The 343,497-nt window shown below is 64.9% G+C and carries 304 protein-coding genes, 5 tRNA genes, 1 other RNA gene and 1 pseudogene; 110 read left to right on the forward strand and 201 right to left on the reverse strand.

What is annotated here, in order from left to right:
• Positions 1-261: 261 nt before the first annotated feature.
• From ACF07D_RS09105 to ACF07D_RS09115, 3 genes are read right to left on the reverse strand one after another with little or no spacing between them, the layout of a single operon-like run.
• Positions 262-1,308, reverse strand: a complete 1,047-nt coding sequence (locus ACF07D_RS09105) for an Fpg/Nei family DNA glycosylase (protein ID WP_391504694.1) — start codon at positions 1,306-1,308, stop codon at positions 262-264.
• 2 nt (positions 1,309-1,310) lie between these two features.
• Positions 1,311-1,802 (reverse strand): ribose-5-phosphate isomerase, encoded by a 492-nt coding sequence (locus tag ACF07D_RS09110; RefSeq protein WP_119284058.1) that lies wholly within the window; start codon positions 1,800-1,802, stop codon positions 1,311-1,313.
• A 10-nt stretch (positions 1,803-1,812) separates the two neighbouring features.
• Positions 1,813-2,433: a DsbA family protein gene (locus ACF07D_RS09115; RefSeq protein ID WP_119284059.1), complete on the reverse strand. Its 621-nt coding sequence runs from the start codon at positions 2,431-2,433 to the stop codon at positions 1,813-1,815.
• A 68-nt stretch (positions 2,434-2,501) separates the two neighbouring features.
• Between ACF07D_RS09115 and ACF07D_RS09120 the strand changes: the two genes are divergently transcribed.
• Entirely contained in the window at positions 2,502-3,188 is a 687-nt protein-coding gene (locus ACF07D_RS09120; RefSeq protein WP_162921260.1) for a DedA family protein, read from the forward strand.
• A 190-nt stretch (positions 3,189-3,378) separates the two neighbouring features.
• Here ACF07D_RS09120 and ACF07D_RS09125 read toward each other — a convergent pair whose 3' ends face one another.
• Entirely contained in the window at positions 3,379-4,341 is a 963-nt protein-coding gene (locus ACF07D_RS09125) for an aldo/keto reductase (RefSeq protein WP_391504695.1), read from the reverse strand.
• Between the two features lie 90 nt (positions 4,342-4,431).
• Here ACF07D_RS09125 and pepN point away from each other — a divergent pair, with 90 nt between their 5' ends.
• The 3 genes from pepN (at position 4,432) to ACF07D_RS09140 (ending at position 8,440) form a co-directional block, all read left to right on the forward strand.
• Positions 4,432-7,017, forward strand: coding sequence for an aminopeptidase N (gene pepN / locus ACF07D_RS09130; protein WP_391504696.1), 2,586 nt, complete (start codon positions 4,432-4,434; stop codon positions 7,015-7,017).
• Entirely contained in the window at positions 7,017-7,955 is a 939-nt protein-coding gene (locus tag ACF07D_RS09135; RefSeq protein WP_255807911.1) for a mechanosensitive ion channel family protein, read from the forward strand. The genes pepN and ACF07D_RS09135 overlap by 1 nt, the downstream gene beginning before the upstream one ends.
• A gap of 74 nt (positions 7,956-8,029) precedes the next feature.
• Entirely contained in the window at positions 8,030-8,440 is a 411-nt protein-coding gene (locus ACF07D_RS09140) for a globin (protein WP_391504890.1), read from the forward strand.
• Between the two features lie 30 nt (positions 8,441-8,470).
• On the opposite strand, the gene ACF07D_RS09145 is transcribed toward ACF07D_RS09140, so the two are convergent.
• Both ACF07D_RS09145 and ACF07D_RS09150 read right to left on the reverse strand, forming a co-directional pair.
• Positions 8,471-8,767, reverse strand: a complete 297-nt coding sequence (locus tag ACF07D_RS09145; protein ID WP_119284063.1) for a transcriptional regulator — start codon at positions 8,765-8,767, stop codon at positions 8,471-8,473.
• Positions 8,764-9,678 (reverse strand): hypothetical protein, encoded by a 915-nt coding sequence (locus ACF07D_RS09150; protein ID WP_391504697.1) that lies wholly within the window; start codon positions 9,676-9,678, stop codon positions 8,764-8,766. The genes ACF07D_RS09145 and ACF07D_RS09150 overlap by 4 nt, the downstream gene beginning before the upstream one ends.
• A 171-nt stretch (positions 9,679-9,849) precedes the next feature.
• Here ACF07D_RS09150 and ACF07D_RS09155 point away from each other — a divergent pair.
• The 3 genes from ACF07D_RS09155 (at position 9,850) to ACF07D_RS09165 (ending at position 11,296) form a co-directional block, all read left to right on the forward strand.
• A tRNA-Arg gene (locus ACF07D_RS09155) sits at positions 9,850-9,925 on the forward strand.
• A gap of 190 nt (positions 9,926-10,115) precedes the next feature.
• On the forward strand, positions 10,116-10,301 hold the full coding sequence (locus tag ACF07D_RS09160) for a hypothetical protein (RefSeq protein WP_391504698.1): 186 nt from the start codon (positions 10,116-10,118) through the stop codon (positions 10,299-10,301).
• A gap of 530 nt (positions 10,302-10,831) precedes the next feature.
• A complete protein-coding gene (locus ACF07D_RS09165; RefSeq protein ID WP_119284066.1) occupies positions 10,832-11,296 on the forward strand; it encodes a hypothetical protein in 465 nt (154 codons plus the stop codon).
• A gap of 17 nt (positions 11,297-11,313) precedes the next feature.
• On the opposite strand, the gene ACF07D_RS09170 is transcribed toward ACF07D_RS09165, so the two are convergent.
• Positions 11,314-12,261, reverse strand: coding sequence for a DUF1214 domain-containing protein (locus tag ACF07D_RS09170; RefSeq protein ID WP_391504699.1), 948 nt, complete (start codon positions 12,259-12,261; stop codon positions 11,314-11,316).
• 107 nt (positions 12,262-12,368) lie between these two features.
• Here ACF07D_RS09170 and ACF07D_RS09175 point away from each other — a divergent pair, with 107 nt between their 5' ends.
• Positions 12,369-13,460, forward strand: coding sequence for an ATP-binding protein (locus ACF07D_RS09175; protein WP_391504700.1), 1,092 nt, complete (start codon positions 12,369-12,371; stop codon positions 13,458-13,460).
• Here the strand turns inward: ACF07D_RS09175 and ACF07D_RS09180 are convergent.
• The 6 genes from ACF07D_RS09180 to ACF07D_RS09205 all read right to left on the reverse strand — a co-directional run bounded on the left by ACF07D_RS09180 (position 13,457) and on the right by ACF07D_RS09205 (position 19,558).
• Positions 13,457-14,530 (reverse strand): YihY/virulence factor BrkB family protein, encoded by a 1,074-nt coding sequence (locus ACF07D_RS09180; protein ID WP_119284068.1) that lies wholly within the window; start codon positions 14,528-14,530, stop codon positions 13,457-13,459. The two genes, ACF07D_RS09175 and ACF07D_RS09180, sit on opposite strands and share 4 nt — an antisense overlap.
• Positions 14,531-14,549: 19 nt before the next feature.
• A complete protein-coding gene (locus ACF07D_RS09185; protein ID WP_119284069.1) occupies positions 14,550-14,951 on the reverse strand; it encodes a phage holin family protein in 402 nt (133 codons plus the stop codon).
• Entirely contained in the window at positions 14,948-15,616 is a 669-nt protein-coding gene (locus tag ACF07D_RS09190; RefSeq protein ID WP_391504701.1) for a GAP family protein, read from the reverse strand. Before ACF07D_RS09190 ends, ACF07D_RS09185 begins: the two co-directional genes overlap by 4 nt.
• A 3-nt stretch (positions 15,617-15,619) precedes the next feature.
• The gene (locus ACF07D_RS09195) at positions 15,620-16,009 is read right to left on the reverse strand and encodes a PLDc N-terminal domain-containing protein (protein WP_119284071.1); all 390 of its coding nucleotides are present in this window, start codon (positions 16,007-16,009) and stop codon (positions 15,620-15,622) included.
• 208 nt (positions 16,010-16,217) lie between these two features.
• A complete protein-coding gene (locus tag ACF07D_RS09200; RefSeq protein ID WP_391504702.1) occupies positions 16,218-17,930 on the reverse strand; it encodes a SulP family inorganic anion transporter in 1,713 nt (570 codons plus the stop codon).
• The gene (locus ACF07D_RS09205) at positions 17,918-19,558 is read right to left on the reverse strand and encodes a SulP family inorganic anion transporter (RefSeq protein ID WP_391504703.1); all 1,641 of its coding nucleotides are present in this window, start codon (positions 19,556-19,558) and stop codon (positions 17,918-17,920) included. The genes ACF07D_RS09200 and ACF07D_RS09205 overlap by 13 nt, the downstream gene beginning before the upstream one ends.
• A gap of 306 nt (positions 19,559-19,864) precedes the next feature.
• Here ACF07D_RS09205 and ACF07D_RS09210 point away from each other — a divergent pair, with 306 nt between their 5' ends.
• The 3 genes from ACF07D_RS09210 (at position 19,865) to ACF07D_RS09220 (ending at position 24,365) form a co-directional block, all read left to right on the forward strand.
• Positions 19,865-20,287, forward strand: coding sequence for a hypothetical protein (locus tag ACF07D_RS09210; protein WP_391504704.1), 423 nt, complete (start codon positions 19,865-19,867; stop codon positions 20,285-20,287).
• 27 nt (positions 20,288-20,314) lie between these two features.
• Positions 20,315-21,625: a DUF1254 domain-containing protein gene (locus ACF07D_RS09215; protein ID WP_391504705.1), complete on the forward strand. Its 1,311-nt coding sequence runs from the start codon at positions 20,315-20,317 to the stop codon at positions 21,623-21,625.
• A 130-nt stretch (positions 21,626-21,755) separates the two neighbouring features.
• Positions 21,756-24,365, forward strand: coding sequence for a LuxR C-terminal-related transcriptional regulator (locus tag ACF07D_RS09220; RefSeq protein WP_391504706.1), 2,610 nt, complete (start codon positions 21,756-21,758; stop codon positions 24,363-24,365).
• Positions 24,366-24,378: 13 nt separating this feature from the next.
• Here ACF07D_RS09220 and ACF07D_RS09225 read toward each other — a convergent pair whose 3' ends face one another.
• Both ACF07D_RS09225 and ACF07D_RS09230 read right to left on the reverse strand, forming a co-directional pair.
• The gene (locus ACF07D_RS09225) at positions 24,379-24,903 is read right to left on the reverse strand and encodes a hypothetical protein (RefSeq protein ID WP_255807926.1); all 525 of its coding nucleotides are present in this window, start codon (positions 24,901-24,903) and stop codon (positions 24,379-24,381) included.
• Positions 24,904-24,963: 60 nt separating this feature from the next.
• Positions 24,964-26,145 carry a methyltransferase gene (locus ACF07D_RS09230; RefSeq protein WP_391504707.1) on the reverse strand — a complete coding sequence of 394 codons (1,182 nt, stop codon included), beginning with the start codon at positions 26,143-26,145 and terminating at the stop codon, positions 24,964-24,966.
• Between the two features lie 175 nt (positions 26,146-26,320).
• Here ACF07D_RS09230 and ACF07D_RS09235 point away from each other — a divergent pair, with 175 nt between their 5' ends.
• Positions 26,321-26,881 (forward strand): GNAT family N-acetyltransferase, encoded by a 561-nt coding sequence (locus ACF07D_RS09235; protein ID WP_391504708.1) that lies wholly within the window; start codon positions 26,321-26,323, stop codon positions 26,879-26,881.
• Positions 26,882-26,999: 118 nt separating this feature from the next.
• Complete coding sequence (locus tag ACF07D_RS09240; RefSeq protein WP_391504709.1) at positions 27,000-28,067, forward strand: alcohol dehydrogenase catalytic domain-containing protein; 1,068 nt, start codon at positions 27,000-27,002, stop codon at positions 28,065-28,067.
• A 74-nt stretch (positions 28,068-28,141) separates the two neighbouring features.
• Here the strand turns inward: ACF07D_RS09240 and ACF07D_RS09245 are convergent, their stop codons facing one another.
• The 4 genes from ACF07D_RS09245 to ACF07D_RS09260 form a co-directional block, all read right to left on the reverse strand.
• The gene (locus ACF07D_RS09245) at positions 28,142-30,163 is read right to left on the reverse strand and encodes a hypothetical protein (protein WP_391504710.1); all 2,022 of its coding nucleotides are present in this window, start codon (positions 30,161-30,163) and stop codon (positions 28,142-28,144) included.
• Between the two features lie 8 nt (positions 30,164-30,171).
• Positions 30,172-32,073 (reverse strand): HSP90 family protein, encoded by a 1,902-nt coding sequence (locus ACF07D_RS09250; RefSeq protein WP_391504711.1) that lies wholly within the window; start codon positions 32,071-32,073, stop codon positions 30,172-30,174.
• Between the two features lie 51 nt (positions 32,074-32,124).
• The gene (locus ACF07D_RS09255; RefSeq protein ID WP_119284095.1) at positions 32,125-32,610 is read right to left on the reverse strand and encodes a YbjN domain-containing protein; all 486 of its coding nucleotides are present in this window, start codon (positions 32,608-32,610) and stop codon (positions 32,125-32,127) included.
• 147 nt (positions 32,611-32,757) lie between these two features.
• A complete protein-coding gene (locus ACF07D_RS09260) occupies positions 32,758-33,948 on the reverse strand; it encodes a calcium:proton antiporter (protein ID WP_391504712.1) in 1,191 nt (396 codons plus the stop codon).
• 167 nt (positions 33,949-34,115) lie between these two features.
• Here ACF07D_RS09260 and ACF07D_RS09265 point away from each other — a divergent pair, with 167 nt between their 5' ends.
• The gene (locus ACF07D_RS09265) at positions 34,116-35,333 is read left to right on the forward strand and encodes an MFS transporter (protein ID WP_391504713.1); all 1,218 of its coding nucleotides are present in this window, start codon (positions 34,116-34,118) and stop codon (positions 35,331-35,333) included.
• Between the two features lie 32 nt (positions 35,334-35,365).
• Here ACF07D_RS09265 and def read toward each other — a convergent pair whose 3' ends face one another.
• Positions 35,366-35,932 carry a peptide deformylase gene (def, locus tag ACF07D_RS09270; protein ID WP_119284098.1) on the reverse strand — a complete coding sequence of 189 codons (567 nt, stop codon included), beginning with the start codon at positions 35,930-35,932 and terminating at the stop codon, positions 35,366-35,368.
• Positions 35,933-35,996: 64 nt separating this feature from the next.
• Here def and orn point away from each other — a divergent pair, with 64 nt between their 5' ends.
• From orn to ACF07D_RS09300, 6 genes are all read left to right on the forward strand, one after another.
• The gene (gene orn / locus ACF07D_RS09275) at positions 35,997-36,677 is read left to right on the forward strand and encodes an oligoribonuclease (protein ID WP_391504714.1); all 681 of its coding nucleotides are present in this window, start codon (positions 35,997-35,999) and stop codon (positions 36,675-36,677) included.
• Positions 36,678-37,135: 458 nt separating this feature from the next.
• Positions 37,136-37,211, forward strand: a tRNA-His gene (locus ACF07D_RS09280).
• A gap of 138 nt (positions 37,212-37,349) precedes the next feature.
• Positions 37,350-38,069 (forward strand): PIG-L deacetylase family protein, encoded by a 720-nt coding sequence (locus tag ACF07D_RS09285; RefSeq protein ID WP_391504715.1) that lies wholly within the window; start codon positions 37,350-37,352, stop codon positions 38,067-38,069.
• Between the two features lie 90 nt (positions 38,070-38,159).
• Positions 38,160-38,507 carry a metallopeptidase family protein gene (locus tag ACF07D_RS09290; RefSeq protein ID WP_119284101.1) on the forward strand — a complete coding sequence of 116 codons (348 nt, stop codon included), beginning with the start codon at positions 38,160-38,162 and terminating at the stop codon, positions 38,505-38,507.
• Complete coding sequence (gene clpS / locus ACF07D_RS09295; RefSeq protein WP_183075231.1) at positions 38,504-38,812, forward strand: ATP-dependent Clp protease adapter ClpS; 309 nt, start codon at positions 38,504-38,506, stop codon at positions 38,810-38,812. Before ACF07D_RS09290 ends, clpS begins: the two co-directional genes overlap by 4 nt.
• Positions 38,809-39,429, forward strand: coding sequence for a DUF2017 family protein (locus ACF07D_RS09300; protein WP_119284103.1), 621 nt, complete (start codon positions 38,809-38,811; stop codon positions 39,427-39,429). The genes clpS and ACF07D_RS09300 overlap by 4 nt, the downstream gene beginning before the upstream one ends.
• 67 nt (positions 39,430-39,496) lie before the next feature.
• Here the strand turns inward: ACF07D_RS09300 and dinB are convergent, their stop codons facing one another.
• Both dinB and ACF07D_RS09310 read right to left on the reverse strand, forming a co-directional pair.
• Positions 39,497-40,723, reverse strand: coding sequence for a DNA polymerase IV (gene dinB / locus ACF07D_RS09305; protein WP_391504716.1), 1,227 nt, complete (start codon positions 40,721-40,723; stop codon positions 39,497-39,499).
• A gap of 74 nt (positions 40,724-40,797) precedes the next feature.
• Entirely contained in the window at positions 40,798-41,763 is a 966-nt protein-coding gene (locus ACF07D_RS09310) for a sugar-binding transcriptional regulator (protein ID WP_370647803.1), read from the reverse strand.
• Between the two features lie 107 nt (positions 41,764-41,870).
• Here ACF07D_RS09310 and ACF07D_RS09315 point away from each other — a divergent pair, with 107 nt between their 5' ends.
• The 3 genes from ACF07D_RS09315 (at position 41,871) to glpK (ending at position 46,028) form a co-directional block, all read left to right on the forward strand.
• Positions 41,871-43,592 carry an FAD-dependent oxidoreductase gene (locus ACF07D_RS09315; protein WP_391504717.1) on the forward strand — a complete coding sequence of 574 codons (1,722 nt, stop codon included), beginning with the start codon at positions 41,871-41,873 and terminating at the stop codon, positions 43,590-43,592.
• Between the two features lie 141 nt (positions 43,593-43,733).
• Positions 43,734-44,489, forward strand: a complete 756-nt coding sequence (locus tag ACF07D_RS09320) for an MIP/aquaporin family protein (protein ID WP_119284107.1) — start codon at positions 43,734-43,736, stop codon at positions 44,487-44,489.
• A 24-nt stretch (positions 44,490-44,513) separates the two neighbouring features.
• Complete coding sequence (gene glpK, locus ACF07D_RS09325) at positions 44,514-46,028, forward strand: glycerol kinase GlpK (RefSeq protein WP_391504718.1); 1,515 nt, start codon at positions 44,514-44,516, stop codon at positions 46,026-46,028.
• Positions 46,029-46,096: 68 nt separating this feature from the next.
• Here glpK and gatB read toward each other — a convergent pair whose 3' ends face one another.
• The 11 genes from gatB to ACF07D_RS09380 all read right to left on the reverse strand — a co-directional run bounded on the left by gatB (position 46,097) and on the right by ACF07D_RS09380 (position 59,885).
• Positions 46,097-47,611, reverse strand: coding sequence for an Asp-tRNA(Asn)/Glu-tRNA(Gln) amidotransferase subunit GatB (gene gatB, locus ACF07D_RS09330; RefSeq protein WP_391504719.1), 1,515 nt, complete (start codon positions 47,609-47,611; stop codon positions 46,097-46,099).
• On the reverse strand, positions 47,611-49,146 hold the full coding sequence (gatA, locus tag ACF07D_RS09335) for an Asp-tRNA(Asn)/Glu-tRNA(Gln) amidotransferase subunit GatA (RefSeq protein WP_391504720.1): 1,536 nt from the start codon (positions 49,144-49,146) through the stop codon (positions 47,611-47,613). The genes gatB and gatA overlap by 1 nt, the downstream gene beginning before the upstream one ends.
• Positions 49,146-49,481, reverse strand: coding sequence for an Asp-tRNA(Asn)/Glu-tRNA(Gln) amidotransferase subunit GatC (gene gatC, locus ACF07D_RS09340; RefSeq protein WP_119284111.1), 336 nt, complete (start codon positions 49,479-49,481; stop codon positions 49,146-49,148). Before gatC ends, gatA begins: the two co-directional genes overlap by 1 nt.
• 150 nt (positions 49,482-49,631) lie before the next feature.
• A complete protein-coding gene (locus tag ACF07D_RS09345; protein WP_391504721.1) occupies positions 49,632-50,588 on the reverse strand; it encodes a linear amide C-N hydrolase in 957 nt (318 codons plus the stop codon).
• 2 nt (positions 50,589-50,590) lie between these two features.
• A complete protein-coding gene (locus tag ACF07D_RS09350; RefSeq protein ID WP_391504722.1) occupies positions 50,591-51,211 on the reverse strand; it encodes a DNA-3-methyladenine glycosylase I in 621 nt (206 codons plus the stop codon).
• Between the two features lie 477 nt (positions 51,212-51,688).
• On the reverse strand, positions 51,689-54,040 hold the full coding sequence (ligA, locus tag ACF07D_RS09355; protein ID WP_391504723.1) for an NAD-dependent DNA ligase LigA: 2,352 nt from the start codon (positions 54,038-54,040) through the stop codon (positions 51,689-51,691).
• Between the two features lie 105 nt (positions 54,041-54,145).
• On the reverse strand, positions 54,146-55,309 hold the full coding sequence (gene mnmA, locus ACF07D_RS09360) for a tRNA 2-thiouridine(34) synthase MnmA (RefSeq protein WP_255807954.1): 1,164 nt from the start codon (positions 55,307-55,309) through the stop codon (positions 54,146-54,148).
• A gap of 64 nt (positions 55,310-55,373) precedes the next feature.
• On the reverse strand, positions 55,374-56,564 hold the full coding sequence (locus tag ACF07D_RS09365) for a cysteine desulfurase family protein (protein WP_391504724.1): 1,191 nt from the start codon (positions 56,562-56,564) through the stop codon (positions 55,374-55,376).
• A gap of 8 nt (positions 56,565-56,572) precedes the next feature.
• On the reverse strand, positions 56,573-57,541 hold the full coding sequence (locus tag ACF07D_RS09370; RefSeq protein ID WP_119284116.1) for a tetratricopeptide repeat protein: 969 nt from the start codon (positions 57,539-57,541) through the stop codon (positions 56,573-56,575).
• Positions 57,542-57,544: 3 nt separating this feature from the next.
• Complete coding sequence (locus ACF07D_RS09375; protein ID WP_391504725.1) at positions 57,545-58,639, reverse strand: hypothetical protein; 1,095 nt, start codon at positions 58,637-58,639, stop codon at positions 57,545-57,547.
• Positions 58,629-59,885: a hypothetical protein gene (locus ACF07D_RS09380; protein WP_391504726.1), complete on the reverse strand. Its 1,257-nt coding sequence runs from the start codon at positions 59,883-59,885 to the stop codon at positions 58,629-58,631. The genes ACF07D_RS09375 and ACF07D_RS09380 overlap by 11 nt, the downstream gene beginning before the upstream one ends.
• 206 nt (positions 59,886-60,091) lie before the next feature.
• On the opposite strand from ACF07D_RS09380, the gene ACF07D_RS09385 reads away from it, so the two are divergent.
• A complete protein-coding gene (locus tag ACF07D_RS09385) occupies positions 60,092-62,980 on the forward strand; it encodes a hypothetical protein (protein WP_391504727.1) in 2,889 nt (962 codons plus the stop codon).
• Between the two features lie 509 nt (positions 62,981-63,489).
• Here the strand turns inward: ACF07D_RS09385 and ACF07D_RS09390 are convergent.
• From ACF07D_RS09390 to ACF07D_RS09420, 7 genes are all read right to left on the reverse strand, one after another.
• On the reverse strand, positions 63,490-64,773 hold the full coding sequence (locus ACF07D_RS09390) for an amidohydrolase family protein (RefSeq protein ID WP_391504728.1): 1,284 nt from the start codon (positions 64,771-64,773) through the stop codon (positions 63,490-63,492).
• Complete coding sequence (locus ACF07D_RS09395) at positions 64,763-65,596, reverse strand: carbohydrate ABC transporter permease (protein ID WP_391504729.1); 834 nt, start codon at positions 65,594-65,596, stop codon at positions 64,763-64,765. Before ACF07D_RS09395 ends, ACF07D_RS09390 begins: the two co-directional genes overlap by 11 nt.
• Positions 65,593-66,558, reverse strand: coding sequence for a carbohydrate ABC transporter permease (locus ACF07D_RS09400; RefSeq protein ID WP_119284121.1), 966 nt, complete (start codon positions 66,556-66,558; stop codon positions 65,593-65,595). The genes ACF07D_RS09395 and ACF07D_RS09400 overlap by 4 nt, the downstream gene beginning before the upstream one ends.
• A gap of 22 nt (positions 66,559-66,580) precedes the next feature.
• Entirely contained in the window at positions 66,581-67,885 is a 1,305-nt protein-coding gene (locus ACF07D_RS09405) for an extracellular solute-binding protein (protein ID WP_119284122.1), read from the reverse strand.
• 19 nt (positions 67,886-67,904) lie between these two features.
• Entirely contained in the window at positions 67,905-69,122 is a 1,218-nt protein-coding gene (locus ACF07D_RS09410; protein ID WP_391504730.1) for an adenosylhomocysteinase, read from the reverse strand.
• Entirely contained in the window at positions 69,119-70,396 is a 1,278-nt protein-coding gene (locus ACF07D_RS09415; RefSeq protein WP_255807960.1) for an adenosylhomocysteinase, read from the reverse strand. The genes ACF07D_RS09410 and ACF07D_RS09415 overlap by 4 nt, the downstream gene beginning before the upstream one ends.
• 178 nt (positions 70,397-70,574) lie before the next feature.
• Positions 70,575-71,624: a LacI family DNA-binding transcriptional regulator gene (locus ACF07D_RS09420; protein ID WP_391504731.1), complete on the reverse strand. Its 1,050-nt coding sequence runs from the start codon at positions 71,622-71,624 to the stop codon at positions 70,575-70,577.
• A 99-nt stretch (positions 71,625-71,723) separates the two neighbouring features.
• Here ACF07D_RS09420 and ACF07D_RS09425 point away from each other — a divergent pair, with 99 nt between their 5' ends.
• Entirely contained in the window at positions 71,724-72,254 is a 531-nt protein-coding gene (locus ACF07D_RS09425) for a ribonuclease H (RefSeq protein WP_119284126.1), read from the forward strand.
• A 474-nt stretch (positions 72,255-72,728) separates the two neighbouring features.
• Here ACF07D_RS09425 and ACF07D_RS09430 read toward each other — a convergent pair whose 3' ends face one another.
• The 7 genes from ACF07D_RS09430 to rpsB form a co-directional block, all read right to left on the reverse strand.
• Positions 72,729-73,349: a transglycosylase SLT domain-containing protein gene (locus ACF07D_RS09430; RefSeq protein ID WP_255807961.1), complete on the reverse strand. Its 621-nt coding sequence runs from the start codon at positions 73,347-73,349 to the stop codon at positions 72,729-72,731.
• A 56-nt stretch (positions 73,350-73,405) separates the two neighbouring features.
• Positions 73,406-73,972, reverse strand: a complete 567-nt coding sequence (locus ACF07D_RS09435; protein WP_119284129.1) for a DivIVA domain-containing protein — start codon at positions 73,970-73,972, stop codon at positions 73,406-73,408.
• Complete coding sequence (locus ACF07D_RS09440) at positions 73,969-74,913, reverse strand: phosphatidate cytidylyltransferase (protein WP_119284130.1); 945 nt, start codon at positions 74,911-74,913, stop codon at positions 73,969-73,971. Before ACF07D_RS09440 ends, ACF07D_RS09435 begins: the two co-directional genes overlap by 4 nt.
• Positions 74,914-74,918: 5 nt before the next feature.
• Positions 74,919-75,473 carry a ribosome recycling factor gene (frr, locus tag ACF07D_RS09445; RefSeq protein WP_119284131.1) on the reverse strand — a complete coding sequence of 185 codons (555 nt, stop codon included), beginning with the start codon at positions 75,471-75,473 and terminating at the stop codon, positions 74,919-74,921.
• A 69-nt stretch (positions 75,474-75,542) separates the two neighbouring features.
• Positions 75,543-76,262, reverse strand: a complete 720-nt coding sequence (pyrH, locus tag ACF07D_RS09450; protein WP_119284132.1) for a UMP kinase — start codon at positions 76,260-76,262, stop codon at positions 75,543-75,545.
• Between the two features lie 153 nt (positions 76,263-76,415).
• Positions 76,416-77,246, reverse strand: a complete 831-nt coding sequence (gene tsf / locus ACF07D_RS09455; protein ID WP_119284133.1) for a translation elongation factor Ts — start codon at positions 77,244-77,246, stop codon at positions 76,416-76,418.
• Positions 77,247-77,318: 72 nt separating this feature from the next.
• The gene (gene rpsB, locus ACF07D_RS09460) at positions 77,319-78,185 is read right to left on the reverse strand and encodes a 30S ribosomal protein S2 (RefSeq protein ID WP_391504732.1); all 867 of its coding nucleotides are present in this window, start codon (positions 78,183-78,185) and stop codon (positions 77,319-77,321) included.
• A gap of 340 nt (positions 78,186-78,525) precedes the next feature.
• On the opposite strand from rpsB, the gene ACF07D_RS09465 reads away from it, so the two are divergent.
• The 4 genes from ACF07D_RS09465 (at position 78,526) to ACF07D_RS09480 (ending at position 82,970) form a co-directional block, all read left to right on the forward strand.
• Positions 78,526-78,960, forward strand: coding sequence for a YraN family protein (locus ACF07D_RS09465; RefSeq protein WP_119284135.1), 435 nt, complete (start codon positions 78,526-78,528; stop codon positions 78,958-78,960).
• A complete protein-coding gene (locus ACF07D_RS09470) occupies positions 78,957-80,504 on the forward strand; it encodes a YifB family Mg chelatase-like AAA ATPase (protein WP_391504733.1) in 1,548 nt (515 codons plus the stop codon). Before ACF07D_RS09465 ends, ACF07D_RS09470 begins: the two co-directional genes overlap by 4 nt.
• Positions 80,501-81,946: a DNA-processing protein DprA gene (gene dprA / locus ACF07D_RS09475; protein WP_391504734.1), complete on the forward strand. Its 1,446-nt coding sequence runs from the start codon at positions 80,501-80,503 to the stop codon at positions 81,944-81,946. The genes ACF07D_RS09470 and dprA overlap by 4 nt, the downstream gene beginning before the upstream one ends.
• 79 nt (positions 81,947-82,025) lie before the next feature.
• On the forward strand, positions 82,026-82,970 hold the full coding sequence (locus ACF07D_RS09480; protein WP_391504735.1) for a tyrosine recombinase XerC: 945 nt from the start codon (positions 82,026-82,028) through the stop codon (positions 82,968-82,970).
• A gap of 6 nt (positions 82,971-82,976) precedes the next feature.
• Here ACF07D_RS09480 and ACF07D_RS09485 read toward each other — a convergent pair whose 3' ends face one another.
• From ACF07D_RS09485 to ACF07D_RS09560, 16 genes are all read right to left on the reverse strand, one after another.
• Positions 82,977-83,633 (reverse strand): M23 family metallopeptidase, encoded by a 657-nt coding sequence (locus tag ACF07D_RS09485; RefSeq protein WP_391504736.1) that lies wholly within the window; start codon positions 83,631-83,633, stop codon positions 82,977-82,979.
• Between the two features lie 121 nt (positions 83,634-83,754).
• Positions 83,755-84,540, reverse strand: a complete 786-nt coding sequence (locus ACF07D_RS09490) for an IclR family transcriptional regulator C-terminal domain-containing protein (RefSeq protein WP_119284320.1) — start codon at positions 84,538-84,540, stop codon at positions 83,755-83,757.
• A gap of 31 nt (positions 84,541-84,571) precedes the next feature.
• Positions 84,572-85,741, reverse strand: a complete 1,170-nt coding sequence (locus tag ACF07D_RS09495) for a thiolase family protein (RefSeq protein WP_391504737.1) — start codon at positions 85,739-85,741, stop codon at positions 84,572-84,574.
• 57 nt (positions 85,742-85,798) lie between these two features.
• Positions 85,799-86,440, reverse strand: a complete 642-nt coding sequence (locus ACF07D_RS09500; protein WP_391504738.1) for a 3-oxoacid CoA-transferase subunit B — start codon at positions 86,438-86,440, stop codon at positions 85,799-85,801.
• Positions 86,424-87,197: a 3-oxoacid CoA-transferase subunit A gene (locus ACF07D_RS09505; protein ID WP_391504739.1), complete on the reverse strand. Its 774-nt coding sequence runs from the start codon at positions 87,195-87,197 to the stop codon at positions 86,424-86,426. Before ACF07D_RS09505 ends, ACF07D_RS09500 begins: the two co-directional genes overlap by 17 nt.
• Positions 87,194-89,269 carry a GNAT family N-acetyltransferase gene (locus tag ACF07D_RS09510; RefSeq protein ID WP_391504740.1) on the reverse strand — a complete coding sequence of 692 codons (2,076 nt, stop codon included), beginning with the start codon at positions 89,267-89,269 and terminating at the stop codon, positions 87,194-87,196. Before ACF07D_RS09510 ends, ACF07D_RS09505 begins: the two co-directional genes overlap by 4 nt.
• 17 nt (positions 89,270-89,286) lie before the next feature.
• Complete coding sequence (locus ACF07D_RS09515; protein WP_391504741.1) at positions 89,287-90,552, reverse strand: NAD(P)/FAD-dependent oxidoreductase; 1,266 nt, start codon at positions 90,550-90,552, stop codon at positions 89,287-89,289.
• The gene (locus tag ACF07D_RS09520) at positions 90,549-90,869 is read right to left on the reverse strand and encodes a 2Fe-2S iron-sulfur cluster-binding protein (RefSeq protein WP_391504742.1); all 321 of its coding nucleotides are present in this window, start codon (positions 90,867-90,869) and stop codon (positions 90,549-90,551) included. The genes ACF07D_RS09515 and ACF07D_RS09520 overlap by 4 nt, the downstream gene beginning before the upstream one ends.
• Positions 90,866-91,147: a (2Fe-2S)-binding protein gene (locus ACF07D_RS09525; protein ID WP_119284146.1), complete on the reverse strand. Its 282-nt coding sequence runs from the start codon at positions 91,145-91,147 to the stop codon at positions 90,866-90,868. The genes ACF07D_RS09520 and ACF07D_RS09525 overlap by 4 nt, the downstream gene beginning before the upstream one ends.
• Before the next feature lie 11 nt (positions 91,148-91,158).
• Positions 91,159-92,412 (reverse strand): FAD-binding oxidoreductase, encoded by a 1,254-nt coding sequence (locus tag ACF07D_RS09530; protein ID WP_119284147.1) that lies wholly within the window; start codon positions 92,410-92,412, stop codon positions 91,159-91,161.
• Complete coding sequence (locus tag ACF07D_RS09535; RefSeq protein WP_119284148.1) at positions 92,412-93,875, reverse strand: aldehyde dehydrogenase; 1,464 nt, start codon at positions 93,873-93,875, stop codon at positions 92,412-92,414. The genes ACF07D_RS09530 and ACF07D_RS09535 overlap by 1 nt, the downstream gene beginning before the upstream one ends.
• Positions 93,872-94,621 (reverse strand): amino acid ABC transporter ATP-binding protein, encoded by a 750-nt coding sequence (locus ACF07D_RS09540; RefSeq protein WP_304941389.1) that lies wholly within the window; start codon positions 94,619-94,621, stop codon positions 93,872-93,874. Before ACF07D_RS09540 ends, ACF07D_RS09535 begins: the two co-directional genes overlap by 4 nt.
• Complete coding sequence (locus tag ACF07D_RS09545) at positions 94,618-95,271, reverse strand: amino acid ABC transporter permease (protein ID WP_391504743.1); 654 nt, start codon at positions 95,269-95,271, stop codon at positions 94,618-94,620. The genes ACF07D_RS09540 and ACF07D_RS09545 overlap by 4 nt, the downstream gene beginning before the upstream one ends.
• Before the next feature lie 38 nt (positions 95,272-95,309).
• The gene (locus tag ACF07D_RS09550; protein WP_391504744.1) at positions 95,310-96,095 is read right to left on the reverse strand and encodes a transporter substrate-binding domain-containing protein; all 786 of its coding nucleotides are present in this window, start codon (positions 96,093-96,095) and stop codon (positions 95,310-95,312) included.
• A gap of 113 nt (positions 96,096-96,208) precedes the next feature.
• Positions 96,209-97,504 (reverse strand): aspartate aminotransferase family protein, encoded by a 1,296-nt coding sequence (locus ACF07D_RS09555; protein WP_391504745.1) that lies wholly within the window; start codon positions 97,502-97,504, stop codon positions 96,209-96,211.
• 289 nt (positions 97,505-97,793) lie between these two features.
• Complete coding sequence (locus ACF07D_RS09560; RefSeq protein WP_391504746.1) at positions 97,794-98,117, reverse strand: DUF2469 domain-containing protein; 324 nt, start codon at positions 98,115-98,117, stop codon at positions 97,794-97,796.
• An 86-nt stretch (positions 98,118-98,203) separates the two neighbouring features.
• Here ACF07D_RS09560 and ACF07D_RS09565 point away from each other — a divergent pair, with 86 nt between their 5' ends.
• From ACF07D_RS09565 to ACF07D_RS09575, 3 genes are read left to right on the forward strand one after another with little or no spacing between them, the layout of a single operon-like run.
• Positions 98,204-98,872, forward strand: coding sequence for a hypothetical protein (locus ACF07D_RS09565; protein WP_391504747.1), 669 nt, complete (start codon positions 98,204-98,206; stop codon positions 98,870-98,872).
• A 1-nt stretch (position 98,873) separates the two neighbouring features.
• The gene (locus tag ACF07D_RS09570; RefSeq protein WP_391504748.1) at positions 98,874-100,331 is read left to right on the forward strand and encodes a DNA polymerase Y family protein; all 1,458 of its coding nucleotides are present in this window, start codon (positions 98,874-98,876) and stop codon (positions 100,329-100,331) included.
• Positions 100,324-103,752 (forward strand): error-prone DNA polymerase, encoded by a 3,429-nt coding sequence (locus ACF07D_RS09575; protein ID WP_391504749.1) that lies wholly within the window; start codon positions 100,324-100,326, stop codon positions 103,750-103,752. The genes ACF07D_RS09570 and ACF07D_RS09575 overlap by 8 nt, the downstream gene beginning before the upstream one ends.
• A gap of 51 nt (positions 103,753-103,803) precedes the next feature.
• On the opposite strand, the gene ACF07D_RS09580 is transcribed toward ACF07D_RS09575, so the two are convergent.
• From ACF07D_RS09580 to ACF07D_RS09625, 10 genes are read right to left on the reverse strand one after another with little or no spacing between them, the layout of a single operon-like run.
• Complete coding sequence (locus tag ACF07D_RS09580; RefSeq protein WP_391504750.1) at positions 103,804-105,258, reverse strand: aldehyde dehydrogenase family protein; 1,455 nt, start codon at positions 105,256-105,258, stop codon at positions 103,804-103,806.
• A gap of 2 nt (positions 105,259-105,260) precedes the next feature.
• Entirely contained in the window at positions 105,261-106,049 is a 789-nt protein-coding gene (locus ACF07D_RS09585; protein ID WP_119284155.1) for a sugar isomerase domain-containing protein, read from the reverse strand.
• Between the two features lie 38 nt (positions 106,050-106,087).
• On the reverse strand, positions 106,088-106,825 hold the full coding sequence (locus ACF07D_RS09590; protein ID WP_119284156.1) for a nucleoside phosphorylase: 738 nt from the start codon (positions 106,823-106,825) through the stop codon (positions 106,088-106,090).
• A 51-nt stretch (positions 106,826-106,876) separates the two neighbouring features.
• Positions 106,877-107,836: a PfkB family carbohydrate kinase gene (locus tag ACF07D_RS09595; protein ID WP_391504751.1), complete on the reverse strand. Its 960-nt coding sequence runs from the start codon at positions 107,834-107,836 to the stop codon at positions 106,877-106,879.
• Entirely contained in the window at positions 107,833-108,399 is a 567-nt protein-coding gene (locus tag ACF07D_RS09600; RefSeq protein WP_119284158.1) for a cysteine hydrolase family protein, read from the reverse strand. Before ACF07D_RS09600 ends, ACF07D_RS09595 begins: the two co-directional genes overlap by 4 nt.
• 19 nt (positions 108,400-108,418) lie before the next feature.
• Positions 108,419-109,321 carry an ABC transporter permease gene (locus tag ACF07D_RS09605; protein WP_119284159.1) on the reverse strand — a complete coding sequence of 301 codons (903 nt, stop codon included), beginning with the start codon at positions 109,319-109,321 and terminating at the stop codon, positions 108,419-108,421.
• Complete coding sequence (locus ACF07D_RS09610; protein ID WP_255808014.1) at positions 109,318-110,448, reverse strand: ABC transporter permease; 1,131 nt, start codon at positions 110,446-110,448, stop codon at positions 109,318-109,320. The genes ACF07D_RS09605 and ACF07D_RS09610 overlap by 4 nt, the downstream gene beginning before the upstream one ends.
• Positions 110,445-112,034 (reverse strand): ABC transporter ATP-binding protein, encoded by a 1,590-nt coding sequence (locus ACF07D_RS09615; RefSeq protein WP_391504752.1) that lies wholly within the window; start codon positions 112,032-112,034, stop codon positions 110,445-110,447. The genes ACF07D_RS09610 and ACF07D_RS09615 overlap by 4 nt, the downstream gene beginning before the upstream one ends.
• A 33-nt stretch (positions 112,035-112,067) precedes the next feature.
• Positions 112,068-113,132 carry a BMP family protein gene (locus ACF07D_RS09620; protein WP_391504753.1) on the reverse strand — a complete coding sequence of 355 codons (1,065 nt, stop codon included), beginning with the start codon at positions 113,130-113,132 and terminating at the stop codon, positions 112,068-112,070.
• The gene (locus ACF07D_RS09625; protein ID WP_391504754.1) at positions 113,056-113,898 is read right to left on the reverse strand and encodes a GntR family transcriptional regulator; all 843 of its coding nucleotides are present in this window, start codon (positions 113,896-113,898) and stop codon (positions 113,056-113,058) included. The genes ACF07D_RS09620 and ACF07D_RS09625 overlap by 77 nt, the downstream gene beginning before the upstream one ends.
• A 165-nt stretch (positions 113,899-114,063) precedes the next feature.
• Here ACF07D_RS09625 and ACF07D_RS09630 point away from each other — a divergent pair, with 165 nt between their 5' ends.
• The gene (locus ACF07D_RS09630; protein ID WP_391504755.1) at positions 114,064-115,386 is read left to right on the forward strand and encodes a nicotinate phosphoribosyltransferase; all 1,323 of its coding nucleotides are present in this window, start codon (positions 114,064-114,066) and stop codon (positions 115,384-115,386) included.
• A gap of 429 nt (positions 115,387-115,815) precedes the next feature.
• Here the strand turns inward: ACF07D_RS09630 and ACF07D_RS09635 are convergent, their stop codons facing one another.
• Genes ACF07D_RS09635 through ACF07D_RS09650 form a run of 4 tightly spaced genes read right to left on the reverse strand, consistent with a single transcriptional unit; the run spans position 115,816 to position 120,136 of the window.
• Positions 115,816-116,088 (reverse strand): DUF3039 domain-containing protein, encoded by a 273-nt coding sequence (locus ACF07D_RS09635; protein WP_119284164.1) that lies wholly within the window; start codon positions 116,086-116,088, stop codon positions 115,816-115,818.
• Between the two features lie 45 nt (positions 116,089-116,133).
• A complete protein-coding gene (locus ACF07D_RS09640; RefSeq protein WP_391504756.1) occupies positions 116,134-117,705 on the reverse strand; it encodes a hypothetical protein in 1,572 nt (523 codons plus the stop codon).
• Complete coding sequence (locus ACF07D_RS09645) at positions 117,675-118,850, reverse strand: ABC transporter ATP-binding protein (RefSeq protein ID WP_391504757.1); 1,176 nt, start codon at positions 118,848-118,850, stop codon at positions 117,675-117,677. Before ACF07D_RS09645 ends, ACF07D_RS09640 begins: the two co-directional genes overlap by 31 nt.
• Positions 118,851-118,897: 47 nt before the next feature.
• Complete coding sequence (locus ACF07D_RS09650; protein WP_391504758.1) at positions 118,898-120,136, reverse strand: CDP-glycerol glycerophosphotransferase family protein; 1,239 nt, start codon at positions 120,134-120,136, stop codon at positions 118,898-118,900.
• 62 nt (positions 120,137-120,198) lie between these two features.
• Between ACF07D_RS09650 and ACF07D_RS09655 the strand changes: the two genes are divergently transcribed.
• Positions 120,199-121,254: a glycosyltransferase family 2 protein gene (locus ACF07D_RS09655; protein WP_391504759.1), complete on the forward strand. Its 1,056-nt coding sequence runs from the start codon at positions 120,199-120,201 to the stop codon at positions 121,252-121,254.
• A 60-nt stretch (positions 121,255-121,314) separates the two neighbouring features.
• Here the strand turns inward: ACF07D_RS09655 and ACF07D_RS09660 are convergent, their stop codons facing one another.
• From ACF07D_RS09660 to ACF07D_RS09685, 6 genes are all read right to left on the reverse strand, one after another.
• Positions 121,315-122,136, reverse strand: a complete 822-nt coding sequence (locus ACF07D_RS09660) for a M23 family metallopeptidase (protein ID WP_391504760.1) — start codon at positions 122,134-122,136, stop codon at positions 121,315-121,317.
• 58 nt (positions 122,137-122,194) lie between these two features.
• Positions 122,195-122,779 carry a DUF305 domain-containing protein gene (locus tag ACF07D_RS09665; protein WP_391504761.1) on the reverse strand — a complete coding sequence of 195 codons (585 nt, stop codon included), beginning with the start codon at positions 122,777-122,779 and terminating at the stop codon, positions 122,195-122,197.
• An 84-nt stretch (positions 122,780-122,863) separates the two neighbouring features.
• Positions 122,864-123,373 (reverse strand): DUF6153 family protein, encoded by a 510-nt coding sequence (locus ACF07D_RS09670; RefSeq protein ID WP_391504762.1) that lies wholly within the window; start codon positions 123,371-123,373, stop codon positions 122,864-122,866.
• 62 nt (positions 123,374-123,435) lie between these two features.
• Positions 123,436-125,829 carry a CDP-glycerol glycerophosphotransferase family protein gene (locus tag ACF07D_RS09675; RefSeq protein WP_391504763.1) on the reverse strand — a complete coding sequence of 798 codons (2,394 nt, stop codon included), beginning with the start codon at positions 125,827-125,829 and terminating at the stop codon, positions 123,436-123,438.
• A 70-nt stretch (positions 125,830-125,899) separates the two neighbouring features.
• Positions 125,900-127,579, reverse strand: coding sequence for a trypsin-like peptidase domain-containing protein (locus tag ACF07D_RS09680; RefSeq protein WP_391504764.1), 1,680 nt, complete (start codon positions 127,577-127,579; stop codon positions 125,900-125,902).
• A gap of 83 nt (positions 127,580-127,662) precedes the next feature.
• Positions 127,663-129,591, reverse strand: coding sequence for a hypothetical protein (locus ACF07D_RS09685; RefSeq protein WP_391504765.1), 1,929 nt, complete (start codon positions 129,589-129,591; stop codon positions 127,663-127,665).
• A gap of 138 nt (positions 129,592-129,729) precedes the next feature.
• Between ACF07D_RS09685 and ACF07D_RS09690 the strand changes: the two genes are divergently transcribed.
• Positions 129,730-129,803 (forward strand) — tRNA-Met (locus ACF07D_RS09690).
• A gap of 259 nt (positions 129,804-130,062) precedes the next feature.
• A tRNA-Met gene (locus ACF07D_RS09695) sits at positions 130,063-130,139 on the forward strand.
• 77 nt (positions 130,140-130,216) lie between these two features.
• Here ACF07D_RS09695 and ACF07D_RS09700 read toward each other — a convergent pair.
• From ACF07D_RS09700 to ACF07D_RS09715, 4 genes are all read right to left on the reverse strand, one after another.
• Positions 130,217-130,873, reverse strand: a complete 657-nt coding sequence (locus ACF07D_RS09700) for a DUF5701 family protein (RefSeq protein ID WP_391504766.1) — start codon at positions 130,871-130,873, stop codon at positions 130,217-130,219.
• 91 nt (positions 130,874-130,964) lie between these two features.
• Complete coding sequence (locus ACF07D_RS09705) at positions 130,965-131,756, reverse strand: sulfite exporter TauE/SafE family protein (RefSeq protein WP_391504767.1); 792 nt, start codon at positions 131,754-131,756, stop codon at positions 130,965-130,967.
• 71 nt (positions 131,757-131,827) lie between these two features.
• On the reverse strand, positions 131,828-133,378 hold the full coding sequence (locus tag ACF07D_RS09710; protein ID WP_391504768.1) for a gamma-glutamyltransferase family protein: 1,551 nt from the start codon (positions 133,376-133,378) through the stop codon (positions 131,828-131,830).
• Positions 133,375-134,151: a FadR/GntR family transcriptional regulator gene (locus ACF07D_RS09715; RefSeq protein ID WP_391504769.1), complete on the reverse strand. Its 777-nt coding sequence runs from the start codon at positions 134,149-134,151 to the stop codon at positions 133,375-133,377. The genes ACF07D_RS09710 and ACF07D_RS09715 overlap by 4 nt, the downstream gene beginning before the upstream one ends.
• 282 nt (positions 134,152-134,433) lie before the next feature.
• Between ACF07D_RS09715 and ACF07D_RS09720 the strand changes: the two genes are divergently transcribed.
• Positions 134,434-135,951 (forward strand): peptide MFS transporter, encoded by a 1,518-nt coding sequence (locus tag ACF07D_RS09720; RefSeq protein ID WP_391504770.1) that lies wholly within the window; start codon positions 134,434-134,436, stop codon positions 135,949-135,951.
• Between the two features lie 608 nt (positions 135,952-136,559).
• Here ACF07D_RS09720 and ACF07D_RS09725 read toward each other — a convergent pair.
• On the reverse strand, positions 136,560-139,658 hold the full coding sequence (locus tag ACF07D_RS09725) for a UPF0182 family protein (RefSeq protein WP_391504771.1): 3,099 nt from the start codon (positions 139,656-139,658) through the stop codon (positions 136,560-136,562).
• Positions 139,659-139,828: 170 nt separating this feature from the next.
• Between ACF07D_RS09725 and ACF07D_RS09730 the strand changes: the two genes are divergently transcribed.
• Together ACF07D_RS09730 and ACF07D_RS09735 are read left to right on the forward strand one after the other, a co-directional pair.
• A complete protein-coding gene (locus ACF07D_RS09730; protein ID WP_391504891.1) occupies positions 139,829-141,220 on the forward strand; it encodes a zinc-dependent metalloprotease in 1,392 nt (463 codons plus the stop codon).
• Positions 141,221-141,354: 134 nt separating this feature from the next.
• Positions 141,355-142,428, forward strand: a complete 1,074-nt coding sequence (locus ACF07D_RS09735) for a hypothetical protein (RefSeq protein WP_391504772.1) — start codon at positions 141,355-141,357, stop codon at positions 142,426-142,428.
• Here ACF07D_RS09735 and ACF07D_RS09740 read toward each other — a convergent pair.
• Both ACF07D_RS09740 and nudC read right to left on the reverse strand, forming a co-directional pair.
• Positions 142,325-144,004, reverse strand: coding sequence for an ATP-dependent helicase (locus tag ACF07D_RS09740; protein ID WP_391504773.1), 1,680 nt, complete (start codon positions 144,002-144,004; stop codon positions 142,325-142,327). The genes ACF07D_RS09735 and ACF07D_RS09740 overlap by 104 nt on opposite strands.
• Positions 144,001-144,888, reverse strand: coding sequence for an NAD(+) diphosphatase (nudC, locus tag ACF07D_RS09745; protein WP_391504774.1), 888 nt, complete (start codon positions 144,886-144,888; stop codon positions 144,001-144,003). The genes ACF07D_RS09740 and nudC overlap by 4 nt, the downstream gene beginning before the upstream one ends.
• Before the next feature lie 113 nt (positions 144,889-145,001).
• Here nudC and ACF07D_RS09750 point away from each other — a divergent pair, with 113 nt between their 5' ends.
• A complete protein-coding gene (locus ACF07D_RS09750) occupies positions 145,002-146,228 on the forward strand; it encodes a phosphotransferase (protein ID WP_391504775.1) in 1,227 nt (408 codons plus the stop codon).
• Between the two features lie 6 nt (positions 146,229-146,234).
• On the opposite strand, the gene ACF07D_RS09755 is transcribed toward ACF07D_RS09750, so the two are convergent.
• Both ACF07D_RS09755 and ACF07D_RS09760 read right to left on the reverse strand, forming a co-directional pair.
• Positions 146,235-149,639, reverse strand: a complete 3,405-nt coding sequence (locus tag ACF07D_RS09755; protein WP_391504776.1) for a UvrD-helicase domain-containing protein — start codon at positions 149,637-149,639, stop codon at positions 146,235-146,237.
• Positions 149,636-152,881: a PD-(D/E)XK nuclease family protein gene (locus tag ACF07D_RS09760; protein WP_391504777.1), complete on the reverse strand. Its 3,246-nt coding sequence runs from the start codon at positions 152,879-152,881 to the stop codon at positions 149,636-149,638. The genes ACF07D_RS09755 and ACF07D_RS09760 overlap by 4 nt, the downstream gene beginning before the upstream one ends.
• A gap of 99 nt (positions 152,882-152,980) precedes the next feature.
• Here ACF07D_RS09760 and ACF07D_RS09765 point away from each other — a divergent pair, with 99 nt between their 5' ends.
• Together ACF07D_RS09765 and ACF07D_RS09770 are read left to right on the forward strand one after the other, a co-directional pair.
• Positions 152,981-155,620, forward strand: coding sequence for a penicillin acylase family protein (locus tag ACF07D_RS09765; protein WP_391504778.1), 2,640 nt, complete (start codon positions 152,981-152,983; stop codon positions 155,618-155,620).
• Between the two features lie 409 nt (positions 155,621-156,029).
• A complete protein-coding gene (locus tag ACF07D_RS09770) occupies positions 156,030-156,245 on the forward strand; it encodes a DUF3107 domain-containing protein (RefSeq protein WP_119284185.1) in 216 nt (71 codons plus the stop codon).
• Positions 156,246-156,486: 241 nt separating this feature from the next.
• Here the strand turns inward: ACF07D_RS09770 and ACF07D_RS09775 are convergent, their stop codons facing one another.
• Positions 156,487-157,125 carry a metal ABC transporter ATP-binding protein gene (locus ACF07D_RS09775; RefSeq protein WP_391504779.1) on the reverse strand — a complete coding sequence of 213 codons (639 nt, stop codon included), beginning with the start codon at positions 157,123-157,125 and terminating at the stop codon, positions 156,487-156,489.
• A gap of 43 nt (positions 157,126-157,168) precedes the next feature.
• Here ACF07D_RS09775 and aztB point away from each other — a divergent pair, with 43 nt between their 5' ends.
• From aztB to aztD, 4 genes are all read left to right on the forward strand, one after another.
• Entirely contained in the window at positions 157,169-158,041 is an 873-nt protein-coding gene (aztB, locus tag ACF07D_RS09780) for a zinc ABC transporter permease AztB (protein ID WP_391504780.1), read from the forward strand.
• Positions 158,038-159,318, forward strand: coding sequence for an ABC transporter (locus tag ACF07D_RS09785; protein ID WP_391504781.1), 1,281 nt, complete (start codon positions 158,038-158,040; stop codon positions 159,316-159,318). The genes aztB and ACF07D_RS09785 overlap by 4 nt, the downstream gene beginning before the upstream one ends.
• Before the next feature lie 23 nt (positions 159,319-159,341).
• Complete coding sequence (locus ACF07D_RS09790) at positions 159,342-160,316, forward strand: metal ABC transporter solute-binding protein, Zn/Mn family (protein ID WP_391504782.1); 975 nt, start codon at positions 159,342-159,344, stop codon at positions 160,314-160,316.
• 171 nt (positions 160,317-160,487) lie between these two features.
• On the forward strand, positions 160,488-161,741 hold the full coding sequence (aztD, locus tag ACF07D_RS09795; protein ID WP_391504783.1) for a zinc metallochaperone AztD: 1,254 nt from the start codon (positions 160,488-160,490) through the stop codon (positions 161,739-161,741).
• 63 nt (positions 161,742-161,804) lie between these two features.
• On the opposite strand, the gene ACF07D_RS09800 is transcribed toward aztD, so the two are convergent.
• Positions 161,805-163,229, reverse strand: a complete 1,425-nt coding sequence (locus ACF07D_RS09800; RefSeq protein ID WP_391504784.1) for a bifunctional phosphopantothenoylcysteine decarboxylase/phosphopantothenate synthase — start codon at positions 163,227-163,229, stop codon at positions 161,805-161,807.
• Between the two features lie 108 nt (positions 163,230-163,337).
• Here ACF07D_RS09800 and ACF07D_RS09805 point away from each other — a divergent pair, with 108 nt between their 5' ends.
• Positions 163,338-164,138 carry an NRDE family protein gene (locus ACF07D_RS09805; protein ID WP_391504785.1) on the forward strand — a complete coding sequence of 267 codons (801 nt, stop codon included), beginning with the start codon at positions 163,338-163,340 and terminating at the stop codon, positions 164,136-164,138.
• 357 nt (positions 164,139-164,495) lie between these two features.
• Here the strand turns inward: ACF07D_RS09805 and ACF07D_RS09810 are convergent, their stop codons facing one another.
• Positions 164,496-165,668 carry a methyltransferase domain-containing protein gene (locus ACF07D_RS09810; RefSeq protein WP_391504786.1) on the reverse strand — a complete coding sequence of 391 codons (1,173 nt, stop codon included), beginning with the start codon at positions 165,666-165,668 and terminating at the stop codon, positions 164,496-164,498.
• 15 nt (positions 165,669-165,683) lie between these two features.
• Positions 165,684-166,403, reverse strand: coding sequence for a ferritin-like fold-containing protein (locus ACF07D_RS09815; RefSeq protein WP_119284194.1), 720 nt, complete (start codon positions 166,401-166,403; stop codon positions 165,684-165,686).
• Between the two features lie 197 nt (positions 166,404-166,600).
• Here ACF07D_RS09815 and ACF07D_RS09820 point away from each other — a divergent pair, with 197 nt between their 5' ends.
• Both ACF07D_RS09820 and ACF07D_RS09825 read left to right on the forward strand, forming a co-directional pair.
• On the forward strand, positions 166,601-168,196 hold the full coding sequence (locus ACF07D_RS09820; protein WP_391504787.1) for a DEAD/DEAH box helicase: 1,596 nt from the start codon (positions 166,601-166,603) through the stop codon (positions 168,194-168,196).
• A 75-nt stretch (positions 168,197-168,271) separates the two neighbouring features.
• The gene (locus ACF07D_RS09825) at positions 168,272-169,132 is read left to right on the forward strand and encodes an alpha/beta fold hydrolase (protein ID WP_391504788.1); all 861 of its coding nucleotides are present in this window, start codon (positions 168,272-168,274) and stop codon (positions 169,130-169,132) included.
• Between the two features lie 45 nt (positions 169,133-169,177).
• Here the strand turns inward: ACF07D_RS09825 and ACF07D_RS09830 are convergent, their stop codons facing one another.
• Both ACF07D_RS09830 and ACF07D_RS09835 read right to left on the reverse strand, forming a co-directional pair.
• Positions 169,178-170,020: a PHP domain-containing protein gene (locus ACF07D_RS09830; RefSeq protein WP_391504789.1), complete on the reverse strand. Its 843-nt coding sequence runs from the start codon at positions 170,018-170,020 to the stop codon at positions 169,178-169,180.
• Positions 170,021-170,196: 176 nt separating this feature from the next.
• Positions 170,197-170,949 carry an SDR family NAD(P)-dependent oxidoreductase gene (locus ACF07D_RS09835; RefSeq protein ID WP_255808054.1) on the reverse strand — a complete coding sequence of 251 codons (753 nt, stop codon included), beginning with the start codon at positions 170,947-170,949 and terminating at the stop codon, positions 170,197-170,199.
• 113 nt (positions 170,950-171,062) lie between these two features.
• Here ACF07D_RS09835 and ACF07D_RS09840 point away from each other — a divergent pair, with 113 nt between their 5' ends.
• The gene (locus ACF07D_RS09840; protein WP_391504790.1) at positions 171,063-172,436 is read left to right on the forward strand and encodes an aminopeptidase P family protein; all 1,374 of its coding nucleotides are present in this window, start codon (positions 171,063-171,065) and stop codon (positions 172,434-172,436) included.
• A 173-nt stretch (positions 172,437-172,609) separates the two neighbouring features.
• Complete coding sequence (locus tag ACF07D_RS09845; protein ID WP_391504791.1) at positions 172,610-173,224, forward strand: flavodoxin family protein; 615 nt, start codon at positions 172,610-172,612, stop codon at positions 173,222-173,224.
• 42 nt (positions 173,225-173,266) lie between these two features.
• Here ACF07D_RS09845 and ACF07D_RS09850 read toward each other — a convergent pair whose 3' ends face one another.
• Positions 173,267-173,755, reverse strand: a complete 489-nt coding sequence (locus ACF07D_RS09850) for a general stress protein (protein ID WP_119284201.1) — start codon at positions 173,753-173,755, stop codon at positions 173,267-173,269.
• 115 nt (positions 173,756-173,870) lie between these two features.
• Between ACF07D_RS09850 and ACF07D_RS09855 the strand changes: the two genes are divergently transcribed.
• From ACF07D_RS09855 to ACF07D_RS09865, 3 genes are read left to right on the forward strand one after another with little or no spacing between them, the layout of a single operon-like run.
• Complete coding sequence (locus ACF07D_RS09855) at positions 173,871-175,130, forward strand: magnesium transporter MgtE N-terminal domain-containing protein (protein ID WP_391504792.1); 1,260 nt, start codon at positions 173,871-173,873, stop codon at positions 175,128-175,130.
• Positions 175,127-175,678, forward strand: a complete 552-nt coding sequence (locus tag ACF07D_RS09860) for a DUF1003 domain-containing protein (protein WP_119284203.1) — start codon at positions 175,127-175,129, stop codon at positions 175,676-175,678. Before ACF07D_RS09855 ends, ACF07D_RS09860 begins: the two co-directional genes overlap by 4 nt.
• Positions 175,671-176,840, forward strand: a complete 1,170-nt coding sequence (locus tag ACF07D_RS09865; RefSeq protein WP_391504793.1) for an Mrp/NBP35 family ATP-binding protein — start codon at positions 175,671-175,673, stop codon at positions 176,838-176,840. The genes ACF07D_RS09860 and ACF07D_RS09865 overlap by 8 nt, the downstream gene beginning before the upstream one ends.
• A gap of 7 nt (positions 176,841-176,847) precedes the next feature.
• On the opposite strand, the gene ACF07D_RS09870 is transcribed toward ACF07D_RS09865, so the two are convergent.
• Positions 176,848-177,225, reverse strand: coding sequence for a twin-arginine translocase TatA/TatE family subunit (locus ACF07D_RS09870; RefSeq protein ID WP_119284204.1), 378 nt, complete (start codon positions 177,223-177,225; stop codon positions 176,848-176,850).
• Between the two features lie 169 nt (positions 177,226-177,394).
• Here ACF07D_RS09870 and ACF07D_RS09875 point away from each other — a divergent pair, with 169 nt between their 5' ends.
• Positions 177,395-178,027 carry a class I SAM-dependent methyltransferase gene (locus tag ACF07D_RS09875; RefSeq protein WP_119284205.1) on the forward strand — a complete coding sequence of 211 codons (633 nt, stop codon included), beginning with the start codon at positions 177,395-177,397 and terminating at the stop codon, positions 178,025-178,027.
• A gap of 422 nt (positions 178,028-178,449) precedes the next feature.
• On the opposite strand, the gene ACF07D_RS09880 is transcribed toward ACF07D_RS09875, so the two are convergent.
• From ACF07D_RS09880 to ACF07D_RS09910, 7 genes are all read right to left on the reverse strand, one after another.
• A complete protein-coding gene (locus tag ACF07D_RS09880) occupies positions 178,450-178,620 on the reverse strand; it encodes a DUF3117 domain-containing protein (protein WP_083506522.1) in 171 nt (56 codons plus the stop codon).
• A 147-nt stretch (positions 178,621-178,767) separates the two neighbouring features.
• On the reverse strand, positions 178,768-179,928 hold the full coding sequence (argJ, locus tag ACF07D_RS09885; RefSeq protein WP_391504794.1) for a bifunctional glutamate N-acetyltransferase/amino-acid acetyltransferase ArgJ: 1,161 nt from the start codon (positions 179,926-179,928) through the stop codon (positions 178,768-178,770).
• A 24-nt stretch (positions 179,929-179,952) separates the two neighbouring features.
• On the reverse strand, positions 179,953-181,437 hold the full coding sequence (locus tag ACF07D_RS09890; protein WP_255808061.1) for an NAD-dependent succinate-semialdehyde dehydrogenase: 1,485 nt from the start codon (positions 181,435-181,437) through the stop codon (positions 179,953-179,955).
• A gap of 89 nt (positions 181,438-181,526) precedes the next feature.
• A complete protein-coding gene (locus ACF07D_RS09895) occupies positions 181,527-182,354 on the reverse strand; it encodes an amino acid ABC transporter ATP-binding protein (RefSeq protein WP_304941390.1) in 828 nt (275 codons plus the stop codon).
• On the reverse strand, positions 182,351-183,262 hold the full coding sequence (locus ACF07D_RS09900; protein ID WP_391504795.1) for an amino acid ABC transporter permease: 912 nt from the start codon (positions 183,260-183,262) through the stop codon (positions 182,351-182,353). Before ACF07D_RS09900 ends, ACF07D_RS09895 begins: the two co-directional genes overlap by 4 nt.
• Positions 183,263-183,270: 8 nt before the next feature.
• Positions 183,271-184,173: an ABC transporter substrate-binding protein gene (locus ACF07D_RS09905; RefSeq protein ID WP_255808062.1), complete on the reverse strand. Its 903-nt coding sequence runs from the start codon at positions 184,171-184,173 to the stop codon at positions 183,271-183,273.
• A 284-nt stretch (positions 184,174-184,457) separates the two neighbouring features.
• On the reverse strand, positions 184,458-185,156 hold the full coding sequence (locus tag ACF07D_RS09910) for a GntR family transcriptional regulator (protein WP_391504796.1): 699 nt from the start codon (positions 185,154-185,156) through the stop codon (positions 184,458-184,460).
• Positions 185,157-185,189: 33 nt separating this feature from the next.
• Here ACF07D_RS09910 and lhgO point away from each other — a divergent pair, with 33 nt between their 5' ends.
• Both lhgO and rocD read left to right on the forward strand, forming a co-directional pair.
• A complete protein-coding gene (gene lhgO / locus ACF07D_RS09915; RefSeq protein ID WP_391504797.1) occupies positions 185,190-186,413 on the forward strand; it encodes an L-2-hydroxyglutarate oxidase in 1,224 nt (407 codons plus the stop codon).
• A gap of 53 nt (positions 186,414-186,466) precedes the next feature.
• Positions 186,467-187,699, forward strand: coding sequence for an ornithine--oxo-acid transaminase (rocD, locus tag ACF07D_RS09920; RefSeq protein WP_391504798.1), 1,233 nt, complete (start codon positions 186,467-186,469; stop codon positions 187,697-187,699).
• A 210-nt stretch (positions 187,700-187,909) separates the two neighbouring features.
• Here the strand turns inward: rocD and ACF07D_RS09925 are convergent, their stop codons facing one another.
• Positions 187,910-189,202 (reverse strand): citrate synthase, encoded by a 1,293-nt coding sequence (locus ACF07D_RS09925; protein ID WP_119284214.1) that lies wholly within the window; start codon positions 189,200-189,202, stop codon positions 187,910-187,912.
• A 229-nt stretch (positions 189,203-189,431) separates the two neighbouring features.
• A complete protein-coding gene (gene fdxA / locus ACF07D_RS09930) occupies positions 189,432-189,752 on the reverse strand; it encodes a ferredoxin (protein ID WP_119284215.1) in 321 nt (106 codons plus the stop codon).
• A 221-nt stretch (positions 189,753-189,973) separates the two neighbouring features.
• On the opposite strand from fdxA, the gene ACF07D_RS09935 reads away from it, so the two are divergent.
• Positions 189,974-191,608, forward strand: a complete 1,635-nt coding sequence (locus ACF07D_RS09935; protein ID WP_391504799.1) for a class I adenylate-forming enzyme family protein — start codon at positions 189,974-189,976, stop codon at positions 191,606-191,608.
• Between the two features lie 55 nt (positions 191,609-191,663).
• Here the strand turns inward: ACF07D_RS09935 and ACF07D_RS09940 are convergent, their stop codons facing one another.
• From ACF07D_RS09940 to ACF07D_RS09965, 6 genes are all read right to left on the reverse strand, one after another.
• Positions 191,664-192,305: a hypothetical protein gene (locus tag ACF07D_RS09940; RefSeq protein ID WP_391504800.1), complete on the reverse strand. Its 642-nt coding sequence runs from the start codon at positions 192,303-192,305 to the stop codon at positions 191,664-191,666.
• Positions 192,280-193,185, reverse strand: a complete 906-nt coding sequence (gene argB, locus ACF07D_RS09945) for an acetylglutamate kinase (RefSeq protein WP_391504801.1) — start codon at positions 193,183-193,185, stop codon at positions 192,280-192,282. The genes ACF07D_RS09940 and argB overlap by 26 nt, the downstream gene beginning before the upstream one ends.
• 7 nt (positions 193,186-193,192) lie before the next feature.
• Positions 193,193-194,386, reverse strand: a complete 1,194-nt coding sequence (gene argJ, locus ACF07D_RS09950) for a bifunctional glutamate N-acetyltransferase/amino-acid acetyltransferase ArgJ (protein WP_391504802.1) — start codon at positions 194,384-194,386, stop codon at positions 193,193-193,195.
• The gene (argC, locus tag ACF07D_RS09955; RefSeq protein ID WP_391504803.1) at positions 194,383-195,447 is read right to left on the reverse strand and encodes an N-acetyl-gamma-glutamyl-phosphate reductase; all 1,065 of its coding nucleotides are present in this window, start codon (positions 195,445-195,447) and stop codon (positions 194,383-194,385) included. The genes argJ (ACF07D_RS09950) and argC overlap by 4 nt, the downstream gene beginning before the upstream one ends.
• 62 nt (positions 195,448-195,509) lie before the next feature.
• Entirely contained in the window at positions 195,510-196,295 is a 786-nt protein-coding gene (locus ACF07D_RS09960) for an enoyl-CoA hydratase-related protein (RefSeq protein WP_255808068.1), read from the reverse strand.
• A 132-nt stretch (positions 196,296-196,427) separates the two neighbouring features.
• A complete protein-coding gene (locus ACF07D_RS09965; RefSeq protein WP_391504804.1) occupies positions 196,428-197,357 on the reverse strand; it encodes a VOC family protein in 930 nt (309 codons plus the stop codon).
• A gap of 310 nt (positions 197,358-197,667) precedes the next feature.
• On the opposite strand from ACF07D_RS09965, the gene ACF07D_RS09970 reads away from it, so the two are divergent.
• From ACF07D_RS09970 to ACF07D_RS09980, 3 genes are all read left to right on the forward strand, one after another.
• A complete protein-coding gene (locus ACF07D_RS09970) occupies positions 197,668-202,839 on the forward strand; it encodes a DUF6531 domain-containing protein (RefSeq protein WP_391504805.1) in 5,172 nt (1,723 codons plus the stop codon).
• Between the two features lie 118 nt (positions 202,840-202,957).
• Entirely contained in the window at positions 202,958-203,491 is a 534-nt protein-coding gene (locus ACF07D_RS09975) for a hypothetical protein (protein WP_391504806.1), read from the forward strand.
• A 79-nt stretch (positions 203,492-203,570) separates the two neighbouring features.
• Positions 203,571-203,801 carry a hypothetical protein gene (locus ACF07D_RS09980; RefSeq protein ID WP_391504807.1) on the forward strand — a complete coding sequence of 77 codons (231 nt, stop codon included), beginning with the start codon at positions 203,571-203,573 and terminating at the stop codon, positions 203,799-203,801.
• 154 nt (positions 203,802-203,955) lie between these two features.
• Here the strand turns inward: ACF07D_RS09980 and ACF07D_RS09985 are convergent, their stop codons facing one another.
• The 3 genes from ACF07D_RS09985 to pheS form a co-directional block, all read right to left on the reverse strand.
• Positions 203,956-204,786, reverse strand: coding sequence for an SDR family oxidoreductase (locus ACF07D_RS09985; RefSeq protein WP_391504808.1), 831 nt, complete (start codon positions 204,784-204,786; stop codon positions 203,956-203,958).
• A 197-nt stretch (positions 204,787-204,983) separates the two neighbouring features.
• Positions 204,984-207,524, reverse strand: coding sequence for a phenylalanine--tRNA ligase subunit beta (pheT, locus tag ACF07D_RS09990; RefSeq protein ID WP_391504809.1), 2,541 nt, complete (start codon positions 207,522-207,524; stop codon positions 204,984-204,986).
• Positions 207,524-208,576: a phenylalanine--tRNA ligase subunit alpha gene (gene pheS / locus ACF07D_RS09995; protein WP_119284230.1), complete on the reverse strand. Its 1,053-nt coding sequence runs from the start codon at positions 208,574-208,576 to the stop codon at positions 207,524-207,526. Before pheS ends, pheT begins: the two co-directional genes overlap by 1 nt.
• An 89-nt stretch (positions 208,577-208,665) precedes the next feature.
• Here pheS and ACF07D_RS10000 point away from each other — a divergent pair, with 89 nt between their 5' ends.
• From ACF07D_RS10000 to ACF07D_RS10020, 5 genes are all read left to right on the forward strand, one after another.
• Positions 208,666-209,304 (forward strand): hypothetical protein, encoded by a 639-nt coding sequence (locus ACF07D_RS10000; RefSeq protein WP_119284231.1) that lies wholly within the window; start codon positions 208,666-208,668, stop codon positions 209,302-209,304.
• A gap of 39 nt (positions 209,305-209,343) precedes the next feature.
• Positions 209,344-210,000, forward strand: a complete 657-nt coding sequence (locus ACF07D_RS10005) for a copper resistance CopC family protein (protein WP_119284232.1) — start codon at positions 209,344-209,346, stop codon at positions 209,998-210,000.
• A 3-nt stretch (positions 210,001-210,003) separates the two neighbouring features.
• Positions 210,004-210,600, forward strand: coding sequence for a copper chaperone PCu(A)C (locus tag ACF07D_RS10010; protein WP_391504810.1), 597 nt, complete (start codon positions 210,004-210,006; stop codon positions 210,598-210,600).
• On the forward strand, positions 210,593-211,882 hold the full coding sequence (locus tag ACF07D_RS10015; RefSeq protein ID WP_391504811.1) for a Dyp-type peroxidase: 1,290 nt from the start codon (positions 210,593-210,595) through the stop codon (positions 211,880-211,882). Before ACF07D_RS10010 ends, ACF07D_RS10015 begins: the two co-directional genes overlap by 8 nt.
• Before the next feature lie 361 nt (positions 211,883-212,243).
• A complete protein-coding gene (locus ACF07D_RS10020; protein ID WP_391504892.1) occupies positions 212,244-213,581 on the forward strand; it encodes an NAD(P)-binding domain-containing protein in 1,338 nt (445 codons plus the stop codon).
• 134 nt (positions 213,582-213,715) lie between these two features.
• On the opposite strand, the gene ACF07D_RS10025 is transcribed toward ACF07D_RS10020, so the two are convergent.
• Positions 213,716-214,402 (reverse strand): NADPH-dependent F420 reductase, encoded by a 687-nt coding sequence (locus ACF07D_RS10025; RefSeq protein ID WP_391504812.1) that lies wholly within the window; start codon positions 214,400-214,402, stop codon positions 213,716-213,718.
• Entirely contained in the window at positions 214,399-215,496 is a 1,098-nt protein-coding gene (locus ACF07D_RS10030; RefSeq protein ID WP_391504813.1) for an LLM class flavin-dependent oxidoreductase, read from the reverse strand. Before ACF07D_RS10030 ends, ACF07D_RS10025 begins: the two co-directional genes overlap by 4 nt.
• A 94-nt stretch (positions 215,497-215,590) precedes the next feature.
• Here ACF07D_RS10030 and ACF07D_RS10035 point away from each other — a divergent pair, with 94 nt between their 5' ends.
• Entirely contained in the window at positions 215,591-215,977 is a 387-nt protein-coding gene (locus tag ACF07D_RS10035; RefSeq protein WP_391504814.1) for a winged helix-turn-helix transcriptional regulator, read from the forward strand.
• Here the strand turns inward: ACF07D_RS10035 and ACF07D_RS10040 are convergent.
• The 4 genes from ACF07D_RS10040 to infC form a co-directional block, all read right to left on the reverse strand.
• A complete protein-coding gene (locus ACF07D_RS10040) occupies positions 215,974-216,777 on the reverse strand; it encodes a TrmH family RNA methyltransferase (RefSeq protein WP_391504893.1) in 804 nt (267 codons plus the stop codon). The genes ACF07D_RS10035 and ACF07D_RS10040 overlap by 4 nt on opposite strands.
• Before the next feature lie 89 nt (positions 216,778-216,866).
• Positions 216,867-217,253: a 50S ribosomal protein L20 gene (gene rplT / locus ACF07D_RS10045; RefSeq protein WP_119284240.1), complete on the reverse strand. Its 387-nt coding sequence runs from the start codon at positions 217,251-217,253 to the stop codon at positions 216,867-216,869.
• Between the two features lie 36 nt (positions 217,254-217,289).
• Entirely contained in the window at positions 217,290-217,484 is a 195-nt protein-coding gene (rpmI, locus tag ACF07D_RS10050) for a 50S ribosomal protein L35 (RefSeq protein ID WP_119284241.1), read from the reverse strand.
• An 85-nt stretch (positions 217,485-217,569) separates the two neighbouring features.
• A complete protein-coding gene (gene infC / locus ACF07D_RS10055) occupies positions 217,570-218,214 on the reverse strand; it encodes a translation initiation factor IF-3 (RefSeq protein WP_255808084.1) in 645 nt (214 codons plus the stop codon).
• A 228-nt stretch (positions 218,215-218,442) separates the two neighbouring features.
• On the opposite strand from infC, the gene ACF07D_RS10060 reads away from it, so the two are divergent.
• The 3 genes from ACF07D_RS10060 to ACF07D_RS10070 all read left to right on the forward strand — a co-directional run bounded on the left by ACF07D_RS10060 (position 218,443) and on the right by ACF07D_RS10070 (position 220,214).
• Positions 218,443-218,838 (forward strand): DUF1844 domain-containing protein, encoded by a 396-nt coding sequence (locus tag ACF07D_RS10060; protein ID WP_119284242.1) that lies wholly within the window; start codon positions 218,443-218,445, stop codon positions 218,836-218,838.
• A gap of 306 nt (positions 218,839-219,144) precedes the next feature.
• On the forward strand, positions 219,145-219,897 hold the full coding sequence (locus ACF07D_RS10065; RefSeq protein ID WP_391504815.1) for an AzlC family ABC transporter permease: 753 nt from the start codon (positions 219,145-219,147) through the stop codon (positions 219,895-219,897).
• The gene (locus ACF07D_RS10070; RefSeq protein WP_119284244.1) at positions 219,894-220,214 is read left to right on the forward strand and encodes a branched-chain amino acid transporter permease; all 321 of its coding nucleotides are present in this window, start codon (positions 219,894-219,896) and stop codon (positions 220,212-220,214) included. The genes ACF07D_RS10065 and ACF07D_RS10070 overlap by 4 nt, the downstream gene beginning before the upstream one ends.
• 27 nt (positions 220,215-220,241) lie before the next feature.
• Here the strand turns inward: ACF07D_RS10070 and ACF07D_RS10075 are convergent, their stop codons facing one another.
• The 6 genes from ACF07D_RS10075 to ACF07D_RS10100 form a co-directional block, all read right to left on the reverse strand.
• Complete coding sequence (locus tag ACF07D_RS10075; RefSeq protein ID WP_119284245.1) at positions 220,242-220,394, reverse strand: MetS family NSS transporter small subunit; 153 nt, start codon at positions 220,392-220,394, stop codon at positions 220,242-220,244.
• Positions 220,391-222,013: a sodium-dependent transporter gene (locus ACF07D_RS10080; RefSeq protein WP_391504816.1), complete on the reverse strand. Its 1,623-nt coding sequence runs from the start codon at positions 222,011-222,013 to the stop codon at positions 220,391-220,393. Before ACF07D_RS10080 ends, ACF07D_RS10075 begins: the two co-directional genes overlap by 4 nt.
• Before the next feature lie 63 nt (positions 222,014-222,076).
• Entirely contained in the window at positions 222,077-222,811 is a 735-nt protein-coding gene (locus ACF07D_RS10085) for an SDR family NAD(P)-dependent oxidoreductase (protein ID WP_391504817.1), read from the reverse strand.
• Positions 222,808-223,812 (reverse strand): NADPH:quinone oxidoreductase family protein, encoded by a 1,005-nt coding sequence (locus ACF07D_RS10090; RefSeq protein ID WP_391504818.1) that lies wholly within the window; start codon positions 223,810-223,812, stop codon positions 222,808-222,810. Before ACF07D_RS10090 ends, ACF07D_RS10085 begins: the two co-directional genes overlap by 4 nt.
• Positions 223,754-224,389 carry a TetR/AcrR family transcriptional regulator gene (locus ACF07D_RS10095; RefSeq protein WP_119284249.1) on the reverse strand — a complete coding sequence of 212 codons (636 nt, stop codon included), beginning with the start codon at positions 224,387-224,389 and terminating at the stop codon, positions 223,754-223,756. Before ACF07D_RS10095 ends, ACF07D_RS10090 begins: the two co-directional genes overlap by 59 nt.
• A 56-nt stretch (positions 224,390-224,445) precedes the next feature.
• On the reverse strand, positions 224,446-225,189 hold the full coding sequence (locus ACF07D_RS10100; RefSeq protein ID WP_119284250.1) for an SDR family oxidoreductase: 744 nt from the start codon (positions 225,187-225,189) through the stop codon (positions 224,446-224,448).
• Between the two features lie 167 nt (positions 225,190-225,356).
• On the opposite strand from ACF07D_RS10100, the gene ACF07D_RS10105 reads away from it, so the two are divergent.
• From ACF07D_RS10105 to ACF07D_RS10130, 6 genes and pseudogenes are all read left to right on the forward strand, one after another.
• Positions 225,357-226,130: an ABC transporter ATP-binding protein gene (locus ACF07D_RS10105; protein WP_255808088.1), complete on the forward strand. Its 774-nt coding sequence runs from the start codon at positions 225,357-225,359 to the stop codon at positions 226,128-226,130.
• A complete protein-coding gene (locus tag ACF07D_RS10110) occupies positions 226,127-226,879 on the forward strand; it encodes an ABC transporter ATP-binding protein (protein WP_255808090.1) in 753 nt (250 codons plus the stop codon). Before ACF07D_RS10105 ends, ACF07D_RS10110 begins: the two co-directional genes overlap by 4 nt.
• The gene (locus tag ACF07D_RS10115) at positions 226,879-227,757 is read left to right on the forward strand and encodes a branched-chain amino acid ABC transporter permease (RefSeq protein WP_119284252.1); all 879 of its coding nucleotides are present in this window, start codon (positions 226,879-226,881) and stop codon (positions 227,755-227,757) included. Before ACF07D_RS10110 ends, ACF07D_RS10115 begins: the two co-directional genes overlap by 1 nt.
• Positions 227,754-228,806 carry a branched-chain amino acid ABC transporter permease gene (locus ACF07D_RS10120; protein WP_391504819.1) on the forward strand — a complete coding sequence of 351 codons (1,053 nt, stop codon included), beginning with the start codon at positions 227,754-227,756 and terminating at the stop codon, positions 228,804-228,806. Before ACF07D_RS10115 ends, ACF07D_RS10120 begins: the two co-directional genes overlap by 4 nt.
• A 28-nt stretch (positions 228,807-228,834) precedes the next feature.
• On the forward strand, positions 228,835-230,118 hold the full coding sequence (locus tag ACF07D_RS10125; RefSeq protein ID WP_391504820.1) for an ABC transporter substrate-binding protein: 1,284 nt from the start codon (positions 228,835-228,837) through the stop codon (positions 230,116-230,118).
• A 125-nt stretch (positions 230,119-230,243) separates the two neighbouring features.
• Positions 230,244-231,368, forward strand: a pseudogene (locus ACF07D_RS10130) (ABC transporter substrate-binding protein); the annotation flags it as partial.
• Positions 231,369-231,526: 158 nt separating this feature from the next.
• Here the strand turns inward: ACF07D_RS10130 and ACF07D_RS10135 are convergent.
• From ACF07D_RS10135 to ACF07D_RS10150, 4 genes are all read right to left on the reverse strand, one after another.
• Positions 231,527-233,113: an AMP-binding protein gene (locus tag ACF07D_RS10135; protein ID WP_391504821.1), complete on the reverse strand. Its 1,587-nt coding sequence runs from the start codon at positions 233,111-233,113 to the stop codon at positions 231,527-231,529.
• Positions 233,114-233,152: 39 nt separating this feature from the next.
• Positions 233,153-234,367, reverse strand: coding sequence for an acyl-CoA dehydrogenase family protein (locus ACF07D_RS10140; RefSeq protein ID WP_391504822.1), 1,215 nt, complete (start codon positions 234,365-234,367; stop codon positions 233,153-233,155).
• Entirely contained in the window at positions 234,367-235,389 is a 1,023-nt protein-coding gene (locus tag ACF07D_RS10145; protein ID WP_391504823.1) for a phosphotransferase family protein, read from the reverse strand. The genes ACF07D_RS10140 and ACF07D_RS10145 overlap by 1 nt, the downstream gene beginning before the upstream one ends.
• Before the next feature lie 434 nt (positions 235,390-235,823).
• Positions 235,824-236,459: a QsdR family transcriptional regulator gene (locus ACF07D_RS10150; protein WP_119284260.1), complete on the reverse strand. Its 636-nt coding sequence runs from the start codon at positions 236,457-236,459 to the stop codon at positions 235,824-235,826.
• 338 nt (positions 236,460-236,797) lie between these two features.
• Between ACF07D_RS10150 and ACF07D_RS10155 the strand changes: the two genes are divergently transcribed.
• Genes ACF07D_RS10155 through ACF07D_RS10165 form a run of 3 tightly spaced genes read left to right on the forward strand, consistent with a single transcriptional unit; the run spans position 236,798 to position 239,276 of the window.
• Positions 236,798-238,021: an acetyl-CoA C-acetyltransferase gene (locus ACF07D_RS10155; RefSeq protein WP_391504824.1), complete on the forward strand. Its 1,224-nt coding sequence runs from the start codon at positions 236,798-236,800 to the stop codon at positions 238,019-238,021.
• A 53-nt stretch (positions 238,022-238,074) separates the two neighbouring features.
• Complete coding sequence (locus tag ACF07D_RS10160; RefSeq protein ID WP_391504825.1) at positions 238,075-238,824, forward strand: SDR family oxidoreductase; 750 nt, start codon at positions 238,075-238,077, stop codon at positions 238,822-238,824.
• Positions 238,821-239,276, forward strand: coding sequence for a MaoC family dehydratase (locus ACF07D_RS10165; protein WP_119284263.1), 456 nt, complete (start codon positions 238,821-238,823; stop codon positions 239,274-239,276). Before ACF07D_RS10160 ends, ACF07D_RS10165 begins: the two co-directional genes overlap by 4 nt.
• Before the next feature lie 64 nt (positions 239,277-239,340).
• Here ACF07D_RS10165 and ACF07D_RS10170 read toward each other — a convergent pair whose 3' ends face one another.
• The 8 genes from ACF07D_RS10170 to ACF07D_RS10205 all read right to left on the reverse strand — a co-directional run bounded on the left by ACF07D_RS10170 (position 239,341) and on the right by ACF07D_RS10205 (position 245,608).
• Positions 239,341-240,225, reverse strand: a complete 885-nt coding sequence (locus ACF07D_RS10170; protein ID WP_391504826.1) for an SseB family protein — start codon at positions 240,223-240,225, stop codon at positions 239,341-239,343.
• 14 nt (positions 240,226-240,239) lie between these two features.
• Positions 240,240-240,989, reverse strand: coding sequence for a bifunctional 1-(5-phosphoribosyl)-5-((5-phosphoribosylamino)methylideneamino)imidazole-4-carboxamide isomerase/phosphoribosylanthranilate isomerase PriA (priA, locus tag ACF07D_RS10175; protein ID WP_119284265.1), 750 nt, complete (start codon positions 240,987-240,989; stop codon positions 240,240-240,242).
• Positions 240,989-241,657, reverse strand: a complete 669-nt coding sequence (gene hisH / locus ACF07D_RS10180) for an imidazole glycerol phosphate synthase subunit HisH (protein ID WP_391504827.1) — start codon at positions 241,655-241,657, stop codon at positions 240,989-240,991. Before hisH ends, priA begins: the two co-directional genes overlap by 1 nt.
• Positions 241,654-242,262, reverse strand: a complete 609-nt coding sequence (gene hisB, locus ACF07D_RS10185; RefSeq protein WP_391504828.1) for an imidazoleglycerol-phosphate dehydratase HisB — start codon at positions 242,260-242,262, stop codon at positions 241,654-241,656. Before hisB ends, hisH begins: the two co-directional genes overlap by 4 nt.
• A gap of 10 nt (positions 242,263-242,272) precedes the next feature.
• Positions 242,273-243,097 (reverse strand): cytochrome c biogenesis CcdA family protein, encoded by an 825-nt coding sequence (locus ACF07D_RS10190; RefSeq protein WP_391504829.1) that lies wholly within the window; start codon positions 243,095-243,097, stop codon positions 242,273-242,275.
• Between the two features lie 9 nt (positions 243,098-243,106).
• Positions 243,107-243,907: a DsbA family protein gene (locus ACF07D_RS10195; RefSeq protein WP_391504830.1), complete on the reverse strand. Its 801-nt coding sequence runs from the start codon at positions 243,905-243,907 to the stop codon at positions 243,107-243,109.
• A 92-nt stretch (positions 243,908-243,999) separates the two neighbouring features.
• Positions 244,000-245,085, reverse strand: a complete 1,086-nt coding sequence (locus ACF07D_RS10200; protein ID WP_391504831.1) for a histidinol-phosphate transaminase — start codon at positions 245,083-245,085, stop codon at positions 244,000-244,002.
• Between the two features lie 79 nt (positions 245,086-245,164).
• Positions 245,165-245,608: a LysM peptidoglycan-binding domain-containing protein gene (locus ACF07D_RS10205; RefSeq protein WP_391504832.1), complete on the reverse strand. Its 444-nt coding sequence runs from the start codon at positions 245,606-245,608 to the stop codon at positions 245,165-245,167.
• Positions 245,609-245,892: 284 nt separating this feature from the next.
• Here ACF07D_RS10205 and lexA point away from each other — a divergent pair, with 284 nt between their 5' ends.
• Entirely contained in the window at positions 245,893-246,555 is a 663-nt protein-coding gene (lexA, locus tag ACF07D_RS10210) for a transcriptional repressor LexA (RefSeq protein WP_119284272.1), read from the forward strand.
• Positions 246,556-246,717: 162 nt separating this feature from the next.
• Here the strand turns inward: lexA and ACF07D_RS10215 are convergent, their stop codons facing one another.
• From ACF07D_RS10215 to hflX, 8 genes are all read right to left on the reverse strand, one after another.
• Entirely contained in the window at positions 246,718-247,191 is a 474-nt protein-coding gene (locus ACF07D_RS10215; RefSeq protein WP_391504833.1) for a hypothetical protein, read from the reverse strand.
• Between the two features lie 13 nt (positions 247,192-247,204).
• Entirely contained in the window at positions 247,205-247,621 is a 417-nt protein-coding gene (locus tag ACF07D_RS10220; protein ID WP_391504834.1) for a hypothetical protein, read from the reverse strand.
• Positions 247,622-247,729: 108 nt separating this feature from the next.
• Complete coding sequence (locus ACF07D_RS10225; protein WP_391504835.1) at positions 247,730-248,146, reverse strand: hypothetical protein; 417 nt, start codon at positions 248,144-248,146, stop codon at positions 247,730-247,732.
• 95 nt (positions 248,147-248,241) lie between these two features.
• Positions 248,242-250,026: a hypothetical protein gene (locus tag ACF07D_RS10230; RefSeq protein ID WP_391504836.1), complete on the reverse strand. Its 1,785-nt coding sequence runs from the start codon at positions 250,024-250,026 to the stop codon at positions 248,242-248,244.
• Positions 250,027-250,219: 193 nt separating this feature from the next.
• Positions 250,220-251,110, reverse strand: a complete 891-nt coding sequence (locus tag ACF07D_RS10235; protein ID WP_391504837.1) for a methylenetetrahydrofolate reductase — start codon at positions 251,108-251,110, stop codon at positions 250,220-250,222.
• Positions 251,107-252,312 carry a hypothetical protein gene (locus ACF07D_RS10240; RefSeq protein WP_391504838.1) on the reverse strand — a complete coding sequence of 402 codons (1,206 nt, stop codon included), beginning with the start codon at positions 252,310-252,312 and terminating at the stop codon, positions 251,107-251,109. The genes ACF07D_RS10235 and ACF07D_RS10240 overlap by 4 nt, the downstream gene beginning before the upstream one ends.
• Positions 252,312-254,630 (reverse strand): 5-methyltetrahydropteroyltriglutamate--homocysteine S-methyltransferase, encoded by a 2,319-nt coding sequence (gene metE, locus ACF07D_RS10245; protein WP_391504839.1) that lies wholly within the window; start codon positions 254,628-254,630, stop codon positions 252,312-252,314. Before metE ends, ACF07D_RS10240 begins: the two co-directional genes overlap by 1 nt.
• Before the next feature lie 163 nt (positions 254,631-254,793).
• Complete coding sequence (gene hflX / locus ACF07D_RS10250; RefSeq protein ID WP_391504840.1) at positions 254,794-256,398, reverse strand: GTPase HflX; 1,605 nt, start codon at positions 256,396-256,398, stop codon at positions 254,794-254,796.
• Between the two features lie 91 nt (positions 256,399-256,489).
• Between hflX and ACF07D_RS10255 the strand changes: the two genes are divergently transcribed.
• On the forward strand, positions 256,490-257,131 hold the full coding sequence (locus tag ACF07D_RS10255; RefSeq protein WP_391504841.1) for a class I SAM-dependent methyltransferase: 642 nt from the start codon (positions 256,490-256,492) through the stop codon (positions 257,129-257,131).
• 107 nt (positions 257,132-257,238) lie between these two features.
• Positions 257,239-259,923 carry a LuxR C-terminal-related transcriptional regulator gene (locus ACF07D_RS10260; RefSeq protein WP_391504842.1) on the forward strand — a complete coding sequence of 895 codons (2,685 nt, stop codon included), beginning with the start codon at positions 257,239-257,241 and terminating at the stop codon, positions 259,921-259,923.
• 111 nt (positions 259,924-260,034) lie between these two features.
• Here ACF07D_RS10260 and ACF07D_RS10265 read toward each other — a convergent pair whose 3' ends face one another.
• Together ACF07D_RS10265 and dapF are read right to left on the reverse strand one after the other, a co-directional pair.
• Positions 260,035-262,566 (reverse strand): DUF11 domain-containing protein, encoded by a 2,532-nt coding sequence (locus ACF07D_RS10265; RefSeq protein ID WP_391504843.1) that lies wholly within the window; start codon positions 262,564-262,566, stop codon positions 260,035-260,037.
• An 893-nt stretch (positions 262,567-263,459) separates the two neighbouring features.
• On the reverse strand, positions 263,460-264,335 hold the full coding sequence (gene dapF, locus ACF07D_RS10270) for a diaminopimelate epimerase (RefSeq protein ID WP_391504844.1): 876 nt from the start codon (positions 264,333-264,335) through the stop codon (positions 263,460-263,462).
• Between the two features lie 150 nt (positions 264,336-264,485).
• On the opposite strand from dapF, the gene ACF07D_RS10275 reads away from it, so the two are divergent.
• Positions 264,486-264,818: a PadR family transcriptional regulator gene (locus ACF07D_RS10275; protein ID WP_119279009.1), complete on the forward strand. Its 333-nt coding sequence runs from the start codon at positions 264,486-264,488 to the stop codon at positions 264,816-264,818.
• Positions 264,815-265,981 carry a permease prefix domain 1-containing protein gene (locus ACF07D_RS10280; protein WP_391504845.1) on the forward strand — a complete coding sequence of 389 codons (1,167 nt, stop codon included), beginning with the start codon at positions 264,815-264,817 and terminating at the stop codon, positions 265,979-265,981. Before ACF07D_RS10275 ends, ACF07D_RS10280 begins: the two co-directional genes overlap by 4 nt.
• A gap of 15 nt (positions 265,982-265,996) precedes the next feature.
• On the opposite strand, the gene miaA is transcribed toward ACF07D_RS10280, so the two are convergent.
• The 19 genes from miaA to dapB form a co-directional block, all read right to left on the reverse strand.
• Positions 265,997-266,938, reverse strand: coding sequence for a tRNA (adenosine(37)-N6)-dimethylallyltransferase MiaA (miaA, locus tag ACF07D_RS10285; RefSeq protein WP_391504846.1), 942 nt, complete (start codon positions 266,936-266,938; stop codon positions 265,997-265,999).
• A gap of 1 nt (position 266,939) precedes the next feature.
• Positions 266,940-268,481 carry a tRNA (N6-isopentenyl adenosine(37)-C2)-methylthiotransferase MiaB gene (miaB, locus tag ACF07D_RS10290; protein WP_391504847.1) on the reverse strand — a complete coding sequence of 514 codons (1,542 nt, stop codon included), beginning with the start codon at positions 268,479-268,481 and terminating at the stop codon, positions 266,940-266,942.
• Between the two features lie 46 nt (positions 268,482-268,527).
• A complete protein-coding gene (locus tag ACF07D_RS10295) occupies positions 268,528-269,427 on the reverse strand; it encodes a regulatory protein RecX (RefSeq protein ID WP_391504848.1) in 900 nt (299 codons plus the stop codon).
• 2 nt (positions 269,428-269,429) lie between these two features.
• A complete protein-coding gene (gene recA / locus ACF07D_RS10300; RefSeq protein WP_119279020.1) occupies positions 269,430-270,503 on the reverse strand; it encodes a recombinase RecA in 1,074 nt (357 codons plus the stop codon).
• Between the two features lie 248 nt (positions 270,504-270,751).
• Positions 270,752-270,973 (reverse strand): DUF3046 domain-containing protein, encoded by a 222-nt coding sequence (locus tag ACF07D_RS10305; RefSeq protein ID WP_391504849.1) that lies wholly within the window; start codon positions 270,971-270,973, stop codon positions 270,752-270,754.
• A gap of 6 nt (positions 270,974-270,979) precedes the next feature.
• Complete coding sequence (locus ACF07D_RS10310) at positions 270,980-271,303, reverse strand: helix-turn-helix domain-containing protein (RefSeq protein ID WP_121072937.1); 324 nt, start codon at positions 271,301-271,303, stop codon at positions 270,980-270,982.
• 208 nt (positions 271,304-271,511) lie between these two features.
• Positions 271,512-272,042 (reverse strand): CinA family protein, encoded by a 531-nt coding sequence (locus ACF07D_RS10315; RefSeq protein ID WP_119279027.1) that lies wholly within the window; start codon positions 272,040-272,042, stop codon positions 271,512-271,514.
• Positions 272,035-272,640, reverse strand: a complete 606-nt coding sequence (gene pgsA, locus ACF07D_RS10320) for a CDP-diacylglycerol--glycerol-3-phosphate 3-phosphatidyltransferase (RefSeq protein ID WP_391504850.1) — start codon at positions 272,638-272,640, stop codon at positions 272,035-272,037. The genes ACF07D_RS10315 and pgsA overlap by 8 nt, the downstream gene beginning before the upstream one ends.
• 48 nt (positions 272,641-272,688) lie before the next feature.
• Complete coding sequence (locus ACF07D_RS10325) at positions 272,689-275,604, reverse strand: DNA translocase FtsK (protein ID WP_391504851.1); 2,916 nt, start codon at positions 275,602-275,604, stop codon at positions 272,689-272,691.
• Between the two features lie 95 nt (positions 275,605-275,699).
• Positions 275,700-277,067, reverse strand: coding sequence for a peptidoglycan DD-metalloendopeptidase family protein (locus ACF07D_RS10330; protein ID WP_391504852.1), 1,368 nt, complete (start codon positions 277,065-277,067; stop codon positions 275,700-275,702).
• A 118-nt stretch (positions 277,068-277,185) separates the two neighbouring features.
• The gene (murJ, locus tag ACF07D_RS10335) at positions 277,186-278,778 is read right to left on the reverse strand and encodes a murein biosynthesis integral membrane protein MurJ (protein WP_255808118.1); all 1,593 of its coding nucleotides are present in this window, start codon (positions 278,776-278,778) and stop codon (positions 277,186-277,188) included.
• Positions 278,778-279,848, reverse strand: a complete 1,071-nt coding sequence (locus ACF07D_RS10340) for a peptidoglycan bridge formation glycyltransferase FemA/FemB family protein (RefSeq protein WP_255808119.1) — start codon at positions 279,846-279,848, stop codon at positions 278,778-278,780. Before ACF07D_RS10340 ends, murJ begins: the two co-directional genes overlap by 1 nt.
• Positions 279,849-279,850: 2 nt before the next feature.
• Positions 279,851-281,527 (reverse strand): ribonuclease J, encoded by a 1,677-nt coding sequence (locus tag ACF07D_RS10345; protein WP_391504853.1) that lies wholly within the window; start codon positions 281,525-281,527, stop codon positions 279,851-279,853.
• A gap of 14 nt (positions 281,528-281,541) precedes the next feature.
• Positions 281,542-282,519 carry a 4-hydroxy-tetrahydrodipicolinate synthase gene (gene dapA / locus ACF07D_RS10350; protein WP_119279041.1) on the reverse strand — a complete coding sequence of 326 codons (978 nt, stop codon included), beginning with the start codon at positions 282,517-282,519 and terminating at the stop codon, positions 281,542-281,544.
• Positions 282,520-282,656: 137 nt separating this feature from the next.
• Positions 282,657-283,142 carry a dihydrofolate reductase gene (locus tag ACF07D_RS10355; RefSeq protein WP_391504894.1) on the reverse strand — a complete coding sequence of 162 codons (486 nt, stop codon included), beginning with the start codon at positions 283,140-283,142 and terminating at the stop codon, positions 282,657-282,659.
• Between the two features lie 11 nt (positions 283,143-283,153).
• Positions 283,154-283,963, reverse strand: a complete 810-nt coding sequence (locus ACF07D_RS10360) for a thymidylate synthase (RefSeq protein ID WP_119279045.1) — start codon at positions 283,961-283,963, stop codon at positions 283,154-283,156.
• A gap of 339 nt (positions 283,964-284,302) precedes the next feature.
• Positions 284,303-285,901 carry an APC family permease gene (locus ACF07D_RS10365; protein ID WP_391504854.1) on the reverse strand — a complete coding sequence of 533 codons (1,599 nt, stop codon included), beginning with the start codon at positions 285,899-285,901 and terminating at the stop codon, positions 284,303-284,305.
• 125 nt (positions 285,902-286,026) lie between these two features.
• The gene (locus tag ACF07D_RS10370) at positions 286,027-286,476 is read right to left on the reverse strand and encodes a hypothetical protein (protein ID WP_119279049.1); all 450 of its coding nucleotides are present in this window, start codon (positions 286,474-286,476) and stop codon (positions 286,027-286,029) included.
• On the reverse strand, positions 286,473-287,228 hold the full coding sequence (dapB, locus tag ACF07D_RS10375; RefSeq protein WP_391504855.1) for a 4-hydroxy-tetrahydrodipicolinate reductase: 756 nt from the start codon (positions 287,226-287,228) through the stop codon (positions 286,473-286,475). The genes ACF07D_RS10370 and dapB overlap by 4 nt, the downstream gene beginning before the upstream one ends.
• Positions 287,229-287,269: 41 nt before the next feature.
• Here dapB and ACF07D_RS10380 point away from each other — a divergent pair, with 41 nt between their 5' ends.
• The gene (locus ACF07D_RS10380) at positions 287,270-288,790 is read left to right on the forward strand and encodes a biotin carboxylase (protein WP_391504856.1); all 1,521 of its coding nucleotides are present in this window, start codon (positions 287,270-287,272) and stop codon (positions 288,788-288,790) included.
• Here the strand turns inward: ACF07D_RS10380 and ACF07D_RS10385 are convergent.
• Together ACF07D_RS10385 and ACF07D_RS10390 are read right to left on the reverse strand one after the other, a co-directional pair.
• Positions 288,751-290,211 carry a M16 family metallopeptidase gene (locus ACF07D_RS10385; RefSeq protein WP_391504857.1) on the reverse strand — a complete coding sequence of 487 codons (1,461 nt, stop codon included), beginning with the start codon at positions 290,209-290,211 and terminating at the stop codon, positions 288,751-288,753. The genes ACF07D_RS10380 and ACF07D_RS10385 overlap by 40 nt on opposite strands.
• 83 nt (positions 290,212-290,294) lie before the next feature.
• Positions 290,295-290,762, reverse strand: coding sequence for a MarR family winged helix-turn-helix transcriptional regulator (locus ACF07D_RS10390; RefSeq protein WP_391504858.1), 468 nt, complete (start codon positions 290,760-290,762; stop codon positions 290,295-290,297).
• A gap of 87 nt (positions 290,763-290,849) precedes the next feature.
• Between ACF07D_RS10390 and ACF07D_RS10395 the strand changes: the two genes are divergently transcribed.
• A complete protein-coding gene (locus ACF07D_RS10395) occupies positions 290,850-291,104 on the forward strand; it encodes a hypothetical protein (RefSeq protein ID WP_119279058.1) in 255 nt (84 codons plus the stop codon).
• Between the two features lie 103 nt (positions 291,105-291,207).
• Here ACF07D_RS10395 and ACF07D_RS10400 read toward each other — a convergent pair whose 3' ends face one another.
• The gene (locus tag ACF07D_RS10400; protein WP_119279060.1) at positions 291,208-293,469 is read right to left on the reverse strand and encodes a polyribonucleotide nucleotidyltransferase; all 2,262 of its coding nucleotides are present in this window, start codon (positions 293,467-293,469) and stop codon (positions 291,208-291,210) included.
• Between the two features lie 247 nt (positions 293,470-293,716).
• Between ACF07D_RS10400 and ACF07D_RS10405 the strand changes: the two genes are divergently transcribed.
• Positions 293,717-294,052, forward strand: a complete 336-nt coding sequence (locus tag ACF07D_RS10405) for a hypothetical protein (RefSeq protein ID WP_391504859.1) — start codon at positions 293,717-293,719, stop codon at positions 294,050-294,052.
• Positions 294,053-294,090: 38 nt separating this feature from the next.
• On the opposite strand, the gene serA is transcribed toward ACF07D_RS10405, so the two are convergent.
• On the reverse strand, positions 294,091-295,680 hold the full coding sequence (gene serA / locus ACF07D_RS10410) for a phosphoglycerate dehydrogenase (protein WP_119279064.1): 1,590 nt from the start codon (positions 295,678-295,680) through the stop codon (positions 294,091-294,093).
• Between the two features lie 188 nt (positions 295,681-295,868).
• Between serA and ACF07D_RS10415 the strand changes: the two genes are divergently transcribed.
• The 4 genes from ACF07D_RS10415 to ACF07D_RS10430 all read left to right on the forward strand — a co-directional run bounded on the left by ACF07D_RS10415 (position 295,869) and on the right by ACF07D_RS10430 (position 300,840).
• The gene (locus ACF07D_RS10415) at positions 295,869-297,455 is read left to right on the forward strand and encodes a PucR family transcriptional regulator (RefSeq protein ID WP_391504860.1); all 1,587 of its coding nucleotides are present in this window, start codon (positions 295,869-295,871) and stop codon (positions 297,453-297,455) included.
• A gap of 187 nt (positions 297,456-297,642) precedes the next feature.
• Positions 297,643-299,097, forward strand: coding sequence for an APC family permease (locus tag ACF07D_RS10420; protein WP_391504861.1), 1,455 nt, complete (start codon positions 297,643-297,645; stop codon positions 299,095-299,097).
• Positions 299,094-299,705, forward strand: a complete 612-nt coding sequence (locus ACF07D_RS10425; RefSeq protein ID WP_391504862.1) for a hypothetical protein — start codon at positions 299,094-299,096, stop codon at positions 299,703-299,705. Before ACF07D_RS10420 ends, ACF07D_RS10425 begins: the two co-directional genes overlap by 4 nt.
• Before the next feature lie 19 nt (positions 299,706-299,724).
• Positions 299,725-300,840: a Zn-dependent alcohol dehydrogenase gene (locus ACF07D_RS10430; RefSeq protein WP_391504863.1), complete on the forward strand. Its 1,116-nt coding sequence runs from the start codon at positions 299,725-299,727 to the stop codon at positions 300,838-300,840.
• A gap of 223 nt (positions 300,841-301,063) precedes the next feature.
• On the opposite strand, the gene ACF07D_RS10435 is transcribed toward ACF07D_RS10430, so the two are convergent.
• Both ACF07D_RS10435 and ACF07D_RS10440 read right to left on the reverse strand, forming a co-directional pair.
• Positions 301,064-301,360: a hypothetical protein gene (locus ACF07D_RS10435; protein WP_391504864.1), complete on the reverse strand. Its 297-nt coding sequence runs from the start codon at positions 301,358-301,360 to the stop codon at positions 301,064-301,066.
• Positions 301,357-301,845, reverse strand: a complete 489-nt coding sequence (locus ACF07D_RS10440) for a hypothetical protein (protein ID WP_119278883.1) — start codon at positions 301,843-301,845, stop codon at positions 301,357-301,359. The genes ACF07D_RS10435 and ACF07D_RS10440 overlap by 4 nt, the downstream gene beginning before the upstream one ends.
• A 214-nt stretch (positions 301,846-302,059) precedes the next feature.
• Between ACF07D_RS10440 and ACF07D_RS10445 the strand changes: the two genes are divergently transcribed.
• Positions 302,060-302,992: a hypothetical protein gene (locus ACF07D_RS10445; RefSeq protein ID WP_391504865.1), complete on the forward strand. Its 933-nt coding sequence runs from the start codon at positions 302,060-302,062 to the stop codon at positions 302,990-302,992.
• 68 nt (positions 302,993-303,060) lie between these two features.
• Positions 303,061-305,655: an ATP-dependent helicase HrpB gene (hrpB, locus tag ACF07D_RS10450; RefSeq protein WP_391504866.1), complete on the forward strand. Its 2,595-nt coding sequence runs from the start codon at positions 303,061-303,063 to the stop codon at positions 305,653-305,655.
• Positions 305,656-305,728: 73 nt separating this feature from the next.
• Here the strand turns inward: hrpB and ACF07D_RS10455 are convergent, their stop codons facing one another.
• The 6 genes from ACF07D_RS10455 to ACF07D_RS10480 form a co-directional block, all read right to left on the reverse strand.
• The gene (locus ACF07D_RS10455) at positions 305,729-306,457 is read right to left on the reverse strand and encodes a DNA alkylation repair protein (RefSeq protein WP_391504867.1); all 729 of its coding nucleotides are present in this window, start codon (positions 306,455-306,457) and stop codon (positions 305,729-305,731) included.
• A gap of 92 nt (positions 306,458-306,549) precedes the next feature.
• On the reverse strand, positions 306,550-307,566 hold the full coding sequence (ilvC, locus tag ACF07D_RS10460; protein WP_370647889.1) for a ketol-acid reductoisomerase: 1,017 nt from the start codon (positions 307,564-307,566) through the stop codon (positions 306,550-306,552).
• 87 nt (positions 307,567-307,653) lie between these two features.
• Positions 307,654-308,163, reverse strand: coding sequence for an acetolactate synthase small subunit (ilvN, locus tag ACF07D_RS10465; RefSeq protein ID WP_119278899.1), 510 nt, complete (start codon positions 308,161-308,163; stop codon positions 307,654-307,656).
• Positions 308,164-308,165: 2 nt separating this feature from the next.
• Positions 308,166-310,001 (reverse strand): acetolactate synthase large subunit, encoded by a 1,836-nt coding sequence (locus tag ACF07D_RS10470; protein WP_391504895.1) that lies wholly within the window; start codon positions 309,999-310,001, stop codon positions 308,166-308,168.
• Positions 310,002-310,036: 35 nt separating this feature from the next.
• Positions 310,037-311,740, reverse strand: coding sequence for a dihydroxy-acid dehydratase (ilvD, locus tag ACF07D_RS10475; protein ID WP_119278903.1), 1,704 nt, complete (start codon positions 311,738-311,740; stop codon positions 310,037-310,039).
• A gap of 102 nt (positions 311,741-311,842) precedes the next feature.
• On the reverse strand, positions 311,843-312,082 hold the full coding sequence (locus ACF07D_RS10480; RefSeq protein ID WP_391504868.1) for a hypothetical protein: 240 nt from the start codon (positions 312,080-312,082) through the stop codon (positions 311,843-311,845).
• A 171-nt stretch (positions 312,083-312,253) separates the two neighbouring features.
• Here ACF07D_RS10480 and ACF07D_RS10485 point away from each other — a divergent pair, with 171 nt between their 5' ends.
• The 11 genes from ACF07D_RS10485 (at position 312,254) to ACF07D_RS10535 (ending at position 318,135) form a co-directional block, all read left to right on the forward strand.
• A complete protein-coding gene (locus ACF07D_RS10485; protein ID WP_255808134.1) occupies positions 312,254-312,466 on the forward strand; it encodes a hypothetical protein in 213 nt (70 codons plus the stop codon).
• Positions 312,467-312,590: 124 nt separating this feature from the next.
• Positions 312,591-313,898 (forward strand): Na+/H+ antiporter NhaA, encoded by a 1,308-nt coding sequence (gene nhaA, locus ACF07D_RS10490; RefSeq protein WP_391504869.1) that lies wholly within the window; start codon positions 312,591-312,593, stop codon positions 313,896-313,898.
• Between the two features lie 155 nt (positions 313,899-314,053).
• Positions 314,054-314,126, forward strand: a tRNA-Lys gene (locus ACF07D_RS10495).
• A gap of 58 nt (positions 314,127-314,184) precedes the next feature.
• Positions 314,185-314,628, forward strand: a complete 444-nt coding sequence (locus ACF07D_RS10500; protein ID WP_391504870.1) for a DUF6713 family protein — start codon at positions 314,185-314,187, stop codon at positions 314,626-314,628.
• Between the two features lie 138 nt (positions 314,629-314,766).
• On the forward strand, positions 314,767-314,928 hold the full coding sequence (locus ACF07D_RS10505; protein ID WP_162920759.1) for a hypothetical protein: 162 nt from the start codon (positions 314,767-314,769) through the stop codon (positions 314,926-314,928).
• A gap of 124 nt (positions 314,929-315,052) precedes the next feature.
• Positions 315,053-315,394 carry an FxLYD domain-containing protein gene (locus ACF07D_RS10510; protein WP_391504871.1) on the forward strand — a complete coding sequence of 114 codons (342 nt, stop codon included), beginning with the start codon at positions 315,053-315,055 and terminating at the stop codon, positions 315,392-315,394.
• 85 nt (positions 315,395-315,479) lie between these two features.
• Positions 315,480-315,671 (forward strand): hypothetical protein, encoded by a 192-nt coding sequence (locus tag ACF07D_RS10515; protein ID WP_391504872.1) that lies wholly within the window; start codon positions 315,480-315,482, stop codon positions 315,669-315,671.
• Between the two features lie 165 nt (positions 315,672-315,836).
• Positions 315,837-316,355, forward strand: coding sequence for a TspO/MBR family protein (locus tag ACF07D_RS10520; RefSeq protein ID WP_119278941.1), 519 nt, complete (start codon positions 315,837-315,839; stop codon positions 316,353-316,355).
• A gap of 52 nt (positions 316,356-316,407) precedes the next feature.
• Positions 316,408-316,821 (forward strand): hypothetical protein, encoded by a 414-nt coding sequence (locus ACF07D_RS10525; RefSeq protein WP_391504873.1) that lies wholly within the window; start codon positions 316,408-316,410, stop codon positions 316,819-316,821.
• 51 nt (positions 316,822-316,872) lie between these two features.
• Complete coding sequence (locus ACF07D_RS10530; protein WP_391504874.1) at positions 316,873-317,676, forward strand: inositol monophosphatase family protein; 804 nt, start codon at positions 316,873-316,875, stop codon at positions 317,674-317,676.
• Between the two features lie 39 nt (positions 317,677-317,715).
• Entirely contained in the window at positions 317,716-318,135 is a 420-nt protein-coding gene (locus tag ACF07D_RS10535) for a DUF3054 domain-containing protein (RefSeq protein ID WP_391504875.1), read from the forward strand.
• Here the strand turns inward: ACF07D_RS10535 and ACF07D_RS10540 are convergent.
• The 10 genes from ACF07D_RS10540 to ACF07D_RS10585 form a co-directional block, all read right to left on the reverse strand.
• Positions 318,132-319,262 (reverse strand): Clp protease N-terminal domain-containing protein, encoded by a 1,131-nt coding sequence (locus ACF07D_RS10540; protein WP_391504876.1) that lies wholly within the window; start codon positions 319,260-319,262, stop codon positions 318,132-318,134. The two genes, ACF07D_RS10535 and ACF07D_RS10540, sit on opposite strands and share 4 nt — an antisense overlap.
• Positions 319,262-319,501 (reverse strand): hypothetical protein, encoded by a 240-nt coding sequence (locus ACF07D_RS10545; protein WP_119278951.1) that lies wholly within the window; start codon positions 319,499-319,501, stop codon positions 319,262-319,264. Before ACF07D_RS10545 ends, ACF07D_RS10540 begins: the two co-directional genes overlap by 1 nt.
• Before the next feature lie 484 nt (positions 319,502-319,985).
• Positions 319,986-320,357, reverse strand: a transfer-messenger RNA (tmRNA) gene (gene ssrA, locus ACF07D_RS10550).
• Positions 320,358-320,568: 211 nt separating this feature from the next.
• Positions 320,569-321,567, reverse strand: a complete 999-nt coding sequence (gene gap / locus ACF07D_RS10555) for a type I glyceraldehyde-3-phosphate dehydrogenase (RefSeq protein ID WP_119278965.1) — start codon at positions 321,565-321,567, stop codon at positions 320,569-320,571.
• Positions 321,568-321,716: 149 nt separating this feature from the next.
• The gene (locus ACF07D_RS10560) at positions 321,717-322,670 is read right to left on the reverse strand and encodes a GlxA family transcriptional regulator (RefSeq protein ID WP_119278967.1); all 954 of its coding nucleotides are present in this window, start codon (positions 322,668-322,670) and stop codon (positions 321,717-321,719) included.
• Positions 322,671-322,680: 10 nt separating this feature from the next.
• The gene (gene smpB / locus ACF07D_RS10565; RefSeq protein ID WP_119278969.1) at positions 322,681-323,157 is read right to left on the reverse strand and encodes an SsrA-binding protein SmpB; all 477 of its coding nucleotides are present in this window, start codon (positions 323,155-323,157) and stop codon (positions 322,681-322,683) included.
• A 158-nt stretch (positions 323,158-323,315) separates the two neighbouring features.
• The gene (gene ftsX / locus ACF07D_RS10570; protein ID WP_391504877.1) at positions 323,316-324,230 is read right to left on the reverse strand and encodes a permease-like cell division protein FtsX; all 915 of its coding nucleotides are present in this window, start codon (positions 324,228-324,230) and stop codon (positions 323,316-323,318) included.
• The gene (gene ftsE / locus ACF07D_RS10575; RefSeq protein ID WP_391504878.1) at positions 324,227-325,330 is read right to left on the reverse strand and encodes a cell division ATP-binding protein FtsE; all 1,104 of its coding nucleotides are present in this window, start codon (positions 325,328-325,330) and stop codon (positions 324,227-324,229) included. Before ftsE ends, ftsX begins: the two co-directional genes overlap by 4 nt.
• A 119-nt stretch (positions 325,331-325,449) precedes the next feature.
• Positions 325,450-326,553: a peptide chain release factor 2 gene (gene prfB / locus ACF07D_RS10580; protein WP_119279001.1), complete on the reverse strand. Its 1,104-nt coding sequence runs from the start codon at positions 326,551-326,553 to the stop codon at positions 325,450-325,452.
• A 26-nt stretch (positions 326,554-326,579) separates the two neighbouring features.
• Complete coding sequence (locus ACF07D_RS10585) at positions 326,580-328,088, reverse strand: PLP-dependent aminotransferase family protein (RefSeq protein ID WP_391504879.1); 1,509 nt, start codon at positions 328,086-328,088, stop codon at positions 326,580-326,582.
• Between the two features lie 61 nt (positions 328,089-328,149).
• Here ACF07D_RS10585 and ACF07D_RS10590 point away from each other — a divergent pair, with 61 nt between their 5' ends.
• A complete protein-coding gene (locus ACF07D_RS10590; protein WP_391504880.1) occupies positions 328,150-328,800 on the forward strand; it encodes a YitT family protein in 651 nt (216 codons plus the stop codon).
• 83 nt (positions 328,801-328,883) lie between these two features.
• Here the strand turns inward: ACF07D_RS10590 and ACF07D_RS10595 are convergent, their stop codons facing one another.
• The 5 genes from ACF07D_RS10595 to ACF07D_RS10615 form a co-directional block, all read right to left on the reverse strand.
• A complete protein-coding gene (locus tag ACF07D_RS10595; RefSeq protein ID WP_391504881.1) occupies positions 328,884-330,302 on the reverse strand; it encodes an APC family permease in 1,419 nt (472 codons plus the stop codon).
• A gap of 198 nt (positions 330,303-330,500) precedes the next feature.
• Complete coding sequence (locus ACF07D_RS10600; protein ID WP_391504882.1) at positions 330,501-331,304, reverse strand: ABC transporter permease; 804 nt, start codon at positions 331,302-331,304, stop codon at positions 330,501-330,503.
• Positions 331,301-332,161, reverse strand: coding sequence for an ABC transporter permease (locus ACF07D_RS10605; RefSeq protein WP_255808147.1), 861 nt, complete (start codon positions 332,159-332,161; stop codon positions 331,301-331,303). Before ACF07D_RS10605 ends, ACF07D_RS10600 begins: the two co-directional genes overlap by 4 nt.
• A gap of 12 nt (positions 332,162-332,173) precedes the next feature.
• Entirely contained in the window at positions 332,174-333,355 is a 1,182-nt protein-coding gene (locus ACF07D_RS10610; protein ID WP_391504883.1) for an ABC transporter ATP-binding protein, read from the reverse strand.
• A 3-nt stretch (positions 333,356-333,358) separates the two neighbouring features.
• Positions 333,359-334,576: a PotD/PotF family extracellular solute-binding protein gene (locus tag ACF07D_RS10615; RefSeq protein WP_391504884.1), complete on the reverse strand. Its 1,218-nt coding sequence runs from the start codon at positions 334,574-334,576 to the stop codon at positions 333,359-333,361.
• A 392-nt stretch (positions 334,577-334,968) separates the two neighbouring features.
• Here ACF07D_RS10615 and ACF07D_RS10620 point away from each other — a divergent pair, with 392 nt between their 5' ends.
• Complete coding sequence (locus ACF07D_RS10620; RefSeq protein ID WP_119278986.1) at positions 334,969-335,436, forward strand: Lrp/AsnC family transcriptional regulator; 468 nt, start codon at positions 334,969-334,971, stop codon at positions 335,434-335,436.
• Between the two features lie 2 nt (positions 335,437-335,438).
• Complete coding sequence (locus tag ACF07D_RS10625; protein ID WP_119278989.1) at positions 335,439-336,833, forward strand: aspartate aminotransferase family protein; 1,395 nt, start codon at positions 335,439-335,441, stop codon at positions 336,831-336,833.
• 311 nt (positions 336,834-337,144) lie between these two features.
• Here the strand turns inward: ACF07D_RS10625 and ACF07D_RS10630 are convergent, their stop codons facing one another.
• From ACF07D_RS10630 to rpsO, 3 genes are all read right to left on the reverse strand, one after another.
• Positions 337,145-338,119, reverse strand: coding sequence for a hypothetical protein (locus ACF07D_RS10630; protein ID WP_391504885.1), 975 nt, complete (start codon positions 338,117-338,119; stop codon positions 337,145-337,147).
• 419 nt (positions 338,120-338,538) lie between these two features.
• Complete coding sequence (locus ACF07D_RS10635; RefSeq protein ID WP_391504886.1) at positions 338,539-339,207, reverse strand: DUF4166 domain-containing protein; 669 nt, start codon at positions 339,205-339,207, stop codon at positions 338,539-338,541.
• 139 nt (positions 339,208-339,346) lie between these two features.
• On the reverse strand, positions 339,347-339,616 hold the full coding sequence (rpsO, locus tag ACF07D_RS10640) for a 30S ribosomal protein S15 (RefSeq protein ID WP_119284600.1): 270 nt from the start codon (positions 339,614-339,616) through the stop codon (positions 339,347-339,349).
• A 296-nt stretch (positions 339,617-339,912) separates the two neighbouring features.
• Between rpsO and ACF07D_RS10645 the strand changes: the two genes are divergently transcribed.
• From ACF07D_RS10645 to ACF07D_RS10655, 3 genes are all read left to right on the forward strand, one after another.
• Positions 339,913-341,121 carry an ammonium transporter gene (locus ACF07D_RS10645; protein ID WP_391504887.1) on the forward strand — a complete coding sequence of 403 codons (1,209 nt, stop codon included), beginning with the start codon at positions 339,913-339,915 and terminating at the stop codon, positions 341,119-341,121.
• Between the two features lie 100 nt (positions 341,122-341,221).
• Positions 341,222-342,052: an inositol monophosphatase family protein gene (locus ACF07D_RS10650; protein ID WP_391504888.1), complete on the forward strand. Its 831-nt coding sequence runs from the start codon at positions 341,222-341,224 to the stop codon at positions 342,050-342,052.
• Positions 342,053-342,105: 53 nt separating this feature from the next.
• On the forward strand, positions 342,106-343,311 hold the full coding sequence (locus tag ACF07D_RS10655; protein WP_391504889.1) for a PotD/PotF family extracellular solute-binding protein: 1,206 nt from the start codon (positions 342,106-342,108) through the stop codon (positions 343,309-343,311).
• Positions 343,312-343,497: the final 186 nt, after the last annotated feature.

Genomic DNA, 343,497 nt, shown 5'->3' on the forward strand with positions numbered 1-343,497 from the left:
GTCAGTGATGACGAGTTAGCGGAAATGCAGCGGATGTTGAATGATCGTCCACGGGAAACGTTGGGGTGGGCGACGCCTCGTGAGAAACTGAACGAGCTATTGGCTGGTGTTGCACTAACACCCTGAAACCGCCGCGTGTACACCCGCGGGTTTCGTGTGCAGTCGCGGGGCCCTGTAGCCAGTCTGAGGTCGGGCCCGGCAGTCAGCCAGAGGTCAGGCCTGGCAGTCAGCCAGAGGTCGGGCCCGGCGGTCAGCCAGGGGTCAGGTCTGGCAGCCAGGGCACCAGTACAGCTTGCGGTTGCCCATTTCCTCAAGTTTGATATTCGCACCGCAGCGTTTGCACGGCGTCCCCTCAAGCTTGTACACCCAGTGCCGCTCGTCGCGGTCGACAAGCGCCTTCTGGTACGCGGCACCGGCAAGCCCGTCAATGGTGATCATCTGGCCAACAGTGATGCCGATCTCGAGCAGGTGAGCCCAGTCGTCCCAGAGCTCCTCGAGTACTGCACGGTCAAGAGTGTTCGCTGGGGTGTGCGGATCAAGCTCAGCACGGAACAACATCTCGGCGCGGTACACGTTCCCGATGCCCGCGACCACCGATTGATCCATGAGGACGAGCCCGATCGCGGTCTTCTTCTTACCCGCACGCTCCACAAACCGTTGACGCTCAGCCGGCCCGTCAGCGTTCGCCGGGTCTGGCCCCAGCCGCTGGATCACCCTGTCGACCTCCGCTGGACTCAGCACCTCGCAGGCGGTCGGCCCGCGAAGGTCAGCGCAGACAGTGTCGTTGAGTAGCCGAACCCGCACAGCGCCGACAGGCTCCGGCGGAAACGATTCGAGCAGGTCGCCCTCTTTGTCTGCCTCGGCCATGCGAACCCGCGTGCGCCGGGGCGCACCGATTGACGTCACCGAATCCTCGCCGAGGCTGTCAACAGGCGTGTCGCCCACGGTCCGCTCGGCGGCGCGCAACGCATCGCTTCCTCTGGTGCCGCTGCCGACGTGCTCACCGGTTTGGCCAAGCTTCGAATGGCCCGGCGTCTGGCCATGAATCTGAATCGACGGATCGACCTTTACTTCACCCGAGAAGTCCCACGCGCCGTAGATACCGAGGTGGATCCGTAGCCACAGGTCGCCCTCGAACTCGAGGAACATCTGTTTGCCGACCGCTCGGGCGTCAAGCATCTTGCGCCCGTCAAGCTCGGCTGCGCCCTCAACGAAACGCCCTTGTGGGCTCGACACCTCGGGCGTCGTGCCCACAAAGTTCGCCGAAAACTGCCGCGCGATTCGGTGTACGGAGTGACCCTCAGGCATCGTTAGAGGCTGTCAACCTGCTTGCCGGCGATCGCCCCGGTCTGCTCGTACTCGCCGAGCTGACCGATGCGACGCACGTGGCGCTCGTCCCCCGGGAACGGGGTGTCGATAAACAGGTCGATGAACTTGATCGCATCGGCGACGTCGTGCTGGCGCGCACCGATAGAGATCACGTTGGCGTTGTTGTGCTCGCGCGCGAGCGTCGCAGTTGACTCGTTCCACACGAGGGCTGCGCGGATGCCCTGCACCTTGTTCGCCGCCATCTGCTCACCGTTGCCAGAACCGCCGAACACGACACCGAGCGCCGCAACACCGTCGCGCTCATCCCGCGCGACCCCAAGGGCGGCGTTGATGCAGAACGACGGGTAGTCGTCGAGCGCGTCATATTCTGCGGGCCCGTGGTCGATCACCTCAAATCCGCGATCGCGCAGGTGCTGCTGCAGCTGCTGACTGAACTCGAGGCCGGCATGGTCCGTGGCAACGTGAATACGCATGAGGCTAAGCCTAGCCAAACTGCGGGCCGACGGTGCGCCCACGCTTGAGCTCGTAGAACCCGGGCACGCTGGCGGCCGCCGCAATCCCGTCCCAGAGCCGCAACGCCATCTCGCCCGTCGGGGCAGGTGAGACAACGGGCCCGAAGAAGGCGACTCCGTCAATCGAGATAATCGGCACCCCAACGTCTGGGCCCGCGATGTCGAGCGCATGCGTCGTATTTGCGCGCAGTTTCTCGTCGCTTGCCTCCGAGTCGGCGGCGGCTGCGAGGCTCACATCGAGCCCAACTGCTTCGAGAGCCTCGGCAAGAATTGCGTCGGAATCCGTGCGTCCCCCTGGGTGCACACGAGTACCGATCTCGGTGTAGAGCCTGCCGACAACGGCGTCGCCCTCGGCCCCTTCCCCCACCGCAACGCGGGCCGCCTCGACGACGCGGCCGAACCGATGCCCCGTCGCGTGATGCTCGGCGTGCGAGTCATTGGCCTTGCCTTCGTTGATAATCTTCAGGCTGATCGGGTTCCAGACAATGTTGAAGCCGCGGGCCTCTGAGACTTCATGTGCCCAGCGGCTGGTCATCCAGCACCAGGGGCAGATCGGATCGAAGTAGAACTCAATTCTCGGCGAATTTCCCATGTCCTGATTCTAGGCTGTCTGGAGGAGCTAGCACTCCAATCACTATCCGAACAGCCAGAGGGGGCCGTGTGGAAATTTGGGACTGGGTGACGAACGCTATTGAGGCCTTCGCGCTCGCCACCGTGGAGTCCCCCTGGGTTCTGCTCGTCGTTTTGGCGCTGTGCATAATCGACGCAATATTCCCTCCGGTTCCCTCGGAATCGGTGATCATCGCTGTCGCAACCGTCGTTGTCACGGATCATCCGCAGACGCTCTGGCTGCTCGGCGTCATTGCAGCGGTCGGGGCGTTCGCTGGCGACCAGATGGTGTATTGGATTGGGCGGAAGGTTGGAGCACGAAACCCGAAGTGGCTGAGCGGTAAGCGTGCACAACGCACTCTCGGCTGGGCGCGGCGCGCGATCCGCCGCAGCGGACCGATCCTCATCATGACGGGCCGATTTATTCCCGTCGGGCGCACAGCGGTCAACTTGGCGGCAGGCACGACGAGGTACCCGGCGTGGAAGTTCACGATCGCGGCGGCGTTTGCCGCGGTCTTCTGGGCGGCCTATTCGATCGCGATCGGCGCCATCTTCGGAAACATCTTCGGAAGCCACCCGATCCTCGCGCTGCTGCTCGGGCTCGTCACCGCGTTCGTCATTGGGCTGCTCGTTGAATTCATCTCGACACGGATCGGGCGCCGGATCCAAACCCGGCGCATGGCGGCCTTCCGTGCGTCGTGGGCCGAGAACAGGGAGTCGGCACACACAGGAGGCTAGCCGTGGCGTCTCGGGTGCGGCTCGTGGCTACGGAGCTTCCCCGAGGTGGCAGTTGTGGTCGCCTCAGCCAGCGCCAACCGACCACAACTGCCAACTCAAGCGGGAGTGCAGGCTTCGACCAGGGCCCGGCTTCAGGTCCGGTTCGGGGCAGCGATTCCTCAGCTGCCCGGCCTCCTGACCGGTGCTGAAGCTAGGCGGCCGCTGCGGGCGCTGGGAAGAGCGCCTCGATCTGCGCGATCTGCTCGGGAGTCGGCCTGAACGCCTCCCCCGCGGCAGCGTTCTGTCGCACCTGATCCGGCGTCGTCGCCCCAGCGATGACACTCGAGATGGGCTCGTGAGTGAGCAGCCAGCCAAAGGTCGCCTCGAGCATTGACACATTCCATTCGTCGCAGAGCGCACGGTAGGCGTCGAGCGCATCCCAATTGGCGCCCTCAGCAACGTGTGCCCGCTGACGCATAATTCGGGAGTCTGCCGGGAAGTGGTCGCGTGTGAACTTGCCAGTGAGCAGGCCGTTCGCGAGCGGGAAGAACGGAAGCAGCCCGAGGCCGAGTCTGCGGGCCGCCGGCGTGACCGAAATGTCGGCCTCCCGGTTCACGAGGCTGAGCTCGTTCTGAGCGGTGACAAACGCTGTCACCCCGAGCTCGGCCGCGACCCGCGCGGCCTCGTGCATCTGCTCGGCAGAAAAGTTCGAGTGTCCGATAGCGAGCACCTTACCTTCGCGCACGAGTTCGTCGAGAGCGCTCAGTGTCTCAGCGATGGGCGTGGATTCGTCGGGCATGTGCAGCTGGTACAGATCGATCCGATCGGTCTGCAAGCGCGACAGGGAACCCTCGATTGACGCCCGAATAAACTCCCTCGAGCCCCGCGATCCGGCATACGGCGCGCCCGAATCCGGGTACCCGAACTTCGTCGTGAGCACAATCTCGTCGCGGCGACCTGCGAGCGCGTGCCCCATCATCTCCTCGCTCCTACCAAACGAATAGCCGTAGAGGTCGGCCGTGTCGAACAGCGTGATTCCTGCGTCGATGGCGGCGTGAATGACGGCGTCGGTGCCCTCCTGATGTTCGGTCTGGGAGCCGGGGCGACCAAAGTTGTTGCAGCCGAGGCCTGTCGCAGAGACGACTATTGACGAGCTTCCGAGTTCACGAGTCATGGACCCACCATATTTCGTCAGCTGTCTCATTGGCTACGGGATTAGGCTTAAGCCATTCACTGATAGTTCTTACTTTGCACAAGGAGTACCGTGCCAGGAACAAACCTCACCCGCGTCGAAGCTCAGGAGCGGGCAAGCATTGTCACGAGCCACAGCTACGAGGTCGCGCTCGACCTCACGACGGGCCCCGAGACCTTCGCAGCCGACACCACCGTACGCTTCGATGCGATCGCTGGAGCAGCGACCTTCATCGACGTCATCGCTGACTCGGTCGAGTCGATCGAGCTGAACGGGGCCGCGCTTGACCCGGCCGAGCTGTTCGCCGACTCACGCATTCAGCTGCCCGGCCTCGCGGCGGAGAACACGCTGCGCATCCGCTCGACGATGCGCTACATGAACACGGGCGAGGGCCTGCACCGCTTCGAGGATCCGGCTGACGGCGAGGTCTACCTGTACTCGCAGTTCGAGGTGCCCGACTCGCGCCGCATGTTCCCGGTCTTCGAGCAGCCTGACCTCAAGGCAACGTTCCAGTTCACGATCACCGCGCCAGCGCGCTGGAAGGTCGTCTCGAACCAGCCGACGCCCGAGCCCACCCCTGCGGGCACGAAAGCGCAGGCGCAGGGCGCCGACTGGGTCGAGCAGGACATCGCGACCTGGACGTTCGGCAAGACCCCGGTCATGTCGAGCTACATCACCGCGCTCATCGCCGGCCCGTACCGCGAGGTTCGCGGCGAGCTTACGAGCACCGATGGCCGCATCATTCCCCTCGGCGTGTTCTGCCGCGAGTCGCTCGCACCGTACCTCGACGCGGAGTACATCTTCGACAAGACCCGCGAGGGCTTCAAGTTCTTCGAGACCGAGTTCGACTACCCGTACCCGTTCGACAAGTACGACCAGCTCTTCGTGCCAGAGTACAACATGGGCGCGATGGAGAACATTGGCGCGGTGACCTTCACCGAGGCGTATGTCTTCCGCAGCCAGGTGACCGACGCTATGCGTGAGCGCCGCGTCGTCACGATCCTGCACGAGCTCGCCCACATGTGGTTCGGTGACCTCGTGACGATGCGCTGGTGGAACGACCTGTGGCTCAACGAGTCCTTCGCCGAGTACATGTCTGTGCTCGCGACCGCGGAGGCGACCGAGTGGACAGGGAGCTGGACGACGTTCGTTGGTTCCGAGAAGTCGTGGGCATACCGTCAGGATCAGCTCCCGTCGACGCACCCGATCGTCGCCCCCATTCGTGACCTCGAAGATGTGCTCGTGAACTTCGACGGCATCACCTACGCGAAGGGTGCCTCGGTGCTCAAGCAGCTCGTCGCTTGGGTTGGCCGCGAGCCGTTCATGCAGGGCGTGCACGACTACTTCGTGAAGCACAACCACTCGAACACCGAGCTGCCCGACCTCATGGTTGAGCTTGAGGCGCGCAGCGGCCGCGACCTGAGCGACTGGACGAAGAAGTGGCTCGAGACCGCGGGCGTGAACACGCTCACCCCTGAGTTCACTGTTGACGCGGACGGAAAGTTCGCTTCGTTTGCGATCAAGCAGACCGCAGCCGCCGATTACCCGACGATCCGCCCGCACCGCATCGCCGTGGGCCTCTACGCGGAGCAGGGCGGCAAGCTCGTGCGCGTCAAGCGTCTGGAGCTCGACGTCGACGGCCCCGCGACCGAGGTGCCCGAGCTCGTGGGCACGCAGCAGCCAGCGCTCGTGCTGCTGAACGACGAGGATCTCTCATACGCGAAGATCCGCTTCGACGAACGCTCACTCGAGACTGTCAGCACGCAGCTTGGCCAGATCGAGGATTCGCTCGCGCGCTCGCTCGTCTGGGGATCGCTCTGGGATGCTACCCGCGACGGCGAGTTCCCCGCGAGCCGCTTCGTCGACATCGTGCTCGAGCATGTCGCAGGTGAGACAAACTCGACAGTGCTGCGCACAGTGATCCAGCAGCTCGTGCTCTCAGCGTCGAGCTACGTCGCTCCAGCGAAGCGGGAGGCAACCCTCACGAAGGTTGCCGATGCCCTCTGGCAGCTCGCGCTCGAAGCCGAAGCCGGCTCTGACAACCAGTTCCAGTTTGTGAAGGCGTTCGCGAGCCTCGCTGGCACCGACGCACAGCTGGATCAGGTGCTCGCCCTACTCGAGGAGCGCACCCCGCTCACCGGGCTCGACATCGACACTGACCTCGGCTGGGAGCTCCTCATCTCGCTCGCTGCAGGCGGTCGCGCGACAGGCGCGGAGATCGACGCAGCGCTCGCTGACGACCGGACGGCGACTGGCAACCAGTCGGCAGCACACGCGCGCGCCGCGCTTCCGACAGCCGACGACAAGGCCGCAGCTTGGGCGTCGGTGTGGACAGAAGCTGGCAAGCCGAACGCGATCGTCCGCGCGACGGGCCTCGGGTTCCTGCGCGCGCAGGATCGTGGGCTGCTCACCCCGTACGTCGAGCGCTTCTTCGCAAAGCTTCTTCCCGTTTGGGAATCACGCAGCTACGCGATCGCCGAGGAGCTCATCGACGGCTTCTACCCCTCGCCCCTCGCGAACGAGGAGTTGCGCGCAGCGACTGCGGCCTGGCTTGAGGCAAACCCCGAAGCACCCGCAGCGCTTCGCCGCCTCATTGTCGAGCACCTTGCAGGCGTCGAGCGGGCACTCGTTGCCCAGGCGGCCGACGCGAGGGCCTAATGTTCGCTCTGACGACGGATGGCGGAGACGTCACCGAGGAAGTCACGGAGGCCGTTAGCTCGGCCTTCGTGACCTTCCTGGAGACGTGGCAGACGCCACTCTGGATCGCCCTCATAGTCGTGCTCGCGGTTCTCGCGAACTGGCTGCTACGGCGTCTCCTGAACCGGACTGTCACGCAGATCGTCCGCGGCGTCAAACGCTCGCAAAACGTCGATACAACGTCTGAGATGCGCGCGGCGCCCTACATTCATGCGAGGGCAGTGCAGCGCACAAGGACGCTCGGGTCCGTCGGGCGCGCGATCCTGACGTGGACGATCTCCGTCATCGCTATCATCCTGATCCTTGGCCGGCTCGGCGTCGATCTCGGCGCCGTGCTCACCTCGGCTGGTATCGTCGCCGCTGGTTTGGCGTTTGGTGCGCAAAACGTCGTCAAAGACGTGCTCAACGGCATCTTCATGGTGTTCGAGGACCAGCTTGGTGTTGGCGACCTCATCACCGTCGGGGAGATCACCGGCACCGTTGAGGAAGTTGGAATCCGTGTAACGCAGGTACGCGCACTCGACGGAACGCTTTGGTTCATTCGCAATGGCGAAGTACTCACCCTCGGCAACTCATCGCAGGGCTGGGGGCGCGCCCTCATCGATGTCACCGTCGATGCGAACCAGGATCTCGCGCACGTCTCAGACGTAGCCCTCGATGCTGCACGAGAGCTCCTCACATCGGAGCGGTTCGCTCGTAAGGTGACCGGTGATCCTGAAGTATGGGGTCTCGAGAGCGTGTTCGGGGATCGCGCGACGCTCCGCATGGCGGTGCGCACTCGCCCGGAGGCGCAGTGGGAAGTTCAGCGCGGTATTCGCGCTGCTCTCCGCCGGAAGTTCGCAGACGAGGGAATTAAGCTGGCTGACGAACTGCCACGCCTACAGCAGGGAGAGATGTGACACACGACAACTCGGCCTCAGACTCGACGCCGACAGGCGCTGCCGGATCCGGCAGCGAGCCGCCGGCACCGCGGCTGACGCTCCGCGCTGGCGAGACTGGCCACGCGGTCACCGACACCGTGTGGGCGCAGGTCGGCGGAACCGAGACGTTTGAGCGCATCGCCACCGCCTTTTACCGAGGCGTCCGTGAGGACGAGGTGCTCGCGCCAATGTACCCGCAGGACGACTGGGAGGGAGCGACCTGGCGCATCCAGGCGTTCCTGGAACAGTATTGGGGCGGGCCATCCGCGTACCAAGAGGAGCGCGGGCACCCTCGCCTGCGCATGCGGCACGCGCCATTTCCCGTCACTCCTGACGCGAAGGAGCGCTGGCTCACGCACATGCACGCTGCGCTCGACGAGGTCCAGCTCCCACCGATGCATGACGCGGCGTTCCGCGACTACATTGAGCGCGCCGCGCTCGCCATGGTAAACCGCTTCGAGTAGCGGCGGCCGCCCTACGCGCCCTCTGCTCCCTTAGGCGCCCGCCGCTATCTCCCGCAGCGCGGCGACGTGATCTGCGAATGCTTTCGTGCCCTTCTTGCTCGCGGCAACCCACGTCCGGGGGCGGTTCGCGACGTATCCCTTCGTGACGCGGAGGTACCCCTCGCCATCGAGGTGGGCGATCGCTTTACTGAGCTGCGAGTCTCCAACGTCGAGCAGCGCGCTGAGGGTCGAGAAATCAGCTTCAGTCGTTGAGCCCAGGGCGGCCATAAGGGAGAACCGCACCGGGGTCTGAAACGCCGGATTCAACCGGTGCAGGGGGTGCGTCATCGCCGAGTGCTCGTCGGCAGGAACGCGGCAATCCCCATGACGAGCACCACGGAAGCAGCTGCAGCAATGGCCAACGGCCAACCCCAACTTGTTCCGCCGACGACTGCCACGCTGGAGCAGTACGCAACTGCGATCGCGCCAATGAAGCACCCCCACTGCCCGATGCCCCATTGGAGCCCGACTGCGGGGAGGCCGAAGCGCGTGCGCCAGGCGATCAGCATCGGGACGAACGCGGCAAAGACGATAAGGCCGATGACGGCAGCAGCGAATTCCAGCGAGCTCGAGAGGAGCAGCGCGGCGAGCACGACGCCGATCAACACAGTGGTGACTCGAGCTGGGGCACCAAGCCGCGCCGGTTGCCAGTCCTCGTTGGTCCTGGTTCCACCGAAGAGCAGCTGCCGAAGCGAGCGCAGCCCCATCAGCAGGAAGACGCAGATCGGCATGACGATGTTCAGCCAGTCTGGGTAACCAACACCGGCGGCCTTCAGCACCCCGATTGTCAGAAATCCAGCAAAGAACAGGCCCCAGAGGCCGACAGTTGTCCGTGACTCCCGGACACGCACGCCGAAACGTTCCCGCGCGCCGTTGGACAGGCCCGCCATACACATCACGGGCACAAGCAGCAACATGCTCGCTGGGTACGTGTTGTTGACGCCCCCAGGCTCAAACCCAGCAGACGCAAACAGGAATAGCGCGACGTAGGCCGCCATGACAGTCGCGATCACGAGCATGAGCGCGGAGTAGCCGCGGCTCGGGGCTAACCCCGTCTCCGATCGCCGCAGGCGATTGAGCTGATTCAGTTGCTCTGCAGCCTCAGGCGCCAGAGCTGCACGCTCGCCGCCCACGGTTGGACTACCAGAGGAGCTGCCCCCGGCGGGAGCGTAGCGAATCCCATCGATTTCACTTTCCATATGGAAAGTATGTGCCGCATCGATACCTAAAGTCAACCGGAAGTGGCAGCCGCTGGGGCGGCACTACTCGAATGGACATTCCCTCGGACACGCCCCGACAACCGTGAACTGACCTTGCGGCTTCGCAGCTTTGGCGCTCGCCCCCGCCCGCAGTGTACGATTTCATGAGTCGCCTCCTTAGCTCAGTGGATAGAGCAACAGCCTTCTAATCTGTCGGTCGCTGGTTCGAGTCCAGCAGGGGGCACCAAACACACAAAGGGCAGTCGGGCCGACCGATTGCCCTCGCGGGCGCGTCGTGCATCGTATTGTGCAGCTTTGCATCTCGCACGCAGAGCTATCTGCCTTTTCGTCCTCGGAAAGTGTCTGGTAGGCAAGGGAGCTGGAATCGGCGAAGCACGCGGAGGCACAGGCGGGAATACGGGAGCTATTCTGACGTAATGGAGATCCAGGCTGCTGTGCGCGGGATGCGGGAGACACTTGCTCCGCATCTGTCCGACTTCTCACTTGAGGTGTTGGATGTCGCAATAATGGACAACGTATGGGACGTCGCGCACGCCATGTGCTTTAAACCCGCCGGCTATCACAACATCGAATTTGACGACACGCTTACAGTCGGCGACTAGCCCCGACTGCCGCTCGCCATCCTGCGAATGACACGTGCGGCGCATAGCGTTTTTCGAAGAGCATCTTCGCGTTGAAACCCGAGCGACCCTCAGCTGCCGCCAGGGTTCAAGTCTTCCTTGCTCGACCTATTGCCAAGCATTGCCGCGGCGCCCAGGATTGCTCCAGCGATGACGGTGCTTCCGACAACGACCGCGCCAAAGATAGTGCGTCCCAGACGCGCTGGTTCACACAGATCGGTTGACACGATATCTCCGGCACACACTCGGTAGCTATATGGAAGATCCGCAAGCAACAGTCCAACAGCTACAACTAGCAACAGCCCTAGAGCAGAAAAGACAATTGCCGCCTGACGAGTGACCATAGTTCTCCTCCATTGATATTGGACAACACTACTGGCACAGGCGCCTGCTCATGAGGCTAGAGTCGCCGCTAACCAGCCTCCCGGGCAGCCAACCTCGATCCCCAGGTACGACGCTCACGGCACCCTGGTGCGACGCCAGCCAGGCGCGCCGCTGCAAGAGTAGAAGGCATGAAGCATACGACCCCACTCTCACTCCGCATCTCAGCAGCCCTCGCCGCCACCGCGTTACTCGGCATCACATTGACAGGATGCGGCGCGATCGACAAGCTTCAGAAGTCCACTGCCGATGCCTGGGCGGTCACCTACGAGCTGTCCGTAGCCGGCAGCGACGACGCCGAGAACGCGACGCTCACCGACGTCTCCTACCTCGATCAGCCTTCGCGAACTGAGGAGCGCACAACGGTTGATGCCGGCACTGTCACCACCGCGGGCACCAATGGTGGCCGCGCGACGTGGTCGGTCGATTCAATCGTTGTCGTCGGGGATACGGCAGAGCTCACAGCGACCGCGGCCGAGGGGCAGCGCGCAACGTGCAGGATCCTGCTCGACGGCGAGAGAGAACTCGCCAGCGAGACCGGCGAACCTGGCGGAGCGGTGACATGCAGCGCAACCGCTCCCCCGTTTGACAGCTGACCCGCAGCCGCGAACCGCTAATTTGCGTCGATCGTCGGGAACGTCCAGGTGCCGTCAAGAACTTCGGGCCGCGGCCGGTACAGCCTCACAAGGTAGTTCCAACCTTCTGGGAGCGGCAGGTAGTTCGGCGCGCTCGAGTCGCCCCCGAAGTGCACAGTGATAGCCCCGTCGGCGTCTCGCACACCAGTGACACTGTTCACCGAATATGCGCCGAGCTCGTTCGGTTCGAAGAAGCCCTCGGCGTTGTAGAGCGAGATCGACCAGAACCCGTCGACAGGGACATCGGCCACTCGCAGCGTGTACGCGCCGACCGGCAGCCGCGGTTCAACGTTCGCGTAACTCGCTTCTGCCGCGGGCAGGCCGCCCCACCCCGCGACTGTTCCCAACAGGTGGTGGACAGGATCGACGTCCTCGCGGCGTCCGAAGCACTTCTCAAGGCTTCCCAGCCCACGAGATAGCGTGAGCAGCGCCTCACGAGTCTCGGTAAAAGTAGTCTCGTCGATGGGGGCCGGCGCAAACTGGCCTCCTCCGTTTGACGTGAGGGCCAGTCCGTCCTGGAGCCGGTTCACCTCGGCGACATCTGCTGCGTTCTCCGGGTCCACAAGGATTCGTCCCGCAGCACACACGAAATCAGTGCCGAGCTCCTCCGCCGTGAGCTCGTAGGTCCCTGGATCGTGCAGCACACGGTTGATGTAGTGATCCTGGTTAACGAGCATCACTGAGATGTACCTGCCGCCAGCCTCGGGGATGGTGATCGTGGCACCCTCAGACACGTCGATGATCGCCGCGCTATAGAGCGTGTCGCGATTCATGCGAATCACAGTCTGCTGATCGATCGGGGTGGGAACCCTGAAGTGATTCCAGACGTTTGACGAGCCGGCTGACGCAGCGATACCGGCGAACATTCGCTCGCTTTCGGCTCGCGCAAAGTTCTCGAAAGTGACGATTGCAGGAGTAGAGACCATACGGCAATCCTCTCGCTTGAACAGTGCGCTCCGCATCATCCATTATTGATGAACCGCGCTTGCGTTGGCGAGAATTCATGGGCACGCTTGTGCGCGGAGAGGGAAACATGACTGCACTACAGATTGGCGAGGTGTCTGGCATCCCGGGCACCCCAGCACTACTTGACGCGAGCAAGTTCAACCGCCACACATTCTGGTGCGGTCAGAGCGGGAGTGGTAAGACATACGCGCTCGGCGTTGTTCTCGAGCAACTGCTCCTCGAAACGGAACTCCCGACACTCATTCTTGATCCAAACGCAGATTTTGTCCGCCTTCACGAATCGCGAGCAAGCGTGGCACCGGACGCAGCCCAGCGCTGGCGAGAGATCGACACCCGGGTCTTCCGGTCCGGTGCCAGCAGCGACGCGCCGCTGCATGTGCGCTACCTTGACCTGTCGCCCGCGGCCAAGGCGGCGGTGCTCAGGATCGACCCCATCGCGGACGCTGAAGAATACAACGCGCTGTTGCACTTTGAGGGTGACGCTGGAACCTTCGATGGCGCACGAATGGTCGCTGCGCTCAGGTCGAGCGGAGATGCGGCGCGTATGCGGCTCGCGAACCGGATCGAGAACCTGCAGGTCCTTGAGTGGGATCTATGGTCGCGCGGGGACGCTTCTGTCACGGATGTGATCGCTGAACGCCCGCGTGCCACCGTCCTCGACATCGGCGGCTTTGATCATCCCGACGAGTCTCGCGTAGCAGCTCTGGCGGTTATCGAGCGGCTCTGGGCAGAACGTGAGTCGCGACAGCCGCTCCTTATCGTGATCGACGAGGCTCACAATCTCGCCTCGCCAGAACCGCGAACCGCGGTGGAGCGGGAGCTGCTTGCGAGACTCACGCAGATCGCCGCTGAGGGTCGAAAGTTTGGGCTGTGGTTGTTCCTCTCAACGCAGCGGCCCACAAAGATCCACCCGAACATTCTGTCGCAGTGCGACAACCTCGGGCTCATGCGTGTCAACGCTCCGCGAGACCTCGCCGAGATTGCCGCCGTGTTTGGATTCGCGCCAGAGGAACTCGTCGCGAGAGCGCAAGAGTTCCGTCAGGGGCAGGCTCTGTTTGCCGGAGGGTTCATCGACCAGGCAACGATCGTCCAGATGGGTGAGCGGCTTTCAGAGGAGGCGGGCGGAGACGTCAGGGTTCCGCTGAAAGCTTCCGCCTAAGAACGTTGCCCTGAGTCTGCTGCGGTGGACCGGGGCCGCGAATCGGGCGCAGTTTTCTCGCACTCATCTCGCTCAAGCACCCGGGCAGCCTCAAGCGCTTCCTTGGCGACCCTCAGATCTTGTTCGGCGAACACGACCTTGCGCTTCTTGAACGTCGTTACCTGACCTCCCCGTTCAGGCCCTTCCTCCGCTTCTTCGATGGTCATTACGATATATGCACACGCGACAAGGGTGACCTGAGCCGAAAGGTTGAACCAGAGCAGCAGCGCGACGAGTGACGAGAACGTCGCAAGCAGTGGGTTGTTGTCGACGCCTCCGAGGAAGAGGCCAGAGAGCTGTTGCAGCACGACAAGCCCTGCACCGCCGAGCAGCGCGCCGGGTGCGATCTGGGAGACTGCAGCTTTGCGGCCCGAGAGCAGCCAAAACAGCCACGCGATGATCACTGCGTCGAGCAGGAACGTGACGGCGACGGTGCCCAGTCGGGTGAGAATCTCTGCGCTACCTCCTGCCGAAGTGCCGAACCAACCGAGCACGGAGTCCACAAAGGTCGACCCAAGAAATGAGACGACTGCCGACACAAGGATCAGCACCCCGAGCGAGAGAGCGAACAGTAGGTCGACGGCACGCGTCAGAGCCACATTCGAACGCTCGTGACGGGTACCGGCTATCGACCGAATCGACATCCGTACGTTCGCAACGCCCCCGAGCAGTGCCCACAGCAGCACGGCGGTCGAGAGTATCGGCGCGGCAAAACTCGATCGAATGTCAGGCAGGTGAGACACGTCGACGAGCGCGCTGCCGTCCATGGCCACAAGCCCGGGGATGACTGCGTCCACGGTCTCCACGAGGACCACCCAGAAGTCGTCTCTCGACAAGACGTAATTTGAGACGAACGAGAACCCGAGATAGACGCCAGCGAAGACCGCGAACAGCATACGAAAGGTAATCGCGGCTGACAGGAGTCCGCCTCGATGGTGGCTGTACGCAAGAAACGCGCGCACAATGCGAAACCGCAGGAGGGTCGATTCGGTTCGCCTGCGCGCCAGCGCGAGCCTCGAGGTGAGTGCCATCCGGCTGCCGTGTCCTCGCCTAGGCTGCGCCCTTCTTGCCCTGCTCGTGCTTCTGCAGAGTCCGCTTGAACACGAGGCCCATGAGGATCCAGCCGCCGAGCGCTGTCACAATCCATACGACGAGAGGAGCGAGCACCCAGCCAAGCCCGGTGATTGTCAGCCCGTCTGGGAACAGGGTTGCGACCCACAACGCCACGAGAGTTGAGACGAGCCCGATCCCGCCGAGAATGGCCGAGGCGTACTGCCTGGCGAGATTAAAGATGAACGGGCTCAGCACAGACTGCGCCAACGCGAAGACAAGCACCGCAACGACGAACCCCGCCGCATGAACTGTCACCTGCGGCAGGATCCAGTTCGCAATGAGGAGCGCCGCGGCGGCGCTAATCACATGCGAGACGAGGTTCAGCAGAAATCTAATCACAGCGCGGCCCATCCCTTTCCAATCACGGAGAAGCCCATGACAAGCAACAGTACCGCCATGATAGTTGAGTTGTTGTGCACGAGCCAGACTCGCAGGCTCTCGAGTGGCGCCGCGAGCTGTTTCGAGGCCACGAGGAATGCCACGACAGGAGCAACAACCGTTGAGGCCGCGATCACCACGAATACCGCCACGCCGGCGATCTGGGTTGCCGGCGTGGCGCCAGCCCCAATGATGAGCCCGGCAGACACCGCGAGCAGGAGGTTCTTCGGGTTCACCGCGGCGAGCGCGAACGCGAGGAGGCCCGCGCGAACTGGAGACATCGAATCAAGTGCAGACATCCACTTTGGCAGTTCAGGTTCGGAACCGTCTTTGGGGCGTCCCCGCCACTGCTTGACGGCGAGGAGCACGAGCAGCGCTCCAACGATCATTTTTACGATCGCTGCAACGGTTCCGCCGCCGCCCTCGCCACCGGCCGGAAGAACTGAGCTCAGCAGCGCGAAGGCGACGACTGCAACAACGATGCCCGCGAGCCAGCCCGTCATGAATCCGACGCTCGAAGCGCGCGCGTTCGGCGCGAGTAGCATCAGAATCGTCGCGATTATCGGCAGCGGACTAATTGCGATACCCAGCGCGAGCGGGAGGATGTCGCCGATCACCTGCCCCATAGGTTAGCCCTGCAGAGCGCGCTGCTTGAGCGCTTCGAAGTCGTCGGCGCTGATGGTGCCGTCGTCGAGCAGGGCCTTCGCCCGAGCGATCTCTTCGGCTGGGCTTGGCACGGCAACGCTGCGGATGTACTCGTCGGCAGCGTTCTTTGCGCCTTCCATCTCCTTGGCAGAGCGTTCAGCCATCCCCGAGCCACGCGCGATGATGTAGATGAGTGTGGTCAGGACCGGAACAAAGACGAGGAACACGAGCCACAGCGCCTTCCACCAGCCGCTGAGCTGCTTATCGCGGAAGAGGTCGCTGATCACGACAAAGAGGGCCCAGATCGAGGCGACGAAGACGAAGCCCCAGAAGAAGATGCGGACGATGTCCCACAGGGAGTCGAGAAGTTCCATCAGTCACTGTTCCTTTTGGCAAGCAGAGGGCGAAAGCCGTTGACGCATCACCCGCGACAAGCGGCGCAGCGCGAACGGGGGTGTCGCGACGTGCACCTGAAATCATCCTGCCTCGGGGCTCCGATAGCCAGCCAGACGCTGGCGTAGCCGCGAGAATTCATCAATCATTGGTGAACCCACCGTGGAGCCCCTGCGCGCGCACACGGAGCTACTCGGATCCCTCCTGCTGTGTGGCCTGCCACTCTGAGGCGTAGCGTAGTGCGCGCTGGAGCGATTCGCCGAGCTGTGGGCTCTCGGTAAAGACGCGCTCGGCCCGCAATTGCTCAAGGACCTTCGTGTCACGTAGCTGTCTGTGGACTCGTTGATTCACCCCCGCGAGCACGAGCATTCCTCCGGCACTTCGAAGATCAGCCGCGTACTTCTCGAGCACCTTGATCACCGTGCTTCCCAGCTCGTCCTTCCCGCGCAACCGAAGAATCACGACGGTGCCTGTGCAGTCGCCCCTCGCTTCCGGGAGCTGCGAGCTAAAGACGGGCGCCGATGCGAAAAACAGGCTGCCGTAGGTCACGAGCACCACGACTTCCGACTTGGCCAGCACACGTGGTGGCTCAGACTCAACCGGGAGCTGTGCATGCGGGCCGAACTCCCAACGTTTCACCACGACTCGATTGGATTGTCTGGCGACGTGCAGCACGATCGCAAGGCCAACCCCAACGATCACCGCGTACTGCAGCGGGATGATGAGGGTGAGCACGAACGTCACGGTGAGCACGGTGAGCTGGATCGGACCAGTGCGCATGACCATGGCGATGTCGCGTGGTTTCACGGTGCGAATACCGACGAGGATGAGCAGCCCGGCGAGCGCGGGCATCGCGATGAACCCGATGACTTGGCCAAGCAGGAGGATAACGAGCGCCATGACAATCGCGGCAACGAGGTTTGCGAGGGCAGAGCGGCCACCGGCGGACCGCACGAGGGCGGTGGCCGACATCGACCCGCCGACAGGCATGCCCTGAAACAGTCCTGTGGCCAGATTCGCGAGGCCCTGCCCGCGGAAGTCTGCGGACGGGTCAGCGTACCTGCCGTCTGGGTTGGGAATCGAGCTGCTGATTGCGGCACCTTGGACGAGGCCGACGAGGGCAAGCGAGAGCGCGGGCACGACGAGCTCGAGGGTGAGCGAGAGGTCGGGAAGCGCGAGCCCAGGCAGGGTATTCGGTATCTCGGCGACGTCTGAGACGAGCGCGATGCGCCCCGGACCGAGAAGCGCCGCAGCCCCCGACCCCACCGCAACTGCGACGACCATCCCGAGCGCTCCGAGCGGGGTTCGCTCAAGCACAAGCACAAGCACTATCGTGACAAGGCCGACAAGTACGGTGAGCCAGTCGAATTCGAATAGGTGAAGCGCGGTGTCAAGCGCCCGAGCGACCCGGTTGTCCCCCGAACTCGTGTAGCCCGTGACAGTGTCCAGTTGCCCAAGCACAATACTTACCGCGACCGCGTTGATGAAACCGACGAGCACCGCTGTCGGGATGAACCGAACGAGTTTCCCCGCGCCGGCAAGCCCCAGCCCGAACATCGTGAGGCCCGTCAGAAACGCGAGCGTCGCGAGGGCGATGCCGGCCCCGTCTCCTGACTGCGTCTGGGGCACGTCCGAGATGATGACGGCCATTGCGCCGGTTGCCTGCACGGTCATCAACACGGAACCCGCGGCCAGCGCGCCGCCGATCGTACCGATCAGGTACCCATAGAGGCCGAAGACTGGGTTGACTCCAGCGAGAAGCCCTGCCGCAAGCCCGTCGGGCACGCTTTCGACACCGAGCACGAGCCCAGCCTTCACGTCGGAGGCGACAGTCGTCTTGTTCCCGAACCGTCGCAAGTAGCTTCGCACTGCCCGCCACGCGGCGCTGTTTACCCCGCGCATTCGGTGTCCGTACGCAACGTGTCGACGGCTTCGCGGTTTGTCGCGAACATCGCGGTTCGTTCGGTCAGCCCGAAGTGTGCAAGCCTGCCCCTCAGCTCGGAGCGAGCTCTCGAGTAGCTGAGAGAGAGGCCGCGACGCTCAAGCCACTCTCGAACTCCTGCCAGGGCTTCAGCGCCAGTGACGTCGATGTCGCTGACGCCTTCAAGGTCGAGTACGACGGCGGATACCTCAACGGGTGCCAGACGGACCCGATCTTTCACGCCCTCGGCGATCTCCACCCCATTTGCGAAGAACACGGGAGCTGCAAAACGCAGGATGACCACGCCTGGAGCCGTCTCACCAAGGTCGCTCCGCGCGGCGAACACAGTCTCGGCTCCCTCCGGTGAGCCGTCCGCTGGCCCCAACAGGTCGATGCGCGGGTGCGCGGCTCGACGCGCGAGGTTCACGAGTGAGAGCACAAACGCGAGCCCCAACCCACCGAGGGGCCCCAGTACCAAGACTCCGAGGAAACAGGACGCTCCGACGAGGCACTCGGACCGCGACTGCGCCCACAGCGCCTTCAGCTCTCCGAGGCCGAGTAGCCGGACGACGGCAACCGCGACGACTGCACCAATGGCGGGCGCGGGTATCGTTGCCAGGATCGACGTCCCGAAGAGCAACAGCAGTAGCGCCCCCACGGCCGTCACCAGTGTCGGAAGCTGGGTGCGCGACGACGCGGCATCCATCGCCGCGGTCCGGGACGTTGATGATCCCACGGCGAAAGACGAAAACAGGCCAGCAATGACGTTCGCGGTGCCGAATGCGAACAGGTCGCGATTGGGCTTCGTTCGATACCCGTTCTTCTCAGCATACGAGCGTGACACGAGCAGCCCCTCGGCGATGGTCACCATCGTGAGAGCGAGCGCAGAGGGGATCAGGCTGAGCCATTCCGCAACGCTGATATGCGGCACCGCAAAAGTTGGTGGTCCGGCGGTAACCTCACCAAGCACTGCGACGCCGCGTGATTCAAGGTTGAGCCACCATGTTGCGAGGCTTCCGAGCACGAGCACGACGAGGGCCCACGGCGCTATTGGCGCCAAGCGCCTGCCGCCGAGCAGGATCGCGATCGCGAGCACGCTCATTCCGAGCGACCACGGGTTGACCTCTGCGAGCGAACCGAGGAGCTCTCCCGCCTTTTCAACGAACTCACCGCCGCGAGCAACGCTAATTCCCAGCATCTTGGCCGTTTGACTCACGAGGATGTCGAGCGCCAAACCACCGACGAAGCCGATCAAGATCGGCTTCGAGAGAAAGCTCGCGAGAAAGCCCAGCTTGAGAAGCGAGGCGACAATGAACATCGCTCCGCTCAAGACGGCCTGTGCTGCGGCCATCACGGCAAAGTTCTCTCCGGCCACCCCCAGCGCGGTGAGCGACGAGAAGACGAGTGCCGCCGCCGCCGCGTCGGGCGAGACGACGACCTGCCGGGAAGATACTACGAACGTGTACGCGATGGCCGGAAACACGAGTGCATAGAGCCCCGCGGTTGCAGGCAGCCCGGCCGTTTGGGCATAGCCGATGTTCAGCGGAATTGCGATCGCAAGCAGCGTCACTCCCGCGAGTATCTCTCGGCCGATATTCTCTCGGGTCACGCCGCGCAGGGGGCCGCGCCATCTGCTCATCGTGGGATCACTCACTTCACCGTCTGTCGTCAAGTCACCATGGGCGTTCGCCAAAGGTTCACACTGCTACGAGTCAACTCTGCCAAGTGGATCGCACTGGGCACACGATTCTGGCTGCGATTCACCTGAAATTGAGGATCTGTGCTTCTCCTCACGGTCGACTGGAAGCTCTCATCAATTGCTAATGACGTTTTGCTTCAGAGGTGGCCGCCGGCGCCGGTCCAACGGACGATAGACGGGAGAAACCCCTCATTGTGTGATTAGAAAGTGACTTCAATGGCCACAACGTTCTCCCGTTCCGTTTCGCTTCTCGCGTGTGGTGCGCTCGCACTCACTCTCGCGGCGTGCAGCTCCCCCGCCCCAGAAGAGAACGAGAGCGCAGCATGCGACGCGTACACCGCATTCGTGACGACCGTTGATGATGCACGTGCGTCGCTTTCCGCCTCGTCCACAATCGAAGAGATCAACGTTGCCCGCGACGACGTTCGCGGGTCGTACGAGAAGCTGCAGGAGGCACTCGTCGAGGTGAACAAGGACAGGGACTCGGCGCTCGAGAGCGCTTGGGCCGACTTCGACAAGGCGGTCACAAACATCGATCCCAACATGACAATCCCTGATGCTGTTGCCTCGCTCCAGGAAGAAGTCGCTGGCATCGAGACAGCCAAGCAGGGGCTCGACAAGTCACTCGCCTGCAGCTAACCGCGACGCAATCGCCGAGGAGACGTAATGTTGAATGAAATGACGAGCGCGGAGATCTCTGCACGCGCCACAGACGCGGTCCGTTTTGGCTACGCGATGGTCGAAAGCTACAGGACCATGTACGCGCAGGCAATCGATGCGACAGATCCACGTTTCCTCGGCGGGTTCGGCGTGTACCGCCACTACCGTGAGCCCTCCACTCCGGAAAGTCGCGATGTCATTACCCCGAACAACGACACGCCGTACTCCTGGATCTGGTTCGACCTCCGGGCGGAGCCAGTCGTCGTGACTGTCCCAGAGATCGACAGGTACTACATCATCCCGATCGCCGACCTGTACACGATTTACTCGGGCTACATCGGCACGCGGCTGACCGGCTCGGGCGCCGGCTCATATCTCGTCGCCGGCCCGAACTGGCGCGGCGAAGTTCCAGCCGGCATTTCGGGAGTGATCAGAGTCACGACCGACTTTGCAATGTCAGCGACCCGCACGGAGCTCACGAACGACGGCATAGATAGCCTCGCCGCTGTTCAGTCGTCGTACGAGGTTCAACCGCTGAGCGCCTTCCTCGGCGAGCCGGCCCCGCCCGCAGCTCAGCAGCTTGAGTGGCCGGTCTGGGACGAGGAGGGCGCGGCCGGGCTGTGGTTCTTCGATACCCTTGACTTCCTGCTCGGGCTCTCGCCTGTGCTTCCAGAAGACGCCGAGATCCGCGCACGGATGGCGGAGATAGGTCTCGACGGTACTGGCACTTTTGCGGCGAAGCAACTCACCGCAGAAGCCGCGGCGGCATTCACCGCGGGCCAGGCACAGGCGCTCGCGGAGATGTCGGCGCGCGAGAAGACGATGCAGTCAAATCTTGGGCTCTTCGGCACTCGCGAGGAAATGTCTGGCAAGTATGACGACCGCAACCAGGGGGCAAAGATTGGGCTCTACGGGCTGCCGCCTGAGGAATCATGGTATGGCGGCTGGCTTGTCGAACCGACGGGAGAGTTCCTTCAGGGGTCGCCCGGATACACCGTGCGGTTTGATGCCGATGAGCTCCCGAAGGCGCGGTTCTTCTGGTCGGCGACGATGTACACGCTGCCAATCCGTTACTTGAGCCAGAACCCGATCTCGCGCTACTCGATCGGCGATCGAACCGACGGCCTCGTCTACGGCGAAGACGGAAGCCTGACGCTCGCTTTCACCCATTCCGAGCCCACTGATCCTGCGCTTCGCGCGAACTGGCTGCCTGCACCGGAGGGCCCGTTCACTGTGATCCTGCGGGCCTACGGTGCTGACGAGACGATGGTCCGCGGCGAGTACAGGGTCCCGCCCGTCGTGAAGTACGCCGGCTAGCGCCGGACGTCGCGCGCAGGGGCACTCCCCACGCGCGAGATTCCGGCGGGTTGCTCTCCCCCACCCCAGCAACCCGCCGGATCCTGTGTCGTGACTGTGCACAGGCCAAGGTCTGTATAGAATTCCCAGCATGGGGGGTTCAGAGTCACAGGGGCGTTCAGCGACGGCCTGGTTTTTTGCGACGCCCCCGGACACCCGCAACGGGTGGATGATGCGCGAGCGGCTGAACCTCACTCTCTCGCACGACATTGCCACCCATGCGGCTGTTATCGTCGAGGCTCCGTCTGGATATGGGAAGACAGTCGCACTGTCGCTGTGGGCACGTACTCAAACCTCGCCAACCGCGTGGTTGACTGTGTCTTCCCACGACACCGAGGCGGCGCAATTGCTATCTGGCGTGCTCACGGCGCTCGCGAGGGTGTCGCCAGAGGTACCGCCGCTGAGCACGCTGCTTCGCAGGCTGCAAGACGGTGACATCCTCGCACAGCCAGCGGTTGTGGAACTCCTCGAACTCGTGTTGAGCGATTTCCCCGACACCGTGCTCGTCATTGACGATGCGCACCTCACCTCCGCAACAGCTTTCGAAGCCGTGATCCTGCCGCTGATCGCGCACGGGAGAGGCCGCCTCCGGCTGATCGTCGCTGCCTCACGAGACATTCGTACCTGGTGTGCACGCGAACTCGCGCACGGTTCCGCTACCATCATTGACGCGCAGCGCCTCTCGTTTACAGCCGACGAACTCGAGGAGCTCGCGACTCAATTCGCGGGGCCCCAGGGAGAGAGCCTCCAGGCCGCAGATCTGTGGGACGAGACACAGGGGTGGCCAGTCGCAGTCCAGTTCGCGCTGCAGAGCGGGATCGCCTACCCGAAGCACGAATCGGCTGAAACCGAGACGATCACCCGCTACGTCGAGTCAGCAGTGCTCGGCGGGCTCGACGAGTCGCTGCGTGACTTCATTGTCGCGGCGACAACGTGCGGCCGGCTCACGGGCGACCTCGCGCAGCACCTCACTGGCTGCTCAGACGCCGCCGCGCTGCTTGAGGAATGCCACAGTCTCGGGCTCTTCCTCGACAGGTTCCAGCACGCCACATCCACCACCGTCTACCGATGGCACTCGGCTTTCGCACGCCACTGTCAAGCGATTCAGGCACGCAACAACCCGAGTGGGTATTCCAAGCTGCACCGACGTGCTGCCGAGTGGCTCTCAACTCGCTATCCGGCAGAGGCCGTCAACCACGCACTCGCATCTCACGATCCTGAGTATGGGCTTCAGATCGTCGAGCAAAACTGGCTGCAACTCATCACTGGCGGGCAGGCCGGCACGCTGAACTCCGCATGCGCACAGTTCCCCGCCCCGTGGGACAGCGTTCCTTCGTTACAGCTCATCCGCGCCTGCGTGCTGGACGTATTCGGAGACCGGCACAGCGCCGAGATGCTTGCGGCCCAGGCCAGAAGTGCGCTCCGGCAAAACCCTCCCGACCCGCAAGCACTCGCCCACTCAACAGCGGCCTTCGCAGACCTCTTCCTCATCCACGAGCAGACCGGACTGCAGACCGCGGTTGAACACGCGCACGCGCTCCTGACGAGCGCGCCAATGACAACAAGCCAGTATCTTCACGGAGTATTTCTCGTTGGCTGGTCGTCGATGCGGCTCCGCAGCAACCCCTCGCGGGCGATTAGCCTGCTCGCGTCGGCCGCGTCTGGCGCACGAGACGCGGGGCATGCGGTGCTCGCCGACCGCGCGACCGCGAACCTGTCGCTCGCACTCGCCGTTGGCGGGCGACTCGCCGAAGCACAGTCGACGTTAGAACAGTTGTTGAGCGTGCAGAACCTCATCGAATGGGAGTACTACGACGGCGGCATCGACGTGATGGCGGCGGTGCTCATCGCGTTCTGGAGAAATGATCTCGATGCTGTCGTGAGACTCGGGCGAGAACTCCACGCTCACGGCGGCCATGACAGCTCATACGCCGCGCTCGCGCGCGTGCACTTTGCGTTCGCCGCTGCACGGCTACACGACAACAGCCTGATCGACGAGGCGGCCAAGATGCTGCGAGAGATCTCAAGCAGCGAGAAGCATGGGGTGCCGTGGCCTGCCTATCGTCGGATCGGTGCGGCCCACCTCGCTATGGCCCGCGGCGACGAGGAGGGCGCGCTCAGGGAACTCGAGAGCATCGTCGATTGGCAGAGCATTCCCACGACACTCGTGCTCGCGGCTGAGCTGTACCGGCGACTCGGGAAACACGATCAGGTGATGGCAATGCTCGGGGGCATCACCAAACAGGAAGTCGTCTCCTACACCTACGCAAGCGCGCAGTTCACCCAAGCTGCCGTCGCGTGGTCACGCCGTGACCGCGCGACTGCGCACCAACGTCTCGAGCGCAGTCTTGCTGTCGCCGCGCGAGAAGGGATCATTGCCCCGTTCGTTGACCTCGATGACATCGGGCGCGAGCTGCTGACAGAGCATTCTTCGTGGGGAACTGAGTTCGAGTCTTTCATCGCGGCCCGGCTCGCCTACCGCCCCTCGGGCGGGACGCAGGACTCCCCTGCACCCTCGCAGCTATCGCTTCGCGAACGAGAGATTTTCAGTTATCTGGCGACAACGATGACTGCGGAGGAGATCGCTGCAGAGCTGCATGTCTCAGTGAACACGGTTCGCTCGCATCAACGTTCGATCTATCGAAAGCTCGGGGTCAATACTCGACGTGAGGCCGTCCGGGCACACAAGCTGAACCGATAGCCGCTTTTGGCGGCTAGTGGTGCAGCAGGGCCTTTGCCAAAATGATCACGATCCCGAATGCCGCAGTTGACGCCGCACCGATCAAGCGAACATGGATCGCCGCGCCCTTCCGTGAGTAGGCAAGGTAGCCCAGGATGGCGAGCACTCCAACGATCGCCCACAGTGCGAGCCAATCCGCTGTACGCGCCTCGAACACGCCAAGCGCGCTGAGTACCAGCGGAATCGCGGGAGGTATGACAGCAGTGAGAAGCCCGCGGGAGCGGGTCAGGGAGTGCCTGAATGCGACCCCCAGTGACACGTGCGCAGCCGCGTTGCCGCTGTGCGCAGCAACTGTTCCAGCGTAGACGTGAGCCGCCCAGAAGACCCCGACAGTAATCGCGATGAACGCGAGCGTCTGGACTGGCCCTTGGCCAGTCGAACCTGCCACCGCGATGAGTCCCGCGACGAGAATGAGGCCGTACACCCCCTCCTCGGTCGACAGATGGACCTGCTGCAGGAGGTCAGGTTGCTCCGCCTCCTCGCGAGAGGGTTCCGACATGTCGCTCGCTTCCTTGTTCATGGTCAACACAATGATATCCGACAGACGTCGCGCCTCGAATTAGGCGGCGGTCGCCGCGACGCGGAGCCGCCACAGCGAAGTAACCTCGCGGGATCGCGCCGCATGCAGTATGTCAGTGGCGTCAGACGCGCGGCCGTGGGCAGGCGTCGTGTCGAGACGGTCGATCACTTCGAGCCCGGCGCGGGCAATTGCGTCTAGCAGCATCACCCGCGTGCGCAATCCAAGGAGCTCTGCGAGATCGGAGATGACGAGCCAGCCCTCGCCCCCTTCCGACAGGTGATTCGGCAGGCCGGCAAGAAAGCTCAGCAGCATCTGGCTTCCGGGATCGTAGATCGCCGCGTCGAGCGAGGTGGCCGCGCTGCCCGGCAGCCACGGCGGGTTGCAGACGATGAGCGAGGCCCGACCGTCGGGGAACATGTCGCACATTCGTGCCTCCGCGACCTCCTCGATACCGAGACGCTCGAAGTTCTCAGTCGCGCAGTGAACCGCCCGCTGCTGCACGTCGGTGCCGATGACGCGACCGATCCCACGCTTCGCGAGTACTGCCGAGAGCACGCCAGTACCGGTACCAATGTCGAAGGCGAGATCGTGTGCCGGAAGTGGCGCGGTAGCAACGAGGTCGACATACTCGTGGCGCGTCGGCATGAACGTGCCATAGTGGGGGTGGATCTTCGCTCCGAGGCTCGGCACGTCGACCCCGTTCACGTACCACTGATGCGCGCTCAGCACGCCGACGAGTTCCTGGAGGCTGACAACTGCGCGATCCTGCTCGCCTAAGGCAAGCTCCCCGTAGGCGAACCGGATAGCCGCATCGACCTCGGGCGCGCGCGGCAGCGGGATGCTCACGACGCCACACTGCAGTTCAAGGGGAATCAGGATCAGTGAAAGCATCCGAGAGCGCTGAGCACGCGTCTGCCGGATCCGGTAGAACTGCTCCGCCGCGATCGCGGGCGCTGCGCCGCGCTTACCTGCCCTCGCGCCCTGCTTCGTGAGGCGACGGCCGATAGCGCTCAGGATCTGCTTTGCGCCCTGAAAGTCGCCCTGCCAGAGCATGGCCGTTCCCTGCGAGGCAAACCCGATGGCGCGGTCAGCAGTGAGCCTGTCGTCGACCAACACGACGTGCTTCGGTGCTGGCCGCTCGCTCGCGCTCAACCACTTCGCCGACGATTGCGCTCCACGCTCTTCCCAGGTCACTGCCGTTCGAGCGGGATGCTGTTGCATGATCGGGCGCCGCCTTCCGGTCGGATCTCTGTGGGGCCGTGAGCCGCGCAGGCGCGACACGACGAAAGACATCACCCAGTCTACCGGCGGGCACCCCGCCGACGTGCTGAGCTGGCTCGCTGCGGCGGATTCATAGATCGTCGCGCGCAGCGTCCGGCAGTGCTACATTCAGAGCATGGCAGAGCAGCTTGGTTCACAGGGCGCAGCTGGCAGCGCCGTCGCACGGCGAATGGTGCGGGACGACTGGGAGTGGATTCACCAGTGGTTCGAGGACGAGACGCTCAACACCGAGCTCGGCCCGCTCGACAACGAGTGGCTCGAACACGTGCTCACTGAGAACGATGGCGTCGAGCTCGTCATCGAAGCCGCGCACCCCGCCACCGGCAAGCTCGCGCCCATTGCACTCGTCGGCGTCGTCTGGGGCGCACCCGAAGCCGACCCGAGAGCCGGAGGAGGCGCCGAGGACGCGGTAACGGGCGACAGAGCGGCCGAGACCGGCCACGCGATCACCGACCTCGCGATCGACCCCGCGCGGCGGGGCTTCGGACTCGGGCGAACAGCCATCAACGCGACAATGGCCTGGCCCGATCATCCCGCGACAGACTCATGGATCGCGTTCGTTGACCAGGAAAACGAGGGTGCGAGACGCTTCTTCGAAGCGATCGGATGGACGTACGAAGGCCTCGACGGCGAGGGTGATGACGCGATGCACCGCTTCGCGACCCACGCCCCGTAGCGGGCAGCAGCGAGCCAGCTGGTCAAGCCTCAAGCCTATCCCCCGCCCCTGAGAACGGATTGATCCGGCCTTCATAGTCTGGAGGTGTTCACACGACGCACCGCTCAGGAGGCATGGAATGAAAGCTGCACGCTACTACGGCAAGAATGACGTCCGCATCGAGGAGATCGAAGAGCCAGCGCTGCGCCCAGGCACCGTGAAGATCGCGCCTGCGTACAACGGGATCTGCGGCAGCGATCTGCACCTCTACCATGACGGCCCGATGCCGCCCGCCCCGACCGACACCGCCGCACACCCAATTTCAGGCGAGACCCTCCCAGTCGTGTTCGGCCACGAATTCTCGGGCGTCGTCGAAGAGGTCGGCGAGGGCGTCACCGGAATCGCAATCGGCGATCGCGTCGCCGTCGAACCGCTCATGGTGTGCGGCGTCTGCCACGCCTGCAAGGCTGGAAAGTACAACCTGTGCGAGAAGATGGGGTTCATCGGCATCTCGGGCCTTGGCGGTGGGTTGTCCGAGCACATCGTCGTTGAGAAACGCTGGGTACACAAGGTTGGCGATATGCCGCTCGACCAGGCCGCGCTGCTCGAGCCGCTCGCTGTAGCGCTGCACGCTGTCCGCCATGCCGGTGCCGACAACGCCGCGGGAAAGACAGCCGTCGTCGGCGGGGCGGGCCCGATCGGGCTGCTCACCGCAGCTGTGCTCCGTGCGTACGGCGTGAAGACAATTGTCAGCGAGGTCTCCCCTGAGCGGCGCGCGAAGGCGAAAGACACCGGTGTTGCCGACGTTGTCGTTGACCCCTCAGTTGAGGGGCTTGGCGATGTCGTGCGCGAACAGACAGGCGGCGCGATGGCTGACTTCGCGTTCGACGCTGCCGGTGTCGGCGTGGTACTCGATCAGTTGTTCGACGCTCTCGGGGCGGGCGGCCGACTTGAGGTGATCGCTCTGCACACGCGACCCTACGAGCTGGACGTCACAGGCAAGCTCACCATGCAGGATCGGGTGCTCGGCTCCGCAATCGGCTACGCGAACGACCACGCCGAGGCGATCAGGCTCGTCAACACGGGACTCGTCGACCTCGCCCCGTTCATCACGAGCAAGATCACCATCGACAACATCGTGAAGGACGGCTACGAGAAGCTGCTGCACGACCGCAGCGAAGTCAAGATCCTCGTATCGATGAGCTAGCGAGCTCCGGTCGTGCGGTGAACTCGGCGTTCTCCGCCGGGCCAACCGCACGACCACCGCAAGTAGGGGATCTACTAGAGCTGAGCGACAATCGCGCTCGCGCGATCCTGCTGTCCGGTTTCTTTAAGTAGCGCGATGAGTTCACCGGCCGCAAGCAACCGTTCCTTGCGTTTCTTCGCGGCACTGAACCCCTCGAACGCAGACTCGAGCCCCCAGACCGCTGCCTCGGTGTCGCCCCTGTCACGGTGGATTTTGCCTGCCAGCCAGAATGCGTGGGATGCGTCGGCGAGCATGCCGAGCTGCGCAAATTCTTCGCCGGCGCGGAGCGCCTCCGAGGCGGCCCGTTCGCTGTCGAGACCGTCACCGAACGAGCGGCCGCGGGTCGCTGCAAGCGACCGAGCGAGCGTGTCACGAAGCGTCGCCCGTTCGATGCCCCACTCCTGTGCGCGCTTCTCAGCGAGTTCCTCGGTGAGCCCCGCCCTGTCGAGCTCTGGGTGCGCAGCAAGCGCGGCCGCAGTCGCGCGAATCTGCGCTTCGGCGTCGTTCATGCGATCAGCGACAGGAGCCCAGGCGGCGAGTATCGCAGCGAGGGTCCCTGCGTCGGCACCGCCCGAGCGGAGCAGCGGGAGTGCGCGGCCGAAAAGCGCGTGGGCGCGTTCCTCGTTCCTGTCGAGAGTCGCACACTGCGCCGCCTCCGCCGCGGCGAGTCCAGCTCGTTCGAGCCAGCCTGCCGTCTCAAGTGGGGTGATCGCCTCTGCATAATCGCGAGTGGCTGCCGAGTAGTCTTTTCGCGCTGCGGCTTCCTCTGCCCGGGCAAGCAGCGAGTCGGGGCCGATCGCTGCGTCCGGCGCCGCTTCCGGTTCATGAACCGACGTGCCGCTATCTGTGAGCTTGCTCCACAGCCGAGCGAGCCCCGAGCGCTGTGGCGGTGCGTCGGGCGTTGCTACAGGAGCGACAGAGTTTGTCGGCACGGCCTGGACAGCGGGTTCGCCCGCACCCCCATATGCCGGTCCAAAGTCGAGCGGTGATGTGGCACGCTCCGCCGCGAGCGCCCGCTCAACGAGGTCAGCGTAATATGTTGTGCCCGAGCGCGCGTCAAACGCCGATGAGTATCCGCGCGACTTGCCGAGTGCCCACGCGTGCAGTTCGGCAACTGTCATGTCGCGTCCCTGCTGCCCGACACCAGGCAGCGAGATTCCTGTCGACTGCTCGCCGCTGTCGAGGTTCGCTGAGAGCCCGGCCAGCAGCCCGAGCAGAAACCGCAGGTGCTGCAGCGGTGATGGCGGGTCAGTCAGCATGTCCCTGTAGTCGCCCCGCAACTCCCTGAGCGCGCGTTCGAAGTGCCCGCCACGCGCGAGCAGTTCAAAGCTCTGACCGCGCGAGGAGGCGAGGTCGCGATTCGCTCGGGTATCACTCGCTGTCGCGCGATTGTAAAAGTTCAGCGACTCGGCTGGCTGCCCGAGGTTCAGTGCCGCAAGCGCGGTCGCGTGAAAGGTCTTCGCCGGCTCGATATTGCACCTGCCGTCCTGAGTCCTACCGAGTTCGAAGGCCTCGGCGAATCGCCCCTGCTCCATGAAGAAGTCGGTCTGCCTGCCAATCACGCACGCATGGCAGTCGTCGAAATCGTCGCGCGGGCTCGAGATCCAGGCGAGGCGCCGTTGCTCGGCATCGGTGGCGCCCGACTGCCACGCCCAGCCAAAGCGCGCGGCGAGCACCGCAGAGATCCCGCTGCCCTGCAGTTCGAAGCGCCGCTGCATGTCGTCGAGGAACGCCTCCGCTTGAGCCGCAGTAATCTGCGGGAAGTCGGGGAGGTCGCTTGCGACCCACTTGAACTCCCAGAACAGGTTGTGCTCGTCACTCGCGTCAAAGAGCTCAGGGCTCGCATCCCAGTGCCGCAGGGCTCGCGCGAACACGACGAAAGATTTCGCTCCTTCGCCGCCAAACGTGTACGCCTCAACGAGATCGAGAAGCGCCTCGGCGAGGTGTTCTTGTGGTCCGTCTGCCTCGATCTTGCGGGCTGCGGCCTCGGCTGCCGCGGTCCTGGCAGTACCGTAGGGCATGTGGCGGATGTTGTGCAGCTCTTGTGCGGCGTTCATTTCGCTCCTCAGGAGTTGGAGTCGGGGTTCGAGTCGGGGCCCGCGGTGGGGCCTTGAGCCGCGTCTGTGGCGGAGCTTGGAGCGGAAAGCGCTGCATCGAGGAGCACCCCGAGCGAATCAGACAGCGCCGCAGACTCGGCTGAGCGTAGCCCCTCGCCTGCAAGCATCACAGCTGACAGGTACAGCGAGCGCAACCCGGCGTCGAACACGTCGCCGCCAGGGGACGCAAGCAACCGGCGTGCGACAGGCGAGCGATCGTTGAGCACGAGAGTGCGCGTGCGCGCCTGGCTCTCCCCTGCGAACGAGTCGAGTAGGCCGTCCCACAGGTCGGGAGATTCGCCGCGTTCGCGATCCAGATCTCGCTTGTGTTCGCCCTCAGAGTCGCGCAGCAGCATCGCAGGCACGGTGTCTGGTTCGAATGCCCGAAGGATCGCGTCGCAGTCCTCATCGGCGAGCACGCCGCGAGCGAGGCTGAGCGCGCCCGCGACGGCCATCTCGCGTTCGACCCCGGGCATACCGAGCACCTGCACGAGGTCAGACGACGTGAGCTCTCGCACATTCCAGCCTGGCTTTGCCGCAAGTTTCGCGAGCAGATCAGAGTCGTAGACGTACCCGGCGTTGACGACGACGAGCCCCTGCGCGCGGGCGACAGCGGCAACGCGCTGAAATGCCTCTGTCGTCGACGTGTACACGAGTTCGCCCTGTGCGGCGACTGCCGCGAGCGTCATGGGGCCGTCGCTTGTTTCAAACGGCAACACCTCTGAGACGAGACTCAGCATGTCGCTGTCGGTGAGTGCGATCGCACGGAGTGCGAGATGGTGCGTCCGCAGCACCTGCTGTGTGAGCTGGCTCGGAGTGCGCAGCGTGTCGAGCGCCCAGCGCTTCACCTGTTCGCCGAGCGCATCGCGCACGCCAAGCAGGATCTCGTCGTCATGCAGCTGCTCACGCGAAGCCGTCGGCGAGAGCGTGTCGCTGTCGATCACCGCGCGGATGAAGAACGCCCACTCCGGGAGCACCCGATCGGTTCGGGCACTGAGGAGCATCCTCTTCATGTAGACCCTGTGCTGGCCTGAACCAGGCGTCACCGCCTGCGGCAGGATGAAGGCGACGCCAGTCACGCCCGCGACAGGGAGGTCGAGGTCGATGTGGCCGAGCGGCGTGAACCCGAAGGTGCGCTCACAGTACTCGGTGAGCGCACGGGAGCGGGCGGAGCCGCTCGGGTGCTCGACGCGCCACGGCAGTTCGGGCTCCGTGACCCGCCTCCACACCGTCTCGGGTGTCTCGCTCTTCCCAACATCCTCGAACGGCACGCGGACGGCAACGTCGAAGGGAAGCAGCGACGCGTACTCGCGGGCGAGCCCGAGCACGGTTTCATTCGCAAGCCAGTGGCTGGTGTCGCGGCGGGCGGTGAGTCGCACAGTCGTGCCGATCTCGATCTCGGGGCCGGCGTCAGGCAGTTCGGTCACGTCGAAAGTGCCATCGGCGCGGCCGTGCCAGCGGATTGGCACCGTGCCAGGTTTCGCCGAACGCGAGGTGAACTCGATCTGTTCGGCGACCATGAACGCGGCGAGCATGCCGATCCCGAACTGGCCGATGAACTCTGCCCGGCCAGTGCCGAGAGCCGCATCGCGTTTCGACGAACGACCGATCGTGGCGAGCAGCTCAGTCGCCTCATCGGCTGTCAGGCCAATGCCCGTGTCTGACACTTCAAGCGTCGCGTTGCCGCCCGCATCGACGTCCGTTTGGAGCCGGATCCGCAGTAGCGCGGCCGGATCCATCGCCGCTCGCGCGGTCACCGCGTCAACCGCGTTCTGGATGAGTTCGCGGAGATACACCTGTGGCCCGGAATAGAGGTGCCTGGAGAGCAGGTCAACCATTCCGGAGAGGTCGACTTGAAAGCGTTCGGACACAGTATTCCTAGAGTTGGCGAGGTGGGGCGAAAACGGCGAGGGCGAGGGCGCTTAGTCCTGCGGCTTCGCTTTCTCCCACGCCTCGGGGAAGACCTCGTTCATGCGCTCGAACGCAGACATGCTCGTGTTGATGACGCAGAGCAGGTGCTGTGAGAGCTGCTCGTCGGTGAGGCCGTGCTCGTAGTCGACGTTCAGCTCAGTGTTCACGCGCACGTTGCCGGCGTCGTCGCGCGCGATGTAGACCTTCGGCCACAGCTTCTCGCGGTTCCAGTCATTCGCTGTCTCGAGTGCTTTCAGGTAGTCGGACTCGGCGAGTTCGCCGCGCCAGAAACCGCGCACGCAGAGCAGTTCGTCGTTGTCGCCGTTCACGAAGAAATAGAACGAGCCGTACTCCCAGCCGCCCCCGATGTCGCCGTCCGAGTCAACGTTGTAGGACCACCCTGCCTGCTCGAGCGAGTGCTTGATGCGGTCCTTCGACAGTGGCTTAAGCGCGCCACCTGCGGCGGGGACTGGAGCGTCCTTCGTGAAAAAACCCATGATTGGCGTTCCTTTCGGGTCGGTTTCTCCAGTTTAGGCAGTTTCAATGACAAACACGTCGAGCCTCCGGGTGGTGGCCGAAGATTCTTCAGCGCACTCCCGGAAGCGTCACCGAGCCAGCAGCCGCAAGCGTGTCGCGGGCGAGCGCTACTGGAACACCGTGAGCCCGTACAGCACGAACACGAAGAGGTGCGCGGCACCGTGCAACGCTGTCACCCGCTTGCCGAAGAACGTTGTCATCGTCAGCAGCAGCGACACCGCAAGCAACACAAGGTTCGTGGGCCCCTCGCCGAGCGTCACTGTCTGGCCGGTGAGGAGGCCGATAGTGAGCACCGCGGGGATTGTGAGCCCGACAGTCGAGACGAGGGCGCCGTGGCAGAGGTTGCTCACGCGCTGAATCTCCCCGGCGAGCGCCGCACGAATCGCGGTGATCGTTTCGGGGAGGAATACGATCATCGCGATCAGGATCCCGGAGAGCGCGACTGGCGCCCCGAGCCTGTCGAGCCCCTCGTCCAGAAGCGACGCCATGTCGTGCGAGAGCAGCACGATCGGAACGACCATCATGACGAGCAGGATCGCGCGTGCAACGAGCTCGGGCCTGTGCTGCGCGAGCGCTCCCGCGAGCTTGCTCTGGGCGCCGGCGTTGTCTGTCCGTGCGGCGCCCACCCCCTCGGCGGAAATCGTCTCCGCATGTTCGACGAGCACGACCTCTTGGAAGTCGGCGCGCTGCGCACCCATCTGGCGCACAAGGAAGAAGGCATAGAGCATCACGGTCAGCCCGATGATCGGGATCTCCTGGCCCGCGGTGTACGAGCCGTTCACGCCGATGATTGCTGGAAGCGCGAACGCGACGGTGACGAGCACGACAAGCAACGAGAGGTATGCGGAGACACCGGACCTGTTAGGTCGCAAGTTGCTGTGTCGGAGCCCGCCGACAAGCAACGACACACCGATGACGAGGTTCAGAATGATCATCGACACCGCCATCACCGAGTCGCGAGCGATCGTTGCGTGCTCGCCGGGGCCGAGCATCACGGCGGAGATGAGGATCACCTCGATCAACACAATCGACAGCGTAAGCACAAGGGTTCCGTAGGGGTCGCCAAGTTTTTCAGCGAGGTGCTCAGCCTCGGTGACAACACCAGACGCTGCAACGAGGATGACGGCGACGATGAGTCCGAGGATCGTGAACAGGACGGGCGTCGGCAGGTCCCCGTCGAGCAACTTCCCGCCAAGCACAAGGACGAGCACGCTCCCCCATCCAAGCGCGAGCTTCGTTAGCGCCGCTGGAGTGAGCACTGTCCGAAAGACTGAAGGTGTAACTGTGGTGGTTGACATCGCGAGGCCTTCCCCGGTTCTGCGGGGCCGTCCCCATACAACACAGAACCGCCGGGTCGTCCCGACGGCATTGTACGTTCAAGTCTAGCCGCCGCAGGCGAGTTTCGCACGGCCGTCGCCACCATGCGCAGCCGGTGCACACGGACGGCGATCGATAGACTCGTTCAATGCCCAAATCGCCCGCGAACACGCCGCCGAAAGTCCGGCTCCCCTTCGAGGTGTGGGCGCTCGTCGCCGGCGGGTTCACCGTCGCGCTGGGCTATGGCGTCGTTGCACCAGCGATCCCACAGTTCGCGCTCGAGTTCGGCGTGAGCACGTTCGCAGCATCCGCGATCGTGAGCGCCTTCGCGCTCATGCGTCTTGTGGGAGCGCCCCTCGGCGGCTGGTTCGTGAGCAGGTTCGGTGAGCGGGCGACGTACACGACCGGGATCCTGATCGTCGCCGCTTCCACGGGCGCCGCGGCGTTCGCAATGAACTATCCTCAGTTTCTCGTCTTGCGCGGGCTCGGCGGCCTCGGGTCAGCGATGTTCACCATCGCCGCGACAGCCCTCCTCGTCGAGGCGAGTCCTCCGCAAGGCAGAGCCCGCGTGGCGAGCGTCAACGCGGCGGGCTTCCTCCTCGGAGGCCTGCTCGGCCCCGTGCTCGGCGGCGTCGTCGCAGGCTTCGGCATCCGCGCGCCATTCATCTTCTACTTCTTCACGCTCGTCGCTGCCGCGATCCTCGTCACCATCGCGCTTCGCAGCAAGCACGCGCTGCCGCGTACTGCCGACGGCCCCCGCCAGGCTGGCGAGGAGCTGCAATTGCGAGATGCCCTTGCCCTGCCGACGTACCGCTCACTCCTGCTCTCGGTATTTGCGTTCGGCTGGACTTCGTTCGGTGTTCGGGTGTCACTGATCCCGATCTTCGTCGCCGTTGTGTTCGCTGGCGACGCGACGACGGCGGCCTGGGTACTCGCGGCGTACGCAGCGGGCAACGCGATCTTCATCTTCCCCGCTGGTCGGTGGAGCGACTCGATCGGCCGCACGCCGCTCCTGTCGTTGGGGCTCGCCGTGCTCGCCGCGGCCTTCCTCGCGTTCCCGTTCGCGGGATCGCTCTGGGTCGCGATGGCGATCATGGTCGTCGCCGGCGCGGGCTCGGCGCTCGCGAACCCTGGCCACCAGGCGGTCCTCGCCGACATACTCGGGCAGCGCCGCGGTGGCATGGTCGTCTCGACGTTCTCCATGTCGAGCGACCTCGGCGGGGTCCTCGGGCCGCTCATCGCGGGGGCGATCGTCGACGTCGCCGGCTTCGACTGGGCATTCGGGCTCACCGCCGCGCTGCTCGCAGCGGCTGCCATCGGGTGGCTCGCCACGGCGAAGCACACCGCCGCGCTGACAAAGGGCTAGCCGGGCGGCGCGAACCGCGCCCGGCTACCCGCCTACTCGCCTTCGAGGTCGTCGAGCCCAGGCATCCAGGTCAAGCCGGGGACTCCCCAACCACGCTTGCGCTGGATCTTCTGCGCCGCACGATTCTCCGGGTGAACGAGCCTGTCGACATAGAGCAGGCCGTTCAGGTGATCGAACTCGTGCTGCATGATGCGCGCGAACCAGCCGCTCGCCTCGACCTCAAAAGGCTTCCCGTCGATGTCCTGCGCACGAAGCAGGGCACGCGAGGAGCGCCGCAGCGCGAACCGTTCGCCCGGGAACGAGAGGCACCCTTCAACCTCATCTTCTTCGGGGAGCCCCGGCTCGAGCGGCGCGATCCACAGCTCAGGGTTGATCGCGACGCCCTCGGCGGGCGCCTCGTCCTGATCCTCGTACATCCAGACAAAGATCCGCTGCCCCACGCCAACCTGCGGCGCCGCGAGGCCGACACCCGGCGCCGCGACAGTCGTTTCAAACATGTTGTCAACGAGGGTGCGCAGCTCGGCGTCGAACTCGGTCACGGGGGCCGCCGGGCGGTGCAGAACGGGCTCGCCGCAGATGGTGATTGGGAGAATAGCCATGAACTCAAGCCTACCGGCGCGGGTAGACTGGAGACGACCGCATCCCCCGTAATTAGGAGTCACCTTGTCGAACGCCCCCGCAGAACAGATCGTCTGGATCGACTGCGAAATGACAGGGCTCGACACCGACAACGACGGACTGTGCGAAATCGCCGTCATCGTGACCGACTTCGAGCTCACGCCGCTCGACCCCGGCTTCGACATCGTTATCAACCCGGGCGAGGCCGCGCTCGCTCACATGAACGACTTCGTGCGCAACATGCACGAGACGTCGGGGCTGCTCCCCCGCATCGAGGCTGGCGTGACGCCAGCCGAAGCGGAGAAGCAGGTCATCGAATACATCAACAGGTTCATTCCCGAGGGCAGGCGGCCACTCGTCGCTGGCAACACCATCGGCATGGACCGCCGGTTCGTCGCGAAGTACCTGCCGACGCTCGAGGAGCGCTTGCACTACCGCTCGATCGACGTGTCGACGATCAAGGAGCTGTCGCGCCGCTGGTACACGAGCGCCTATTACGCGGCCCCGGAGAAGCGTGGCGGCCACCGCGCACTCGCAGACATCGCGGAGTCAATCCAAGAACTCGCCTACTTCCGCGGAGCCGTCCTCGTTCCCGGTAGCGGTCCCGATTCGAAATCCGCGAAAAAGCTCGCGGGCGCCGTTTCACAGCAGTACGCCGCGCTCGTTGACGGCACCCCGGAGCAGCCGGAGGAGCCAGTCGAGCCCACCGCTTCACCCGCGAAGTAAGGGCTGGCGTTCCGCACCCTCACCGCCAGTGGCACCCGGGCACTCTGCCTCCGTGCCTCCCCGGCGCTCTAGCGCGCGCTACCCGTCTGTCGACTCGGCGCTTGTTGGTTCGGGATCGTCGACGCGGCCCGCGACGATCAGGATCAGTCTGCGCAGCACCCCCAGGTCGATGTCCTCGAACTTGCGCACATACACGCACCCCGCACCCTCGGTGTACTTCCCGAGCGCGGGCAGGAGCGCAGCGCCCGCCGGCAGATCTTTCAGGCCGTAGAGCGACAGCTGCGCCTTTCGCGGCGCTTTGCTGGCGCGACAGCATCAAGAAAATCGGCGACATCGGCGTCGCTCGGCTTCGTCTTGATCTCAGACACGCCCCAAGTACCGCACCCGTTTTGGCAACGCACTATCGTCTGGGCTATGCTGGTCAGGTTGCCAAGTGAGCTCGCTCACTCGGACACATGGTGGCTATAGCTCAGTTGGTAGAGCACCGGCTTGTGGTGCCGGTGGTCGCGGGTTCAAGTCCCGTTAGCCACCCCACGCAGTATTGAGGCCCGTAGCTTGAGAAATCCTCTCAAGCTACGGGCCTCAGTCGTTTTCGTGGAGCTGTCGACGCCACCGCGCGCTGCGGCCGTGGTTCATCGGTCGCGCCCCAGACTGGCGGGATAGGCTCAGGCCATGACTACCCTCGAGCGTTTCGACCCAACCGGCATTCAGCGCGTCCTCTGCATCGTCGCGCACCCCGACGATATGGAGTACGGCGGGTCCGCCGCCATCGCCGAATGGACGTCGCAGGGCATCGAGGTCTCCTACCTCCTCCTCACCGCCGGCGAGGCAGGGATGCGGGGCGTCTCCCCCGAGATCGCCGGCCCGCTGCGCGCCGCAGAACAGCGAGCCGCCTGCGACGTGGTCGGCGTAACCGACCTCACGATCTTGGACCTCCCGGACGGCCTCGTCGAACACTCGATCGAGACGCGCCGCCGCATCGCGCACGCGATCCGGAAGGCTAGGCCCGACGCGGTCTTCACGATGACCTGGGATCTTGAGGCAGGCTGGGGCCTCAACCACGCAGACCATCGCGCGACGGGCCTCGCCGTCGTTGACGCCATTCGCGACGCCGACAATCCGTGGCTCTTCCGCGAACAACTGACCGACGGCCTTACCGAGTGGAAGACGACCTGGCTCATCGCAACCGCGCACCGGCCAACTCACGCGATCGAGGTCTCAGAGCAAGCGCTTGAGCTCGGGATCGCGTCGCTCGCTGCGCATCGCGATTACCTCGCAGCATTGCCGGATCACCCGACGCCACACGACCTTGTCACAGGCGTCCTCACTGGAGGCGGCGAGCAATCCGGCTTGGGCTACGCGCTCCCGGTGCACGCATACCGGATGGGATAGGCGCAGGCTTGCGTTCGTCCACCTCAAAGCGCCATGACGAATCCATATCTTGTTGAGGCGCAGTTCGAACTGAGCCGCTAGGGTGAGAATATGCTCGATGTGTCACGCGATGAGTTTGAGGCGCTAGTCTCAGACGGCCTTGACACGCTTCCTGACGAGATGCTCGACCATCTCGATAACGTCATTTTCTTGGTCGAGGATAAGCCCGAGGACGGAGCGGACACGCTGGGCGTCTACGAAGGGTTCTCGCTCGCAGAGCGCGAGGCATACGGCTTCGGCGAGGAACCCGATCGCATCACACTCTTCCGGCTCAACCTTCTCGCCCACTGCGAGGACCATGACCATCTCGTCAAGGAGATCAGAGTCACACTCGTCCACGAGGTCGCTCATTTCCTTGGTCTCTCCGAGGAGCGAATTCACGAGTTGGGGTGGGGATGATGACTGACCACGTGCCCGGAGCAAGGCAGAGCCCGCTCGACGAGGGCGCGGTCGCGGTCGCCCCGGCAAAGCCGTGGCGAACAGTCGTCTGGGACGACCCAGTGAATCTGATGTCGTACGTGAGTTTCGTCTTCCGATCCTACTTTGGGTTCACACCGGAGCGAGCAGATGAACTCATGCTTCGCGTGCACAGCGTCGGGCGCGCAGTCGTTGCTGAGGGGTCGCGCGAAGCGATGGAGCTTCACGTTGAGGCCATGCACGGCTACGGCCTGTGGGCGACAGCGGAGCCGGAGGATCAGTCTTGAGGCTGCAGCCGGGCGACGGCGGCGTCGCGATCCTGTTCGCGCCCGAGGAGGCAGGCGTACTCAAGCAGCTCGTCACCCAGCTCATCATGCTGCTCCAGAGTCACAGTGGGACGCCGCTCGATCCTGACCCGCTGTTCGCGAGCCTCGAGATCGGCGGCTCCGATGAGCGGCCAACGGACCCGGCCCTCGCGCGCCTGTTCCCGAACGCGTTCGCAGATGAGGATGACGCGGCGCAGTTCCGCCAAGTCACCGAGCAGGGGCTCATTAACCGCAAGCTCCAGGACGCCCAGCTCGTCATCGGCGACCTGGATGACGGCTCCGGCGAAGCGGACAGCGGCCACAACACCGATCCGTTCGACGAACTCGTGGATGACGTCGACATCGACGGTGGCAACCCGATCTCTGTGAACATCACGCCAGACTCGTTTCTCGCGTGGGCGCGCACCATCACGGCGCTTCGTCTCGCCATGGCAGCGCGCATCGGACTCGAGCGCGAGGAAGACTACGATCGTCTCATCGACGAAGACGCGACGCGTGGCACCGTGCTGGTCTACGACTGGCTGGCAGCGCTGCTCGAGGCAGTGCTTGCGGTGTCAGCCGCGCAGAGTGAGGACTGAGCCGGCTCTGAGCAGGGGCTGGGTCAACGCTTGCGAAACCGGGCCAGTCTTCGAGCCGCGGCCTCCCCTACCCAGGGTCTTGGAGTGACCGGTGATCGACAACCTCTCCGCGACCTCCAAGGAGCCGCGCCGACGTGAGTCCCGCCGCCCCGAACTTCCCTCGAACCTCGTCGACCGCCGAGTCAAGCGCGCGCCACTGCTCATCATCGTCCCAGAGCGCTTGCCCCTCGCTACCTGCGGGGATCAGCTGCTCGGCGCGCACTCCGATGAGCCTGACAGCCCGAGGCAGCCTCCCCTCGGGTGAGAGCGCGGCGAACAGCTCCCGAGCGGTGCGATAGACCCGCTGCGTCGCGTTCGTCGGCTCCTGCAGCGTGCGCGAGCGGGTCACAGTTTCGAAGGTGTCCCACCGAACCTTAATCGCGATCGTGCGCGCTTCGAGCCCGGCGTCTCGGAGACGCTCCGAGGTTCGCGTCGAGAGACGCAGCAGCTCTCGCTCAAGTTCACCTACATCAGCCACGTCCACCGCGAAGGTTTCTTCATGCCCGATACTCTTTTCGACTCGTGTCGTTTCGACGTCTCGGGCGTCGCGACCGTTCGCCAAATCGTGCAGGCGCTCAGCACTTGCGTTGCCAACGATCTGCCGGAGCGAGGCAAGGGGCTCCCGCGCGAGATCGCCAACTGAGTGAATCGCGCGCGTCTTCAATGCCCGCTCGGTTGCCGCTCCGACTCCCCACATCGCTTTGATCGGGAGCGGATGCAAAAACTCGAGGGTGCGCGCTGGCGGTATCTCGAGTATCCCTTCGGGCTTTGCGCGTTGGGACGCGAGCTTCGCGACGAACTTGGTGCCGGCGAGGCCGACTGAGAGCGGCAACTTCGTCTCTGCGAAGACGCGCTCCTTGATCTGCCTGGCGATCTCAATCGGCGGGCCGAACAGGCCAACAGAGCCGGCGACGTCGAGGAATGCCTCGTCAATGCTCAACGGCTCAACGAGCGGGGTAAACTCCCTGAAAATCCCCATCACGGTGCGTGACGCGAGGCGGTACTTCTCGAACACCGGGGTCACGAACACGATCTGTGGGCAGAGCTGCCTGGCCCGCGCGATGGGCATTGCCGAGCGCACACCGAACTTCCGCGCCTCGTAGCTCGCGCTCGACACAACTGATCGCGAGGTGTCGTGAGCGGCGGCGACGGGAAGCCCGCGCAGCTCCGGGCGATCAAGCAGCTCGACTGACACGAAGAACGCGTCCATGTCGACGTGCAGAATCGAGGCCGTCTCCCTCAGAACTTCGCTCACCCGTCCATCTCACCACACACCGCTGACATGCGACGCACCGCACCGCCCGCGGGTCGCGCTCCCCGTGTCGCGAGCTACGAGGCGCTGAGCACGAGCCGCGCGAGTGTCTCGTCGACGACAACATCGGTCAGTAGCCCCGCTGCGAGCGCGCCTCTCAGCGAATCACGCTTCGTTGTGCCGGAGACGACACAGATGCGCTGCGGCGCACGCCTGACAACCTCGAATGACGGCCCGCTCGATCTGTCGTTAATCGGGATGCCGTCGGTGCTGCCATCGAGCCTGTAGAACCGGCTCGCACAGTCACCGACAACGCCCTCGGCCGCGAGCTGATTCAGGTCTTCTGCCCCCAGGTATCCGCCCGAGTAAATGTGGGAGCGCGGGTCTCCGATGCGCGAGCCAAGCCCAAAGACGAAAAGGTTGGCTGCGGCTTGCATGTCAAGCACCCGCGACACCGAGCGTTCGCGCCACAGGGCTTCGCGCGTCAGCGGGTCGTCAAAGATTGCGGGCACCGGGAGTTGGAAGACTTCCGCGGAAAGCCGTTCGGCGAAGCCGCCGAGAAGTTCGGCGGTGTATTGAACGCCAGTCGAGTAGACGTTGGCTGCACCGTTCATCTGCACGAGCTGCACGCCGGGTTTCGCGCTCGCCGGGAGAAACCGTGCAACCTCACTCATCGTGGATCCCCAGGCGAGGCCGACGATTGAGCGGGGCTTCACGCGTGCGGAGATGATGTGGGCCGCGGCTTGCGCGGTGCGCTCGAGCTGTTCAGCTTCCGAGAGCTTCGCCGACACGGGTACGACGTGCGCGGCGACCCCGAACTCGTCCGAGAAGCGCTGCTCGACGCGTGATCGTGCTTCCTGGGGTGAGTGGATCCTGATCTCGACGAGCCCTGTCTCTTTCGCGTAAGAGAGCAGGCGCGATACCGAGGAGCGGGAGACACCGAGCTCGGTTGCGATCGCGCCCATCGTATAGTCCTGCCTGTAATACAGGTGCGCTGCTGCGAGCGCCTCGCGCATTTTCACAGCTTTTCGGTCTCCGGGCACGAGGATCCTTCCGTTCAGGCTCCAGTTTTGCACATATGTGCAGCAGCTTTGCAATTCAGTTCATCAGACGAGCATGCTGATGGGACACCCACAGAAAGGTCTCAGCCATGGACGCCAGCCAGGACTCGATCCGACCCGACGTAGCCCGTCTTCGCGACAGGCCACGCGCGGACGTCCTCATCATTGGCGCAGGCATCAACGGCATCGCGACATTCCGTGATCTCGCACTGCAGGGCGTCGACGTTGCGATCGTGGAGCGTGGAGACTTCGTCTCAGGCGCATCGTCGGCATCGAGCCACATGATCCACGGTGGGATCCGCTACCTCGAGAACGGCGAGTTTCGGCTCGTTCAGGAATCAGTCACCGAGCGCAATCGGCTCCTCAGGACCGCGCCGCACTACGTGCGCCCACTCGAAACCACGATCCCGATCTTCTCGACGTTCTCCGGAATCCTGTCAGCGCCGTTCAGGCTGCTCGTCACTCACGGGCGCGGGAAGCCGCGGGAACGCGGCGCCGCGCTCATCAAGATGGGCCTCATGATGTACGACACGTTCTCGCGCGACGGCGGGCAGGTGCCGAAGCACCGCTTCCACGGCAAGAAGAAGTCGCTCTCGGAGCTCCCGGCGATGAACCCAGACATCAAGTACACGGCGACCTACTACGACGCCTCTATGCACGACCCAGAGCGGCTCGCGCTCGACGTGCTCCGCGACGGCGAGCTCGCCGGCGGCGCCCATGCCCGCTCGGCGAACTACCTTAGCGCTACCGGCATGGGCGCATCCGGCGTCACCCTTCGCGACGAGACGACCGGCGACGAGTTCGAGTTCTCCGCGAAGGTCGTGCTCAACACAAGCGGCCCCTGGACCGACCTCACGAACAGCGCACTCGGCGAGCGCACCCAGTTCATGGGTGGCACCAAGGGATCGCACGTCGTGCTCGACCACCCAGAACTCCTCGCTGCGACAGATGGCAGGGAGATCTTCTTCGAGCACTCGGACGGTCGGATCGTGCTCATCTACCCACTCAAGGGCCGCGTGCTCGTCGGGACAACAGACATCGACGCCGACCCGGCACAGCCCGTCGTCTGCACCGACGATGAGGTCGACTACTTCTTCGACCTCATCGGCCAGGTATTCCCCACCCTCACGGTCGACCGCTCCCATATCGTCTACTCATTCTCTGGCATTCGCCCCCTTCCGCACCACGACGACACCGCGCCAGGCTTTGTCTCCCGCGACTACAGGATCGTGCGTTCAGACGCACTCGGAGTGCCGGTGCTCAGCCTTGTCGGCGGCAAGTGGACAACGTTCAGGGCACTCGCCGAGCATCTCGCGAACGACACCCTCGAGGTGCTCGGTCGCGCGCGATCAGTGAGCACCACGTCACTCACAATCGGCGGCGGATCCGGGTTCCCGGCCGACGCAAACGCTCGCGTGCGGTGGATTACGGAGCACGCCGACGGACGCGACTCAGGTCGCGTCGAGCGCCTGCTCGAGCGCTACGGCACCCGCGCAACCCAGGTGCTCGAGGCGACGCCCGAGCACGAGGAAGACCTGTCGGGCCTCGCCGGCTACACCGCAGCCGAACTCGCACACCTCGCAGCTACCGAGCAGGTCGTGCACCTCGACGACCTGCTGCTGCGCCGCTCGTCGATCGCGTTCACCGGCGCGCTCACGCTCGACAGCGTCACGGCGGCCGCCGACGCCATCGCACCGGCGCTCGGTTGGAGCGAGGCCCACACAGCTACGGAAGTAGAACGGTTCGTTGCGCTCATGCGTGACGCTCACCGGATCGATATCGCAAAGGGGGGAACCTTTACCGCCGGCTAACACGCAGCCGGATGCGCGGAACGCCCCACACGTGGCGTATCCGCACACCTTGTCACCGTCGGCGCGCACCCATGCGCGCTCTCGCGCTGGCGACACCCGCACCCGCGGGCCGCCAGCCTTTCGAAAGGTCAAAGAAGACAAATGAATGAGATCAATCTCGGGCTGTATTTCCTCTCCGAGTTCGTCGGTACGGGCCTACTCGTACTCCTCGGCTGCGGCGTTGTCGCAAACGTTGCGCTCGCCAAAACCAAGGGAAACGCTGGCGGATTCCTGATGGTGAACTGGGGCTGGGGCCTCGCAGTATTCATGGGTGTGCTTGTGTCGGCATACTCCGGCGCGATCCTGAACCCCGCCGTCGGCATCGGCCTGCTCGTCGCAGGCACGATCACTGCCCCGATGTTCTTCGTCGCGTTCGCCGCCGAAATGCTTGGCGCCATTGTCGGCGCGATCCTCTGCTGGGTGAGCTACAAGCAGCACTTCGACGATGAGCCCGAGCCCGCAAACAAGCTTGGTGTGTTCTCGACCGGCCCGGCGATGCGATCGTACGGCTGGAACTTCGCTACCGAGGTCATTGCGACCTTCGTGCTCGTGTTCGTCATCTTCGCATTCGCGGACTACGGCGACATCGAGGTCGGTGTGCCAGGAGGCCTTGGCCCGCTGGCAGCACTCCCAGTCGCCCTTGTCGTCGTCGGTATTGGCGCGTCGCTCGGTGGCCCAACGGGCTACGCCATCAACCCTGCCCGTGACCTTGGTCCGCGCATCGCACACGCCATTCTCCCGATCAAGGGCAAGGGATCGAGCGACTGGGGCTACGCTTGGGTTCCAGTCCTCGGCCCGCTCGTCGGCGGCGCCATTGCAGCTGTCGCAGCTCCCGCACTTCTCGGCCTCGCAGCGTAAGCTCACACGCGAAAGGAAGACACCATGTCACAGTACGTAGTCGCAATCGATCAGGGAACTACCTCGACTCGCGCGATCATCTTCGACAAGGCGGGGTCGATCATCTCCGTCGGGCAGAAGGAACACGAGCAGATCATGCCGCAGGCAGGCTGGGTCGAACACGACGCCGCCGAGATCTGGCAGAACACCCAGGAAGTCATCGGCATCGCGCTTGGCCGCGCCGACCTCACCCGGCACGACATTGCGTCAATCGGCATTACGAATCAGCGCGAGACGACTGTCGTGTGGAACAGGCACACAGGCGAGCCCGTCTACAACGCGATTGTTTGGCAGGACACGCGCACGCAAGACATCGTCGACCGCCTCGCGGCAGACGGTGGAACCGATAGGTTCAAGGACGTCGTTGGCCTCCCCCTCGCGACCTACTTCTCGGGCACGAAGATCGCATGGATCCTCGAAAACGTCGAGGGCGCCCGCGAGGCGGCGGACGCAGGCGACCTTCTCTTCGGCACGACAGACTGCTGGGTCCTTTGGAACCTCACCGGCGGGCCCGAGGGTGGCGTGCACGCAACAGACGTCACGAACGCCTCGCGCACCCTGTTCATGGACCTCGCAACGCTCGAGTGGCGCGAGGACATCCTCGACGCGTTCAGCGTTCCGAAGTCGATGATGCCTGCAATCAAGTCATCCTCTGAGGTGTACGGCGTTGCCGAAGACTCGTCGCTGCTGCGCGAGACCCCCATCTCGGGCATCCTCGGCGACCAGCAGGCGGCAACCTTCGGCCAAGCCGCATTCGAGGCCGGCGAGTCAAAGAACACCTACGGCACAGGCTGCTTCCTCATCTTCAACACCGGGGAAGACATCGTCCACTCGAAGAACGGCCTGCTCACCACCGTCGGCTACAAGCTCGGCGACGGCCCGACACACTACGCACTCGAGGGCTCGATCGCTGTCACCGGATCGCTCATCCAGTGGCTCCGCGACCAGCTCGGCATCATCGAGTCAGCTCCCGACGTCGAGGAGCTGTCTGCGAGCGTCCCCGACAATGGGGGCGTCTACATCGTCCCCGCCTTCTCAGGGCTGTACGCCCCGTATTGGCGCCCTGACGCGCGCGGCGCGATCGTCGGACTCACCCGCTACGCGAACAAGGGCCACATCGCCCGTGCGGCGCTTGAGGCGGTTGCGTTCCAGACCCGCGATGTGCTCGACGCGGTGAACGCCGACGCGGGCGTCGATCTCACCGAGCTGAAGGTCGACGGCGGCATGGTTGCGAACAACGCCCTCATGCAGTTCCAGGCCGACGTGCTCGGAGTGCCTGTCGTACGCCCTGTCGTCGCTGAGACGACTGCGCTCGGCGCCGCATACGCTGCGGGGCTTGCAGTCGGGTTCTGGAGCGGCCTCGGCGAGCTCTCGGCCAACTGGCAGGAGGATCGCCGGTGGGAGCCGTCAATGGATCAGGCTGAGCAGGAGCGCCAGCTGCGCCTCTGGCGCAAGGCTGTCACCAAGTCGATGGACTGGGTGGACGACGACGTGCGCTAGCACCAGTTGCAGCGAACGGGCGGGGTGAGGATCATATGATCCTCACCCCGCCCGTTCGTGTATAGCGGCTAGGCCTGAGCCCGCTCGAGCACGAGCTCGCGGACGCGGGCAGCGTCAGCCTGGCCCTTCATCGCTTTCATGACGGACCCGATGATCGCGCCGGCGGCCTGCACCTTCCCGCCTCGAATCTTCTCGAGGACGTCGGGCTGCTCGGCAAGCGCAGCGTCGACAGCCTCGATCAGGGCGCCATCGTCAGAAACGATCGCAAGCCCTCGGGCATCGACGATCTCCTGCGCGGTCCCCTCGCCGTCAATGATGCCAGCGAGCACCTGGCGCGCAAGCTTGTCGTTGAGCGTTCCAGCGTCGACGAGCGCGACGACCGAGGCGATTTGCTCGGGGGCGATGAGGTCTGCGGGCACGGCCGAGCGCTCGTTCGCGATACGCGCGATCTCGCCGGTCCACCACTTGCGCGCGGTCTGGGCAGGGACCCCGGCCGCGACGGTCGCCTCGATGTCATTCACCAGGCCGCCGTTCACGACGTCGCGGAACTCGAGCGGCGAGAAGCCCCACTCGGCGCGCAGCCGGCGGCGTCGCAGCGTCGGGTGCTCAGGCTGCATGGCCCGCAGCTCCTCAACGAGCTCGCGCGACGGCGTGAGCGGTGAGAGATCTGGCTCTGGGAAGTACCGGTAGTCATCGGCATCGCTCTTTGGGCGGCCGGGCGAGGTCTCACCCGTGTCTTCGTGCCAGTGGCGGGTCTCCTGCGTGATCGCGGTGCCCTCGGAGAGCAGCTGCGCCTGACGCTGAATCTCGAACCTCACGGCGCGTTCGATCGAGCGCAACGAGTTCACGTTCTTCGTCTCAGTACGAGTGCCGAGCACGCTCATGCCTGCATCCTCATTGCCGCGGGGACGAAGCGACACGTTCGCATCGCAGCGGATGTTGCCGCGCTCCATGCGCGCGTCCGAAATGCCGAGTGACACGACGATGTCGCGGATCGTCGACACGTATGCCGCCGCGATCTCAGGGGTGTCTGCTTCGCCGCCGAAGATCGGACGGGTCACGATCTCGACGAGCGGTACGCCTGCGCGGTTGTAGTCAACGAGGGAGTACTCGGCGCCCTGGATTCGCCCGGTCGAGCCACCGACGTGGTTGAGCTTGCCTGCGTCTTCCTCCATGTGGGCGCGCTCGATCGGCACGTGGATCACGCGGCCCGACTCGAGCTCAATCTCGACCGAGCCGTCGTGCGCGATCGGATCGTCGTACTGCGAGATCTGGTAGTTCTTGCCCATGTCGGGGTAGAAGTAGTTCTTGCGCGCGAACCCTGACACCTCGGCGATTTCACAGCCGAGCGCAAGCCCCAGGCGAATCGAGTACTTGACTGCTTCCTCGTTCACGACGGGCAGCGAGCCTGGGAGGCCGAGGCAGACAGGTGCGAGGTTCGTGTTCGGCTCTGAGCCGAACACGTTCGGTGCAGACGAGAACATCTTCGTCTTGGTGTTGAGCTCGACGTGTACCTCGAGACCGATAACCGGTTCGAAGAGTTCGAGCGCCTTGTCGAAGTCCATGAGTTTTGTCTTCGCCATTACGCTGCTGCCTTTCCGGTCGATGCTGCCGCAAGGGAGGGTGCCTGCGCCCAGAAGGGCTTGCCGTCGCGGGCGGTGATGAGGCCCTCGATCGCAGACGCCGCGCGGTACAGGCGTGCGTCTTCAAATGCTGGAGCCATGAGCTGCAGGCCGACTGGCAGCCCGTCCTCGCTCGCGGTACCAATCGGCAGGCTGAGCCCCGGGATGCCGGCAAGGTTCGCCGGGATCGTGGTCGCGTCGTTCAGATAGTCCTGCATGGGGTCTTCGTTCACGTGGCCGATGTTCCAGGCAGTCGTCGGCGCCGTCGGCGAGGCGATGACGTCGACCTTGTCAAACGCCGCTGCGAAGTCGCGCTGAATGAGCGTGCGAACCTTCTGCGCACTGCCGTAGTAGGCATCGTAGTATCCAGCCGAAAGCGCGTACGTGCCGAGGATGATGCGGCGCTTTACCTCGGGCCCGAAGCCTGCACCGCGCGTCGCGCTCATGACGCCCTCGATCGTTCCGCCACCTTCTGGCTCGACCCGAAGGCCGAAGCGCACGGAATCGTACTTTGCGAGGTTTGACGACGCTTCAGAGGGCAGGATCAGGTAGTAAGCGGCAACCGCGTACTCGAAGTGCGGCGCGTCGATCTCGACGACCTCTGCACCCTGAGCGGTGAGCAGCGCGACCGTCTCGTCGAAGCGTGCCTTCACACCAGCCTGCATCCCGGGGAGGGAGAGCTGCTTCACGACGCCGACACGAAGTCCCTTGAGTGATGCAAGATCGACACCGTCACGGGCGGCCGCTGCCATCGACGGCCACGCATGGTTCAGGGAGGTCGCGTCGTGCCTGTCGTGCCCCGCAACGACGTCGTGCAGCAGCGCGGTGTCGAGCACGGTTCGCGCGCACGGTCCGACCTGATCAAGCGAGGAAGCAAGCGCGATCGCGCCGTAACGGCTCACGCCGCCGTAGGTGGGCTTTGCGCCGACCGTGCCGGTGAGGGCGGCCGGCTGACGGATCGAGCCACCGGTGTCGCTGCCGAGCGCGAGAGGCGCCTCGAAGGCGCTGACGGCAGCAGCGGAACCGCCGCCCGAACCGCCTGGAACGCGGTCCAGCGCCCACGGGTTGAACGTCGGTCCGTAGGCCGAGTTCTCAGTAGCGGAGCCCATGGCGAACTCGTCCATGTTTGTCTTGCCGATGTTGATGAGGCCCGCGGCGCGCGCCTTCGCGACGACAGTCGCATCGAACGGCGAACGGTAGCCCTCAAGAATCTTGGAGCCAGAGGTCGACGGCATATCGGTCGTGACAAGCACGTCTTTGATCGCGAGCGGGACACCCGCGAGTTCTCCGAGCTCTTCGCCAGCGGCGCGACGCTCGTCAACTGCGCGCGCAGCGGCGAGTGATGCCTCGCTGTCTGTTGCGAGGAACGCGTGGATGTCGCCGTCGACAGCGGCGATCCTGTCGAGGTGTGCTTGGGTTGCTTCAACCGCCGAGACTTCGCCGGCGACGAGCTTTGCAGAGAGCTCTGCAGCGGTCAACGTAGTGATCTCGCTCATTACTGTTCCTCCCCCAAGATCGACGAAACGCGGAACATGCCGTCTGCGGTAGCAGGCGCGTTCGAAAGCGCCTGCTCGCGGGTGAGCACGTCGGAGACCTCGTCGACGCGGGTGACGTTGCTCAGCGGGATCGGGTGGCTCGTCGCGGGCACGTCTTCAGTCGCGACCTCGCTCACCTTGGCGATGTTCGCGAGGATCGAATCGAGCTCAGAAGTGAGCCCCTCGACCTCGGCGTCGGTTAGCGCGATGCGGGCGAGGCCGGCGAGGTGTTTCACGGTGTCAGCCGTGATCTCGGTGCCGGGCGCGGCGCTACTGGCCGCAGAAGTTTCAGGCATGCTGCTCCATCATAGATTGGGAGTTGATCTCAACCTGTCCAGTCTAGCGAGCGGCAGCTCGTCTGGCAGCCACGTTCGGAGCCGTGCACCACGAGTCGAGCACGTGGTGTCGGGGGCGAGGCTCGTCCGAGCCTGGTTCGGCCGCTGCCCCTAGGCTGCGGCGAACTCTTCGTTCACGAGCCCACTGGCAGCCATGGTTGCCTGCGGGTCGAACCTGAGTTCGGGCCCCTCCGAGAGGTCGACTTTGTCGAGCTTTACCCAGACCACGTTTGGACTGCTCGTCGACTCGAAGAAGAACCGGCTCGCGGTCATGTCGGCGACAGTGCGCCAGCGCGTCGTTGACACGTTCGGTCGCACAGGATCGGCAGTGCCAAACGGCGCTGATGCGTTTCGGATGACGCTGAACACGTATGCGGAGGCCTCCCGCTCATCTTCGGTGTTCGGCAGCCTGGCCGAATAGAACGCTGCGCGGGCGAAGCGGTCTGGTGAGTCGGTACCACCCGGAAGTGGCTCGTTCCCACCGAGGCCCGCGAACCGCCGCTCAAGTTGGAGCTGCTCGGCGTAGACTGGCGAGTTCGCCATCACGGTGTAGGCGCTACCGTGGTGCACGGTGGTCTCGCCGTCAATGAACTCGATGATGGCTGAGTCCCCGCTGCGATCTGCGAGCGCGATGTGGCCGGTGCCGGGCTTGCCGCCAATGTCGAGCGGAATGATCTGCACATTGCTCTCGGTGAGCCACGTCACTGCAGTCGCGACGTCAGCGAAGCGGTCGAGCATGGACTGTATCGCGTGGGCAAGCGCGAGACCAGGTCGCGACGTGTCACGCTCGCCATAGTCGGACTCTGCGAGGTAGAGCCCACTCACCTGAAAGCCTGCCTCGTTCAGGCCGTCAACCGCGATCTCGCCGTACATTAAGCAGACGACACTGCCGTACTCTGACGTCCACTCAAACGAACCGGGATCGCCCGGCGCGCTCTCGCGAGTCGCCCCTCGCGGACGGATAGCGAGGACCGTTCGAGTGTCCTCGAACCAATCCATGCTGCGCCCGACGAGCACGTTACCGGCGCCAGGTGTACCTGCCGAGGACCACAGAAAGCGTGTGCACATGGTCACACACTAGCGCGGGACTTCACTGGAGTGCCATCGATATTCCACAATCCCGAGCACCCGCGCCTATGACTCGATACCAGGTGCACATCGACGACACCAATCGCGCTCATCAGGGCGTACATCGTTGTCGGGCCGACGAAACGAAATCCCCGCTTCTTCAATGCCTTTGCAAGCGCCTCTGATTCAGGCGACGTCGTTGGCACCTCGGCGTCGGTCTCGGGAACAGGCGAGAGCGCTGGGGTGTGGCTCCACACGAGTTCACTCAGCGATTCACCCGCCGCATTCAGCGCGAGCACGGCTTTGGCGTTTGAGATCGTTGCTTCGATCTTTGCCCGGTTGCGAATGATGCCCTCATCGGCCAGCAGACGCTCAATATCTGCGTCGGAGTACTCGGCGATCGTCGCGAGGTCAAAGCCCTGAAACGCAGCCCGGAAGTTCTCGCGTTTGCGCAGGATAGTCAGCCAGGAAAGCCCTGACTGGAACGCTTCGAGCGTGAGCCGCTCAAAGACTCCCCGCTCGTCGCGCACGGGCATCCCCCACTCGGTGTCGTAGTACTCGGTGAGCACGGGGGCCTGCAACGCCCAGGCAGCGCGAGTAGGTGCGGCCTCGGTGTCTGTCATGGGTGTTCCTCTCTGTTCGGGACTCGCCGTTGTTGGGTGCACCAAGCGTAACCGCGCTGGGGTGATCAATTCGGGCCAGGGTCAAATATGTGGATAACTCTCTGGGGCGACCGCCACATCGCTGCCGATACCCCCGGGATCTGCAAAAGACATGCCTCTCACGCGTGTACACGTCATACGAATCGCAGATCCCATGGCTTGGTGCGAAATGCCTGCGGCGCAGGAGGGCGGCGGCGCCGTGCCGGGTGAAGTGGGCGCGCGGAGCAACCAGACAGCCCAGCCCAGCAGCGCCAGCCAGCCAACCCACCAGCGCCAGCCAGCCAGCCCACCAGCGCCAGCCAGCCCACCAGCCCACCAGCCCACCAGCCCACCAGCCCAGCCCAGCCCAGCCCCGACGCCAAAGCACGCGCGCATCTTCCCAGCCCGCGCGGTCAATGATTCAGCAGGCCAAGCCCCACCCAGAAATGCGGCTTCGACCTACTCCGCGGTCTCGGGCAGCCCCGCGGGGCCCTGGGTCACGAGGATTGCGAAGCCTGCCGCGTCGAGCACCGGAATGCCGAGCTCTTCCGCTTTTGCGAGCTTCGAACCTGCGCCGGGCCCAGCTGCGACATAGTCTGTCTTCTTCGAAACGCTCGAGGCTGCCTTGCCCCCCGCCTGGATGATTGCTTCTTTCGCACCGTCTCGGGTGAACCCGTCGAGCGAACCGGTCGCCACAACAGTCAGCCCCGAGAGCACGCCCTCCGCGCTCTGAGCGGCGCCGGGACCAGCGTGGCCTGGCGTCGACCACTGCACGCCCGCGGCGGCCCATCGATCGACGATGTCAACATGCCAGTCGACCTCGAACCAGGCGAGCAGTGACTCTGCGATGATCCCACCGACACCGTCAACCTCAGCGAGTTCATCGGCGGAGGCTGCGCGGATTGCGTCGAGCGAGCCGAACCAGTCCGCAAGGGCGCGAGCAGCGACAGGGCCAACATGGCGAATGTTCAGCGACACGATGAGGCGCCAGAGAGGTTTCGTCTTTGCGCGCTCGAGCTCGGCGAGGAATGTCTCGGCGTCTTTCGACGGCAGGGTACGGTCGAAGTCCTTACGAATCCCAGCGGCACGCCGTTCTGCGGGGGTCTTGTCTTCCCAGCCGGGCGGGTACGTACGTTCGACCCTTTGGAAAGGCCTGCGGCGACGCGGCTCCCCTGTCCCGTCTTCAAGAACGGGCTCGCCAGTCTCTGCGTCTCGCACAATCACGACGATCGGCACGAGCTCCTCAAGGGTGAGGTCAAAGAGGCCGGCCTCGGTTTCGAGTGGCGGCTCGGCGGGAATCTCCGGCTGCGTGAGAGCAGCTGCGGTGATCTCCCCGAGCACTTCAACATCGAGCGCGCCGCGTGATCCGATGTGTTCGACTCTGCCTCGCACCTGAGCTGGGCAGGCGCGGGCGTTCGGGCACCGCAAGTCAATGTCGCCCTCTTTCATCGCCCGCAACGTGGTGCCGCACTCCGGGCACGCTGTCGGCATCTGCCATTCGACCTCGCTGCCGTCGCGGCGTTCGATGACGGCCCCGAGGATCTCTGGGATCACGTCGCCCGCTTTTCGCAGGATGACCGTGTCGCCGATCAGCACACCTTTCGCGCGCACGACATCCTGGTTGTGAAGTGTCGCCTGGCTGACTGTCGAGCCCGCGACTTTCACGGGCTCCATCACCGCGTACGGCGTGGCCCGGCCTGTGCGGCCGACCCCGACCCGGATGTCAAGCAGCTTCGTGTGCACCTCTTCCGGCGGGTACTTGTACGCGATCGCCCACCGCGGCGCCCGGCTCGTCTCCCCGAGCTCTGCGTGGAGCGCGAACTCGTCAATCTTCACGACGATGCCGTCGATCTCGTGATCGATGTCGTGGCGATGCACGCCGCGGTCCTCAATGAATTCCGCGACTTCGTCGACTGTTTCAAAGACACGCGAGTGCGGAGAGACTGGCAGCCCCCAACCAGCAAGGAGCGCGTACGCGTCAGACTGGCTTTCGAACGAGGGGTGCGCCCAGGCACCGATTCCGTGTACGTACAGGGAAAGCCGCCCCAGTCGCTCGCGCATGAGGTCGAGTTCGGCCGCTGTTTTCTTGTCGGCACGTTGTCTGAGGCTACCCGCCGCGGTGTTCCGGGCGTTCGCAAACTCGGGGTAGCGGATCGTGATCCGGTCTTCAGCGACGCCGCGGGCCCGCTGCTCGTCGGCGAAGGCGGCCTGCAACTGGTGCTGTCGTTCATTCAGCCACTCGAAGTCTTCCCGACGCAGGAATACTTCGCCGCGGGCCTCGAAGAACTCGGGGATGCCCTCGCCCGAAAGGGTTCGCGGAATCGCGGGGATGAAATCAACGTTTTCGGTGATGTTCTCGCCTACCCGGCCGTCGCCGCGCGTCGTCGCGGTCTCGAGCACACCATCGCGATAAGCGAGGCTGATCGCGAGCCCGTCAATCTTCAGCTCGGAGAGCCAGCGTACTTCGCGGCCTGCAGCCGTTCGCGCCTTCCCTGCCCACTCGCGAAATTCCTCGAGAGAGAACACATTATCGAGGCTCAGCAACCGCTCGGCATGCTCGTGCTCGGGGAACCCGGCAGACACGAGCGCCGCGCCGACCTCTTGCGTTGGGCTGTCTTGCCCGGCGAGCTCAGGAAACGCGCGTTCAATGGCCTCAAGCCGACGAAACAGCACGTCGTACTCCGCGTCGGACACGAGGCTCACGCCCTGCGAATGGTACGCGGTGCGGTATCGCTCAATGTCGGCGGTGAGAGCCTCGCTCTCGGCGCGCGCGGCTTCAAAATCGCTCGGGATGGCAGGTGATTCAGTCACGCATCCAGTCTACGATTCACCGCAGACATTCACCGGAGCAATCGCACGGGCGAGCCGTCACGGAGCGCCCGCGCGCATGCTCGTGGGAGCGCCGCTCAGGATCGACTACGCCGCGACGTGCTGCCGCGCCGATACCGCTCGATCGACAGTGAACTGGCCGAGCACCCGAGTGCCGCGGTACAGCACCGCAGTCTGACCAGGGGCAACGCCAGAGAGCGGCTCGGTCTGCTCAAGGTTGATGTCGACGACGACCTCGTGGGTCGCGTCTGCGCGGTGATGTTCCGTCCGCTCCTCTTCAGCGATCGGCACGACGCGAGCCCTCGCGGGCACCGGATCAGCGTGGGCGCGGATCTGCACGTCGCAGTCAAACGTCTCAGTGAGGTCGAGACCTGGGTCGCCGGCCCACGTGAAGCGCCCGCCTGCGATCCGAGAGATGTCGAGCATCTCCTTCGGACCAACTACGACCTGGTTGGAGACCGGGCGGATCGACAGCACGTACCGCGGGTTTCCATCCGCCGCAGGCGCCCCGAGCTGGAGCCCCCTGCGCTGGCCAATCGTGTAGCCGTGTGCGCCATCGTGGGTGCCGACAACCGCACCCGATTCGTCAAGGATCTCGCCGGGTTCACGCTTGAGGTGCTCCGACAGCCACCCGCGAGTGTCGCCGTCCGGAATGAAGCAGATGTCGTGACTGTCAGGCTTCTGCGCGATCTGGATGCCCCGGTCTGCGGCTTCCTCGCGGATGAGCGCCTTCGACGGCGTGTCCCCGAGCGGGAAGTAGCACTTCTCGAGCTGCGGTCCGGTGAGCACGCCGAGCACGTACGACTGATCCTTCGCCCAGGCGCTCGCGCGGTGCAGCTCGGGCCCGTCAGCGCCCGTGATCAGGGTCGCGTAGTGCCCTGTCGCGACTGCGTCGAATCCGAGCGCGATCGCCTTGTCGAGCAGCGCAGCAAACTTGATCTTCTCGTTGCAGCGCATGCACGGGTTCGGGGTGCGCCCCGCCGCATACTCAGCAACGAAATCGTCGACGACGTCGGCCTTAAAGCGCTCGCTGAAGTCCCACACGTAAAACGGAATATCAAGCAGGTTTGCGACGCGACGCGCGTCCATCGCGTCCTCGATCGTGCAGCACCCGCGCGAGCCAGTGCGCAGCGTTCCGGGCATCCTGCTCAGCGCCAGGTGCACACCAACGACCTCGTGCCCGGCATCCACCGCGCGCGCAGCGGCGACGGCGGAGTCGACCCCACCACTCATAGCTGCCAAAATCTTCACCAGAGCAGCTTAATCGTTTCTCGCCGCGCTCGCAGGTCGGCTGGAGGATTCACCCAACGCGGGGTCAGCTCAGACCCGCGGCGCGGGCCCGTTCGAGCGCCGCGGGCAGCGCCTCGAGGAGCGCGTCAATCTCGGCCTCGGTACTCGCGGCACCAAGGGTGAACCTGAGGGCTCCCGCGGCATCCGTCTCCGGCAGTCCAATCGCGAGCAGCACGTGCGATGTTTCTGCCACGCCAGCTCGACACGCAGACCCGACGGACACTGAGATTCCGGCAGCATCGAGCAGGAACACGAGAGAGTCACCCTGGCAACCTGGGAAGGTGAAATGCGCGTTCCCTGGGAGGCGCTCTGCTACCCCCTGCGTGCCACGGTACACAGCCGTCGGGTCAGCCGCAACAATGCCCGTGACGAGCTTGTCGCGCAAGCCTGCGAGGTGCGCGACGTGATCCGGATCCGGTACGTTGCCGCCTGCCTCAAGTACCTCGTCGAGCGCCGCCGCGAACCCCACCGCCCCCGCGACGTCCTGAGTGCCGGAGCGGCTTCGCTGCTGCGAGCCGCCATGAAATAGCGGCTCGAGCGTCGAGCGCCTACCGACGACGAGTGCACCAACGCCAACCGGGCCACCGATCTTGTGCGCAGAGACACTGAGGAAATCGGCGCCTACCGCAGAAAAGTCAAGTGCAACCTGGCCGAGTGCGGCGACGGCATCAACGTGAACCGGGACACCGGCCTCGCTCGCAACCGCGCACAGGGCAGCGACGTCCTGCACCGTGCCAATCTCGTTGTTCGCCCACAGGAAGGAGATGAGCGCGACTCGTTCCGCGCCGACAGCGCCGAGCGCGTCCCGGAGGGTTGCAGGGGCAAGCTTGCCTGAGGGATCGAGTGGGAGCCAACGCAGCTCGGCTCCCTGCGTGTCGCGCAGCCATTCCGCAGCCTCGATCGTCGCGTGATGCTCGCCGTCAGCGACGAGGATCACCGGCCGTGAACCGCCGCGCTGCCTGGCCCAGTAGGCCCCCTTCAGCGCGAGGTTGATCGACTCGGTTCCGCCGCCCGTCAGCACGAGCTCGGCAGTGTCGCAGCCGACCGCGGCAGCGATCCGCTCACGCGCGCCCTCGAGCACCTCGAGTGCCCGCTGCCCGTGGCCGTGCGTCGAAGCAGGGTTGCCGACCTCCCGCAGGGCGCGGGTGTAGGCGTCGAGCACGCCGACGCTCATCGGCGACGTCGCGGCGTGGTCGAGGTAGGCCAGGCCAGTCACCACGTCCCCTAGTACAACAGGTTGGCGAGCCGGCCCCGCGCTGCGATGACGCGCGGGTCAGCAACCCCAACGACCTCAAAAAGCTCGAGCAGGCGGCCGCGGATGAGCGTGCGCGCATCGTCGTCTGCAGAGGAGAAGAGGTCGAGCAGTCTGAGGAACGAATCCTCGATGTGTCCGCCAGAAAGGTCAAGATCTGCGACGAGCATCTGCGCGTCGAGATCCCCAGGCTTTGCAGCCGCCTCTGCACGGATGTCTTCAAGCGTGTGCCCCTGCAAACGCTGCAGCAGCTTCGACTGCGCGAGCGCGGCCTTCGCGTCGGAGTCGGCTGGTGACTTCTGTAGCACCGCTTCCCACTCGCGAACAGCGGTGTCGAAGTCCCCGCGCTCCGCGGCCTCGAACGCAGCGAGGTGCGCCTCGGGAACCTGCGGCTCGGCAGGTCCCTCAGGCTGCTCACCCTCACTATCTGGGGCGTTCACGCGTCCGGCAACGCCGTTCTCCTCGGCGAGCTGAATCAAACGCACAAAGAACTCACGAACTTCCTGCTCGGGCACTGGTCCCTGAAACAGCGGCACCGGCCGCTCGGCAATCATCGCGACAACTGTCGGGATCGACTGCGCCTGGAATGCTTGCGCGAGGCCGGGATTCGCGTCGACGTCAACGCGAGCGAGCAGCACGCGGCCGTCAAGCTCGCGGGTCACCTTCTCGAGGATCGGGCTCAGCGCCTTGCTCGGTTCGCTCCACTCGGCCCACAGGTCAAAGACAATCGGTACGACGGCCGAGAGCGGCGCGACCTGCCCAAAGGCTGCATCGGTGACGTCGAGCACGAGCGCTGGCACGTCGACGGTTTGCGCCCCGCCTGGCTGGGCAGGCCCGCCAGGTACGGGTGCCTGAGCAGCAGCCTGAGCTGCTCCACGCTGTGCGAGGTGGCTGAGGTCGACTCCCCCGGCGGGGATCCGCTGTGGCATTTCGCTGGCCATGAGTTACTTCCCTGCTCCCACAAGCTCACTCGTCACGCCGAGGAGCTTGATCTGTGATCCGTCTTCCTTGCTCGGGACAAAGAAGAGTAGCTGGTGTGCGACACGACGCACGATCTTGTCCTGCTGCCCCTTCAGCCCAGAGAGAGCGCTCACGGCGCCCTCGGCCTGCGGCTTGTAGCGGCCACCGTCAGAATCAACAACTTGCGACTCGATGACTGTCGTCGCGATAAGCGCACCGCCGGCGCCTGTCGAGAAGCTGACGATCGGTTCCTCCCCCTGAGCGACGCTCACGGAGTACTTCTGAGTCTTGTCCTCCGCGTCGGACTTCGCCTTCGCGTCGTCGACCCATGCCTTGCCGTAGTGGCCGAGCAGCGGATCATCCGTGAGGTCGAACGGGGCGGCCTCGGCAACTTCGGCTCCGCCCTGCAGAATGGCCGCGTATGCGGTTCCGACATCGGCAGGCTTCAATACGAGACTCTCGATGTCATCTGACAGCAGCGCGGTGCCTTCTTCCGCGGGGGCGGCCTTCGGCATATCGATACCGCCTCGAAGCGAGATCACCCTCGAAACCCTGAAGTCGGCCTGCGGCACACGCTGGGTAAGGATGAGCGCGAGCGACGGCGCGTCGGTCACGTTGCCGTCTGCGTCGGTGCCGGCCTCAGAGGCAACGGTGACGAACATCGTGCGCGGCCACACCTCGGTGCTCTGCACGAGCCTGTAGCCGAGCATCTCGTTGGTGATCGTCGCCGGAACCGAGCCGTAGTCGCTCACCTCGCTGCGGATCTTGTAGTTCGCGGTGCGCTGGGCAAGCGCGTCGCCCTTGAACCGTGCCGCAATATCGTCAGGGTTCAGGCTCGCGTCGCCCTTCTCCGCGGCGCTCGCGACCCTGTCGATAATCTTCTGCGTCTGGGCTTCAGAGACCGGAACCGGCGCAAGACCGTTCTGCTCAGGGGTGTCGCCCTCCGCGGTCGCCTCGGGCGTTGGCTGAAAATCCGGCCAGTAGTTGGCTGAACATCCAGACACCGCCAGCGCTGCGGTCAGTCCGAGCCCGGCAAGCAGCACCCGAGTTGAGGCATGGCGTCGTGTCCTATTCCGCATCAGCGTCCCCCTTCAGTGCAGCGTCGTCTCCCCCGACGCTGTCGCCGCCCGTCCCCGTGTCTGCAAGTTCGTCGGCAGCGGCCTCGTCCGAATCGCTCACGTCGGCAGCGGCCTCGTCCGAACCGCTCACGTCGGCAGCGGCATCGTCCGTGTCACTCGCGTCTCCGTCGAGATCGTCGGCATCGACCACATCGGCATCGACCACGTCAGCGTCGACCACGTCAGCGTCGATCACGTCCTCCTCGACGGCATCGGAGACATCGGCAGGCTCGGCGTCCTCGTTTGGCGCCTGATCCTGATCCTGATCCTGATCCTGATCCTCCGCGATGACCTCTGCCGTCACGATCTCCTCTGAATCCGTTGCGACGCCATCAGCGTCGAGGCTCTCGGTAGCCACAGTCGCGGCGTCGGCAGTCTCGTCGGCGCCAGCACCGGCTGCAACTACACCCGCAGCAACACCAGCTGCAGCGCCGGCAGCAAGCTCAGGAGTGTTCTCGTTGCTCCCGCGGCGCGGCGCGGCCTCAACCTCGCCCTTACCGCGCTTGCCTGAACCCGTAAGCACATTGCGGACTCCGAGCAGCGGGCCCGAACGGCCACGGCGAGGGCCAAGCGCGCGCTTGTCGCGGTCAAACGCAATGAGGTACAGCACCGCACCAATGATTGCAAAGAGGCCGCCGGCAGCGAGCAGCGGGCCGGCCCACGGGGTCGCGCGATCCTGAACCCACACGAGCGCCGTTCCCTTCGGAAGCGGTTCTGCGCCCGAGCCGGCGATAATGATCGACTGCTGTCCGCCTGGCTCGACAGCCATACGCGAGACGCCTTCCTCGCCCGAACGCTCCTGCAGCCACAGGTCGCTGCCGCGCGGGTCGATTGGAACAGCGTTGCCCTCATCATCGACTGCGAGTGCGTCACCAGTCGGCGCCTTGCCAGCAACCGGGCTGCTGACGATCGCCTTCGTGGCTGGATCAACGGTGAGTTCCACGTGGTCGAACGGCTCGAGCCAGGCGTCTGCATCCCGCGTATTCGCGAGCGCGGAGAAGGCAGCGCTGCCTCGCATGACGACGTTCGCCTGGCCTTCGACCTTCGCAAGCTCAGAAACATCGAGCACCGCGTATGGCGCGTCGGTCTCGGCGGTGATCGGGTAGACGATCTCGGAAGGGCCCGCAAGGAACGTACGTTGGCCTATTCCAAGCAGCAACAACACCCCCGAAATCGCCAACGCCACGATGGCTAGGACATATCTCACCGAGTTCCTCCAGAGGTCTGTTCGGTTGCCGCGCAGGTTCGCGGCATGTATCAACCGTATAACGGTACCCGAGCTTCCGGGGTGAGCGCTGGGCAGGTCGCAAATAATGCACCACACGTGTGAGCGACTATCATGGTGATATCCGCTTACAGCCGGGCAGCGCCGACGCACAGTGGCGCTCGCCAGATCATCTCACCGGAGGCTTCGTGACCGACTCAGCTCAGCAGTTTACTCCTGCATTCCGCGGCTATAAGCGCGAGGAGGTCGACGAGCGTGTCCGGGCACTGAGCGGCCACATCGGCACGCTCCAGTCGCACCTTGAATCGCTGCAGGCCGCGCACCAGCAGTCGGTTCGCGCCGAGCAGGAGCAGCGTCAGCTCATCGCAGATCTCCAGGGCCAAGTCGCAGAGCTCGGGGCCTCCGGCTATTCAGGCCTCGGCCTCCGGGTGGAGAAGAGCCTGCAGTACGCCGAGCAGCACGCGCAGCGCCTCATGGCTCAGGCCGACCTTGACGCGGACAAGCTTCGCAAGTCGAGCGAAGCTGAGAGTTCGCGGTTGCTCGCCCAGGCACAGACCCGCGCAGATGAGCTGCTGAGCTCAGCCAACGAGCAGGCTGAGATCATGATCCAGAGCGCGCGCACCGACGCCGCGCGTCAGGGCCACGACCTTAACGCTGAGCGCGAACGCCTCATTACCGAGGCGCGCACCTCCGCCGAACAAACGCTCACAAACGCGAAGCTCCAGGTCGAGGCGCTCCTCGAAAGCTCAGACCGTGACGCTCGCGCCCGGATCGCACAGGGCGAGGCCGAAGCGACGCGTCTCCTCACCGAAGCTCGTGAGGCCGCCGCCGCCCTTCGCGCTGAGACCGAGACTGCCGCCGCGAGCTTCGCGCGTCAGAAGGAGGAGTACGAGCGGGAGGCGCAGGCTGAGCGCGCGCGGCTCGAGCATGAAACAACCCGCAACCGCACCGAGTTCGAGGCGAAGCGCCAGGCCGACGAGGCGGCACTCGAATCAAACTACACAGAACTCGAACGCAAGCTCACGAGCGAGATCGACGCCCAGCGGCGGGCACACGCAACCGAGGTCGAGTCGCTCCGAGAGCGCATCGCCCAGGAGCGCGCCACCCACGACGCTGAGCTGCAAGAGGAACGCGAGCAGCACGAGCGGGCGATCGCCGGTGAACGCGCGCAGCACGACGCCCGCATCACGCAGGAACGCGAAGAACTCGCCCAGCGTGTTGCACGCGAGCTCGAAGAACACCACGCCGAGATCTCCACGCTTGCCGCGCAGGCCGAACGAGAGCGCGAGCGTGCAGCCGCCCAGTTCGCGACGCTCCAAGGCCGTGAGCGCGAAACGTTCGATGCGCAGCTCGCAGCAGAGCGCGCCGACCACGACCAGAGCATCACCGAAGAGCGTTCGGCCCACGAGGAACGCATCGCACGCGAACGCGTCGAGCACGACACCCAGCTCGCCCGCGAGCTCGAGCAGCACACCGACGCACTCGCCGCAGAGCGCGCCACGCACGACGAGCGCATCACCACCGAGGCACAGGCTCACGAGGAGCGCATTGCGACCGAGAGCACCGCGCACGCGGAGCGAATCAACGCTGAGAGCACCGCGCACGCGGAGCGAATCAACGCTGAGAGCGCGGCCCATGCCGAGCGACTCGAGGCTGAGCTGTCGGCACACGACGCGCGCATCGCGGAGGAGCAGGAGGCCCACGCCTCACAGCTCGCTGGCGAGCGCGAGGCCCACGACACCACCCTTGCCGCCGAGCGAGAGGCTCACGACACGCAGCTGGCCGCCGAACGCGAGGCACAGCGCAGCGCGCTCGAGCAGGAGCTCGCTCAGCACACTGCCCAGATCACCGAAGAGCGAGAAAGCCACGACGCACGAATCCGTGCGGAGCGTGCAGCGCACGAGGAGCGAATCCAAAATGAGCTTGGCTCCCACCAGGATCGCCTGATCGCCGAGTGGGAGCAGCACCGCGCGCGCGTCGACGCTGAGTCGCTCGAGCAGCAGGAACTGCTCGCTGCCGCACGCGCAGCCCACGACGACGAGCTTGCCGCGCTCCGTGCAGCCCACGAGCTCGCGCTGTCGGACGAGCGCGCAGCGCACGACGCGACCCTCGCAGACGAGGTGACTGTGCAGCAGGAACGCCTCCATGCACAGCTCGCCGCACACGAGCAGCGGATCGCTGATGAGACTGCCGCCTTCGAGACGAAGCTGCAGATCAACCGTGACGACTCAGCCGAGAAGCTTGCAATCGAGCGCGAAGCGCTTGGCATGCGCATCGACCGCGAGCGCCAGGCACTCGACGCTGAGCTGCAGGCAGCACGCGATGAGCAGGCTCGTCAACTCGCGACCGCCGCGGAGCAACACGCAATCGACCTGCAGACCGAGCGCGAGGCGGCCGAGGCTGCGATCGCTCGTGAAGTTGCGGCCGAGCGCGCTGCAGTCGCAGAGGAGACAGCCCTTCTTCGCGCCGACACAATCGCTGAACTCGCCGAGCTTCGGGCTACGGAGACTGCAGAGCTCGCGAAGCTTCGCTCGGAGACCGATGACGAGGTTCGCGCCAAGCGTGAAGCGCTCGAAGCTGAAGTACTCGAAACGACAACGCTACTCGCGAACCAGCGCGAAACCACCGAGACCGAGCTGTCGACCAGACAGCGCGAGGCAGCCGAAACGACCCGCCAGCAGCTCGATGCAGCACGATCAGAGCTCTCCGCGCTGCAGTCCCAACTCACCGATGCCCGCGAAGAACACCAGCGACTCGTCAGCGAGGCGAAGCAGGAAGCCGCGCAGATTCGCGCCGACGCCGAGAGCAAAGCCGGACAGATTGTTGTCGAGGCCGAGCAGCGCGCCCAGACGACCTGGGTCGAGGCCGAGAACCGGGCAACGAAGGTACTCGCTGCAGCCGAGGATCGTATGACCCAGCTCAAGGTCGAGCGCGGTGCCGTCGCTCGCTACTTCGAGAGCCTCGGCGAGGTGCTCGGAAACGCGCAGAAGATGAACAACGTCGCAGAGAATTTCGTCGAGCGCCCAGTTACATCGGCAGGCGCTGACGAGCAGGGGCAGCAGCCAAGCGCGAACTAGCTCGCACCGAAACAGGTGAGTCCGATTGCTCGGGCTCACCTGTTTTGCATTGGGACGGGTGCGGCTTGCCTGCGGCTAGAACGTCTGCCAATCCGACCGCATGGGATCGGCACACGAAACGCTCGGCACACTGCAGGAGCGGCATCGATACTGCAGATCCCATTGGGTTGAAGTGCGATCTGGACCTGGGGCTGGGAGCCGAAAAGCTACTCGTCCACGGCTCTCACCACTTCGGGCCGCCCCTTATTCACACCATCTGGCATCGGCAGATGCAACGCCACGCAGACAGCATTCCAGCCATAGCTACTGCAGATCCCATGGCTATGAGCCGGGCGTCAGGCGAGCTCCCCCGCGCCGACAAGCAAGGGTCTGGCGGGCATCACCCACCGTTCCCGCTCAAGCCCACAGCTCCAAACTCAAGCACTGCGTATGGGATCGGCCGAACATCTGCCGAAACCTTAACTTCTTGACAGTGCTACTGCCGATCGCATGGCTTGTGTAACGAAGGACTACGCCTCGCGGGCGTGCCGCACCTCTCCTGCGATCACAGTAAGGGTGCACGATCCTTCGCCGCGGGTCACCAGCGCAGCCCGGGGGTCTTCGCCCTCGGAGACGCGTACGTCAAACACAGCGAGGTCGGCCCGCATGCCCTCCCGAAGTGCACCGATGTCGCTCCGGTCGAGCACCGCGGCACCGCCCGCGGTTGCAGCGTAGAGCACGCGCTCATAGAGGTCGGCGTCGGCGTAGCCCTGTGCAGTTGCGAGCTCGGCGAGGGCGGCGACATCCGCAAGCAGGTCAAGCGAGGGCGAAGACGACAGCGAGTCGGTTCCGACTGCAACCTCGTGCCCCTCGCGAAGGTAGTCGGCGACGGGCGCCGCGGCGAGGCCAATAACGCGGTTCGAGCGCGGGCAAAGCGCGACACGGGTGCCAGAATCACGCAGCAGGTCGCGATCGGCTCGGTCAAGGTAGATCCCATGGGCGAGGTGCGAGTCAGGGCCGAGCAGGTCGATGCTCGCCGCGTAGCTCGCCGTCGACAGCCCAGTACCACCGTTGCGGATCAGTGCGAACTCATCGCGCATGTCGCCGTAGATCTCGAGCACGTCACGGTTTCCGAAGTCGTAGAGGCTCGCCTCGACTGCTGATTCCCCGACGTGCGAGTGGATACGCATGCCGCGGGACCTGGCGAGCGCGGTGAGCTCACGGATCACTTCGCCGTCGAGGCTGTAGGGCGCGTGCGGTGAGACTCCGACGACGCCGGCGCTGGGTTGATCGAGCCAAGCGCTGAACGCCTCGCGCCCTCCAGCGTTCCAGCGGGTCTCGGTCTCGCCGATCGCCTCAAGGAACTCGATTCCCTGGAGCCCGAACTCAGCAAGGACACCACGGGCGGGCTCGTCAGTGACGATCTCGGCGAAAGCTGTCGTTCCGCTCGCGAGTGCGAGGGCCGCGCCTTCCCTGGCAGCGCGCCCCCACTCGGCCGGATCCTTCACCGCGTCGTAGAAGACCTCGAACTCCTCAGACCAGTGCTCGAAGCTCGTGTACGAGCCGCGTCCAAGATCGGCGAAGCCGGTGTATTGCAGGTGCGTGTGGCCGTTCACGAGCCCCGGGGTGAGCACGCCCTGGTGCCTGTGTACGGGCCAGGCTGAGAACTCGTCTGGAAGCTTATCGATACTGCCAACCCAAGCGATCTTGCCGCCCTTGACCGCGACAGCTCCGTGGCGAATCGCGGCGCCTGCAATCGGCAGTACCCACTCCGCCCCAACGATCGAGTCGTTCACCGTCGGATTACTTTTCACTACCGCCCCCAAAACCCTGCTTCAGCGCCTTCTGCGCGACTGCGAATACGATCAGGGTCGGAAGCAGTGAGACGAGCGCCGCGGCTGCTTGACCCTGGAGATTGATATCTTCACGGGTCGTCAGCGTCGTTGCTGCGAGAGTCAGGGTGTAAGAATCGGTGTTGCTTTGCAAGAGCGTCGACGCGATCAGTAGGTCGCCAAAGCTCCAGACGAATGTCAGCGCGAGCACCGCTGAGAGTGCGGGCATCGCCATCGGAATTCCGACGTAGAAGAATGCGCGGAATACTCCAGCACCGTCGAGCGTCGTTGCCTCGATGACCTCGTCAGATAGCGACTGCTGCAGGAAGGTGTGTACGAAGTAGAACCCGAACGGTAGCGATGAGACGCCGCTGATGACGCCCGCGACGAACAGGTTCCCTGTCCAGCCAGCCTGCGCAGCGATGACGAACACTGGGATCAGCCATGCGACCATTGGGATCGCGTAGCCAGCTCCCAGCAGAAGCCTGAGCGGCCCGGTCCAGCGCTGCCGCGCTACGCGGAAGAAGTACCCGCCTGCGAGCGACGTCGTGCCGCAGACAATGCAGGCAACGACGCACATGATGAGGGTGTTGATGAGCGCACGTCCGAGGTCCGCTTCCTGCCAGGACTCGACGATGTGGTCGAGGGTGAAGCTCTTCGGCAGCCCGCCGGGAGAGCTGACATAGTCGCTGCGCTCGCGCACGGCGGTCGAGATGAGGAACACAAATGGGACGATGAACGGCACGGTGATGAGCGCCGCGACCGTCGTGCGGAAGCCTACTCCGCGATTGACTCGGCTACTCATGCCGCCACCTTTTTTCCACCGCGCGAACGGTCTCGGCCGAGCAGCCGCATTACAAGCGCGCCGGCACCGGCGCACGCAAGAATCAACAGGACAAGTACGACCGACTGCGCTGCGGCAGTGCCGAAGAACCCGAAGCGCATGAACTCCTGGTAGATCGCGAAGTCCATCGTCGCGCTTGACAACCCGGGGCCGCCACGCGTCAGCACGTACACCCACGAGAACATGAACAGGAAGATCGAGATCACCTGGAAAATCATCCACAACACGACGGCGTTGCGAATGCTGGGGACTGCGATGTGCCAGAACTCACCCCAGAAACCCACGCCGTCGAGGCGGGCGGCCTCAAACAGGTGCTTCGGGATCGCGCTGAGCGCAGACGAGAAGATGAGCACGCCGGTGCCGAATCCTGCCCACAGCACGAGCAGGATGATGACAGGTTTCACCATCGCTTCATCGCTCAGCCAGGGGCGCGCGAGCGAGTCAAGACCGACGGTGCGAAGCAGCGCGTTCACTGGCCCATCGACAGACAGGAGCGCGCGGAAGACGAGCGCAACAACTGCGGGCGACATGACCGCCGGCAGGAAGTAGACGGACCGGAAGAAGCCGGACCCCTTCACCTTCTCGCGGAGCATGAAGGCGACGAGCAGCGGCGCGATCACCCACAGTGGCAGCCCAAGCAAGTAGAAGAATTGGTTGCCGACGACCTGCCAGAAGGCTGGGTCTGAGAAGAGTTCAACGTAGTTGTCGACCCCGTTGAACTCGGAGACACCGCCTGGCTGCCAATTGAAGAACGATCGGTAGGCGATGTAGAGGAGAGGCGCGAAGAGGATCGCGGCTTCCAGCACAATCACGGGGAGCAGCAGCAGGAGCGCTGAGCGCCCGCCGCCGAGCCCCGCTTGTACGCGGGAGTGTTTCTTGGAGCGCCCGCGCCCCTTCGGGGCCGTGCTGGCCGTCGCAGTCATTCTCGCCTCTCCCCCGGTGAGCTTAGGCGCTCTTGTCGAAGGCGCGGATCGCCTGCTCAAGGAATTCGTCGCGGCTCAACTTGCCGCTGACCAGGGGGCCAGCGTTGCGCTCGATGACCGCGAGCACCTCAAGCGGGTACGAGGAGAAACCTGTGTGGTTCTCGTCGTTCACGATGAGCGGCACGAAGGCCTCCTGCATCGGGGTCTTGGCCTCAGCCTGTACTGCGTTGTTGTTCGGCACGACGTTCGCGACGTCCCAGAGGATCTGCTGCGCGGTCGCACCACCCATGAAGTTCACGAAGGCGTTCGCAGCTTCTGGGGACTTCGTCCACTTGGTCACTGACCAGCCCGCCTCGGCACCAGCGTCGATGAGCGAGTCGTACTTGGACTCGGGCACCTGCGGGAGCGGCATGACTGTCGTGCTCGGCTGATCGTTGTAGCCGGTCTCGGCGGTCGCGAGGCCACCAGTGGTGAACATTGCCGCGTCGCCAGCGTAGTACTGGTTGAAGGCGTCGTCGTACATTGCGCGACCGAGGCCTTCCTCGCCGCCGAAGCAGCCTGCCTCATTCATCTCGAGGATGCGGTCAACGGCCTGCCCGAACAGCGGGTCGTCCATCTTCAGCTCGCCCTGAGTCCACTTCACGAGAGTGTCAGCGTCCATCTGCTGGCTCGTGATCATGTACATGAGGGTCTCCATCAGGATCCCGTCCTGCCAACCCGTCGCGAACGGCAGAATGCCCTTCGAGTCGAGCGTCTTGCACGCGCCGATCAGGCCGTCCCAGGTCGCAATGCTCTGGGGGTCGACGCCACCCTTCGCGAACAGATCCTGGTTGACAAGCAAGGCATAGCCGTACGCGCCTGTCGGAAGAATGTAGAGGTTGCCGTCGCTCGAGTAGTTGTCCTCGAGGTAGCGAAGATCGCCCTCAATCTCGGGGTCGATCGCGTCTTGCAGCGGGAAGAGCGAATTACGGTAGCTGTACGCCTGCGCGCCGCCGTACATCGTCACGACGTCGGGGCCGCTCTTTGAGACGCCCGAGTTGCGCAGCTGATCCCAGTAGGTGCCATAGGGCATCGTGGTGAGCTCGATCTCCACCTGGGGGTACTGCTCATTGAACGCGTCAATGATCTGGTCGTAGGCCTTGTCGCCGTTCTCGTAGTTGTCGGGAAGGAACGTCCAAACCTTGAGGGTGGTATCGTCCTTCGGTACCTCCGAGAAGGTGAGGGTGTTTGCAGTGTCCGCGCCCCCGGTAGAGCAGCCGGTGAGCGCAATTGCCGCTGCAGCGAGGGCAGCGGCCCCGCCGAGCACGCGTGAACGAGTCGATGTCATGAGTGTGTGGTCCTTTGTCTTACCAGGCACGCGCGGCTTCGCGCTGCCGATCTGTGAGGGATTCGAGGCTGCCGCCTGCAGCCTCGAGACGAATACGGGCGACTTCCTGCTCGATGTCGGTTGGCAGGTCGTAGACTCCCGGTTTCCAGTCCTTCGCGCCGGCGGCGAGCCGCTCGACTGCGAGAGCCTGGAGCGAGAGCGAGAGATCCATCACTTCGATGGGGTTTCCCTCGGCGTCGGCGCAGTTCAGGCAGTCTCCTTCGGAGATGAGATTGACTGTCCGGCCCGCGCGCGACGTGTAGGCAGTGACCGCGTGGCGCACGTGACGTGCGTCCCCGAGGCCACGAAGGTAGTCCATCGGCATCTCGAAGTCGCCTCCGCCGGCGGTGCAGAGGAAGGCACCCTCTGGCAACGCTTCGACGTGTTCGGCTGTGACGGCGTCTGCGAGACCGGTGCAGCTGAACACCACCTCGGCCGTCACTGCTGCCTCACGGAAGGCTGTGACCTCATAGCCGTCGTGAAGTGCACGCAGAGCCCGTATTGGATCAATCTCGGAGACAATCACACGGGCGCCAAGCGCCGCAGCATACTTCGCAACTCCCATGCCAACCCAGCCGTAGCCAACAACCACGACTCGGCGGCCCGCGAGCTGCAGGTTCGTAATGTCAACGAACGCCATCACGCACGACTGACCAGTGCCGTAGATGTTGTCGAAGAGATATTTCGCTGCAGAGTCGTTGACGGCGATAACGGGGAGCTTCAGCTCGCCCTCCTCGTGCATCACGCGGAGGGGGCGAACCCCACTCGTGGTCTCCTCAGCTGCGCCGATCATCTTCGCAACAAGCTCTGGGTATTCGCGGTGCGCGAGTCGTGTCACTGAGGCGCCATCGTCGATAAGAATGTCGAGGCCAGTCTCGAGGAACTCCCGTGCAAGCTGGAGCTCCTCAGCTTCAGTTGCGCGGCTATCTGCGAAGACCTGGAAGCCCTGCTCACGCAAGGCCTCAACAACCTGCTGATCCGTCGATGACGCGTTGCAGTACACCGCGACGTCGGCGCCGGCATCCCGGAGCGCGAGCGCAAGGTTCGCTGTCTTTGGCTCGAGCACGAGGCTCACACCAACGCGGACGCCCGCGAGCGTCCCGGCGCGCTTCACACGCTCCGCGATTGCGCGCAGCACCGGCATGCTGCGAGCCGCCCAAATAATGCGCTCTGCGCCAGACCCGGTGATGTCGATCATGCTGCGCCCCCCTCTTCCATGCGTGCGGTGTGATCGTCGCGCTGATCGGCGCGGAGCTCGTCCAGGGTGATCCCGTACGACGCGAGCTTTGCCGTTGCGATCGAATCGTCGAGTTCCTTCGGCAGGATGTGCACGCCCGGCTCGAGATCAGTCGACGCAAGGTGGTGCACGCCGAGGCCCTGCACCGCAAACGTCAGGTCCATGACCTCGACAGGGTGTCCGCTGCCGCCGGCGATGTTGACGAGCGCGCCACCGGCGAGCACGTGAAGATCCCGATCCCCGACGGTGTAGCTTGTGATGCCCGGGCGCGATTCGAAGACGTGAGAAGATGCAGCTTCGAGGGCCTCGGTATCGACTTCAAGGTCGTGATGCCCTGCGTTGCCGAGCACGACGTCGTGCGCGAGGTACTGAATGTCTGCCTCGCCGATCGCGCGCATCCCGCCTGTGGCTGTGATGATGACTTCGGCCTCTGGGAACACCTCCGCGCGGGATCCGACTGTATGCCCATCGGTGTGAGCCTCAAGCGCGCGGACGGGGTCAACCTCCGTCACAAACGTTCGCGCACCCATTGCCTTGGCGTAGAGCGCGAGTCCCTTGCCGACGTAGCCGTAACCAACGACCGCGATGCGCGAGCCTGCAATCTGGCGGTTCGTGAGGCGCAGGAGCGCCTGCAGTGTCGTCTGGCCTGTCGCGTAGCGGTTATCGAACAGGTGCTTGCAGCGTGCGTCGTTCGCGGTGAGCGCCGGGAATGGAAGGTTGCCGGCGGCCGCCATTGCCTGCAGCCTCGCCGTACCGGTGGTTGTCTCTTCCGAAACGCCTTTGAGCTTCGCAAACACGTCGGGGCGATGCTCCGCGGTGCGCATCGTGAGCTCGGCCCCATCGTCGATGATGTAATCCGGTTCGCAGTCTGCTGCGGCCTTGAGCTCGAGCTCCCAGCTGTCGTAGTCTCCCCCGGCGTCTGCGACTACAGTCATGCCGCGTGCGCGGAGCGCAGCAACGACGGATGCGTCCGTCGTGCGCGGGTTGCTTCCGGCCGCGATGACCTCGGCACCCGCGTCAGCGAGCACCGTCGCGAGGAACGCAGTCTTCGCTTCGAGGTGTACAACGACAGCGACACGCTTGCCGCGCAGCGACCCGTCGTTCACCGCCTCGCGCACGTAGCCATCGAGAACGGGCGAGTGTGTGCGCACCCACTCAATCCGGGCGGCACCGTCGCGTGCGAGCGCAGCGGTCCTGTCCTCTGCGGCAGCTGTCTGATTCGCCTCTTGCGCCATACGTCCCCCAACCCTCCGGCCACCCGAAGTTCGTCAACGGAAATTATCTTAGCGCTTAGATCGGCGTCGTCAAAGGCAAGTGACGCCGCGTGACATGTGCTAGTCGGCGCTCCACGCAAGCGGCAAGCGGCAGAATCCCAAGGGCTACGGGCCCTCAGAGATCGCAAATAGGCAGCACTCAGGCTTCGCCGATAGCGGTCCCAGAAGTTGGGCAGCCGCACGTCTCCCCAACCACAAGTTCGCCGGCGAACACGAGATGCGCACCCAGCGGGCCCGGCGAGTCACCGCCACTCTGCGCGGCCGCACCGATCTCTTCAAGCATGTCAAAGGCGCGCTCAGCAAGCTGCTCCATCGGCACCCGGACAGTGGTGAGCCGCACCCTGCCGAGGAGGGCCTCGCGGATTCCGTCAAAGCCCACAAGGGCAAGATCCTCAGGGATGCGAGCGCCGACAGCCGCTGCGGCCCGCAACACCGCGAGCGCCTGTTCATCGGTCGTCGCAAAGATCGCCTCAGGCCATTCTCCGCCCTCGAGAATCTCGCGCACGTCAGCCTCGACCTGCACCCTGTCGAAGGAGCTACGATACACGCGCCCCTCGGTCGGCAGGCCAGCCTCCGCCATTGCCTGTTCCCACCCCTGCACGCGGAGGCTCGCCGGGTCTCCGGCGTGCGTGCCTGCCAGACACAGGATGTCTGTGAAGCCGTGACCGATCAGGTGTTCCACCGCGAGTTTGGCTCCAGCGTGATCGTCAAATCGCACACTCGGAGCCGTGACGCCCTCGGGAACCGAATGGATGAAGACGAACGGCACGTCGGATGGGATCTCATCCCCCTGCGCAACACTCATCGTAAAGATTCCGCGCGCCCGCAGATCAGAGAAGCCCGAGATGTAGTGGGCAGAGATCTCACCGTCGTACCCCGTGTTGCCGAGCATCGTGAGGAAACCGCGCTTTCGTCCCTCAGCCTCGAAGCAACGCGACAGCTCACCAAAGAACCCATTCGCCGTGTCAGGCACAATCAGCCCAACAAGGTTAGACCGGCCAGCGCTCAACGCCCCAGCGATCGGGTTTCGCCGGTACCCCAGCTCCCCGATCGCCTTCTCAACGCGCTCACGCGTCGCCGGCGCCACCGCCCGTGGCCCGTTGTTCACGACATAGCTCACGACGGCAGTCGAAGTGCCAGCCTTCGCTGCAACATCGGCGAGCGTCGGGCGGCGTGAAGATGAACCCATGGTCATTCATTGTAGGGGTGGAGGCCGCCGCCACGCCCGCCTGCCCGGACACGCGGGCAGCGACCCGAATCTGCGGCAACCCCTGGCAAGATATTACGCATGACACTTACCGCGGCAGCAGATGGTTCGGCACTCGGCAACCCAGGCCCCGCAGGGTGGGCCTGGGTCATCGACGAAGACCGCTGGCGGGCAGGTGGTTGGCCGCGCGCAACAAACAACCAAGGCGAACTCATGGCCGTGCTCGATCTGCTGCATGCGACAGCCGACCTCGCTGAGCCCCTTCTCGTGCAGTGCGACAGCCAATACGTCATCAACTCAGTCACACAGTGGATGCCCGGCTGGAAACGCCGCGGTTGGCGTAAGGCAGACGGGAAGCCCGTGCTGAACCGGGAGCTGCTCGAAGCACTCGACAAGGCACTCGTCGGGCGCGACGTGAAATTCGAATGGGTGAAGGGGCACGCAGGGCACCCGCTCAACGAGGCCGCTGACGACCGAGCTCGCTGGGCAGCGGAGGCCTACCAGCGCGGAGTCGAGCCAAACCGTGGTCCCGGATTCGCCGGTGCGGGCCCCACTCCCGAGATGCAGGCGAACGGAGCTCACACGCAGCAGGCTCCCCCAACCTTGTTCTAGCGCGGTGACGCGGCTCGAGCCGGTCGCACCCTATGGGCCACTCCCTGGTGCAGCACGAACCTCTTCACATCCTCGCGTGCTCCCCAAGTACCCGGAGAATTGGGGTGCCACAGGAGAATTGCGGCCGCAAGGATGCCCGAGTAGTCAACGGACGAGCGAGCAGCGACCTGCAAGCTAGCGGCCGCGCCAGCAGTGCGCGTGGATGTGACGCCTGTCGCGCACAGCGGCCTCATCGCCAAACAGATGATCGGCGGGCCATGCGACAACGTGAGCCTGACCAGCGGGCACGTCCGTGCCACATTCCGGGCAGCGATACGCTTTCTCAGCCCGGTGTGCAGGGATATCCCGCACGAACCACTCGCGCCCACCAACGAATTCTTTACGGGCGCCGCCGTAGGCAAGCCGGGTCACATCGCGCTGAGGCGATTGGGCGGCTCGCTGGTACTTATTCGGTCCGCGACTGCGCGCCACCGGTTACCACCAGTGGTTCGCGGTCCAGAACTCGTACGCGCCGGCCCAGCTGCCATAGCGGTCAGTCGCGTAGCCGTTCGCCCAGCGGAGGTTGTCGACTGGGTTGTAGCCGCTTCCCGGGACCTTGCTGCAGGGCAGCGCCTGGATCAGGCCGCACGCGCCCGACGACGGGTTCGTGGCGTTCGGGTTCCAGCCGCTCTCCTTCTGCGCGATGAAATCGACATAGCTCCAGTCACTCTCGGCGATGCCAGCCGCAGCCATCCATTCCGCCGGCGACCCGCCACCCTCAAAGCGTGGAAGTGCGGCCGGAGCCTGCACTGCGTCCTGAGTTGCTTCGGTCCCGGTCTCTGTCTTCGCGGGTTCAGGCTTTGGCTCGGGCTTCGGGTCGGGAAGCTTCTCGATCGGAACCTCGGGCAGGACGAAATCGTCGGCCGGGTTCTCGTTCGGCACGAACTCCTGGTACAGCCGCTCGTTGAGCGCGGCCGGAATCACATCGGCGTTCGCGTCAGTCAGAGTCATCGGCGCAACAGCGGCGCCGCCGAGGAGTACAGCGACGGCAGCGACCGCAAGCGGCGCTCGCATGCGCATCCAGGGACGGGTGGGACGTGTTGTCTGAGTACTCACAATGTAACGATCTTATATCAGGGCCGCTGGGAAGCCAAGGGCGAACAAATCAGGGATCAGCGTGTGGACAGAATGATGTCGACAAGCGAGTCGAGCAACGCGTCAACCTGCGCCTCGTCGTACCCGCGCCACTCGGGGTGGAACACGACCTCGCGCACCTCGCCAGGGGTCACCGAGATCTCGCGGTTCGCGAACATCGCACCGATCCGATCGAGGAAGGCGTCGACCTGCGAGCGCCGGTAGCCGAGAGCGAATACTCCACGCCGCCTGAACCGCTTGCCACGCGGCCGACCGATTCGACCACGAACGTCAGAGAGCAAGCCACGAGCTTCGCGCCACCACTCGTCCTCGCCCTGCTCTCGAACAACAGCCCGCCGTTCGCGCTCGAAGAAAACATCCTCGAGGCGATCCAGAGCCGCGTCGACATGCCTGGGCGAATACCCCTTTCGCTGCATCTTAAACGCGAGGCTGCGCACGTCATCTGCGGTGAGACTCGGCGCCCCCCCCTCCTCGTACGCAGACCGCGCGCGATCGAGGAACTCGTCGACCTGCTGCGGCTTGTAGCCGCGCTCGCGGCCAGAGGTCAGCGGGAACGGGCTTTCGTTTTCTGCACCGTGACTCACGACAAAACTCCCAACGCCAGTGCAAGGCCAAAGGCAACGACAGTGGATGGAAGCAACGAATCCAGCCTGTCAAGCAATCCGCCGTGGCCCGGGATCCAGTTGCTCATATCTTTCACGTTCAGGTCACGCTTGATGAGGGACTCAGTGAGGTCTCCCCCGGTCGCCGTCAGCAGCACGAGCGCGCCGAAGATCAACCCAACCCACCAGGGTTGGTCAAGCGCCGCAACAGTTATTCCGACGCCTGCAACCATGGCGGCGACTGCTGCTCCGGCAAAGCCCTCCCATGTCTTGTTGGGGCTGATGCGCGGCGTCATCTTGTGCTTGCCGAGTGTGACACCAGCAGCGTATGCGCCGATGTCGACCGAAACCGCGACGAGTACGAGCGCGAAGACCCACCACTGCCCGTTCGGCACTGCAAGCAAGAGCACCGCAAAGCTTCCGAGGAATGGCACGTAAACGAGTGTGAACAGCCCCGAGAAGATGTCGCGGATGAGTGTCTTCGGCTCGACAGGCGTGCGGGCTGCAAGGCCTTCAACGACACGCCAGATTGTGAGGAGAGCGGATGCGGCGAACAAGCTCAGCAAGAGCCCCTCAGCGCCGTAGAAGTACGCCGAGGCAACCATGCTGAGGCCGCTGACAACAACGCCAATTCGCGGAACGCGACGACCGGCTACGCGGAACGCAGTCGCGAGCTCGACGACGGCGACGCCAACGAGCAGCGCGATGAACCACACGAACAGGATGCCGTCAAAGAACAGCAGGCTCCCCAGGAACACCCCGGCGAGCAAGAGGCCGACGCCGATGGCGAGAAAGAGATTCCTGCCGGCTTTCTTCTCGATTCTCGCGTTCGTCGCCTCGAGCTGGGCCCGTGTCGCCTCGAGCTGGGCGCGAGTCGAGTCGAGATGTGCTCGAATCTCCTCGCGCCGCCCTCCCCCTGACATACGGATCAGACTTCCAGAAGCTCAGCTTCTTTACGCTTGAAGGCCTCATCCACCTGATCGGTGAACTGCTTGGTGAGCACTTCAAGCTCCTTTTCCGCGCGTGCGACGTCGTCCTCGCCGATCTCACTCTTCAGGGCGTCGAGGTCATCCTTGGCGCTGCGGCGCACGTTGCGAACTGCCACGCGTGCGTCCTCTGCGCGGGTCTTCACGATCTTCACGAACTCCTTGCGGCGCTCCTGCGTCAGCTCGGGAAGCGTCACGCGGATCACGTTGCCGTCGTTCGTTGGGTTCGCTCCGAGGTTGTGCATGTCGCGGATACCCTGCTCGATCGCTTTCATCGCGCCCTTGTCGTAGGGCGTGATGATGAGGCTGCGCGCATCCTGGTTGGCGACAGACGCCAGCTGCGGCAGCGGCGTTGGCGTCCCGTAGTAGTCGACCATCAGGTTCTGGAGCAGCGCGGGATTTGCACGCCCAGTACGCACGGTCGCGAACGACTCCTTTGCGGCTTCAACCGCCTTGGTCATTCGTTCCTTTGCGTCTGCAAAGACTTCTTCAATCACGCTGCATCTCCTCCACGACTCCTCACTGACCCGTACGGCCAGCAATCGGTTTTCTGCAATAGTTCGAGTTTAGCGGTGTACCAGCGTGCCGAGCTTCTCGCCACGGAGAGCGGCGGTGACATTCCCCGCTGGCTCCATGCCAAAAACGCGCATCGGCATGCCGTTATCCATGCACAGGCTAAAGGCTGTCGAGTCGACGACCTTGAGGCCCTTCACGAGCGCCTCATTGTACGTAATGTCGGTGATGAGCGTCGCCTCGGGGTCCACTGCAGGATCCGCCGTGTAGACGCCGTCGACACCATTCTTCGCGACGAGTACCTCGTCCGCTTCAATTTCGAGCGCGCGCTGTGCCGAGACAGTGTCGGTGGAGAAGTATGGAAGGCCGGCGCCGGCGCCGAAGATCACGACGCGCCCCTTCTCCATGTGACGGATCGCGCGAAGCGGAATGTAGGTCTCTGCGACCTGCGTCATCGTGATCGCCGACTGCACTCGGGTCTCAACGCCTGCCTGCTCGAGGAAGTCCTGGAGCGCGAGCGCGTTCATGACGGTGCCAAGCATGCCCATGTAGTCGGCGCGGGCGCGATCCATACCGCGCTGCGACAGCTCCGCACCGCGGAAGAAATTGCCTCCGCCGACGACAATCGCGACCTCGGTCTGGTCCATCGACGCAGCGATCTCGCGCGCGATCTGGCTGACGACGTCAGGATTCACGCCAAGCGTTCCCCCACCGAACGCCTCGCCCGACAGCTTCAGCAGTACCCTGCGCTTACGATTGCTCTGATCGGACATGCGTCTCCTTCATTAAATCTCTCGCCGGTCTCCCGGCACTCTCTTCCGGATCCATGATCCAGATTCGCGGCGCCAGCCTGCTCAACTCAACAGCCTACCGTCCGCACAGCACAAAACCCGGGCCTAAACGGCCCGGGTTTTGTGTTGATGATGTTAGGCGCCTACCTTGCAGCGGCTGAAGCCTGTCACCTTGATGCCGGCTGCCTCAGCAACCTTTGCGACGTCGCGCTTCTCAGCGTCGAGTGCGTGCACCTGCTCGTTGAGAACGACCTGCTTGAAGAACGCGTTCAGGCGGCCTTCAATGATCTTCGGGAGCGCGGCCTCGGGCTTGCCCTCGTTCTTCGAGATCTCAGTGACGATGTCGCGCTCCTTGTCGACGTCGGCCGCGGGGACCTCGTCACGGTTCACGAACAGCGGCTCTGCGAACGAGATGTGCTGAGCAATGCTGAGCGCAGCCTTCTCGTCGTCACCCTCGAAACCGACGACAACGCCGATCTGCGGGGGCAGATCCTTCGAGGTGCGGTGGAGGTACACGGCGGTGCCGGGAGCCTCGATACGCTCGACACGGCGAAGCTCGATGCGCTCGCCGATGATTGCGGCCTCATCGGTGATGAGGTCAGCAACGGTCTTGTCGCCTGCGGGGGCTGCGAGGCCCTCCTCGGCGTTCTTCGCGCCTGCGGCGACGAGCGCGTCAAGCACCTGCTCCGAGAGTGCGAGGAACTTCTCATTCTTCGCGACGAAGTCGGTCTCGCAGACGAGCTCGATCATCGTTGCAGCGCCTTCGCTCTGCTTTGCAGCAACGAGGCCTTCGCTCGCCTCACGGTCGCCGCGCTTCGCGACGCCCTTGAGGCCCTTGAGACGAAGAATCTCGATCGCCTTCTCGATGTCGCCCTCGGCTTCAACGAGAGCGTTCTTGCTGTCGACCATGCCAGCGCCGAGGCGCTCGCGCAGCTCCTTCACAGCGGCCATGCTTACTGCAGCCATGTGTGACTCCTTGGGGTTTGGATCCGGGCCGGGCTTCAGGCCCGACCCGGATCAATGACTATGAGAGAAAAATTACTCGGCTGCGGGAGCCTCAGCTGCGTCAGCAGCTGGGGTCTCGGTTGCCTCAGCTACCTCGGCTGCGGGAGCCTCGGTCGCCTCAGCTGCGGGAGCCTCTGCCTTGTCAGCGTTGAGGAGCTCAACTTCCCACTCAGCGAGCGGCTCAGCAGCAGCCTCGCCCTCGGCGGGCTTCTGGTGGCGCTCCATGAGGCCCTCAGCAGCTGCGTCAGCGATCACGCGGGTGAGCAGCGCTACCGAGCGGATTGCGTCGTCGTTACCCGGGATCGGGTAGGTAACCTCGTCGGGGTCGCAGTTGGTGTCGAGGATGCCGATGACGGGGATGCCCAGCTTCTTCGCCTCGTCGATCGCGAGGTGCTCCTTCTTGGTGTCAACAACCCAGAGCGCCGACGGCGTCTTGGTCATGTTGCGGATACCACCGAGAGTCTTCTGCAGCTTCTCGAGCTCGCGCTTCTTGAGGAGGAGCTCCTTCTTGGTGAAACCGCTGGTGCCACCCTCGAAGTCGAGCTGCTCGAGCTCCTTCATGCGCTCCAGACGGCCGGTGACGGTCTGGAAGTTTGTGAGGAGGCCACCGAGCCAGCGCTGGTTCACGTACGGCTGGTTCACGCGAGTCGACTGCTCAGCAATCGCCTCCTGTGCCTGCTTCTTGGTGCCAACGAAGAGGATGGTGCCGCCACGAGCAACAGTGTTCTTCACGAACTCGTAAGCCGAGTCGATGTAGGTCAGCGACTGCTGGAGGTCGATGATGTAGATGCCCGAGCGCTCGGTGAAGATGAAGCGCTTCATCTTCGGGTTCCAGCGGCGGGTCTGGTGTCCGAAATGGACGCCGCTGTCGAGCAGCTGGCGCATGGTTACAACGGCCATTGCCGTCTCCTGTTCTCGCGCGTAGCGCGCGATTGTTTGGTTTGTTCGGCCGCGGATGCGACCTAGTCCTAGTGCCCCCGAGTTTCACCACCCCTTGCGGGGACCAATGGCAAACCTCCGGTGAGTGGGCACGCGAAGTCACCTCTTGCGAGGCGCAGTAGAAGAGTCTAGCACTGGATCGGATGCCGTGTACGCCATCGCCAGCGTGTTTTCTGCTTCGCCCACACCCAGCGATACGCCCGCTTTGCGTGGGGTTCTTTCCACAGTTCCTCCATGGGTCGCCTCCCCCACGTTCCGACCAAGAAGACTGGAGCCCCAGCGACACGAACGGAGCACCCAAATGGCACGCCAGCACTCCCCGAAACCCTTGCCAGAGCCCTCTGCCAGTGAACAGGACCGCGCAACTACAATCGCGACCACCACCAGGCGCGATCTTGGCGCACGCGGCGAACTCATTGCAGCCGACTATCTTATTTCCCGCGGCTTCACCCTCATCGCGCGCAACTGGCGATGCCGCTATGGCGAACTTGATCTTGTGATGAGCGACGGCGACGCGTTCGTCGCCGTCGAGGTGAAAACGCGAAGCGGAACCGGCTACGGTGCACCGCTCGAGTCAATCACCGCGCGCAAGGCAGCGCGGCTCCGAAGATTACTACTCGAATGGGGCCTCGCCACCGGAAACCGCGGCGCCCGCCTGCGCGTCGACGCTGTCGGGATCACACTCAGGCCTGGCGACGCTGCACCACAGATTGAGCACCTGCGGGCCGTCGCATGAGCCGTGGGGTGCGCCGGGCGGCCGCGATCGCGCTCACCGGCCTCGAAGGGACGCCGGTGATGGTTGAAGCTGCGGTCTCGCACCAGCTTCCAGGGATGACGATCATTGGTCTCCCCGATACTGCGCTCGCCGAGTCTAAGCAGCGCGTCCGCACGGCGTCGGCGCAGGTGGGGTTACCAATCTCTGACCGATTCGTCACAGTCAACCTTGCGCCCGCTTCCCTCCCCAAACAGGGTTCCGGGTTCGACCTCGCGATCGCCCTCGCAGTGCTCTCGGCGTCCAAGCACGTTCCGACGGCGAAGCTCGCAGAGACCGCGCACATTGGTGAACTCGGACTCGACGGAAGCCTGCGCCGCCCGGTGGCTCTACTCAGTGCTGTGATCGCCGCGCGCGAGCTCGGTTTTTCACGCGTCATGGTGCCGTTCGAAGCAGGCGCAGAAGCGAGGCTTGTGCCGGGCATCGAGGTGGTGACGGCCGACACGCTTCTCGACGCGATTGCTTGGCACAAGGGCGAAGCACCCGCACCAGATATTGGTCGGGATGCCTCACGGCCCGCGCGACCGCCGACCCTGCAGCCACTCGAAACCGCAGACATGTCAGAGGTGTTGGGGCAGGAGGAGGCGGTCGAGGCAATGGTTGTCGCCGCCGCCGGGAGGCATCACGTGTCACTCACGGGTCCGCCCGGTTCGGGCAAGACACTCCTCGCGACGCGACTCGCGGGCATCCTCCCGGACCTTTCGCCACCTGAGTCGCTCGTTGCCAGCAGCATCGCCTCGCTGAGCGGCGTCTCACTTGACACGCTCGTCACCCGGCCGCCATTCGAGAGCCCGCACCACACTGCCTCGTCCGCTGCAATCATCGGCACGGGAGACTCGCGCGGCATCCGCCCCGGTTCCATCTCGCGGGCGAGCTACGGGGTGCTGTTCATGGACGAGGCCCCAGAGTTTGGGCGAGTCATTCTCGATGATCTCCGAGAACCGCTCGAGTCTGGAACCGTCACAATCTCACGAGCGCGCATCCACGCGAGCCTCCCCGCCAAACTCCAGCTCGTCCTCGCCGCGAATCCATGCCCCTGCGGCAACGCCGGTTCCCCCGAGACGGCGCTCTCATGTACGTGCACACCAAACACGCGCATGCGCTATCTTGGCAGGTTATCTGGGCCCCTTATCGATCGCATCGATCTCCGCCTCAACGTGCGCCGGGTGAGCAGCCTGAGCTCTCCGCTTTCCGGAAGGGCACCGACAAGCAACGACATCCGCGGGCGGGTCATCGCGGCTCGAGCGCGAGCACAACGACGGCTCCGTGGCACCCCCTGGACTCTCAACGGAGAGGTGCCAGGCGAATGGCTACGTGGTGAGTCGATGCGACTCCCCAGCGCTGCCACCACGACAATCGACCGAGCGCTCGCCCTCGGCGCGCTCACAGTGCGAGGCTACGACCGAATCCTTCGGGTGGCATGGTCGATCTCCGACCTCGCCGGCGAGTCGCGGCCGGGACGTAGCGAGGTTGCGCAGGCGCTCGCGCTGCGAGGCGGTTCGACATGAGTGACTCTGACGACTGGTTGGCTGCGAGAGAACCGCGACCGCGCAGGGGCAGCACCAGTTCGCACCAGCAAGGCATCATCCGTCCCGACGCAGAGACAGCTCCGCTGCTCGCTGCGGTCTGCACCGTCGACTCAGGCTCGGAAACCGACGCAGAGGATCTTCTCGCGCGCGTTGTGTGGTCCCGGGTCACGGAGCCAGGCGATGCCACCGCCGGAGCGCTGATCGCTGCGCTCGGTCCCCTCGCCGCTCTCGATCTGCTCACAGATCGCGACCCCGCCCGTGCATGTGCCCGAATGCTGCGAGATGCACGCCAGAGCGACATGTTAGGCGGAGGCGGCGCCCACTGGAGTGACACCGATGCCGTCTCTTCACGACGCCTTCGAGCCGGCGTGAAAAGATGGCTGCCACGGCTCAGCCGGGCCGACTCCCTCAGAGACTTGTCCACTGCCGTCGCACTGCATATGAAGGTTGTCACACCCGAATCGCGCGCATGGCCATCACAACTCAACGACCTCGGCGTACACACTCCGCACGCGCTCTGGGTACGTGGCGATCCCGCTGTGCTCGCTGCACCGTCGTTGGCAGTGGTGGGTGCCCGAGCGAGCACAACCTACGGCAGCCAGGCAACAGTAGATCTCGCCGGTGAGGCCTGCGAGGCCGGCTACTCAATCGTCTCCGGCGCAGCGTACGGGATCGACGCGGTCGCCCATCGCACCGCCCTCGCTGCGGGAACCCCCACGGTGGCAGTGCTCGCGGGCGGTGCCGACCGCCCCTATCCCGCAGCCCATGACAGGTTATTGAGCCGCATCGCAGACAACGGCGCCATCTGTGCAGAGCTACCCCCGGGAGCTGCCCCCACGCGGTGGCGGTTCTTGCAGCGCAACCGAATCATTGCTGCGCTCTCACAAGGCGTCCTTGTTACAGAGGCCGGGGTGCGGTCGGGCACTCTCAACACTGCGGGCCACGCTGCCGAGCTCGGGCGCGCGCTCGGCGCAGTTCCAGGCCCAATCACTTCCCCGGCCTCTGCTGGGTGCCACAGACTGGTTCGCGAATACGGCGCGCTGCTCGTCACCACCCGAGCCGAGGTGCGAGAGCTACTCGGAACACCGGAGGCTGCGGCGAGCGCCGACCGCGATACGGCGTCCGTTTCGTCGTTGCCCGCTGAAACTGTCGGGGATCAGGCAGACGACGACGGTCCGCCCTCGGGCGCCGGAGGAAGTTGGCGGGAGCCCCCGCTTCACAGGCGAATCCTCGACGCGCTGCCCCTCTCAGGGGGTCGGTCGGCTGCAGACGCTGCACGGGCAGCCGGGCTGAGCTTTGAAGAAGCCCGTGATGCGCTTGCCGAGCTCGACCTGCTTGGCAGGGTCTCAACAGTTCCCAGTCCCGACGGCAGCCAACGACTCTGGCGGCTCGTGAGAAGCGGCCGCCAGGCAACGCGGTGAAAGCAATTCATCACAGACATTTGTGCGAATCACCGCCGAACACATCTCTCTTCGGGCTTACTCGGCCAAGATAGGTGTCATGAAGCTCGACGCCGCCACATCAGCATTCCTTAATGCGGCGCGCCTCGAGTTCGGCTATTCCGAGCACACGATCCGGTCGTACAAACGGGACTTGTTGAGCTTCACCGAGTTCGCGGCAGAGCAGGGCGTGACGGCTCTCATCGATGCTGACCTCGAGGTCATGCGTTCGTGGCTGTGGGAGCGGCAACAGGCCGGTCTTGCCGCGTCAACAATCGCGCGAAACGTCGCCACGCTCAAGTCGTTCGGTTCTTGGCTTGAGACCCGCAACTTACTTCCGGGCAACCCTGCTTCTCGTCTGAGAACGCCGCGCGCCCCGAAGGCGCTCCCGAGAGTGCTCACGCAGGAGCAGATGGCCCGAGTGCTCGCGCGGGCCGAGGACAGGGCTGCGAGCGGTGATCCCGAAGCGGTGCGCAACAGCGCGATCCTAGAACTTCTGTACTCCTCCGCTTTGCGAGTCTCCGAACTCGTGTCGCTCTCAGTTGACGGATTCGATAGACGAGAGCGCAGCGTCCGAGTCATCGGCAAGGGCGACAAAGAACGCGTTGTTCCGCTTGGCGTCCCGGCCGCCCGCGCGCTCGAACGCTACCTCGCCACCGCTCGACATGCGTTGCTGGCGCGCGGCGCCGATGGCCGCCCCGACGGCGTACCGGCGCGGCTCGCTGAGCACGCACTGTTCATCGGCAACCGGCGCGGCGAGCCGATCAACACAGGGGCCATCTACAGGCTGGTCTCGCGAGAGCTTGAACAGGAGCCGGGCGGTGGCCCAAGCGGTCCGCACACCTTCAGGCACACTGCCGCGACCCATCTACTGGATGGCGGTGCTGATCTCCGAGTGGTGCAGGAGATGCTTGGCCATTCAAGCCTGTCGAGCACGCAGGTCTACACTCACGTGTCGATGGAGCGGCTAGCTGCAACGTACAGGCAGGCCCACCCGCGAGCGTAGTGCAACTTACCAGGGCAGCAGCACTGGTTTGGCGAGAAAGTACTGCAACGGGTTCACGTATTCGTCGTGCACTCGCACACCAATGTGCAGGCACTCGTCCAGACAGTGTCCCCCGTCGGCGACGACCCCAATCTGCTGCTTCGGGAGCACCTGCGCGCCTTCGGTGAGCCTTTCCCCGGCTTGCTCGATGGGTTCGAACGACACCACCGTACTATCATCGACGCGCACGGAGAGTACGTGCCTGTCGGCGACCTTTCCGACGAAACTCACGACGCCACCGACTGGTGCATACACGTTCGCCCCAGGCCGGGCTGGCAAGTCGATACCTCGGTGTCCTGAAGCGTATGGCGTGGGCGGCGGCCGGTACGGGCCCGAGACCTGGAGCGTATCTCCGAGCGGCGGCAACCAGTACTGGGAGTTCAGGGCAGCGCTGGGCGCGTGCGCCACAGACGCCCCGGAGGCCCCGGAGGCCCCGGAGGCCCCTAAAGACTCGAACGCCACAGGTGGCGGGGGTGCCATCTGAGAGATTCGGCTCCCAGGAAGCCAACTGCTAGCTGGGCTGCAGAGAAGTGCTCCCCAGAGCACGACACTGACAGCTTGCAGGCGTCGGGCTCGACGGGCACAAAAGATCACGATTGTCGACTGCGCTGAGCTAAGGGTCATGCCTCCAGCTTCTGCGACCTCAGAGCTGGCCGGAACAGCATCGCGATGCGTAGTGGATAAGCTTCTCAGTTCAGAGCAGGATCAGCGTGTGGGGACAACGCGAGCTGTGACAGGCACGACTCTACGTTCCGATCAAGTCAAGATCTGCTTCAATATCGCGAGCGGTCTGCAGCAAGTGCGGCAGGTGGTGGTCAATGAGCGCCTCGACGGGACCGGCGCTCGCGCTCGTCGACACATTCACAGCGGCCGCGACCCGGCCGTCCCGGCCGCGAACGCGGGCTGCGATCGAGCGCAACCCGATTTCGAGCTCCCCATCGACAAGGGCCCAGCCTTGATCGCGCACTCTGTCGAGTTCAGCGTTCAGCTCAGTCGGTGAAGTAAGCGTTCGTTCTGTGAGGCGTGCAAGGTCTGCACCCGCGAGCAGCCGGTCCCTCTCGGCGGACGACAAGTCGCTGAGGAGGACACGCCCCATACTCGTCGCGTGAGCCGGGAAACGTGTGCCGATCGTAATACCAACTGTCATGATCCGTCGCGTCGGGACGCGGGCAACGTAGACAATATCGGCATCGGCCAGCACCGCAGCAGACACTGATTCTTCGAGTGCGTGCGACAGTTTCTCAAGGTGTGGCTGCATCATTTCGGGCAGCGAGAGCGCAGACAGGTAGCTGAAGCCGAGTTCGAGCACGCGTGGAGTGAGCGCGAACAGCCGCCCGTCTGTGCGGACGTAGCCGAGGGTCTGCAGTGTTCTGAGGAAACGCCGAGATGCAGCCGCTGGGATTCCGACTCTCTTCGATACCTCGGTGAGCGTCAGCTCGGGGTTCTCGGCATCGAACGCGCGAATGACGGCCAGGCCACGCGCAAAGGACTGAACGTAGTCGCTGCCCTCGGCCGAGTCTTCGTTACTCATACCCCCATTCTGCCGGTCTGCCGCGAAGATGTCAGCGTTCGAGCACAACAGCGAGTCCTTGACCAACCCCGATGCAGATCGCCACAACTGCAACCCCGCTGCCACGGCGCGCGAGTTCGTGTGCCGCACGTGCAACGATACGGCCGCCTGACGCGCCAAGCGGGTGTCCGATTGCGAGCGCACCGCCGTGTACGTTGAGGCGCGCCGGATCGAGGTCAGGCCAGCCCGCGAGACACGCGAGTGCTTGTGATGCAAACGCCTCATTGAGCTCAACGAAGTCGACATCTGCCCACGACCGGCCCGCGCGGGCGAGCGCCCGGTTCGCCGCTTCGATGGGGGCGGTCGGGAATTCCTGCGGGTCGACACCGTGCACCGCCCTCGCAGCAATCCGCGCGAGTGGTTCAGCCTCGAGCGCGCCCTCGCGTCCGAGCAGCACGGCAGCGGCACCGTCGTTGATCGACGACGAATTCCCAGCGGTCACGCTGCCGTCGGATGCGAAGAGCGGGCGGAGCGCCGCAAGCTTCTCGACTGAGGTGTCGTCGCGGATCCCCTCATCACGAATGAGCTCGTGGCCCGGCACCTGGACGATCTCGCGTTCGAACGCACCGCTGGCCCAGCCCACCGCGGCAAGGGCGTGCGACCGGGCGGCGAACGCATCTTGCGCTTCCCTGCTGATCCCCCACTCCCGCGCTGTCCGTTCTGCGGCTTCACCGTTCGAGATCGTCCACTCGTAAGGGAGCTTCGGGTTCACCATCCGCCAGCCGATGCTCGTGTTCCAAACCGTCTGGTTACCAACGGCGGGCCAGGCCTTCGCTGACTTCTCAATGACGAATGGTGCCCGACTCATCGATTCGACTCCGCCGGTGAGCACGAGTTCAGCGTCGCCGCATTCGATTGCGCGCGATCCTTGAATCACGGCTTCAAGCGAGGATGCGCAGAGCCTGTTCACGGTGACGCCGGCGACAGACGTTGGAAACCCCGCGAGCAGCGCGCCGAAGCGCGCGACATTGCGGTTGTCTTCCCCCGCCTGATTCGCGTCGCCGAAGACGACGTCAGCGATACGGGCGGGGTCGACACCAGCTCTGTCAACGGACGCACGCATCACGACCGCAGCGAGGTCATCGGGCCGGACCCCAGAGAGGCCGCCGCCTGCGCGACCAAACGGGGTGCGTACGGCGTCAAAAATGTGAGTCGTTTCCATCTTGCTGCGTTCCTGTCAGTAGTGGGAGGGTGAGTCACTGCGTGGTGGGTGGTGCGGCTACGCTTCAGTAAGCGTCAGCCCGGTGAGCTCAGCGAGCCCGTCAACGGTGTTGTTGCCGAACAACTCACGCACAGCGAAACCGGTCCCGGTCACATCGAACACGGCATGGTCGGTGTAGACACGCGTGACGCACCCGACCCCGGTCAGAGGGTAATCGCAACTCTCAACCAGTTTCGGCGCGCCCTGCTTCGTCAGCAGGTCAGTCATCACGTAGACGGACTTCGCTCCGATCGCGAGGTCCATCGCGCCGCCTATTGCAGGGATTGCGTCGGGCGCCCCCGTCGACCAGTTTGCGAGGTCACCGTTCTCGGCAACCTGAAACGCGCCGAGCACACACACGTCTAGGTGGCCGCCCCGCATCATCGCGAATGAATCTGCGTGATGGAAGTACGAGGCACCCGGCACCGCGGTAACGGGCTGCTTGCCCGCGTTGATGAGGTCAGGATCGATACGTGCGGGCTCTGGCGCCCCACCCATCCCGAGCATCCCGTTCTCAGTGTGCAGGATGATCTCGCGGTCCTTCGGGAGGTAGTTCGCAACGAGCGTTGGTGCGCCGATCCCGAGGTTCACGTATGCGCCGTCGGGAATGTCAAGGGCAATCTTTGCGGCGAGGTCTTGCCGACTAATTCGCGAGTACATTTGCGAACTCCTTCGTGTCGTGTCTGGGCGCTCGAAGCGGGACCCCGTCGATGTCAACACCGCCAGCGAACTCGCCGCCGCGCAGCCACTCGCGTTCGCCGAGCGCGACGACCCTGTCGACGAAGATCCCCGGCGTCACAATCGCTTCCGGGTCGAGCGCACCCAGTGGCACAATCTCATCAACCTGAGCGATCGACACGGTCGCAGCAGCAGCCATGATAGGGCCGAAGTTTCGTGCGGTCTCACGGTAGACAACATTGCCCCAGCGGTCAGCCGAAAGGCCACTGATGAGCGCGAAATCAGCCCGGATCGGGTACTCAAGCAGGTACGTTCGCCCTCCGATCTCACGGGTCTCTCGACCCTCTGCGAGCTCGGTCCCAACCGCCGTTGGGGAGTAGAACGCTCCCACCCCCGCGCCAGCCGCACGGATGCGCTCAGCAAGATTGCCCTGCGGCACGAGTTCGAGCTCGAGCTCACCTGACCGGTAGAGCCCGTCAAAGACCCACGAGTCGTGCTGCCGCGGGAACGAGCAGACGATCTTCCGTACCCGCCCCGTTGCGAGAAGCGCGGCGAGCCCGACATCGCCGTTCCCGGCGTTGTTGTTCACAACGGTGAGGTCTTTCGCCCCCTGTTCAATGAGGGCGTCGATAAGCTCCACAGGCTGCCCAGCGCGTCCGAAGCCGCCGATCATCACCGTTGCACCGTCAAAGATGCCCGCGACCGCGTCGGCAATCGTAGGTACTGTCTTGTTAATCATCGCGCACCCCTCACCACTCGAATGTCATCAACCCGACTCTCATCGTCGGGGCGGCGGTCGTCAGTCGGTTCGAAGCCGACCTTCCTGTAGAACTCAAACGCCCGCGCGTTTCCGTCGACGACCCAGGCAAACGCGGGCTCATCACCGAGCAACCGGTCGATGAGTGCTGCCGCGAGCCCGGTGCCGCGCGCCTCCGGAGTGAGGTTGAGCGTGTGCAGCTCGAGGCCGAGGGGCCCCGCGTCGTCGTGCCGGTGTGCCGACCCGAATCCAAGAAACACTCCTGATGCGGAGTGCGCGACCAGGATTTGGTAGCCGGGTGCTCGCTCAAGCGCGTTTTCCCACTCCGGGAGCCGCCGTTCGGGGGTGAGAGCCCGCAGGAAGTCAGAGTCCATGAGCCCCGCGTACGCTTCTTGCCAGACCGCGACGTGAAACTCGGCAATGTCTGGCAGGTCTTCGTGAGTCGCCGGGCGAATCGTAAACGGCCGCACGGCTCCGATGCAGGGCTCGTAACAAGTGAGGGTGTCGAGTGCACGGTCGTCTTCAAACGGCCAGGCCGCGGTGTCGGTGTGACGGAACCTCAGCGCGGTGAAGTCGGTTTGCGCGGGCCCGGGAGCATCAACAGGAATGATACGTCCAACGACAGGCTCGAAGGCCGCACGGAAGTGGTTCTTCACCTTCCATGCGAGCACGTCGTACGCCGTCGGATCGACACCAAGGTGACGGTACAGCGCCGGGTCGTTCGCGGTGATCGGGCGGCCCGTGACAACAACGTCGGCAGTGGCCGAGACAGGGTGGCCATCGACGCTGCGCAGCCGCAGCCACGCAGCGCCACCTGTGTCGACAGAGAGCCCCGCGTTGAACGGCCCATCGTTCACGTAGACGCCATCGGTCGCCGCAAGCACCTCCGCCGTGACTGTGAGCGACGCGCCAAACTCCGTGGAGGCTTTCCCGGCGAGTTGCGTCTCGAGCACAGCCCCGATACCCGCCGAACGAGCAGCTCGAACCACGTCATCGTCGCAGATCGCCGACATGAGCACGGTGCCGAGATCTGCGGCGAACACCTCACGGAGGAGCCCCGTTGTGTCTGCGCTGCCGCCCGACTGGGGGTTGTCGGCGACATCGGCAAGCACGACGGGGGTTTCACCCGAGGCGATCGCGTCGCGCGCCGCCGCGAGCGCCTGAGGGATCGCCGCGACGTCGACCTGGTAGCGATCGCGCTGCGCCCAGAAGTACTCGGCCACTTCTTGGGCAACTCGCTCTGCCTCGGATGGGTCAGCCGCAACGACGCTCACAGCAGCGCCCGAGCAGCGTGTGTCTGCGTAGGGAAAGCCTGCGTGCGGGCTGACCGCACGCACGCCGCCGGTCTCACGAGCCTGTGCGAACCGTACGACGTCGGCCATGGGCCCTTCGTCAGTTCGCATGTTGATGCTCCGCAGCAGCATTGGAAGTCGCACGGTGCGCACCGTGAGCGGCTCCCCTGCAAGCGCGTCAAGCAGGGCACTCGCGGCCCGCACGCCCTGATCGTACATGTCGATGTGTGGGTAGGTGTGGTACCCGAAGATGAGCGCCCCGCACTCCGCCGGCGTGCCGCTGACGTTCGCGTGAAGATCAAAGGTGACCGCGATCTGTGCGTCAGCGCCGACGATAGCGCGGGCGAGTTCGATGATCGCGCCCTCTGGATCTTGCTCAGTCTCAGACACCATGGAGCCGTGCAGCGCGAGCAACAGGCCATCGAGCGGGCTGTCGGCGACCGCTCGCCGAAGTGCGAGTTCAAACTCTCGCAGCAGCGTCGCGTATGCCCCAGCCGTGACGGTGCCAGCGGGCATCGCTGCTGCTGCAATGAGCGGCACCGGAGTCGCCCCGTGGGCGCCGAGCACGTCGAGGAATCCGCCGAGTTCTGTCTGCGTCCCCGAGTAGACGTCGATGAGGCGGTCGCCCTCGTGATGATCCTCAGCTTCGAACGCCGCGAGGTCAGTCGCGATCGGGCTAAACGAGTGTGACTCGTGATAGAAGAAGGCGACCCCAATGCGCGGGGCGCTCGCGGGCTGCTGCCCACTGCCTGGTGCTGTCATCTGTTCCATGATCTGCGTCACTCTGCCGGTTCAGCGAAGCGCTGTGACGGCAGAGGTGCCTCCTGTCGCTGGGTGAAAAGGGCCGCAATCTCGTCGTGGCCCTGCTGGATAGCGGGCTCGAAGGTGAATTCACTCTCGGCGCGCAGCTGGCGCAGTTCGCCGAGCTCCGTTTCCCGCGTCTCGAACGGGGAATTCCCGAGGGTTGCGAGAATCTCACCCGCAACGATCTCTCCCTGCTTCAGTGAGACTTTCGCGCTTTCGACGCCGACCGTGTTTCCCGCCAGGAAGAGGCCCGGCAGCGCGGTGGCGCCCGTCGCCGAGTGCACAGCGACCTTCGCCCCAACGGAGTCGCTCGTGACGAATTCGAGGCCCAGGGAGGCGCTGAGGTCATTGAGTGGCACGAGTCCGTTTGAGAGGCAAACCGAGTCCGTGCTGATGATGCGCCGACTCCCGGGCACAGCATCGCCGTTTGCGCGCACCGTCTCCACCTCAGCACCGGTGACCCTGTCGTCGCCGACGATACGGACAAGTCGGGTGGTGAGGCGCAACGGGATCCCCCATAACGAAAGCGAGCGCGGGAGCACCCTCGCGGCGATAGCGGCGAGGCCGGGGATCGCCATGAGCGCGCCGCCGAGGCGCATGTAGAAGTACGGCGCGAGTTTACTCAGCCCGCCGAGCCGCTTCAGGGTGCTCTGCGGGTCACTATCGGGCACCTCCACGGGTGGGAGGACGATTGAGTCGACATCGACCCCGCCAAGCTTCATTGCGCGCGCAATCGTGAGGGAGAGCGGGTCGACTCCGACGACGACGCTTCGCGCGCCGGGCCGCACTCTGTGCGTGTTGGTCAGGATCTGCGCGCCGCCGATCGTGAACACACCGGGCAGCGTCCACCCCTCGACTGGCATCGGCTTCTCGACCGCACCGGTCGCGATCAGCACCGCGCGGGTGCGAATCTCGGCGGCGTCGCCGCCGCGTGACGAGGTCGCGCGAACCACCCACCCGGGTTCAATGGCCCAGGCAACGGTGTCGGTGAGGATCCGCACACCTGCGCGCTCGACGCGAGCGAGTAGGTCGTTCGCGAGGGTCCAGCCGATCCACCACTCGCCGTCGTTCTCCTGGTGAAGCTGGCCGCGCAGCTTGCCACCGGTCTGGTGGTTCTCTTCGATAAGAACGACAGCCAGCCCTCCTTCGGCAGCGCGCGCTGCCGCGGAGAGCCCCGCGGGACCACCACCGACAACAACGAGGTCGACGCTGTCAAAGTTTTCGATGACTCCCCCATTCACGAGTCGTACCCCCGCGTCGAACGGTAGGTGTCACCGTCGCTGAGCGGCGCCTGGCACCCACGCACTCGCTCCGCCGTCTCCTCGTCAGGTCCGAGCCAGAGACGGCATTCGTAGCAGTGCCCGATCCCGCAATAGAGCCCTCGAGGCTCACCCGCGACGGGTGACGTACGCAGCTCGCGCACGCCCGCTGCGAGCAATGCCGCTGCGACCGGTTCGCCTGTGCGCCCCACGTATGACTCGCCGTTGAAGGTAAATTTCGCGTCGGCCGCCGCGGGCGGCTCTGGGAGTACGGGATGCTTCTCAATCCGTTCGGTCATGCTGCACCCTCTTCCCGGGCCGCCGACTCTGCCAGGTCCCCGAGCGCGGTAGGGCGCACTGGCAGGCGGACCGTCATCGAACTGCCTCCGACCTCGGGCGCGATGCCTGCCTGGCCGAGAAGCTCCTCGACCGCGGTGCGGCAGACGCGGCCCTGACAGAACCCCATGCCCGCGCGGGTCTGAAACTTCACTTCCTGAGCGGTGCAGACGCCCGACTCCACAGCGTCAGCGATGTCTTGCGCGGTGACGTCTTCGCACCGGCACACAGTGTGGTTCATGCTGCTCTCCTTCAATTCTTCGCAAAGCGCCCAGGCGCGTAGTCAGTGAGGGCGTCCAGTAGGGCCGCCGGAGTTTCGGTGCCGCGTACCTCGTGTTTGAGGAGCTCGGCAAACATGCGGCCAGCGGCAGCTGACAGACCGAAGCCGTGGCCGTTGTAGCCGGCGCTCACCCAGAGACCGGGCACCCCTGGGACTTTGCCGAGGAGCGGGTAGTGGTCGGGGGTGAGCTCAACAGTCCCGGCGAAAGCCCGGATGATCGGAACGCGCGAAAGCCCCGGGAACATCTCTGTCATATACGTGCCATAGACGTCGAGCGCCTGCCTGGTTGTGGTCGTGTGGTATCCGTTCTCTTCCCAGGGCCCGCCACCCCCGATCAGGATGTTGTCTGCGTGGGTCTGCCTGGCATACACCCGGTTTCCAGAGACGAATGGGAAATCACCCTTCACCGGCAGTCGTTCAGTCGCGGTGAGTTGTGAGCGGCGCGGCCGCACAGGCAGCTCGGCCCCGACCTGCCACCCAAGCTCTGTCGTCCACGGGCCCGCGGCGATGAGCACGACATCCGCTTCGTATGAGGCGTTCGCGGTCGACACACCAGTGACCCTCCCCTGGCGCTCGATGAGCCGCTCCACGGGCGCGAACGTCTCGACCGTTCCGCCTCGGCTGACGACAGCCTCGCGCAGCGACGTGGTCGCGGTGAACGGGTATCCCTGCCCGTCGTACGGGGAGAACAGAGCGCCCGCGATACCGGGGTTGACGAGTGGCAGCTCTGCGACGGCTTCACTCCCCTCGCGCAGCTCGATCGGCACGCCCGCTCGCTCGTAGATGTCGCGCGCTCGCTGCAGCAGAGACAGCTCGGTGCCGTTCATCGCGACGATCGTGTGACCCTTTCGCCGGAACTTCACATCGAGTCCGCGCTCACCGAGTTCCTCCCAGAGGTCCATCGAGACCCTGGCGAGGGCGACCTCGCCGATGTCGCGGCCGTTGGCGTAGATGCCGCCAGCGTTACGACCCGAGGCGGCGCCCCCGAGGGCGCGTGATTCGAGCACAGTGACATCGGCTCCGGCCTCGCTCGCGTAGTACGCGGACATGAGGCCGACGATCCCCCCGCCAATAATCAAGACGCGGAGCCCGTCGAGCCCCTCAATCGGGGCACCGCGAAGGGCCTCGCTCACGGCTTCGTAATCGTGTAGCGCGCGGTCACCTTGCTCGAGGTCGGCGTTCAGAGGGTCGAGGGTGAGCAGCGTCATGCGGTTTTCTTCAGTCATCACTGCTCCATGGTCTGCGGGTCGATGTAGACGGACACGAGCTCGGTCATGAATTCAAAGCCGTGCTCAGAGACCTCGCGGTGCCCGTTGCCCGACATCCCGGTGCCACCGAAGGGCACGCCGAGCTCGGCCGAGCTCGTGCCGCGATTCACATAGATAAGGCCGCTATCAATGTCGTCGAGCGCGGTAAAAGTCGCACCAAGGCTGCGCGTGAACACCGATGTCGAGAGACCGTAGTCGGTGTCGTTCGCAACGGCGAAAGCCTCTGTGGCATCAGCGACCCTGATCACCGCGATCACCGGGCCGAAGACTTCCCTTCGCGCAATCGCGTGCTCGCGGGTTACGCCGTCGAGCAGCGTCGGCAGGTAGAAGAAACCTTCTGCGGGCAGGCCGTCAGGCCTTGCGCCTCCGACGACGACGCTCGCCCCGTCCGAGACAGCCCCCCTCACGGCGCTCTCCACGCCCGCGAGTTGCGCGGCAGTGGCAACGGGGCCCATATCGACGTCCGCGTCGGCGCCGTCGCCCAGGGTGAGCGCACGGATTCCGTCGGCAACGCGCGCAATCAGCTCGTCAGCGACCTCAGCGACGACAACGATCCTGCTCGTCGCGGTGCAGCGCTGGCCGCTCGTAAGGAACCCGCTGCGCACGATCTCGCGCGCTGCGAGGTCTAGATCCGCGTCTGCAAGCACCACGGCCGCGTTCTTCCCGCCGAGTTCGAGTGAGCACGGGGTGAGCGTCGATGCGACGCGCTGCGAAATCTGCGTGCCAACCTCGGTGGAACCGGTGAAGGAGACGGCATCAACGCGCTCGTCCCCAATCGCCTCCGAGGCGAGCTCCCCGGTGCAGGCGCCGAGCAGCGCGAAGGCGTCCCCGATGCCGGCCCGCTCGAAAGCCTCGGTCACGAGTACCGCCGTGCCGTTCACCTGCTGCGCGGGTTTCCAGAGCACAACGTTACCGACGGCGAGCGCCGCGAAGATCTTGTAGCCTGCGAGCGCGATCGGGAAGTTCCAGGGGGTGATACACGCGACAACGCCGACAGGCTTTCTCCTCGTGTGGATGAAGCGCGTACCATCGGCCGACGGGAGCACTTGCCCGAGCGCACGGCCAGCCTCGTGCGCGAACCACCTGCAGGTGCTCGCGAACACTCCGACCTCACCGCGGGACTCAGCGAGTGTTTTCCCCATCTCGAGTGTCATCTGCCGCGCGATCCGCTCGCCGTCGCGCTCGATCTCAGCTGCGACCTGCTCCAGGACCCGTTGGCGCTCCGTGAGCGGAAGGCGCTGCCACGGGGCCACCGCGTCACGGAGGGCATCGAGCGCGAGCCCAAGATCCTCCCTGCCCGCTTGTTTGTACACCGCGAGCTGCATGCCCGTCGCAGGGTTTACGGTCTCGGTCGTGCCCTCACCGGTTCCCGGATGCCAGGCGCCGCCTCTGAACTGGGTGTTCACGATGCCCCCGCTCATGCGACGTGCCTGAGGAAGGACTGCAGCTTGCTACTCTTCGGCCGATCGAAGAGCTCCGAGGGAACGCCCTCTTCCTCGACCACTCCGTCGGCCATGAAGACCACACGGTCGGCGACGTCGCGGGCAAACGACATCTCGTGCGTGACGATGAGCATCGTCATCCCCGCGCTCGCGAGGTCCTTCATGACCTTCAACACCTCGCCGCGCAGCTCGGGGTCGAGCGCGCTCGTGGGCTCGTCGAACAGCATCGCCTGCGGGTTCATCGCGAGCGCCCGCGCGATCGCGACGCGCTGCTGCTGCCCGCCTGAGAGCTTGTGCGGATAGACGCCCGCCTTCTCGGCAAGCCCGACACGTTCCAGGAGCACAAGGGCCTGCTCCGTTGCCGCTGCCTTCTTAACGCCGAGCACCTGCATCGGCGCTTCAATAACATTTTCAAGCACCGTCTTGTGGGGAAACAGGTTGAACTGCTGGAACACCATGCCGACGGTGCGGCGCACCCTGAGAATGTTCTCGTTCTTCCCGTCAACGGGCTGGCCGAGCACCGAGATGACTCCGGATGTGGGCTCCTCGAGGTGGTTGGTGCACCGCAGGAGCGTGCTCTTGCCCGAGCCGGATGCCCCAATGAGCGCGACGACCTCTCCGCGCCGTACCTGCAGGCTCACGCCCTTCAGCACTTCGAGATCGCCAAAGCACTTGTGAATATCTTGCATGTCGATCATGCAGTCGGTTGTTGCTGTCGTGGTCATCGGTCTGACACCGCCATTCGCTTCTCGAGCCGGGTGAGGAACATTGACATCACTGTCGTGAGAATCAGGTAGATCGCAGCCACAGTGAGATAGAACTCCATGAACGCGAAGTTCGATGCTGCGAAGCGCTGCGCAACCATCATGAGCTCGCTCACGGTCACGAGTGAGGCGAGTGACGAGTCCTTAATCATCGACACTGCCTGGTTGCCGAGCGCGGGTACACTGATGCGGAACGCTTGCGGGAGCACGATCCGCCAGAGCACCTTTGGCCGTGTCATTCCGAGCGACGATGCCGCCTCAAGCTGCCCCTTCGGCACGGCCTGCAGGCCACCGCGGAGGATCTCGGCAATGTAGGCACCAGCGTTGATACCAAGGCCAAGGATCGAGGAGAGGAACGCCCCAAGCTCAATGCCGAGCTGAGGCAGACCAAAGTAGATCAGGAAGAGCTGCACAAGCACCGGTGTGCCCCGGAACACCCAGACGTACAGGTCGACAAGCCAGACAAGCGGTTTGATACCGCTGAGTTTCATCACCGCAGCCACGAGGCCGAGGATCAAGCCAAGCGCGAGCGACAGGATCGAGATAAGGATCGTGATCCATGCTGCCTGCGCGAGGAACCCCAGGTACGGGGCGACAAGCGTGAAGTCCATTCTTCGTTTGCTCTCTGTTCGTGACTAGCGTGATGGGGTTAGCGAATGTCCGCGCCGAACCACTTCGTGCTGATCTCCTCGTAGGTACCGTCTTGCTGCATGTCAGCGAGCGCATCGTTGACTGCCTTGAGCAGATTCTCTTGGTTCTTGTCGACAGCGATACCAGCGGCGGGGTTGCTGATTCGATCGCCGACAGTGACGATGTTGTAGCCGCGAGCTGAGACGATTGCGAGCCCGACCGGACCATCGGTGATGACGCCGTCGATACGACCGTTCGACAGATCCTCCATCGCGAGCTGATCAGACTTGTAGGTCGTGACCTGTGCGCCACGCTCGAGCGCCATGTCTTCGAACGTAGTGCCGAGGGTCACTCCGATATTGAGCCCGGCGAGGTCGTCGGTACTCGCGATAGTGTTTCCCTCTGGCGCGAAGACCTGCGTGCCCGTGTGGTAGTACGGGTCGCTGAAGTCGACCTTCTGTGCGCGCTCGTCCGTGATGGTGAGACTTGAAATCACGATCTCGTACTTGCCAGCGTTGAGGCCGCCGATGATGCTGTCCCATGGAGTCGGCACGAACTCGGCTTTCGCGTCAAGCCGCTCAGCGATCGCGTTGCTGATGTCAACATCGAATCCAACGAGTTCGTTACTTGAATCGAACGAGTTAAACGGTGGGTAGGCGCCTTCAATGCCGACCCGCAGCGTGCCACTGGATTCGACCCGGTCAAGGGCATCTTTGCTGCCGCCGGAGCTGCAGCCCGCGAGCAGTGCCGCAGCAGAGATCATGACGACGAGGCCGAGGATCTTGGTTTTCTTGTTCAGGAACATACTTCGTTTCTCCTTTGATGCGTCTGTAGGTTCAGGCGGTGTGCGGTAAAAGTGGCGCGCCACATGACCGGGCACGGGTAGCCCCGCGCACGAATGGCGGCTGGTTGTGATGGCTAGTCGGTGTGAGCTCGCAGCGCTCTGTCGAGCCGAGAGAGCAGCTCTGCGATCTCTTCGGGTGTGGCAGTGAGCGGCGGGGCAACGAGCAGGTGCGGCACGACGGTAGTGTTTCCTTTACTGTCCGCACGCGTTGAAGCACCGGGGTAGAGCACGAGCCCCCGCGCCATCGCTTCTCGGTTGAGTGCGTTCGCCCCGCCACGGGAGGTGAGTGCGGGCGAGAGTTCGAGTGCGAGCAATAGCCCCGCTCCTCGGACCTCGGTAACAACCTCTGGGTAACGCGCCGCGGTTTCCTCGAGCCCCGAACGCAGCTCCGCACCCCGCAGGGCGACGTTTGCGAGCACGTCATGTTCCGAGTAGAACCGCAGTGCGGCTGCGGCAGCAGCGGCGGCAACAGGGTGACCACTGTAGGTGTAGCCGTGGTGGAATACACCACCTGAGTCGCGTATTTCCTGCACGATGGGCTCGGAAACGATCACCCCCGAGAGGGGCGCGTAGCCTCCAGTGACACCTTTGCCGAAGGTCATGAGGTCGGGAACGATTCCCGAGCGCTCAACGGCGAAATTCGTGCCACAGCGCCCGAAGCCCGTCATCACTTCATCGGCGATCAGCACGATACCGTGTGCGCGGCAGGTCTCTGCGATCCTGCGCAGCGCCTCATGCTCGGGTTCGAACGCGCCGAGCTGACTTCCAACGAATGGCTCAAGGATGAGCGCTGAGATGTTCTCTGCGCCTTCGCTACGTACGAGCTTCTCGAGCGCAATGGCCGGTGCCATCGGGTCCACACTGTCACGCCAACTCGGCAGCCTCAGACTGCGCGGGAGCATGGGGGCGTAATGCTGCCGCCGCGATGCGTCTCCTCCAACCGCGAGCGCCCCGAGTGTATTGCCGTGGTAGTTATCCCACATACCGATGACCAGGTGGCGGCTGCCCTCGCCACGACTCAGGTGGTACTGGCGCGCGAGCTTAAACGCTGATTCGTTTGCCTCGGATCCCCCGCTAGCAAAGAACACGCGAGTCAATCCTTTTGGCGCGAGGCTTTGGATACGTGCCGCAGCGTCACGGAGTGCTGCGGTCTCGAACCGGAGCGTGTGCGCGAATCCCACCCGCAACGCCTGCTCGTGCATGGCGTCAGCGATCTCGGTAACCCCATGGCCGAGATTTGCGGCCACGGCGCCCGAGCTTCCGTCGAGGTATTCCGTACCGTCTTCAGCGTAGAGGTAGCTTCCCTGAGCGCTCGCAATCAGCGGGTAGTCTGCGCCGAAGTCACGGTGAAAGACTGCGCTATCGCTCATGCGAAAGCCGCCTGGAGCGACGCGGGGGCTCCGCGATAGTCGTCGCTGTGGGTCATCTTCAACAACACTCCCTTGTGTTCGTTCTGAGAAATATTTTTCTCTCTGCGAACATTTTGCAACGCGCGTGAGCGATTGTCAACCCAGCCGCACCCCGCGGGACAGCACACGCGGCGCGGCGCAACACATTCTGGGAACACAAAACCCCGGCACCCACAAGGGGTTCCGGGGCTTTAGTGGGTGAACGTCGGCGACAGCTAGTCGACAGCCAAAGACGGCACCCAGCAGCTACCTAGTCGTCGATCGACAGCTCCTGCGGCAACTTCAGCTCGCGGGTTGAGAGCTCCTCAACGTTGACATCCTTGAACGTGAGCACGCGCACCGACTTCACGAAGCGGTCAGAACGGTACACGTCCCACACCCACACGTCACCCATGGTGAGCTCGAAGTAGAAATCGCTGCCCGCGTCGTTCCGCTTGAGGTCCACCTCGTTTGCGAGGTAGAAGCGGCGCTCGGTCTCGACTACGTATCGGAACTGACTCGCAATGTCGCGATATTCGCGAAACAGCGCCAGCTCTGCATCGCGTTCGTATTCCTCAAGATCGTCCTCATTCATCCCCTCCATCTTAGGCTGGTTCGCCGACACGCGGGCACCACAAACCCCAGCTTGACCTATTCGAACATATGTTCGAATATGGTCGCATGAGTTCCGCGGCGTCACTCCCAGATCTGCGGCAGCGCATCAGCGAGATGCAGCCGCTGCGGATCGACGAGCGCGCCCTCCCCACCGCGCACGGGTTGCGGTCGTTGCTGCCAGGTGGTGCGCTGCGCGCCGGGTCCGCCTATTCGGTGCAGGGGTCGTGGCAGCTCGCACTTTCATTCCTCGCGGAGGCGTCTCAGGGTGGAGCGTGGTGCGGCGTGCTCGGCTGCCCAGCGTTCGGCGCAGAGGCAGCAGTCTCTCTCGGCGTCGCGCTCGACCGGTGCGTCCTCATCCCTGATCCGGGCAGGCATGCACTCACCCTCGCAGGCACGCTCAGCGAGACGCTCTCAATCGTCGTCGCGCGCTTCGACAGCCGTGTCTCCCCCGCCGATATCGAGCGGCTCGGCGCCAGACTTCGCGAGCATGGTTCAGCACTCGTGGTGCTTGGCGATTGGGCGCGAAGCGAGTCTCGCCTGACTGTGCTCTCCTCGCGCTGGTCGGGGCTCGGCGCTGGGTACGGCTCGCTTACGACTCGGGAGCTAACTGTGCAGTCCGAGGATCGCCGGGGCACCAGACGCCACGCTGTCAGGTTTGAACGGGGGTGCCTGGCGAGCGACCGCGTTCCCGCGCAGCTTTCCACCCCTCATAGCCGAGCGCTCAGGGCGGTGTGACATGCCCCCCGAACGCGTCATCACGCTGCACTTCGTCGAGTGGCCGCGCGAGGACACCAAATCTGGCCGTTCGTCCGCGGCAGCTGAGACCACCGAAGCGCCGCCTGACTTCGCGCCGGTCTTCGCGAAGCTCACCGAGCTTGTGCCCGCGATCGAGGAGCTTCGCCCGGGGCTCGTAGCGATGCGGGCGCGTGGCCCTGTGCGCTATTACGGCGGTGAGCGCGCGGTAGCGAACGCGCTACTCGAGTTCGCGCGCGCGGAGGGACTCGGGCGGGCGCGAGTCGGTATCGCCGATGGCAGGTTCGCGGCGGAGTTAGCGGCGAGCGCGGATCCGGATCCGGCTGACTGCATTCGAATCGTCGAGCCTGGCGGCGCGGCCGCGTTTCTCAGCGACCTGCCTGTGGGGTGCGCGACTGACGAGAAGCTCGGGCAGCTGCTGCCAGGCCTCGGCATCTACACGCTCGGCGCGTTCGCCGCGCTCCCAGAGGACGCGGTACGTGCGCGATTTGGCCCGGGCGGTGTGCTTGCGCACAGGCACGCGCGCGGTGAGGACGGCGAGCGTGGCGAGCCTGTCCGGGCGCAGCAGGCGGCTCGAGATTTCGCGCTCTCACTCGACTTCGAGCCGCCCATCGCCGGCACGGAGCAGCTCACGTTCGCCTGCAGCTCGCTCGTTGAACGCTTCATCGGCGCGCTCACCGAGGAGCGGCTCGTGTGTACCTCGCTGCGGGTGACGCTCACCGACGACATCGGGATCCGGCACGAGCGCGACTGGGCGCACCCGAGGTTCTTCTCCCCGCAGGACGCGCTGGCGAGGCTGCGCTGGCAGTCTGAGAGCATCGTGGCGGGGTTCAGCGGATCCGATGAGCGCGCGGGCGCAGGGATCGCGACGGTGCGGATCGCCCCCGTACGAACCGACAGGATCGCCTCGCACGAACCCGGGCTCTGGACGAGCGGGCCGGACGAGCGCGTGCACCACCATTTGAGCCGGGCGCAGGGACTCCTCGGCCCCGGCGGGGTCGGCACGGTGTCGCTCGACGGCGGCAGGCTGCTGCTCGAGCGGCAGCAGTTCACGCACTGGGGTTCCGCGCCGAAACGCGACCGAGCGCCCGGGCCGTGGCCGGGCGCTCTTTCCGCACCGCACCCGACGCTCGTGTTCTCCCCGCCGTTGCGGGCCCGGCTGCTCGACGAGGCAGGCACCGTTGTCGGCGTCGACGCTGAGGACCTGCTCGCGGCCACGCCGTACGCGCTGCGCGTTGAAGGGCACCGGTCGCCGGGGGCTGTGCGAGGCTGGTCGAAGCCGTGGCCGATCCGCGAGCACTGGTGGGATGGGAGGCCGGAGCGGTTCAGGCTGCAGCTCGAACTCGATACGGGCGACAGCTGGCTGCTGCTCGCCCGCGTACGCCCTGGCGAGTCAGACGGGGCGACGACGACCTGGTTCGCGGAGGGCAAGTATGACTAGCCCGACCCGCACGACCGACGCCCCACAGTACGCGGAGCTCCACGCGCACTCGCACTACAGCTTCCTCGACGGCGCTTCGTCTCCCGAGCAGCTTGTCACCGAGGCGCAGCGCCTCGGTCTTGTGGGGCTCGCGATCACCGATCACGATGGCTTCTACGGGGCGCCACGGTTCGCCGAGGCTGCGCTGCAGACCCCCAATTTCCTCACGGTGTACGGGGCGGAGCTCACGCTCGGGCTGGAGGCCCCGCAGCTCGGCGCGGCCGACCCGGCGGGAGATCATCTTCTCGTGCTCGCGCGCGGCACCGCCGGCTATCACAGGCTCGCCTCCGCGATCACGGAGGGCCAGCTCGCTGGGGGCGAGAAGGGGCGTCCCGTCTACAACATCGAGGAGCTCGCGGCCGCCGGCGAGGGCGAGTGGGTGGTGCTCACCGGGTGCCGCAAAGGCGAAGTTCGGCGCGCGCTTGAGCGCAACGGTCGAGCGGCGGCGGGAGCGGCGCTCGAGCGGCTCACGTCGCTGTTCGGGCGCGACAACGTCTACGTCGAGCTCACGCACCACGGGCATCCCGGCGACGACGCCCGCAACGCTGCGCTCGCCGAACTCGCCGCTCTTGCAGGCGTTCCGACGCTCGCGACTGGTGCCGTGCACGCCGCGACCAGGCCGGCGACACGCACCGCGGAGGCGATGGCTGCGGTGCGGGCCAGGCGCAGCCTCGCGGAGCTCGATCCGCACCTGCCCGCTGCTGGCGTCGCGCACCTTCGGAGCGCCGAGGCCATGCTCCGCCACTTCCCCAACCATCCTGACGCCGTCGCTCGAACTGTGCCGCTTGCGAGGGAGCTCGCGTTCTCGCTCAGGGAGGCGACGCCGCGGCTCCCGAAGCTCGAGCTCCCCGAGGGGCACACCCAGATGAGCTGGCTGCGGGAGCTCGTCTGGCAGGGATCCGTCGAGCGTTACGGCGCTGACCAGGACACCCTTGACGCCCCGCGGCGCGAACGCATCGAACGCGAGCTCGACGTGATCGAACAACTCGACTTTCCCGGCTACTTCCTCATCGTGCACGACATTGTGCGGGAGGCGCGCTCCCGCGGGATCCTGTGCCAGGGGCGCGGGTCCGCGGCGAACTCGGCGATCTGTTACCTACTGAAGGTCACCTCGGTCGATTCGATCTTCTACGGCCTTCCCTTCGAGCGTTTCCTCTCGAGCCTGCGCGAGGAAGAGCCAGACATCGACGTCGACTTCGACTCCGAACGGCGCGAGGAGATGATCCAGTACGTCTACGAGAAATACGGGAGGCGCAACGCTGCACAGGTCGCGAACGTCATCACCTACCGCCCAAAGGCGGCGATCCGAGACGCCGCGAAGGCGCTCGGATACAGCGTCGCCGAGCAGCGTGCGTGGACGCGCAGCATCAGCCACCACGACGCGTTCCCCGCCGAGCAGTCGAGCGCTGATGCGGGGGCTGGAGCAGAGGATCCTCCGGCGAACGCCCGCGAGCGTTCCCGCCGGAGACCCCGCGCGGCCGCGGTTGACGACGCGCACTCGCCGTACGCCGCGATCCCAGAGCCGGTGCTGCGGCTCGCGAACGAGTTCAAGGGCGCGCCGAGGCACCTCGGCATCCACTCGGGCGGCATGGTGCTCACCGAGCGTCCCGTCGGCGAGGTCTGCCCGATCGAGCACGCGCGCATGGAGAAGCGCACCGTGCTGCAGTGGGACAAAGACGACTGCGCGGCGATGCGGCTCGTGAAGTTCGACCTGCTCGGCCTCGGCATGCTGAGCGCGATCGACAAGACGCTACGCATGGTCGCGGCGGCGACTGGCGAGGAATGGACGTTCGATTCAATCCCGAAAGAAGAGGCAGCGGTCTACGACATGCTGTGCCGGGGCGATGCGATCGGCGTGTTCCAGGTCGAGAGCCGCGCGCAGCTGAACACGCTCCCCCGGCTGCGCCCACGAAGCTTCTACGATCTCGTGATCGAGATCGCGCTCATTCGTCCCGGTCCCATCCAGGGGGGCGCCGTGCACCCGTATCTGCGCAGGCGAGCCGGCAAGGAGGAGATCACCTACTCGCATCCGAGCCTCGAGCCTGTGCTCGCTCGGACGCTCGGGATACCGCTCTTTCAGGAGCAGCTCATGCAGATCGCCACGACAGTCGGCGGGTGCACCGGCGAGGACGCCGACCTGCTCAGGCGCTCGATGGGGTCCAAGCGAGGCAAGGAACGAATGGATTCGCTCCGCGAGAAGATCTTCGCCGGGATGCGCGCAAACGGGATCGACGGCGAACAGGCGCAGCTCGTGTACACGCAGCTCGAATCGTTCGCCGACTTCGGGTTCGCGGAAAGCCACTCGATCAGCTTTGCGCTCATCGTCTACGTCAGCTCGTGGATCAAGCTGCACTACCCCGCGGTGTTCCTCGCCGGGCTGCTGCAGTCGCAGCCGATGGGCTTCTACTCGCCGCGCAGCCTCGCCGAAGATGCGAAACGGCACGGCGTTGTGGTGCGCCCGCCTGACGTGCAGTTCTCCGCTGTGCACGCGGGCGTCGAGCCGATCCCGCTGGGCGCCAGGGCGGGGTCCAGGCCGGGCCCTGAATCCGTCGCTGGCGTCGACCCCTCGCGGCTCGCGCCCACCGGGCTGCCTGAGTGCGCCGCGGGCGATCACCCGCCCGTCGGGCCGTTCGACGAGACCGCCCCTGACACGAGCGGCAAGCACCGCAGGGACGGGCGGTTCGCGGTCAGGCTCGGGCTCTCCGAGGTGCGCGGGATCGGCGTGAAGATCGCCGAGCGGATCGTGGCGGCGCGCGCCGCCGGGCCGTTCGCGGACCTCGCGGATCTCGCCAGGCGTGCGGACCTCGACCGCGAGCAGCTCGAGGCGCTCGCGTCGTCGGGGGCATGCGCAGGGCTTGGGCTCTCACGACGCGACGCGCTGTGGGGCGCCGGGCCTGCCGCCGACAACCGGGATCGGTATCTGCCGGGCATCGCCGTTCATGTACAGCCGCCGCTGCTTCCCGTGCTGACCGAGGCCGAGCAGACCTCGCTCGACCTGTGGACGACGGGGGTGGCGACCGGAACGCACCCGCTCGCGCTACTGCGAGGCTCACTCGATGCGCGCGGCATCATCCGCTCCGACCTCGCCCGGGGGTCGCAAAACGGCTCAACTGTCGAGGTCGCCGGCCTCGTCACCCACAGGCAGCGGCCGGGCACAGCCGCCGGCGTGACCTTTCTCACGCTTGAAGATGAGAGCGGCACCGTCAACATCGTCGTGTGGGCGAAGGTGTGGCAGGCACATCGGCTCGTCGCGCAGTCGGCGCCCGCGATGATCGTTCGCGGCGTCGCCGACAGATCGCCCGAGGGTGTCTTCAACGTCATCGCGCACGGATTCGAGCCGCTTCCGGCCCCGCAGGCTATCGCGTCACGCGACTTCCGGTAGCGCTCGCGGCGGGCCCTGCCTTGGCCGCGAGCGCTCCCCGAGAGTCGCCCGTTAGCCGTTCCGTCTGCGGATACGGATGTGGCGCTGCTGCATCATGCCCTGCAGCCCCTCGGGCCCGAGCTCACGCCCGAAGCCCGACATCTTCCAGCCCCCGAAGGGGGCTTGGAGCTCGGAAACATCGTTGACGTTCACTCCGACGCCACCAGCGTGCAGCCCCTCGGCAACGCCCCAGGCGCGGTCGAGGTCATCGCCGAAGACGTAGGCGGCGAGACCGTAATCTCCGCGGTTCGCGAGTTCGACGACGTCGTCCGATGCGCCGAAGCGGTGCACGGCGACAAGCGGACCGAAGCTCTCCTCGTGCATGACAAGCGCGTCGACCGGTACACGATCGAGCACCGTCGGCTCAAAGAACATCGAGGCGTCGAGCCCGTCGCGCACCACAGCGTTCTTGCCGCCAGCACCGAGCACAGCGCCCCGAGCAACTGCCTCGTCAATGTGCTTGCGGGTCTTCTCAATTACTGCGGGCGTCGTGACTGGGCCACCGGTCACCCCTGCGTCGACGCCGTGGCCAAGCGTGATCGCGCGTGCTTCGGCAGCGACCGCCTCAGCGAACTCGTCGGCGATGCTGTCGGCAACGTAGATGCGGTTCACGGCGATGCAGATCTGGCCGGCGTTCGAGAACGAGCGGCGCGCGGCACCGGCCGCTGCCTCGGCAATGTTCGCGTCGTCGAGCACGATGAACGGCGAGTGGCCGCCGAGTTCGAGGGTGACGCGCTTCATCGTGGCCGCGGCCGAGCGCATGATGGCCTGGCCGGTCGCCGTGGATGCGGTCGCGGTGATCGCGGCGACGTCGGGGTGCTCCGACAGCCGCGATCCCGCCTCGAGCGCTCCGGGCAGGTCCGAGAGCACGCCCTCGGGGAGGCCCGCGTCGAGGAAGCACCGCACGAACTCCGCGATCGCGAGCGGCGCCTCGACGGGCGGCTTCACGACCACCGAGTTGCCGGCGGCGAGCGCCGGGCCGATCTTCCACGCGTAGAGGTCGACCGGGTAGTTCCAGGGCACGATCGCGGCGACGACGCCGAGCGGCTCCCAGGTGACGAGCGAGCGAATGTCCTTCCGCGCGGTCGGGCGCATCGATCCCCACACTCGTCGCCCCTGCTCCGCGTAGTAGCGGATCACCTGGGCGCCGAAGGAGATCTCCTTGACGCTGTCGGGGACGGGCTTGCCCTGCTCGCGGGTGAGCAGTTCGGCGATCGCCGGGGTGCGTTCGTCGACGAGTGCGGCGGCGCGGATGAGGATCTCGGCGCGCTCGTCGGCGGTGAGCAGGTTCCAGCGGGTGAACCCCTCCTGCGCGGCGACGACCGCCCGGTCGACGTCGGCGGCGTTCGCGACCGCGCTCGTTCCGACAAGCTCGCCGGTGGCGGGGTCGCGCACCTCAATGCGGTCGCCGCTCAGGGATGGCGTCCAGTCCCCGCCGATGCAGAGATCGCGGTCGAGACTCGCCACGGTCACTTCACCTCCGGCGCGGAGAACTCGCGCGAGCGGAGACGGCGCCACAGCTCCGCGTAGTTGCGGTCGTTCTGCTGGTGCGCGAGCTTCGTGCGGTTCGAGTTCGTGTTCACCATGATCATCGGGGTCTCGCCGCGCGCGACGAGCGCCGCCGAGGTGGACGCGTTGATCGCGTGGCCGACGGCGACCGCGATCGATGTCGACGTTGGTCCAACGGGGAACTCAAGACCGTCGATGTACTGTGAGGCGTCCTCGAGCGGGATGCCCGTGTCGATGACGACGTCTGCGATCTCGAAGAGCCGGTGCCCGCTCGAGTGGCGACTCTCGACCTGTGAGGAGTGCGGCACCGAGGTGACTGCAATCACCTTCAGTCCGCGCTCCTTGAATTCGACGGCCATGTCGAGGATCACGGCGTTGATGCCCGAGTGCGAGAACAGGATGAGCGAGTCGCCCTCCTTGATCTGGTGCGAGCGGAGGATCGCGTTGCCGTACCCCTCGCGCGTGTGCAGGAAGCGGTACTGGGCGGTGCCCTGGTCGCCGAGCACGTGATGCATCAGCGCAATCGAGCTTTCAACAATCGGACGGAAGCCTGTCACGCCGCCGGTGCGTGGGAACATTTCGAGGGCTGCAAAGCCACCGTGGCCGGTGCCGAAGGTGAATACGAGGCCGTCGTTCTGGATGGTGTCGGCGCAGATCTCTGCGGCCTGCTTGATCGCCTCGTCCTGCGTGTCACGAACGCCGGCAAGCTTGGCGATGACGTCGTCGAAGTATCCGCGTGCAATACTCATGTGTTTTCCTCTTTCGTGTGTGGTTCTTGTAGCGGCGATCACTCGGCGACGAGCGCTTCGAGGCCAGCCTGCAGCAGGTCGAGCTCGGCCTGGCGCCGGTCCTCGCCGTCGAGCTTTGCGAAGTTGTCGCCTGCGACGCTCGCAAGGCAGAGCGACGCGGCCGCGATGCCGCGGGCGCGGGCGACGACGAACACCGCGCTCGTCTCCATGTCGGTGCCGACGATGTGTTGCGCGCGGCGTCGCTCGACGAGCTCCGCCTGGCCTGCGGGGTTGTCGCGCCGCATGAGCTCCGTGTAGAAGCCGTCGGCGGACTCGTAGATCCCGGTGACGACGGTGCGCCCGGTCGCTCGGGCCGCCTGCTCCGCCTTCGCGGTGAGCTCGAAGTCGGGCACCGCTGGGTACTCGAGCGGAAGGTAACCTGCGGAGGTACCCTCGCCGCGGGTGGCGCCGTGCGCGACGACGAGCGACCCGAGCTGGGTGTCGCTGGCGGTCATCACTGTGCCGAGCCGCAGCACGCGCTTCACGCCGATGTAGGAGAGTTCCTCGACGACGACCGCGGCGATCGGCGCGCCCATTCCGAACGCACTGATCGTGATCCGTCGCCCCTTGTACGTGCCCGTCGCGGTCGTGAGTCCGCGATCCTCATTCAGCAGGACGGCGTCTTCGAGCAGTTCGGTCGCGAGGAGCACGCGGCCCCGGTCCCCGACGATGATGGCGTCTTCGCCGACCTGGTCGGGTGTGCAGTGGATGTACCAGGCTTCTCGTGTTGCAGTCATTGCTTCTCTCATTCGTGTTGTGGTCTGTGTGGTGAGCGCGGTGTCGCGCGCTCAACGCCCCAGGTCGGTGGCGCGGGCTCTGAGCATGGCTGCGGTCGCTGCTGCGGCCGCAGCGATGTGCTCGAGCATGGGGTGCGGGTCGGTGTCGTGAGCGCGGTCGCGAGCGCGAATGGGATCGGCTGCGATGCGGGCGGCGAGCGTCCCTGAGAACGTGTCCCCCGCGCCGGTCGTGTCGACGCCGGCCACCGGCTCGGCGGGTACGGACCCGATGGGCTCGATCGTCGCGTTCGCGGTCACTCGGCGCAGTTCGGCGCCACGCGAGCCCCGTGTCACGATGATGTCGGTGCCGGGCCTGGCCGCTGCCGCGATTCCCGCGAGGTAGCCACTCTCGCCCTCGCTCAGCGTGATGACGTCGGCGCGGGCGGCGAGCGCTGTTGCGAGGTCGCCGCTGAGCGAGTCGGGATCCTGCTTGAGGATCCAGCAGAGCGTCGCGTCGGGGCGGATCGCGTCGAGCAGTTCCCGCGTGGCATGCTCCGGGCCGATCGTGACGACGACCGCATCGGCTGCGGCCGCGAGCCGCCGTTGCTCGCTCGTCAATGCGCCGTCGTGGCAGTCTCCCGGGTCGAACAGGCAGATCGTGCCGTCGCCCTCGGGGTAGAGGAGGAACGATGTCGGGCTGCGCGTCCCACGCGTGGCGATGCCACCGCATCCGGCGCCGCCGCGTTCGACGGCGTCGATCCACGCGGCTCCGTCAGGGTCCTGTCCGACCCAGGACAGCGCTTCGACGCGCACGCTCGACCCGACGACGGCCGTGCCCTTGCCGCTCGGGTCGGGCGCTCGCGGTGCGGCCGCTGCGCGGGTGACGTGCGCGACGCCGCCGTATCGCGGCCATTCGTCAGCGCGGCCAAGCACCGTCGTTGTCGCGTCTGTCCCACGAAACGGCGCGAGCTGCATGGCGAAGTCGACACTGGCATAGCCGGCGACGAGCAGGAGCGGGGCGACGGCCGTCACAGCAGATCCTTCGCCTCGGCGAGGGAGCCGACCCGCCCGAAGTACCGGTCGATATCCTCGAGGCTTGCTTCCGCGAGATGAGGCCGGTTCGAGTTCGTTGCCTCGCGTGGCACGAACACGTCGAAGCCGCCGGCGAACGCGTCCTGTACCGTCGCGCGGATGCACACGTTCGTCTTCACGCCCGCGACGATGACGCGTTCGATTCCCTGCTCGCGCAGGACGAGGTCGAGGTCCGTCGCGTAGAACCCGGAGTAGCGCCGCTTCGGCACGACGATCTCGTTCGCGCGCTCCACGGGCTCGAACCCCGGGAAGTACGCGGCGTCGTGCTCCCCGTCTTGGTGGTGTCGCGGCAACTTCGCGAACTCGAAGTCGGCGAGCCCACGGTAGTGGCGTTCGACCGAGTGGACGAGCAGCGCGTCGCGCTCGCGAGCGGTGTCGCGCAGCTCAGCGAGCGCGGGCAGCGTGTCCTCGACATCGGGGTAGTAGTTCGGTTGCCCCGCCTCGTAGAACGAGTTGATGACGTCGACGAGCAGCAGTGCTGTCTTCGGGTGGTGTGTGTTCACTAGAGTTCCTGTCGGTGGATCAGACGGCGACACGGCTGCTGCGACGAAGCGTCGTGAAACCGGTCCAAGCGAGCACCGCAACGACGGCGATGTACGGCAGGGTCTGGATAAGGTCGGTCGGGAATTCGCTGTTCGTCTGCAGCCGCACCTGGAGGGCGTCGAAGAACGAGAACAGCAGGCATGCGAGCGCCGTCGGGAGCGGGCGCGAACGGCCGAAATAGAAAGCCGCGAGTGCAACGAATCCGCGCCCGGCAATCATGTTCTCGTTGAACAGGCCGCTCACGCCGAGTGCGAGCGCCACTCCTCCGAGGCCCGCGAGGAGGCCCGCAATCGAGCCGGCGAGGTCGCGGATGCCGAGCGTTCTGACCCCGAGCGAGGCCGTCGCGAATTCGTTCGCCCCGGTCGCGCGCGTCCGGATCCCCCACCGCGTGTTCGCAAATACCCAGGCGAGCACCGGCACGAGCACGACGGCGAGCCAGAACAGCACGTCCTTTCCGCTCAGGATCGCGCCGAGCACGGGCACGTCAGCGAGCCCGGGAATGGTGATGCGCGGGATGCGGGGCTGCTCGGGGAACCGCAGCGTCCCCGAGACGCCGTACACGCTCCGCAAGACGAACCCGACGATGCCGAGCACAACAATGTTGAAGCCGAGCCCGACGATGATCTCGTTCGCGGCGAGCCGCGTGATGACCAGGCTCATGATCAGGCCGGCGACGGCGCCAGCCGCGCCCCCGACGAGTACGCCGACGACCCAGTTACCGGTCGCGGCGCTCGACAGGATGCCGGCGAAAGCGCCAACGAGCATCTGGCCTTCGAGACCGATGTTCACGACGCCGGCGCGCCGGTGTACTGCGCCGCCGAGCGCGGCAAGCACGATCGGAACTGCGAGCAGCAGCGTCGAGTTGATGATGCTGTCGATCATGCCGACACCTCCGTCTGGTTCCGTTTCGCCTTTCGACCGCGCAAGAGCCGCGGAATCGCGAACTGCGCAACGGCGAGCATCATGATCGTGCCCTGCAGGATGCTAATGAGTTGGATCGGAATGTTCACGAAGAGCTGGACGGTCGCCCCGGCAGCCGCGAGTGCGCCGAACGCAACGGCGCCGATGACCACGCCAACGGGGTTGAATCGGGCAAGCAGGGCAATCGCGATGCCGGTGAAGCCGAAGCTTGCTGAGAACCCGACCGAGAACCGGTGCACGACGCCAAGCGCGTGCACTGCGCCGCCGAGACCGCCGATCGCACCCGAGATGAGCATCGCGCTCATCAGCACCGTGCGCACCCGCAGCCCCTGCGCCAGCGAGAACCGCGCGGTCTTCCCGACCGCGTCGAACTCGAAGCCGAGCTGACTGCGCTTGATCCAGAAGCCGTAGAAGACGACAAGCGCGATCGCGAGCACGAACCCTGCGTTGAGCTGCCCGGGAGGAGCGAGCAGGGGAAGCTCCGCCGACCCTGCGACGTACTCCGTAGCCGAGTTCGCCTGCCCCGGCGCCAAGAAGTATGACTGCACGAGCCAGGCCGTGACTCCGGTGACAATGAAGTTGAACATAAGCGTCGAGACGACTTCGTCAACGCCGAGCCAGGTACGCAGGATCGCAGGAACCAACGCAACGGCGATTCCCGCAAGCATGCCAGCAACGAGGCAGGCGGTTATGGCGAGCATTGGCGGGAGGGCTCCGACGCTCACTCCGACGACGGCCGCGGCGAGCCCGGCGAACCCGAAGCTCCCCTCGACTCCGACGTTGAAGACGCCGCCCCGGAACGCGATCGCTGCCGCCAGCCCAGTGAAGAGCAGCGGCGTCGCCGCGGTCAGCGTCGCGTTGATCCTCGCGGCATCGCCGAACGCCTCTTGCACGAGCATGCCGTAGATCTCGAGCGGGTTTGCGCCGCCCAGGATGAGGGCGACCGCTCCAACCGCGAGCGCGATCACGACGGGGACTGCGATCCGCCACGCGGATTCTCCCGCGGCCCGCCACGAGAAACGCTTCGGGACGGGGACAGGAACGTAGCTGGTGTGCGCGCCGGTCTCAGGCGCCTGCTGGTGTGTCACGCGGTCTCTCCGTCCTCGTGCTGCCCGCCGGAGCGAGCATCGTTCTCTCCCGCCATGCCGAGCATGAGCTTGCCGAGCACGACGCGGTCAGCGTCTCGCCCGAGCTCGCCGACGACGCGCCCCTGGTGCAGCACCAGGATGCGGTCGGCGAGCGCCTGAATCTCGTCGAGCTCCTCGCTGAACAGCACGACAGCGCTGCCCGCATCGCGTGCCTGACGCAACTGCTCGTGTATAAACGCGATACCGCGAATGTCGACGCCACGCGTCGGCTGGCTCGCGACGAGCACCTCCGGCCGGTCGCGAAGCTCGCGCGCGATCACGACGCGCTGTTGGTTGCCGCCTGACAAACTCGAGATCGGATCATTCTCGGAACCGTAGCGCACAGCACCCGTTGTGAGCACCGAGCTGATGGCCGCCTTCACGCGTGCGGGCGAGAACCAGCCGCCGCGAGTGAGCGCGGTGAGTGACGGCGACGCGATCGCGTTATCGGCGATCGACAGATCGAGCGCGAGGCCCTCGTGCTTGCGGTCGGCGCTCACATACCCGAACCCCGCCTTGCGCCGGGCCCGCACGGACGTCCGGGTCACGTTCGTTCCGCGAAGCGCGACGGAACCCGCCTCGAGCCGCCGCAGGCCGATGAGCGCCTCGGCGAGCTCGTCCTGGCCATTGCCGGACACGGCGGCCACGCCGAGAATCTCGCCCGCGCGGACCTCGAGGTCGACCCCGGAAAGTCGCTCGATCCCACGGTCGTCTGTCGCCTTCAGTCCGCTGCATGCGAGGACGACCTCGCGCGGCGTCCCTGGGGTCCCGGCGTCCGAGGGCGCGGCTTCGCCGCCCATGATGAGCGTGGCGAGGCCCTCGATCGTCGCATCGGCCCGCGAGATCGCGGGCTCGGTGATCCCGGCGCGCAGCACCGTTATCTCGTCCGCGACGCGCAGCACCTCGCCGAGTTTGTGGCTGATGAAGATGACAGTCTTGCCATCGGCAACGAGCCGCCTGAGCAGATCAAGCAGCTGCGCCGCCTGGACCGGCGCGAGCACTGCCGTCGGCTCGTCGAGGATGAGCAGGTCGGCCCCACGCCCAATAAGCCGCAGAATCTCGACCTGCTGCTGAATGGCGATCGGAGCGTGGGCGGCTTGCAGATCCCAGTTGATGTCGGTGCCGACGGACTCAGCGAGCACCTCTGCCTCGCGGCGAGCGCGCGCCCAATCGATGCGCCCGGCCGACATCGGCTCGCTGCCGAGCACGAGATTCTCGAGGAGCGTCAGGTCGGGGACGATCGCGAGTTCCTGCTGCACGAGTCCAATGCCGCGTCGAATGGCGTCCCGCGCACTCGAAAGCCGCACTGGTTCGCCGTCGATGAGGATCGTGCCCTCATCGGGCCTGTCGAGGCCATAGAGCATTTTCATGAGGGTGCTCTTGCCCGCGCCGTTCTCGCCGATGACGGCGAGCACCTGCCCCCTGTGCGCGGCGAGCGAGACGTTTCGATTCGCTCGGACCGGGCCGAAGGATCGTGCGATCCCCCGCGCCTCGATCCGGGGTGGCGGAGCGGCGTCGCTGCCCGCCACCCGGATGTCGTGTTCCATCAGTTCCAGACTTCCCTGTCGGATGCGTGTTGGTTACTTCCCCTGGAAGTAGTCGGGGTAGCCGTCGGTGACGACGTTCCAGACCTGAATATCTCCAGCAATGATGCCGGCCTTGAGTTCCTCGACCTTCGCGATTGCTTCGGGAGCGATCGCGTCCTTCGTGAACTCGAAATCGGTCAGGCCGACGGCATCCTCCTTCAGACCGAATGTGATGGTTTTGCCGCCAGGGAACGATCCCTTCGCGTAGTCCTTCACCACGCTCTCGACGGCGAGGTCGGCACGCTTGAGCACGCTCGTAAGCACAAAGCCTGGCGCCTGATCGTCCTGGTTGTCATCGACGCCGATCGCGTAGTGGTTCGCGTCCTGTGCCGCCTGAATGACGCCGGCGCCCGTGCCGCCCGCGACGGCGTACACGATGTCAGCGCCCTGCTCGAACATTGCCTGTGCGAGCTGCTGCCCCTTCGCCGGGTCGGCGAAGTCGTTGGAGTATGCAGTGAGCACCTCAACCTCGGGGTCCACTGCCTTCGCTCCCTCGATGAAGCCGACAAGGAACTTGTCGATGCCGACGCTTGATGCGCCACCGATCACGCCGAGCTTCTTATCTGCGTTGATCTTCGGGTCGCTCGTGTTCGTCGTCTGCATCGCGGCGAGCGCGCCAGCGAGATACGAGCCTTCTTGCTCTTGGAAGAGCACCGAGGCGACGTTGTCGCCGGCGGACTCTGCGTTGAAGATCACCCAGTCGCTCTCAGGGAAGTCCGCGGCGACTTTGCCGATCATCTCGTTGTGTGAAAACTCGAGGTCGACAACCAGGTTGATCCCTGCCTGTCCGGCGCGGCGCAGCAACTGCTCGCCCTGGCCGACGATGTCGTCTGACTCGATCGTGCTCGGGGTGAGACCCGTATCTGCCACCGCCCGCTTGAACCCCTCGTTTGCGAGGTCGTTGTAGGACTGGTCGCCGAGGCCGCCCTGCGCGACAACGAGGGCAACCTTGTCCCCGCTGCCTCCCGTCGCGGGTCCTCCGTTACTCGGCGCGCACGCCGTCAGGGCGATGAGCGTAGCCGCCGCCGGTGCGAAGAGCAGTGCTCGAGTTCGATTCATGAGATCCTCCATTGGATGGGTTGTTGAGTGTGACGCGGTAGAGATAGTGGGTACCGAGGTAGCGTGCACGCACGTGCTCGAGGAGTTGCCCCGAGGTGCCGCGCGAGTGGCGATCCACCTCGATGAGCGCGGTGCCAGGCTCGACGCCGAGCTGCTCGGCTTCAGCGGCGTCCGCGTTGATTGCGCGGAGCGTTTCCTCCCCCGCCGAGAGCTCGAGACCGGCCGTACGAAGCGTGCCGTAGAACGAGAAGCCGGGCTGCGCCGCGACCGACTCGGTGATGCCGACCTTGTGCGCGACGTGCGCGGGAATGATGAGGCGCTGCAACCCGACTGGGGTTCCCCCGACGCTTCTGGCGCGCTCGATGACGACGATGTCGACGTCGTCGGGGAACGCCGAGGCGGGTCGACCCGGGGCGTTCGCCGCGTACTCCGCGTAGTCGAGCAGGGTGCTGCCGGGCCGCAGCCCGAGGCTGTCGACGTGCTCACTGAAGCTCGTGAGCTCAGGAAGGCTGCGCTCCATCGGCCGCGACCGCACGAAGGTGCCCTTACCCTGGTGGCGGGAAACGAGGCCACGGTCGACGAGCATCTCAAAGGCCTTGAGGATTGTGGCACGCGACAGGTTGTTTTCCGCCGCAAGCGTCGGTTCACTTGGCAGCTTGGTGCCCGGTTCGAGCTTGTCGTTGATGATGTGAGCTTCAAGCGCATTCGCAAGTTGCACGTACAGCGGGAGCGCGCCGCGCGCACTGTCGAGTTCAAACAGCATCATTGCCTCCTCGTCGTCTTCGTCGTGAATCGGAACTTATCCGGTTGTCCGGTCAAGTATATGGTTTGCGAGCCGCGGCGCAAATAGCGCGCGAAAACTCCCAGGTTTGGGCACCGGTTTCTCGCGATTGTCGGGGTCGGCGCTCACAAACCTCGCTAAGCTGGCGAAGTGGACACCTCTACTGCTTTGCTCACCGATCACTACGAGCTGACTATGGTCGACGCCGCACTGAAGGCTGGTACCGCGAACCGAAACAGCGTCTTTGAACTCTTCGCGCGCAGGCTCTCGGGCGCACGGCGATACGGGGTTGTCGCCGGAACCGGCAGGCTCCTCGAAGCGATCACGAACTTCCGCTTCGGTGACGCCGAACTCGACTTCCTCCGCGCAAACAACGTCGTGAGCGCCGAGACCATCGACTGGCTGGCGAACTACCGCTTCACCGGAGACATCTGGGGCTACCCGGAGGGCGAGGTGTTCTTCCCTGGCTCCCCGCTCATCACGGTCGAGGCGAGCTTCGCTGAGGGCGTGATCCTTGAGACGCTCGCGCTCAGCATCATGAACTACGACTCAGCTGTCGCAACCGCGGCATCCCGCATGGTCTACGCGGCGAACGGAAAGCCGCTCGCCGAGATGGGCTCGCGCCGCACCAGCGAGCGGAGCGCCGTCGCTGCTGCACGCGCCGCCTACATTGCGGGCTTCAGCGCCACCTCTAACCTTGAGGCTGGCCGCAGCTACGGGATCCCAACGATGGGCACCGCAGCACACTCGTTCACGCTGCTCCACGATTCCGAGCGCGAAGCTTTTGAGGCACAGATCGCGGCGTTCGGCCCCGACACCACACTGCTCGTCGACACCTACGACACCGAGCAGGGTGTCCGCACTGCCGTTGAGGTTGCCGGGACCGGTCTCGGCGCTGTGCGCATCGACTCGGGAGACCTGCCTGTCGTTGTCGTCGAGGTTCGAGAACTGCTCGACTCGCTCGGCGCCACGAACACGCGCATCACCGTCACGAATGACCTCGACGAGCACACAGTCGCGGCACTCGCGGCCTCACCAGTGGACTCGTTCGGCGTCGGCACCTCGGTCGTTGTCGGCTCGGGCAGCCCCACCATGGGCATGGTCTACAAGCTCGTCGCACGCGAGGACGACAACGGCGAGTGGGTCTCGGTCGCGAAGAAGAGCACCGACAAGGCCTCGGTCGGGGGCCGCAAGAGCGTGCGCCGGCTGCACAACGCACGCGGCGCGGCGCGCGCAGAACTCATCTACCTCGGCGACGGCCCGGGTGGCGAACCCGAGGGCGCAGAGGTCGCGGACTCGAGTCGTGAGGTGCTCGAGCATCTCGTGATCGGCGGCGAGATCCAGCCCCAGTACATCGGCACCGACGGCATTGGCCTTGCGAGGGAGCGGCACCGCACCAGCGTGGCAGAGCTCCCCCGCGTCGCGATGAGCCTCACCCGCGGCGACCCAGCGATCCCCACTGAGTACCGCTAGACACGGCACCTCAGATCAGACCCTGGCTGGGGTATCGCCCCGGCCAGGGCCTGGGCGCGCCCGGCTAGCTACAGCCAGCCAACAGCCAGTAGACCTTGGATCTGGGTTTCCAATGCCCCAGACCTCCCAGACAGGCATACGCACTGCAGATCACAGGGCCTACAGCCGAACATCCCTGGCTGCAGCACCAACGGTGGCAGCGCGTGCCGCGTCAGCCCGCCAGTAGACCTTGGATCTGGGTTGCAAATGCCCCAGACCTCCCAGACAGGCATACGCACTGCAGATCACAGGGCGTGGGGGTGACCAAACCACAGAGGGTGGGAGTGAGACCAGATCACAAAGCCTGTGGGTGACCAGACACAGGAGCCGGAGTGATCAGACACACCGCATCCGAATCACGGACACAGCGAAGCCTCGCGGCGGGTACGCCTACTTCTTCATCCGTTCGTAGACCTTCTTGCAATCGGGGCAGACTGGAAAACGCTCGGGGTCGCGCGACGGCGTCCACTTCTTGCCGCACAGCGCGCGGACAGGCTTGCCCGTAACCGCAGACTCGACGATCTTGTCTTTCGGAACGTAGTGCGAGAACCGCTCGTGATCGCCGTCCTCGATCTGTGAATCCTCGAGCAGCTTTTCAAGCTCGCGGTCCATAACGTCGAGGCCGCCGCCGGTGTCAGGAGTGTCGCGCGTGAAGATACCCATACGTGCATTCTACCCGCTGGCAGCGTCAGCGAGCTGACGAGTTCGCTAATCGAAGATCTGGGTGACGGCGAGGATCTCTGGGCCCTGCCTATCGAAAATGCGTCCGCCGATTGAGACACCAGCGAGCAGCACGATGAACCCGAACCCGACGCCGAAGAGCAGCGCGAAGATATTTCCCGTAAATGACGGGTCGGAGATCGCCGCCGCAGAGATCCAGACCGGCGCGACAGACAGGACAAGCGCGACGACCATTGACACTGTCTGGGAGGTGCCCGATCCTGAGCCCGACCACTGCGGCTGCACGAACGGGCTGTCGCCTGGACGCGTCGCCGGGTACGGCATGAGCGCAGAGAAAACGCTCGCGACGCCGGTCGCGATCAGGAGAACCCCAACGTTCATGCCGATCACGGCAGGAAGCACTCGCCAGTCCCCCATGAAGGTGACAGTGAGGCTCGAGCCGATCACCGCAACGGGCACGCCAAACATGAGTGCAGGGGCAAGCCTGCCCGCACGGTCGGCCCAGCCCCTGATGCCGCTTGCGACGTGTTCCCAAATCGCTGTGGAATCCATCGCGATGTCGTTGTGCTGCGACCAGCCGAGCAGCAGCATAAAGATTGGCAGCGGCAGCGCCGCGGCCAGCGCGACGTCGGCGCCTGCGATGAGGAACGCGGCGACAACGGCGATCGGGGCGATCGGCAGGGCAATAAGTGCAATGCGGTAGCGCGGATCACGCTGCCAGTAGGTCAGTTGCCGCGCGGCAATCACTGAAGCCGGCTTCGCCGGGAAGCGCTCAAACCAGCCGAGGCCTCGGCGGGCGCTCAGGATGTCGCGGGGGCGCTCAATCGAGGTGAGCGACCTCGCCACGATGCCAAACCATGCGATCGCGAGCACGATGATCGTGCCTGCAAGCACGCCGAGGCGAAGTGTCGCTGTCGCGTCGTCACCGCCAACGGTGTCGCCAATCGCCGCAAACGCGGCGCCGAAGGGCGTCCAGCCGAGCACGCCAGCAGCGTCGACGAGCACCTGATTTGTGTCCGAGCGCAGGCTCTCCGCGATGACGAAGACAAGCAGCGGCAGCACGGCAATGCACAGGATCCCGCCAGTGAGGCGCAGGCCCCCGGCATACCGGTCACCAATCACGAGCTGCGAGAGGCCCGATCCGAAGCGCACCGCGACAATCGCGAGCAGCGCGGCGAGCACGAGGGCGACGGGGCCGATCCAGCCCGCGGCGTGCCACTCGGGGCGCGCAAACCAGAGCGCGACAAGCCAGACGAGCATCACCAATGCCGGCCACGACACGATCGTTGTGACAAGCATCGACAGCGCGACCGACCCCGACTTCGCGGGGAACTGGCCAAACTGCCGTGGTACGAGGTTTCGTCGACTGTCGAACAGTGGCACGAGCAGTGCGAGTGCAAGCACGACCGCGCCGATTGTCACGTCAAGAACGTCGCGTATCCCACCTGGTTCGGTGAGCCAAGCGATCGCGAAGGGGGCGACCGCAGAAGCGCCGAGGCAGAGGGCGAGCAGCAGTGCGACGCGTGCGGCCCGAACAAATGAGCCGCGGAACAGGCCCCCGGCGAGCGCTACTCGGAGTCGGAAGAGCCGTGCAACCACTGCAGCCCCTTCTTCGACTCGTCGATGCCAGTGAGCGCCCGGAATCGATCCTCGAGGCTCACGCCGTCACGCACCGCGTCGACCGTGCCCTGCGCGATGACAGAACCGTCGACGATGATGACGACGTGGTCACAGACTCGCTGAATCAGTTCGAGACTGTGACTTGACATCACGACACTACCGCCACCAGCGACGTACTTCTCGAGGATGTCGGTCACGTTGGCTGCCGAGACGGGATCGATCGCTTCGAACGGCTCGTCAAGCACGAGCACTTCGGGTGCGTGAATCATGGAGCAGGCGAGCGCGATCTTCTTCTGCATGCCTGCCGAGTAGTCAGAGACGAGCCTGTCGAGCGCTGACTCGAGGCCGAAAGCCTCGGCAAGCTCGGCGCTCCGCTTCGCAACCTCAGCCTCGGCGACTCCGTGCAGGACGCCCGAGTAGTACAGCAGCTGGCCACCAGTCAGGCGGTCAAACAGTCGCAGGCGGTCGGGCAGCGTTCCGATGAGGCGCTTCGCCGCCGCTCCGTCTGCCCACACGTCGACGTCGCCGACGGAGACCCGGCCGGAGCTCGGCCGCAGTAGGCCACTGATCATTGACAGCGTCGTCGTCTTACCGGCGCCGTTCGGGCCAACGACACCCGTGAGTGAGCCGGCATGTACCTCGAACGAGACCTCGTTCGCGGCGACAGTCGAGCCGTACACCTTTGTCAGCATCTCGGTGCGCAGCACGACCGGGTTCTGCTCGGCGACGCGCCCGCGCTCTCGCGCACGAACGACCGAGGGCGTCGGCACTTCAATGCGGTTGCGCGCGGGCGCCTCGGCTGTCGCGCTCGGGTCAGCTGAACGGGTCCGCCGGGCGCGCGGCGCGGCGGCGGACGGCTCTGCCCCGACCGCGCGGCCTGCTGAGGCGGCAGCGACAGCCGCATCGGCTGCGGCAGCCTCATCGACAGCGGGAACCGGTCGCGCAGACACAGGCGCCGGAGCAGTCGACTTCTCGGCACCAGCACTCGGCAAGTCTGCGCCAGCACTCGGCATGTCTGCGAACGATGGCAGCGCGTCAGCCTGGGTCTTGGCGGGAGTTTCTGCAGCGCCGACCCCTACGTCCGGCAGTGCATCAGACGACGAAGGCGGGGTTTCTGGCAGCACCCAACTAACCTACCAAACGAATCAGGCTCTGTGAGCCCGTTGCCACACTACTTTGAGGTTTCGGAGGCCCGCAGGCGTTCCGCGTCCGCGCGCGACAGCAGCGTTTCGATCGCCTCACCAAATCGTCGCGTCGGCGAGCCTGGCGTCGTGTCGCCAAAGTAGCGCGTCGACCACTCTCCGAGCCGCTCGCGGGCGCCCTCGTCACTGATTACCCGATCGAGCACTGCCACAATGTTGTCGGCGTCGGCGGCGTCGAGCCATTCGCAGACGCTCAAATAGCCCCCCTCGTCGACCTCGGCTTCCTCGGACACCGGGCGCGTCACCATGAGCGGTCGGCCAGTTGCGAGCCTGTCGTAGACCATTGCCGAGATATCGCAGATCGCGACGTCGGGGGCGCGCAACTGCCAGCCGAGTACTGGCGACTCGTCGTAGACATGTTGAGCGGAAGGATCAGCGGCGTTCGCCGCAGCAAGCATCGCGATGATCCGCTCGTGTGCGGCTCCAAATTCGGGGCTCACAACGCCTGAGCGGGGGTGCGGGCGGTAGACGACGCGGTGGCGTCCTGTGGCGAGCAGCTGCGTGACGAGCGTCTCGCCGTGAGTGACAACGGAGCCGTAGCTAGCCGCCGGCCGGTCCCCTTCCCACGTCGGTGCGTAGAACACGACGGTTCGATCGTCTGGCGTGTAGGCGGGCTCACCGCCAAGATGGTCTGCCTGGGGACGGCCGATCGGCACAGTCCGCGCCTCGACGTCGTACTGCCAGAGCGCCTTGGACAGGCGGGCGCGCGCAGCGTCACCAGCAACAAAGGCGTAGTCGTACGTCTTGTACTGGTTGCTCGTCATGTACATCTTGTCGCTCTCACCGTGGTTGATGAAAACGTGCCAGCGTTCGCCGTATCGCATCATCTGGAAGTTGCGAGTGTTCTGGTTGACGTACAACACGACGTCGAGCTGCTGGGTCGCGATGAAGTTCTCAATGCTCGTGACCTTTGGCACGTATGCCACGTCGAGGCCACTTTCGCGCATGAGCTGGAGCGCACCTGCCGCGTTGCGCGCGAGAATTACGACGGGTCTGGTCTTCGACAGCTCCTGCAGTGGCGCGTACCACTGCCGCATCTGGTAGATGTTGACGTCGCTGTCGGCGAAGTAGACGCCAACACGGTAGCGCTGTTCGGGCAGCGGGCCGCGCTCGTCGAGAAGCCCTTTAAGTTCGAAGTAGGCGCGGCGTCCCTTCAGGACACGCTTGGCGAGCTTCACGGCGCGTTTGCTGTCCTTCATAATCTGCATCCCACCAGAATAGCCCGCCCCGACACAGGCCGAGCCGCAGCCCGCTGTGGGAAGATCGACGGGTGGTTGATTCCCCCGGTCTACTCCTCCCTCCCCTGCCAGACGTGCCAGCGGTGAGCTACGTGATGCCCGTGTTGAACGAGGAGGGATTTCTCGAGCGCGCGGTGCACACGATCCTGAACCAGGATTACGCTGGCGACAAGGAGATCGTGCTCGCGCTCGGCCCATCTCGTGACGCAAGCGACGAGATCGCGTCGCGGATCGCGGCAGCCGATCCTCGCGTCCGCCTCGTCGCGAACCCCGAACGCGATATCCCGGCCGGGCTCAACCACGCGATCCACGCGAGCTCCCATCCAGTCGTGATCCGGGTCGACGCGCACTCTGAGCTCACGCCCGACTACACGCGCCGCGGGGTCGCGGCCCTTCAGGAGACTGGCGCAGCGAACGTGGGTGGGATCATGCGAGCGGCAGGAACGTCCGCCGTGCAGCGCGCGATCGCGCGCGGCTACAACAGCCCGTTCGGTCTCGGCGGCGGGGCATACCACGGCGACGGCACACCGGGGCCTGCGGAGTCCGCGTACCTCGGCATTTTCCGTCGCGAGGCAATTGACGCCGTCGGCGGCTACGACCCCGGGATCCTACGCGGCGAGGATTGGGAGCTGAATCTCCGCATCCGGCGTGCGGGTTTCACTGTGTGGTTCGAACCCGCGCTCGGCGTGACGTACTGGCCGCGCGCCAGTTTCGGTGATCTCGCCAAGCAGTTCTTCGCGACGGGTACGTGGCGGGCGGTGCTCGTGCGCAAGTATGGACGTGCGAACCCGTGGAGATTCTTCGCGCCCGGGGTGCTCGTGATCTCGCTCGCCGTGTCACTCGTCGTGCTCGCGCTCCAGCTCGCCGGCGCACTGCCGTGGGGCTGGTGGTCGCTCGGCTGGGCACCGCTCGCTTTCTACGCGCTCGCCATCTGCTTCGCGGTGTGGCGCATCCCGGATCAGCGGGGTGTGCGCGACCGACTGCTCACCGGCGCCACGCTCGTGACGATGCACACGAGCTGGGGAACCGGGTTTTTGCGCGGCATCGTGTTCGGGGGCGGCCGCGTCGTCGACCGCTCGCGCGCGTAGCCGCGAATCGCGGTGGCGTGCGAGCGATCGACGATCAGGATCAGGATCAGCCGCCGGGCCTCACCGTCTGAGAAACGGCAGCGGGTCGATCGGCTGCCCAGCGAGCGTGAGCGCGAGGTGCAGGTGAGCACCGAACGACATGCCAGTGTTGCCGACCCTGCCAACCTGCGAACCGATCTCGACGGTCTGGCCAATGGAAAGGTCATGCGACGCATCCTCCATATGGCAGTAACGACTCGTTAGCTCTTGTCCGTCGACGCTGTGCTGTAGCTTTGCCGAGAAGCCGCAGCCGTCACTTGCCCAGCCCGCCTCGACGACGACTCCTGTAGCGACGGCGAGCACTGGCGTGCCACCGGGCGCCGCGATGTCTTGCGCGTCGTGGAACCCCTCGACCGGCGCACTCCGATACCCGAAGCCATCAGTGAGGGGCCACTCGCGGTCAAACGGGAGCCTCACCCCGGAGCTGGGGAGGCCTCCGGCCGCGAGCTGCCCGACTGCGATCTGCCCGACGCTTGGCCGCGCACCGACCCCGGGCGCTGCGGCCTCTCTCGGCTCCGGTTGCGGTTCCTCTTCAATACGCACGCTGCCAACCGCGTCAAGCACCGATTTCGCTTCGGGCACGTCGGCACCTGGCAGCAGTTGAGCGGTGGCGGCTGGCGCGTTCGTGCCCTCGTCGCTCGGTAGCCGGCTGACCGTTGGAACGAGCGCGGGGAACATCGCCGCCCCAAACATTAGCGTGGCGCTTGCGAGCGCGACGCTCGCGGCGAGCGTCCGCCGAACCGTTCGTCGCCGCCGCCCCGGGCGCGGTACAGGCTCCGCCGCGCGGGGCCGTGGCGTGAGGTAGGCAGTCGGAGCATGCTCGTGCGTTCGCGCAGGCTGCACTATGCTCGCACCTCCTGTCGCTCTCGTGTGTTCACTGTCGTGACCAGTAGCTGTACCATCAGCGGGCCAGCAACTGCTGCATCGCGGTGATTTCGTCGGTCTGATCGGCGACGACCTGTTCTGCAAGTTCGCGCACCCTCGGGTCGCTGCCGCCGGAGAGCGCCTCCTTCGCCATGTCGACGGCGCCCTCGTGGTGGGCGATCATCTGCTCAAGGAACAGCCGGCCGACCTCGTCCCCGCTCGCGCGCCCCAGCGCCTCGAGGTCTTCGGCAGAAAGCATGCCATCCATACCGCCGTGCGTCATGTGCGACGCGGAGCCCTCCGGATCATAGGCGACTTCCCACTCGCTCAGCCACGACAGCATCTTGTCGATCTCGGGTTGTTGCGCAGCCTTGACCTGCTCGGCGATCTCGGTGACGGCCGGGTCGACGTCGTCGGCCGCGAGCACGATGTCGGACATTTCGATAGCTTGCTCGTGGTGCGGGATCATCATCGTGACGAACATTTCGTCGGCGGCATTCGCCTGGCTCTGCGGTGCCGCTGATTCGGCGGGCGGGCGGGCGCCGCTGCCAGTGCTGGCGCAACCTGCGAGCGTTGCCGAGGCTGCGAGTGCGAGCGCGCCAAAAAACAGGGTCTTCTTCATGGGAGTGTCCTTCAAGTCTGTGTGAATCGGTGTGGGTGGAGCGGCGCGTGGCACCGCGTGCCCGCGAACGGGCCACGCACGGATTCAGGTTCGACTGATTGAGAGGACGATGAGGGACGGCGTCGGGGCAGGCAGCGCAGCGCGCACGCTTGCCGCCGCCGCCGTTGCGCGGTCTCGGAGCGTGCGCGTTGCGGTTTCCGACCTGGGGATGACGAGCAGCAGCATGCCGACGATGAGCGCCAACGCGCATGCAGCAGCCATCGCCTCGTGGCCAGGCGCAGTGTCGCCCGCGGGCGGAGGGTCGTGCAGCGCGTCCGCGTGCGCCGTGTCGGCGATCTGGTGCGCGGCGAAGTTCTCACCGCCGGCAATCGTGGCCCCCGTCGGGCCGTGCTGCCCGCCGTGTGCAGTGCCACCCACTGAGAGCGCCGCTACCCCGCTCGTCGTGTGCGACGCGTCTGCTGACGCGCCGCTGAGAGTATGCATGCCGAGCAAGCCGACGATGACGAGGAGCACACCGCTGAGCACGACGAGGACCGCGCGGACCGGACGCTGGGTCCGGGGTGCGCGCAGCGCGATCCTGTCGTTCATATGCATTGCTCGGAACAGTAGCAAACCTCGCTGACAGGCCGCCTAGCCTGCAGCCGCCCTGTCCGGATCTATGCGTTCCGATCCAGAGCGGGACCGAACGCATCGCGTTCCGCGAGCCTATCGACGACGCGCACCGAGGCGGCTCCGTCGTCGTGTGGCGTGAACCTTGCCTGCCACGCCGCATAGGCCGGCCGATAGTCGACAATCCACTGGGCCGAGCGCCCATGCTCGCGCACCTCTTCGGCAAGCGTCACAAGCTCGTCGCGTGACTGAAGCAGCGGTCCGGGAGCGCATGCCTCGAAGTCAAACGTGAACCCGCGCTCGGCGTCTCGGTACTGCGGGAGGTCTGGAACATAGAACGCCAACGGTGTCCCTGCGACCGCAGCATCGAACATCACCGATGAGTAGTCGGTCACCAAGACGTCCGCGGCGAGGATCACGTCGTTGATGTCTGGGTGCGCGGTGGCGTCGATGACGCGGGGATTCAGTCGGAGATAGCTGCCAAGCTCGTGCGTGCGAGTGTGCCCCCTGGCCACGACAGTCCAGTTCTCGCCGAGCGCATCTGCGAGCGCGTTCACGTCGAGCGAGTCGACAACCGTCGTGCCGCGGTCGCGCCAGGTCGGCGCGTACACGACGACCGAGTTCCCCTCGGGAATGCCGAGTGTCTGCCGCGCCGTCGCCTGGGCCACGGGGTTCATCTCGCCGACAATGTCAGCGAGCGCGAGCCTGTCGTCGCGCGGATACCCAGTTTCGAGAATCTCCCCCGCAAACGCGTAGCTGCCACGGAACTGGTCGGTCGAGTGTGCGTTCTGCGAGAGCATCATGCTCCAGCGGCGACTCTCACGTTTGATCGCGAGCTTCGTGCGCGGTGAGACGTTCGGGCGACCGAGCGCGAGGTGTTTCAGCATCGTGCCGTGCCAGGTCTGGAGCACTGTTTGTTCCGGCCCACGCTTGAACCCGAATCGAAGCCAGTCGTTGACGATGAGCAACCGGGCCATCCGCCTCGCGGCGAACCATTCGACGCCGCCGACGAGCACGGGCGTCGCTCCCGCTGGCACCGCCTGACGCTCGCTCGTCACGCTCCAGTAGCGGGGCAGCTCAGGATAGCGAGCGGCGATCTCGCGGTCGAGCGCGAGCGGATTGCAGCTGACTTGCCGACCATAAAAACTCTCGAAAAAGACACTCTCCGCTGCGACAAGCTCGGCGGCCGGAAGCCGCAGACGCTCGACAGCCGCGAGGACGCGGCTGGCCGACTTGCCATCGCGATACGGGTGGAACCGCGACGCGAGGGCTGCGGCTGCACGCGATGCCTCGCGGCGAGCGGCGGTGCCAGTGGTCAGAATCTCACTGAGCGAGGCGGTGACCTCGCCCCAGGAGCGCGCGATGTTCGCACCTGCGGTGACCTCGAGCGCCTCGTACAGGCCGCGCTTCGCGGTGTACGCGTCGAGGTCGGGGGCGAACCACTGGATTGGGCGTTCGAGGAGCGAGAAGTCGACGGCGATTGACGAGAAATCTGTGATGACGGCGTCGAAGGCACCGAGTAGCGGGGTGATGTCGCGGGCGATGTCGCTCCCCAGCAGGTGGATCCGCTCGCCGACAGCCGCACCATACTCCCCTTCTCCGAGCGGGTGGGAACGAATGACGAGGTGCGCGTCGACGCTGGCGAGGGCTGCAACGATTTCCGTCACCTCAGCGTGTGTAGGGATGGCGGGATCAACGTCGCCGTCTCGCCATGTCGGCGCGTACAGCACGAGCGGGCCCGTCGCGCGCCCACCTTGAATCCGCTGCGAGAGGATGTCGAGTACGAGCTCACGGGCCGCAGCCGCCATGGCAGGGTCCGCTGCCTGCGCCGCGAGCTCGTCGTCTCGCGGATCGCCGAGCACGGCGACCTTGCCCGGAGCGATTCGGAACGCCGATCGGAGACGCTCGGCCGCAGTCACGGAACCCGCAACGTACAGACTGACCTGCTTGGTGCCGCGCTCGTACATACGCTGCAGCACCCCGCGGAGTGGGGCGGGCCCGCGTACGGCTGTCGTCACCGGGGAATCGAGGTGAATGCGCTTGAGCGGGGCCCCGTGCCAAAGCTGCACGATGGTTCCGCCAAAGACGCCGAATCGGTTCACGTCACCGAGGCCGTGCGTCACGACGAGCGTCTCTGCGCGAAGCGTCGCCCAGAACCCGTGCCTGCCGCGCCTGAGCACTGGAACGAATCCTTCGGCCTCCGCGAGTGCGCGTTCGGCCTCATCGGCGACGAGCCAGACGATGCGGGCGTCAGACCTGCTGTCGCGCAGCTCGCGGGCGAGCGCAAGCGCACCTTCGCCAACGCCGATCCCGCTGCCGAACGCCCAGGTTCCTGGCACCCGGGGAACGAAGAACGCGAAGACCCAGGACAGGAGGTATTTCGGGATCGCGAGAAGCTTCGAGAGGTTGCCGCTCGCGAACTGAAATTGACGTGCACTCATTTGTCTCCACTGTAGAACACGAAAGCGGGCACCGTTTCGAGTGCCCGCTTTCGTGAGAGAGGAGTGGTGACTACCAGTCCAGCGTTCCGAGGGTTGCAGTGGTCTGACCGGCGACTCCGCGGCGGGTGTAGTCGATTGTCACTTCACTGTCTCCCGCGTGCATGCGGATCAGAGCCGAGACTGATGTGCCGTCAGCGGCTGGCACGCCGTCAACCGCGGTGATAACGTCGCCAACTTTGAGACCAGCCTTTGCGGCAGCGCCGTCACGGACTACCTCTTTGATGAGGCCGCCCGCGTGGTTCGCGTCTTCATCGTCGTCGAGGCTCGAATCCACGACGCTCGCACCGAGGAGGCCGTGGGTCGGCTTCTCACCGGCGATAATCTCGTCTGCGACGCGCGTGGCGAGGTCCGACGGGATCGCGAATCCGAGGCCAGCGCTTGACGCGTTGCCTTCTGTCGCGCCAGGCGACGCGATCGCGACGTTGATGCCGATGAGTTCGCCCTTGGCGTTGAGCAGCGCGCCGCCGGAGTTGCCTGGGTTGATCGATGCATCGGTCTGCACGACGGGCAGCGTGACCTGTCCGCCTGTCTGCTGCGAGTTCTCCTGCTCACCGGGGGTGTCAAACCGGAAATCCCACGGGAAGCCGCGACCGTTGTCCGGTGCGCCTTCCCCGTTGTGATCCTCCTGCCCCTCCTGGCTCGGATCCTGCGGAATCAATGCGCTGCCAACTGAGATTCCGCGGTTGAGCGCGCTCACGACGCCGCTTGTTACCGTGTTGGAGAGACTCATCGGGGCGCCGATAGCCACGGCGAGGTCACCGACGTTCACGTCTGCTGAGCTCGCGACGGCAACCGGGGTGAGGCCTTCTGCCTCAACCTTCACTACTGCAATGTCTGAGTATGGGGCGACGCCGACAAGCTTGCCGTCGAAGACGCGCCCGTCGCTGTGCTTCACCCGAATGCGGGGATCGGTCGCCGCGCCATCGAGCGTGACAACGTGGGCGTTGGTGATGATGTAGCCGTCCTCGCTGTAGATGACGCCAGAACCGGAGCCTGAGGCGTTCTGCGAATCGACAGTCAGCGTCACAACGCTCGGTGTTGCGACCATCGCGACACCCGAGATATCGGTCGCGGTTTCGGGGTTATTGAGCTTGACAGTGCCGCCCTGCTGCGAGACAGCGTTGCTCTTCGGAATAGCGTTCGCAACGACGAGCGAGGAGACGCCCCCGCCGACAATTCCGCCGATGAGCGCTGCCACTGCGAGACCAGCGAGGAACGTGCCTGTCGAATGGGTTCGCTTCTGGGCGGCCACACCGGCCCCCTGCTGCGGAGCCCCCGGGGCTGCAAGCGTCTCGTGGAGCGCCTGCGTGGGGTACTCCTGTGTCAGCTGGGGCTGCTGCTCGGCGTTCGGGGCGGAGTATGCACCCTGGTGCGCAGACGGGTACGCACCCTGCTGCGCGGTCGGGTAGCCGCCTGGCTGCACGCCGAACGCTGCGCCGGCACCCTGAGTTTCGGGGCTGCTGCTGGGCGCAGCGCTCGGAATGCCCGGCCCATGCGAGAACTCCGGCGGGGTCACACCGCCGGGCTGCGGCGGCGTGACTCCCCCGAGGTGGGGCGCTGGTGCCGCGGCCGGCGGCGCGGCCGGAGCGGACTGCTCATGGGGTGTCGGCGCGCCTGCCACTCCCTCGCTCGGCCGCTGCGATTCTTCAGGTTCGACGGGCTGGCCCGGGGTGTCGTTATTCTCAGCCATCGTGGCTCCTCTCTCGATGACTCAAGCATTCCGTCTATTCCTATGAATTTGATTTGGAAAGGCTCCAGAATGACTGCAGATCGCTAAGAATGGTCGCCCGACACCTCAGCCCGGAGCTTTCGACGAAGCGCCACGATCCCTCCGAGGAGCCCGCCCGCTCCAACCATTCCCGCGGCGAAGAGCGTCGGGAGTTCTCCGGCGGAAGCGCCAGTTGCCGCGACCTTCTCGGAGGGCGTGCTCGGTGCATCGGGCTCGATGATTTCCGCAGTCTCGGCGGGAATTCCGTAGTCGTCGCACCACGGCACAAACAGTTCACCGGAGTCATCATCCTGATCCTCCGGAGTGAGGCAGGCCTGAACGGTCACCCATCCACGTACGTGCTCTGGAAGCTCGAATGGCTCTGCAGTGACCCAGCTGTCGGGCCCGGCAAGCGACACTGTCAGGCTGCCAAGTTCAGTCGCGTTCTCGGGAGCCTCAGGTTGCTGCGTCGGGCGCCCATCAGACTGGAAGAACGTGAGGCGCACGACTGCGGGAATGAACGCGTGCTCCTCATCCCGAAGCCAGGTCCCGCTCCCGACGACTCCGCGCACAGTGTCAATGAGGCTGCGGTCACCTGGCTGCATCCGGTTGGCGACGAGTGCGGTCTCGAGTCTCAGCTCTGTCGGCACAATGTGGCGCTCTGCGACAACCCCGAATCGGTCTGAGTACACTGCTCCGGCTGCAAAAAACCCAGAGTCGCGAACCGCCTGGGCCTGGCGCTCCTCCCTGATCTCCCACACCCAGTAGTAGTAGCCAGTTGCGGCGTCCTGCACGGTGAGCTCGACAGCGTAGTCCCCCGGCCCCGAGTCGACCGCGAGCTCCGCGGCGCCCGCTACTGGCGCGCCGTCGGGTGCCACCACATCCTCGACCTGCGGCGCCTCGAAGGGGCCGTACAGTGTGCCGTCAGCAACGATGGGCATGAAAGCTGCGACGCCAGCGCTCGGCCATCCGCCGGATCCGGCGCTCACGGTCACGACGTCACGAAAGACAGGGTCTGCTCGCTGCACGAACTCAGCCGGCACCTGCGTAGTGATCGCGGGCGCGAAGTCATGGGAGAACGAGACCGCCGTTCCCGCGAACTCGCCAGTGTTTGTGCCGACGACAGGCTTCACACCAGTGCCAATTCGCTGCTCAGTGTCTCGCGTTGCCGGGTGCAGAATCAGCTCAGCCGGCCAGTACTTCTCGTCGACAGACCACGCGCCAGTCACCGTGACCTCGGTGGTACTGTTCCAACTTGGCTCGTGCGGCGACGCAGTCCAGTCAGCGCTGCCAGCGCTGGCGCCTTCGACCCGCAGCTGGGTCGCGCCGTCGTCGAACACGCCGCCAGCAATGCTGAGTCCGCTTGTTCCCGCCGGGTACTGCACCGAGCCTCCCAAGGCCTCTTCGTCGGTTGTCACGACAAGCTCACCTTTCGGCGAAGCGTGCCCTGGCGCGAGCGCGGCAGTCCTGGCCTCAGCCGCGAGGCGTTTGCCGGCCTCAACGTTTGCAGTGCCGCCGTTCGCACGAAACAGCCCGTACTTTCCGTCGATCCAGGCAGCGTTTCCTGGTTCTCGCCGAATTTCCCACAGCGCGACCTGAACGGCAACAGCCCTGTCGGCGTCGGCGGTATCTCCGTGTTCGGCGAGAACCCAGTTCATCTGCCGCATCTGCGTTTCGCTAGCCGCCTGCGTGGTCACTGTCCCGCGCCACCCCCACGCGTCATTGACCTCGACCGAATATCCGGGGAGCTTGGTGACCCGCGTCGGCTTCAGCTGGGCACTCACCGGGGCGTCGACACCTGGCTCGAGGCAGTACGCGCGCGATCCGTCGGCCGTCGTAAACGCGCCGACGTGATACCCCGCGTAAGAAATCATGCCGTCAAAGCTTGCGGCATGTGCGCTCGGCGCAATCCCGAGCAGGAGGAGCGGCACGGCGAGCATCGCCGAATAGACGGCACGGCCCGGCGAGTGCCTTCGATCTTTGGATATGTGCATTCGGAAACCCTTTCGCTCGAGAACTGCTGAGCGACAAGGTTGCCCGCCCTCGTGTCTCGTCGCGATCCGTTTTCCACAAGCGTCGCGGCCGCTCGATTCGCGTGAACAGCGAATGCCTGATAGAGTAATGTCTTGTGCCGCGGGGTGGAGCAGTTCGGTAGCTCGCCGGGCTCATAACCCGGAGGTCGTAGGTTCAAATCCTGCCCCCGCAACCGTGAGAAAGGCCCCTGACTAGGAATTCATTCCAGTCAGGGGCCTTTTGCTTTGCTTGCTTCACGATAGGCTCGCTCCCCCGCATCGCCTCCAATACGGCCGCGCGGGCGCTCAAGAACGTGCCGGCTGAGCGCGCTCGCCCGCACCCTCAGGACGCGAAAACCTGCGTCGTCAGCTCACCTGTGGGCGGAGCAACACGCCCACGCTACAGCTCAGTTCGAGAACCGAGCGCTGCACCCGATAAGGTTATTGACGTGCCGCGGGGTGGAGCAGTTCGGTAGCTCGCCGGGCTCATAACCCGGAGGTCGTAGGTTCAAATCCTGCCCCCGCAACCAAGAGTCGCACTGCGGCACAGAACCCCCTGATCGTTGATCAGGGGGTTCTGACGTTTCTGCTCGTACGCCCACGATTGTTAACGCTCGGCTGCGTCAGACGATGCGACACCCAACCAGGTGTGACGGTTCCCCGCCCAACACCACCCAACCTTGGGTGCTCCGCGTCGCTCGCGTCCGTCGCGGCCGGTGCCGCCACTGATCCAGATCGCCGGGGTGCGCGCGTCGAGCCCCTTGCCGCGCCGCTTTCGCGAGCCAACGGTCATGAAGCATGCGCCGGGTTCGAGGGCGTCTGGCTGCTGCAGGAGCCAGGAGATTCCCTCGTTCACTGTCAATGGCCGCCTGCCCCGCCGCACAATTTCTGGGAGCGCCTCGTCTGGGCTCCAGTTCGAGTACTCATCGCCGCGCTCGACACCCGTGATGTCGTAGAGCTGGCGCTCGCGCACCCGCGCCGCCGGGATGGATTCGAAGGCGTCGAGGTCTGTCATGTCTTCGACGACAAAGCCTGGCTTATCGACGCGGCGGAGCAACGGTGCGAGCCGTGACGCGGGAACGAGCCCGGGTGCGACAACGAGCAGGGCGCCGGGCGCCGTCTGCAGGTCGCCTGCCAGGGCGCGGAAGTCTCCCACAGAGAGTCCTGCGAGGGCGTGGACGCCGAGCTCGACGAGCCTGTCGAGCTGCGAGGTGATTGATGGAAGCTGGGTGTCGAGAAGCTGGGGAATACTGGCGCCTTCCAATCGGAAACGAGGGCACCGGGCGAAACGCCCCGTGCCCTCGCACTATTCCCTGCGCCAGTTCCCCGGCGATACGGCGCGCGTCGCGCCGCCCCTACTTCTTTCCGGCGCGAAGCGTCTTGTAGAGCATCTGTCCGAGCACGAACGCGAGCAGCAGCGAGAACGCGACGTTCGACGCGAACGGCGTGATCTTCGTCGCAAAGACCGACCCGAGCGGCGACAGCACGCTCGCAGCAATGCCGAGCACGAGGGCGCTGCGAAGGTCGACGTTGTTGCGCTTGAAGTTGCCGATGGTGCCCGAGATTGATCCGGGAATGAGCATGAAGAGCGAGGTGCCCTTCGCGACGAGGTCGTTCGAGCCGAAGAAGAACATGAGCGCGGGAACGACGATCACGCCGCCGCCGACGCCGATGAGGCCCGACAGCACGCCCGTCACGAGGCCCAGCCCGACCAGCCCGGCGCCGACGAGCACGGTGATGTCGATCTCCGCTTCGCGCTGCGGCACCACGAACCAGAGGCTCACGACGACGGCGAGCAGGAACACCATGAAGAGCCACCGGAGGAAGCCCGTGGGCACCTTCGCGAGGAGGTAACTGCCGATCTGCGCGCCGACGATGATGCCCACGGCGAGCAGGATCGCGGCGATCCAGTCGACGTTGCCCTGCACCGCATAGCCGATACCACCAACCACTGCCGCCGGGAGGATCGCCGCCACCGACGTTCCTGCCGCAAGCCGCTGCTGGTAGCCCAGGAAGATCGTCAGGAGTGGCACGAGCACGACTCCGCCGCCGATGCCGAAGAGGCCGGAGAGGATGCCGGTGATCGCGCCGAAGATAGCAAGCAGCAGGATCGAGGGGCGGGGGGTATCAAAGTCAGTCGAAGTCATCGGAGCCTTTCAATGCGTAAATCAAGCGCGGCTGGCGCGGGGGCGGGCGGGGATCCTCGGATCCGGATCAGCTACCCCGCGCCCAGAACGACGATTGCGGAGCCGTCCGAGCGGGGGTCGCTCGCGGCCGTATAGGTGGGCGCCCCCGAGGTGCCTGGATCGATGCGCACGACGTTGGAGTGGCCGAGCGATTCGTCGCGCGACGGGACAGTGACGAGCGCGAAGCCCGCTGCCTCGATCGCCTCCTTCGCGACGTCGGATACGTCCGCCTCAACAACGACGCTCACCTGCGTGTCGCCGGTGATCTCTTCGACCATCCAGCGAGGCGCGTGGGTCGCGCTCGCGGGGTCCTCCCCCGCGAGCATCCGCTGCAGCAGGTGGGTGTGAACCTGGGGCTGCGCGGCGCCGCCCATTGTCGCGGGCACGTAGCGAAGCTCGTCGCCATCGAGCACCATCACGGGCATGAGTGTGTGCCGCGGGCGTTTTCCCGGCGCAAACGCGTTCGGCGATTCAGGATCGAGCGAGAACGAGGTGCCACGGTTCTGAAAGATGATGCCGCTGTCTGGCTCGAGAATGTATGAGCCGAAGTCCCAGTACACCGAGTTGATGAACGACACGGCCCAGCCGTCCGCGCTCACCGCAGAAAACCCGACGGTGTCTCCGCTCGCCTTCGCGTCGCCACGGATCGGGCGCTCCGGTGCGGTAGCGGCTACGAGCTGAGCTCCCGTAGCACCGTCGAACGTCGGGTCTGACAGCAGCTGGGTGCGCACGAGGTTGCTCTCGTAGAACGCGCGGGCGAGCTCTCCGGCGCCGGCGCCGAGCGGGTCCTCGATACCTGCGGTGATCGCGTTGAGCGCGCGGAGAAACATGAACCCCGAGGTGTTCGGTGGGCCCGTCAGCACCCGCATTCCGCGGAAGTCGGTTTCGATCGGGGTGTCCCAGAATGGGCGATACGCAGCCGTATCTTCCAAGGTGATCTTCGAGCCACGCCGCGCGAGCCCGGCAGTCCAGGTGCGGGCGAGTTCGCCCGAGTAGAAGGCCTCTGGCCCCTCGCTCGCAAGCTGCTCGAGCGAGGCAGCGAGGGCTGGCTGCACGACAGTGTCCCCCTCGGCGAGCGGCGTGCCGTCTGGGTAGAAGATAGCGCTCGCCCCGGGATCCTTCGACAACTCTGGCTGCGCGGCGCGCAACTCACGGGCGACTGACCGCGAGTTTGGGAACCCGTCGCGCGCGAAGCCGATTGCGGGGGCAAGGTGATCGGCCCAAGCGCGGGTCGCGCCGAGCTCGTGCAGCGCCTCCCACCCGCGAATACCGCCAGGCACCGTGATGGTGTCAACGCCGCGCAGCGGGAGGGCTTCGCCGTGTGCGTCTCGCAGCGCTTCAAGCGTCTGGCCGGACGGCGCCGTACCCGTGGCGTTCAGAAACCTGATCTCGCCGTCAGGGCTCCTGACAATAGCGACGAGGTCACCGCCAAGAGCGACGTTGTTCGGGTAGACGACGCAGAGCGTCGCAGCTGCGGTGATCGCTGCGTCGATCGCGTTGCCCCCAGCGCGAAGCACTTCCGCGCCTGCTTCGGTCGCCAAGTGGTGTGATGTCGAGATTGCGCCAAGCTGTGCTGCGGTCATGCGCGTGGCCCCCTATCTTGCGTGTCGTCGGTATCGGGTGCGGCGGAGATTCGTTGCGACCTGTCCTCGCCCTCGCCTGCGAGCGCGATCTGCTCGGCGATGTCGAGCACGTGGGCGCGGGCCTCTGCCTCCGCGAGGTCACCGTCCCCTGCGGCAATGGCTTCGAAGATGCGTCGGTGCGCCGCGCTCGACACCTGACGTCTCGCCCGGGTTTGATAGCGGGTGCCACGGCTCGGTGCAATCTGCTGCGCGATCTGCTCGTTGATAAGTTCCAGCAGCGGGTTGTGTGTGTACTGCGCGATCGACTGGTGGAAGGCGCGGTCAAGCTCCGCATACCTGTCTTTCGCGGTGTCGCTCTCCATCGCTTCGACAAGCTCGCGAAGCTGCGCAATGTCGCGCGGCCTTGCCCGCCCCGCCGTGATGCGGGCGATCGGGGGCTCAACGATCGCGCGAAGCTCCATGATGTCACGCATCTCGGCGGCTGCGGCGTTGACCGCTTCGCCGATCTGGTCAACGATACCCGAGCGCTCCCCCGGGCTGAGCACGACTGTGCCCCGACCGGGCTTGCGGTCGATGAGGCCTCGATTCTCGAGCTCGCGAAGTGCTTCTCGGATCGAGACGCGTGATACCCCGAGGTGCTCCGCGAGGGCGCGCTCCGGCGGCAATCGGTCCCCCGGCGCAAGCTCACCGTCGAGAATGAGTCGTTCGAGGTCGACTGAGAGGCGGTCCGGCAGCGACAGCGTCGTCGCGGGCTTCAGGGAGGTCCAATCCATCGCCACTCCTTTCGTGCGCATGGGTGATGTTCGGGGTCGGTTCGTGTGCCTTGCGTGGTTCTGGCCCCCCTCGAAACTACCGCGATCCTGCGGCGCTCCGGCGCAATTGACGGAGCGGTTCGAAGCAGGGTATATTTGCGTCTCGTTCGAGAAGTTGGTCAGACCAACAGTTCATTAACCATACACCGAACGCCACATCAATCGATACCCGCAGAGCCGGATCTCCGCACCACAAGCGCGACCCAGGCGAGGCATCTGCCCGTATGCCCTCATGGAGAATCAATGACGAAACCCCGCCCCTCCACCGCCGCCTCGCCCGGCGCGCCGGAGCACACCACTCAACCCGGAACCGGTGTCACGACAGCCCTTGGCATCGTGGTCGATGATGCCAAGCCGAGCGGCCTCCTCACTCTCTCAGGCGTCGAAATGTGGGAGCGCTTCAGCTTCTACGGCCTGCAAGTGCTGCTCGCCTACTACCTCTACTACTCACTCGGCGAAGGCGGGCTTGGTCTCCCCCAGCCTGTCGCGCTCGGGATCGCCGGAGCTTACGGCGGCCTCGTCTACATCGCCCAGATCGTTGGCGCCTGGGTCGCAGACCGAGTTCTCGCCCCCAAGTACGTCGTGCTCGTCGGTGGCTCGGCGATCCTCGCGGGCCACATCATGCTCGCAATCGTCCCCGGGCTCACCGGCCTCATCATCGGCCTTGCGCTCATCGTGATCGGCACCGGCGGCCTCAAGGTAAACACCACAATGATGGTGGGCGAGCTGTACCCGAACGGTGGCCCACGCCGTGACGCCGGCTACTCCATCTACTACATGGGCATCACCATCGGCGCGTTCGCAGGGCCGCTCGTCACCGGCTGGCTGAACCAGTCCTGGGGCTTCCACGTCGCCTTCGGCGCAGCCGCCGCGGGCATGGCCCTCGGTCTCGGCCAGTACATCTTCGGAATGCGCCGATTGCCCGCAAGCACCGGGATGGTGCCAAACCCCCTTCCCGCAGCCCAGCGGGTGCGGTGGATCTGGATCACCGCGATCCTGATCGCCGCAATCGCCCTCGCGGTCGCCTTCGGTCTCGTGCGCCCCGACAACATCAGTAACGTCGTCGCGCTCGTCGTACTGATCGCAACGCTCGGCCTGTTCACGATGCTGCTCACCAACAGTAAAGTCAGCAAGCAGGAACGCCGTGCGGTCGTGCGCTACATCCCCGTGTTCCTCATGAGCCTCGTGTTCTGGACACTCCTGTTCCAGCTCTTCACCGCTTTCGCGGTGTTCGCCGACACGAAAATTCACCTCACAGTCGGGTCACTCACGATGCCGCCCTCGCTCATCGTGACGCTTGAAAGCCTCGCAGTCGCGGCGATCACCGCGCTCCTCGCCGTACTCTGGACCCGCAGCCGCGCGTCACGCATGCAGCCAATCACCAAGCTCGTCGTTGGCGTCATCGCGATGTCTGCTGGCGCGGCGATCATCGTGCCGTTCGGACTCGCTGCAGGCGTGACAATGCCACTGCTTATCGCGCTCCTCGTCATGGTGTTCTTCGCCTTCGGCGAATCGCTCTTCGCGCCGTCAGCCCTGTCGTTCACCGCCGAGCTCGCACCGAAGGCCGCAACGTCACAGATGACCGCACTGTACTTCCTCACCATGGCCGGCGGGTCAACCTTCGCCGGATGGATCTCACAGTCCTACCGCGAAGGCTCGGAGGCACAGTACTTCGCGATGGTCGCCATCGTCTCGCTCGCCCTCATCGTCGTGCTCGGGATCGCCTACAAGCTCGTGGACCGGGCGATGTCTAGCCGCTAGCTAAGGTGCTGACTGGGCGCTGACGAGCCGCTGGCTGGGCGCTGGCCAGCCGCTGACTGGGCGCTGGCGAGCCGCTGGACGTGCACTGGACGTGCGCTAGCTCTCGTCGGCCGTGCGCTGGACGAACGCTGGCTGTGCGCTGGACGAACGCTGGTTCTCGTCGGTCGCGGCCGATCCACGGGCGTCTGTTGGGCGGGGGTGCGCCACCTTTCGAGGTGGTGCGCCCCCGCTCTGTTGTCCCCAGGCCGGCGCCGTGGGGTCTGCTCGCTCACCGGGCTGATCCTCCTGTTCCCATGGGCTGATCCTCCTCTTCCCTGGGCGCCTCTCCTGTCCCCATGGGTGATCCTCCTCTTCCCATGGGTGACCCTCCCCCTGTGTACCCCCGCCCCTGTGTACCCCCGCCCCTGGGTGCCCCTCCCCTAGGTGACACTCCCTTCCTGCGCTGGAGAGCCCCTTTCTTGCAGGACAGCCACTTGCCAGCGGTAGGTGAATGCCTCGTTGGCGAGAAACCTACTCTTCGGCGGGCGGGGAGGGACCACAAGGCACGAAAGACGGGTGTGGCCCGGGGGAAAAACCTCCGGGCCACACCCGTCTTGCGGTGAGACTTGCTAGTTGCCAGCCTCGAGCGCTCGCGTGAGCGCATCCTCAAGCCGCTCGTCGGCCTCTGCGAACTTCTTCAGATCGCCATCCTTCATTGCCGCCGTGCGGTCATCGATGGCCTTCTTCATGTCCTGCAGCGCCTGCTTCAGCGCCGGAGAGGTCTGCGAACCTGAGCCGTCGCCCGGTTCCACGGTCTCACCGTCGGTATCGGGATCCGGGTCAGCAGGAACTTCACTATCCCCGTCTCCCGCGTTCGCGCCTGAGTTTCCGCCGAACAGCTCGTCGAGCGCCTTATCAAGCGTGTCCTCGAACGCGATGTCGTCACCGAAGGAGACAAGCACCTTCTGTAGCAGCGGGAACTTCGTGCCAGTCGACGCCTCAAGGTAGACAGGCTGCACGTAGAGCAGCCCGCCACCCACAGGGAGCGTGAGCAGGTTACCGCTGATCACGCGAGTACCGCCCTGGCGCAGCAGGTTCAGCTCGGTCGACACCTTCGGGTCGGTATTGAAGCTGTTCTGCACCTGGCCCGGCGCCGGGATCGTGTTGCTCTTTGGCAGCGTGAGAAGTTTCAGCGTGCCGTAGTCCTCAGACACCTTTCCGGCTTCAGAGCCTGCGTTCGAGTTCGCCGCAAGGTAGCCGGTCAGGATGTCTCGGGCGGTCTCACCACGCGCGTCAGGAATGTACGTCGAATAGATCGAGTAGGTTGGCTCCGCGCCCTTACCCGCTGACAGGGTGAGGTAGTACGGCGGCTGCGCAGGGTTGCGCTCATTCTCGTTCGCGCTCGCTACCGGATCATCAGGCGTACGCCACGCGTCCTCAGCCGAGTAGAACGCACCGGCATCGGTCACGTGGTACTTGCTCAGCACCTCGCGCTGCACCTTGAACATGTCAGTCGGGTATCGCACGTGGCTGAGCAGCTCGCCACTCATATCGTCGACGCTCTTGAGCGTTCCGGGGAAGATCTTGCTCCACGACTTGAGGAGTGGATCCTCGCTGTCCCATGCGTACAGATCAACGCTGCCGTCGTAGGCGTCGACAGTTGCCTTCACCGAGTTGCGAATGTAGTTCACAGGCTTCGCGAGCATGCTCGCGCGCTGGTTGTCAGCGTCAACTGTCAGCGCGTTCATGTCGGTGACCTCTGAGTACGGGTACTGCGCCGAAGTTGTGTAGCCGTCGATGATCCACTTGAGCTTGCCGTCCACGACCGACGCGTACGGAGCAGCGTCGATGGTGAGGTACGGAGCTACCTTCTGCACTCGCTCAACCGGGTTGCGATCGAACAGGATCTGTGAGCCGTCAACGACAGCACCTGAGAGCAGGATCTCGACGTCCTGGAACTTCAGCGCGAACATGATCTTCGAGAAGATGTTGCTCAGCGTCGGCCCACCCTCGCCCTTAAAGGTCGTGAGGTTTGCGCGGCCGCCAGCTGCGGCCTCGACGTCGCCCTCAGCCGCGTCACCTGCGTCTGCTGGAACGTCTTCCTCCGCGGGCGCCTCAGTTGCCGGGGCTTCTTCGTCAGTGGTAGCCGCTTCGCCGCCAGCGGTGGCGTCTGCAGTGGTCTCGCCTTCGGCGTTCTCCTCAGCAGGTGTTGCACCCTCGGCGTCAGCTGCCGGAGCCTCAGGGGTGCTCTCGATGTCTGACGGGAAGTCGAGCTCGATCGACTTGTCGCGTTCGCCACCGACGATCGAGTACTCGGGCGAATCCATGCCGAAGTACACGCGCGGCTCAAACTCACCGAGACGGCCACTCGTCGGAATACCGCTCTCAAGGAAGACGGGTTCGCCACCGGGTGAGCGCTGGTTGCCGTACGCGGCGACGAGCCCGTACCCGTGCGTGAACACGAGGGTGCGGTTGTACCAGCTCGACTGGCCCGAGATATCGATGTCACGGATTGCCGAGACGGTGTCTTCGATCTGCCCGTCGAGCTCGTAGCGGTCGACGTTCAGCGACTTCGGGAACTTGTAGTACTGCTTCGACTGTTCGAGCTGCGCGAAGGTTCGCGAGATGACCTCGGGGTCCATGATACGAATGTTCGAGGTCGCAACAGCGTCGTTACGCAGTGCGCCCGGCTCTGCGTCGGTGACAGCGTCGTAGCGTTCGACCTTCACCTCGTCGAGGCCGTACGCTTTGCGCGTCGCGTCGATGTTTCGGCCAATGTATTCAGACTCCATGCTCTGCTCGTCGGGGACGACGCGGAACTGCTGGATTGCCCAGGGGTATCCGACGCCGAGCACAAGACTCGACACGATCAGCAGTGCCGTACCGATCACGGGGATACGCCACTTGCCGGTCACCGCGGTCACAATGAACAGCACAGCCACAATCGCTGCGATGCCAGCGAGGATCTGCTTGCCGGGGATCGTCGCGTGGACGCTTGAGTACATCGCACCGGTCGCGTAGCCCTCAGTGCTTGTGACGGTTGCGTACTGATCAAGCCACAGGCTCACGGCCTGAATCGCGAGGTACAGGGTCGCGAGGATCGCGGTCTGAATGCGGGTCGACTTCGACACGCGAAGCTCCCGCTCGTTGAACGAGATGCCGCCGTACAGGTAGCTCGTGGCCGCTCCGACGAGCAGCGAGATGAGCACGACTGCCGAGGCGAATGCGGTCACCGACTGCCAGAGGGGCAGATCGAAGAGGAAGAACGAGATATCGAAACCGAACTGGGCGTCTTTCTCACCTGAGGGCTCAGAGTTCCACCAGAGCAGCACAGTGCGCCAGCTCGATGCCGCAGCGATGCCCGCGAAAATGCCAAGCATTGCGGGGAGGAGCCACTTGACGAGCCGCCGCAGGGGTTCGATCACCTCCTGGTAGCGGTCAAGCTGTGCGGTGAGGCGGGCATAGACCGGCCGCTTCCGGTAAGCAATGTCAATGGCGAGGAACACCGGGATCGACATCGCAAGGAAGCCGACGATGAACATGGCGCCTGCCGCAATCCACTGCGTCGCAAACACGGGAAGGTACCCGAGTTGGTTGAACCACAGGACCTCAGTCATCACTGACGAGACCGCGAGGAACGCGATAATCAGCGCAACCACGAGGATGATTGTGATTGCGAGCGGGGAAAGTCGGCGCGATCGGGGGGCAGAAGTAGTCTGTTCGGTCACCCTCCAAGCGTAGCGTTTGGCCGCTGAAATTCCTGTGCGAGTCGAAACACCGCGACACCTGTTCGCAGTCGGCGCAATGAAATCGCGCGACTCTCGGCACCGTCTCACCATGCGTGCCGTAGCGTTAGCAGTGTACGAGGCATGAGGAGAACGCCGTGAATAACGACGATATGCAGCCAGGCGGACCGGACGACTCGTCGGGCCCGAACTTCGAAGAACTGCAGCGCCTGCTGCAGAACATGTTGAGCGGCCAGCAAGACGGCGAACTCGACCCGAGTGTGCTCGCGAAGGCAGCGGGAATCTCAGCAGATCCCGCGGTGCTCGGCGCCCTGTTTTCGACGCTGCGTGGCGCGATGTCGAACCCGAGCGACAAGATCGACTGGTCGGTCGCGCGCCGAACCGCGCTCGATGCTGCGGGTGGAGATACGGGCGCTGACAGCGGCCCAGCGAATCGCGCGTTCCCGCTCGCATCGCTATGGCTCGATGAGGCGACTGAACTTGGGCCGGTATCCGATTCCCCCCGAACCGTGAACCGCATCGAGTGGGTCCAGCGGTCGATCGATACCTGGATCAGCCTCGCCGAGCCAGTCGCCGAGTCGGTCTCGCAGGCACTCATGAACTCAATGAGCACGCAGATGCCTGAGGAAATGACAGCTGCGCTCCAGCAGGCCACTCCCATGCTTCGCAGCGTCGGCGGCGCGCTCTTCGCTGTGCAGCTTGGCTCGATCGTTGGTCAACTCTCTGGCGAGGTCGTGTCGGCGGGCGATATTGGAATCCCGTTGTTTGAGGGGGCAGGTTTCGAGGGCGGTGCGCTCCTGCCGAGCGGCATCGCGAAGTTTGCTGAGGGCCTCGATCAGGATCTTGAGGCTGTCACGCTGTACCTCGCCGTGCGCGAACTCGCGCACGCTCGCCTGTTCCGCCACACAAAGTGGCTCCGGCTCCATCTCCTCACCGCAATCACTGATTACGCTCGCGGCATCCACATCGACACGGATCGCATCGAGGAGTTTTCTCGGGAGCTCGACCCATCGCAGCCCGAGCAGATCCAGGAGATCCTCGCGAGTGGGGCGCTCTTTCCGCCGAAAACTCCCGCTCAGGAGGCGGCGCACGAACGGCTCGAGACAATGCTTGCCCTCATCGAGGGCTGGGTAGACATCGTGACCGAGGACGCGACAAGCAGGCTCCCCGGAGCTGGCGCCATCGCCGAAATGGTGCGCCGCCGTCGCGCGACAGGCGGCCCAGGCGAGCGCGCGTTCGCCGCGCTCGCTGGGCTCGAGCTTCGCCCCCGTCGGCTGCGTGAGGCTGCCGCGATGTGGCGTGCTGTCGTTGATCGCGGGGGCATTGCCACCCGAGACGGTCTCTGGTCGCACCCCGACATCATGCCGACCGCAGAAGAGATCGACGCGCCTGATCTACTTCTCACCAGGATCGGGCTGATCGGCGACGGCGCTCCCAAGAGCGACCCGTTCGACGATGAGCTGCGCAAGCTCCTGAGCGGGGAGCGCTCGGGGGACGCAGATACGGGAACGATCGACGAGAGTGGCGACTCCCCCGCGACCTAGCCGAGCGGAACCTGCCAGGCGCAACCAGACCCGGTGCGGTTAACGTTGCCCACAGGGGGTCCATTCGTCGCACGGAGCGCTCGGGCCTGTGGATGCCGGCCAGAAGGGTGCCTGCGGAGCGCAGACTACTTGGCATGACCCCGCAGATATCTCTCACCCAGATCGACCCAGACCTCCCCGTGGTGTGGGAAGACCCAACAACAATTCGGGTCGGATTCGACCGTGCACTTGCCAGGCTCCCCGCAGCAGAGCCAGACGCCCAGGCTGTGGTCGCCCGTCTCATCCGCGGGGCGAGCGACACCGAGCTCGCGCGCAGCGATTCCCAGGTCGTTGAGCACGCGCTCAGTTCGCTCACCCACGTGCTCGTTCACCGGACGGCACCAGCGGGGACAGTAGCCGCTGAGGAGACAGGTGAATCCTCGGCGGCAGCTTCGGCGGCGTCTTCTGCGGCGCTGCAGCCAGCACCGCGGAACCCGGCGCCGGCGACGATACGTCGAACAGCAGCCAAGCGTCGGTGGGGAGATCGGCATGTTCAGGCGCCCCAATCCGGCGGCGCGTCTGCAGTGACGCCCGAGTCCGCGCGACGCCCGCCCACTGCCCGCCTGTTCGACGACGGCATCGACGTCCCATGGCTGCGGGAAACCCTTGGGTCAAGCTCCGAGTGTGTGCTGCGCCACGAGGCAAAACCTCCCGACCTCGCTGTCCAGGTTCTCAGGTTTCTCGAACCCCTCGGCCGAACAGCCCGCTGGTTGAGAGCGGGGGTGCCGCAACTCATCATCAGGTTTAGTGACGGCGCGGCTCGCGTTGGCCCGCTCGTGGCGCCAGATGGCGCGCCATGTCACGGCTGCGAGATGCTGCATCTCACCGACGCCGACCCGGCACTCCCGGCTGCTGCATCCCAGTTATACGGCGTGCGCCCGAGCAGCGAGACTGGCGAAGTGTCGCAGGTCGCCGCTACAGCTGCGGTGCATTTCGTGCGTGCGTGGCGGCGCGGTGAGCCATGGGTACATGACCGGCAGCTTGAATTACCAGTCGCGCACGGCAAACTTCAGGCGTTCCCCAGGCTCCGACAACTGCGCACCCACCCTGAGTGCGGGTGCGCTCTCAGCGCCCCACCCCAGCCTCGTGCACAAACCTCGACGGCTGGCGCGCGACACGAGCCGCGCTCGCGAACCCCGACAGCAACAGCACGTCGCGAGCGCGCGTGAACGCCACGTACGCGAGTCGTCGCTCCTCCTCAATAGCCTGCTCGGTCTGGGCATGGGAGATGGGAAAGATTCCTTCGCTCAGGCCGACGACATGAACGAGCGGCCATTCGAGACCCTTTGCCGCGTGGACAGCGCTCAGCGTCACGGCCTCCATCTTTGGTTCGTGCTGAGAACGCTGGCGGGCAAGCAGTTCCTCACTGAACCGAATGATTGTTGTGCCTGCGGGCATGTCGTCGGCCAGGGACAAGATCGAGTTCAACGCTTCCCAACGTTCACGCTCCGCGGACCCCTCGGGAGGCTTCGCGGTCCACCCCACCTCGCGCAGCATGTCGCTGACGATCTGAAACAGCGGACGATCGTCACCAGCCTTCGCTTGGCCTCGGATCAGCAGGATTGCGCGCCGCACGTCAGCCCTGTCGTAGAACCGTTGCGCGCCGTGCACGCGAACCGGGATGCCCTCGCTCGCAAGTGCTTCTTCGATCCGCGCTGACTGCGCGTTCGTTCGATACAGCACGGCAATGTCGGAGGCCGGCGTGCCAGTTCGCCTCGCCTGCGCGATCGCCTGGGCGACCGCTCGCGCTTCGTCTTGCTCCGTCTGGAACCACGAGAACTGTGGAGCCGTATCGGCGGCGGGACGCATCGGGCTGAGCTGGAGCGCGCCAGGTTTGTCACGCATGAGCCTGTTCGCGCCGCCAACGATGGGCGGCGTCGAACGGTAGTTGCGCTCGAGCTTAAACTCCCGCGCGTTCGGATACTCGGTGCCGAAGCGAAGCAGGAACGAGCTCGAAGCGCCGGCGAACGAGTAGATCGTCTGACTTGCATCCCCGACAACGCACAGGTCATCGCGAGCGCCAAGCCACAGGCGAAGCAGGTGGTGCTGCAGCGGCGAGACGTCTTGAAACTCGTCCACCGTAAAGAACCTGTATTGTTCGCGCACCTGGAGTGCGGCGCGCGGCTCGACCTCGAGCATGCCAGATAGCAGCACAAGAACGTCCTCGAAGTCGATTTGCCGACGCTCTTCGAGGAGCTTGGTGTAGCCCTCATGGATGTCCAGAAGTTTGTCGCTCTCGACACCGGCGAGGACCGGCCGCTGCGGGAGCTGTTTCGCGTATGCGTCCATGCTCAACATCGACACTTTTCGCCACTCAATCTCGGCGGCGATGTCGCGAAGGGTCTCACCACCAAGCCGAAGCCCCATCGACTCAACGGTCTGCGAGATCGCCGCTACTTTACCTGGGAGCACCTGAGGTGCGTCGCCTCCAACGAACTGCGGCCAGAAGTGGCTGAGCTGAGCGAGCGCGGCACCATGGAACGTGCGGGCGCGGACCCCATCGGCGCCGAGCTCCCGCAGGCGACCCTGGAGCTCCCCCGCGGCCTTTCGTGTGAAGGTCACTGCGAGAACACGCTGCGGGTCGTACACCCCGGTCCGCACACCATAGGCGATGCGGTGCGTGATAGCGCGGGTCTTTCCCGTGCCTGCACCAGCCAGTACCGCGACCGGACCGCGAAGCGCCTCGGCAATCTGCCGCTGATCGGGGTCGAGGGCTTCGAGGATGCGTGCTGCTTCGCTCGTCACAGAGCCCCATCCTGGGCCCACGTGTCGAGCATCCAGCCTGCGATCGAGAGCGCTCCGGGCAGCAGCAGGCCGGCCCTTGGAGACCGGATTTCTTCGCGCGTGAACCACCGCAGCTCCGAGATTTCAGTCGGGTCGGCGACGAACGCTGCGGGGTCTTGCCCCGGAGCGAGGCTCGCCTGAAAACCGAGCATCAGCGATCGTGGGAACGGCCACGGCTGCGACGCGACGTAACGCACCTCAGCTACCCGAACGCCTGCCTCTTCGAACACCTCCCGCGCGACAGCGTTCTCGAGTGTTTCGCCAGCTTCAACGAACCCGGCGAGCAGAGAGAAGCGACCAGTCTCCCAGAGCACGTTCGAGCCGAGCAGTACACGATCCTCGTGCGTGATCAGCACGATCACAGCCGGGTCCGTCCGCGGAAACAGCTCGCCGCCACTCTGGGTGCGCCTTGACCAGCCGCCGTCAGCGACCGTCGTTGGTTCTCCGTCGCGCGGAGAGTACCCTGCCGCTTCGTGCCAGCGGATCACGGCGAGCGCCATCGTGACAAGCTCCCGCTCAGCATGGTCGAGCTTCATAACCGCCTGGAACGGATGCATCCAAGTGACCCCAGGCTCACCGTCCGACTCCTCGGTAGCGATCGCAAACATCGGCGCACCGTCACGACGGCCCAGGTAGACACGCTCATCCGCTGGCGCAGTAACCCTCGCCGTTGGCACGAGAGCGAGACTCAAGTCAGTCTCGCGGACAGGCACCTTCGGCCCGGCAATGCGAAGCACGCGGGCGTCAGGCGCAGCCCACGCGGCCTCGAGTGCTTCGAGCGATCCGCGCGTCGGCGCGTCTCGGTCGATGATTCCTCCGGCAAGCGGCACTCGTTCCACACTCATATAACGATCTTCTCAGACTTCGCACCCGCCATTGCGCGCCGAAACCTTAGAGACTGCAGCACAGTGCGCGTGGCGCACCACCCGAGACCCGGCTGATGCATACCCTAAATGACATGGCGACACTCCCTCTCACCCTCGCAGCGCTCGCGACCTCAGCGGTGCCCGGTCTTGTCGCGGTCGCTGTGCGACCCCACCACGGAGCCGGTGAAGAATACGCAGCGGCTGTGCTCACCACCCCAGACGATGAGGTCATCGTCAGTGTCCCTCGCACACAACAGGCAGAAACTACGCAATCCGCGTCGTTGCTTGGTCTCGCAGCGCTGACTGAGGGAGCGCGCGCTGAACTCCCGTTCGACGCTCCACGCCCACTCGGAATGACCCGCGCGGGCGACACTCGCGCGGTCGCAACCACGTACCTCCCCGGCTCACGATTCGATGTACAAGACCTCAGCTCGGACGCGATCCTGATCGACTCAATCGCAGAGACGCTTGCCGCGATCCACGCGCTCCCCCGAAGCGTCGCCCAGCAGGGCGCTCTCGTCGAACGAACCACGCGCGATCAGCGACTGCTCGTGACTCGCGTCGTCGACCGTGCGCACGCGACCCGATACCTGCCGCAGACTGTGCATGCCAGGTGGAACGAGGTGCTTGAGGCTGCTGAACTCTGGGACTTCGAACCACGAATGGTGCACGGCACCTTCACCGCCGACGCGCTCCTCGTCGACAACGATCGAGTTGTCGGCGTACTCGATTGGTCTGGGCTCTCGATTGGTGACCCGGCAAGCGACGTCGCGTGGCTCTACGGGGCTGGCGACGGTGTCTTCGACGCGGTGCTCTCGCGCTACGCGAAGCTGTCGGGTGTGAGTGATTCTGCAGCGCTCCGCAGCCGGGCGACGCTCTACCACGAGCTCGAGATAGCGAAGTGGCTGCTGCACGGCATTGACGTTCACGATTCTGAGATCATCGACGACGCAGTCGGGATGCTCGACAGGCTCGTCGACAGGCTCAGCATTCTGGCCGCCGCTGTGCCTGGCCGCGACCCCCTGGACGAGGCCGCCGCGCTCGAGCTCCTCGAGCAGACCCCCGTCGTCCCTGACCGCCTCTCGGAGACCGCGGCGTTCGAAGCGCTCGACGAAGACAGAATGTTTGGGTTTGACACCGACTTCATCGATCCACTTCCCGATGATGATTCCACAGGCGCGGCTGGCGCCACGGACGCCGCAGACGGGGCCGCAGACGGGACCGTCGACGACCCGGACGTCCAGCTCACCGAGCCAGTCGACGACATGCTCACTGAGCCGATCAGCGACGATGACCTGCCCGGGGCGCGCCGCGACTGACTGCGGCTACTCGGCGAGCTTCGCCGCCGCTGCAAGCCACGCCGCCTCGAGTTCGGCAAGGCTACGCACTTCGACGCCGCGAATCTCGACGTTTTCTGCGACGTAGAAGAGCGAAACATCGATGCGCTCAGGGGCGATTCCTGCCCACTGCGCATATGCGTGCCTGTAGAGGTCGAGCTGAAAGAACCGGCTCTCGCGTTCGGCGTCCGTGGTTGGCGCACGCCCCGACTTCCAGTCGACGACTTCGAAACGCGGCTCTTGCGCGTCGGACCCGTCGGCCGCCGGTTCGAGCTCATACACAGCGTCGAGTTTGCAGACAAGCGTGCGGCCCGCGAATGGCAGCGCGACCTCGAGTTCGACAGCGATCGGCTGCCTTGACGCCCAGCGCGACTGCTCGTAGACGTCAATGAGCGGCTCGAGTTCGGCCTCCACGTCAAACTCGGTGCGCCCCGGATCCCATTCATCCGGGTCGAGTCCGAGGAGCGGCAGTGCGGTTCCGCCGGGGGTCGTTGCCCGCCGCTCGACCCACTCGTGAAATCGGTTGCCGACGCGGGTGCGCCGGTAGGGTCGCTGTGGTATGGGCCGCAGTCTGCGTCGCTCTGCGGCGACGGGATCTTCAACAAACTCGTGGAAAGTTGACGCGGTAATGCGCTCAGGCAGTGGTGCGTCGGCGGCGCTCGTCGAAGTGGCGAGCGCATCCGCCGCCGCGCGCTCGGCGAGCAGCAGTCTGACCGTCTCGTCGACTCCGGACTGCGCGAGCGTGTCGTCCGCAGGTGCCACGACAGCAGGCTCGAGAGCGGCGGCGGGCGCCCCTGCCTCGCTGAGCGATTCGAGAACGGCGTTCGCCGCCCGAAACACGTTCGGGGCGCGGTGTCCGAGCGGGTCGAGCGGCCAACTCGCGGTGAGTTCGGCGATCTCGCTCGGGTCTGACTCGTGCACGGACTCGGCAGGCAGCTCCGGGAAGAACTGCCCCTGCAGTTCCTGGAGGTAGACCGATGGCACCCGTGCCCGAGTCTGACCACCCCAGAACGAGCCCGACAGCAGCAGTCGACCGGCTGACCGGGTGATCGCGACGTAGGCGAGGCGCCGTTCTTCCTCGGCGTGGCGTTCCTTCAGCTCTGCTCGATAGTCGTCGAGCCGCTCACACAGCTCTTTCTGCGTCGTGGCGATCCGCCAGTTCAGGTGCGGCCTCGCCCCTCGATCGCCGCGGAGTTCGTCAGGGAGCTCGCCGGTTCGGAGCCAACCAGTGCCGCTTCTCGCGCTGCCAGGGAACTCGTCTGTCACGATGCGAGGCACCGCCACGATGTCCCACTGCAGCCCTTTCGAACCGTGCGCGGTAATGAGCTGGACGGTGCCAGGCAGCGGCGCGGCAACGTGTTCAGCGACGTCGTCGTCTTCAAGCGCTCGTTCCACCCACTCGAGCAGCGATGCAAGCGTGCCTCGTGTGTCGATTGCGAGGAAGCCTTCGGCGAGGTCAGTGAAGGCTTCGATGTTCGCGAGCGCTCCAGCTGCCGCTCCTCTTGCCTCGTTCGCTTCGAGTTCGATGTCGAGGCGAAGTGCGTGCATCACGGCGCCGATGAGGTCGGCGGTGTTCCCACCGACTCCGCGTCGCAAATCACGCAGCATCTGCCCTGCCTCGCGCAACCGTTCTCTCCCGCTCGTGGACACTCCTCGCAGTGCGCCATGGTCGAGGTTCTTCATCGTCGAGATGGCGTCGAGGGCATCGATGAGCGTGAACTCACGGTCGGGGTCTGGCAACACGCTGTCAGCCGCACGATCTTCGTCGGCGAGCGGTTGCAGACCGACGTCCCGCTGAGCAAACCACTTCGCCGCGTCGCGCAGGCCGGCGAGGTCTGCGACTCCGATTCGAAAGCGCGGGCCCGCCAACAGTCGAATAAGGTCTCCCCCGGCGTCTGCGTACCACAGGCATCGCAGGCAGCTCACGATGTCAGTGATTTCCGGGGTGCTGAGCAGCCCACCGAGACCAACGATGCGATTGGGAACGCCGGCCTCCGTGAGCGCTGCAGCAAATGACGGCATTGCGGCACGTTTCCTGAAGATGACCGCGGCCGTCGGGGGCTCCCCGTTTTTCCCTGGCGTCGTATCGCGGGCGCGCGCGATCCACGCTGCGAGCAGCTCGCGCTCCTCGTGCACTGTCTCGGGGTAGATGACCTCGACCTCGCCGTCGTCTGCCCCGGGCCTGGGCTGTAGTTCGGGCACGTCGACTGCTGCGTTCATGCGCAGTTCAGCTGCGACGGTGTTCGCCGCGGCGAGCACGAGCTTCGGGTTTCGCCAGCTCACCGAGAGCGTGAGGGTGGCTGCGGATTCCCCACCGCGGAAATCACGGTGGAACGATTTCAGCCCCTCAGCGGACGCCCCTCGCCAGCCGTAGATCGACTGGTGCGGATCGCCGACGGCCATTACTGGCATGCCGCCGAACAGCTGCGCGAGGAGTCTCGTCTGCCCCACCGACGTGTCCTGCACTTCGTCGAGCAGCACCGCGCGATACCTGGATCGGAGCACCCCAAGAGCCTCGGGGGCTGCGTCCAGCGTCTGCGTCGCGAGCGCGAGCTGGTCTGAGAAATCGATGAGGCCGCGCCGCTGTTTCTCTTCTCGGTACGCGCGCGCGAGGCGAGTAATGAGCGGCGTTTCAGCGATCGCTTTCACAGCGTCGCGGACCTTCGCGTAGACCTTCCCGCTCGGCTTGTCCGGGTCCTCTTTCTCGTTGTACGGCAGCCGAGTGACGCCGCTGAACTCGGCGACCATCTGGTCGACACTGTCAAAGCTCGTCAGGTTGTCGGCGACCGCCCTGTCCATCGCGATGACGTGCCGAATCAGCGTCGGCGTACGCAGCTCGCTCGTGACGAGGTCTGGGTCATCGCTCGCGAGCAGCGTCTCGCGAGCAACTCGCCATGCCGTCGCCTCGTCGATGACGACAGCGCCAGGTGCCAGCCCGGCTGACGCCCCGAACTCCTGCAGCACTCCGGCAGCAAACGAGTTGTAGGTGCTGACGTCGGGAAGGGCAAGGCCGTCTGCGAGCTGCTCGTTCAGCTCGCGGGAGCGTTCGAGTTCTTGCTCGTTCAACTCCCCGAGCTCGGCGAGATCGCTGAGGCGCGTGACAAACACCCCAAGGCTCCCAACGATGCGTTCGCGTAGCTCCCCCGCCGCCTTGCGCGTGAAGGTAAGCCCCAGCACCGAATCAGCCTCGGCAAGCCCGTTGGCGACGAGCCACACGACCCTGTTCGCCATGGTTTCGGTCTTACCGCTGCCTGCGCCGGCGATCACGAGCGTGCTCCCAGCGAGCGGGTGCTCGATCACCGCCCGTTGCTCGTCGGTTGGGAGCAACGGCTGCTCACCCGGGATCGCAAGGATCTCGGCCACTCTGGCCGCAGAGAAAACAGGAACGCTCACGCGTGGCTCACCGCCTGGATGATGTGCAGCCGGCAGTTGCCCGGCTTGTGCGGATCTGAACAGTGGTGCTCAACCCTGGCGGTGAACTCCCCCGCCGCCATGGTCTCGGCCACGCCTGCAACACGGGAAATGAGCTCCTCTCGGGCTTCATCGCTCAGGCCAGATTGCTCGCGCACCACGAATCCTTTCCCTCGAGCGGCATCCGGGTGCACATACAGCAGCTTGGCTGCGGTGCGCACGTCGCCTCCGACCTCAACGTCTCCGGTGTCGAACGCGCCAAGCATCACACCGAGCTGATATGCCTGCAGCTGCACATGCTCTTCAGCCTCGGGTTTCGTCGCGGGCGTGCGCCCAGTCTTCAGATCAACAACGGTAACCTCTGCGGCCCCGCCACCACGCTGCACTTCGAGTCTGTCGGCGATACCGCGGAGCTCTGCACGCCCGATCGCGAGGCTGAAGCCTGACTCCTGCCCGAGAAGCTCTTTCCCAGACGCTTCGAACTCTCGCAGGTAGTCGGAGAGGCCCTCGGCCATGTGAGCCGCCGTGCGCCGCGCGCGCTCAGATTCCCACTCAGCGTCAAACGGCAGCTTCTGCCACTCTGCGAGGATCACTTCGAGCATCTCTTGGGGGTCGTGACCGTCAACGGTTTCGAGGGCGTGGTGCACGAGCGTTCCGAGGCTTGCCTGGACGCTGCCGATGCCCCCGCCAAGCGCCCCGATTACCCAGTCGAGGGCGCACGTCTCAGCTTTCTCGAGCTGCGACGGGCTCACAGGCACGGGCCGCTCCTCTTCGCCTTCGGCAGGAGCGTACAGCGGAAGCGTGGTCGACGGTTCGAGTACCCCATACCAATCGCGTGGGTGCGCCCCGCTGACGTCTGCACGCGCGAGTGCGCCAAGCGAGACCACCGCAGTCTCGTCATTCACATCTTCGACGACGCGGCGGCGCATCGACGCGGTGATCCCGCGAAGCGTCAGCCTCGAGCTCGGCAGCCCTTCTACCCGGAAATCGCTCCCCAGGCCGAAGAACGAGCTTGGGTGACTGTTCTCGTCGGCGACCGCGACGACGAGCAGCTCCTCGCGTGCACGCGAACACGCCTGCAGGAAGAGTCGCAGTTCGTCGTGCGTCGTGTCTCGACGTGACGGCATGAGCGCTTCGCCACCGCGCAGCCAGCGTTCCAATGCCGAAGTGCCGAGGAGAGAACCGCGAGCCCGGAGGTTTGGCCACGAGCCGTCTTGCACCCCGATGATGGCGACGAGAGCGAACTCGCGCCCGATCATTCCCTGCGGCGTCGTGACTGTCACCGTTTGCCGCTCGCTCCGTTGCGCGAGCGAATCCTCTGGCACCGTGTTTCGCAGGATTTCGTCGAGAAGCTCGGCGATGGGCTGCTCGCTGTCCTGCTCCTCGTGGCGCTGTAGCGCGAAGAACAGGCCGACAACGGCGTCGAGCGACCTGTTCGCCTCGTCTGCACGCAGGCCTCGGCCCGCAATCGCTTCTTGCTGCCATCGATCGGCGAGCTTCGCCCTGTCCCAGAGCGCCCAGAGCACCTCTCGCGGGGTACCACCGCCCTCACGCACCTTCACCCCGGAAGCAGCCATGAGGCCGAGCTTGCGAATCGCTCGTCCACCGGCGCTGTCAATTGCCGGGCTCGGGCCTGGGAACTCGAACGCGTCGAACACAAGTTCGTCGACAGTGAGCGGATCGCGCTCCTCCTCGCGGGCGGCACGTCGCTCGTCTAGGAGCAGCCCGCCGCGGAGCCTGCGCACCGCGACAGCGTCAAGCCCTCCGATGACGCCACCGGCGAGCCGAAGCACTCCTGCGGCGTCGAGCGAAGCAATTCCGAGTGCGTGCTGCAACAGCGTCACGAGCTCACGCACCACCTGGTGTTCCCGCAGCACAATGCCGCCGGCGGCGACGCCCGTTGGCACCTGATGGCCAGCGAGTAGCCTGGCCACCCGGGTGACTTCGGCGCGAGTACGACAGACGACGGCCATCTCACCCCAGTCGAGGGCGCGATCACTGTCGAGGCCGAGCTTCCTCGCGCGCATGCGGTGCGCGATCGCGCCGAGCTGTTCAGCAGGAGTCGCCACGCGCGCGAACTCGACGCTGTCACGGACGGCGGCCGCTCTCTCGGAGGCAGGCTTCGAAGGGCCCTCGGGATCCTGATGGGGGCCCGTCTCCGTCACCGGCGCACCCGGGGCATGACTCTCCGCGGCCCGCTGCGGCGCGGCGCTCTGCGCACCGATGCGCGCGCTCATCCCGCGCACGAACCCCCGAATCGTGGCGCCGTGCCTGTACACGGTGTCAAGCACCACGAGCTGCTCGGCGGCTCCGGGAGGCGGTGTCCAACCGCGGCGGACGAGCTCCGCCGTGAGCCCGGCGAGCACCCGCGTGTGCTCGCCTTGGAACGCGCTCGTCGCAAGATCAGGATCGCCGAACACCCACACAGCGCTCCCCACCGCAGCGCATGCTGCGACAAGCGCGAGTTGGCCCTCGCCGAGCTCCTGCGCGTCGTCAATGAGGAGCAATTTCGGAGCTTGCACCTGCCCGTCTCGAATCGCCTGCGCGGCGAGCCGCAGTACTCCGCTTGAGCTCACCTCCTGCGCACGCGCAGCTTCCATACGCTGCTTGACCTCCTGCAGCAGGTCGAGCGCCTCGCCCCAGCGGGCTGCAAGTGCCGGTTCCGGGCCCGCAGAGTACGGAACACCTCGCGCGTGTTCGAGGGCCCCCGACAGCGCACCCGCGAGCTCGGCAGGCTCGTAGCCGAAGTCGTCAAGCACACGCCAGAGCTCGCGCAGTTCAGCGCGAAACGGCGCCGACAACACCACCTCGGTAGCGAGACCGGCCTCCCCACGCGCCCGGCCGGCGTCGATACGGGCCTGCACTGTCTCCGCGATCGCCTCGTCTTGAACGGTGCCCGTCAGCAGGCGCGGCGCCGCTTCACCGGCCGTTGCTGCCGCCCGCCCGAGCACTGAGAACGCAAACGATGAGGCCGTGCGTACTGGCGCTCCCCCAACCGCGCGGTCGAGCCGCCTGTGCACGCGCTCCCGCAGGCGCGTCGCGACGAGCCTGCCCGGCGCGAGCACGAGTACGTCGCCCTCTTCCCACCCCTCGCGCGTCATCGCGCGAGCGTAGCTCTCTATGAGCAACTCGGTCTTGCCTGTGCCAGGAGCTCCAAGCACCCTCGCATGCGATCGCGGATCAAGCGCGAGTACGCGCTCCTGCGAAGTGTCGAATGCGATCATGCATTTAGCCTAGTGAGCACCGCAGACATTGGCGGCGGGCCATGTGCAATACTCGAAGCTGTTTCAGTGTGTACGCACGCACCTCAGAGTGGAGGACCGATGACCCAGGTAGCCGACGCGCCCCAGACAATCCCAGGCTCAGAGACGCCGAAGAAGAAACGTCGGGCCCTGCGAGTGATCGGCTGGATTGTCGCGGCCCTGCTACTCATTGCGCTTATCGCAGCGGGGCTGGGCGTCTGGACAGTACAGCGTTCGTTCCCGACAGTATCCGGAACCGTCACAGCGACGGGCCTCACCAGCGAGGTCACCGTGCAACGAGACGAGCGCGGGATCGCGACGATCACGGCGGATTCCACCGACGACCTGTTCTTCTCCCAGGGCTATGTGCACGCGCAGGATCGATTCTGGGAGATGGACTTCCGCCGCCACCTCACGAGCGCGCGGCTGTCTGAACTCTTCGGCGAATCCCAGGTCGGCACCGACTCGTTCCTGCGGACCCTTGGCTGGCAGCGCATCGCGGAGGAGGAGTTCGCGGCGCTGAGCGATGAGGCCCGTTCGTACTACGAGGCCTACGCTGCAGGCGTGAATGCGTACCTCGACGACCACAGCGGCAGCAAGCTTTCGCTTGAGTACGCAGTGCTCGGGCTGCAAAACTCAGGTTACGAGCCAGAGCCGTGGAAACCTGCAGACTCGATCGCCTGGCTCAAAGCAATGGCGTGGGATCTTCGCACCAACATCGAAGACGAGACGGCCCGAGCGCTTCAGGCACAGTTCCTCGAAGCCGACGAGCTCGCCGAACTGTACCCTGGCTACCCGTTCGAGGAGCACCCAGTGATCCTCGCGGACGACCCCGCGGGGAAGCGGGTCGTCGCAGTTGGAAAGCTCGAGCAGGGGGCCGCGTTCGTTCAGGATCAGTTCACGGACCTCGTCGAGTCCCTCAACCTCGAGCCCCTTGAGGAGCTCCTCGGCAAGGTTGACTCCCTCATCACGCAGCAGGGCGAGGGTATCGGCTCTAATTCGTGGGTTGTCTCCGGCGAACACACGACGACCGGTGCCCCGCTGCTTGCAAACGACCCCCACCTCGGCGCGGCGCTGCCGTCAGTCTGGACACAGATGCAACTGCGTTGCTCGACAGTATCCGAGGAATGCCCGTTTGACGTCGCCGGTTTCAGCTTCTCAGGTCTGCCCGGCATCGTCATCGGACACAACCAGAATGTTGCTTGGGGATTCACAAACCTCACGACTGACGTCGCAGACCTATTCGTCGAGAGCGTCGACGGCGACAAGTACTGGTACGACAACGAGTGGCGCGACATGACCACGCGCGAGGAAACCATTAAGGTTGCCGGCGGCGACGACGTCACCCTGACTGTCCGCGAGACCGGACACGGCCCGATCGTCTCAGGGCTCACAGGGGATTTCACGGCGATCGCTGACGCCCCTCACGCTGAGACGCCCGAGGGCAAGATCCTGCCCGTCGGACCTGGTGACATCGGGGGCACGATGCCGTACACGGACGCCGCCCTGGCTCTCAGGTGGACCGCACTCGATGCCGGATCGACTCCCGAGGCGATCTTTATGCTCAACCGCGCCGAGAATTTCACAGACTTCCGCGAGGCTGCAAGCAAGTTCGACGTGCCCGGCCAGAACCTCATCTACGCTGACCCTGAAGGCAACATTGGCTACCAGGCCCCGGGCAAGCTCCCGATTCGCGCGGCCGGGCAGGAGGGCTACCTTCCAACGCCTGGTTGGTCGAGCGAGTACGACTGGCAAGGGTTCATTCCGTTCGAGGAACAGCCCTGGTCGTACAACCCGAAGTCGGGCTACATCGTCACAGCGAACAACGCGATCGTGAATGACGACTACGCCCACTTCCTCAGCCGCGACTGGGACTACGGATACCGTGCCGCGCGGATCGTCGAGCTGCTCGAGGAAAAGATCGCAGCTGGCCCAGTGAGCGCCGCCGACCTTGCCGAGATTCACATGGACAACCAGATGCCAGCAGCGGAGGCGCTCACGGCGGCGTATGCGGGTGTCACGGCGGACGACAATGGCGTGCAGGCAGCACTCGATCTCCTCGCGACGTGGGACGGACAGAACTCAATCGACTCGGCCCCCGCTGCCTACGCGAACGTGCTGTGGGAACACCTCACGAAGCGAATGGTTTCGGGCAGGGATGGCGACATTCCGCGCGATGACCAGTCCCGCTTCGCGAGGGTGCTGTCGCTGCAGCTCGCGAACCCCGAGTCTGAGTGGCTGACTGCGGGCGGCACGGAGACACGTGAGGAGCTCCTGTCTGGGGCAGCGAGCGACGCATACGAAGAACTCACGAAGCTGCAGGGTACGAACCCGGAGAAGTGGAACTGGGGGAAGCTTCACGCGATCACACTGACACACGGAACTTTTGGGGAAAGCGGCATCGCTCCAATCGAAGCGCTGTTCAACCGAGGCCCCTACGACACGTCTGGCGGCTCAGGCGTCGTCAACGCCACCGGGTGGGCGCTTGGCGAGGGCTACCAGACGTCGACTGTGCCGTCGATGCGCATGGTCATCGACGTCTCAGACTGGGACGCATCAACCTGGCAGAACCTCACGGGACAGAGCGGCCACGCGTTCCACAAGAATTACACGGATCAGGTGGCGGGCTGGGCAGCTGGCGAGCAGTACGCCTGGGCGTACAGCGCTCAGGCTGTTGAGGCCACGACGACGGACACGCTGACGCTGACCCCGGCGGCTTAGCCCCGTCGCGCGTCAGCCCGTCCGCGCACCGGACCTGCCCAACGCCAGGCCACTCACACGCCAGAGCGCTCACACGCCAGGCCGCTCACAGTAACCATGGGATCTGGGGTTCCTATGCCGAATGCAGACACTTTGGACATAGCAACCGCAGATCCCAAGGCGTGGCGCTGCGACTGAAGGTTTGAGCTCCGGCTGAAGGTTTGAGCTCCGGCTGAAGACCGGCGCTGCGAGCGAAAGCCTGCTGTGCAGCGGGAGGGCGAGCATCCCAGTACCCGCATCACAGGTGGTGCGCTGACGGCGAACGGGCCCACAAATCGTGCGGCCTGGCAAGGCAAGCGGCATACACTCAAAGGAGAACAGGGTTGCGCCGCAGGCAGCAACCGCATCATGACTTGTCCAGGAGGCAGCTGTGGAAGTACGGATCGGCATCAACCAGTCGGCGCGCGAGCTCTCATTCGAGACCGACTCGTCGGCAGAAGAACTCAGCACCCTCATCCAGGCAGCCCCCACCGGCCTCGTCTCGCTGACTGACAGTAAGGGGCGCACCTTCCTCGTGAACCGCGAGCTGATCTCCTATGTTGAGCTCGGCAGCGACACCTCACGCAAGGTCGGCTTCGTGAGCTAACCCACTACTCGGGCCGGCCAGATGGTCAGGCCCCAGGGCGGAGCACCGGTTCGGCTACTCCCCCAACCGAAACGAATGGCGGTATCCCAGTTGGGGTGCCGCCATTCGTGCGTCTCGCGCTTTCCCCTTCTCCCCTGGGTCCGGAGCTCAACCGTCGGTGCCGGCCCGGCGACCACCCTCAAACGCGTTAGCGCCGGTGAGCAAGCGGGCCGAGGCCGCACCGATCACCGCGTCCCGGCCCCTAGACATCCACGTGAGCACGGCAACTCTCGATCCTAATCACGCGGTCAGCTGCCGCAATGTCCGCTGCGTCATGGGTGACGACAGCGACCGCAACGCCGCGGTTCGCCTCAGCCGCAAGGATCTCCCGCGTGCGCTCGCGGCTAACCTCGTCAAGCCCCGCCGCCGGCTCATCGAGCAGCAGCGCGCCCGCGCCGACCGCGAGCCCCTGCGCGATGAGGACCCGTTGGCGTTGCCCGCCAGAGAGTTGCGAAAAGGGCGCGTCGGCAAACTCGGACGCACCGACGCGTTCAAGCGCCTCCGCGACTTGGCCAGCCTGTGATCTGCGGCCAGGCCGGATGCCTCTCGCCGGAGCCGCGACCCCGAGAGAAACGACCTGGCGACCGGTGATCGGTAGCTCCGACGGCGCGTCGGGTCGCTGCACGACGAGTGCGATTGGGGTGTCTCGCGTGACCTGACCCGACGTTGGCCGGCGCACCCCGGCGAGCACCTCGACAAGCGTCGTTTTGCCGGCGCCGTTTGGCCCGACGAGTGCCGTGACACGCCCGGCGGGTATGTCGATGCTGACCCCGGACAGCACAGGTTTTGAGTCATGGGCATAGAAGAGCGCGCGGGCGCGTACGGGGGCCAAATCGGTCATAGTCACAAACCTAGCATGTTGAGAATGGTTTTCATTATCTGTAGTGTCTGTGTCCATGTTCTGGTTCTTCGATGCGCTCGGCTCCGCGTTCTTCGCCCGTGCCGTTGTTGGTGGCGCCGTCGTCGCCATCGTTTGCGGCGTCGTCGGCACGTGGGTCGTGATTCGCGGGATGGCATTCTTCGGCGAGGCGATCGGGCACGGCATGTTGCCGGGCGTCGCCATCGCGACCCTCGCAGGAATTCCCCCGGTGATCGGGGGCGGACTCTCGGCCGCGGTCATGAGCGCACTTGTTGCCGCGCTCCAGCGCCGCGGCAAGCTCTCATACGACACGAGCATCGGTCTCCTGTTCGTCGCAATGCTCGCAACCGGCGTGATCATCGTCTCGGGCTCAGGGAGCTTCGCGACCGACCTGACGGCGGTGCTGTTCGGGGACATCCTCGCAATCTCCTGGACCGACATCGCATTGCTGGCCGCTACCTCGTCGGTCGTGCTCACCGTCGCCGCAGCCAGACACCGCGCGTTCGTTGCACTGGCATTTGACAGGCGTCTTGCGTTGACGCTCGGGTACCGCCCCCACCTCACGCAAGGACTGCTCGTCGGGCTCGTCATGCTCGCAGTCGTGGCCTCGGCTCAGGCCGTGGGAACGCTCCTCGTCGTCGCACTGCTACTCGGCCCAGCCGTCGCAGCACAGCCGTGGCACCAGAGCATCCAGGGTCGCATGGTGATCGCGGCGGTGATCGGGGTCCTCGCCGTCACGGTCGGGCTCGCGATCTCGTGGGCTATCGGGTCCGCGGCCGGCTCGACCGTCGCCGCCAGCGGCGTAGCCGCCGCCGGGATATCGCACAGCTGCAAGCTCGCCGCGGCACGCATCTGGAACTCAAGCGCCCCCATCGCCTCATTAGGAAGCACCACATGAATAGCCGATCACTCCCCCTCGTCCTCGCCTGCGGAGCGACCCTCTCCCTCGCGCTCGTCGCGTGCACCATCGCGCCCGGACCAGCCACATCACCCTCGCCAGAAGGCACCGATTCGGCACGGCCCACGGACGGCAGCGGGCATGGCGCGGTGGCAGGCGCGGTCGAAGTCGCCGAGGCCCAGCTACAACTGGCAACCGTCTCCACGGACGGCGAGACCAGCCTGCTCGACCTCATCGACGGCGGCGAGCGCGCGCTCGGGTCAGTACCCGCGCCCGAGAACGTGACAACTGACGGGCGCTATGTGTTCTCCGACTCTGGTTCGGGGGTCGCCATCACCGATGGCGGAGCTTGGACCTGGGACCATGGCGACCACTTCCACTTCTACCGCGCAGCACCGGCGCAGATCGGCATCCTGTCGGGCGAAGGTTCAGCTGCGATCGCTGGGGATGCCCTCCCGACCACCGGCTCGACGGGCGTGTTCTTCGAGGGCTCGGGCGAGGCTGTCTTGCTCGACAACGCCGCGCTGAGCACGGGCTCACTCGTGGAGAGGTTTCGTGTCTCCGAAGCCCCGCACTCGGGCATCGCGGCGCCACTCGGCGACGGCGCACTCGTGTCTCATGTGAACACGGACAACGGCGCGACCGAGCTGCGCGTTGTAGACGCGAGCGGAACCCCCACCGGCCAGACAACGGCGTGCGAATCTCCTCGCAGCGCCACCACCACCCGGGCCGGCCTCGTCGTGCTGTGCGAGGCAGGCGCCATCGTCGCGGAGGCCGAAGACGCGGTCGCCGAGAACGCGTCGCTCACCCTCGTTCCGTTCCCCGACGCACCTGGGGGCACCCCCGAGTACCTCGCCGGTCGCAAAGGCAGGCCAACGCTCGCCGGCATCGGTCGCGGGGCTGACAGGCAGCCCGGCATCTGGCAGTTTGATGCGCGCGCGCATACCTGGGCGTGGAGCCCAAGCTCCGCAGAGCTTGTTCGCGCGGTCGCAGTCGGCGACGAAGCCGAACACGTCGTCGCGCTCGATGCGCGCGGAAGCGTGCGGGTGCTTCGTTCCGGTGAAGAGCTCGCCGCAACCCCGCCGCTACTCGAGACCGCTGATCTCGCCTCTGACGTTCTCGATACGCTCACCCTCACCGTTGACTCGCAGCGGGCCTACGTCAACTCGCCGAGCAGGGGCCTCGTCTACGAGATCGACTACGTTGACAGTGCCAGGATCGCCCGTGAGCTGGCGCCGGCGGTGCGACCCGACTTCCTCGCGGAGGTTGGGCAGTGAGCCGCGGCCAGGGTGACCGCATCATGAGGAGAGGCACTCGCCGGAGCCTCGCGATCGCGGCGGCTCTCCTGCTCTCCCTCACGGCGTGTAGCCCGGGACCGAGCGGGGACGACGGCCAGGATGGCCAGGCGAACGTGGTCGTCACAACGAATATCCTCGGAGACGTTGTTTCGCAGATCGTCGGCGACGCCGCCACTGTCACGACGCTCATGCAGCCGGGCGCGGATCCGCACTCGTTTGAGATCTCAGCACAGCAGGCCGCGGCGATGGACGAGGCGGACCTGCTGGTCTCCAACGGCCTCGGGCTTGAGGAGGGGCTGCAGCGGCACCTCGACAGGGTTACGGCGGCTGGCGGTACCCAGTTCATCGCCGGCGACCACGTCGACGCGTTGCGATATGTCGCAGGCGACGCGCAAGGCGTCTCTGACGCCGCAGGTCCCGATCCTCACTTCTGGACAGATCCGCTGCAGATGGTTGCCGTCGTCGGAGCCCTCACCGACACACTCGCTGCCCTCCCGTCGCTCGACGACGACACTCGCGCCGCCATCATGCAGCGCGGCACCGGCTACGCCGCGGATCTTGCTGCTGCCGACGCGAGTATGGCTAAACGCTTTGCCGCGATCCCGCGCGAGCGACGGGTACTCGTCACCAACCATCACGTCTTTGGATACTTCGCGAAGCGCTACGGGTTCGAAATCCTGGGAACCGCGATCCCCGGTGGTACGACGCTCGCGGCGCCAAGCGCGAAGGATCTCAACGCGCTGGTGTCCGCAATCACTGAGGCGCGGGTGCCGACAATCTTCGCTGAGTCTTCGTCGCCTGACAGGCTCATGCGGGTTCTCGCCGATGAGGCCGGAATCACCGTCGACGTCGTGCCCCTTTTCACCGAGTCGCTGTCCGAGCCAGGAGCCGGAGCAGCCACGTACGTCGCCATGTTGCAGACCAATACCGACCGCATCGTGGCTGGCCTCGCTACCGCGACGCCAGCTGACAGGTAGCCGCAGCCCTCGGAGCCGAACCGATACGAGGCACGGATCGCTATCGCAGACGACCGGGTTCGCCTGGGCTCGTCCGGCTGGGTCGTGGCGGGGACCCACTCTGTGGGAACGGTCCGGTCTGACACACGTCAACTCACAGCTCACACACCACAACCAACACGAAGGAGAACCATGCACACACGAGCACACACGCCGACGAAGGGGCGCACACAGACACGTCAGTGGATCGCCGCAGCCGTGGCAGGCGTCAGTCTCGCCGCCCTCACGGCGTGCGTACCAGGCGCGGCAGTCGGGGAAGACCGCGCCGGCCACGACCACGCCGAGGACTCTGGAGGCAGCCACACTGCTCTCGCGGTCACGACCCCTGGCGGCGTCACCGTTCTCACGAGCGACGCTGCGACAGGCGGCGGGATCGAGGCCGTTGAGTCGTTCGAGACCGAGGAGTTCACCCGCCTGAACGCATTTGGCGACGGCAAGCACCTGCTGCTCACCACGTCTCGCGGATTCGAGGTTGTCGATGCCGAGGCTGCGAAACTTACCGGGCTCGTATTCCCTGCCGAAGCAGCCGGCCACGCGGTACGCCACGAGGGTACGACCGCGCTGTACGACGACGGGACTGGCATCACCACGCTCGTACCGACGGGCGCACTACTGAGCAACGACACTGATCGGCCCGACACTCGGAGTTTCGAAGCCGATGCGCCGCATCACGGAGTTTCCATTGAGCTTGGCAACGGCACCCTCCTTACGACCGTTGGTACTGCAGACGGCCGATCGGGGGCGACAGCGCTCGAACCCCACGACGACCACTGGCACGACGTCACCACGTCCGCCGACTGCCCAGGCATTCACGGTGAGGGCACCGCGCGCAACGAGGTCGTCGTGTTCGGCTGCGAAGACGGCGCCCTGCTCTACAAAGACGACGAGTTCACGAAGCTCGACGCGCCCGACGCGTTCGGCCGCATGGGCAACGCGTTCACTGCACCAGACAGTCCCATCGTCGTGGGCGACTACAAGAGCGATCCAGACGCCGAAGGCTACCTGCTGGGCGCTGTAACGCTCATCGACACGGAGCACGAGACGCTCGACGTTGTGGCACTCCCCGAGAACGTGCGGTACACGTTCCGCGGCGTCACGCGCGGCCCAGAAGGCAATGCCTACGTGCTCTCGACGGATGGTTCGATTCACGTTCTCGACCCGAAGACCGGAACAATTGTTGCCTCGCACCCGGTCATCACCCCCTGGGAGGGGCCTGCAAACTGGCAGGATGCCCACCCGGCAATCGTCGCCGATGGCGACATCGCCTACGTCACGGAGCCAGCGACGAAGTCAGTCCACGCTATCGATCTGGCGACCGGCGAGAAGATCTCGTCTATCACGCTCGACGCACCACCAAACGAGATCGCCGTGGCGCTCAGCCACTAGCGCAGGCGGATGACCATGCCGGTCGGGGCTCACACACGCCCGACCGGCATGGTCGTGAGCCTGCTAGTTCACCAGCGGGCTCTCGGCGAAGTCGAGTTCATCGCGAACCGCGTCGAGCAGCGCATCCGCAACCTCTCGCTTCGAGCCAGCGATAGCGGCAACGACATCGCCGTCCATGTCAAGCACCCGGACGTCGTTCTCCTCGGCTTCGAAGCCTTCTTTCCAGCCGACGGCGTTCACGGCGAGCAGGTCGACGCCCTTCCGCGCGAGCTTGCGCCGCCCGCGCTCGAGCAGTTCGTCCTCGCTTTCGACGGTCTCGGCGGCGAACCCGACAATGACCTGGTCACCCTGGCGTTCGCGCACGAGACTCACCAAGATGTCTGGGTTCTCGACAAGCGCGAGCGTTGGCGCGCCGCCACCCGAGTCCTCTTTGCGAATCTTGTGATCGGCGATGTCGGCGACCCGATAGTCGGCGACCGCCGCCGCCATGATCACGACGCGTGCTCCCTTCGCTGCGGCGTGCGCGGTCGAATCGAGCTCAGCCGTTGTGCCAACTGGTACGACGCGAACCGCGGGGTCGCTCGCGACCTCGGCGAGCACGCTCGTGTCGATGTTCGCGGCGAGCAGCACAACTTCAGCACCCCGATCGGCCGCCGCTGCAGCAATAGCTATCCCCTGCTTGCCGCTCGACCGGTTGCCGAGATAGCGCACTGGGTCGATCGGTTCGCGTGTGCCTCCTGCTGTTACGAGGACCCGCACCCCGGCAAGGTCACCGCGCTCCCGAGCGACAGAGTCCACGGCACCCGTTGCTGTCCGCTCGTCGTCACGCTCTACCGCAGGCATCGCCTCAGTCACCTGTGCTGCCCAGCTCGGAGGCGCGGGTGGGCTCACGCGATCCTGATCTGTGGGCTCGGGCACCGCGGCAGGCTCGTCGGCGGGCGACGCCAGCTCGCCCGCCCCGCCGTCGCCGAGCAGCCGCTGGACGTGTTCGAAAATGTCGGCGGGCTCGCTCATACGGCCGGGGCCGGTGTCGTTGCCAGTGAGTCTGCCGTTCTCAGGACCGACGAAGGAAACACCGCGTGCCCGCAGAATCGCAACGTTGTCTTGCGTGGCTGGGTGCTGCCACATCTCTGTGTGCATCGCGGGCGCAACGACAACCGGTGCCCGCGTCGCAAGCAGCGTAGTTCCCAGCAGGTCGTCGGCGAGGCCCGCCGTCATTCGTGCCAGCGTGTTCGCGGTTGCAGGCGCGACAACAATGAGGTCGGCGTTCTGCCCGAGCGCGACGTGCCGCACCTCGGGGACGTCTTCGTGGACTGACGTCGTCACTGGGTTCCTGCTGATCGCTTCCCAGGTGGGCTGGCCGACAAAGCGCAGCGCGTCCGCCGTCGGCACGACATGCACCTCGTGGCCAGCTTCGACGAGTAGCCGGGCGAGGGCGACGGCCTTGTACGCGGCGATCCCGCCGCTGACTCCAAGCACAATGTTCACGCCTCAATACTTGCACTGATTGCTCGGTTTCCGCAGAGACGCTGCGTCGCTCGTCCGCGGGACCTCGCTGCCAGCGTGCAGCTGCGAGGCGCCACTACACTCGAGAACATGTGTACCGTCGTGATCGAGGTCCCCGCTGACGAGTCCGCGCCGACGAGGGTGCTTGCCGTGCGTGATGAGGATCCGAACCGCCCGTGGGATCCCCCAGGCGAATGGTGGCCAGCCAAACACCCCGGGACACTCGGTGTGCGCGACCGCCGGGCCAACGGCGCGTGGCTCGCTGTCGCGCCCGACCGTGGCAGGCTCGCCGTGATGGTCAACCGCGCTGCAGAGATGGCAGAGCCAGCAGGCGGCTTCACCTCGCGGGGCGGCCTCGTACTTGACTCGGTCGCCGGCGGCGCGCTTCTCGACCCGCCAACCGCCGCCCCGTTCTCACTCGTCGAGGTCGCCGGGTCGGCATCGTTCGTGTCGGCGTGGGACGGCCTCACGCTGCGACGCAATCGCCTCACCCCCGGCATACATATGCTCGCGCACCATGACGTTGACGATCCCCGCTCCGAGCGGATCGCTCGCTGGCTGCCGGAGTTCCGGGCTCTGGCAGGGGCCCCCGAGGCCGAGTGGCGCGAGTTGTGGCTTGGGCTGCTCGCCCGCACAGCAGAGCTGTCACCGAGCGACGATGAGGCGATCGTGCGCGACAACCGGCCGCTCGGTTACCCGACGCTATCCCTGCTGGCGTGCATCGCTGAGGTGTCGCCGGGTGTTGATCGCGGTGGTGTTGGTTCCCGGGGGGCTGGGGACACTGGTGCTGGGGACGGTGGCGCTGGGGACGCTGGTGGTCTCGTGGATCTCCGCTGGGCGCCATTCACCGAGCCGGGCAGCTGGGGCACCCCAGAGTTCGCGACAGCCTAACCACTCGGCGCGCCGCCGAGACCCGTTGCGCACATCGTTCCCTCCTGCACACACGAAGCTGCGCGGTGGTTGGGAGTGCGCTCACCAGAAAGATGTGCCGGGCACACCGAGCGGGCACTCCTGGCTATACGTCAGACCCACCAAAGAGTAGGTTCCCCGCAAGAGGATCCCTATCCAGGCGCAGATAATGGGTCGTCTCGCGAGAAACCTACTCTGTCGCGGGGGTGGGTGGGGCTGGGCTGAGTCAGTGCAGGGCGGTGCAGGGCGGGGCCGGGCGGGTGGGGCTGGGCTGGGGCGGGGTGGGTCGGGGGCTGGGCCGGGCCGAGCGGGCCCAGGGCGGGCAGGCGCGCAGGGGACCTACGGGCGGCGCTCGAGCAGCACCGCGACTTCAAGGTGGCCTGTGTGCGGGAACATGTCGAACAGGCGCGCCTCGCGCACTGCGTATGACTGCATGCGCTCGAGGTCTTTCGCGAGAGTTTCCGGGTTGCAGCTCGAGTAGATGACGCCCTGGATCCCAGACCTTTCGAGCCAGTCGGCAAGGGTGTCACCGATCCCGCGGCGGGGCGGGTTCACCACGACGAGCTCGGGCAACTCTGCGGGGTCTGCGGCGAGCGCGAATTCGGTCGCGTCACCGGCGAGGAACGTGGCGGGGATGCCGGCTTCGGTCGCGCTGCGCTCGGCAGAGCGAATCGCCTGCTCGCTGAGTTCGACGCCGAGCACGTCACGCCGGGTGCCCGACGCTGAGCGCGCAGTGAACAGCGCGAAGCCGCCAACACCGCAGTACAGGTCCCAGAGCGACGCGGGCTCGATCGCATCGACCCATGCAGCTGCCTGCTCGTACAGTGCGAGCGCGACGCGAGTGTTCGTCTGAAAGAAGCTTTGCGGCCGGAGGTACAGCGTCACGGGCGTCAGCCCCTCGCCAAGCTCCATTGCGAGCGCGGAGCCGACGAGCGGCTCCTCCCGCTCCCCCTCAAGCACGGCCTTGTGCTCGGGCAACAGGTTGACTGAGATCACCGCTGCCTGGGGCAGCAGCTCTCGCAGCCAGTCAACGCGGGAGCGAATCACCCCGAGGCCGTGCTCACTTCGCACGACGAAACGAACCATCAGCTCACCAGCGGGACTCACCGTGACGTGCACGTACTTCAGCTCTCCTCGCCGACGCGGCACCGAGTACGGCTCGATGCCCGAGGCGTTCACGAAGTCGGCGAGGACAGGGATCACAGCCTGAATGTCGGGCTCGTGAATCAGACACTCAGTGAGGTCAACGCCGGCGCCGCCGCGGTCGAGGATCCCGAGCGTCACGGCGCCTGGGACCCCACCTACGGCGAGCTTCGCGCGGTTGCGGAAGCCCGCGACCCCGCCAGAGACGGGGGCGAGCCAGGCGGCAGCGGGAACCGCGGGAAGCAGCTCGGCGCAGCGCTCCTGTTTCGTGCGCAGCTGGGCGTCAATCGGGGTTTCGATGAAGGTGCACGAACGACACACCCCAGCCTCGAAGTAGCGGCAGTGGGGCGGCGCGGCGCGGTCTTGCACTGGCAGCACCATCGGCTAGGCGGTGAGGCCGAGCCCGTCCATGCGGCGAATGTGGTCGGCGATGAGCTCGGTGAACACGGGCTCTACCTCGCTCTCGACGAACTCGCGCTTCTCGCTGAGGTTCAGCACGGCACGCGATACGAGGAGGGTGTCACCGACGAGTCGTCGCCCCCAGAGCGCGAGCCAGCTTGACAGCTTCGGGTCGTCTTCGAGCGCCTGCTCAAGCAAGCCTTTCAGTGCCGCGCGGCCCTCGCCGCCCGTGAGCACGGCGATCGCCTCGGTGCGGTAGGAGTCTTTCAGACCAGTCGCGAGGCTCGCGAAAAAGTCATCAAATAGACCGCCGACGAGGTACAGCGACAGCACGTGCTGATGCCAGTCGTCGGTGTCGATGCGCTCAACATAGTCGTCGATGACCTTCGTGAAGGGGCGCATGACGACGTGGGGCTCGGAACCGCGGCGGCGAATCTCGTCGGCGAGCCGCTGCTGTTTCGACAACGTCTCCCCCGCAACCCTCGCAAGCGTTTCTTTCGCTTCGAGAGTCGCGGCGCCTGAGACGCCGCGGGTCGCTGCTTCGTACAGCTCGAGCTGCAGGTAGGCGGTGAGGCCAAGAAAGGGCATGATTCCGGGCGCAAACTCGGCAAGGTCGACGCGCTCGGCTGCCGATTCGCTTGCGTGCGAGAGCGCCGTCTTAGAGGGCGCCTGCTTCTTGCGCAATCCCCGGATCCAGTCAAACACGGTGCCTAGCTTACCTCCGCTACGGAGCGACGCGGGAATACCGTGCATAGAAATAGCACAGTCTGAATCACGCAGATGTCGCATTGCCCCATAGACTGATGGGACACGTATTTTTCTCCGTCGCCGCTGGAGTGTCGGAGGCTGCGCCCTGTCTCACGCGCAGCAATGCACAATCGAACACAGAACAGGACACAGGCGTGACCACATTTGTAGAACTCGGAATCGACCAAGACATTGTCGATGCGCTCACCGAAAAGGGCATCTCGGAGGCCTTCCCCATTCAAGAGCAGACGATCCCCCTCGCCATCACCGGCCAGGACATCATCGGCCAGGCGAAGACTGGAACGGGCAAGACCTTCGGCTTCGGCCTCCCGCTGCTGCAGCGGCTCGGCGCGAACCCAGAGCCCGGAGTGCAGGCGCTCGTCGTCGTGCCGACTCGCGAGCTCGCGATGCAGGTCTTCGAGGACCTCGAGCTCGCCACGAAGAACCGTGCGACTACTGTCGTGCCGATCTACGGCGGCAAGGCGTACGAGGGGCAGATCGAGCAGCTGAAGGCGGGCGCCCAGGTCGTTGTCGGTACCCCCGGCCGCCTCCTCGACCTCGCGAGCCAGCGCGTGCTCGATCTCGGCAAGGTCCGCGAGATGGTGCTCGATGAGGCAGACAAGATGCTCGACCTCGGCTTCCTCGCCGACATCGAGAAGCTGTTCTCGAAGACTCCGGCGAACCGCCACACAATGCTGTTCTCGGCGACCATGCCAGGCATCATCGTGTCGCTCGCGCGCCGCTTCATGTCGAACCCGATCCACATCCGCGCGACTGACCCCGACGAGGGCGCAGCGCAGGCGAACATTCAACACATCATCTACCGCGCGCACTCGCTCGACAAGGATGAGGTCATCGGCCGCATCCTGCAGGCGGAGGACCGCGGCAAGACTGTCATCTTCATGCGCACGAAGCGCGCGGCTGCCCGCCTGCAGGAGGAGCTCACGGACCGCGGCTTCAGCGCCGCAGCCGTGCACGGCGACCTCAATCAGGATCAGCGCGAGCGCGCGATGGCCGCGTTCAAGTCGGGCAAGAAGGATGTGCTCATCGCGACCGAGGTCGCGGCTCGCGGCATCGATGTTGACGACGTGACACACGTCATCAACCACACGGTACCCGACGACGAGAAGGCGTACCTGCACCGCGTCGGGCGCACAGGCCGCGCGGGCCGCACAGGCATCGCCGTGACGTTTGTCGACTGGGACGACATGCACAAGTGGGCACTCATCAACAAGGCGCTCGAGTTCGGCATCGCCGAGCCCGTCGAGACCTACTCGTCCTCGCCGCACCTGTTCACTGACCTGAACATTCCCGAGGGCTCGAAGGGTCGCCTCAAGGCGACGCCCGTGAAGGAGACCGCTCCCCGCGGCGAGCGCACCCGCTCGCGCACGTCGGGTGCTCGTTCGGCGGGATCAGGATCAGGATCGCGCTCGGAGTCGGACGCCGCGGGCGAGGGCGGCTCTAAGCGAACACGCCGCCGCACACGCAGCGCGAACCCGCAGGGTCCGGGCCGACACGAGTCGCACGGTCACGAGCAGCACGGTCATGACGCCGACGGCGGCAGCGAGCCCGGCGCCCCGGCGCCCGAGAGCACCGGCACTGACGGGGAGGGCGCACCGCGTCGCCGCCGCCGTCGGGGCGGTCGTGGCCGCGGCAACGGGGCCGGTGCCTCTGCAGAGGGTGCACAGCCCGAGGCGACGCAGGCAGCCGACAGCGGCGCTTCGGCTCCCGCGGAGGCTCCCGCCGCATAGCCCGCCCGACGTCCGGGACGTCACGGTTCGAAACATCCATTGGTGCTCATGCCCGCAACGTTTACGCTTGCGGGCATGAGCATTGATTTTCCCGCCCTGCCCGATACCGTTTCAGTCGACCGCGTCGAGGTTGCGCCCGAGGTCGAGCTGCGCGTGCTCCGGGCCGGCGCAGGTTCGCCAGTCGTATTCGTCCCCGGGTGGAACTTCTCGGCCGAGGTGTTCGTGCACCAGCTCATTGGGCTCGCAGGCGCCCACGAGGTCATCGCTGTCGACCCGCGCGGTCATGGCGAGTCGAGTAAGCCGCTCACCGGCAACAGCTTCCCGCAGCGCGGCCGTGACCTCGCCGCCCTGCTCACAGCACTAGATCTCAGGGGCGTCACCCTCGCGGGCTGGTCGTTCGGCGTGCTCGACGTGCTCTCGGCGCTCGAGGTCGACGGGGTGGACGACCGCGTCGCTCGACTCATCCTCATTGACGAGCCGCCGCGCGTCCCCTTCGACCCCGCGAATGCCGCCGAGTGGGGCGAGGCCGCGCTCAACCACGACGGGCTCCCTGCCTACGTGAAGTTCCTCTCAACAGATCGCCAGGGCTTCCTCGAGTACATCGCGGCAGACGCGCTTGGCGTCGCGGCGGAAGACGCAGCGGCCGAGCCCGCTGTCGGGAAGCTCATCGCCGACGGCGCCCGGACGCCCGAGCACATTGCGATCATCACCGGCGCCGAGGGGCTCGCAACCGACCTGTCGGCCCCAGCTGCCGCGTTTGACAGTTCAGGCAAGCCGCTGCTGTTTCTCGCGCAGGATGCCTGGGCCGACGACGCGCGCCGGTGGGTGAACACGAACCTCCCGCACGCCGAGTTCGCAACGATTCCAGTGCACGCGGGCTTTCTCACAGAACCCGACGCGTTCAACGCGCGGGTGCGGGAGTTCTTGGCGGGCTAGCTGGACTGCGAGGGCCCATGCAGGCGGGAGCCCGATCCTGATCCACTAACGCGGCGTATGCACGACGCCGCGAATGCGCTCAACAGTCTCGGCAGGGGTCGTACGCTCCCCGAGGCGGTTCGGTTTACCGGCGCCGTGGTAGTCACTCGCCCCGGTGACGGTGAGCCCGAGTTCGTCGGCGGCGTCCCGCAGCGGCGGGAGCCAGTCCTCCCGGTTCTCGGGGTGGTTGAGTTCGATCCCCTTGAGGCCTGCGCGCTCGAATGCCCGCACCGCGTCGGGAGGTGTCGGCGTGCGCTGCCGCTCGGCGACGGGATGCGCGAGCACCGGAAAACCGCCCGCCGAGCGTACGAGCCTGATCGCATCAAGCGTGTCGAGCGCGTACGTCGGCACGTAATACTTCGAGCGGGGGTGGAGCACGTCAGCGAACGCCGCGCTGCGGTCGACAAAATAGCCTGCGGCGACGAGGGCGTCGGCGATGTGCGGGCGACCAACTGTCGTCGCTTCGAACTCGCCGAGGACGTCGTCCCAGGTGAGCCTGTAGTCCATGGCGATGAGCTCGACCATCTCTCGCGCCCGGCCGAGCCTCGCCTCGCGCACCGTGGCGAGGGCAGCGAAGAGTTCCCCCGCAGCCGGGTCGATGCCGTACCCGAGCAGGTGGCGCGACTTCCACTCATACTTCGTGGTGACCTCGATGCCTGGCAGGAAGTCGATTCCGGCAGCGGTTGCTGCCGCGCGCGCTTCGTCCCACCCGTCAATCGTGTCGTGGTCGGTGAGCGAAAACCCTGCGAGCCCGAGGGCAGCGGCCTCGGCGGCGATCTCCGCGGGCCTCGTTGTGCCGTCGGAGATGAGGGAGTGCGTGTGCAGGTCGTAGCCCGCGCTACCAGTCATTCCCTCAGTCTACGAGTCTGGGGCGAGGTCAGCGAACGGAAGGCGGCCACGCCCTACCTCGGCGCCAGGAGATGACCTGCGGCCGCGCCCTCGGGACGGCGAGCACGACCCGCCCCGGAGGGCGGACGGGAGATCCGGCGCGGCCCCAGTCGTTCCCGCGCCGGATCCAGATCCCGTTACGGCGCCGTGTAGCCGCCGTCGACGAGGTGGTAACTGCCAGTCACGAACGAGGCAGCGTCGCTCGCGAGGAACGCGACCATGTGCGCGATCTCCTCTGCGCGGCCGAGCCTGCCCATCGGATGCTTCGCGATGAGCGCCGCGCGGGCGTCGGCGTCGGCGTTCTTCAACAGCGGGGTATCGACGTAGCCCGGTCCGACCGAGTTCACGCGGACGCCCAGCGCCGCGTTCTCAAGCGCCGCGGTCTTCGTGAGCCCGACAACTGCGTGCTTGCTCGCGACGTACGCCGGCGATCCAGCACTGCCGACGCTGCCGAGGATCGAGGCGATGTTCACGACGGCCCCGCCGCCGTGCTGCGCCATGTGCGCGACCTGCGCGCGCGTGCCGCGGAACACCGCTGACAGGTTGATGTCGATCACGCGCTGCCAGTCGGCATCGCTATAGGTCGACGTCGGGCCCACCGCGCCACCGATGCCGGCGTTGTTGACGCCAATCTTCAGGGGCGCGAGGGCCTCCGCCGCGCGCACGGTCTCGTCGATCACGTCGACGGCGCCAGCGTCGCCGACAACTGCGACAGCTTCGCCGCCCGCACCAGTGATCTCTGCGACGACGGCTTCTGCGGCAGTTGCGTCGAGATCCTGCACGACGACCTTCGCGCCGTTCGCGGCAAGCAGCAGCGCGACGGCGCGGCCGATCCCTGATCCTGCTCCGGTAACAATCGCCGAGCGATCGGCGACTTCGTACTGTGCCATATGTGTGGTCCTTTCCACGCGGGAACCGCCCGGCCGGATGCCAGGGCCCTCGTCCCAACCGTACGCCTCGATTCGATGCGCACGCACCCAGCTGGAAGTGGGAGGATGGGAGGATGACCGAGAATACGACCGCCACGCACGAGGCGGAGATCGACAACAGCAACCGGAGCACGACGCCCCAGTCGGAAACGTTCCTCAATTACATCTCGTCGAGCTGGGCCGACCGCGTCGACGAGCTCCCCGCCGAGCTTGCAGTCGCGAAGTTCGCGGCGGATCGCCGCAAGGCCCTCGCCGCCGAGTTCCCCGGCAAGCGCCTCGTCATCGCGGCCGGCGCCCTCAAGCAGCGCTCGAACGACACCTTCTACCCGTACCGCCCGCACAGTGCATTCGCGCACCTCACCGGGTGGGGTTCGGAGTCTGAGCCTGGTGCGATCCTCGTGATCGACGCGTCGGGCGAGACCACCCTCTACTTCCAGGAGCGCGCTGGCCGCGACTCAGATGAGTTCTTCGCGAACCCAGAGATCGGCGAGTTCTGGATCGGGCCGCGCCCGTCACTCGCGCAGGTCGCAGCGCTGCTCGGCGTGCAGACCGCACACCTCGCGGAGTTCCAGTCAGCCGACGGCGACGTCACTCTCGACGACGCCGAGCTCGGCCGCGCGACGAGCGAACTGCGCCTCGTGAAGGACTCGTACGAGCTCGCCGAGATGCAGGCCGCCGTCGACTCGACGCAGCGCGGCTTCAACGAGGTCCTCGCGGCACTCGGCGACGCAAGCGCGCATCCCCGCGGCGAACGCGTCATCGAGGGCGTGTTCAACCATCGTGCGCGCCTCGACGGCAACGAGGTCGGGTACGAGACGATCGCAGCGGCGGGCGCGCACGCGTGCACGCTGCACTGGATCCGCAACGACGGCGCCGTGCGCGAGGGCGACCTGCTCCTCCTCGACGCCGGCGTCGAACTCGACAGCCTGTACACGGCAGACATCACCCGCACTATCCCGATCTCGGGTACCTTCACCGAGCCGCAGCGGCGCGTCTACGAGGCAGTCCTCGAGGCTGCCGACGCCGCACGCGCGATCGTGAAGCCTGGCATCCGTTTCGGCGACGTGCACGACGCGGCGATGGCTGTCATTGAGCGTGTCACCCGCGAGTGGGGTCTCCTCCCCGAGGCTGACGGCACGCCATACCACCGCCGCTACATGGTGCACGGCACAAGCCACCACCTCGGTCTCGACGTGCACGACTGCGCACAGGCAAAGCGAGAGATGTACCTCGACGGCGTGCTCGAGCCAGGCATGGTCTTCACGATCGAGCCTGGCCTGTACTTCCAGCCTGACGACCTCACCGTACCAGAGGAGCTCCGAGGGATCGGCATCCGTATCGAGGACGACATCGTTGTCACCGAGGACGGCTGCGTGAACCTTTCGGCGAACATCCCGCGCACGGCTGACGACGTCGAGGCGTGGGTGCAGGGCGCGCGCACGGCTTAGCACTCCCTCGAGCACCGAGAACGGGCCCCCGGATACTGAGAGGGTTCGGGGGCCCGTTCCTGCTGTAACGCGAATCGCGCTTCCCCGCAAGGGGGTGGTCGGCCTCGGGGCCCATGCGTAGCGTGAGAACACGTCGTGGACACACGCCGTCGGACTCACGAAGGGAAGCCAGCATGACCGAAAAGATTCACGTTCTCATCCTCAACGGCACGCTCAAGGCCGGCAGCGAGACTTCCAGCACCGAGGCGCTCGCACAAGAGCTCAGCAAGGAGTTCCCGAGCGAGACGAGCACCGTCGACACGGTCCGCCTCGTCGATCTGTCAATCCTTCCGGGCATCTCCGACGATCTCGGAGACGGCGACGCCTGGCCGGCGCTCCGACAGCGCATCCTTGAAGCCGATGTCGTCGTGTTCGCAACGCCGACGTGGCTCGGCCAGATGACGAGCGTCATGCGCCGGGCGCTCGAGCGGCTGAACGCCGACATTTCGACGCGCGACGACCACGGGAGGCCGCTCTTCGCCGGCAAAGTCGCCGCTGCGCTCGTCGTCGGCAACGAGGATGGCGCACACCGCATCGTGGCGGATCTGCTGCAGGCCGCGAACGACCTGGCGTTCTCGGTACCGGCGAACGCGTGCACGTACTGGAACGGGCGCGCAATGGAGCAGGTGAACTTCGTCGACCTCACGGAGACGCCGGAGCCCGTCGCGGCAGCCAATCGGGGGCTTGCCGCGAACGCGCTCCACCTGGCGCGGCTGTTGCGGGCGCACCCCTACCCGGCGGCGGAGTAGCGCGCGGGCCGCGGCGCGCAGGTTCGGCGGTTGAGCTAGCGGCTACTCGCCGCCGAGCACGCGGCGCGCCTCGTGGAGCAGCTCTGGCTCAGTCACCAGGTCGTACCGGGTCGCAACCATCTGCATGATCGACGAGAAGTCTCTGCGGTTGCGGTTCATGGCATAGGAGAGCAGACCGAACAGCATGCCGAATCCCGCGCCGATGACGATCGCCGAGAGGAATACTCCCCCGATGCCAGCGTTGTCTGGCTGGAAGATGAAGAGCAGCAGGCCGAGGAACAGGCCGAGGTAGGCGCCAGACAGCGCACCCATCCAGGCGACCTTGCCGTAGCTCAGGCGACCAGTGACGCGCTCGACGCTGCGTAGATCATTCCCGAGAATCGACACCCGCTGCACAGGGAAGCCGCTTCGAGCAAGCACGTCAACAGCGTGCTTCGCGTCCTCGTACCGGTCGTAGGTCGAGACGATCTCGCCCTTCGGGATCTCGGGCTGGATTGGTGCGCGCGAATTGGGGAAACCGGGGCTGCTCATAGCTCGATTCTGACACAGCAATCGCAAAGACGCGTGCTTTCTTTCCGCGGCATCCCACGGGCGTGTCTCGCGATTCCTCCAGGTGAAAGTGCCCGCCGACCGGTACCGTAGTGGTGTGAGTAGTTCGCGGGTGTTTGTCGGCCGCCTTGCCGGTCGGGGCGTGTTTGATCCCGTCGGTGACCAGATCGGCAAAGTTCGCGATGTCCTCGTCGTGTACCGCGCCCAAGCGGCGCCGCGAGTAGTGGGCCTGATCGTCGAGATTCCGGGCAAACGCCGGGTGTTCGTGCCGATCAGTCGGGTGACTTCCATCGCGTCTGGCCAGGTCATCACAACCGGGCTCATCAACATCCGCCGATTCGAGCAGCGGCGAGGCGAAACGCGCATGATCGCGGAGATGATCGGCATGCGTGTCGACCTTGCTGCGTCCGAGGGCGGCGCTCCTGCACGGGCGACAGTCGAAGACGCGGCCATCGAGCGCACCAGAGCAGGCGAATGGATCGTCTCCGAGCTGTTCGTTCGGCTGCCCAAGGCCGGCGCAGGGTTCGGCCGTGGGCCAGCCCGCACCGTGCACTGGTCGCAGGTCGAGCGACCGAGCGAAGACACCGGACCGCAGTCGGCAGAGCTCCTGGTGCAGACGCTCGTCGATCTCAAGCCGGCAGACCTCGCCGCAACTCTCCTCGAGCTCCCCAAGGCGCGCATGGTCCCTGTGCTTGATGAACTCGCTGACGACCGCGTCGCCGACGCGCTCGAAGAAATGAGCGAGACGGACCAGATCGATATCCTCGCCCTCATCCCTGCGGCGCGCACCGCTGACGTGCTCGACCGCATGGAACCAGACGACGCTGCAGACCTCATCTCGGCCCTGCCTGCGGCGCAGGGCGCAGAGCTCCTCGACCTCATGGAGCCTGAAGAGGCAGAGGACGTGCGGCGGCTTCTCGAGTACGAGTTCGATACGGCTGGTGGCCTCATGAGCCCCACCCCGATCGTGCTCGCGGCGGAAGCGAGCGTTGCCGAGGGCCTCGCGATGATCCGGCGCGCGGAGATTCCGCCGGCCATGGCCTCCGCGGTCTATGTGACCCACCCACCGTACGAGACGCCGAGCGGCGAATACCTCGGCATGGTGCATTTCCAGCGCATGCTTCGGTTCCCGCCGCACGAGCGGCTCAGCGCGCTGCTCGACGCCGAGATTGAGGCTGTGCCCGTGACGGCGAGCGCGGCCGAGGTCTCCCGTCGTCTCGCGAGCTACGACCTCGTCGCGCTCCCTGTCGTCGACGATCAGGATCGGCTTGTCGGCGTCGTCACCGTCGACGACGTGCTCGATCACCTCCTGCCTGACGACTGGCGCCACGCGGACTCCGAGGAGGGTCGCGCATGAGCCCCTTTAAGCGCCGCTCTGATCTCGCGGCACCACGCACTGGCCGAGCAGCCCGAGGCCCCGCCGGCAACCGCATCGACGGCAACGAACGCTTCGGCAGGTGGACCGAAGGCATCGCCCGCGGAATGGGAACGCCCTGGTTTCTCCTTGCGCTCACCTTGTTCTGCGTGCTCTGGCTCGCATGGAACTCGTTGGGCCCCGAGCACCTCCGGTTCGACTCCCCCTCGCTCGGCTTTACAGCCCTCACCCTCATTCTGTCGCTGCAAGCGTCGTACGCGGCTCCGATGATCCTGCTCGCGCAGAACCGACAGGACGACCGCGACAGGGTGCAAATCGAGCAGGACCGCAAGCAGGCCGAACGCAACCTCGCCGACACCGAGTTCCTCGCCCGAGAGGTTGTCGCACTGCGGTTGTCAATCAAGGACCTGCCAGACCGCGAGTTTCTCAGGCAAGAGCTTCGTGCACTGCTCGCCGAGCTCGAGAGTGAGCCTGACACCCCGCACACGCCCGAGGCCGACGACACTGAGAACGAGTCACGCAGTGAGTGAGCACAACCGCACCGAGGTCGAACAACGTCTCTGGGACTCGCTCTCCCGCGTGAACGATCCCGAGATCCATCGTCCGATCACCGAGCTCGGGATGGTCGGTGAGCTTCGCGTTGATGCGGCCGGCACCGCAGACGTGCCGCTCAAGCTGACGATCGCCGGCTGCCCAGCGGCCCAGCGGATTGAGCGAGACGTTCGTGAGGCAACGCTCGGGACTTCTGGAGTCACCGACGCACGAGTCGATGTGAGCGTCATGAATCCCGCCGAGCGACAGGCATTCGTCGAGACGGTTCGTGGCCCAGCTCGGCCAGTGCAGTTCGGGCCGGACTCACTCACCCGAGTCATCGCCGTCACAAGTGGGAAGGGCGGCGTGGGCAAGTCGTCGCTAACCGCATCTCTCGCGGTCGCGCTCGCCAGGCAAGGCCTCTCGGTCGGACTCATCGACGCTGACGTGTTCGGCTTCTCGATTCCTGGGATCCTCGGACTCAGCCGCGACGGCGTCACCGAGCAGCCAACCCGCGTTGGCGAGATGATCCTGCCGCCCGAAGCGCACGGGGTAAAGGTGATCTCCATCGGAATGTTCCTCGGAGACGCCGACCCGCGATCGACGGCGGTCTCCTGGCGCGGCCCCATGTTGCATCGCACGATCGAACAGTTCCTGCGCGACGTCTGGTTTGGCGACCTCGACGTGCTCCTGCTCGACCTTCCCCCGGGCACCGGTGACGTCGCGATCAGCGTCGGTCAGCTCCTACCGCAAGCCGAAGTACTCGTCGTGACGACCCCACAAGAAGCCGCGGCCGACGTTGCCGTACGCAGCGCGCTCGTGGCACGCCAAACCGGCCAGCGAGTCATCGGCGTCATCGAGAACATGTCAGGCCTCGCCCAGCCCGACGGCACCGTGCTCGAGCTGTTCGGCACCGGCGGCGGGGCGGCGGTCGTCGACAGGCTCAACACCTCTGAGAGCGCTGCGGGCCAGCAGCCAGTCAAGCTGCTCGGAAGCGTGCCGCTCAGCCCGGACTTCCGCGAGGGCGGCGACACCGGCTTGCCCGCAGTGCTGCAACGCCCCGAGGACCCGGCCGCCGCCGCAGTCATCGCGATTGCCGAGCAGCTCGCGGCGCAGGGTCGTGGACTTGCGGGCAGGCCGCTCGGAGTGACGCCGCGTTAGTCTCGGCTCAGGTCGCTTCGTCATCAAAGCGGACAGTGACGGGGCCTTCCGCTGAGATCCCCTGGCGCGCACGCCTGGCGGCAGCAAGCTCGTCAAGTCGCTCCCGCCGCTCGGCCTGCCGCGCCTCGCGTTCGTCTTCAACAAGCGCGTCGCGGATGATCCTGCGGGGGTCGTATTGGCGAGGATCGAGCTGCTTCCAGTCGACATCCTCGAATTCGGGCCCCATCTCGTCCTTCAGCCGATCCTTTGCCCCGTCTGCCGCCCGCTTCACAGCGCGAACAAAGTCGCTGAACTTTTTTGCGTACTCGGGCAGCCGCGTCGGGCCAATTACGAACAGCGCGATCACCAAGATGATGAGGATCTTCGAAAAGCTCAGGCTGTCCATTCCCATATCGTAGCGAGAACACGGCGGCAATCTCGACTTGCCAGCTGCGTGCCTCAGCCCCACCAGAACTCTCACAGCCGGAACACGAACGAGAACGGCGAGCCAGCGCCGAAATCTCGCCGGGCAGCCCTATCCTGAACAGGCAGAACGACGGAGGACAGAGGAACACGTGAGCAAGCTCGAGCGCAACTGGCAGTACACGGAGCAGTATCCCAGTGAAACTGACACACTCGTGCGCGCCCGGCGGGTATCACTCGAACTCGGCATCGAGCCCGTCTCGCGCGCCGTCTCGGCCGAACTCTCCGCCCTTGCGGTGCTCTCGGGTGCCAAGGCAATCTGCGAGATCGGCACTGGAGTCGGGGTGAGCGGGCTGTCGCTGCTGCGGCACCGGCCAGACGCGATCCTCACATCGATTGAGATTGAGCCCGAGCACCTTCGCGAAGCGCGTTCGCTCTTCACCGAGGCAGGCATTCCCGCATCCCGCGCCCGCCTCGTCGAGGGAGACGCGCGCCACGTCATGCCCCGGCTGAACCTTGCCGCGTACGACATCGTGCTACTCGACGCCGAGCAGTCCCAGCTCCTTGAATACTTCGAACACGCACTGGGCATCGTCCGCCCCGGTGGCGCCATTGTTGTGCCGAGCGCGCTCGCACACGGCCGCGTTGCTGACCCTGCGGCGCGCGATGAGTCCACGCAGGCGCTGCGGGACCTGCTCGCGGTTGTCGCAGAGTCTGACGCCATCGCTGCGTCGCTCGCCCCCACAGGCGACGGCTTGCTCACGGTTGTGCGTCTCGACGGCTAAGTTCGACCCCTACGCACTGCGTGCCGCTGACTGGTTGTGTGCACCTCTGAGTGCAGGCCCCAGACAATGAACCATGATGACTGTGCCTGACCCGGCGCCACAACCCATGGGATCTGCGGAATCAATGCCCGATCCACGCCGCAGACACATACCAACTGCAGATCCCAGAGATACTGACAGCAACCGGGTGAAGCCGAGCTCCGGGTGAGACCAGCGGCCGAGACTCACGCTCGGGCCGGCCCTGCGCCACAACCCATGGAATCTGCGAAATCAATGCCCGATCCACGCCGCAGACACATACCAGCTGCAGATCCCAGAGATGCTGACAGCAACCGGACTACTGAAACCACGGAGAGGTTTAAGCTCGGCGCACAAAAAATGAGGGCCCCGAGGGGCCCTCATTCTGCGTGTGCGAACGGCGGTTAGTCGCCGAGCACTCCCGCAAGTACATCGCGAAGCTCGGCGGCCTCTTCGTCATTGACTGACACCACCAGACGGCCACCGCCTTCAAGGGGAACACGCACCACGATGACGCGGCTTTCGCGCACCGCTTCCATGGGCCCGTCTCCGGTCCTTGGTTTCATTGCCGCCATGACGCCTCCTCGCATGTTTGGTCTTTCCCCTCTATTATCTCTCGCGAAGCCGGGTCGCGGAAATCCTTTGAGGCTTTTATGCAAAGGAGTGTCACAATACGGCTGTGGAATGCGTACAATATTGGCCCCATTGTCACGAACGAACCACTAGCTTGCGTAGGCGCTGTTCTCGCGCACGTAGTCAACAGTGAGATCGTTTGTGCGAATCCGCGCGCTTGAGTCGCCCGCGTGAAGCTCTACGAGCACCTCGGTGCGCTTCGGCGAGAGGTCGCACTCCGAGACTGGCCGGTCTGGCCCTCCTGCGCTGCACAATCGAACACCGTTGAAGCTCACATCAACGACGTACGGATCGAAGCTCGCCTGCGTGACGCCGATTGCCGCAAGCACCCGCCCCCAGTTGGGATCATCCCCCGCAATCGCCGCTTTGAAGAGGTTGTTTCGAGCAAGCGCTCGCCCGACCTCCTCGGCGTCTGATTCGCTCTCGGCGCCCTCCACAAAGATGTGAATGTTGTGGCCCGCCCCCTCCGCATCGACCTGCAACTGTTCTGCGATGTCATCGCAGACTGCGAGCAGCCCGGCGGAGAACTCGGCCTCGCTCGGCGACACCCCACTTGCACCCGAGGCAAACGCCGTGACCTGATCGTTCGTCGACATGCAGCCATCTGAATCAAGTCTGTTGAACGTCGCAGAGACTGCAGCGCGCAGTGCGCGATCGAGCACGGCGTTCGAGACACAGGCATCGGTCGTAATCACCACGAGCATCGTCGCGAGTCCCGGTGAGAGCATACCTGCGCCTTTGCCCATGGCCCCAATGCGCCAGCCCGCGCCTGTGTGGGTCGCCGTCTTGGATACCGAGTCGGTGGTGAGGATCGCCGTCGGTGCCGACTCATCCGTGGCCGCGAGAGCTTCACACGCGAGCGGCACACCGCCGAGCACACTCGACCTGAATTCTTCGCCGCCCGAACCGATGAGCCCTGTCGAACACACAAGTACATCGGTGGCATTGATGCCGGATATCTCGGCGGCAACCGCGGCGGCAGAGAGCTCTACGGTCTCGTATCCGTATTCGCCGGTGAAGCAGTTTGCTCCGCCGGAGTTGAGGAGCACCGCGCGGGGTGTGCCGCCTGCGGCCATCACACTTCTGCTCCACCGAATCGGATGCGCCTGCGCGCGGTTCCGCGTGAACACGACGGCGCAGCCGGGCTGGGGCCCATCGTTCACGACAAGAGCGAGATCAGGCTTTCCGGAGGACTTGATGCCGGCTGTAACGCCCGCAGAGCGAAACCCGAGCGGGTATGTGACCGACATGAGCGGCCCCTTTCGTGGTTGTGCCTAGCCGAGCAGCGTGGTCGCGGGCGAGTCGAGATTGAATTGTTTGAGCGTCTGGAAATCCTGCATACCCTCGACGCCACCCTCCTTGCCGTAACCGGAGTAGCCAATTCCGCCGAACGGACTCGAAGCATCTGCGACGAGACCCTTGTTGATCCCGAGCACGCCGACCTCGAGCGCGTGGGCGACGCCAAACGCCCGATCGATATCCTGGGAAAAAACGTAACCGGCGAGCCCGAATGGAGTGTTGTTCGCCTTGACGATTGCTTCCGCGTCGGTGCCGAAGGTGTCGACAACTGCGATCGGTGCGAAAATCTCTGCCGAGGCGATCTTCGCCGCCTCAGGCACGTTCGTGAGCACTGCTGGGTTCATAAAGAAGCCGTCGCCCAAGGGCTGCGGCGCCGCACACGCGTCATCTGCCCCGAGCTCGAGCGCTCCAGCAACGAGCCCAAGTACCTGCTCGCGCGCTTGGCCGCTGATGAGCGGGCCGAGGTCGACGCCTTCTGCGAACCCCGAGCCGACGGTGAGGGCGTTCAGTCGCTTCGAGAGCTCGGCGGTGAACTCCCCCGCGATCCCTTCCTGCACGAGGAATCGGTTTGCCGCGACGCAGGCCTGGCCACCGTTACGAATCTTCGACATCACAGCGCTGTTCACCGCGCGCTCGAGGTCTGCGTCGTTGAACACGAGGAACGGCGCATCGCCGCCAAGCTCAAGCGACAGCTTCTGCACGTGCTGCGCCGACTGCTCGATGAGCATCGAGCCGACGCGGGTCGAACCGGTGAAGGACACCTTCTTCAAGCGGGCATCGCTCATGAGCTTGCGCGACCAACCCGACGAGTCTGAGGTTGTCACGACCTGGAACGCCTCAGGTGGCACGCCCGCCTCGAGCAGCACGTCTCCGAGCAGCAGCGAGCTCAGCGGGGTTGCCTCGGCTGGCTTCAGGATCACCGAACAGCCTGCGGCGAGCGCCGCGGCTGCTTTGCGGGCGCCCATTGCGAGCGGGAAGTTCCAGGGGGTGATGAGTAGCGCGATCCCGACAGGCTGGCGGGTGACTATGAGTCGCGCTCCCCCGGCCGGCGCCTCGCGATATCCGCCGTAGGAACGTACGGCCTCCTCCGAGTACCACCGCAAGTAGTCCGCTGAGAAGCGCACCTCCGCGCGAGACTCGTCGATTGGCTTTCCCATTTCACGGGTCATCGTGGCTGCGATTGTCTCGATGCGCTCAACAAGGATTTCGGCGGCGCGCAAGAGCACGTTTGACCGTGCACGGGCGCTTCGGCCGCTCCAGGCTGTCAGCCCGCGACCGGCGACCTCAAGACAGTGGCCTGCCAGCTCCGTCGGGACATTTGCAACCTGGGTGAAGGCCGCTCCAGTCGCAGGGTCAACCACGTCGAAGCGTTCGAGGCTCGTGCCGTCGACCCCGGGGATGCGCGGGCCGCTCTCAAAGGATGCAAGGAACGCGTCGTGGGCTTGGAGGATTGTCTGCATTGGATTCTCGGTTCTCTGGTGAAGCTGTCGGTGGCGGTGTCGCGAGGCGCCCAATCCGCCGGGCGCCTCGCACAGTGAGCGGGGCCCGCTCAGTCGCCGAGTGGGAGGATGTCGCCTGGCGCGCTCGCCGGCGAAACGTCAGCAGCGCCCTCGCGCACGGAGCGAAGGAATGATTTGGTGCGCTCATGCTGCGGGTTGCCGAATACAGCCTCGGGAGCGCCAGTCTCGACGATGTACCCGTCTGCCATGAAGACGACGCGGTCTGCCACCTCGCGGGCGAAGGTCATCTCGTGCGTCACGACAACCATCGTCATGCCTTCGGCGGCAAGCTGCTTCATCACATCGAGTACCTCGCCAACGAGCTCAGGATCGAGCGCGCTTGTCGGCTCGTCAAACAGCATGATGCTCGGCCGCATCGCGAGCGCGCGGGCGATGGCGACGCGCTGCTGCTGGCCGCCCGACAGCTGCGACGGGTAGGCGTCAGCCTTTTCGGGAAGCCCGACCCGGGCGAGAAGTTCGCGGGCGTGTGCCTCGCTCGCAGTCCGGTCGGCCCGCTTGACCTTGAGTGGGGCCAGCATGATGTTCTCAAGTACGGTCTTGTGCGGAAACAGGTTGAAGCGCTGGAACACCATGCCAACCTGCTCACGGTGCTTCGCGATCTGCTTCTCGCTGAGCTCATACAGCGTGTTCCCGTCGCGGCGGTAGCCAGAGAGTTCGTCGTTAACTGTCAGGAGCCCGTCGTCGATACGCTCAAGGTTGTTGATGCAGCGCAGAAACGTCGATTTGCCAGAGCCCGACGGCCCGAGAAGCACAACAACCTCCCCCTTGCCGACCGACATATTGATGTGTTTGAGCACGTGGTTGTCGCCGAAGCGCTTGCTGACGCCCTCGGCCTGGATCACAGTTTCGATGCTCATCGTGTTACTCCAAAGGTGTTCTTCAGCCAGCGTTTCTTCATGCTGGGTGCTGCCTGCGCCGCGTAGCCGCGGTTCATGCGACGCTCAAGCCAGCTCTGCAGGAACGTCAGCACGGTCGTCATAAACAGGTACCAAATCGAGGCGGTGAACAGCAGCTCGATAACTTTGTAGTTCAGTGTGTAGATGCGGAAGGCACCGTTCAGCAGTTCGGAGACCGAAATCGTGTACGCGAGCGCGGATGTCTTGAGCATCGCAATCAACTGGTTGCCTGCGGGTGGGAGAATAACCCTCAGCGCCTGAGGCAAGACGACCGAGAGCATCACGCGGCGCTTGCGCATGCCGAGCGCAAGCGCGGCCTCAGCCTGACCTTTATCAACTGCGAGCAGGCCAGCCCGGACGATCTCGGACATGTACGAGCCTTCGTTGATGCCGAGGGCGAGGATCGCGGCGAGAAACGGCGTCATGATCGTGTTCGTGCTCACGGACCAGAGCCCAAAGAATGAGACCGTCGGGATGACGAGTGCAATGTTGAACCAGATCAGCAACTGCACGAGCACGGGGGTGCCGCGGAACAGCCAGGTGTAAAAGCCCGCCGCGCCAGAGAGCACGCGGTTGTTTGATTCGCGCAGGAGCGCGGTGACCACTCCGAGCACCAGCCCAACAAGCATCGAGATGACAGTAAGCTCAAGCGTCGTCACGACGCCGCTCAAGATCTGAGGGTCGAAGAGATACTTCGCGGTGACTGTGTAGTCGATGTCAGCAAAGATAAACGCTGCGACAACGCCGGCAGTGACGAGCAGCACGATGACTGCTGCAATCGCGGAGCCGACGCTCTTATGCCCCACGACCTTGAAGAGCTGCTCCCCCTCTCCGGGGAGCGAGATCGTCATTGTGTTCGGAGTGGCCATGGTGACGCCTATCGTGCGTTGTTGATGAGTGACTCGTCGAGCGCGAGGTCGCTGACGCCCCACTCTTCGAGGATCTTCTCGTAGCTGCCGTCGGCAATGATCGCGTTCATTGCTTCAAGGAGCACGTCGCGGAGTTCAGCGTCTGCTTTGTTGAGCATGATGCCGTAGACGCTGTCACCGACGGTGAGGCCTGGAATAAGCTCGACGGCTCCCTCGGCCTGCGAGACGGCGTAGCTGCCGACTGCGCCGAGGATGACGCTCGCGTCGACTCCGCCCTGGCGGATCTGGAGGATGCCTGCCTGATCGCTGTCGAGCATCTGGATGTTGATGGCCTGGTCGCCGTTTGCAACGCAGTCGGCGCTGAGTTCCTCGACCTGAGTGACCTGGATCGTGCCCCGGGTACCTGCGACCTTCTTTCCGCACAGGTCGTCAAGCGACGTGAACTCGCCCACGCGATCGGGTGAGGTGATGAATCCCGACGCTGCCTTGAGGTAAGTGACGTAGTCGTACACCTCTGCACGCTCGTCGGTGTAGGTCATTGACGCGAGCAGCGCGTCGTAGCGCTTCGACTGAATACCGCTGAGTGCAGCCTCAGTCTTCACGTCTTGCCAGTCAAACGGCACGCCAATCTGTTCGCTCAATGCGCTCGCAATGTCGACGTCGATGCCTTTGACTGTCTTACCGTCTTCCTGCAGCCATTCGAAGGGCGCGTAGGTGAGGTCACCTGCGTTGACGATCTTGCCCGCGTCTTTGATGCGGTCGGGCAGCTTGGCGTACAGGGGCGCGTCGGTGTTCACCTCGGCCGCGTCTTCGGCGCCGCTCGCGGCGTCGCTCCCCTGCGCGCAACCGGTGAGCATCAGGACTGCACTTCCCACGAGCCAAGCGGCGAGCGCTCCACGCTTGAGGTTCATATAACCCTCCTTTGGGTATTAGAAAAACTAGGGTCTTGGCGAGCTGGGGTCGGCGCACAACCGGGCCTTGGCAGCCGCTCGGGAATCACAATACACAGGTTGCACGTTGCATGCAACTTACCTTAAGCTTCGATTGCTCACCCCATTGAGCGCCCCCTTGGGCCACCAAACTCGCCGTCAGGAGACAGCATGAACACGCACCAGCGGAGCCCCCGCCCCGCGTGCTTCACGCGACCCGCTCGACCCCTCGCCCTCGGTTTCGGGGCGTTGGGCCTCCCGAAGAACTACAGCCAGGCCAGCTGCTCAGCGACCCACTCGGGGCCGCGCTCAGGGTCTCCCCCGGCCTCCTGGGCGATGAGCAACTGCGCGGTGTTCTTAATGTGGCGCCGCATTTCCGCAGAGGCTGTCTCCGCGTCCTGCCGCTCGATAGCGTCAACGAGCCCCGCGTGGTCATCGACAAGCTCACGCCCCGTTCGAGCAGTCGACGTCGTTCCCACGCCGCGGGTCAGCACGAGGTTTCGCAGGTCGAGCAGCAATCCCTGTAGCCGCCCGTTCCCGGAGGCCGCAGCGATCGAGATGTGGAGGTCGCGGTCAAGCACAAGCAGCTCCTCGGCATCGTCGGTCGCCTCCCCCATTGCCTCGAAGCAAGCCAGAATCCCGCGCAACTGCTCATCGGTGCGAGTGCGGGCAGCCTGCCCAGCAGCCGGCACCTCCAGCATGAGGCGTAGCTGGAACACCTCAAGGAGGTCCTCGAGCGTGGTCGCGAGAATCGTCGCACCGCGGTTCTTCTCGATCCTGACCATGCCCGCCTGCTCAAGCTGCAGCAGCGCGTCGCGGATGGGCGTGCGTGAGACACCGATGCGCTCGGCGAGCTGTACGGCAGACACCATCGTCCCGGGCTCCAGTCGGCCGCTCGTGATCTCAGAGCGGATCTGCTCCATCGCCCGGCGAGCCAAACTGTCTTGTTTCGAGAGCTTTTCCACACCCCCACTATGACACTTCTGAAAGAGGAACGTATGCACACACGACGCATTGCAGTCATCGGAGGCGGCATCATCGGCGCCTCCGTCGCCGCCCAGTTGACGACACGCAATGACGCAAACTCCGTTGTCTTGTATGAGAAGGAGTCGGCCCCCGGCACCCACCAGACCGGACACAACAGTGGTGTCGTACACGCCGGCCTCTACTACCAGCCGGGCAGCCTGAAGGCCCGTCTCACTCGGCGCGGCGTTGAGCTGCTCCACGCGTACAGCGAGTCGCGCGGAATCCGCTACGACGAGTGCGGCAAACTCGTCGTGGCGCACACCGAGAAGCAACTCGGCCAGCTCGATGCGATCCTCGAAAAAGCACGGGCGAACGGGGTGCCAGGGGTTGCAATCATCGGCGAAGACGCAATGCACGAGATCGAGCCGCACTGCGTCGGTCGGGCCGCGATCCATTCCCCGCACACCGCGATCGTCGATTATCCGGGGGTCACGCGCGCGCTCCTCGAAGACGTGCGTGCCGCTGGCGGCGAAGTTCGCCTCGGCACATCGGTCTCGCGCATCACACAGCAGGGCTCCGAGCAAATCGTGCACACCTCGGGCGGCAGCCAGGCGTTCGACTACGTGATCGCCTGCAACGGCCTGCAGTCAGACAGGCTCGCGAAGCGCTCCGGGGCGGGCAAGTACCCGGCGATCGTGCCCTTCTCGGGCGACTACTACAAGCTCAGGCCCGAGAGCGCGAAGCTCGTGAACGGGCTGCTCTACCCAGTGCCAGACCCTGACTATCCGTTTCTTGGTGTGCACCTCACCCGCACTGTCGACGATGAGGTCACCGTCGGCCCCAACGCGTTCCTCTCGTTCGCGCGAGAGCAGTACCACCGCTTCGGTTTCAACGTCCGCGACGCAATCCAGATCGCGTCCTCTGGAGCATTTTGGCGGTTCGCGGGCGGCAACTTCGCGGAGGCGATCGACCAACTCCGCACCGCGAACAAGCGGTCATTCCTCGCAGGAGCCCAGGAGTTTATCCCCGAACTCGCTTCCGAGGATCTCATCCCCGGGCTGCGAGGCGTCCGCGCGCAGGCCATGAACGAAGACAGCACGCTTGAAGACGACTTCGTGATCCAGCGCGTCAACAATGCGGTGTTCGTGCGAAACGCGCCTTCCCCCGCCGCGACCTCAGCGATGGCAATTGCCGAGCACATCATCGAGGAGATTCTCGCAGAGGATCGCCTAGTAGAGCCCCTGCGCGGCGCCTAACCGGTGCCGCCGTCAGCACTTTCCCCAACCACCAGACTCGAAGGAGAACCCGAATGACCGAAACCACTCCCCAGACTGCGACCGAGGTCGCCATCGCCCAGACCGAGCGCGCCGCAGCCTCGAACTATGCACCTGTGCCGCTCGTGCTCACTGAGGGTGATGGGGCGACAGTCACCGACATCGAGGGCACTACCTATCTCGACTTCCTCGGCGGATTCTCGACGATGCTCTTCGGTCACCGACCGCCGCGCATCACTGCGGCAGCTCACGCACAGCTCGACAGGCTGACGCTCACCGCCCGTGCTTTCTATAACGATGAGCTCGCCGCATGCGTCACGGAACTCACCGAGCTCGCCGGCTTCGAGCGGGTACTCCTCATGAACACTGGGGCCGAAGCAATCGAGACCGCTCTGAAGTGCGCCCGCAAGTGGGCGCACGAAAACCGCGATCTCGCGGCGGACGAGGGCGTCGTCATCACGTTCTCGCGCAACTTCCATGGCCGCACCACGACGATCATCTCGGGCTCCGACGATCCTGTCGCACGCGAGGGCTATGGGCCGTACACTCCCGGCTTCGTGACGGTTCCGTTCGGCGACATGGCCGCGGTGCGCGAGGTTGCGGCGGCGTCGCCAGTCGTCGCCGTACTCATCGAGCCGGTGCAGGGCGAGGCTGGCGTGATCCTCCCACCCGAGGGCTTCCTCGCAGAGCTTCGCGCTTTCACTGCCGAGAATGACATCGTGTTCATCGCCGACGAGGTGCAGTCGGGCATGGGGCGCACGGGCAAGCTGTTCGCCACGGAACACTTCGGTGTGCGACCTGACCTCATCGCTGTCGGCAAGGTGCTGAGCGGCGGCATCCTGCCGGTCTCGGCCGTGCTTGGCGACAGCAAGTTTCTTGGTGTGTTCACTCCGGGCAGCCATGGCTCGACCTTTGGCGGTAGCCCGTTTGCGTGCGCGGTGACTCGCAGTGTCGTCGCAGAGCTACGCGATCCCGACTTTCTCCCAGGTGTCGTCGCGCTCGGCGCAGTCCTCTCGGCCGCATTGGCGGAGCTCTCGGAGTTGCCGGAGGTGACCGCGGTGCGCTCGATCGGCTTGTGGGCGGGCGTCGACATCGACCCCGAGTTTGCGCCCGCGAAGGCAGTCGCCGAGGCGCTCCGCGACCGTGGCGTGCTGGTGAAGGACACGCAGGGCAAGACACTTCGCATGGCGCCGCCCGCGGTCGCGACCGAGGCTGAGATTCGGGAGGCCATCCGGCTGCTCGGCGACGCGATCGTCTCTCTTCGCTAACCCGAGTTGTCTTGTGGGCACCAAATCCCGCGGTGAATTGGCGTCCACACGAATAATCAGGGTGGAGTTGACGGGCAGCTCACCCGACAGTCGGGCCGCAAGCAGACAGCCCCGCAGCCAAGCAGACAGAGCCGCAGGCCGCAGGAACGCGGGCCACGGGAACGCGCAAGCCCCCGGAGCGATTCGCTCCGGGGGCTTGTGCGCTATCGGCTAGCGGCCGAGGTGACGCTCGGGCGAGCCCAAGTACAACTGCTGCGGGCGACCGATCTTCGTCTGGGGGTCGAGGCGGGCCTCGCGCCACTGAGCGATCCAGCCGGGGAGTCGACCGATCGCGAAGAGCACGGTGAACATGCGAGTCGGGAAGCCCATCGCTTTGTAGATCACGCCCGTGTAGAAGTCGACGTTCGGGTAGAGCTTGCGCTCCTTGAAGTAGTCGTCCTCAAGCGCGATCTGCTCGAGTTCCTGTGCGAGCGCAAGCAGCGGATCGTTCACGCCGAGCTCTTCGAGCACCTTCGCTGCCGAATCCTTCACGATACGCGCACGCGGGTCGTAGTTCTTGTAGACGCGGTGTCCGAAGCCCATGAGCTTCACGCCGTCTTCTTTGTTCTTCACCTTCTCGACGAACGTCTTGACGCTCTGGCCTGAGTCGCGGATCTGCGCGAGCATGTCGAGCACGGCCTCGTTTGCGCCACCGTGCAGCGGGCCGGAGAGGGCGTTGATGCCTGCCGAAACTGAGGAGAACATGTTCGCCCCTGTCGAACCGACAAGGCGAACTGTTGAGGTCGAGGCGTTCTGCTCGTGATCAGCGTGGAGAATGAGCAGCTTGTCGAGCGCGTCGACGAGCACCGGGTTCATCTCGTACGATTCGGCCTTGTTGCCGAAGTTGAGCCGCAGGAAGTTCTCCACGAAGCTCAGGTTGTTCTTCGGGTACAGGAATGCCTGACCGATCGACTTCTTGTGCGAGTATGCAGCAAGAACCGGCAGTTTTGCGAGGAGGCGGATCGTGTTGACCTCAACGAACTCTGGAACCGCTGTGTCGAGCGAGTCTTCGTAGTAGGTGGACATCGTCTGCAGCCCGCCGGAAAGCATCGCCATCGGGTGTGCGGTGTGCGGGACAGCCTCGAAGTAGTACCGCATGTCTTCGTGCAGCAGGGTGTGGTGACGAATCTCATTGTCGAACCGCGCGAGTTCATCAGCGCTGGGCAGCACGCCGTAGATCAGCAGGTAGGCGACCTCCAGGAAGGTCGACGCCTGCGCGAGCTCGTCGATTGGGTAGCCGCGGTATCGCAGGATCCCGGCCTCGCCATCGATGTAGGTAATCTCGGACTTCGTTGACGCAGTGTTTACGAAGCCGTAGTCGAGGGCCGTGTAGCCGCTCTGCTTAGTCAGCGTGCTGACGTCGATTGCGTCTGGCCCGTCTACTGACTTCACGATTGGGAGCTCGGCGGTTCCTCCAGGAAAGCTCAGCTTGGCGGTGGCCTGAGCCGCAGGTGTTTCAGTCACGTCATCTCCTCGTGAGGTCCGTTTGAGCACGCTCCAGGGTCTGGGCAGCGATCATTTTCACCTTACCCGCAAAGTTGGCGTTCACACACCAAATGGCGCGTTCATGCCGGTTTCTGACAGAAAGTATTTTGACATCAAACAAAATGCCAGCGATTTGGTGACTTTCTCGCTGCGAGCTCCCACGATAAACCGCGAGCTCGCAGGGAGCTCGAATCGCCCGTGAGAGCGGCTACTGCTCTTGCGGTGGAAGGGCCGCCACGATCGGGTGGTCGAAGTCGTAGACTCCCACCTTTGCTGCCCCACCGGGCGATCCGATCTCGTCGAAGAACTCGACGTTTGCCTTGTAATACTCGGCCCATTCACCGGGCAGGTCATCTTCGTAGTAGATCGCTTCAACCGGGCACACCGGCTCGCACGCACCGCAGTCGACACACTCGTCGGGGTGGATGTAGAGCATCCGATCGCCCTCGTAAATGCAATCGACGGGGCACTCATCCACACAGGCGCGATCCTTCAAATCGACGCAGGGAAGAGCAATTACGTATGTCACTGTGCCCGCCTTTCACTCGGTCAAACCACTCACTCCATCCTACCGGCGTCAGTGCGCGATTCCCCGCACGTGTGGACGTTGCCGCGTGGCGACCACTTGCCCGCGCGCCCGGCACGACATAGAGTGCGGTTGTAGACATTTGTCTAAAAAAAACACGACGAACCCCGTGGTGCGCGGCATCAGTCGCACACCATAACGATCCGGCGACGATGGAGTCCTCGATGAGCATCAACACACAAGTTTCTTCACCGCCCTCGGCCCTGCCACGCACGCTCCCCGCAGCGTGGCAGGGCCGGGTTGCGCGTTCCCCTGAGAGTCTCTGCATCACGTACTTCGACGGGACACTCACCACCTCCGAGGTCAACGATCTCAGCCTCGCTCTCGCAGCGTCGCTGCAAAGCCACGGTGTCGAGGCTGGTGATCGCGTCGCGATTTCCCTGCAAAACATCCCGCACTTCCCCATCGCCATGCTCGCGATCTGGCACATTGGCGGCATCGTCGTTCCGATCAATCCCATGTACCGAGAGCGAGAGCTGCACACGGTGCTCGCCTCGTCAGGCGCCGTCGGCCTGATCTGTGCGCCCGAGACGATCAGGATCGCGGCGGCGGCCGCCATTGAGACGGACCTAGCCTGGGTACTCAGCGCCAACGACACCCAGTTCCAGCACGAGAACGACCCGCGGGTGTTCCCCACACAACCTGATGATGCTGAGCTCGGCGCTGTCCCATTCACAACCGATACGCTCGCGAACGCGTTCGCAGAGTTCGCCGGCTCAAGTCCCGATCCTGCGGAGCGTGAGCCCGAAGACATCGCAATGTTGAGCTACACGTCGGGCACGACGGGGCCGCCCAAGGGGGCGATGGCCACGCATCGGTCGCTCCTTGTCGCCGCGCTGAACTTCGGCGAGTGGGCCGTCGTTGATCACGACGACCGAATGCTCGCCCTCGCTCCGCTGTTCCACATCACTGGCTCGGTCAGCATCTGTCTCGGCATGCTGCTCTCCCCCGGGAGCCTCATTTTTCTCAATCGACCGCGGCCCGACGTCGCGCTCGAGGCGTTTTCCCGGCATGCGGCCACCCTCGCTGTGGCGCCCATCACGATGTACACGGCGCTCTTTGAGCTACCTGACGCCAGCGCACGGGACTTCTTGAGCGTGCGCCAGCTATTCACCGGGGGCGCGCCAGTTCCTCCAGCAAAGGTCACCACGTTCGAGCGCCGGTTTGGTCAGTACATCCTCAACGCCTACGGTCTCACCGAATCGAACGCGGGGATTATCGGGGTGCCTCTTGGCGAACGCGCCCCCGTTCACAAGCCGACGGGTACGCTCTCAATCGGCAAGCCGATGCAGGGCGTGTCGCTGCGCGTACTCGATGAGGAGGGAGCCGCAGTGCCTGCAGGGTCGCCGGGCGAGCTGGAACTTGCCGCGGATCAGCTCGCGGTCGGGTATTGGAGAAACGCCGAGGCCACCGAGTCCGCGTTCCCGGGAGGTCGGCTGCTCACCGGTGACGTCGCGATCATCGACGAGAAGGGCTGGGTGTATCTCGTTGACCGCATCAAGGATCAGATCAATTCGTCAGGCTACAAGGTGTGGCCGCGCGAGGTCGAGGATGCGCTCTATGAGCACCCTGCAGTGCGCGAGGTCGCCGTCGTCGGCGCGCCCGACGAGTACCGCGGCGAGACGGTGGTCGCATTCGTGTCGAAGCGCGAGGGATCTACCGTCAGCCAGGACGAACTCGTCGCCTTCGCCCGCGAGCGTCTCGCGGCGTACAAAATCCCGCGGCGAGTCGAGTTCGTCGATGAGCTTCCGAAGACTCTGACAGGCAAGATCAGGCGACGAGACCTCCGCAGCGAATAGTGCAATGACGTACTGCTTACGGCGGGCCCACGTCCAGCGCGGTCGCCGAGATCAGTCAGACGGCGAGCACCGGAGCTAGGGCCACCCCGCCTATTGCGGCACAGAAGATCGCTGGGCCGGCCGCAAACTCTCGTCTCCGTCGGATGAGCGCGACGAGGCCTGCCAGCCCGAACGCGCCCGCCAGGAGCATCAGAAACAGTCCGACCGAGAGCGGAACCGCGCCAGCCCCCGCCGCCCAGACTGTGGCGAACACCGCGATCGGGAGCAGCTTGGCGTCTCCCCCACCGAGCGCGCCTGCGGTAGCCCACCAGCACACAAATGCAACAGCCAAGGTCGCGATTGCGGCGCCCCACGCCGCACCGAGCGCTGCCCATTCTCCGAGCGCGACGCTCGCGATCGACAGGGCACCCGCCGTCCACAGCGCGACCGCGGCCACGGTCTGGTTGGGGAGCGTGTGCGTGAGCAGGTCGGCGCGTATCAGCGCGATCCCGCCGACCACGAACCCGGTGTAGCCGAGCAGCGTGAGGAGCCACGCTGCGACCTCGCGGCTGCTCGCGTGGGCCGCGATGCCGGAGCCGACACTGGTTGCACATACAAAGCCGCCGGCCGTGGCGACTGCCAGGCCGGCGGCGATGTCGCTCGAGCGTAGGCCCGAGCGATGGAGTGGGTGGCTAGCCCTCGATAACTTCCGTGCCAATGCCCTGCTCCGTGAAGATCTCGAGCAGCACTGAGTGCGGTTCGCGGCCGTCAATGATGGCAGCTTTGGGCACCCCGCCCTTGACGGCATCGAGGCAGGCCCGCATTTTCGGGATCATGCCTGACTCGAGCGATGGCAGGAGCGCCTCGAGCTCGGCCACCGTGATCGAGGAGACGAGTGAGTCGCGATCTGGCCAGTCGGAGTAGAGACCGGCCACGTCGGTAAGGATCACGAGCTTCTCGGCGCCGAGCGCTGATGCGAGCGCCGACGCTGCCGCGTCAGCGTTCACGTTGAGCGACTCGCCGGGGTTGTCGACGTCCGGAGCAATGGACGAGACCACGGGAATCAGCCCGGCGTCGAGCGCTGCGAGCACCGATTCAGGGCGCACTCCGACGATGTCGCCAACCCGGCCGAGGTCGACGAGCTTGCCGTCGACCTCTATGGGTGGGCGCCGGCGGCCAATGAACAGCCCCGCGTCTTCTCCAGTCGTTCCTGAGGCGAGCGGTCCGTGCGCGTTGATCTCGTCGACAAGCTCGGGGTTCACCTTGCCCGTGAGAACCATGCGCACGACGTCCATTGTTTCGGGCGTGGTGACGCGATAGCCGCCCTCGAAGGTGCTCTCGATGCCGAGCCTGTCGAGCATGCGGTTGATCTGCGGCCCACCCCCGTGGACGATTACGGGCCGAATGCCGGTGTGCCTAAGGTAGACGACATCTTCGGCGAACGCCGTCATCAGGGCGTCATCGATCATGGCGTTGCCGCCGAATTTGATGACCATGATGCGGTCACGGAACTTCTTCAGCCACGGCAGCGACTCAATGAGCACGGCGGCCTTCTCGGCCGCCCGTTCGCGGTCAAGTGGAATGGTGACGTCGCTCATTGCTCCCCTAGCTCGAGTACGCCGAGTTCTCGTGCACGTAGTCGTGCGTGAGGTCGTTCGTGCGCACAGTCGCAGAGAATGTGCCGGCGAACAGGTCGATCTCGACGTGCGTCTTCCGCGGCGTCAGGTCGCACTCGTCAACCGGACGGTCTGGCGCGCCGGCGTGGCAAAGCCGCACACCGTTAAAGCTCACGTCGACCGCATACGGGTCGAATGCGGCATCGGTGGTGCCGATCGCGGCGAGCACGCGGCCCCAGTTCGGGTCATTGCCGAAGATCGCAGCCTTAAACAGGTTGTTGCGCGCGACCGACCGGCCGACCTCGACCGCGTCCTCGACGCTCGCGGCGCCGCGCACCTCGATGTCGATGTCGTGGCTCGCCCCCTCGGCGTCGGCTTGCAGCTGCGCGGCGAGCGAGTCGCACACACCCGCGAGCGCGGCCGCGAACTCTGTGACGTCGGGCGTCACGTCGGATGCCCCGCTTGCGAGCAGCGTGACCTGGTCGTTCGTGGACATGCAGCCGTCGGAGTCGAGCCTGTCGAAGCTTACGCCTGTCGCGCGGCGAAGCGCAGCGTCGAGCACTTCGGCGTCGAGCTTGGCGTCGGTCGTGATGACGACGAGCATTGTCGCGAGCCCTGGCGCAAGCATTCCGGCACCCTTCGCCATCGCGCCGATTGTCCAACCGTCGCCCTCGTGCACCGCGGTCTTCTCGACAGAGTCGGTGGTAAGAATCGCGGCGGGCGCGGTGGCATCGTCGGCGGCGAGCGCTGCGACGAGGCCAGGAACGCCGTCAACGATCTTGTCGCGGAAGGCTTGGTCACCAGTTCCGATGAGCCCGGTGGAGCAGACGAGCACGCGCTCTGCTCCATCTGCAAGCACCTCGGCTGGCACGACGCCCTGCGGCTCGGCTGCGAGTTCGCGCGCAACTGCCTCGGCGGTCAGCCTGGTTGTTTCGTAGCCGAAGTCTCCGGTGAAGCAGTTCGCACCGCCCGAGTTAAGGATCACGGCGCGAGCCGCGCCATTCTGCGCAACCTTGCGGCTCCACAGGATTGGGTTTGCCTGCGCGCGGTTCGATGTGAACACGACTGCGCTTGCAGGGGCCGGGCCGTCATTCACGACGAGGGCAAGGTCGGGCTTTCCCGACGTTTTCAGGCCGACAGTAATGCCTGCCGAACGGAATCCTGCTGGGGTAGTTACGGTCACGGGGCGACTCCATTCACGCTCAGGCCGGTGGCTTCGGGAATGCCAAGGGCGATGTTTGCCGACTGGATCGCGGCGCCGGCCGTGCCCTTGGCAAGATTGTCGACGGCGGCGACGACGACGACGCGGCCAGCTGCTTCATCGATTGCGACGCCCATGAGGCAGGTGTTCGCGCCGATCGTGTCTGCGGTGCGGGGGAACACGCCCTCGGGGAGCACATGCACGAACGTCTCGTCTGCGTAGGCGGTCTCCCACGCCGCGCGAACGTCGGCGGCGGTCGTTCCCGGGGTGATGCGCGCGGTCGAAGTCGCGAGTATTCCGCGGCTCATTGGCACAAGCACGGGGGTGAAACTCAACGTCGGGTTCGCTGCGGCCCCGGCGCCGCGGAGGGCCTGCTGAATCTCAGGAATGTGGCGGTGCGTGCCGCCGACAGCATACGGGTTTGCCGTGCCCATGAGCTCGGCTCCGAGGAGGTGGGTGTGTGCTGCTTTGCCCGCACCCGAGGGGCCAACGGCAAGCACTGTCACGATGTCCTGCGGCTCGATGACACCGGCGGCGATGCCCGGGGCGAGCGAGAGCGAGACAGTTGAGGCGTTGCAGCCTGGGGCCGCGATCCGTGTCGCGCTGGCGAGCCGTGCGCGCTGACGGGTCGCGGCCTCGCCCGGCCCGCCCGCCACGATGAGTTCGGGCACGCCGTACGCCCACGCCTCGTTGTACTCGCCACCGTAGAACGCCGCCCAGTCTGACTCGCTGGTGAGCCGGTGGTCGGCGCCACAGTCGATCGCGAGTCGCACGTCTGTGAGCTGCGCGGTGAGCGCGCCAGACGCGCCGTGGGGCAGGGCGAAGAACACGACGTCGTGTCCGTCGAGAACCTCGGGTGTTGTCTCCTGCAGAGTGAGGTGCGCGAGCGAGCGCAGGTGGGGCTGGGAGGAAATGAGCGGCTTGCCCGCATTCGAGTGCCCAGTCACCGTTCGGATTTCAAACTCCGGATGCTCTGCAAGCAGACGAAGCAGCTCGCCTCCCGCATACCCACTCGCTCCGGCGACCGCCACACTGTACGTCATTTGCACCCTTTCTCGCGCACCTCTATTCTGGCACCTCGAACGTCGGAGCCAGACCGCTCGCGCTACCGGTGCTTGAAGTTCGCTTCGCGCTTCTCCGCGAACGCGCGCATTCCCTCTTTCTGGTCTTCCGTTGCAAACAGCGCGGCGAACGCGGTCCGCTCGAGGCGGAGGCCCTCGGCGAGCGACGACTCTTCGGCTGCCTGCAGGGTGCTCTTGGCGGCCTGCACCGCCGGGCGCGACTTCGACGCGATCAACTCGGCGGCCTGCGCCGCGGTCTCGAGAAGCTCGGCTGCCGGAACGACCCGCGAGACGAGCCCCGAGCGCTCCGCTTCTTCAGCCCCCATCATGCGGCCGGTGAGCACGAGGTCGGCGGCCTTGTACTTCCCGATCGCGCGCGGCAGTCGCTGCGTGCCACCGAAACCTGGGATGACGCCGAGGTTGATCTCGGGCTGGCCGAACTTCGCGTTGTCGGCCGCGATGATGATGTCGCACATCATTGCAAGCTCGCACCCGCCGCCGAGCGCAAAACCAGAGACCGCTGCGATTGTCGGGGTGAGCATCTGCTCGAAGCCGTTCCATGTCGAGGTCAGCCCACCAGCAAGCACATCGGAGTACTCAAGCTCGAGCATCGCCTTGATGTCTGCGCCTGCGGCGAAAGCGCGCTCGGAGCCGGTGATGACGATGGCGCCAATGTTCGGGTCGGCATCAAACTTCGTTGCCGCATCGACGAGCTCGGAGATGAGCGTGTTGCTGAGCGCGTTCAGCGCTTCGGGGCGGTTCAGCGTGATTGTCGCGACTCGCCCGTGGGTCTCGGCGATGATTGCGGTGTACTGCGTCTGCTCTGACATTCTGACTCCATCCGTGTCCGTGACTAGTTCCCCAACGCTATCGCGTGCGAGCGCCCACTCGCTCGTTCTCCACAACACGCGGCAGCACCCCTCTCGGTCGCATCGGCCGGAGCGAGACGGCGACGGGCCGGCTCAGAGCTCTGCGATCACGATCTTCTTCATCTGCATGAGTCGCTCATACGCCCCCTCGTGCTCCATGAGTTCCCCAAGGTTCGCGGGCACGATCTGCCAGCTGACCCCGAACTTGTCGACGAGCCATCCGCACCGCTCCGCCTCGGGCACCGCAGAGAGCCCCTCCCACAGCGCATCGATCACGGCCTGATCGGCGCAGTTCACCTGGAGCGAGACGCCGGCCGTAAAGCCGTGGTCGACGCCAGAGCCGTTGTCTGAGCCCATGAACCACTGGTCACCGATCCTGAACTCACCAAACGCGAGCGCTTCGGCAGTCGCGTTTCCTGTGGGGGCACCGTAGGGCCACTGGGCGCCGACCTCGCTGCCGCCAGGCAGGCCCGCGAACAGCGACACGTAGTGCGCCGCCGCTTCTGCGGCACGGTTCTGCGCGGGCCCGTCAAACATCAGCGCGGGGATGATGAGCGGACGCGGCTCTCCCTCTGCTCGCGTGAGCATGAGCTGCCAGCTCACCCCATACCGGTCTTGCACCCAGCCGTACCGGGCGGCAAAGGGATACTCGTCGACAGGCATCATCGTTGTACCGCCGTCGCTGAGCTTCGCCCACAGGGTGTCGAGTCCGCGCCTCGCGGCGTCGACATCGCCGCCGAAGAACAGCGGATCGAAGTTCACCATGAACGAGATCGAGGGGTTCGGTGAGAACTCGGGCCCGGCGTTCACGAGCGCGAGCTGGGTGCCCGCAATGAGAAGGTCTACGACGAGCGCCTCCCCCGCGAGGTCACGTTGGAAGTCGAGCAGCCCCTCGGCCGGATAGCGGGCAGTGACTGCCGAACTCGCCTGAAACCCCGTGGTTTCAAACGCGGTGGCGTAGAACGCGCCGGCCTCTTCTGCGGTGCGGTTGCACCAGATGTTCGGAACGATCTGCTGGGTCATCTCTCCACCTGGCTTTCTGGGGGCGTGAGTCGTGGTGCGGGAGACTCTACTCCTCTTCGTTGGAACTTCACAGCAAAAGATGAGTCATCGCGGCTCCGCCGCAGAGTTGCACGGGAGTGTCGCGACGAACTCCGCAGGCAGCGCTATACTCGAACCCGATACCAAACATTCATTTTGTGAAAACGAGTGGCCGCACACTGTAGGAAAAGATGCGCCTACATGCGGAACACTCCGTCGGTGCTGCACGCCGAGAGGCGAGCACCGACACATCCCTTTGCATGCGATCGACGGACAGGTGAACCGACCCGTGATGAGAGATTTTGGCCCCCAGCCCCTGAAATTCGACTTCGCGAGTGCGAACGACCTCGTGACCCAACTCAGCTCAGCTGCGGTGCTCGTCGAGTCCGATCGTGCGGCGTTCGTGTCGCAGGCAGGGCAGGCACAGATGGACTTCTCGGGAGTGTTTGCGCAGGTGTTCCGCGACCACGTGAGTTGGGCAAGCACCGACGGCCACAACATCACGACGTGTCTGAAGCAGATGCGGCAGCAGGTGAAGACGCTCGTCGAGAGCGCGAAAGAGGAGAACGCCAGGCGGGCAAAGGTTCGGGCAGACCGGGCCGAGAAGTGCGCGGAGCTTGAGCAGCAGTATCGTGAGGAGCAGCAGGCTTTCGGAACCATGTTCCCTCGCCAGCCGAGTGCGGCTGAAGTTCAGTCACTCGTTCCGTTCAGCCCGGGTAGCGCCCCGGCGACGTCATCGGCAAGCGTGTCGTTGAAGCAGCGCGATCCCGGGTCTGCCGGCTCACACCGCGCGGGCGGTTCGACGTCGGCGCGACCCGGAAACCTCCGCAGGTTTGCCTCCGCACAGGCGCCGCAGTCGCCGGTTCCTGCGCTACAGCGCGCGTGGTCGGCGTTCAACTCGGGCACGCACGGGTGGGGTCACATTGCAGACGGAAATCTGTTTTCGAGCATCAAGCGCTGGTACGAGGCAAACACGACCGATCGGCTGTGGCTTGGACGACTCGCGACAGAGTTCGAGCGGGCAGGCGGATCCGGTGGAATTCACAGGCTCGCCGATAGCGCGATCGCTGCCGCACTGTCGGGCGCGGGCCTGTTCCCGACACGGTCGGGGCTTGATCTACAGCCGCCGCAGACGTTCGGAACGATGCCAGGCACCGGCTACGCCGCCGACCCTGTGAATACGGCGACAGGCAACTTCATCGAGCCCGAGACCGACTGCGCAGGCACCGGTATCGCTGCGAACCTCGTGTTCACGCGCATGTACAACTCACAAGATCCAGACGGCGGCGCGTTCGGTCGCGGCTGGTCTTCCACCCTTGACGTGCGGCTCGAGCTCGGCGACGAGCGGGCGGAGTTCGTGCTTGCAGACGGGCGCAGGCTGTTCTTTCCTCGCGAGGGTGCCGGGTGGGGTCGGGCGCTCCACGCGAACTACTGGCTTGCTGAGGAGCACGGCGATCCTGCTGGAGACGGTTCGGGCAGCGACGCTGCGGCAGCGGAGCCAGCATCGCCCTGGCTCGTCGTTCGCGACAACGCCGGCGAGTGGTGGGCGTTCACCCGTGCGGGTGTGTGGCTCGGCACCGGCAATGGGCCCGGCACCTCGGTGCGGGTCGAGCGCGACGGCGCCGGCCGGGTGTCTGCGCTCGCGCACGAGCTCGGGCGCAGAATCGCGGTGGCGTACGACGCCTCAGCGGGCCGCCCGGCGCGGGTCACAGGGCCCGACGAGCGGCACACCGAGTTCCGATACGACGATGCGGGCAGGCTCGTTGAGGCTGTCTCCCCCGCAGGCAGCCGTTCGTACGGTTGGAACGAGGACGGCCTCGTCGATGAGGTGACCGGCGCGAGCGGCGTCATCGAGTGCGTGAACACGTACGACGCGAAAAAGCGCGTCGTCACGCAACGCACTCCGCATGGCCGCGACATGCTGTTTTCGTACCTGTCAGGCAGGGTCACTGTGGTCGCCGACAGCGACGGCGAGCAGTCGAACTCGTGGGTCGCCGACCGACTCGGTCGCCTGGTCGGGGTGACCGACACCGACGGGCACCGGCAGTCGATGAGTTACGACGCGCACGGCAATCTCGTGTCGGTGACCGAGCGCGACGGCGCCACCACCGTGCACGTCGTCGACGCGCGCGGCCGCCGCACGCGCACGGTCACGCCCGAGGGCGGCGATACGGCGTATGAGTGGGACGATCAGGATCGCCTCACCAAGACCGTCGCGACGAGCTTTGCCGCGCCCGCCGCTCGGGAGCACGCGCCGGCAGACGCCGACGAGCACGCCGGGGCGCAGGCTCCCGCGGTCACGGAGTTCGCGTACGCATCCCCCGCCGATCGGCACCCCTGCAAGGTCACCGACCCACTGGGCGGCGTCACGCGCCTGACATGGGAGCGGGGGCTCCTCACTCGCATCGTCGACGCCGTTGGCGTGTCCCTGACGCTCAGGTACGACGAGCGCGGCGATCTCTCCGCAAGCGTTGACGCTGCTGGCAATGAGACACGGTTCACCCGAGACGACGCGGGTCGATTAACGAAGGTCGTGTCCCCCTCCGGGGCGACGACAACGTGGGAGTACGACGCCGCGGGGAATGTGACGCGGCGGGTGGATCCTGATGGGGCGGTGTGGCGCTACGAATACTCGCGCGGCGGGCAGCTGCGCGCGGAGATCGACCCTGCTGACGCGCGCACCGAGTACGAGTACGGTGAGCACGGCGACCTCGCGCGGGTGCGCGACCCGCTCGGCCGGGTCGTCGAGCAGCGGTTTGACGCCTTCGGCAACCCGTCTGAACTGACGCTACCCGACGGTGCGAGCTGGCTACTTCGGCACGACGGCCTCTCGCGGCTGCGCGAGGTCGTCGACCCGGATGGCGGGTCGTGGCGGCACGAGTATTCCCCGACGGGTGAGCTCGCCGCGACGATAGACCCGGCAGGGGTGACGAAACGCTTCAGCCGCGACCGGGGCGCTCGCACCGAGACCGCAACGTCGGCCTTCACCCGTGCCGTCACCGAGTTCGACGAGTTCGGCCGCCCGGTACGACGCTCGGGCGCAGACGAGGCCGCGTCGATCACCGTGTACGACTTGTGCGGCCGCGTGATAGAGGAACTTGACGCTGACGGCGGGCTCACTCGCTTCGTGCGCGATGCGGCGGGTCGCGTGGTGTTGCAGGTAACGCCAGCTGGCCGCGAGACGCGATTCGAATACGACGAGTGCGGCCGCCCCGCTGCGATGGTCGACGGTGTTGGGGCGCGCACCGAACTCGAGTACGACGCGGATTCGCGCGTGGTGCGCCGGCGCCTGCCTGACGGCGACGTCGCAGACGTGAAGTATGACGCGTGCGGCAGGGTGACCGCCGAGCGGCTGCCGGGAGTGGGCGTCGGCAGGTACCGCTACGACCTCGCGGGCAGGCTCGTCGCTGCGCAGGACACGAGGTTCGGGCAGCGAAAGTTCGTGTACGACGCAGCGGGCCAGCTCGTCACCGCCGTGAACGGTGCGGGCGGCAAGACGCGTTACGACTACGACACGCTCGGGCGGCTCATCGCGATCACCGACCCGGCTGGCGGCGTCACCCGCCGCTCCTACACGGCGCTCAGCCGGGTTGCGACGCTCACCGACCCGCTCGGCCGCGTCACCACTGGCACTTACGACGCTGCCGGCAAGCCCCTCACTCAGACCGACCCCGACGGGCGCGTGCTGGCATGGGAGTACGACGCAGACGGGCAGCCGTGCGGGCTTCTCGCGGAGGGCGCGCGCCTCACCGCGGCGCAGACCGACCACCGCGCTCGCACGGTGACCGCGACCGATCACACGGGCCAGGGCCCTGCGCCCGTCTCGCACAGGATCGTGCGGGATCGCCTCGGCCGCATGATCGAGCGCACCCGCGACGGCAACACCACCAGGTGGGAGTACGACGGCGACGGGCTGAGAACACGTATGGTCACCCCGGCTGGCGACAAGGTGCAGTACGAACATGATGGGGCTGGCAGGCTCACCAAGGTCGAACACTCTGCGTTCGGGGCGATCAGCTACGACTACGACCCGAGCGGCAACCTCGTCGCTGCGGTCGCCAGCGACACCGCGCAAACCTGGCAGTACGAGAACGGCTACCCCGTCGCGCACACAGTCACCTCGCCCGACGGCGTCGAGACGACTCAGATCGGCCGCGAGAGCGACGGCCGCATCACGAAGATCGCTGAACCTGCCGGGTCAACCGTGTACGGGTACGACGGGGCCGACCAGCTCGTGCGCGCCGAGCGCGTCGACGTGGCCGGCGCCAAAACGCTCCACGAGTGGGAGTACGACAACGCAGGGCGCATGGTGCGAGAGCGCGACGCCACTGGCGAGGCTCGGTACGAGTACGACGTTGCCGGCCAGCTCAGCATGCGCACCGCTGCCGACGGCGCAGCCACACGCTACGCGTATGACGGCGCGGGCAGGCGCATCCGCGAGGCCGGGCCCGACGGCGAGAGGTGCTACGAGTGGGATTCGCGCGGCTGGCTCTCTGCGATCACCGACGGCACGACCACGCACAGGCTCTGGGTCGACGGCTACGGCGAGCTCGCGGAAATCGACGGCGCCCCGCTCTCCTGGGACAGCGCCGCGCGCCTCCCCGCTCTGACCCGCTTAGGGGGCGACCCCGTTTACGCTGCGGCCGGCGGCTACACTGGGCTCGGCTCAGCCCTCTCCCCTACCGGGTGGCGGCAGACACGCCACACCGACCCTGTAAACCCGTGGGGCATCACCGGCACACTCCAGCTCAGCACACCGAGCACTCCCGGCATCGGTGTGACAGGCCACGGTGTCCCAACGATCGGGGGCCTCGAATGGATGGGCGCCCGCGCCTACGACCCCGTCTCCCGCGGCTTTCTCAGCATCGACCCGCTCGCACCCGTGACAGGTGCCGGCTGGGCGGGCAACCCATACGCGTACGCGGGCAACGACCCACTCCACGCACTCGACCCGCTCGGGCTGTCACCGGTGACCGACAAAGACCTTAAGCCTGCAAAAGAGCCCGGTTTCTGGGAGAAGCTCGGAAACGGCATCAGCGACGGCTGGAGCAGCGTCACGAAGGCAGCCGGAGACTTATGGTCAGGGTTCGGAGAATGGGCGCGGTCGGACGCCGGGCGGGCCACAAGGTCAATTCTGGCCGGACTCTGGGCATTGACCGGGTTTGCAGCGTTGGCCACTGCTGGCTTCCCGCCACTTGCCGCAGGGCTGGGTGCTGTATCTCTTGGTACCGGTCTCGCCTCCACGACTATGGAGCTAGCTGCAGACCCGGCGTCCTTCTCATCCGCATCCGGGGTAGCTCTAGCTGCGCTAAACCTCACACCGGTAGGCAAGATCGCCCGTATCCCCAAAGCCTTCGCATCCAATTACAAGAGCGTTGTCGGCGTCGTCGACTACAAAGTCAGCGCCGTCTCGGCAATCGTCGGAGCAGGGCAACTAGCAGAGGACCGCAGAAATGCAAGATGACAACGCAGTGCAAAATAAGAACGAGTCCCTGTGGAAGAGGCGGATCTGGTGGATCTCTGTAGGGGGCGTGGCTGTGCTCTCCACTATCCGGCTGATCACCGGAGCCATAAACGCGCCCGTGGGCTCCCAACTTAGATACAGTTTGTTCGGGCTCCTCGGGGTGCTCATTGGGGTCTTTATAACGGTGACTATGGTCTTCTTCTGGTATCCAGGCCACCGACGTCTGCGAGGCCTCCTGACGGAAAGCCCTGACGCGCCCGTAGCTCACATTGTTGGGCTCGCGGAGGACGGCAACGAAGTCCTTACCATTCTCGGAGCTTCACATTCGTTCCCGAAGCCCAGCCACGCGGTCGTCTCATTCGGTGCCGCAGCAAATGGACTCCACGTCTACCGGCGCTTCAGTGACCGCATCGCTCTCCTCCCCGCGGACCGAATCGACGATATCCGACTCGAACGGCGCACGCTCGCCTCAGGCCCAGACCGCGAGGTGATGTCATTCACGATCCGAGACGAGACAGATACGCCTCACCGGCTCAGCCTCACAATGTTCAGCCCAGGAAAACTGTGCATGATTCCGTACTCCCAAAAGTACATGCAACGCCTCCTCGCTGAGTTCCGCGAGACGCTCGGTCTCGAAGGTCGTGTGAGTTGATGCGTGGAGCACAGGCGCAGAGCCCCGAGCACACTCAGGGTGAACGGGAGCAGCCCCACACGCTCACGGAGGCAACGAGATGAAGCACATTCGGCTACTGCTGGCCGCGATTGCAATCCCCGTGGTGCTCTTGCTCACAAGTTGCGAGGGCCACTCTTTGAAGTCGTTTTCTGACAGAAGCCTCCTCGTCGGAACCTGGATTGCCGCAGACCTGCCAGGGCAGCCAACGGTGACGTTCGTTGACGCACCTTTCTACGCAGACGATGCGCTGGAGCGCCGGTACGACGGCAGAGTCGCCCCGACAGGCTGAGCCGGGCATACCCAAAGGTCATCCTCTACCTTGCGCCGTTGTCCGTCAACTGCGTCAACGCGTACAACGCCCTCTCTCCGTGGGAGGAAGGCGGCGACTCAGTACGGCTCTGTAAGACATGGTGAGCGCCGCGCCAATGGCGGCGGCAGTGGCCTCACCGCGCCCCGTCGACGAGCCAGTCTTCGTAGCTCACGCTGTCGATCATGGCGTCTGCGCCCGGTAGGCATGCGCCGCTGCGTACCGCCCTGCCAAACTTTCCAGGGAGCGGGAGCTCAATGACTGTCTGGCCAAGCCCGTGCGTCTCGAACACCATCCGGCCGAGGTCTGCGAGCCACAACTCGTCGGGCCCGGCGAGGTCGCGCGCGAACCCTTGCGGCTCGCCAACGGCAAGCTCGAGCAGCCGTCGCGCTACGGACGCCGCGGCGACGGGCCTGGTGCGCATCTTCACGATCGCGCTCCATTTGCCGACGCTGAACGCGCTCTGCTCGGCGAACTCGAAGAACTGCGTCGCACGAAGCACCGTCCACGGCACCTGGCCCTCGCTCACGAGCCGTTCTTGCAGCGCCTTGCCCGCATAGTATCCATAGGGGTGCTGAGCGGCCCCAACGATCGACAGTGCGACGTAGTGGTTCACCTCAGCGGCGGTGGCGGCTCGCAGCAGGTTCTCCGTCACCGAGCCGAAGAACGTTTCGGCCCCAGAGAGCTTGCCGCTTGCAGACACATCGATCAGGGCGTCGACACCGTCGAGCCTAGGCGCGGTTTGCCCGGTGAGGTCGGCTGCGAACGCGGTGAGCGCCCCAGGCGCGACGGCCGGCGAAGCCGACGCCTCCCCCTGCGCGCTGCCGGCCCCGCTGCCCAGCGAGTCTGCGCCTGAGGGCACGCCCGGGTTTCGCGAGATGGCGAGAACGTCGTGCCCGGCGGCGAGCGCCTGGCGCACGACATGCGCGCCGACTGTGCCAGTGCTGCCTGCTACTGCGATCCGCATAAGCCCTCCTCCGCTGCCTCGGTAGCTCGCCTTGTGCGTGCAGGCGAGCGTCGTCCGTTGGGCCCAGGATACGCCCGGTCTCCCCGCCGCGCTACGTCCCGCGTTGCTGCCGCAACGCACCGTGGGCGGGCCTGGCAGTGAATGCCTGGCCCGCCCACAGCGGGGTGCGCACCGACGTGCTGTCGGAGCTGCAGCGCTTAGTCGCGGAGCTTCGCGCCGAACGCCTGCTCGGCGGCAGCGACACCGGCGAGCTTCGCCTCGCTCGCTTCCTCCGCCTTCAGCGTGCGGTCAGGCGCGCGGAAGCGCAGCGCGAAGGTCAGCGCGCGCTGGCCCTCGTCGATGCCCTGGCCGCGGTAGTCAGCAACGACGTGCGCGTGCTCAAGCAGCACGCCCGCCCCGGCAACGACAGTGTCGAGCACGTCGCCCGCTGGCACCTCGGTGGAGACGACGAGCGTGAGATCCTGCGTCGCCGCCGGGTAACCCGACAGGTTTGAGGTCTCGGGCTCGCGCGGCGCAAGCTCCATCACGCGCTCAAGGTTCAGCTCGAACGCCGCGACCCGGCCAGGCAGGTGGTACTCGGCGACGAGCTCCGGAAGGAGCTCCCCAGCAACACCAACGACCTCGCCTGCGACGACGAGCTCGGCCGTGCGACCGGGGTGGAAGGCGCGGTGTGCGCCCTGTCGCACCGTGAGCGACGCCGACACGGCGCCAACGGTGATGCGTGCCGCGTCGATCGCGTCTGCCCAGTCGTACTCGCGGCCGGGTTCGCCCGGCTGCTTCTCGATGGCGTCGCCGAGCAGCAGCGCGGCGGCGCAGTGCGGCTGGACAGGGATCGAGGCGTTGAGCGCCGCGAGCAGCTCATCCGTGGGCTTTAGCGCGAGCAGCGGAACCTCTGCGGTGCCGAGCTCGCCGGCGGGGGTCGCCGGGTCGAAGACCCGACCGAACTCGACGAGCGCGAGGTCAGTAAGGCCGCGCGATACGTTACGCTGCGCCGCAGTCACGAGCCCCGCGAGGAGCGAGCGCCGCATGAACGGGGTCTCACCGTCAAGGGCGTTCGCGAGGCGGATCGCGTCGACGGGAGCAGCGTGCTCCCCTGCGCTTTCGGGCCCCTGGCCGAAGTTATCGAGCTGGTTGCGTGAGACGAACGGGTAGCTCTGCACCTCATCGAAGCCCGCCGCGGTCACGACGTTCGCCGCGCGACGGCGAAGGCGCTGCGTGCGGGTGAGCCCGCGGCCCGCCGGAGCGACTGGCAGCTCAGACGGAATGCGATCGTAGCCGACGATCCGCGCAACTTCTTCGACGAGATCAGCTGGGCGGGTGAGGTCAGCTCGCCAGCTCGGAGCCGAGACCCGCAGCGTCGCCGCGTCCACGTCTTCGACCGAGCAGCCGATCATTGTGAGCGCGCCACGCACTTCGTCGTCGGTGTAGTCGGTGCCAAGCAGGCCGTTCACACGGGCGATCGGAAGGAGCACCGGGGCTGGCTCCCAGGCTGCGACGATGTCGCTGCCGAGGGTGTCAGCGGTGCCGCCTGCGAGCTCGACGAGCAGGTCGACCATGCGCTGCGCAGCGGCGCGCGCAACGAGCGGATCGACGCCACGCTCGAAGCGCTTGGACGCCTCGCTCGGCAGCTTGTGACGGCGCTGGCTGCGCGCAATCGACACCGGGTCGAATGTCGCGGCCTCGATGAGAATGTCTGTCGTCGAGTCGTCTGTCTTCGTGGACTCGCCGCCCATCACGCCCGCGAGCCCGATGGGGCCCGACTCGTCAGTGATGAGCAGGTCTTCTTCGTGCAGCTTGCGCTGCTGGCCGTCGAGCGTCTCAAGTGTCTCGCCCGCGCGGGCTCGGCGCACGGTGATGCCGCCGGTGAGCTTCGCGAGGTCGTAGGAGTGCAGCGGGTTGCCGAGCTCGAGCATCACGTAGTTCGAGATATCGACTGGCAGCGACAGCGAACGGATGCCCGCGAGCTGCAGGCGCGCGACCATCCAGGCAGGCGTCGGCTTGGTCGCGTCGATGCCGCGTACCACGCGCGTCACGAACCCGGTTGCGCCCACGCGCCCGCGGATCGGCGCCTCGTCGGCGATCTGTACTTCGAAGCCGCTCGCGGGAGCGACCTCGCGAAGCCCGGGATCGGTGAACGCCGCGCCTGTCGCATGCGAGTACTCGCGGGCGACGCCGCGCACCGAAAACGCGTAGCCGCGATCAGGTGTGACGTTGATCTCCACAGCGGTGTCGTCGAGTCCGAGCAGCGCGAGTGCGTTCGTGCCGACCTCGGGGTCGAGTCCGAGCCGCGAGAGCACGATAATGCCCTCGTGATCGTCGCCGAGCGTGAGCTCGCGCGCCGAAGCGATCATACCGTCAGACACGTGGCCGTAGGTCTTACGCGCGGCAATCTTGAAGTCGCCAGGAAGCACTGCACCCGGAAGGGTCACCACGACCTTGTCGCCGGGGCCGAAGTTGTGGGCACCGCACACGATGCCACGCACATCCTCGCCGCCATCAGCCGCCTGCTGCCCCCCGGGGGCAACGCGCACCTGGCACCAGTTGATCGTCTTGCCGTTTGACTGCGGCTCGGGCTCTTGCGAGAGCACCTCGCCGACGACGATGGGGCCTGAGACGTCGAAGCGGCGCACCGATTCTTCTTCGAAGCCAACGCTCACGAGCTGTGCGTGGACATCCTCTGGCGTGGTGTCTGCGGCGAGCGAAACGAATTCGCCGAGCCAGCTGAGTGGGATCCGCATTAGACGAGGCCTCCGAACTGTGCGTTGAAACGAATGTCGCCCTCAACCATGTCGCGCATGTCGTTGAGGTCGTTGCGGAACTGGAGCGTGCGCTCAATTCCCATGCCGAAGGCGAAGCCCTGGTACTCGTCAGGGTCGATTCCCGCGGCGAGAAGTACGTTCGAGTCGACCATGCCGCAGCCGCCCCACTCGACCCAGCGGGCGCCGCCCTTCGCGTTCGGCTGCCACACGTCCATCTCTGCCGAGGGCTCGGTGAACGGGAAGAAGTTGGGGCGCAGGCGAATCTTCGCCTCGGCGCCGAACATCTGGCGCGCGAAGTGCTCGAGGGTGCCGCGCAGGTGAGCCATCGTGAGGCCCTTGTCGATCGCGATGCCCTCGATCTGGTTGAAGACCGGGGTGTGCGTCGCGTCGAGCTCATCGGTGCGGAAGGTGCGACCGGGGGCGACGACGTAGACGGGCAGTTCGCGGTCGAGGAGCGACCGCACCTGCACTGGCGACGTGTGGGTGCGCAGCAGCAGGTGCCTGTCAGCTGGCTCAACGAAGAACGTGTCCATGAGCGTGCGCGCCGGGTGATCGGGATCGAATCCGAGCGCGTCGAAGTTGAACCACTCGTGCTCGATCTCGGGCCCCTCGGCGACCTCCCAGCCCATGCCGATGAAGATGTCGCTCGCTTCGTCCTTGAGCTGCTCAAGCGGGTGCCTGGTACCTGCGCGACGGCGCACGGGCGCCTGCGTCACGTCAACTGTCTCCGCGACGAGCCGCGCCTCTGCCTCAGCGGCAGCAAGCTCGGCCTCGCGGCCCTTAAACGCGCCCTCAAGCCGGCCGCGAGCCGCTCCCATGAGCTTGCCTGTGGCGGCCTTCTCATCCTTCGGGACCTCACGCATCAGCGCGTTGAGCTTCGCGATGGCTGAATCGTCGCCAACGTGCTCGGTCCTCGCGGTTTTCAGGGCCGCTACTGACTCGGCGGCGGTAAACGCGGCGAGGGCTTCAGCTACGGCGGCGTCGACCGCTTCCTGCGAAATCGGATTGGGGTTCGTGGTGTTGTCTGACACAAGGAAACATCCTACCGTGCGCGGGTGCGATCAGGCCGATCCTCCCCCGCTGCCGCACCCGCTCAGGGTCCGCGGGTTACACTGGCAGCATGGCCAAGCGACGTGAGCCCATGAGCCGCCAGGCGCGCACCGCGCGCGGCGCGCTGGGCGCTGCACTCGCGACGGTTCTTGCCGCAGCATCGCACTCACTCGCGGGCGGGGAGGTCTCCGGTTTCGCTGTCGTCGTGACCGCGATCATCGCGCTGCCCGTGTGCGTCTTGCTCGCCGGCAGGGTCGGCTCGCTCTGGCGAGTGGGGCTCGCGGTGGGAGCGAGCCAGTTCCTCTATCACTGGGCGTTCGCTGGCATCGGCGCCTCGGCGTCGTTCTCGCTCGGCGCCTCGTTCCCGATGGGCTCGCACGCCGCGCACCTCTCGTCGCTGCAGCTTTTCGTTCCCGACGTTGTCGAGGCGGGCTCAGCAGACACGCTCATGTGGGCGCTGCACGCGGTGGCAGCGGGGGTTTCGACGATCCTGATCTCGCGTGGCGAGCGTGCCGTGCTCGCGCTCGGCCGGTCGCTCAGGCGCGTGTTGCCGCAGCAGTTGACTCCCGCGGCGTTCGAGCGCCCAGTCGCAGGGCCGGTCTGCATCGAAGCCCACGTGCTCCGCGATCAGATTGCACGGTTCTCAGCGTGGTCACTGCGCGGGCCTCCGGTCGCGCAGGCGTCGCCTCAACTCCAGCTCTCATTCTGATCGATTTCCCGGCGATCCCGGGAAGAAACGGGACCAGTTATGCACTCGCATACCCACATTCAGGCTGCTCGCATTGGCCGCCAGACGAAGACAGCGCGCACACTCGCGCTCGCGGCAGCAGCGGGCGTCGCGCTCGCGGCCTTCTTTACGCCGAGCGCCGCGCAGGCGCACGACCAGCTCATCGATGTCGCGATCGACACGACTGACACAGGTGAGGCGTCGGGCCTTCGGCTGACATTCAGTGACACCGTGCTCAAGGTCGGTACCGAGATCCACGTTTCGAATGCAGAGGGCGGCGACGCAACGGGCGGCGACCCGACGTTCAGCGACCGCGATGTCGTGCAACCACTCGCAACCCCGCTTGCCGATGGCACCTACACCTCGGCGTGGCGGGTCGTGTCGAGCGACGGCCACCCCATCGAGGGCGGCTTCACGTTCGACATCGCCGACGGAGCGCCTGGCGAGATTCGCCCCTACTCGGGAGAGACCGAGACACCCGCCGAGCCCGAGGCTCTCCCCGAGACGCCGTCGACCGACGACGGCGCGACGGATTCGAACGGCTCGCCGATCCCTCTCCCACTCGCGATCGGAGCCGCGGCAGTCGTCGCCGTGGCCGTCGCAATTCCACTGATTGTTCGCATGCGTAGGAACGCATCGTCCGCGGAGGGCCACGACCCCCGCACTCACGAGGAGTAACTCATGTTCACCACCCACCGCACCCAGCGTTCGCGCCGTGCGGCGGTAGGCTTTGCCTCCGCCGCCGCAGTCTTCGCGCTCGCACTCACTGGCTGCTCACCGGCTGCCGACGCGCAGACCGACACGTCGAGCTCAGCAGCACAGAACCACGAGGCCACGGTCACCGCAACAGACACCTGGGCCAAGGCCACGGCCGACGATGTAAAGCCTGGCGAGGCGATGAGCGGCGTCTTCGGCGTGATCGAGAATCACGGCGATCAGGATCTCACGATCACCGGACTCACGAGTGACGTCGCAGGCATCACCGAGCTGCACGAGGTCGTCGATGGCAAGATGCGCAAGATCGAGGGGGACGTGACAGTCCCTGCAGGCGGATCGCTGCTGCTCGAGCCAGGGGCGAACCACATCATGCTCATGGACATCACCGAGCCGCTCGCCCCGGGCGACGACGTCACTGTGACGCTGACCTTCTCAGACGGCACGACCCTCGATGTCGTCGCACTCGTGAAGGACACGTCGGGCGCGAACGAGAGCTACGAAGATATGGACCACGGCGACATGGACATGTCGGGCGACACTGACGCGATGGACCATGGGTAAGGATCGTCCCGCAGACGTCGACCAGCAGTCCCGCCGGCTGAGCCGCCGCGCCCTCCTCACCGGGGGCGCGGTTGGCGCGGGCCTCGGCGCGCTGCTCGGTGGCGCCGGCGGCACCGCGGGTGGCTACGCCCTCGCCGAGCGGCAGCGCGCCGATGAACCGGGCTTCGACCCTGAGGCGACACCAGCGCTGAATTCGCTGGCAGACGGCCCCGGCTTCGGCGGCGAAGCGCTCCCCTGCCACGGCGCCCACCAGGCGGGGATCACGACGGTGCCTGCAACGCATGTACGCCACATCGCATACACGCTAAGACCGGAGACGGACCGCGATGCAATCACGCGCATGTTCCGGATCCTGACAGGTGACATCGAAGCGCTCACCGCGGGCGTCGCCCCATTGGCAGACCCCGAGCCCGAGCTCGCCGAGCGCCCCGCGCGGCTGACGATCACCGTGGGTGTCGGCCCCGATCTCGTCGACCGCGTCGACCCGGCAAAGCGCCCTCAGTGGCTGGCACCGCTCCCCGCGTTCTCGCTCGACAAGCTCGGCGGCGGCTTCGACGGGGGCGACCTGCTCATCACTGTCCAGGCCGACGACCAGCTGCCCGTCGCGCACGCGGCGCGAATGCTGCACCGAGACCTCGACCGCTTCGGCGAGGTCGCCTGGGTGCAGCAGGGGTTTCGGCAGGCGCGCGGAGCGGAAGCCGCGGGATCGACGATGCGAAATCTCATGGGGCAGGTCGACGGCACCGTCAACCCGAAACCCGAAGACGCCGACTTCGACCCGCTCATCTGGGTCGACGCTGCCGACGGCCAGCCTTGGCTCGCCGGGGGCTCGGCGTTCGTGTTGCGTCGGATTCGTATGGAGCTCGACACCTGGGACCGCGTCGACCGGCCAGGCCGCGAGCAGACGATCGGGCGAACCCTGTCTGATGGCGCGGCGCTGTCCGATCCGCACGGCGGCGAGCACGCCCCCGCGGATTTCGATGCGAAGAATGCGCTCGGCCTGCCGATCATCTCGTCGGCCGCGCATATCCGTCGCGCCACGTCGACCGACCCGAATGAGCGCATCGTGCGCCGCGCCGTGAACTACGATGACGGCCACGAGGCCGGGCTGCTGTTCGGCTGTTTCCAGCGCGATCCGCTTACGCAGTTCGTGCCCATTCAGCAGCGCCTCGACGAGGCAGACCTGCTCAACGAGTGGGTGACGCACACAGGCTCCGCGGTCTTCGCGATCCTGCCTGGGTTCACGAGCGGCGAGACGCTCGGCGCCGGCCTCACTGCCTGACGCGCACCGCGCACACCACGAGGGGCCCTGCCTCGGTTGCAACCGAGGCAGGGCCCCTCGCGTGTCGCCAGGCGTCGCCTCGCATCGGCGGGTGCCAGAGCACTCGGCCCGGGCCACCAGAATTTGAGTCCTGATAAGGTGTGAAGGTTGCTAGCCGACGGATGGTTGAGAAGTCAGTTTTCCCTACCGCGCTGGGAATCTCAGCGGCCGACTGAAATGTCTGCCAGCGATCACACTCGCACGCGACTCCCTCGTTGCCCTGTTCCCCGCGCGAACGGCTAGGAGCAACAAGAGAGTGAGGAAGAGTAGTTAAGTGAGTGGTAATAAACGAGTAGCAATCATTGGCGCGGGCCCGAGCGGTATGGCTCAGCTTCGCGCCTTCGAAGCAGCGGAGAAGCAGGGACACGAGGTTCCCGAGCTCGTCTGCTTCGAGAAACAGGCCGACTGGGGCGGCCAATGGAATTACACCTGGCGGACAGGGCTCGACGAATATGGCGAGCCAGTGCATTCGAGCATGTACCGCAATCTCTGGTCAAACGGCCCAAAGGAGGGCCTCGAGTTCGCGGACTACTCGTTCGACGAGCACTTCGGCCGACCAATCTCGTCCTACCCACCACGTGAGGTGCTGTGGGACTACATCGCCGGCAGGCTGAAGCAGAGCGACGTGCGAAAGCACATCCGGTTCACGACGGTGGTGCGCCTCGTCGCATTCGACGAAACGACACAGCTGTTCACCGTGACGAGTGAGCACCTGCCAACAGGCGACACCACGACCGAGACGTTCGACAACGTCGTGGTCGCGAGCGGGCACTTCTCGTTCCCGTTCACGCCATCTGTCGACGGTATCGAGACATTCCCCGGGATCGTTACCCACGCGCACGACTTCCGAGGCGCTGAGGCGCTCGCGGGCAAGGACGTGCTCGTGATGGGGTCGAGCTATTCGGCTGAGGACATCGGCAGCCAGGCCTACAAGATGGGCGCGAATTCGGTGACCGCGAGCTACCGCACCACCCCCATGGGGTACGACTGGCCCGAGCGCTTCGAGGAGCGCCACGGACTTCAGCGGTTCGAGGGGAGCACCGCGTTCTTCGCCGACGGCTCGTCGAAAGACGTCGACGCGCTCATCTTCTGCACGGGCTACATGCACAAGTACCCGTTCCTGCCGCGCGAACTCGCGGTCTCGGGCGCGAACACCCTCTACCCCGAGCGGCTCTACCGCGGCGTAGTCTGGCACGACAACCCGGCGCTCTTCTACGTCGGTGCGCAAGATCAGTGGTTCACATTCAACATGTTCGATACGCAGGCCTGGTACGTGCGTGACTTGATCCTCGGCACCGCGGAGATGCCAGGCAGGGCCGAGCGCGAGCGTTCGATGCTCGAGTGGCAGCGACGTTACCAGTCGACACCGACGAACGGCGCTGATCAGATTCGGTTCCAGGCCGACTACGTGCGCGATCTCATGGAGGAGACCGACTACCCGTCGTTCGACATCGACGAGGTCGCCGAGATCTTCGTCGACTGGAAGAACCACAAGCAGCAGGACATCATGGGATACCGCGACTACTGCTACCGCTCCGTGATGACAGGCACGATCGCCACGAAGCACCACACCCCGTGGATCGAGGAACTTGACGACTCGCTCGAGCGCTACCTCTCCCCCGGTTCAGCGAACCGCGAGCCGAGCGGCGCACGGGCGTAGCTATTTGTGAGGCGCGACCCCGTGCTACCGCACGGGTCGCGCCTCACCCTGTTCGCTGCGGCAGGTGTGGCGAAACAGGCTCCCCGCCGCGTCCGCAACCGCCATCTTGGTGGCGGCGCTCAAGTCGTGTGACGTTAGGCCCCGTCGAATTGCTCTGCCAGGTCGACTTTCTGTGCGACGTAGGCGTGCGCGCCGGCCTCACCGAGGAGGCGCGCGACGTCGGCAACCGAGAAGCTGCCTGCGAAGAGTTCGGATCCAGGCTCGACAGCGGCGCTGCGCGAAAGCGGCCCCGCGGCGATCACGTCGAATCCGAGACTCGCAACGAATTCGGCGACCTCGTTCGCTGCCACCGCGTCGTCTGACACGGCTACGAGCCCGCGACGGTCGTCGGCGCCGAACTCGCGAGCATCTGCTTCCATCTCGTGGTAGCCGATGTGGTTCAGTGCCTTCACAACCCGCGCGCCAACGAGGTGTGCAGCCACAGCCTCGCTCGTCGTGGCGTGGCCGTCGAAGAGTGCGGGCAGTGCGCCGTCAGTCGGTTCCCAGTGGTTCATTGCGTCGACAACGATCCGGCCCGCAAGCATCTCGGGGTCGAGGCTCGCAAGCTTTGGTAGCGGGATCGAGAGGACGACAATATCGCTCCCTTCGACCGCGTCGTGCGCCGTCGCAACGCCCACACCGGGCGCCATGATCTCAGTGATGAATCGCACGGGCTCGGGGTCACCGGAGCCCGCGACCGTCACCTCGTAACCGGCAGCGAGAGCCGCACGCGCGATTGCAGTGCCAACCTTGCCAACGCCGAGCACCGCGATTCGCGTCATGATGCGGCTCCCGTCTCCACTGGAGCGGGTCCGCCGTCGAGCGGGTTCGGCACGACCTCGGGCTCGGGCCCCAGCTCAGCGTCGACGAGCGGCTTCACCTTCGTGCCAAGCAGCTCGATCGAGCGCAACAGTTCGCGCTGCGGCAGCCCGAGGAAGTCCATCTGCAGGAACTGCCGGGAGTGGCCCATGGCGCCGTGGAGCCTGATGATGCGATTCGCGATCTGCTCGGGCTCGCCGACAAAGAGCGCTCCGCCCTCGGCTTCGATCTCGAAGTGCTCTCGAACAGGCGGCGCAAATCCACGGCGGCGGCCGATATCTGCCATTCCGCGGTACCAGGTCGGCCAGAACGTATCGCGGGCTTCGCGATTGGTCTCACCAATGAAGCCCGGGTTTCCGACTGAGATGAGAGGCTGCCGCGTCGTCTCCGGTCCGGCCGCCCACGCGCGGCGATAGAGGTCGGCGAGCGCTTTGAACCGTGCAGGGTCGCCGCCGATAATCCCGTACGACACAGGTAGCTGCAGCTGCCCTGCGCGCACGGTCGAGTTAGGGCTTCCGCCAGTACCAAGCCAGATCGGAAGCGACCCTCGGTCTGGGCGCGGCACAACAAGCTCGTCGTCGAGGGCTGCGCGCACCGTGCCGCTCCAGGTGACCGTCGCGTGCTCGTTCACCCTGAGCAGGAGCTCGAGCTTCTCGGCGTAGAGCCTGTCGTAGTCTTCAAGCTTGTACCCGAACAGCGGGTACGACTCGACCGAAGAGCCGCGACCCGCCGTAATCTCGGCACGCCCGTTCGACAGGGCGTCGAGGGTGGCGAACTGCTGAAAGACGCGCACAGGGTCATCCGTACTCAGCACCGTCACCGCGCTCCCGAGCCTGATTCGCTTCGTTTGGCCAGCGGCGGCGCCAAGGATCACCGAGGCGGCCGATGCTGGCATCTCGTTGGTGTGGTGCTCCCCGATACCGAAGAACTCGAGCCCGACCTGATCGGCGAGCACGATCGCTTCGAGCAGGTCGCGCTGCGCCTGAGCCGTGCTGACGAGTTCACCGGTCGCGGGATCCGTCGCCTGATTTCCGAAACTGTAGACACCGAGCTGCATGCCGCTCCCCTTCAACGTGTGGTGATGTCCTTCTACTGTGAAGCGTCGGGCCCCAGGGAACAACTCACAGGTTAGTCACTTACTATTGGTAAGCGTGAAGACAGTTTCCGCACCACGCAGCTCCCAGCAACTGCACGCGATCGACGACGACGAATGCAGGCTCTTTCGCGAGGCAGCAGAACTCGCCGGCCGAAAGTGGACTGCGGCGATCCTGCTCTCGCTCGCTCGCGGCGCCGAGCGATTCTCGGAGATCCACGCGAGCATCGAAGGCATCTCAGACAGGCTGCTCGCGGCGCGCCTGCGCGAACTCGAAATCCAGGGACTCGTCACGCGCACCGTCGTACCGAGCACCCCAGTGCAGATCCGCTACGGCCTCACGCCATCTGGCGGCGAACTCATCACGATCCTGCAGCCACTCGTGCGCTGGGCGAAACGGTCAGGCGCCCGAGAGGCCGCGAGCGAGCAACAGCCAGCCGACTAGGCTCGCTGCGCGAACGCTGTCTCATACAGCAGCACACTCGCGGCGGTCGCAAGGTTCAGTGACTCCGCGGCGCCGTAGATGGGGAGGCGAATTGAGCGCCCAATGACCTCACGTTCGGTCTCGCCAAGCCCGCGTGCCTCGTTGCCAAACACCCACGCGATGCCGCCGCCAAGCTGCGATCGAACATCGGTGATCTCGTCGCCTCGCACGTCTGCAGCGATGGTCTCAAGGCCAGCCTCACGGGCGGCCGCGACAACCGCATCGAGCGAGCCCTCAGTTACGACGGGAAGATGAAACAGTGACCCTGTCGTTGAGCGAACAACCTTCGGATGCCACGGGTCAATCGACTCCCCAGAGAACACGACAGCATCGGCGCCGGCGGCATCAGCCGCGCGCAGCACCGCGCCAGCGTTACCAGGATCGCGAACCTCGTGCATCACGGCGACGAGCTTCGCCCCGGCGAGAGCATCTTCAAGCGTCGCCTCAGGAATGCGCGCGACGGCGATGACTCCCTGTGGCTGCACAGTCTCGGCCATCGCCTGAATGACCTGCGGCGTCGCGCGCTCAACGTCGATTCCAGCATCAGAGGCAAGGCGGTCGAGTTCGAGCTGCCAGGCCTCCGTGCCAGTCGTCGCGTAGACCACTTCGACGAGACCGGGGCGGTACGTGAGCAGCTCGCGAACAGCCTGCGGCCCCTCAACAAGGAAGCGGCCGGTCTCGTTTCGCTCCTTCTTCCGAGCGAGCGCTGCGACGCGCTTCACGCGCGGGGCCTTCGGGTTCTCGATGAGTTCAGTCACCAGACAAGACTACCGGCCAGCGCGCCCGCCGACCGCCGGAACGCAAAAGCCCCGCCCCGCAGAAAGCGGGACGGGGCGTAAGCTCAGGCTACTTAGGCAGCAACCTTGGGAGCCGAGGTGTCCTCGGGGAGAGCCTTCTTGGCAACCTCAACGAGAGTCGCGAATGCTGCGGGCTCGTTGGTCGCGAGCTCCGAGAGCATACGACGGTCAACCTCAACACCGGCGAGCGCGAGGCCCTGGATGAAGCGGTTGTAGGTGAGGCCGTTGGCACGTGCACCAGCGTTGATGCGCTGGATCCACAGGCGACGGAAGTCACCCTTCTTCTTGCGACGGTCGTTGTACGCGTAAACGAGCGAGTGGGTAACCTGCTCCTTGGCCTTGCGGTACAGGCGCGAACGCTGCCCGCGGTAGCCCTCGGCGCGCTCAAGAATTACGCGACGCTTCTTGTGGGCATTGACGGCCCTTTTTACTCTTGCCATTTCAGTCTTTCCTTAACGAAATAAGTTGGGGCCGGCTTAGTGGCCGAGGAGCTTCATCGCCTGCTTGGCGTCACCCTTGGACAGCACCTGCTCTGCGTTCAGGCGGCGCTTACGACGCGAGGACTTGACCTCAAGGTTGTGGCGCATGCCGGCCTGCTGCTTCATCAGCTTGCCGGAGCCGGTTACCTTGAAGCGCTTCTTGGCCCCCGAGTGGGTCTTCTGCTTTGGCATCGGTTTTCTCCTTGTTGTGGTGCACCGCCGAAGCGGCTGCGTCATGGGCGCTCGGTGGATCCGATCCACCGGGCAGCCACGGGTCTTATTCGGCGGCGGGTTCCGCTGCCTTGGCGGCGGATTCTGCGGCAGGCTTCTCAGCGCGACGCGACGCCTTCTCCTCAGCGCGGCGAGCGTTCTGCTCAGCCTTCGCCTCGGACTTGTTCTTGAGCGGAGCAATGACCATCACCATGTTGCGGCCATCAATCCGGGGGTTCGACTCGACAGTGCCGTACTCGGCAATGTGCTCAGCGAACTGCTGCAGGAGGCGTACGCCCTGCTCCGGACGCGACTGCTCGCGGCCACGGAACAAAATCATTGCCTTCACCTTGTCGCCCTGCTCGAGGAAGCCGACAGCACGCTTGACCTTGGTCTCGTAGTCGTGCTTGTCAATCTTCAGGCGGAAGCGAACCTCCTTGAGAACGGTGTTCGCCTGGTTGCGGCGCGCTTCCTTGGCCTTCTGAGCTGCCTCGTACTTGAACTTGCCGAAGTCCATGATCTTGGCAACGGGAGGCTTCGAGTTCGGCGCAACCTCAACGAGATCGAGATCCGCCTCTGCTGCAAGGCGCAGTGCAGTATCGATCGGCACGACTCCGACCTGCTCGCCACTGGGTCCTACCAGTCGCACCTCGGAAACGCGGATTCGGTCATTCGTACGGGGATCGCTGATCGCCTGCTCCTCTGATCTCAATGTGATAAGTCTGCTCGACGGTGTCGAGGCTCACGGAAATGAGATCGGGAACGCACGCGTACCCACACCCTTGAGCTGCCGCATGAAATGCGACGGAGTGCCAACTACCCGGTAACCTTGTAGAGGTTTCGGGTGGGAGAATCTCCTCTTCCGTAGCACCGGCAAGATTGCCGATAACCTCCAGAAGCTTAGCACACTGAGCGAAGATAAAGACAGGGGCGCTTTTTCATGAGCGAGCAGAACGCCGACTCGGCGGCACAGACCACCAACCACGACGCGGTGTACCCGGAAGGCGACGAGGCCGCGCAGGCGGTTCGCGACATCGCTGACGTCGCCGCGGTTGAGGTCATCACTACCGCTGCAGTCCACCTGCTGAGCGCGGCCGCCGTGAAGGTGGGCCTCGCCGACGACCCAGACAGCCAGATCGATCTCGATGAGGCTCGCAAGCTCATCAATGCCCTGGCTGGGCTCATCACCGCAGGCGCGCCCGAGGTGAGCGATATGCACGCCCGCAGCCTGCGTGACGGCCTGCGCTCCGTCCAGCTCGCGTTCCGCGAGGCGTCGCCGATCCCTGACGCAATCGGCAAGGGTCCCGGCGAGAAGTACACCGGTCCGGTCAACTAGTCCGGCTCGCTCGAGGGGCGCATCCGGGTTTCGGCCTGGGCGCGCCCCTTTTGTCGCCTCCTCTGCCGCGCCCATCGGGCCCATCAGCCCCATGGATCCCATCAATCCCAAGCAATGTGATCTGCGAAGTACCTGCCTAGTCTTGCCAAGCAGGGCATTGACATTGCAGATCCCAGATCTTGCGCGACAAGGACAGGCCCGCGCTGTGCACGCTCAGCCCCGCAACCTCTCATCGCCACACGCGCACTCCCGAGGAACGCTACGCCCGCTCACCAGTTCGCTACCCAGTGCGACAGAATAGGAAGTATGTCTTTAGCCGCGCAGCCCGAAAGCGGGGAGCCTTGGCGCGCCCAGGTCGCGCAGGGAGTCAAGGACTCCCTCGGCGTCGGGATCGGCATCTTCCCACTCGGAGTTGCACTCGGCATCCTCGTCGTCCAGGCAGGCCTCCCGCTCTGGGTAGCACCCGCGCTCTCTATCGTCATCTTCGCCGGCTCGGTTGAACTGCTGCTCGTAAGCATGCTCGCGGCCGGCGCACCGCTGCTCACAATCGCAGTGACGGTGTTTGCAGTGAACTTCAGGCACGTCTTCTATGCGCTGTCGTTCCCGCTGTCGCGAGTGAAGCCGGGCCTCCCCCGTGCATACTCCGTCTACGCGCTCATCGACGAGGCGTACGCAACCTACGTACTCATGCCCGCTCGTCAACTCACGAGTGCCCGCATTCTCAGCGGCCAGGTCATGATGCAGTTGTACTGGGTGGGCGGCGGACTCATCGGCCTCGCAATCGCTCGAGCACTGCCTGCGCCGATCGAAGGCTTCGAGTTTGCACTCGCCGCAACGTTTACTGTGATGACAGTCGACGCCGTCCGCTCGAAGCGGCAAGTCCCGTCAGCGCTGCTCGCAGCCCTGGCTGCGGCGGTCGCGATCGCGGCCTTCCCTGGCAACACTATGCTCGCGGCTCTCGTGATCTTCGCCGCGCTGCTCGCGGTCAGGTACGCGGTTGAGGCACGTCTTAACCGCGAATCCCCTGGCCCCGAGACAACGGAAGGAGCCCCCGAGTGACCTGGTATCTCATCTCTGCGATCGCCATTGGCGGTCTCATCACGTTCGGGCTCCGCGTCCTGCCGTTCGCGATGCTCAAACCACTCCGCAAGTCGAAGTTCGTGCGCGCACTCGGTGAGTGGATGCCAGCGGGAATCGTGCTGATCCTCGCCGTCGTCGTGCTGCGCGACGAGATCGTCGCTCTCGGGGATCACTGGTGGATGGCCCTGGCAGCCACCGCGGTGACGGTGGCGGTGCATCTCACCTGCGGCAGGCGCATCCTCTTGAGCATCGCCGCCGGCACCGGCGCCTACATCGCGCTCGTCAACCTGCTCTGACGGTGGCTCGGCCGCTCACCGCTTCAGCTACTCCTCGATTCGTTCACCGGCGAGATCTTCGCCGCCCTCGGGGTAGGCGGCAACCTCCGAGCGGCGTGCGAGGAAGACCGTGCTCGCGATGAGTCCGCCCCAGATGATCGTCAGCGCAAGCACCAGAAACGTAATCGCAATGGGGGTCATCGGTCGGCTCCGTTCGTCATTGCCTGAGTATTATCAGTGACATCAGCCACCTTCGCGGCTTTCGCTGCCGCCCTCGCAGACTTCTGCGCGACGGGCGGCCAGGGCGTGAAGTTGGTGGGGTCGTAGCGCCACGGGCTAAGCGTCAACGCGATCGAACCGGCAATCATCACGACGACGGAGCCCCACCCGACGATCGCGAGGTAGCCAGTGTCGTAGTTCGAGTAGGGCTCCTGGATGAGCCCGATGATCGTCGTCACGAGCATGTAGCCGAGCACGACTGGACCGAGCACTGACACAAAGAACAGCCAGGTACGGCCGACTTTGAATGTCGAGAGCGCGCTCAGGTGCCCGCTCAGCTCGGTTCCTGCCCGCCGGATCCAGAGCACGGTGATCGTCATCACGACCGCCGAGGCGACGATGCCGATGTTGTTCGCCCAGTTGTCGATGGTGTCGAGCGCGGTGAGCCCCGATGTCGTGCCGAAGAGCGCGAGCGAGACGAGCGCGAGTACCCCGCCGATGCCGTACACGGCGCCGCGGCGGCTCAGACCGAACTTGTCCATGACGCCGGCGAGGATGACCTCCATGATCGAGATCATTGACGTGAGGCCCGCGAGCGTCAGCGCCCCAAAGAACAGCGCGCCAAAAATCTCGCCTCCAGGCATCTGCGCCGCGATCGCTGGGAAGGTCATGAAGGCGAGACCGACACCCTTCAGCCCCTCGAGGTCGGCAACGGCGACGCCCTGCTGGTGGGCGAAGAACCCGAGCGTCGCGAAGACGCCGATGCCCGCGAGGATCTCGAACGACGAGTTCCCGAACGCAACCACGAGCCCCGGAGAGGTCATGTTTGAGCGCCTGCGGCGGTACGAGGCGTAGGTCATCATGATGCCGAACGCGACCGAGAGCGAGAAGAAGATCTGGCTGTAGGCGGCGACCCAGACGGACGGGTCGAGCAGCGCGGCGAAGTCGGGGGTAAAGAGAGCGTTCAGACCATCGGCGGCGCCAGGGAGGAAGAGCGCGCGCACGACAAGGATCAAGAACCCGACGACGAGCAGCGGAATCGCGATCATGTTCAGACGCTGCACACCACGCACGACGCCGGCGCCGAGCACGACAAGCGCGACCACCCACATGAGCACGAGCGGAATAAGCACGCTCGGCACGAACTGCATCGTGAACGGCGCTTCCGCGGTCTGCAGGTAGTCACCGGTGAAGAATCCGGCCGCATCGCTGCCCCAGCGCAGGTCGAAGGAGAACACGAAGTAGCTCGATGCCCACGCGAGCACCGCCGTGTAATAGATCGCGATAAACACGCAGATCATCACCTGGAACCAGCCGATGCCCTCGCCGAGCTTGCCCGCGAGCCTGCGAAGCGCAAGCGGCGCAGAGCCGCGGAACCGGTGGCCGATCGCGTAGTCAAGAAACAGGATCGGGATGCCAGCCGTCAGCAGCGCAACGATGTAGGGGATGAGAAAAGCCCCGCCACCGTTCTCGTACGCGACCCCGGGGAATCGCCAGATGTTGCCGAGCCCAACGGCAGATCCGATCGCCGAGATGATAAACCCGAACTGCCCCGTCCACTCTGCTCTGGGCGGGGCAGCTGTGGTGTCGCGCTGCGTCATAGTGATGTCACGTCCCTGCTGTGATCGTCGTGAAAGTCAGCTGCGAGCGTATCAGAGGCGGTGCTAGCGGTGCGGGATGCCCGCGATCATTCCACCGTCTACGACGAACTCTGCGCCACTCGTGAACGACGATGCGTCACTCGCGAGAAACACGATTGTTCCCGCGAGATCCTCCGGGGATCCGGGGCGTCCGAGCGGGATATCAAGCCGATCAGGATCGATCCTTGCCGACATCTGCGTCTCAATGAATCCAGGGTGAACCGAGTTCACCCTGATCCCTGCAGGCCCGAGCTCGACCGCGAGCGAGGCAGAGAGACCACGCACCCCATACTTCGATGCCGTGTAGCCGTGCAGGCCGGGACTGCCGCGCATTCCTTCGACCGATGAAATGTTGATAATCGAGCCGCCACCCTGTCGCTTCATTGTGGGCACGACCGCCTTGCAACCGAGGAAGCCACCGGTGAGGTTCACCCCGATCACCGCGTCCCACTTCTCGAGCGTGAAGTGCTCAATGGGTGCCGCGTTCGCGACCCCCGCGTTGTTGACGAGCACGTCGATCGCGCCGAAGACCGCGACGGTAGTGGCTACTGCGCTGCCCCACTGCGCCTCGTCGCGCACGTCGAGCTCGACAAAGTGGGCGCCGTCGCCGAGCTCTGCGGCGAGCGCGGCGCCCTCGTCCACGAGTACATCTGCGAGCACAACGCGGGCGCCTGCTGCGTGAAGGGCCCGCGCGTAGGCCTCGCCGATTCCGCGCGCTCCCCCAGTGACGAGCGCGACTTTTCCAGCGAGCTCGGTCACGACGCCACCTCGATGATGACGCGGCCGACAGTATTCGCCGTTGCAAGCGCCGTCAGCGCTGACGGGGCGTCCTCGAACGAGACAGTGTGGTCGATGATTGGCGCAATCGCTCCGGCTTCGAACAGCCGCACGAGCTCTGCGTGGGCCTCACTAACGAGGTGCGGAGCTTTCTCTTGGTAGAGCCCCCAGTAGAGGCCGAGTACTGCATAGTTCTTGATGAGCGGCCGATTCATGGCGAGCTCGGGAATGGTTCCGCTCGCGAAACCGATGACGACGATGCGGCCTTCGAATGCGATCGATTTCGTTGAGGCAATGAAGGCGTCTCCCCCGACCGGGTCGAAGACAACGTCTGCCCCGTGCCCGCCGGTGATCCGTTTCACTTCGGCCGCAACGTCGTCGCCGCGCAGAATGACGTGCTCGGCGCCCGCCTCGCGCGCCACGGCGGCTTTCGCCTCGGTTCCAACGACACCGATGACTCGGGCCCCTGCCGCGACTCCGAGCTGCACCGCTGCCGCACCGACCCCGCCGGCTGCGGCGTGCACGAGCAGCCATTCTCCTGAGCCGGGGCGTGCTCGCCTGTGCAGCGCGAACCACGCAGTTTGGTAGGCGATCGTCAGTCCCGCGGCCCGCGCATCGTCGAGCGAGTCCGGGATCAGTTGCACTGCATCCGCGGGAACGACAGCGTACTCCGCGAGCAGTCCGATGCTGTAGGCGACGACTCTGTCACCCACGCTGACGTTAGTCACCCCGTCACCGACCGCGACTACGCTGCCGCTGCACTCCACTCCGGGAACAAACGGGAGCTCTGGCTTGACCTGATACTCGCCTCTCGCGAGCAGCACATCTGGGAAGTTTGCCGCGACGGCGCCGACGCGGATGAGGACCTCGCCGGCTTTTGGTACCGGCGTTGTGACCGTTGAGAGTGTAAGCGCGTCGGCTGGCTCACCGAGCGTCGTGACGCGCCAAGCGCGCATCGTCTCCGGAATCTGCGGGGTAGGCATCTGGTCTCCTTAGACTCGACATAAACAGGTCTGTGATCTGCACTGCCGCGAGCGTCCGGTCCTCTGGTGTCTCCTCTGAGTACCAGTATGAGAGGTAGTGGACGTCGCTGAAAAAGTGGGCGATGAGTACTGGGACAGGAATATCGTCCCTGTATTTCCCTTCGAGCTGTCCTCGCTTCACGAGGGTTGCAAACTCATCGTTGTACGCGCGTCGGCGCCGCACAACCTCCTTGCGTCGGGGTTCAGAAAGCATGTCCATGCTTCTAAAAAACACAGTCCCCTCCGCGAGGTATTCGATCGAGGTTTCAAGGACGTCGACGCACACGGCCCGCAGCACATCGTCAACCTCTCCACCAGCGTTCATGATCTCGTCTAGGTGTGTCTGTTGCAGCGACAGGACCCTGTCATAGATTCCGAACAGCAGGTCGTCTTTCGACTCGAAATAGTGGTACATCGCCCCTTTGGTCACTCCCGCTGCGTCGACAATGTCTTGCACGCTCGTGTTCGCGTATCCTCGCTGGGCGAAGAGCTCAACAGCGGCGCGAATCACGTCGCTGACTACCTGTGATTGCTTCATTCGAGCCATTCTTCCCTATTGCTCGGATTTCGCTCGGTTTCACGATGGGTCCCGCTTTACAGGATCGGCCGGATACTCCCACCGCCATCGATCGGCACTGTCTGCCCGGTGATCCACCCTGCGTCTTCCGAGAGCAGGAAGGCTACCGGCCCCGCAATGTCTTCGGGCTCACCAAGCCTCCCCAGGGGGTAGGCCTCGGAGACCTCGCTCTCCTGCCCCTCATAGAGCGCCCGCGCAAACGCTGTCTTCACGACGGCGGGCGCTACCGCGTTGACACGAATCTTTGGGGCGAACTCGTAGGCGAGCTGCACGGTGAGGTTCATCAGTGCCGCCTTTGAGATCCCGTAGAAGGCGATGCCTGGGCTCGCACCGAGCCCAGCCGCCGAGGCGATGTTAACGACGCTTTGCCGCAGACCTGCGGCGACAGCGTCGCGGGTCCAGTCGAGAGACGCCAGTACGTTCACGTCAAGAATCTTGCGTGCTGCGGCGGCCTCAACCTCGGCGATCGGCCCGTAGACAGGGTTGATGCCTGCGTTATTCACGAGGTGGTCGAGGCGGCCATAGCGTTCAGCGACATGCGCGAAGACTTCTGCCCGGTGCGCTGGATCGTCAGCGCGCCCCGCGACTCCTGATGCGTTCGGCCCGAGCGCATCCACTGCCTCGTCGAGCGCCTCCTGGTTGCGCCCGGTGATGACGACGGAACCGCCCTCAAGGGCGATCCTATCGGCGATCGCGAGGCCGATTCCGCGGCTCGCCCCCGTAACGATAGTCACAGTCTCAGCGAAACGTGGTGTGAGCATGGCGCCTCCTTGCGTCGTACATACCGTCCAGTCGGTTTGACCACGATAGCACCCCTGCGCAGAGACTGCACCTGGCGAAAGATCGATTATTACGAAATGCCAACACAACAAACCGTCCGGTCGGTTTATCACGTACGGTGGGGCCACCACGACACGAAGAGGTGCCGATGAACGCACAAGCAACACAACTGACAACCGCAGCCCCACGGCTCGAGGTCGATCAACTCACCGTCAGATTTGGTGGGCTCACCGCGGTCGATAACGTCTCATTTGATGTGAGACCGAGCGAGGTGGTCGCGCTCATCGGCCCCAACGGGGCGGGCAAGACCACGGTGTTCAACGCAGTATGCAGCCTGTTGCGCTGCTCGGGAACGATCAAAATCGACGGCAGCGTCATTCCCCGGCAGACGCCGAAGCTCGGCGGCCTTGGCCTGTCGCGAACGCTCCAGGGCCTCGGACTATTTTCGAGCATGACTGCGTTCGAAAACGTCAAGCTGCCGCTCGGCGGAGCCACCGACGCCCACGCCACTGCGACTGATCAACTCGCGGAGCTCAACCTCACCGAGCTTGCAAACCGCCGAGTATCCGAGCTGTCTTACCCTGACCGGAAACGTGTGGCGCTCGCCAGGGCCCTCGTGACAGATCCGAAACTCCTGCTGCTCGATGAACCAGCTGGGGGCCTCGGCCACGACGACATCGCCGCACTCTCGCAGACAGTTCGAAAAATCGCAGCTCGCGGTCGGTCAGTGCTCCTCGTCGAGCACCACGTCGACTTCGTCATGGACCTCGCCGACCGGATCGTCGTACTCGATTTCGGGAGCGTCATAGCTCGCGGGACCCCCGACGAAATCCGCGCGAACCCCCGCGTCGAGGAGGCGTACCTCGGCGTCGCCGCTCACGGCGCGAGCCCATCGCCAACGAGACAAGGAGAGCCACGGTGAGCCTCAGCACCCGCGCAACCGCGCAGCCCCAGACGGGCGCCGCACTTTCCATCTCGCACCTCACTGTCGGCTACGGCGGCAGCCCCGTACTCCACGACGTGAGTATCGACCTGAGACCCGGCGAGGTCGTTGCGCTCCTTGGCGCCAACGGCGCGGGCAAATCCACGCTGCTCGGAGCGCTGACCGGCAGGGTGCGCACCACGACCGGCACGTTGCGCCTCGACAGCCTCGACCTTCACGGCATGCGCACCGAGGAAAGGGCACGGAACGGGATCGCACTCGTACCCGATGGCCAGAGCATCGTCGGTGAGCTGACAGTTGACGAAAACCTGCGCCTTGGCGCGCTCTGGCGGCATCGGGGCACCGCGCGCGAACGCGCGATCCGCGAGATTTACGAGATGTTCGAGCCGCTCGAACGGCGAAAGAACGCAGACGGCCACCAGCTCTCAGGCGGCGAACGGCAAATGCTCGCGCTCGGCCGGGCGCTCATCGCCGAGCCACGGCTACTCGCCCTCGATGAACCCTCCCTTGGGCTCGCCCCACTTGTCGTCGCGCAGATCATGCTCACGCTCCGTGAGACCGCCAGAGAGCGTGGCCTCACCGTCTTACTCGCTGAGCAAAACGTCACAGGCGCCCTCTCCATCGCCGATCGCGGCGTCGTTCTCAACCTCGGCAGGGTCGTCGTTGATGCTGACGCAGCGACTCTCGCTGAAGATTCCACCCTTCGACACGCATACCTGGGGTTCTAATGGATAGGTTTACGTTTCTTTTCGCAACTGGGCTCGCACGGGGCGCGATCTTCGCGCTATTCGCGCTCTCGCTGGTGCTCATCTGGCGGGCCACACGGATCATCAATTTCGCGCAGGCAGCCATGGCCCTCGTTGCTACGTACGTTGCGTTTGCGGTCACGGGCGCAACAGGCAGCTACTTTGCTGGGCTCGCAGCAGGGATCCTCGCAGGGGCGCTTATCGGTCTTATCGTTGAGCGCGGCGTGATGCGCTTCGCGCCGCAGTCGTCCCACCTCACAGGTGTGCTCGCCGCGATCGGCCTCGTGATGGTTCTGCAGTCACTCCTCGGAATCTTCTTCGGTTCCCAGTATCGCGCGATGCCCGCGCCCTTCGACCGCAGCGCGATCGTGATCGGAGGGGTGCCGCTACTGTCACCGAACGACATGTTCACGATCGGCATCACAATCGCCGTGATGATTGCCCTCGCGATCGTGTTCGCCCGAACCTCACTCGGGCTCCAGCTTCGAGCCTCGGCGTTCGCCCCCGAGGTGTCGCGGCTGCTCGGCGTTCGCGTGAAGCGCATGGTGACAATCGGCTGGATGCTGGCGAGCGCAGTTGCGGCGCTCGCCGCGATCCTGCTCGTACCCACCGAGCTTGGCCTCAACCCGCACGCAACCGACATGCTCTTCGTCTACGCATTCGCCGTTGCGGTGATCGGTGGCCTCGACTCCCCCGTTGGCGCACTCGTCGGCGGGCTCATCGTTGGCGTCACCATGAGCCTTTTGACGGGCTACTTCGGCGCGACAGTCGCACCGATCGGTGTGCTCGCGATCCTCGTTCTCGTCCTGCTCGTGAAACCGGGCGGGGTCTTCTCGACCCGGAAGGAGCGAAGCGCATGACCCGCATTCTGCCCTCGCTGCGCGGCCGCAACCGCATCATCATCTTCGGAGTGATCCTGACCATCCTCGCGATCGCGCTGACGTTTCTGCTCGACCCGTACCGAAACTTCCAGTTCGCGACAATCGCCGCGTACTTCACGGTGACGGCGGGTCTCACGTTGCTCGTCGGGCAGAGCGGCCAGCTTTCGCTCGGACATGCGGCTCTCATGGCGGCAGGCGGGTATGGGTACGCACTCACGGCGAACGCTCTCGCAGAAGCCGGCGTCGGGGGTATCGGCCGCTTCCTGATGTCGTTCGCCGTCGCAGTAGTCGTTGCAGGCCTCCTCGGGTTACTCCTCGGGCTCGCGGCGGCGCGGCTTCACGGACCGTACCTGGCGGGTGTGACCCTCGCGCTCATCGTCTCAGTTCCGGCCGTTGCCGCGACATTCAAGGTACTGGGCGGCGATCAGGGGCTCCCCAGCCCGTACCAGGGTGTGCCGACAGCGCTCCAATCGCTCATCGCGGTCGAGCAGTGGCATGCCTGGGTCGCGATCCTGATCGCCGGGGTGCTCGTCACCTGGCTCACCCTGTTGCGGAACGGCTCGTTCGGCCTGCGCATGCGCGCAGTTCGCGACGACGAGACCGCAGCACGCCTCAACGGCGTACCCGCCGGGCGCGTCAAAGTCTCGGCGTTCACCGTGAGCGCGGTTGCCGCAGGAGCAGGCGGGGCCACACTCTGCTTCATCACGCAGTCAGTGAGCCCCGGAGCCTACACGCTCTCGTTCTCGCTGCTGCTCGTCGTCGCCGTCGTGCTCGGAGGGCTCGGCAGCATCGGCGGCGCCGCGCTCGGATCGGTGCTCGTTGTCATGCTCCCCTGGCTCATCACCACGGCCACCGCCCAACTGCCACTCTCGGCTGATATGGCGCAGCGGCTGACAGGCAACCTGCCAGTGCTCGTTTTCGGCGCGCTCCTCACCGTGACAATCCTTGTCAGGCCGGGCGGGCTCGTTGACCTACTCCCCACACGCGCGAACCAGGCACCCAAGCCCGCACCCACCCCCACAACCTAACCGCTGACCAGACCGAAAGCTCACATTCATGACACGAATCACCCGCAACACCGTCGTTGCGTCGCTCGCAAGCCTCACCGCACTGGGCCTCGCGCTCACAGCGTGCAGCACTCCCCCGGCAGGCGGCGACTCCGCCGCAACCACACCGGGCGTCACCGACGACACAATCACCATCGGCACGCACACCCCACTCACCGGGCCGGCCGCCCCCGGCTACGCCTCAGTCTCAGCCGGCGCACTCGCATACTTCGCCTACGTCAACGACAACGGCGGCGTCCACGGCCGAAACATCAACTACATCGTCAAAGACGACGCCTACAACCCAGCAAACACCCAAATGGTCGTCCGCGAACTCGTCCAAGACGACCAAGTATTCGCAATCTTCAACGGCCTCGGCACCCCACCACACACCTCCGTCGTCGACTACCTCAACGACAACGGCGTCCCAGACCTCTTCGTGTCATCCGGCTCCACAACGTGGAATCAGCCCAGCAAGTATCCTGCGATGTTCCCATTCAACGCAAACTACGTCGTCGAGGGTTCTGCGCTGGGGCAATACTCAGTCGACAAGCTTCCCGGCAAACAGGTGTGCTTCTTAGGCCAGGACGATGACCTCGGTGGAGACATGCGACGTGGAGTTGAGCTTGTGCTCGGCAGCGATGGGCTCGGCCACGTCGAAGAATACTCGACGTCAAACGCGGATCTCACCGCCCAGATCGGCGCGCTCAAGGGAGCTGGCTGCGAGGCCGTCGTGCTCGCGGCAATTCCCGGGTTCGTATCGCTCTCGATGACAACCGCGGCCCGACTCGCGTGGGAGCCCGTCTGGCTCACCTCATCAATCGGTGCAGACTATCCGGTGCTCCTCGACCTGCTCGGCCAGGAGGGCGAGCAGCTGCTCGAGGGGCTCGTCTCAACCGGCTATCTGCAATCGTCAACCGCAGACAACGGATGGGCTGACCTGTTTCGGCAGATCAACACCGATTACAACGGCGATGCCCAGTTCACTGGCGCGGTGTTCAACGGCATGAGCGCCGCCTACCTCTTCACCGAAGCTCTCGCTGCAGCAGGCCCAGAGCCCACGCGAGAGTCAATTGTCGAGGCAATCCGCTCTGGCCAGCTCGTTGGCAACGGAGTTCTCCCGCTGTCCTTCACCGCCGACGACTATTCCTCGTACACGGGCGTCGGAATCTCGATCGTACGAGACGGGATTCAAGATTTCAGCGACATCGCCTACCAGCTCGTCAACGACAGTGTGAGCCTCCTCGAGCTCGACCCGGTTCCTCTCGTCGGCAACGGCATCCCCGCGCCGTAATTGCGTGAGGTTCTTTCGCCCGCCCCGCAGCCAGTCAGCCCGCAGTATCACAGGATCGGAAAAGAGGTAGACACATGGTTCATGCACACCGACCACGGAGTGGCGGGGGCGCGATCACCGCCGCAATGGCGGTCGCAGCGCTCGCGCTCACAGCGTGCAGCACTCCCCCGGCAGGCGGCGACTCCGCCGCAACCACACCGGGCGTCACCGACGACACAATCACCATCGGCACGCACACCCCACTCACCGGGCCGGCCGCCCCCGGCTACGCCTCAGTCTCAGCCGGCGCACTCGCATACTTCGCCTACGTCAACGACAACGGCGGCATCCACGGCCGAAACATCAACTACATCGTCAAAGACGACGCCTACAACCCAGCAAACACCCAAATGGTCGTCCGCGAACTCGTCCAAGACGACCAAGTATTCGCAATCTTCAACGGCCTCGGCACCCCACCACACACCTCCGTCGTCGACTACCTCAACGACAACGGCGTCCCAGACCTCTTCGTCGCCTCGGGCTCCACGACATGGAACCAGCCGGAGAAGTACCCCTACACCTTCGCGTTCAACGCAGACTACGTCGTCGAGGGGGCTGCCCTGGCGAAGTACGCGAGTGACGAATACCCGGGTCAGACGGTCTGCGTGTATGCGCAGGACGACGACCTGGGGCGCGACACCATCGAGGGCGTCGAACTCGCTCTCGGCGCTGAGGGCATCGCCGACATCCAGCTCTACACGACGTCAAACGCTGACGTGACTGCGCAGATCGGCGCCATGCGCGATGCGGGGTGCGAGATCAATGTACTTGGCGCGATCCCTGGATACGCAGCGCTCGCGATCGACACAGCTGCGCGGCTCGGGTGGTCGCCGCAGTGGTTCGTTGCGTCGATCGGCGCCAACCCGTCAGTGCTCCGGCAGCTCTTGGGTGAAGAAACTGACAAAGATCTCTTGGAGGGCATGGTCGGGGCGAGCTTTCTTCCCGCCGCAGAGGGCGACAGCGACTGGGTCACGTTTTTCCGCGAGATCAACGACGAATACAACCCGACTGAGCCGTTCGATCGCACCGTGTTGAACGGAATGAGCGCTGCGTACCTCTTCGCGGAGGCCCTGCATGCTGCGGGCGAGAACCCAACGAGAGAGGCAGTCGTCAACGCAATCACCTCCGGGGAGCTTCGGGGAACCGGTATCCTCCCGCTTGCGTTCAGTGCTGACAGCCATGCCTCGTATATGGGCGTCGAGATCAGCCGCGTAGAAAAGGGCACCCAGCAATCCGTTGGCCGAGCATACCTGGTCGAGGGTGGCTCTGTCACAGCAGTCGATCCAGAACCGGCACCGTTTGTCCCGGACGGTATCCCTGGCAGATATGGTGAGGTGGGGGCGGTGCTGCGGCACCGCCCCCACACGCACTACGAGGCTTTTGCGGGGTCGAACATGCGCTGCAGTTCTCGTTTCAGAATCTTCCCGCTCGCTCCCAGCGGGAGCTCGTCAACGATGTGCACCACGCGGGGATACTTGTACGATGCCACGTGTTCCTTCGCGAACTCGATGATCTCTGCCGGGTCGATCTCCGTGCCCTCGCGCGGGAGCACGGCCGCGTGAATCTCCTGGCCGCGAATATCGTCGGCGACACCAAACACGGCCGATGCGGCGACTTTGGGGTGCCGCGCGAGCGCTGCCTCCACCTCCGTCGGGTAGACGTTGTAGCCGGAGCGCAGGATCATGTCCTTCTTCCGATCCACGATCGTGAGGATGCCATCGCGATAGGTGCCGAGGTCGCCCGTACGGAACCAGCCGTCGACGATCGCCTCCTTCGTCGCCTCTTCCCGGCCAACATACCCTTTGAATACGTTGTGGCCGCGAACGACAATCTCGCCGAGTCCGTCCTCCTCATCAATGAACTCGATTCGGTTCTCAACGTCAGGGTCTGCGATTGCGACGTCGACGCCCCACAGCGTCTCACCCACCGATCCCGGTATCGTCGGCTTGCCGACCGAGTTCACACTTACGGTCGGTGCGGTCTCGGTGAGGCCGTAGCCCTCATGCGGCGGGACTCCGTAGGCTTCCTCGAACGCCTCAAGCAACGCAACAGGGAGGGCGGCGCCACCCGAGTTCGCGAATCGCAGCGGCGGTCGCGCATCTGTACGTCGTGCCGCTTCGACGAGCCCGACATACATCGTCGGCACGCCGACGAACACTGTCGCCCGGTGCTTCACCATGAGCTCCAGCGCTTGGTCGCCGTCGAATCGTGGCATCAGAATGACCGCGCTCCCCGCTCGGAACGCCATGTTGAGCACCGACGTCTGCCCGAACGTATGGAAGAGCGGAAGCCCTCCGAAGGTCACGTCCCCACTCTGCACCTGCAGGCCATCAATGAGGCCAGAATGCACCTGCTCGATGATCGAAAGATGACTTCCGACAGCCCCTTTTGGAGTGCCAGTAGTACCACTCGTAAACAAGATCGTCGCTGCGTCCAGTGGGCCGGTCGGTTCGATCCGTTTGATTGGCTCGGCCGCAGATGCTTCGACCTCGAGCCTGGCGAAGTCGCCGTGAGCATCGGGCGGCAGCAGAACCGTCAGCAGCGGCACGCCCGCCTCGGCCGCAGCTGGTGCCGCTTCGCCAAGGGAAGTCGCCGAAGCAATCAGCAGATCGGCACCGGCGTCGCGCAGCGTGCGGCTGATCTCCTCTGATTTCAGGAGCAGATGGATTGGCACAACGATCGCGCCAAGCGCGAGCACCGCATAGTAGGCCCGAGGAAAGTCGGGCACATTCGGGATCATGATCGCCACACGGTCACCGCGCCCGATTCCTCGAGCGCGCAGCGCACCAGCGTAGGCCCGAGTCTGGTCCCACAGCTCTCGATAGGTGATTGCGTCGCCGTTGAAATACACGGCCGGATTGTCGCTATGCCGAACCGCTGATTCGCTGAGGATGCTCGCGACGGAGAGCGTTGTGTGCCCTCGACCGTCTACGGCTGGATCGTGCGGGTGTGCCATCGTTGTGTCTCCTTTGACTGGTAGATAGGCGCTCGTCGGTTACAGCTTGAGCTGAGCCCGGCCCAAACTGTTGAGGTGGACTTCGTCGGGCCCGTCAGCGATCCGCAGGGTGCGTACGCCAGCGTAGAGCGCGGCGAGCGGCGTATCATCGCTAACTCCAGCGCCGCCAAAGATTTGGATCGCGCGGTCGATGATTTCCTGTACCGCTCTGGGCACCGCGATCTTGATCGACTGGATCTCAGTCATCGCGGCGCGGTTGCCGACCGTGTCCATCAGCCACGCTGTCTTCAACACCAGGAGACGAAGCGCCTCGAGCTGTATCCGGGACTCGGCGATCCACTCTCGAATCACTCCCTGTTCCGACAGCGGACGCCCGAAGGCGTGCCGGGAGTTCGCACGCTCAATTGCCAGCGACAGTGCACGCTCCCCCATGCCGAGCGCCCGCATGCAGTGGTGAATGCGGCCGGGGCCAAGCCGGGCCTGCGCAATCGCGAAGCCGTCGCCCTCTGCGCCAATGAGGTTCGTCGCGGGAACCCGCACGTCTTCAAACAGCACTTCAGCGTGGCCCCCGTGGTCGCGGTCGTTGTAGCCAAACACCGTGAGCGGGCGCACGACGGTGACCCCCGCAGTGTCACGGGGTACGAGGATCATCGACTGCTGCCTGTGCCGCTCGGCGTCTGGCTCAGTCTTTCCCATCACGATGAAGATCTCAGCTTCGGGATTCATCGCCCCGGTCGACCACCACTTGCGGCCCGAGATCACATAGTCGTCGCCATCGCGCCGGATCAGCGTTCCGATGTTCGTCGCGTCGCTCGACGCCACGTCGGGTTCGGTCATGCAGAATGCCGAGCGGATCTCGGAGTTGAGGAGCGGCTTCAGCCAGCGCTCCTTCTGCTCCGGGGTACCGAAGTCGTTGAGTACCTCCATGTTGCCCGTATCTGGCGCTGCGCAGTTGAGCGCCTCGGGTGCGAGTCGCGGGCTCCAACCCGTGATCTCGGCGACGGCGGCGTACTGCAGGTTCGTCAGCCCGGCAGCCCCGGTCACGGCAGGATCGCCTGGGAGAAACAGGTTCCACAGCCCAAGCTCGCGCGCCTGCGCTTGGAGTTCTCGGACGACGGGCTGCGTGCCCCAATTGTCAGGTTCGGCCGCAAGCTGTTCGTCGAGTCTTGGTTCTGCGGGAATGACAACCTCATCGACAAACTTCCGCACTTTTGCGGTGAGGTCGACGGTAACTTGGTCGTGAGCGAAATCCATCAGAGCACCTTCAATCCATTCTCGGCAAGTGGCCTCACGAGGTCACCTATCCTGTCGAATCCTTCGCCGACGGTGTCGCCGGCCTGGTATCGGTAGTGGATCCCTTCGAGGATCACTGCGAGCTTGTACGCTGCGAACGAGCGGTACCACCGGAGGTCGGGCAGCGTGATCCCGGCCTGCGCCGCGTAGTATTCAGCCAGTTCTTCAAACTCTGGGTATCCAGCAGCTGGATCGACAGCGCTTGCGATGACTCCACTGCCGGCGAGGCTTCCTATCTCCCAGTACAGGGCAAAAATCCCAAGATCGACGAGCGGGTCACCCAGGGTCGCCATCTCCCAGTCAAGGATCGCCGAGACGCGGGGCGGCCTGCCGTCGATCAACGCGTTGTCAAGGCGATAATCACCGTGCACGATCCCAGTACGCGCCGTTTCGGGCACTCCGCCCTCAAGTGTGGTCTGCAGACGCTCGAGGTCGGGTAGCTCCCGCGAACGCGAGGCGTCAAGCTGCCGCCGCCACGTCGAAAGCTGGCGCGCGAGGTAACCGTCAGGCTTACCGAACGACGCGAGCCCAACTGCTTTCACGTCAACAGCATGCAATGCGGCGAGGTGGTGGACGAGTTCAAAGCTCATGCCCCGAATCTCCTCGCGCGTGTACTCAGCGTTCTGAGTGCGGTTTGCTATGACAGCGCCAGGGGCTTTCTCCATGAGAAAAAACGGCGTACCAGTGATCGGCCCAGCAGTGTCATCGACGAGGTCAACAGCAATGGGGACCGGTATCGCCGTGCTAGCGAGCGCAGAGATCACACGATGCTCGCGCGCCATATCGTGCGCGCTCGACAGGACGTGTCCGAGCGGTGGCCGCCGCAGCACGAGCGGCGCCCGAGCTCCCGTGATCGCGTACGTCAGGTTCGAACGGCCGCCAGCGATCACCTCAGCAGTCAGGGGGCCTGTGGCGAGCTCGGGGTGCGCCCCGCTCAACCATTTGGACAACGCGTCAACGTTCAGGCCTGGGATCTCAGGCATCTGCACCTGTCTTCCTGCGGCTCTGCTTCGGGCCGCACCCACAGCATACCGGATGGTCGGTATGTTCGCGACCAATGCGACTAGGGCCCCGACTGCGCACGCACCATACGTCTGGGATCAACGCACCCAATGCCCACATCCACCCAAACCGTCATGCATTCCGCAGATCACGTTGGCATCGAGGGCGCCTGGCAGACACGGCACGACCGCTGAGGCTAGTGCCCCGACTGCGCCCGCACCATACGCCTGAGTTCAACGCACCCAATGCCCACATCCACCCAAACCGTCATGTATTCGGCAGATCGCATTGATATCGAGGGCGCCTGAGGCAGGGCGCACAGCGCAGGCCACACGCCCGACCGGCCGAACGCCGAACAGGGGCACGCCCGACAGTGAGCGCGTGCGGCAGAAGGGCACTGGCGCGCCCGGAGGCACTAGCCGTCGACGCGGAGCAAGAGCCGGAAAGCGGCCCCAGCCCGCTCAACGCTGGGCTCGTCGCCAGAGATCAGGTCAGCGTAGGAGAACGACTCAGACACTCGGGACAGCAGGTAGGCGAGACCGGCAGGGTCAATCGCGCCACCGAGTGGCTCATCCCCGAGCTCCCGGCGAACCAGCCACTCGACCGTCGCGAGGAACCGCCGCTGGATTGGGCTCTCCTTGGTCGTGAGGAGCCGCAGGGCGCGAGCGGGTTCACGCCGCAGGAAGGTTCGGAAGTAGGTTGAGTTGATCAGGCCATCAACAAACTCGGTGAGCATCGCAGCCACTCGGGGAGCCCCGGAGAGGTGCTCGGCTGCGTGCTCGGCTTGCACGAACGTGGGAACAGCAAGCGACCACAGCACTTCACTCAGCAGCGCGTCACGGTTCCCCACCCACCGAAACAGCGAGGTTCGGTCTACCCCGAGGTCCGCCGCAAGCTCACCCATGCTGATTCGATTACCCGCAATGAATGCCTCCCGGGCACCTTCGAACGCGCGCAGCGCGTCGTCTCGAGTGTCAATCCGGTCAGACAAAAGCGATGGTGCGGCTGCAAGCCCGATATCAGCAATGGACGATCCAACTGTGCTCTGCATTCGAATACTCTATCCGGCACGTGCGTTCCCAATGCAACATTTCCAATAACAGTGTCCACATTCTGAGAAATGATGCATACTGGTCACGATCACCGATGATCGGAGAGCCAATGACACAGCCCAACGAAGCGCCCTGGCCTGCGAGCCAGTTGCCGCGCCGATCGATGCTGTGCACACGCCCTGTTCCCCTTCCGAGTACCCGACGCACGTCGCCAACACTGCCGTGCGTACGGAGCTCCGCCACGTTTCGCGGCCACAATCTCGCTCGCTCGCTCCGGCCTGGGGCCCTCAGCGACCACTTGCTTTCCCCCACCCAATCCACTCTCGAGGAGATATAGATGCCAGAGGCATACATCGTTTCAACCGCCCGTTCGCCGATCGGGCGCGCCCGCAAGGGCTCGCTTGCATCGTTACGAGGTGACGACCTCGCTGCCCGCATGGTGCAGGCAGCTCTCGACAAGGTGCCAGGACTCGACCCGACACGGGTCGAAGACATCATTCTCGGGACGGGGCAGCCGGCCGGCGAGCAGGGGTTCAACCTGGCCCGAATCGTCTCGGTGCTCCTCGGTCTTGACACCGTGCCAGGCACGACCGTAAACCGCTACTGCTCGTCGTCCCTGCAGAGCACGCGGATGGCATTCCATGCGATCAAAGCAGGCGAGGGCGACATCTTCGTGTCCGCAGGTGTCGAGATGGTGAGCCGGTTTACCCAGGGCATGGCAGACGCAACTCCGGGTGCGGTGATTGAAAACCCCGTCTTCGCCGATGCGATTGCGCGCACGGAGTCGCGCACTGCCGAGGGCACCCCAACGTGGGAGGATCCGCGCGCGTCTGGGCTACTCCCCGACCCGTACATCGCGATGGGCCAGACCGCGGAAAACGTCGCGCAGTTGCACGGCATCACGCGTGACGAGCAGGATGCGTTCGCCGCTCGCTCCCAGCAGCGCGCCGAAGCAGCGATCGCTTCGGGCTTCTGGTCCCGCGACATCACCCCGGTCACTCTCGCAGACGGCACTGTTGTCGCCGCGGATGATGGCCCTCGTCCCGGCGTCACCCTCGAGGCCCTCGCCGGCCTCGATCCTGTTTTCCGCCCCGACGGCACTGTCACCGCGGGTAACTGCTGCCCGCTCAACGACGGCGCTGCAGCCGTCGTTGTCGTATCCGAGAGGGTCGTGAACGAGCTCGGCTTGCAGCCGCTCGCACGGATCGTGTCGACCGGAGTCAGCGGCCTCTCCCCCGAGATCATGGGGCTCGGCCCGGTCGAAGCATCGAAGCGTGCGCTCTCGCAGGCTGGCCTCGCGATCGGCGACATTGACCTCGTAGAGATCAATGAGGCATTCGCAGCTCAGGTCATCCCATCCGCCCGAGAGCTTGGTATCGATGAAGATCGACTCAACGTCCACGGAGGCGCGATTGCTGTCGGCCATCCGTTCGGCATGACGGGTGCGCGCATCACCTCAACACTCATCAACGGCTTGCGGGAGACCGGCGGTCGCTACGGCCTCGAAACCATGTGCGTCGGCGGTGGTCAAGGAATGGCCATGGTGCTCGAGCGCCTGTAGCCCCACCCTCCCATCCGCGGGAACATCTTCACCTCATTCGAAAGGAATCCAACATGAATCGCATTGCCATCGTGACAGGAGCGGCGCGGGGTATCGGCGCGGCTACCGCGCTTCGGCTCGCCAAGGATGGCCACGCCGTCGCCGTGCTCGATCTCGACGAGTCGTCGTGCGCTGACACAGTGACAGCCATCACCGAGGCAGGCGGGCGGGCTATCGCCGTGGGTGCAAACGTCGCAGACAGTGCCGCGGTCGACGCAGCCGTCGCGCGGGTCACCGAGGAGCTCGGCGCGCCGACAATCCTCATCAACAACGCGGGCATCATCCGCGACAACATGCTCTTCAAGATGACCGAAGATGACTGGGACGCGGTGCTCGGCGTGCACCTGCGTGGTGCCTTCCTCATGAGCCGCGCGGTGCAAAAGCACCAGGTCGAGGCGGGGTGGGGTCGCATCGTGAACCTGTCGAGCACTTCGGCGCTCGGTAACCGCGGCCAGGCGAATTACTCGGCCGCGAAGGCAGGAATGCAAGGCTTCACGAAGACGCTCGCAATCGAGCTTGGCCGATACGGCGTCACGGCGAACTCGATCGCGCCGGGCTTCATTGTCTCGGACATGACGCGGGCCACCGCGGATCGGATGGGCGTGCAGTTCGACGACTTCGTCGGCCACATGGTCTCCGAGATTCCCGTCGCACGCGCAGGCAAACCTGAAGACATTGCGAACGCGGCAGCCTTCTTCTGCTCAGAAGAGGCCAGCTTCGTCTCGGGTCAGGTGCTGTACGTGGCCGGAGGGCCGAAGGCATGACTATCTCGGTGTCGAATCCCGCGGCGCTACCCGACGCGATCGGGCAGTCGGCAGTGAGCGACTGGCTGCTCGTCGATCAGGATCGGATTCAGGCGTTTGCCGATGCCACTGGCGACCACCAGTGGATCCACCTCGATGTCGAGCGCGCAGCCGCCGGCCCCTTCGGCTCGACGATTGCGCACGGCTACCTCACCCTGTCACTGATCCCTCACCTGAGTGGCGGCCTAATCGATATCGGCAACGTCGCGATGGCGGTGAACTACGGCCTAGATCGCGTTCGCTTCCTGCAGCCAGTAAAAGCTGGGTCGCGGGTGCGAGCACGGGTCGAGATTGTCTCGGCCGAGGAGAGCAAGCAGGGCTGGCGGGTCGGGTCGAAGACAACGATTGAGATCGATGGCGAGGATACGCCCGCGCTCGTCGCGGAGACAATCGCGCTCTACGTCGCCGGCTAACGCCACCACGAGAGCGGGCGGGTGACGAGCAGGCATCCACCCGCCCGTTCTCGCGTGGCCTCCGTCAGGAAGCCCTCGGAACGAAGCGCATCGAATCGACGCGCTCGGCGATGAGTTCAATCCTTGCCCAGCGTTCCTGCAGCGCCCCGAGCAGCGCAGTGAGGCCGTCTCGGTCGAGTCCATCTTCAAGCAGGAGGTGCACTTCGGTCTCGGGCGCGGTGAGGTCACCCACCGGGTCGCCTGGGAGGAGTGCGAGCGCGCGTAGCGATGGCTCGCCTGCTGCACCTTCGAGAAACGCCTGGCGCACGGCAGGGTCTGCCCATGCGGGGAGCTGCGGCGTGCCGAGCGCCATCGGCTCAAGCTCAGGTCGCCGAACCCCAAACTGTACGTCAAGCGATCCTGGATCGACAATGATGAGGTCGGTTCCCTCTTGAGCCGCGGCGATCGCCGCCTGCGGTCCCGGGACCGGGATCGGCCTGGAGCCTGGATTCCAGCGTTGCATCGCCTCGACGGATGAGAAGACTGGCATCACCCGCCTGCCGTCAGGGCTCGCCACAGTCACGATCGAGAGCTCCTGCGTCTTCTCCACAATCCTGCCGTCGGGGGTCTCCCCGAGCTCGCCAGCCTCCGCGAGCAACGGCACGAGCACCCGGCTCTTCGAGAGCTCGATGAGCACGGCCTGTCGCAGCGCGGCAAGTTCCTCGATGACCGCAGGCGCGGCACCGTCAGCGCGGTAGCGCTCCCCTGCCGCGCGCATCGCCGCGACAGCCGCCGCTAGCGCCGGGGGCGTGGCACCGTCGTCGTCGGCGAAGGCTGTTTCGTGATGGTCGAACGTTCGGCCAGCCCACGGAAACCCCGCCGAGTCGGCAGCGCCGCCAGCAACGAGGCTCTCGGGAACCCCGGTCGACCGCGGGGTGTCACCCGTCGACGGAAGCTTCTTGATCGCCATGCTGAGGCCCGCCGCTACCTGCCGGCGACGTCGAGGGCTGCCGGCAGCGTGAACGCGCCATCGTAGAGCGCCTTGCCGATAATGGCGCCCTCAACCCCGTGAGGCACGGCCTCGCGAAGCGTCGCGATGTCGTCAAGGGTGGAGATTCCGCCTGACGCGACCACCGGGCGGTCTGTGCGCGAACAGACCTTCTTGAGTAGCTCAACGTTTGGGCCGGCCATCATGCCGTCCTTCGTCACATCAGTGACGACGTACCGCGGGCACTCAGCATCCTCGAGACGCTCAAGCACGTCCCACAGATTGCCGCCGTCCTCAGTCCAGCCGCGCGTCGCAAGAGTCTCTCCACGCACGTCAAGTCCAACCGCGATCTGCTCTCCATAGTGCGCGATCACCGCACGAGTCCACTCAGGGTTCTCAAGCGCTGCCGTGCCGAGGTTGACGCGCGCCGCGCCCATCTCGAGCGCCGCCTCAAGGCTCTTGTCGTCGCGGATACCACCGGAGAACTCAATCTTCACTCGGCTTCCCGCACGGGCGATAATCTTGCGGGCAACACCGACGTTGGTGCCGCGCCCGAAGGCCGCGTCGAGGTCGACAAGGTGGATCCATTCGGCGCCCTGTTCGATCCAGTCCATCGCCGCGTCGACCGGGCTGCCGTAGTTCGTCTCGGTTCCTGCCGCGCCCTGCGTGAGCCGCACGGCCTTGCCATCGACCATGTCGATCGCGGGCAGTAGTTGCAGCTTCGGGCTCGTCGCGAGCTCGGTCATCAGTTCTCCTTGGTGGTGCGGGTAGGGGTCAGAGAATTGATCCAGTTGCGCAGCAGCTGGATCCCGGCCTCGCCGGACTTCTCTGGGTGAAACTGTGTGGCGCTCAGTGGACCGTTCTCGACCGCAGCAATGAATGGCTCGCCGTACTCAGACCACGTCACTTTCGGAGCTGTCGCTGCAGAGCGGCCCTCAAGTGTCCAGTCGGTCGCCGCATTCGAATGCACGAAGTAGAAGCGTTCGTCTCCGAGGCCACGCAGCAGTACTGAGTCCTCGGGCACCGAAACGGTATTCCAGCCCATGTGCGGCAGCGTCTGAGCTTCGAGCTGACGGACGGTCCCCGGCCACTCGCCGAGCCCCTCTGTCTCGACGCCACGCTCGATTCCGCGCTCGAACATCACCTGTAGTCCGACGCAGACGCCGAGCACCGGCCGACCGCCTGCGAGCCGCCGACCGATAAGCTCGTGACCCTGGATCGCGCGCAACTGCGCCATCACTGCATCGAACGCACCGACGCCGGGCACGAAAAGCCCGTCAACTTCCATGACCGTCTGCGGGTCGGCCGTGAGCTCGACGTCGGCGCCAGCACGAATCAACGCTTTCACCGCGGAGTGCACGTTGCCCGACCCGTAATCGAGTACGGCTACGCGCGGTGCACCGCCTGCGCTCACAGGGCGCCCTTTGTGGACGGAATGCCGGTCACAAGCGGATCCTTCGCCTTCGCGGTGCGGAACGCACGCGCGAACGCCTTAAATTCAGCCTCAGCGATGTGGTGTGGGTCACGACCCTCGATGAGTCGGAGGTGCACTGACAGTCGGGCGTTCATTGTGATCGCCTCGAAGAAGTGGCGCACCATTGAGCCGGTGAAGTGGCCGCCGATAAGGTGAAACTCGAAGCCAGCGGGCTCGCCGGAGTGGACAAGGTATGGCCGGCCCGAGATGTCGACGACGGCCTGCGCGAGCGCTTCATCGAGCGGCACGAATGCGTCGCCGTAGCGCGAGATGCCGCTCTTGTCACCGAGCGCCTCGAGGATTGCCTGCCCGAGCAGGATCCCGGTGTCCTCGACGGTGTGGTGCACATCGATATGGACGTCGCCCTCGGCCCGCACCGTGAGGTCGGTGAGCGAGTGCCGCGCGAATGCCGTGAGCATGTGATCGAAGAACGGCACCCCAGTCTCGATGTCGGCTTCGCCGGTACCGTCAAGGTTCAGGCTCAGTCGAATAGCGGACTCACTGGTGGCGCGTTCAAGCGTCGCGATGCGTGCAGCTGCGGTCATGTTCTCGATCCTACCGCGCGGCGTCGGTTGCCCGCTGCCTCGCGCGCCAACGCATCGCGGCCCAAACGGCGAGCGCGAGCCCCGCCCCGATCGCGAGCACGAGCAGGTTCGAGACCCCCGAGGTCGCCCGCATGATGTCGGCCTCGAGACCCGCCTGCGTGCTCGCGTCGAGTACCCCGGTGAACTTCTGCGCGCCGTCGGTAACAAGCATGAATACACCGACAGCGATCGTCAGGAGTCCGCCGATGACGTTCGACCAGGCGTTCCGCCAGCGTCCGATCACGAGTTCACGCGGTCGCATGAGTGCGCGCACACCAGGGATTCGCGTCCACACGAGCGCGAGCAGCAGCAGCGGAACTGTCATTCCCGCGGCGTAGAGCAGCATCGTGAACCCACCCATGAGCGCATTGCCACCGAACGCTGCCATCGCGAGAACCGCACCGAAGATCGGCCCGGCGCATCCGCCGGCAAGCCCGTACACCGCGCCAAGCGCGTACACCGATGCGACCGAAGTCCCCTTCGCACTCTGCTGACGAGTAAGGGCCGGAAGCGGAACTCCAAGCAGCATCACCGCCCCCAGCACGATCACGAGCACGAGCACCCAGGTCATGATGCCGCTCCGGTGCGCGGCCACCCACGCGCCGAGGGTGCCTGCCAGCAGACCGAGTGGCACGAGCGCAGTCGCGAGCCCGAGAAAGAAGCCGCCTGTGCGCGAGAAGAGTTCGCGCGGGCTGTGGAACGCGTAGGCGAAGAACGCCGGCAGCACCATCACCGAGCAGGGGCTGAGAAGCGCGAGAGTTCCGCCAAGGAACGCGCCGAGCAAGCTCAGATCCATGCGGAGCCGTTACTTCTTGGCGTCTTCGATGGCAGCGTCAAGCTGTGCCCGGAACGTCTCTACCGGCTGCGCGCCAGACATGACCTGGCCGCAGCCAGTGGTCGCGAAGAACGGCACCCCGGTCACACCGATCGACTGCGCTTCCGCGGTGTCCTTGCGCACGGCATCTTCGAACTTGCCACTCTCGACGTCAGCAGTGAACGCTGGGATGTCTTTCACGCCGACATCCTTCGCGAACGAGACAAGCGTGTCGACTGTGAGCTCACCGTTGGCGTCATGCGCGCTCTCGGGCGCGTGGTAGACGGCATCGTAGAACTCAAAATACTTGCCCTGCTCCCCCGCCGCGCGCGAGGCGGCCGCGATGAGGATCGAGTTCTCGCCGCCGACGAGCGCCGCGTCGTGGATCTCGAGCCGGACCTTGCCGGTCTCGACGTACTCTTCGATCAGCACGGGCAGCGTGTCTCGCGAGAAGGAGCCGCAATACGGGCAGCGGAAGTCTGTCCACTCGTGCAACACGACCGGCGCATCGATGTCGCCGAGCGCCCTCGGGTCGTTGGGATCGAGGCGATCGACAACCGGGCAGGTATCGGCCGTCTGCTCTCCGTCGTTTCCGGCGCCCTCTGCGCCAGCACCTTGACCGGTGGTTGAGCCGCTCGCCCCGGAGCCCCCGGTCGTTCCTTGCAGCCCCTGAGCACCGAGGGCTGCAACAAGCAGCAATGCGACGGCAGCGAGGATGACTGTCGCCAAGCGCATGCGACGGTAGCGGCGTTCAAGGGAAGGGCGGTCGAGCGACTCGATGGGCTGAGGCATGCAACCGAGCCTAACTGGCTTTCCCGATAGTTTTGCCGTTAAACCTTTGGTGCCCGCAGCATCCGACCGCATTCGCTGCCAGCCTGGATCACCTAGACAGCGCCTGCCGGGCCAAACTCTGTGATCGCCGCGATAACAGCGGACGTCTCTTCAGCTGTACCAGCAGTGATGCGGACGTGGCCGGCTATCCCGAGGTCGCGAACGAGAATGCCTTGGGCGCGAAGGCGTTCAAATACCTCGCTTGGATCGGCGAATCCACCGACGAGCAAGAAGTTCGAGCCCGACTCGTGGACAACGTATCCGAGGCCGGTGAGCGCACCTGCCAGCCGGTCTCGCTGGGCGCGAATTTCGTCGACGGTGGCGAGCATCGCGTCGGCGTGCTTCACAGCAGTAGTCGCAGCGGCCTGTGTCAGGCCGGAGAGGTGGTACGGGAGCCGAACAAGGCGGAGCGCGTCAACAATGGCGCTGTCTGCAGCAAGATAGCCAAGTCGGACCCCCGCGAAGGCGAAGGCCTTGCTCATCGTCCTGCTGACAATCAGACGGTGGCGGCCTTCGAGCAGCGAGATTGCGGTCTCGTTCTCGGTGTCGAACTCTTTGTAGGCCTCGTCGACGACGAGGATGCCATCGAACGCGTCGTATGCCGCGAGGATCGTCTCAAGCGCCATCGGGGTGCCTGTGGGGTTGTTTGGAGCGCAGAGCACGACGATGTCGGGTTTGTGCTCGGCAATCGCCGAGACAACGAGCTCGGGGGTCACGGTGTAGTCAGCATTGCGGGGAACTCCGATCCACCCGGTGTCGGTACCGCCGGCGAGCAACGGGTACATCGAGTAGGTGGGAGTGAAGCTCATCAGCGTGCGACCGGGCCCACCGAACGCCTGCAGGATCTGCTGGAGCACTTCGTTCGAGCCGTTCGCCGCCCACACCTGTTCGGGGGTGAGGCCGTGGCCCAGGTAGCCGGCGAGTGCCTCGCGCAGACCGATGAACTCGCGGTCTGGGTAGCGGTTCACGTTGCGCAGTGCGGCAGCAAGCGCCTCCGTCGCTTCCGCGATGAAGGCCTCGGGAAGAGGGTGCGTGTTCTCGTTCACGTTGAGACTCACCGGGACCGCAGCCTGCGGTGCGCCGTACGGGGTCTTACCGACGAGATTGTCACGGAGAGGGAGATCGCTCAATTCAGCCACCTCTTTAGTCTACTCAGCGGCCACCGACGATTACTCGGCCACGAAAGAAAGGGCACCAACTGCGCCGGGCAACTGCCAACTACGAGAGGTCGGACGCCGGGAAGGTCGCCTCGTCGCCCGCGAAGCGCAGAGGAACAGCAATCGCATCGCCGGCTTGCAGGTCTGCTGCCTGCATCTGATTCAGACGCTGAATTTCTGCCACCACGTCGCGGGGGTCTGCGGTCGGCTCCAGTGCGGAAGCAATACTCCACAGCGAGTCGCCCGACTGCGCCACAACGTATGGAAACTCCTGCGAGCTTGCCGCGCCGTTGGCGACCGCGCCAGGGGCCGCGAACGACGCCGCGACGCCAAGCGCCCCAGCAATAAGAATGGTGGCAAGACCCCCAAAGACCACGCGCCCGCGGCGAGTCAGCTTGAGCCGGGTCTTGGGTGCGGTGGCGGTCGGGGAAAAGACAGCGCGCACGCTGGCCCGGTCTGCATCGATGCGGGGGCCCATTGCGGTGACAGTTGCTGTAGCAGTCATGAGGGGTTCCTCTCTTGAGAGTGTTCGAACAAATACCGTTCGGTCGAACATCTATTTCGAATATATCTTCGAATGAACGATTTCGCAAGGCAAGAATTCGAAGAAGTTTGACGCGAATACGCGCGACACTCGAACAAATGTTTGCCTCGCCTCGAACATCCGAGCTAGGGTTCGAACAGTGCCCTCACCTAACCAGTGACCACCGACATTCACCGTTTCTCCGTGAATAGCAGCCCGACTCCAGCGGCCAATCGGCCGCGGTCCCAGACTCGAGAGGACGAGCCATGAGCGATCTGGCCTCACCCCCACAAAAGCCGTTGACCGAAAAGCAGCAGGCGATCCTCGAGTTCATCGCGCGCTCCGTTGAGTCACGGGGCTACCCGCCGAGCATGCGCGAGATCGGCGACGCCGTCGGACTCTCGTCACTGTCGAGCGTCACACACCAGCTCAGCCGCCTCGAGCTCGGGGGCTACATCCGGCGAGACCCCAACCGCCCACGCGCGCTCGAGATCCTCGTCGAGCTCGCGGTCACGAGCAGCGCCATCGCAGACGCGCCGGCTACGGAGACCCAGGAGACCGCATACGTTCCGCTGGTGGGTCAGATCGCCGCAGGCGTTCCAATCACCGCCGACCAGCAGGTCGAGGAGGTCGTACCGCTCCCCCGCCAGCTCGTGGGCGACGGCCAGCTGTTCATGCTGAAGGTTGTCGGAGATTCGATGATTGACGCTGCGATCTGCGACGGCGACTTCGTCGTCGTGCGCCAGCAACGCGAGGCAGACAACGGCGACATCGTCGCCGCCATGCTCGATGGCGAAGCAACCGTGAAGGTGTTCAGACGGCGCGACGGCCACACATGGCTGCTGCCCCGAAATAGCGCTTTCGAGCCGATTCTTGGCGACCATGCCGAGGTACTCGGGAAGGTCGTCGCGGTCTTCCGCTCCGTCTAACTCGCACGCCCAAGGTGATCGCGTCGACGATGTGGCTTCCGGGTCGACGAGGCTAGCCGCAGTGACCCTGCCCAGTCTCGGACCGCTCCGATCCCGATGGTCTCGAGCACCCCGGCCTTCACGCAACACAGCACGCACTCCTGCCGCTGCTCGGTGTAACCGCTAGAGTTCGGGGGCCTCACCGCCAGGGCTGAAGAAGCATTCAGAAGCCGACGACAACCGGATCTGGTCCGGAGCAAACCCTGTAGCGACACGAACTGTTGTGCCTGTTTCTGGATCGGTGATCCCTAACCTGTGTTGCCGGAAAACGTCAGGATCTGAATGCGTTTCGTAGCCGGCCTTTGTGAAGTGGTCTTCAAGGTCCTGGATGATTGCGTCGGTATCAGTGCCTGCAGCGACGGTGATCACTGCGTCACCATGCCACCGATACCAGCTCCTCCGACATACAGATAGCTCACCCGTTCCGGCCTGCGCAAACTTCACAAAGACACCTTCAGGCGTCGCGCCTGCGAGCTCACGCTCCATTGATTGAGTCGCGGCCTTCACCTCCGCAAAAGACGGACGCTCCGCGGGTTGCGCGCACCCTGCGAGGGCGAGCAACCCAACGAGGAGACCGATGACGCTTTGCGGTTTCATTGTTGGCCGATGCTTAGAAGTCGCCACCGGGGTATACGCCCTCGGGGAGCACAAAACACTCAGACGACCCTAGAAAATCGATGTGGGTCGGTTCCAGGCCTTCCCCGATGAGAACATCGGTTGTAGTTTCGGGGTCTTTTACCCCAATCTGGTAATTCCCATCGATATCTAGGCTGTTTCTTATGATGTATTTCGTGTTTGCGTAGTGGGTTTCGATGTCGCGGACGATCGCTTCGATATCGGTGCCTTCAGCAACAGTGATGGTCATTCCGCCGTACCAGCTGTGTGATTCTTCTCCACATTGAAACAAAGTGCCTGTATCGGACTCTCTCACATGAATAACGACGTCTTTGGGGATCAGGGCCGCGATTTCACGTTCCATTTCCTGGGTAGCCGCTTTTGCTTCCTGCCACGTCAGTTCTGTGTCCACTTCCGGCTCCTTCTGTGATGCCGGCATGAGCGATGAACACCCGGCCAGACTCAGCAGCCCCACGACAAGACCGATAACGCTTTGCGGTTTCACTGTGGTGACCGAGGCCTAGAAGTCGCCGCCGGGGTAGACGCCTTCGGGGAGCACGAAGCACTCAGAGGCTGACGACAGATCGATGTGGGTTGATTCGAGGCCTTCTCCTACGAGGATGCGTATCGTGGTTTCTGGGTCTTTCACCGCGATGTTGTAGTTCCCGTTGAAGTCCAACCGGTTGCTTGTCAGATAGTTCGTGCTTGCGTAGTGGGTTTCGATGTCGCGGACGATTGCTTCGATGTCGGTGCCTTTAGCGACGGTGATGGTCATGCCGCCGAACCAGCGGTCCGAGCCGTCGCTGCAGGGCATGAGCGTTCCTGTGTCTACTTGGTAGACGTCGACGATGACGTCTTTGGGGATGAGATCCGCGATTTCACGTTCCATTTCCTGGGTCGTGGCTTTTGCTTCTTGCCACGTCAGTTTTGTGTCCACTTCTGGCTCCTTTTGTGACGCTGCCGTAAGCGTTGAGCACCCGGTCAGACTCAGCAACCCTACGACGATCATCGAGGTGAGTACGTGTTTCGTGTTCATCGTTCGAGCGCCTTCTTCAACGTGTCAATCACATCTTGGTTGTCATCGTCGGTGGTGGCGATGAGGTTGTGGTTGGCTACGAGTTCGTTCAGGTCGGGGGTGTCGCCCCCATAGCCTGGGTAGACCAGGCTCGTGAACGCGGGGTCTCGTCGGGGGTATCGTCCTTCGCCGACGTAGCCCTCTCGCTGCGCACGCGTCAGAACGTCCTCGTAGGAAACGTCAAGGTAGGCGGTTGTGGCTGCGGGTTCCCAATCGGGGAGCATCCAGGCCCCAGCGAGCGAGATCACCTTGTCGTAGCGGGCTCCCGCGACTTCAGAACTCGTGAGGTTCGCGAGTCCCCAACTGTGGCCGACACCCATCTGCTTCACGCCGGAAAGATAGGGGTCTGCCCGCATTCCGGCTTGGAAGCGCTCGAGTTGTTCGCCTGCTGATCGCCCGAATTCGAGGTCGTTTGCTTCGGTGATTCGAAGCATGTTCGCGTTCCCGGTTTTCTCGTTTTCTCCGGGGAAGATCCCGTCTTTGTACACGAACGCGACACTCCCCGGAAGCCCCTTTTTCCCGGTCAAGTACTTGGCGATGTGTTGGACGCCGCCGTTGTGGAACGAGTGGAGGCTGGTGTAGGTGCCTGGTACGTAGGTGATTGCTCGGATGGTGTCTGGGCCGGGGGTGCCGAGCATCTCGACGATGCGAGAAGCCGCGGGATCGTAGAGGTACAGCTGGACTTCCCCGTTGACGACCTTGGTAAGGTACTCGATCTGCTTTTGCAGGTGGGACGCGTTCTTGTCGCCAGGCTTTAACGCGGCGAGTTCTGCTTCGATAGTCTTCATGATGCGTTCCGCGTTGTACTTGTTCGCGGTGACGCGTGCGAGGGCGGGCATCCCGTCAAGAGCCCCCAGCACGTGCGCGTACTTTTTCAGGATCTTGTCTGCGTCAAATCCGGGGGTTGCTGTCAGAAGTTGCCATATCGAGGCGACTTGCTTGACGGAGAGTGTCCCCCCAAGGAGAAGCTGCTGGAGTGCTTCGGGGTTATCCGCGACGACAGCTAGCGTGATGAGGAAATCGTTGATGCGAAAGGCTCGTAGGCTGTCGAACGCGTCAGCGACCGCCGTCATCCATGTTTCATCGCGCCGGTTCTCGTCAATCAACCTTGAGAACCCGTCCAGCATGGGGGCGATAGCGATCGACGTCCAGGAACACGACCCCTGAAACGATGCCGTAGCGGAGTGCACTGCGGTGAGGGCTGACTCCATCCTGCGTGTGAGTCCTTGTGAGGTGGTGACAAAGTGCCGTAGCCGTTCCGGATCTGCAGAACTTGTCCCTTTCGCCCCACCGTTGGCGACGTGTCTGGTGCGTGCGCTGGGACTGAACGATGCGGTGATGTGTGGGGACGCTACCGGGATCGAGTCTGGTTCCGGTTCCGGGTACCCAGCAGGGGCAGGGAGCCCTTGAACTGATGCGGCGTACTCTTCTTGCCGTCTCGCATCGTCGCGTTGTTTCCAGGCGTCGTGCGCTGTTTGCCGGTCGCGTTCTTTCCTCGCTGCGGCCTTCGCGTCCTGCACCTGCCCACGCACCTCGTCCAGGAGTCTTGCAAGGCGTCCCCGTTCCTGACTCTCCGTCTGGGCAGCGGTCACGAACAGGCGCGAGTATCCGCCCTTGAAATCGGTGACGGCAGCAGTGACTGCGTTGGAGCGGATGTAGCCGATGCCACGGAGTGTGTCGTCGGCTGCCTCGAGCGCTTGGGCGAGTGCGTCTGCGACGCCGTCGTCAAATTGGATAGCCAAGCCACACTCCTTCCGACACGCCTCACAAAAAAGGGGGCCTGCAACTTGCAGGCCCCCCAACGGTCAACAATCTACCTCACCATCCACCACCGAATCAAGCGACGAACGTATTCCAATTGCCGAGATGTTATGTACTCCATGAATTCAAGGCTTGATTGGCATTCTCCGCGCACGTGCGGGCACAGCCGGCGGGCTATGAGAGCAGGTCGAGCTCGCTGAGCACAGCGAGCACCTGCTCGTGCCTGTTGAAGGTGTACAGGTGAATCGACGGGGCGCCGCCGGCGAGCAGCTCGCGGGCAAGGTTGATCGTATGCTCGACACCGAGCTCAGGGGCGTATCCCCCGGCTTCCTCCATGGCGTGTTCGAGACTGGTGGGCGCGGGCCGCCCCGCGAGTGATGCCACCTTGCGCAGCTGACCGCTTGTCGAGACCGGCATGAGCCCAGGAAGCAGTGGCATCTGCAGCCCCGCGTCACGTGCCGCGTCAGCGAAGCTCAAGTACTCGTCGGCGTGAAAGAACAGCTGCGTGATCGCGAACTGGGCGCCTGCCGCCTCCTTCGCGAGCAGCCAGTCAATGTCAGCCGCCTGGCCCCGAGAGAGCGGGTGGCCGTTCGGGTACGCCGCGACCGCGGTGCGGCCGACGCTCGTGAACGCCGGGCGCTCAGCCCGTGCCTCAGCGATGAGCTGGGTGAGCTCCAGCGCGCTCAGCGATCCGGCTACCTCGGGGCTCGACTCATCGAGTCCGCGCGGCGGGTCTCCACGCAGGGCGAGAAAGTCGTGGATCCCTGCGTCCATAATGCGGTGGATAGTCTCACGGATGGTCTCACGAGACTCTCTCACTGTCGTCAGGTGCGCGAGCGGCAGCGCGTCCGTGTGCTCCCGGAGATAGGCGAGCAGGTCGAGTGACGCGTCGCGGTGTGACCCATTCGCGCCGTACGTGACTGAGATGAAGTCGGGTCCGACCGCTGACAGGTGCTGCACCGAGTTGCCAAGCGCGAGCGCAGCAGCGCCCGACCGTGCGGGGAACACTTCGAACGAGAACCGCGCGCGGGTCGGCGCACTCCCCGTGAGCAGGGTCGCGTTCACAGTGCACCCCCAATGACCTGCGCCGGGCCTGCAAGTTCCGCCGCCGCGAGCTCGGTGCCGCGGACGCGTGCTGCGAGCTTCGCGAACGCCACGTCCCGCGCGTAGTCAGGTGAGCCGTGGCGTGGCTTCTCGTCGATGAGGTACGGCGAGAAGCCGCAGTCGTCGGTAGACCCCAGGAGCTCGGGAGGCACGAACCGGGCCGCCCGCACGAGCTGGTCGCGCACCTGCTCGGCGGTCTCGAGCTTCGGGTTCGTCGGGTTGGTGACGCCGAGGAGCACCCTGGGCGCTGCGCGCCCGGCCGCTTGGAGCGCGCCGATCTCCCTGCCGACAAGCCGGGCGACGCGATCCGGATCCTTCTCGCCAGCCGCCTGCACCAGAAAGTAGCCCGCCTCGATCTGAAACAGCTCGGGCAGCAGCTCTGCGTAGTCGACGTCGGCACTATGTGCTGAGTCGTTGTCGTTGCCGGGGCACGTGTGCACCCCGACCGCGCTCCGCTCGGCGTCGCCGAGTTCGTCAAGCACCCGGTTGAGTAGCTCGATAAACCCGGCGAGCGCTTGCGGCCCGGCCCAGGGGGCGCGAACGTCGCGGCGCAGCGCCAGCCGCCCCTCGGTAAAGTCAATCGAGACGCGGCTCGCTCCCGCCGCGAAACAGCGCCTGATGTCCTCGGCGCAGCCAGCAACAACGTCGCCGAGGAAGGCTTCGCGCGAGTAGTCACCGAGCCCCTCGTCGGGAATCGTGAGCGAGAGCATCGACGGTGAGATCACCGCCTGCTTCAACGGAAGATCGGTTTGGGCGCGGGCCGCCGCAACGTCGTCGGCCGCCCAGCTCTGGAACCGGAACGGCGCGGACGCGAGCCTCGGCACGACGCGGTGATGCCCGTCGGCGAACACTGCGAACACCGGCCCCGCTTCGACATCAGCTCCGGCGAGCGGGTAGCTCGCGAAGCTCTCGCGTCGCTGTTCACCGTCACTGACGATCGGCGACCCTGTCTCTGCGAGGCGTGCGAGCGTCTCCCGCACGGCAAGATCCTGCTCAGCTGCAAGTTCTTCGCCGGACGCCACACCGATCTCGGCGTCGAGCACCGCGCGCTGGAGGCGTGTGGGGCGCGGGAGGGAGCCGACCTGTTCGGTCGGCAGCCCCTCCGCAGGCCACGCAGGCACCCCGGCCGCGCCAAAGGCGGTGGCAGCCGCTGGGGCGGCCACTACGCCTCCGCGCGAACGGCCTTCGCGGCCAACACGAGGTTCGTGAGGCTTGCGACGGTCTCGTCATAGCCGCGCGTCTTCAGGCCGCAGTCGGGGTTCACCCAGAGCTGCTCGCCTGGGATGCGCTCAGCTGCGATCCTGATGAGCTCCGTCTGCTCTTCGACTCCCGGTACACGAGGCGAGTGAATGTCGTAGACGCCGGGGCCGATGCCGCGCGAGTAGCCGTGGTCACCAAGCGGCTGGACGACGTCCATGCGGCTGCGGGCAGCCTCAATCGACGTGACGTCAGCGTCGAGGCCGTCGACAGCGTCGATGATCTCGCCGAACTCCGAGTAACAGAGGTGCGTGTGGATCTGCACGCCGGCCTGAGCCCCGCCCGTCGCGAGCCTGAACGCACCGACTGACCAGTCGAGGTAGGCGGCCTGCCTGTCGCGGTCCAGCGGCAGCAGCTCCCGCAGCGCTGGCTCGTCGACCTGCACAATGTTGATTCCTGCCTCGACGAGGTCATCGATCTCGTCGCGAAGCGCGAGCGCGACCTGCGAGGCGGTGTCTCCCAGGGGCTGGTCATCGCGCACGAATGACCACGCGAGGATCGTGACGGGCCCAGTGAGCATGCCCTTCACCGGGCGGTCGGTGAGCGACTGCGCGAACTCCGACCAGCGCACAGTCATCGGGGCCGGGCGCGAAACGTCACCCCACAGGATCGACGGGCGCGTCGCACGGCTACCGTACGACTGCACCCAGCCGTGCTCGGTGACCGCGAAACCGTCGAGCAGCTCGGCGAAGTACTGGACCATGTCGTTGCGTTCAGCCTCACCGTGCACGAGCACGTCGAGCCCGATCTCCTCCTGCAACCGGATCACGCTCGTGATCTCGTCACGCAGGAAGCCTTCGTATGCGGCTTCGTCGATCTCACCGCGCACGAACGAGGCGCGTGCCTTGCGAATCTCGGGGGTCTGCGGGAACGAGCCGATGGTGGTTGTCGCGAGGTGCGGGATCCCGAGATCCTGCTGGGCTGTACGCCGATCTTCCTCAGTGACGCGGTTGCGGTCCGCGTCACCTGCCGCGGCCACTCGCGCGCGGATCGCGTCAATGCGCACACCCGGGGCGGCGTCGCGGTCCGCGAGCACCCTGTCGACCTCCGCGAGTTCGGCCTCGATCGCCTCGGCGCCATCGGACAGCCCGCGGGCGAGGATCGCGACCTGCTCGACCTTTTGGTCGGCAAACGCGAGCCACGACTGCAGCCGAGCATCAAGCTTCGTCTCGTCGCGCACGTCGTGTGGCACGTGCTGCAGGTTGTTCGAGGTGCCGACGACAGTGTCAATGCCTGCGTCGGTCAGCTGAGTCAGTTGCGCGAATGCGCTGCGAAGGTCGGTGCGCCAGATGCTTCGGCCGTCGACGACACCGGCAACCAGCTGCGTCCCGGCGAACGCCTTGGTGAGCGAGCCGTCCGCGAGCGCAGCTGCGGGGAGCGAGCCGCGCACGAGGTCTGTGTGCACAGCCTCAACCGGGAGCGCAGCGAGCCTCGTGAGCGCCGCGGCCGAATCGCCGTACGGCGCAGCGATCAGGATCCGGGGGCGTTGTGCAGCCCCACCCAGTGTCGCGTATGCGCGCTCGACAAGGCCCAGGGCTTCTTCCCGCGTCACGCGCAGCGAGTCGGAGACGACGGCGGGCTCGTCGAGCTGCACCCACGCGACGCCCGCTGCGGCGAGCGCCGCAAGAAGTTCTGCGTACACACCGACAAGGTCGTCGAGCCTGTCCGCGGGGTCAAACCCTTCAGCCGCCTCATCAGACGCCTTCGCGAGCAGCAGGTAGGTGACGGGGCCGACGAGCACGGGACGGGTCTCGATTCCCTGCGCCTGCGCCTCCTTAAACTGTTCGACGAGCGCAGCCGGGTTCGCTGCAAACTTGGTGTCTGCGTCGATCTCGGGCACGCTGTAGTGGTAGTTCGTGTCGAACCACTTCGTCATCTCGAGCGGCTGGTGCTCGGCGTCTCCACGTGCGAGCCTGAAGTAGGTGTCGAGATCTGATCCAGTCTGGGCGCCGAAGCGCTGAGGAATCGCGCCGACGGCGAGCGTCGCGTCAAGCACCTGGTCGTAGAAGCTGAAGCTCTCCGGGACCGCGCCGCCAGTTGCCGGGAGGCCAAGCTCCACAAGCCGGGCGCGGGTCGCCGCGCGCAGTTCCGCAGCTGTCTGCCGCAGCTCGGACTCCGAGATTCGCCCAGCCCAAAACGACTCGACGGCACGCTTGAGCTCACGGCGCCTGCCGATCCGCGGGTATCCGAGAATGGTCGCCTGTGGAAGTGGTGCAGCGGTCATGTTGGTCCTCCGTCGGGTACAGTGCGGTGCAGTTCACGGACGCCAGTTCGGGTCCGTCTGCTGCAAAAGTACCCGGCGGAATGACCCCAACCGGCCTGAATTTCACACTGTTACCGTGTGCGACGAAGTGTTACGTCACGGGTGCCGTGCCCGCGACTTTGAGCTATACGAGGTAGTCGTCGAGCTTGGCAAACATCTCTGGGGTGACGAGCGCGCGCACTCTCGTCCCAGCCTCGTCGTAGTCGAGCTCGAGCACACGGTTGCGTTCGTGCAGCTCGGCGACGAGGTCTCCCCTGTCGTAGGGGACGACGACTGTCACCTCGCGGTCAGGCGTCGGGATCGCCGCGTCGATGCGCGCCTTTAACTCTTCGAGGCCCTCGCCCGAGCGCGCAGAGACGAACACACCGTCGGGCACGAGACCGTGTAGCAACATGCGTCGGGACTCGTCGATCAGGTCAGCCTTGTTGAACGCGACGACCTCGGGGATGCCCTGCGCCTCGACCTCGGCGACAACGTCGCGGACTGTCGCGAGCTGTGCCTCGGGGTCTGGGTGAGATGCGTCGACAACGTGCAGGATCACGTCTGACTCCCCCACTTCCTCGAACGTCGAGCGGAATGCCTCGACGAGCTGGTGCGGAAGGTTTCTCACAAAGCCGACAGTGTCCACGTAGGTGAAGTCGCGGCCGTCTTGCGTTTCGGCGTGCCGCACAGCGGTGTCGAGCGTCGCAAACAGCTGGTTCTGCACGAGCTCTTGCGTGCCCGTGAGACGGTTCAACAGGCTCGACTTGCCGGCGTTCGTGTAGCCGGCGATCGCGACAGACGGCACCTCGCCGCGTTTGCGGTTCGCGCGCTTGGCGGCGCGAGCGGGCGCAAAGCCTGCGATCTGCTTGCGCAGCCGCGCCATTCGCGTGTTGATGCGGCGGCGGTCGAGCTCGATCTTCGTCTCACCGGGCCCACGCGATCCCATTCCGGCACCTGCCGCGCCCACCTGGCCGCCTGCCTGACGCGACATCGACTCGCCCCAGCCGCGCAGTCGCGGAAGCAGGTATTCAAGCTGGGCCAGCTCGACCTGCGCCTTGCCCTCACGACTCTTCGCGTGTTGGCTGAAGATATCGAGAATGACAGTCGTCCGGTCAATCACCTTCGCGTTCACCACGTCTTCAAGGGCACGCCGCTGGCTCGGGCCGAGCTCGTCATCCGCGATGACAGTGTCGGCGCCGAGTGCGCGCACGAGTTCGGCGAGCTCCTGGGCCTTACCCTTGCCAAAGTAGGTCGCCGGGTCAGGGTTCACGCGGCGTTGCAGGACGCCGTCGAGCACGGTTGCGCCCGCCGTTTCGGCGAGCGCGGCCAGCTCACGGAGCGAGTTCTCCGCGTCCTCGAGCGCGGCCTGAGCTGAATGCCCGCGGCCCGAGTTGTAGATGCCAATGAGCACGACGTTCTCGAGTCGGAGCTGCCTGTACTCAACTTCGGTGACGTCTTCGAGCTCGGTTGAGAGCCCCGCTACACGGGTCAGCGAGGCTCGGTCCTCGCGCTCCATCTGAATCCCGTGGTCATCGTCGTCGAGCGTGTCGTGGTCGGCGCTGCCGAGCGCCTGTGCGTCAGAGAGGTCGCGGATCACCGAAGCGCCCGCACCGGCGGCACGCCGGAGCACCCGCTCGAGCGGGTCAGTGACATCCTCGGCAGCCGCATCCAGGCGGTCGTCTTCTGCCTCGCCCTGCACTGCGTCCGTCACGGGTGCTGTGGTCTTGTCGTTCGTGAAATCACTCATGTGACTCCCAAGTGTACGTCGATCTTGTCCCCGCGGCACGGATGTTCGCTTCGGGCACGTGAAGCGCCTTCTGACTGGGATACTTGAGAGCGTGAATCAGCACTATTTCTCAGAGGCTCCGGCCGGCGACTTCACGCCGCGCGAGATCCAGGTCGAGCTTTCGGGGGCTTCCCGAACCGTGCTCACCGCAGGCGGTGTGTTCAGCCCTGACCACCTCGACCAGGGCACCGCTACGCTGCTCGCTGCCCTCCCCGATCTCACAGAGCTGGACACAGTTCGCGAGCCTGTGGAGTCCCACGCCGACACCCGCCCGATTCTCGACATCGGCTGCGGGTGGGGTCCGATCGCACTCGCGGCCGCACTCGATCACCGCGACCGCGAAGTGTGGGCAATCGACGTCAACGAGCGCTCGCGCGAGCTCACGCGCCGCAACGCCGAGCGCTTGGGCCTGACGAACGTCAGTGTCGCGGCTCCTGACGAAGTCCCGGCTGATCTCGCGTTCGCGGAGATCCGTTCAAACCCGCCGATCCGTGTCGGCAAGGAGGTACTGCACAGCATCCTCGAGGAGTGGCTGCCGCGCCTCATCCCCGGTGGCGCTGCCTATCTCGTTGTCGCGAAGCACCTCGGCGCTGACTCGCTGCAGAAGTGGATCGCGACGTCGTTCGAGGACTTCGATGTCGACCGCGCCGCACGCAAAAAGGGGTTCCACGTGCTGCGCGCAGTGCGCGGCTAGGGCCAAACAGGCACGCGCTCGGCTCGGGCACGGCAAATTGCTAACAAAGCGCCCCGATGCGGCGTATGATGCATGGCACATCATCCGGCAGGTTGAGGGGAGCCATCATGACCCCACAGTCGCTCAGAGGGGCGCCGCTTGCCACGTTGCGCAGTGCAGAACTGTCAGAGGCCGAGCGATCGATCAGCCGCCCGGGCGCCCTCCTGCTACTCGTCGGCGAACCCGGGGCGGGGAAACACGTACTCGCCAGGCAGTTGCTCGCGTCGATCCCCGAGCCACGACCCGCAGTCGTGGTGCTCAACGCATCGCCCACCATCCAGCCAATCCCGTTTGCGCTCATTAGGACAGTGCTACCGCACCAAGAGCAAACCGAAGCGCTCGACGCGGCTGCGGGCTACTCGGCGGTCGTTGCGGCCTGGCCTCAGCAGCACCCCGGCACCGTCATCCTCGTCGACGACGCAGACAGTGCGGATGATCTGAGCCTGCAGGTCATCGCGGCGCTGTGCGGTACCCCCGGGTACCGCGTGATCATCACGGCACGAGACCTCTCGGCGCTGCCGCTCCCAGTTCTGCAACTGCTCCGAGAACAGCCGGCATCAATCGTTGAGCTCACCCCCCTCACGCTCCCGCAGTCGACCGCTCTCATCAACCATTTGCTGTCCCCAGGCATGGTCGAGGCCGAGACTGGAACTCGCATCCATCGCGCGACGCTCGGCAACCCGCTCCACATCACTGAGCTCGTTGCCAGTTTGCTGCGCTCGGGAGCGCTCATGCATTTCGATGGCTTGTTCAGCTGGTCGGGCGGCGACGAGGCCACTATGTCACTGCCCGACTTTCTGATCAATGAGCTCTCGCGGGCCACCCCCGAGATCCGATCCGCTCTCCTCACCGTAGCGCTCGCGGAGCCGATTCCACTCTCGGCCCTGGCACGGCTCGGCGACATCGCGTCGCCAGCGGCGATCGACGAGCTCCTCGCACACCGCGTGCTCCGGTCAGACACGGCGGCTGATGGAACCCCGCTTGTGTGCACGAGCAACCAGCTCATTGGCGAGACCGTCCGCCAGGCAACGCCGCCGGGCGAGCGCATCACGTTGCTGCAGCGTATCGCCGACACGCTTCCCGGCGACCTTGAGCTCTCTCCAGCCGAGACGCTGCTGCGGAGCACGAGTGTCCTCCTCGACGCCGGACGTATTCCGCCACCGGAGATCCTCTGGAGCGCACTGACGGCAGCCCGCGCGACAAACAGCTACCGACTGACTGCGAGAATTGGGCGCATCCTCGGCAGCGACGCAACGCAGAGCGAACAGCAGCGCATCGTCGCGACAACCGCTCGGTTGACCGCCGCCAGACTCTCTGGGCTCCCGACGCTCCTTGACGAGGCCGATCTCCTTCGCGCGCCGGCTCCACGAGACAAGCCCTCCCGGCCTCACTCATTGGGCGACCCCATGATTTCCCTCGTTCCCACCCCGGGAGACTCACCCGACACCCTTCTGTCGCGAATCGACCTCGGCTTCGCCCGCGCAGATGTCCTGCTGTATCGGGACGACGACATTTCTGGGGCAACCAAGATCCTCGACGGGCTACTCGACGCATACCCCGACCCTGATTCTCCTGCGCATCTGCATGTCGTTGCTGGGAGCTACATTCGTTTGGCCTACGCCGGGAAATTCGCCGCAGCACGCGGCCTCCGGCTCGCACCGGGCGCGCCAACCAGAGCCCCCGAAGTGATACCCGTCGCTGGAGCCGACATCCTGATCGCGGGACAGGCGGGCCGGCTGCGGGAACTGCGAGCGGTCGCACGTCACGCGTTACCCGCCGCGCTCTCCCGTTCAGGGACATACCCGACAGCGGGCGGGGAAATCTTCGGGGCATTATTCATGAGCGAGATCCTCAACGGCCAGGTGAAGAGCGCCGAGCGGCTACACCGGGCACTCCTCCGAGCGGTCGCTCACCCGACGGCGGCCTACCGCGAGGGGACCGGGCTCGTTGGCGTTGTGACAGGCACGCTCGCACTCGCCCAAGGGCGCTGGGGGGACGCCGCCGCTGAGTTTGCGGCTTCGGCAGATGCGCTCAGCCGCAATGACGGCTCAGGGTTTCTCCCAGTATCACTCGCCGGAAGTGCGTTGGCGCTCGCGGCAAGTGGCCGCGCAGAGCACGCCTGGGAGGCAATCGCGCTGCTTGAGCAGACGCCGTTGCGCGCGAGCAGGATCGTCGAGGGCCCGATCCGGCTCGCAGCGGTCGCCGCACGATTCTGGCTCAACGATCCTGGCGCCAGAGACGCCGCGGACGCGCTCGCACGGTGGGCGCGGGAGCGCGCGCTCCATCTTGTTGAGCTGCGCGCGATTCACCTCGCAGGCGCGGCTCTCGTCCCACTGCCGAGCGGGGCTTGCGAACGCGCAGAGGCCCTCCACCAGGCGATCGGAACACAGTTCTCGGGTTCCTTGTGTTCGGCGATCCTCGAGCGACGCGGCGGCGGCCCAGTACAGGATTCCGCCGCCGGGCGACAGTTAGCGCGCCACGGAGTGCTCTCGCCACTTCGCTGGCGAGAGCCGCTCACGCCTCGAGAACGCGAGGTAGGGGGCCTCGCCGTACTCGGGTACTCGACGAAACTCATCGCGGCGACCCTTCGAATCTCCACCCGCACCGTCGAAACGCATCTCGCGCGCATTTTCACGAAGCTCGGAATCAACGACCGCGAGGGACTCGCCATCTCCCTTGAGCAACGCAGCGGTCTCTGGGAACCAACACAGTCGTCCGTGCTTCCAGAAAACACGGCACTCGCCGACAAGTAGGACACACGCCACACACAGTCCGAGGGGGGCCTGTGGCGCTCAACCCAGCATGCGGCCGGGCCCCGGTGATGAACCGGGTCCCGGCCGCGTTCCTTCCAATGCCGCGCGACGTTACTTCACTCCTTTCCTCATTCCAGGCCGCCGATGCAGCAGGGACAGGCCAGCGCCAGCCGCGAACAGTCCGATCGCGATCGCCCCGAGCGTGCCCAGGCCCGTACTGCCGGTCTCAGCGATCAGCACCGGTCGAGCCGCAGGCGCTGCTGGGGCCGCACCAGGAGCAACAGGCTTCGCGCCCGGCTGGACCGCGGGCACAACGCTCGGTGGCTCGGTGATCGACGGCCGCGCGTTGCAGTCAGGCGTTGCGGGAGGATAGACCGTCGTTGCGGCAGCCGTCGGATTGATCCGGATCTCGACCACCGTTTCACCGCGGAGGTTGTAGAACGGCGCCGCCGGATCCTCGAACCAGGTGCCGTCCGCCCGCTGGCTCCAGCCCGGCCAGCCGGTCGGGTTGCCCGCCGCGTCGACAGAAGCACCCGGCCACAGGACCTCACCACTCAGCGTGTCTCCGCTCTGCCAGCCTGCTGGGTACGCCAGCGTGTCAACCTTTGCGGCCCCGTCGGCGAGTATCGCAGCGTGGTCGGCGGCTGGAATGGAGGCGTCACGTGCCGCGTATGCCTCAGGGCTCCACCAGATAATCGAGATCGGCAGGCTATCTGGGTCGCTGATCCCGGCCGGTGTCACCGAGTAGGTAAACCACGGTGTGTCGTTCACACAGGCCGCAGCCCCAGTCACACCGACGCTGCGCACCGGGGTCTCAGCTTGGCCGCAGTCATTTCCAGGGTTGGTGTCGGAGGTGCTGTCACCGTCTGGCTCCTCCTCGCCGACGGTCTCGAACGTGCCTACATCACCGATGCCAGCCAATTGGAGGCCGGGTTCGACCTCGGGCGCAGCGCCGTCGCTTGAGACACACGCCGTGTTGACGACCTCACCGCTTGCGGGAGCAACCGTGACCATCGCGTCAAACTCGATACTTGCTTCACCGGTGAATGCGCCTGCAAAGCTCGCCGTCACCGTTTCGGCACCGCTCACCTCCCAGCCGTCGGAAGCAGATACTCCGCCAGCGAACACCAGCCCAGCAGGCAGCGTATCCGTCACAGTCGGATTCAGGGCACTATTGCTTCCGCTCCCGGTGACTGTGAGGGTGTACCTGATCAGGTCGCCGACCTCGGCCGCCCCATCAGCCGTCGTCGCGCTCTTCGCGAGGGCGAGGTCGAAATCGGCTTCTGGGCAGGGCTCCACCTCGACAGTGGCCTGCGCCGATGTCTCTCCGTAGCTCAGCGTCACCTGGTACTCGCCGGGGCCCGCAGTGTCGATCAGCACAGATCCCTCATCTCCGGTCCCCAATACTGTGCGAACCGGCCAGGAGATGCCATCTTTGCTCACCTGAAGGGAGTAGTTCTCTCCTGCGAGAGTGTCGTCGAAGAAGACCTCGAACTGCTCGGGAACGGTTCCGCCTGCCGCGAGGCACTGATCGACGACGATGCGAATCTCGGGTGCGGGCGGGTCGGGGCATGGCGTCACCGTCACCGATTCACTGCCAACCCCCTCATCGTCCTCAGCACCGACACGCGACACCGTCACCACGTACTCACCCTCGCCAGACAACGGAATCTCGACAACCGCAGTCGCCGCCGTCGCCTCGACAAGCGGCAACAGCGTCGGCACGCCACCGTCAATCGAGACGCTCACCCGATACGACTCCCCCGCAGTCAACGCGCCCAGGTTCGCCGTCATCACCGCAGGCACCTCGCCATCAGCAGCAACACACTGCTCGACCGCAAGCTCGACCGTCGGAGTCAGAAACTCGGTATCGGGAGTGCCAGGCGATTTACAGCCGTTGTTGTAGACCGCCTGACCAGCCTCATCCCAGTTCTGGCCCGGGAACTCGATCGTCTGCCCGTCTTCCTCATACGAGAACGGCGGGATGATGTCACGACCATCCTGATGACCAACATGACCGCGGAGCTGGCCCATCGTCGCCGGTGAGTTAAACACCCACTTGCCGTCAGCGCCGGTCGCGTGACAGATGCTCACGGGAGCAGGCTCCTCGGGTGGGTCGGGGCATGGCGTCACCGTCACCGATTCACTGCCAACCCCCTCATCGTCCTCAGCACCGACACGCGACACCGTCACCACGTACTCACCCTCGCCAGACAACGGAATCTCGACAACCGCAGTCGCCGCCGTCGCCTCAACAAGCGGCAACAGCGTCGGCACACCACCGTCCATCGAGACGCTCACCCGATACGACTCCCCCGCAGTCAAAGCCCCCAGGTTCGCCGTCATCACCGCAGGCACCTCGCCATCAGCAGCAACACACTGCTCGACCGCAAGCTCGACCGTCGGAGTCAGAAACTCGGTATCGGGAGTGCCAGGCGATTTACAGCCGTTGTTGTAGACCGCCTGACCAGCCTCATCCCAGTTCTGGCCCGGGAACTCGATCGTCTGCCCGTCTTCCTCATACGAGAACGGCGGGATGATGTCACGACCGTCCTGATGACCAACATGACCATTGAGGTCACCGCTCTTCGCTGGCTCGTTCGTCACCCACTTGCCGTCGGCACCGGTTGCGTGACAGATCACGACAGCGTCCTTCACATTGCGCGCCTGCGGCGAAGACTCGCTTCGCTCGGCCGGTGGAGTTGCAGCCGAAGTTCGTTGATCCTGCGCACCGGGTGTTCTCGGTGCCGCAGCACCAGACTCATCCGCGGCACTGGGTGTTGGAGCTGGGGCCTCGGCCACCGCCGCTTCAGGGGCGGGCGGCGCAGGTTGTGCCGGCGCTGCCTCGGCAACTGGCTCGGGCGCCGGAGCCGGGACTGGCGCGACCACCGGTTCAGGCGCTGGCGCGGGGGCCGCGCTTTGCTCAACCGGAGGGGCCGGCGCGGGGGCCGGCTGCTCTGGCGGTGGCGCCGCGGGAGCCGCTGCCGGCGTCGCTGGAGTTGAGACAGCGGCGGTGCTGTCCGGAGCATCAGCGGGAGCTGTCGCGTCGTCCGCGAATGCCGCCAGCGGTGCTGGGCCGAGGGTGAGTGCCACGGCAGAAAGGAGAACAAGCCAGAACCGGCCTGTTCCTGGATTCGCGCTATACCCACCGGGTTCTCGGCGAGTTTTCTGGAACATAATCGGGACCCGATTCACTCACGGGAGCGCGCCCGGCGCCCCCGATGCCAAGCGGGGTAAGCGGTTGAGACGCGTGCCCCGGCGCGGGGCCCGACGGGCCTCTCGCCACCACCCGTCGATGGATCGCATCATTGCGGCACCGCTGGGAAGATATGAGCAGATTAGGTTTTGGGCGCGCTGAAGCACATCCGTAGAAACTACGTACCGGGTCGAGACGTTTAGGCTTCCGTAGCGCTGAGACTCGGATGTGGTCGGGGCGACTCAGCGCGGCGCGCACTCGGTTGACCCCGAGGTGACCCGAGGGAGGTGCATTCGCGAGCGCAGTGCAGGTCGCGAATGTACCGAAGTGAGCTCTTCGGCTATGGCAGTTCGACGGTCCCGCTGTAGACGAGCTCGGCAGGGCCTGAGAGCGACACGTGCTCGCCCTCTTCTGTCGCAAACATGCGTATGCCGAGCTTGCCCCCGGGGACCTCGACGCTCCAGCTGTTCGGCATCTGCTCGCCGCCCCAGTGGCGGAACGCGAGGGCTGCCGCAGCCGCGCCAGTGCCGCACGACAGCGTTTCGCCGACGCCCCGCTCAAAGACGCGCATGCGGATATGCGCGACCCCGTTCTTCAGGAGTGGTTCGGAGGGCACGACGAATTCGACGTTTGCGCCACCAGCAGGGGCCGGATCAAGCGCCGGATCGCTCACCAGCCCGAGCCCATCAAGTTCAGCATCGTCGGCGAGCACTGCCACGACGTGCGGGTTGCCAACGTCGATGCCGAGGCCAGGGCGCGGCACTGCGAGACCCGTCGCCGCGACAAGGCGTTCGGGAGCGAGCCGCCACCGCCCAAGGTCGACGGTGTAGCCCGACGCGCCGATGAGCACGTCGCGAACTCCCGCACGCGTGCCGAGCGGGAGCGTGTCGCTTCGTTCCGGCGAGACGAGCCCCTCAGAGATCAGGTAGTGCGTGTAGACGCGCACACCGTTGCCGCACATCTCTGCGACGGTGCCATCGGCGTTCCAGTAGTCCATGAACCACTCAGCCTCGGGCTCCACCGCAAGAATGTCGGCCCCCTCAGGGATCGCACGGGAGCGGACCGCACGGATCACGCCGTCGGCGCCGATTCCGAATCGACGGTCACAGAGGAACTTGACACGCTCGGGTGTGAGGTCAACCTCGCCATCAGGATCAGTGAAGAGCACAAAGTCGTTCCCCGTTCCGTGACCCTTGGTAAATGTGAGTGCGGTCATGGGTGACTCCTTCAGGGCGCTAGCAGAGGTTGTGAGGAATACGCTACCGCATACGCTCCCGCAAAACGCTTGACGTACTACGCGTCACGTAGTACGTTTGGTGACCTACGGCGCCTGCACACGCGCCATCAACAGGGAAAGGAGGCGCGCATGATCGGTGCCGATGCAATCCGCGGCTACGTCGACCTCATGGTGCTCTCCCTGCTTCGGACCCGCCCGTCGTACGCGTACGACCTCGCGCAACAGATCGCCACGGTCGCAGGCAACGACTACTCAATCAAGCAGACAACCCTGTATTCAGCGGTGAAGCGCCTTGAGGTCGCGGAACTCGTCACCTCGTTCGCTGGCTCATCGGACTCCGGCAAACCCCGCACCTACTATCAGATCACCCAGGCCGGACTGTCTCACCTCGAGGAGAAACTCGCGGAGTGGGAGATCACGAAGTCCGTCGTCGACCGTTTTGCCAAAGGAGCGTCCTCGTGAACGTCATCATCTCGTACCTGGACACTATGTTCGCCGGATATCCAGCAAGCCCCCGGCTCGTCGAAGCCCGCGCCGAGCTGCAGGCGATGATGGAGGACGCCTACGCCGCCGCGAAGGCGGACGGGATGTCTGAGAACGAGGCCGTCGGAAAGGTCATCACCGAGTTCGGCAACCTCGACGAACTCGCACCCGTTCTAGGCATCACGCGCGAGCTCGCACCCCCTGTCTCATCAAGCCCCCAGGCCACAACCACCCCCGCGCACCCTGCGCTACCAGGTTCAGGGCCACAGACACCACTCCCAGGGCAGCCCGCTGACGGGCAGACTGGCCCTGCCTATGCGCAGCAGCACGGGGATGCCCAACTCCCCGCGCAGGCCGCTTCGCAGCCAAGACCGCCGCGCGAGCACGCCCCGCTCGGTCTTGCCGAGACACAGGCCTACACGACGCTGCGCGAGACCGTCGACGAGAAGCTCGGTCTTGGCGTCTCCCTGCTCGTCTTCGCGATGGCCCCGCTCATTGCAGTCACGACGACAGCCGAGGCACTATGGAGCGGCGGTGCCTACAACGTTGCCGTGTTCGTCGGCATCATGGCGACCGTCGCCCTCATCGCGTGCGGCGTACTCGTGCTCGTCGGTAGGGCACAGCGCCTGTCACAGTTCGCCCGCATCGAGCGTGGACATTTCTCGCCGCAACCCGACTCAATCAAGTTCGCAACTGACCTTGCAGCTACACATTCACAGGCGCGGACAGGCAAGCTGCAGATCGCCATTGGGCTGTGGATCTTCGCGTTCGCGCCGATCTTGGCCGTCACGATCCTCCCCGACGGCTGGAGCGGAGTCGCGGTGAGCGGCGCCCTCACACTCGTCGCCCTCGGCCTCCTCATTTTTCTCCCCGCGAACTGGGCAGCGAGCGCCGCCGACCGGATCACCCGCGAGGGCAGTATTACTGCCGACGGCACCCCAGTCGACGACGAGGAGCACAGCATCGTTGGCGTGATCGCGAGCTTCTACTGGCCACTCGTCACCCTGGGATACCTCGCATGGAGTTTCATCGGCAACGCCTGGGGGACGTCGTGGATCGTCTGGCCGATTGCTGGTGTGCTCTTCGGCGCGATTGCTGCAGGCTTCGGGTCGTGGGAGTCGTACCGCGCCTCGAAGCGCTAAGCAGCGTTACTCCGCTTACGAGCTCACCGCGACAATCTCGTCGAGGGCGCTCAGATCGCGCCCAGCTGTCTGATCGATCCAGGCCGCGTTCGGGTAGCGCTTGAACCAGCTGACCTGCCTTCTCGCGTAGCGCCGCGTGAGTGCCTGCGTCTCTGCGATCGCCTCATTCTCGGTGAGGTCTCCCGCAAGTTGCGCGAGCGCCTGCGCGTAGCCAATCGCCCGGCTCGCAGTCTTCCCCTCGGCGAGGCCCTGCGGCAGTAGCCCTCGAACCTCATCGAGCATGCCACTCGCCCACATCCCCCGCACCCGCGCGTCGAGGCGCTCGGTCAGCACACCGCGCTCGCAAGCGATGCCGAGAATATGGGTGCGATCGTGGCCCGCCCCTGCGCGCCAGAGCACCGGATCGCTGGGGAGCGTGACCATCGCACCGCCACCGAGCAACGCAACCTCGAGCGCGCGAATGACGCGCCTCGGATTTCGGCGATCGACGGCAGCGGCGACTGCAGGATCGAGGTCGCTCAGCCTTGCAACGAGCGGCTCGATGCCGGCTGACTCGTACTCCCCCTCAAGCGCAGCGCGCGTCGCGGCGTCACGCGGAGGAAACTGAAAGTCGAAAACCACGCTCGATACGTAGAGCCCAGATCCACCGACAAGGATGGCGTCTCCCCCCTGCTTGAGGATCGCGCTGATCGCGGCCCGCGCATCGGGCTGATACCGCGCGACCGTCGCCTCCTCACGGGGTTCGAACACGTCGAACATGTGGTGCGGGATCCCGCGCCGCTCGGACGCCGGAAGCTTCGCCGTGCCAATATCCATGCCGGCGTACAGCTGCATGGCGTCAGAGTTCACAATCTGCGCGGGCACCCCGCGAGCTGCACCAAGTCGCTCGGCAAGATCGAGCGCGGCTTCAGACTTCCCGGTGCCTGTCGCTCCGACGATCGCCCAGAGCGCTCCCACCTCAGGTTCCGATGCGAAGTGTCGGGAGCCCCAGGTTCACGGCGCGGCCAGCCCCCTGGGTTGCGTTGCCAGTTGCGGGAACACCACAGCTCTCTGCCTGCCTGCGATCCCATGCATCGCCCGCGCGGGTCCGGCGCACCGAGAACCCTACGGTTTCGTCGGCGATGATGAAGTGCGGAGCGGCCGAGGTCACCGTTGTCGTCACCATGTCGCCGGGACGCGGCTCCTCAGCCCCCTCCGGGACGACAAAGTGAACAAGACGGTTGTCGGCTGCACGACCCGACATGCGCCTCGTGGAACCGTCCTTGCGGCCCTCGTTCGCCGAGACCAACACCTCGACCGTTTTCCCGATCTGCGCCTGATTCTCTTCAAGCGAGAGTCGCTCTTGCAACGCTTGAAGCCGCTCGTAGCGCTCCTGCACGACCGCCTTCGGGATCTGATCCTGCATCGTTGCCGCGGGGGTGCCGGGCCTGATCGAGTATTGAAAAGTGAACGCGCTCGAGAACCGCGACTGCTCAACAACACGCAACGTATCCTCGAAGTCCTCGTCGGTTTCCCCGGGGAACCCGACGATGATGTCGGTCGTGATGGCCGCGTTCGGGATCCGCTCACGCACCGCATCGAGGATGCCGAGGAAGCGCTTGGACCGGTACGAGCGACGCATGGCCTTGAGCACGGTGTCTGAGCCCGACTGCAGCGGCATGTGCAGCGACGGCATGACATTGGGTGTCTCGGCCATTGCCGCGATCACGTCGTCAGTGAACGCTGCCGGGTGTGGGCTCGTGAACCGAACTCGCTCGAGCCCCTCGATGTCACCCATCGCACGCAGCAGCTTGCCGAACGCCTGCCTATCGCCAAACTCGACCCCGTAGGTGTTGACGTTCTGGCCAAGGAGCGTGACCTCCACCGCGCCGTCATCGACAAGCGCCCGCACTTCAGCGAGAATCTCGCCGGGTCGCCTGTCCTTCTCCTTGCCGCGGAGCGACGGGACGATGCAGAACGTACAAGTGTTGTTGCACCCGACCGAGATCGATACCCAACCGCTCGACGCCGAGTCGCGTTTCGTCGGCAACGTCGACGGAAACACCTCGAGCGCCTCGAGGATCTCGACCTGCGCCTCGGAGTTGTGCCGGGCACGCTCGAGGAGCGTTGGCAGCGACCCCATGTTGTGTGTACCAAATACCACATCAACCCAGGGCGCCTTCTCGACGATCTCGCCCTGATCCTTCTGCGCAAGGCAACCACCAACGGCGATCTGCATTCCTTCGCGCTCTCGCTTCACACTGGCGAGCATCCCGAGGTTACCGTAGAGCTTGTTGGCGGCATTCTCGCGGACCGCGCAGGTATTGATCACAATGACGTCGGCGTCTTCAGCGTCGACCGCAGGAACGTACCCCGCAGCCTCGAGCGCCCCAGACATCCGCTCGGAGTCGTGCACATTCATCTGGCATCCGAGGGTGCGCACAGTGTAGCTCCGGGCCGACCCATCGGGGCGGACCGCTGCTGGCGACGGCTCGATCTTCACTGCTTCGACGGTAGGCATAGCAACGATTCTACCCGCGCCGGCCACCGAGCAAGAATCCGCTGGATCAGCGGAACCTGACCGAGCCGCGGCCTCCGCCAGCGCTGCGCGCGACGCCGTCGAGTGCATCTTTCGCGGCGCGGGTCGCTCGTTCGCCCGACCAACCACGACGGGCGAGAAAGCCGAGCAGGCGGCGCTCGGCGGTTTGACGATCGAGCCCGACCATTCGCCTGGCGCGATCGCTCGCGGTCTGGCGCAGCAGTTCCATTTCTTCTTCGTCGTCGAGGTCGGCAAGCGCGCTCTCGATTGCGGCGTCCGGGAGGTGCCGCTCGCGCAGTTTCTGTCTGATACGCGCTTTGCTTTCGCCCTTGGCGTCGCGCAGCTTGGTCGCGACCGCGGACGCGAGATCAGTGTCGTCGAGGTAGAGCGACTCCGTGCACTTCGCCACTGCCTCTTCGGCGTCGATCTCGGGGTGGCCAGCCGAGACAAGGGCGCGGTGCAGCTCACCCGTCGAGAGTGGCTTGCGCGCAAGGAGCTTCACTGCGGTCTCGTACGCAGTGGGACCGTCGGCAGAGTCGCCGCTTCGGGCGGCGTCTACCCCGCCCCTATGCTCGCCAAGCTCGGCGTCCGGGGCTTCGCCATTCGCCGTCACCAAGGCGCGGCTGGCAGCATCGAGGCGAATCAGCCCCGGTCCCGTCCAGCCGGCACCATCCGACTCGCCCGAGTCGATCTGACCTGAATCACCAGGGCCCGAGCCAGAGCGACCCGGATCGGCATGGACGCCCAGCCGAGCTGCGCCTCGCGGCTCAGTCGTAGCACTCGCCGGGAGACTCGGTTCAGCTTCTGCCCCAGCAGGCTCCGGCCGCCGGAGCCTGCTGCGGAACTCGATCACCTCGGCGAGGTCGCCCCGATCCTCCCGCTGCGGCGTTGGCCGCTCCTCGGGAGGAGGAAGAAACCTGACAGCCATTGTTAGGCGCTCGCAGCGAGCTGCTCGCCCTTGTCATCAGCTGCCTTCGTCTCGGGAGCCGGAGCCTCCTCCTCAGAACGGCCGTTCACGCCGAGCTTGGTGAGGATCTTCTCCTCGATCTCCAGAGCAATGTCTGGATTCGCGATAAGGAAGCGGCGCGCATTCTCCATGCCCTGCCCCAGCTGGTCTCCGTCGTAGGTGTACCAGGCGCCGCTCTTCTTCACGAGGCCGTGTTCCACGCCGTAGTCGATAAGCGAGCCCTCACGCGAGATGCCCGTACCGTAAAGAATGTCGAACTCTGCCTGCTTGAAAGGCGGAGCCATCTTGTTCTTGACGACCTTCACTCGGGTACGGTTGCCCACTGCATCCTGGCCGTCTTTCAGGGTCTGAATGCGTCGAATGTCGAGACGAACCGACGCATAGAACTTGAGCGCCTTGCCGCCAGAGGTCGTCTCTGGGCTCCCGAAGAAGACGCCAATCTTCTCACGCAGCTGGTTGATGAAGATCGCGGTTGTTTTCGTCGAGTTCAGGCTGCCGGTGATCTTGCGCAGCGCCTGAGACATCAGTCGCGCCTGCAGGCCGACATGGCTGTCTCCCATGTCGCCGTCGATCTCAGCCTTCGGCACGAGCGCCGCCACCGAGTCGACGACAACAAGGTCGACTGAGCCCGAGCGAATCAGCATGTCGGCAATCTCGAGCGCCTGCTCGCCGGTGTCTGGCTGCGCGACGAGGAGGGCGTCGATGTCGACGCCGAGCTTCTGCGCGTAATCGGGATCGAGCGCGTGCTCCGCGTCGATGAAGGCCGCAATGCCGCCCGCGCGCTGTGCGTTCGCGATTGCATGCAGTGTCAGCGTTGTCTTACCCGAAGACTCGGGGCCGTAGATCTCAATAATGCGGCCGCGAGGCAGTCCGCCAATGCCGAGCGCAACGTCAAGTGCAACCGAACCTGTCGGGATAACCTCAACCGCCTGACGTTCCTGGCTACCCATGCGCATGATCGCGCCCTTGCCGAACTGGCGATCAATGAGGGCAAGGGCCGACTCGAGTGCCTTTTCGCGATCTTTTGCTGCTGCCATGATGACTTCCTTCGTATTCGCGCGGACAAAACCGCTGAGTTACTGCCTACCGACTGTCACGACACCGGGACGGTGCTGACAAGGCTGGGTAATTCCCTAACTCAGACCCTAGATCGGGCCTCCGACATTGAAGCTCGGAGGCGCCGATCAGCGGGGACTGCGTTGCAGTTCACTACCTGTGGACGAAGATAACACTCTTCGAACACATATTCGAATACGGCGCGACGGCGTGTCGCGCAACAGCTCAATTACTCCCTCGGGTCGGCAAGTCCGCGGCCATGCCGCCGAGGCTCGGGCACCTCGAATTCGACGCAGAGCGCCTCCCAGACGACGCGTGGCTCGACCCCCCGGTCCAACGCCTCATCCGGCGTGGACCCAAGCGCGGCGAGCCAATAGTCGCGCAGGAGCACTCCTGAATGAGCCTCCCCGAATTCCTCGGCAACGGCAGCGCGAAAGGCGCGGTGACGCATAACCTACTATCGCGAAACGAGTTCCGAGCCGTAGCCAGAAACCAGCTCGACAGGAACGGTATCCGGCACGCGGCTCTGCATTGGCAGCGACAACCCCTCAACGATTGCGAGACGCTCGCTCACCTCGCCGAGAATGACGGAAAGTGGAGTGTCTAGCGCATCTGCAACCGCGGCGAGAATCTCACTCGACGCTTCCTTCTGCCCGCGCTCAACCTCACTGAGGTATCCGAGCGCAACACTTGCGTCACCCGCAACCTGCCGGAGGGTGCGCCCCTTCTGCAGACGGAAGTCGCGAAGCACATCACCAATTTCTTGACGTACTAGCAGCATGTGCAACCTCCTCGAATCTGCACGACCCTACGGTCGTGCATGTAACCTTACCCGGCAAACGCCGATTCGGCACTTGCCGTCACATGTTGTGACACTGTGAACAACCAAGAGACTATCTGTTCTATTCCCTGAATCCCCTGAACCTGAGTCGACCTAACTCAGGTTTTTGGAAATTCTCAGGTTGTTCCATGAAACCTGAACGTGATTCCTAGTCGAGAGAACGCAGATACTCGAGCACAAGCAAGAGCGCCGCCACCAGCGCAGCGCCTCGAACTTCTTCACGGGTCTCTCCCGGGGCTGCTACGAGTTCAGCCTTGGTGCCGCCCTCCGTACTGATCGCGACCCACACTGTACCGGCAGGCTGCCCTGTCTGCGGGTCTGGATCTGGGCCTGCGACCCCCGTCGTGGCGACACCGATCGACGCCGGCACCGGTCCAGCCACCCCGTCAGCCGAGGAAATAGCGCACGCAGACCGGACACCGATCGCCATCTGCCGAGCGACTTCGGCATCAACAGGACCGCGATCCCGCAGGAGCGCCTCATCAACGCCCAGGATCGCAGCTTTCAGCCTCGTGTCGTAGGCAACGACTCCCCCACTGAAGGCCTGTGATGCGCCAGGGATCGCTACGAGTGCTGCGGCAAGCAGCCCGCCCGTCAATGACTCTGCCGTAGCAATACGCTCCCCCGAGCTCGTCGCGCGTGCAACGATCTCCTCGGCGAGTGCGAAAGTGTCAGACATTGCGAGCGGCGGCCCCCCTGCCGCGCACGTAGGCAACGACGTAGTCTATTCCGCTCACCACTGTGAGAATCACGGCGATCGTCATGGTGACAATGTTCACCCAGGTGAACACCGCGCCGGCCGCGCCTTCAAGGTGCGCGAGCGGTGTGAGCGCGAGCGCGATCGCGACGGACTGCGCGACGGTCTTGAGCTTGCCCATCCAAGCTGCAGCGACGACAACGTCGCTCACGATCATGAGGCGGTGAATCGTCACACCAATCTCTCGGACAAGAACGACGATAACTACCCACCAGGGCAGCTCGAGCAAGATCGCGAGACCGACGAGCGCTGCACCAGTGAGCGCCTTGTCTGCGATCGGGTCGAGCAGTTTGCCGAGGTCAGTGATGAGACCGCGCGAACGCGCAAGGTAGCCGTCAAGGGCGTCAGTCGCTATCGCAATCACGAAGAAAGCCGCGGCGCCCCAGCGCATGGCTACGCTGTCCCCTGAGGCAAGCAGGAGCCAGAGAAAGAATGGCGTCGCAACGATTCGCGCAGCCGTGATGATGTTCGGTGCGTTCCAGTTGCTCGGCTTCACGTCGCCAGCCTGCTGATTGCTCATGCGCCCACTCTACCGGGGGCGCGGTCCGCGAAGCGGGACGCAACCTTCCTAATCGCGGCCCGTCAGCTGCCAGGCGTCTTCCGAGCCCCCATCGTCGTCGTTGTCTCCGTAGTCATACGCCTCGGGCGCAGCGGCCTCGCGCTGCGCGAGCGGGTCGTCGTATCGGGTGTCGGCCTCATACTCGCCGGCCCCGCCGCCCGCTGGGACGATTACGTCGGTGACGGCATCTCCCGGAGCCGGAGCGACGGGTGGTGGTGACACCGCTGGCATCTGGGCCGGGGCTGCGGGCGGAGCGGCTGGCTGAGTAAAGCTCGGCGCGGCTCCGCCACCCTGGATACGCGCGAGCACCTCAGCGAGCTGTTCGGGGGCGACGAGCACGTCACGCGCCTTCGACCCTTCGGAGGGGCCAACGATATCGCGAGACTCCATGAGGTCCATGAGCCTGCCAGCTTTCGCGAAGCCAACACGGAGCTTGCGCTGCAGCATCGACGTCGACCCGAACTGCGAGGTCACCACGAGCTCAATGGCCGCGACGAGCACCTCGAGGTCGTCGCCGATGTCGGCGTCGATCTCCTTCTTCTCCGTAGCCTGCGCGACGTCTGCCCGATACTCGGGCGTCGCCTGCTCCTTCACGTGCTTCACAACCCGGGCGATCTCGGCCTCGTCGACCCACGCACCCTGGACGCGCATCGGGCTCGACTCGCCATTCAGCAGCAGTAGGCCGTCGCCCTGGCCAATGAGTCGCTCAGCGCCGACCTCGTCGAGGATGACTCGCGAGTCGGTTCCTGAGGCGACGGCGAAGGCGTACCGACTCGGCACATTCGACTTGATCACGCCGGTGACGACGTTTACAGAGGGGCGCTGGGTTGCCAGCACGAGGTGAATACCGGCCGCTCGCGCGAGCTGGGTGATGCGCTGAATCGAGTCTTCAACGTCGCGGGGCGCAACGAGCATGAGGTCGGCGAGCTCGTCCACGACGACCAGTAGGTAGGGGTAGGGCTTCAGCTGGCGCTGGCTCCCCTCGGGAAGCACGATCGTGCCCTCACGAACGGCAACGTTGAAGTCGTCAATGTGCCTGAACCCGAACGACGCAAGGTCGTCGTAGCGCATGTCCATCTCTTTCACGACCCATTGCAACGCTTCCGCAGCCTTCTTCGGAGCGGTGATGATCGGAGTGATGAGGTGAGGGACACCCTGATAGACAGTGAGCTCAACACGCTTCGGATCAACGAGGACCATGCGTACCTCGGAGGGAGTCGCGCGCATGAGCAGGCTCGTGATCATGGAGTTGATAAAGCTTGACTTACCCGATCCCGTCGCACCAGCGACGAGCAGGTGTGGCATCTTCGCAAGGTTCGCGAGGACGAACTCGCCCTTCACATCCTTGCCGACACCGATTGTCATCGGGTGGGTGTTTCGCTGCGCCTTGGCCGACCGAAGGACGTCGCCAAGAGCTACGTTCTCGCGATCCTTATTCGGGATCTCAATGCCGATAGCGCTCTTGCCCGGAATCGGCGAGAGGATACGGACCTCGTTCGACGCGACAGCGTACGAGAGGTTCCGTGAGAGAGCCGTGACTTTCTCGACTTTAACGCCAGGGCCAAGCTCGACCTCGTACTGAGTGACCGTCGGACCACGCGAGAACCCTGTGACAACAGCGTCGACCTTGAACTCTTCGAAGACCCGAGCGACGGCCGCCATGATCTGCTCGTTCGCCTCGCTGTGAGTTTTCGGCGGTGCGCCCGCAGACAGGAGTGCCTGCTCGGGCAGCGAGTAGTCGGCGTTGGCCGCGGGATCGTGCGGCGGAGCTACCGCGAATTCGCGACTCTCGGAGACAGGCTCGGGCTCGTCGACCGGATCCGAGAAGCTATCGAACGAGTCGTCTCCGAGCCCCGACCCGCGACCTGGCCGGCTTGCCGCCTGGTCGACGCCTTCGAGCCCTGCAAACACGTCGGCGTCGAAGACGTCCGTCGGCGCCTCATCAGCAAACGCCGACTCGAACGCACCAACCTGCTCAGCCTCGCTTGCGGCCAGTACTTCCTCGATCGCAGAGGGATCTGGCAGGTAATTTGGATCCTCTTCGCGGCCCGTCGCGTTGCGCCGCCACCACGGAAGTGCTTCGTCAGACTCGTCTGAATGGTCAAAGAGCTCACCAGTCTTGTCCGAAGACTTCCCTGACTTCTTCGACGTCTTCTCGGATGGCTCGACCTCACGTTCTGCGGGCGCGGGCGCACCAAAGAGATACGCGTACCCTTCGCGTATGCGCGAGCCAATCTTGCTCGGTGGGGTCTTCGTGATGATGAGGAGCGAGAACGCGAGCAGCAGGCTCAGCACCGGAACCGCGACCCAGACCGTCGCGAGATTCAGCGGCGCCCCAATCAGCCACCCGAGCAGCCCACCAGCCTCGGCGAGACCAGGCATGCCGTCGCGAGGCTTAGGCGTGCCGCCGAGCACGTGAGCAAGGCCGGAGGCGCTTGCGAGCGCAAGGAAGAGCCCGATGGCGATACGCCTGTTGTCGTTGACTGTCGACGGGTTGTTAAAGAGCCAGAGCGCAAAGCCGCCCATGATGATCGGCAGGCCGAACGCGATCCTGCCGAACAGCGCACCAAACGTCCAGGTGTCAAGCTGCGTAGCGACGGTGTTGCCAATGAGGAACCACTCGATGACCGCGCCGACGACCGCGAGAAGCACGAGCAGCATCGGAAACCCGTCGCGTCTCGCCTCGGGCTCAAGTGGCTCGGACCTGAACGCTCGGGCCCCTGCTCCGACCGCGTTCGCGAGGCCACCCCAGGCGCGAACGATAAAACTCTCGCGCTCTTCCTCGGCCATAATGACTTTCGTCGTCGCCGAAGTACGGGTACTCCCCCTCGAAGATCCGGTGCGCGTCTGGGCACCCTTCGAACGGGTGCCCTGCGACGCGGTGGATCGGGTAGAGCCCCCGCCTGACGAAGCGTTTTTGGCCATGTGACTACGGTACAAGCCACCGCTGACAATGGCTGCACGGGAAGCGGCGTGCCCCGAGACTCGTCAGGACGCGCCGCTATGCGTAAAACGACTCGCTACAGGCCGACACCGCGGGCCGACATGAACGGCCGGGGGTTCTGAGGCACGCCGCCCACTTTGGTCTCAAAGTGGAGGTGCGGCCCGGTCGAGTTGCCGGTGCTGCCGACGTACCCGATCACCTGGCCGGCTCCGACGTACTGACCGTAACTGACTGACGGGGTGAACTGCATGTGCCCGTAGAGGGTCGAGACGCCGCCGCCGTGGTTGATCTCAGCCATGTTTCCGTAGCTGTACTCACCGGCCCACCCCGAGAACGATACGGTTCCCGCTGCGGCTGCTCGGATCGGCGCGCCCTGGCCAATTGCCATGTCCATGCCTGTGTGGCCGTAGTAGCCCCACCACTCGGTCGAGATCCAGTATCCGCCCGCGAGCGGATTCACCCAACCTGTCGTGTTCCCGCCGCCGGTATTGCCTCCGCCGGTGTTGCCGCCGCCGGTGTTGCCACCACCGGTGTTCCCACCGCCAGTGTTCCCGCCGCCACCGCCGCCGTTGTTTGCGGCTTCCTCGGCCGCGCGCCTCTCAGCCTCAAGCCGCTCGGCTTCGCGTCGCTGCTCCTCAAGGATGCGCTGACGCTCCTGCTCCTCAAGCACAAGGCGTTGTTCGTAACCCTTGGTTGTTGAGGTCGTCTTATCCTCGAGCGCCGCGAGCTGCTGCTGCAACACCTTCTGCTGCTGCTCTTGTTCGATCTGCTCGGTTCGGGCGGCGTCAGCGATCTCGGCTGCGCGCTGCTGGTTCGCCTCCGCCTCCTTCGCAAGCTTGTCGCGCTCTTCCCGGGCCGAATCGGCCTGATCGCTGAGCGTCTGCGCCGAGTTCATCGCACGCTCGGCATTTTGCCAAATGTTCGTGTTGCGCTCGGTCGCCTTCTCGGTCTGGGCGAGCCGGTCGAGCAGCGCGTCAGCGGTGCTGCCGTCTGACTCAAGGAAGAGGCTGAGGTTGCGGTCTACACCACCAGAGCGGTAAATCTGCGAGACCAGCGCGGCTGCCTGCTCTGAGGCCTGCTTCGCTTCAGCTTCGCTCGCCTTCGCTTGTGTGTCGAGTGCTTCGACGCGAGCCTGCGCGTCGCGGAGTTGGCTTGCGGCCTGGTCGAACTTGACCGAGGCTGCCTCGGACTCTGCGCGGGTGCGCTCGACTTCCTTCTGCACCTTGACGAGCAGATCCTTGATCTCTGACACCTTTGCCGCGGCTGCGGCCTCGTTCTGCTTCGCTTTCTCGACGTCTTGCCACGTTGGCAGATCAGAGACGATTGCGTATGCGGGAGCAACTGGGCCGATTCCGACTCCGCTGACGAGCACTGCGCCTACGGCAGCGAGTCCGAGTGCGAATCCCGCCTTGCGGCGCAGACGTGACTGTGGATTGCTCGTCATCGCGGAAATTCACTCCTTATTCGTATTGGTATCACAACCAGTTGGGTCGAAATAACCATCCACCGTAACTTACCAGCTGAGCTTGAAGGTTTCTAGGTGTATGCGCCGGTCGGCACCGCTACCGCCTGATCACACGCCGAACAATGGTTTGCACCTCGGGGACGCGAAGCGCTAGCAGCATCCCCCCATAGACAACGCCCATCGCTGCGGTGACTGCAAGCGCAAACACGATTGCAAGCAGCATGCCAAAGTCCGGGCTCGCGGCAATGCACAACTGTGCGAGCACAAGCCCAACGGCCAAAGCCGGCACCGCGGCGATCAGGTACTTCGCGAAGCTTCCGAGCAGTGATGCACCGCCAAAGCCGTCAAGGCGGCGGCGCAGCAGCCACAGCGCGAAGGCGGCCTGCGCGACTGTCGTCACCGACCAGACGCCGGCATACACAGCACCAATCTGCGCTTTCTCGACGAACGTGACGGCGATCAAGACGCCGATGATGAGCGCAACGAGCTGCGCCGTGATGAATACAAACGGCGTGCGAGCGTCACTCAAGGCGAAGAAGGCGCGCTGCGCTGCAAACATCAGGCTGTAAGCCGCGAGACCCACTGAATAGATGCGGATCACCTGTGCGATGGCCAAGAGCTCGTCTGCGTCGGCTGCGGGCCAAATCACCCTGGTCACGAATGGCGCAGCCATAAACATAATCGCGGCCGCGAACACCATGAGCATCGACACCTGCCGGGCTGCTGCAACAAACGTTTCTCGGAAGCCATCGAGGTCCCCGGCGTGGCCGAGCTCTGACAGTCGGGTGAAGTACGCGGTGACGAGCGAGACTGCGAGCACCGAGTGGGGCAGCATGAATACGAGCCAGATGTACTGCATTGCGGCGAGCGACGGGCCCTCCCCCGACGCGTAATTCATCACCGGGGTGGTGACGAGGCCACCAACCGTCATGACGATGACCGCAGCAAGGCCCCACGAGGCCGTCTTGCCGGTCTGGCGCAGCCCGACGCCACGCCACTTGAAATCCGGTCGGAAGCCGAGGCCGGCACGCCGCCACGGCACGAGCAGGATCAACGCCTGCGCGACAATCCCGAGCGTCGCCGAACCTGCGAGCAGCGCGATCGCGCCGGTGGTCCAGCCGTCGACTGGCGGATTCTTGTCGGCGCCGAAGATGACGATGTAGGCGACCGTGCCGGCAATAGCGACAACATTCGCGATCGCGGGCGCCCAGGTGAATGGGCCAAAGATCTTCTTCGCGTTGAGCGCCTCGCCGAGCACCGTATACCACCCGTAGAAAATGATCTGCGGAATGCACCAGTACGAAAACGCGGTGGCCAACGCCCGCGCGTTCTCGGGCCAACCGGGGGTGAGTAACTGCACGAGCAGCGGTGCGGCGAGCATCGCAAGCACCGTAATGACAAGCAGGGCGACGGACACGAGCGTGAGCACCTTGTTCAGGTACGCACGCCCCCCATCGGGCTGCCGCATCGACTTCACGATCTGAGGTACGAGCACGGCATTGAGCATGCCCCCTGCGAGAAGCATGTACAGCGTGTTCGGCAGAATGTTGCCGTTCGTGAACGCGTCAGCGGAGCGCGACAACGCGCCAATCGCGTAGACAAGCAGCATCGTCTTGACGAGCCCGAGCACTCGAGAGACCATCGTGCCCGAGGCCATGATTGCGCTCGCGCGCTGGAGCGCGGATGCCATTAGTAGAACACGTCCCCTCGGGTGGCGAGAGTGAACCGACGTGCGATCCTGTCGCCGACGGTGTTCCAAATCTTGACTTTGCCTGCGCTCAACGGGAGATCGAGCGTGCCGACATAGTCGGTCACGTTCTTCGACAGCCGCAGCTTGTACTGGCCCACGCCGTAGAGCCTGTGGCTCTTGTCGTCGAGCTTGTCGCTCGGAGGGGTACCGATGAGGTCGTGCCGGGTCGCGCCCTGCTCCTTTCCCCACCTGATGATCTCGAGTTGCATGCGGTACATCGCGCCTGTCGGCAGCTTGGCCTTCGCCGATGCGCCGTCCTTGTACCCGCTCGTCTGGCCGAGCGCCGTCGCGAACATGCCTGCCACAGGCACCTCACCGTCGTAGCCGAGCACGAGCTGGCCCCGCCCTGCAGCCTGGAATCCCTGCCAGAAATCACGGAAGTACTCGTAGGGGCGCAGCTCGAACTTCTCCTCGGCAGTGCCGGTGAGCAGGTCGAACATGATCCTGCAGTTCTCCTCGGTGGCTTCGACACGGCGGACGTCGAAGCCCTCCTTGTCGGCCTTACGAATCTTCGTGCGCGTGCTCGATGAGAACGCCGCCATGATCGCGTCCTCGTCGCCCGAGATGTCAAGAATGATCGTCGAGACGTTGGGAAGCACGTGCGCTGTCGGTACGTATCCTGCGGCGCGAAGCGTCGAGAAAGCCTCGTCGCTCGCAAGCAGGCGCGGCTCGACCTTCAGGAGGAACACGCCCTCGCTCCGAGCGAACTCGGCGAGCCGCGCCCCGCGGTCGACATACTCGGACGCCGACATCGGAGTTCCGAGCGCGTCGATAGAGACGTCAGGGCCAGCGGGTACGTACCAGAACCTCCCAAGAAGCGGGATCTTCTTCTCAAGCACGAGCGTGGCGGGGAACCCATCGCCCACAATGTAGCGGGCGGTGTAGCGCTGATGGCGCTTGATCTCAGCGTACTCGCGGCTCTGCCAGATCTCGCCGCCGCCAGGAGCGAGCTCGACGAGCTCGTCCCAGCGGCCAACTTCCTCTGCAGTCGCAAAGCGGAGTGAAGCCACCGCTATACCACCACCACAACTGGAACGATCATTGCCTTGCGGCGCAGCTTCGTACCTACCCAGCGGCCGACAGTGCGGCGCACAACCTGCTGCAGCGCGTGCTGGTCAGTCACGCCCTCCTTCATCGCCTTCTCGATTGCGTCAGCAACCTGCGGCTTGATCTTGTCGAAGACGTGATCGGACTCGGCGACGCCCTTCGCGTGGATCTCGGGGCCCGAGACGATCTGCCCGAGGGTCGTCTCAACGACAGTGATCACGGAGATGAACCCCTCCTCTGCGAGGGTACGACGGTCACGGAGGTCATCGTCCGTCACCTTGCCGACGCTCTTGCCATCGACGTAGATGAAGTCGATCGCGAGCTGTCCAACCTCGCGCGCGACACCGTCGTGCAGGTCGACGATCGTGCCGTTCTCAGCGATAATCGTGCGGTTCTGCGGCACACCGGTCTCGATCGCTACGCCCGCGTTCGCGATGAGGTGGCGGTACTCGCCGTGAATCGGCATAACGTTCTTCGGGCGCACGATGTTGTAGCAGTACATGAGCTCGCCAGCCGACGCGTGGCCCGACACGTGGACCTTCGCGTTGCCCTTATGCACGACGTTCGCGCCAAGCTTCATGAGCCCGTTAATGATGCGGTATACCGAGTTCTCGTTGCCCGGAATGAGGCTCGAGGCGAGGATAACGGTATCGCCAGCGCCAACCTCAACCTGGTGTTCCTTGTTCACCATCCGGCTGAGCACGGCCATCGGCTCGCCCTGCGAACCGGTGGACATGTAGACGATGCGGTGATCCGGAATATCGCCGCTCTTCTTGAGATCTACGAGCACACCCTCGGGGACGTCGAGGAACCCGAGATCGGCAGCAATCTTCATGTTGCGAACCATCGAGCGGCCAAGCAACACGACCCGGCGGCCGTTCTTCGAGGCCGCATCGAGCACCTGCTGCACGCGGTGTACGTGGCTCGAGAAGCTCGCGACAACAACCTTGCCGCTCGCTTTCTCGATGACGCGCTCAAGCACCGGTCCGATGTCTTTTTCGAGGGCTGTAAAGCCAGGAACCTCGGCGTTCGTCGAGTCTGTCATGAAGAGGTCAACGCCCTCTTCGCCGAGACGAGCAAACGCGCGCAGGTCGGTGATGCGGCCGTCAAGCGGCAGCTGATCCATCTTGAAGTCGCCCGTGCCGATGACCATGCCGGCCTCAGTGCGGATCGCAACCGCGAGCGCGTCAGGGATCGAGTGGTTGACCGCAATGAACTCAAGGTCGAACGGCCCGAACTTCACGCGATCGTCCTCAGCCACAAGGTGGCTCTTCGGGCGAATCCGGTGCTCCTTCAGCTTCGCCTCAACGAACGCGAGGGTCAGCTTCGAGCCGACAAGGGGAATATCCTCGCGACGCTTGAGCAGGTATGGCACGCCACCGATGTGGTCCTCGTGGCCGTGCGTGAGCACGACAGCGACGATGTCCTGGAGGCGATCCTCAATCTGGGTGATGTCGGGAAGGATGAGGTCGACACCTGGCTGGTGCTCCTCAGGGAAGAGTACGCCACAGTCCACCACGAGCAACTTGCCGTTGATCTCGTAGACTGTCATGTTTCGGCCGACCTCGCCGAGGCCGCCGAGCGGCGTAATCCGTAGGGTGCCCTTTTTGAGCTTGGGCGGTGCGTAAGGGGGGTTGGGCACTGGGCCTCCTGTTATTAGCGGGTGGTGCCTGCAATCTTGGGCAGAGCACCGCCGGCAGCCGCGTTGCGGTCCGGCCTGAAGTTTGAAAAGTCGACGCCGGGCAGGTCGCGAACAAGTGACAACTCGTCCTCAATGAGCGCGGCCTCCCATTCCTCGGGCCCGACAAGCGGGAGCCGAACGCGGGGGCTCGAAATGCGGCCGAGGCCGTGAAGGATGTACTTTACTGCGACTGTACCGGGCACGTGCGTCATTGCGGCGCGAACGAGCGGTTCGAGCTGCTGATGCGCGGCACGGGCCGTGTGGAGGTCGCCAGCATTCACCGCGTCAACCATTACCCGGTACGGCGCCGCCGCAATGTTCGCGGTCACTCCGATGAGGCCAGTCGCCCCGATCGACAGGTGCGGGAGCACGTTCGGGTCATCGCCCGAGAAGTACATCAGGTCGGTCTGATTCAGCACGCGGCTGACCTCGCTGAGGTCGCCCTTTGCGTCCTTCACGGCGAGGATGTTTGGGTGCTTTGCGAGCCGCAAGATCGTCTCGTACTTGATCGGGATACCAGCGCGTCCCGGAATGTCGTACAGGATCACGGGCAGGTCGGTTGCGTCAGCGACCATGCGGAAGTGGGTGAGCAGACCAGCCTGCGTCGGCTTGTTGTAGTACGGGGTCACGATCATAACGCCATCGGCGCCGGCACGCTCACTCGCCTTGTACATCTCGATCGCGTGCGCGGTCTCGTTCGAGCCGCCGCCGGTGATGATCTTCGCTCGTCCGCTGCTGACCGACTTGGCCACCTCGACGAGCTTGAGCTTTTCTGGGTCCGTAAGAGTCGAGGTCTCGCCCGTGGTGCCGGTGACGACGATGCCGTCTGCGCCACTCACGATGCAATCTTCAATGTGCTGTTCGGTCGCAGCCCAATCAACCTCACCATCGGAATCGAAGGGGGTGATGAGAGCGACGAGCACCTGCCCGAAAGGATTCTCTACGTTTGCCACCTCACTAGGCTACCGGATCGGCCACCGCGATACCGCCAGCATTACTCAAAACTGCACCGCACGTCGCCGCGGCTGCCCGTACGCGCGACGAAACCGGGCTCGGCGAGGGAGCCCCACGCCGAGGAGATCCAGATCGATTACGCTGCGCGCCTACGCTCGTAACGTTCGAAGCGGTACCCGAGACCGCTCGCCGCGACGAGGGGCTCTCCCCCGTCGACGAGCGCCCAGTCGTCGCCGATCTCAGGTGCGAACGTGTCGGCGCCCTCCACATCCATGTCGATACGGGTGACAACGAGTTCGTGCGCAACAGGCATTGCGTCGCGGTACAGTTGGCCGCCGCCCATGATCCAGGCGCGGTCGCCACCGGCGAGGCGGATCGCTTGGTCAAGCGTCGTCGCGGTCTGCGCGCCGTCGATCACCAGATCAGGATCGCGCGACACCACGACATTCTCGCGCCCCGGCAGCGGACGGAAGCGCTCGGGCAGTGATTCCCATGTGCGCCGTCCCATGATGACGGGCGCGCCGAGCGTGATCCGCTTGAAGTGTGCAAGGTCCTCGGGAAGGTGCCACGGCATCGTGCCATCGCGGCCGATCGCACCGCCTCGGGCCTCAGCCCAAATCATTCCGAGCGTAGTCACACAGCCACCGGCGCCTTAATTCCCGGATGGTGCTGGTAGCCCACGACCTCAAAATCCTCGTACTCGTAGTCGAAGATCGAATCGCGGTCGGCGATCTTCATCTGCGGGTACGGGAACGGGTCGCGAGCCAGCTGCGTGGTCACCTGCTCAACATGGTTGTCGTAGATGTGGCAATCACCGCCAGTCCACACGAACTCACCCGGCTCAAGACCTGTCTGCTTCGCCACCATGAGCGTGAGCAGCGCATACGAGGCGATATTGAACGGAACCCCCAAGAACATGTCTGCCGAACGCTGATAAAGCTGGCATGACAGCTTGCCGTCAGCGACGTAGAACTGGAAGAACGCGTGGCACGGCGCGAGGGCCATATCGGGGATGTCAGCTACGTTCCACGCAGACACGATGAGACGCCTCGAGTCGGGGTTCGTGCGGATCTGCTCAATGATCTCGGAGATCTGGTCGATGTGCCCGCCGCCCGGGGTCGGCCAGGAGCGCCACTGCACACCGTAGACAGGCCCGAGCTCGCCTTGTTCGTCAGCCCACTCGTCCCAGATACTCACACCGTTCTCGGAGAGATAGCCGATGTTGCTGTCGCCCCGGAGAAACCACAAGAGCTCGATCGCGATCGACTTGAAGTGGACGCGCTTCGTCGTGATGAGCGGGAACGACTCTGACAAATCGAATCGGAGCTGCTTGCCGAACAGGCTTCGGGTGCCAGTGCCCGTGCGATCCGATTTCTGGGTGCCGTGCTCAAGCACTTCCCTGAGAAGGTCCTCGTACGGTGTCGGAATCACGGCTGCACTCATGCAATCAATCGTACAGCGCTTGCGTGTGGGCTGCCCGGGCTACGGTCGAACGCCGCACCTTGGATCTGCAGGACATCTGCCCTCCCAAAGCCCAGACTGCATAGCTACTGCAGATCCCAGGAATACGTGCCGAGGCTTCGGCGTTGCCAAGGTCGGGCCACAGGCCGCATCCGAACGCTACACCTGGAATCTGCAGAACATCTGCCCTCCCAAAGCCCAGACTGCATAGCTACTGCACATCCCAGGGATACGGGCCGAGGCCGGGCCGGGCACCAGTGCACCCCCGAATACACCTCAAGCCCGCGCCGAACCGGCGCGGGCTTGAGTCTCTAGACGAACTTAGCCGTCGAGGCCGTCGTCGAAGAGCTCCAGCGCGGACGTGTCGTTCGTCGCGTCAGTGGTGCTCAGCACCTGTCCCTTGAAGAACCGGGGCGAGACGCGCGACTGGATGATCATGAGCACGACGCCGATGCCGAGCATCACGATGCCGATCAGGCCGACGAGCCCGATGCCAGCGATGTTGCTGCCTGAGCCCGCTGCCGGGTCGAGGCTGTCGATGGTCGTCTGCACGAAGACCACGAGCAGCAGGAGTCCGCCGAGCCCTGGGAGGATCACCTTCGAGAACACCGATCCAAGTCCCTCGCGCGGCGCCTGCTTGCGGAAGTACCAGGTGCTCGCGAGCGCCGTAATGCCGTAGTAGAAGCAGACCATCATGCCGAGCGCAGTAATGGTGTCCCACAGCACGTCCTCGCTGATGAAGCGCATGATCGCGTAGAAGACCGACGCGACGATTGATGACAGGAAGAGCGCAACGTAGGGCGACTTGTGCTTCGGGTGGATCTTCTTGATCGATGCGGGGATCGCGCCGTAGTGCGACATGGCGAGGAGCGTACGTGCGGGCGAGATTGCTGTCGAGTTAATCGAGGCCATCGCCGAGACGAGGATCGCGAGCGACAGGAAGATCGCGGCGGGGCCCATCACCGGGTGTGCGAGCGCGGCGAAGACGTTCTCTGCAATGTCGGTGTTTCCGAGGCCCGTGGGGCCGTCACCGATACCGGCGTATGCGACTGTCGCTGCGGCAGTGCCGACGTACATGACAACGAGGATCAGCACGAGGATCATCGCGGCCTTACTCTCGGTCGACATGCGGCCCTTGGACTTCTTGGTCTCCTCGCCCATGGTGAGCACAGTGTCCCAGCCCCAGTAGACAAAGATTGAGACAGCGATGCCGGCGGCAAATGCGCTGAAGGATGAGACCTCGAGCGGGTTGAACCACGAGAGTTCGGGCAGCTTGCCCTCCGTGTTCGCGGGATCAGCGGCGCCAATGAACATGGCTGTCGCGAACCACAGCATGACCGCTACCTGGAAGAAAACGGTGATGTACTGGAAGATCTTCGTCGAGGTCATGCCCCGGTACGAGATGAACGTGGCGATCGCCATGAACCCGAGGCAGACTGCGATATTGATGAACTTGTTTTCCGACAAGAGCGCAATGTCTGGGTTGTCAACGATGATCGCGATTGATTGGAACAGGAATTCAACCGCGATGCCCGCGAGGTTCGAGAGCACGAGCACGGTGGCAGCAATGAGGCCCCAGCCGGCCATCCAGCCGATCCAGGGCCCGAATGCGCGGGTCGCCCACGTAAACGATGTACCCGAGTCTGGCATCGCAGTGTTCAGCGCGCGGTAACCGATTGCGACGAGCAGCATGGGCAGGAAGCCCATGAGGAAGATCGCGGGAGTCTGGTAACCGACCTCACTCGCTGCCGGGCCGATGGCCGATGTCAGCGTGTACGCGGGCGCACAGACCGAAAGACCGATGACGAGCGCGCCCATCACACCCACGGTGCCGGATTCGAGACCCTTTTTGCTGATACCCGAAACTGAATCGAGTGTTCGGGTAGCCGGGTCGGCGTCGCCGAGGTCGTATTTACTCATCGCGTTCTATCGTCCTCCATCGGATTTCAATGACCTGGTGCCTTGTGGGCAGGCCATCGTGTACGCGGAAGATTGTAAGCAGACTCGGGCGATATGCCCTAATTAACCGTCGATATTGAACGAAATCAGCCGCGCTTCAACGAAATCGCTTGTCGAATCGCACTTCTGGCGCGTTTTCGGTCGCCAGCCGCGTCGTATACGAGCCCGAGCCGCAGAAACTCCGGCCAGCCCGCGCCAGGCGCCTCCGCCGCCTCTCGGTACTTCGGGAATGCAGCGTCGGCGACCTGGCGCACCTCGGCGCGGGTCACCTCGACGTCGACCAACTCCTCCGGCAGCTCACCCGCCTCCGCGAGCGCATCAACGAGCTTCGTCGACGCGAATCCGAACATGATCTCCCGCACAAGCGCCCAGGCGCCGAGAATCGGGAACACGAGCAGTGCGACGCCCATCAGCACCGCAATCGCATCGCCCGTGCCCAAGAGCGCCAATGCCTTCAAACCGGCGAACGCAAAGTAGAGCACGAGGAGCGCGCTCATGAGCGAGACGCCAAGGATCGCGCGCGTGCGCGCGTTCACAGGCCAGCTCCGAGGCCGAGGACTCGGTTGAGCCCAACGGTGAGACCCTCCGCGTCGCGAACGGCCTCGAGCCCAGCCCGAATCCCGGCGACGTAGCTCTCGCCTGAGTAGGTATCGTGCTGCACGGTGAGCACTTCTCCGGCTCCCCCGAACCGAACTTCCTGCCGCGCAACGACGCCTGCGAGCCGCAGGCTGTGTACTGGAATTCCAGCGACGAGTTCCCCGCGTGCGCGCTGATCGGCAAATGGCGCGTCGATGGGCTCCCGGCCCGCGTGCTCTCGGGCCCCAGCCATGAGCTCGGCGGTGCGCACGGCCGTTCCCGACGGTGAGTCGATCTTCCCCTGGTGGTGGGCCTCAATGACCTCGATTGAATCGAAGTAGGGTGCTGCGATCTGCGCGAGCGCCGTCCCGAGCACTGAGCCAAGCGAGAAGTTCGGAACGACAATGACTCCGGCGCCGTCAACCTCGGCTACGAGCTCTTCGAGGTCGCTCAGCCGCTCGACCGACCACCCACTCGTCCCGATGAGAACCCGCTGTCCACGCCTGACCGCACGCTCGACGAGGGCAGGCGACGCCTCGGGCGTCGTGACGTCGACGAAGATCTGGGCATCAGCGCCCTCGTCGGCCCCGCTCCGGCTCGAGAGCCGAGCCGACAGCTCAAAGTCGGGGTGGTTCTCGACCACATCACAGATCAACGCACCGAGCCGCCCTGACGCCCCAGCAACCGCAACACTCGTCACACTCGCACTCATGTTTCGAGTCTAGCGAGGCGAGGCTGCGGTAGCCTCGATGTATGACTGCTGCTCAGCGCCCTCAGGCGACGCTCCGCACTCTCGACGAGATCAAGACATACCTCGCAGAGTCCCCGCAACCGATCTTCTATCTCAGCCGAAGCGCGACGAACCTCCTTGGCGTCGACCGTGCCGTGAAGGGTTTCAGCTACATCACGTTGAGCGACAGCTGGGACGGCAAGAATCCGCGATGCTTCTCCCCAAGCAACGTGCCGAAGCTCGAACCACGAGGCAACATCAACGTTGTGAACTGGCTGCTCCAGAACGACCAGGTTCAGGCGCACATCCGTACGCACACGCCGGCCGGCTTTACGCCCCAGATCGCGATCGCGATGTTTGATGAGGAATCAGAGCGACTGTGCGCTGAACTCGGGTACGAGCTCATCATGCCGTCGATCACGTTGCGAAAGTACCTTGACTCGAAGATCGTCACGACCGAGCTCGGAAATGAGGCCGAGACGTATAGCGTGCCGAACATCCTCACGACTGTCTCTGGTTGGGACGACCTCCGCGCGCAGGCTGAGAAGCACGACCTGGGCGAGAACCTCGTCATCCAGCTTCCCTACGGCGATTCCGGTCGCACGACGTACTTTGTCTCGTCGCGCGCCGACTTCGATCGGATCGCGAGCGAGATCTCCGGCGCTGGTGACTCAGCTCCGACAATCAAGGTCATGCGCTACATCAACCACCAGCCGCTCGCGACCGAGGCCGTGATCACGAGCGCCGGAACCGTCGTCGGCCCTGTCCTCCGTGAGATCACCGGGCACCCAGAGCTCACGCGCTACAAGGGCGGTTGGGCAGGCAGCGAGATGTATCCGTCACTTGTGAGCGACGAGACGCGCGCTCGGGTCTCGGACGTCGTTCAGCGCTTCTGCGACAGGCTGGCGCAGGAAGGCTACCGCGGCATTCTCGAAGTGAGCACGCTGCTTGATACCGATACTGGCGAGGTGTACCTCGGCGAGCTCAATCCGCGCATTAGCGGATCCTCTTCACATTCGAATCTGCAGGGCCTCTCGACTGCGCCAGGAAACGCCGAAACTCATCCGGCGCTGCCGTTGTTCGCGTTCCACGTGCTTGAGTATTCGGGGGCTGACTTCACGCTTGACCTCGACGCGATCCACGCTGAGAGCAGCGCGGCCGTCGCGGGCCAAACCTGGAGCACGCTCGTGATTCAGCACCAGCGCCCTCAAACAGAGCGCACGACTGTCGCCCCACGCACCGGCAGGTACAGGATCGGCGCTGGGGGCTCGCTCGAGTTCGTGTCTCCTGACATTGACTGGCAGGAGATCGACGAGCCAAACGAGGCCTTCTGGTTCCGCAGCAGCGGCCCGGGTGAGATCGTCTCGCAGGGCGTCGACATCGGCATGCTGATTACACGCCGCCGTTCGCAGGAGGACCACTACGCCCTCACCGAGGGCACGAAGGAGCTGATCCCTTCGATTCTCGGTAAGTACGAAGGCAAGAAGGTTCCGACGATCCAGCGCTATTGGCGTGCGGGTCTTCGCCGCCTCCGCGGCGAGTAGCCAGAACGAACGACTCCTCGGCGCCGGGGCCACCCCCAGGGGGTGTGGGGGCGGCGGAAAAGTGTACCGGGGCACCTGGGCCCGGGGCCCACAGCGACGACGGTGAGCGGCGCGTTTGCGAAGTGGGTGGCGACCGACTTAATTTGGTCTGCCGTGACCGTTTCGAACCGTTCGAGGGAAGTGTCGAGGTCGTAGAACTCGCCGGCGCCGAGCTCAGCGCGGGCAAGGCGCCCCATGCGGGTCTCGGTGTCTTCGAGCGCGAGCGCCGACGATCCAGCGATCTGCCCGAGCGACCGCTCAAACTCTTCCTCGGTGATGCCGTCTGCGGCGATCTTCGCGAGCTCCTGCTTACTGAGCTCGATCACCTGCGCGGTCTTTTCAGGCGCGCTGCCCGCAAAGATCCCGAACAGTCCGGCGTCTGAATAGCTCGCGCCGAACGAGTACGTTGTGTAGGCGAGTCCACGCTTCTCGCGAATCTCCTGGAACAGTCGGCTCGACATGCCCCCGCCAAGCACCGAGTTCATCATGCCGAAGGCGAACCGGCGCGGGTCTCCTGCCACAAAGCCTGGGGCGCCGAGCAGCAGGTTGATCTGTTCGCTCGGGCGCTCGACGGTCACGAACCCCTCCCCCGCCGCACGGGTATCGACGGGCTCAAGGCCGCCGCGCTCCCGGCGCTCGGGAACTCCGGCACTGTCGGTGTGCCAGCGCTCTTCGTGCGAGGCGTTCAGGGCGGCGAGCACCATCTCGACGAGCCTGTCGTGGTCTACCGCTCCGGCAGCAGTGACGACGAGGGTCGATGGGTCGTAACGGTCACGGTAGTGACGATCCACGTCGTCGCGATTGGCTGCCCGGATCGTGTCTGGGTTGCCGCCGATCGGGCGCCCAAGCGGGTGGTCTTTGAGTACTTCTTCGAAGAATCGCTCGCTCGCGACGTCGCCGAGATCGTCGGCGGCCATCGCGAGCTCCTCGAGGATCACGCCCCGCTCCATCTCGAATTCGTCGGCATCGAGGAGCGAGTTCGTGACCATGTCGGCGAGCGAGCCGACGGCGTGCTCAAAGTCGGCGTCGCGCACCTTCGCGTAATAGCATGTGTATTCCTTGGCGGTGAGCGCGTTGTGCTCGGCACCGATGCGATCGAAGCTCGTGGCGATCTGGTAGGCGTCCTGAGTCGGCGTGCCCTTGAAGAGCAGGTGCTCAAGGAAGTGGGTCGACCCCAGGCTGCCGGGTGCGTCTGTTCGCTCGGCTTGTTCGTCGCGTGAGCCGACTCCGATCCAGAATCCAACTGTCGCTGAGCGCGCTGCCGGCATGTGTTCGGTCAGGATCCGCAGCCCGCTTGGATGCACCGTGCGTCGGATCGTTCCGCCGCCCAGCTCAACTGAGAGTTCGGGTAGGTCGAGAGGAAACAGAATGGGTTCGCGCATCACACCAGACTAGTCCGCCGCGCCGGTGAATCTGGTCAGTAAGGCGCGGCGTCACGCGGAACGCTGGCGCACGCCGAGCAGCATCAGTTCCCCGAGGCCAACTCATCGACCGTGCCAGCGCGCTTTGCGGCTTCGACGAGTCGCAGCATCGACTCGTGGATTCCGGTGAGCTCCTCGACAGTCATCCCGAGGCGGCGTGCCATCTCCGCAGGGACTGCAGTGGCCCGTTCACGCAGCGCCTCCCCCACGTCAGTAAGGGTGATCTCAAGCTTGCGCTCGTCGCTCGTGCTGCGCACGCGGGCGACGAACCCCTCGCGCTCGAGACGTTTGACGAGTGGTGACAGCGTCGATGGCTCTTGACTCAGCAGTTGCGCGAGTCCGTTGAGCGAGAGCTGCTTATGTTCCCAGAGCGCGAGCATGACGAGGTACTGCGGGTGCGTGATGCCGAGCGGGTCAAGAACGGGCTTGTACGCACCAATCACACTTCGCGATGCGACAGAGAGTGCGAAGCACACCTGACGCTCCAGTAGCAGCGGGTCCACGTCATTCATGTTCTCATTGTCGCGCATTTCCCTGGGCTCGCCTATACTTAATTCGCATCGCATTCATTAGCGCACAAATCATTAGTGAGGTAAGTTATGTCTCTCGGCGAATCCGCCCCCGAGAAGCCGGCACAGGAACGTCTGTTCGAGCCGAGCCCGACGCCCCGCATGCCCTTCTCTGAAGTGCTGCTCGTCGTGCTCGCCATGGTGCTCGTCTTCGGCGGGTTCTACATGATGGCCCTCGCGTTCAGCATGCACGAGTGGGCGTTCTGGCTGTTCGGCGGCGGCATCGTCGTCGACGCAATCGGGTTCTGGATCGCGTTCGGGCTCATCCCCAGCCGCGACAAGTAGCAACACCCCGGCGCCGCAACCCCTTGTGGCGCCTCCCAACAACAGCACGGCGCCCGCCGCTTCCCTCTCGGGAGCGACGGGCGCCATGCTCGTGTAGCGAGAACTACTCGGCGTCAGCCTCAGCTGCTGCCTCAGCAGGAGCGTCAGCGGCTGCCTCCTCGATGACGGGCTCGAGCGAGAGCTTGCCGCGATCGTCGACCTTCGTGATCTTCACGAGGATCTTCTGACCGATCGAGAGCACCTCGTCGACCGACTCGATGCGCTTGCCGCCGACGAGCTTGCGCACCTCGGAGATGTGCAGCAGGCCGTCCTTGCCCGGGAGCAGGGAGACGAACGCGCCGAAAGCTGCGTTCTTCACGACAGTACCGAGGTACTGTTCGCCAACCTCAGGGTTCTGGGGGTTCGCGATCGCATTCACCTGCAGGCGAGCAGCCTCGGCCGACGGGCCATCGACTGCGCCGATGTAGACGGTGCCGTCGTCATCGATCGAGATGTCGGCGCCGGTCTCGTCCTGGATGCCGTTGATCGTCTTGCCCTTGGGCCCGATGAGCTCACCGATCTTGTCGACCGGGATCTGCACGCTGATGACGCGAGGCGCGGTGGGCGCCATCTCGTCAGGAGTGTCGATCGCCTGATCCATGACGTCGAGGATCGCGGTACGTGCTTCCTTCGCCTGCGCAAGAGCGCCGACAAGAACGTCCGACGGGATTCCGTCGAGCTTCGTGTCGAGCTGCAGCGCGGTGATGAACTCCGAGGTGCCTGCGACCTTGAAGTCCATGTCGCCGAGCGCGTCCTCAGCACCGAGAATGTCGGTGAGGGTCGCGTACTGCGTCTCGCCGTTCACGGTGTCGGACACGAGGCCCATCGCGATGCCCGCGACGGCCGCGCGGAGCGGCACGCCAGCGTTGAGCAGCGACAGGGTCGATGCGCAGACCGAACCCATCGAGGTCGAGCCATTCGAACCGAGCGCCTCGGATACCTGGCGGATCGCGTAGGGGAACTCATCGCGTGCGGGCAGCACGGGAACGAGCGCACGCTCAGCAAGGAAGCCGTGGCCGATCTCGCGCCGCTTCGGGCTGCCAACGCGGCCGGTCTCACCGGTCGAGTACGGCGGGAAGTTGTAGTGGTGCATGTAGCGCTTCGACGTGATGGGCGAGAGCGAGTCGATCTGCTGCTCCATCTTGAGCATGTTCAGCGTGGTGACGCCCATGATCTGGGTCTCGCCGCGCTGGAAGATCGCCGAGCCGTGCACGCGCGGGATGACCTGCACCTCTGCGTCGAGCGCGCGGATGTCGCGAAGTCCACGGCCGTCGATGCGAGCACCGTCGGTAAGGATCCGGCCGCGAACGATCTTCTTCGTGACCGACTTGTAGGCGGCCGATACCTGGCCGTCTGCCTCGGCAGGGAGCTCCCCTGCCTCGACCTTGGCCGCGATCTGCTCCTTGACCCGCGCCTTCAGCGCGTCGTCGGCGTCCTGGCGCTCCTGCTTGTCAGCGATCTGGTAGATGCCAGCGAGCTCGGTCTCAGCGAGTGCCGCGACCGCTGCGTAAACCTCGTCGGTGTACGGCAGGAAGACCGGGTACTCCTGGACTTCCTTGGCCGACTGCGCGGCGAGCTGCTCCTGCGCCTTGACGAGCTGGGTGAGGAACGGCTTTGCCGCCTCGAGGCCCTGCGCGACGATCGCCTCGTCCGGGCGGGTTGCGCCGCCCTTGATGAGGTTCCAGGAATCCTCGGTCGCTTCAGCCTCGACCATCATGATCGCTACGTCCTCGGTGCCGTCAGCCTTGGTGACAACGCGGCCGGCGACCATGAGGTCGAAAACGGCGTCCTTCAGCTGCTCGACGTTCGGGAACGCGACCCACTGGTCACCAATGAGCGCGAGGCGGACGCCCGCAATCGGGCCCGAGAACGGCAGGCCCGAGATCTGGGTCGACATCGACGCGGCGTTGATCGCGAGCGCGTCGTAGAACTCGCCCGGTGCGATCGACAGCACGGTCACGACGATCTGCACCTCGTTGCGGAGGCCGTCAACGAACGACGGGCGCAGCGGGCGGTCGATGAGACGGCAGACGAGGATCGCCTCGGTCGAGGGACGGCCCTCGCGACGGAAGAACGAGCCGGGGATCTTGCCTGCAGCGTACGAGCGCTCCTCGACGTCCACGGTGAGCGGGAAGAAGTCGAAGTGATCCTTCGGCTGCTTCGAGGCGCTCGTTGCCGAGAGGAGCATTGTCTCCTCGTCGAGGTACGCGGCGACCGCGCCCTGCGCCTGCTGTGCGAGGCGGCCTGCCTCGAAGCGGATGGTGCGCTTGCCGAACTTACCGTTGTCGAGAACGGCCTCGGCGAACTTGATTTCAGGACCCTCCACGGGTACTCCTTACATACGTGAGCACGCGGGGGCAGTCCGGAAGCGCTGCTGCGCTAACGCGGTGCGATCCGGAGCTGATGTTCAGTAGACGACCGCCCTGGAGTTTACTCAGAGAGATCCACCACCGAAGACCAGCCCACCACCGACGGGCTCGATTCAACATTGACGCGGGGTGATACCCGCATGGCCAGGATAGCATCGGCCCCCTCAGAACGGGCGGAGGATCCCTCGCCGATACACTCGCCGTATGCCTCGATCACGTACTCGGTTCCGGGCGCTCATGCTCCCCCTCTGCGTCGCGGTTCCGGTCGGCGTCGCCATCGTGCTCAACGCGATCGTCCGCCCATGGCTCGCCGAGTCTCTTGACGGAGCGCGCCGAACGAGCTTCACGAACGCCAAGAGCGCAGACGGCTGGTGGGAGTTTTCCGATCCGGTTCGCGCCGCGCATCCGGCCGCAACGAGCTTCCTCGAGACGTCCGATGGCGCGATCGCGATAGCTGGGATTGCGGTGGCAGCACTCGCATGTGGGGCACTGCTCGCGGGCGACGGTCTCCGAAGATCAGAGGAACGCAAAAGGGGCTAGACCGCAATCATTCGGCCTAGCCCCGCAGCAGGATTGGGTTACGCGTCGACGACGATAGCGCGCGCCGCCTCCGCACCGATCGACTCGGCGAGCGAATCGACGAGATCCTCAGCGAGCGGCGAATCGATCGTCAGCACCGAGAGCGCCATGCCGCGCTTCTCGTCGCGCGCGATCTGCATGCTCGCGATATTGATGCCCGCGTCACCGAGCTTCCCGCCGAGCGTCGCGACGATGCCAGGGCGGTCTGTGTAGCTGAGCACGAGCAGGTGCTCAGTGAGCGGCAGCTCGACGTCGTAGCCGTTCACCTCGATCAGCTTCTCAATCTGCTTCGGGCCAGTGAGCGTGCCCGAGACCGACAGCTGAGTGCCGTCAGTGAGCGAACCACGAATCGTGATGATGTTGCGGAAACTCTCGGCAACTGCATCGGTCGAGAAACGGACCTCGACATTGCGCTGCTCCGCGAGGAGTGGGGCATTCACGTATGACACCGGGTCCGAGACAATCTTCGAAAAGATGCCCTTGAGCGCCGCCAGGCGGAGCGCCTCAACGCGGTGCTCGGCGAGCTCGCCGTGCACTTCGATGTCGATCGACGCGAGCGCGCCTGCAGCGAGGCCTGCAAACACCTGGCCGAGCTTCTCGGTGAGCGGCAGGCCCGGGCGGACGTATTCGTCGATGCCAGCGCCGGCAACGTTGACAGCGTCGGGTACGAGGTCGCCAGCGAGCGCAAGGCGCACGGACTTCGCAACCGCGACGCCAGCCTTCTCCTGCGCCTCAGCAGTCGAAGCGCCGAGGTGCGGGGTGACGTTTACGTTCGGCAGGCCGGTGAGCGAGTTATCGGCGGGCGGCTCCTGCACGAACACGTCAAGCGCGGCGCCAGCAATCTCGCCTGCGGCGAGCGCTTCAGCGAGCGCGGCCTCATCGATCAGCCCGCCGCGAGCGACGTTCACCACGTACGCGGTCGACTTCATTGCCTTCAGCTGCTCTGCACCGATCATGCCGAGCGTCTCGGGCGTGCGGGGCATGTGGATTGTGAGGAAGTCCGAGCGCTCCACGAGCTCCTCGAGCGACACGAGCTGGACTCCGAGCTGCTGGGCGCGTGGGGCAGTCACGTACGGGTCGAACGCGATGAGCTCAACACCGAAGGGGCGCAGCCGCTCGGCGACGAGCGCACCAATCCGGCCGAGACCAATAATGCCGATCGTCTTCTCGTAGAGTTCGGTACCCGTGTACGAGGAACGCTTCCACTCACCCGCAGACAGCGAGCCGTGGGCCCGAGGCAGGTGGCGCGCGAGGCCGAGAATATGCGCGACAGTCAGCTCAGCCGCGCTAATGATGTTCGACGTCGGCGCGTTCACGACCATGACGCCAGCCTGCGTCGCAGCCTTGATGTCGACGTTGTCGAGACCCACGCCCGCGCGGGCGATGACCTTGAGGTTCGGCCCCCAAGCGATCGCCTCGCTATCGAGCTGCGTGGCCGATCGCACGAGCACAGCGTCGGCGGTTGCGAGCGCCGATCGGAGTGCGTCGCGGTCGGTACCGTCGACGTTCTGCACGTCAAAGTCGGGGCCGAGCGCGGCGATAGTGGCGGACGAAAGTTCTTCGGCGATCAGCACGACCGGCTTTGTCACGAGTGGTTCCTTCGGCATAGTTGAAGCGTCACATGTTGAGGCGCAGGAGCGCGGATCCCCAGTCTACTGCTCGAATATGCGCGCGCTTTCACGCGTGACGCAGCGTGACTGCCCGTTCAGGCCTCTCGCCGGTGAAGTTGCGTGCGATTTCTCGGCGCGATGGCGCCGCTGCCACCTACGATGGTGTCGTGTCCCTCAGCCTTCGCAAGCTTCTCCAGAACCCGTCGCTCCACCTCAACCTGATCGTTGGCGGCGAGGAGGGCACGACCGATGAGCAAGCGCTCGACCGCGACTTCGAGTGGCTGCATGCCACGGACATGGTCGACCCGACGCCGTTCCTCGGCCCTGCTGAGGTGATTCTCACCCTCGGCTGGCAGTTTCCAGTCACTGAGGCCGCCGATCCCGCCATCCCAGAGGTCCGCGTCTCCCCAGCTCGCCTTGAGCGCGTGTACGAGGACTACGTTGCGCTCGTCGCCGCGCACGGTGTGATCGGAATCGGGTTTGGCAGCGACGTGCTGCACCGCGGGGTGCCTCACCCGCTCGCCCAAGCGTGTAGGCGCCATGGCCTCATCCTGTTCGAAGTGCCATACGAGATCTCATTCATGGACATCCTGCAGGAGGCGTCCCGAGTATTGCAGCGCGACCAGACCGAGCGGTACGGGCGCTCGCTGCGGGCGCAGAAAGCGATCGCGAATGCCGCGACGCGGCGCGACGGACTCAGCGCGACGCTGCGGGAGACCGCACGGCAGCTCGGCTGTGGTGTTGCCCTGTATGACCCGCTCGGTCACCCCGTGATCGTGATTGACGCGCCAGACGGGAGACGCCTCTCTGAGCCAAAGCTCACCGCGATTGTGCAAGAAACGCTCGCGGGCGGCCAGCGGTTCCGTTCAGCACAGGTCACCGCCGACGTCGAAGCGATCCTCCAGTTGCTCGGGGAGCCAGGCGAGCCGAGCGGGATGCTCGTGTTGACGCTAAGCCAGGCGTTCGATGACGTCTCGCGCAACGTGCTGTCGAGCGTGCTTGCGCTCGTGAGTGTCTCGCTCGAGCAGAACCAGGCGCTTGAGCGGCTACACTCGACGCTGCGCGACGCACTCCTGCAGCTCGTGCTGTCTGGAAATGTTGGCGTGACCTCCCACATCGTCGAGAGCGTGTGGCGACCGCTCCCCCAGGTACCGCTTGTGACGATCGTTGGGGTGCCGCGCGACGTCGAGACGGTTCGGGTGCTGCCTGCACTGGAGGCGCTGCAGCTTCAAGAGGACCTCGGAATCTTCTTTGCGGAGTATCGTGGCGACCTCGCAGTTCTCGCACACGAGCGCGACGCCGATAGGGTCATCGCTCATCTTGAGACGTTCCCGCTCACGCTCGGTAGATCACGCTGCGACCGCTGGGAAGGGCTCGCACTGGCCCTGGACGAGGCGAAGAAGGCGGCGGAGTTCGGCCTCCGGCGTGAGGCCGCGACCGTCACCGCCTTCCCCGACATTTGGCGAGAGGGCGTGTCGGACCTCATCGACTCCTCGGAGGCCGCTCACGTCGCACGCAGATTGCTTGGCCCAGTGACCGCCTACGACGTCGAGCACGGCGCCGAACTACTCACGACGCTGCGTGTGTGGCTCAGCCACCACGGCCGGCCGTTGCCAGCTGCGCGAGACCTCGGCATCCACAGGCACACTCTTGGGGCGAGGTTGCAGCAGATTTCGGTGCTGACCGGCACAGACCTTGAGGATTTCCAGGCGCGTGCGGAGCTCGCGCTCGCGCTGAGATATCTGCAGACTTAAGGCCTCGCCGACAAAATGTCGATGATAACACAGCCTTTTCGACAATTAGCCAAGCGCCACGTATCCGCCCATCCGACAAACCGGCGGCGCCGCGCCGATATCTGTACAAATTGTCGAATGCGCCAACGCTCTGGATTCCGCATGCTTGAGTGTGGCCCCACCGGCCCCCACCGCAAAGGAGCGATGTATGACAAAACTCAAGCGAAGTCTCGGCTTCGGCGCCGCCTACGCGGCTTCAACAGGACTCGTGGTCTCGGGAACCGCGATGGTTTCCCTCGGCAACGGGTTTGGCACTGGCGGACTCGCGTTCGCGCTTCCAGCGTTCATTGGCCTCATCATCATCACGATGGTCGCGATCTCGTACGGCGAGCTCGCGTCGATGCTGCCAGGCGGCGGAATGGTCGGCGAGTACACCCTCCCCGCGCTCGGCAGACTCCCAGCGATCCTCGCGGTGCTCGGTGGCTACCTCGTGCTCGTCTCGGCAGACGGCGGCACCCAGCTGATGGTCGCCGGCGACTCATTCGAAAGCCTCACGGGCTTCCCTGCCGCGGCGTTCTCGTTCATCCTGCTCGCGATCCTGCTCGTCTTGAACATCGCGGGCGTCGACATCTTCGCCCGCGTGCAAATCCCGGTCGTGTTCGGCCTCATGGGCATCCTCGCCATCATGGGCCTGGCCGGAGTCTTCGGCTTCACCAGCCAGACGCCCGTCGACAACCCGGCACTCAACACTGACTGGGGCACCCTCGCGTCAATGGGCGCCGTCGCGATCTGGCTCTACATCGGCATGGAGTTCGTTGCTCCCCTCGCCGAAGAGGTCAAGAAGCCGTGGAAGACGATCCCGGCCGCGATGATCGTCGGTGTCTGCACGATCTTTGTCGTCGACGTGCTGTTCGGCTGGGGCGCGACCCGCTTCGCCGACCTTGGCGAGATGGCGAGCTCCTCGATCCCGCACGTCGTCGGCGCGACAGCAATCTTTGGCGCCGCCGGCGGCGTCATCATGACCGTCGTCACGATCCTCGCGTCGTTCTCGACCGGCAACTCATACCTCGCGGCGATCCCGCGGATGCTCTACGGCCTCGCAAACGAGGGCCTCCTGCCGAAGTGGCTCGCAAAGGTCAGCCGCCGCACTCGCGTACCGTGGGCAGGCATGCTCGTGACAGCCGCGTGCATGGCCTCGGTGCTGCTCTACTCGACTTTCGCCGAGGGCGGCATCGAACTGATCTTGAACCTCATCAGCATCGCATGTACGACCTGGCTGTTCAGCTACATCATCGCCCAGATCGACGTCATCGTGCTTCGCAAGCGCTACCCGAACGCGCGCCGTCCGTTCAAGACGCCGTTCTACCCGCTGCCCCAGATTCTCGGCATTGCGTCGTGCGTCTACCTCATCGTGTTCATCGTCCCCGAGATGAGCCAGCGCATCGTCATCTGGTCGAGCGCTGCAATCATCCTCGGCGCGATCGCACTGTTCGGCGTGATCTGGCTGAAGCGCAACCGACTCCCGCTCTTCACCCCGACAGACCTCACGCACACACAGAACAACATCGTCGTGCGTTCTGAGAGTCTGGGCGATGACGAGCTCGGCTCGCCGCTCGCGGCTCCGTCGGTCCTGCAGCGCGAGACAGACGGCGAAGTTCGATGACACACGCACGCGTGCGCAAGCACCCGCTCGCGGGTTCGGGACCGATCGTCGATCGTGCCCGCGCCGCGCTACTGCGAACCGCTACCGAATTTGGCGAGGTCGTGGCGAGCGACATGACCTCGGTCACGGCACGCACCCGGGACGGCATCGACGTCACCCTGAGCTACGAGGGCGGCAACTTCGTGTTCTCGCGGGTCTACAACCTCACGCTCTCGGTCGCCCTTCCGGCCGAGTCCGACGTGCCGACCGGGCTGAAGCTCTCGCACCGCGCCCGCAGCGGCCCGCAGTTCGTGCGGGCGGGCTCTGGGGCTGGCGGCGCGGGACTCCCCGCGGCTCGCCCCGCTGCAGCCAGTTCCTCTGGCGGTGGCGGGGCGCTCGCCGCGCTCCACCGTTCCGTGGGCGACTTGCTGCGCGGCGTAGACCTTGTCACCGCAACAGTGTCGGGCCCGCGCACCTCGCGTACGCTCACGCTCACCCCGATGGGCGGATCTTACGTGTGGGTGCTCATCCCGCCCGTGTTCAAAGCCACAGCGTTCCCCGCTGGCGAGCCCGAGCGGCTACTCGAGATCGTCCGCGCGCTCCGCACCTGGTCCCCACTCTCAGTTTGACTCATTCGAAAGGATCATCATGATCACCATGAACGCGGCCGTCTTCGTCGGCCCGAACGAACCCCTCGAGCTCCGCGAACTCACGATCTCGTCTGAGCCGGGACCCCAGGAGGTACTCGTTCGTCTTGTCGCTTCTGGCGTCTGCCATTCCGACCTACACGCGCTCGACGGCGATTGGGAGACCCCTGCCCCACTCGTGCTCGGTCACGAGGGTGCCGGTGTCGTCGTCGCCGTCGGCTCCGAGGTGACGGGACTCGAGGCCGACGACCACGTGATCCTCTCGTGGACGCCCTCATGCCAGAAGTGCGAGTTCTGCGTTGCGGGACGCCCCGTGCTCTGCCAACTGGCGAACGAGACCGCATACCAGCATGTCTTCTTCGACGGAAAGCCGCGCCTGCGCGACGGAGATGAAGACGTGCGAAGCTTCCTCGCAGTCGGCTCGTTCGGCGAGTACGCCATGGTTCCGGCCTCGGCCGCGATCAAGATTCGGCGCGACGCCCCGCTCGCGCAGGCAGCCCTCGTTGGGTGCGCAGTGACAACCGGCATCGGCGCTGTCACAAACACCGCGGGGGTTGAGCCGGGCAGCACCGTGCTCGTTGTCGGCTGCGGCGGCGTCGGCCTGAACGTCGTGCAGGGTGCGCGCCTCGCCGGCGCAAAGCAGATCATCGTCGCAGATGTGAGCGCCGAGAAGCTCGAACTTGGTCGAACCTTCGGCGCGACTCACACAATCAACAGCCGCGAAGTTGACCTCGTCGAGACAGTCATGGCGCTCACCGATGGACGAGGCGTCGACTACGCGTTCGAAGCAATCGGGCTGCCCTTCACGATCGAGGCATGCTACGAGGCGATCCGGCGCGGTGGCACTGCCGTTGTGGTCGGCCAGGTCGCAGATGGCGTGAAGATCTCGATCGACCCGTTTGTCATGAGCGACCAAGAGAAGCGCCTCATCGGCTCGAACTACGGATCGAGCCGGCAGTCGATCGATTTCCCGAAGATCATCGATCTCTACATGGAGGGCCGTGTTGACCTCGACTCCATGGTGACCGACCGAATCCCCCTCAGCGGCGTGAACGAGGCGTTCGCGGAGATGCGCAAGGGGCGCGGCATTCGCACTGTCATCGAGTACGGCGACTAACAGCCTCCTGCCGGCCTGGCTCGGCCGGCCTCGCCCGGGCCCGGCCCCGACCCCGACCTCGACCCCGGCCTCAACCCCGACCGAGACCGCACGCACCCTCCGAGACCGCCTGTTTCTTACGTGAAAGACAGGCGGTGTCGGAGGGTGCGTGCGGTTTCAGCGGGCTCGGCGGGCTCGGCGGGCTCGGCGGGCTCGGAGGGTCGGCGAGCCTGTGGCACAGCAGCTACGAGATGAGGTGCATGATCTCGAGCTGCACCGCTGCGGCGACGCAAAGCCCTGTCGCGAGGAGCAATACTCGCACCCAAGCCGTGCGTCCCCTGGCAACGAGGAGCGAGACGAGCAGCGCACCAATTGGCACGAAGATCGCGAGCCCAAGCAGCGTCCAGGGCAGCGGCCCGAGAGCTTCGCCGAGGAAGGTCGACATCCCCATGAGGTTTCCGATGCCGGCGACAACGGCGTACGCGTACAGCGCGACGATCACCACAGCGGCGCCCCACGCTGAGATCAACTTCACGTTCACAGTGCAGCTCCGCTCAGAAACACCATTGGCAGGGGGAAGGTAACAATGAGCCCGACAACAAGCGCGAACACGAGCTTTCGCGTGTGCGCGCGTGCTAGCACGAGTGCCGAAATGAACCAGAAGACGGGTGCGAGAGGGGCGATCCAGAAGACGATCTGCTGGAGCACACCACCGATCGAGCCGCTCCCCGCAGCAGCCGCAGCGTTGACGTCAGCGTAATACTGCGCCCAGCTCATCCATACCCAGGCGTAGAGCATGAACAAGCCGCCTGAGAGCCCGAGCAGCACGACCGTCAGATTGCTCATCTGCTGTGGCTGCGCTTCTCGCTCGCCAGCGCCTGCCTCATCGGCGGACTCAGCAGCGGCCTCCGCGGTTGCTCCCACAGGGGTTGCCGCTACTGCCGGGTCTTCGATAGTCGGGGTGGCCTCCACGGTCCACCCACTGTGCAGGGCGCTCTCACGCTCATCGCCACTTCCCGTTCGCATGCTCACAATGCTATCGAGCTTCCGCGCGAGGGTTCTGAGAATGCGATCCCGAGCGTTCCCCTTCGGCTCCGCCCCGCACCGCCCCTCCCGCTGCTGTGTAGTGCCATTAACTTTGCGACGTAAATCCGTTGCAGATTCGTCACCGGAGAACCGCTATCGCCGGGCTACACTTAAAGCGACTTCATAGAAATGTCGACAAAGGAATAGCACCACCGTGGTTGAACCCAAAAAGAATGAGTCCGGCAAGGCCGCGGCATCAGCAGAGTCCGCAGCCGACGCGTCATGGACGCCGACCGCAACAGCAAAGTCGAAGGCGACGAAGTTCAGGTGGATCGCAGCGATCCTCTGGGCAGTCGCTATCGCGCTTGAGGCGGTCTCGATCTTCTGGCTGCTTCGCCAGCGGGAGTTCGTTGGCGAAGACGGCACCCTTGTCCGCAACCAAGACACGGGCCTCATCGAGCAGCAGAACGCGACCGCCGTGTTCCCGCAGTGGGCGTTCGTTACCCTCATCATCGCCCTCGTCGTGATTGCTGCACTCGCGATCACTGGCTCGATGCTGTGGAAGAAGGCGAACCGTCTCGACCCCGCGCGTCAGTCCGAGACCGTGAAGTTCTTCGTGCAGAACCAGCTCGGTGCGATCATCGCGATCATCGCGTTCCTTCCGCTCATCGTGCTGATTTTCACGAACAAAGACATGGATGGCAAGCAGAAGGGCATCGCAGGCGCTATCGGTATCGTTCTCGCTCTCGCCGCGACCGCCCTCGGCATCGATTACAACCCGGCGTCCGTCGAAAAGTACACGGCAGACCAGTCCACGGTCATCCAGCTGCTCGGCCAGGACGAGGTCGTCTGGGTCGACGGCGGCACGGTCTACCACGTATGCGAGAACGTCTCAGATATTCAGACGGGCTCTGACAAGCGCGTCGGCACGACTGCTGAGGCTGTCGAGGCAGGCAAGCAGCGCCTCACGCTGAAGTTCGCGAGCGAGCTACAGAAGTGCGGCCTGAACGTTCCCGAGAACGCGTCCGAGATCGAGGCCGCGCTCAAGGAGATTCAGGGCGGCGCGACCGACGTCACGCTTCCGGCTCCAGAGTGGGCGAACCCGAGCGACGCTCCGATCGTCATCGAGAACGCTCCCGCAGCGTAGGTTCGAACACGTTGACGCCGCGTGGCCCCGGGGATTCCCGGGGCCACGCGGCGTTTTAGGATGGATAGATGAGTGCCCACCGTTTCGACCTCTCCGCGATCGGAGCGGGCCTGCCTGTCGCACGCGCTGAAGCAGAAATTGAAGCGGCGATTGCCACAGGTGCTGCAGTGATCACCGCACCACCGGGCACCGGCAAGACGACGTTCGTCCCTGCGCTCACAGCAAACTTCGTCACGAGGCTCGCCCGCGCCTCAGCTGGCTCACAGACGACGCTCCTCAGCCAGCCTCGCCGCGTTGCGGTCCGCGCTGCGGCGAGGCGTCTCGCCAGTCTCGATGGGAGCCAGATCGGCGGCCCAGTTGGGTTCACCGTGCGCGGCGAACGCAGCGTGGGGCCCGACACGGTGCTGGAGGCGCTCACTCCGGGCGTGCTGCTCAGGCGCCTACTGTCAGACCCTTCGCTCGAGGGCGTCGGCGCGGTGATCTTGGACGAGATTCACGAACGTTCAGTTGACAGCGACATCCTGCTCGGGATGCTCGCCGAGGTTCGCGAGCTCCGACCCGACCTCACAGTCGTCGCAATGTCGGCTACCCTCGACTCAGCCGCGACCTCCGAGTTGCTCGACGCCAAGGTTGTCGACGTGCCGTCGCCGCTGCACCCGCTATCCATTGAGTACGCCCCGGCACCGGGCCAGCGCCTCGACGACCGTGGTGTGAGTCGCGATTTCCTTGCGCACGTCGCCGAGCTCGCTGTCACGGAACAGGCCGCCTCCGGCAGCGACGCACTCGTGTTCCTCCCCGGCGCACGCGAGGTCGACGAGGTCGCACGGATCGCCCGCGACCTCGTGAGCCAGAACGGGGCCTCCCCCGTCGATATCCTCCCGCTACACGGTAGGCTCTCCTCACGCGAGCAGGATCGCGCGGTCTCAGGACGCCACGCGCACGACGCCCCGCGGATCATCGTGAGCACCGCGCTCGCTGAGAGCTCGCTCACCGTTCCCGGAGTCAGACTTGTCATTGATGCTGGGCTCTCTCGCGAGGCACGGCGAGACCAGGCGCGAGACATGACTGGCCTCGTGACCGTTAGCGCGTCGCGCGCGAGCGCCGAGCAGCGTGCTGGCCGCGCCGCCCGTGAGGGGGCCGGCCGAGCTATCCGCGCATTCTCGGAGACCGATTTCGCGCGGATGCCCGCCACTCTCACACCCGAGATCCTCTCGGCAGACCTCACCGATGCCGCGCTGCTGCTCGCTGCTTGGGGCACGCCTGGGGCTGCGGGGCTGCGCCTCGCTACGCCTGCGCCACCCGCAGCGCTCGCCAGGGCACTTGCAACCCTTCGATCCCTCGAGCTCACTGACGCGAACGACAGAGTGACAGCGCTCGGAAGTCGGGTTGCGGGCCTCCCCTTCGGGGTCCGCGAGGCACGCGCACTGCTCCAGGGGGTGCGCGACTCCGGCGATCCTGATCGGGTCGGCGAGATTGTCGCCGCGTTCTCCGGGGACTACCGGGCGAGCGACGCCGATCTCGCGACGCTGCTCCGCGCGCTCCGGACCGGACGGCAGCCGGGCGCGGACCGCTGGCGCGGGGAGGCGAAGCGACTCGCAAAGATCGCGAGCGATGAGCTGCGGGGAGCCCCGGAGACGCACGGCGACGCAGCGCGCGACAGCTCGAGCGGCGGGCGCGTCACAGCTCTCGCCCGCCCCGAGTGGATCGCTAGGCGGACCGCCGGGCATTCCCGAAGCTACCTGTTCGCGAGTGGTACCCGTGCAGCGCTCCCCGAAGGCAGCCCACTCGCAGCGTCGGAGTGGATAGCTGTCCGCGAGGTCCAGCGCGCCGAGGGCCGCGCCGCAGACGGCACCGGGGCGGTCATCCGGCTCGCCGCAAGCATAACCGCCGAGGACGCAGTGGAGATCGGTGGATCGCTCCGGTCACGCTCACGCATCGCCAAGATCGACAGCGGAAAAGTGCGGGTGCGCGAAGAGGATCACCTTGGAGCAATCTTGCTCTCCTCCAGCCCAGCCGCGCCGCGCCCGGACGACGCAGGCCCGGCGTTCGCTGCGCACCTGCGGGAGACGGGCCTCACCGCGCTCAACTGGACGACTGCGGCCGGGATCCTACGGGCAAGGCTCGCGCTCCTGCATCGCGAGCTTCACGACCCCTGGCCCGACGTCTCGGACCTGGCGCTTCTTGACACCATCCCTGAATGGCTCGGCCCCGACCTCTCCGGGATGAACCCAAAGGCCTCCCTCGCAGCCCTCGATGTGACGAGCGCACTGCGCAGGCTCCTCCCCTGGCCAGAAGCAGCGAGACTCGACGACCTCGTGCCCGAGCGGCTGCCCGTGCCGTCGGGCTCGACCGTCGCCATCGACTACGCGCCGGCGCTCGATGCAGGCGGGCGCCCCATCGTCGCAGTGAAGCTACAGGAGGTGTTCGGGCTGGCCGAGACGCCGAGGCTCGTGAGCGGCAGGGTTCCGGTGCTATTCCACTTGCTCTCCCCCGCGCGCCGACCGCTCGCAGTGACCGACGACCTTGCGTCATTCTGGGACGGGCCGTACCAAGACGTGCGTCGCGAGATGCGGGGCAAATACCCGAAGCATCCGTGGCCCGAGGATCCGTGGGCAGCCGAGGCAACCGCCAAAACAAAACGGGCCGCTGAACGAGGCGGTTAGACGGGCTCAGGGAGGGTGAGCGTCATCGGCAGACATGCGTCTGCCGCCGCCTTCCGCGGGGCACAGCTGCGCCTCAGCGGGCGGCGAGCACCGCGTCCCGCTGCGCCACACTGAGGTGTCGCACCGCCTCGCGGATCGTAACGCCCGAGGCCCGCCGCGCCCGCGGGAGCAGCCACTCGTATACGTCGTCTGGCCGCTTCCGCGACATGTCTCGCAGCACCCACCCGATCGCTTTGCGGATGAAGAACTCCCGTTCGTCGAGCAGGGAGTCAGCGGCTCGCGAAAACCGATCCCAGTCGCCGCGCCCCTCGCGCAGTGGCACCAGGTGCGCGAGCAGGGCCGCGCGCCGGAGCCAAAAGTCATCGTCGACGAGCCACCTGTCAAGCACGGCGCCGAACCGCTCCTCGCGCTCGGCGACAGGCCCAACAACGTTTGCCGCGATGTTGTCGACAAGTGCCCATGTCCCTGCCTCGCGGAGCAGCCGTTCGAGCAATTCGGCGTCGGCGATCTCAAGCACCGAGTGATGACGCTCGAGCAGCTCAACAGCCGCTGCCCGGCGCTCATGGACTGGAGTGCCGGAAGCTCCCGGCGACCACAGGTCGGTGACCACTGCACGCAGAGCTATCCGGTCGAGCTGCACGCCCTGAAGTGCGGCCCGCACAGCCTGCCGCATCTGCGGCACCGTGACACCGTAGTGTACGTTTTCACTCTTGAGGTATGCTCGCTCGCGCTCGGTGCGCTCCGGGGTCGCGCGTGCACGAAGCTCCGCGTCGATCCTGTCTGCCAACTCAGCTGCACACATACCGTAAGCATACGGGCCCCGGGGAGAAACTCCCCGGGGCCCGTATGCTGACGTCTCGTCAGGCGTGACCGCCCGCGAGCATTGCGCAGCCGTTAGCGCGCAGCGCTGCCGTCGACGTAATCCGAATCCTGCTGCTGCCATGCGAACAGCTTGCGGAGCTCGACACCGGTCTTCTCGATCGGGTGCGACTCTTCCTTCTCGCGGAGGGCAGTGAACTCGGGCGCGCCCGCATCCTGATCCTCGATGAAGCGCTTGGCGAAGGTGCCGTCCTGAATGTCCTTGAGCACACCCTGCATGCGCTCCTTGACACCAGCGTCGATGACGCGGGGGCCCGAGACGTAGTCGCCGTACTCAGCGGTGTCGGAGATCGACCAGCGCTGCTTCGCAATGCCGCCCTCCCACATGAGGTCGACGATGAGCTTGAGCTCGTGAAGTACCTCGAAGTAGGCGATCTCTGGCTGGTAGCCAGCCTCGGTGAGCGTCTCGAAGCCTGCCTGCACGAGGTGGCTCATACCACCGCAGAGCACAGCCTGCTCGCCAAAGAGATCAGTCTCGGTCTCCTCAGTAAAGGTCGTCTTGATGACGCCAGCGCGGGTGCCACCGATAGCCTTCGCGTACGACTTCGCGGTCTCCCAAGCGGTGCCCGATGCGTCAACCTCGACTGCAATGATGTCGGGGATACCGCGGCCAGCCTCGAACTCGCGGCGCACGGTGTGGCCGGGAGCCTTCGGAGCGACGAGGATCACGTCAACGCCAGCAGGAGCCTCGATGTAGCCGTAACGGATGTTGAAGCCGTGAGCGAATGCAAGAGTCTTGCCCTCGGTCATGTGCTGCGCGACGTGGTCGTTGTAGATGCCGCGCTGGTGCTGATCCGGCGCGAGCAGCATAATGACGTCGGCCCACTCTGCCGCGTCCGCCACGTTCTTCACGGTGAAGCCGGCCTCTTCGGCCTTCTGGATCGACTTCGACCCGTCCTTCAGGGCAATGACGACCTCGACGCCCGAGTCGCGGAGGTTCATCGCATGCGCGTGTCCCTGCGAGCCGTATCCGACGATGGCAACCTTCTTGCCCTGAATGATCGACAGGTCTGCATCGCTGTCGTAGTACATTTCAGCCACTGGCCGTTCTCCTTTGTTGTGTGGTGTGTGATGCTGTGAAATCTTGTGGCAGCCCGAACACGGGGCCGGGCCGCACGGTTATACCTTGAAGACCCGCTCAGAGATCGACTTCGAGCCGCGCCCCATCGCAATGAGGCCCGACTGCGCGATCTCCTTGATCCCGTATGGCTCGAGCACCCGAAGGAACGCCTCGATCTTCCCGGAGTCGCCTGTCACCTCGATTGTGAGCGCCTCCGGCACAACGTCGACGACGCGTGCGCGGAACAGGCTCACGGCCTCAAGCACGTGCGACCGGGTCTGGTTGTCCGCGCGCACTTTGATGAGCACGTGTTCGCGCTGCACCGAGTTGCTCGCGTCGAGCTCGACGATCTTGATGACGTTGACGAGCTTGTTGAGCTGCTTGGTGACCTGCTCAAGCAGCACCTCGTCTTCGTCAACGACGACAGTGATGCGCGACAGGCCGTCCATCTCCGTCGGGCCGACGGCGAGCGACTCAATATTGAAGCCGCGGCGAGCGAACAGTCCTGCGACACGGGTCAGCAGACCAGGCTTATCCTCAACGAGGAGGCTGAGTACGTGACGAGCCATGATTACTCTTCCTCCCACTCGGGGGCTTGATCAAGTGCATACTGTACGTCGCTGTTCGACGTGCCCTGGCGGACCATCGGCCACACCATCGCGTCGGCGCTCACGACAAAGTCGATCACGACAGGGCGGTCGTTTGTCTCAAGCGCGAGCTTGATGGCCGCGTCGATCTCGTCTTCCCGCTCCACGCGGATAGCGAGACACCCATACGCCTCACCGAGTTTCACGAAGTCGGGAACGCGCTGCGAACCGTGTCCGGTGTTGAGCTCAGTGTTCGAGTAGCGACCATCGTAGATGAGGGTCTGCCACTGGCGCACCATGCCGAGCGACGAGTTATTGATGACTGCGACCTTGATCGGAATGTTGTTCACGACACAGGTCGCGAGCTCCTGGTTCGTCATCTGGAAGCAACCATCGCCGTCGATCGCCCAGACCGTGCGCTCCGGCTCTGCGACCTTAGCGCCCATGGCTGCAGGAACTGCGTAGCCCATGGTGCCAGCGCCGCCGGAGTTCAGCCAGGCGTTCGGGCGCTCGTACTTGATGAACTGCGCTGCCCACATCTGGTGCTGGCCGACGCCCGCGGCGTAGATCGCCTCGGGGCCGGTCAGCTCGCCGATGCGCTGGATCACGTGCTGAGGCGACAGCAGCCCATCGCTCGTCTCGGCGTAGCCGAGCGGGTACGTCTCCTGCAGGCCGCGCAGCCGCTCCCACCAGACAGTGGTGTCCGCGAAATCCCGGGCGAGCTTCGCCGTCGACACCGCAGCAATCAGGTCGGAGATGACGTCGGCAGCGTCGCCCACGATCGGGACATCTGCCGCGCGGATCTTGCCGATCTCGGCGGGATCGATGTCGGCGTGGATGACCTTCGCGTCCGGGGCAAACAGCGCCGCCTTGCCAGTCACCCGGTCGTCAAAGCGAGCGCCAAGCGTGATGAGGAGGTCTGCCTCCTGCAGCGCGAGCACCGCGGGAACTGTTCCGTGCATGCCGGGCATACCGAGATGTTGAGGGTGCGAGTCTGGGAAGACGCCACGAGCCATCAGCGTGGTGACGACGGGAGCGCCGACGAGCTCGGCGAGCTGCTTGAGCTCTTCGGATGCTCCGGCCCGACCAACGCCGCCGCCGACGTAGAAGACCGGACGCTGCGCTTCGGCGATGAGCTCGGCAGCAGCCTGGATCTGCTTACTGTTCGCCTTCGTGATGGGGCGATAGCCAGGCAGCTCGACGCGCGGATCCCAAACGAAGTCGAGCTCCCCTTCCTGTGCGTCCTTGGTGATGTCAACCAGCACTGGACCGGGCCGGCCAGTCGACGCAAGGTGGTACGCGGCCGCGATCGCGGCAGGTACTTCCTCGGCAGTCTTCACGAGGAACGAATGCTTGGTGATGGGCATCGTAATGCCCATGATGTCGGCCTCCTGGAACGCATCCGTCCCCATGAGGTGCGAGAACACCTGACCGGTGATCGCGAGCAGCGGCACCGAATCCATGTACGCATCGGCAATTGCCGTGACAAGGTTCGTGGCGCCTGGGCCCGAGGTCGCAATCGCGACGCCGACCTTGCCTGATGCGGCTGCATACCCCTCGGCAGCGTGGCCGCCGCCCTGCTCGTGACGCACAAGCACGTGACGGAGGTGCTCGTCGCCCATGAGCGTGTCGTAGAGCGGCAGAACAGCACCGCCGGGAAGACCGAAGACATCGGTGACACCGAGCGCATCAAGGCTGCGGACAACAGCCATGGCGCCGGTCATGCGTTCGCCGCGGGCTGGCGGCTCCCCTGTTTGACGTTGAATAGCGTTCGACTCGAGGGTCATTCTTTGCTTTCTTACGGTGGTGGATGAGCGCAGGGCATTGGCGGCCCAGCGCAAGACAGGTGTGGAAACTAGCCGGTGATGGCACCCTCAGATGCCGAATGCACGAGCTTCGCGTACTTTGCGAGCACTCCTCGCGTATAGCGCGGGGGAAGCGGGGCCCAGTTCGCACGTCGGGCCTCAAGCTCAGCGGGGTCTACCAGCAGATCGAGCGTCTGTGCCGCGATGTCAACCCGAATCAGGTCACCGTCGTGCACGAGCGCTACTGGGCCTCCATCCGAGGCCTCAGGCGCGATGTGGCCGATACACAGGCCGGTTGTGCCGCCCGAGAATCTGCCGTCCGTCAATAGTAGTACATCTTTCCCAAGGCCCGCGCCCTTGATCGCGCCAGTGATCGCAAGCATCTCGCGCATACCCGGGCCGCCCTTCGGGCCCTCATAGCGGATGACAACAATATCGCCCTTGCCGATCTTGCCCTCGGTGAGCGCATCCATCGCGGCGCGCTCGCGTTCGAAGACGCGCGCAGGCCCCTCGAACACCTCAGCATCGAAGCCGGCGGTCTTCACAACCGCTCCCTCAGGTGCGAGCGTGCCGTGCAGGATAGTCAGGCCGCCAGTCGCATGGATCGGGTCATCGAGGTGATGAATGACCTTGCCGTCGATGGGGTCTGGGTTGAGTTCCGCGAGGTTCTCGGCCATGGTCTTACCGGTGACCGTGAGCGCGTCGCCGTGCAGCAGGCCCGCGTCGAGCAGTGCCTTCAGCACGACCGGAACGCCGCCCTGACGGTCGATGTCAGCCATCACGTACTTTCCGAAGGGCTTCATGTCGGCGAGGTGTGGCACCTTCGCGCCGATGCGATTGAAATCCGCGAGCGTGAGGTCAACCTCGGCCTCACGCGCGATCGCGAGGAGGTGCAGCACCGCGTTCGTTGACCCGCCGTAGGCCATGAGCAGCGTGATCGCGTTCTCGAACGCCTTCTTGGTGAGAATGTCGCGCGCGGTGATGCCCTTCGCGATCATGTTCACAACTGCCTCACCTGAGCGGTGCGCGAAGTAGTCGCGGCGGCGATCATACGAGGGCGGAGCTGCCGAGCCCGGAAGGCTCATACCGAGCGCCTCCGCGATCGACGCCATCGTGTTCGCGGTGTACATACCACCGCACGCACCCTCGCCCGGAACGATCGCGCACTCGATGCGCTTCAGGTCCTCTTCGCTCATCGTGCCGGCCTTGCAGGCGCCGACGGCCTCGAAGGCGTCGATGATCGTGACTTCCTTTTCCGTGCCGTCGGTGAGCTTCACCCAACCGGGCGCAACGGATCCCGCGTAGAGGAAGACCGACGCGAGATCGAGCCTGGCGGCAGCCATGAGCATGCCCGGCAGCGACTTGTCGCACCCCGCAAGCAGCACCGACCCGTCGAGGCGCTCAGCCATCATCACCGTCTCGACAGAGTCGGCGATGACCTCACGCGAAACGAGCGAGAAATGCATGCCCTCGTGCCCCATCGAGATGCCGTCAGACACCGACACCGTGCCAAACTGCAGCGGGTATCCCCCGCCTGAGTGCACGCCCTCTTTCGCGCCCTGCGCGAGCCGGTCAAGGCTGAGGTTGCACGGGGTGATCTCGTTCCACGAGCTCGCGATCCCGATCTGGGGCTTGTCCCAATCTTCGTCACCCATGCCGACAGCGCGAAGCATGCCGCGCGCCGCGGCCTTTTCAATACCGTCGGTAACGTCGCGACTGCGCGGCTTCATATCGATATTTGACTTCTCTGCCATGAACTCATCCTACGCCCTGGCAGATTCCAGTAACGGGACGTACAGCTGAGGCGGGCGCCTGGAGAAACTCCGGACGCCCGCCTCAGTGGCGATTCTGCTCGGCTACTTCCCGAGCGCAGGCAGGACCGTAAACGGAAGTGCAAAGCCCACCGTTGTGAGCACAAGGCCGCCAACGAAGAGGAACAATTCATTGCTTGCACCGATCGCCGGGTTAAAGCCGTAGCTCGCGAGAACAATGCCACCCATCGAGAGCACAAACGAAAGAATAAAGACGATTGCGGTGACAGCACTCACCGAGCCCTGTGAGCTTTCCTCGAACAGACCCTCGCTCTGCTTTGCCATGTCTTCTCAATTCCTCCGTTGTGTGGTGATGAAGCGCAGTCCTGCGCGATACCCCCAGCGTATCCTAGACACGCGGCGAAGCCCACCGCCCAGCCGGCAGCCGTTAGGGTGGAATCGAACGCCCACACGGCGATCCACCCGTTTATCGTCATCCCGCAGAGGAGGTGCCGCATGGCCCGGCAGCGTATTGAGGTCGGCAAGTACCTCACGAACATCGGCGTACTCGGCGCGGCTGCAGGCGTTGTCTCCACGGCTCGCCGTACAAGCACCATGCCGCGTGACTGGCGCAGACTCATCGTTTGGGGGGTCTGGATCGCCGGGCTCGTCCTCGCAATCGCAGGTGTCGCGATGCAGGAGCGAGACGAGGAGTACGGCGCGGAGTAGTCGCACCGCGTCACACGCATCCCTTGCCATTGACGGGCAAGATGCGATAGTTTTCAGCGGTTAGGTGTGTCGGGAAGTCTGGTCGACGTGATGTTCGAGCAACCCCACATACGAGGAGTCTTCAATGGCGAGCCCCACCCCTGAAACCCCAATTCAGCACTCTCCCTCTGCACGCAGCCAGCGACGCCCGCGCAGAAGACTCTTCGCCTACCTCAGCAGGCGAGAGATCGTCCGGATCAATCGTCTGCTGCGCCGCGAATTCGTTGGCGGCCTCATCATCATGGTTGCCGCGCTGGTCGGCTTCATCGCCTCGAACAGCCCAATCGCCGAGTGGTTCCTGACGCTTCGTGAGTTCAAGATCGGCCCGGAGGCGCTCGGCCTGCATATGAGCGTGGGCCACTGGGCCTCCGACGGTCTGCTCGCAATCTTCTTCTTCATGGTCGGGCTTGAACTCAAGCGAGAGTTCGTCGAGGGCGACCTCCGATCACCTCGCACGGCAATCGTGCCCGTGGCTGCGGCGTTCGGCGGCGTCATGTTCCCAGCGGCGATCTACCTCGCGGTCAACGCAGGGACTGACACCGCGCACGGGTGGGCGATCCCGACAGCGACCGATATTGCTTTCGCCGTCGCGGTACTCGGCCTCATCGCGCCAAGAATCAACCCAGCCCTCCGCATGTTCCTCTTGACACTCGCAGTCGTCGACGATTTCATCGCAATCGCGATCATTGCGGTGTTCTACACCGACGGCGTGAACCTCACACCGCTACTCATCGCTGTAGTGCCAGCCCTCGTATTCGCGTTCCTCATGCGGTGGAAGGGCGAGTGGTTCGCGCGGTCGAAGTGGGGCGCCTGGCTGATCCTGCTCCCCCTCGGCATCGTCACCTGGGCGCTGTTCTTCAACTCGGGCATTCACGCGACCATCGCTGGCGTCGTCCTCGCGTTCCTCGTGCCTGTTCGCGGCAAGACAGGCGGCGAGGTCGCAGAGACCCTCAACAGCCGTTTCCACCCGCTGTCGGCGTTCATCGCGGTGCCGATCTTTGCGCTCTTCGCTGCTGGAGTGTCGCTCGGCGGGGCCTCTCGATTCCCCTTCGATCCGATCGCGATCGGCATCATGCTTGGCCTCGTGATCGGCAAGCCGCTCGGCATCACACTCACCACCTGGCTCCTCACCCGCTTCACCCGCGCGACGCTCGGCTCCTCAGTGCTCTGGCGTGAGGTCATTGGTGTCGGCGCACTCGCGGGCGTCGGTTTCACCGTCGCGATGCTTGTCTCGGAGCTCAGCTTCAGCAACGAAAGCGACATCGACACCGGCCGCCTCTCGGTCATGGTGGCTTCGCTCATCGCGGTCGCTGTGGCAGCCGCCGTGCTCATGCCGGGACAACGCAAGCGGGCGAACCGGCCGATCACCCAGGCAAACCTCGTTGTGGACTGAGCAGGCCTGTTTCGTTGGCCCCGTATCGCGGCGTGTCGCGCCCAGAACGGCCCCAATTCCAGGGCGCGGCACACGCGGGATGCACAGTTTTCGAAGCCGATTTGATTAGTAGAAAATTTGCGTGCTATCGTATATCCCGTTGCACACCGCAGCAAGCGCCTTTAGCTCAGTTGGTAGAGCAGCTGACTCTTAATCAGCGGGTCCACGGTTCGAGCCCGTGAGGGCGCACAGATTAGCCCCGAGATCATCACGATCTCGGGGCTTTTTGGTTTCTCGGGAGTAGACAGTGCACACCAATAGCGACACCGCCAGAAACCAGCACCCACCCCGCGACATGCCTCTCGCGATCTATCGCTGCTACGAGACAAGTTTCCTGGCGCTCATCATCCACCAGATTGACGCAGCGTACTGGCAGGAATGGGATATGTTCGGGGTGCCAGGTGGCGTCCAAGGCTTTCTCGTACTTAACGCGCTGGCAGTCGGGGCAATCCTGTTTGGATACCGCGAGCTACTTATGGGCGGGAGATGGGAACTCCACGCAGCGGTCTTGTGCGGCTCGCTTGGCCTCGCAACTGCCGGGATTCACATCTGGTTCGCGGCCATCGGACGTGAAGAGTTCCATCTTCCACTCTCCATTGCCGCGATCATTGCCTGTGGGGCGTCGGGCATTGCACTACTGGAGCTCGCAAGAAGACTGCCACGTAGGCGGCGTGCTGCTCAGGCTTTCTAGGGACCACCGTCCGATCGAGGACTCGAGCACCAGTCGGGTTACTCCCCCGACGCCGCAGGCTCTAGAGTGCCGACACGACGGATCGAGGCACGAAATACGACCCTGAGGGTATTGCACACTCTCAGGTATGGTTTCGCTATGACTGATTTGAACGCAATGATGGTGGCAGTGTGGGCCATCTACCTCGGCGGGTTTCTGCTGGGCTTACTCATCCTGTGGGCAGTGATCCGTGGCGCTGTTTTGTCGGCCTTGCGCAAGCATGCCGAGGAGCAAAGGCCTGGCAGGCTCGATCCCTATTGAAGGCTCACCGCTCTGCTGCCCGCCCTGGAAGGGAGATCAGCGTGGCCAGAGAGCGCGTCCCGCCGCAGCTAGTGACAACCGCGAGTAGCCCGAGGCGAGCATAGTCCCCTGGCTGCTGAGGCCGGTGGCGTCGGCCTCTTCTGGCCGCCGTATTCGAGACCACGGGCTGAACGCCGACCCCAGAGGCCACACCGAGCCGGCACCAGAAGCGACACCCAAACCCACTGAATGCCTCACCTTGGATGACGACTGGACAATCGCGCCTGACGAGTTCGGCATTTCCACCACGATCAGTGGGCATGTTTCGAACAATAGTGACAAGGCAATCACCAACTATGTGCAGATCACGTTCAATGCACTCGAGGCCGCGGGGGCAAATCTCGGCACTTGCCTAGCGAATACCAACACGACCGACACGAACGGCAAATGGAGGGTCGGGGCCTTGCAGGCCTTGCCCTCCACATGAAATAGGCTCGCACCGGGCTGGCAAGAAGCTCCCCAGATTGTGAACCATGATTCACACAAAGGGTTATCCCCGCTACAGTAGCGTCATGAGCACAGATCGGTTACAGGACGCCGAAGTCATGGAAGCACTTGGCGTATTGAGCGGCACAGATCTACCTTGGTCGATCACGTTACTCCTGGATGACCTATACAAACGAGTAGCCTCCCTTGAGCAGCAGACCGAACTGCTGCAGGAGCAGCACCCCTCAGTAGCTGTTGCACGGACCAATTCGCGCTAGCCGAGACGACAAACCAGTGATGACGGAACTCCAGCCAGGTCTTGCCGCCCCCTGCCCGAGGTTCTGAACGCCCGCAACATCCGGGCGCGAACGCCCATGTCAACCCCCTGTACCCTCGCCGCGCTCAATTGGTACTGTGTGGGCCAAAGATGAGGACGGTGACACATGACCCAGCATCCACCAGTTCAGCGTCAGGCGGCTACCAGCATTGCATTGCTCGCCGTTGTCGCCCTCGTAGCCTTCCTCGGGTCACAAGCGACCATCCCCAACACCGAGGGTTGGTACGCGGAGGCGACGAAGGTCCCGTGGAACCCGCCGAACAGTGTCTTCGGCCCGGCATGGTCCGTCCTCTACGTGCTCATCGCCGCAGCGGGGTGGCTCGTCTGGCGCAGCGGGTGGCGCGCCAGCGCGCCGAACGCCGCACGCACATCACTCACGCTCTTCACCGTCCAGCTCGTGCTGAACGCCGCCTGGACCCCGGTGTTCTTTGCCGGGTATCCAGTGGTCGGCGAGGCGGCCTGGTGGGTTGCGCTCGCCATCATGGTCGCGCTCGTCGGGTTCGTCATCGCCTTTGCATTTTCGGCCGCACAATGGTCGAAGGTGGCGGCCTGGCTCATGGTGCCCTACCTGCTGTGGCTGCTCTTCGCGACGTCGTTGAACATTGGGATCATCGCACTCAACTGACCCCGAGTGCCGCGCTAGCGGACGTCCAACGCGTTCAGTAGGCTCTGCCGATATGGACAATTCTTCGACGACGGCACCGGGCCGGCTCTCGTTCAGGACAGTGTTTGGGGGCACCACTCTCCAGGAGGCCTACTACGGTGAGCCAAAGCGAATCACCAGGAACCTCGCCGACGCGGAGTTCGCCTACGACATTGATCTGTTTCTGCATATTGGGGGCGAGGTCACGCCGGGCGACGGCGCAACGGGCCTGCGCAACCCGCGGGTCTCGACCGCGAAGCGCGTCGCCACCGCGCAACTGATCGCCACCGCCGACGATGCCGAAGCGGCGCCCGACGCGAGTCGGTACCTGCGCGAACTCGTCCGCAGATCCGCGGCAGAACTCATCGCGCGAATTGCGGCGAAGGATCGCACAGTCGACGAGGAGGCCGAGCTTGCCAAGCTCCGCCCCCTATTCCTCGAGCGCTAGGCTGGGGAGAGGTACTCACGCCGCACGGCCCCCGAACAACGACGGAGTCTCATGCCACAGCAGCCCTCATCCCCGTCCGCCGATCTCGAGTTCGCGCTCGAGCTCGCAGATCTTGCGGACTCGATCTCACTCCCCCGGTTCCGGGCGGCAGACCTACGTATCGATACCAAGCCTGATCGCACGTTCGTGACCGACGCCGACAAGGCAGTCGAGGATGCTCTCCGGGCGCGAATCGAAGCAGAGCGGCCCGAGGACGGGTTCTTCGGCGAGGAGTCCGGTCGCGAAGACAAAGGCACACGCCGGTGGATCCTCGACCCGATCGACGGCACCTCCAACTTCCTGCGCGGCGTGCCAAACTGGGCGACGCTCATCGCCCTCGAGGTCGACGGCACACAGACAGTCGGCGTGGTCTCGGCACCCGGCTTCGGCATGCGCTGGTGGGCAGAGATCGGCGGTGGCGCCTGGGGCCAGGAGGTCGGGAAGGATCCTCGCCAGCTGCACGTCTCCGGGGTGAGCGACCTTGAGCACGCCTCGCTGAGCTTCCAGTCAATCGAACAGTGGCGGCTCGCCGGCTACCTTGACTCGCTTCTCGCGCTCGAACAGGCGACCTGGCGCGACCGCGCGTACGGCGACATGTGGTCGTACATGCTGCTCGCAGAAGGGCTCGTCGACATTGTCGCCGAGTTCGACGTCAAACCCTACGACCTCGCGGCGCTCGTACCCATCGTCACCGAGGCGGGCGGGCGCTTCACCGATATCGAGGGGAACGAGACCGCCTGGAACGGCAGCTCGCTCGCCACGAACGGCCACCTTCACGATGCGGTAATCACGACCGTTGCTGCGGCCAGGAAGTAACGGCCCTCACGGCCAGAACCGAATCGAGTTGAACAAACTGTGACAGCCCCAGACTCAGCCCAAGTTGCACGACCCGCGTCCGCCGCTATGTTTGCCGGCGCGTTCGCGCTCGACGCGATCCTCATCGTCGTGTTCGCCGCGATCGGACGTGAGAGCCACGCCCGCGAGGCGACGCTGTTCGGCCCGCTCGAGACCGCCTGGCCATTTCTCGCGGGGCTCACGATCAGCTGGCTTCTCGCGGCAGCATGGCGGCGCCCAGCCGCGATCCTGCGCACCGGGCTTCCCATCTGGATCGGCACGGTCGCCCTCGGAATGCTGTTCCGCGCACTCACAGGCCAAGGAACGGCGTTGCCGTTTGTGATCGTCGCGACCCTGACAGTGGCAGCCTTCCTGCTCGGCTGGCGACTCATCGCGCTCCTCATCTCGCGGGCGCGGTCACGCGGCAGGTCGCCAAGCTAAGCAGACCGAAAGACACGGCTCACGCCTCCAACGATCTTCGTCGCCTGCAGCCACAACAGCATGCGCGTCACAGGCCGCAACGCCCACCCCTGTAGCGACCGCCGCGCGACGCTACGTTCCCAGGCGATGCGTGCCCGAATTGCCGTTCCGCCGGCCGCGTGTTCAAGCTGAATTTCGAGCAGCCGCGTATTGGCGTTTGGTTCGTCAGGAAAGCTAAGGCGCCAGGCAACGCGGGCCGGCTCGGAGGCCTCGACGAGCTCGAAAGCGATCCGGTTCAGCGATGCTCGCGTGCGGAGGGGCTTGCCGTCAGGCGCGTGCGTGCGCCCCCTCCCCTCCCACGTTGCGCCGATCTCGGGCATGGCACCGGGGCTGGGCTGCGGGCTGACCGACGCCGGGTCGACAGACTCGAGCATTTCCTCCCACTCGGGCATTCGGCCGGGGTCAGCCAGTAGCTCCCACACTGCGTTCGGCGGTGCCGGGACGAAGCCGGTGACCGCCCGGGCGAGCGCCTTCGGAGTGGCCTGGCCATGCGGTCTGGCCCCGGGGCTTCGGCCCAGCGGGGCCTCCCCCGGTGCAGCGGTGCGGCCAGGAGAACCGGCCTGCCCGCTGCCAGCCCAGTCAACAGTCTCGGCGCCATCGGCACCCCCGCCGAAGTCAGGGATGCGCGCCGCGGCATCGAGGCGTTCACGGACCTCCAGTGGGTCTACGCCAAGCCTCATCAGGACCCCGGAGATGAAGCCACTCGGCTCGTCAATGAGGGCACGCAGGACGGCGGTTGCGCTACCGTCTGAGTTCTTCTCGGACACGCTGTTCAGCACCTTGCCCGCTCGCGAGGTCCACTCGTAGCCACCGGTTTCGTTGAAGACAATAGGCCCGGGCTGAGGGGGCGCCATGTCGATGCCGATGGCGCCCAGGTCTTCTGCGTGCTGGTCGGCGATCGCCTGCCGCGCTCCGTGAAGCGTCACTCCGAGTGCGCGCAACACCTGTCCGGCCGCCTGCTCGCTAGCAACGAGTGCGACGAACAAGTGGTCGATGTCAGTGTCGCGGGCGCCAAGCCTGGAAGCCTCCTCCATCGCTGTCATCGAGAGGGTGTGCATCGTCGCGGCGGCCGCGCTCAACTTCCCCATCACGCGCCTCGACCTGCGCGGAGCGTCGCATGTACACGCTTCGAGTATTTCTTATGAACGGCCTGCCTGGTGACACCGAGCGCCTCGGCTATAGCCTGCCAGTTCATTCCCGAGGCGAGCGCGGCCTCGACCTGCTTAAGTTCGAGTGTGTCGGCGAGGGTTCTCAGCGCGGTCACAGCGCGGAGCCCCGCACGCGGGTCGGTCGTATCTGCCGCGACGTCGGTAAGCTGAAGGGTCACGCTGTCAACCTACGTTGCTCGGAACAAGTTTGTCAACCTAGGTTGCTCCGATGGGGGCGCTTTTGGGCGCGGTACTGGCAACGGGGTCACGCCACGGCACCCGCCCTCGCACGCCCCCGCACGCGCAACGGCCCCGCCTGCACCCAATGCGATGAGGGTTCCCAACGCCAGCCCACCACTCTCGCAGCCTATATTCCGCAGATCACATACCGAATGAGGGCCCAGGAACAACGCCTGGGCCAGATTGCCAGAGACCGACGCCCCTGCGAGACAAGGCGGTGCGGCTGGCACGCCGCCCCAGCCCAGCCATAACTCATGGGATCTGCACTTCACATGCCGCCCGCAAAGGGCGCACGACATATATTCAGCCGATAACATGCACACCTGGTGAACTCGGGTACTAGCCAGCCCCACCTCAGAGCACGCAAAAAGGCCGCCCCTCGGGCGGCCTTTTTGTTGAGATCCACGTGTGTGATGGTTTTGCTCGTGGAGCCGCGGGGAATTGAACCCCGGTCCACTTCGACGATTCCATGCCTTCTACGAGCGTAGTTCGTGAAAACGTTCTACTCGGCCCCATTCTTTGTCACGAACACCTAGGATGACAGGCCCAGTCTCAGCAAAAGTCCCGGTGCGCCCTGAGACGCAACGCACCAGCAAGCCCCCTAGATGACGCCAGGAAACCGGGGCGGAGGCACACCCGGCCTGACGGACTCGGTCTCGTGCTTAGGCAGCGAGAGCGAAGTCGGTGCGCTTAGAAGTGGCACCTATTGGTTGCGAAGGGCGTTTACGAGATAACTCCGCGTCCTCGGCCCGCTTCTCACAGTCTCAAATCGACGTGTCGAAACCGATCGGCCCCGTCTGTGCGGGTGAGTACACCACCCGCGAACAATCGCATCACACACTGTTGAATTCTCAAGGTTCCTGGACGAGCCAGGCCTTACAGGATAGCACGGGGACAAGACGAGCTACAGTCACCCCGGTTGCGCTGCGGGCGAATGCGCCCGAAAGCACACAGCGGGTGGGCCGTGTCCGGCCCACCCGCCTGCCAGCCAGCCAGCCAGCGCGCGCTAGCGCGTGAGGAACTCCAGCGTCTCAGCAACGCGGTTCGAGAAGCCCCACTCGTTGTCGTACCATGCCGATACCTTCACGAGCTTGCCCTCAACACGAGCGAGCTCTGAGTCGAAGATCGAGGAGTGCGGGTCGCCGACGATGTCGCTCGACACGAGCGGATCCTCGGAATACGCGAGCACTCCCTGCAGGCGGCCTTCCGCTGCCTCCTTGAAGGCCGCGAGCAGCTCATCTCGGGTGATGTCGCGCTTCACGATTGCAGTGAGCTCGACGATCGAGCCGACTGGCACGGGAACGCGCAACGAGTCACCCTGGAGCTTGCCGTCAAGCTCGGGGAGCACGAGGCCGATTGCCTTGGCAGCTCCGGTCGAGGAGGGCACGATGTTCAGTGCGGCAGCGCGTGCGCGGCGCGGATCCTTGTGCGGGCCATCGACGAGACTCTGGTCACCCGTGTAGGCGTGGGCGGTCATCATGAAGCCCTGCTCGATGCCTGCGAGGTCGTTCAGCACCTGCGCGACGGGAGCGAGCGCGTTCGTGGTGCACGAGGCGTTCGAGATGATGCGGTGGCTCTCGGGGTCGTACGCCTCTTGGTTGACGCCGCGAGCGATCGTCACGTCGGCTCCCTTCGAGGGCGCGCTCACGAGCACGCGCTTGGCGCCTGCTTCGAGGTGGAGCGCCGCGTCCTTCGCGTTCGTGAAGCGACCCGTTGATTCCACGACGACGTCGATGTTCAGCTCTCCCCAGGGGAGCTTCGCGGGCTCGCGCTCTGCGATGATCTGGATCTTGCGATCGCCGACGATGAGGTGGCCGTCTTCGAAGCGCATCCGATCTTTCGCCCGCCCGTAGACGGAGTCGAAGTTGAAGAGCTGTGCGAGCGCGTCGCCGTCGCCGAGGTCGTTCACTGCTACGAGGTCGAGATCGCTGCCCTGTTCGAGGATCGCGCGGAGCAGGCCGCGGCCAATCCTGCCAAAACCGTTGATAGCAATACGAGCTGTCATTTATCCATCTTTCTCGGACTTCTTGGGGTACTAAGACCATTCTCAAGAGAAAGCGAAAGCGCATCAAGTGGCATTAACGCCCACTCGCGCAAGGATCACGCCACCGGCAGTGTCAGCGGGCTTTCCCGCCAGCGCGATCGTCGAGGCAGTTACTCCCCCGCGGTAAACGTGCGCCTGTACTCACTCGGCGTCGTGCCGAGCACCCGGCGAAAAAACTGCCGCAGGTTCGCGCCTGACCCGAGGCCGACAGAGAGGGCGATCTCATCGATCCCGAAATCAGTATTCTCAAGCAGTTCACGCGCGAGATCGATCCGGGCACGCATCACCCACTGCATAGGGGTATAGCCCGTCTCCTCGCGAAAACGCCGCGAGAACGTTCGCGGCGACACGTTCGCGTGCCGAGACAGCGACTCGATGGTGAGTTGCTCGTCGAGGTGCGTGAGCGCCCACTCGCGCGTCGCCGAAAACCGTTCCCCGATCGTCGGCGGCACGCTCCTGCGCACGTACTGCGCTTGCCCGCCGGAGCGATACGGAGCCGCGACGAGGCGCCTTGCCGCGTGGTTCGCACTCGCCATGCCGAGGTCGCCCCGCAAGATGTGCAGGCACAGGTCAATGCCCGACGCGGCCCCGGCCGACGTAAGCACCGAACCCTCGTCAACAAAGAGCACGCTCTCGTTGACCTGGATACGCGGAAAGCGCTCAGCGAAGATGCGCGAGTAGTGCCAGTGCGTCGTCGCGCGCTTTCCGTCGAGAAGCCCCGTCGCCGCGAGCGCGAACGCGCCAGTCGAGATCGCCGCGAGGCGCGCGCCCCTGTCGTGGGCAGCACGCAGGGCGTCGACGAGGGCCGCCGGCGGCTCCTCACGGTCTGGGTGCCGGTACCCGGGGATGAAGATCAACTCGGCTTCCGCAAGAGCTTCAAGCCCCTGTTCAACGGCGTACGACAGCCCGTCGCCGCCCGAAACGAGCCCCGGTTCCACACCGCAGACGCGCACCTCATACGGCATGCTCGGCCTCGTCGTGAAGACCTGCGCGGGGATTCCAACATCAAGTGGCTTCGCGCCGTCCAAGATGACGACGGCGACCTTGCGAAGGTGATCCCCCATACTCTGCGACCTACTCAGCACCGCGGTTGCGCTGCCGCATTGCCCGCTCAGCCTCGCGCTTATCCTGCTGCTCACGCAGAGTCTGACGCTTGTCGAACTCACGCTTGCCCTTCGCGAGCGCGATCTCGACCTTGACGCGGCCGTCGAGGAAGTACAGCCGCAGCGGCACGATCGTCATGCCGCCCTCGCGAGTCTTCTCGTGTAGCTTGTCGATCTGCTTGCGGTGAAGCAGGAGCTTGCGCTTGCGGCGCGGCGCGTGGTTCGTCCACGATCCGTTGAGGTACTCAGGGATGTAGGCGGCGTCGAGCCACGCCTCTCCCCGGTCAATGAACACGTAGCCGTCGACGAGCGAGGCGCGCCCCATACGAAGCGACTTCACCTCGCTACCAGTCAGCACCAGACCAGCCTCGTACGTGTCGAGGATGAGGTAGTCGTGGCGCGCCTTCTTGTTCGAAGCGATGAGCTTCTCACCGGTCTCCTTGGGCATCTTCACTCCCTCTCTGCGTCTGGTGCGCTTGCATACGCAAGGATCCAGCCTACCGGAGCCACCCCGAGCGGCGCGAACCCAAGTCGGGGCAATCAGTGCCGCCCCGCTCACACAGGCACAGTGCCATGCAGGCGGGGCGGTACCGGTCAGCCGTCGCGCTAGACGCGCAGGTAGCGGGTGATCGCGATCTTGGCGGCGATCGCCGAAAGGATCACGCCAAGCGCGATGAGGATCGGGGGCACGATCAACGACTGCTCGACAGTGATGTAGCTCGTGAACGGAACTTCCTTCACGAGGAAGCCCTGGACGAAGAACTTCACGATGGCGACGGAGGCGGCGCCCGCCAAGATCGCGCCGATGAGGGCGGCAATGATTCCCTCGAGTATGAACGGCGTCTGGATGAATCGGTTCGAGGCGCCGACAAGTCGCATGATCCCGATCTCGCGCCTACGAGAGAATGCGGAGAGCCTGATCGTCGTGGAGATAAGCAGCATTGCCGCAATGAGCATGAGGCCCGCGATTGCGATCGCGGTATAGCTCGCTACCCCGAGGAACAGGAAGATTCGATCGAGCAGGCTTTGTTGGTCTTTCACGCTCTGGACCCCGGGGATGCCAGTGAACGTCTCGAGGATGATCTGCGACTTCGCCGCGTCTTTGAGCTTCACCCAGTACGTCTGGTTGAGCTGATCGGGGCTCGTGACGTCAAGGATCGGGTTGCCCTCAAACTGCTTGGCGAACTCTTCGTACGCCTGGTCGTGGTCGAGGAAGAAGTAGTCATCAATGTAGGGCGCAAGCATCTCCGACTGCAGGGCAGCTTCGACAGCCGCGATCTCGTCTTCTCCAGCATCGCTGCCGTCACACGTCGCGCTGCGGTCGTGCGAGGTGCAGAGGTAGACCGCGACCTGGGCGCGGTCGTACCAGAACGACTTCATCTGCTGCACTTGCTGCTGCATGAGAATCGCAGCGCCGACAAACGTCAGCGACACGAAGGTGACGAGGATCACTGAAATAACGACGGAGAGGTTGCGGCGCAGGCCGCTCCAGACCTCTCCCACTACGAGCCTGAATCTCATCGGGTCGGCCCCACATTCCCTTGATCGTCGTCGCTGAGGCCGAGCCGCTCGGCGAATCCGCCGGCCTCTGCCACCTGCACTGTGCTCTCAACGTCGGGCTCGAGGAATGACGGTATGCGTTTGCCGGGCACCGCCTCGTCTGGCGGTGGTGGAACGTTCAAGTCTGCGCCTTCTTCGAGCCGCGTCGCGAGCGGCTCTGCCTCGTCCTCCATAATCGGGTCGAGTGTCTGTTCAGCGGCGGCCGAGGGCATGGCGTCGGGGAGCTGAATGTCGACGTCACCGGGCGTCACCCCTGCCGCCGCATCCTGCGCGCGTAGCCGCTCGATGTCGGGGGCGAGCGCCTGGCGCACGACCTCTTCCGAGGTGCGGAGCACGCGGGCGCCGGTGTCTGTGAGCTCGGCGATCGGGATCGATGCCGTGTGACCGTAGCCGCCCTCGACATCGTCGCGGACGACGACTCCCTGCGAGAGCTCGACAACACGCTGCTGCATGATGTCGACAAAGGTCGCCTCGTGGGTCGCCATCACCACCGTCGTGCCCGAGGCGTTGATCGCCTTGAGTAGCTGCATGATACCGAGGCTCGTCGCCGGGTCAAGGTTGCCTGTCGGCTCGTCGGCGAGCAGGATCGCCGGCTTGTTCACAATTGCCCGGGCAATCGCAACGCGCTGCTGCTCACCGCCAGAGAGCTCGTGCGGGAACCGCTTTGCTTTGCCAGTAAGCCCCACCATCTCGAGGGTGTCAGGCACGGCTTCTTGGATGTAGCCGCGGGACTTGCCAATGACCTGCAGGGTGAACGCGACATTGTCGAACACTGTCTTGTTCGCGAGCAGTCTGAAGTCTTGGAAGACCGTGCCGAGGCCGCGGCGGAAGTACGGAACCTTGCGCGATGAGATCTTGCTGAGATCCTGACCGGCGACGTGAATCTGCCCCGAGGTCGGGCGATCCTCACGCAAAATGAGCCGCAGGCAACTCGATTTACCGGAGCCCGACGCGCCGACGATGAAGACGAACTCGCCGCGGTCGATCTTGAGATCCACCGAATCGAGCGCGGGTTTTTGCGTGCCGCGGTACTTCTTGGTGACGTTTTCAAAGAGGATCATAACGCCACAGAGACTACGCGGCGTTTGGTGAATACCTGCTGAGGCGCGCGCGAATTCCAAGCATTCTCGGAAACCTTTGTGCAAGCCCGGAAGCGACTATGACGCCAGCAACGCACCCGCTACTTGTTCAGTGACCGCCAGCGGATACCGGCCGCAATAAACCCATCGAGATCGCCGTCGAACACCGCGTCAGGCTGGGTCGACTCATGCCCCGTCCGCAGGTCCTTCACGAGCTGCTGCCCGTACAGGAAGTATGAGCGAATCTGATCGCCCCAGCTCGCCGTAATGTTGCCAGCGAGCTCCTTCTTCTTCGCAGCTTCTTCCTCGCGCTGCAGAATGAGCAGCCGGGCCTGCAGCAGGCGCATCGCAGCCGCGCGGTTCTGGATCTGACTCTTCTCGTTCTGCATCGAGATGACGATGCCAGTGGGGATGTGCGTGATGCGCACCGCGGAGTCAGTCGTGTTCACTGACTGACCGCCTGGGCCGCTCGAACGATACACATCCACACGGATGTCGGTCTCGGGGATCTCGACCTCGGTCGCCTCGGCGAGCAGCGGAATCACCTCGACTGCGGCGAAGCTCGTCTGGCGCTTGTCGGCCGAGCCGAACGGGCTGATCCGCGCGAGGCGGTGCGTGCCGGCCTCGACCGAGAGCGTGCCGAACGCGTAGGGTGCGTCGATCTCGATCGTCGCCGACTTGATGCCAGCACCCTCTGCGTACGAGGTGTCGAGCACCTTCGTCGGGTAGCCGCGATCCTCCGCCCACCGCAGGTACATCCGCAGCAACATCTCCGCAAAGTCGGTTGCGTCGTCGCCGCCCGCACCCGATCGGATCGTCATTACCGCGGACTCGGCGTCGTACTCCCCCGACAGCAGTGTCTGGACCTCGAGATCCTGAATCAGCGTCTCGATGGCGGCGAGCTCAGCGAGCACCTCGGCCTCAGTGTCTGCGTCTCCGGCTTCTTCGGCGAGCTCAGCGAGTACCTCGACGTCATCGATGCGCGACTCGACGCCGCGCACCTTTCGCACACGCGCCTGCCTGTGCGAAAGCCCGCTCGTCACGACCTGCGCGGCCTCCGGATCGTCCCACAGGTCGGGTGCTGCCGCCTGCTCCTCAAGCTCAGCAATCTCGCGGTCGAGCTTCGGCAGGTCGGTGACCTCCGCGATGTCTGCGTACGTCGAGCGGAGCGAGCGGATCCTTGCGGCGAAGTCCTGTTCAAGCATGATCGTCAAGTCTACTCCGCTCAGAGCTAGATCACTGCGGCGAGCGCATCACCACCGAACATTCCCGCCGCAGTGCGACCGCCGGCTGTGTCGTGTGGAGCAGTCGCCGACCCCACACCGCTGTTCCAGGCGAGACGGAGCCGAGCGACGGCCTCGGTGAGAACGGCCGGCTCGGCAGTAAACGGAACCCGTGCGAATCGTTCGAACACCCCGGGGCTCCCGAACCGCGATCCAGGCGGAAGCCATACCCCGAGCTGCGCGGCATCTCGACTGAGGCGGGTTGACGCAGGCCCGCCGAGGTCAACCCACGTGCAGGCTCCACCGACGACGGGAGACATCGTCCATTCGGGCAGGTGCGCACCGAGTTGTTCACTGAGCACACGATGGCGCTCGGTGAGCTCAATCGAGCGATCGGCGAGAATCTCGTCGTACCTGTCGAGCGCGAGCTCTGCGAGCAGTTGCTCCCAGCTGCCGGTGCCGAGATCACCGACCCGGCGCGACGTCTCAAGCCGGGCGATGAGCTCCGGCGTCGCACGTATCCACCCGATCCTGAGCCCACCCCACACGGTTTTGCCAAGGGATCCGACGGTGATCACGAAGTCCTGCTGGTGTGCCTGAGATGCTGCTGCCGCGAACGGCAGAGCCATTCGGGTGCCGCCGAGCGCGAGCTCGGCGGTGGTCTCATCGGCGATGATGTGAGTGCCCTGGGCAGTGAGCGTTGCGATGAGCTCAGCTCGGAGTTCGCCGGGCATGCTCTGGCCAGTCGGGTTGTGATGGTCGGGGATGAGATACGCGAGCCTCGGCGACGTCCGTCGAGCGATGTCGAGGATGCTCGCGGCGTTGTATGCGGAGGCCTCAGCTCGCTCCCCTGCCCTGGCGTTCTGCCAGACAGGCAGCTCGGCCACGAGCGCTCCTGTCGCAGTAAGGGCCTCCCGCGCATGCGGGTAACTCGGCGATTCGATGAGCGTACGATCGCCGCGACGCAGCAGTGTGCGTGCGATGAGAAACACGGCGTGCTGAGCGCCCAGAGTGACCATGATCTGATCCGCCGTCGTGTGCAGCCCACGCTCCGTGTAACGGGCGGCAATCCGCTCCCGAAGCGACTGCCTTCCGATCGTGTCAAACCCGATCTCGCGAAACAACTCCGGCTGTCTGGCGACCGCTGCGTTGGCGAGCCCTTCGAGTCCATGCCAGGGCGACGGGCATGCCGCCGACAGGTCAATTTCTGCGTCGTCGGCGGATTCCGGTGCACCGGCTTGTCTCCGCTGCGCTCGCACGACAGTCCCTGACCCCTGCTTCGACTGTGCCAAGCCTTGTTCGCGGAGGCGCTGGTACGCCGCGGACACGGTGGTGCGGCTCACCGCGAGTGTCTCGGCGAGCTGGCGCTCGGCAGGCAGTGCGGTCCCAAGCGGCACGCCGCCGTCACGAACGAGCAGCCAGATGCTGTCTGCAAGCTCGACGTAGCTGTGGCCTGAGCCGCGCCAGTCGCCAAGCATGTCAACGAGGCGCCGCGCAGAGAGTCGTTGGGCGATCATGGGGCCACTCTACTCAGATTGGCCCCTTGATGACCAGGCCAAAAAGGAGTGGACTGGTTCTATGCTCCTTCGACTCGCTCGCCTCATCCCCGGCCTCATCCTCTACGGCATCGCCGACGCCTTCATGATCAAGGCTGCCGTGGGCGTCGACTCATGGACCGTCTTCGCCCAGGGAGTTGCGGCGCACACCGGGCTCAGCATCGGCATCCTCACAAACCTCATCGGGCTCGCGGTTCTACTGCTGTGGATTCCGCTCCGGCAACGCCCTGGCCTCGGAACGGTGCTCAACATTCTGCTCGTCGGCCCCGGAATCGATCTCGGCCTCTGGCTCCTGCCGACACCTGGACCACTCTGGCTGCGCATCGTGTTCTTCGCAACGGGGCTCCTTCTCCTCGCCGTCGCGAGTGGCATCTACATCGGCGCAAGGCTCGGGCCCGGGCCGCGCGACGGCCTCATGACAGGCATTCACAACAGGTTTGGCACGCCGATCTGGATCGCGCGGACAGCAGTCGAGCTCTCCGTGCTCCTTGTGGGGTGGCTGCTCGGAGGAAACGTTGGGCTCGGTACTGTCGCATTCGCGCTGCTCATCGGCCCCCTCTGCGGTGTGACGCTGCCACTGCTTGACCCCGTGACCCGCCGCGAAGCTCGCGATGCACGGGCGGTTCGGGCCAAGCAGGCAGCCGCTGATCCCTCCCCGGTCCACACCCGCTAGCAGCGCGAAGGGGCCGCGCAGGATCTCCCCTGCGCGGCCCCTCGTGTCACCAAGAACTGCCTTCCGGCCAGCTCTCGCGTCGACTACTCGGCGTCTTCCGGCACCTTGTTGTATCCGGTCACCGGCTGGCTCTCGTCGAAGGCAGCGACCTTCTTCCGGAAGCCCTTCGTGAGGAATACGAGGTAGATCAGGCCGAGAACCGTCCATGCGACGCCACCGACGAGGGCATCGAAATGGAGGTTCGCCCAGAGCACGCCGGTGAGGATCATGCCGATGCCAGGCATCACGACGTACGAGAAGAAATCCTTCGGTGTCTTGTAGCGCTTCTGCTTGATCGCGAACCACGCAATCACCGAGACGTTCACAGCGGTAAACGCGATGAGCGCACCGTAGTTGATGAACGCAGAGATGATCTCGAGCGTGAACGCCATTGCGAGGAGGCTCACCACACCCGTCAGCACAATGTTGAAGGTCGGGGTGTGCGTCTTGGGGTTGATGTAGCCAAAGAACTTCTTCGGGAGCACGTTGTTTCGGCCCATCACGAGCAGCATGCGCGACACCGAGGCGTGCGAAGCCAAACCTGAGGCGAGCGTCGCCGCGAAGCCAGCGGCGGTGAGCACTGCCTGCAGCACCGGGCCGCCAACGAACTGGCCGATGAGCGGCAGCGTCGAATCCTCAACGAACTGCATGTCGCCGCCCGGTGCGAACTCCTCCCAGTTCGGGAAGCGCTGCTGCGTGAAGTAGCCTGCGATCAGGAAGATCGCGCCGCCGAGCACAACCGTGAGCAGGATCGCACGCGGCATAACCTTGGGGCTCTTCGCCTCCTCGACGTACATGGTGACAGCGTCAAACCCAATGAACGAGAAGCACACGATAGTTGCGCCAGTGAGCACGGCGCTCATCTGGACGCCCTCGTGGAAGAAAGGCTGCGTTGAAGCAATGGATCCGGTGCCTGCGCCGTCCTGCAACTGTGCCCAGACCATCACCACAAAGACGACCATGACAACGATCGAGAACACGAGAAGGATCATGTTGAGGTTTGATGTGCCGCGCATCGTGAGATAGATGACGCTGGTCACAAGGATGCAATACAGCACTACCCAGATCCAGCCCGGTGTGCCCGGGAACACTGCCTCAAGGTAACTGCGGATGATGAGGCAGTTCACCATCGGCAGCAACAGGTAGTCAATGAGCGAGGTCCATCCGACCATGAAGCCCACGTTCGGGTGGATCGACTCGCGCACGTACGTGTACGCCGAGCCCGCGCTCGGGATAGCACCGGCCATCTTGCCGTAGCTCACTGCGGTAAACATCATCACGACGAGCGCGACGAGGTATGCAAGCGGCACAACGTTGTCGGTGTCGCGGGCGACAAGGCCGAACGTGTCGAAGACGACCGTCGGAGTCATGTAGCCAAGGCCAAGGCCAACAATGGCCCACAAACCAAGGTTTCGTTTGAGCGACCCGCCACGCTTTGCAGCGGGCGTGAACGTCTTTGTCATGTGCTCTCCTAAACACCGAGAGTCGCACAGGCTTCTTCGCTCCAATGCGACAACTGCTGGGGGCGGAATTGTCTTCCGCCAGGAGATCATCTTGCACCCATCGGGCACGCCACGCAAAAGCCCGCCCGACACGCCGAATTATCTTCGGACATCGAGCGGGCTTTCACGTGGATAGCTCAAGAACCGCTGAACGTTTGGTTACCGTGTTGCTAGCTTTTTCTGCCTGCTGATATTGACCGACTGCACAATAATCACGAGCAGGAGGGCACCAATAAACACGATCGACGCGAGCACGTTGGCCTGCGCCGGCACGCCCTTGAGCGCCGACACGTAGATGAACTTCGGGAATGTCGTTGCGGTGCCCGAGTTGAAGTTCGTGATGATGAAGTCATCGAACGACAGCGCGAAACTGAGCAGCGCCGCCCCGATGATGCCAGGCATGAGCATCGGCAGGGTGATCCGCCAAAACACCTGTCCAGGCGAAGCGTAGAGGTCACGGCCCGCTTCCTCAATCGCAGGGTTCAGCGACGCAACACGGGCCTTCACCGCGACAACGACGTACGAGATGCAGAACATCACGTGGGCGAGGATCACGGTTCCAAGGCCCTTCTCCACCCCAGCGAGCAGGAACTGCGCTGCAAGTCCAGCTCCGAGCACCACCTCGGGGGTCGCCATCGGCGTGAATAGCAGCAGGCTGATTGTCGAGCGGAACTTGAAACGGTACCGCACGAGCGCGATCGCGATCATCGTGCCGAGCACCGTCGCGATGACAGTCGACACCAAGCCGACCATGATCGAGTTGCCAAAAGCTGTGCACACCTGCGGGGCTCCACACGGATTTTGCCAGTTCTCGAGCGTGAAGCCGTTCCAAATAATGTTGTTTCGGCCACGCTTCTCGTTGAACGAGAACATGATGACGTGCGCGATAGGCAGGAGCAGGTAGATGAGGCCGATCACGCCGACGACCGGGACGAACGCCTTGCCAAGACTGAACTTCTTCACAGCAGATCCTCCGCCCCGCTCTTTCGCACGTACGTTGCGATCATGATGAGGATGATCACCATGAGCATGATCGACAGCGCTGCCGCCATCGGGTAGTTCTGCGTTTGCAAGAAGTTCGACTCGATAACGTTGCCGATCATCGCCGTACTCGTGCCGCCCAAGAACTCACGCGACGCGACAACGTAATCACCGGACATCGGAATGAAGCTCAGCAGCGTGCCCGACACGATGCCTGGCATCGAGAGCGGCAGCGTGACGCGCCGAAACGTTGTCACTGGCGACGCGTACAGGTCAGATCCTGCCTCGAGGAGCCGCAGATCGAGCGCCTGCAGTGACGCGAACATCGGCAGCACCATAAACGGAATGAAGTTGTAGACAAGGCCAAAGATCACCGAGAAGTGCGTGCCGATCAGCTCGCTCGGCAAGATTGACTTCCACGCGAGCGTGCGGAGCAACATGCTAATGAAGAACGGCGCGACGACGAGGATCAGCAGGATCCCCTGCAGCATCGGCTTCGAACGAACCTTCACGCCGATGAGGTACGCCAGCGGGTAGCTGATGAGCAGCCCGATGATCGTCGCCGACAGCGCGTAGATAAATGAGCGCACAAGGTGCGGCCAGTACTCGCTGAGCGCGGTCCAGTAGTTGCCGAACTCGAGTGCGGCGACGTATTGCCCGATCCCGCCCGATGCTGCGGGGGCCTGGAGCGCGGTGAGCGCGAGCTGAATGAAGGGAGCGACGAAGAACAGCAGCATGTACGCGATGCCGGGCGCGAGCAGGAGGAGGACAACCCACCCCTGCCTGCGCGGGTGCTGCTCAACCGCTTTCGTGTTTCCGGAGAATGCCGTAAACGCCATGGCGGTGACCCCCTACTCGGCTCTGGCTGCCTGCGCGGCAATCGCCTGCGTCGAGAACTCGGCAGTGATCGAGCCGGTGTCGGTCTCGTCGTCGGCGAGGCCGAACGTGTGCTCGACGAGCCAGCTCAGCCACACCTCGTCGCCGAGTCGCGCGGCCGGGCCAGCCTCGACGTTCTGTGCGAAGACCTGCACCTTACCGAACTCCGGCGCCTCGACGGTGTACTGCGTGCTGACGCCGCTGAACGAGACATCGGTGATCCTGCCGGGGCCGATCACGTTGACGCTGGCAGACTCCGTCGGCGCGCTACTGTGCAGCCGAATCTTCTCAGGCCGCACACCGACGGTGAGGGTGCCCGTCGTGCGCTCAGTGCGCGCGAGCGGAACCGTGATCCTGTCGCCGTTCAGCGAAGAGTGAATCGCGTCGCCGCTCTCCGCCGTCACCTGCACAACGAACAGATTCGACTGGCCCAGGAAGTTGGCAACAAACACTGTCTTCGGCAGCTCGTACAACACCTCCGGGGCGCCCATCTGCTCGATTCTGCCCTTGTTCATCACGGCGACGGTGTCGGCCATAGTCATGGCCTCCTCCTGGTCGTGCGTGACGTGGAGGAAGGTGAGGCCGACCTCCTGCTGGATCTCCTTGAGCTCATGCTGCATCTGCCGCCGAAGCTTCAGATCGAGCGCGCCCAGCGGCTCATCGAGGAGCAGCAGGGCTGGTCGGTTCACGACCGCGCGTGCGAGTGCGACGCGCTGCTGCTGACCGCCCGAGAGCTGTGCCGGCTTTCGATCAGCGACGTGGTCAAGCTCGACAAGACGGAGCGCCTCGTGAGCCTTCCCCACCGGGTCGCCGATTCTCCGGCGGCGCAATCCGAACGCGACGTTCTCAAGGATCGACATGTGCGGGAACAGCGCATACGACTGGAACACGGTGTTCACCGGGCGCTTGTGGGGTTTCAGCGCGGTGACGTCTGTGCCACCGATCCTGATCTGCCCTTCACTCGGCTCCTCGAGCCCAGCCACGAGCCGCAACGTCGTTGTCTTGCCGCAGCCAGACGGGCCGAGCAGCGCGAAGAAGGAGCCGGCCGGGATCGTGAGGTCGAGGTTCTCGATCGCGGTGAACCCTGGGAACCGCTTCTGGATTCCGACGAGTTCGAGGTCAGCTCCTGACTCGGCAAATGAGTTACTCGCAGCCATCGGTTACAGCCCCAGCACCTTCTGGAATTCGGCGGAGTACTTCTTATCTTCCTCGGGTGAGAGGGAGCGGAAGCTGTGCAGGCGAGTCCAGTCTTCCTCTGACGGGAAGATGAGCGGGTTGTCTGCGTTCTCAGGGTTCAGCTTGCGCATCGCCTCCTGGGTGCCCTTCACAGGCGGCACGAACGTCACGTAGTCTGCGACCGCCGCCATCACCTCGGGGTCGTAGTAGAAGTTGATCATCTCCTCTGCGAGCTTCTTCTTCGCCGCCTCGGTGCCGTTCGGAACTGTGAAGGAGTCGGCTGCGATCATGCCGCCCGACTCGGGCACCTCGATTGTCCAGCGCGGTCCGTCGGGCGACTCGGCGTTCATCATCACGACGTCGCCGGTCCACACCATCGCCGCGAGGGTGTCGCCGCGCTCCAGATCCTGGGTGTACGAGTTGCCCTTCACGTTCTTGATCTGGCCGCTCTGGATGCCATCGTCAAGCCACTGGATCGCCTCGCCCCACTCCTTGTCACCCCAGGTACCTGCAGGGTCGTAGCCGAGGCCAGCGAGGATGATTCCCATCGTGTCGCGCATCTCCGTGAGCACGCCGACCTTGCCCTTGAGTGAGGGCTGCATAAAGTCGTCGAGCGTCTTGATGCCGCCGGGAACGGCCTCGGTGTCCCACATGAGGCAGGAGGCGGGCAACTGCCAGGGGATGGTGAACTTTCGGCCCTGGTCAGCGTCGAGCGCATTGAGCTGCGCGTCGACGAGGTTCGCAGTGACGTTCGGCAGGTTGGCGTAATCAAACTCCTGCACCTGCTGAGCCTGGATCAGGCGGGCGTTCATCCAGTCCGTGAACGTGATGACGTCGTAGCCGGTGTGCTGGCCAAGCTCGAGCTGGTCCTTGATCTTGCCATAGAACGTGTTGTTGTCGTCGATGTCCTCGATGTAGTCGACGGCGATACCTGTCTCCTCGGTGAAGAGGTCGAGGGAGTCGTAGCTCCCAGTCTCCTCGTTGAAGTCGAGGTAGTAGGTCCAGTTGCCCCAGACGAGCTTCTTCTTGCTGTCGCCGCCTCCTCCACCGCCTCCAGGGGCGCACGAGGCGAGCGTGAGCGCACCGAGTCCAGCGGCTCCGACTGCTGCGCCTTTAAGCATCTGGCGGCGATCGAACTGCGCGCTTCGCACCATGTTCACGATGCTGGCGATCATGGGGTCTTCGGGGATACGGCGTGCCATAAAAGTCTCCTTTGACTCATATTTAGCTACGTTGGGCTCTTTCGTTGAGCCCAGCGTGTCGTAGTCACGAATATCCCATACGAGGGGCACCGATGCCAATCGAATGGACGCAGATTCACGGACATCTTCACGAAACAGTTACATTTCAGATGATTTGCCGTCGATCCGCACAGTAAATACGTAATAGATGGACGGAATCCACCGGAAAAACCAAGAATTCATATGGACTGCAGGCTCTCGTTGGTACAGTTTGCAGTGAACACTCATGCGACCCGCCGCCGCACCGACGCGCCGCAGATCAATTGCGTCCAGCTGGGCAAATACGCACATTTTTGGTCCCTAAACAACTGATTCCTTTGCTATTTCCAGGTTGAACTGTCAGAATCAGAAGCGTGAGCAGCAAACGAACTAGTCCTGCCCTCGATTCGACGTCGAAGGCGATCATTGAGCAACTTCAGCTCGACGGTCGCCGCTCGTACGCCGAGATCGGGAAGGCTGTTGGCCTCAGCGAGGCCGCCGTCAGGCAGCGTGTTCAGAAGCTCACGGATGCTGGGGTCATGCAGATTGTTGCAGTGACAGACCCGATGCGACTCGGCTTTCACCGACAAGCAATGCTCGGCATTCGCGTTTCAGGCGATACAAGGGTCGTCGCCGACCGCCTCGCGGAACTACCCGAAGTGAGCTACGTCGTTTTGAGCGCTGGCTCCTTCGACATCCTCGCAGAGGTTGTCTGTGAGGACGACGACGGTCTCATCGAGCTCCTGAACGACAAGATCAGGGACATCGATGGGGTCTCAGCTACTGAGACGTTCGTCTACCTCCAACTCAACAAACAAAAATACGACTGGGGAACGAGATAACCATGTCTTTCGATCCGACTGCTGCGGTCGACACTGCTGCGCTCCAGGCTTCGGCCAAGCGCCACATGTGGCCGCACTTCACTAACCGCAAGGTGCTCAACGACGGTATCCCCGTCATCACGCGCGCCGAGGGCCACCACATTTACGACGCCGCAGGCAAGGAATACATCGACGGCCTCGCAGGCCTGTTCGTTGTCAACGCCGGCCACGGCCGCCAGCGTATCGTCGACGCAGCTGCGAAGCAGATGAAGCAGCTCGACTTCATGCCTCTCTGGTCGTACGCTCACCCCGCCGCAATCGAGCTGTCGGAGCGCCTCGCTTCGTACGCTCCCGGCGAGATGAACAAGGTCTTCTTCACCACCGGTGGTGGCGAGGCTGTTGAGTCAGCGTTCAAGCTGGCGAAGCACTTCTGGAAGATCAAGGGCCAGCCGATGAAGCACAAGGTCATCTCGCGGTCGGTTGCCTACCACGGCACCCCGCAGGGCGCCCTTGCGATCACCGGCATCCCCGACATGAAGAAGTTCTACGAGCCGCTGACCCCCGGTGGTCACCGCGTGCCGAACACCAACTTCTACCGCGCTGAAGAGATGGGCGCGCCCTCGGACGACATCGAGGCATTCGGCCAGTGGGCTGCAAACCGCATCGAAGAGGCAATCCTCTTCGAAGGCCCCGAGACCGTTGCTGCAGTGTTCCTTGAGCCCGTGCAGAACTCGGGTGGCTGCTTCCCGCCTCCCCCCGGCTACTTCAAGCGCGTTCGCGAGATCTGCGATCAGTACGACGTGCTCCTCGTCTCGGATGAGGTCATCTGTGCGTACGGCCGCGTCGGCGATTTCTTCGCTTCGAAGGCACTCGGCTACGAGCCCGACATCATCACCTCGGCAAAGGGCATCACCTCGGGCTACGTCCCGCTCGGTGCGATGATCGTCTCGGACAAGGTGTCGGAGCCCTTCAACTCGGAGGACAACACCTTCTACCACGGCTTCACCTTCGCCGGTCACCCTGCTGCTGCTGCAGCTGCGCTCGAGAACCTCGACATCTTCGAGGAAGAGGACCTCAACGGCCGCGTCCGCGAGAACAGCCCGCTGTTCCGCGCCGAGCTCGAGAAGCTCCTCGACATCGACATCGTCGGCGACGTCCGCGGTGAGGGCTACTTCTTCGGCATCGAGCTTGTCAAGGACAAGTCGACCAAGGAGACCTTCAACGAGGCAGAGTCGAACCGCCTGCTGCGCGACTACCTGTCGCCCGCACTGTGGGACGCAGGCCTGTACTGCCGCGCAGACGATCGTGGAGACCCCGTCATCCAGCTCGCTCCGCCGCTGACAATTGGTCCGGCTGAGTTCGCTGAGATCGGTGGAATCCTCCGCAGCGTTCTGAAGGACGCTTCGTCGAAGATCTAATGATCTGACACGCTCAGCATGGTGGCCCCTCCCGCACTCGCGGGAGGGGCCACTTGCGTGTTGGTGCGTGGCTTTCGCCCATGCTGCACGGCCTGCGAGCGCTGCGCTGCCGCTCCGGCTCAGCCCGCCCAGCCCCGGCCGCCCACCCCTAGCCCTGCCGCGCCACCCCTGGCCGCCCATCCCAGCCCCGCGCAACCCCTGGCAGCCCGGCGCACCGCTACGAGACCGCCCCGTCCATCCGAGACCGCCCCGTCCCCCGCACCACCGGGGCCTGTCTCGGAGGTCTGGAACGTTCTCGACCATACCCATCCTCACGGGGGCGGCACGCTGAACGCGCGAAGTCGCGCTCCGAGCAATCGGGCTGAGCGACTCTCTGAGAAGCCCCACCGCACCAGTCCGCAGCCCGTCGCGCCTCGAATCCAGTCTTCGCGCCGTTTCTCTGCAAGCACAACTTCCTCGGGGGTCCGTCTGCCTCGCAGCCGATCGTCAGTGTACTTCGCGTCGCCGTCGACTTCCCCCAGCGTCCGTTTGCCGACGAGCGCAAAATCGACGCGATACATGGAGCCCGAAGGCGCCGGAACTCCGACTTGCAGCTCCACCTCGTATCCGAGTCGGCGAAGCTGCAAGCGGCTCAGGCTTTCGGCGACTGATTCAGATCGGCTATCAGCGAAAGCCAGTCGTCTCCGCGCCCAGGCGACGCCCCGCTCACCCGGCATTGCCGCGAGCTCTTCTCGCAGCACCGCTTGCCATTGCGACTCCGCTTCAGCTGCGTCTCGCCGGGGTGCCAACGCAACTGCACGGCGAACACCAGCGTCGAGCGTCACTACGCTTTGCTCAGCGCTTGCAAGGCGTGCAACATCGCGCAGTGTCCGTGAGAGCGACGTACACAGCAAACCGCCAATCTCAACAACCACGGCTGGCTCGATGGCGGCCTGGTGCCTGACGATGTCGCGCGAACTATGGGTGTGCCTTGACCCCATAAGCGTCACGTGAACGCGTTCGCGATGCATCCCGTAGCCGGGGAGACCGAGCAGAATTGCGGCGGTCATATGGGAGAACACTGGCCGCACAGACGTCGCGCTGATATTCACGGCGAGCGCTCTGGCCAGGTGCTGCTCATCAGGCGTCCAACTACCAAACCTGGACGCCTCGACGTACACGCCTCGAGCAAGCCGTCGCCAGGTTTCATTTCTCAGCGCGGCCGCGATGACTCGATCATGCACGCCATCATCTCGGAGCCGCACCCGTTGGAGCAGGCAGGACTGCACGTCAAGTATTCTCGCCACTGGATCCATCCGCCGAGACTGCCAGCCCTGGGCCTGGAGTGAGTAGGTTGCCGCCGCACTGTGCGCAACCTTGTCTGCTTCCCCGGGCTCCACCCAGCTGTGGACGAAGTAAGGCCCGACACCGACTCCTCAAGAAAGGTGCCCCAACACTGGACCCAAGAAGTGAGCGAGAAAGCGTCATCCTTCCGAGACAGCACGCCGCTGGCGGTGCTGCGGTGCGGTCCGGGAGGGTTGAGGCGGTCTCGGGCAGGAATGGGAGGCGGCCTAAGAGGGTGGGGGCGGTCTCGGGCAGGAATGGGAGGCTGCCTAAGAGGGTGGGGGCGGTCTCCGGCAGGAATGGGAGGCTGCCTCGGCAGGGATGAGGCCCAGGCCGTGCGCCCTTGCTCAGGCCAGCCTCACAGACACGGTCGCTGAGAGAGCTACAAGACCTCGCGGCTAAATGCGCCACGGTACTCGAGCACCGTGCCGAGCACCGGGTTTCGCACCTCGGCTCGCACCGTGTTTCGTTGGGCATCGTCGTCGAACCCGTCAATCACTTCTGCACGCACTGATGCAAAGGCTGGCAGTCGTATCCGCAGCGGCCCAAGTAGCAACCACGCCCGCTCCGAGGACAACCGGAGGAAGCCCGACTCGGTTACCGAGCACCTGAGTTCAAGCTCGATGCGGCGCGACGCCCCCACTCGATTTCTGAGCCGGCCCGGACGAGGGCTCGGAAGCAGCACATCGGCAAAGCGCTGGGGCCCGGGCCGAAACATGAAGATTCGTTCAGACTTGAGGCCGAGGCCGGCAGCATCTTCCACCGCAATCGTGTTCTCAACGCGGAACGGCACGTTCCGTTCGTAACGGGTGACGAAAAGGTCGGGTCCAACGAACGGCCGGGCCAACAGATTCAGCCGACCGTAGCGGCTGCCAGCCACAGTGAACTCGCCCTCGACAACGACCGTTGAACCGATGGTTCCCCCTCCAGCGACGTACTTCAGCACTTCAGGGTGAAGCTTACGAGCTTCGTCGCCTAGGGCCTGCAGGAAGACAGAGCCGCCGGGCACGGGGTCGCCGGCTTGGAGTAGTTCGCCTCGCCCCCTGGTCACCGTGATCGCCTCATCGTCCGCATAGCTCCAGGCTAATACCTCTGCGCCCCCGCCCTCCACACGCAAAGAAGCCCCTCTCCCGAAGGAGAGGGGCTTCCCAGAGTCATAGGCGATCAGCCAAGCCGATCACTGGCCGAACTTAGCGGCGCAGACCGAGGCGCTCGATGAGCGCACGGTAACGGGCAATGTCCGTCTTCTGGAGGTAAGCCAGGAGGCGGCGACGCTGACCCACGAGGAGGAGCAGACCACGACGCGAGTGGTGATCGTGCTTGTGCTCCTTGAGGTGCTCGGTCAGATCCTTGATACGACGCGACAGCAGCGCTACCTGGACCTCAGGGGATCCGGTGTCGCCAGCAGTAGTCGCGTACTCTTCGATGATCGCCTTCTTGACATCTGTGGGCAATGACATAGGTGATCCCCTTTCTCCAGTTGCGCGGCGCCTTCAGCAGGATGCTTGGGCTCTCTGTATCCGCGGCCGATCGAACGGCAACCTCACAAGCTTAGCACCGATTGCCGGCGGCGGCCACACATGTTGAGTCGGCAGCGGCGGGTCTCCCCCGAAACACCTGGGAAACAGAGAAGTGACTGAACCGTCGCATACGAGAAACGGTTGCGAAACCGGAGGCGCGCAGACTTGGCAGCACCCAGCCGCACCGGCGCGCGGGGCGACTTTCGGCCAGTGGCGGCCGAGCAGAGGAGAGAACCATGGAAGCAACAGATGTGTGGACGCTCGCGAGCTCCGCGCTCGTACTCATCATGACGCCAGGCCTTGCGCTGTTCTACGGCGGCCTCGTCCGGGTGCGATCGGTCGTGAACATGATGCTGTTCAGCGTGAGCGCGATGGGAGTTGTGGGGGTCCTCTGGATCCTGTTCGGGTACAGCATGAGCGTCTTCGGCGAGGGCGACGGATGGTTCGCCGGGAACCCGCTTCGAGACTTTGGACTCATGAACACCGACCCTGGCGAGTTCATCGGGGTCGGCTTCGGCGCGGTGTTCGCGATGATCACTACGGCACTCATCTCGGGCGCGATCGCCGACCGTGTCGGCCTCGGCTCATGGGTGCTCTTCGCCGGCGTGTGGGCGACGCTCGTCTACTTCCCAGTCGCGGCGTGGGTGTGGGGCGGCGGCTGGATTGCTCAGCTCGGAACCTGGCTCGGCACTCCCGACGTCATTGATCTTGCTGGTGGCACGGCGATCCACATCAACGCTGGCGCGGCCGCACTCGCGCTTGCGCTCATCGTGGGCAAGCGTCACGACTTCGCGCCCGGCGCCCACAGGCCGCACTCGATCCCGCTCGTGACGATCGGGGCGGCGCTGCTGTGGTTCGGTTGGATCGGCTTCAATGCGGGCCTCGCGGGCGATGCCGCAACCGCCGGCCTCATCCTCGTGAACACACTCGGCGCTCCCGCCGCCGCGATCCTCGGTTGGCTGGCAACTGACGCTCTGCGCGGACGCAAGCCTGGGGTGATTGGCGCAGCGTCGGGTGCGGTCGCTGGCCTCGTCGCGATCACACCGGCCGCGGCGAACCTCGCCCCGGGGTTCGCGCTGCTCCTCGGTTTGCTCGCGGGCGCGGCCTGCGCATTCGCGATCGAGTGGAAGTTTCGCCTCGGGTTCGACGACTCCCTTGACGTTGTCGGCCTGCACCTCGTCGCGGGTGTGCTGGGAACCGTGTACCTCGGTTTCTTCGCGTTCAACGACGGCCTATTCACTGGTGGAGACGCTGGCCTCCTACTCGTACAGGTGATTTCAGTGCTCGGAGTGGTGATCTACTCATTCGGGGCGTCGCTGCTCATCGCATTGGCGGTCAAGCTCACGACCGGCCTCAGGGTGCCAGCTGAGGTCGAGGAGCGTGGTATCGACGCCGCCATCCACGGCGAGGAAGCGTACGCGTTCGATCAGGATCAGCGCGCCTAGCGCGCAGCGCACGCGGTACGTAGCCAGACTGCACCGTGCGGGAGAGTCAGCGTCGCGCTCTCCCGCACGGGCTTCTGCCGGGGCCGCTAGGCTCTGAATCATGACTGATTCGGTTGATGTTGCAGCTCTGGCCGAGATCGCGGGCTCGCTCGCTCGCGAGGTTGGCGAGGGCGTTCGTGCACAGCGCGCCGTGGGCGTCACGGTCGCGCAGACCAAGTCGAGCCTCACTGACGTCGTGACTGCGGCCGACCAGGAGGCCGAGCGTCTCTTGGCGGCCGGCCTGCGGCGGCTGCGGCCTCACGATGGGCTGCTCGGCGAAGAAGGAGCGAGCACCGCCGGTACCACTGGCGTGACCTGGGTCGTTGACCCGATCGACGGGACGGTGAACTATCTCTACGATCTGCCCGCCTACGCCGTGAGCGTTGCAGCGACTGTCGAAGACGGCGCGCCTGGGACGATGTCTGACGGCCGCCGAGCTGTCGCCGGCGCCGTGTACGTGCCGTCGTCTGGTGAGCTGTTCACGGCGTGGGACGGCGGCGGCGCGTATCTTGACGGCGAGCGACTGTCGGGCCCCACTGACACCGAGCTCGGCGGCACACTGCTCGCGACTGGCTTCGGGTACACCGTCGAGCGCCGCACGGAGCAGGCTGAAGTGCTCCGTCATGTCCTCCCGAGGGTTCGTGACATCCGCCGCATGGGTTCTGCCGCTGTTGACCTGTGCATGCTTGCAGCTGGCAGGCTCGATGCCTACTACGAGCGGGGCCTGCAGCCGTGGGACTACGCGGCTGCGGCGCTCATCGCGCGCGAGGCCGGCGTAGTCGTTCGCGGGCTCGGCGACAACCGTGCGGGTGAGGAACTCCTCATTGCTGGCACCCGGGGAGTTTCTGCGGAACTCGCGACACTCATCGCGGAGGCCTACCGCCGCCTGTAGCCGTCTGAGATGATGTGGATGAGTTGACCCCATGCATTTCAAAGGAGAAAGTCATGCGCAACGCCCCAACTGATCCCGTGATCGCGGAGCTTGTTCGTCGGGCCAGGAGCGCGCAGCTCACTCGGCGCCGCCTGCTTCAAGGCCTCGGCCTCGGTGCGGCTGCGGCCGGCGCCGCATCACTCGCGGCTTGCGCGCCAAGTGGGCCTGCCCACGGCGACGGTTCGGCGGGCAAGTTGCGTTGGGCGAGCTGGACGTACTACCTCGACTTTGATGAGGAGACGCAAGACTTCACGAGCCTGAGCGAGTTCATGGAGCAGTCGAACATCGACGTCGAGTACTTCGAGGACATTGACGACAACAAGATGTTCATGGCGAAGGTCAAGGACCAGTTGAAGCTCGGCCAAGACACGGGCTACGACCTGTTCACGCTCACAGACTCATCGCTCATTCGCCTCTGGGAGCAAGAGCAGCTCACTGCCTTCGACCGCGCGCTCATGCCGAATGTTGACGCACAGATGATCGACATGGTGAGGCACTCGTCGTTCGATCCGAAGCGGGAGTGGTCGATCCCCTACCAGGCGGGTATGACCGGCCTCGTCTATAACGCCGAGCTCTACCCGAAAGGTGTCGCCTCGGTGAGCGACCTGTGGAGCGCCGATCTCAAGGGGAAGGTGAGCCTGCTCAGCGAGCAGGACGACACGCTTGGGCTCATCATGCTCGAGCAGGGGGTTGACATCACTGGCGACGCGTGGGGTGACGATGAGTTCTTCGCCGCTCTCGAGGTCGCCGAAGCGCACATTAAGAACGGCGACGTTTACACAGTCAAGGGCAACTCATACACGCAAGACCTGCAGAGCGGCGCCGTGCTCGCAGGCATGGCCTGGTCTGGCGACGTGGCGATGCTCAACGAGGAAGAGGGCGAGGAAGTCTGGAAGTTTGTGGTGCCCGAGGCTGGGGCCACACTCTTCATTGACTCGTTCTGCCTCCCAGAAAGCACGGCGGCGTTTGAGCAGTCTCACACTTTGATCGACTACTACTACGAGCCAGAGGTTGCCGCCCAGGTCGCCGAGTACGTGCAGTATGTCACCCCAGTAGCCGGTGCACGCGACGCGATGGCGAAACTCAACCCAGAAATGGCCGAGAACACACTCGTCTTCCCTGACGAGGAGATGTCCGCGCGCATTCACGATATGCGTACCCCGACCGCGCAGGAAGACAACAGGTACGCGCAGGCCTACCAGAAGATCCTCGGGAACTAGCAGGGCAGAGGGCGCAAGCACGAGCGGCGGGGGGGGGGGGGGGGGGGGGGGGCCGCGCGGGGGCGGGGGGGGGGGGGGGGGGGGGGGGGGCCGGGGGGGGGGGGGGGGCGGGGGGGGGGGGGGGGGGGGGGGGGCCGGGTGCGGCCCGTACCGGAAGCGACAAGTCCTGTACCGCCTCTTGACAGC

Origin of the sequence: Leucobacter sp. NPDC015123 (genome assembly GCF_043080205.1) — a bacterium.
Taxonomy (GTDB): domain Bacteria; phylum Actinomycetota; class Actinomycetes; order Actinomycetales; family Microbacteriaceae; genus Leucobacter; species Leucobacter aridicollis_A.

Bases quoted from the DNA above. Each gene is read 5' to 3' on its own strand.
- gatC (WP_119284111.1), bottom strand. From the start codon at position 49,481: ATGCCTGAAACTTCTGCGGCCAGTAGCGCCGCGCCCGGCACCGAGATC.
- aztD (WP_391504783.1), top strand. From the start codon at position 160,488: ATGCACACACGAGCACACACGCCGACGAAGGGGCGCACACAGACACGT.
- ACF07D_RS10165 (WP_119284263.1), top strand. From the start codon at position 238,821: ATGACTATCTCGGTGTCGAATCCCGCGGCGCTACCCGACGCGATCGGG.
- ACF07D_RS09505 (WP_391504739.1), bottom strand. From the start codon at position 87,197: ATGATTAACAAGACAGTACCTACGATTGCCGACGCGGTCGCGGGCATC.
- ACF07D_RS09615 (WP_391504752.1), bottom strand. From the start codon at position 112,034: ATGGAACACGACATCCGGGTGGCGGGCAGCGACGCCGCTCCGCCACCC.
- ACF07D_RS09210 (WP_391504704.1), top strand. From the start codon at position 19,865: ATGGCCACAACGTTCTCCCGTTCCGTTTCGCTTCTCGCGTGTGGTGCG.
- hisB (WP_391504828.1), bottom strand. From the start codon at position 242,262: ATGACCGCAGCTGCACGCATCGCGACGCTTGAACGCGCCACCAGTGAG.
- ACF07D_RS09960 (WP_255808068.1), bottom strand. From the start codon at position 196,295: ATGTCAGAGCAGACGCAGTACACCGCAATCATCGCCGAGACCCACGGG.
- ACF07D_RS09850 (WP_119284201.1), bottom strand. From the start codon at position 173,755: ATGAGCAGCCCCGGTTTCCCCAATTCGCGCGCACCAATCCAGCCCGAG.
- ACF07D_RS10100 (WP_119284250.1), bottom strand. From the start codon at position 225,189: ATGCTCACACCACGTTTCGCTGAGACTGTGACTATCGTTACGGGGGCG.
- ACF07D_RS10515 (WP_391504872.1), top strand. From the start codon at position 315,480: ATGAGCACAGATCGGTTACAGGACGCCGAAGTCATGGAAGCACTTGGC.
- ACF07D_RS09255 (WP_119284095.1), bottom strand. From the start codon at position 32,610: ATGGGTTTTTTCACGAAGGACGCTCCAGTCCCCGCCGCAGGTGGCGCG.
- ACF07D_RS09115 (WP_119284059.1), bottom strand. From the start codon at position 2,433: ATGGGAAATTCGCCGAGAATTGAGTTCTACTTCGATCCGATCTGCCCC.
- smpB (WP_119278969.1), bottom strand. From the start codon at position 323,157: ATGCCCAAGGAGACCGGTGAGAAGCTCATCGCTTCGAACAAGAAGGCG.
- ACF07D_RS09830 (WP_391504789.1), bottom strand. From the start codon at position 170,020: ATGACTGGTAGCGCGGGCTACGACCTGCACACGCACTCCCTCATCTCC.
- pheT (WP_391504809.1), bottom strand. From the start codon at position 207,524: ATGCGGATCCCACTCAGCTGGCTCGGCGAATTCGTTTCGCTCGCCGCA.
- ilvC (WP_370647889.1), bottom strand. From the start codon at position 307,566: ATGTACTACGACAGCGATGCAGACCTGTCGATCATTCAGGGCAAGAAG.
- ACF07D_RS09730 (WP_391504891.1), top strand. From the start codon at position 139,829: ATGCAGCCAGGCGGACCGGACGACTCGTCGGGCCCGAACTTCGAAGAA.
- ACF07D_RS10485 (WP_255808134.1), top strand. From the start codon at position 312,254: ATGGCCCGGCAGCGTATTGAGGTCGGCAAGTACCTCACGAACATCGGC.
- ilvN (WP_119278899.1), bottom strand. From the start codon at position 308,163: ATGGCTCGTCACGTACTCAGCCTCCTCGTTGAGGATAAGCCTGGTCTG.
- ACF07D_RS10425 (WP_391504862.1), top strand. From the start codon at position 299,094: ATGACACACGCACGCGTGCGCAAGCACCCGCTCGCGGGTTCGGGACCG.
- ACF07D_RS10615 (WP_391504884.1), bottom strand. From the start codon at position 334,576: ATGGCACGCCGTATCCCCGAAGACCCCATGATCGCCAGCATCGTGAAC.
- ACF07D_RS10525 (WP_391504873.1), top strand. From the start codon at position 316,408: ATGGACAATTCTTCGACGACGGCACCGGGCCGGCTCTCGTTCAGGACA.
- ACF07D_RS09420 (WP_391504731.1), bottom strand. From the start codon at position 71,624: ATGGGTTCATCTTCACGCCGCCCGACGCTCGCCGATGTTGCAGCGAAG.
- ACF07D_RS10150 (WP_119284260.1), bottom strand. From the start codon at position 236,459: ATGCAGAGCACAGTTGGATCGTCCATTGCTGATATCGGGCTTGCAGCC.
- ACF07D_RS10305 (WP_391504849.1), bottom strand. From the start codon at position 270,973: ATGCGTCACCGCGCCTTTCGCGCTGCCGTTGCCGAGGAATTCGGGGAG.
- ftsE (WP_391504878.1), bottom strand. From the start codon at position 325,330: ATGATCCTCTTTGAAAACGTCACCAAGAAGTACCGCGGCACGCAAAAA.
- ACF07D_RS10610 (WP_391504883.1), bottom strand. From the start codon at position 333,355: ATGGCTGCGAGTAACTCATTTGCCGAGTCAGGAGCTGACCTCGAACTC.
- ACF07D_RS09425 (WP_119284126.1), top strand. From the start codon at position 71,724: ATGACACTTACCGCGGCAGCAGATGGTTCGGCACTCGGCAACCCAGGC.
- lexA (WP_119284272.1), top strand. From the start codon at position 245,893: ATGAGCGATCTGGCCTCACCCCCACAAAAGCCGTTGACCGAAAAGCAG.
- ACF07D_RS10390 (WP_391504858.1), bottom strand. From the start codon at position 290,762: ATGAATGACGTGGACCCGCTGCTACTGGAGCGTCAGGTGTGCTTCGCA.
- ACF07D_RS10480 (WP_391504868.1), bottom strand. From the start codon at position 312,082: ATGGCAAAGCAGAGCGAGGGTCTGTTCGAGGAAAGCTCACAGGGCTCG.
- ACF07D_RS10025 (WP_391504812.1), bottom strand. From the start codon at position 214,402: ATGACGCGAATCGCGGTGCTCGGCGTTGGCAAGGTTGGCACTGCAATC.
- nudC (WP_391504774.1), bottom strand. From the start codon at position 144,888: ATGAGTGTGGAACGAGTGCCGCTTGCCGGAGGAATCATCGACCGAGAC.
- ACF07D_RS09320 (WP_119284107.1), top strand. From the start codon at position 43,734: ATGAATGAGATCAATCTCGGGCTGTATTTCCTCTCCGAGTTCGTCGGT.
- ACF07D_RS09165 (WP_119284066.1), top strand. From the start codon at position 10,832: ATGAAGCATACGACCCCACTCTCACTCCGCATCTCAGCAGCCCTCGCC.
- ACF07D_RS10655 (WP_391504889.1), top strand. From the start codon at position 342,106: ATGCGCAACGCCCCAACTGATCCCGTGATCGCGGAGCTTGTTCGTCGG.
- ACF07D_RS09470 (WP_391504733.1), top strand. From the start codon at position 78,957: ATGAGCCGTGGGGTGCGCCGGGCGGCCGCGATCGCGCTCACCGGCCTC.
- ACF07D_RS10195 (WP_391504830.1), bottom strand. From the start codon at position 243,907: ATGCCTCAGCCCATCGAGTCGCTCGACCGCCCTTCCCTTGAACGCCGC.
- ACF07D_RS09570 (WP_391504748.1), top strand. From the start codon at position 98,874: ATGCCCCCCGAACGCGTCATCACGCTGCACTTCGTCGAGTGGCCGCGC.
- prfB (WP_119279001.1), bottom strand. From the start codon at position 326,553: ATGCTTGAACAGGACTTCGCCGCAAGGATCCGCTCGCTCCGCTCGACG.
- ACF07D_RS09900 (WP_391504795.1), bottom strand. From the start codon at position 183,262: ATGGCCACTCCGAACACAATGACGATCTCGCTCCCCGGAGAGGGGGAG.
- metE (WP_391504839.1), bottom strand. From the start codon at position 254,630: ATGACCGCTGCACCACTTCCACAGGCGACCATTCTCGGATACCCGCGG.
- ACF07D_RS09760 (WP_391504777.1), bottom strand. From the start codon at position 152,881: ATGATCGCATTCGACACTTCGCAGGAGCGCGTACTCGCGCTTGATCCG.
- ACF07D_RS09765 (WP_391504778.1), top strand. From the start codon at position 152,981: ATGACCCAGGTAGCCGACGCGCCCCAGACAATCCCAGGCTCAGAGACG.
- ACF07D_RS10395 (WP_119279058.1), top strand. From the start codon at position 290,850: ATGTCTCTCGGCGAATCCGCCCCCGAGAAGCCGGCACAGGAACGTCTG.
- ACF07D_RS10065 (WP_391504815.1), top strand. From the start codon at position 219,145: ATGTCTTTAGCCGCGCAGCCCGAAAGCGGGGAGCCTTGGCGCGCCCAG.
- dprA (WP_391504734.1), top strand. From the start codon at position 80,501: ATGAGTGACTCTGACGACTGGTTGGCTGCGAGAGAACCGCGACCGCGC.
- ACF07D_RS09805 (WP_391504785.1), top strand. From the start codon at position 163,338: ATGTGTACCGTCGTGATCGAGGTCCCCGCTGACGAGTCCGCGCCGACG.
- ACF07D_RS09315 (WP_391504717.1), top strand. From the start codon at position 41,871: ATGGACGCCAGCCAGGACTCGATCCGACCCGACGTAGCCCGTCTTCGC.
- ACF07D_RS10540 (WP_391504876.1), bottom strand. From the start codon at position 319,262: ATGGGGAAGTTGAGCGCGGCCGCCGCGACGATGCACACCCTCTCGATG.
- ACF07D_RS09490 (WP_119284320.1), bottom strand. From the start codon at position 84,540: ATGAGTAACGAAGACTCGGCCGAGGGCAGCGACTACGTTCAGTCCTTT.
- ACF07D_RS09465 (WP_119284135.1), top strand. From the start codon at position 78,526: ATGGCACGCCAGCACTCCCCGAAACCCTTGCCAGAGCCCTCTGCCAGT.
- clpS (WP_183075231.1), top strand. From the start codon at position 38,504: ATGATGACTGACCACGTGCCCGGAGCAAGGCAGAGCCCGCTCGACGAG.
- ACF07D_RS10090 (WP_391504818.1), bottom strand. From the start codon at position 223,812: ATGCCTACCCCGCAGATTCCGGAGACGATGCGCGCTTGGCGCGTCACG.
- ACF07D_RS10420 (WP_391504861.1), top strand. From the start codon at position 297,643: ATGACAAAACTCAAGCGAAGTCTCGGCTTCGGCGCCGCCTACGCGGCT.
- ACF07D_RS09710 (WP_391504768.1), bottom strand. From the start codon at position 133,378: ATGACCGCAGCACAGCTTGGCGCAATCTCGACATCACACCACTTGGCG.
- ACF07D_RS09235 (WP_391504708.1), top strand. From the start codon at position 26,321: ATGGCAGAGCAGCTTGGTTCACAGGGCGCAGCTGGCAGCGCCGTCGCA.
- rocD (WP_391504798.1), top strand. From the start codon at position 186,467: ATGACCGAAACCACTCCCCAGACTGCGACCGAGGTCGCCATCGCCCAG.
- ACF07D_RS10105 (WP_255808088.1), top strand. From the start codon at position 225,357: ATGAACGCACAAGCAACACAACTGACAACCGCAGCCCCACGGCTCGAG.
- ACF07D_RS09350 (WP_391504722.1), bottom strand. From the start codon at position 51,211: ATGACAGACACCGAGGCCGCACCTACTCGCGCTGCCTGGGCGTTGCAG.
- ACF07D_RS09440 (WP_119284130.1), bottom strand. From the start codon at position 74,913: ATGTCAGGGGGAGGGCGGCGCGAGGAGATTCGAGCACATCTCGACTCG.
- ACF07D_RS09750 (WP_391504775.1), top strand. From the start codon at position 145,002: ATGGCGACACTCCCTCTCACCCTCGCAGCGCTCGCGACCTCAGCGGTG.
- ACF07D_RS10095 (WP_119284249.1), bottom strand. From the start codon at position 224,389: ATGAAGCAATCACAGGTAGTCAGCGACGTGATTCGCGCCGCTGTTGAG.
- gap (WP_119278965.1), bottom strand. From the start codon at position 321,567: ATGACAGCTCGTATTGCTATCAACGGTTTTGGCAGGATTGGCCGCGGC.
- ACF07D_RS09635 (WP_119284164.1), bottom strand. From the start codon at position 116,088: ATGGGTATCTTCACGCGCGACACTCCTGACACCGGCGGCGGCCTCGAC.
- ACF07D_RS10315 (WP_119279027.1), bottom strand. From the start codon at position 272,042: ATGTCTGACACTTTCGCACTCGCCGAGGAGATCGTTGCACGCGCGACG.
- ACF07D_RS09890 (WP_255808061.1), bottom strand. From the start codon at position 181,437: ATGCAGACAATCCTCCAAGCCCACGACGCGTTCCTTGCATCCTTTGAG.
- ACF07D_RS10275 (WP_119279009.1), top strand. From the start codon at position 264,486: ATGATCGGTGCCGATGCAATCCGCGGCTACGTCGACCTCATGGTGCTC.
- priA (WP_119284265.1), bottom strand. From the start codon at position 240,989: ATGACCGAGCTCGCGACGAGCCCGAAGCTGCAACTACTGCCCGCGATC.
- recA (WP_119279020.1), bottom strand. From the start codon at position 270,503: ATGGCAGCAGCAAAAGATCGCGAAAAGGCACTCGAGTCGGCCCTTGCC.
- ACF07D_RS10530 (WP_391504874.1), top strand. From the start codon at position 316,873: ATGCCACAGCAGCCCTCATCCCCGTCCGCCGATCTCGAGTTCGCGCTC.
- ACF07D_RS10205 (WP_391504832.1), bottom strand. From the start codon at position 245,608: ATGACTGCTACAGCAACTGTCACCGCAATGGGCCCCCGCATCGATGCA.
- ACF07D_RS10030 (WP_391504813.1), bottom strand. From the start codon at position 215,496: ATGCAGCTCGGTGTCTACAGTTTCGGAAATCAGGCGACGGATCCCGCG.
- ACF07D_RS09520 (WP_391504742.1), bottom strand. From the start codon at position 90,869: ATGACCGAACGGATTGAGAAGCATCCCGTACTCCCAGAGCCGCCCGCG.
- ACF07D_RS09195 (WP_119284071.1), bottom strand. From the start codon at position 16,009: ATGGAACTTCTCGACTCCCTGTGGGACATCGTCCGCATCTTCTTCTGG.
- ACF07D_RS09550 (WP_391504744.1), bottom strand. From the start codon at position 96,095: ATGTTCCTGAACAAGAAAACCAAGATCCTCGGCCTCGTCGTCATGATC.
- ACF07D_RS10005 (WP_119284232.1), top strand. From the start codon at position 209,344: ATGCACTCGCATACCCACATTCAGGCTGCTCGCATTGGCCGCCAGACG.
- ACF07D_RS09840 (WP_391504790.1), top strand. From the start codon at position 171,063: ATGACCGAGAATACGACCGCCACGCACGAGGCGGAGATCGACAACAGC.
- ACF07D_RS09685 (WP_391504765.1), bottom strand. From the start codon at position 129,591: ATGCACATATCCAAAGATCGAAGGCACTCGCCGGGCCGTGCCGTCTAT.
- ACF07D_RS10625 (WP_119278989.1), top strand. From the start codon at position 335,439: ATGTCTTTCGATCCGACTGCTGCGGTCGACACTGCTGCGCTCCAGGCT.
- ACF07D_RS10365 (WP_391504854.1), bottom strand. From the start codon at position 285,901: ATGAGTAAATACGACCTCGGCGACGCCGACCCGGCTACCCGAACACTC.
- ACF07D_RS10015 (WP_391504811.1), top strand. From the start codon at position 210,593: ATGGGTAAGGATCGTCCCGCAGACGTCGACCAGCAGTCCCGCCGGCTG.
- ACF07D_RS10330 (WP_391504852.1), bottom strand. From the start codon at position 277,067: ATGACGAGCAATCCACAGTCACGTCTGCGCCGCAAGGCGGGATTCGCA.
- ACF07D_RS09935 (WP_391504799.1), top strand. From the start codon at position 189,974: ATGAGCATCAACACACAAGTTTCTTCACCGCCCTCGGCCCTGCCACGC.
- ACF07D_RS10645 (WP_391504887.1), top strand. From the start codon at position 339,913: ATGGAAGCAACAGATGTGTGGACGCTCGCGAGCTCCGCGCTCGTACTC.
- ACF07D_RS09105 (WP_391504694.1), bottom strand. From the start codon at position 1,308: ATGCCTGAGGGTCACTCCGTACACCGAATCGCGCGGCAGTTTTCGGCG.
- ACF07D_RS09605 (WP_119284159.1), bottom strand. From the start codon at position 109,321: ATGATCGACAGCATCATCAACTCGACGCTGCTGCTCGCAGTTCCGATC.
- ACF07D_RS09650 (WP_391504758.1), bottom strand. From the start codon at position 120,136: ATGCAGATTATGAAGGACAGCAAACGCGCCGTGAAGCTCGCCAAGCGT.
- ACF07D_RS09545 (WP_391504743.1), bottom strand. From the start codon at position 95,271: ATGGACTTCACGCTTGTCGCCCCGTACCTGGGGTTCCTCGCGCAGGCA.
- ACF07D_RS09670 (WP_391504762.1), bottom strand. From the start codon at position 123,373: ATGCATATGAACGACAGGATCGCGCTGCGCGCACCCCGGACCCAGCGT.
- ACF07D_RS09240 (WP_391504709.1), top strand. From the start codon at position 27,000: ATGAAAGCTGCACGCTACTACGGCAAGAATGACGTCCGCATCGAGGAG.
- gatB (WP_391504719.1), bottom strand. From the start codon at position 47,611: ATGGCGAAGACAAAACTCATGGACTTCGACAAGGCGCTCGAACTCTTC.
- ACF07D_RS10560 (WP_119278967.1), bottom strand. From the start codon at position 322,670: ATGGGGGATCACCTTCGCAAGGTCGCCGTCGTCATCTTGGACGGCGCG.
- ACF07D_RS09790 (WP_391504782.1), top strand. From the start codon at position 159,342: ATGAGGAGAGGCACTCGCCGGAGCCTCGCGATCGCGGCGGCTCTCCTG.
- ACF07D_RS10360 (WP_119279045.1), bottom strand. From the start codon at position 283,963: ATGAGTGCAGCCGTGATTCCGACACCGTACGAGGACCTTCTCAGGGAA.
- ACF07D_RS09970 (WP_391504805.1), top strand. From the start codon at position 197,668: ATGAGAGATTTTGGCCCCCAGCCCCTGAAATTCGACTTCGCGAGTGCG.
- ACF07D_RS09705 (WP_391504767.1), bottom strand. From the start codon at position 131,756: ATGACTTCGACTGACTTTGATACCCCCCGCCCCTCGATCCTGCTGCTT.
- ACF07D_RS10125 (WP_391504820.1), top strand. From the start codon at position 228,835: ATGACACGAATCACCCGCAACACCGTCGTTGCGTCGCTCGCAAGCCTC.
- ACF07D_RS09150 (WP_391504697.1), bottom strand. From the start codon at position 9,678: ATGGAAAGTGAAATCGATGGGATTCGCTACGCTCCCGCCGGGGGCAGC.
- ACF07D_RS10440 (WP_119278883.1), bottom strand. From the start codon at position 301,845: ATGCGAACGGGAAGTGGCGATGAGCGTGAGAGCGCCCTGCACAGTGGG.
- rpmI (WP_119284241.1), bottom strand. From the start codon at position 217,484: ATGCCAAAGCAGAAGACCCACTCGGGGGCCAAGAAGCGCTTCAAGGTA.
- ACF07D_RS09680 (WP_391504764.1), bottom strand. From the start codon at position 127,579: ATGGCTGAGAATAACGACACCCCGGGCCAGCCCGTCGAACCTGAAGAA.
- ACF07D_RS10190 (WP_391504829.1), bottom strand. From the start codon at position 243,097: ATGGATCTGAGCTTGCTCGGCGCGTTCCTTGGCGGAACTCTCGCGCTT.
- ACF07D_RS09215 (WP_391504705.1), top strand. From the start codon at position 20,315: ATGTTGAATGAAATGACGAGCGCGGAGATCTCTGCACGCGCCACAGAC.
- ACF07D_RS09825 (WP_391504788.1), top strand. From the start codon at position 168,272: ATGAGCATTGATTTTCCCGCCCTGCCCGATACCGTTTCAGTCGACCGC.
- ACF07D_RS09880 (WP_083506522.1), bottom strand. From the start codon at position 178,620: ATGGCGGCAATGAAACCAAGGACCGGAGACGGGCCCATGGAAGCGGTG.
- ACF07D_RS10430 (WP_391504863.1), top strand. From the start codon at position 299,725: ATGATCACCATGAACGCGGCCGTCTTCGTCGGCCCGAACGAACCCCTC.
- ACF07D_RS09125 (WP_391504695.1), bottom strand. From the start codon at position 4,341: ATGACTCGTGAACTCGGAAGCTCGTCAATAGTCGTCTCTGCGACAGGC.
- ACF07D_RS10000 (WP_119284231.1), top strand. From the start codon at position 208,666: ATGGCCAAGCGACGTGAGCCCATGAGCCGCCAGGCGCGCACCGCGCGC.
- ACF07D_RS09260 (WP_391504712.1), bottom strand. From the start codon at position 33,948: ATGTCAACCACCACAGTTACACCTTCAGTCTTTCGGACAGTGCTCACT.
- ACF07D_RS09370 (WP_119284116.1), bottom strand. From the start codon at position 57,541: ATGGCCAGCGAAATGCCACAGCGGATCCCCGCCGGGGGAGTCGACCTC.
- ACF07D_RS09500 (WP_391504738.1), bottom strand. From the start codon at position 86,440: ATGTACTCGCGAATTAGTCGGCAAGACCTCGCCGCAAAGATTGCCCTT.
- ACF07D_RS10075 (WP_119284245.1), bottom strand. From the start codon at position 220,394: ATGACCCCCATTGCGATTACGTTTCTGGTGCTTGCGCTGACGATCATC.
- ACF07D_RS09245 (WP_391504710.1), bottom strand. From the start codon at position 30,163: ATGAACGCCGCACAAGAGCTGCACAACATCCGCCACATGCCCTACGGT.
- ACF07D_RS10650 (WP_391504888.1), top strand. From the start codon at position 341,222: ATGACTGATTCGGTTGATGTTGCAGCTCTGGCCGAGATCGCGGGCTCG.
- ACF07D_RS10260 (WP_391504842.1), top strand. From the start codon at position 257,239: ATGACCCCACAGTCGCTCAGAGGGGCGCCGCTTGCCACGTTGCGCAGT.
- rpsB (WP_391504732.1), bottom strand. From the start codon at position 78,185: ATGGCCGTTGTAACCATGCGCCAGCTGCTCGACAGCGGCGTCCATTTC.
- ACF07D_RS09410 (WP_391504730.1), bottom strand. From the start codon at position 69,122: ATGATCGACATCACCGGGTCTGGCGCAGAGCGCATTATTTGGGCGGCT.
- ACF07D_RS09965 (WP_391504804.1), bottom strand. From the start codon at position 197,357: ATGACCCAGCAGATCGTTCCGAACATCTGGTGCAACCGCACCGCAGAA.
- tsf (WP_119284133.1), bottom strand. From the start codon at position 77,246: ATGGCTGCAGTAAGCATGGCCGCTGTGAAGGAGCTGCGCGAGCGCCTC.
- ACF07D_RS09565 (WP_391504747.1), top strand. From the start codon at position 98,204: ATGAGTTCCGCGGCGTCACTCCCAGATCTGCGGCAGCGCATCAGCGAG.
- ACF07D_RS09555 (WP_391504745.1), bottom strand. From the start codon at position 97,504: ATGAGCGATAGCGCAGTCTTTCACCGTGACTTCGGCGCAGACTACCCG.
- ACF07D_RS10115 (WP_119284252.1), top strand. From the start codon at position 226,879: ATGGATAGGTTTACGTTTCTTTTCGCAACTGGGCTCGCACGGGGCGCG.
- ACF07D_RS09665 (WP_391504761.1), bottom strand. From the start codon at position 122,779: ATGAAGAAGACCCTGTTTTTTGGCGCGCTCGCACTCGCAGCCTCGGCA.
- ACF07D_RS09415 (WP_255807960.1), bottom strand. From the start codon at position 70,396: ATGGCGCAAGAGGCGAATCAGACAGCTGCCGCAGAGGACAGGACCGCT.
- ACF07D_RS09495 (WP_391504737.1), bottom strand. From the start codon at position 85,741: ATGGAAACGACTCACATTTTTGACGCCGTACGCACCCCGTTTGGTCGC.
- ACF07D_RS09905 (WP_255808062.1), bottom strand. From the start codon at position 184,173: ATGAACCTCAAGCGTGGAGCGCTCGCCGCTTGGCTCGTGGGAAGTGCA.
- ACF07D_RS09715 (WP_391504769.1), bottom strand. From the start codon at position 134,151: ATGGATTGGACCTCCCTGAAGCCCGCGACGACGCTGTCGCTGCCGGAC.
- ACF07D_RS09265 (WP_391504713.1), top strand. From the start codon at position 34,116: ATGCCCAAATCGCCCGCGAACACGCCGCCGAAAGTCCGGCTCCCCTTC.
- ACF07D_RS10295 (WP_391504848.1), bottom strand. From the start codon at position 269,427: ATGGCTGTCAGGTTTCTTCCTCCTCCCGAGGAGCGGCCAACGCCGCAG.
- ACF07D_RS09620 (WP_391504753.1), bottom strand. From the start codon at position 113,132: ATGAATCGAACTCGAGCACTGCTCTTCGCACCGGCGGCGGCTACGCTC.
- ACF07D_RS09220 (WP_391504706.1), top strand. From the start codon at position 21,756: ATGGGGGGTTCAGAGTCACAGGGGCGTTCAGCGACGGCCTGGTTTTTT.
- ACF07D_RS10145 (WP_391504823.1), bottom strand. From the start codon at position 235,389: ATGCCTGAGATCCCAGGCCTGAACGTTGACGCGTTGTCCAAATGGTTG.
- ACF07D_RS09575 (WP_391504749.1), top strand. From the start codon at position 100,324: ATGACTAGCCCGACCCGCACGACCGACGCCCCACAGTACGCGGAGCTC.
- def (WP_119284098.1), bottom strand. From the start codon at position 35,932: ATGGCTATTCTCCCAATCACCATCTGCGGCGAGCCCGTTCTGCACCGC.
- ACF07D_RS09375 (WP_391504725.1), bottom strand. From the start codon at position 58,639: ATGCGGAATAGGACACGACGCCATGCCTCAACTCGGGTGCTGCTTGCC.
- ACF07D_RS10590 (WP_391504880.1), top strand. From the start codon at position 328,150: ATGCTCCTTCGACTCGCTCGCCTCATCCCCGGCCTCATCCTCTACGGC.
- ftsX (WP_391504877.1), bottom strand. From the start codon at position 324,230: ATGAGATTCAGGCTCGTAGTGGGAGAGGTCTGGAGCGGCCTGCGCCGC.
- ACF07D_RS09585 (WP_119284155.1), bottom strand. From the start codon at position 106,049: ATGAGTATTGCACGCGGATACTTCGACGACGTCATCGCCAAGCTTGCC.
- ACF07D_RS10380 (WP_391504856.1), top strand. From the start codon at position 287,270: ATGACTGCTGCTCAGCGCCCTCAGGCGACGCTCCGCACTCTCGACGAG.
- ACF07D_RS09175 (WP_391504700.1), top strand. From the start codon at position 12,369: ATGACTGCACTACAGATTGGCGAGGTGTCTGGCATCCCGGGCACCCCA.
- ACF07D_RS09735 (WP_391504772.1), top strand. From the start codon at position 141,355: ATGACCCCGCAGATATCTCTCACCCAGATCGACCCAGACCTCCCCGTG.
- ACF07D_RS09225 (WP_255807926.1), bottom strand. From the start codon at position 24,903: ATGTCGGAACCCTCTCGCGAGGAGGCGGAGCAACCTGACCTCCTGCAG.
- ACF07D_RS09180 (WP_119284068.1), bottom strand. From the start codon at position 14,530: ATGGCACTCACCTCGAGGCTCGCGCTGGCGCGCAGGCGAACCGAATCG.
- ACF07D_RS09170 (WP_391504699.1), bottom strand. From the start codon at position 12,261: ATGGTCTCTACTCCTGCAATCGTCACTTTCGAGAACTTTGCGCGAGCC.
- miaB (WP_391504847.1), bottom strand. From the start codon at position 268,481: ATGCCTACCGTCGAAGCAGTGAAGATCGAGCCGTCGCCAGCAGCGGTC.
- ACF07D_RS09980 (WP_391504807.1), top strand. From the start codon at position 203,571: ATGAAGCACATTCGGCTACTGCTGGCCGCGATTGCAATCCCCGTGGTG.
- argC (WP_391504803.1), bottom strand. From the start codon at position 195,447: ATGACGTACAGTGTGGCGGTCGCCGGAGCGAGTGGGTATGCGGGAGGC.
- ACF07D_RS09405 (WP_119284122.1), bottom strand. From the start codon at position 67,885: ATGACATCGACTCGTTCACGCGTGCTCGGCGGGGCCGCTGCCCTCGCT.
- glpK (WP_391504718.1), top strand. From the start codon at position 44,514: ATGTCACAGTACGTAGTCGCAATCGATCAGGGAACTACCTCGACTCGC.
- ACF07D_RS09870 (WP_119284204.1), bottom strand. From the start codon at position 177,225: ATGGACAGCCTGAGCTTTTCGAAGATCCTCATCATCTTGGTGATCGCG.
- ACF07D_RS09400 (WP_119284121.1), bottom strand. From the start codon at position 66,558: ATGACTGCGACGGCCAGCACGGCCCCGAAGGGGCGCGGGCGCTCCAAG.
- ACF07D_RS09190 (WP_391504701.1), bottom strand. From the start codon at position 15,616: ATGGGGCAGGTGATCGGCGACATCCTCCCGCTCGCGCTGGGTATCGCA.
- ACF07D_RS09675 (WP_391504763.1), bottom strand. From the start codon at position 125,829: ATGAGTGCACGTCAATTTCAGTTCGCGAGCGGCAACCTCTCGAAGCTT.
- ACF07D_RS09785 (WP_391504781.1), top strand. From the start codon at position 158,038: ATGAATAGCCGATCACTCCCCCTCGTCCTCGCCTGCGGAGCGACCCTC.
- ACF07D_RS09895 (WP_304941390.1), bottom strand. From the start codon at position 182,354: ATGAGCATCGAAACTGTGATCCAGGCCGAGGGCGTCAGCAAGCGCTTC.
- ACF07D_RS09285 (WP_391504715.1), top strand. From the start codon at position 37,350: ATGACTACCCTCGAGCGTTTCGACCCAACCGGCATTCAGCGCGTCCTC.
- hrpB (WP_391504866.1), top strand. From the start codon at position 303,061: ATGAGTGCCCACCGTTTCGACCTCTCCGCGATCGGAGCGGGCCTGCCT.
- ACF07D_RS09510 (WP_391504740.1), bottom strand. From the start codon at position 89,269: ATGACAGCACCAGGCAGTGGGCAGCAGCCCGCGAGCGCCCCGCGCATT.
- ACF07D_RS09590 (WP_119284156.1), bottom strand. From the start codon at position 106,825: ATGACTGCAACACGAGAAGCCTGGTACATCCACTGCACACCCGACCAG.
- ACF07D_RS10595 (WP_391504881.1), bottom strand. From the start codon at position 330,302: ATGACAAAGACGTTCACGCCCGCTGCAAAGCGTGGCGGGTCGCTCAAA.
- argB (WP_391504801.1), bottom strand. From the start codon at position 193,185: ATGAGCGACGTCACCATTCCACTTGACCGCGAACGGGCGGCCGAGAAG.
- ACF07D_RS10160 (WP_391504825.1), top strand. From the start codon at position 238,075: ATGAATCGCATTGCCATCGTGACAGGAGCGGCGCGGGGTATCGGCGCG.
- pgsA (WP_391504850.1), bottom strand. From the start codon at position 272,640: ATGAGCAATCAGCAGGCTGGCGACGTGAAGCCGAGCAACTGGAACGCA.
- ACF07D_RS10170 (WP_391504826.1), bottom strand. From the start codon at position 240,225: ATGGCGATCAAGAAGCTTCCGTCGACGGGTGACACCCCGCGGTCGACC.
- ACF07D_RS09535 (WP_119284148.1), bottom strand. From the start codon at position 93,875: ATGAGCGGGGGCATCGTGAACACCCAGTTCAGAGGCGGCGCCTGGCAT.
- ACF07D_RS10060 (WP_119284242.1), top strand. From the start codon at position 218,443: ATGAGCGAGCAGAACGCCGACTCGGCGGCACAGACCACCAACCACGAC.
- ACF07D_RS10605 (WP_255808147.1), bottom strand. From the start codon at position 332,161: ATGGCGTTTACGGCATTCTCCGGAAACACGAAAGCGGTTGAGCAGCAC.
- ACF07D_RS09625 (WP_391504754.1), bottom strand. From the start codon at position 113,898: ATGATGCTGTTTGAACTCGACAGTGCGCGCGGCGCGCTCCCGCTGTAC.
- pyrH (WP_119284132.1), bottom strand. From the start codon at position 76,262: ATGTCCGATCAGAGCAATCGTAAGCGCAGGGTACTGCTGAAGCTGTCG.
- ACF07D_RS10505 (WP_162920759.1), top strand. From the start codon at position 314,767: ATGACTGATTTGAACGCAATGATGGTGGCAGTGTGGGCCATCTACCTC.
- nhaA (WP_391504869.1), top strand. From the start codon at position 312,591: ATGGCGAGCCCCACCCCTGAAACCCCAATTCAGCACTCTCCCTCTGCA.
- ACF07D_RS10455 (WP_391504867.1), bottom strand. From the start codon at position 306,457: ATGTGTGCAGCTGAGTTGGCAGACAGGATCGACGCGGAGCTTCGTGCA.
- ACF07D_RS10020 (WP_391504892.1), top strand. From the start codon at position 212,244: ATGGCTCAGCTTCGCGCCTTCGAAGCAGCGGAGAAGCAGGGACACGAG.
- ACF07D_RS09395 (WP_391504729.1), bottom strand. From the start codon at position 65,596: ATGAGTAGCCGAGTCAATCGCGGAGTAGGCTTCCGCACGACGGTCGCG.
- ACF07D_RS09720 (WP_391504770.1), top strand. From the start codon at position 134,434: ATGACGAAACCCCGCCCCTCCACCGCCGCCTCGCCCGGCGCGCCGGAG.
- ACF07D_RS10215 (WP_391504833.1), bottom strand. From the start codon at position 247,191: ATGAAACCGCAAAGCGTCATCGGTCTCCTCGTTGGGTTGCTCGCCCTC.
- ACF07D_RS09200 (WP_391504702.1), bottom strand. From the start codon at position 17,930: ATGCGCGGGGTAAACAGCGCCGCGTGGCGGGCAGTGCGAAGCTACTTG.
- ACF07D_RS10355 (WP_391504894.1), bottom strand. From the start codon at position 283,142: ATGATTTGGGCTGAGGCCCGAGGCGGTGCGATCGGCCGCGATGGCACG.
- ACF07D_RS10135 (WP_391504821.1), bottom strand. From the start codon at position 233,113: ATGGCACACCCGCACGATCCAGCCGTAGACGGTCGAGGGCACACAACG.
- ACF07D_RS09860 (WP_119284203.1), top strand. From the start codon at position 175,127: ATGAGCCCCTTTAAGCGCCGCTCTGATCTCGCGGCACCACGCACTGGC.
- dapF (WP_391504844.1), bottom strand. From the start codon at position 264,335: ATGACCGCACTCACATTTACCAAGGGTCACGGAACGGGGAACGACTTT.
- ACF07D_RS10155 (WP_391504824.1), top strand. From the start codon at position 236,798: ATGCCAGAGGCATACATCGTTTCAACCGCCCGTTCGCCGATCGGGCGC.
- gatA (WP_391504720.1), bottom strand. From the start codon at position 49,146: ATGAGCGAGATCACTACGTTGACCGCTGCAGAGCTCTCTGCAAAGCTC.
- ACF07D_RS09160 (WP_391504698.1), top strand. From the start codon at position 10,116: ATGGAGATCCAGGCTGCTGTGCGCGGGATGCGGGAGACACTTGCTCCG.
- ACF07D_RS09845 (WP_391504791.1), top strand. From the start codon at position 172,610: ATGACCGAAAAGATTCACGTTCTCATCCTCAACGGCACGCTCAAGGCC.
- ACF07D_RS09110 (WP_119284058.1), bottom strand. From the start codon at position 1,802: ATGCGTATTCACGTTGCCACGGACCATGCCGGCCTCGAGTTCAGTCAG.
- murJ (WP_255808118.1), bottom strand. From the start codon at position 278,778: ATGGCATCCGCGCTCCAGCGCGCGAGCGCAATCATGGCCTCGGGCACG.
- ACF07D_RS09525 (WP_119284146.1), bottom strand. From the start codon at position 91,147: ATGAACCACACTGTGTGCCGGTGCGAAGACGTCACCGCGCAAGACATC.
- ACF07D_RS10325 (WP_391504851.1), bottom strand. From the start codon at position 275,604: ATGGCCAAAAACGCTTCGTCAGGCGGGGGCTCTACCCGATCCACCGCG.
- ACF07D_RS09135 (WP_255807911.1), top strand. From the start codon at position 7,017: ATGTTCGCTCTGACGACGGATGGCGGAGACGTCACCGAGGAAGTCACG.
- ACF07D_RS10080 (WP_391504816.1), bottom strand. From the start codon at position 222,013: ATGACGCAGCGCGACACCACAGCTGCCCCGCCCAGAGCAGAGTGGACG.
- rplT (WP_119284240.1), bottom strand. From the start codon at position 217,253: ATGGCAAGAGTAAAAAGGGCCGTCAATGCCCACAAGAAGCGTCGCGTA.
- ACF07D_RS09485 (WP_391504736.1), bottom strand. From the start codon at position 83,633: ATGACCCTTAGCTCAGCGCAGTCGACAATCGTGATCTTTTGTGCCCGT.
- ACF07D_RS10585 (WP_391504879.1), bottom strand. From the start codon at position 328,088: ATGATCGCCCAACGACTCTCTGCGCGGCGCCTCGTTGACATGCTTGGC.
- ACF07D_RS09480 (WP_391504735.1), top strand. From the start codon at position 82,026: ATGAAGCTCGACGCCGCCACATCAGCATTCCTTAATGCGGCGCGCCTC.
- ACF07D_RS10385 (WP_391504857.1), bottom strand. From the start codon at position 290,211: ATGCGCGAACCCATTCTGTTTCCTCTCGACCTACCCGAACTCTCAGTT.
- ACF07D_RS09530 (WP_119284147.1), bottom strand. From the start codon at position 92,412: ATGACTGAAGAAAACCGCATGACGCTGCTCACCCTCGACCCTCTGAAC.
- ACF07D_RS09985 (WP_391504808.1), bottom strand. From the start codon at position 204,786: ATGCGGATCGCAGTAGCAGGCAGCACTGGCACAGTCGGCGCGCATGTC.
- ACF07D_RS09835 (WP_255808054.1), bottom strand. From the start codon at position 170,949: ATGGCACAGTACGAAGTCGCCGATCGCTCGGCGATTGTTACCGGAGCA.
- argJ (WP_391504794.1), bottom strand. From the start codon at position 179,928: ATGTCGGTCACATACCCGCTCGGGTTTCGCTCTGCGGGCGTTACAGCC.
- dapB (WP_391504855.1), bottom strand. From the start codon at position 287,228: ATGAGTGCGAGTGTGACGAGTGTTGCGGTTGCTGGGGCGTCAGGGCGG.
- ACF07D_RS09290 (WP_119284101.1), top strand. From the start codon at position 38,160: ATGCTCGATGTGTCACGCGATGAGTTTGAGGCGCTAGTCTCAGACGGC.
- ACF07D_RS10405 (WP_391504859.1), top strand. From the start codon at position 293,717: ATGCCTCGATCACGTACTCGGTTCCGGGCGCTCATGCTCCCCCTCTGC.
- ACF07D_RS10520 (WP_119278941.1), top strand. From the start codon at position 315,837: ATGACCCAGCATCCACCAGTTCAGCGTCAGGCGGCTACCAGCATTGCA.
- rpsO (WP_119284600.1), bottom strand. From the start codon at position 339,616: ATGTCATTGCCCACAGATGTCAAGAAGGCGATCATCGAAGAGTACGCG.
- lhgO (WP_391504797.1), top strand. From the start codon at position 185,190: ATGCACACACGACGCATTGCAGTCATCGGAGGCGGCATCATCGGCGCC.
- ACF07D_RS09775 (WP_391504779.1), bottom strand. From the start codon at position 157,125: ATGACCGATTTGGCCCCCGTACGCGCCCGCGCGCTCTTCTATGCCCAT.
- ACF07D_RS10310 (WP_121072937.1), bottom strand. From the start codon at position 271,303: ATGCTGCTAGTACGTCAAGAAATTGGTGATGTGCTTCGCGACTTCCGT.
- ACF07D_RS10140 (WP_391504822.1), bottom strand. From the start codon at position 234,367: ATGGATTTCGCTCACGACCAAGTTACCGTCGACCTCACCGCAAAAGTG.
- hflX (WP_391504840.1), bottom strand. From the start codon at position 256,398: ATGAGTGATTTCACGAACGACAAGACCACAGCACCCGTGACGGACGCA.
- ACF07D_RS09145 (WP_119284063.1), bottom strand. From the start codon at position 8,767: ATGACGCACCCCCTGCACCGGTTGAATCCGGCGTTTCAGACCCCGGTG.
- ACF07D_RS10120 (WP_391504819.1), top strand. From the start codon at position 227,754: ATGACCCGCATTCTGCCCTCGCTGCGCGGCCGCAACCGCATCATCATC.
- ACF07D_RS10010 (WP_391504810.1), top strand. From the start codon at position 210,004: ATGTTCACCACCCACCGCACCCAGCGTTCGCGCCGTGCGGCGGTAGGC.
- ilvD (WP_119278903.1), bottom strand. From the start codon at position 311,740: ATGGCAGAGAAGTCAAATATCGATATGAAGCCGCGCAGTCGCGACGTT.
- ACF07D_RS09540 (WP_304941389.1), bottom strand. From the start codon at position 94,621: ATGACCACGACAGCAACAACCGACTGCATGATCGACATGCAAGATATT.
- ACF07D_RS09560 (WP_391504746.1), bottom strand. From the start codon at position 98,117: ATGAATGAGGACGATCTTGAGGAATACGAACGCGATGCAGAGCTGGCG.
- ACF07D_RS09230 (WP_391504707.1), bottom strand. From the start codon at position 26,145: ATGCAACAGCATCCCGCTCGAACGGCAGTGACCTGGGAAGAGCGTGGA.
- ACF07D_RS09345 (WP_391504721.1), bottom strand. From the start codon at position 50,588: ATGTGCACACGCTTTCTGTGGTCCTCGGCAGGTACACCTGGCGCCGGT.